Here is a 445,425-nt window from a genome sequence, read left to right as displayed (position 1 = left end):
GCATCCACGGTTCAAGCGGGACAACCGGGAAACGCAAGATACTTTCCTATACGCAAAAAGATCTTGATACCTGGAAAAACATGTTTGCCCGCTGCTACGAACTCGCCGGGTTGAGTACTTTGGACCGGGTCCAGATATGCGTCGGTTACGGTCTGTGGACGGCCGGGGCAGGCTTTCAGCTGGGATCGGAACACTTCGGGGCCATGACTGTTCCTGTAGGACCGGGCATGCTTGAAATACAGTTGCAGATACTGGTCGATCTTGAGGTCACCTGCCTGTGCTCTACCGCTTCAATGGCTCTGCTGCTCGGCGAAGAAGCTCAAAAAGCCGGTATTACCGACAAGCTGAAACTGAAACGCTGCATTTTCGGTGGCGAGGCACATACACCTAAAATGCGCAGACAGTTTGAAGAAGCTCTCGGCCTTGAATCCAGCTATGACATCTCCGGCATGACCGAACTATACGGGCCCGGAGCCGGGGTTGAGTGTCCGGCACATGAGGGAATACATTACTGGGGAGACGAGTACATCGTTGAAATCATCGACCCGGTCACCTTGAAACCGGTCCCGGACGGCGAGGTAGGAGAACTGGTGGTGACGACCCTGCACAAGGAAGCTTCACCCCTGATTCGCTACCGCACCCACGACCTGACCCGTAAGCTTCCGGGTAAATGTTCCTGCGGATGCTCCATGCCGCGCCATGACCTTATCTCGGGTCGCAGTGACGACATGTTCATTTTCCGGGGAGTCAACATCTATCCCGGACAGATCGCCTCCGTGATGGAAGGATTTCCTGAAGCAAGTTCCGAATACCAGATATATCTGGAACGCAGAGACGGTCTGGACCACATGACAGTGCGGGTGGAACGCAAGCCGGGTGTTTCGGAAAGTAATGATGATAATCTGGCAAAGTCAATTTGCGATGATATTCGCAAATTCATCCTTGTCCGCTCAACAGTGGAAATACTTAAGCCGGGCCAGCTGCCCAGAAGTTTCGGGAAGACCAAAAGAGTTTTCGACGAACGGGGTTAGCAGACTGAAGATTTAGGCCGGCGGATTATCCCCGGCCCATGATATATTTGGCGGCATCAAGCAGATCATCGGCCACGTAAGTTGCCAAATCCGCGCATTTGGATTCTTCAGCGGCACCTTTGCCGGTCCGGACCAGTATGCTTTTCGCATTCCGGGCACGCCCGAGTTCAATGTCGCAGATCTTGTCGCCGATAACGTAGCATTCCTGCGGGTTCATGCCGAACCGCTCTACAGCCTGATCGAACATCCCGGGGGCCGGTTTACGGCATCCGCATTCACGATCCGGTGCGTGCGGACAGAAAAATATGGCCGAGAGTTCAATCCCTCTTTCAGCCAGCAGTTTTTCCATGCGCGCATTTACAGCATGCATGTCCGATTCCTGATAATATCCCCGCCCTATGCCGGACTGGTTGGTAACGACTATCAGACCGAATCCGGCATCATAAAGCTTTTTGAGTCCCTCAAATGCGTTGGGAAGCATTTCCACCTTTTCCGGATCGCTTAAATAATGGGTGTCCACAATTATGGTTCCGTCACGGTCCAGCAGTACATATTTCATTATTTTCTCCGACATAAAAAAAGGAGAAGTCACATGCGGACTCCTCCCTGTAATTTCTTTTCCGGCAGGCACTGCAGTCTGTATCGTACAGGCTATGCCTTGCCTATTTTTTTCATGGCAAACTTGAGCATTTTTTCAGCTTCTGCAAAACCGGGATTTATAGCGACCGCTTTTTCCGCAGCCTCGGCCATCTTGTCCCATTTCTGCCAGTCATAGTACAGTCGACCGGTGTTGAAATAAAGGTATTCATCCTTGTCGTTTATCTGCAATGCCTTCAGATAATATTTTTCAGCAGCTTCAAAATCCTTCATTTTACGCAGAACAATGCCGATACGGTTATAAAGGAAAATAGCATCCGGATCATTGGCAAGAGCCTGTTCCAGATATTCAAGAGCCTCGTTGTAAAGTCCGGATTTGATGAACTTATCGGCGATTTCAGCCCGCAGCTCCGTATCATCCTTGAACTCACGGATAAGCTTGTTGAAAAGCTTCTGGGCCTCGGAAACCTTGTTTTGCTCAATCAGGGCCTGCCCTTTTTCAAGAGCATCCCTTTTCTTCTTTTCCATTGCAGCAAGCAACTGCTGGGCATTGGCGCTCACATTTTTCTGCAGTTCCTGCAGAATCTCTCTAAGAGTTTCAAGCAATGACTTCTCATCACCACGGGTGTAGTTGATGATAAGCGGGTAGTCTTCCCTGAGCTTTTTATCACTGTTCAAAATGTGAACGGTATTTTCCAGCAGTTCCTGAAACTCTTCCCGCTCCGACTTCATGAGCCCGCCCTTGAGTATTACAAGGACGGCATCGTAAACGGCCTGAACGGCAGCCATTGCTTTCTGCTGCTTCAGCAGAGAGGTAATACCGGACAGTTTCTTTCTCGCATTTGTAAGTTCACCGGACATCTTGGTCTCCGACTTTTAGTTGCTCCGCTTCTATTTTCCGGTGGCTTCTTTTACCAGAGTGCGGAATCTGGAAAAGAAGTAACAGCTGTCGTGCGGACCGGGAGCTGCTTCCGGATGGAACTGGATTGCGATGATCGGCTTGGTCTTGTGCGCGAATCCTTCAAGGGTTTCATCGTTCAGGTTCTTATGGGTAATTTTAAGATCGGAACAGTCGGAAATGTCAACGCAAAACCCGTGGTTCTGAGAAGAAATTTCAATTTTACTGCTTTCCATGTCCATAACCGGGTGGTTACAGCCATGATGACCGAATTTCAGTTTGAAAGCCTTTCCGCCCAGTGCGAGCCCCAGAATCTGGTGCCCGAGGCAGATACCTGCAACCGGGAGGTCTTCACAGAAAGAACGGGCATTGCTTACCGCAAGGTCCAGAACGGCAGGGTCGCCGGGACCGTTGGAAAGAAAAATAGCGTCAGGCCCAAGAGCCCTGATCTGCTCCTCGGTATAATTGGAAGGCACGGAAAGGACGTCAAAACCCTGCTCTTCAAGAAGACGCAGTATGTTCCATTTAAGGCCGTAATCCACAAGCACCAGACGCGGTCCGTTGCCTTTCCATTTGTAGCCGGAAGAAACATCCACAGGAACAGGTTTGTCATCTGCCCAGGCGTAGCAGGTTTCACAAGTAACCTTATCTGCGAGGTTCTGGCCTTCCATGGTCGGCAGCTGTTTTGCCTTTTCCACCAGCTTGGCAGGATCGCTCTCTTCTGTGGAAATGATTCCGCGCATGGCGCCGTTGATGCGCAGGTGACGGGTAAGAGCACGGGTATCAATACCTTCAATGCCCATGACCCCGGCCTCCTGCAGGTATTCAGGCAGGGATTTTACGGAACGCCAGTTTGAGGGATGCTTGCAGCATTCCTTCACTATAAACGCGGCTACATGAATTCTTGAGGATTCAATATCCTCCTGCGTAATTCCGTAGTTACCGATCAGAGGATAGGTCATACAGACCATCTGTCCCGTGTAGGAGGGGTCGGTGAGGACTTCCTGATATCCGGTCATGCCGGTGTTGAAGATAGCTTCTCCGCCGGATTCGCCGGGACCGGTAAAGGACGAACCTTCGAACCAGGTGCCGTCTTCAAGTGCCAGTATGGCTTTCATATTAATTCCCTCTCAAGAATCTTTATTGCTGTATCCAGGTCTTCAGGGCGGTCGACTCCGTGGCAGGAGTGGCCTGTGATTGTGACGTGGATGGGTATTCCGTTTTCCAGCAGTCGGAGCTGTTCCAGCCGCTCGCGTTTTTCGAGCGGAGAAACTTCCATGCCGGCAAAGGTTTCAAGGGCTTCCATGCGGAAACCGTACAGTCCGATATGCAGTAGGTAATTCCCGTCTCCATCATGGGAATATGGGATTGGTGAGCGGGAAAAGTATAACGCCCGGCCGTCTTTTGCAAGCGCAACTTTCACCCTGTCGGGGCTGGCTGCCGCTACGGCACTGATAGGCGAAGCCAGAGTTGTTACCCTTACATGGGCCTCCGCAAACGGGCTGACCAATTCCGTAAGCATTTCAGGAGCAAGGCAGGGTTCATCTCCCTGAATGTTCACTACCACAGAATCTCCGGGCAGTCCCAGCTTCTGCGCCGCTTCCAGAACACGGTCCGTGCCGCTGGTATGCTCGGTCGAGGTCATCACTGCCGGAACTCCGTGCTTTTCCGCAGCTTCCATTATCAACTCGCTGTCCGTGGCCAGTACCACCCTGTCCATTTCAGGACACCTGGAAGCACGATTCCAGACATGCCAGAACATGGGTTTGCCGCAGATTTCGGCCAGCGGCTTTCCGGGAAAACGGCTGGAGTCATACCGGGCGGGGATGACGCCGTAGCAACCGTACACAATGCTCATCTGAATTTAAATCCTCACTAAAAAACGGGTACTCAAGTCTGAAAAAGAGCGCATAGCCGACATCTTCCCGGCATCGCAATCATGCTTTACCACGAAAATCTGATTACATTCGAGGCAAAAATAAAAAAATACCGAGGCTATCCCAGATTGCGTTTGATTGCCGCACATGCGGCCGCCGTCCCGCCACGCATTTCTCCAAGATACTTCTCAAAATCCTTCTTGAGTTTCTCAGGCTTCATGGGCCGTTTGCTTACTTCAAGCAAGGCCTGCAGAACAGACTGCCAATCCTTTTCCTGTCTGGCCATCCGGGATTCGAAGATCCCCTCACCGACCCAGGTGAAATTGGACCAGTAAGGACCTATGATGGCTGTTACGCCGTGGGCCAGAGGTTCAAGAAAATTCTGTCCGCCCACTGGGGCCAGCGACCCGCCGATAAACGCAGCCCGCGCCAGAGGAAAGGCCGAATCCATCTCTCCGAAAACATCCCAGAGCACCACGTGCCCGAAGGGAGCATTACCCTCTATCTCGGAACGCAGTACCCAGGGAAGTCCGGCTTCTTCAAGCATGGACTTCCAGGCATCAATACGATGCATATGCCTCGGAAACAGCCCTATCACGGTCTTTGGCCGCTCCGCCTTTAATCCCTGCACAACTTTCAGGACCTGGGATTCCTCTTCCTTGCGGACGGAACCGAGAATGATAAAAGGTGTCTTGGGACGGAAAATAGATGAAAGCGGGTTGGCAGTGTAGGGAAGCGCTTCCGCGGTAATCGTTCCATCAAACTTTACATTGGGCATGGTCCCTATCTTGTCGGTTTCGAACAGAGTCCGAAAGCGGGTGGCATCATCTTCTGAAATAGCCAGAACTTCCTCCGGTGCCACAGACCGGAAAAAATTGTCAAAAGCCATGTATCCGGCCAGACTTTTAGTGGTCATGCGTCCGTTTATGATCAGGACCTTTACACCGCAATCCTTGCAGGCAGAGAGGAAGCCGGGCCAGATTTCTGTTTCAATCAGGACTACCAGTTTCGGCTTCACGGCCTCCAGAGCTTTCCTGGCCAGATCCGGACTGTCGAAAGGGAAATATGTGCAGGCGAGGGAAATATTCCTGAAATTGGGAGTAAGCCGACGTGCTGTGCGTTCAAGCTCGGAAAGCCCCTGAGAAGTGGTGGTGGTCAGCAGAAACCTTGTGGGACGATCCATGGAAATGGCATCCATGATTCTTGTCACAATCCGGGACTCACCGGCTGAAGCCGCCTGAATCCAGACATCAGCACGGGGAGGAAGACTGTGCTTCAAAGTCCTGCGGTCGAAGCCCTCCCTTAATCTCTCACTGCGCTTGAGAAAGGGAATGGCTGCCTTCCAGCCGAGGCCGTAAAGAAATGAGGCTGTCCTTAATTTGAGGGATTTTGACATGTGGTGATCCTGACTTTTCCGTTCCGTGGTCCGCCGCACCGGCAGTCCCGCTGTGTTAAAATTACTTCCGCTTCCTCTGCCCCAGTTCAATGAGTTTCGCTATCAAGTCATTGAACGAATACCCCGCGGCCCGGGCGGCCCGGGGGACAAGGCTTGTGGGGGTCATGCCTGGCAGTGTATTCACTTCCAGCAGATACGGCTCTCCTTCTGATATTATGAAATCGGCCCTGCTGTAGTCCGCAAGCCCGAGCAGCCTGTGAACCTTCAAGGTTATCCGCTGAATCTCTTTCGTGATATCAGCGGGTATGGGTGCGGGGCATATTTCCTCCGCCCCGTCCGGGGCGTATTTGCTGTGGTAATCGAAAAATTCAGCGCTGTCGGGAGGAGTGATGAGAATCAGCGGCAGAGCTTCCTCATCCAGAATTCCGCAGGTGACCTCAATCCCGGCCGTGTACTCCTCGACCAGGGCGCTGTCGCCCATTGCGAACACGGTTTCAATCCCCTGCGCCAGTTCCGCTTCCGTCCTTGCGAAAGTCATCCCCAGACTGGAACCGCCTGAATTGGGCTTGATGAACAGAGGGGGCTTGATTTTTTCCACGCCCCTGCATCCGTCAGCAGGACAGACCAGTTCCCAGCGGGGAGTGCGGATTCCATTGCGGTCGAAAACGGTTTTTGCCGCCCCTTTGTTCAAAGACAGGAAAGAACTTTCCGGTCCGGCTCCCTGATACGGGCAGCCCGCCTGATTCAGCATGGCCTGGATCAGGCCGTCTTCACCGGGCGATCCATGCAGATTTATGAAAGCGAAATCGGCATTTCCGGCACGGGTTAAAATCTCCGGAAAATCACTTGCAGGGTCCAGTCGTTCCACTTCATGCCCGAGTTCGAGCAGAGCGGTGTGGATGCCCTCCGCCCCGCTCAGCGAAACGTCGCGTTCATCAGACCAGCCGCCCGCTATCAAAAGAACATGCATTGAGGTCTACTCCGATCAGCTTACCGAGCCGTTCCTCAAGGACGAGGGCCTGCTCGTATGTTTGATGTATTCTCTGGATAATTTTTTCGGTTTTCCCGTATCTGACCTTCAGGTCACCGAATCTTTCATCGAGAGTAGTAAGGGTGTCGTGCATTACGCGTTTATCGGCGTAGCTGACCACCAGAGGAAGAAAATATTTATCCGCTTCCGGCTCGAACGGCCAGAATACGTGATGCAGCACCCCCATGGATACAGCCGGATTACCGGTCAGGTGCATGGTCCATGCTGCGCCGAGCTGGCTGTGGTTGCCGCCGTGGTGAATGCAGTAGCTCTTTGCAATGTCGTGCATCAGGGCAGAAGCCTGTATGGTGGGAACATCCACATCAATCCCGGACTCTTCGGCCATAAAAGCTGCCTGAACGGCCACCTTGGCCACCTGCGTACTGTGGGCCTTGATATTTTCGAGCATTGAATAATCATCCCACCAGGAGATACACTCGTCAGCGGAGGGAACAGGCCATGAAGGGTCGATTCTCACCGGAGGGGGAGGCTGCAGTGATGCCTGCATGGGGGGATAGCCGGGGGAAGGTCTTTCCGGTATTTTTTTCAGTTTGATTTTGTCCATAGGAATTTATTGCGACCTGTTTCGAACTTTAACTTTCTTATATTAGCACTTTGTGAACAAAAAGGCAAAGCCCCGAAAACAAGAATTCCGGGGCTTTGCCTTTCGCATCGGCGCATACATTCTGCCGGGAAGCAGAGCTTGTGTTTAAAGGCCGTTACACCTTGTATGACCGGAAAAATGTCAAAAACTTGAGCAGTTTTTTCCAGGAACTTCGGAGATCAAATATCTTCCTGCAATAGAGGATCGGAAAGAAGTGCCATTATCCGGGACATATTGAAATCATGTGCGTCACTGATTGAATTACCCGCAGCACCGGCTTCCATGGTCTTTTCCAGGAGTTCATCAGGATCAGCATCAGCTGCGCGCAACCCTGCAACTATTCCGCCGGAAACAGTGTCCGCACGGGCCTCGCGGGTTTCAGGCCGGACATTTTTTTCCCTGGCAATATTCTCACTTGTATTGGCATGCACGCCGGACGCTTCTCTTGCAAAACTGATTTCCATTTTGTTTCCTCCTGGTTAGTCCCCAAACAGATACAATTTCCATACCTTTTGAAAAAAATATCTATATTTCAAAATATTAATAAAAATAAACGGTCATTTTTGCCCACTAAACATTTGTTTTCGAACCATAAGACAAAAAACAGTGCACTCCTGTTTATTTCAATGGCCGAATATCTCTAACATTAGGAAACACATCGGAAACATTTCCCCGTTAACGGACAAGCGCCTCAATCATCCAGTCTTACAGCTTGAAAAAAGCGGACTCATCAAACTGTACGAGCATTCATTTTTTATGAAATGTTTCGACTAGCTCAATATTTTCCTTGAATTTTTTTCCCCTAGGTTTTAATTCCCAATTTGGGTAAGTGAGAGACTTTCCCGAAAATGTATTTCGCGGAAAGTCACTGGAGCCTGTATGGTAAAACGGCCTGGCCGTTTCTACGATTAATTTTTAGGAGGTTTTACATGGCACTCGTTGAATATCAGGGCAAAAGCTTTGACGTTGATGAAGACGGTTTCCTGCTCAAGTTCGAAGACTGGTGTCCCGAATGGGTAGACTTCGTTAAAGAAAGCGAAGGCATCAAAGATCTGAACGATGAGCACCAGAAGGTTATCGACTTCTTGCAGGACTACTACAAGAAGAACGGTATCGCACCTATGGTCCGCATCCTTTCAAAAGTAACCGGTTACAAACTGAAACACATTTACGAACTGTTCCCCTCCGGACCCGGTAAGGGAGCTTGTAAAATGGCTGGTCTGCCCAAACCTACCGGCTGCGTTTAGTTTTAGACCGTTAATTACAGTTTGTGAGATACGGAATGGCCACGGTGGCTGTTTCGTTTTTGTTCCAAAGTCAGAAAAACCCCGGGGATCGGCTCCGGGGTTTTTTTATATTTATTACCGCGTTGTCAGTATGTTGTATTGAGTGCTTCTTTCCCGTCCCAGTCTGTGCGCCCGCTTTTTTAAAAGTCACCCACCTTTTATCTCTCCAAAATGAAAGACGCGCTTGCAGGACAGGTCTTACACCCTCAAGCAGATCGAGCCTGCGTATATCAGCGGGGCAGGTAACACCAGGAGGTGATCCTTCTTTGCTTATATTCGAATCGTTTCATGAAAAGGTGTTGTTATTTTTTTGTAACATTTAGCTAAAGCTTTTATAAAGTCATCCGATAATAGTGTGTATAAGCATGGTACGGAGGTCTACTATGAAGATTAGATCGGGTGCTAATATAAATTTAATGAAAGTTAATGTCGCTAACATAGAAGACCAAAAAGAAGATTTACCAGAGCAGACACAGGATACAAAAACAGAAGCTGGAACCCCTGAAAAACAAACAGATCGTATTACTTTAAGTGCAAGACCTTTAAATATGATGGCTGGTAGTTTTGTTCATGCTGATGGAGCGAATGATACCGATAACTACAGTCTGCTGAATTTAAATGGTATGAAGAGCAACCAGAGTTTAATGACCAAATTTGGTAGTTTTATGGTCAATCTTATTGATAACCGTATGGCGTTCACAGACGATCTGATAAAATCTGGAATTGCGCCTATAGACGCTAAATATATAGCGGCAGCAGAATTTGAGAAAAAGGGTCTTGATGCGCATGATAAGCTGGGTAAAGAGATGGAGGAAGAAGCGCTTGAGAAGGAAGTAGAAGAAATTATTGAGGACATCGAAGAACGCACCGAAGAAGTAGTAGAAGAAAAGCAGGAAGAGAAAGCTGTCGAAACGAAGGAGGCTGAGGAAAATATTCAAGAAAAAATAGAAGAAAAAATAGCTGAGAATTCGGATCAGTCTGCCGCAGGTACAAATGCTGATGAAGAGGTTGATTCTGATTCAGCATTAGTTGAAGGTAGGCCAACAGGTGCTGATACATCATCTGTGGCTGCTGATAACGCTCCAGAAGCAAAAGGATCAGGCACTGGAGAAAATGTGGATACATTTGTTTAAAATGAGAAGGGCTGCTTGGCAATTTGAAACTCATCACATACAAATAGACTTAACATGATCCTTCTGCAAAATCATACTCACTTTTTTAAGGCCACCCTCTTTTTTTCCCCAAAAAGGCCGCGCCTGCAGACAGGTCTGCCAATCTAAAATCGGGCTAACCGGCGTCTGTCAGGGAGCTCAAAGCGGGGCTAGACAAAACATAACAACTGAACTGAGCAGAAACAATGCCCCTTATTCGCTTTCCTGTCTCGAGGCATGTTGATAAGCAGTTATTCATATTTTATTTACAGTCCGGATCAAGTTTTAACCATCCTTCATTATCTCTGTTTTAAATAAAAGGTCCCGGTCAGGATAATTGCCTGACCCTGGCTTTACTCGCAGGCTGTTGTGTAATAAAAATCTAGATTATCATAAATTTAATGAAAATAGTTTTGGAGTAGCTATGTACGATACTCAGTTTTTTCAAAAGACCTATGAGTTGAAACAGCAGATAATTGCCGGCAAAAAGAATTCCCTTGATTGGCATGAGATTTTTGATGAGTTTGAGAGACTGCGTAGAAGACAACCGATGGTTTTCAATATTGAAACCACAAGTTACTGCAATATGAAGTGCGTGATGTGTCAGAGAACTACCGACATGCAGCGCAAGCCTTCGCACATGAGCATGGAGGTCTTCCAGCGCATAGTAGAGCAAATGCCCGCAATGCCCGCAACTCAATTCGAAGATTGGCAGCGGTTTGTGGACAGCAATCTGCGCACCGACTCCAAGCCATCCGAGAACAACTTTTATTTTGATGTCGTTGCCAACGGAGTTACCCTGCACGGTTTTGGAGAGCCTCTTCTTGATCCCCTCCTGCCCGAGCGGGTTGCAATGTTAAGAGAAAAGAACATCAACTCTTATTTTTCCGCAAATCCCTGCAATATAAAACTTCCTTTCATAAAAAAACTTTTCGAGGCCGGAGTAAGCCATATCAAGTTTGCCATGGACAGCCTAGATGACGATGTTGCCAGAAAAATCCGAGGAGGTCCGGCCGACTTTACTGAATCATACCGGAAAGTTCTTGAGGTCCTTAAGCTAAAGAAAGATATGAAGGCTGAAACAACAATTGTCATGACCATGCTCGACATGAGCGGCGACCCCGCTGTGCTTCCTTCATTCATTGATCTCTGGAAAGATAAGGATGTGTATGCCTATGGTAAAAGTATAGACAATCAATGGCTCCTCAAGACAAAAGAAAAAGCTGAAGCCAAGACCGCTGCAGAAGCAAGTAATAAAAGCCACTACCAGAAACAATACTGTGAATTTCCATGGACCTCTGTCACCATCATGGATAATGGGAATGTTGTTCCCTGCACTCAGGATATAAACTGTACATGGACTTTTGGAAACGTCATGGAACAGAGTCTGGAAGAAATCTGGAACGGTAAAAAATTTGACGAATTCAGAAAACTTCATATGTCAAAGGATTATCCTCAAAATTTTATGTGCCATGAAAAATGCGACCTTAATCTTTTGTCCTATTTTTACAGCGATCGCGATTCTGAATAACCGGCAAAAACTCAAATAGGAAAATGTGTTATGGTCACAGACTACAATCGTCTATTCGATGTGACAGATAAGGTTGTCGCCATTGCGGGGGCAACTGGCATATTGGGTGCCGTTTTCTGTAAGGCTCTGGCTCAGGCAGGTGCCATAGTTGCTGTCGGCGGCCGGAATTGCGAAAAAACCGGCAAGCTGGTCGCTGAAATTGATGAGCAATATCCCGGCAGGGCCAAGGCATTCAATCTTGATGTCTCAAGTGAGGATTCGGTAAAATCATGGGGAAAAGACCTTTACGAGGAGTTCGGAAAAGTCGATGCGCTTATCAACAACGCGGCCTTTAAATCAAAAAAATATTTTGCTTCTCTGGAGGAATATGACCTCGCGGACTGGCAGGCGGTGGTTGATGTAAATATGACCGCTATATTTCTAACTGTAAGGGAAATAGGCTCCCGAATGGCAAGGGACGGCAAGGGAACCATCATCAATATTTCGTCAATTTATGGGATTGCAGGTCCTGACCAGCGTATCTACGAAGGATCGTGGTACGAAGACGTGGGCGGTGCCATAAATACCCCCCTTGTCTATTCTGCAACCAAAGGAGCAGTGGTCAGCATGACGAAATATCTGGCCACATACTGGGGAGATAAAGGAGTAAGAACAAACACAGTGACTCCCGGTGGTGTTTCGTCTGGGCAAAATGAGGAATTTATGAAGAACTACGGCAACAGAGTTCCTCTGGGGAGAATGGCTGAATCCCATGAAATAGTGGGTGCGATTATGTATCTTGTCTCGGATGCTTCAAGCTACGTTAATGGAACCAATCTGGTTGTCGATGGCGGCTGGACTGCGTGGTAAGCAGCGTTTCAAAGAGTTGCGTATTGGTGAACTGACCGGGGAACCTCTCTTTGCAGAGCAGGCTGCAGCATGGGACCACGGACCGGTAGTGCCTGTCCTTTATCAGGAGTTCAAGAATACGGTTCTGCCCCGATTCCTCCTGTTGCCAAGGGGAGCGCGGACGATAAGTTTACCTTCGAGCAACTTGGAATACTGGGATCAGTCCAGGAAATGTGCGGACATTTCTCTGCGTTGAAATTGCGTAACCTGACCCATGAATGGGATATGTGGATTATAGAGTAATTGCCTTTTATCCCACCTCATGTAGCAGATGCCTAACGCCATCCATGTAACGAACAGAGGCTGAAAAAGCCCCATTAAAACGGCCAGTTTTCCCGGAACTCAATCGGGAAAACCGGCCGAACATTTTTATATACGCGAATGTTAAAAACAAGTAACCGGTCAGAGCGTAACAGACTCAACGCGGTTGCGGCCGCCGTCCTTTGCCTTGTACAGGGCCTTATCTGCGGCTTCAAGAAGCTCTGCAGGAAAGATCTCCTTGTTCGGAGGAACCGAAGCCACTCCGAGAGAAATAGTCAGAGCCCCGCCTCCGCTCTTGTGCATGATCCCAAGCGATTCTATCTCCCGTCTCAGATCCTCTGCCGTTTCCACGGCCAGCTTCGCATCGGTATAAGGCAGCACTGCTGCAAATTCTTCTCCGCCGTAACGGGCCAGAAAATCTCCGGCCCGGCGCAAAGCTTTCGACAAAGTCTGCGCCACCCTGCGCAGCACTTCATCACCCTGGGCATGTCCGTACCCGTCATTGTAGCCTTTGAAATCGTCTATATCCATGATGAGGAGTGACAGTCCCTGATGGGAACGCAGGGAACGATTGCACTCCTTGCGCAGGACATTGTCAAAATGGCGGCGATTGGGAATCTCCGTCAGGGCATCAAGGTACGCATACTCCTCAAGCAGCTTCTGCTTGCGTTTCAGAGCCAGATGCATCTGCACGCGGGCCTTGACCATGGGCGGGTGAAACGGCTTGGTGATGTAATCCACCCCGCCGGCTTCGAAACCGCGCGTTTCATCCATTATTTCACTCACGGCAGTAACGAAAATAACCGGAATATCTTTTGTGGAATCATCCTCTTTAAGCCGTTTGCAGACCTCATATCCGTCCATATCCGGCATGACTATGTCCAGCAGAATCAAATCCGGGTGCGGTGTTGTCCGCGCCAGCTTGAGGGCCCGCTCGCCGTTCAGAGCCGCCACGATCTTGTATTCCTTGCAGAATAAATCCATAAGCAATTCAAGATTCTGCTTGCTGTCGTCCACCACTAATATTTTCTGCCGCTCGCTTCGCGATGCGTCGTCTATGGTCATCAGTATATGCTCCCCACTTAATTGCCCTTCAAATGCTTGGTATTTTATCGGCCAAGGTTCACAGAAACTCGCGCACATGGCCCAGCACTTCGCCAGCCTCGTCAAGTTCGAAATTTTCCACGTGCTCGCCCAGTCTGGTCCCTTCATCCCCGCCGGTTATTGAATTAACAGCTTCCCGAATTGTTTCAACCAGATTTCGAGCCAGATCAAGGTCATCGTCCAGAGCCCGCTCCAGCACATCCAGATGCCGTACCAGTTCTTCCCTGCCGATAACGCTGCTGCCCTCTTCCTTTTCGGGAGTGCTATCATGAGAAGACATGCCGAATCCAGCCTGATCAAGACTGACAGCCACTTCCGTCAAAGCAGATACGAATTCGTCCCAGGCCGGACCTTCGGTTTCCAATTGACCTTCCCGGGCTGCGGTTTCAAGAGTAAGGGCTGCGGCCTGAAGACGCCGGGCGCCGAGCGAACCGGCCATTCCTTTGGCCGAATGGGCTACGCGATGAGCATCGGGCTGTGAACCTGCTTCAACGAACCGGGCAATTTCACGATCAGCCCCGGCGTAATCCACCAGAAAGGAACCAAGTAACCGGCGGTACAGCCTTGCATTGCTATTGCACCGAAACAATCCTTCCTCCACATCCACGCCGCTGAGATTCAATTCGGCAAGAGCCTCTGCGTCCCCTGTCTCAGACGCGGCAACGACTGCGGGTTGTTCCTGCGCGACTATCCCGCCTTTATCAGACACACGGGCCCCCAAAGCCTGGAACAGCGCATCCGGATCAATCGGTTTGGTCACATAGTCGTCCATACCGGCATCAAGACACCTCTCACGGTCTCCTTTCAGGGCATGGGCTGTCATCGCGATTATGGGCAAAGCCGCAAAACGTTCGTCCCGCCTCAACCTGCGAGTAGTTTCAAGACCGTCGAGTTCCGGCATCTGGATATCCATAAGCACCACATCGGGCAGCTCTCCGGCTTCGGCCATGGCTTCGAGCCGCTCAATGGCCTGAATGCCATTATCCGCCTCTTCGATAATAATCCCGGCAGAAGACAGCCATTCCCGCGCCACTTCGCGGTTTATGGCATTATCCTCCACAAGAAGGGCTTTAGCTCCATTTAAATGGGCAGGAGTTCTTGAGGTCTCATTTTTGCGTTCCCGCTCCGTTACCAGAGCTTCACTGTGGCCGAAAAGTTCCATTATCGAGTCAAACAGAAACGACTGGTTTACAGGTTTATGCAGAAAGGCATCCAGAAAATTCCTGTCGCTCTGACGGAGGAGATCCTCGCGCCCGTAAGCAGAAACCATGCAGATGATGGGCACCTTGTTCAGCTTCAGTTTTTCCTTGATATTCCGCGCAGTTTCAAGACCGTTCATGCCTGGCATCTTCCAGTCCATAAGCACCAGATCAAAAGGAGGAGAGGCCTTCTGCATGGCCTGCAGGGCTTCCTGCCCGGAAGCTGCGGTTGCCGCCTCCATCTGAAATGAATTGATCGCCGATACCAGAATCTCCCGTGATGTTTCGTTATCATCCACCACCAGAACCTTGAGACCGCGCAAATCCTTGGGCGCACTCAGGCGAAGCTCTCTGTCTTCCGGCTGACGGCCGAAACAGGCTGTGAACACAAAACGGCTGCCCTGTCCCGGTACGCTTTCCACGTGAATGCTTCCGCCCATAAGTTCCGTCAGCTGGCGGCAGATGGTCAGCCCCAACCCTGTTCCGCCGAATTTACGTGTAGTGCTCGTATCGGCCTGGCTGAAAGAATCGAACACGGAACCGAGGCGCTCTTTGGGAATGCCGACGCCTGTGTCCACCACAGCGAATTCAAGCATCACATGCTCATCATCCGCAGGCTGCTCCCGTGCCGGGCGTACTTCCACGACCACTTCACCTTTTTCCGTGAACTTAAGCGCATTACCCAGCAGATTGATAAGCACCTGTCCCAACCGAACCGGATCACCGCACAAGGCGGACGGTGTTCCTTCGGCAATGGACACCATGAACTCGATGTCCCGCTCATGCGCTTTCTGGGAAAACATTTCACTCAGATTGGCCATGGTCTCATGCAGTGAAAAATCCGTGACCTCCAGTTCCATACGTCCGGCTTCAATTTTGGAAAAATCAAGAATGTCATTGATTACTGCTAAAAGGGTCTGCGAGGCGCCCTTGATCTTGCCCAGAGTAATACGTTGTTTCTCCTCAATATCTCCCCGCAGCATGAGATCGGTAAATCCCATTATCGCGTTCATGGGTGTTCTTATCTCATGGCTCATGTTGGCCAGAAATTCACTTTTCGCAGAACTGGAAGCCTCCGCCGCCATCCGGTCCTTTTCGGCCTGTTCCCTGGCCAGACGCTGCGTAATGTCTTTGACCATGCCCTCCAGCAGCATACCGTTTTGCAGACGCCGCATGAGAATCGTCAGTTCCACGTCCACAGTGCTGCCGCCCTTGCGCAAAAACCGAGTCTGCATCCCTTTGATCTGTCCTTCCAGTTCCAGAGTCCTGACGATCCTTTCATAATCTTCAGCCCTTGCATAGAGCATGGTGGACATATCCGTAACGTTTTCCATAACTTCTTCCGGCGAAGCATATCCCAGAATATCAGCCATGGCCGGGTTGACGGTTACAAACTTACCATCGGGCGAAGACTGAAAAATACCATCCGCAGCTCCTTCAAAAATGGAACGGTATTTCTCCATAACCTCGGTAAGCTTGTCCCGATTTCTGCCAAGATTTTCCGCCATGCGATTCATGGAATCAACCAGTACACCAAGTTCATCGTCGGAGCTGACATGAATCCGTGCATTCAGATCGCCGCTGCCGATGCGTTCAGCTCCCTCTTTTGCCGCCACGATAGGCAACGAAATACGCCGCCCGACCCAATAGCCGGCAAGAAGGAATAACGGAAGCAGAAGACCGAAGACGCTCAGGGCCTTCTTCATGAATTCACGTTTGTATGCAGCTACTTTGGCCGCAGAAATATCCACCCCCAGAACGCCGACCCTTACTCCCTTGGCATTGAAAATGGGAGCATAGCCGGACAGCCATGTTCCCCATTGGTCAGTGTAGCACTGCTCCTCCACGCGAGGTTTGTTCTGGCGCGAAGTAAACACCTGCCTCAGCAGAGGACTGGCCTCGTCGTAAACCTTTCCCAGATGCGCCATATCTTCCGAATTTTCCTCGGCGTCCACGACAAACACAATCTGCCCGTCCGCACTCTGGCGCATGGTATAAATAAAATGGATATCCAAAGAGGCATCGCGCACCTTTTGCAAAGCACGCTTGATTATCATGTAGTCCGAGCCTGCTTCCTGGGAGGGCTGCTGAAGTTTTTCATGGATTTGGGAATCGACAATCTGAGGAGCAATGGCAACAATATCCCCGAGACGCTGGCGAATATCTTCCATCACTTTAGCGGAAGCAGTGCAATACAGTACGTAGGAAGTCAGACCGCAGGCACAGGTGGAAAAAAGAAAAAAGACCAGAGCCAGCTTGAAAGAAATTCGCATACGCATAAATCAAATCCTTTTAAGAAAGAACGGCTGCTGCAAAGTCGCTCGGGACCCGGCTGATCAGTCAACGGTTGCAACCTGTTTTAAGGAAACTCAAAAATATATTAATCCCCTGATCGACAAATCTGAAAAGACAATCAGGGGCCATTACAACGGCAGGCAAAATCCTGCGCCGAGATTAGTCTCAAACCGGGCTAAAAGCAATTACCTGCGCAAACCGAAAGGCAAAAACGAACAAGTATACAGACTGTAAAATTATTTATACACGAGGAGTAAATATCTCAACCGGTCAATCAGATGCTGTGTAGGTCTTCAAGTATGGCATCCGCGGTTCTGGACGCAACTCCCGGGGCTCCGAGCATTTCCCTCAGTTCCGAAAGTTCGCTGCGTACGGCGGAAGCGGTATGCGGTTCTGCCACCCACTGCCTTACCTGTTCAAAGAAATTCTCCGCAGTGGCATTATGCAGCAGGAACTCCGGCAGAATGAGTCTGTCAGGTATAATATTGGCAAGGCTGACGTATTTTACCTTAATCACCTTCTGTGCAAGGAAAGCCGTAAGCGGGGCCATCCTGTAGGCCACCAGAGTCGGAGTTCCTATCAGGGCACATTCAAGCGTCGCAGTTCCGGAAGCGGCCATGATAACATTCGATCTGCGCATCATCCGGTACCGCTCGTCAGGACCGCATATGGTCACCGGCAACCGCTCCGGCCAGAAACTGCGCAACTTCTCCTCACGCACTCCCGGAGCACGGGCAATTGAAAAATGAAGATCGGGAAACTCTCCGGCAAGCATTTCTGCCGCCTTGGCAAATTCCGGCAACAGAGAAGATATCTCCCTGCTGCGGCTGCCCGGCAGTATCCCCACAAGATTCGGATCAGGTTCAAGCGCATCAAGATCGGACAAAGGGATAATATCCATAAGCGGATGCCCCACATAAGTGGCGTCCACCCCGCGGTCCTTGAAAAACTGCTGCTCAAACGGAAGAATGCACAGTATCTTGCGAGCATATTTTTTCAGGAATTCGGCCCTTCCCTGTCTCCAGGCCCAAATCTGCGGCGTTATATAATAATATACCGGAATTCCGAGCCCATGTGCAATTCTGGCCAGCCGGAAATTGAAGTCGGGGCAGTCTATAAGCACAACACACTTCGGACGCTCCCTCTTCCATACGGACTTTATTTTTCCGAACAGCCGAAGCAGGCTGGGCAGCTTTGGAAAAACTTCCGTGAAACCCACCAGATTGATCATCTGCATGGAGTAATGCAGCTCGCAGCCGGCCTTTTCCATATCCGAGCCGCCCATGCCCATAATCCTGAGGCCGGGGTCGCGCTTGACCAGTTCTCGTGCAAGCATTGCCCCGTGCATGTCGCCTGAGGCTTCTCCTGCGTTTATCCAAATGCTATTATTGAATTTATTCATATTTATTTCCTCCCGCTCTGCGGGAAGCCAGACAATACTTGCGGGACGGGCAAAAAGCAATGGTCCCGGACAGATGGCTCAAAAGACTGAAAATAATAACCAGTAAATGCTCCGGGCATTGCCGAACTACTTGCAATTATGAGGAATATAGTGTTAACAGCAATATGGCTGACGAGGTTAACCAATTATTACTTTTTTTTAAGGAGTGCGAAATGGCTCAGAAGAACGTAAAAAAAATGATGGGCGTTCTGTCCGGGGTCTTTGTCCATACCGGTCACCTTTCCAAAGAAGAGGCCATGAAAATGGCTGGAATGGACGAAGAAGAATTCAAGGGTGTATACGATAAGGCTGCCAAAGTCGTAAAAAAACTTGAAAGCTACGACACAGCAGCTGAAAAGTACGACAAGTTTTCCGAACACCTCTGGGAAGAACTTCAGGAATACGTCAAGAAGTTCGGCCCCTTCGGCGTTTAAGTTTTCTTTACTGCAGCGGAGCCCGGTGAGGCTCCGGCAGACAAGAGGGGAAGACCAGTAAGTTGGTCTTCCCCTCTTGCTTTTTTACAGTAAAAAACGGTTCATCCTCTCTTATCGAAAACTCCGCCTGCTCAGGCGTCCACCATCAGTTCAGCTGCCTCCATAGCGGCTTCGAAACTTTCCAGAGAAGCCCTGCCGGTACCGGTAATATCATAACCGGTGCCATGGTCCGGCGATGTCCGCGGAAAAGGAAGGCCCAGAGTGATATTTACCGCCTCGCTGAAATGCAGCAGCTTCAGCGGAGCAAGGCCCTGATCATGATACATGGCCAGCACGGCACTGTAGTTGCCTTCTGCGGCAAAATAGAAAACCGTATCACCGGGGAATGGCCCTTCCACATTGAAACCGCGCTTCACGGCCTCACGTATTGCAGGTTCTATTACCTCGATTTCCTCCGTACCTATCCTGCCGGACTCCCCGGCATGAGGATTCAGCCCGCATACTGCAATCGGCCCGTCCAGCCCCAGTGATTTGATCAGCCCGTCGGTCAGTTCAATGCAGCGAAGAATTCTTTCCTGAGTGATAAGCCCCGGAATATCCACAAACCGTGGATGAGTTGTAACAAGACTGACCTTAAGTTTCGGACCGCCAAGATGCATGCAGACATTCTCCCTGCCGACACCGGACCTTGTGGCCAGAAATTCCGTATGTCCCGGAAAATCGAACCCGGCAAGCTGAAGCATGGCTTTGTTGAGCGGACAGGTGACAAGCCCTGCAACAGTCCCGCTGTTGAGCAGTTCCATGGCCGTCTCAAGAGATTCTCCGGCACAGCGCCCGCCTTCCGGATCGGCCATACCAACCTTCAGTTCGAAATCATTCAACACCGCTGGACAATACAGGTAGTATCCCGGCTCGGCCCCGGCGATTTCCGCAGGATTGTCCAGAACTGTATAAAATTTTTCCAACCCGAGCTTCTCCATATGCCAGAGCAGACCGTTTTCCGGACCAAGCATCAGGTATGCCCGGTCCGTCCTGCGGTCAGGAAACAACCTGCACACAAGCTCCGGGCCAAGCCCGTTAGGATCACCAAGAGTAACGCATATTTCTTTCTTCATAATCAGTACCATCTAATAAAAAATCCCTGACCGACTGCCAGGGGATAACTTTTGATGAGCTTCGCGCTTTTTACAACTTGATTTCGCCGCCAGCGGCGAAGTCAGATTATCAAAAGCGCGAAGCGCGACAAATCCAACTCCGCAGGTCAAACCATGCTGTTCGGCTTAAAACCGGCCGCCGATCAACCTTCCGGCTTCAGGGCAATGGCTGCCAGAGGCGGCAGGGTAAGCTCCAGATAATACGGAAATGCACCCACGTCTCCGGCTTTGCGTGCTTCGACCATCCCTACGTTCCCGACATTGGAACCGCCGTATATTTCTGCATCCGAGTTGAATATTTCTTTCCAGTAGCCGCCTTCGGGAGCGCCGAGGCAGTATCCTGTCCGAACAACCGGCGTGAAATTGAAAACCCAGAGCACAGGTTTATCGCCGTCACTCTTACGCAGAAAACTCATGACCGAGGACTTGTAATCGCTGAAATCAACCCATTCAAACCCGGACCAGTCCGTATCATGCCTGTACATGGCCGGATTATCCAGCATCAGCCGGTTAAGGTCTTTCACGGTATTGCGCAGACCCTGATGGGAGGGGAAATCCAGCAGTATCCAATCAAGTTCCTGCCGGCAATTCCACTCGTTCCACTGCCCGAACTCGCAGCCCATGAAAAGCAGATTCTTACCCGGATGGGCCCACTGATAGCTGAAAAGAAGGCGCAGGTTGGCCATCTGCTGCCAGGTGTCTCCGGGCATCTTGGAAAGAAGCGCGCCTTTGCCGTGCACTACCTCATCGTGGGAGAGAGGCAGAAAAAAGTTCTCGCTGAAGGCATAGATCATGGAGAACGTAAGCTTGTTCTGATGATAGGAGCGGTGAACGGGGCTGTGCTCCATGTAATCAAGCGTATCGTTCATCCAGCCCATGTTCCACTTGAAGGTGAAGCCTAGTCCGCCGGTGTAGACGGGCCGCGACACTCCCGGCCAGGAAGTTGATTCCTCAGCTACCATTATGGCTCCGGGAAACTGCTTGTGTACCACGGTGTTGAGATTCTTGAGCAGTTCGATGGATTCCAGATTCTCGTTGCCGCCATGCTCGTTTGGAATCCACTCACCCTCGTTCCGGGAATAATCCAGATAGAGCATTGAGGCCACGGCGTCTATACGCAATCCGTCGATGTGGAATTCCTTGAGCCAGTACAATGCGTTGGCAAGCAGAAAATTGCTGACCTCATGCCGCCCGAAGTTGAAAATATAGGTACCCCAGTCGGGATGTTCTCCCTTGCGCGGATCGGCATGCTCGAACAGGGCCGTTCCGTCAAACCGCCCCAGTCCCCACTCGTCCTTGGGAAAATGGCCCGGAACCCAGTCCAGTATAACGCCTATCCCTTCCCTGTGGCACCGGTCGATGAAATACCGCAGGTCGTCCGGGTTGCCGTGGCGGGAAGTGGGAGAATAGTAATGGGTGGTCTGATATCCCCATGATTCGTCAAGAGGATGCTCGGCAATGGGCATGAGTTCTATATGGGTAAAGCCCATATCCTTGACGTAGGGAATCAGTTCTCCGGTAAGTTGGCGATAGGAACGGTAGTTCCAGCCCTCACGCCGCCATGAACCGAGATGCACTTCGTAACACGACACCGGCTTGTCCAGAGGAAGACCTGTTGCGCGCCGCCTTGTCATCCACTCTTCGTCATCCCAGTTGTAGTTGTCCAGCCCCCAGGTCACGGCGGCATGCCCCGGACGCATTTCCGTACGAAATGCAAAGGGGTCCGTTTTCATTACTTCATGGCCATCGCCGGTTACCACATTGTATTTGTAAAGCAGACCGGGGCGGACACCGGGAACAAAACCGGCCCAGATACCGGAAACCCCGACCGGAAAAAGACGGTTGGCTTTCGTATCCCAGTCGTTGAAATCTCCGGTGACGTATATATTTCGGGCATTGGGAGCCCATACGGCAAAACGGTAGCCCTCCATCCCTTCCTGCACATCGAAATGGGCACCGAGAATACGATAGATATCCCAGTGCTCTCCTTTACCGAACAGGAACAGATCAAACGGAGCTATGTAAACTGGCAGAGTCTCAGGCATCGGCGGTATTTTCCTCGGAATTGGTCGAATTTTCCATGCATTCTGTATAAAAACAGCAACCGGTCTGATCGCAGAAGCCGCTTTCAGCCCGTGCAAAACAATCAAAGTGTCCTTCTATCCGCTGCAGCAGACGCACAGCCTCCACAAGTTCCAGACCTTCGACATCCACATGCAGCCTTTCGGCAAGTTTTTCAATTTCTCTGCGGGACATTTCAACCCCTAAATTCTTGCACCGAGTTTGCGGTACAGGTTTATGTATTCGTGCGCCGCGCGGTCCCAGGTGAATTCTTTGCGCATGGCCCGCTCAACCATACGGACCCACTCCTCCCGGTTTTCCCAGGCACCGAGGGCCTGCATAATGGCATCGTAGAAAAGCCCGGATTCGGGACGGGCAAAGGTGAATCCGGTAGCACCGTCAGCGGGATAGGGAGTAATGGTATCGCGCAGGCCGCCGACTGCGGTAGCGACCGGCGGTGTACCGAAACGCAACGCGTATATCTGGGTCAGACCGCATGGTTCATATCGGGAAGGCATAAGGAAAATATCCGTTCCGGCCTGAATGAGATGCGCCAGATTTTCAGTATATCCGACCAGAACGCACAGCCGTCCGGGATAATTCTCCATCAGTTCCTGCAGCCGGGCTTCATAGGCAAGATTACCTTCGCCGAGTACGATCACTCCCAGGTCCTTCTCCATCAGCCCGGGCAGGATGTCAATGAGCAGATCAATCCCCTTCTGGTCACGCAACCGTCCGATAAACCCGAGCACGGGCTTATCTTCAAGCTGCTCCGACATGGAGAATTCCCTGAGCATGGAAATCTTGCACTCCTGCTTTCCCTGTACGGCGTCCGGTCCGTAGCAGCACGGCAGAAACTTGTCGCTGCCGGGGTCCCACACCGAATAATCCGCTCCGTTTAAAATTCCCTCCAGCTTGTGCGCCTGGCTGTTCAAAAAACCTTCCAGACCGCAGCCGAATTCAGGTCCGAGAATTTCCTGCGCATAAGAGGGGCTGACCGTAGTCACAGCGTCGCTATAAGCGACGCTGGCCTTAAGCATGTTCAGGTCTCCGTAAAACTCCGCACCATGCATGGACCATGCTTCGGGGGGCAGCCCGGATTCGTGAAAAAGCCTTTCGGAAAACCGTCCCTGAAAAGCCAGATTATGAATTGTGGTAACTGTTTTTGTATGGGTCCAGAAGGAATCTCCGGCACGCTCAAAATACAGGTATGGCGGCACCAGAGCAGACTGCCAGTCGTGGGAATGGATTATTGCCGGGGGCGAAGGCAGCATCCGCGCCAGCTTCAGGACTGCTTTGCAGAAAAAGATGAACCTTTCGCAATTGTCGAAGTAGTCCCCGTTATGGGTGTTGTAGTAATGACGCCGATCAAAGTATTCACCGCGACCGACAAAATATACCGAAATACCTTCGTAATCTGTCTGGTAGATTTCAGCCGTTGTGGAAGGCCATGGGTAACCGATATGCAGATCAGAATAAACCAGGCGGAGTTTGTGTCCGTCCAGATTCATACGCCCGTAGAACGGGGTCACCACCGCAGTCCGAACTCCATTGCGGCTGATTGCAGGCGGCAGCGCCCCCATAACGTCGCCGAGCCCCCCGGTTTTGGAAAAAGGATACATCTCCGATGTTACATATAAAACCTCGTACACCGATCCTACTCCGTTTTTTTACCTGTTAGTCTGTGCTGCAGACGGTAGAAGAAGTTTGCAACCTCAAGATTTTCGAAGAGAAATCACCAAGTATATCCCTGTGATCAAAGACCAGATCCGGTAGAGCGTCCAACTGAAAAAAACGGGCGTTACCAGCATCGTCCCCGGCTGCCAGCGCTCCCGGATCACTGGCAACGGCACTGTATGTTATGCTTATGGTATGCTGGCGGTCGTCCCGCCACGGCATGGAATAAACACCTACAAGACCGGTCAGGGAGACTTCAAGCCCTGTTTCCTCCCTGGCTTCACGCACGGCAGCATGTTCCAGGCTCTCCCCATAGTCAACAAACCCTCCGGGCAATGCCCATCCAAGAGGCGGATTATTACGCTCTATAAGCACCACACCGCGTTGCGGATCAAAAATTATTATGTCTACAGTGGGAACCGGATTGCGATATATGACCACATCTTTCCCGCAATGCGGACACGGTTTTGAACCTAGCATACAAGACACCCTTATATATTATATTGATACTCGTCATGTACATTCCTGCGGTCAATTAAACTGTTGCCGCACTCACTATTGACAATTAACCGGAATGAAGTTTCATGACAAGAGGATTTGCATTTTCTTACGATCAGTTATCGCTTTAAACAATGCGGTATAATTTATTGAACTCTTCTAACGCCGTTTATACAGATTACACCCCAGCTAAACCATAAAGGTTAGCAGATGAATGTCCGCAGGAACCTTATACAAGGTTAAGAACCTGTTGCAGACCGGCAAATATACCATAGCGGCACAGGCCGCAGCGGGGAAAAATTTCGAGAGAAGTGCAAAAAATCGAAAAGGCCCCGCCGGTCATTTCCGGCAAGGCCTGTTTCGATACTATTTCAGCAAAAGAATGAAGGTAATTTTGATTTAGCAATCGGCGTGCCAAAAACAGAAGCACTCCACAATACGCAGCAACACATTGAAATAAAACGCTTTTACAAAAACTAATTAGTACACCCACTTTTCAGCACGGTAAAATATTTTTAACTGTCCGCAGTATATACCGTTCAGAACGGCTTTTGCGGTTAAATATTTTTAACCTATAGAAAAAGTCTAGAAAAATCGAAAAGTGATGACCAAACGAAAAAGGCCTCGCCAGTTTTCTGACGAGGCCCGTTTTCGGCATTATCTCAGCAAAAGAATGAAGGTGATTTGAATATTGCAACGTGCGTGCCAAGTAATTCAAGCAAACTTTTTCTAGAACAAGATACTTAAATAAAAGACAAAAATAAAATTCAGCAGGTTCATACAGCAGGAGCTTGGAGTTAAATTTTTTTTACTGACTGACGAGGAGAGCTTCCATACGGTCAACTGCGGTAAAATATTTTTTACCCTTCATACCGGAGTTCGCAACTCCAGACCGACCGGAACACGCATCGAAGGATACAAAAAAGTCCCGCACAACCGGGACCGGATGAAATGAATCCGGAAAAACAGGCTGCGGAGCCGCCCTTCACCAGTACCGCGGACCGGACGGTGCAAAAATTTGAACACAAAAAAACCTGCCCCGAAGGACAGGTCCAACTGCTTGAAAATACAAAAAAATTAATCGGCTATGGAAAATCCTGCTCTGACCAGTGTTGAACGGGGAATGACTCCGTCCCGGTAAATCTTCACAACTCCACCTTTGAGCGGTTCGACGACTGTGGACGGAGCCCCGCCCCTGGGACCGGGAGTTCCGTCATAGACTCCCTCGACAGCCATTACCAGATCTTCGTCCAGATCTTCGGCCCTGGCAACGGCCGGTTTACCGCTCATATTTGCACTGGTGGCTATAAGCGGAGTACGCGCTTTTACGCATAATTTACCGGCCAGAGGATGGTCCGTCCAACGGACGGATGTATAGCCGCGCGAATCCTTGACCACGGAAGGAAGTTCCGAACGGGCCTTTACAAGAATCGACAGAGATCCCGGCCAGAACTGACTGGCCAGCTTGAGCAGTTCTGCCGAAGCAAAATCCGTCACCAGATCAAGCTGTTCCATACTGCCGATAATGAGCGGAAGAGGCTTGGAGACAGGTCTGCCCTTTATGCGCGAAACACGATTGGCAGCCCTTTCGTCACAGGCGTCTGCGCCCACGGCAAAAAGGGTTTCGGTGGGATAAATCAGAACCCCGCCGGTTTTTATTATCTCTATTGCTTCCTGTTCGGTCATTGTTAAACTCCATTGAGCACAAGGCGTGCGGAACGCATAGTAATACCAGCTTTAGACATTATGTCCAGCATCTTTTGGTATGTCTCGGCCATCACGGCTTCTGAAGCACCGTGCAATCCGGCATGACTTTATTGCCGGTTTATCATATTAGTGGACGGACTACAGCACCAGCAACCGGAGTGAAAGATGAACCTGCAAGACCCGCCCTCGGTTTCCAAAGCCGCAACTACTCTGAATGAACTGAAAAAGATCATTCCCCTCTGGGTTCTGGGCACCGAAGAGCCCGGAAGACAGCTAGGGCTGATAAACATGCTGGACAGCCGTTCGAGCGCAAGCAAAGAATTGGCCGACATATCCGGGAAAGTAGCCAGACTGCTGTGGACCCAGAATCCGCTGGACATGCAGGCTGCGGCCGCATGTTTCAATCATGAAGGCAGATCGGGACAGGGTACGGGGCTGCTCAAGACTCTTCTGTCCTCCCCTCAGCACGAAATACCGCAGGAAGATCTGGACAACCTGCTGCTCTCCGCAGATTCAAAACTGATAATAAGGCATCTTTTCCCGTTTCTGCGCGGGCCGCACAGTCTTTCATGGCTGGCAGGGTCATGGGACACTCTGCTGCGCATGGGGAGCCCGGAACTGCCCTTGAGCATTCTGGAAACAATTGAATGGGATGAGGGATTAACCCAGTTGCGGCAGCGGCTCTACGCCGAATACAGATTTTTATACGGCACTCCGGAAGAAGCTCTCAAGGAAGTAGAAAATCTTGACGGTGAAGTCTGGTCCTTATGGAAGGACTACATGCGCGCCGAACTGCTGCTGCGTTCTGATGCAAAAGAGGAAGGCATCAAGGCACTGCATGGACTGTGGACGGAAAACATGTGGAATATAAACTGGGGGCTTAAGCTGCACGCGCTGAAACATCCCATCGACATCCGGGGGGCTCTGGACACTTCCGATGATGTAGTCATCCTGCTTTACTCCTGGAACAACGGTGCCCTCATGGAAAAAACCCTAAAGAACGTGGCCGCTTCAAACATCGGAGGCGCCAGGGTGCTGGCTCTGAATAACGGATCAAACGATACCACAGCGGAAGTTGTAGCAAACGCGGCGGAACGGTTTCAGGAAGGCCGGTACCGGGGAATACAGCTGCCGATCAACGTGGGAGCTCCTCCGGCCCGCAACTGGCTTCTCAGCGAACCGGAAGCCCGCAAGGCCAAATGGGCCGTCTTTCTCGACGATGATGTGGAGTTGCCGCAGAACTGGCTGGAGCATCTGCTGGCCACGGCAGAACATCATGGAAATCCCGGAGCCGTGGGCTGCCGCATAACTTCCACCAGCGAGCCCAGATCGCTCCAGTCCGCCGACTACCACCTTTTTCCGCCGGATAGAACCGTATCCCAGATAGAAGGACTGGAAGAAAGGGTCATGGTCTTCGACAGCTGCCGCAATGCATTCGATTACGGGCAGTTCACCTACACCCGTCCGGCTGTGCACCTCTCCGGCTGCTGCCACATGCTCAACATGGAAGCTGTTCACCGGTGCGGCGGCTTCGATGTCCGTTTCAACCCGACCCAGTTCGATGACCTTGAACGCGACCTGCGGGCCTACGCGGCAGGATACACACACGTCTACGCAGGCCAGCTTGGAATAGGCCACATCCAGCATTCAAGTCTTGCCAAGGCCTCCAGCGCAAAATCCATGGCTCAGGTTTTCGGCAATAAAATCAAGCTGGAAAGCAAGTATTCGGAAAAAGTACTCAATTCCGTTTTCACGCGGGACCTGGAGTCACTCTGGGCCGACGCTGAAAAGAAATGGAGCGAATTAGCGGGCTAGCCAGCGCTCCGCAAGGGCTTCCATTTCATCCGGATCGAATGAAGGTGAATCATACATCCCGGCGGCAAAACGCTGCGTGAATCCATGATAAAGGATAATGGCCGCAGCAACGGAAACATTGAAACTGCGGATCATGCCCTGCATGGGTATGTAGACTTCATCGGGAACGAGTTCCGCAAGCTCGGGTGCCGTACCGCTGTGTTCGTTACTCAGGATGACAGCCGAAGGCTTGCTCAGGTCGAAATCCATCAACGGTCTGGCGGAATCCGAAAACCCGGTCCTCAAGACCTGATATCCCTGCTCACGCAATCCGCCGATCATGGCAGCAGGGTCGCTGTGAATCTTCCGTTCAACCCATTTCTTGCCGGATGCGGAAGCTTTACTGTCCAGTTCCGGCCATGAGGACTCGGTGTAGTATAAATGTATCCCATACACGCCGAATGCATCACAACTGCGCAATATGGCGGAAACATTATGAGGGTCCCAGACATTATCTATAATCAGGGTGAGGTCCTTCTGCCGTTTGGACAGCACCTCCATTACTCTCGCTTCTCTCTGCGGTGTTCTGTAGCTTTTCATGCGGAATTAGGTACAGCACACAGATGAACTTGGCAAGGTTGCCATAATCTCAATCAGAATGGACAACATTTTACTGAAATAAATTGACATTGGATTGCCAAAAAAACCATCATGTGCAATTCTTTCAAAGAATATATCATTCGGAGGATTCAATGCGCGCATTAATTGCGGAAGACGAATTCGTGGGCAGAAAACTGCTGTCCACTTTCCTGGCCCCGCTTTTCCAGATAGACATTGTCGTAAACGGCGAAGAGGCCATAGAAGCATACAGACTGGCGTACGAAGAAGGGAATCCTTACGGACTTATCCTCATGGATATAATGATGCCCGGAGTGGACGGCCTCACCGCCCTGGCGGAGATAAGAAAGTTTGAGAAATCCTCCGGGACCAGAAATCCGGCCAAAGTTGTGATGACCACGGCTCTGAATGATGCCAGGACGGTCATTAAGTCATTCCACGATGTCGAGGCCTCAGCCTACATAGTAAAGCCGGTCGAACGGGACAAACTTTACGCGGAACTTGAGAAGCTGGGTCTCCTGCAAAAATAATATCCGGCTTGATGGGATATATAATATGAGTGAAGACGATTCCCTTGTCGAAGAATTCTTTTCAGAAGTAAACGACAAATACTATCCGCAGGTGCTGGAAGGCATAGACCTTCTTGACGAGCAGTGCATTGAAGAGGGCATAGAAATACTCTCAAGACCGCTGCATACGATCAAGGGGGTAACAGGATTCATGTCCGGTTTTGAACCGGCCTCAGCCTTTACGCACAAGGTGGAGAGTTTCCTGAAAAAAATGCAGTCCGGGGAAGTTGACCGCAAACTGCCCCAGATCGCGCTGGCCATAGAGTCCGTAAACTCCATCTTCATGCTCATAGAGCAGTTGCGTGAGACAGGAAGCTATGACAAGGCGGCAACGGATGACATAGAGTCCAGACTTTCCGGAGAAGGCAGCCCGTCTTCCGTGGCAGGTCCGGAAACAGGGAGCCCGGTGGAAGTGGAATCCCTGGAAGATTCGGAAATAGTCACCGTAAAGGCCAGAAGACTTTTCCATCAGGATCAGCTGCAGGCGCTGCGCGAGAAAATGGACTCCATGGATGCTGGCAGGCCGGTTCTGTTCGATTTCAGCGAATCCGTTTCGGTCGGTTCAACTTTTTTTGAACTGATTGCCGAATATGCCGATTCCAGAGAAATAGGCCTTACCGGAATGAACAACCAGAGCATGGGCATCTTTTATTCCTGGGGTTTTCAAAAATACCTGCCTGTTTTTGAAAGCAGAGAGAGCTTCTTAAAGTAACGCCGGAGTAAACGGATAATGAAAGACAGTATTTCCAGCTGTATCAGCCAGCTTCAGGAATCAATCATCAACCTGGAACACGGCTCGGGAAATATTACACCTGTCCTGCAGGACCTGGGACTGGAGCATGTGAAAATGCCCTCGGCTCAGGTCATCGCCCTGATGGACATGCTGAACGACGGCATAACACCGATCACCCCGGAACTGGTCTCCACTCTGCTCGATATCACGGAAGCTCAGAAAAGATTTTATTTCTGCATCGGCGGCCTGCTGGACAAGGGCGCTGCCAGAATAGAATCCGGAAAGACGACAGACAGTGCAGAGTCCGCATCGAAATCTTCTTTCGACCTTGAAAAAGCCGAGCGGGAAATGATGGCCGAAATGGCGGCCATGGTCGGTGAAACCCCGGACGAGGCGGACGGCTGGGAAAAGATGGACCCGGTATCCCCGCCGAAGGATGAAAGCGAATCTTCCGATGCAGGCGAAACCCCGCCCCCGGCAGAAGAAGCCCGCCAGGGTGAACCCGAGAAGGCAGCCGCAAAAACAATGGGAACCGGTGAAGTTTCAAGCCCGGCAAAGCCCCAACCCCGCAAAAAGGATGCTCAGGCGATTTCCTCCATCCGGGTTTCAACCCAGCAGTTGGACTCGCTCATTGAACTGGTCGGCAAACTGATGGTCACCTATGCGGTCATAGCCCAGACCAAGTCCGATAATATTTCCAAAATTTACTCCAGTCTGTCCGAGCTGGACAAGGTTATCCGCAATCTGCAGTCCGAGGTTGACGAAATCAGGATGGTCCCGCTCAAACAGATTTTCATGCCCATGCACAGGCTGGTCAAATCTACATCGCAGAAACTGGGTAAACGTATCAAGTTCACCATAGACGGAGATGATCTGGCTCTGGACAAAACGATTGTCGAGTGTCTCAACGAGCCGCTGGTACACCTGCTGCGAAATGCCCTCGACCATGGGATTGAATCTGCGGACGACCGCCAGATGGCCGGAAAGGATGAAATGGGCAGTGTCCATCTCGCAGCTTCCCGCAAGGGAGAATTCGCATACATCGAAATCAGCGATGACGGAAAAGGACTGGATTCCGAAATACTTCTGACCAAAGCACTGGAGAAGGGAATCGCAGACCCGGAAAAGGAATACACTCAGGAAGAAATCTATGAGTTCATCCTCCAGTCCGGGTTCTCCACAGCCAGCGCCGTAACCGATATCTCTGGGAGGGGTGTAGGTATGGATGCCGTGGTAACGGCAATCAAGAATACCCTGGACGGCAAGATATCAATCAAGAGCGAACTGGGCAAAGGATCGACTTTTACCATAGCCATCCCCCTGAGCAGGTCGGTCAACGAAGGCATCGTGGATGCGCTGATCACCACAGTAGGTGAAGAGACATTCATCTTCCCCAGCCGGGAAGTGCTTGAGGTGTATGAACCATCGGAAAAGGATTTCACCGACCTTCCGGACGGCCGGGAAACAGTCTCCATTCGCGGAAAGGTTCATCCTCTCATCCGGATGTACAAGATATTCGACCTGCCCGAACCAGGTCCGGGAGTCATACCCAAGGTAATTCTCGTTAAAATGGGCGAGATAAAAGCCGCCATCATGGTTGATGATGTCCTGCGTCAGCAGAAGGCTGTCGTCACCGGATTCACCCTGCCTGTAAACAGCATCTACAAGCTGCCCATCCTCGGTTTCGGGATGATGGGCGAAAAGGACGCTCTGGTAATAGATACGGAAACGCTTATATCCAGCCAGATGAACGATTCTGAAGACTAACAGGAACTGCTCCCAGGATTTTTTTCCAATCCTCCTAAAAGGCTTTTCTATGCAGGAATTGTCTGCTATGGGTTCAAGTCCTCTAACCCCAGACAAAAAATAATACAGGATCAGTTGATGAAAAAAGCCATCTTGTTCGCGGCACACGGCTCAAACAACAGAGCTGCCAGCTCTGCGCTGGGCAATATTCTGAAGATGGCCAAGGAACGTTACCCGGATACTATCATTCAAAGTGCTTTTACATCGGGACACATCCTCAAGAAGTTGAAAGAAAAAGGGCAATCCCTTCCAACAGTCAAACAGAATCTGGAAATACTGGCCCGGAACGGTGTCACCCATGTTGTAGTACAGTCCCTCCACGTTGTTGCCGGAACGGAATTCAACAACATCAGCCGACTTGTAAAGAGGGTGGAAAACGGAGAAACAGGTCTTGAAAAGGCCGTTCTGGGATATCCGCTGCTTACCGGGGAACAGGAAATAGACGAAGTATCAGACCTGATCCTGACCCTGCTGGAAGAAAGGGACCCGGAAAAGGAAGCCCTGATTCTGGTTGCCCACGGTTCGAAATATTCCGACAGCGGCAACGCCCTTTATGACAGATTCAAGCAGCGTCTGGAATCCAAGGACAAAAACGCGTACCTCGGCAAACTCAATTCCGAAGACGCCGTAGTGGACATAAGTGAACGCATAAAAAAATCCGGCATAAAAAAAGCCTACATGCTTCCCCTATTCTTCGGAGCCGGAAACCACGTCAAAAAAGATATGGCCGGGGAGCATGAAAACTCATGGAAAAGCATTGTTGCTTCCAGAGGAATAGAGGTTATCGCCATCCCCAAGGGGATAGGGGAATTCGATATTTTTGCCGCCCGCTGGATGGAAAATCTGGAAAAGGCCATCAAGAAACTGGACAATTGAGCCCCCTGACTGCTCACCTGCCTTGCCAAGACCCCGCACCGCATATAGCATATGCCGGTGCGGTTAATTTTTTTACGGAAGCATGAATATGGAAAAATCACTGCATGTACGTTTCGAAGACGGAAGCGTCACGGAAATTGAGCCTTCTGCCGAACGGAGCCTTGCGCAGGTGCTTTTCCTGCACGGGGCGTTCAGGGAAGTTCCGCTGTGTTCAGGCATGGGCAGGTGCGGACTGTGCAAAGTGAAATTTGAATCCGAGCCTCCGGAAGCACGCAAGGAAGAACAGAAAAAGCTCAGTCCGCAGGAAATCGAAGCAGGTTGGAGGCTTTCCTGCCTGCACAGGGCCGAAGCCGCACGGGTGACCATTCCCCCGGCAAAACGGGTGGTCCCCAGAATTACCGACACATCATCTGAACAGATGAACGGTGAACTGAAACTGGCCGTGGACCTTGGCACAACCGGACTGCACTGGGCTTTTACCCTTGACGGAGAGACGGTAAAATCCGGCCGGGAACTCAACCCCCAGATGGGACTTGGCAGCGAGGTCATGTCCAGACTGGCTTATGCTTCCATTCCGGGACAGTGCACCGTCCTTTCAAAGCTTGTCACCAGCAGGCTGAAGGAGATCATTGCCGGAACCGGACAGGTCGAAGAAATGGTCGTTGCCGGCAACCCTTCCATGACTTCGATTCTTTCGCAGCATAACGTAGAGGGGCTTTGCCGTGCACCATACACCCTTCCCGATCGTGGAGGGAACATTGTAAACCTTGACACAGACCTCCCGCAGGCTTACATCCCGCCCCATCTGGCTCCGTTTGTTGGTGCGGATATAACCGCCGGGATAGTGGCGCTCAACTTTTCAAAGGAAAAACCGGAATACCCGTATCTCTTTGCGGACCTCGGCACCAACGGAGAATTTGTTCTGGGATTATCCGAGAACAGGTACATTGTCTCCTCTGTGCCGATGGGACCGGCTCTTGAAGGAGTCGGAATGAGCAACGGACGTACGGCCGGACCGGGTGCAGTCTCCGCCTTCACTCTCAGCCCGGCAGGACTTGTTCCGTCCTTCATAGACGGAGAGCAGAAGGATGAAATTCCGGGTATAACCGGCACCGGTTATCTTTCACTCTGCGCCCTGCTGCTGAAAGCAGGTGTGCTCACAAGGGAAGGAAACTTCGCCCCCGGCAATACGCCGCTTGCCGCGCGACTGGCCCGCAACATAACCGAAATACATGGCACACCGGCACTCGATCTCGGCAGGGACGGGTTTTTCCTGCCCGCCGCAGACGTGGAGGAAATCCTGAAAGTCAAGGCCGCCTTCAATCTTGCCATGTCCGCACTGCTTGAGGATGCCGGGCTGGCCCCTTCAGAACTCCGGCAGATAATACTCGGCGGAGCCATGGGGCAGCATGTCAACATAAACGATCTGGTCAGCACCGGATTCATTCCTGCGGAAACATACGGAATCACCCGTGCCGCAGGCAACACCTCCCTTGCGGGAGCTATAATTCTAGCCAACAATCAAAAAAGTCGGGACTTCGCCGCAACCCTTCCGGACAATTCCAAAGTACTGGAACTGGCCGGGAACGAGGATTTCGGGCGGAAGTATCTCGAAAGGATGATTTTTCAATATGTCTATTAAAGTAAGTTCGCTGTTCCCCCTGCCCTCGGCAGACGTATCAGAGATACTGGACGGCTATCTGGCCGTTCTTGATCGGATCGTTCCGCTGCGGGCAAAACACATGGCTGAACTGCACTACGCGATTCGCGATCTCTCCCGTTCGCTTACCGGGGAACGCTCCAGCCTTTCCAACGACTACATGGGCGATCCGCGCAGTCTCAACGCCTACCTGCGCTACTTCCTGCCCTGGAACCTTTATCGTCTTTCCAGACTCTTTCAGGGTCTGGATATCAGGCTGCCGGAAAACGGGACCGTAATCGACCTTGGAGCCGGACCGCTCACCGTGGCCCAGGCCCTGTGGATAGCCAGACCGGAACTGCGCACCAGAAAACTGACCTTTATAAATGTGGACCGCACGCCGAAATCAATGCGTGAAGGGAACTCGTTGTTTGAAGCTCTTGCCGGTCCGGACACTCCTTGGCGCATGGTCAACGTCAAAGGCGGTTCAACCTCCAAAATACGTGAAAAGGCTGATCTGCTGGTCTGCGCAAATATGGTCAACGAAGCATCGGCGGGAACCCGCATTCCCCTCCCCGTCTGGGCTGAAAACTTCTGCAGCTCCATGGTGTCCAAGCTGGCCCCGGAAGCCAGAATGCTGATTATCGAACCGGGCATTCGCAGGTCCGGCAGGGTTCTTTCTGTCATTCGCGAGGAATTCATCGGTTCCGGATATTCCATACTCGCCCCGTGCACGCACGCGGAAGAATGCCCCATGAACGGGGAACGCGGAAAATCCTGGTGCCATTTCAATTTCGACTCCGACCATGCTCCCAAATGGCTCCGGGAGCTCTCCATCCGCTGCCGCCTGGAAAAGGATAATGTAAGCCTGAGTTTCCTGTACGTGGGCCTGCCCGAAGATTCTCCGGAGCAACCCAGAGAAGGGGAAATGCTTATCCGGACTATCTCGGACTCCTTCCGTCTGGATGAAGGCGGATTCGGCCAGTACGGATGCGCGGAGCAGGGACAGATTCTGCTGAGCGCAAAAAATGGTGCGCGGACCTTGTTTCCCGGCGGACTTATAGGTATGCCTGTCCCGGAAGAAGAAAAGAAAGACGCCAAGTCCGGCGCAATGATCGTAGACCTCCCTCAGCGCAACAAAGATAAAAAGCCCGGCCCGAAGACTCCAACGGAAAAAGTCCGCAAAGATCAACAAAGGGATACAGCCGAAAAACGCGCTCGCAGCCCGAAGGGAGATTCAGGTAAATCCGATTACCGGAGCAAGGGCAAAAGAAAAGGATAAAATCTGATGGAATTCATAGATCTGGGTCTGATCAAACACGGGGAAGCTGAAAAAATCCAATTGGAAAGACTCGGAAAGGTTATGGAAGGATCAGCCCCGGAAGCGCTCTTCATGCTGGAACATCCCCCGGTGGTCACCCTTGGTCGCCAGGGTGGCATAGAAAACCTGCTCATCAGCGAAGATCAATTACGCAGCATGGGTGCGGAGGTTGTCCAGACCGCCCGAGGCGGAAACATCACCTGCCACTACCCCGGCCAGTTGGTTGTATATCCGGTCATGCGCATTGAAAAACGGCCCGGCGGAATAAAAAAATTCTTCTACGACATGGAAGAAACCGCCATCCGTACGGCAGCCGCATTCGGAGTGACTGCAGCCAGAAGCGAAGGGCGCCCCGGAGTCTGGGTAGGTCCCGGAAAGCTCTGCTCCATCGGGATCGGGGTCAAGAAATGGATTACCTACCACGGCCTGTCATTCAATGTGTCCAGTGACATGAAACTTTTCGACGCCATAACCCTGTGCGGGCTGCACGGCGCCCATCCTACCTCCCTGTCCAAAGAAACAGGACGGGAAATAGACATAGAGGAAGTGAAAAATGTCTTCAAAAACGAATTCAGAGGAATATTTAAGGATTCCGCCGTGGCTGCGAGTTAAACTGCCCACCGGCAATACATTCAACAACACGGCGAAACTTCTCGCGGACCTGAATCTCAATACGGTCTGCCAGAATGCCAAATGCCCCAACTGCTGGGACTGCTTTTCTCGCAAGGTAGCCACCTTCCTGATCATGGGCAACAACTGCACCCGCAACTGTGCCTTTTGCAACATTGCAGCAGGACGGATAGATCCGCTTGACCCGGACGAACCGCGCCGTGTTTCCGAAGCAGTCGGAAGACTGGACCTCAAATACACGGTAATAACCTCGGTAACCCGTGACGACCTGCCTGACGGCGGAGCCGCCCACTATGCCGAGACAATCGAACGCATCCGCCATGACCACCCCGGTTGCATGATCGAAGTTCTCATTCCGGACTTTCAGGGTAATCTTGATGCCTTGAAGGCAGTCATCAACGCAGGACCTGACGTAATCAACCACAATGTGGAAACGTCACCGGACCTGTACGGGACAATAAGACCTCAGGCGGACTACAGGCAGAGCCTGGAACTGCTTGAACGGGTTAAACAGCTCAGTTCCATTCACGCCAAATCAGGCCTTATGGTCGGGCTTGGGGAAACGGATGAACAGGTCTACGGGGTCATTGACGATCTTGCCGGGATAAACTGCGATATCATAACAATCGGACAGTACATGCGCCCGTCAAAGGCCCACCCAGCCGTAAAACGCTATGTGGAGCCTGCTGTTTTCGATGAATACGCCGAATACGGCAGAAAACTGGGTGTACCGCACATGTTCTGTGCTCCGCTTGTAAGAAGCAGCTTCAATGCCGCCGAGGCGTTTGAAAAGCTTAAAGAAGTGTAATTTACACGCTGGTCGCGGCTGTGCATCGCTCACCGCGACCAGCGTAATAAAACCCCGAAAAGCATTCCGGCAGCAATTTATATCAGGTAATGCGGTTGTGTGGTTTTATGCGTTTTCCAACTCGTCAACAACACGTTTGAGGACTTCCGGAATTGCTATCTGCTGCGGGCATTTTTCAAGACACTCCCCGCACTCGATGCATTGAGATGCGAATCCGGGCTGACGCTGAAGGACAGTGCCCTCGGCAAAGGCGTTGTACATATGTTTAGCTTCCGCCAGATTGCCGAACATGTGCAATTTATTGAACATGTCAAAACAGGTGGGAATCTGGACCCCGAGGGGACAGGGCATACAGTATGAACATCCGGTACAGCCAACCTGCATGAGTTCACGGTATTTCGCAGCAACACGGTCAACCAGAGCAAGCTCTTCCGGCGACAATGAATCCGCATGGGCTTCACCGGCAATAGCCATATTCTGCTTCACATGTTCCTCAACGTTCATCCCGGAAAGGACCACAGTCACTTCCGGATGATTCCAGATCCAGCGCAATGCCCATTCAACAGGGGCAAACCTGGTCTCAGCTTCATCCCAGATTTCCGCTACTGCCGGAGGCGGAGTAGGCAGCCCGAGATTGCCCCCGCGCAGGGGTTCCATGATGATGACCCCCATATCCTTGGAGGCTGCATATTCCAGACCTTTGGTTCCGGCCTGAAATTCCTGATCAAGATAGTTGTACTGAATCTGGCAGAACACCCAGTCATAGTCATCAACAATAGGTTGGAAATCCTCGGACAAACCGTGAAAGGAAAAACCGGGATTAACTATGCGCCCGTCTTTCTGAGCCTGATCGAGAAAATCCACTGCCCCCTGAGCCTTAATTTTGTTCCATGACGGACCGCTCAAGGCATGAATCAGGTAATAATCGATATGGTCGGTGCCCAGTTTTTCCAACTGGGCATTCAGGAACTTGTCCATATCTTCACGGCTCTCAACCATCCAGGTAGGAAGTTTCGTGGCGACCTTTACTTTTTCCCGATAGCCGTCCTGCAGGGCTTTGCCCAGTATAGTTTCGCTCTCCCCGTCATGATAGGGCCATGCGGTATCAACATAGTTGACCCCGTTGTCGATGGCTTCGCGAATCTGGGAGATGGCACGTCCTTCATCAATTTTTCCATCAACCATCGGCAGGCGCATGCAGCCGAATCCCAGAATGGAAAGCTGATCGCCATTTTTGGGCATTGTTCTGTAGAGCACAATAAATCTCCTTAAGCTAATACATTACGACAGCGTTATAACTGTCAGAAAACTTCACAGACATTATTAGTCAATCGACAGGACCGTAGAAATAAACGATTCTCACTTATTCTTGCCTGATCCTCCGATTCAACGGATCAATTCCGATCAATCAAATCCCGGACTTGGGCAGTAAAGAATGAGCATGCCGTTTCACTTCAAGACAGTGGCATAAATGCTCACCTGAAACGCAGTTCAGGCTATCGTCCTAATTATTTATTTTTTGATTTTTCCCACAACCATAAGAAACGCAGCTGAAGTAAAAAGGAGCATTATCCATGTCATTGTCCATGGAGTTCCTTTACTGAACAAGGCCAGAAGGATGGAGGAGATGATACCGCTACCATACTGCAACGATCCGATCAGGGCTGAAGCTGAACCGGCAATGTGAGGGACTTCATCCAGCGCAGCAGCAGTTGATGTGGCAGCAACAATGCCGTTCATGGAGAAGAACACAAAAACCATCCCTACGATGATATACATTCCGCCAATCTCAGACTTCACAAAAAAGGTCATGGCGACAACGGCGATCAGGGCGACAGTTGTCGCAATCTGCAACAGCCGCTGTAATGAAAAATGCCTTACCAGCGATCTGTTCAGAAAGCTGAGAATCATTACACCCACGATATTTACTGCAAAAAGCCATCCGTAGTGCTGCGGGTCCACACCGAAGTAGGAGATATAAATCCGTGGCGATCCGGTAATAAAAGCATACGCGGCAACATAGTAAAATGTGACGCACAGGGTAAAACGCATGAAGACCTTGTGTTTCAGCAGAAACCAATAGTTGATGAACGCGTTACCCAATGAAACCTCTATCCGTTTTTCCTTTGCCAGCGTTTCCGGCAGCCAGAATAGTGAAACGAACATCATCAGGCCGATCACGGTAAGGAGCCAGAATATGCTGTGCCAACTGCTGAACCGGACAATCTGCCCGCCCATCAGGGGCCCGATAATCGGCGCAATCGCCATTATGATCATCAGTGTGGACAGCATCCGAGCCGCCTGGGTACGGGAAAACAGATCACGTATCATTGCCCTTGCCAGCATCGGCCCTGTGCATGCGCCGAAGGCCTGAAAGATGCGCCAGAACACGATCTGCTCAATGGAGTGGGACATGGCGCAGCCCGCAGCCCCTACCGCAAAGACCAGCATACCGATATAGAGCGGTATCTTCCGGCCTATGCTGTCACTGATCGGTCCCCAGAGAAGCTGGGCGAATGTAAATCCGATCAGAAAACCGGTAATTGTTAGTTCGGCGTTGCCGCTCAATTCCTCTGCCATTGCCGGCATTGCCGGAAGATAAATATCCGTGGATAAGGACGTAAATGCCATCAACGCCCCCAGGATGGTCATGAAGACAATCCCGGTGGCAATCTGTCCGTTGTTTTCCATGGCTATAGTATTACTCATAATCTTCTCTTTTTATTTCTGCTACTTGTGTGCTGTAGAAAACCGCGCGGGCCTATCCCAGATCCGTTTCCCACCAATTGGCGAAAACCTGCTGCCGATCTGCAAGATCGACGACCTCACCTATTTCAGGTGTGATGTGGCGGTACGGTTTGTCACTGCTTGCCTTCACAAATCGTTTGAAGGGATCATCCCACGAATGATAGGCAAGGCAGAATTTACCGGTATGGGACGGCAGGGCCGCAGCGGCGTTCAGGTCCAGAGCGGCCTGAGCGGAGCTTTCCGGGGTCATATGAACGTATTTCCAGTTTTCGTTGTATTGACCGCTGTCCAGCATAACCAGATCAAACCCGCCGAACCTGCGCCCGATCTCCTTGAAATGCGGGCCGTAACCGCTGTCTCCGCTGTAAAAGATACGTCGGGAAGGAGTTTCCAGTGCGAATGAAGTCCAGAGGGTCTTGTTCCTGTCCAGCCAGCGACCGGAAAAATGCCTTGCAGTCAGCACATGGACAGTCAACGAATCATCAAGCTTCAAAGACGAATCCCAGTCGGCTTCATGAACCATATCGTCAGGAAAGCCCCAGCGAGCAAAGTGTTCACCAACGCCGAGTCCGGTCACTACTTTTCCGGTTTTAGGCTTCAGGGCCATGACTGTGGGATAGTCGAGGTGATCCCAATGGTCATGGGAAATGAGCAGGTAATCAATATGCGGCATATCGTCCGCAGTATAGATATTGGTTCCTGCAAACGCCCTGGTGCTGAAAAAAAACGGGGAAGCATAGGAACTGAAAACCGGATCGATAAGAGCAGTGCATCCGCCTAGTTGTACGAAATATGAAGAATGGCCGAGCCAGATCACCACATCCCGGTCCCTGTCCAAGGATTTCAAATCGGTTTTGACCACAGGCATCGGTCCCGGCGGTTCGGGGTTTTCCCTCTCATGAAAGAAATACTTGATGAAACCTGCTACGGAAGGACCGCCCTTCACTATTTCCTTGATGGCAACCTGATTATGGAACTGCCCTTTGCTGTAATTTGGTGACTGCTGAATCTTTGACAGACGTGCTCCCTCAGGCAGCCTTCCGAATTTCTCCTGCTGAAGATAAAGACAGCCGGATAAAGACGGCAGAGCAATTCCGGCCAGAACACCGGGCACCGCATACTTGAGAAACCTTCTACGTTTCCGGTCAATCCGGTTGTTGATTTTGCCTGCATCATCCATAAAAACAGCTCCTGTAACCAAAATTATGCAGCAGGCATGACCAAGAGAGATGATCATGCCCGCATTATGTGGAGGGAGGACGGCCGGGGCCTGATCCGGCTATGCAGTTCAGCTCAGCCTGGCAGTTCCGGTGTCCTGCAACCATTCTTTTATTTCGCTATGTGGACGGATCAAAACATAACAGTCGGGACTTCTATCGCTATCAGAGTAATTGCTGGTTTTTACAAAAATTTCGCAGCGGTCTTTCTTCATTTTTATTGAATGGAAGTAAATCGGGGTAGAACGATCCTGCCGAATTATTGCCTGATCGCCCGAAAGTTGCGGAGAACAACCTATGGATAGCCTGAAAGAGATGGCAGCTAATAGAACTGCGAGGAATGGCTTGTCAGAGAAAAAACCCACCGGGAACGGTCAGCCCGTCCCGGTGGGTTTTGAAAGCCCTTCACAGTTCAGTCGTGAGTATACAAGGCAGTTTGGAGCACCGCCTTTGCGGGACATAAAACAACTCCACCAGACAGTACATCCGGAGGGCACGGCATAACCGGCAGGCGAATAAATCTGAACAACTATCGCAATCCGTGTTCAGCATAAGCAATCAACCTGCCGGGGCCAAAATTGATTACTGCATGGCCAGTTTGTGTTTACTAAGAGCCGAGCAGGCATTCAGCACGTAATCGGCCACACTCCTGATTTTGAAATTGGCCCGCTCATCAAGTGAGGCCCTGTTGGTGTAATACAGCCGTTCCAGAAAAGTATGCAGTTCGCTGTCGGACATATTACCCAGTTTATCGTACATCCCGTAGTAATCATAAGGTGCAAGCCGTCTGTTTTGTGTAGCTGTCTGATTGACTATGCCCACCATATCCGAAGCACCGAACATTCTCAGGACAGCTTCAGAATCTTTCAACCCTCCGTTCTCTTTGAGGGCGAACATCTCCGTACGGATTCTCTCCACCGGGAATTGTTCGTGCAGTGCGCTGAACAGGTTTGCAATAACTATTGTTGTTTTTACTGCATCCTTACGCGTTCCTCCGGTAGGGACGAAATCAAGTATCTGCGGCAAACGTATAAACAGATCGTATATACTTTCACTCAGGTAGATAAGCTCATCGCGATCAGATGCGTACCTGTCATCATCGGCACACATTCTGATATTTTTCGAAAGCATCTCTCCCAGAGGAACAAAATACTGTCTAAAATAAGATGACCAATCCATGTAATTGGTATTGGTTGCAAATTCCACAACGCTATACAGGTCAAACGGATCAAGCATGGTGGCGTAGGTCAGGAAATTGTAAGCCGAGCGAATATTGTCCTCGGTAGGACTACTCATTGCCCTTGCGATGCAGGTCTTTGCCAAAGCTGCAACATTGTAGCTGGCGCCGAAATACGCTGTTACAGGAATTATATCCCTGTACCCCTCACTGCCAAAGTAATGATGGGCAAAAACAACCTGTGCCGCATGGTCTGATTCCGCCCAGTCAACAAGGTCAGGACGCCCGCTTTTTTCCAGATACAAGCTCTGCAAACGAACAAGTTCACTGTTCGCGTTCCAAAGCTCCTTCATTGTGCTTACGTACTCGTCGGCCTCGGGCAAAAAGCCGTTATCATGAATAACCTCTTCGCGCTGCCCCTGCTTTCTGGCAAGTTCGGAATAAAGAGAATAAAATCCAGTTATGCTTTCCTCGCTTACAGAGGTCAGGCTTGAACCGAAATATGCTGAATCGGCAGCCTCCCTGCTGTTCAGCTTGGCTGTCCAGACGGAACATAACAACACAGCCTTCTGCACCTGCACAGCAGCTTTGCCCTTATCCGTATCCGCCCATTTATCCGCCAGGTTGAAAAGATCAAGCGCTTCCCTGAACAGTTTTTCGTATGCTGCCGAGCTGAGAGAATCAGCCAGAGAAGCGGATTTAACCTCTCCGAACACCAGAGCCACGGTATAGTTCAGGTTCGCCGAGTCCGTGCCGCGTCCCTGAAAACGTTTCATGAGATTCCTGTAATATTCCTCATTTTCAGGGAGCATATCGGTAACATCAAGGACCACAGGACCAAGGGGATAAAGACCGCTCATGCGCTTGTCCACAATGGCATTGTTTACGATAAGATTCAGCAGGTTCACGCAGTGGTAATCAAAATCAGAAGAAAAAATACCCTTGTGGGAAAAACCGGCCTTGCGCTCCTCATGCAGTGGAGTGAGAACTTCTCTCCATATGGAATAGACTGTACTGATAAACTCGTTTTCCTTGTTTCCAGCCAACTGCTTGTGCGCGTTTATGAACAGAGCCCAGAAATCGTAGTCCCGCCGGGCGGAATAAGAATCCTTCAGTTGATCTATCAGGTAGGAGGCGTTGCTTAAGTACTGGCGTTGATCGCTTAAAAGATATTCCAGAAACTGCCCTACTGCCGCGCGATAATACATGGAATCATCAAGCCCGGGCCTGATGTCGGACTGCCCGAGTTCTACCGCTACTCCCGACTTCCCCTTTTTCGAGACCTCGCCGAGAAGTACGTTGTTGTAATCATGCAGACTGATGCCGAACTCATTCTCATACTTAAGCATGTTCTTCCGCAACAGATCCCGGTCCCCGAAGGTGAACCTGTATGCCCTGTCCAGGACAGGATCCCAGTCGCGGGCTGAAGCAGGATATGCTCCGGCACATAAAAAAAACAAAAACAACATAATCGACAGCAGCTTCTTATTCATTTCAGGTCCCGTATTACTTGTTTCAGACTGTTCAATGCAAACTCCAGAAGTTCGCACCGGGTCACAAATCGTTTTGTTCCGTTGGGCATAAACCGGACAGACATGGATGCCCGGCTCTGCCTGTCTGCAAAAACTATTTTTCCCGCGGATGTATTGAAACCGTTGATCTCCGGACGGCTGTAAAGCCTCCGGTAAATATCATTCATAAGATAACCTTCGCGGGAAGCATCCTCGCAGATGGCCAGTTCCTTGTATGAAATTTCTCCGGACTTTCCGGCCGATTTCTTTATGGCGGAAGGTTCCGCAGAGGCTTTGCTGCCCGCATACGCGCTGACCTTGACATCCGGGTTGCCGGACTTCCCGTTGGAAGCAGTTGCCGCATGTTGCAATGTACCTGTATCCGGACCGCCGTCACCGGGTCCTGCGGGAGCAGTTCCAATTCCGCTGATTTCTTCTCTCCCGAGCGTAGAGTCTACCCTGGCAGGTCTTACTCCGTTGCCGGCCAGAGCCAATCCTCCGTCCGGTATTCCGTTTATCGGGCCGTCTGTTTTCAATGAGCCGGATCTTATATTCGACTGCTCACTCCCAGCGGAATAATTGGTTCTGGAAGGTTTTCGCTTACCGGGCACGGGCAGATTCATCCGTATATCGGGAGTTTGCTCGCTGCCGTCCATTCCGTCCGGACGAACGGAGATCGCGCTCTTCTCGCTGGAAGGAGTATAGTAGTGCTTTATGGATGTTCCCGCAGCCAGACTGCCGGTAACAGGCCCTTCACTCGGTAAATTTCTATTACCGGACCTTATCAGGGAAGGCTCCCGGTCACCGGAATGGGCGACCTTCTCTGTATTCTTTTCCGTTACAAGCTGCCCAGTATACGGACCGGAATCGTCATCCGGAGGCATATCTACAATTCCGGACGCCGGGTCGGCGGGAGGAGCCTCTTTTGGCGCAGACGGCTTGGCTCCTGCGGTATGGGTCTTTTCAATAACAGGCGGAGTAACTTCTGCTTTTTCCTGCTTTACAACCTCCGCCTGCTCAACAAATGTTTCCTTTTTCTTTACCTTGGGCTCAGGTTTGACCGGTTTTTCTTTTTCCACCTCTGTGCGTACGGCTTCCTGCGGCTTTTTCACAGGCTCTACAGGAGCTGAGACCGGAGCTTCCCCCACAGCATCCTCTACCTCAGCGGTCTGCGAAGGTTTCGGTTCAACTACGAGAGAAAAAGCCATCGTTTTTTCCTTCGGCTTCTCCTGCACAGGAAGATATTCCATGAAAAGAACAACCGCGATAAGCACAAGACCCAATAGTAAAAACAGAATGGGGTCCGGACGGTTATCATCATCTCCGTCCGCAGAATAGGAAACAGGAAGAAGAACGTTTCCGACTCCGTAGGAATACCTGCTCAAGGCCCAGTTTTTATCAACCATATTCAAAGCTACTCAAGCTTGGTCTGGACAGTTGTCCATATCTTTGTTTCCGGCCAGACTTTCTGCAGAACAGAAAGAGCCATGAGCATATCCCCGGTAAGGGACCCCTGCGAAGCGACGAATTCAGGTCGCAGACCGCCTTTCTTGATTTCGCTGAGCCTGGCCTCAAGGACGTCAGGGGAGTCCACGCCGTCTACATCGGACCACACATCGTCCACGCCGCGATGCTGCAGATGAATCCCCCACTTTTCGCCTTCGGAATCAACATAAAGACGAAATTGCGGTTTATCTCCCGGAGCGCTCTGCAGAGCTTCGCTTTTGACCACATCGCTGAGCTTGAGCTGCACGTAATCCTTGTCTGTGGACGGAATAATGATCAAAGCCATAACCAGCAGAAATGCGAGGTCGGCAAAGGAAAAAATCCATACCTGGCTTGACCTGCGCCTCATGATGTTTTTCCTTCCGCGGCACATTTCGACTTGGCATATTCAATTGACCGCCGAATGCACTTTTCAGCTCTGGGCTGAAAACCCATTTTAAATGATTCGAAAACAAGATAGGCCACGAGGGCTATAATTGTGCTGAACAAAGCTGTTCCCATACCGGCGGTGCTTAGACTGCTCTTTACGTCTCCCTTAGAGTCCATAAACAGCATGGTCATCCCTATAATAGTTCCCAGAAAGCCCAGCGGGGGAAACAGGTTGACCAGATTTTCGTAAGGAATGAGAATCTTGCTTTCAAAAACATCAAGTCCGTATTGAAACACAGCGTCCTGCAAAAAGGCTTCTGGAGGAGTCAAAGCCGATTTCAAAGACCGGGCGATATCTTCAGAGGAATTTGTTTTCTCAATGCTGTCATTAAGATTGTTGTAGTTGTCAGCAGGCTCCCTCTTTTCACCCGATTTAGAAATCTCATCCGAATAGCGTTGCCAGGCCTGATAATAGACCTTCTGAATCTTGACGCACAGCAGGTCTCTATCGGAAACAGGTATTTCAAAATCTTTGCAGGGTTCGTATCCCAAACGCAAAAACCACTTGTACCCAATGAAATATCCAACCAGAAAAACGGCCAGAAAAAATATCCCGCAGAACATGACGTACTGAAGAATAACGGCCATAGAACTGATGTACCCTGTGAGGCTGGTCAGCATATTACTAATCTCCTATTTGCGGTCAGCGGTTATTTCTTCGAACTCGGCTATGCATTGCCCGAGGTTGCCGCAGGAAAGCCCCAGGTCTCTGATATCAAGGCCGACACGGCCCGGAGCCAGTTCCTTGAGGCTTTCAAGGTTCTCGCGAGCCAGCCGGTTTTCTTCGGACTCGCCCTCGGCATCGGCCAAAGGAATATCCGTATCAATACGGACCTGTACCACCAGCAGAAGAGCCTTTATCAGCCGGTCGCGCAGTTCCACATCCTGCCTGTCTACTGCCAGTCTGTATTCACCCCTATCGAAGAGCATTAAATCGAATGTTTTATTAAATTGATCATTCAACTGTTTTTGATAGACAGTGCTATTGTGGAGGTAAAAATTTTTTGATATCTCGCGCATGGATTTTGATGTGGAAATGACCCCGTCAAGCCAAGCGGAAAGACCTTCCACCGTAGGATCAATAAATCCGTACGGGTCGCTGTACCCTGCGGCAGGACCGCTCAATGCTCCCGGCTCCGCTGTCTTGCCCTTTTTAAGAGAGGCACAACCTGCGAGCAGGAATAGAATCAGAACAGGAATCAGTTTTTTCATGATTTTGTATCCTTGGGGTTAGGGGCTGGTGTGGTATTGCTGACTTTACAAATTTCAGGCTTTGAGCTTGACGATTCATTCATGTATTCCAAACACCTGCTTTGCCATATATCTTGTGGCTTCTTATTTTCACTAACCAGCTGGAGCAAAAATTTACTTACAAGATATACAAATGCGATTGTGATAATTGGAAGCAACATTCCCCAGGCCAACTCACGCAATGGGGGCATATCGTTATCGAGAACGTCAAATATTTTATATTTGCTTATCCTCATCGGAAGGTAATAAATATATGCCTCATATAAGCTTGTAACCGCCACAACCGGCAACAAGATCAGGAAAAGAACACGCACAAAGCAGTGCTTATTACAAACATAAGCAAACTTAATCTTCTCTTTAATGTATGCTCCGAAAACAGTAACCAAAAAACCAAAAGCCACTGTAAATGTAATAAGCAAAGGAGATGATTTCACTAATACATTATCATAATTAATGAGCGGAGAGAACAAAGCAACTTTTTGTATATTGGTAAGGACTTGCGCATTATCTATTATTTCACCTATTTTTTTGCTATGGTACTGCAAATACTGACGTGGAATTTCAATTCTGCACTGCACAATCATATCATGACCATGCTCATGATCCTTAAACCTGTATTTTGAATTGCTTTTTTTGGTGATACTGCTTTTTGACAAAACTTCATAAAGTCCTCCCGGCTCAAATTTGACTTTGACAACAATATTCGTATTCTTTTGAAGAAATTCATATACAAAATATGCAACCTCCGCCCCTCTGACATCAATCAAATTGAGATACGTCTTTGAACTATGCTCATAACGAGATCTGAAATCGGTACTATTGAACCAAGACCGCTGGACGACATTGAAATTTACACTACGCCCTGTGTTCCTGAAATTTTCAATTTTTCCTTCAGCATTGATAATGGTAAAGCCATGACCATCATATTTAATTAACGCTTCATTACTGTTCACTTTACCAAGAACATGTTCTTTTGAGCTATACGGCTTTAAAAAAACATTCATTTCTTTATTTAAATAAGAAAACAGCTCCGGTACAGACGTACTGTTAACACTGACAGGGAAATAACTTTGGTTTAATATCTCTTGAAATGCTGAACAAAAATATATTGCTATAGCAACAGTTATACATATGTACAGACTAAGCTGACAGGTAATTGAAATTATAAACGCAACACACCGTGGGTATCTTAATTTTAAAGACATACTATTTCCTCAATGCAAAAGTTATTACAGGATTATACATATATCCTGACATATGTTCCTTATCACACTGCTTCCGAGCGTCTTCTATCCTTAGATATTCATATGCAAAAGCCGTTGGCAAAGCATCTGAAGAACAAAGATGAGGCCTATCTTCATTTTCTGAATACAAAAATCTTTCACTTTCAATATAAACTACGGATGCGATATTATAGTTTCTACTAATACCCTCCTTAGCTATAGCTAAAAGATGAATATTTTTATCCTGGCAAAAATACGCTTTATAATTAAAATTTGATCCATCCTTTTTTTCTTCATCTTTGATATGTATAACCAATGGCACACACCCAGGGGGCAATTTAATCTTCTCTGCAAGCCCGTTGAGCACACCCATTTCCCCATCTCCCGGTTCACCACCCACATCACCATCAGCAACATGCAGTTGCCCCTCAGGTTCTTTTTTTTCCTGCTGCTGGTCAGTTGCGGACCCTCCAACCTGTTGCGTATCTCCTATCTGCTGAGGGGAAGAAGGAGCTGTTTCTTTAAGCGAAGCGGGCGGGGACGGCTTATCGGACTGTGAAGAAAAATCCGGTTTTCCTTCTCTACTTACTTCAGCATGCGGCTTACCCGAACGACCAGACGTAGCCATTGCTACACTAGTGCTGTCGCTTGGTAGTTGAGCCTTTTCCGGAACAGGCGTTTCTACCTCAGCTTTTTGCATGGCAGCACGGGGCTCAGGCTCCTTCGGTTGAACAGGCTCAAGTCTTGCCACGGCAACATGGGCTGACCCATTGAAAATTCTATCCAGCAGACTGCGCTCCGTCTTCCCCAACCTATGAAGACCAAACCCCATAAACCGAACATGACCGGCAGCAACAACAGCCTGTGCTCTATGCTGGAGAGATTTCTCATTACCGGTAAGTTCCTTATTAAATTTTTCCTCATCCACTACCGGACACCGAAAAGAATAGTAGACGTACGTAGTATCCGTTTCTCCTTCCAGATTCTCCAAAAGGGCACGGTAGGTGTGGATTCCCTCATCGCCCCCCCTGGCCCCGCCTATAGTATGCAGCGTCTCCACTATATCTCTTCGCGAAATATCACTGACCTGCACACACCTGCCGTCCACGCTTCCGTAGCCGTAGGTCTTAACCACTCCGAGCCTGCCTTTATTGAAAACAGACTTGAATGTGCAGCTGACTTCCCCGGGCATTGAAGTAAGTTTCCTGTAAATACTGTCTGCCAGAGCCTCCATCTTCAGATAAGTCCTGCCGCTGGCCTCCACATAAACCACCACCGAACGGCATGAATTAGCCGCCGCTGTATCCGAATTTAGCTGAACAACTACTACAGCAAAAAGGATATAAAAATAGATCAGTCTATTGCTAAACTTATACACTTAAATCCTCTACTATTTTCGACCGATAACAATGATTTTGTGGCTGAACAGCCAGTCCCCCGACTTTGATATCGCAATGGATTCAGGAATCAATTAAAGCGATTGTCGATATAATGTCAACAGTTATATTTTAATTTAATTAATATTGATATAAAAATATAAGTTAGTCGATTAGATAGGGCGTAACAAAATACCGGCAGCGAATACCGGGCAAAGGCCTAACGGCGGGAGAAATCGCGAACAGTGAGTTCTATGGAGGGTATGCCGTTGAACTTGTCTATCTTGGGAGAAAAAGCGAAACGCATAGTGGTGCCGATAAGCTCCGAGCCCAACTGGTCAGCCATGCGCCATGCCTTTGCGGGCATACGCCGGGTTCGGTCCTTGTCGGCCAGGGTGAGCTTGACGTGATCCCGGCCCATGGGACGGCGCTCAAGCACCTCCACCGGAGGGGTGGTAAAGATGGGTTCCGGGTTCCCCATGCCGAAGGGCTGCATGAGTTCCAATTCCTTGAGGAGCACGTAATCGATATCGCCCAGAGGAAGTTCCCGGTCGACCTTAAGTGTGGCTTTAAGAGGGTCGCTACCGACTTTCTCAATCACGGCCTGATCGAATCTTTCGCGGAATTCAGATAAAAATTCCGCCTTGAAAGACATTCCGGCTGCAAGCCTGTGGCCGCCGAAATTTAAAAACAGCTCCGACATGGAAGTCAGAGCCTCGTGGATATGAAATTCCTTGATGGACCTGGCGGACCCTTTGATAATGCCGTTATCCTCGCAAAGGAGTACTGTGGGGCGGTAAAATTTTTCGACCACGCGGGAAGCCACAATGCCTATGATACCGGCATGCCAGCTTGAGGAATAAAGCACCAGTCCGGCTCTGCTGTCGCGCCGGATGTGCTCCTCGGCCTGAGCCAGAGCTTCTTCGAGAATGCGGTCCTCTTCGGCCTTGCGTTCGGTATTGAGTTCATCCAGCACCTTGGCTATGGGCCGGGCAGTCTCCATCTCTTCGCACAGCAGCAGTTCCAGCGCCTTGTGCGGATCACCCATTCTGCCGGACGCATTGATGCGCGGGGCCAGACCGAAACCGACCTGCCCGGCACCGATGGCCGCGAACATGTCATACCCGCTGACCACCTTGAGTGCTGCAATCCCCGGCCTGCGGGCATCCTTGAGCAGCAGCAGACCGTTCTTGACCAGAATACGGTTCTGTCCCTGCAGTTCGACCACGTCAGCAATAGTGCCAAGCGCAACAAAATCCAGATAGGCCCGCATATCGACAGGTTTTCCAGGCAGCAGCCGATTGAGCCGGGCCATGAGCATGAAAGCCACGCCGACCCCGGCCATTGTGGCACAGGAGCATTCGCCGAATTCCTTTCCGTTGTACGCTGTCATGCGCGGATTGCAGACTGCCGCCGCAGGGGGCAGTTCCGCTCCGGGAAGATGGTGATCCGAAACCACTACATCCATGCCCATCTCATTTGCAGCCGCGATCTCGGCATTATTGCTTATGCCGCAGTCAACGGTCAGCAGAAGCTCGATACCAGCTTCGCGCAGTCCTGATATTCCCTTCACATTAAGGCCGTAGCCTTCTTCCAGCCTGTTGGGCAGGTAGTAGGAACACTCGTATCCGCGATCTTTGAGGAATGATTTGACTACGGCCACGGAAGTGACACCGTCCACATCATAGTCTCCCCAGACGGCCATCTTCCTGCCTGCGGAAATCCCCTCGGCCAGCACAGCAGCAGCCTCTTCCAGACCGGGAATCTCATCCGGCTGACAGAGATTGCGCAGTCCCGGAGACAGAAACAGATCCATTTCCTTTCCGGACCTGAATCCCCTGTTCCAGAGAATCTCGGCCAGAACCTCTGTTATGCCCAGTTCCTCGGCAATTGCCGGTATTGAGGGAGAAGTATCGTCCTCACTTCTAAGCTTCCATATCTTGGGCAAAGGAATCTCCTGCGGAGTTTTACGCCGGGGGCGGCAATAATTACGGACAAAAATTAAAAATCCAGTTTCAGATCGGAGCTGCGGGAAGTCTTCCTGTCCTTATCAGCGGAGGAATCCTTGAACGACTGCGGAAAATCATCCTTGCTGACTTTTGCAACTTCGCCAGCACGGTAGGTCTGCAACGTTTCCGAACTGACCGCAGGCTCTCCAAAATGATTCATAAACCCGTTTATCTTCAGAAAATCCCTGAACATGCAGGCCTCGTCAAAATCAGTTCTGAGATCAAGGGATTTGTTGAGGTAGGTTATGCAGCCGTCAATGTCGCCCTTTTCGAAGTAGGCTCGGGAAATGTTCAGAAAAAGGTTTTCGTCATCCCGGCACAGCACCTCGGCCTTGCGGTAATAATCAAGAGCATGGTCATACATACCGTTTTTGCGCAGGCTGATGCCGAACTCGTTGAACAGGTGTTTGTGTTCAGGGGCGTATATGGCCTGCATCTTGATCAACCTCTTGAATACATCCACAGCGCGCTCAAGCTCGCCTCGGTCAAGATATGTCAGGCCGAGCCCGAAATTGGCCCGGACATTTTCCTCATCCACCTCGACGGCAACACTGAACTCATATTCGGCGCTGTAGACCTCTTCCTTGTGCCGATGCCCTTCCCCGCGTGCTATGCGCTCGTCCTGCCTGCGCATGCTTGGCAGCACCTTGTAGGCATAGTATTCCGGTTCCGGCTGGTAGTTGGATAAAAAACGGTCCTCGTCAATATGCAGCTTCGGCCCGGATGGCATGTCGTTACTGTTCAGAGCCTGAACTTCATAACCGCCGCCACCGAGTTCCTGAACAAACCAGTAGGATTTCCGAACATCTCCCTGCTCGGATTCAACCCCGGCCCCCTGGCCGGTACGGGAAGAAAAAACCCCATGGGTCAACGAAGAAGACATCCGCAATCCAACCTAACCTTCCATTTCTGCGATTATCCTGCGTGCGGCTTCGGCGGGATCATCCGCACCGGTTATAGGTCTCCCGACTACCAGAAAATTGGAGCCGTCACGAACGGCACGGGCAGGGGTAACCACCCTGCGCTGGTCATCGGAAACACTGGCCGGGCGGATACCCGGAGTCAGGCACAAAAATCCGTCCCCGCATTTTTCCTTGATGGCCGCAACCTCAAGCCCGGAACAGACAATCCCGTCCAGACCGGCCTGCGAGGATGCCAGAGCAAGATCAAGCACAGCCGAACCGATTCCTTCCGGCACGGGAAAAGGGATGTCCTCTTCGCTCATGCTGGTCAGAATTGTTATGGCCATGAGCAGCGGACCTTCACCGCCGACAGCAGCTTCCGCACGTCCCTCACGGGCAGCAAGAGCCATGCGTTCCCCGCCCAGCGCGTGCAGGCTGAGCATATCGGCCCCGGCGATGGTGGCGGAGCGGACCGCCCCTTTTACGGTATTGGGAATATCGAAAAATTTCAGATCGACAAAAACCTTGAACCCCATTTCCTTGAAACGGGTGATGATCTGCGGCCCTTCAGCGCAGAACAGTTCCAGACCGACCTTGACCCACGGGGCCACGCCGCGCACTTTTTCCGCCATTTCAAAGGCGCTTCCGGCATCCTTGAAATCAAGAGCCACTACAAGTTCAGACATATTACTCCCAGGTGCTTAAAATGCTTTCGAGAAGTCCCGGATTGCTGCAGGGACGGTTTTTGCCGGCAAGGTAAATGGATTTGAGTTCGCCGTAAGCCCTTTCCAGATCATCATTGACTATCCAGTATTCAAATTTCGGGGCCGAAGCCATCTCCTTCATGGCATTCCTCAATCTTCTGGAGATTACGGATTCCGAATCGGTATTGCGCCCTTCCAGCCGGGACTTCAACTCTCCGTAGGAAGGGGGCATCAGAAAGACAAACACTCCGTCCGGCATGGATTCCATAAGCTGCATGCAACCCTGGAAATCGATGTCGAAAAGGATGTCCATGCCTTTGAACAGCATCTGCTCAACCGGTTCCTTGGGGGTTCCGTAAAAATTGCCGTGGACCTCGGCCCATTCGGCAAAATCACCGTTTTCCAGCTTCTCGTTGAACTGGTCAACCGTGAGGAAATAATAATCCCTGCCATCCTCCTCCCCCGTGCGGGGCTCGCGAGTGGTACAGGAGATGGAAAAACCGATCTGGGGGAATTCGGAACGCAGTTTCCTTACCAGCGTGCTTTTGCCCGTTCCGGAAGGGGCACACAACACCAGCACCTGTCCTTTGCGTTCCGGTTTTCGCATATCAGTCATTCTCACCCTCGTCGGAAATAAAACGGTGTCCGATTGTCTCCGCCTGAATGGCCGAAAGAATCACATGATTTGAATCCGTAACTATTATGGAGCGGGTTTTGCGGCCCTGAGTTGCATCCACCAGCCTCCCCTCCTGCCTCGCATCTTCGCGCAGTCTGCGCATGGGCGAGGAGGAAGGGTTGACGATAGTGATCACCCTGCTGGAAACCACGAAATTACCGAAACCTATATTAAGTAGGGTCTGTTTCTGCATCACTATGAAATTATTCTATGTTTTGTACCTGTTCGCGACATTTTTCAAGCTCGGCCTTGAATTCCACTACGATCCTGCTCACATCCGCATCCTGACACTTATTGCCGCAGGTGTTGATTTCCCTGAAGGTTTCCTGCAGCAGGAAATCCAGACGCTTTCCAGCGTCCTTGTTTCCGTGCAGGACCTCGGAAATCCTCTCCAGATGAGCGTCAAGACGGGTTATTTCCTCGGAAACATCAAGCTTATCGGTAAGTATGGCCACTTCCTGAACCATCCTGTCTTCCACGTACTCCGCTCCGAGAGTCTCCATGTTGGAGGTCACCCGTTCAATCAGTGCACTGCGTTTGCTTTCCAGAATTTCCGGCACCCGGACTTTAACCTGTTCCGTATATTCCCTGAGCAGGCTGAAACGTTCCTCAAGGTCACGTACAAGATCATTACCTTCTTCCTGCCGGGAGTCCCTCCAATTGGCGAGAGCCTTTTCCAGCCCTTCGGTGATGGAGGCCGCAAGCTCGGGATCAGGTTCGCTCATGGCGTCACGCCACAGAGCGGAGATACCCAGCAACCGGTTGTAATCGGGAACAAACGCTGTTTTGTCCTCACCGGCCATGTCCCGAAGCTGATCGAGCATTGCCTTGGCCTGCAGTCTGTTCAGGCTGACGCCCAGCAGCTCCGTGCTGAAAACTTCAAGATTGAGCGAAAGATCCACCCTGCCGCGGGAACCGTATTTACGGACAAGCTTTTCCCAACGGCTTTCATAACCGCGCATGGAGTTGGGCAGACGCCATTTCAGATCCAGAAAACGGGAGTTCACGCTGCGAATCTCCCAGACATGGCTCCATTTATCCTCGGTTATTTCAAAACGACCAAATCCAGTCATGCTAACAGGCATTTATATAATTCTCCTTAATATTGCATTCGCGTATCAACAGGCGGCCTTACGCTGCCGTCAAAGTTTTATCAAAATCGAGTTCCGGCTACAGAAGTTTCACGAGCAGTCTGTCCTCAAGGACTTTTACCGGCACCACGTCCACCAGTTCGCGGGGAACAGTCCCTTCAAACGGGTGCTCCAGTTCGCAGGTGGAATAAAATTCACAGATACCCTTGCTCTCATCCTGAAAAAGGACTTTCAAACTCTCCCTTTGGCAGAGTTTCTTCAGAAACGCAGTTTTCTTGAGCTCTATCGCTTCGCGCAGTATGCGACCGCGCTCCTTCTTCAATGCCCCGTCGAGTTGTCCTTTCATTTCTGCGGCAGCCGTACCCGGTCTTATAGAGTAAGGGAAAACGTGAGCATAAGAAAGAGGCAGCATGCTACAAAATTCCAGAGTATTCTTGAATTCCTCTTCGGTTTCTCCGGGAAAACCGGTCAGAATATCCGCACCAAGCCCGAAAACAGGCCATACCTGCTGAAGCTTATCCAGAAAAACAATAACGTCTTCCGCCTTGTAATGCCCTCTTCCCATCCGCTTAAGCACCTGATTATCCCCGCTTTGCAGGGAAAGATGCAGTTGCGGGCAGATAAGTGAAGAACCGGAAAAAATTTCCAGCGCCCTTTCGTCCAGTTGGCCTGGCTCAAGGGAACTGATGCGCAGCCGAAACCGACCGCCCCATTCACGGCCGAACTCGTTTTCGATCTGTTCCATCAGGTCCCAGAAGTCCATGGGAGTGGGAAATTCCCGCCCGTAATGGCTCAGATTGATTCCGCTGACGACCATCTCACGGAACCCGGCAGCAAGCAGCCGTCTGATCTCACTCAGCACATCTTCCGGATTGCGGCTGACGCTGGGACCTCTGGTTATGGGCACGATGCAATAGGTGCAGCGGTGCGAACAACCGTCCTGCACCTTAACAACCGCCCTTGCGCGCTGGTAATCCTTGATTTCAAAAGGTTGGAAAACGGTCTTTTCTGATTCATGTCCTGAACTGTCGCCGAGCCTCAACAGGTCGGCCTTGCGTTCCTGCGGTATTACTTCCGTCACTCCGGGGAGATCGGCCAGATCTTCGGCAAAGACCTGTGCGGCACACCCGGTTATGATGATTTCCGCAGAAGGATTGCGGCGATTGAGAGCCCGGACAGTCCGGCGCAGGTCGCGCAGGGCCGAAGCTGTCACAGCGCATGAGTTTATAACCACCTCATGCGCTTCGGCATCGCTTTCAGCCTGTTCATAGCCCAGCCCCAGCCAGCGCTGGCGAATGGACTCGCTCTCATATTGATTTATTTTGCACCCCAGGGTGGTAAGCCAGAATTTTTTCATCAGTTATATTCCGTTTGATCAGAATCTTATAGCACGGACGCCTTCAAGATTAAACAGTCAGTCCGCGCAACGCGTTAATACACTGGAAAATATTATTTTTTATTAAAACAAAATTTTGTTTCAGACTCCGGTTCAATTGAAGGCGGAGCATCATAGTTGAACGAGTCTATATTATACAAAGGCAGGCTGTAACCCAGACTTTCTTCAATCTCAACCAGTCGTTCCCTTTCCTCCGGAGCGCAAAGCAGGCATGCGGAACCGGATCGTCCGGCGCGCCCGGTCCGGCCTATCCTGTGAATGTATATTTCAACGGAGTCCGGCATATCATAATTTATTACGTGAGAAATTCCGGAGCAATCAATGCCCCTTGCGGCCAGATCTGTCGCTACAAGTATGTTGAATTCGCCGCTCTTGAAACCGTCAAGCGCCCTGTTTCTCTTGCTCTGCGAAAGGTCTCCATGCAGGTCTGCGGCCCGGAAACCCCACTTGGAAAGCCTTTGCGCCAGTCTTCTGGCCCACCGTTTTGTTCGCACAAACACCAGCACACTCTCAAAATCAAGCTCCCGCAGCAGAAATTTAAGTAAACGCTGTTTTAGATGCAGTGGAACGGGACAGCACATGTGCTCCACTCCCTCGGCAACCGGAGCGGCGTCCACCCGGATAAATTCAGGATCGGCAAGCACCAGCCCGGCAAGCTCCGCCACCCCGTCCGGCAGGGTAGCCGAAAAAAGCAAAGTCATTCTTTCTTCAGGAAGCTGATCCAGAATTCTGCGGACTTCATCCCGGAAACCCATGTCGAGCATACGGTCGGCCTCATCAAGCACCAGAATATCCACTGCGGAAAGATCAATCTCGTCTCTTGCCATCAGGTCAAGCAGCCTGCCGGGACAGGCGGTAACTATTGCGGATTTTTTTACGTCCCGGGCCTGCGGGGAAATTCCGGCACCACCATAGACAGCAGCGCACCTTATCCCGGTCTGCCGGCCCAGAGTAAAAAATGTTTCGTGAATCTGCAGGGCCAGTTCGCGGGTGGGCGCAAGCACAAGCACCCGTACAGGACCGCGTTTTCCGGCATCCGCATCCAGCAGACGCTGCAAAACAGGAAGTACGAAAGCAGCGGTCTTTCCTGTACCGGTCCGTGCGGCAGCCAGCACATCTCGCCCGGCCAGAACGGCAGGGACAACCTTTTCCTGCACAGGGGTGGGACGAGTATAACCGGCACTGCGAAGCCCGGAAACAAGACGTTTATCCAATCCGAAATTTTCAAAGCCCAAAAGTAAGCTCCGTTAACCGATTTTTGCTGTTACAATACGGCTGAATACATCCGGTCATACCGCAGTCAAGGCATTTTCCGGCTAAAAAAATGTTACAACTAGTTACTGCCTCAACTCGCATTTTTTTGATTTATAACCGTGCCTTTAGAGGCAACAAAATTAAACCGCCAGGGTTTCCAAAGGCCCATCAGCCCTTAGGCGAGAAGCTTTGCTTCGAGTCTTAGGGATGTGAAGAGCAGAGATGGATTATCCCCTTTGGCCGTCGGAGACTAAATCAAATTACCAAAGCGCGAAGCGCATCAAATTCAGTCTTTAAAATATGTTTTTTGCGGAGTTAAGGGAATAGAACCGCTACAATAAGAAGCAAAAAAAAACGCGCCCTGAAGGGCGCGCGACTATGATATATTTATGGAGCCATGTAAAGCTGCGGCTGCTCCGCTCTCCGGGATGATACTCCGAAGACCGGGGCAGAACGCGGACCACATTACCAGCGTCTGGGCAGGCGGACCTGAGCCCACTCGCTGAGGTATGGAAGCAGTTCTTCACCGAGCTTGTGCAGCGGGACTATATTGCCTTCAATGATAATGCCCTGCGGAAACAGATTCATATCATGATATTCCTTGGGGCCCTGAAAAGCAGTGTTCTTGGCCAGCAGAACGGAAACGTTCAAATCCTTGCAGAAGGCGATAAGACCTTCCGGGAAGAATGCGGCGTCCTTGATGTTCCTGCCCAGGGTACGGAAAAGGGTGTTGCATATGCAGACAAAATGCTCCCGTCTCAGGGGCTGATGCATGGCGGCAACGGTTTCGTTTGAAACAAAGGTCAGAGTCTTGTCTTCCAGCGGAGCGTAATTTCTGCTGTCCCTGGCGTCTCCGAGGATAATTTCGGCAATGCCCAGTTCCTTGAAAATCTTGTAACTCTGGAGCCCGACCATCTTATCATATTCAATGCCGTAGAGGATTATGTTCTCAAACCCGTTCCTGCGGGCATGAATGTGCTGGGCCAGAAGCAGTATCCCGGTTCCGGTTCCGATATCCAGCCCGACGTACTCATCCTGCTCCATGAGTTTAGGAGAAATATTCTGGGTAATGATGGAACGTATGATGTGGCTGGTCTTGGTCACATCCGCAAGCATGCGCAGTGAGAAGGACCACTGGCGCAGATAGTTCATGAGTTCGATGTCATCATCCGGTTCATTGAGACTGCGATGGCGGCTGAACATCTCGCAAAGACGGCTGACTTCCACCAGGTCCACAGGCTTATAAAACCCTTCCTTGTGCACATAGCAGTAGAAAAACTTGAGAACCATATTTATAATCAGAACATCGGTAATCTCGACATTCGGATCGCTCAGCATGTCCACATCGGACATTAAAGGACGGTCATCGTAGTTGGACGGGTCGATGACCATTTCGTCCAGAGATATGAAAGGATGGTAGACCTTGCCGACTTTCATTGCACTCTGTTCCTGCATCTGTGATTCTCCTTATCGAACATCAATATATTTTCATGACAAAGGCATGCTTTACCTACTGCCCTCCCGATGCACAGAGTGTTCCCAATTTGACCGCGACTACCGCAAAACCAAAAAACAGTGAGCCAAATTAGACTTCAATCATCTAAAATAATTACTTATTTTTTTAAAATACCAAAACAAAAAAGGCCGTCTCCAGAGAAGGAAACGGCCTATGAAGGCAATATTTTCCTGACAACCTCAAAAACGAAACAACAGCCTAAAACCTCCTGAAAGACCCGGTGGCCATGTACTTGCTTCTGATGGCATCCACAACAACGCGATGCGCCTTGAATGGATTTTCCGGTTCCGGCTTTTCGGCTATGGGCTTGAGATCATGCTGGGGAAAACGCATTATGTGCATGTTGTAAGCCCTGATCATGAGATTTTCCAGGTTCACGCTGTCCAGCACATTATAGGCCAGAAGCGTTTCAAGAGCCTGTTCATTGCCGTGCATTTCGTATTCGTTCCAGAGAAGCACGGCAAAATAACCGTCAAGACCTTCGGCATCTCCGCGGTCCATGCCGAAATAGTGCTCTATGCCCTTCAATCCTCCGGTGATGCCCAGGGCCCGGAAGACAAAACGCAGGTCTATGTGCGCCGCCTCTATCTTCATTCCGAAATATTTTTCAATGAAAGGAACGTCAAAGCACTTTCCGTTAAAGCTGACTATAAGCTGATAGCGGGATATCTCTTCTTCGAAATCGTACAGATTGCGGCCCTGAACGTAGGTCTTCACTTCACTGCCGTTCCACAGGGCAATCGTGGTGATGTCGCAGCAATGGGCATCCGTACCCGTAGTTTCAATATCGATGTAGGCCACGTTCCCACGAAAATGGGAATACAGTCTCCACTGGTCCGATGCGGGCAGACGATCCGCAAACCAGTTGGCATCGCTCTCGTCCAGTTTTTTCAACGATTCACCGCATCCGCGTTCCAGCTCACTGACCTTTGCCGCGGAAAGAGGCAGGGAAATTCCTTCTACAGCATCATGCCAATTGTTCACCCCGGACTCCCAGAGTCTGGCTTCCGTGGTAACTCCGATTCCCTTCAGGTGACAGAAAGTTTTCTCAAGCATTAAATTCAGCCTGTATTGAGGTTCCGATTCAATAAGCGGAATCCGGTACGATAAAATAATCAATCACCGGACAATATCCGTCCGCTGCAGAGGTGATTATCCGCTATCCACGTCAGAGTCCAGAGCTAACTGACTGTTTGACAGGTCCCCGGCACAGGCTCCGGACACTTCAACAGCTTGCCGGGAACACGGAAAAAACCACAAGCAGTGCGCACTCCATTTGCGGCAGACAGACTCTGCCGGATAAATCAAATGCACTTCTGTTACGCAGAGCAAAGGCAAGATTGACATTGACCAACCGCAAACATACATAACAGGATGCTGGCAGATTTTTCCAGTAAGACATCATACCAGTTACAGGAAAATTGACAATGGACAATTTAGACTTCAGCCGGATCATGGACACCCTGAATACAACTGTAATCGATCCGGCTCTGAAATTCCTTAACTCCATGCCGCCGGACGCCATGCCGCTGATTCTCGGCGCAGCCGGATGCATCGCACTGCTGGCTGCAGCTCTGGTTTACCTTGTACTGCGCCCGGCAACTCCGAAAGACACAATCAGGCAGAAAAAACCGCAGGATCTGAATTCCTTTTTCAAAAAAAGCGGCACCATCATGGATCTGGCCGTTTACGGAAACAACGAAAACGTCATAGGCCGGGCCGTGGTAACCAGAGCCAACGAAGAAGGAATACGTCTCGAAATAATAGATGATACCGGGATATCAAAAATGTCCGCACCGGCTGAACTGAGCCTTCTTTTCGCCCCTGAGCAATTCGGAGCGGTAAGGATAAACTCCTTCAAGGCGCAGATACAGAACCTTGAATGCGGGAGCGACGGCTGCGGAAGAATGACCATGTCCCCCCCTTCCGAATTCGCACTGGTGAAACGTCGCCGTCACAAAAGAAAAAGAGTCATAGACCAGCAGTTTATCCGGGTAAAAATCTGGCGCGGAACTCCTGAAGGGGACGAAACAACCTTCGCGGATGCTGCACCGGACCTCGCAGTAAATTCCTACGATCCCCGCGCAACAGGACATGAGAACAACCATGTCATTAATATTTCAAACGGGGGAATCGGGGTCAGCGCCCATGAAGCGTTGATACACAAAAAATTCAGCATAAACGATGATGTTCTTATCAACATATTCATGTTTAATTTCAGACAGAAAATCTTCAAACCATACTGGTACGCAGGAAAAATACGTTCCATAGAAGAACTTGACGGAACATCTTACAGAGTCGGCGTGCAGTTCACCATGCACGGCACAATCCGTGATGAAACCGAGCAGCATATCGACTGGGCGGAAATCTGAAAACAGAACAAACCCGGAGACAGAAATGAAAGCAGTAGCATTCAATGCCAGCGCCAGAAAAGGCGGGAACACTTCAATAATGCTCAAGGCAGTACTGGCCCCGCTTGAAGCGGCAGGAATTGAGACCGAACTGATCGAAATCGGACCGAAACCTCTTTCCGGCTGTATCGCCTGTTACAAGTGTTTTGAGCGCAAGGATGGCAAGTGTGCAGTAAAGGACGACATGAACGAGTACATTGCCAAAATGGTCGAAGCCGATGCCATCATACTCGGTTCGCCGACTTATTTTGCGGATGTGACCTCCAACATGAAATCCCTCATCGACAGGTCCGGGATGGTCACCCGTGCAGGCGGGAACCTCCTTTCCCGTAAAATAGGGGCAGGCGTTGCTGTTGCACGCCGGGCAGGTTCGATACATGTGTTCAATTCAATCAACCACTTCTTTTTCATAAACGGCATGGTGGTTCCCGGTTCATCATACTGGAATGTCGGGTTCGGGCGCGAACCCGGCGATATCGACAACGATGCCGAAGCATTGTCCACCATGAAGACACTTGGCGAAAACATCGCATGGCTGCTTGAAAAAACCGTCGGTTAAAAGGAAAGTCAGTCCGGCAGCAGCAAACATTGTTCGCAAAACATTGCGCAGGGCTGTTGACGTGCCGTAAAAAGATCAGGCCGCAATAACTGACGTTATTGCGGCCTGTTTTTTGATCTGAATATGAAATTACCTAAGCCGTCCGACTTGCGGGAACTGGTTAAGCAGTTGGCAGAACCGGAAGCAGTGTTCGGCAACGGCTACTTGGCGAGAAAGTTCTTTATGCCTGTGCCCAGACGTTTGATGCCTTCCTCAATGTGCGCCTCGTCCGAATTGGAAAAGTTGAGGCGGAAGGTGTTTTCACCGCTGCCGTCAACGTAAAAGGGGCGTCCGGGAACAAAGGCGACCCTGTTCTTGATCGCTTCGTCAAAAAGATCCATGGACGACATTCCTTCCGGCAGGGTAACCCAGAGAAACATACCGCCCTCGGGACGGGTGACCTTTACTTCTGCGGGGAAGTATTCCTCAATTGCCCGGACCATGGTCTCACGCTGCTTGCCGTAACACGCCCTGATTTTCTCGACATGGCTGTCTATTGGATAATCACTTACATAACGATGCATTACGCGCTGGGCAAAGGTGCTTGTGTGCAGGTCGGATGCCTGTTTGGCAATAATTGCCTTGTCACGCATTTCGCCGGAACAGACCATCCATCCGAGACGGAATCCCGGAGCCGCCACTTTGGAAAACGAACCGAGCAGCACGCCGTTATCTTCCAGATAGCCGCGAACCACGGGTTTGTGGAAGTCACCCATAAAACGCAGTTCACCGTATGGATCATCCTCAACGAAAACCACATCACGCCCGCGCATGAGGTCGGCCACACCCTGGCGCTTTTCACTGCTGTAAGTAAGGCCGGACGGGTTCTGGAAATTGGTGACCGCATAGAACATTTTGGCATCGCTGCTGTCGAGAACTTTCTCAAGTTCATCAAGGTCGGGGCCGTCATCTTCAAGACCGACTGTCTTGAACCCGGCCTGAAAGATGGAAAAGGACTGGATAGCACCGAGATAACCGGGACGTTCAATTATCACGTTATCCCCGGCATTCAGAAAAATCTTGCCGAGCAGGTCCAGACACTGCTGTGACCCGGCGGTAATCAGAATCTCATCCGCATCAACCTCGATTCCTTTTTTCTCCCTGTAGCGATCGGCAATATACTGACGCAGGGGCTGGAAACCTTCAGTGGTTGAATACTGCATGGACTGGGGACCTGTCTCTTCCATGACTTTCACGGCTGCGGCCTCAAGATCGGCAACAGGAAAAAGTTCCGGATTAGGCAAGCCGCCGGCAAAGGAAATAATGGAAGGATCCTCTGTAACTTTGAGGATTTCACGGATAAAAGACCGGTGTACTGTGGACATGCGGTCCGCAAATTTAACAGGCATCATGGCCTCCTTACAGGATATGGTAACACCGAAATCCGCAGCATGAAGCGGAACACGCAGTTCCACCACAATGAAGGGAATCATCGGCGAATTTTGAATATATGGAAGCGGCAGTATACTGAAAGGATGTCAGCACTGCCGTAAAGAACAGGATTACAACGTTGAAGGAATCAAACCCTACTCATTTTCGTACGGAAGGCAAGTAACAAAACACGATTTATCGGTAGGAACAGAGTTAGCGGACAAAGCAGACTAATGTTCATTGTGCGCAACCACGGATCAGGTCACCCGGATCAATATGATATTCCCGGACCCTTTGCATGGCGTCTTCCAGATCTTCCTTTAAAACAGGCTTGGCCAGATAACCGTTTGCGCCTGATTCCATGAATTTATGATCATCCCCGGTCATGGCGTATGCCGTCATGGCTATTATCGGAACCGAGCGGCAGTGCTCTCCGGCCTCGCCGCTTCGTACTGCTTTTATTGCCGAGACTCCGTCCATCACAGGCATCTGGATATCCATCAGCACCACATCGAACTCCGCATCCACCAAGGCCTGCAACGCCATCGCACCGTTATCGGCAAGCTGTACACGGCAGCCCATTTTCTTAAGAGTTATCGAAGTGGCAAGTTGAGTTATCTTGTCGTCATCCACATACAGAACCCTCAGTCCTGTTTGCAGAGCTTCAGTTTCAGCGGAATGCTCAACCCCGGTATCTCCGGCAATCTTAAGCGGCAAGACAAAACGGAATGTGGCCCCGCTGCCCTCGGTGCTCTCCACAGTGATGGTTCCGCCATAAAGTTCCACCAGCCTCCTGCAGATTGAAAGCCCGAGCCCGGCTCCCTGAAAATTACGGACATAACTGTCCTCCAACTGGGTAAACGGCTCAAAAAGACTTTCAACCCGATCCTCCGGAATTCCGCACCCGCTGTCATGGACCGAAAACGAAACATCCATTATCCCGCTCTCTCCGGTCTGGATCCCATCTACTTCCACAACAACGATGCCGGTTTCGGTGAACTTGATAGCGTTACCGACCAGATTGCCGAGAATCTGCTGCAACCGGGTAGCATCGCCGTCAAATCTGTCCGGCAGATCGGGATTGATCCTGAAATCCAGTGCCAGTCCCTTCTGACCGGCCTGAATGATGAACATCTGCCGCACTGCATTCAGGGAATCCTCCAGATCAAACGGCTGATTTTTCAATTCAAGCTTCCCGGCCTCCACACAGGTCAAATCCAGAATGTCCGAGAGCAACCGGTTCAGCCGGGTGCTCGCCTGCAGGGCATACCCGGCGTATTCCTTCTGACTGCTGTTCAGTTCGCTCGCCTCCAGCAGTTGGAGCATTCCGACAATACCGTTTACCGGCGTCCTTATCTCATGACTCATGTTGGCCAAAAATTCCGATTTGGCTCTGCTGGCTGATTCAGCCTTCTCCTTGCTGCGGAGCATGGATGCTTCCATAAGCTTGCGCCCGATGGCATCAACCACTGTAGTTGCCAGCTGTTCCAGAATTTCAAGATCGGAACGCCCGTATCGCCCGACTCTCCCCGCCACCCCCAGCACGGCACATATCCTTCCCAGATAAAACACGGGAGTGGCGATGAAACTGCAGTCACGATCAACAGAAAACGGGTACCGGGTATGATCCGGGTTATCGGATTTACCGCTTCCGGACATGACCGGACCATTTTTTTCCAGACACCGGGTCCATATTTTTTCAAACGGACATTCGGTATTTTTTCCTGCCTCTGTGCTCCGGACAAGTGAAAAATCTTTTGCGGACCATCCCTCAAGAACTATATTCAGATCCGGAGGTTCAGTCAGCTTCAGGAACGACTCCGGGCTCGCGGTAAGATGTTCCGCCTCCTCAAGCGCCCGGACCACGATATCCTCAATGGAGTGAAAATCTGCAAACTCGCGCAACGCCAACCTGGACTGCAGCAAGAATTCCGCACGCTTTCGTTCGGTAGTATCAATTCCCACAGCCCGCACCAGCGATAATCCGCCGGAGGAATCAAAATATGCCCTGACAGTCCACTCCTGCCAGTAGACTCCGCCGTCTTTCACCACCTCATACAAATCCGTACTTGCCGGGGCATCAACGACCAGATCAGGAAAATTGACCCCGCGCACAAGCCGTTCACCGGTACCCGGATCAAGAAACCGCCGTCCGGATATTTCTTCGGCGTCCAGATTGAAACAGTCACGATAAGCCCTGTTGGCATACGTTATGATTCCTTCAGCTGAAAACTCGCAAACCATTGCGGGGAGCCCGTCAAATATATCCCGATAGATCTTGGCGCTTGTCATTTATTCCTCCGGCATAAGTTAAGATCCGGCAGTGCGAGGAAGGTGGCACATGGTACGAAGCACAAATATTACATTATCCGGCGGAAAAATGTCCAGAAAGGAGTAACTGCTATAAAATATCAAAGGGGAAGGCAGGCGTGCACGCCTGCCTTCCCCAGCGGTAGATGATAAGGAGATGGGAGCTAATTGTTCATTTGAGTTTCAATCCAGGCCCTTACTTCTTCATTAATCGGGTAGGTTCCCTTGTGCCCGCCTACAGAAGCCTTGAATCTTTCGGCAAGTTCACGGGGAAGATCAATGCTTAGAAGTTCTCTGGCCTCTTCCGAATTCCTGCGGACGAAAATAACCCTCGGCTTGTCGTCCCACAGGTACACGGTAAAATAGTTTGTATAGTCATTCTTGGATGTTACCGGTGAAAACTTTGAATCCCACGGATGGTTTCCCCATTCCAGGTACAGGGTTACGGCATCTTCGGGGGTCATTTCCCAATCAATATCCCAATTCTTGTAGTCTCTAAGGCTTCCCATTTTTCTCTCCTTATTTATCAAAATTGGCTCCGTTTCCTCTCACCTTGATTAAATAGTAACAATTCCTATTTAGAAGTCAAGCAAAAAACTTTAAAACTTGACTCCGATGGTATAAAAACTTTTGGAATAAAAAATTAGCAAAACAAAACCGGGAAGATAATGTCTGAAAAAGCCTATCCCGTTCCGTCCGGGAGCTTGAGAACAGAGGAAACAATCAAGAAGAGCAGATTCATCTGTGATCTGTCCGTTTGTACAGGCAGGGACGAAGCCAGAGAATTCATTGCACAGATAAAAAAAGAATTTCCGGATGCCAGACACCACTGCTGGGCATTTATTGCCGGGAATCCGCAAAACGCTGATATGGGCATGAGTGATGACGGCGAACCGCAGGGAACGGCAGGCAAGCCCATGCTGCAGGTTCTGCAGGGAAGCGGACTCGGCGATATTGTTGCTGTGGTGACCAGATACTTCGGGGGCATCAAGCTTGGCACAGGCGGGCTGGTCCGGGCATACTCCGGTGCAGTACAGCAGGGACTTGAATCATTGAGCGTGGTGATGAAGGTCCCCATGCGCCGTGTAAGCGTGGAGATAGGCTACGCGCAGGAAGGAATGCTGCGGCGGATGCTGCCTGATTTTTCCGCTGAAATCGAAGAACAGACCTTTGGTGCGGAAATCCTGTTCGGCCTGATCATGCCTTCCGACCGCATGGAGGAATTCTGCGCCGCCGTTACAGAGAGCAGCAACGGTACTGTCGAATTCATGGCAGAAGACGAGGACTTCTGGAGGTAACTGGACGGAGCGGTCACCCATACCCCGAATAAAAACAAAATGAAAAGGCACGCCTGATCTTATTTCAGGCGTGCCTTCTTGTACCGTTCCAGCGCCAAAGGAAAGTCCCTAGCGTTTTTGCGCTGTCAACCGACCTTGTGGATATAGCGATTCTGAATCAGGGGAGTGCCGCGAACGGCCTTGCCGTACCCCTTGAACCGCTTATTTTCCTTTTTGGCCCTGTTGATGTCCTGCTTGAGGGACTCCTGGAGCTTTTTTGCTTCAACAGTAAGATTACCCTGCAGGATTTTAAGCTGTTTCAGCTTACCCAGAAGCTGGTCCAGACTTACTCTTTCCTTGATTTCAAGGGCCTGACTGGTCAGAAAACCTCTTCTCTCTGCCGCTTCGAAGGCTTCGTCAACCTCCCCGGCCATAAGATGCCTGAGCTCTTCATTTCCTATCTCAAGAGCCTGGTCCAAAAGCTTCAAGGTATCAGCCATAAACATTACCCCTCACGAGCCTCCTGAATATCCTCGCGGATAGAGGAGATAACACCCTTCCACTTATCAACGGAAGGCAGGAATTCATACTCAAGCAGATCAGCCAGCAGAATCCAGTCCTCGTTTTCAAGGACTTCGGTCATTTCGGTGAAAAGGCTGGAAAAATCTTCTATGACCTTTTCAAAACCGGAATCTTCCTTCAGGGAAAAATGTTCACGCAGGCTTCCCACCATGCCGAGAAAATCGCGGGTAACATCAAGAAGGTCCTGATAAAGTTCAAGGGCCTCGGCATCATCGGCCTGTCTGAACAGTTCGGCAACCTGCTTGCCGCCGCTCGCCATGATGTTGATAACCTTGTAGAGTTCCATGGAAATAGCCTCGGCCATTTCAACAGCAGACGCGCTCTTGATTTCAAGGCTGTCCACTTCGGAAGCATCAATGTCTTCGGACTGGTTGGGGTAGATTTCGCTGAAAGGCTCTTCGTTGACCAGAACATCGGTCACGATGCGATCGTCAAGGCAGCCGCTTTCCATGACTTTTTCAAAAATTTGTTCGAGATTTTCAAAACTGCTGATGTCTATATCAGTCTTGGTTCCATCTATAACGATCATTTTGACTCTCCTCCTGAATTAGGTACGTAAAAATTTCCGGTCAATCCGGTACGCACATATCAATACAAGAGTCATGCCAGAATCATTCAAAAGAGGCTGACAAGGCCCCCACTATGGCCGAATAGGATTTGAGCTGCGTGACAAGACCATCAAGCGATTCCTGGCCCCGCGATTCCAGCTCCCAGAGAGCGGCAAGCACCGAAAGTTCCGGGCAGGACGACAAAATATCATGGATTCTCTGGAAGTTAGCGAGGAATTTAACCTTTATATTCTTCATAGGATCAGACTGCAGCAGCATAACCTGCCTGCTCAGCAGGAAAAGCAGATCGCGGCATTCGGAAAGAGGAACGGAAAGCCTGGAAATAAATTCCGAAGAAAACCGGTAATCACCAATGCTGGCACCGGAAAGATCTTCATCGTCAAGAAAACGACGGTAAATCTCCCGCTGCAGAAATATCCATCTGTAAGGGTCTGTTTTTTCATGCCCGGACAATGAACTCAGAAGCATGAACCCGGCATCATCACGCCCGCTCAGATATGCCCGCACGCCCATATTTTCCATCTCTGGCCATTTCCCTTCCCGGATAAAAGCCGTCACAGCATGGAATATACTATCCGCGCCGATTCTGTGCCTGCATTCGTTCTCCCGCGTGCACTTAACGCCGAACGGGCAGGGATGGCACTCGATATCCGGCTCCAGACAAAGACACCCTTCCGCAGCAGGGCCGGTATCCCACGGCTGCGCCGTAGCCAGAAAAACCGCGACAACAGGAGTTCCGGCCCCGGCGGCAAGATGCATTGTTCCTGTATCATTGGTAACCAGCAGGTCCAGCCTGCGCAAAACAGCGGAAAGCTCGGGAAGAGAAGTCCTGCCCATAAGATTAACGGCCGGAAAATCCGCCCCGTCCATTATCCGGTCACCAAGCTCCCTCTCGGACGCAGTTCCCAGCAGAACCGGCACCCTGCGCATCTCCTTCCAGACCCGTGAGCCAAGCTCTCTGAAACGCTCCACCGGCCAGCGCCTGCGATCTTCACTTGCGCCCGGCTGAAACCCGATAAAGCCCTCCACTCCGGGAGCATCCGTTTCCAGAAGATTTACCGCCGCAATCCGGTCGGTTGGGGAAGAATCGGCAAGTCGGAAAGGAACCGGACGTTCTATTCCGGCCACCCTGCTGAACAGATCTACGATGTTGAACGGGCTGGCACCGCGGTTGGCTGAGGCCATCTGCAGAAATTGAGCCCACCTTGATGTATCGGCATTAAACCCGAATGAATCAACCGCAAAACCGCGCACGGAACACCCCTTCCCCAACCGCAGGGCGACCAGCCTGGCCGGGATTGAAGGAGTGAGGTTAATGACCAGATCAGGCGCAAACCGTTCAGCTATCTCGGAACAATACGAATCGTATATCCTGAGGGCTTCATGCCAGTCGCGATCTAAAGCGGCGAGCAACGCTGCACCGGGCAGAGGGAAAACCTCGTTTATGTCGCGCATCAGCCCGGTTGTGGATGCAAAATTCTTCAGACAGACCATTGCGGTCTCATAACCTTCAGCCGCAAGTGCTGATATGACCGGCTGGGTCTGAAGCAGGTCTCCGAAACGGGTCAGGTTGATGACAAGGGCTTTCATAGACAGGATATCCTTATATATAATGCCTTCCGGCATGGTATTGTGAGGATGAACTTGATACGCATGGTACGTCTTTATTTCGCCGCCATAGGAAAAAACAGATCACAGAATACATATCATTTTCACTGCATATCAGCCAATAGCGCAAGTATGCAGGTTCAGGCAACACCAGCAAGCGGCATGTCGGGAGGATGAACGGACGATAGGTTCCGCCAAACGGCATTGCCTTTCCATTCATGATTTTCTCCCGCCGTTTATCGAAAAGCGTGTGCACTGTCCTGCAAAAAAAGCTATAAACTTTTCACCCGGTCGGAAAAATGCCGTGAGCAGCATAAAATCCACCGGCCCCCTTTTCTGCACAACTAGGCATCTTAAAACCTTTCAGGAGGCCATCCAAATGACTGAAGAACAAAAAATCGAAAGCCTGTCCACGGAAAGCAGACTCTTTAATCCTCCTACCGACGTGAAGACCGCATGCGTAAAAAGCCTTGAAGAATATAAAGCCATTTATGACCGCTCCATCAACGACATGGACGGTTTCTGGGCCGAGCGCGCAGAGGAACTCCTCACCTGGGACAAAAAATGGGACTCTGTTCTCGAATACGATTTCGACAAACCGGAAATCAAATGGTTTGACGGCGCAAAACTGAACGTTTCCGCCAACTGCCTTGACCGCCATCTTGAAAACGGCCGCCGTAACAAGGCCGCTCTCATCTGGCAGGGCGAGGAAGACCATGAAGTCAAGGTTTACACATACGATATGCTGCACAGGGAAGTATGTCGCTTTGCCAACGTACTCAAAAAAATGGGCGTCAAAAAGGGCGATCGCGTATCCATCTACCTGCCCATGATCCCGGAACTGGCCATCGCCATGCTGGCCTGCACCCGCATAGGCGCTCCGCACTCGATAATTTTCGCCGGGTTCAGTTCCAACAGCCTGCGCGACCGCATCAACGACTGCGAAGCCAAGATTCATATCACCGGTGACGGCGTGCTGCGCGGCGGCAGAACCATCCCGCTCAAGCCCAACAGTGATGAAGCGCTCAAGGAGTGTCCTTCCATTGAACAGTGCATCGTTGTTCCCCGCGCCGGAAACAAGGTGGAAATGGTTGAAGGCCGCGACCAGCTCTGGTCGGACCTCATGTCCGACCCGGACATCAGCGACAGTTGCCCCTATGAACTGATGGATGCGGAAGATCCCCTCTTCATCCTTTACACATCCGGCAGTACGGGCAAGCCCAAGGGAGTATTCCACACCACCGGAGGATACCTGACCTATGCAGCGCACACCTGCCAGTGGGTTTTCGATCTCAAGGACGATGACGTCCATTGGTGCACGGCCGATATCGGCTGGGTAACCGGACATTCATACATTGTTTACGGTCCGCTCGCACTGGGAGCCACAAGTGTTATGTTCGAATCAGTGCCCACCTACCCGGACCCGGCAAGATTCTGGCAGGTATGCGAAAAATTCAGAGTAAATGTCTTTTATACCGCCCCCACCGCCATCCGCGCGCTGATGCGTGAAGGCGAGCAGTGGACCAAGAAACACGATCTTTCCAGTCTGCGCATTCTGGGAACAGTCGGCGAACCGATAAACCCGGAAGCGTGGATGTGGTATCACCAGAACATCGGCGCCGAAAAACTGCCCATCGTGGACACATGGTGGCAGACCGAAACAGGTGGGCACGTTCTTTCTCCGCTGCCCTACGCCACACCGCTCAAGCCGGGCTCGGCCACCCTGCCGCTGCCGGGCATCGATGCTGCGATTGTGGACCGGCACGGAGATGAGGTAGGTCCCAATGAAGGCGGATTTCTGGTCATCAGGAAACCGTGGCCCGGAATGCTGCGCGGAGTCTGGGGAAATGCCGAACGCTTCAAGCAACAGTATTTTGAAGGCTTTCCCGGAACATATGAATCCGGTGACGGAGCCAGAAGGGACGAGGACGGTTACTTCTGGATCATGGGCCGCGTGGATGACGTCATCAACGTTTCCGGTCACCGACTGGGAACAGCTGAAATAGAATCGGCACTTGTCTCGCACCCTGCTGTATCCGAAGCCGCCGTTGTAGGCATGCCGCACGAGGTCAAGGGCCAGTCCATCTATGCCTATGTAACGCTCAAGGCCGAATATGATGAAGACGACGACCTCATCAAGGAACTGCGTACCCATGTCCGCAAGGAGATCGGCCCTCTGGCCGCTCCGGAAGTGATCCAGTTCGCCCCGGCCCTGCCCAAAACACGCAGCGGTAAAATCATGCGCCGCATCCTGCGCAAGATTGTTGAGGGAGATACTTCGAACCTCGGTGACACCTCGACACTGGCTGATCCTTCAGTAGTGACCGACCTCATCGAAGGTTATCAGGAGATCATGAATCCCTAGATAATAACAGGTTGTTCCGGAGCCGCCCGGTCCCCATGGAACCGGGCGGCATTCCGACAGCCGCAATAATGCCGGATAAGACCGGAATGCACGCAGCGCTTCTCTTTTTCAAGGAAGGTGGCATCAGGAAGCAGGCGGGCATTCCGGTCTTTCTTTTTTCCGCCGTCCTTTTAAAGAATGTTCTCCGCAATTATTTTGCACTTTCTCCCTTGAAAATATAATTTATACGTTTACCATAGGAAATATCCATCTATCATGAACAGGCACTGTTCGGGAGAATCCAATGCGACGCGCGATAAATCACATTTTCTACGGAGAGCCGGTAACGGAAGGAGGCGGAGTAAAACTTCACCGCGCCTTCGGATATTTCGAGGCATCGCTATTCGACCCATTTCTCATGCTTGACGACTTCCGGTCGGACAATCCGGAAGACTACCGCAAAGGTTTTCCCTGGCATCCCCACCGTGGAATCGAGACCATCACCTACATATTGAAAGGGGATGTTGAACATGCCGACAGCCTTGGAAACAAGGATATGACCCGGGCCGGGAGTGTTCAATGGATGACTGCCGGAAGCGGAATAATTCATCAGGAAATGCCCAAAGGCGACCGGAACGGGTCAATGTACGGTTTCCAGCTCTGGGCCAATCTCTCCGCAGCCGACAAGATGGTCGACCCGAAATACAGAGAAATTCATGCTGATGAAATCCCGGTGATCCGTAGCAGAGATGGAGTTTCAATCAAGATAATCGCCGGAGAAATCGACGGTCAAAAAGGACCGGCCAGAGGCATAGGCATTGACCCGCAGTATCTGGACATAACTGTTCCGCCCGGCCTTGAATTCGTCCACTCCGTTAAAAAAGGCTACACTGCTTTTGTATACATAACCGGCGGTCAGGGCTCGGTGAACGGCAGCCCGGTGGAAAACCGCTCTCTGGTGCTCTTTGATGACGGAGACGAACTGGCGGTGGCTGCGGACAGTTCCCCGTTGACATTTCTGCTGCTGACCGGAAAACCGCACAATGAACCGATTTACTGGCGCGGTCCCATAGTCATGAACACCGCGGAGGAATTGGATAAAGCATTTTTCGAGTACGAAAACGGAACTTTCATCAAAAACAAATGACATGGAGGAATTCCTATGGACTTCACTGATATTCTGGAAAAAAGACGTGCGGTCAATTTCTTTGATCCCGATCGGGATGTTGAAGACGCCCTGCTCAGAAAAATTGTCGAGCAGGCAGGCAACGCCCCGTCCAGCTACAACCTTCAGCCCTGGAAGCTGAAAATACTCCGTGATCCCGAACGCAAGAAAGCCCTGCGCGCACTGGCCTTTGACCAGCCCAAAATAACCGAAGCCCCGGTGATACTCATGGTACTGGCAGACAGGGACGGCTGGAAAATCGACAGCCCGACAGCACAGAAGGTTTTCGCTGATTTCGTCAAGGTGGGAAAAATGCAGGAAGACCAGCAGGAATGGTTTTCCGGTGTTACCAATGCCCTGTACGGAAGAAGTGAAGACGCCGTTCAGGCCTTTGCCAACAAAAACACCGGCCTGTTCGCCATGTCCCTGATGTACGCGGCGACAGCCAACGGTCTGGAATCGCACCCGATGGACGGATTCGACCACGACGCGGTCTGCAAGGAATTCGAGATTCCGGACAACTACTGGATTCCGATGCTCATTGCCATCGGATACCTGAAACCGGGCATCACAGTTTACCCCAAGAGCTGGCGGCAGTCGTTCGAGGAAATTGTCATAGATTAGAATTGATTAATTTCCAATTTGATGCGCTTCGCGCTTTTGATTGTTTGATTTCGCCACCGGCGGCCAAAGGCCCAGTAACCCTTAGGCGAGAAGTATTCTTCGAGTCTTAGGGATATGGAGAGCAGAGATGGATAATCCCCTTTGGAATCCCTAATCGTTTATGGTTTTGATCAGAGCATCAGGTAACTTGCTGGTGAACGGCTGAACACACAAGGCAAACGGTACAAGGCCGGGTCGATTATCGATCCGGCCTTTTTTGCGCCCGTTCACCGAAAATAAGATGCAGTGCTCACACCTCTATTGTAAATACCAACATAAGGAAACGCCCTGTCCGTACGTCAGGGCCGGATTGCAGAAAAGGGTAAAGTATCGGTTAGGGCAGCGAAATGAAACGGTTGTACGCAAAAGGGCAAATCATATACGCGGCAATCACAACAAGTGGGGTGAAAGATGGATGAAAAAAAAGTAATGAACAGATGGCTGGCTGTCCTCGGGGCAGTTCTCATACAGTTGGCACTCGGCGCGATTTACGCATGGTCCGTTTTCACTCCGCCGCTCATCCAGGCCGGTTGGACCAGATTACAGACCCAGACGGTATTTTCCATCGCGCTTGTCTCGTTTGCGCTGACCATGGTCTGGTCCGGTAAAAAACTTAGCGCATGGAGTCCGCGCAGACTCTCCATGCTGAGCGCACTGGTTCTGGGCGGCGGCTACGCCCTGGCCGGAATGATCGGCAAAACATCTTTTCCGGCAATGTGTGTATTCATAGGACTTATCGGCGGTGCAGGAATAGGACTCGGCTATGTTGTTCCCATCGCCGTGGGCATGCGCTGGTTTCCGGACAGGAAAGGTTTCATCACCGGGCTTGCAGTGGCAGGTTTCGGATTCGGGGCCATGGCCTGGGTCAAGCTTGCCGGTGCCTGGGGCAACCTGATCGGCACGCTCGGGCTCTCGACAACATTCTCCGTATACGGGCTGGCCTTTTTCCTGATGATTTCCATAGGCAGCATCTGGATGCGCTTTCCCCCGGAAGGCTGGATACCTGAAGGCTTCAGTTCAAGCACAGCAGGCTCCGGCGCAGACAGTAATGACGGCAGGGAATTTTCCATCAGGGAAATGTTGAAAACACCGCAGTTCTATCTGATCTTTATTACATTCACCATCAGTTCCGCTGCCGGACTCATGTCCATCGGGCTGATGAAACTCTATCCCATGGAGGCCCTGCAGGCTTCCGGGTATACGGCAGCAGAATCCAGCGCCATTGCGGGAACGGCCATGGCAGTGTTCTTCAGTCTTTCAAACGGCATGGGCAGAATAATCTGGGGATCGGCGAGCGATAAAATGGGCCGCAGAAATTCCATACTGCTCATGAGCGCCATACAGGGCGCAACACTGCTCGCCTTCTCCTTCATGGCCGGAAACCAGTTTCTGCTCTATGTCGGCGCCAGTATAATCGGGTTCAATTTCGGCGGGTAACTTCGCACTGTTCCCGACTATTACCGCAGATGTTTTCGGCACCAGGAGCGTGGGCAGGAACTATCCGTACGTCTTTCTGGCCTACGGGGCCGGAGGTCTCGCCGGTCCGATGCTCGGCGGCAGACTCGGCGATCTCGGCAATTTCCCCATGGCCTTTTCAGTCTGCGGAATATGCTGTCTGGCCGGAGCTCTGGCCATCTACATGGTCAGAAAACCATGCCGGGACGTTGAAGCATACACGGAGCCGAGCAGCAATTAATCCGAACGGCAGCATAGCAACAGGAGACGGATTTAAGGAAAGGCTGATTAAAGCCATATTGCGATATGGATATTGCTTTAGTCTACAAAACCTTCGGTTTAAAAAATTGACTTTAATGAATTAATTTTAAATATTTAGGGATTCCAAAGGGGATTATTCATCTCTGCTCTCCATATCCCTAAGACTCGAAGCGGACTTCTCGCCTAAGGGCTACTGGGCCTTTGGCCGCCGGCGGCGAAATCAAATAACCAAAAGCGCGAAGCGCATCAAATGGGAAATTAATCCGTGGTTCCTTAATTCCGCCTGTCTGGCGATCAAGAATCCGGCCCTTCGCAAACAGCGAGGGGCCGGATGTTTTCTAGCTCTTTTCAAATCAGCACGTATTGAATCTTGACACACCACCGACCAGGAACTACTTCTCACCAGTTGGACCAGACGACAACGTAAACCGGAAAAGATTCCACAAAACTCTTCCGGTTTATTTTTATTAAAGCGACCTAATCTTCAAGGAGTATGCAATGGGCTACGATGTAAAACTTTTCAAACTGATCAACGGTGACATGGTCATCGGTAAATGGGACGAAGCCAACAACAAGATAAATGATCCCGCAGTACTGCAGACCGTCCCTTCTCAGCAGGGCGTACAGATGATGATCCTGCCCTTCGGCTATCCCTTCGATAACGACATCGAAGGCGAAATTGACGGACGCCACATCATCTATACTTACAAGAACTGTCCCGAAGATATTTCCACCAAATATCTCGAAGCAGCCAGCAACCTGACTCTTTCCGCTCCTTCCGGCGGTCTTGGCGGACTCGGCGGCTCCATGGGCGGAGGAAATGTTTCCGACATTTCCAAGCTGCTCAAAAAATAATATCATCTGGGCCGGAAACGGCCCTTTTTTTTCTTAAACACTAAAATATCCAGGGTTCGACTCTTGAAAAAACTGCTTCCTCTCCTGCCCCGCCCGACCAGATACTTAGGTTCGGAATGGGGAACCGTTCACAAGGATCCGGCAAAAGTCCGGGCACATCTGGCCCTCGGCTTTCCGGACCTCTATGAGATCGGCATGTCCTACCTGGGACAGAAGATACTCTACGAAATCGTAAACACGCGCGATGAGTTCTACGCGGAACGGGCCTATGTGCCCTGCGAGGAAACAGCGGCAATTATGCGCGAACACGGAGAAACGCTGGCCACAATGGAAAGCGATACTCCGCTTAAGGATGTCGATGTGCTGGGCATAAGCCTGACCCATGAACTATGCTATACCAACGTGCTGTTCATGCTGGATCTGGGCGGTATTCCGCTTAACGCGGCAGACCGTGATGATGACTGTCCGCTTGTCATTGGCGGCGGAGGAGCCTGTTTCAACGCCGAACCCGTGGCCCCGTTTTTTGATGCGGTCATGCTGGGGGACGGCGAGGAATCCATCATCAGGGTCATGGAAGTAATCGCCGACTGCAAGGAAAAGGGACTGGGCAGAAAGGCCGGACTCGAAGCCCTTGCGGACCTGCCCGGAATATATGTCCCGGAATTTTTCGATCCTGCCGATCCCGGAGATTTCTTTGTTGAAAAGTCCGTGGTTGCGGACTTTGAGCCCATCCCCTTTCCCAAAGACCAGATCGTGCCATACGGTCAGGCCATTCACGACCGGTTGACCATGGAGATAGCCAGAGGGTGCACCAGAGGATGCCGCTTCTGCCAGGCCGGGATAATCTACCGCCCGGTGCGTGAACGCACCCCGGAAACGCTCACCTCCACCCTCATGGACGCACTGGACAGGACCGGCTACGAGGAAACCTCATTCCTCTCGCTCAGCACCGGCGACTATTCAGCTCTGGATACGCTCTTTGCCAAGAGCTTCGACTACTGCGCCGCACAGCAGATTTCCATATCCCTGCCTTCCCTGCGAGTAGGATCTCTCTCCGAACCGATAATGGAACGCATAGCGACCATCCGCCGGACCGGTGCGACCCTTGCCCCTGAAGCCGGCAGCCAACGCATGCGTGATGTGATCAACAAGGGCATAACCGAGGAAGCCCTGCTGGACCACGCGCTGATGCTTTACAACAACGGCTGGCAGAACATCAAACTCTACTTCATGATCGGCCTGCCCACGGAAACATTCGAAGACCTCGATGCAATTCTCGACCTTTGCGTCAAGGTCCGTGACGTGGCCGGGAAACACATCAAGAAACTGAACATCACCGCAGCGGTATCCCCCTTCGTGCCCAAGCCGCACACTCCTTTCCAATGGGAACGCCAGATCAGCCTTGAAGAAATATACGAACGCCTCGACCACCTGCGCGCCAGATTCAACGGCGAAAAGCGCATAAAGCTGAAATCCCACATTCCACGCATGACCTTTCTTGAAGGCATCTTCTCCCGCGGAGACCGCAGACTCGCTCCTGTAATAGAAAAGGCCTACCGCAAGGGTGCTCTCTTCTCCAGTTGGAAAGATCATCTCGACCTTGAGCCGTATCTTGACGCCATGAAAGAGGAAGGATTGACCCCGGAAGAATACACCGGCCCCCGCGACATTGATGCGCGCCTGCCCTGGGATCACCTTTCCTGCGGGGTAAGCAAAAAATTTCTGCTCACCGAGCGCAACCGTGGTTATGCGGAAAAAATCACCGGCGACTGCCGCTACGAAGCATGCCGCAACTGCGGAGTCTGCAGCTTTGAAGGCCACGAATCTCTGCTCAAAAAGCAGGCCGCGGAAAAAGAGATCCGTCCCAAGGTTGTTTTCGAAAGCAGAGACCAGACCGGAGAGGTGCCGTCCTTCGTACAGGCTGAAAAACCGGATCTAGGAGCAAAGGGCTGCCAGTACAGGCTCTGGTACACCAAAACCGGAACAGCATCCTACCTCTCGCAGCTGGACCTCCAGCCGGTTCTTGAGCGGGCCATGCGCCGGGCTGAGCTTGACCTGAGCTTTTCGCAAGGATTCCATCCCATGCCGCGACTCTCCTTCGGCAAGGCTCTTCCTGTCGGAGTGGAAAGCCTCAAAGAATGGTTGAATGTTATGCTGCGGACAAAAATTTCAGCTCCTGAACTAGTGGAAAAACTCAACAGGCAGATGCCAATAGGCATCAAAGTCATCGGAGCCGATCCCCTGACCCTGTCCAAAAAGCAGGTTCAGCCATGGATTGAGGATTACACCCTGACCTTTACCTGCGCCCCGGAACAGGCTGCGGCAAAGATGGAAGCCGTGCGAGAGTTCGCTAATTCCGAGAGTTACATTGTATCCCACACAACCAAGAAAAAGGTCCGGGAAAAAGACATACGGCCTACTCTGGCAGAGTTTCAGGAAATAAACGAACGCACAATCAAGATGACCTTCGACTGGTCAGGGCTGTACATGAGCCCGGTAAAAATGATCGCCGCCATCTGCCCGGAAACCACCCTGCTGGATTACGAACTGGTCAAGACTGATCAGCGGTTCGGGTAATTATTTGATGCGCCTCGCGCTCTTGATAATTTGACTTCGCCTCCGGCGGCCAAAGGCCCACTAGCCCTTAGGCGAGAAGTCTTCTTCGAGTCTTAGGGATATGGAGAGCAGCGATGTCCGCGACCCTTTGGAATCCCTGACATGAAAAAGTCCCCCGAAAGCATCTGCTTTCGGGGGACTTTTAAATTACCTGTACTGAAAACGACTTATTCGTCGTCTTCTTCAACGGCGTCGGAGATTGCGCATTCGGTGGTCAGGAGCAGTCCGGAAACGGAAGCTGCGTTCTGGAGAGCGATGCGGGTAACCTTTTTGGGGTCGATGACACCGGCTTTGATGAGGTCTTCGTAAACACCGGTTCCGGCGTTGAAGCCGAATCCGTCGGTGCCCTCGGCAACCTTTTCTACTACTACGGAACCTTCGAAGCCTGCGTTTTCGGCGATCATGCGCAGGGGCTGCTGGGCAGCGCGGCGGATGATGTTGATACCGGCCATTTCGTCATCGTTTCCGGCCTTGACGTTGTCGAGGACTTTGGCGCAACGAACCAGAGCGGTACCACCACCGGCGACGATGCCTTCTTCAACAGCTGCGCGGGTAGCGTTGAGAGCATCTTCCACGCGGGCTTTCTTTTCCTTCATTTCAACTTCGGTGGCTGCACCGACTTTGATTACGGCAACACCGCCAACGAGCTTGGCAAGACGTTCCTGAAGTTTTTCGCGATCGTAATCGGAGGAGGAATCGGCGATCTGAGCTTCGATCTGCTTTACACGGCCCTTGATTTCATCGGGGGAACCTGCACCGTCTACGATTACGGTGTTTTCCTTGTCGATGCGAACACGCTTGGCAGTACCCAGACCTTCAACGGTCATGGCGTCAAGGGACAGGCCGATGTCATCGGAAACAACGGTTGCACCGGTCAGGGTTGCGATGTCCTTAAGCATTTCCTTGCGGCGGTCACCGAAGCCGGGAGCCTTGATGGCGCAGACATTCAGGTTGGCGCGCAGTCTGTTGACAACGAGAGTTGCCAGGGCTTCGCCGTCCACGTCTTCCGCAACGATGAGCAGGGGACGGGACATTTTAAGAACCTGTTCAAGAATGGGCAGAAGATCCTTCATGCTGGAAACTTTCTTTTCGCAGAGCAGGATCATGGGATCGTCAAATTCGCAGACCATCTTGTCGGTATCGGTAGCGAAGTAGGGGGAAAGATATCCGCGGTCGAACTGCATACCTTCAACAACGTCCAGTTCGGTCTTCATGGACTTTGCTTCTTCAACGGTGATGACGCCTTCCTTGCCGACTTTGTCCATGGCTTCGGCGAGGATTTCGCCGATGGTGGAATCGCTGTTGGCGGAAATGGTGCCTACCTGTGCGATTTCAGCTTTATCGCGGGTGGGTTTGGCGAGATTACCGAGTTCTTCGACAATGGCTGCAACAGCGCTGTCGATACCGCGTTTGATGGACATGGGGTTACGTCCGGCGGCAACGAGCTTTACGCCTTCCGCAAAGATGGACTGAGCCAGAACGGTAGCAGTGGTGGTACCGTCACCGGCGATGTCGTTGGTCTTGGAAGCGACTTCCTTGACCATCTGAGCGCCCATGTTTTCGAATTTGTCATCAAGGTCGATTTCCTTGGCAACGGTAACACCGTCTTTGGTGATGGTGGGAGCGCCCCAGGATTTTTCGATAACAACGTTGCGGCCTTTGGGTCCGAGGGTTACTTTTACTGCTTCAGCAAGAGTATCCACGCCTTTTTTGAGGCGGTCACGTGCAGTTACATCGAATTCGATAGTTTTAGCCATTTTTATTGATTCTCCTGAATAGAAAAAATGAGTTTTAACGGATGTGCTGATTATTCAACGATGGCGAGAATTTCTTCTTCGCGCATGATGATGTATTCGTCTGCATCGATCTTGAGTTCGTTTCCGGCATATTTGGCGAAGAGAACGATGTCTCCGGCCTTGACGGTCATGGCAACTTTGTCCTTGCCGGGACCTGCGGCAACAACTTCACCTTTCATGGGTTTTTCTTTGGCGGAGTCGGGAATGATAATGCCACCGGCGGTTTTCTGTTCGGATTCCAGACGCTTGATAAGTACACGATCCTGTAACGGCTTGAGATTCATGATTCCTCCAAGATAGAATAACTTTTTGTGATAATAGTAAGTAATCCGCGACATTCGGCGGATCAGACTTTTAAATTTCAAAAGCCTGCGTATTGCAGCAGGCCCGGGCTCCCATCGGGAGGCAGGCTTAAATTAAGACAGGGAGATGAGAAGTCAACACCGACAGTTGAAAAAAAGATTAAAAAAAATACTCTCTCACCCCCATCTATACATCAGGAAGCCTTGACTGTAGGACATTTTGACCGTTAAAGATGTTTTCAGCTTGACAATATCCTGCTGTTGCCTGTACTCCGCGACCTCCGACCTGAATTTGTACTGTCCCTTGTATGACGCGGAAGGATATTCCGGCAATGTATTTCTAGTTTGAACATTACGTCACCAAGTTAAGATTTGTCTTTGACTATGGCTTTTTCTTTACATCTGGTGTAGGGCCATCTGAGGGGACGGATATTCTGCCGCGACTGCGGACAAAATCACTTTGAAGGAGTTAATTATGAGTAAGACTGTTCTTGTCAAAAAAATCCGGGAAAAACTGGATCTGAGCGCAAAAGACGCTACCGCCGCCCTTGAAGGAGTTCTTGGAGCAATCGAAGACGGCCTCAAGGAAGAAGGCAACGTTACCCTTACAGGATTCGGCACATTCAAGACCGTAGAGCGTTCCGCCCGCACCGGCCGCAATCCCCAGACCGGCGAGTCCATCCAGATCCCCGCATCCCGCGGAGTAAAATTCACCCCCGGAAAGTTTCTCAAGGACGCAGTTAAATAGTCGCTGATAATTTGACCGTCAAAAGCCGCTTCCGGGATTTACCGGAAGCGGCTTTTTTGTTGCATAATTAAAAATAATAGTTAAAACGTTTCTTTTCATCATCAGGCAAAGGGCAGTTCTTCCTTTTTCGTAATCTGAACATATCTATTTATACACCATTCAACCATACCCGGATATCACGGAGCTAATACAAATGCCCTCTTCCCTATGGAATCAACCCTTCGGCTACAGAGATGTGCTCAAAATAAGCATGCCCCTTGCCGTAAGCATGGCATCAACCACAATCATGCAGGTTACGGACCGCATATTTCTCGGACGTTACTCTGTGGAGGCAATTGCCGCAGCACTCCCTGCCGGCATAATGGCCTTCCTGTTCATCTCCTTTTTTATGGGAGTGGCCAGTTATATTAATGTATTTATCGCCCAGTATACAGGAGCAGCCAGACCGGACAAAGTAGCGGTAAGCCTCTGGCAGGGACTTTACTTCTCACTTGGAGGGTGGGTTGTGCTGGCCTCCCTTGCATATGCACTTACCCCGGTGCTGAAAAGCGGCGGCCATCCCCCGGAAGTACTGGAACTTGAGATACAGTATTTCAGAATACTCATGCTCGGAGCCGGACTGCCGCTGCTGGATACAACTCTTTCGGGTTTCTATTCCGGCAGGGGGCTGACCAGAACAGTAATGATCGTGAACATGATCGGGGCCGCTGTTAACATCCCGCTTGATTACGCGCTGATCTACGGAATAGGGATATTCCCTGAAATGGGCATAAGAGGGGCAGGGATAGCCACGGTTACTTCATGGAGCCTGATCGTACTGATCTACCTGCCGCTTATTTTCAGCAAGGCAAACGAAGCCACATACAAAACAAGGAGCCAGTGGAGATTCGACTGGGAATTTTCAGTCCGTTTCATCAAATTCGGTTTATCCAACGGACTCCAGTTCTTTCTGGATATTTTCGCGGTGACGTTCTTTGTTTACATGGTCGGACGGCTCGGAACCATTGTTCTGGCCGCAAGCAATATCGCGCTTTCAATTGACGGAGTTTCCTTCTTCCCGGCATACGGGCTGGCCGTGGGGGTAAGCACGCTTGTGGGACAGGCTGTGGGCCAGGGAAGACCGGACTATGCCCGCAGAGCTACCAAATGCGCCTTTCACATTGCCTGCATATGGATGCTGCTCATGGGCTGCATGTACATGCTCATCCCGGACACGCTCATCTCGCTGTTCCGTCCTCACGAGCTGAACAACGCCCAGTTTTCCGAAGTTCTGCAACACGGCCGTGTCTACCTGCTTTTCATGGCGGCATACATTCTGTTCGACGGGCTGGCCCTTGTATACTCCGGGGCGCTCAAGGGTGCTGGAGATGTTGTTTTCATCATGAAATCGGTAGGCTTGTTCTGCGTGGTCCTGATGGTTATTCCATGCTATCTGGGAGTGGAAGTATTCGGATGGGACGACCATTTCCTCTGGTCAATTTTCACCGCCTATGTGCTGGTACTCAGCCTGATATTTTACTTCAGGTTCAGAAGCGGTCGGTGGGAAAAGATGAAGGTTATCTGATTACCAGAACAAAAACGGATCTCGCCCGGCCATTAATAGCGGGAAGAAATGATCCAGCGCCGTATTGTAATAAAAAAGGCTGAAACTCAACGCATTTCAACATGCGTGAATTTCAGCCTTTTATTTTGCACTCTGAACTTATGCTCCGGCCTGCAGTGCCCGAATGTGCTGCCGGTTATATTTCCTGACTGATAAGCAGAATTTCCGGCCTTACTTTCTGGAGGAATCCGTAAGCAAACGCGCAAATGAAGCCCTCAATGATCATGATGGGAATATGCCCGTAAATAATGAGCTTGGCCACGGAAATGAAGCTTTCGTCGGTAAAGGAAAGAGCCAGAGCGGTAAGCACGGAAGACATGGCAATGGACAATGCTCCGCAGAGAAAAGCCCCCATGCTCATGCCTGCGCCCGGTTTGTTCAGCAACGGGCGGAAAATGTAATGACAGGCCACGGCCGGAAGAGCCATTGTGGTGGTATTAACTCCAAGAACCGTAAGCCCGCCGAACTGGAATAGGATGGCCTGCAGAAGCAGCCCGATCATAATTGCCGGGAAAGCCGCCCAGCCCAGCAGAAGTCCCATGAGGCCGCTGAGAATAAGGTGCGCGCTGGACGGACCTATCGGAACATGTATGAGCGATGCTACAAAGAATACAGATGAAAGCAGGGCCACGGAAACAAGCTTTTCCGAATCCAGCTTTTTAAGTCCGATGACAGTTCCCACCAGTGCAACGGCAGCCCCGCTTGCAAGGACAGGAATGGAAAGAACACCTTCCGAAATATGCATACCCGCAACCCCTTTTTATTACTCTGCTTTAACCTTTACATCCGCCGTAATCCGATACTCGCATACACGGCCTGCGGCACTGCTCAGCCCCGACTGAAACAGTCTTGCCTCGGCTTATCAACCGGAGTCTATTACTGAAAACCGCCCCGCAACCCAATCTCTGGAAATCTGATGCGTTGCATACGCAGCATACATATTGCTGTTATTTACCGGTTCTCGACTGTGGACGGAAGACAGACGGCATTGCGATCCAAGAACCTTTTTTAATTTTACAGCAGCCCTTACTGCATACATTTTTTAGAATTATAGCACCCCATAGTTCATGTCAAGACCATCTATTTAGCGGCTGAGACTGGCATAACCGATTAATGCCGCGGAGATAGCCGAACGAATTACCTTTTCCCATCCAGCACCCTTAACCGTATTAATGCTGTTCCTGCACTCATTCTACCTGCTTCTTAATTAGAATATTTCACGGTCAGCAATTTGACACCACCCTTTGCTATGATCCTCTGTGAACAAAAATTATGCTTAAAAATTAATTTGTTATACATCTTAATATACACTGGCACACGAGTTGCTTTTCCTTGGCAAGGAGGAAAAAAATGCGCAAAAAAAGACTTATTGAAAAAACAGTACCCGTTATTTTCGATGTTGTTGTATGGAGCGGATTTGCCGCATTCCTTGTCGCAACCTACATTGCCTGCCATACCCTGCTGCAGAGATTTCCGGAGCAGGTTAACAAGATAATCGGCCTGCTGCAGAGCTTTACAGCCTGAATACGATTTCCGGGCAACTCCGAAATATGCAAAACGACAAACAGGCCGGGGACTCTGTTGCAACGGTAAAGCCTCGGCCTTTTTTCGGGTGACCGAATATCGTGTATATTGATTATGAGTCAGTCTGGCAGTTTTTCCAAATGGAAATGCCTCATAAAACTTTCATGGCTGCGTAAGCACAAAAGACTGATTATGACCGCCACCCAATATCAGACCTGCGCGTCTTGACATCTGAAGAGAAGGAACTAATATCTACCTATTGAAAATGACATTCTATCTCATTGAGGACAAATAATATGCAGGACTTAATTGTTTTTTTATTGATTGGTGCGGCTGCCGTATTTCTGGGCTGGAAGTGGTTCGGAAAATCCGGGTCAACATGCGGATGCGGGTGCAACTGCTCAGGAGCAGGAAGTTGTACAGACTCATCCTGCTCTGAAAAGAAGGGAAAAGACCTTCCTCTACAAAAGTTGTAAAAAACTTTAAAAACAAACTGTTAGAAAAAACATCGATTCAATACAACTCAGAATAACTCCTCCGCCCAAAAGCATTCATTCCCGATTTTCAGGAATCTGCTTTTTGGCGGAGCTCTTTTTGTGGTCCCACCATCTCCAGGAGTGCGCGCCCACAGCCATTCTTTTTCATCAAATTCCATTTCCCATATATTTTAAATTTTTTGACGGCAAAATCGTCAGTCCTCGAAAAATTCAATTTCAATTTTTCGCAATTAGCTACATTTTAAGTCGGTTTTTGTTCGCTATCGCAAGAAAAGTACACATTGGAAACAAAAATGTTAATCCCCGGAATCAGAACCTTCAAAAATGTTGTTTTTCGCACAGCACATAATTCATTTGTGAACTTTTTAACGATGTACCTTGTCAAAGCTCAAAAATGAGACACCGTCTACAGCATGCGAAAGCAGTCCGGGGCAGCATAAAACTAAAAAATAAAAATTTCACAAATGCAGCATGTTACCCAACATTTAGAAACGGTAGACGAGAAATCCAACCGCTGTCGTTATCCTCAATGAGTCAAATTTCTAAGTGTATCGTACTAATTTTTTCTAAGCCACTCTTTTTTGCTGAAATTGTCAGAGCATTGTGCTATCACGTAAAAACTTTCAGCTCGTCACATTGCCTCACTTTAATATCTGGCTAGACGAAAAGTTCTCGTAACATACTGGTTTCCTTTAAAAAATTTGGGTTTAACGCGAATGTGGAACTGTAAACTGTTCTGTCTACAGTCATGCCTACATTCTCAAACCATAGGGAGGGGAAGTGGCCAAGAAAAAGATTAGGTTCATGTGTACTGCCTTTCGTGACGGTTTCCAGTCCGTATACGGAGCCAGGGTCAAAACCGATGATTTCATGCCTGCCGTTGCAGCGGCTAGGGAAGCAGGAATCGACTGGTTTGAAGCTGGCGGGGGTGCACGGTTCCAGGCCCTCTATTTCTATTCCAATGAAGATGCCTTTGAAATGATGGACAGGTTCAGGGAGACGGCAGGACCCGACGCGGATCTCCAGACACTCGCTCGCGGTGTCAACGTAGTCGGTCTCGAATCCCAGCCCAGCGACGTCATCAAGGCCCATGCCGACCTTTTTGCCAAGCATGGAATAACCACAATCCGCAACTTCGACGCCCTGAACGACGTCAACAACCTGATCTACAGCGGCCAGTGTATTGTAGACGCAGGTCTTAAACACCAGGTTGTGGTTTCCATGATGGAACTGCCTCCGGGATGCTCCGGAGCACATGATGCTGCTTTTTACGAAAAGACTCTGCGCCAGATTCTGGACGCCGGAATCCCTTTTGATTCCGTCTGTTTCAAGGATGCCTCAGGAACATCCACTCCGGCCAAAGTTCACGAAACCATCAAGCGGGCCAAAAAAATGCTGCCCGCTGATGTAATGCTTAACTTCCACACCCACGAAACAGCAGGGATCGGCGGACTCTGCTATATGTCGGCCATTGAAGCCGGTGCGGATGCCATCGACCTTTCCATGGCACCCGCTTCAGGCGGAACCTGCCAGACCGACATAGTGACCATGTGGCATATCCTGCGCGGCACCGATTACACAATCGATGTCGATATCGACAAGATTATAAAAGCAGAAGACGTCTTCCGCGATTGCATGAAAGACTACTTCCTGCCACCCGAGGCCACCCAGGTTGACCCCATGATACCGTTCAGCCCCATGCCCGGCGGAGCTCTCACCGCGAACACCCAGATGCTCAGGGACAACGGCCTCATGGACAGGTATCCCGAAATCATCCGGGCCATGAGTGAAGTAGTGCGCAAGGGTGGATTCGGAACATCGGTTACCCCCGTTTCCCAGTTCTATTTCCAGCAGGCGTTCAACAACGTCATGTTCGGACCCTGGAAAAAATTTGCTGACGGATACGGCAAAATGGTTCTCGGGTATTTCGGTAAGACCCCGGTATCCCCCGACGCGGAAGTGGTTAAACTCGCTTCCGAACAGCTCGGACTGGAACCGACAACCAAGACTCCCCTTGAAATCAACGACGCCGACCCGACCAAGGGTCTGGGTGTTGCCCGCGAAATATGCGAAAAAGAAGGTTTCGAACTCACCGATGAGAATATCTTCATTGTCGCTGCCTGCAAAGACAAGGGTGTCACCTATCTTAAGGGCAACGCTCGCATCGGCATCCGCTATAAAAAGGATGTTGAAGCAGAGCAGCTCAAAAAGCTCGGTGCCACAGTCGGCGGTGGTTCCGGCTCCGGAACCGTCAATGTAACAGTGGACGGAAAATCCTATACTGTTAACGTGGACGGCTCCACCGCAACTGTCAACGGCAAGTCCTTCAACGTGGGCGCAGGAGATGGAGCCGCTACGGCCTCCAATGCTCCGGCTGCACCGGCAGGGGCCACAGAACCTGTGGCAGCTCCCATGCCCGGACTCATCATCCGCCTGGCAGTGGAACCCGGCTCCGCAGTGCAGGAAGGCCAGACCATCGTGGTGATGGAAGCCATGAAGATGGAAATGGAAGTCAAGGCGCACAAGTCCGGCACCGTCACCTCTTTCGCTGTAACAGCGGGAGACCAGGTGCAGCAGGGCCAGCCTCTGGCGCAGATGACCGTCTAGCTTCGCCAACACTAAACGCAAAAGGAGATTCCAATGCAACAGGTGTTGTTTAGCTGGGACAACGTGGTCGCCGGAAACGGTATGTCGCTTTCCATAACGGGCATGAGCATCGTGTTCGTGGCTTTGATCATGATAAGCGTCTACATTGCACTGTTGCCCAGTATCGCCGCATTGTTGAACAGGATCGTCCCGCCTTCGGCCCATCACCACGGGCCGGTGGCCAAGGCTCCCGCCCCGGCGGTAAAAAGCGGGCCGTCTGAAGCCGAAATTGTGGCGGCTGCAGTGGCATATCTGCACAAAAACAAGGGCTAGACAGACGTTATGGACATACTACTGCACTTTTTTAACACAACAGGCTTTGCATCAATGACCTTTGGCAACTTCATTATGATTGTCATCGGTATCATTTTCATAGCCCTGGCTATTGTAAAGGATTACGAACCGCTGCTCTTGCTGCCTATCGGCTTCGGGGCCATCGTGGGCAACATCCCGGTCATCGCCGGGATGCCGCTTAGCGTCTACGATGACGGCAGTGTTCTCTACTATATATACTTCGGGGTCAGCAAAGGTGTTTTCCCCCCGCTGATCTTCCTTGGTATCGGAGCTATGACCGATTTTTCGTGCATGCTCTCCAACCCGAAACTGATTCTGCTCGGTGCGGCCGCCCAGATGGGTATTTTCATAACCCTCATCGGAGCCCTGTACCTGGGATTCACACCGTCTGAAGCAGCTTCCATCGGTATTATCGGCGGAGCGGACGGCCCCACGGCCATATTCCTTTCCTCCAAGCTGGCACCGCACCTTCTGGGTGCAATCGCCATCGCGGCATATTCATACATGGCACTGGTTCCTGTTATCCAGCCGCCGATCATGAAACTGCTCACCAGCAAGGAAGAACGGCTTATCCGCATGGCAGCCCCCCGTCAGGTCAGCACCCGTGAAAAGATTCTTTTCCCGGTAGGCGGGTTCATTATTACCGCACTGATCGCTCCAGGGTCACTGGCTCTGGTGGGTATGCTCTTCTTCGGAAACCTGCTCAAGGAATCGGGCGTAACCGAACGCCTTGCCGAAACGGCACGTACCGCGCTCATCGACTCGGTAACCATACTGCTCGGCTTCTCGGTCGGCGCCTCCACCCAGGCACAGACCTTCCTTACTCCGGACAGTCTGCTGATCTTCGGGCTTGGTGCAGCTTCCTTCTGTGTTGCCACAGCAAGCGGCGTGCTCTTTGCCAAGTTGATGAACGTGTTCCTGAAAACAAAAATCAACCCGCTGGTCGGAGCCGCCGGAGTTTCGGCTGTTCCTGACTCGGCCAGGGTTGTCCAGACTATTGCCAGAAATGAAGACCCGCACAACTTCCTGCTCATGCACGCCATGGCCCCCAACGTAGCCGGGGTTCTTGGTTCCGCTGTTGCAGCCGGTGTGCTCTGGTCAGTTCTGGCTATGTAAGGAATCAGCGATTATTATGCTCAAGCCTGATATTCGAATGAAACCCTGTGGGAGCAAACGTACAGTTGCGCCCGGGGTACGCATGAAAAAGGCGACCGGGCAGAAAACCGTTAAAAGATATTAATATGGAAAGGCGCATTCTCGCTACGAGAATGCGCCTTTTTCATTACTGCCATCTCAACAGGGAAGGCATTTGAAAATGCATTGCGGGGATATTTGCGCAAGTCATCAGGGAACTGCTCACCAGGGAATTCCGTTTGTTGATAAACGGAGAAATGAGTAGTGGCTTTTTAGCGCAAATAGAGTTACAGGCCGTTTAAAAAATGGCGAACAGCCGACATTGGTGTTAAATTTTGCTCCGACAGGGAATGCGTAAAGCAAGGAGCGATATTTATCGGCACTTCTCCTTTTTTTAACGGCCTGTAAATTCAAACAATCAGAAACAAGTCAATCAGGGACGGTCCTGCAGGATCGTTTGACTTACATTATCTTTGGAGGAAAAAGTGGCCAGTCAGTCAACCTATGAATTCTACAAAGACGATCTTTCCAAAATTCCGCCTCTGCGTGCCATTGCGGAAACCCTGCTTGTCGACAGGCGGGTTCGTAAAATCAATGCGGCCGAGGCATACGAACTTGCCAGAAAACAGTGGGACGTAACCGAAACAGACCAGTTGGTATACCCCAAGGCAGCTAAGCGTCTGGGTCTCCCCGAGGGGGCGAAACTTCTCAACAACTGCCAGGGCAAGATTGTCGGGCGCACCGCCATGGCCCGCAGATTCTACAACCGCTTGAGCGGCCCGGATCAGCGCAAAGTCCTCGCCGACCTGCGTGAAGCCATTTCCGACATGCAGAAACGCCCGCTCATCAAGGCAGAAGCTGTTGTCGGACTGGACAAGGACCTGATGATCAAAGCCACCATCCTCGGCGGCGAAGACGATGCAGCCAACATATTCAACTGGCTGGTCAACTTCACCCCCTTTGATGAACTGGCTGAAGAATACGCAAAAAGTACCGGTCTCCCCATTCAGGACATTATCATCATCGGCGACAACCTCTGGCGCAATGACGATCCGTTCTACCACAATCAGGGATTTCCCCAGTTGGCTCTCGTGGATGAAGAATGCAACGTCATCTACAATTTCGGCATGCGCTATTTCGGCGAACGCAAAAAGGGAACACTAACCCTGGCCTGGACATCCGGAATACGTGTCGGCATGGCAGCCTGCCACGGCGGCATTAAGGAGATTGATTTCACCTCCTGCAAGGACGAGGAAAGCAAAAAGCTCGGCAGAAAATCCATTGCCTTCTTCGGACTTTCCGGAACAGGCAAATCTTCCCATACCAACTCCCACGACAACGGCGGCACCCTGCCCGAAGGATTCAGCAAGCAGGTCCTGCACGATGACGCCTTCCAGATCGACATCGAAAACCGGGTCTGCCGCGCATGGGAACCCACACTTTTCGACAAGACCGATTCCCGCCCCCTGGGCAATCCCGACTGGGAATACATGGTCTCGCTCATGAACCATGCCATGCTGGAAATCGACGGAAAAATCGTTCCTCTGGGACAGGACATCCGCAACCCCAACGGACGTGCGCTCATTGACCGCGACGTTCTGGGTGAATACGTAAACCGCTGCACATTCCCGGACTCCCTGTGCTGGCTCATGAAAGACACATGTCTGCCCCCCATAATCCGCTTTACCGACACTTTCCTGGCGGTGGCGATGGGTGCAGCCCTCATGACCAAGAGAAACATGGCGGAAAACGTATCCGAAGAGGAACTCAAGAAGCTTGTATTCATCCCCTTCGCCAACCCATTCAGGGTTTACGAACTCTGGAAGGACGTTAAAGCCTTCGCCGATGTATTCGACAGCGGAGCACACGGCTACAGCTTCAACTCCATAGGTTTCTGGAAATCTTCAGACAGCGACCTCAACCCCATCCCGCTGCAAACCTCTCTTACCCTGCAGTCAATGATCCTTACCGACCAACTGGAATGGGAAGATTGGGCACTGCTGCCGGGAGCCCAGATTCCAAAACGCAACTGCATGGAAAAAATCATTCCCGGCTACTACGACACCTACAACCCGGAAAATGTGGACAACCGGTCCGACTATATCCAGACCCTAAAAGACCGTTTTGCCCAGCGCAGACAGTTTCTGGAACAGACCGAAGATCTCAACTGCAAGCCTGATCTGCTTGCAAAACTGACCAAGCTGCTCCACATAAACGCCTGATCACAACCAGACAGAAAAGCCCCGGAAAGTTAAACTTCCGGGGCCTTTTTCTATATTTTTTTTAAAAACCTATCTCATCCCTTTTCGTGGACTTCCCAGTCCTCGGCCTTGTAGTCTTCCGGAACTTCTTCCCAGCCGCTGAACATGGCCGCAATATGTGCCGTTACCGAATGACCGGTGGTAGTCATATAAATATGAACTATCAGGAAGGCCAGAAGAGCGTAGGCACAGGCGGTATGGATCACCGCCACGGTCTGCAGGCTTAAGAAACCAAGCCCGTATGCCGCCCAGTCATTGTAGGTCCAATACAGCAGCCCGGTAACCATCTGCAAAGGCAGCAGAACAGCCGACAGCCCGAGGTAAACCAGACGCTGCAAGGGATTGTGCTTTGCATCCTGACTCTTGCGCACGGGATGCTCTTCTCCCTTGAAGATGCCGGAGGCATAATACCTGGCGACTTCGAACAGCTTTCTGGAAGTAGGAACATACTGCTTCCACTCCCCGGTGGTAAGCAGCCAGAATATGATGAAGACGAAGAGCACAAGCCAGCTTATGCCCAGCGTGTTATGCAGGTCCACAGCCCGTTCGAACCCGAACAGTTCATAGACTCCGTGCACTTCCAGTCCGGTTATCATAAGCAGAATGATCAGGGCAGCCTGAGTCCAGTGCCAGAAACGTTCAAAACGGGAATACAGATAAATCTTCTTCATGTTGTGTCCGGTCATGGCTAGTCCTCCTTGCGTCCCTTCATGAAAATGCGTCCCAGGGCATGCAGCACCACGCCTACGGCTGATGCCAGCACTATGAACCATCCTCCGGCATCGACAACGGATGAAGAATCACGTCCCGGCATGTAGAAACAGGTCATCTTGGCAAGGCGACCGTTCTTGCTGTGACATTCCTCACAGGCCAGGGCATCGTCCTTGGGCGCTACCATGTGGGTGGTCGGGTAGACATATTCGGTGTCCACGAAACCGACTTCACCGCTGAACGGCAGCCCTGCGTACTTCATTCCGGCCTCTGCGGCCTTGGTCCAGTCATACCCCTTCCAGTATGCGGCATCGTCCTTGCCGAACAGGTGAGGAATGATCATGTTCTTGTTAACCTTGTCGTAGGGAGTCCTGCCGCGATGGACCTTGAAAGGCATGATCCGCGAACGCCTGTCGCCAATGCTGCCCACAGGCATGGAGACACGTACAGGCTTGGATGGGTCGATTACGGTGCGCGCGGTAATGGTGTCTATGGTCCCGTTGAACCAGTAGTATTCCGGCACCACATTCTTTTCCCAGCGCATTTCACCCTTCTTGGTCATGTAAACCGGCTTGCCCATGTCATCCTTCACCACGTAAGGCTTGCCGTCCTTCTTCTTTCCGGCCTTGGACCAGTCCCACCACATCTTGGTAGGCAGAACACGTGCGAAAGTGGGAATATGGCAACTCTGACAAGCGACCTTGTCGGTATGGTCATTGAGCTTCATACCCAGTTCGCTCTTGTGGGGTCTGGCGCTGTGGCAGGATTCACACATAATCTTGGAACCGAGGTCATCCTCAAGCAGCGACTTGCGTTCAGTCGCCGCCGGAGTGGAATAGATACGCCCTGCAATATCATGCCGGACAGTGGAATGGCAGCGGGTACAGGTAAAATTCTGTCCGTCCAGCCCCATGTGAACGTCCAGAGTCTTGGCAGGCTTGAGCATTGAGGAATCGAGGTCTCCGTGCTTCACGCCGTCTCCGCCACCTCCGAAGAAGTGACAGGTTCCGCAGTTCTTGCGGGTGGGTCTGCCCACGGACTGAGACACCTTGTTCCAATCCGGCGCGGCATAGTACTTTCCGTTGCCCTTGAACTTCATACCCGGAGGAGGTGCGGGATTACCGGCCCCGGCAGGAAACTTCTTATAGGTTCCGGTCTGTTCATGACAGACAAGACAGTCTATCTTTTCCTGCGATTCGAAATCGAAATCCTTGTTCTTCCATCCGTACCCTGCGTGGCAGGAAGTACAGCGAGGCTCGTTTGATTGGATGTTGATGCAGAAATTGTTGACCACCAGACCGCCCTTACCGACCTTGAGTTCCTTTTCGGCTCTCGGATCAAGCCAGGTCCAGTGAATGGTCTTGTGAAACTGATGTCCCGCCTCGGTGTGGCAGGTCAGGCAGGCCTTGGTCACTTCCGGCCCGCTTGCAAAAGGTTGCTTCAATGCATCGAACTTGGAATGATCGGCTGTAATCCAGAGTTCCTTGCCCTTCATCGCCTGACGGGCCATCTCCCGGCCGGGAGCAGTGTCACCGGCAGCAAATGCCGGTACCGCCAGGAACACAACCGCCGCCAGCAGCAGTATCGAGTTCCGCATGATTCTCATCTCCACCCTCCATACGTTATAAATGACCGGGACGGCCCGCGACCGCCCCGGATACGGTTCGCAATCATCCGGCCGGATCGGAATTACCGGCAGGAATATTTCTGGCAGGCGCCTCGTAACTCTTCCTGCCCGAAAAAAAGAAAACCATGGATACGATTCCGAGCAGAATCGCCGACCCGAGATGGGTCCAGTCAAAAAGCATAACGAAATAGGGATCAAATGTGATGTCCGGCAGGTTCTTCAGAACCCTCAATCCGCCGGTGATAAACACGGCCAGATAAAGGAGAACCCGCCAGATTCCCGATGCAGTAATCCGGGAAACACCCCTGTTCCGGGCAATGAACCCTACAGCCAGGTAAAATGACAGATAAAGGAGCACTGCAGCAAAAATATAGTGCAGCTTGTTGGTCAGATAAAAATCGGCCAGCCAACCCAATCCCGGCAGATCGGCAATGTAATACCGCTTGAAAATGGGCATCTGGGCAGCGCCGGTAAGGGCCATGAAAAACAGGGTGATCTTGAAGCAGAGAACGGCGATTCTGTTATTCATTATCCTTCCTCCCTGCAGAAGAAAGGTAGTTACCGGCCTTGATCAGGGCTGCGGCAACCCCGGCAAATGGAGCCACTCCGGCAGCATAGGCCAGCTTTTCCTCATCGGCCATGGAGTCCGGCACTGTTCCAAGTCCCGGCCTTCCGGGCCCCTTATCAACCGCCTTGTCCAGAAGATCGAATGGAACCGGGGAAACATAGATGGTGTTGGTTCCGCCGTTTTCCTCCTCCCCGTATATGAACCAGTTGTTCTTTTCAGCCAGTTCGTGGGCTCGCGCCAGAATCTCGCTGCGCGGGCCGATGCTCTGCACATTCTCCGGACAGGCTTCTATGCAGGCCGGGATCTTGCCGTCAGCGATGCGGTTGTAACAGCGGTCACACTTGTACATGACTCCGTTACCCGCAAAATTCGGAAGCAGACGCAGGTAAAGTCCTACGCCGGTCTGCCGTTGCGGAATGTGCCACGGACAGACCGAACGACACTTGGCTCCGCCCAGACACACGTTATCGAAAATCCGGACAATCCCGTTTTCCTGCTTTGCTGCCGCGCCCCATGGACAGAGATTCGCGCAGGGAGCATTACGGCAGTGCAGGCAGCGGCGGGGAATATTAATTTCGTGCGTTTCGCCGTTGTATTCAACTTCCGCACTCTGGATATACAGCCAGTTGTAGGGAGTCAGCCGATCATCAACATCGCGCCTGTCGGACCAGTCCTCCACCTTTGCCCGCGAAACCGGATGCATAACCGGAAACGGCTTCCTGGGTTCCGGGTACTTGGCACCGTTGGCCTCACCGCAGGCCGCCACACATTCTCCGCAGCCCACGCACTTCGAAAGATCAAGCAGAGTACACAATTCCTCACTCTGTCCGGATGCAGCAGCATTTCCCGCAGGCAGGAGCACGGCCGCGCTGCCGACCCCGAGTCCCTTCAGAAAATTTCTTCTCGATATTCTGTTCTTATCAACATTCATAAGCGATTCCTGAATACAGATTCTGTTAATTAGGTCGTAAAAATTCAAAACCACTCATGATTAAAGCAGAAACCATGCCTATTACGACTATTAACACAATAAACCCCTCAGGTGTACCTTTTTCGCTTTTTCAAAGCCAAATAAGCAGTTGCGGGGAATTAACCGGCAGGCTTTTAATTGGACATATGTTTAAACATATGTTCAAACACTTAAACACAACGATTAAATTTGAACACTTTTTGAGCAAAGACATGACGGAACAAGAAATAAATCTGTATCTGCGGGAAGTGATAAACACCATGAACGACGGGCTGCTGATAATCAGGCCCGACGGAACCGTTCTGCTGGTAAACGATGCACTGCTGCGCATGACCGGTTTTTCAAAGGAGGACATCATCGACAAGCCCTGTTCCGTGCTGGGTTGCGATGCGTGCAGACGGGTCAGGGAACAGACCGACAAGCACTGGTGCGGGTTGTTCGAAAAACGCAGGGAAAGCCTCAAAAACTGCCACATTATCCGCAAGGACGGAAGCTACCTGCACGTAATCAAAAACGCATCCCTTCTCCGGGACGACAGCGGACAGATACTCGGTGCGGTTGAAACACTTACCGACATATCGGAACTGGACCGCAAGGAGCTTAAAATAAGGGAGCTTTCGCAGAAGATACGCCATAGGGATGAAGGTTTCTGCGGTTTTGTGGGAGATTCATCCCCCATGCGCAAGGTTTACTCCCTGCTGAAGAGAGCGGCCGGAAGCGATGCCCCGGTCATAATCTACGGTGAATCCGGAACCGGCAAGGAGCTGGCCGCCCGCGCCATTCACGAACTGGGGCCGCGCAACGACAGACCGTTCGTTCAGCTGAACTGTGCCGCCTTGAACGACTCCCTGCTGGAAAGCGAACTTTTCGGGCATGTCAGAGGAGCCTTTACCGGAGCAATCCGCCACCGCAAAGGCCGCTTTGAGGAAGCCGCTGACGGAGACATCTTTCTGGATGAAATAGGAGATGTCCCGCTGCCTATTCAGGTCAAGCTGCTGCGGGTTCTGGAAACCAGAACTTTTGAAAGGGTCGGGGAAAGCATTCCCCTTTCCATGGACGCAAGGCTCATTACAGCCACGAATCAGGATCTGCGCGCACTGGTGGAAGAAAAACAGTTCCGAGAGGACTTTTTCTTCCGCATAAATGTGATTCCTGTGCACCTTCCGCCGCTCAGGGAGCGCAAAGAGGACCTCCCCCTGCTGGTGGAACATTTCATAAGTACCAACAAACACCTGGCAAACAGCGAAGGCCCCACTCCGGAAACCATGCGCATGCTCACCGATTACAACTGGCCGGGCAATGTCAGAGAACTGAAAAGCGCGCTTGAATATGCTGCAGTGGTCAAGGATAACGGCCCGATACAGCCTGTGCATCTGCCTCCGCATATCGGAAACGGTCCGGCCGGAGAATGCGTATGCACGGAAAATTTCATACCTGCTGCGGTTTCGAATGATCCGGATGAAAAACGGGCACTGATCAAAGCTCTTGAGCAGACCGGGGGGAACAAGAGCCGCGCCGCGGAAATACTGGGAATAAGCCGGGGAACTGTTCACAACAGGATGCGCAAGTACGACATCCGTTATTCCATCCGTGAAACATAGTTCACCTTAATAGCATCACAAAGGCCTTTTACGACCAGCTTATTCGACGTCTAATATAATTATGTCCACCCCCTCCCACTGGACTTTTTACCGGATTTTGGGTAAAGCTGACACCAACATCGGGAAATCATATTCTGTATTTTCCCAGCAACTCAGCAGTGCAACCTTTTACACTGGAAACTCTTCATGCCCGTCACAAGGGCTGCTTCCAGTTCAAAAATCACATATTCTGCCCGCTTAACTTTCCGGTTCCCTATAGGAACCAGGACCTTTGGAACCGGACCGCAGGACACCGCACATTACGGGTCAACGCAATAATTGCGTCCGGCCCGGAACAGTTCCGCGCGGAATTCTGCCCAGGAAACACACATCCATAGCGCGCACAGACCAATTAACCGGAGGATTATAGCACATGAGCGACAAGAAGACGGCAATTCTCAAATATGACGGAAAAGAATACGAACTTCCCGTGATCACCGGCACGGAAGGCGAGACAGGCATTGACGTCACCCAGCTCCGGGCGCAAAGCGGACTGATCACCTACGATCCCGGTTTCGCAAACACAGGTTCCTGCACCAGTAACATCACATTTGTAGACGGCGAAAACGGAATACTGCGCTACCGCGGATACCCCATTGAAGAACTGGCCGAACACGGAACCTTCACCGAAACGGCATGGCTGCTCATCTTCGGCGAACTGCCCAAAAAAGAGGACCTGACCCGCTTCAGTGCCCTGCTTACCGCAGAGGAACTCATCCACGAGGACCTGCGCCACCATTTCGAGGGCTTCCCGACTCACAAAAATCAGCCCATGGCCATACTTTCCGCGGTAATCAACGCACTCGGAAGCTATCATCCGGACCTTTACGACATTAACAACAAGTCGGAATTCTTCCTGGCCGTGGGAAAAATCATATCAAAAGTACGTACCATTTCGGCCTTTTCATACCGCAAATCAATAGGGCGTCCTTTCGTATACCCGGACCCCGATCTGAGCTACTGCCACAACTTCCTGCACATGATGTTCTCCATCCCCTACAAGCAGTATGATCCGCCGAGGGAAGCGGTCAAGGCTCTCTCCCTTATCTTCCAGCTGCACGCGGACCACGAACAGAACTGCTCCACCTCCACCGTGCGTATGGTAGGTTCCACACAGGCCAACATATTCGCATCCGTATCTTCCGGCATATGCGCCCTTTGGGGCAGACTGCACGGAGGGGCAAACGCTGCCGTCATCAGTATGCTTGAAAGCATATACAACGGAAACTATACCATTGATGAATACATAGAAAAGGTTAAGAACAGGGAATGCAGACTGATGGGCTTCGGCCACCGCATTTACAAAAGCTTCGATCCGCGCGCCAAAATCCTCAAGAAGGCAACCCACGAACTGCTTGAGCAGGGATTCAGCGACCACCTGCTGGAAATTGCCATGAAACTTGAGGAGCGAGCCCTTTCGGACGACTATTTCGTGGAAAGAAAGCTCTACCCCAACGTGGATTTCTACTCTGGAATAATCCTGCGGGCTCTCGGTATCCCGGTATCCATGTTCCCGGTTATGTTCGCCATAGGCAGAATGCCGGGCTGGATCGCCCACTGGTACGAGGATTACACCAACCCCAAAACCAGAATCAACCGCCCCAGACAGATCTACACCGGGGAAACCACCAGGCATTACGTGCCTATTGATTTCAGAAAATAGCCAACAACCGAAAGATATACCTGTCAAAACCGCCCGGAATGAGTTCCCGCATGGGATTCGCATTCCGGGCGGCGAGTTTTTTACGCCAAAGAAAAGTTATTTCACTTAAAATCGATTTTTATGCAGAAAAAGCTTGCAAAAGATTCTGCATGTACCTATACAGGTTCTCGCCGTGCCGAAGTGGTGGAATTGGTAGACACGCTAGGTTCAGGGTCTAGTGGGGGTTCCCCCGTGGAAGTTCGAGTCTTCTCTTCGGCACCATCCTGCAAATTAAAAGCCGCAATCATCTGATTGCGGCTTTTTGCATTTTCACACACCGCCAACCTTTATCACCGCCACTTTCTTCGGTGTAGCCCCACAGACTTCCATCCAAACGATCCATACGCGGAAAAGACAACAATTCAGCCACGCTTACATAAATCCCCCCTTAACCATCCTGTAACAAAAAAATAATTATACAAGCTACCAATTTTATGGTTTAAATAAGACAGAATACCCTAATAGGGATTCTCATTAAGTCATGCACAACAGGGATAACTATCAAGCCAACAATCTGTTCAGCGGGGGGAGGAATGAATTTCAAAAACTGGAGCCTGAAGAATAAGATCATAATCCCGACATTTTGCATTGTCCTGCTTATACTGGTGACAAGCACGTGGATTATGACAAGCCAGTCCCGTGATCTGGCCGTCCGACAGGCTGAAGAACTGGCCGATGACAAGGCCCTGGGGTTCAGCAATGAGATTGCCGACACCCTTGGAAGGGCACTGACAGTGACCAGAACCCTGGCAGCGATGTTTGAAGAGAGTGCCAACTACAAAACCATTCCGGACAGGGAGCTGCTTGATTCCGTGCTGATAAAGACCCTGGAAAAACATCCGGGACTTGCCGGGGCGTGGTGTACTTTTCCACCAGATACTTTTGACGACAGGGAAGATGAATATCGCGGCAAATACAAAGGAGCTTACCGCAACTGGTATTACCGCAACGAGGGGAAAATAGCTGCGTCATTCGCCGGAGATGAAAACATAACCGGTCAGGAATGGTTTGAAAGCCCCATGGCCGGTGATGTGGAGACCATAACCGAACCTTACCCCTGGGAAGTAGACGGGAAAACATTCTGGCTCTCATCAACGGGCTACCCCATAAAAAAACACGGAAAAAACATCGGCGTGGTCGGAGTTGATTTCTACCTCAGCGACCTTCAACAGAAAGTTCTTGAAATAAAACCTTTTGAGACTGGATATGGTTTCCTTGTAACCAACAAAGGTATGATAGTAGCCCACCCGGATTCCGACAAGCAGGCCAAAAAGCTTTCAGAAATACTGCAGGGCGAACATAAGGAGCGCATACTCGAAGCTATCAAAAACGGCAGTAAATATTCCTACGTCGGCCCGTCACCGGTTACCGGGACGATGGAGTACGTGACCTTCGCCCCCATTAAAGTCGGCAAGACAGATTTTCCATGGAGCCTGGCCGTTGTCATTCCCATGGATAAAGTAAAGGCGCAGGCCGATGCCATAGCTACGGTCAGTATGATGAGCAGCGGCGTATCGATCCTTGTACTGCTCGTAGTACTCTGGCTGCTTGCCAACCTGATTTCAAAGCCGATCATCAAAACAGCCGGGTACACGGCAACGGTAGCCGACGGCGACCTTGATGCGGTTCTGGACATAGAGCAGAAGGACGAAATCGGACATATGGCTCAATCACTGAAAGCCATGGTAGGCGAGCTAAAAAAGACCATCCATAAGGCGGAAGAGGAAACACGCAAGGCGGAAGAGGAATCCGAAAGAGCCCGCAAGGCCACGTCAGAAGCGGAAGAGGCGCGGGAAAGAGCCAACAGGGCGCGGCAGGAAGGTCTATCCCAGGCTGCGGAACGTGTTCAGCAGGTGCTTGAACATGTTGTTTCAGCTTCGGAAAAGATGTCTGTTCAGTCCAATGAGCTTCAGCACGGCGCTGAAATTCAGAGCGAAAGAATATCCTCCACGGCCACGGCAATGGAAGAAATGAATGTGACCGTGCTGGAAATAGCCAAAAATGCCGGGGACGCATCCACTGCCGGCATAGAGTCTCAGGAAAAGGCAAAAGAAGGTGCAAATGTTGTTGAAAAATCGAGGGAATCTCTTTCCCAGACAGTCTCGGAAATCGACAACCTCAAGAAGACCATGGAAGAACTTGACCAGCAGGCCAAGGGAACAGGCGCAATCATAAGCACAATTACCGATATTGCGGACCAGACCAACCTGCTGGCGCTCAACGCGGCCATAGAAGCCGCCCGTGCAGGGGAAGCGGGACGGGGCTTTGCGGTGGTTGCGGATGAAGTACGCAAACTCGCGGAAAAGACCATGACCGCCACCAGCGAAGTTTCGGCTTCAATAGGGGCTATCCAACGCGTGGCCACGGAAAATATCGCATCAATGGAGACTGTTTTCAAACGCATTGCCGAGGCTAACGAACACTCGGCAAACTCAGGCTCCATGCTTGGTGAAATAGTGCAGGGAGCGGAAACCAGCGCAATTCAGATACAAAGCATAGCCACGGCAGCAGAAGAACAATCAGCAACATCGGAAGAAATAAACAGGGCTATAGACGAAATCAACCGGATAACCGAGGAAACAACCCACGGTGCCCGTGAACTTGCCGAGGCTCTGGAATCATTGGCCGAACAGATTGCGGAAATGCAGCGCATCGTGGACGACCTGAAAAACGAATAAAAACCAAAACCCTGATAGACGAAAATCCCCCGCACGTGAAAACATGCGGGGGATTTGTTTAATGGCGGGGCTTAACGACTTATCCTTACGTATAAAACCTCGTAATCATATAGTTAACGACCCGTAAATCAGATTAGTTCCCACCCTTCTTCCCCTTCCTCTTTGCGTAAATTTTATGTATGCAGTTCAACTGAGAATAACATGTCATATTTACGTTTAGTTATATGAAGGAATCACTATGTCGTTTAAATGCTGGAACTGCGGAACCGAACTGCCGGAGGGCACCGGAGAATGCCCTGAATGTAAAACTTCCCTTGATGGGAAAACCTTTGAAGGGATGCAGACAGCAGGACCGGAAGGGAACGTCGCACAACAGATTGTTCCGGGCGTGACCGTTGCCGGGAGATATAAGATACTGCGCGAAATAGGGCGCGGAGGCATGGGCATTGTATATCTTGCCCATGACCGAACCATGGACCGCGAAGTTGCTTTCAAGGTCATTCCGCAAGCCCTTGCCATGGACCCCACCGCCATTGCCGATTTGAAACGCGAAACCTCCATAGCCCTCGACCTTACCCATGAAAACATAGTGAGGCTGTACAACCTTGATACATGGGAAGGACAGGCTTTCGTAACCATGGAATATGTGGAGGGCGGCAGCCTTTCTCATCTGCGTGCGGAACGTGGGGGCAGAATTTCAATTGATGAAGCCCTGCCCATATTTGAACAGATCGCCCAGGGTCTCGATTATTCCCACCGCAAGAATCCGGCGGTGGTTCACCGTGATTTGAAGCCGCTAAACATTCTGATCACCAAAAACGTCCAGCCCAAGATTGCCGACTTCGGCCTTGCACGTGTCATGCGCGATTCCGCTTCCCGTGTATCAGGCAGAGATTCCGCCGGGACACTGGCTTATATGGCCCCGGAGCAGATTCGCGGTAAAGGGATCGGACCATGGACGGATATTTATGCTTTTGCGGCTGTGGCATACGAGATGCTGGCCGGAGAACCGCCCTTTTCCACCGGCGATCTGCGCTGGCAAATTCTGAACGAAGAACCGGAACCTATTGCCGGTGTACCGGAATATGTAAACAGGGCTTTGTTTGCAGGGTTGGCGAAGGATAAGGCTGGTCGTCCTGAAAATGCTGCGGAACTGGTAAAGATGATTAAATCAGGCCCTGAAACATTCACCTTTTCAGCTCTTGCCGGGCATGAAACAAACACTACGGGAGTTAATGTACAGACAGGTAAACATTCTACTTGTGTCTCTCCGGAATTAAAAGAAACGGAAGCAGGGCAAAAAATTGTCTACAGAGCAGTAAATGTCTTTTTATTACTACTGGTAATATCTATGATAATCTTATTCAACAGTGACTGGTTAGCATCATTAATACCAACTGAAATTTTTTTTAAAATTAATCCTAAAAGGCTAATTACTCTAATTTGTTTTACATTTTGTTCATATACATACTATTTTTTTGCCCCAAAATATCAAACAGCAGGATATAATAAAACCAGAATTAATTTTTTGAGATCTTTTTTAGGGCTCCCATGGGTATTCTTTAATATCGCATCTTTTCTAGACTATGTAAGATTTTATTTAACACCATACTTAAATCCTTTCTTTAACAACAAAGAAATAACTTCAATGGAATTATATTTAGCTTATACAGCTTCAGCATGTGTCATATTGCATATGAACAAAAATTTTATACGCAGACACTACAAGAACCCTATCTATATAATATTTTCCCTGTTGAAAACATGCTTAAAAGAAATACCGCTGCTGCCATTTTGGATATTCAAGACTATTTATTGGGATTTGAAAACAGCTATACTCTATATTATTAAGTGTTGTAAGAATCCTCAGAACATCAGTGAATCGGAAAGAACTCTTTAGCCGGAACAAACGACAAGGCACAAAACAGGGTTACCCGTTCCTCTAAGACAAATGACTTTCCTAAAGAGAAATCCCGCCCCCTCACCCCCGCATGCCGTCAAAACAGCAGGCCAGCATCATCAGGGAGAAGAGTTGCCGCGAACAGTCCCTTGCGCCGCACTGATGACGGTCCCAAACTCGCTGCACACCCTTGCGGTTCACTACCGAGAGATACCCTGCACCATCATCCAGAAGTACGGAATGCAGATATTCCTTCCAGCCGGTACGCGCCAGCGAACCGAAGGGAATGCCGAAACCTTTTTTCGGCCGGTTCACAATTTCCGAAGGCAGAAATTCAAGGGCCATTTCCCTGTGCACAACCTTGCGGCGGCCCAGCCGGACCCGGAACTCAAGGGGCAGGGAATTCACAAAATCCATCAGCCGCAGATCAAGCATCGGGACACGCGCTTCAAGGGCCACGGCCATGGTTATCTTGTCGCCGTACAGCAGCAGATCGTCCGGCAGGTTCATGTGCATATCCACACGCATCATCTTCTCTGCCGAGGCCATATTCATATCCGACAGAGACTCCAGCCAGTAGCGGATGCCACTCACCGCGTGTCCGCTGTCTTCCCTGCCGGTCAGTTCCCTGCGCTCATCAGCGGAGAACAGGGCTCTGGCCTCGCAGAACCGCAGCGCTTCATCGGGAATGCCGACCATGCGCACTCCCCGGTAGACTGCATCCGGCAGTCCCGGAATACGACCTACCAACCCGGAAAAACAGCCCGCAAGCCCCGGAAAAGGAATCATCCGGCGCAACAATTCGGCCTGATACAGCAGATAGCCGCCCCACGGCTCATCACTGCCCTGCCCGGTAAGCACCACAGTAACATCACGCCGGGCCAGCGCGGCAAGGTGCCACATGGCCAGCATGGAAGTGGTTCCCAGCGGTTCCTCCACCGAGGAAGCAACAGACTGCACGCACTCCAGCAGCTCCCGCTCACCGAGACGCACGTATTCGTGCTTTATTCCAAGCACTTCGGCAGTGCCGGCGGCATCATCTATTTCGCATTCAGACACATTGTGCTCAAAACCGACGGTGAATCCGGTAATCCCCGGCATCCGCCTTGCGGCCATGGCCGCCACTAGAGCCGAATCGATTCCACCGGAAAGAAGCACTCCCACCGGAACATCGGAAAGAAGCTGCCCCTCCACCGCCTGAGCGAGCCTCTCCCGATACGCATTTCGCGCATCCGCAATTGAGCCCTCAAAAACCTCCCTTGACTCCCCGGCATAGCGATAGGATTTCATCCGTCCGTTATCCAGAGAGAGTTCCAGCACATGTCCGGGCCGCAGTTTTGCAACCCCCTTGTACAGAGTCTGTGGAGACGGGACAAAACGCAGGGTAAGGTAGGTCTGCAGGGACTGCATGTCCATTGCCGGATCAAGCCCGGAAACAGCCAGCAGAGCCTTTATTTCCGAGGCGAAACAGAATGTCTCGTGACCGGTATAGTAAAGGGGTTTGATGCCGTAGGGGTCGCGCGCAAGGTAGAGTTTCCGGTCCACGGTATCCAGAGCCGCGAAGGCGAACATTCCGTTCAGCAGCTCCAGAGTACGCCCAAGCCCGACAGCGGCCAGGGATTCAACCAGCGTTTCAGTATCCGAAGTTCCCCGGAACGGCCCTTCCAATCCTCCACGAATGGAAAGATGATTGTAGATTTCGCCGTTAAAGGTCAGCAGCCAGCGCCGGTCGCGGCTGAACATGGGCTGCGCACCGGCCGGGGAAAGATCGAGTATGGAAAGACGTGTATGGCCGAACTCCACCTCATTTCCGCAGACCTGAAGACTTTCGCAGCCCCGGCCGTCCGGCCCCCGATGTCCGATCAGGTCCAGAGCCGCAGCCACGCCGTGACCGGATGCCCCGCCCCCGGAACCGTCATTTAACAAAATTCTGCCGATAATACCGCACATACGTTACTCCCCACTCCGAATAACCCTGTCCAGCCGGGCACTGTGATATTTGAAGGGCATGATTCCCCAGCGCAGAAAATTCCAGCCCCAGCGGCGCCCGAACCAGTCGATACGGCACCACCAGTCATTTCCATTCGAAAAAATACGTCTTGAATTTTCCCTGAATCCTGCAGCTTCATCCAGACGCCCCTGATCAATCAGCACCCCCAGATATTCGGCCTGATCATAAATATCCCAGCGGTAGGGATCGTGACGGACCCTGTGCACGAATCTCCGGCAGAGATTTCTTTTACGGTCCAGAAAACGGGCATCCAGAAAATCGATCGCCTTGCGCATGGACCCGGCAGCCGTTTCGGATATTTCCGGCACAAGACTCATAACCTTGCTCACATTTTTAATGATGAAGCAGGTATGAAAACAATCCATGAAATTACCCGGAGCCTCATCGGCGTAATACAGCCAGCTACCGTCCGGACGCTGCTCACGCAATATCCAGTTAACGAGCCGAAGGCAGAGATCGACTGCTTCCCCCCGGAGATTCGGGTCACCGTGCACCGCGTGCAGGGCACAGGCAAAAGCCGCATAGGACTGGGCGTTGTTGACGATGCGTCCCTCCTCTACCGGAGAATAGGACAGGGCCGTTGCGCCGTTCCCCTCAGCCATTACCCGCAATGCGGAAACAAGTTCCCAGGTGCCCCGGAACATGTCCATGGCCCGCTCCGCAATATGATCATCGGCGGCAAGCTCAAGCAGAGCCTCCATCACATAAGGAGTGTGGGTGATGTAGGGAATCCTGTCGCTGTACACGGCGTGCTTGGAGTACCACCGGAAAGGGAGCCCCCATCCGAAACCTGAATCCAGCACGTTCATGGAAGCAAACCGGTCCAGCACCGCCGACCTCTCCGCCGTGCTCATGCGGTCATTCTCCATAAGCGCATGCATGGCCAGCACATGAGGCGAAAGCGTCTGCGGACACTTCAAAATACTGCGCACAATCTGCGGAAAAGCATAATCGGCAAGGTAACAGCAGGCCAGCAGCGGACGGCTTGCGAGCCTGCCGTTGTTGTAGTCCATTTTCAGCCTGCCGAACAGCGGCGTGGCCCAGACATCGTAAGGGTCATATGAAATAAGAGCGTCTAAATCATTCATTGCATATATTCCGTCCGCTGTTCCGAACGGAAACAGGATTCGTAAGTTTCAGAATGAGCAGATCGACCACCTGCCACCGGACACATAATCAGGGCAAAAGCCATGCGGTGACAAGACTTTTCTCATGAAACACACCATGGCCGGGCAGCCTGCGACCCCGGTCACAGCCTAAAAAACGGACCGGACATCATAAGCCTGACCTCAACCTTTTTCAATGCGCGGGCAAAGAAAAACCTTGACCGGACTGTGTTTCAATGCTTATGGCTCGTTGCGTCCGTCCAAATCCGGTCGTTTTGAGCCAAGAGCTCAATGTTTGTACCAAGGGCAGTGTACCAGTATCGTACTCCGTCCTTATTGTGACGATTCCCCTGAGACCTCATCTTGAATCCGGGACCAGTTATGCAGGAAAAGAATCCTGCTGTTTCAGGGAAAGTACGATCTGCCTTTGCGTTTCCCGCCTATCAGTAGATCGAGATGACCGGACGGTCCCCCCAAACATTACCGGACACGCCAGCTACGGTACGAAAAGCCCTCCTCTTTTATGTGCGGGGTGGCTTTTGATTTGTTGTCACCCCGAAATTCCGACCTGCCGGAATCTTACGCCGGACCGCTTGAAAGAAAGCGTTCCGTGTTGCTGTTGCCGCATTCTTGAAGAGTGAAGACAGCTTTACGAAAACCAAGCCAGCCCGGCCGCTGCCGGATATACGGGATAAAAACTCCGGACCTGCTGAGAACAGGGTTCCGGCCATTGTTTTTTGCCCTTTTATCAATACATATTTTGTATCCACACATCCAACAATAAATAGAAATATCAATATGGAAAAATTCAGAAATTTAGGTCTGTCGGATTCTGTCATCGAAGCCCTTGCAAAAAAAGGTTTTGAAGCCCCCACTCCCATCCAGGAAAAAACCATTCCCATGCTCCTTTCCGGAGAGAAGGACATCGTGGGCCAGGCCCAGACCGGAACAGGAAAGACCGCAGCTTTCGGGCTGCCCATCATCGAAAGCGTACGCGAAGGAGCCGGACACGTTCAGGCCATCATCCTGACCCCCACCCGCGAACTCGCACTGCAGGTTGCCGATGAAATAATTTCATTCAGAGGACGCCGCAAGATTTTCGTAGCCACTGTCTACGGCGGACAGGCCATGCTGCCCCAGCTCAAGGCCCTCAAACGCGGTGCGGACATTGTGGTCGGTACCCCCGGCCGTGTTCTGGACCACATCCGCCGCAAAACGCTGGACCTTTCCAACGTTTCCCACTTCGTTCTCGATGAAGCTGATGAAATGTGCAACATGGGCTTCCTCGATGATGTCTCGGATATCATGGAAAACGCCGGCGAAGATCACCGCACCCTGCTCTTCTCGGCCACCATGCCCCGCGAAGTCATGAATATCGCCAAAAAATTCATGGGCGACTACGAAGTCGTTTCCGTGAAGCCGGAAAAAAACGAAATTCCGCTTACCGAACAGATTTTTCATGAAGTGGGCGACAGGGATCGCCTTGAAGCTCTTTGCCGGGTCATTGATGCCCAGAGAGAATTTTACGGACTGGTCTTCTGCCGCACCCGTGCGGACGCCGATCAGATCTCCGGTATTCTGGCTGAACGCGGTTACCCGGCGGAACCCATTCACGGCGATCTGTCACAGTCCCGCCGCGAAGACATTCTCATGCGCTTCCGCAAACGCAAATGCAAAATTCTAGTGGCCACCGACGTTGCCGCACGCGGCATTGACGTGCCGGACCTGACCCATGTGGTCAACTTCGCCCTGCCGCAGGACCCGCAAAGCTACGTGCACCGTGTAGGCCGCACCGGCCGTGCAGGCAAAAGCGGTGTTGCCGTTACCATCATCACTCCCCGCGAATTTGGCAAGCTGCGCTACATAACCAAGATCACTAAAATGCAGGTCAAAAAGCAGCCCCTGCCCACTATCGATGAAGTGATAGAGGTCAAGAAAAACTGCATGGGAGCCGAGCTGAGTGATATCGTCAACAGCGGAAAACACCTCTCCTACCTTGATCTGGCCAACGAACTGCTCGAGGGCTGTGATCCGGTTGAAGTGGTTGCCGCACTGCTCAAGCATTCACAGGGCAGCGTTCTGGATAAACGCAGCTACCGTGTAATCGACGAGTGCACCAAGCCTTCACGCGGACGTGTCCGCCTGACCGCGTTTGTAGGCCGTGCCCACGGCATGACCCCGCGCAAACTCGTGGACATGATCTGCCGCCGTGCACGCATCAGCCCCATGCGCATCCAGCATGTGAACATTCAGGGCCGTCAGTCCACCTTTACCGTGCCTGCCGGAGACTTTGACAACGTTATGCATGCGGTGAACAACAATTCCAAGAACGAACGCCCGCTGCTCAAGCGCGCGTAATCTAAATTCCTTAGATAAAAAAGCAGCCCCCTTCCGAAATAATGTTCGGGAGGGGGCTTTCGTTTATTCAGGCAGATACGACTTTATCCGGTCGGCTACTCCAACCCCATACCGGGATGGTGAGCCGGGTAGCCCATATCTTCTTCATGGCACACAGTACAGGTTCCACCGGCCCCGATGGGTTGCGCCTCACCCATGTACTGCAACGCGCGCAGGTTGTCGCGCTCGTCCGCGGCAGGGAATATTGCATGCGGCGCATTGTGGCAGGCCGCACACATGACTGCGCCCATTTCGTCCTTGCGGTTACGGAATAATCCTCCCCTGTTTTCGGTCCATTTGTTGAACGCCGAATCCGTCTCGGGCGGACCGAATTCAGCATGGCAGGTCAGGCAGTCCGGTTCCTGCACCCACGGTTTGCGCGCGTTGATTTCAGCAACGTCCAATTCAGTGGGCATAATGAGGGACATCAACCGCTTTGCGGCGGGCATGTCCGCTTCCGCCTTGAGCAAAGCGAGTGAATGATCTTCCATGGCTCCGTGGCAGTTTACGCATTCCATGCCCACATCCAGATGCAGACCACGCAGGCTGTCCTGAGGATGGCACATCATACAGGCATCATTGCCATGCCCGGAAAGATACACCGCATGAAACCCATGCAGGGCTGCAGAAGCCTCAAGCTGGATGTAACCATCGTGGCAGCGCAGGCAGTCTATACCCTGCCCTTCATTTATAAGGGATTTAAAATCGGTATGATTGTCGCGGTCATGCAGGGAAACAATATCCATGACCGTAGATTCAGCCAGACCGCCCTGACCGTCATCAGCCCAGTTCCCCCCGTGGCAGTTATTACAGCCGGGACGGGTGGATACGGGCAGAACGATTGTGGTCTCGGCCAGTACCTTACCCGACTTGTCCAGCGCCTTGACCTGTACAGAAGGAAGAGGCTGGTATCCGTCAGTGGTGACTGGATTAACTTCAATTTCCGGAGACTGGAAAAAGCCCTCGGCCGCCTTGAGATCATAAGTCTTGTTCTGCCAGCCCGGCACGCAGACAAGTTTTACATCCTCGCTCACAACTTCTGGCGGATCACCGCGCAGGATCAGCTGGGCGCGAACGGCAGCGCGTTTTTCAGACAACAGCAGAGTGCCGTCCTTTTCAACCGCGAGGTGCAGTCCTTCCAACGGCCAGGCCATCAACGAGTATTCCTGATCATTCTTGAACGGCCCCGGAGCAATGTCAGCCTCCACAGGTTCCGAGGATGCGGGATCATGTTTCGGTCCCAAGGAATATATATATTGTGCCAGAGCCTTTCTTTCCGCCGGAACTCCTATGAATTCGGGCATGTACTTATTGATCCTGCCCATGCCGGAGATAAAGGCATCAATACCGGCAGCCGTGTATTTGGCGGTGCGGGGCACGATGTCGTTCATAGGGCCGTTAATGGAATGGCAGGGAGCACACTGCATCTGGTAGAGCCATGAACCGGCCTGCAGCATATTTTCGTCCGTTACTTCGCGCAGATTTTCCGGAACCCACTTCGCATTCTGCAAAATGGGTTTTCCGGCAAATTCACGGGCCTGTTTCACGGTAATGTTAGTGGAATAGACTTCCTTCCAGACCACGTACGGCTTCCTGCCGGCCTCACGCATGAATTCGAATGAACCGTAAAAAACAAGAGCCAGACAGAGCAAAAGCATGGCCGAAGGAAAATTTACCCTGCGCGGTGAACACACGGCCATGAACAATCCTCCGGCAAGTATCAGCGGAGCCGTGTACATGAAAACCTTCATAAAAAAAGCCACCCGGTACGACTTGTACATGACCAGCATGGCCTGATCCGGGGGAAGCGCGACCAGATACCAGTAACCCAGAGGCAGAACCAGCAGCAGTCCGCCAAGAGTCCACAATCCGCAGAAACGGATCATGAGACAGCGAATCTCATCGCCCTTGAGCAGGGCCGCGGTCACGAATCCGAACAGACCTGCCAGCATGGCGCAGAGGGCGGAACGGAAAAACAAGGATGGCCAGAATGTGGGGTTGAATACCGCGTCCCAGAAATCCCTTGTCTCAACCCAGTTGCCGGGGGTGAGCATGAAGGAAATAACGCCGTTGATGGTAAAAAGGGAAAGCCAGGCGAAGAGGAAATAGAACCAGCCGATTTTGACGTGGTCCTCCCTCTTCATGCGGTCCCAGTAATAATAGTAGATAAGCAGGGCCACTATCTCGCCCACAAACCAGACCCATTCCGTTGCCCAGGCAAAAAGGAATTCGCGCACCAGCACAATGGTTCCCTGCGGACTGAGCAGCGCCATGGTGAACCAGAGTGCAACCCCGGAAACTCCGCCGAAAACCATGGTCAGCAGCATGAAGAACCGGGAATGTTTTTTCACGTAGTCGAGAAGTTCCGCCGATCCGGTTCTTGCGGCCATCTTTTCCGCAACAACCAGAAACAGCCCGCCGCCGACCGCAAACTGGGCCACGAAGACATGCAGCGTTGCTACAGCCGCTATCCAGAATCCTCCGCCGAAAGTAGTCAGGTGCCAGATTGGATATTCCATGGTTAACTCCTTTCAGCCCTGGACATGAGGCGCAGCATGTATGCAACACACAGACTTCCTACAGCAAGTGAAATCACAAACAGCAGAAACGGCTGCCATTGCCCGGAAACAGGGGCCGTATCAAGAGAGAAATACGGGGACAGATATTTCTGACGCACAAGGTGGCGCATGGTGGCCATTACCGGAACAATGAGCACCGTGGCCACTGCCGCGAAAGTCACATTGCGGGTAAAGGCGGCATGGAGCATGGCAAGCAGCAGAACCAGCCCGGCACAGAACAATACGGTTGCAGCCATGTTCCTACCCATAAAGATGAGCATAACATCCTTCGGAAGCGACATGAGAAACCAGACTCCCATGAGAACATTCGCCAGCGTGGAGCGACGGAACCACTTCATTCCCGTGTCCACGGAATCATTATCGCCTTTGCGCCGACCGAAAAAAGCTACCGTAAGTCCGCCCACGGCCAGTGCCGAAACCGCAAAATGCATAAATCTGGGGATAAGAACCGGATCATGCAGGTTCAGAAGATATCCGTCCGGATCGCTGAAATATCCGCTCCAGACCTCAGGACGCAGCATCAGGGTCATTTTATTGGAGAACATGAACCCGGTGTAGACGATAAGGCAGAGCACGACAGTCATTACCAGCCTGCGCCCGGAAACACCGAGCCTTTCGTATCTGAAATTATGGTAATACAGGCCGTAGTATCCGATCATCAGCGCGGCAATAACCGCCAGCCAGAATACGGCCATCAGAATGGAGGAAACATAGCTGAACTGCCCGTAGACGGCCTGCAGAAAAAGCAACGGAGGGACTCCGGCGTTTATTGCCAGTGCCAGCAGGGTCGGCAGCCTGCGGGACATGCTGCGTGAAACAGCGCTGCCCCCGGACAGGGAATGGACAAAGACGATGACTGTTCCACCGAAAACGGCATTCATGAGCAGCAGGTGGACGGAAAGCGTTATTATCGACAAGACAACCGGCCATACAGGGGGCACAGATATGCCTATGGCCTCCGGAATGAGAGCGGACGGGTCCATATGATCTCCATTTTTTATACAATTTTTCCCTTTATATCAGGACAGCCGATCCTCCACAATATCAAAGCATTTTTCATACTCCGGCACTGACCTCGCCGGACGTCACGGATTGGCGGCATTTTTGACGACTGCGCAGCGGTTTCAAGAATTTATTTACGATTTAATCAAAAAAAAGCTTGCAAAACAAACGACACATACCTATACAGAATCTCGCTGTGCCGAAGTGGTGGAATTGGTAGACACGCTAGGTTCAGGGTCTAGTGGGGGTTCCCCCGTGGAAGTTCGAGTCTTCTCTTCGGCACCACCCTGCAAATGAAAAGCCGCAATCATGTGATTGCGGCTTTTTGCTTTTTAATAGGCTGGAATTTAATGAAAATGATGGGTGGCGGCTGAAACTACAGCTTGTCAGGGCACAGAAGTCATTGCTCTGGTTAATACTCATGCCCCCGAATGCTTCGGCCATCCCCTTGCTTTTGTTCTTTCATTTGCCGCGAACATCAACAAAACGGACATCTCCCTGTTCGCGCTAAGCACTAGAATGATTAATTTATTTTGAATCCAGCCTGTTGAAATTCGAGGTAACACCCTGAACCAAAGTAAATCCGCCTTTCAGTTTACTGGAAAAAAACTACCTATAGCGCGAACGCGCCACACAAGAATCGACTCTGAGCAAATCAATGTCCGTCTCCACTAAAGGAAAATCCGAAAATCCATTTAATACTGGAGCCACCACGTAGAGTCGTTCTGCGCGAACATAAGGCGTTGCTTTGAAGATATTTTGGCAACGACAGTGGTAAATATGGAGAGATTAAATTTGCAGAAGGATAATGTCTTGTAACGATATGGCAATTTTAATATCATTTTTAACAGTACTATGACAAATTAGGCTATTCGCTAGTTATTCCAATATAAAAAGGAAGGAGATGATATGAAAATTTCTAAAGAAGCTGCGCAAAATGAATATAAGTATCTTAACGATCTTACATTAGCACGAATTCGCGACACAAATTATTTTTGGATCACTAGCATGATAATATTGACAGGAGTTTGTGCTTTAGCAAATGAATTAAAAGGATGGTTTATCGTTATCCCAGGAATGCTCTCTATAATCCCCATTTGTTATGCTTTGGCATGGAATCTTGAAGGTATTGTCAGAATGAGAACATATATTGCCTGCATGTTGGAACCAAGCACACAAGGGGGATGGGAAAAAGCTTGGTCAAATCATCCGCTTTTGACGAAAAAAAAAATATTTGCTCCAGAAGTTGTGCCGGGAATTTTTATAGCAATGTATGCAATTATGCTTGTTTATATGTTGATGATTGCAAAATGCCATTGGCCATATGGGTTATTTTTCTTTATTTTAATATTTTTACCAGTAATTTTATGGGTTGCATATGGGCTTAGAGTGCTGTACTTATCTTTTGCATCAACAACATGGAAAGAATACGTTAAAGGATGGGAAAAAATGGAAAATAAGTGTAAATACAAAGTAGGGATAATTATATTTATCTTTTTTCTTTTTCAATCTTTTCCAACATACGCCCAAAACACCATTGACCTAAATCAATTGAGCATAAATCAAAAAAAAATAAGTGTGTCAGGAATATCGGCGGGGGCATATATGGCCGAGCAATTGCAAATAGTATTTTCAAAAATTTTTTCAGGTGTAGGCGTTGTTTCAGGAGGTTTTTATGGGTGTGCCCAAGATGGTTTAGATGGGGCTCTAAAATACTGTATGCCGGGCAAACAGCTTGAGGATAGATATACAAAATCATTGCAGTTAACTAAGAAGTTAGCAAATAAAGGTCTCATCGATAACACTTGCCATTTAAAACAGGACAAAATAGTAATAATTTATGGTTCTGATGATAATGTAGTAAACCCCAAATCGTCGCAATACACAAAAAGATATTATGAACACTTTTGTGACAGAAGTAACATATCAATCATAAAAATAGACGGCATGAAACATGGGATGAGCACTCTACAAGGCCCACTACAATGTGGGAAAATTGGTTCTCCTTTTTTATATAAATGCGGGATTGATTCTGCTAAAATAATTTTATCCACGATTTATGGTGATGTTAAATCTGGAAAGCCTAACATGAACAACTTGTATCGGTTTGATCAAAAAAAATACTCTAATTCTAATTCATTTGATGATTTTGGTTATGTGTATGTTCCCAAGCAGTGTTTATCTGGCAATTGTAGTTTGCACATCGTATTACATGGCTGCAAACAGGGCAAAGAATTTGTTGGCGAAGATTTCATTCAATACTCAGGCTTCTTAAAATATGCCGAACGTAATAATCTCATTTTGCTTTTCCCTCAAAATAAATCCTCAAAAGTTAATCCATCAGGCTGCTGGGATTGGTGGGGATATACCGGCAGTGATTTTTACAACAAAAAAGCCACACAATTAAATGGAATTAAAGGCATGGTTGAAGACATGTTACACAATCAAGTTAACTGATTTTATAACTGACAATTTATATATCCGGAGACAACGATAAACATTTTTTTATTCATGTACCCCCAGACAAAGCTGGGGAATTTCTCAGGAAGATTAGTCAAAAATCTGATCATAAATCAATCTTCCTTGCTGCGGCTGTATAAAAAGATATGTCAATGGACAAGGGCAAAGGAAATGCTGGGCTGAATAGGGACACAAAATCAACCTATTGACGACATTCGACAAAATCGCACTTCCGAGTCTTCTCTTCGGCACCACCCTGCAAATGAAAAGCCGCAATCATGTGATTGCGGCTTTTTGCTTTTTAATAGGCTGAAATTTATTGAGAATGGTAAGAGGTGCTCCTCTCGAATGAAACGGCAACCATATTTTCAACCTTGACATTCTCTCAGATATCCGCACAGAATTTACCCCGGCAATTGCTCTTCAATAATTTTTAGATCGGATTTTCCATCGGCGGCGATTATTCGCCCTGCTCCGGCGTAAACAAACGGTTCTACAAATCCTTCCCGACAGCCTGAGCCTAATTACAACTCAGCAAACACTATCAATAAAATACACCGATCAGGATAGAGCCGGATTCATCCCTTCCCATTGACAGCATACGTACTCGGGAGTACGCATTTTTATGCCACTTAATACAAAAAGATATACACCTAGTGCATACTAAAAATTAAAGGTGCTCTTTTGCATATAACTTCTGATTCAAAACAAGTGTGCCGCACACTCGACAAGGGCTATGTGCCGCTATTTCAGGAAGACGAGACAGAGCCCGTCGTTTCCGCAGATTCCATAAATGCCGGTCAGAACCATATGCCGTGCAGCCGAAACAAATGGGCTGGCAGGTTGACCAATGCCACTCTGGCTGCATTGCTGCCCGGCGCATTAGTGATAGCGTGGTGGCTGCTCGGCCGCTGGAATATTCTGAATCCGTACCTGACGCCTCCTCCCGGAAAGGTCATTGACGCTGCTTTGAATGCCATCTCCTCGGGTGAATTATGGATTCATTCCTGCGTAAGTATGGCCAGAGTATTCGCCGGTTTCACCCTCACAGCCTGTCTGGCTCTTCCGCTGGCCGCGCTCATCTATTTCTTCCCGCTCAGCGAGCGCTTGCTGCGCGTGCCTCTTGAACTGCTGCGCGTTACCCCGCCGCTGGCCCTGATCCCCCTGCTCATCCTCTGGCTTGGAATCGGCGAGGGCTCAAAGCTTGCCATCATAGTTCTGGCCAGTTTCTTCCCTATCTTCCTGAACGCCTTGGACGGACTCAAAAATTCCGACAAAAAGCTTCTGGAAATGGCCGAGACCATAGACCTGACCAGACGGGATACCTTCGGCAGCGTTCTGCTGCCTTCCGCCCTGCCCTCGGTCATAACCGGCCTGCGCATAGGTTTCGGATACAGCTGGCGGGCATTGATCGGTGCGGAACTGATCGCGGCTGCATCCGGGCTGGGCTACATGATTCTGGATGCGGAAGAACTGGCCCGCACGGATAGAATGTTCGTGGGCATCATCGTTATCGGCGTACTCGGATATTTTTTCGATGCGGTTCTGTCCCGCACCGCAATCTGGGCAGGACACCGCCTGCATCTGTCCAGGGAGCCCCGGAAATGATCGGAATCCGCGTTTCGGATATGAGTAAACGCTACATGACCGGCGACCGTTCCGTTCAAGCGCTGGACAGGGTCGATTTCCGGATCGAACCGGGGTCGTTCGTGGCTCTCATCGGTTACAGCGGATGCGGCAAGACGACCCTTTTCCGGCACATTTCCGGGCTGGAAAAACCGGATTCCGGGGCGGTCACCTTCCTCAATAAATCTCGGCAGGACTCTACGGATCGCCCCCGGCTGGGCATGATGTTTCAGGAACCGAGGCTGCTGCCGTGGCTGACCGTTCAGGAAAACCTCCTTCTGGCTTTACGGCGAACGGAACTGGAAAATCATAAGCAGGCGGTAAGAGAATCCCTGATTCAGGTCGGCATGCAGGACTTCGCGCAGGCCTACCCGGAGCAGCTTTCCGGGGGTATGGCCCAACGCGCGGCGCTGGCCCGTGCTCTTTGCCGCAAACCGGAACTTCTGCTTATGGACGAACCCTTCGGCGCGCTGGACGCGCTGACCCGGCTGCAACTCCAGATGGAACTGGCCCGCATCTGGTCCGAAAATCCAATGACCGTCTTATGCATAACTCACGACATCGGCGAAGCAGTAACCCTTGCTGACCTGGTGCTGGTAATGGCCGACGGCCGCATTGCCGCAGACAGAGCAGTAACCCTTCCTCGACCCCGGCGTCCGGGACAGCCGGACTTCGAAATAATGAAGGGGGAAATTCTCGATTTCATACTCACAAACAAAAAGGAGCTGACCCTATGAACACCGTGCTCAAGAAGCTGACTATATCCTGCGCCGCCCTGATCATTATGATGATAACCGCATCCGGGGTAATGGCGCAGCCGATCAACGCAATCAATGTTTCCTACGTAAAATCACCCTTCAACCTGCAGATCATGGTCATGAAATCCATGGGCATGCTTGAAAAGGAATTCTCCGGGGATAACATAGCGATAAACTGGCACGAGATAAACTCCGGAGCCAAACAGTCACAGGCTCTGGCCGCCGGTTCACTGGATATCGCCTCGGTCATAAACACCACTTCGGTTCTGCTGGCCAATGCAGGAGGCAACCCGGTAAAAATTATCGGCGGGGTAAGTCATCCGTGCGAAACCTTCGCCATCGTGGTCCGTAACGACGGTCCTGCCGATGCGGCAGGTCTCAAGGGCAAAACCGTTGCCGGTCCGAAAGGGACCGTGCTGCACCAGATGCTGGTTGCCGCTCTGGCCGGTGCGGGACTCAAGGAATCTGACGTAAAATTCGTGCACATGGGGCTGCCCAAATCACGTACCGCACTTCTGGCCGGACAGGTGGACGCGGCACTTCTGGCCGCCGGACTGGTCATAAAATCAAAGGAAGCGGGAGCACGCGTTCTAACCACCGCCAAAGGGCTGGTCAATCCCATACTTGTAAGCGCAGCCTCCGAAAAATTCATTTCCGAGCACCCGGATCTCGTGGCCCGTTACCTTAAAGTCTTCCGGCAGGCCATGGCCTTCATCAACGCAGATCCTGAAAAGGCCATCGCCATCGGGGCAAAGGAACACGGCATTTCCATGCAGGATGCCCGTACATTGTACGGTTGGGCAGGCTTCACCACCCACCTCACGTCAACGGACATAGCGGACATGAAAAAAGATGTACTTTTCCTGAAGGACAACAACATGATCAGCACATCCGTAGCCCCGGCTTCAATCTGCATGCCTGCGGCCTTCATGGAATAACAGGGGGCCAATTCCAAAACAGAAACATCAGGCTCAAGCCCCGGCTTTAAACCTGGACCTGAGCTTGATGACAAGGTCTAAATGCCCGGACTGTTGAGAATAAAAAAGCATGGAACGAAACGTATAAGGCATACGTAAGTTTCATGCTTTGTAGCAGCAACACAGCAAACGGTGCGTTATCAGCAGTCTGAGGCCCCGGCATTAAGCCGGGGCCTTACTAGCGGCATACGTGTTAGTACAAGACAGTAAGCCAGCCTTCTTCAGCAGGCTGAAAAAACGGTTTTCAGCAATGCCTGAAACTTAAGCCTACAATGCTCCGGCATAAATGGCTGCAATTTCATCATCCGTGGCATTACGCGGGTTGGTGAACTTGCAGATATCCTTCTGGGCATTGGCGGTCATGGTCGGGATATCCTCGGCCTTCACTTCCTTGCCGTAGCGTTTGCCCAGTTCCACCAGAGTTGCAGGAATGCCTACATCGGCAGAAAGCTGACGGATGGCATCAATAGCCACTTCAGCGGCCTTGCGGGGCGACATTCCGGTTGTGTCTTCACCCATTATGGTCGCCATTTCGGCAAATTTTTCAACATTGGCAATCAGGTTGAACTGCTCAACATGGGGCAGAAGCAATGCGTTGCACTCGCCGTGGGGCAAGTTGTAAAAACCTCCGAGCTGGTGAGCCATGGCATGCACGTAGCCGAGGCTGGCGTTGTTGAAGGCCATACCGCCCAGATACTGGGCAAAGCACATGCCTTCCCTTGCTACGAGGTCCTGCCCGTTGGCAACGGCCTTGCGCAGATATTTGAATACCAGCTTGATGGATTCCACCGCGCAGGCATCGGTCATCGGAGTTGCAATTGTGGAGACGAATGCTTCCACAGCATGTGTCAGGGCGTCCATTCCGGTTGCAGCGGTAAGTGCCGGGGGCATACCCACCATGAGAACCGGGTCGTCTATGGCAATGCCCGGAGTGATGCGCCAGTCCGCGATAGCCATTTTAACATGGCGGGAAGTATCGGTAATAACCGCGAATCTGGTCATTTCAGATGCTGTTCCGGCAGTGGTGTTAACAGCCAGATACGGCATCAAAGGCTTGCTGGCCTTATCCACACCCTCGTAATCATGAATCTTTCCCCCGTTTGAAACGATCAGGGCAATGCCCTTACCGCAGTCGTGAGAAGAACCGCCGCCGAGGGTGATAAGGCTGTCGCAGCCGTTTTTCCTGAAAATTTCCACGCCGTCATGAACATTCTTGTCCGTGGGGTTCGGCACGGTTTCATCATAGATAACGTAAGGCATTGAAGCAGCGTCAAGCAGGTCTGTCACCTGTTTGCAGATACCTACGGCAACAACGCCCTTATCGGTAACAAGCAGAGGCTTGCTGCCGCCGAGGTCCCTGATCTTTTCCGGAATCTGTTTGGATGCTCCGATTCCGATCAATGTCATACTGGGAATGAAAAAACCGTAAACCTGTTCCTGAACTGCCATTGTGTCCTCCGACTGTTTAGCATGGTGATTATTCAACGTGACCTCACATCTAGAACCAGTACACCCTCAGGCCTGCCGTAAGACAGACCATGCGCCCTGTTGCGTCCACTTAAGCTTCCCTCGCTTCCGGTCCGCCCCCAGTAAGCAGACCGAAAAACAGCAATACGTGCACGCACTGTGTTTACATTTCTGTATTAAGCAAGAGACAGGCCAGTTGAGGAAACAGCTCTACCAAACATATAATGTACCGATATTTAATGATAAATGTAAGAATAATGATAAAATATTACATTATGACATATGTCCTAAAATCGGACATGTATTCAATACATGTATGATTTACAAACATGATCATAATAGCAGCAGAGCCTTTCTTTCAGGCAGATAGGCTGGGTGGTCGGTGCAAGAGGAACGACTCAGGCCTCCGCAGTAAGGCCGAAAAGGGAAATGGTAGCGAAAAAGGTAAAGCTGCTCCTACACGGCGCGGAAAGCATCCACCTCAATGTGATACTGCTTTATTTTCGCGTAAAGGGTGGAACGGGATATGTTCAGAAGGGAAGACGTCCGGCGCAGATTGCCGCCTGTTTCGCGCAGGGTGTCCAGAATATGCGCTTTCTGAATGTGCTTAAGCGACATGGAAGGACCGGTGGTGCGCACGGAAGGCAACAGGACCATGTCTCCCACTAAATCCTGCGGCAGGTCCGTCATGTCGATTATATCACCACGGGTCACGTTCACCAGCCGTTCAATGCAGTTTTCGAGTTCCCGCACATTTCCGGGCCAGTGGTACGCTTCCATTGCGGACGCGGCTTCTTCCGACAGCCGCAGATGTTTTTTGTTCAAAGTACCTGCGAACTTGTCCAGAAAAACTCCCGCCAGTTGTGAAACATCCCCTTCACGCTGCCGCAACGGCGGAATGTTAATGGTCAATACGTTCAGACGATAATAAAGGTCCTCGCGAAACGACTTGTTGCGTACTGCACCGGGCAGGTCCTTGTTTGTGGCGGCGATGATGCGCACGTCAATCCGCTTGGCCTGCTTGCCTCCCAGCCGGGTCACCTCGCTCTCCTGAAGCAGGCGCAACAGGCTTACCTGAGCTTCCAGCGGCATTTCCCCGATTTCATCGAGAAACAATGTTCCACCGTCGGCCAGTTCAAATTTGCCGGGACTGCCGTCCTTGAGGGCACCGGAAAACGCACCGGAAACATAGCCGAACAATTCACTCTGCACCAGATTGCGGGGCAATGCGCCGCAGTTTACCACAACAAACGGTCCTTTCCGGCGGTTACCCGCATTATGAATGGCCTGAGCGAACAATTCCTTGCCGGTACCGGATTCCCCCACCAGCAGAGTGGTGGCTTCACTGTTGGCGGCAACCCTTGTAAGCCGGATGGTTTCCTGCAGCACGGCTGATTCTCCGATAATATTATCGAATGTATACACAGCCTTGGAACCGGCCACTCTGGACGCATAGCTGCGCATGCGTTTGACCCCGCGCAGGGTCAGGATCACCCCGGTTTCGCCGAACGGAGCACAGGACAATATGCATGAACGCCTGCCCTCACGCAATTCGAACGAGACCTCCCGGTCATGGAAGGAAACGCGCTCGGCAAGAACGGACTGGAGAATTGAACCGGGTTGGAAATATTCCAGTATGTTCCGGCCTTCGGAATGCTCGCTGATTCCAAGCATCCTGCAGGCCTGCGGGTTGATGCTGCTGATCACTCCGTCACTGGCGAGAACGATTACCCCCTCGTCCAGCAAGTCCAGAATCACCTTCTGGTTGCGGACCAGTGTGCGCAGCCGCAGATGCTCCTCTATGGCGTGGGCGGCTGCCTCGACAAGCCCCAGCGTGTGCTGATGAAAATTTTCGGAACTGATAGCCAGATTTATGGCTCCGACAAACCGGCCGGAAACATCGTGAATGGGCGCGGCGGAGCAGCTCAGATAATGAAGTGAAGAATTGTAATGCTCGGACGCGATAACATGCACAGCCTTCTTTTCAATGGCACACAGCCCCATACCGTTGGTGCCTATGGTGGCCTCATCGCAACGGCGACCGGGAACACCGTAGGGAACATTTTCGAGATCCTGACTGGTGGCCGATGCGTGCAGGACAAGCCCGTCCGTATCGACCAGAGTGACCACGCTCTTGGAGAGATGTATGGAATGGACAAGCTTGTCCATCAGGTGCTTGGCACTTTCCACCAGACTCCTGTTCCGGGCAGTGGAGCGCTCAAGCGCTTCGGCATCAATGGGACACAGGGCAAGAGAATCGCGGGGAAGCTCCGCCCTGCGGCAGCGTTCCCAGGAGGCAAGAATCATGGGCCGGACTATTGATCTGTCAACCGTGCCGGTCTCCTGAAAAGACTGCCATTGATCCAGAACCTCGGCCTTGCGTTCACTGGACAGAGGGTGATGAGATACTTTTTCCATGCGTATTTCCTGCCGATGCGGCGGACAGCCTTGCGGTTTCCGGTGCCGGAATATTTCCGGCACCGGTTCAATTGACACCGCATACCGCCTGCTTTGTCAAGCGGCCTTGGAAAAACTATCGGGGAAAAAGCGAACCGGGAAGAATCAATTACCCTTGTGCGAATGCTATCCCTCAACATGATCAATGATGGCCTGTGCGGACCGCTTGGAGCAGCGCACGGCCTCGGCAACAGTGCGGGCACCGGTAACCACATCCCCGGAAGCGAATATTCCTTCTCTGGTTGTGCGTCCTTCCTCGTCGGTAATGACAAGTCCGGTCCTTCCTATCTCTATGCCCGCAAGATTGTTGCGCGGATTCTGGCTGACTGCGATGAAAACCGAATCGGCCTCAAAGAGATGTTCCGATCCTTCCACGGTTTTCAGACGACTGTTTCCTTCAGCATCCTGTTCCATGGCTGTTCTGACGCAGACTACACCGTCCTCGGTCAGTTCCACCGGTGAACGGTAGAATTCAAACCGGACACCGTCCAGCCGGGCATACTCACGCTCGTACCCGGTTGCGCTCATGTCCTCCTCGCCTCTGCGGTAGAGAACGGTTACCTCACGAGCACCTTTGCGCAGAGCGGTGCGGGCCACGTCCATAGCCACATTTCCGGCCCCGATGACCGCCACTCTGTCTCCGAGATCGTACACATCCGGATTTTTCAGATAGTTGATGGCGTAATGAACATTTCCCAGAGTTTCGCCCTTGAGCCGCAGTGGTTTGGGGTTCCAGACACCTGTTCCGATAAAAACGGCTTCGTAACCGTCACGCAAAAGATCATGCAGACTGACCACCGGACCGATGAGCATATTGGGACGGATTTTCACTCCCAGTTGCACGAGAACACGGCGAAGCTTTTCCAGAATATCCTTGGGCAGCCGGAAATCCGGAATCCCGTATTGCAGGACCCCGCCGATTTTCTCTTCAGACTCGAAGATAGTAACCCTGTACCCTTTCAGGGCAAGTATGAAGGCCACGGTGATTCCGGCAGGCCCGGAGCCGACTATGGCTATACGCGCTTTCTTCGTTTCCGCAGGTCTGGGTGGAATGTACTGCTCCAGATAATATCTTGAAACGTATTGTTCAATGTCGCTGACCTGCACAGGGGAACTCTTGCGTCCTAGAATGCAGTGCCCCTCGCAGAAATTTTCATGCGGGCAGATAAGTGAACAGACTACGGAAAGCGGATTGTTTTCAAAAAGCAAGGCCCCGGCCTCGCGCATTTCGCCCTTGAGCAGAAGGCCGATCATTTTGTTGATCGGTGTTCCGAGCGGGCACCCTTTGCTGCACAAAGGCTTCTTGCACTGCAGGCAGCGGGAAGCCTCTTCAATGATATGTTTTCCCATTTAATGTCGTGTGCTTCGCTCCGCAAAATACGGAGCCTGATTTTTCATGAAGGAGGATATGACAGGAACAAGTGCGTGGAGCACGTTGATATCAGGACGCGGACCCAAGGTCCAGATGTTTAACCGCACCGGCTGATCCGTAAAAAGCCGGAACCGATGAACATAAAAGAACGCCGGTTCCGGCCGTTTATTCTATTAAGGTTGCAAATCTTCCCGGCAGGCCGGAGCAACGAGAGGCTCTCCGACACATCATTCCGGAGATTGCACAACTATCCTAGAGCGTTCAGCAATGCTTCCGTTCCCAGTCGGCGCAGCATGGCACTTGAGCGCTCGCGCTTGTTGCCGTTCTCCCTGTAGAACACAAGAGCCTTGCCGACCAGTTCAAGTGCATCATCCATACCCAGCCCGCTGCCGAGCTTTACTCCGGGTACGGCATCCTTTCTGGAAGATCCTCCGAAATGAACATCCCAGCCCTTGGGGCCGCCGATCATACCGATATCGCGGACAAAGCTGTGCGCACAGGCCATCTTGCACCCGGAAACGCCGCTCTTTACCTTGGACGGATAAGGACCGTTCTGTTTGATCAACGCAAGGAGTCTGTCGGCCATTTCGCCGCTTTCCTGCATGCCGTATTTGCATATCCCGGCTCCGGCACAGGCTGCCACTCCCGGAGGTATTTTTCCCGCAGCGGTACCCAGTGAAGCAATAACCTCATCAACCCTGTCCGCAGGGATTCCTTCAAGATTCATGCGCTGTCCGGTGGTGGACCGCAAAAAAGGGAGGTTGAACTCCTCCATGGTCTTCATGACGGTTTTCATCATTCCCGCTGTGATCCGCCCGTGGGTGATGCACAGCCTCAAGGCATAGGTGCCGTCTTTGCGCTCAACCGGAGCGACAACCAGTTTTTCAGCTTCAATATTATTCATACCAGCTCCTTTCATTATTTCATCCGGAAGTTGATAGCGCAGACGCAAATGTTCTGTAAATACGAGTTTATGCCTAAACGGCTTCCGTTTGCGCATATTTCACGGAAATTGTGTAGTCTGCCGCGTGATAATGTGCTACGGAAAAACAAAAGCAACCTGTCGGATAAACAGCCGTTTGTCCTTTCGCTGGAAAGGTTACCCAACCCCACCGACCCATGCTGCCGAAACGAGACCAAAAGGAGCACCCATGATCGAAACGGATTCCCGCATACTGGATTATATAGGGGCATTCATGCTCATATTCGTCTTTCTGGCAATCGTGTACGGAATCATCTATATCCACGATATTCCCTACAACATTGCCAAGAAACGAAACCACCCCCACCAGGACGCCATCCACGCCGCAGGCTGGGTCAGCCTTTTCACCCTGCACGCCATCTGGCCCTTCCTCTGGATCTGGGCGATGATCCACAAGCCGGACATCCAGCCGGACAATGAATTTCTTGAGGCAGAACAGGACGGGCCGGAAACTGACGCCGAACCGGAAAGTAGGGAGGACTAGGCATGGATATCCTTATTGAACTGACATACGCGGCCATTGTTTTCGTTGCCTTCAAAGTCTTCAAAATCCCTGTCACCAAATGGACGGTGACCACGGCTGTTGTCGGCGGAATTTTCGTGGTCGGCGGAATTTTCCTGTGCATGGCCTACTACCATCCCTACACCCCGGAAGCACGAATCTATTTCCAGACCACCCCGATAGTCTCGCAGGTACGCGGCAAGACAATCGCCGTTCACGTAAAGCCGAACACCCCGCTCAAAGCCGGGGACAAACTCTTTACCATAGACCCCACCCCATTTCAGGCCAGAGTGGACGAGCTTACCGCCCGTCTGGAATTCGCTCAGCGCAGACTCAAAGAATCCAAAACTCTGGCCAAGGCCTCGGCCGGAAGCAAATACGATGTTGAACAGTACCAGCAGGAAGCGGACAGCCTGAAAGCGGAACTTGAAAAAGCCCGCTTCGACCTGAACAGCACAACCGTAGTCGCCCCCACCGATGGATGGGTTACCCAGTTGCGGCTCCGGCCCGGCATGATGGCCGTGCCCCTGCCTCTGCGGCCGGTCATGACCTTTGTCCATTCCGAAGACCCCATGCTGGTGGCGGCCTTCAAGCAGAACCCGCTCCAGAACATCAGGCCCGGATTCAAATGCGAAGTGATTTTTCCCGCCATTCCGGGCCGGGCCTTCAAAGGCGAAGTAACCAAAGTCCAGTCCGCACTGGCCGAAGGACAACTCCAGCCGTCCGGCGATCTGCTCAGCGTGAGCACGGAAATACCGGAAGGCCGGGTCCCGGTGTTCATCAACATCACCGATGACATGTCCGCGTACAACCTGCCTCTGGGCAGCGCCGCGGCAGCCAGCGTATACAGCGATAAAATGGAACCGCTGGCACTGATCAGGCAGATACTGCTGCGCATGGTGAGCTGGAGAAATATCATCTGCTTCGAAGGGCTCTAAGTTGATGCGCTTCGCGCTTTTGGACATCTGATTTCGCCGCCGGCGGCCAAAGGGCCCGAGGCCCTTTGGAATCCCATATTGTTTTAAGTTGCGAATTCTTGTGCTCAGAGTTGAAGTTTTCACCTCAATAACCCTAAACTATTAGGGTTTCCAAAGGGGATTATCCCCTTTGGCTGCCAGAGGCGAAATCAAATTATTAAACGCGAGAAGCGCATCAAAACAAAAAATATCAAATAAACAGGTCATACAGGGAGGAATCACATGAACAGGAAACAACAACTGCTGCTGCTTGCAATTGGCGCATTCCTTATCCTGTGCGGATGTAAACGCGACTATACCCATGCGGAGGCCACGGCTTCCGTAAACGGCACCGGGCAATCCGCTCCGGAGGATTGGACCGCCGGGGTGAAGGATACAGGACAGGTCCGCGACGGCTGGATTAAAAATTTCCATGACATCGAACTGGACAGCCTTGTTGACGAAGCCATGAAAAACAACCCGAACCTTCAGGCCGCGGCAGCACGGGTGGACCGCGCCAATGCCCTGGCCAAACAGGCCGGAGCGGCCCTTTCGCCCACGGTTGACCTTGGCGGCCAGCTGGCCGGAGGATCAGGCCAGCCCTCTGCTTCCGCACAGGGTGTCGGCTTGGGCATTTCATGGGAGGCGGACGTCTGGGGCCGCTTGGGACTGACAGAAAAATCAGCCGAAACATCGGCCCGCGCCGTTGCCGCAGACTATGAATTCGCACGCCAGTCTCTCGCCGCCTCCACGGCACGAGGATGGTTCCTGCTTTGCGAAACCAACCGCCAGATAGAATTCCTCAAAAGCATCGTGGGCATGCTTGAAAACATGTACCGCATAGAACAGAAAAAGCAGGAGACCGGAAAAGTTACTGCCATGGAAGTCAGCCAGGTACACGCCAGCCTTGCAGAAGCAAAGGATGCTGTGGTCAAGGCTGAGGCTGCCCGGCAGGAATCCGCAAGAAGCCTTGAAACGCTCATCGGCCGCTACCCGGCTGACAATATGACCGGGGCGGACACTCTGGCGGCCACTCCGCCGCCCATTCCGGTTGGCCAGCCATCAGCAATTCTGGAACGCAGGCCGGACATCATCGCAGCCGAAGACCGAGTTGCTGCCGCATTCTATGCTGAAAAGGGCGCGGAACTTCTGCACCTGCCCCGCTTCACCATTCAGGCCGGAACGGGAATAAACGCTCTGGGGGATGCCATTGCCGGGCTGACCGCAGGTCTTTTCGCCCCGCTTTACACTGGTGGAGAAATCGAAGGGCAGATAGAACAGGCCACTGCCGAACAAAAGGAAGCCGTTGCGAACTATGCCGCTGCAGCGCTCAAAGCGTTCAAGGAAGTGGAAACAGCCCTGACCAACGAAGACCTGCTCAAGAAGAGGGAAGAACTCCTCACCAGCGCAGTGGAGGACAACCGCAAGACCTATGAGCTTTCAAAACTGCAGTATGATGTCGGCAAAATAGACATGTTCGAGGTGCTCTCGCATCAGGCCGCCTGGACAGGATCGGAAATATCGCTGCTGAACGTCAAGCGCCGGAGACTGGATAACCGGATCAGTCTGCATCTGGCCCTTGGGGGAAGCTTTGAGGAAGCGAAATAGATTCAGGCCCTTCTGAATCTGCCGATTGCCATGCTCAAAATCACGGTCAGAAGAATAAGCAGTGTTCCGTAGGCCATGGCCAGTCCGGTATCGTACTCGAAAACCGCGTTGACCATGGCTATGGACACGGGCTTGTTGCCCACGGTGTAAAGGAAAGCCGAGACTGTGTATTCGCCGATACTGTGCACAAAAACCAGTATGAACCCGGCCAGAATACCGGGATATAGCAGCGGCAGGACCACCCGCCTGAAAGTTGTCACGCCGGACATCCCCAGACTTCTGGATGCCTCCAGAAAACTGTCGTTCAAATCCTGAAACGCAAGCTGAACCGTCTTGACCGCGATGGGCAGCGAACGCACGAAATATCCCACCGGAAGCAGAACATACGTACCCACCAGAACCGTGTTGAAGGTAAAGACTCCGGGCCGCGCCGCAGCATTGATGATGTTGACGGCAATGGCTGTCGCCGGCATGGCCCACGGCAGCATTACCAGTATATCCAGCGCCCAGCGGAACCTGAACCTGCTCTTTTCCAAAAGCCATGCCGAAGGCAGGGCCACACAGGCACACACACCTGCGGCGGCGAGAGACATGGTCATGCTGTTTACAAACGGTTCAAGCACCCTGCGCCGGGAAAAAACCGCCGCATAGTTGTCCATGGTAAACCTGTCTGGAAAAATGCTGACCATCAGGGAACCGGAATCCACGAAGGAAAAAATGATGATGACGACGAACGGCAGCAAAATAAGTATGACCGTGAGCCAGGTCAGCGCAAGGACAAGTGTCCGCGCAAAATGACTGCGTATGAACACGGGCCGTAACGGAACGCTTCTGGCGGTCGGATTTGTGATCTTCCTGCGCTCGTACCAGCGGAAAAAGATGAAAAACAGCAGGGACACGGCGGTCAGAATCATGGCCTGTGCAGCGGCCAGTTCCATGTAGTTGTTCGCCTTGGAAAGGAGTATCCGGGTGGTCAAAACCTTGAAACTGCCGCCGATGATGCTCGGTGCGGTAAACGAGCCTATCCCGGTCATGAATGTAACTGCCGAAGAGGTGATCAGTGCAGGGGCGATGAGCGGCACAATGATGCTGAAAAAGACTCTGCGCCGGGAAGCTCCGAGGCTTCTGGCACTCTCAATGACCGCCCAGTCCATCTGCTTTAGCGAGATTGAAACCGCAAGATAAAAATACACGTACTGGGTGTAGGTATGGACGAACAGAATTCCGGACAGCCCGTTAAATTCATAGGGAGTACTTTTCAATCCGAAAAGGATTTCAATGGACTTGGTTACCAGCCCGCTCTCCCCGTAGAGTTGCATGAAAGCAAAAACAATAATGATCCCGGGCATCATTATCGGAAGCAGAAGCAGTTTATCCACCACGGACCGACCCGGAAAGCGGAAAAAATTGACGAAAAAAGCCAGAGCCGTTCCCACAAGTCCGCAGCATAGCACCGTGAGCAAGCCCAGAAGGATGGAATTGCCCAGCACTTCCATACCGGAAGATGAAAAAAGAAATTCCCGGTACCAACCGGTTGAAAACACCCCCTGTCTGGTCAGGCTGACCGCAAGGGAGCTTAGGGCCGGATAGAGAATCGTACCCACCAGTACCCAGCCGAGCACGGCAAGCCCTGTGAAACGGAAAATGTTTTTAGCCTGCATATTTCATCTACGACAGCCTTGTAATGCTATTTGGGGACATGTTAAATTTTAAAACACTCATTTTATTTAAATGGCGTTTTACCACATGAAGCGGCGAAGCCTTAACATAAGGTTTTGGGATTCTTAAACCCTTTTGCAAAAGGGTTTAAGGCCCCCGGCAGTCCTTACAGTCGCTTAACGAAAAGCTTTGCTTTGAGTTTTAGCGATCTGTTGAGAGCAGAGATGCCGTCGGAGACATTCTTGATGAGATGTTCTGGTATGCGCTCAATCTGCAAACACTTTGACGGCGTCTTCATCGAAGGACAGGAAAACACTTTCACCGACTTGAAAGGACGTGCCAATGGCTACGCAGTTAAGCACGGCGACACGAAAAAGGGACATCTCGCCCGCCCTGACCCCGTAATTGATCCAGAGCCCGTTGTGCTGCACCTCCTCCACTCTACCGGCAACGGAATTGCCCGCATGAACCGGTTCATGGGAAAGGCTGATATCCTGCGGCCGGATGGAGATGTATTTTCCGGACGGACGGCCACCCAGCGGAATGCTCAGTTCGGGAGAAACCCTAACGGCCCCCGGTTCCTCTGCCACGGGAAAAAGGTTGGTATCCCCTACGAACCGGGCCACGAAAGAATTCACCGGATCGGAATAAATTTCCCGTGGGGTGCCGGTCTGGGCAATTCCGCCCCGCTCAAAGACCGCGATACGGTCGGAAATTGTCAGGGCTTCGGTCTGGTCGTGGGTAACGAAAACAGTGGTTATGCCCAGCCGCTTCTGCAACTCCCTGATCTCGGTGCGCATCCGTTCACGCAGTCTGGCGTCCAGATTGCACAGCGGCTCGTCCAGCAGCAGGACCTGCGGTTCAACTGCCAGTGATCTTGCAAGGGCAACACGCTGCTGCTCTCCGCCGGAAAGCTCTGAGATATTACGCTTTCCGTAATCGCCAAGGCCGATCATCTCCATATAATATTCAACAGTCGTGCGGATGTCCGCAGCTGTTCTGCCGCTCCCTTTCAGTCCATACTCAATGTTGCCGTAAACCGTGAGATGCGGAAAAAGCGCATAGTTCTGAAAAACCATACCCACCTTGCGCTTTTCCGGCGCAAGGTGGGTGATATCTTTTCCGTCAAGCAGGATGCGTCCCTCGTCCGGGGCTTCAAATCCTGCAATAAGGCGCAGTATGGTGGTTTTCCCGCAACCTGAAGGCCCGAGAAAGGTGAAGAACTCTCCGCTCTCTATCTCCAGATCAACCCCGGAACAGGCCGGAGTTCCGGCAAAGGACTTGCCTATTCCATTCAGAATTACAGATGCCATACCCGCCCCGACACTATTTCCCGTCCTTGGAGGAGTCCTTGATGTCGGAATCCCACTTCTGCATCCAGGCGGACTGAACAGCGGCAAGTGCGCCCCAGTCTACGTCCATGACCTTGAATTTGATTTCGGACATCCATTTGGGGCAGTCCTTGAGGGCTTCGGGCAGTGTAGGCATGCGGTTGAACTTGTTAGCGAGCATGGCCTGAACCTTCGCACTTCCGGCAAATTCCACAAACGCCTTGCCTGCTGCGGGATGCTTGGCGCCCTTGATAAGGGCAATACCATCGGTGATAACCGGTGATCCACTGGCAGCGTCAATAGTTTCAAGAGGCATGCGGTTCTTGACCTTGTTGTCTATGATCGAATTGAGAACGGCAAAACTTATGGCCGCTTCCTTCCGGCCGATGGCCTGAAAGAGCAGAGAGCCGCTGCCGTAATAACGCTTGGTGTTGGCGTCAACGCCCTTGAGGAACTTCCAGCCGGCGTCCATTTCGTTCTTGCGCTGATACTGCTGCAGCAGAGCGGTATAGGTGGCCCGTGCGGAAGAGGAAAGAGCGTTCCTGAATACGAGCATGTCCTTGTACTGCGGATTTGCGAGATCGGACCAGTCCTTGGGGGCCTTGTCCGCAGAGAGCATGTCACTGTTATAGAACATGAGTACCGGAGTCTGAATGGTGCCGTACCAATAGCCTTCGCTGTCTTTGAAAAGCGGGTTGATGCGGTCCGCCCATTCCGGCTTGCAGGGGGCAAACAGCCCTTCGCCCATGAGTTCCTGATAAACGGAAGAAGGCGCGCCGTACATTACATCTGCCTGAGGGTTGGCTTTTTCGGCCCGGACCCGGTCTCCGAGCTGACCTTTCAGGTTTATGAAGTCCACGCGGACACCGGTTTCCTTTTCAAAGGCATCGGCCACCATCTCCAGCATGGCTTCTCCGTGGGTGGAGTAGACTACCACTCTTTCTTCAAGCCCGGCAGCGAATGCGGCAACGCAACTTCCTGCGGTAAGCAGAAAGGCAAGCAGTACTGTTATCAGAAACACGTTGCGGTTACTGAATTTCATCTGACTCTCCTAATGTTGTATGTGAATTTTTATGGTGCCGAATCAGAAAGTTATGGAAATCGCGGCAATATCGTCGTGGGGCTTGAAACGCGGAAAGCGGCGGCAACAGGGGTCCGTTTCCTCAACGGAACGGATGTAGTCGCGCACATGCCTGAGCCCGCCCTGACGGAAAAGTGAAGCCAGATGGTCGAACCCTTCCTTGCGTTCCGGATCGCAGCTGGGCACGAACAGGCCATCGGTAAAAATGAGAATGCTGTCCACCCCGTCCAAATCGCGCTGTCCGTGATTTATGAAAGACATAGCTTCCTGCTCTCCGCTGAAAACGCCGTAGGACACATTCATCTGGCCGCGGACTTTAAGTATCTGGTCGTGAAGGGCGTTCAGGATGGAGTCATCAGCCTCGGCAGAAACGGACTGCCACATCCTGAGTGTCTCGGTATCGTGATCGAATCCGTCCATGAGCAGTTCGTGGGAGCCGTCTTCCTTTATGACCATGACCAGACAATCGCCTATCTGTACCCACTCGAACCTGTCGTTGTCCAGACTGACCACAGCCGCGCTGGTGCTCCAGAGATATTTTTTGTCGTTGAGGTCCACCCCGCGTTCGAGCATGGCTTCGCTGATGGCAGCATTGGCCTTGTCCGCCAGACCGAGAAGCGGTCCGTCCCCTGTGGCAAAAACCCTGCCAGCAATGTTGGAGGCGAGGTATCCGCCGGTACAGCCCTGCTCGTATGTTTCCGGAGTGAGGCTGGTTGCCCCGTCAAATACCCCGAACCGACTTCCACTGGCAAAGTAGAAATCCTCGTTCATGGCTCCGGTTCCCTTTTCAAATATGGACTCGACCTGCATACCCTCTCCCAATGGTTCAATTCAAATAAAAAATAGAGAGTAGTTCAGACAGCGTCAAATCGCTTGTATCAATCACAACTGACACAATCGATCATCAGACACTATGACCTCGATCGAATTACCAACCTGCCCTGAACAAGAGTTGGCACCGTTATTGCTTAAATTATTAAGACAAACAAGCTCAAGAGGATATAATCTATACATTTATTTAGACTTTTTAACATATAGACATGCAGGTAAGGAAATATATTCCTAACCTGCTTCGGGGATAAGCATGGGCATCAGCATCAACCATAACCTGATGGCGTCCAATACGGCGCGGAATCTCGGCCAGCACTACGGTGCGCTGAGTGTTTCGACCAGACGTCTTTCATCGGGACTCAGAGTAGGTACTGCGGCAGACGATGCTGCGGGACTGGCCATACGGGAACTGATGAGGGCGGACATTACCTCCCTCCATCAGGGGATGCGAAACGCGAACGATGCCATTTCACTTATCCAGACTGCGGACGGAGCGCTGCAGGTAATTGATGAAAAACTCATCCGCATGAAGGAGCTTGCAACTCAGGCGGCCACCGGAACATACAACTCCGACCAGCGCATGATCATAGATTCCGAGTACAAAGCCATGGCCGATGAGATAAACCGCATTGCCGCGGCCACGGATTTCAACGGACTGCACCTGCTGGACGGAAGCCTTTCGGGAACGCATAACGGAAACAGGCTTGAGTCCACAGGGCAGCTCAAGGTCCACTTCGGCACCGGAAACGACTGTGCGGAAGACTACTATTATATAAACATAGGAGTCGCCAACACAGCCGCACTGGGCATAGGCGGAGAAATCACCAACCTGACCCGTGATGAAATTGCCACGGCCAACGGTATCAATTTTTTCTTCCAGGCAGATTGGGACACTACAAACGCATACTACGTAACCTCCCCTCCGGAGGTTCAGAGCACTTTTGAATACGGCTCTTCCTTCGATGTTTTCCGGGCCAGTGATTTTTCCAGATTCTGGGCGGTCGGCATAGACAGCTCCGGCACCAAAAGGGCATTTGAATATCTTCCGGGAGCACCTTCTCCTGTCTATGTAGGGGCTGCAGACATCACCGTTACCGAAGGAGACCCGGTAACCATCTCCACTCAGGAAGTGGCCCAGCAGGCACTGGACCTCCTGAACAAGGCAATAGTTTCCAAAGACAAGATCAGGGCCAATCTCGGTGCCATGCAGAACAGGCTGGAAAATACAATAACCAACCTGTCCATTCAGGGTGAAAACCTGCAGGCGGCGGAGTCACGTATATCCGATGTAGATGTTGCCGAGGAGATGACCGAATTCGTCAGGCGGCAGATACTTACCCAGTCTTCCGTGGCCATGCTTTCACAGGCCAACAACATGCCGCGCATGGTGATGCAGCTCATAGGTTAGAAACACCCCCGAACAGGCAAAAAAACTACTCCAATTATTCCGGAAGGATCACACTATGTGCCACCCCGACCGCATACACTATCCTGTTGACTTGAAACAGGTACGGTGAAATATGTTTTTCCTAACACAAAGGAGTGGTGTATGCGTGTATTTCTAGGTTTCGATGATACGGACGACAAGGATGCCCCCATGGGCACGGGAAGACTTGTCCGCGAATTTGTCTACGGGCTGGATACCGATTGCGCGGTTATCGGAGTGATCCGCCACCAGCTTCCGCGAATGGAAAGCATTCCGTTCACTTCCAACAACAGTTCGGCATGTGCCGTTATTGATCTGCCGGACGGGTATGACACATCTTTCCTGCGGGATCAGGCCGCGGAACATCTCGGCAAAAACTGCGCCCCCGGAAGCGATCCCGGACTCTGCGTTGCCCGCGAGGATGCGGTCAACAGCACACTGGTGCAGTTCTCACAATCCGTGACCGGCATGCAGGTTACCCAGCAGCAGGCCATGGAAGCAGCTCGCGGATATGATCTGCTCGGGCTGGGAGGAACCAACGACGGCATCATAGGCGCAGCGGCAGCCGTGGGTCTGACCAAATTCGGCTGGTGCGGAAGGTTCATCGAATACGGAAGACTGCGCGACCTTGCTGCCGAGCTGCACGTTCAGGACCTGAACGAAGCCGGAATCCGGGTTGTTTCGGTCGACCGTGATCCTCTGGTTCCGCTGCCGGGCGATGAAGTCCGCAATGCAGGATGGATTCGTCCTTCCTTATGGGCAGGCGAGCCGGTGCTGCAGGTCACAATGACCGCCATGAACGTATGGGAACCGGCACACGGAAAAAGCAAGAAGAAGCACAACATGAATCCGGCACAGGGGCTCAGCGCGACTACTGCCCCTTATACAGCCGGATAAAACGGTCCAGCGCATCCCGCTGTCGTTCCATATGAATTATCCATGCGTCGAGGATCTCAAGTCCTTCGGCGGTTATGGAGTATATCCTTTTCGCTGGTCCGTCTCCCTCTGCATCCCACTCGGAGCGGACCAGCCCTTCCTCGTCCATCTGCCGGAGATGCCTGTAAACCATTCCGGGCGGGACTTCTCCGCGCAGGAACCCGTAATCACCAATCGTCTGTATCAGTTGATACCCGTATGAGGGAGCATCCCTCAGGGCCATAAGCAGCGAAGGCTGCACATATCTCTGGGGCTTTCCCCCTCCCACTTTCTGCGACATTGCCACTTCCTCCTGTTTGTCCCCGCCCGGTGAATAAATAAGGCGGACTATCGACTTTTTCATCCTTTACTCACCGGATTCCCGAACCGGCAACCGACAAATGCCCAAAAAATACAAGCCATAAAAGAATCCATTCGTACTCACTGCTAAAAAGTAAATATTTACATTTTTGCAACCAGCTGAATTTTAAATCTTTCCATACGAAACTTCATTTATTTTACTATAATCTCTTCAGTACTTCTTGACTATAGGTTCTTAGAGGATATATATCTAGTGTAAACAATGATCCATTAAGGCACACAACAACCAAAGGAGGAGACCATGAAGATTTTCGTAAGAGAAAGAGTAAAGGCTACTGACGGCGACCGCAGACCCAGATATCGTGTAGTAGGCGTACAGGGCGGTGACCTGACCCTGAGGGTAAAGCGCATACGCAAGTGCGAACTCAAGCTGCTGGCAGAACACACCGGCGCCGAAGTCGTCTATCTGGAACGTGACGGCAAGGGAAGCGAAGGAAAGCGCAATTCCCCTGTTGAAGCATAACTGACCAGACAAGTCCGGTGAGTCTGCTAAAGACAGGTAAAACGGAACCGGCAAAAAACCAGAACCGCCCTGCCATGTTTTCATGGCGCTACATGAACAGCAGTGTTATTCTTATTTAGTATAGATTATTTATTATCACGTTGACTTTCCTGATATCGAAACTCAAGTTGAAAAGAGGACTGCTATGAACATCAATTTCAGTAGGATGGAATGGTCCGGTTCCGTCGGAGATCTGGGGGCCCTGCTGCCATTGGCATTTGCGTTGATCATGATCAACGGCCTTTCGGCGACAGGGCTCTTTTTTGTGGCCGGTTTGTTTTATATCATCGGCGGTTACTACTACCGGGTCCCTATAGCAGTACAACCGATGAAGGTCATATCCGCCTATGCTATTGCCCAGAGCCTCAGCCCGGAAGTCATAACCGCATCCGGATTCATCGTAGCAGTCCTGCTGCTTTTTCTGGGACTGAGCGGAATAGTGGACAAGGCGGCAAAGATAATTCCGCTTCCTGTCATCCGAGGCGTACAGCTTTCAACAGGAGTGCTCCTGCTTCTCAAGGGAGCCTATCTGGCCCTTGGAATCAGCGGACTGCAGGAAATAAAAGGTTCATCGGAACCGTTTCTGTCTTTTGGCAGCATCGGTCCTCTGCCGATGAGTATTTTCATTGCTGTTGTCTTTGCTGTCATCGCCAGACGCCTTCGCGAAAGCAGGCGCTATCCAGCCGGGCTTATCGTCGTCGGCTGCGGGGCTTTGTTCGGTCTACTGATGGGAGCCTGGCACGGACTTGCAGAGCTTGATCCGGGTATTCACCTGCCGCACCTGCTGCCTTTCGGATTTCCGTCCGGAGCGGACTTTTCCTTCGCCCTGCTGGCGCTGGTCCTTCCGCAGGTTCCCATGACACTTGGAAACGCGGTAATCGCAAACCGCAACCTCAGTTTCGAATATTTTGGGAATGAAAGCAGACGGGTAACAGACCGGGCCCTATGTGTCAGCATGGGGTGTGCAAATTTCCTGGCAGCCCTTTTCGGCGGAATGCCTCTCTGTCATGGAGCGGGCGGACTGGCGGCCCACTACCGTTTCGGAGCCCGCACCAGCGGCTCAAACTTCATCATCGGCGGAATACTTGTGCTGCTGGCCATATTCTTCGGAACCAGTTCAGTTAAGATTCTGCAACTGATACCAATGGGCGTGCTAGGGGTACTTCTGGCGTTTTCCGGGATACAGCTTGTTCTTACCGGTCGCGACATGACAACTCGTGTCCAGCGGGCCACGCTGCTTGTCATGCTTGGTATAACCCTGCTGCTCAACCTGGCCTGGGCCTTCGGTTTCGGCATTGCTTTTTATGCTGTTTACCACAGAATTAACAATTAAGATTGAACAATATATCCTATTGTGACTAATATAAACGGAATATCGTCCTGCTGCCTGCTCGGCAGAAACAACCGACCAACCCCGGAGGGAAGCAAATGGGTAAACTGATCAAGGAAAAAGGGGACAAGGGACGCCTGCACATTGAAACCAAACTGCTGGGCGAATCGCTTGTGGGCAAGGACTGCCTGCGCAACACCGAAGCAACCGAATACTTCCACATGCAGCCGGAAGTAAACGTGCTCAAGATCGGGGGCCAGTCCATCATGGACCGCGGCGCCAAGGCGCTGCTCCCTGTTCTTGACGAACTCGTCAAAGCCAAGGAAAACCACAAGATCCTGCTCATGACCGGGGGCGGAACAAGGGCTCGCCACGTTTACAACATCGGCGTGGACCTCGGCATGCCTACCGGCGTACTCTCCAAACTGGGAGACAAGGTCTCCTGGCAGAACGCGGAAATGCTTTCCGTTCTGCTGGGCAAGCACGGCGGTGTAAAAATCGGTCACGGAGACCATCTGGAACAGCTGACCATGTTCTGCCAGCTCGGATACCTGCCCATAACAACGGGTATTCCGCCCTACGGATTTTTCGAGCACCCGGCAGAAGTCGGCTCCATCCCTCCGCACCGCACTGACTCCGGAGCATTTCTCCTGGCCGAAAACATCGGCGCCAAGTCGGTAATCTACCTCAAGGATGAAAAGGGACTCTACGAAAACGATCCCAAAAAGGCCAAGGACCGTGATGCCCTGAAGTTCATCGACAAGATTCACGTTGAGGAACTGATCGCCATGGACCTTGATGATCTCATCGTTGAAAGGGCCGTGCTGACATTCCTCAAGAATGCCAAAACCCTCAAGCAGTTCCAGATCATCGATGTTCTACGCCATCCGGAACACATCCACGCCGCACTTGACGGCGAACACGTCGGAACCATCGTCTACAAGTAGACTCATACGCAAAGCGTGCCCCGGACCCGTAATCGGTTCCGGGGCTTTTTCATTTTCCCTGCCGAAAACAACCGGATTCAATCCTCCGCCCCGGCGCTCCCGCGCTTTTCTCAAAAAACTTAAAACTGTAACTTGATCGCCAGTCTGTTACATCGCCTGCTCCTTATTACATAGGCAAAACTAAATGACCGGCCTCTTCGCGGCCAAAGCGAGACAGCCAGGAGGAATTTGCCATGAAAGGTACCAGCGTGAGGGTGGATCTGCACGTACACTCCAAATATTCCACACGGCCATCCCAGTGGATTCTGCAAAAACTGGGCTGCCCGGAGAGTTTCACGGAACCGTTGAAAATATATGAAAGGGCCCGTGCCCGTTCAATGAACATGGTCACCATAACGGACCACAACACCATAAGCGGCAGTCTGGAAATAGCACATCTGGACAACACCTTCGTAAGCGAGGAAATCACCACATATTTCCCCGAAGACGGCTGTAAACTGCACGTGCTTGCCTATGACATAACCGAAAAGCATCACGATGAATTCCAGAAACTGCGCGAAAATGTATTCGACCTTGTTCCCTACCTCAGGGAACAGAACATCGTGCACGTCCTGGCACATCCTCTTTTTGCGGTGAATGAAAGGCTGACTCCCGAGCACTTCGAAAAGGCGCTGCTCATGTTCAACATTCTCGAACTCAACGGGACCAGGGACAGAATGCAGAACGATGCCCTGAAGTCCATAATCGACAGTCTCACCCCGGAAATAATCGACCGCCTTGCCGACAAGCACGACATAGAACCGTACGGAGGCACCCCCTGGGTCAAAAGCCTCACCGGGGGATCGGACGATCACTCCGGAATCAACATCGCAAGGGTGTACACGGAAATACTGAACTGCGGATCAGCGCAGGAAATGCTGCAGGCAGTCACCGAAGGGCGCGGCATGGTGCAGGGCAACCCGGCCACACCGCACACCATGGCCCACAACCTCTACGGAATAGCCTACCAGTTCTACAAAAGCCATTTCGACACGACCAAAATAAAACGTTCCGCCGAATGCTTCCGCTTCATAGACAATGTGCTTGATCCCGGCGACAAGGAAGCCCCCGGCCTGCTGGATAAGCTCCAGAATTTCATCTACCGCCGCCGCTCCAGAAAATATTTCGAGACTTCCGATTCCGTACAGGCCGCCCTGCTCCGGGAAGCAAACCGCATAGTATTAAGCGATGAAAAAGCGCGCAGAATAAGCTACGGCTTCGGAAACGGTCCGGAAGAGCTTGAAGAGGAATGGTTCCGCTTCGTGGGCAACGCCACCGACAAGGTCCTCTCCGGCCTTGGAGACAGAATCATCACCAGCTCCATCGGAGCGAATATTTTTGACGTGTTCCACACCATCGGCGCGGCCGGATCATTATACGCCCTGCTGGCCCCGTATTTCCTTTCATACGGACTTTTCGCCAAGGAACGGGATCTCGCGCGAGACTGTATGCTGGCCTTCAACCTTCCCGACCCTCTGGGCAAGGAAACAAAGATCGCCCATTTCACCGATACCTTCAGCGATGTGAACGGGGTTGCACTGACCCTCCAGCACCAGCTTGATGTGGCCCGCAAGCATGACAAACAACTGGTCGTTATTACCTGCGGAGCGGATCAGAGCGGAGACATGGTCATAAATTTCAAACCGGCCGGAGAATTCGAACTGCCAGAATATCCGGAACTTTCATTCAAATATCCCCCATTCCTGCGCCTGCTTTCCCATTGTCTGGAGCACAACTACACCCTCATCCATATCGCCACCCCCGGACCGGTGGGCCTGGCCGGACTGGCCGTGGCCAAACTTCTCAAGCTGCCCGTACACGGAACATACCACACGGCCTTTCCACAGTATGTAAAGGCATACACCGATGATACCGGTCTGGAAGACATGGCCTGGAAATTCATGATCTGGTTCTATAATCAGCTGGAAACAGTTTTCGTTCCGTCCGAAGCCACAGGCGATGAACTGGCCGAGAAAGGTGTCGAGCGGCACAAGATAAAGGTCTATCCACGTGGAGTGGATATAAACAGATTCACACCGGAAAAACGCAACGGATTCTACAGCGGACGTTTCAAGGTCAAGGAGGCGGTCAAGCTTCTCTACGTTGGCCGGGTTTCGCAGGAAAAAAATCTGGATGTACTCACCGAAGCATTCAGGACCATCTCACCCATGCGCCCGGAGCTGCACCTTGTGGTGGTGGGGGACGGCCCCTATCAGGCGGAAATGCGCGAAAGACTGGCAGGCTACCCGGTGACCTTCACCGGTTATCTTGAAGGAGAGGAACTGGCCCAGTGCTATGCCAGTTCGGATGTGTTCGTCTTTCCCTCGGCAACTGACACCTTCGGTAACGTGGTACTCGAAGCCCAGGCATCCGGTCTGCCTGTAATAGTCACCGACTTCGGAGGCCCCTGCGAAAACCTCATCGAGGATAAAACCGGATTAATCGTGGAAGCCGGAAACGCCGATGCGCTGGCCCGGGCCATAATCAGAATCAGCGACCACCCGGAACTGCTGCAGTACATGAAGCAGAGTGCGAGGTCCTATACGGAAAAACGCTCATTTGATGCTGAATTTCTCAAGACATGGACCATGTACGAGGACCTTTCCAAACGGGCCCTGATGCAGCACTGAAAATTTACAGCAGTTTCGGGAACAGCTGCGTCTCCCGACTGCTGACCGGCAACCTCCTGGCCGGCAAAACGGAAAAAGCCCTGACCGAAAAACGGCCAGGGCTTGATTTTTGATTAGCGAAACACACTACAGAGGGTTTGTTCTGATGCAGAAAGACCCTTCCGTCAGCAGGTCGGCTATACTGATCTCGTCAAGCGCCGCGTACATGGCTTTGCTGGCCTTGATCCAGACCTCCCGCGTCGGGCAGTCCTCTATGCGCCGGCACAGTTCGTTGTCTTCAAGACACTCCACGAGACCGGCCTCTCCTTCCAGACTTCTGACCACATCGCCAACGGAAATATCCTCCGGAGGCATGGCCAGAGTGTGGCCCCCGCCGGGACCGCGTTTGCTGGCGATAAAACCGGCCCGTTTGAGTTCGCGGATCAGTTTTTCAAGATACTTAGTGGAAAGGCCCTGACGGGTGGCAATATCACTTATACGTACGGGACCGGTCTTGCAGTGCATGGCAATGTCCAAGATCATTCTGGTCCCGTATCGGCTTCTGGTTGTTAGTCTCATGTATTTTCCTTGTGGATTTTCCTACCTAATTAGAGAAGTAATTCTCCCCGGTCAAGAGGACACCACTTATCGGACACCCCCTCACCACACCAAACACGAATAACCTTCTAATATAAAATATTTTTTAACCCCCAACCCCAAAACCACGAAAAACTTGCCGTTTTGATGATTTGCCGTTAAAAGCGTATATTGGCATGTCTGCGCGGATTTTCCAATCGCAGAAAAAACAGCCGATGCGGAGATTATTATGAGCCCGAAAAACGACGGGAAAAAAGAGTTTGACGTAATTATCGTGGGAGGAGGTCCTGCAGGACTTTTCGCTGCGTACTATCTTGGGGAAAACACGAACCTTGATGTTCTGGTAATAGAAAAGGGAAAGGCTTCCCTCAAACGACACTGCCCGATAACCGGGGATCAGGAATGCATTAAATGCAAGCCGTGCAATATTCTGTCCGGCGTAGGCGGAGCAGGACTGTTCTCTGACGGCAAACTCAACTATATACACAAGCTGGGTAAAACAGATCTCACCCAGTTCATGGCCGTCTCCGAAGCAAAAGCGCTTATCAACGAGACGGAAGAAATTTTCAACCGCTTCAACATGGACGGCAAGGTCTTCCCCACCGACATGGAAGCGGCAAAAAATATCCGCAAGGATGCGCTCAAGCACGGTATAGACCTGCTGCTAATCAAGCAGAAACACCTCGGCAGCGACAATCTGCCCGGACATATCGCCGGGATGGCCGACTACTGTGAAAAAAAAGGCGTTACCTTTCATACCGGTGAAAATGTCGAGGATATCCTCATCGAGAACGGAGAACTTGCCGGAGTAATCACTAAAAAGACCGAATACCGGGCCAAAAACGTAATCCTCGCACCCGGACGCGTTGGATCGGACTGGATGGGGTCGCTGGCCAAAAGCCACGATCTGGCCATCACCCAGCGCGGAATAGAAGTAGGGGTTCGTGTTGAAGTTCCCGGCGATATCATGCGCGACCTGTGCGGTGTGATCTACGATCCCACCTTCTTCATCCGTACCAACACCTATGACGACCAGGTCCGCACATTCTGCACCAACCAGGGCGGATTCGTGGCCCTTGAAAACTATCAGGACTTCGTCTGTGTAAACGGTCACGCATACATGGACAAGAAATCCGAAAACACGAACTTCGCTTTCCTTTCCAAGGTAGTTCTGGAAGAACCGGTAACCGACAACCAGGCCTACGGGGAATCAATCGGCAAACTGGCAACCATCATCGGCGGCGGCAAGCCCATCCTGCAGCGTTTCGGCGACCTCAAGCGCGGCCGCCGCTCCACCTGGAACAGGGTCCGCAACAGCTTCATAGAACCGACCATGAAAAACGTCACCTGCGGGGACATCGCCATGGCCCTGCCCGAACGCATTGTCCGCAACATCATAGAAGGTCTGGAAAAGCTCAATGATGTCGTACCCGGCGTGGCAAACGAGGAAACTCTCCTCTACGCTCCGGAAATCAAATTCTTTTCCACCCAGGTCGAAACCTCCAACAAGCTTGAGACCGCCCTCAAGGGGCTCTTCGTCGCAGGAGACGGCCCCGGAGTCGCCGGAAACATCGTTTCCGCCTCGGCCACGGGAATTATCCCGGCCAGGGAAATAGCTCGCAGAGCAGCAGAGTAAACAGCTTCTATCTCTCAGTTAAGCGTTAGCAGCTTCTGCAACTTAATGACTAAGTGTGAAACCGTCGTATTTTTACGGCGGTTTTTTCATTTCCGTCACTACGTTTCCTGTTTACGGGATAGCACTAAGAATAATAATATGATACGGAGTACAGCATAAGATTTACGTACCGCCAACATCAGGAAGGTAACTATGCAACGTGGTCCGCAAGAAGGCATAAATTCTGCCGGTATTCTTTTCGTGCTCCTTATTTCCGCTGCTGCTGCTCTGGGCGGATTCCTGTTCGGTTTTGATACTGCTGTCATTAACGGTGCCGTTGTGGCTCTTGGAAACCATTTCCATGTCGGTCCTGTTCTGGTGGGCATGTCCGTATCACTGGCGCTGATCGGATCAGCTGTCGGCGCACTTGGTTCCGGGTATGTTGCAGACAGGTTCGGGCGCATCCGGCCGATGATGCTGGCCGCCGCTCTGTTCACCGCAAGCGGAATAGGTTCCGGCCTTCCTTTTTCCATCTGGGATTTCATTTTCTGGCGCTTTCTCGGCGGGGTAGGCATCGGGCTGGCAAGCGCCATCACCCCGGCCTACATTGCCGAAATATCCCCGGCAGAACTTCGCGGCAGATTCGGTTCCCTGCAGCAGCTTGCCATTGTCACCGGCATTTTCGTAGCCATGCTCAGCAACTACATGCTGGTCTACATTGCCGGAGGCTCTGCGGAAAATCAGCTCTGGCTGGGCTTTGAAACATGGCGCTGGATGTTCTGGGCGGAGGTTCCACCGGCCCTGCTGTACGGATTGGCCGCGGCCATGATCCCCGAATCTCCCCGCTATCTGATAGGAAGAGGAAGGGAGAAAGAAGCGGAATTCGTACTGGGTAAAGTTGTCGGCGGAAAAATTTCGGAAAAAATCGCTGAAATAAGGCAGACGCTGGCAATAGAATGCGGAACGCCCTTTGCGGAAGTAATGGGCAGATGCGGATTCCGTCCCGTTGTCTGGATTGGACTGGGCCTTTCCGTTCTGCAGCAGTTCGTCGGCATCAACGTAATTTTCTACTACGGCAGCATGCTCTGGCGCAGTGTGGGATTCTCCGAAGAAAATTCCCTGTGGATCACGGTCATCACCGGAGGAGTGAATATACTCACAACTCTGGTGGGCATAGCTTTCATTGACAAGGTCGGACGCCGCCCCCTGCTGCTGGCCGGTTCGACCGGAATGCTGCTCACCCTCGGAGTGCTTGCCTATCTGTTCGGCACTGCACCTCTGGACGCAGCCGGAAACCCGGCGCTGACCGGAGCTCCGGCTACCACGGCACTTTTTGCGGCCAATCTCTATGTCTTCTGCTTCGGCTTCTCCTGGGGTCCGGTGGTCTGGGTCCTGCTCGGAGAAATGTTCAATAACCGCATCCGTGCAGCCGCTCTTTCGCTGGGTGCAGGAGTACAGTGGGTGGCAAACTTCGCAGTCTCGGCGTCCTTTCCCTCGCTGGTAGCCTCAATCGGCCTTGGAGCCACCTACTCCATCTACACTTTTTTTGCCGCTGTTTCCTTTTTCTTCGTGCGCTATCTGGTGAAGGAAACCAAAGGCCGGGAACTGGAAGACATGTAGAAAAAGTGCACATAAGTAATTTCGTGTTCAGGCACAGCCGATACAAGACCGTTTTTTTTATTTTTTCAAAGAAAAATACACTTGTATATTGACTTTGCGTCATTTCATTGACAGTGATTGTATAGGGTTTTGTTTTTTAATGGAAAGCAAATCCCGGTATATCAGGCGGAACAGCGAGAAATCCCGTTCCCCGGTGAAATCTGCGGAGGCCGGATGGCTCTTAATCTAGGTGGAATAATTGGAAACAGTCCTGCTTTAAAGGAGGTCTTTGCGATACTGGCAAAGGTTGCGCCCACGGACAGTACCGTGCTGGTCACCGGAGAGTCCGGGACAGGCAAGGAACTGCTGGTCCGCGCCCTGCACCGCAACAGTAAACGCAAGGAACAACCGTTCGTCCCGGTAAACTGCGAGGCCATTCCCAAGGAACTGCTGGAATCAGAACTCTTCGGGCATGAAAAAGGCGCCTTCACCCATGCGGTGCGGTCCCGGCCCGGTCGTTTCGAACTTGCGGACGGAGGAACAATCTTCCTTGATGAAATCGGGGAAATGGACCTCAGCCTTCAGGTAAAGATCCTCAGGGTTCTGCAGGAAAAGGAAATTGAACGGGTCGGCGGAACATCCATAAAAAAAGTAGATGTCCGTATCGTTGCCGCCACCAACAGGGACCTTGAAAGCGAGGTGGCTGCCGGACGTTTCCGGGAAGACCTTTTCTACCGCCTGAACGTAATCCCCATGCACCTGCCGCCGCTTCGTGACCGAGGAGGGGATGTACTCCTGCTGGCCAGCCATTTTCTGGCAAGATTCTGTGAGGACAGGGAAACCGACCCGCTGAAAATACGTGATGATGCAGCGGACATGCTTGTTTCATACTCCTGGCCGGGCAATGTGCGTGAACTTGAGAACTTTATGGAACGCATGTGTATCCTGTGCGATTCCTGCGAAATATGCCCGGACGACCTGCCTGAAAAAATCTGGAAAGATGTGGGTAGGGAACCGAAGAAAAAGGTTGCCGAAATAATCGTCCAGCCTGCCGGATTCGCATGGCCCACCCTTGCGGACATGTCCGAACACGGAGGTGACGGGCTCAAGGACTTCCTGGAAAAAATCGAGGACCGTATTCTGCTCGAAGCACTGGAACAGGCCGGCGGAGTTAAAAACAAAGCCGCAGAACTGCTCGGGGTAAAACGGACCACCCTTATAGAGAAGATCAAGAAGAGGAATCTGGAAGCATAGATTATTTTTAAGTTTTTCTGTGGTGGATGTGAGGGGTAGGCAGGAATATTGCAAAGATACCTGGTTGTGACAATCAGCCGACTTACCGGAATTTTCCGGGCACTCTTTCTGGCGGTCGTTATCTGGCTAGCCTGTCCTCATCCTGGTCTGGCCATGGAGTATTTTATAGATACCAAGGCGGACATGGATACCATCCGTCTTGTCTTTGATCAGAAAAATCTTTCCGGTACCGTCCGACGCACAGGACGGCAGCAGGTCACCGTATCTTTCCCGAAGAATGCCCTCAAAGGAGAAAAACAGCCTGTCCAGACTCAGCTGGGAGGCATGCGCATAGTCAACTCCATAAAAATGGGGGACAGCTCGGTAACCATAGGCACCCGTACAACCGGATTCGGATTCATTCGGATTCCTGCCGGAAACGGGAAAATGCTCATTCAGTTCTTCCGCGACCCCATTGGTTCCAAATGGAGATCTCCTCAGGAAAGAAAGGCTGCGGCAAAAAAAGCGGCCGCAAAAAAACAGCAGACAGCAAAAAAGAATCCTGCCCCGAGTAAGTCTACAAAATCCAAACCGCCAAAAACCGAGAAGGCAAAGCAGCCGCCTATAATTTCAGAGATTGATCTGCCGCAGGACGAGGAATCTCCTCCATTGAAAGAGGAGCTGGCTGCGGCTGCCGAAGACAAACAACCTGTTGCACAGGCTCCGTTGCCTTCCGCCAGACGCCCGTTTTACTCTGTTCCCTACACCTATCGCGCACCGGTAGCCATGGTTGGCCCCGGTGAAGCCCACACGGTCGACACCTCCCGTCCTCCGGCAAGAGCAGGTGGAATTTCCGGCTCAATTCAACCGATGTCTGAAACATCCGGTGCTGTTGCGCCGCCTCCGGGGGCCGAGACAACAGCTCCGGTCGGCGGAAGCACAGGCGGAAGAGTAGAAGGAAGTGACGGGGGAAGTATAGGTGGACAGATCCTGCCTCAGGCCGCTGGAAAAATTGAGCCTCCGCAGGCAGAAACGACTTCTTCAGCTGAAGATTCTATATATCCTGAAGAAGGAACAGCAATGGATGCGGAGACGAGTCCTGCTGCTTCATCCGCCAGTGAAGTCCGGCAGGTAAATCAGGTTGAGCCTGCTCCGGTAGCACGCAGGGAATCCGTACCTGTTCAGGCAGCGGAAACTCCGATCGGGGATGTTCCGACACAGGTATCCGCACCGGAAGCGTATCCAGCCGAAACTACAGCTGATCCAGGCAGGGTTGCCCCTCCCCAGAGATCGGAAGGCGGGGTTTCCGGGCAGGTAGCTGCTCCGCCGCCGCCGGGATATGAAGGAATTTATGTGCCTGATACCATTCCCGAGACGGAATACAGGGCGACTCAGGCATCCGCGCAGGTTCCCGTACAGGAATCCCAGCCGCGCCAGGGAGCGGAGAATACTCCGGAAGCTTCGGGGCAGGTCGCTGCTCCTGTGCAGGGTCAGGGCGGGGTGGTCTCGAGAGTACAGGCTCCGGATGCAGTTCAGCCCTCCGCAGAAGGTCAGGCCTCCGGAAGCATCACACCGCCGGACTCGGGAGCATCCGGGGCTGTGGCCCCTCCCCCGCCTGCTGACGGACAACCTGCCGAAACGACTTCCGATACTCAGGCGACCGGAGACTACGCCGCACTGGAAGAACAGTCTGCGGCACAGGATGACGGAGCCGACGCCTACCCGGTGGAAGAAACGGGCCAACTGACCGAAATGGAACAGGCCGAAGCAGGAGCTGAAGGAGAAGCCGGCGCCGAAGGAAAGCAGGCATCACTGGAAGAAAAGCTGAAGGTTGCCAAAGGAGTACTGCTTGCCGCCGAAGGAGCCCTTGACAGCGGCGAAACGGAAGCCGCCGTCAGCGGGTTCACGGAAGTTTCCCGGATGCCTTATATCCCGACAGAAATGAGACTCCGTGCCCTGTACGGGAAGGCCGAAGCTCAGACGGAATTTTACAAGGATGCGCTGTCGGACAATTTCGGTGAAGTATCCAGTTCCTGGATGGAAGCCATGAACGCCGACACCAAAGCTCCCAACGTACCCATGGCCCTGCTCAATCTGGGCCTGCTGAACCTCAAAGTCGGCAACATGCCGGAGGCCAAAGCCTACTTCAATCTGCTCAAAGCCCAGTACCCCAACGATCCCAATATCCCCTACATCAGCTACTACTGGGGCGAATACTATCTGGGTCTGGAAGATTATGAAAAAGCCGCCGACCAGTTCCAGTATCTGGTCCAGATGTATCCGGACAGCAAGGTGGTCCGTGATGCGGCCATAGGTCTTGCCAAGGCGCTCGACAAACTCGGTTACAACGATCAGGCCTACCAGATTTTAGACTACATTGATAAACGCTGGCCGCGCTTCTATATAGAAGACCTCGATTTTCTGCTTATGGCCGCAAACAACCAGAACAGGCTCGGCAAGCTCAACGATGCCAAAAGCAACTACTGGGCCTATTACAACCTGGCCCCGGAAGCCAAAGAGGCGGATATAGTTCTGGCCCGCATCGGGGACATATATCTGAGACAGGATGACAAGAACGCCGCCAAGGAGATTTACGAAAAAGTGGCCAAGGAATTCCCGGACAGGGAAGGCGGGCTTGTATCGATGATGCGCCTTGCCGAAGAGGGAATCCATGACGACCCCAGCATGTCTGAGATGGACAAGGTGTTCGACCGTCCATACAACCTGCGCCCCCAGAAAATTTATACACAGATTGTGGAGAAGCATCCGGACAGTCCCTTGGCTCCTCTGGCACTGCTCAAACTGGGCATGTGGTATTACTGGAACAAAAAATACGGAGAATGTCTGGGAGCGGTTCAGGATTTTCTGGACAAATACCCGCGCAGCGGACTGCGGGATAAAGCGAGCCAGCTTGGGACCAGAGTCTTTGACAAGGCCGTACCGGAACTGGTGAAGGACGAGAACTACGGACGCGTCATAAGCTACTGGAACAACTATGCCAGGAAGAACAACGAGGGCAAAGACGTAAACGATGATACCCGCATGGGCGTTGCCCTAAGCTTCTGGAAAAAGGGGCAGCCGCAGCAGGCCCTGGATATGATCGAGCGCTACCTGCAGGAAAAGCAGGTGCCCAAGTATTCGGCCATGGCACTGGATATGGCTCTGGGCATTTACGTGGACGGTCAGTCATGGAGCAAGGTCACCGATCTGGTCAATCTGGCCAAGGACAAATGGGAACTTGATCCGAAACAGAAAATTCATATAGAATACGCTCAGGCCATGGCCTTTGAAAACCTCGGGGAAACGGAGCAGAGCACTCCGCTCTGGGCAGGCCTTGCTTCCAACCTCCTTCTTCCCGAATCATCACGGGCATATGCCATGTACTACATGGCAAAATCGGCCATGAAAAAGAAGGAATTGAAAAAGGTTTTTGTCTACGCACAGGAAGCCCTTTCCATGCTGCTTGAAACCGGCGGCGACCGCGAAAAGATCAAGGACTGCATACTGATGACTATTTTCGCGGCGGAAAGTTCCGGCCGATACAGGGAAGCCCTTAAATGGGCGGCAGAATACGACAAGTACATTCCGCTGTCCGATCCGGAGTGGGCGTCTTCCAGATTCAGGCTGGCGCAGCTCTACGAAAAGGCCGGAGCAATGGACGAGTGGAAAAAACTTATGGAAGAAGTGTCGAAAAAAAGCCCGGACGGACTTTACGGAAGACTGGCAAAATCGGCTCTTGAAACATATAAGATTGAAAAGGACGCCGCACAGTTCAAACCGGCTCCTACATTCCAGTAATTCGGCGCAGTCCTTCAGGGCATCCGGTCTCCTGACCGGTAAAACTGCTGACCGGAGAAAAGAGGCAGGTTGATATGGACAGGAAACCGATTGTTGCCGGAAGATTTTATCCCGCAGATCCGCGGCAGTTGCAGATGGAACTGGAACAATACACCGGCCCGTTGCAGACCGGTTCGGATAAGCCTTATGACAGACTTATCATGGTTCCCCATGCCGGATACATGTTTTCAGGCAAGGCGTGCGGCAAAACACTGGCGCAGGCCCGCATAGCGCCCACGGTTATACTGCTCGGCCCGAACCATACCGGACTTGGCGCCCCCATATCCGTATGGACTTCCGGAGCATGGGAATTCCCCGGCGGCATGCTGAATGTTGACGAGGACCTCGCCTCCGATTTTATCTCCAGCGGAAAAGGATTTGTCGAAAACACGGCAGCCCACGTACGCGAGCATTCGCTGGAAGTCATCATCCCTTTTCTACACCACATCAATTCGGAAACAGCCATTGTTCCTGTTTGCGTATCCGAATCATCCCCTACCGCCCTGCACAAGGCAGGAGAAACGCTTGGGGACATAATCGCATCCGCAGGCAAACCTGTCACCATGATCGTAAGTTCGGACATGAGCCATTTCATTCCCGCCGCCAAGGCAAAAAAAATGGACTCCATGGCGCTTGAAGCCATCATCCGCATGGACCCCAAGGACCTGTACTCCATTGTCGCTTCCAATCAGATAAGCATGTGCGGAGTTCTACCCATGACCATGGCCATGTTTGCAGCCGAAAAGCTGGGTGCTTCGTCCGGCAGACTGGTGGAATACACCAATTCAGGACAGGCCACCGGAGACTACGAGAGCGTGGTGGCCTACGCAGGCATAATCATAAGCTGAACCTGAACGACCTTTCTACCACTTGAAAAACGGCGGTCCGTCCTTGGTGATACTCATATTTATCACCTTGTAGGCATCACGTTGCTTTTGCCCCGGACGCTTTATGTTTATCGCCACGATTGTATCGCCGATATCGAGGACGGTGAACTTGAAACGCCAGCGTCCGAAATCGCCCGCAAGACCTGATTCCGCGTCGAGAATCCTGAACTTGTCAAGGCTGACGAGCTTCGGGTCGAAGACAACTCCGTCAAACTGATACCCTCCTGTACCCGGATTGCGCATTTCAAAAGCAACCTCATCTCCGGGCATAAGATCAAGCTCAAGATTGTGCTTTCCGTCCAGATCATACTCGGTAACAGAGTCTGCAAACGGATTTATGGAAGCGCACCCCGCAAGCGTCACCAAAAATAAAGCCAGAATAAAACACAGTGTAGGCGAATAATATTTTGTGATTTTCATATTTTCTGCATTTTTTTTGGAAGAAAGAAACATCCACATTTATTAATTATTTTTGAGCAGTTATTTCAAACAGTTAAAAATTTGTTAAATCGATAATTCAAGTGTAATAATAATGACCGCATACGGCAAGGGGAAGCCTGATGCGCCGACAGGTTTTGCCTGTTTCAAGATCAGTTTTTCAGGGCGTCCCTGAGCTGGTAGTGTTTGATGATTTTATTACAGTTGTTACCCTTTCCAAGGAGTGTAAGGATGAAACGTTCACTATGGTTTCTTGCTCTTGTAATTATTCTTGCCCTGAGTCTGGCCGGATGCAGTGCGGAAAAAAAGGAAGAAGCACCGGCCAAGAAAGAAACCGCTGAAAAAGCGGCTCCGGCTGCCGAGGCCGCGGCCGGAAAAACCCTGAAACTGGCAATGGATGCCGATCCGGTATCCCTTGACCCTGAAGTACAGCTTTCCGCAGGCATGCTCCAGTACTCCCACATGGTCTTTGACCCGCTCATCCGCTGGGCCAAGGACGGTTCCTTCGAACCCCGCCTTGCAGAATCATGGGAACTTATTGATGACACAACCATGCGCTTCCATCTGCGCAAAGGCGTAAAATTTCACAGCGGCAATCCCTTCACAGCAGAAGATGTCGTCTGGACCCTTGAACGCCTTAAGAAGAGCCCGGACTTCAAGGGGCTTTTCGAACCCTTCGGACAGGCCAGAGTTGTTGACGATTACACCGTCGACATCGTCACCAAGAAGCCTTACGGCCTGCTGCTGAACATGGCAACCTACATCTTCCCCATGGACAGAAAATTCTACACCGGTACTGACGAATCCGGACAGCCGAAAGACGCCATCATCAAAACCGCACCTTCCTTTGCCAATACACACGAGTCCGGAACAGGTAAATACGTTGTGGCCGAACGCGAACAGGGTGTACGCACGGTCTTCAAGGCTTTCCCGGAATACTGGGACAAGGCCGGTAACGTAGACACGATAATCCTTACTCCGATTAAAAACGATGCGACCCGCGTGGCTGCGCTGCTTTCCGGAGATGTTGATTTCATCATGCCCGTTCCCCCGCAGGACCTTGACCGCATCAAGTCAACTGAAGGTCTGCAGCTGATCACCATGTCCGGTTCCCGCATCATCACCTTTCAGCTCAACCAGAAACGCCAGAAGCCCTTCCAGAACCGCAAGGTCCGTCAGGCAATCGTCTACGCTACCGACAATGCCGGTATAGTTGATAAGGTCATGAAAGGTTTCGCCACTGTAGCATGCCAGCAGGGTCCTGAAGGTTTTGCAGGATACAATCCCGAACTCAAACCCCGCTACGATCTTGAAAAAGCCAAGCAGCTCATGAAGGAAGCCGGTTACGAAAACGGTTTTGAATGCACCATGATCGCACCCAACAACCGTTACGTTAACGATGAAAAAATTGCCGAGGCCTTTGTTTCCATGCTCGGCAAAATCGGCATCAAGGTAAATCTGAAGACCATGCCCAAGGCCCAGTACTGGGACGAATACGATGCACAGGTTGCCGACATCCAGATGATCGGCTGGCATCCCGATACTGAAGATTCCGCCAACTACACCGAATTCCTGCTCATGTGCCCCAACAAGGAAACCGGTTACGGACAGTACAACAGCGGTAACTACTGCAATCCCGAAGTTGACGCCCTGACCATACAGTCCCAGACCGAAACAGACCTTGCCAAGCGCAGGGCAATGCTCCAGAAGGTTGAAAAACTCGCCTACGACGACGCAGCATTCGTGCCCCTGCATTGGCAGAACCTCTCCTGGGCATCCAAGAATGGCATGAATACCGAGGAAATAGTCAACGTACAGAACTTCCCCTTCTTCGGTGACCTGGTCGTCAAGTAGCACAGGAACAGTCTGAAAGAACCTTTACATCAAGGGGAACTCCATTCCGGAGTTCCCCTTGCGTTGTCAACAATCGGATTTCGATAAAGCGCGGCGGATTCACCTGCAGCATTCCTACGAGGCATTCTCCGTTGAATGCAGCAAAAGTGAACTACCGCCATCCGGCCGTTCCTTCGCGCCCCCGCGAAAAGCCTGAAACGCTTGCGGGAAGGAAACCGGGTATGCCGCATAAAGGCATAATCAGCCTGAAATCCGGGGAAGGCTTATACAGTTTGCCGTCTGGAGTGAAAAATGTTTGCTTTTATTGTCCGACGAATCGTGCAAGCGATCATCGTCATGCTGATTATCAGTTTTATCGGCTTTGCCATCAAGCAGAGCTTCGGCGATCCAATAAGGGAAATTACAGGTGTTTCCGTTTCAAAAGCGGAAAGAGAAAGACTGAAAGACGAACTGGGGCTGAATGATCCGTTCATGGTCCAGTTCGGCAGGTTCCTGCAGGGAGCAGTCAAAGGAGATATCGGAAAATCATTCTTCTACAAGAAATCCGCTCTTGCCGTTATTCTGAACAAGGCCCCGGCAACGCTTGAACTGGTCTTCTGCTCCGCAATTATCATCGTCCTTTTTTCCGTCCCGCTGGGGATATATTCCGCCATCAGGCCCAAATCGATTTTATCACGGTTCATCATGGGCGGGTCCATTGTGGGAGTGTCCATTCCGGTTTTTCTGACCGCAATCCTGATGATCTACATATTTTCAGTGGAACTGCACTGGCTGCCTTCCTACGGCCGCGGAAACACGGTGAACATCGGAGGCTGGAGCACAGGATTCCTGACCCTCGACGGCCTCAAACATCTCATAATGCCTTCGCTGGCTCTCTCCTCCATCATGCTGCCCCTTTTCATCAGGCTTATCCGCTCAGAAATGATGGAAGTTCTGGAAAACGATTATATCAAATACGCCTGGGCCAAAGGGCTCACTCCCGCCAGAGTCTGGATCGTGCACGCCTTCAAGAACACCCTGCTCCCGGTCATCACCGTAGGCGGCGTGCAACTGGGGACGATGATAGCCTTCACCATTCTCACCGAAACTGTTTTTCAGTGGCAGGGCATGGGATTCATGTTCATCGAGGCAGTGGAACGCGGGGATGCTCCGCTGATGGTGGCCTATCTGGTTGTCGTCGGGCTGATATTCGTTGTTGTTAACACCGTGGTTGATGTTATTTACGGTTTCGTCAACCCTCAGGTCAGAATCACGGGGCAAAGATAAATGCGAACCAGATCACGCTGGCAGAGATTCAAGGAATCATATTTTCTGCACGATTTTCTGCACGACAAAGTGGCCATGACCAGCTTCGCCATCCTTGCCGTGCTTCTTTTCCTGGGCTTCGCAGCACCGCTGGTTACTCAATACAACCCTTACGACGCCCACAACATAGACATCATGAACGCGGAGATTCCGCCTTCATGGCTGCATGGCGGGAACAGCGAGTTCCTGCTCGGCACCGATGCCCAGGGCAGGGATATGCTATCCACAATGCTTTACGGCATGCGGGTTTCCCTGATCATCGGATTCGGGGCCGTGGCCCTGCAGGCCTTTCTTGGAATCATGGTCGGGCTGATAGCCGGATTCATGGGCAAGCGGGTAGAATCAATACTCATGCGCATAGCGGATGTGCAGCTCTCCTTTTCTACATACATGGTGGCAATATTCATTTCAGCCATCTTTCAGGCTGCGTTCGGAGTTGCCAAGTATGAGGAGATTGCGGTCCCGCTGCTGATACTGGTCATCGGATTCGCTGAATGGCCGCAGTATGCGCGCACGGTCAGGGCATCTGTTCTGGCTGAAAAGAAAAAGGAGTACGTTGAAGCCGCAAGGGTTATCGGACTCTCGCAGACAAGGATAATGTGGCGGCACGTACTGCCCAACACGCTCTCCCCGGTCTTCGTCATTTCCACCATACAGGTTGCCAATGCCATCATGAGCGAAGCGGCCCTGTCCTTTGTCGGACTCGGCATGCCGGTCACCCAGCCGTCGCTGGGGTCGCTCATCAATGTCGGGTTTGAATACATCTTCAGCGGTTCATGGTGGATAACCCTGTTCCCCGGAATGGTGCTTGTACTGCTTATCCTGGTCATCAACCTCCTCGGCGACTGGCTCAGGGATTTCTTAAACCCAAAACTGTACAAGGGATAAATATGCAACCTCTTCTTGATGTAAAAAACCTGAGTGTCGAGTTTGCATTGCGCAGGGGCGCCCTCAAGGCAGTGCAGGATGTAAGCTTCACCCTTGATAAGGGGGAAAGGCTGGGACTGGTGGGCGAATCGGGGGCGGGAAAATCGGTAACCGGCTTTTCCATCATCAACCTCATTTCCAAACCCGGCTATATTTCAAACGGTTCCATCATGTTCGAAGGGCAGGACCTTGCCCGGATGCCGTGCGAAAAAATGCGCGGTATCCGCGGAAACCGCATCTCCATGATATTTCAGGACCCCATGATGACCCTCAATCCGGTGCTTACCATCGGCACCCAGATGATAGAAACCGTGATGGTGCATAAGAAGGTCTGCCGCAGGGAAGCGGAGGAAATCGCGCTTGAAAAGCTGAAAAAAGTATACATACCCTCGCCGAAAAAACGTCTGACCCAGTATCCGCACGAATTTTCCGGGGGCATGCGCCAACGCATAGTAATCGCCATATCACTCTTGACCGATCCTGCGCTTATTATTGCGGATGAACCGACCACGGCTCTGGATGTGACCATACAGGCTGAAATAATGGATCTGCTGCTGGAACTCTGCGAGACCGAAAACATGGGGCTGATACTCATCACCCATGATCTGGCAGTGGTATCCGAAGTGACCGAGCATATAGCGGTCATGTACGCCGGATCAATTGTCGAGACAGGCTCAACGGCCGAAGTAACCGCAAATCCGGCTCATCCGTACACACGGGGGCTTATTGCCGCCCTGCCTCAGTCCGGCGCGGCCGGAGGACGATTGACCCAGATTCCCGGAGCCATGCCCTCCCTGATGAACATGCCCGCAGGATGCCCGTTCAACCCCAGATGCGGGTACTGTACAGACATCTGCAGGCAGGTGCGTCCGGAACTGAAAGAAAACGAATCCGGCATCATGGTGGCCTGCCATCATGCCGACAACATATAAGAGAGTCGTCATGCAAACCGATTACCTCCTGGAAATCAAAAAACTGGTCAAGCACTTCGACATTTCCGGAGGGCTGCTCGACCAGTTGAAAATGGAAAACGGTCGCATCACGCGCAGCCATACAATAGTGAAAGCGGTGAACAACGTCAGTCTCGGCATCAGCAAAGGTGAAACGCTGAGCGTGGTCGGAGAATCCGGCTGCGGCAAGTCCACTTTGGCCCGTACCGTCATGGGACTTTACCCTCCCAACTCCGGGGAAGTGCATTATTGCGGAGAACGCATAGACAACCTGACCCCGTGCAAAATGCTTCCGTACCGGCGAAAGATGCAGATGGTCTTTCAGGACCCGTACGCGTCACTTAATCCGCGCATGACCGTACGCCAGATCATTGAAGAACCGATCTACTTCCATAACAAGGGAATCTCCCGAGGAGATGCCAAGGAAAAGCTGCACTCGGTCATGAACAGTGTCGGACTGGACCCCGAATGGGCAGGCAACTATCCCCATGAATTCTCCGGAGGCCAGCGCCAGCGCATCAGCATAGCCCGTGCTCTGGCCGTGGAGCCGGAATTCATTGTAGCCGATGAGCCCATAGCCGCACTGGATGTATCCATACAGGCCCAGATACTGAATCTGCTCATGGATGCTCAGGAAGAACGCGGATTAACCTATCTGTTCATCAGCCATGACCTTTCCGTGGTGGAACACATAAGCACCCGTGTGGCCGTAATGTACCTTGGCTGCCTCTGCGAGCTGGCCCCGGCAGGAGAACTTTTTTCCAACCCGAAACACCCCTACACCGTAGCACTGCTTTCAGCCATCCCGACTCTTGGGGGGAAGAAGAAAAAGCATATCCACCTTTCCGGAGATGTGCCCACACCCATCAACCTGCCGACCGGCTGCGTCTTCCACGGCAGGTGCCCCCATGCCAACGACCGTTGCAGAACGGAAATCCCCCTCACCCGCGATATGGGCGGCGGCGCAGTCTGCGCCTGCCATGCGGTAGAGGAAGGCAGAATCTGATCAATTATTGAAATACATTTCTAATCGACACTGCGGGCAAGGTCTGTTTATAACAACATTCCTTGCCCGCAGCCATGTTCGGCTATATGCAAATAACGATCAAAGTAGCGGGGAGCAGGATTTTATCGGGGGAAACGGAAGGACGCGATCCGGCTATGCTGGAAAGCCTGCTGGAAATAAGTAAGGTGATTGGAGGGGGGATATGGGAGAACCTTATAAAGTTTTGGGAATCTACTCCAAAAACATAATAGACCATACCGGCGCGGGAACAACCATGCAAAAGGCCGAGCACAAGACTTATTACTATGTCCTGCGCTCCTGTTCCGAAAAATACTGTGTAGAGCCGCTCAACGCGAAAAGCCTCCCCTCGGGAATTTTCACGGCAATGGACAGAGACCAGTTCATATCCTCATTCACTCCTGAAATAGGCTATTACCGGAAAAATTCTATCCCCGAATACGAATCCCTTGCGAAAATGCTTGCCTCCGGAGACGCTCAATCCATAGATGCAGCAGACTCTGAAATAGAAAGTCTGATCAGGTCCCTGCTCATTGAGCCGGACAACACCTCGCCGGAAACGGACACCCCGCTTGCCAAAGCGCGACTTTCCGAAATCGTGGCCATTCTGGACAGCAGTGATAAGGAATTCATAGAAGAGCAAAGGCGTGAGTTCAATTCCGCTGCAATTTCATTACGCAAACTGCAACTTTACGAAGAAGCAATAAATTTCTACAGCAAGGCTCTGGAACTGGACGAGAACGATGAAAACCTGCATTTCAACATTGCCAGGGCCTACTTTGAAACAGGGGATGAAGCCAGCACTCTGGCCCACATTGAAAAAGCCCTTGAAATAGATCCCGTCCTTGAGTCGGCCATACTTTTCAAAAAATATATCCTCAAAAAGGGCGCGAAAAAGACAGACTGAGCACCAGCCATCACTTCTAAGCCTTGCGGCGCGCCTTGAGCCCCAGATCGGAAAGCATGGTAAGGTCCGAGTCGATACCCTGCCCCGAAACGGTCAGAAAATCGCCGACCATCAGTCCGTTGCATCCGGCATGAAAAATAAACGCTTGCAGTGACCGCAATGCCCCGCGCCCGGCAGCCATGCGCACTTCGGCCTGCGGGTTGGTCAGCCTGAACATGGCTATGGAGAGCAGAATTTCAAGCGGCTCCAGCTGTCCTACTCCCTCCAGTGGAGTGCCGGGAATGGGCACCAGAAAATTGAGCGGAATGGAATCCACTTTTTCCGCCGCTATGGCCAGCGCAAGTTCCACCCGCTGTTCACGGCTCTCACCGAGCCCGAGCAACCCGCCGCAACAGACCTGAAGCCCGGCCCTGCGGGCATCGCGCACTGTACGGATACGCTCCGCGTAGCTGTGCGTGGTGCAGACCTTTTGAAAATAGCTTTCCGCCGATTCCAGATTATGATGGTAACGGACCACACCGGATTCCCTAAGCTTCTTCAGGGATTCGAAATCAAGACAGCCGAGCGAAGCACAATGTGAAAACGGCACCTCCCGCATGCCGTCCACGGCCTCGCAGACCCTGTCCAGCGGTTCCCGGCCAAGCGCCCGGCCGCTGGTCACGTAGCTGAAAAATTCCACAGGCGACCGGCCCGCCTTCGCAGCGCATTCCCTGATTTCACCGACCTCCATCAGCGGGTACACCGGAGCGGGAGTTCCCTTGAAATGGCTGGACTGGGCACAGAAAACACAGTCCTCGGAACAGTTGCCGCTGCGGACATTGGCAATGGCACACAGACTGACGCTGCTGCCGAAACTTCGGGAGGTCACTGTATGCGCCGCATCAAGTATCCAGGCCAGATCATCGTGGGACGCTCCGAGCAGCTCCACCGCCGTAACTTCGTCAATGGGTTCCCCGGCCTGCGCCGCAACCCGGATTTTATCCTTCCAGCTTCTGCCCATTTCACTACCCCCTGTGCAGACCGACCACTTCGCAGATGGCCGAGGTCAGCACTTCTAATTCTTCATCGGAAATAACATACGGCGGCATTACATACACCAGCCTGCCGAACGGCCGCACCCAGACCCCGCGCCGGACAAATTCGGCCTGAATGAATTCCATATCCACCGGGCTCTTAAGCTCCACCACCCCGATAGCGCCCAGACAGCGCACATCAGCCACTGTCGGCATGTCCGCACAGGGAGCCAGTCCCTTGCGAAGCCCTGCGGTAATGTTCGCCACTTTCCGCTGCCAGTCGCTCCTGAGCAGCAGATCAATAGAGGAGTTAGCCACAGCACAGGCCAGCGGATTGCCCATGAAGGTCGGTCCGTGCATGAACACCCCACCGCCTGATGAAATTCCTTCCGCAACCTCGGAAGTGGCCAGGGTAGCGGCCAGAGTCATCATGCCGCCGGTGAGAGCCTTGCCCACGCACATGATGTCCGGACATATTCCGGCCAGTTCGCTTGCAAAAAGAGCCCCGGCCCGACCGAATCCGGTAGCAATCTCATCGCAGATAAGCAGCACCCCGTGCTCGTCACAGGCTTTACGGACCCGCCTGAGGTATTCCGGGGAATAGAAACGCATGCCCCCTGCTCCCTGAACCACGGGTTCCAGAATAACGGCCGCAAGTTCGTGAGCGTGTTCAGCAATCCTGCTTCTGAAATCTTCAAAGTCCGCATCGCTGCAACCGCCCTCAAACCTGCACGGAGGGGCCTCGGCAAAAACATGTTCCGGCAGCACGGATGTGAACATGGAATGCATTCCGTTGACCGGATCGCAAACCGCCATGCAGCCGATGGTATCACCGTGGTAGCCGTTTCGCACTGTCATCAACCGGTTTTTCTCCGGTCTGCCCATGGCGTACCAGTACTGGATCGCCATCTTCAGAGCCACTTCCACGGAAACCGATCCGGAATCTGCCAGAAAAACATGCTGCAACTGTTCCGGAGAAAGTTCGACCAGCCTGCGGGCCAGTTCCACGCCCGGTTCATGGGTAAGTCCCCCGAACATAACATGCGGCATCTCGGCGGCCTGACGGCACAAAGCCTCGCACAGCACCGGATGATTGTATCCATGAATGGCGCACCACCACGAAGCCATGCCGTCAATCAGTTCCCGCCCGTCAGCAAGTATTATCCTGACACCCTCGGTTCGTTTGACGGGAAAAACAGTCAACGGATTTACCGCCGAAGTGTACGGATGCCAGATATGCGCCCGGTCGAATTGAAGCATTGATTCTGTATTGGACATTACTAGATTTCCTGAACAGGCATTTTGAAGAAAAATTTGATGCGCTTCGCGCTTTTGATGACTTGACTTCGCCTCCGGCGGCTCTGCCGGGGGCATCATGTAACACTTCTCCAAAATCAAATATCAAGTGAAGATAAAGCGTTGTCCACCTCAGCCCAGCAGCCGGGATTGTTGTGATCCCAATTCTGAATATGCGGAATGGAACCCAATACCCTGACACCTGAAAAACTTTCGATGCACCGGATGTTATCCTGCGCCATGCCGTACTCGGAGGGAGCCGGACCGTTGGCGGAGGTCATTATTATACCGGCGATTTCCAGTTTGGCCTGCCTGAGCGCGGCAACGGACAGCAGTACTTCGTTTATGCCGCCGAGCTTGTTTTCAGCGGCGAGGATCACCGGGTATTCCAAGGCGCGCATCAGGTCCAGCATGGTCATCCGGTCATTCAGGGGCACCATTATACCACCGGCCCCTTCGACCAACAGCAGGGCTCCGGTCTCGGCTTCAATTGCGCGGACTCTTGCGGCAACCTCATCCACATCCAACCCGCTACCGGACAGACTGGCCGCGAGATGCGGGGAGCAGGCCGGCTCGAAAATGAACGGACACTGGAGATCGGGATTCCATGCGGCACCGGCGGCCTTGTAGACTTCTCCGTCCGGGGAATCCATGCGGCCGTCCGGACGGATAATCCCACCGGACTGCACGGGCTTTACCGGCAGGACGGATTTTCCGGCCTGAGCAAAAAACCGGGCAAGAGCCGCTGTCACCACGGTCTTGCCCACATCGGTTCCGGTCCCGGTAATAAAAAATCCGGACATTCTACTTATCCTTTCGGGATTCCAATACTTCCAGCGGGTCCCGGTCACATGTCTCGGCAAAGAAAAATTCCTTGTCGTAGGGTCCGAAATGACGTTCGTTGCCCACAAGCTCGAAAAATTCCAACCGTGAGTACCGGCGGCAGCGTTCGCTTCCGACCATGTATTTGGTGTAATAATCGAATTTATCGGTAGAATGGCTGGAAAGGGTCAGGTCGATAACCTTGTCGGCGAATTCACACCAGGCGTGGGTCACCCACTGGCCGTCCTTGAATATCCAGCCGTGCACTATTTCGGTTTCAGCGTTTTCACTTGCCGCTTCCAGACAGTATTCCCAGGCATTCGGTCTGCGGTCGAACATTAGCGGGCCTCCTCATTTACGTTGATCAGGGCCATCTTCACCGCTCCAAGAGCGTTACCCACTTCATGATGTTCCGGGAAAACGGCCACGGTATGCAGTTTTTCGGCAACTTCGGGAAGCAGTTTCCCGGCAGCGGCTCCGATGCCCACAATGGGCAGATTGAGCGAGGCCTCAAAACTTACCAGAGGACTTGCGGAGCGCCCGGCAATGATACCGGCCATGTTTCCGCCGATCTCCTTGCGCACGATGTGTTCCAGCATGGCGTTTTCGATCTTGAGCCGTGTTTCTGCCAGAACCTTGCGGGCAAAACCTTCCGCGTCAAGACCGAATTCCTTTCCAAGAACTTCAGCAGCTTCTACGGAAACCCGTGCGTCACCGATGGAAAGCTCTCCGAGAACATGCAGAGCATCGGTAGGAGTGAATCCGGCTTCCTCGACGACCTGTTCACGCACAAGAGCGGAAAGATGACCACCGAGCCGGATTTCGCCCATATCGAGTTGTTTCATGATCCGGCTGAATGTCGAAGGGCCGTTTTCGGTGAGAAACTCCAGAACACTGTCCTCATCGCAGCTAGCGGAGGAGGGACCTATCTTGATCAGATGGGAATCATGCCCCTTTCCTATCCAGCCGGACGGAGCGGGGATCTCTCCGGCCATGCACAGGGGGATAACCCTTGCCGGGCCGACCTCAAGCCTGCCGGAACGATTGATGCGTGAAAAACTGTCCCCGCCGACACCGACCGTAAACATCTCCACGGCTTCCACGTGGGTTTCACATTCGCCGATGATACTGCCGTCATCATTTATGGTCGGTTTTCCATCGCGAATGAGGGTAACATCGGTAGTGGTTCCGCCCACGTCAACTATCAGGGCGTCCTTTTCCGGGGAATAGATGCTGCCGTAATATGCGGTGGATGCAGGACCGCTGGCAAAAGTGTCCGCTGCGCGCTGAACGGCATCTTCCATGCTCATGGGAGTAGCGTTTCCGCGCACAACAACAACGGAGCCGCCCAGCCCGCGATCATCCAGAGTCTTGCCTACCCCGGCAAGAAACTCCGCCATTACCGGCATGAGACGGGCGTTAAGCACGGCTGTCGCAGCCCTTTCCTTCTGTCCTGCACGGGTGCTTATGGTATGGGAGCAGAAAACCGGTTTGGGGTCGGTAAGCGAAATGGCCTTTGCGGCAATCTGTTCGTGAGCGGGGTTCTTGATGCTCATGGCTCCGCACACGGCATAGGCATCCACATGCCCGCGCATATCGTTAATGCCGTCAACGAGGGCTTCGATATTCAGAGGATCGTCCTCGGCGCCGGTTATCTTGTGTCCGCCGTCCACGAAACGCACGGTCACAACAGGCAGTTTCAAGGCTCTGGGAGCGCCGATCATGAACAGACCGACCCGTGCGCCCTTGTCCTCCACCACTGCATTGGTGGCCAGAGTGGTGGAAACGGATACCAGTTTCACATCTTCTGGCTTCACGCCGCTTTCCTGCATGGCCTTGTCCAGCGATGAAGCCAGACCGAGGCTTAAGTCATGATGTGTAGTGGGAGATTTTGCCGTGGCTACCACGCTGGAATCGGCGCAGTTCAAAACAACAGTATCAGTATAGGTGCCGCCGGTATCTATACCGATGGCATAACCGCTGGAAAAACTCATTGCACGTATATCCTTCACCCTTGGCGGGCATTGTCGTTCAATTTCGGTCCCTTTGATCCGGGCCGATCAGTACAGATAATGCCGCTTCGCACGATTGGCAAGTCTAAGGCGGGAAGTTTGATGCGCTTCGCGCTTTTGATGGACGGATTTCGCCGCCGGCAGCCAAAGGGAATAATTCCCTTTGGAATCCCTAGTAGTTTAAGTCTGTTAAGATATAAAAACTCTTATTATCCCCAAAAGGCACTAGACTAAGAAACTAAAGACATCTCAATGAATGCCACCGGCAAATTATCTGCCAAGCCTAAAAAAGGACCCGCGAAAAATTCCGCGGGTCCCTCACACACAGTCCTCAAACTGTCGCCGCTATCGCTTAACCTTATTTCATGAGAAGCAACAGCGGCTGTCGTCGGAGTCAGGTGGGGATAATCCCCTCTGCCTCCTGTACTATAATAGTAAGCACTGATTACGATTTGGCAATACTTGCAAACGCGCAGTGGTTGTGAATTGATTCGAAACTCTCCACATCAACCTTGTACCAGGAAATTTTAGGATGATTTTCCAGCCCCATAGCGGCATTTCGCACCACATCTTCAACAAATGTGGGATTGGAAAAACTTTTCTCGGTAACGTGTTTTTCATCCTCGCGCTTAAGGAGGGAATAGACTTCGCAGGACCCGGACCCCTCGGCGATTTCCACGAGATCCTCTATCCAGACGAATCCTCTGGACCTTGTACGGATATGAACCACGGCCCGCTGGCTGTGAGCACCTTCATCGCTGATGGCCTTTGAACAGGGACATACGGTCATGACCGGGACCTTTACCCCAAGGGTGAATTCCAGATTGTCCCCGACCAGTTCTCCTTCCACGGTGCACTCGTAGCTCATTATGCCCATGCGTCCGCTCACCGGGGATTTTTTCCGCAGACAATACGGAAAAGCCAGTTCGGCATGGGCGCTGCGGGCTTCCAGCCGTCTGCGGATATCACTCAGCAGATTATAAAAACTTCTGTAATCAAGCTCCTCGGTCCAATCCTCCAGAGCCTCGACAAAACGGCTCATATGAGTGCCCTTGAAATGGGCAGGCAGGTCAACCGACAAAGCCACTTTGGCCATGGTATGCTGGCTGCCGGACTTGCGGTCACGCACTACCAGGGGCAGGGTAAGATCGCGCACCCCGACCCGGTCTATGGACATGGCTACCTTGGCCCGGCTGTTCTGAACATCTTCCATTTTAATCCTGAATCTATTTTGAATTCAGCAAACAGGGAAACACTAGACCAGTTCTTCACCGGTCGTGGTCAGCCCCAGTTTACCATGTTTTACGCCCTTGGTGGAAATCAGACGCTGGGCAAGTTCCTTGATGGACTTGCCGTCACCCCGGAGCACCATGACTTCAAGGCAGTTGCTATGGTCCAGATGCACATGCAGGGTGGAAAGTATCAGATCATGACTGTCGTGCTGCAGCTCGGTCAGCCGCTGGGAAAGCCCGCTCTGATGATGATCGTAGACCAGGGAAAGAGTCCCGGCCATTTCGCCTTCGGTATCGTCCCATTCCTTTTCCACAAGCATGTTGCGGATCAGGTCTCTGATTGCTTCCGAACGAGTCTGGTAACTTTTTTCGTCACACAGTTTATCGAACTTCTCCAGCAGGTCGGAATCAAGGGATACCCCGAAACGTATAGTCTTACCCATTTTCAAACCTCCTTATGAATTACATATTGGGACCGCGGACAACTTTCCTGATGTTCACGGTCATTTCAGCATGGCAGCACGCGGCCTTTTCCGTAAGCGGAAGTGCGGTGTTCCAACCCATGGATTCAAGTTGCTCCCAGACAGGCAGGGAAACATCGCGCACAGGTTCGGCCATCCAGATGGTGCCGCCCGGCTTCAACACCCGCCGGAAAAGTTTTTCCAGCGGATCGAAAAATCTTTTTTCATACAGAATATCACCGCCCCAGATGAAATCGAACGAACTGTCGGCCAGCGCCGGAGACCGCCAATCCATCTGAAGCCACAGAGGCTGCCGGACTGAATTGAGAACAGAATTTCCACGGGCGAAAAAAAGGGGCTCGATTTCATAATCAAAGGCAACCACTTCAGCCCCCAGAGACTGCCCGATAATCGCAGTCAAACCCAATCCGCAACCGAGATCAAGACAGCGCCGCCCCCTGATAAGCCCGGCATTACGGTACAGCCATTCGCCCAGCAGTACGCTGGCGGGCCATAGTTCCGCCCAGTACGGAAGACGCTCGTCATCCCCGAAATCATCTTCGCCGATAGACTCCCAGAGGGTTTCAAGATCAGCAGTCCGCTCTATCTTCCAGACCCTTCCGGCTGTGTTCACCTCTATTATTTCCCGATCAGGAACCTTGCACTCAACCAACCGATTCTCCCTACAAAAATAGAGTCACTTCTTCGAACTCACGCACTGGTAAGATCCCGGAAACTGGGCCGACACGAAACGCCACCCCATACCCATCTGCGTATGCCTTTTTTCGTCAAAAGACAACCTCGCGTAACACGAAGTGCAAAGTCACAACAGCACAGAATAATTCCACTTTCCCATATTCGCCAATTTTGCGTGAAATTTTGTGGATTTTACCCGTATTCAAGGCTTTTATTTCTTAAGCAGGAATGCTATCGGTTAAAAGTTCATTGAATGCAAATAAGTCAGGAAATTTAAACTCAGCATTATCTATAGAAATAGAAGGAGTACTCATGATCCCTCAGGAACTTCTTTACGCCAAATCTCACGAATGGCTTAAAATCGACGGAGATACCGCCACCGTCGGAATCACCCACTTTGCTCAGGAACAGCTCGGCGACCTTACTTTCGTCGAACTCCCCCAGGTAGGCGACACCTTTGCCGCCGGAGACGAATTCGGTTCCATCGAATCCGTAAAGGCTGCCAGCGAAGTATACTCTCCTGTTGACTGTGAAATAGTTGCCGTCAACGAAGCCCTTGAAGACGCACCGGAAAAAGTTAATGAAGATCCGTACGGCGAGGGCTGGATGATCAAAATCAAAATCACCGGTTCCACCGACGGACTTCTTGATGCAGCAGCCTACGAAAAGGTGACCGAAGAAGAAGCCCACTAATTCGGAGAAATCTGACCGTAATATTTTCAACCAATCCCCGCCGGACGCCCGCGTCAGCGGGGATTCAATTTTTACCGGAGGACAACAATGCCCTACGTTCCTCATTCCCCGGAAGAAATCCGGGAAATGCTTGATGTGATCGGCGTAAGCTCCATGGAAGACCTTTTCGCCGAAATTCCGGCCGAACTGCGTCCTCGGAGCTTTGATCTGCCCAAAGGACTGAGCGAAATGGCCGTCCTTGAAAAGCTGGAAAAGATGGCTGCCAGAAACACCACCGACCTTGCCAGCTTCCTCGGAGCAGGATTCTACGACCACTTCATCCCTGCAGCTGTGGACGCCCTTTCATCCCGCAGTGAATTCTACACCGCCTACACTCCCTATCAGCCCGAATCATCGCAGGGAACCCTGCAGGCCATTTTCGAATACCAGACCGCCATGGCACGCCTCATGGATCTGGATTTCGCCAATGCTTCGGTCTACGATGGCGGTTCCGCACTCTACGAAGCCACCCTCATGGCCGTGCGCAAAACCAAACGCCGCAAGATAATCGTCAGCGAATCCCTGAACCCGATCTACAGGGTCATGCTTGATTCCTACACCACCAACTTGAATCTTGAACTGGTCACTGTTCCGCACAACCACGGCCGCACCAACATCAAATCCATCATCGAAGCTCTGGATAAGGAAACAGCCGCCATAATCGTGCAGAACCCCAACTTTTTCGGGTCGGTCAACGACTTCACCGAGCTGTTTGCCGCCGTGCATGAACACAAGGCTGTCGCCATTGTTTCCACCTACCCGGTTATGCAGTCCGTGCTTAAGACTCCCGGAGAAATGGGCGCGGATATTGCCGTGGCAGATGGGCAGTCCATTGGCCAGCCCCTCTCGTTCGGAGGACCTTACCTGGGAATTATGACCTGCACCAAGGCTCTTGTCCGCCAGATGCCCGGCCGCATGGCAGGCCGCACCGTGGATGAAGACGGCAAAACAGGATACGTGCTCACCCTGCAGGCCAGAGAGCAGCACATCCGCCGCCAGAAAGCCACCTCGAACATCTGCTCCAACCAGGCCCTGTGCGCCCTGCGTACCCTTATCCATCTCTGCCTGCTGGGAGAGGAAGGCCTTCGCCGCACCGCAACCATATCCGTTGAAAGAGCCCACTATGCCGCCGAGCGGCTCACCGCCATTGACGGCGTGGAACTCTTCACCAAGGGTCCTTTCGGCAACGAGTTCGCAATCAGCCTGCCGGTGAACGCATTCGAAGCCATTGATAAACTCACCGCGCGCGGGATCATCCCCGGCTTTCCCGTAGGACGTTACTACGAAGGGCTCGAAAACGTGCTGCTGGTGGCCTGTACGGAAAAAACAACAGAAGAACAGATCGGCATTTTCGCCGAAATTCTGCGGGGGGCAATCTAATGAAAACAGTATTCGAAAAGTCCGTTCCCGGCCGCGAAGGATGCTGGCCTGAAAAACCGGGAAAGAAAATCGAGGACCTCATCCCCGCAGAACTCCTGCGCAAGGAAGCAGGTATGCCTTCGCTTTCCGAGCTGGACGTTGTTCGCCACTTCACCAAACTTTCCCAGAAAAACTTCGGTGTGGACTCCAACTTCTACCCCCTGGGTTCCTGCACCATGAAGTACAACCCCAAATTCACGGAACAGGTTGCCGCCCTTCCCGGTTTCGCCAAGCTGCATCCGGTGATTTCCCAGCTCAAGGGTGCGGGACGTCACTGCCAGGGCGCGCTTGAAGTTATCTACGAAACCGAAAGTCTGCTCAGCGAACTCACCGGAATGTCCGCCTTCACCCTGCACCCAATGGCCGGGGCACACGGCGAACTCACCGGGGTAATGCTCATCGCCGCATACCACCGCGACAAAGGCAACAAGAAGACCAAAATAATCTGCCCGGACTCCGCTCACGGAACCAACCCCGCATCCGCCTCAATCGCCGGATTCGAAGTTGTTGCTGTTGAATCAAAAGACGGCATCATCACCCCTGAAGCTCTGGCCGAAGTTCTTGATGACGATGTTGCCGGCGTAATGATGACCTGCCCCAACACCCTCGGTCTCTTTGAGACTCATCTTCCCGAACTGGTAAAGATGATTCATGAAAAAGACGCCCTGCTATACTACGACGGCGCAAACATGAACGCCATTATGGGCAAGATGAGAGTCGGCGATGCCGGATTCGATGTTGTCCACCTGAACCTGCACAAGACTCTGGCCACCCCCCACGGCGGTGGAGGCCCCGGTTCCGGCCCGGTGGGTGTAAGCGAAAAGCTTGTTCCCTTCCTGCCCGTATCCAGAGTAAAAAAGATGGAAGACGGCCAGTATTACCTTTCCTATGATGAACCCAAATCCATCGGTTACGTGGCTCCGTTCTACGGAAACTTCGGCGTTTATCTCAAGGCATACGCCTACATGCTCCGTCTCGGCCGCGAAGGGCTGATCCGGGCCACGGAAGGTGCTGTCCTCGGCGCCAACTACATGCGCAAACGGCTCGAAAACCATTTCGAAATCCCGCACAACCGCATCTGCATGCATGAATTCGTGACCTCGGCAGTCAAACAGGCCCAGAACGGCGTACGCGCTCTGGATATCGCCAAGGCTCTGTTGGACAAGGGCCATCATGCACCGACCATCTACTTCCCGCTCATCGTGAAGGAATGTCTGATGATCGAGCCGACCGAGACCGAAAGCAAGGAAACCCTCGACCAGTTTGTCGACGATCTTATCGAGATTGCGGAACTTGCCGAAAAGAACCCCGATATGCTGCATGCCGCACCGGTACACATGTCTGTCAAGAGACTGGATGAAACAAAAGCAGCCCGTGACATGGTGATTACCGATGACCTCAAGTGATTTCCCGTCCGAAAAACGCTCCTACGGCCTTGTGGTCGTGGGAGCCGGCCCCGGCGGTTTCGATGCCGCCCTTGAAGCCGCAGGCGAAGGCATCAAAGTCGCGCTGGTGGAAAAGGAACTGCTCGGCGGAACCTGCCTGAACGTTGGCTGCATCCCCACAAAGCTCTATCTCGGGGCGACATCCCCGGTGGAGGAGCTGGAGGCTCAGTCCAAGGCCAAGGTTGCCAAGGGCGAGATCGAGATAGATTTCAACGCTCTGTGCACCAAAAAGGACCGCTTCATCGCCGCCACCCGCAAGGCCATGGAACAGAAGGCCAAAAATCTAGGAATAGACATCTACCGGGCAACTGCTAAAATTCTGGAACCCGGCAAGGTAGAGGTCTCACGTCCCGGCGAAACAGCTGTTCTTGAATATGAGAATCTGGTTCTCGCCACCGGTTCACATCCTACGGTTTTCCCCGGTCTTGAACCGGATAATGAAACCATACTGGATAACACCGGCTTCCTGTCCCTGACCGAAATGCCGGAATCACTTCTGGTAATCGGCGCAGGATTCATCGGGCTGGAAATGGCCCAGATCGCCCACCGCACAGGTTGCAGAATCACGGTGGTGGACGCAATGGATCGCGTTGCCGTGTATGAAGACCCGGAAGTCTCCAAGGCCCTGCAGGGCATATTCAAGCGCCGCAAATGGGACATCCGTCTCGGCGTCAAGGTCCGTTCGGTCAGCGCCGAGAACGGAAAAGCCGTTCTGCGCACCGAAGACGGAGATGAACTGGTCGCCGACAAGGCGCTCATCGCCATCGGGCGCCGCCCCAATTCCAGTGGCATCGGCCTTGAAGCACTGGGGATCGAGACTGCCGGACCGGGATTCGTCAAGGTAAACGAGAATCTTGAAGCCGCCGCCAATGTATACGCAATCGGCGACCTCAACGGTCACATCCTGCTGGCCCACGCCGCCAGCCACCAGGCCGGTTACGTGGTCCGCCGCATAGCCGGAAAAACAGACGGTCCCTACGAGCACGGACCGGTGCCCTCCATACTGTACGGTTCACCGGAAACAATGCGCGTAGGCAGTATGCCGGCTGATCTGGAAGGGAAAGGAAAGGTGGAAACATCATCCTTTCCGCTGGTCGCCAACCCCATCGCGCAGGCCTACGCCTCCACTCAGGGATTCGTGAAAGTAATCTGGCTGGATGGCAAAGTGGCCGGAATAACCGCTGTGGGACACCATGTTTCCGGTTTCACCACGGCCGCAGCCATGATCGTGCAGGAAGGCTGGACGGAAAACGACATACACAAGGTCGTGTTCCCCCATCCGTCTCTGGACGAAGCCCTTCTGGGCGCACTCAAGGCGGATAAACAAGCCCTGTAAAAAACTCATCATACCTGCAGGGCTGCCGGAACGGAGTTCCGTAGCAGCCCTGTCGGATCACCCGCCAAGCGCATACTTCTCAATCTCACCAATCCGTTCCAGATAAGTCCGTGTGTACAGCGGCCCATTGCCGGTAAATGCCGCGGCATTATCCCTATGAACCCGGCACCAGTCCGCCAGCAGCGGGTTTCGCCAGATGCGCCCGTAGGTTTTAATCATATGCAGGGTGTTGTGGCAGACCGGGGTGAATGCGGCTGTTCTCACCAGCAGCTCCGTGTAATCATTTTCCAGATCAAGAAAAAAACTTCCCACGGCACGAGCACAACGGTAGTTGGCACCGGAAGCGAGCATTTCCAGCAATTCATTTTCCGAGGATTTTTCCGGGCGCCAGTGGATGGACCAATCCGCACTCACCTTTTCATTCTCCGCATAAGTGACCCGGCCTGCAGAGATAAATTCCGCAACCTTGCCCGCAATGACCGACCACATGGAGCCGATATGCTCCACATCCCGAGCGGCATGCAGCCCGGTTATCACATCATCCTTTTCAGTCAGCTTGAATTTCAGAAACGGACAGTGCGATTCTATTCTTTTATCCGATTCAGCCCATATCCCGCCGAAAACACGGTCCATGTCCAGAACAGTCAGTCCGGGATTCTCCGCCTCCCAAACGCGGAAAAAAGAGTTCGCAGACCGGCCTATGTCTCCCCAGCCGGCCAGATAGGAATATGGTTCGGGCCCGAAGGCCGGATAATGGGATAAACGGGAAACAACGAGGATAGGTACTGTGGGGAACTGTCTGCGCACATGGGAAAGCATCTCTCCGTAACGCTTCAGATAGGTTGCCGGGTTGGCTCCGATCATTCCGAAACCGGCCTTCATCCATGATTCGAATTGCGGGTGTTGCGTCCAGGACCGGGGATCGATAAAAAAGATATATTTCAAACCGTTGTTGATAAAAAGCGGGCCGGTCTCGTGAAACAGGTTGAGCACTATCAGCTCCGGCTGCGGGTCATCCGGATCGATAAGAGCGAACTGGTTGCGCAGGCTGCGTCCATGCATGAACTCGTCCAGCCCGAACTCCGAATCCTTTTCCGCAAGATCTGCCGGGACTGTTCCGGGAGAGCTGTTGATGGTCAAAGGCGAGGCCAATGCCCGGTAGGTACATTCCAGCCCTTTCGCGGCAACGGCCCGGCTCAGAAAATCCATTTGACAGTTCCCCAGAAAATAAAGCATGTCTGATCCTTGGAGTTAGCGTTATTTTATTCTGGAGTTCACTCTATTGCCGACATTCAGTCAAGGTCAGACCATGAGCATAACCGTTGAAACATTCGTACTGGGCCCTCTTGAAACCAACTGTTATCTGCTGACTTCGGGCAAAGATGCCGTGGTTATCGACTGCGGACCGGAACCTCTTCCGCTGCTGCGGGCAATCAACCAGCGCGGACTGGACGTGCACGGCATCTACCTTACCCATATGCATTTCGACCATATCGGCGGAGTGGCGGACCTCCACAGAATTACCAGAGCCAATGTATACGGGAACACAAAGGACCTGTACCTGAACGATGTCACAGTCAATATGGGTGGTTCAAAGGAGTTCAGGGAAATGGTTGACTTTGAAGTGACCGATCTGCAGCCGGGACGGACCATGATACTGGACAGCCCGGTAATGGTTCTGGGCACGCCGGGGCATACTCCGGGAAGCCTGTCCTACTTTTTTCCGGCCATCGGCAGCGTTTTTGTCGGCGATCTCATTTTCATGATTTCCGCCGGACGCACCGACTTTCCGGGCGGAGACCACGACCAGTTGGTCAGTTCCATAAGTGACCGTATCTTCATTCTCCCGGACGACACCAAGATTTTTTCCGGACACGGCCCCATGACGAAAGTGGATCACGAAAAAAAATACAATCCTCTTTTCATATAACCCGGGAACAATCTGCCGAGCACAAAAAAACGGTGCGAGGGGAAAAATCCCGCCGCACCGCAACAATGCAGAAATAAAATTCAATCAGCCTGAACAGCGCAACGCCGTGCTGCTTCAGTATTTCAGTCCCAGCGCTTTCTTCAGGTACTGAAAATCAATGTGCTTCTCCACCAGTTGAACGCCGTGCTCTATCTTGGCCGATTCGCGCAGCTTGTGCCTGGAAAGGATATCTTCCATTTTCTTGGCCACGCTGAAAGTATCGTCACGAACCATTATTATGGGCGTTTCCAACACTTCGGAACGGGTCAGGATGATGTCGTTGGGATATAGGTTTCCGGTGAGCACGAGACAGGGGCACTCACCTTCAAGGGCCACGAGCTGCACATCCGAACGGTCCCCGCCGACAATGACCGCTGAATTGCGATGCCTGCGGAAATGGGTCATGAAATTTTCAACCTGCATGGTCCCGATGAGAAAGCTCTCCACCGGCAGGTCGGTTCTGTTGTGGGCGGAAATGATTTTGCCGCCCAGCCGGTCGGCAAGGTCTCCGACCTTGATCGTGCCCATAAGCGGATCCTTGGGGATTACACCAAGAACCTTTACCCCCATGCGTTCGAGGAACGGCTTGATCAGGTTGGTAATCTCATCCATGAAGGTAGGAGGAATGTCGTTCAGAATAACCCCGGCCAGATTGCTTCCCAGAGATTCCTTCAGCACGACCAGATAATCGTAGTTCAGTTCTTTCTGGAAACGGTCGATCACCACGCACTTTACACCCAGCGTCTTGACCAGATGAATGCCGTCCACGCCGCAATATTTACCGGAATACATAGACCCGGAACCGGCAACAAGAGTCAGGTCCTTATCCGCGCTGATCTTGCCGTAGGCATCGATTATGGGCTGGACATGATCCTCAACCTTGCCGTTGAAGGCCTGCACCTTGAAATCATGGGTGACAACAACGGGAGTGACTACACTGGCAGGATTGGATACCCCCAGAACCTCTTGAATAAAAAAGGCGTCCTCATCGCCCAGTTCACCATCCAGCTCTGTGGGAATGGCTCCTACAGGCTTCATGTAACCGAGGCTTACCCCCTGCTTCATGAAATGCAATCCCAGACCCATGACTATCATATTTTTGCCCGAATAACCGCTGGTGGAACCTATATACAAACCGGACATTGAAAACTCCTTAACTACTTGCTGACAATATGTAGACTTATGATGAACTCAGAAAGACCATTCGGTCCCTGAGAAAATTTTATCACTTTTTTCAAGGTTGTGCTGTGGTTATCCCACGGTCATGCGCATGTTTGCTACCACTGCTCCCTCAGGTCCGGCCAGCACGGGGCTGAATTCAGCCTCCTGAATTTCCGGCAGGTCGAAGGCCATCTGGGAAACCATGAGCAGGATATCTTCAAGGGCACCTAAATCCACAGCGCTGCCGGAGCGCACTCCGCGCAGAATCGGATAGGCCTTGATCTCCCGGATCATCTCCTGCGCATCGTTCAGGGCCAGCGGTGCGAGCCTTGATGATACATCACCTAGCATGTCTTCGTGAAGACCTGCGAGAGAAAAATTAATGAGCGGACCGAACTGGGGATCGCGCCGGAAATTGATTGCTATCTCATGAGCATTTTCCGGACCCATGGCCTGAACAAGGCAGCCGGTGATATAAGCGTCCTTGCAGCGTCTTGCGGCACGGGTGGTTATTTCCATGAATGCTTTGCGCAACTCCTGCGGGCTTTTGATCCCCGTCACCACCAGCCCCAACTCGTTCTTGCGGAGAATCTGCGGGGAAGCGACCTTGAGGACAACAGGGTACCCGATCCTTTTGGCGGCCTTTGCGGCCTGATTGGAAGTACGGGCCAGCACGGTTTCCGGAACAGGCAGTTCATATGCCGAAGCAAGGTTCTGAGCCTCCAGTTCCACAAGTTCACTGAGTCCCGTCTGTATGCAGTTATCAACTATGCTCTTGGCCTTGGAATAGTCGCGGCGAAAGCAGACTTCAATAGGCCAGTCCTTTTTCTGCCAGCGGTAGCAGCTTGCCATGGCATCAAGGCTGCGCACAGCCACTTCCGGAAAATCGTAGCAGGGAATTCCCGCTCCGCGCAGGAGTATCCTGGCTTTCTCCACTGAATGTCCGCCCATAAAACATGTCACAATGGGCTTTGAGCACTCTTTTTCAAAAGCGATTATGTCAGCGGCAACTTTTTCCACTTCCCCAAGGATATTTGCGGCCGGACAGAGAATCACCAGAATGGAATGAAAAACATCGTCTTCAGCCACGGCCTTGAGAGCCTTGCGATACGTTTCCGCAGTGGCATCGCCTATCATATCCACAGGGTTGTAGACCGAAGCGTAGGCGGGAAGAAATCCCTTCATGTTCTCGATTGTTGCGGACGAAGGTCTGGTTATGTTCAGGGTTCCCTTCTCGCACATGTCGGCAGCCAGAATTCCGGGACCGCCGGCATTGGTGAGAATGGCAACATTGGAGCCCTGCGGCAGGGGCTGGCATGAAAAGGCATGCGCGAGATTGAACATGTCGGCAATATCCACGGCCTGCATGACCCCGGTCTGCCGAAAAGCGGCATTGTATGCGGAAGTAGCGCCGGTTAAAGCTCCGGAATGAGCAGAAGCCGCCCGTGCACCGGAAGGGGTTTCCCCGGCCCGGAGAAGAATAAGGGGCTTTTTGAAGGTTGTATCGTAGGCTGTCCTCAGAAAATCATGTCCGTCCTTGAGGGTCTCACAATAACCTACAATAACTTTGGTATCAGCATCACCGGACAGATAGCTCAGCATGGTGGACTCACCGAGCACAGCCTTGTTTCCCAGGCTGACGAACTTGGAGAAACCGACCCCTTCGGAATTGGCCCAATCGAGAGCAGTTGAACATAGCGCCCCGGACTGGGAAAAAAATGCAATGTTGCCCGGAAGGGTGAATTCAGGGTCCAGACTGGCATTCATGGACAGGGCTGTATTCATCAGCCCCATGCAGTTGGGGCCGAGAATTATCATATCGTTGTGTTTGGCAGCCAGGGCAAGTTCATGTTCCAGTCGGTAGCCTTCCCGGCCTATCTCCCCGAATCCGCCACTGGTAACAACCGCCGCACGTACCGGGATGTCCGCCAGGACCTCGACCACCGGAAGGACGTCTGCCGCCGGAAGGCATATCACAGCCAGGTCGGTTGACCTTGGAAGCATTTTGACCGATGAAAGCCCACTGAGGCCGTGAACTTCTTCCCCTTCGGCATTGACGGGAATAATTTTACCCTTATATCCTGAAGCAAGAAGGTTGCCTATAATAACGCTGCCGGGGTCGGAAGCGCCCGCAGACGACCCGACAACGGCAATGGATTCCGGTTCGAACAAGGCTTTTAAACATGAGTAAGAGTACATTATTTATATAAATTTAAGCAGGTTTTTATGGTAGAAGAATTTTCTCGCCTTCAGCAAGGTATCCACTATCGATTTTCCCAAGTCAAGCATTTAGCCACGGCCCTCACTCACAGTTCGTGGGCCAACGAGCAGGCTGAACCGGTCGAAGACAACGAAAGAATGGAGTTTCTGGGCGATGCGGTCCTTGAGTTGTGCGTTACTTCCGAGCTTTTCAAAAGATTCACCGCCGCACATGAAGGACAGCTTACCAAAATACGATCAAAACTGGTAAAGGAAAAAAGCCTGGCATCCATTGCGCAGGAAATAGGATTGAATGAATTTCTCCGGCTGGGCAGAGGGGAAGAAGCTCAAGGTGGGCGGACGAGGTCTTCGCTGCTGGCAGATGCCATGGAAGCTGTTATCGGCGCGGTCTTTCTGGACGGCGGTTACGAGGAGGCAAAAAAACTTATCCTGAGGCTTTTCGAAGGCAAGTGGCCGAACTCACCGAAAATAGAAAACTCCAAGGACTTCAAAAGCAAACTGCAGGAAGTCACTCAGGCGGCCTTTAAGGAACGTCCTACGTACGCGCTTACAGACACACGTGGACCGGAACATGAAAAAATTTTCGTTGTAACGCTGACTCTGCCTGACGGAGAGGTGTTCACTTCGGAAGGGACAAGCCTGAAAAAGGCGGAACAGACTGCGGCGCAAACCGCTCTTGAACATATGGGGGAATTCACCGACCATTCGGAGAATGAATGAACCGGCAGGGTCTGCTGAATTTACTATCAAGGACCGGGAGGCGGTGATCAGCCACCTCCACAGTCCTTAATCGTCACCCGGTTTTTAGGCTACTAACCGCCGATGAGCTGCATTGCCATCTTCGGCAGCGAGTTGGCCTGCGACAGCATGGCTACTGCCGACTGAGTGAGAATCTGATTTCGCACGAATTCGGTCATTTCAGTTGCTACGTCAACATCAGAGATACGGGACTCTGCGGCCTGGACGTTTTCAGCCTGAATTGAAAGGTTGGTAATGGTATTTTCCAGCCTGTTCTGCATTGCACCGAGGTTCGCGCGGATCTTGTCTTTTGAGATGATCGCGTTCTGGAGCTTGTCAAGAGCAGCCTGAGCAAGCGCCTGAGTTGAAATTGCGGTACTGACACCCAGAGCCGAAGCTGTGGAGCTGCCAATTGAAATGTAGTAATAGTCTTCAGCGGAGTCGTTGCCTGTTCCGAAGTGGACCTTCAAAGGACCGGTGGAGCTGAGGCCGTTACCGTTGTGTTGGCTTCCGGAAAGGTTACCGTTGAGCAGATGAATTCCGTTGAAGTCGGTAGCATTTGCGATACGGGTGATTTCCGAAGCCATTGCCTGGAACTCTGAGTCGATGATCAGGCGCTGGTCGGAGTTGTAGGTACCGGTGGAAGCCTGGGTTGCAAGCTCTTTCATGCGGATGAGCTTTTCATCGATGACCTGAAGGGCACCGTCTGCGGTCTGGATCATGGAAATCGCGTCGTTTGCGTTTCTCATGCCCTGTCCCAGGGATTTGATGTCTGCGCGCATAAGTTCGCGAATCGCCAGACCGGCGGCATCGTCAGCCGCTGTGCCGACACGCAATCCGGAAGAAAGACGGCGGGTGGAAACACCGAGGTTGCCATACGATTCCTGCAGATTTCGCGAGGCGTGCATTGCCATAAGGTTGTGGTTGATGACTAAGGACATATCTGAACCTCCTTGTAGTTCACAAAATTCCGTTTTGTTAACAAACCTTAAGCATCAGACATGCCAAAATAATATTTTTTATATATTTCAAATAGTTATATATATAAATAAAGTCTAGACTTCTTAATATAACCGCCGAAAGTCAATTTTTTCCCGCCCCGGCCGACTGCTGCCCGTCAATTTTTTCCCGCCCAGCCATGAGCATCCCTTGCAAATGGAAACACTAAATCGCGTGTGCTGTCCGGACCTATCCTGCTGAAATCAGAGCCGAAGTATAAGCCGATGAGAAATTCGCCCGGAAGGCTCAAATCCGCCTGCCGATCGCAGCATTAAGATTCTTTATTTAAATTTACATTGAAACCGAGGATTCACATGGCTGAACCCGATGGACATGCCCGTCTGCAGCAGGCACAGAGCATAGGATAAAAAATGGCAACCCCGCCTCCGGAACGGCATATCCGGAGGCGGGGTTGCAGGGTACCTGTGCCGGCGGGGGAGTCAGTCCCGCAGGCGGAGGTTGTAGAAGGAGTTTCCTATATGGTCAGCATCTGTAAGGATACATCATTCACTTATTAACGCTTGAGCTGGATGAGTTCACCCATCATCGAGTCTGTCGTGGTTATGACCTTGGAGTTAGCCTGGAAACCGCGCTGTGTGGTGATCATGTTGACGAATTCCACAGCGAGGTCCACGTTAGACTGTTCAAGCGAGTTGGAGGCGATTGAACCGCGTCCGCCGGTATTCGGGCGGCCGGTAAGCGCATCGCCGGATTCCCGGGTTTCACTGAAAAGGTTGCCGCCTTCTCTGCGCAGCCCCCAGTTGTTGTTGAAGTCGGCGATGGTCAGCACGTACAGTTCCTGAATCTGGCCGTTGGAGTAACGGCCGGTCAGAACACCGTCCCTGCTTACGGATACGCTCTGCAGGAAACCTGCGGTGTAGCCGTCCTGAGACTGGAACAGCGTGGTTGAACCGGAACTGTAGCTGGTTGTTGCCAGGGCACTTTTTTCCGCTGAACCGAAATTCGGAATGCGGGTTATGTCAGTCACATCCGTACCAAGCTGTGAAGCGTTGGAGATTGTGGATGAACCGGTATTCCAACCCTTGGTGATACCGCTGCCGGACAGGTCCTTATTGGAAAGCCCGAAGTTCATCTCAATGGTGGTCGGATCAGTCGAGTTCGTAAAGCTGGCGTTTGAAGTCGACAGGAAGTTGGCGGTAAGCACCGGCAGACCGTCCTGCGAGAAGTTGGCCAGGGTCCAGTTCGAAAGAGTCTTGAGTTCGGATGCACCGACACCGCTCTTGAGGGTGAAGGCTGAAACACCGGTCAGATCTCCGGCCGCGTTGAAAGTCAGGGTTCCGGTCATGAGCAGCCCTGCTGCAGAGGTATTCAGGAAGGTATCCGTGCCGCTGACGATTCGACCGTCTTCAGCAGGATCACAGGTAACTATGAATTCCCATACCTTCTTGCCGCCGGCGTTGCTCAGGGTAACCTGATCGAAATAGGTGGTCACGTTGTGTGAGGAACCGTTGGCGTCATAGACCTTGATGGTGGACTGATAGCCGTACAGGGAGTCACCAAGAGGCGGAGTTGCTGTTCCGTCCCAGGCTTCAAAGAGTGAAAAGTACGGATTGTCGGCACTGGTCGAGCGGCTGGCCTCACCGGAATCAAGGTTGGTGATCATGTTGATACGGCTGGTGGCCTGTGGCGCGGACTGAAAGTTTTCCAGCCTGATGTCGGTAGGCACACCGATGGTACGCACGGTATCAGTTGTGTTGACGGTTGTGCCGGTTGCGACCTGGTTGTTGCTGTCGCCCTGAACCTGCCAGCCCTGCAGCACGTAGCCGTGAGGATCGGTGAGATAACCGTCCTTGTCGAACCGGAAGTTCCCGGCTCTGGTATAATATGTTGTTTCCTCACTCTTGGGGGAAACTATGAAAAATCCTTCACCGCCTATTGCCAGGTCGGTTGCTTCCGAAGTTGTCTCGAAAGAACCCTGTGCGAAGTCTGCGTAGATGGCTCCGACCTGCACACCGCGTCCGACCTGTGCGGTACCGGTTGCGGTAGTGGTATCCTGACTGATGGCGTCTTCAAAATGCATTTTAGCGCTCTTGAAGCCGACTGTGTTAACGTTGGCGATGTTGTTACCCAGCACCGACATCTTGTCGCCGTGGGCCTGTAATCCCGTAATTCCTGAGAATAATGATGCTGAAATACCCATAAGGTCCTCCTTGAAAAAGTCCTGTTGACTCTCGAATGCCGTCTACCGATTCCGCTAACTCATGCCGTTGAGCCCTTAACTTGCGGAAGAATCGGTATCTTCAGTTTCTCCGGTTCCGGTTGTTTCCTCGGCTACATCCGTAGGACTTACCACTTCTCTGATATTGAGGAAGTTGAGGTAGCGTCCGTCCTTGAGGTGCAGATACTGCTGTCCTCCGTCTGCCACTACGCCGGTTACCTCTCCACTGACTTCCGTCTTGACCATGACCGGAGATCCGGTGGCGTCTTCTGCCGCCATGGCGATGGTGTACACACCGTCCTTGGCGTTATCACCGGCCCAGTCCTTTCCGTCCCACTCGAATTCATAGGTCCCTTCGGCCTTTGAACCGAGCTGAACCGTACGGACAAGGTTGTTGTTCTGGTCGTAAATGTTGATGAAAGCGTTTGCCACAGGTTCGCCGAGTCCGTAGAAGACCTTGCTGATCTTGTCCCCTTCCCGGCTCACGTTGTAACCTTCCGCCCGCACTTCCTTGCCGATGAAGCCGACTGCCGAGACCATCTGGTCCTGAGCGTTGTTGTCGATCATGGTCTGCATGGAAGTGTTGAGCTGGGTGAGCTGTTCAAGGCTTGAGAACTGGGTCATCTGGGCCATGTATTCCTTATCTTCCATCGGGTTGGCAGGGTCCTGATTCTGCATCTGGGTCAGCAGGAGCTTCAGGAAATCATCCTGACCGAGAGAACTCTTGTGGTCAGGCTGGTTGCTGGCGGCCATATCCGCCTCAGCCCTGCCGAGTATGTTGCTGAACCCTACGTATCCCATGACATTTACCTCTTCATTTTTATTCAGGACTGTAAATTTATGTTAAGCCACAATGTACAGTCCGTTCCCGGAAATTGATGCCGTATGACCGACATCTTGCATTTCCTGGGCCAAAGAGGTCCCGCCCTGCCTCATTCCATTCCAACGACGACGCATTTCAGACATCATTTCCTGGTATTGCGCATGGTTATGATCTTCAGCATTCTGCCATGAATTCTGTGTTTCATGGTCGGCAATACCGGTTTGCACTTCAAGTTTTTCCACCTTGAGACCCTGATCCTCCAACGCCTGCTTAACAGTTTCTAAATGTTCGGCGATGACCTTGGCGGTTTCAGGGTTTTCAGCCTTGATAACAGCCTGAACTTCCTTGTTCTTGACCTGCAGCATCACGTTTACGGTACCGAGATCATTAGGGTTGAGCTGCAGGGAGAACTGAGAACGTCCCTGTCCGAGATTCTTGAAGACCCCTTCCTTGACCTGATCGAGAACATTCGACCGGGCAGTATTTTCCCACAGGGAACTGGTCTTGCCTGCCTGCGCAGATTTTGCCGCGTTCTGGAGAGTACCGGCCAGTCCGCCGAAAACATCTCCGGCCTTGGAGCCCTTCAACCCAGCGGAAGTTTCATCGCTCAGCTTGCCGAAAAAATCACTCCAGCTGTCCACATCGTTGGAATCGTCAAGCACCTGCTCCAGCCAGTGCCGGTGTCCGTGCTTGGAATCGGCTTCGGTCATGTTCTGGCCGTTACCCTGACCGTTTTCGGAGCCGTTGCCCTTGCGGTCATGCCCCTGCCCGTTCTGTCCGGCATTATCCGAAGCATTCTGCGCGTTCTGCCTTACGCTTTCACTTACGTCCTTTGCAGCGCCCATGGAATCGCTGATAACTTCCGACGAAGCCATGCGGAAATTGCTGGGAGACTGGTCGGAGGCCTTTTCCATGGCCGAATGCAGGGAATCCCCCACACTCTTGACCAGCTTGAGATCCTTGGCATCCTGCTCGTTCTGCTGCTTGATCAGGGCATCCTTCAAAACGGCAAAGCCCTTTTTGAGATCAGCCGCAGTAGCACCTTCGGAAGTAAAGAACTGCGCAATCTTCTTGCCGTCTTCACCGGAAAGATTGAAAAGGCCGCTGAGGGTACTGGTTTCCTCCTCGGAAAACTGAATGCTCTTGCTGTCCGACATGGAAGAAAGCTTCTGCTGCATTTTCTCGACAACATCGCCGAGATTACCCTGCCGTATGGATGCAAGCATGGATGTGGACTCGTCCGCCGTGAAACCCATCTTGGAAAAGATCGAATTCAGGTTCTGCTCCTGATAAGGGGTAAGTTCAATCCCTTTCAGCCCCTGCATCATGGTAGAAATCTGCGATACAAGCTGCCCGTAGGTCAGCCCGTTTTCACTGAGGACCTTTTCTTCAATGTCGTTGATATCCTTGGAGTCCATGCCGTATTCTTCAAGACTCTCGCGGATATCCTCCCAGTCCTCGCGGCTGACCTTCAGATCCTGCGGCTTCTCCTCAACAGACTGCATGGCCACGTTGTGGGCTGCCTCGTCGATACGCTCGGACGCGGACTCTGCCGTCCTCCGGTCCGTTGCCATATCCCGGGCCGAAGACTGAAGATTGTTCACGGACTCCTCAAGGGGCCGATAAATTTCCTCGGCAGCCGACTGACTGGAATAAAGAAAGGTATCGAACATTGCTGACCGATACGAACTTTCAACCTGTGAAGATCTGTCCAGAAGAGCGGACAGGTCCTGATTGTTTTGTTCAAGATGTGGAAGTATTTTCATATTGTAACTCCTCGGCAATTTGTATTCACGAGGCGTGCCAAAACAAAAACACTTTAATTATGGATAGTTATAAAGACAAAAACCGGTTTAGCAAGGCACTTTCTTCCGCTTGGGAAAAAATGTTCCATGCCGGAATCAGCGGGAGATCAACGCGGCAAGCTGCTCGTATAGGGTAAGGACTCTTGCCCAGGAGCATCGGTCGTAATCGTTGTTTTGCAGGAAAAGATGAACGTAGCCTGAAAATTGTCTAAGGATAAGCGGGCAGGAATTCCAGAATGAATCCGGCAGGCGGGTGCCCCTGGCCAGACCGCGGCTGAACTCACGTCCGATCCGGGGAAGGTGGGTACACATTTTTTCAGCCGGAGCCGGATACCTGCTCTCTAATTCATCCCAGCGCACGGCCGCCTGTGAAAAATCACCGGAACCGAACGCGGACAGAAAAAAATGCTGCCAGAATGCGCCCAGCACATCCCCTGCCCCGGAGATGTTACGACCCAGCCGATCAAGGGAATACAGCCCGGCCGCGTTTCTGGAAGAAAGGTAAAGTCCGAGTCCGGGCATGCCGGTCTTCGATAGCCCGGCCCGGTCATCAAGTATCATGCGTCTGGCGATAACCGCTATCCGGGAAGGAGTGAACGGCCCGTGGCAATAAAGCCGATCCCGTTTGCAGCTCCAGCATCCGAGAGCACAGCTCATGGTCGGGCGCAAAACATAGTGTCCGGTCTGGTAAGGCCCGGTTTCCCATGGATTCACATTGCCCATGGAAAGGTTGAGCACCTTCAGCCCGGTCCAGGCGGCAAGATGCATCGGCCCGGTATCCGGGGTGATGAAAAGCTGCAGGGACTGCCCCACGGCGACAAGCTCGCTTAGATTCAGCCTGCCGGACATATCAAGCACGGGTCCGCCGAATATCCTTGCAACCTCCTGCCCCATCCCCTGCTCCATGGGACCGCCGAACAGCACCGGACGCATTCCCCGGCCCAGAAGTTCCGAACAGAGACCGGCCCAGAATTCAACTCCGGGTCTTTTGGCCTCCTCGCTGGCGCCCAGAAAGAGCCCAATGCGATTGGACTGAGGTTGCAGAGTCCGGGGCTGCGGCCACGTTGTCCGGCCCATGCTGTCCCTTGGTATACAGTCCAGAGCATTGAGGTCGGCCCAGTGGAAACGGTTGTGCCGGTTGTTTTCCACCACGCTGGCCCGGTACAACTGCCAGTCACCTATTATATAAGTGGACCCGGAAACCGTGACAGGTCCCAGTTTCGCCTCCGCTTTGAGTTCCCCGGCCAGCCCGGCAGCCCGGCTACGTATGCTGAGGTTGATTATAAGCTCGTATTGGTGCTGCTTGAGAACCCCGATTCCCTCCCACGGGAAATAGGTAACCCGCGGGCTGATCTGCATGAGCGGCCGGAAAAATTTCTCCTCGGCCACAACCCATATGGGATGGCCGGGATAGGTTCTCTCAAGCCAGAGGAAAAGCGGAAAAGAGAGGATGAGATCCCCCATGCGCTGCATCTGAAGAACAAGTATCGGAGCTTTGGACATGGGCGAACCATACAGGAATACTGGATGAATATCTATCCCGCAGAGTTGTGCGGAACTGATGGGGGATCAGGGGTATGGGGATGTTACGGGAGTTTCGGAAGATTGGGCAGGGCTCGCAAAGGGGGAGGGACTGAAAAAAATGAATTGTAAAAAATTAAAATTGAGTACTTGCGTCACGGTTGTGTCGGAACCGGAGTGGGAGTAATTTGTGTTATGTGTGCTTTTTCTCGGAAAGGCAGACTTGGTGCTGAGGATCACACCATAATATCTGAAAAATATTTCCTTTCAATATTCCCCAAAGTCGATGTTTTCCCCCAAACCTTAATCGATACAGAGCATCAACTTTTATTTTCAATGTGTTCAGTCTTGTTTGTGCTCGTGGAACTAATCGGCCAACAGGAACGGCATGATTATATTGTTGATTTTCGTGAAATATTTCGGCTATAGTTTGTTTTTCATATGCATTTATTTTGTCTGCATACCTATTCAAATGTTTGGGTAAAGAAGTCCACGGAGAATCAGGAGCCTGGTCCATCAAGTTAAAGTGCCATGAAATATGACTATCCAAAATTTGTTCTGGATTTTCTAAAAATTTAACCGTTTTAGACGGTGTGGGATTTTGCTTAATCTTAGCTTTCTTCTTCGCCATCTTCTAAAGACCACTATAGTATTCTGCCATAGCACTTTGAGTAATTTCCGTATTACAAGAAGAACCATCAGGGCACCCTGCCCTTGCGTCAAGCCAAGGTTTTTCTAAGTGAGTCAAAGCTACTAACCATTGAGCACTTTTGTCTCCGTATGTTTTTAAAACGGAGTCTATAGTTTCTTTCTCGTCAGCAGATAGATTGGAAGAATTTCCATCTTCTATAATGCTTACCTTAAATTGGCCTCTGTGTTTAGCAAACAGAGAAGGAACAACAGGCCCATTCGCCCAAGCTTGTATTGGTTCGGCAAAAAGTGGGGCTTCATCCCAAACTAATGACCAAGCTTGACTATAGTATACAAGCTTTTGAAGTTTTATGGTGGTGAGTTCTTGTTTTTTCTCCAAAATATATGCTGCAACATCAAGACAATTTGCCATGACTTCCGCCTCCTTCATTTTCCTATTCAGTAATTAGGCCTCGCATGCTGATAAGTCAATATGCTTATTTGTGACTTAAGTTCCTGCGGCACGAACTGGCGGGATTTAATGCTAAGAGTTCTTTATTCGCTTATGTTAAGAAAAATATTGGCAATTAATCATTTGTTGAATAAGTTATATCTCAAATTAAAGCCGGATCAACAGAAAACGAGGAAAACGTGCGTAAAAGAGTCAAAAAGACCCAAAAAATTGCTGATCTCTTGTTCCCCGTCGAGGATGAAAGAGATGAAATATCAGTCGTCGACATACCTCCCGAAAAGCGTAGGCTATTAACGGAAACATACGATTTTTCAGTGGCTACAATAAAGGATTACTTAAATAAAGGGTCTATGTTTATCCCTGAGTTTCAGCGGAAGTATGTATGGAATAGAGCACAAGCTTCGCGGTTAATTGAATCCTTAGTCATCCAGTGTCCAATACCAGTAATTTATCTTTCCCAAGAATCTGATGAACGTCTTTCTGTTATTGATGGTAATCAACGATTAACCAGCATCAGGTTGTTTTTGGATAATGAATTTCCACTCCAAGGCTTAACTGCTTATCCAGAGCTTGAGGGAATGTTTTTTTCTGATTTGGATTCAAGAATCCAAAGACATATGGAAAATAGGACTTTAAGATGTATTACAATACTTAAAGAGACTCATCCGCAAATTAAATTTGATGTTTTTGAACGTATCAATACTGGTGCAGTTCAGCTGAACCCACAAGAAATAAGACATGGTATATATCATGGTAATTTTGCAGATCTTTTAGATACTCTTTCAAAAGAGAAAATTTGGAAAAACATTACTGGAATTAACAAAGATAAACGTATGAAACGTAGTGAGCTTGTTTTAAGAACTATTGCTCTTGCCGAAAACAGGGAGAGTTATAAAAAACCTTTGAAACGTTTCTTGAATGACTTTTGTGAAAAAAATAGAGATATAGATGCGAAGAGGCAACTTAAAATTAAGAATAATTTTTTACGCTCTGTTGCAGTTGCAGGCTTTCTTTGGGACAAAAAAGCTTTCAAATTATTAGACAAAGGAGGAAAAACTACAGGCAGAAGCGTGAATGCAGCCCTTTGTGATGCTGCAATGGTCGCACTCTATGAGAGTGATATATCATTAAATGATGTAGAGGGTTCCGATATTAAAAGATTTGAAATTGAGTATGTTGAAATGTTGCATGAAGAAAAGTTTCATTCAAGAATTAGTTCTGCTACAAGTGATCCGCCGTCTATCAGGTATCGAATTAAGCGTTTCAAAAAATTGTTAACGGAACATTTTCAATAATGCCGTACGCAAAAAGTTTAGCCAGAAAAGTCTTTGAAAAGGATGTGCATGAGTTCTCTTCAAATAGTCGTTACGTGTCTGTTAAGAAAAACAAAGTTGATTATAATATTCAGCAGGTCGTGTACAAGGCTACGATATTTCAAAGCTCAGCTGCTTTAGAAGATTATATAAAAGATTCACTAACAGATTGGATATATATGTTATCATCATTAGGAATGACAATACGATATGTTCCCAATGAATTAGTTTGTTGGTCTGCGGTGTGTGCTCAAAAACATATCTTCAATAATTTTTTTTCTTCTGGTGATGAATCAAAGGTCATAAAGAAATATAGTAGCCTTTGCGATTTGCCTGCTTTGTTTGATGAGGAGCATCAAGTAAAGAAAGTGAAGTCTTTTAAAGGACACATTAAAGATCGCAAATATCCATCAGTCAAAAATATTGAAAGGCTTTTTTTTCGATTTGGTATAAGTGATGTCTTCTTAGAAATGAGTAAGAAAGGAAGAAAGGACTACAGAAGTTTGCTAACTTCTTTTTCTGATAAAAGGAATGAGATAGCGCATACCTCGCGTGATCTTACTTATACTTGGTCTGAAATTAAGAAAGTTGTTCAGGATTTAAAGGATCTCGTAGATAAGATTGATCGTGTTTTATTTTCGCATGTTTGCAAGGTTAGCGGATCTGACTGTTGGAGAACTAACGTTGGAAATATTCTCAATTTAGATATACACGATCCACAAAATAACCCGCCCCCCTAAAACCACCAACCCTCCCATCCATAAACACTAACAAATCCCCCATAAAAAAATCTCAGGCCACGACAACCAATCGCCGCAGCCTGAGATTAAACAAACATGATAAATCGGAAGCTTACAGCTACAAATGCTCCGGCTTATGCTCGCACTTGGTAACCGGATAATGCTCGGTAACACCATCGGCGTGCAGATCCTCATCGGAACGTTTGAAGAGCTTGCGCAGCCACAACCGCACATCTTCAAAGATGAGATAGAACGCCGGCACCAGCAGCAGGGTTATTCCCGTGGCGAAAAGTATGCCGAATCCCAATGAAACCGCCATTGGTATCAGAAACTTTGCCTGCCTAGAAGTTTCCAGAATCATGGGCGCCAACCCGCCGAACGTGGTCAGTGTCGTCAGCATGATGGGCCGGAAACGGGCTGTTCCGGCTTCCAGAACAGCATCATAGGCGCAATGTCCCTTGCGCCGCTGAATATTCACGTAATCAATGAACACCAGCGAATCGTTGACCACAACACCGCTGAGGGCGACGATACCGAACAGACTCATCAGGCTCAGGCTGTACCCGAGCAGGATGTGCCCGATTACCGCCCCGACTATGCCGAATGGTATGCAGAGCATGACGATGAGAGGCTGGAAGTAGCTCCTGAACGGTATGGCCAGCAGGGCATAGATAACCAGCATGGCCATCATCAAACCGGTAATCAGGCTGTCGGTACTTTCCTGCATGTCGGCCTGTCGGCCTTCAAAGGAATAGCCCAGACCGGGATAATCGGCCTTCAGCTGGGGCATCACATTTGCGGTGACATCGGCAAGTATCTGTGAAGTCTCCTTGCGGGGGGTAACATCAGCCTCAACAGAGACTACCCGGCGGCCGTTGCGGCGGTCGATGGTGGTGTAGGCCCGGCCTTCCTTTATTTTTACCACTTCGCGCAGGGGTACGTCCGTACCGTCCGGGGTCCGGATCATGAGTTCCTCGAAGTCGTATCTGGACTCGCGCTCTGCTTCCGGCAGACGGACCATAACCTTGACTTCGTTCCTGCCGCGCTGCTGCCTGAGCACTTCCGCTCCATAATAGGAAGCGCGTATCTGCTTGCCTACGCTCTGGGAGGTAAGCCCCAGACTGCGGCCTGCGGGAAGCAGCTCAAAGTCGAGCTGTCTTTTGCCCGGAGAATATCCGGGGTCTATGTCCTTAACTTTCGGATAGGTGCTCAACGCCTTTGCCAGATCCGCGGAAGCCTTCTTGAGCACCTCGATGTCACTGTGACTGAGCTCAATTTCAAGCGATCCGCCTGATCCCGGTCCGCCCCTGTCCGATTCGAACAGCACGGATTCCGCGCCCGGAATCGGCCCCAGCCTTGTCCTCCATTTCCGTACGAATTCGTCAGTGGAAATGGGCCTGATGTCGGCATCGGTCAGGAAGACCTGCACCTTGAGCACGTGGCTTCCGCTGGTTCCCCTTCTGCCGGAGCCTCCGATCTTGGAATAAATACCTTCAACCAGAGTTTCGCCGCCGTTTTCAGCAGCAATCTCTTCGGCTGCGGAAACAGCCTTGCCTTGAATCTTCTGCGTAACTTCCAGAGCCGTACCGTAAGGAAGGTCGACAGTAAGGTATGCGTAATCGGATTCAATTTTCGGGAAAAGAGTGAAGCCCAGGCGTCCGCTCTTGATGAAAGCGAAGGACACTATCAGGCAGGCCAGCCCGAGAGCGACTGTCATATATCGCCAGGTAACGGCCCGATCAAGAAAAGGCCTGTAGATTTTGTTAATGAATTTAAGCAGCCCGTTTGAAATGACCTGCTGATAACGCAGGACAAAACTCATTATTTTTCCGGGTTTGCGCTCGCTGCCATGGCCCAGATGGGCAGGCAGCACAAAGAGTGATTCCACAAGGGAAATGGTAAACACGCTGACGACTACAAGAGGGATAACCTTGAAGATTTTGCCCATGACTCCGGGCACGAAAAACATGGGCATGAACGCCACAATGTTGGTCAGCACGCTGAACACAACCGGCATGGCAATCCTTTTGGCTCCCTCGCAGGCGGCATCAGTCCAACTCATCCCCTGCTGACGCATGGTGTAGACGTTTTCACCGACCACAATGGCATCGTCCACGACAATACCGAGGGTTATGATGAAAGCGAACATGGATATCATGTTTACGCTGGCGCCAGACGGAGTGAGGATGAGCATACCGCCGAGAAAGGAGATAGGAATACCCATGGCAACCCAGAAGGCCAGCCGGGGTTCAAGAAAAAGAGCCAGACAGATGAAGACCAGCCCCAGCCCCATGTAGGCGTTGTTCAAAAGCAGGTCCATGCGCTGCCGGAATACATCCGAAAAATCATTTCGCACGGCAACATGAACACCCTTGGGCAGACTGCGGTTGAAGGCTTCCAGCCGCTTATGCACGGCCTCGGAAACCCCTATGGGAGTCTGGTCGCCAATGCGGTAGACCTCGATACGGACAGCCGGTTTGCCGTCAAAAGAAGTTACTATGTCCTCGTTCTGAAAATCCTCCTTGACCACGGCCACATCTTCAAGCAGCACCTGTGTTCCATCTTCTTCCGTGACAATGGGTACGCGGGCAAATTCGCGGGCATAATCCCGGCGTTCCTTGAACCGCACCAGTATTTCGCCGCCTTCGGTCTTGATTCCGCCGCCGGGAAGTTCCACAGCGGTTTTGCCTATGGTGTCGGCCACATCAGCAAGGGTCAATCCGTAAGCCCTGAGCTTGTCCTGCGGAATTTCAATGGTAACCTGCAGCCCGCTGGCCTCGGTCAGTTCCACCTGGGTTATGCCGGGATCATTGATCAGATCCTCGCGCAACTGCTCGGCCACTTTACGCAGAGCCAGAGGAGATGCATCACCGTAAACCATCAGTGAGAGCACCCCGCGTTTATGGGAAGAAATGCTGATTACCGGGTCTTCGGACTCCTCAGGGAACGAGGTTATGCGGTCCACTTCGCTTTTTATATCCTGACTGAGCTTCTGCAGATCATATCCTTCGATGGCCTCAACCGTTACGGTGGCGGAACCCTCGGCCGCAGAACTGGAGACTTCCTTCACCCCGTCGAGCCCCATTACCCCCTCTTCGATTGCGAGGACAATGCCCTGCTCGACCTCTTCCGGACTCGCGCCGGAATAAGCGACACTTACGGTTACAGTGTCTGTCGAAAATTCAGGAAAGACTTCCTGCTTGATATTGAAGCCCATAACCAGCCCGCCGACCAGCAGAATGATCATCAGCAGGTTGGAGGCGACCGGGTTACCGGCCATCCATGCTATGGCGCCGCCTTTTTTGTTCTGATCAGCCATCGTTGTTCACCTTTTCGGCTTTCTGAACGTTTTCGCGCAATCCCATGCCCTGCAGTGGTGCGGAAATATCGGTAACAACGAGTTTTTCACCGGAGCTTACGCCGCTTGCCAGATAGATGTTATCCAGATCACGCCAGACAGGATTTACGCTGCGGATGTCCAGTGTGCCGCCGTCCTTCATTATCCAGATGGTATCGTTGTCGCGGAAGGCGGAGCGGGGAATGGCGATCACGTTATCCAGTTTTCCGGAATCGATGTACACGTTGACATAGCTGCCGAGCAGCATCGGATGCGTTCCGTCACCGCCGAGATTCAGAGGATCTTTCACGGAAACGATGATTCTGGCCATGCGTCCCTTGGATTCAAGAGAGGGAAGAAGACGCAGCACTTCACCTTCACGCTCGAAGGTATCGCTGCCGGAGCCGACCACTACGCGGGCCCGCGACCCTTTGAACCCGTTTGCCGCAGAGGGAATCGCAATGCGGTTGAGACGGTCGACCGGAACGGAAACCATCACCCAGAACTCGTCAGTCCCGACAATACTTCCTATGGATTCATTGAGGCTGAGATAGGCTCCAAGGTCGGCACTCTTGTCCAGCACCATGCAGGAAAACGGGACACGCACGCTGGTGCGGTCAAGATCTATCCGGGCCTGCTGAAGTTTTGCCTTGGAGGAAGAGAGGTCTGCCTGAGCTTTTTGCAGGTGCGGTTTGCGCAAGGCCAGTTCCGCCTCCTGCGCTGTCCCGCCGGAAGACTTTTTGAGCAGCTTCCACTCTCTGCCTGCCACCCGCTGATACCCGCTTTCCACTTTGAGGTTGTATTCCGCCTCAACGACCACGGCTTCCTGCTGTTTAACGGCAAGTTCATAGTCCATCGGGTCTATGCGCAGAACCTGCTCGCCCTTTTTCAGGTGTCCACCGGGAATAAAGGATTCGCTGACCTCGACAACCCTTCCGGCCACTTCCGGTTCAAGAGTAATCTCCCTTGCCGCTTCCACCGTACCCATGACCGGAGTCCAGACCTCGTAGGTCTGAGATGCCAGAATCCTTGTGTTGACCAGCGGGGCGGTGACAACCGGAGGTCTTTTCTTGGCTACCGGTTTGGTTTTTATGATCATTCTGGCCCCGACCACAGCCAGGACAAGAATAAGCAGGGGAACTACCCCCTTCAATCCGATCTGTTTGACATAATACATAAATTTTTTGGTCATATTCTATTCCCCGCTTTCAGGAGATTTTTCTGTTTCCAGTTTTGCGGCAGCGGCAACAGCAACTTCATCATCGCTTTCCGGCTTCAGTTCCGCGGCATCAGTCAGGCTGTTCGTCCAGGAACCGCCAAGGGCCCTGTAAAGAGCGATCCTGTAATTGCGCAGGTTGGCTTCATCCTCCGCAATGCTGGTTTCAAGTTCCTGCACACTGACCAGAGCGTTGAGAACAGGCAGGTAATCGTCAAGCCCCTGCAGATAGCGAGAACCGGCTTCCTGCAGGTTGATTCTGGCCGCTTCCAACTGATTCTTGCGGGCTTTGATGTACTCGTGCTGCCATTTTTCCTGCACCAGAGCATCCTGAACTTCCTTGAAGGCCGTATAAACGGTCTCCTTGTAGGCCAGCAGTTTTTCATCAACCACCGCTCTGGTGCGTTCCACTTCGGCTTCGCGTTCATAGCCGTCGAAAATAGGCCCGACCAGCGAGGCGGTCAGCGAAGTCATCCAGCCGGAAAAGATGTTGGCCAGCTGTATGCTGGACAATGCAGCTTCACCGGAAAGGCTGAGAGTCGGCAGCCGGTCTGCGCGTGCGGCCGTTACGGCCCAGTCCGAGGACTTCAGGGCCAGCCCTGCCGAACGGACATCAGGACGATTGGCCATCAGGTCTAACGGAATGCCCAGTCCCGGCATTTTCGGAAGGTCCGGATATGGAGCGGTCTTGACGTAAATACTGCCGGCCGGACGCCCCAGCAGCAGAGCAAGTTCATGCAGAAGCAGCTGCTCCGTTGATTCCACAGGAGGAATAAGAGCCTTGGTACGGGCCACTGTTTCGCGCTGCTGATAGACATCGAGTGCCGTGGCCAGAGAGTTGCGGAAGCGGAGTTCAATAAGTTCCAGATAAGTTTCGTTTGTTTCGAGCTGTTTCTTGAGGATGGCTTTCTTCTGGCGTTGCAGCTGGATATTTATCCAACGGGTGACAACTTCCGAGGCCACTGTCATGGCTGCGGTGTTCACGTCTTCGCGCGAGGCCAGATAATTCAATTCGCCGGACGCGGACTGGGCCTCTATCTTGCCCCAGAGGTCAAATTCATAAGAAGCGGATAATCCCAGCTTGTGGGTATCGGTATAGGTTGAGCCTTTTTTGCCCTCGGTACCATCGTTGCCGGAACGGGCATCCTTGTAGGAACCTTCGCCGTTCAGCTTGGGATAAAGATCGGCCCGCGACTTTACTGCCGTGGCCCGCAGCTGGCGGAGTTTAGCCCAGGCGGTGCGTACATCGAAGTTCGCGTCCAGAGCTTCCTCAACCAGTTTATTGAGGTCCGGATTATTGAATTTCTCCCACCATTTTCCCGGCTGCGGAGGCTCGGCTGAATAAAGGGAATACTGCATGGGCAGCCCGAGCGTCATCCCGTCGCGGGGATCAGGCTTGAACGGAGAGCATGCCGAGAGCAGAAAGGCCGTCAGCACGCAGAGAGTCAAAATTTTCAGTTTGGAAGGCAACATTAAGGGATTCTCCATTGCATTACATTTTCAAATTTAATAACTGCATGGAGGTTAAATAGTTTTAGTCTGATGCTAAAAATTGTTAACAATTGTAAAAACAGGTTACAGACCCTTTCTCATGCGGAGCCGCACGGGTAACAGGAAATGATGGAAAAAGAACATCCGGTACTGATAGTGGACGATGATGCCAAACTCAGGGAACTGCTTACCCAGTACCTTGAAGGTTACGGCTATACGGTCAACACCCTGCCCTCCGGGGAGGGCCTGTTGGACGAAATAAGGACAAAACCGCCCGAAATAGTCATTCTGGACATCATGATGCCGGGCAAGGACGGACTCGAAGTTCTGCGCGACCTTCGGCCCCACTCCAATGTGCCGGTCATAATGCTCACCGCCAAGGGCGAGGACACCGACCGCATAGTGGGGCTGGAACTCGGAGCGGACGATTACATCTCCAAGCCTTTCAATCCGCGGGAACTGCTGGCCAGAATAAAAGCGGTGCTCAGAAGGGCCAATGAACCGGACCATGTTTCCGAACCTTCAACCGGACAGTTGAGGGTCGCAGACATAATCCTGCACATGACCTACCAGAAGCTTGAAATCAATGGAGAATCTCTGGAACTTTCCTCCACGGAATTCAAGCTGCTCAAAGCCCTGATGGAAAACCCCGACCGCCCGCTGACCAGAGATGATCTGATGACTTCGGTATGGGGTAAGGATTTCAATGCCTTTGACAGATCAATAGACGTGCACATAAGCAAACTGCGGGCAATACTCAAACCGTATCCGGACCATGAATCACGCATCAAAACGGTATGGGGAACCGGTTATATGTTCGTGAGCGAAAAATGAAAATAAGCCGACTTTATCTGAAATTTTTTCTGGCCTTCATGCTGGTACTCATACTTTCCGAACTGATCCTGTTCTGGTTCATGACTCTTTCCTGGTCCCAGAGTCCCAGAGTCAGCCATATGGAACGACAGCTGATCACGGTAAAAAACCTTGCCGAGATGAATATGGAACAAACCGACCCGGCTGCAGAAACTCGGCACAGTGATCTGACCACCCTGCTGCAGACGCTGGGCAGATCCATTCAGGCGGACATCTGGATAACCGGACCATACGGAGAACTGGTTGCTTCATCCACGGAAACAATTCCGGACATGCACGACTGGACCTCCGGAGAAGCGGTTAAATCAATGGAAGGAGCCTACATATACAAGAAAAAAGTTGCCGGGCTGAAAAGCGTCTACGGTTTATACACATCCTCAAAGCCTCGCGGCTACCCGTACACATACCACGTCTTCCACTCCATCCCGAAATTCAATGAAGATGTGTGGTTCATGCGTTCACAGATTGTGCTCATAGTGCTTGCGGCACTGTTTCTCATCCCCGTATCGCGACGCATGATAAGTCCGGTGAAGGAACTGACCGTTTCGGCCTCGCGAATGGGCCGGGGGGACCTGAAACAAAGGGTCAGGATCAAAGGCCGGGACGAAATCGCCGAACTCGGGACGGCCTTCAATCACATGGCCGAAGAACTGGAAAAAATGGTCAAATCAAGCCGCGAACTGACGGCGAATGTGTCGCACGAACTACGCAGTCCGCTGGCCAGAATGCGCATCTCGCTGGAGATGCTCAAGGAAAAGATAGAAGAGAACGGCTCGCCCGGCTGCGAAGGTTTTATAAACGGCATGCAGTTCGAGATAAGCCATATGGATGAACTGATCGGTAAAATTATAAAATTTTCAAAGCTGGATATACACAAACTTCCGGCAATGAACGAAACCGCCGACCTTAAAGCCATAATCGAAGACCTGATCAGCCAGTACAGCCACATTGCAACGAGAAACCGGATTTCTATCGAGCTGCATCTTGAAGACGTCAAGACCGGCAACTGCAACCGCAATGCCCTCACTGTGGTGCTGGACAATATTCTGGGCAACGCTTTCAAATACACAGATCCGGACGGAGATGTTTCAATAAGCTTGAAAGAAGAGGACAATACCGCGCACATTGAAGTTGCCAACACCCACCCTCCCCTGACCGAAGAAGACCTTGAGGAAATATTCAATCCTTTTCACCGGCTGAAAGGACAGGAGCTTCCCGGCTCAGGACTGGGGCTGGCCGCTGCCAGAAAAATAACCGGTATACACGGCGGGAGTATAAGAGCCGCAAACAGCAGCAAAGGATTCACGATTATTGTGGAAATCCCGACATAACTGATGTAGATTCGTATCGAAACACCCAAAAAAGATGTGTCTGAATGAAAATACTTCTGTTTATGCTGCTGTTGGTAGCGCTTCCTATCGAAACCATGGCCGGAAAGATAATTTATCTGACCGGCGTGGAAAGCACGGAATCCAATTACCTGTCCCTTGTAAAAGAAAAAGGCGGGGATCCGCTGAAGATAACTGATTTCAAATCAACCTTCGCGACCCGCCCCGCCCTTGCCCTGCTTATACTCAATCAGGCACTTCATGCCGGTGGCATGGATGCCGAGATAAGGTTCGTCCAGTTTCCGAACCTCACCCGATGCATAGCAGAGGTGAAAAGAGGGAAAATTCCTCTGCTGGCGACCGATATGTGGGAAGATGATTTTGACTATTCCGTATACAAGACTGAACCTTTTATAGGCAGAGGAGATTTTGAAAAGGGAATCTATACCCATAAGGACTCTCCCTTGCTGAAGGCGAAACCGGACATGAACGAACTTCTCCAGCTTGTTCCTCTGACTGAAATGTCCTGGACCATAGACATCATGACCCTGAAAAAAATGGGTTTTCCCAAGATTGAAACAGCGCCGCGCTACGAACTGCTTCTTAAGATGATGGGGAAAAAACGTGCGGATTTCACTCTGCTTGAATTCGCCAGGGAACCGGATATGCTCCACGCCATAAACGGACACAAACTTTACCCGGTAAAAGGAATAAAAGTGCTGTTCCCCAACAGTCGGCATTTCATGGTTTCAAAAACGCATCCGGACGGGAAAGCCATTTACGAAGCACTTGAACGCGGCCTTAAAATCTTGCGGCAAAAAGGAATCATTCAAAAAGCTCTCTATCAGGCGGGGTTAAAGGACGAAAGAGTGCGGAACTGGAAAGTCATATATTCCGATAATGAGACCATGCCGCAGGATGCTCCCGGCAAATCAAAGCCTCAGGTAACTAAATGAGCAGTATAATTATCAGTCACGAACTGGACGGCATAGACTGGAAGGAAATCTCGACAATATTCGAAAAAGCCCCCCTCGGCACCAGAGAACCGGAAAAACTCCGCCGCGCAGCTGAAAACAGCGAACTGGTCTGCTTTGCCAAGGACGGAGCAAAAACAATCGGCTTTGCACGGGCGATAACGGACGGAGAATACAACGGCGTAATTTACGACCTTTGTGTGCTTCCGGAATATCAATCCAAAGGGATAGGCAGAATGATTATGACCGCGGCCATGAAAAAACTGGAGCCGCTCAACGTCATTCTCTTCGCCGTGCCGGGCAAGGAAGGATTTTACGATAAGCTTGGATTCAGGACCATGCTCACGGCAATGGGAAATTTCAAGGATGCTCAGGGAATGACGGAAAGGGGTTATCTGAAATAACCAGGTTGTGCCCTCAGGAATCGTTCTATAATAAATCAGGGCTCCGGCAGATCTTTCTGCCGGAGCCCTGACTTTACCGTAATTATTTCCAGGCCTTCATGAAATCAGCGGAACTTTTTCCGGAATCAATGTGCCTGATAAGAGCCGATCCGAAGACCGCGGCATCCACAAGACCGTCCAGAGCCGCGAGCTGTGAAGGATTCTTGAGACCGAATCCCAGCGCCACGGGAATGTCGAAGACTTCCTTGGCCTGAGCAAGTCCATCTTTGATTTCTTCCGGCAGGGAATCGCGATCCCCGGTGGTTCCCAGCACGGAGACATAATAGCAGAATCCGTTGCCGCCATTTGCATAAAGGGACATGCGGTCAGCTTTCGTATTCAGTCCGACCAGCGGGATCAGGGCAATATCATATTTTGCAAGCAGGTCGCGGAATTCAACTCCTTCCTCGTAGGGCAGGTCGGCAATGATCAATCCGTTGACCCCTGCAGCACAGGCATCCTTGGCGAATTTTTCCAGTCCGTACTTCAGGACGGGATTGTAATAACCCATCAGCAGCACACCGGCGCTTATTTTCGCCCTGTTCACGGACAGCCCTTCCAGAATCCATTTCAGATTGATGCCGTCTTCAAGGCACTTCAGGGAAGCGGCCTCAACCACCGGTCCGTCTGCAACCGGATCGGAAAAGGGCATGCCTATCTCGATCACGTCCGCACCGTTTTCGTCCAGTTCCATGATTTCATTCCAGAACCGGTCTCGGCTCGGATATCCTCCGGGCAGAAACGGGATAAGGCCGATCCGGCCTTGAGCGTTGGCTTCTTTAATTTTATCTGCAAGTTTGGTGATACTCATTTTCGGACTCTCCCTATTCGCCGTATTTGGCAAGGTATTCTTCAAGAATGCCCATGTCCTTGTCGCCGCGACCGGACAGGTTGACTATGACGTTTGCGCCCTTGGGGATGGATTCCCGGTTTTCCAGTACCCAGGCGACGGCATGGGAACTTTCCAGCGCGGGGAGAATGCCTTCCTTGCGGCAGAGCATCCTGAAAGCGGCCAGTGCCTGATGGTCGTTGACCGTGCCGTACTGTGCCCTTCCGATAGAATGCAGATGCACGTGTTCCGGGCCTACTCCGGGATAATCAAGTCCCGGGGCAATGGAGTGGGAAGGCATTATCTGTCCGTCCTCGGTCTGCAGCAGCAGGGAATGGGTTCCATGAAGCACGCCGGGAGTTCCGAGGTTAATGGGCGCGGAGTTGTAACAGCCCGGCTCTCCGGTTCCGGCAGCCTCGACACCCACGATCTTAACCGACTCTTCCTGCACGAATTCGTGGAACATGCCTATGGCGTTGGAGCCGCCGCCGACACAGGCCACGACCATATACGGAAGTTCCCCGGTCTTTTCCTTGAACTGGGCCTTGGCCTCGCGTCCTATGACCGACTGGAAATTACGTACAAGAAGCGGAAAGGGGTGCGGTCCGGCAGCTGTTCCGAAGCAGTAATGGGTAGTGCGCTGGTCGGCTATCCATTTGCGCAGTGCAGCATTGATGGCATCCTTGAGAGTCTGTGTGCCGGATTCCACCGGGACGCATCTCGCGCCCAGCAGTTCCATGCGGCGTACGTTGTGGGACTGGCGTTTTACGTCAACGGCTCCCATGTATATCTCGCATTCAAGTCCGAGCAGAGCAGCTGCGGTCGCGGTTGCCACTCCGTGCTGTCCGGCGCCGGTCTCAGCCAGCATCATGGGCTTGCCCATCATCTTGGTCAGCAGGGCCTGTCCGACGGTGTTGTTGACCTTATGGGCACCGGTATGAGCCAGATCTTCACGCTTCAGCCAGAGGTTGAAACCGAGTTCACTTGAAATATTGGCACAATGAGTCAGCGCCGTGGGTCTGCCGACAAAATCCTTGAGCAGACGTGTATACTCCTGCTGAAATTCGTCCGACTTGACAATTTTTTCCATTGCTTCCTCAAGCTCAAGCAGCGGCGGCATGAGCAGTTCCGGAACAAATTGTCCTCCGAAGTCTCCGAAATATCCTTTTTTCATTACATTATCCTCGTCTTTGCCGGGCAATGCACGCGAATGCGTCGCCAAGCCTGTTTTTATCCTTTATACCCGGTTCCGATTCCACTCCGGAATTAAGATCAACCCCGGACGGTTTTGCCGTGATCAGGGCATGCTCCAGATTCTCGGCCGAAAGCCCCCCGGCGAGCAGCCAGGGCACCGGTATTTCCACATCTTCAAACACATCGAACGCCATGGACACCCCATGCCCGCCACCGGACTTCCCGGCATCGAAAAGCAGGTAGGCACAATGCGGGGCAAAACGGTCTATGTCGTCCTGAAATTCCTTGGATGATTCATAGCGCTGAGGCCAGAGAACCTTTATGACCCGCTCCCGACCGACAGTGTCACAGAACTCTTCGTTCTGTCCCCCGTGCAACTGGGCGAAATCAAGCCGTCCGTTTTTCATTATCTCTATCACCTCGGCCGCACTCTGCTTGACAAAAACCCCCACCTTTTTGGCTGAAGAAGTCTTGACGGACCGGGCAAAAGCCTCATCCACATTACGCGGACTGGAAGGATGGAAGATGAAGCCTAGGAAATCAGCCCCCGACTCCTCGCAAAAAGCCGCATCCTCTGCACGGGTCATGCCGCAGACCTTTACCAGCAGACTCATGATCTACCTCCGGCGACAAGTGCCGCAAGCTTGGCCTGCGGGTCCGGGCTGGACATTATGGAAGTGCCTACCAGCACGGTATCATAGCCCAGCGAATTCATCAGTGCGCAGTCTTCCGGCTCATTGATGCCGCTGGCGCAAATCCATATTTCACCCTCTTCTTTCCTTTTAATGGATTCAACGGACCGGTTCATGTCGATACCGAGGGTATCAAGGTCTCGGTTGTTGATCTGGATAATTTTAGCCCCGGCTTTCTTGGCCCGGTCCAGATCAGTCTTATCAAAAGCTTCCACAACGGCGTCCAGCCCCGCGGCATGGGTGCGCTCTATCATTTCCCGGAGCATTCCGTCATCCGCGAACATGCGCACTATGACCAGCAGAGCCGAGGCTGGTGTGGCAAGGGTCTGGTCCACCTGCAGCAGGTCCACCAGAAAATCCTTGCGCAGCATGGGCAATCCGCTGGGCTTTATTTCATCCAGATAACGCAGGTCGCCCTTGAAGTAGGCCTCTTCGGTAAGCACGGAAATGGCCGAAGCCCCTCCCGCAGCATACATACCCGCCACCTGTGCCGCGCTCAGTCCGAGGTTGATATCCCCCTTGGACGGAGATGCGCGCTTGTATTCGGCAATGACCTTCATCCCGGAAGCGTCCCTGCGTATGGCCTCGGCAAACGAAGGCCGGCTCCCGGTATATGGAGCAGGCATCTTCCCTTCCGCATCAAGACGGTGAAGCATGTCCACCTCGGCCTGCTTGGATTTCCTGAATTTATCCAGCATGACTAGTATTCCCTGCTTATGCCTTTGGCCGTCTTGGACCTGGCTTTTTCAATACCATCTCCAAGAGAAGAGCTGTCCAGAAGGGAAAGCGCAGCACCCAGATTCAGAGAAACCATGTCCATCATAGGCTGGGGAGCCCTGCCGGAAAGCACTTTCCGGATAGTGGCCAGTGCGTCAACACGGTCCTTTACCGCAACTTCAGCAGGGTCAGACTTGGCAAAACCGTACTCGGCGGGATCAATACGGAGTTCGGTCAGTTCACCGTCTTCCAGCAGGATCGCATCGTTGATTCCGAAAGGAGTCAGTTCATCGAAATTGCCCGCACCGTGTACGACATAGGCTTTTTCAACATTGGTAATAGCCAGAACCTCAGCCATAAGCCGCATTGTTTCCGGTTTTCCGACACCGAGAATCTGGTGGGTCGGACGGGCGGGGTTGAGCAGCGGTCCCATGAGATTGAACATGGTCGGGATGCCCAGTTCCCTGCGGATAGGAGCTATTTTACCGAAGGCCGGATGATAGTTGGGAGCGAAAAGAAACACGAATCTGTCACGCACAAGCACGTCACGGGCTTCACCGGCAGTGGTTCCGAGGGAAATTCCGAGATCTTCCAGAACATCCGCGCTGCCGCAGGACGATGAAACCGCACGGTTGCCGTGCTTGACCACTTCATAACCCATGTCGGCCAGATAAAGGGCCACGGCTGTGGAGCAGTTGAAGCTGTTGGTCATGTCGCCGCCGGTACCGCAGGTATCGATCCTGGCGCTGTTCAGTCCCTTGATCAGCTTTGCTTCACGCAGGGCAGCACGCACACCGGCAGCGACTTCAACGGAAGTCACACCTTTCATGCCCAGCCCCATAAGCAGTGCCCCGGCCTGTGAAGAAGTCATTTCACCGGAAAAAAGTTCCTCGAAAACAGCATCGGCCTGTTCAGTGGTCAAATCCTTTCCAGCGGAGATGGCGTTCAGGGATTCAGTAACTATCTGTGACATTTTTTCACCTGTGTCCTTATATATTAATGTAGGGGTTAAGAAATCACTGTTTGATTTTTCGTTTGATGCGCTTCGCGCTTTTGGCAATTTGATTTTGTCTCCGACGGCCAAAGGGTCCGCGACCCTTTGGAATCCCTGGCAGTTTAAATCAAATGTTTTGCGAAGCTATGGCAACAGCCATATCAAACTATAACGTTAGCCAGCGTTTCCTTAAATATTGCCGTCCAGAAAATTCTTCAGAAGCTTGGGGCCTTCCGGTGTCAGAATTGATTCCGGATGAAACTGCACGCCGGTCCATGGCCGGTCCTTGTAACGCAGTCCCATCACCTCATCCTGATCGGTCCAGGCAGTAAGCTCCAGCAGATCCGGGGCCTCATCCACGTTGACTACAAGGGAATGATAGCGGCAGACGTTGAACGGATTGTCCAGTCCGCTGAATATTCCCTCGCCCTTATGATATATGTCCGAAGTCTTGCCGTGCATGATGCGTCCGGCCCGTACCACGGAAGCTCCCGCAAAGTGGCCCAGAGTCTGATGACCGAGGCAGACGCCCAGCACCGGGACATCGACAGGCAGTCTGGAAAGGAATTCCAGCGAAAGCCCGGCATTTTCCGGATTGCTCGGTCCGGGGGAAAGGCAGACCCTTTCCAGCTTGCCTGATTCGGCCAGCTCTAGAATTTCTTCCCGGTCATTGCGCAGAACCAGAGGATCGGCCCCGAGCTGCTGAAACGCCTGCACCAGATTGAAGGTAAACGAATCAAAGTTATCCACGAGTAAAAACATCACCGCCCTCCGACTGCAGAATTTCCTTGAGAACACGAGCCTTGTTGTTGCATTCCAGCCATTCCATTTCAGGATCGGAATCATAGACGATCCCGGCCCCGGCCTGCCAGTGGCACTTGCCGTCACGAATCCACATGGACCGGATGGTTATGCCGGTGTCCAGATTCACGGAGTCCTTGTCCAGACCGATGAAACCGATGCAACCTCCGTAAGGGCCGCGCGGCACTTCCTCTATCTCCGAAATTATCTCCATGGCCCTGATCTTGGGTGCCCCGGAAAGTGTCCCGGCCGGGAAAGTGGCCTGCAGCACGTCAATTGCATCGTGATCGTCCCGAAGATCAGCTTCCACATATGAAGTGATGTGCATGACGTGGCTGAAGTATTCTATCTGCATGAACTTCTCCACGGTAACGGAACCGGGCTTTGCTATGCGCCCGAGATCGTTGCGGCCGAGATCGACCAGCATAACGTGTTCTGCACGTTCCTTGGGATCAGCCAGCAGCTCCTCCACGAATCTGCGGTCTCCTGCTGCATCCTTACCGCGCGGCCTTGTTCCCGCAATAGGACGGACTTCAAGTCTGCCCTTCTCGCATCTGGCCATCATTTCCGGTGAGGAACCAAGCAGAATCTCCTCGCGGCTGAATTTCATGTAGAACATGAACGGCGAAGGGTTGGCCTGCCGCAACCTGCGATACAGGTCGAAGGAATTACCGCTGAACGGTGCGGAAAAACGGGTGGAAAGCACAACCTGTATGCATTCGCCCTCGGCAATGAGTTCCTTGATCTTTTCCACACCCTTCTTGTATTTCTCCTGTCCGGGCTCAGCCACAGGTTCGCCGACCTTTGTAGGTTCGCAGGATACCCCGAAGACAGGCGGAGTGAATTCAGGCTCGGCATCCTTGTCCAGCGACAGGAAACAGCAGCTGTGCTTGAGGTGGTCAAACAGAACCACCCTGCCCGGAAGAGCGAGCCGGACCTCGGCGTCTTCGGCCGGAAGCTTGTCCTTCAGCTTGGGTTCAAGCATGCCTGCAATTCCGTATCCGAGCGTTCCGTAAAGACCTCGGGTCAACGGAGGAAGTTCCCCGACTTCCGGACCGGTATTAACATGCAGAGCCTTCATCACCGCACGCATACCGTCCAGAAAATCCATTCCGGAATAAGTGGCCAGACCGGCCAGCCTCGAATCCGCGCATTCCACGGAAAGCTTGCCGCAAACCGGAGAAAGCTTCAGCCTGAAATCCCAGGCAATCAGGCTGTAGCGGCCGAGACGGCCGTCAACCTCTGCACTTTCCAGCAGGATACCGGGCGCATCCCCGACCAGCCCGAGATAAAGACTGATCGGTGTCTGCGTGTCAGCCGGCAACCATTTGCCGTACTGTGTCAATTCAATCTTCATTTTCAAATCTCCATTTTATTAAGCGCTGTATTTTTAAATTCTCACACCAGTTTTATATATAAAAAAAGGCCGCATCCTCCGGGAGAATGCGGCCTTATCCTTTTTTTAGATGCACTTCTCCCTAGGTATTATTTTCACGCCACCACCAGGATGCACGGTCTGCCAGCAGGTCCATGTCACCGGCTGCAGCAAGGGAGAGAAAAGAACGGAACAGACGAATTGCTTCGAGGCTGTACTGGTTGGCATCGGAAATAGTCACAAAGAGATCGCTGTCCTGAGTCACCATCTTCTGAGCGGATTCAAGTCTGCGCCTGAAAGACGGGGTAACAAATTTCTTGATATTGGGAATTTCTCTGGAACAGGCCAGAAAAGCTATGGTGGAACTGAAATTAAGAGCCTGAATCATGGCCATGGCCTTGTCATGCTCATCTACGGAAGACTCGAAAGCCCCAAAATCAAGGCGTTCGAAAAAATCCTTAACCGCAAGCAGTGCCGGATGATCTTCCTTGCGCTCGGCAACAAGAGCCACGGTAGGATTGAAATCAGTGGGAATAACGGGACCGAAAAGGGGATGGGTGCCGACAACAGGACCGGAATAGGCCCTGAGCATCTGCTGCACAGGCCGCCCTTTAACCGAACCGACATCGGAAAGGACTGCTCCTTTCTTCATGTGAGGCACAACCTTGGTCAGTACTTCATCCATTACGGTAACGGGCACACACAAGAGTACGAAATCGGTTCCCGGCAGCAGACGAGCCATCTCGGACTCATCGATAGGCTGGTCGAAACGGTGCACCAGCAAACCGGCCCGTTCCGCCTTCAGTGCCAGGAAACCGCCCATCTGCCCTCTGGACCCGATGACGGCTATGCTGTGAATTTTATCAAACCCGCAGTCCATATCAACAACCGTTACCCTTGGTGATTATTGCCCACTCATCCCAGAACCCCGGAAAGGACTTGGCTACGCAGCCCGGTTCTTCCGGAACGGACTCAATACCGGCAAGTGCGAAAATAGCCGTGCACATTGCCAGCCTGTGGTCATCGTAAGTGGAAAAAACTATACGCTCCCCTTTTTTCAGCGGAGCAGGAATTATGGTTATGGAATCTTCCGTTATTTCAGCCTTTCCGCCTGCGCGCATCACCTCAGCGGCACTCGCTTCCAGACGGTCGCATTCCTTGATGCGCAGATGAGCCACGTTGGTTATCGTAGTGGGACTATCCGCAAAGGCTGCTGCAACGGCCACGGTCGGAACCAGATCAGGACACTTGCTCATGTCCACTTCCACCCCGTGGAGTTTGGAAGGATACACAGTTACGCTATGCGCGTCACTCTCTATTTTGGCCCCCATGGCCTTGAGGATATACATTATTGCGATGTCACCCTGAAGAGATTTTGTGGACAGCCCCTCAATTTTAACAGGTTTGTTACCGACAGCCCCTGCTGCCAGAAAATAGGACCCGTTGGACCAGTCTCCCTCCACCCGGTATTCTTCGCGGTCAAATCTGGAGGGTTCCACCTTGAAACGGATTTCTCCGGGTACAACCTTCTCCACCTTGCGCCAGTCAACTTTTTTCCATTTACCGTCATGCAGGGTCTGGACTTCAAATTTTATTCTGAAATCCTCCATCACATTGAGTGTAAGAGCCACGTAAGGCCACGAAACAGCCTTCCTTCCGACCACATTTATGATGGTGGTTTCATCGGCAAGCGGGGCGGCCAGCAGCAGGCCGGAAAGGTACTGGCTAGATTCCTCAAGGGAAATATCCATATTCTTTCCGCGAAATCCGTCCGCTTCAAGGGTTACCGGAGGATATCCCGGTTTATCGGAAAAAGTCACCTTTACGCCCTGAGATTCCAGTGCACCGGTCAGCGCTCCGATGGGCCGATCATGCATGCGCGGGGTACCCTGAACTCTGAACAGTCCGCGCCCGGCTCCGGCCAGTGCGGTAATCAGGCGGCAGGTCGTTCCCGAATCACGCATTTCAAGAACCGCGGGCTCTTTTTCCCCGCCTCTGGGCCCTTCATGCATGCCGGTTACGGTTGTAGCTGTACCGTCAATGCTGAACTGCGCCCCCATAGTGGTCAGGCAGTCCATGGTCCTGTTGATATCGTTACTGTCCAAAGGATCAAGCACTACTGTCGTTCCCTCGGAAAGCGCTCCCGCTATCAAAGCTCTGTGGGACAGAGACTTTGATGAAGGTGCTTTTACAATTATACAGTCCTCAGAAGTCATTATATTTTTTCCTGACTGGTCAAGTCTGTTTGGTTATATCAAAAGCGCAAAGCGCATCAAATTCAAAATATTAAAACTTGCTTCCATTCTGCGATCCGGCAGGATAGCTGCCCAGAATCCTGAACGTCAGACAGCGTGCCTTGAGACTCTCGATAAGGGATTCGTGCTCAGCGGCTCCCAGGTCTCCCTGCAGGTCCACGAAAAACATGTACTTCCACTTTTCTCCGAGAAACGGACGTGATTCAAGTTTGGTCATGTTGATATCTTTTCCAGACAGTTCGTTAAGCACGGAAACAAGGGCTCCGGGCCTGTCCGGTGTGGTGAACAGTATGGTTGTCTTGTCTCTTTTGCCCTCTTCGCCCGGCTTGGGGCCGATGATGAGAAACCTCGTCCAGTTGTCGGGCAGGTCCTCCACCGCTTCGGCAACGACGTGCAGACCGAAGATGTTGGCGAGCTTAACATGGCCGAGCGCGGCAATGGGGCCATCGCTTTCGGAAACCATTTTTGCAGCCTGTGCGGTTGATTCCACGGCCACAAGTTCCGCCCCCGGCAGATTGGCCCGCAGCCACCCGGTGCACTGCTCCAGAGCCTTGGAATGGGAATAGACTGTCTTGATTCCGTCCAGTCCTACGCCCTTGCTGATGAGTCCGTGACTGATGCGGTGAAACAGCTCAGCCTGGATGTAGACAGGATAGCGCATGAAGAGATCGACATTCTGTCCCACTGTGCCCTTGAGGGAGTTTTCAAGAGGGATAATGCCGAGATCGGCCTCTCCTTTGGAGACCGCCACAAAAATATCCTCGAAATTATTCTTGGGGATCAGGTCGGCCTGACGTCCCATGTGCTGTAGTCCTGCAAAATACGAAAATGTGCCTTCGGGCCCGAGATAAACCACCCGCTCAGGCCTCTGCAGTCTGCGTGAAGATGAAATTATTTCGCGATATATGGCTTCCAGATGTTCTGCCGGAAGCGGTCCGGGGTTGCGCCCGGTTAGCCCGCGCAGGACTTCCTGCTCGCGGAAGGGTTTGAATATCTGATCCGAGGAACCGGCCTTGATTGCCCCTACGGCAAGTGAAGCGGCGGCTCTTCTGTTCAGAAGTTCAAGAATATCGCTATCCAGGGAATCTATTTCGTCCCTGAGATCAACTAGATTTTTATTGCTGGACTCTGACATTTACCTATTCCTCTACAATTTCTTCCTTGATGCGCATACCGAAATGGCGACCCGCATCATCAATACGGCAAAGAATTTCATCTCCGGGTTCAAGCGTAACCACGCTCACGGGTTCTCCCTGACTGCTGACAACGCGGATGGTTTCCGCATTCTGCAGGAAGACCTTGCCTGCGATCGGTCCATTCGGAGTTGCGACTTCGGCAGTTATCAACAGCATGGGCCGAACCTCTACCTTGCTGCGTCCGACCACTGCAACGGAAGTGTTCCCTTGAGCATCCACAATCAGCACCTCGGTACCGGAAGAAAGTTCTTCCAGATAGGTGGTCCTGTCACCGGGCATCTGGGCATAGGCATGAACGGCTCCGGCATTTACTCTGAAAGGACGCGCCGCGACATAAGGGTTGGATTCGGTTTCGGCGTGGACCAGAAAGGAGAATGCCGAAGAATTTCCGGTCAGCATTCCCTGACCCTTTTTAAGCATGGAGGTGGTGTCCACGCAGACACGGTGTCCGAGCCCTGCCGGTTCGATGGAGGTTACCTTTGCTTTCTGGAGTTCCATTTTACCCTGTGAGAGTTTCAGTTCCGCAACAATCTGCTTAAGGTCCGCTGCGCCTTCGGGAGTAACCACGATTATATCCGCACCCCTTTCCAGTACTCCGGCAGCCAGTCTGGCCCGGTCCAGAGATTCCGCTTCAAGGGCGAGGGAATCCACCTGTGCAAGTATGTTTTCAACCGGGATAATCTCCCAACCGGCCTGCAGGCAGACACTCTTACCTTTTTTGTAAAGTTCCACTGCGGACTCTTCATCCGCCTTCTCGTTAACCGCCACACAAGGCATCTCATCCGGGGTGACAACAGTTACCCTGCCCAGTGCTTCAATATCTTTTTTATATTCCTCGTCACTCAGCACTGCATCAACTCCTGATTCAAGAGCGAGGGTAACGAGATTTTTATCAAACGGGATAGCTTTAAAAATAATTTTCTTCATTATGATTTCCTGAGTGCTTATTCACCGATGTATGCAAGGGCTTCGTCAACGCCTTCATCTTCATGTACAATTTTGTGCAATGCTTCCACGAGCTTCACGCGATTCTTGTGCTGGAAGACATTGCGACCGACGGAAAGCCCGGAACCGCCTGCTTTGAGGGAGTCGGAGACCATCTGCAGGAAGTCGCGGGTGGAATCAAGCTTGGGTCCGCCGGCGATAACAACGGGGATACAGCAACCGTCGACGACTCTTCCAAAGGAATCAATATCCCCGGTGTAAGGCACTTTCACTATATCCGCTCCGAGCTCTTCACCTACGCGGGCACAGTGAGCCACTGTTTCAGGATCGAATTCACTCTTAACTTTCGGTCCGCGGGCATAAACCATTGCCAGGACAGGTATTCCCCATCCCTGCGCGCATGAAGCAACATCTCCGAGATCCTTAAGCATTCTGGATTCGGTTTCGTCACCGAGGTTTACGTGCACTGAGACAGCATCGGCTCCGAGGCGGATACCGTCTTCAACTGTACCTACGAGAGTTTTGGCATTGGGAAACGGGGAGAGGGAGGTGGAAGCGGAAAGGTGGACAATGAGGCCTACGTCACGGCCTTCCATGCGGTGACCGCAGCGGACAAGGCCTTTGTGCATAAGCACTGCGTTGGCCCCGCCTTTAACCATGTCCCCGACTGCCTCCCGCATATCCTGCAGCCCTTCAATGGGGCCTACGCTTATGCCGTGGTCCATGGGGACGATGATTGTACGTTCGGTTTCACGGTTGAAAATCCTTTCCAGTCTGATGCTTTTCCCAATCTGCATTTTTGTTCTCCTGAAGTTCGCCTCTGTTTCTCCAAGATCCGCTTCCCTTTGGCGACCCGTTAAAAGAAAAGGGCCGCCGGCGAGTTTTCGCCTGCGGCCCTTTCGTAGAGGTCGTTTGCTTTGTTCGTGTTCTACTTTTTGTACGAGCAAACCTCCACCTGACCACAAGCGTGGGAGCACCAAAAATAAAAAAAGTAGAAAAAATATGAGAGGCCGGTGCCCAAGGTGTTGAAAGTTTGCATGGGGATTTTCTACCCGACATGTGCAAAAGGTGTCAACAACTTTATTTATTTTTTCCCCATCATTAATATAATGGAAAGGATTTGTAATTTTGCAATACCACACGGAACACTTCTTTTTGTCATATTTACCTTTTTGTAATTTCACCTTCACCAGAATACGACAAAAAAGTACAAAAATACATTTTTGTACTAGATATTTGAATAGATTTTAAAAAAAATCCTTATATTTCAATATATTATTTTTTTGGCACATTCCATGCTTTGTTTGAAACATCCTTGAAGCAATCAACACCCCTAAGGAGGACTGTATGACTACTAAACTTTCAATGGCTGGCCGCAAAATCCCGGCCCTTGCACTTCTCATGCTCCTGGCAGCACCTTCCGCGGCTTTCGCCGGCGAAGAGTACCTGACTCAGGCTCACGGCAACATTCTCTGGACACTTATAGCAGCGATCCTGGTCATGTTCATGCAGGCTGGATTTGCCTGTGTCGAAACAGGATTCACCAGAGCTAAAAGCGCCGGTAACATCCTGATGAAAAACTTTGTCGACTTTGCTGCAGGATCGATCATCTTTTTCCTGTTCGGTTTCGGCCTCATGTTCGGACTCGATGCAGGCGGATTCATCGGCACCTCCGGCTTCTCTCTTGCCGGAACCGGTCTCACCGATCCTGACTCACAGTGGACCATCACTTTCTGGTTCTTCCAGTCCGTGTTCGCAGCAACCGCAGCAACAATCGTTTCCGGCGGTATCGCTGAACGCACCAAATTCAGCAGCTATCTGCTCGTTACCGTACTCGTAACCGGCCTCATCTATCCCATATCCGGCCACTGGGCCTGGGGTTCTCTGTGGCTCGGCGATTCCGGTGCCGGCTGGCTTGAAGGCCTCGGTTTCATGGACTTCGCAGGTTCCACCGTTGTTCACTCCGTAGGTGGATGGGTAGCCCTCGCAGGTGCCATCGTACTCGGACCCCGTATCGGCAAATACGCCGCAGACGGTAAAGCCAAGGCTATTCCCGGCCACAATATTCCGCTGGCAGCTCTTGGTGTATTCATTCTCTGGTTCGGTTGGTTCGGATTCAACCCCGGTTCTACCACCACTGCAGACGGTTCCATCGGCCTGATCGCCATGACCACCAGCCTCTCCGCCTGCGCAGGTACCCTGGGCGCAATGTTCACATCCTGGTTCAGATACGGAAAGCCGGATATCTCCATGACCTGTAACGGCGCGCTTGCCGGCCTGGTAGGTATTACCGCTCCCTGTGCAACCGTTTCCCCGGCAGCATCCATCATCATCGGTATCATCGCCGGCGTGCTGGTAGTTCTTTCCATCGACTTCATTGATAAGGTCCTGAAAATCGACGACCCGGTCGGCGCAGTATCCGTTCACGGTGTATGCGGCGCATGGGGAACCATAGCCTGCGGTCTGTTCACCTCTCCCGAACTCAACGACGGCGTTGGCGGCCTCTTCTACGGCGGCGGCTTCGGAATACTGACCACTCAGATCATCGGTGTAGTAGCCTGCTTTGTATGGGCATTCGGTGCCGGCCTGATCGCCTTCAACATCGCCAAAGCCATCATGGGTATACGCGTAACCGCTGAAGAAGAAATGAAAGGCCTTGATATCTCTGAACATGGTTCCGAATCTTACAACGGTTTCCAGATCTTCTCCAACGAATAACCGAACCACCAGAAATAAAGGAACAAGACAATGAAACTTATCATCGCATATATTCGCCCCGAGTGCCTTACTCAGGTAAAACAGGCTCTCTACACCAAAGGAATATACTCCATGTCTGTAACCAACATTCTCGGTTCCGGCAGACAGGCAGGATTCACTGAAACCTACCGCGGAGTTGTAATGGAAGTTAACCTGCTCAAGAAAGTCCGCATCGAACTCGGGATTTCTCCCGAAAAACTGGACGAAGCTCTTGAAGCAATCAAGACAGGTGCCCAGACAGGCAAGGAAGGTGACGGTGTCATCTTCGTACAGGACCTGGGACGCACCATCCGCATCAGAACAGGAGAAGAATCACTATAACCCCAATTAGTGTACAGCTAGACCGGGCTTTTCATCGGCAGAAGAGCCCGGCCCCCGGACCGGTGACCACCTCCACCGGACCTTCCCGGCCGGAAGGGACTTCCCACCCTTCCGGCCGTCCCTTTTAGAAGTATCAATCACCGAAGAAGCGACTGAGAAATGACGACAATACCGAATTTATCCATCCATGAGCTGCTTGAGCGCGAATGCCTGGTTACCTATCTTCAGCCGCTTGTATCCATGAACAGAAAATCCCTGATCGGATTTGAAGCTCTCAGCAGGGCCATTGACCCTCGCGACGGCAAACTCATTCCGCCGGTTGCCCTGTTCTCAATGTGTGAAGATCTCCAGGATCTGACTCTGCTTGACCGGTCCTGCCGTAAAAAAGCATTCGAAACCTTTGCGCCGATCTCCAGAGAAAACCGGTCACTGCTGCTATCCGTAAACATTGATGCGGCTGTTATCAACCACGAGACAATAAACCATGGCATAACAGCCAAAATGGTCAGCTCCTGCGGTATTCCGGCTAACAACATCGTCATCGAGATAATCGAATCCAAGGCCGGCAGCGACAAGGCGTTATCATCTTTTGTGGAGAAATCCCGCACCAACGGTTTTCTGATAGCCCTGGACGATGTAGGTACGGGACATTCCAACCTTGACCGTATACCCAGGCTGCTCCCGGACATTATCAAGATAGACCGGTCACTCATTACCGACATCCACAAAAAATTTCACAACCAGGCAGTGACCCGTTCATTGATAGACCTGGCGGAACGTACCGGATCACTCCCCCTGGCCGAAGGAATTGAAACCGTTGATGAAGCTCTGACGCTCATGAGCATGGGCATAGATGTATTTCAGGGTTATTTCTTCGGAAAACCCGGCCCGGCAAATACAGCGCTGGACTATGACAATAAATCAATCAAGCTGCTGGCTTCCAAATTCAAGACCCATATGCTTGAAAAACTGAACCATCAGAAAATCAGGGAAAACAGCTATAAAAGGCTCACCGCCAAGTTGCGTGAGGCATTGATGGACGGTATGCCCAATACTGCGGATTCCATACTTTCGTCTTTCATTACCGACAACTCGAATATAGAGTGCGCATACATTCTGGACACGCATGGTATCCAGATTTCAGAGACAATATGCAACCCGTATAAACTGATGGAAAACAGAAGGCTGATATATCAGCCGGCCCCTTCGGGCGCGGATCACTCGCTCAAGGAGTATTACCTGACCATCAAGGCCGGAAAGAACTGGAACAGCACGGCTTCCTACATATCTCTGGCATCCGGCAACAACTGCGTTACGGTTTCCACCAAACTCTACGATACTCCCAAATCCCCCATCCTCTGCATCGACATAAGCACCTGATTGCCTGCGACGGATTTTTACGACATATGTCTGTTGCAGGGTGCCGGTGTTCAGCATACCGTTCCCGCTTCTTTATACTTTTTACCAAGGAATTCGGGAATAATGGATAAGAATACCCATGAAGGCCTTTATTTCGCAGCAGCGGCTTTCATACTGTGGGGACTGCTGCCCGTATACTGGAAAGCTCTTGAAGCCGTACCGGCCCTTGAATTGCTGTGTAACAGAATCGTCTGGTCCATGTTTTTCGTAGCCGGACTCATTTGCTTCAAAAACCGCTGGAGGGAAGTCCGTACGGCCCTTTCCGACACAAAGGGAAAACTCCTTTTGTGCGCGAGCAGTTGTCTCATAGGCTGCAACTGGTTCGTATACATCTGGGCGGTCAACCACGGACACGTGATTGACACCAGCATGGGCTACTACATGACCCCGCTTATGAATACACTGCTTGGCTTTATCTTCATGAAAGAGCGGCTTAACAGGCTTCAAGCGGCTGCAATTGTGCTGGCTACCTGCGGGGTTGGCTGGGCTATACTTGATTACGGTAAAATTCCCTCCATAGCGCTTGCCCTTGCCGTATCCTTCGGACTGTACGGACTGGTTCGCAAGGTGATGAAGGTGGAATCCCTGCCGGGCCTTTTCATCGAAACAGCTGTACTCTTTCCCCTTTCCGCCGGATATCTGATCTGGCTGGCATTCAACGGAAAAATAAGCTATCCCGAAGTAGGGCTGCCAGAAAACCTGCTGCTTCTTTGCTCTGGCGCGGCCACTTCGCTGCCGCTGATCTTTTTCGCTCACGGAGCAAGACGTCTTCGACTGGTGACTCTGGGTATGATGCAGTACATCGCTCCCACACTGGCGCTACTGCTGGGAGTTTTCATGTATGATGAACCTTTCGGAGAAACCAGATTTGTAACTTTCGCCTTTATCTGGTTGGGCATCGCGATATATGTTGCAGACGGACTTCGCAGTAATGTACATATACTGAAAAGGATAGGTCATACGCGAAATTAGATTATAATATATAAAATTACTCATCTCGCATATCGATGCCGGAAAATGCCTCAATATGAAATCAACCCGGAGCTTGTAATTGCTGCAGACAAAGAGCGAACAGTTTTTTCTGAACAGGTGGATTCCCCTGAAACTGCTGCTGGCATTGCTGCTCATCCTGGGAATAGGAGGGGGGGTAGGACTTACACTTGATAACATGGTAATCCGTGATCAGGAAAAGACCTACAACCAGCAGCAGGCACTGCAGACCAGTCTGGCTGCAGTCGCCTTAAGCGAGAGGCTGCATAATATAGCAGCAACATCAAAAGCAATGGCCCGATATGCCCTGAAATGCTTCCTGCAGGGTCAGATATCGGAAGAATCCATTCACAAATTGTTTAAAATCCAGCAGAAGGGCATAGAATCTATCGCGTACATAGGCCTATACTCATCTCCTTCCGCAGCAATCATAAATTCTGACCCCTCCACCCCTGTATCGATTCAGGCCGGACGGCAGGCTGCCAAGTGGACAGGAAAATATTTTTCTGCCCTTTCAGGCATGCCTGAAGGCTTCCTGACCCCTAAGCCGGTAATCACAGGAGATCTCCGTCTGGGGGGAATGCTGGTTCCCATATGGTCAGAAAAAGAATTTCTCGGCGTGCTGACCGTAATCATAGATTTCGGCCAACTGGCAGACAAGTACATGAACCCATTGCGAATAGGTAAATTCGGTTCCGGTTTTATCGTAGACGGGGCCGGAATGGTTCTTTTTGATCAGGAAAAGGAAATTCTGGGCCAGAATATTTTTTCGCTGCACAAAAATTTTCCGAATCTGATCAAACTTGACTCGCGGATGCTCAATGACCGCTCCGGTACCGGAGAATATGAGTTCTACACCAGACGCGGAGGCAGCAAGGTCCGAAAACTGATTGCCTGGAATACCGTTGAAATGGGTGAATTGAAACTCGTTGTAGCAGTTTCAGCCCCGGAATCCGAAGCAACCGAAACAATGACATCAATACGTACTGCACGCATCGCCATGGTTGCATTCATGGGATTTACGATATTCGGTGTTATTTTCTTCTTCTACTACTACCGCTCAAAACAGATTCTCATTTCCCAGAACAAGGAACTTAAACGCAAGGACGACCTGTTCGAAGCCATAGCCATGAATGTGCCGGGGATTATCTACAAATCGGAGCTAACTCCGCCATTCACCCTTGATTACATCAGCCCTAAAATCAACAGGTTGACCGGATATGACCAGTATGACTTCATCTACGGAGGCAGATCACGGTTCAATGAATTGATCCACCCCGAAGACCGCCATAAAGTACGGACCGCTATTGAAGCAGCCGTCGCCGAGAAGAAGCCTTTTTCCGTTGAATACAGAATCCTGCGTAACGACGGCAAACACCGCTGGGTGTATGAACGGGGCAACAGACTGTCCGATGAAGACAGCATCGTCGGATTCATTGTGGATATTTCCGAGCGCAGGGAAGAAGCCCAGGCCCTGCACACTGCGCAGGAAAAATACCGTCAGATAGTGGATAATGCTCCGCTGGGCATCTACCAGTCTACGCCCGAAGGAAAGTTTATAAGCGTCAATCCTCAGATGGCCCGGTACTACGGATATTCTTCTCCCGAAGATATGATCCGGGAAATATACGATATATCCAGTCAGTGCTATGTCTCAACGGACACCCGAAAACGTTTATCGACCATCTTGAAGGAATTCGGCAGGACTGCCAACTTCGAAGCCGAACACCGCTGCAGGGACGGTTCTTCTTTCTGGGCAGCTGAAACAATCAATGCAGTAGAAGACGATGCCGGAAACGTAATCCGCTATGACGGATTTATGGTGGATATATCCGAACGCAAGGGGCACGAAGAGACCATGCGCAGACTGGCAATGTATGACAGTCTGACCGGCCTCCCGAATAGAGTTCTGTTTGATGATAGAATAAAACAGGCCATTTCGCACGCGGAACGTAGCGGAATGATGATCGCGGTCCTCTACGCTGATCTGGACAACTTCAAACCGGTCAACGACGAGCTTGGGCATATTGCCGGAGATACGGTATTAAGAGAGGTGGCCGGAAGATTCAGCGACTGCCTGCGGACAAGCGACACGGTTTCCAGAATAGGCGGAGACGAATTTATCTTCATCCTGCAGGATATCGGCTCCAAAAATGAAATTGATGTCGTAGCGCAGCGCATTATTGATACAATGCGGTCCCCCTTCTATCTTGCCGAAAAGGTTTACCGGCTTGGGGTAAGCATAGGTATAAGCATTTATCCTGATGACAGCGAGGAAAAAGAGGTTCTGGTCCGCCTTGCAGACGATGCCATGTACAAGGCCAAGGCCGGCGGGAAGAACAATTTTTCATACGGGCCTGAAAAGAAAAATTGAGCTCCTGAAAAACAGCAGCAACCAGCTACCCGATGCCGCAATCCAATTTGCAACAATCCTTTTCTGAATCGGCACGGCGATCCTATGCTGAAACCTTCACACTGGTATAGCCTGACAAAAAACATATTGTCCGCATGTGTCTTTGTTGCAATAAGGAAGACTGATACTATATGAAAACAATGTAGAACTTGACTGTAGTTCCCTAACGGGACAAAACGGGTCCTCGACGGCTTGCGCCGTAATCTTATCACAAGTAATTTTCGGAGAATAAAATGAACTTTCGCAAGGAACACGACTGCATCGGGCCCAAAGAGGTCCCTGCAGAAGCCCTGTACGGAGCCCAGACCTTAAGGGCCTCTGAGAACTTTCACATCACCGGCATTCCGGTTTCCCATTATCCGCAGATAATATACTCACTGGCCAACATCAAAAAAGCCGCGGCAATCACCAATAACGAACTCGGCAAGCTTGATGATGAAAAAACCGAAGCCATCGTTTTCGCCTGCAACGAACTGCTGGATGACAAATACCATGATCAGTTCATTGTTGATATAATACAAGGCGGTGCAGGCACCTCCACGAACATGAACGCCAACGAGGTAATCGCCAACATAGGGCTTGGACACATGGGATTCAAATACGGTGAATATGATCACCTGCACCCGAATATCCATGTAAACATGGCCCAGTCTACAAACGATGTCTACCCGACCTGCCTGCGGCTGACACTGATTGCCAAAATGAATCAGCTCATCGAATCCATGGATTATCTGCGGAGCGCATTCGCTGCAAAAAGCAGAGAATTTTCCCATGTCCTGAAAATGGGCCGCACCCAGCTGCAGGATGCAGTTCCCATGACTCTGGGCCAGGAATTCGGCTCATATGCAACAATGATAGGGGAAGACCTGGACCGGGTCCGTGAAGCAAAAAAACTTATCTGCGAAATAAACATGGGCGGAACCGCAATAGGTACCGGCCTCAACGCTCCTCCGAAATATGCGCAGATTGTCACCGAAAAACTGCGAGATCTTACCGGATTCAAGCTTGAACTGGCCCCGGATCTGGTTGAAGCCACTCAGGACACGGGGGCGTACGTTCAGCTCTCCGGAGTTCTCAAACGTGTCGCAGTCAAAGTGTCCAAGATATGCAACGACCTGCGCCTGCTTTCCTCCGGCCCGCGCTGCGGACTGAACGAGATAAATCTTCCGCCCATGGCTCCCGGATCTTCCATAATGCCGGGCAAGGTCAATCCTATTATCCCGGAAGTGGTCAACCAGATTGCCTTCACCGTTATCGGGGGAGACATGACTGTGACCATGGCAGCAGAAGCAGGACAGCTGGAACTCAACGTAATGGAACCTGCCATTGCGGCAAGCCTGCTGAATTCCCTGACCATAATGCGCCGGGGATTCCGCACACTGGCTGACCGCTGCGTAACCGGCATAACCGCCAACGAAGATATCTGCCGCAGATATGTTGAAAACAGCATCGGCCTTGTTACCGCACTCAATCCGTATATAGGCTACGAAAAATCAACCGAGGTTGCCAACGAGGCTCTCAAGTCCGGCAGATCGGTATACGAAATCGTGATAGAAAAAGGATACATGTCCAAGGAGGAGCTTGAAAAGGCGCTGTCACCGGAAAGCATGGTCCAGGTCCACCCTCTTAGTCTCGAAGCTGTACGCAAATAGTAAAAAACGCATGCCTGTCCGGATCAGTTCCGGGCAGGCATATTCTAAAATTTAATCAGTATTCAGTCTTGTTCTCGACCTTCCACTCTCCGTACTCTTTTTTCAAATGAAACAATGAGTTCTCATGCATCGGGTGGCTTCGCAGGTCGTAAATAACGGTGTAATCACCCTTGACCCACAACTCCACTTCCGTGGGAGTCAGGGTTCTTATGGAAAATCGCAGACCGGAAGTTGAAACCACTGCTTCGTGGTACTTCTGCAGAACACCGCGCAGTTCCAGCATGGACCGAAAACTCTCGAACATGGCACTTTCGCGCAGAAAATTTTTTTCCGTGAACATACGCGGATATTCTTCGTTTATGGTTACGAAATTTGTGTAAAACTGATCGAAAAAGACCTTCAGTTCTTCAAGCACGGCTTTCTTGTGCTCAAGCTTGCCCATTTTCTGCTTGAGAACCTTCTTTTCCTTTTCTGTAATCTTACGCGGGGGAGGGGCTGCCGCAGCTACCAGCTTTGCCTGTGCCCGCTCAAAAGCCTCAAGTTCATCACGACTTGGGCGGTGATAACGGATGTCCATCTCTGAGAACCCTGCATCATCCGAGGTCCCATTGGCGTAAACAGAGTGAATTGTAAGCCCCAGACTTGTGGTAGGATATCCCTTCACCTGCGGCCGCTGCGACTTTTGCGTATCCTGAAGGCGGAACTCCTGCCGCTGCCCCCCGGAATAAGAAACACTGATATCCTTAAGCCGGTTGATTTTAGAAAAATCAGCCCCGGTTCCCAGTCCGTTACGCAGGGTAACGGAATCCACAATCACGGTCGCCGGGAAAAAGAAATGCAGCCACTCGCCAGTACCATTGCCGTAACCGTTTTCAATCCATCCGGTGGAACAATTTCCGTCAACCAGAAACCGTCCATCGAACACGGATTCATCCCCGGAAGGACGAAATGACGAAGCACGAACGTGATAGGTGTCTGCCATGGAAGCTGCCGGTAAAAGCAGCAAAACGGCAAACATGACCAAAATCTGTTTTAACATTCCTGATCTCCGGACTACGGGCAAAACAAAACAGACCTACCAGGGCATGGGGTCCAGCATTACAACATCGTCTGAATACTCATAGTCATCGAACTGCTCGGAAAACCAATCAAAAAAATCAAAAAAGGGAAAAATTCTCCGTCCCGCTTCAACCTTGTCCCAGGCCTTTTCTCCGTTAGTCTCTATACTCTTTGAATCCAGTTCCATGATGGGAACAAGATCGTCAGGACAGATATAGGCCACAGTGCCGACAACGTAGTATCTGATGGGCAGATCCTTATAAACAACTTTTTTTACTGCAGGAAGTGTCATAATCCCTCATATTTTCAGTGCCGCGAAAACGGGCAATTAAAAAAGGAGCCTTCCGGCTCCGAATGTACTGGTTCCCACACGTATAAATCAAAGGGGGGCAATGCACAACAGCACGCCCCTCCGGATTCCTAAAATCAATCGGCCACACGTCACCTGGCCGGATAGGCGGTAAGCTTGAACTTGGCAGGAGTATTTTTGCCTTCCAGTTTGTATTCCGGATGTCCGATAATCCCGTTAAGGACTTCCCGCCCGGAAAGCTCTATCTGCTCATGCTCGTCCTCGGTGGCGAGTCCCATTCTGGTAACAGCATTGATCTTTATGACCCCCGAACTGAGTTTGCACGATCCCCGGAGAACTGAGGCCAGGGGATCTTGGCTGCTTCTTATTGCGGCATAACTGTCCTGAAGCTTTCCATCCCCGGTAACCAGCAGGACCAGATCTCCAAGGTACTTGTTTTTTGTGGTACTGTAATCAATATTATAGCGCAGAGCCTTAACAGGAGCACCGCTTGTAATCCCCAGATCATAACTGAATGAAGCAAGCAACCCATGTGCTTTCATGAGGGCCTTTTCCCACTCCTCCCTGCTTTCCGCATGCTTGGCATCGACACCGTAAATGTAAAATATGGAATAGCCCAGATCAAGGGACAGATTATTTTCGAGCGGCAATGACCCCATATCCGAATAGATTATTACCCTTGTGACCATCCCAGACTTGTTAAAACGATCCTCATCCGAGGCAAGAGCGGACAGTATCCTTTTTCCATCAGTTGCAGGGCGTGACTGACCACGCTCATAGACAGTACCCAGCGCATTCCCAAGCAGACTGCGAAAAAAACGCTGCTCATCTTCCAGACTCGAAAGCGGATTCTTGGAAAAAAAACCGCTTATACCGCCCTGTTCTTTACTGATTTTATCCTTTTCCTCACGGGAATAATCCGGCCAGCACGCGGACCAGATTTCCTCGGAAACCCCGTTTGCAGTGTCCAGACTGAGAACAGTTACCCGCTCTCCGGGCATGAGCGAACTCGCGAGTTTGGCATCAATCCTGCCCGCCCATTTTTTATCACCGTTTCGCATCATGCCCAGATCAATATAAACCAGAGTCTGCCGGACTTGATTTTTCCCCTTGAATTTCTCAATATCGGGAACTCCAGACCCAAGCAGAGCATGGGCAGGAGCGGCAGCGGTCAGGACCATAACCAATACAAAAGAAACACAGAATCTATACATCACCAGCCCCCTTACCAGCGTATCAGCTGCATTATGTAGTTTTCGTCTGCGCTGACATTCATCCGGTCATATTCATCATAACTGATCGGTTCGTTGCCTTCGCCGTAAATTTTCACGGAACCGTTGCTGGACAAAAAACTCATAAGCGTCTGCTTGTAGAGAACCAGATTCCTGTTGGTCTCGTTGACCATCTGGCTGATTATCTTGTCCCGCTTGGCCTGCACCTGCTTGTAGAGTTGCAACTGCTCGCCGAGATCCTCGGTCAACGCCTTGATCTCGTTGCGGACCTCTTCCCTGCCAACTGACCTTCCGGCATTGTAGGCATTGACATTGGCGTTTCTTGTTTTTGTAATTTTATTCAGCCTGGCCTCGGCCTTTTTCTTCTGCAGGGCCGCTTCCATGTAATGAGGATTCCTGTCGTGAAACATGGTTGAAATCCAGATGCTCAATCCCCATACGGCAACGTTGGACCCGAGACTGGTCAGGGCAGCGGCGGTCGGTCCCATACCCCTGCCTGCCTTGTAACCATTGTCCAGAATATTATTGCCCAGCTGCACCATCATGTTGGCATTTGCGTTGACCACAGCAATGTAGCGCACGTAATAGACCGCCACAAAAACCACGGCAAGAAACATGGTTGCAACAGCAAAATGCCAGCCGACATGCTTCTTCTCCTCAGGGCGGACATGGCTTCCGAAATAAAAGGTGAACTGCTTAAGCGCCCTGCCGTGCTCATGCGAAGCCCAGGCGACCACACCGCCGATAGCGGCCGAGGTGGCCAGCGCAAAGGCCGGAATATCCATGAACTTGAGCAGGAAATTATAGTTGATCATCACCTCGCCTACAGCGACTAGGGAAAGGAGAATGACATAAAGCCAGAAAGGTCGCAGTGTAACAACACGGTTTCCCTCACTCTGCCTGATCTTCCTGTAATGGGTGACCGCTTCATCAAGCTCTATACACGCTTCATCATACCCGGCCGTCGACTTAAGAGTCCTCTCCTCGTCCCGTATCTTCTGGTCAACTTCATCATCCACCATGCGATACCGTTCCTCCAGATGAGTAACCTGCCTGATCTTTTCTATATAAGGTGAGCAGGCAAGCATGAACTCGGAATAGACCTGCTGAAAACCGCCCAACGAATCACGCACATGCGCGGTACACACAGTTTGCATCCGGTTGGTCATTCCATTTTTCTGGCAGAAAAGAGTCCCGCGTTCCGCCTCCCTTACTGCCTCCTCCACAATTTCGTCATCAATATCAACCCCATCGGAAGCGACCCATTTCTGGCATCGATCATAACTTTCCCGCAGTGAGTCATCCACCCGTTCCGCCTGCATGCATTACTCCTTTATCGATCCCGTACTACTTTGATCTTGATGTTACGAGCCTTAATTATTTTCACAGGACGGTCAGCGCTGACACTTGCTGCCAGTTCCGGCGAAGTCCTCTCAACAACCACTTTGACCGGCCTGCCTCCGGAATCTTCGTGCAGCCCAACTTCAGGCAACGCCGCAACTTCCTCTTCATGAACAGGTTCGGCCTTTTCCACAACAGCAGCCGTATCCTTGTCGAACGCCCCTTTATTGGCCACAATCCTGTTGGCAGTCGCGTCCGTTGAAATAAGAAATTCAACCCGCCTGTTCATAGCCCGCCCATCCTGACTATCGTTGGAGGCAAGAGGTTGAAGTTCTCCTATTCCGATGGTGGACATTATTTCATAGGGCACACCTTCCATGTGCATCTCTTTCATGACGCTCAGTGCCCTTTCTTCAGACAAGCGCTTGTTATGCCTGCTAGTCCCCACACTGTCGGTATGCCCCAATATGAGCACCTTGGTTCCGGGGCCGTTTTCGAGAATGCGTTTGACCACATCGGAAACCACCGCAACAGAACCGCCTTTCAACACATGCATGTCGGTATCAAAGAATACCATCCCCGGATATCTTACCCCGGTTACACTCACCGGCTTATAGACTCCCTTGGAACTGTTCTCGGGCACGGTGAATATCTTGATCTGCGGACTGATCACAATCCTGGTTTCCGGCTTGGAGACACTTTCTGACGAAACACTGTTATTCAATGCAGGGGGATTGGACTGCTCCATGCCCGGTGCGGCAGAATTCTGTCTATCGTCATTTCGGGCCGAGTATTCACCCCCCGTCTTCTGCGGATTGCGTTTGTCGGCTATTAAAGAATTGAAAGAACAAGCCGAGAGACAAAGACACAAGCAGCCTGCAATGCAAAGCTCTAATATAGATTTACTCATATTTTACCTCCCAAGCAAACCAGATAAACACAGTATCAACATATTTTTAAGTGGAAGTTTATAAAATATTTTAATCATGTCAAGTTTTCTTCGTAAAACAGATATAATTTATCATAAAAAAGGGCGGGATATTTCCCGCCGCAAATAAATGACAACTATGAAGATTAGTTCACGGAATCACTCCTGTACTTAAACAGCACGCCCCGTGTAATACGAAAAATCTTCCGGCCTGATTTCATATTCCTTTTGAAAATAAGGTGACGAGATAAGAAATTCAGCTGAAGACCGATTGCTCGCGGTCGGGATGTTATACAGTACGGCCAGCCGCAGCAGCGCCTTCACGTCAACATCATGGGGCTGGGGCTGCATGGGGTCCCAGAAAAAAATAAGCACGTCTATACGGCCCTCTGCTATGCTTGCCCCGAGCTGCTGATCGCCGCCCAGCGGCCCGGATTTCATTCTGTTCACGGGTTTGTGCTCAAGCCCTGCTTCGGCGGCCCTTCTGCTGATAAGATCCTCCACCAGCCCCCCGGTTGTGCCGGTGGCCAGAAGGTTGTGTCTGACCAAAGCCTCGAAATTGCAATCAACAAAATCAAGCAGTTCCTTTTTGCAATGGTCATGCGCGACCACCGCTATGTTCTTTACGGATTTCATTTCCGGAACACCCTCCATAAATTAAAAAATCAAAAAAGATTACATGTACGCCTGTCCGGATGCGCAAAACACAGGCACAGCAAAGGCTAATACGGGTAGACGGTTTAAGCAAGCGAACCTGCAGACCTCATGAAGACAAAAAAGAAACATTATCGCGCAGATATGGTGTCTTGACAACTCAAGGCACCGTAAATAATGTTGAGCGGCATGGTTATTACAGATGTCACTGCACAACTCAGAGACATAACCGTGATCCCGCCAAGGAGACTCCCGATGAACAAACTGGCCAAGATGCAGATTGCGGTTTTCGCACTCGTTTCGGCATCTTTCACCAATATCTACCTTCCCCAGCCCGTGCTCCCCGTTCTGCAGGCTGAATTCAACATAAACACAGTCCAGGCATCCCAGGCCGTTTCTTTCGTCATCCTGGGCATAGTTCTGGCAAACCTGTTTTTCGGTTATCTATCGGACAGATATCCTATACAGCCTATTATCGTAGCCGGGGGGTTTTTCGTCGCGGTCGGCGGGATAGTATGCGGGCTCACCGACAACTTCCACATTCTCGTTGCAGCCAGACTGCTGCAGGGACTTTTCATCCCGGCGCTTACAACCAGCCTGGCAGCGTGGCTGGCCCGGACGCTTCCGATAGAACGCCTGAGCGTGGTCATGGGATCATACGTTTCGGCCACAATTCTGGGAGGTCTGGGCGGAAGGCTGTTGGGAGGATGGATTCACCCTCCCCTGCACTGGCGCTATGCTTTTTTCTCCGCAGCCGGGCTTATAGCCGTAACCACGATCCTGGCCGTGACCATTCTTCCGCATTCAGACAAAAAAGCCACCGCGGCCGCACGCACTACAAACGGCAAAGAGACCTATCTGTCCCTGCTCAAAAAAAAGGAACTGCTGCTGGTCTATGCCTGCGGTGCAGGCAGCCTGCTCATATTCTCCCCTGTTTTCAACTACCTTCCGTACAGGCTGTCGCACCCACCGTTCAACCTGCCCACCGAACTCATAACACTGGTATATCTGGTGTATATTCTGGGGATTTTCCTCGGCCCCATGGCTGGGCGGCTGAGCAGCCGCATCGGGGGTGGAATAATGCTGATCGGCAGTTCGGTGGTGCTAGGTCTTTCCCTACTGCTGCTTCTGCTTCCATCTGTGGTGGCCATAATCATCGGGCTTCTCGGGGTATGCGCCGGATTTTTCTCCATGCACACTGTAGCAGTGGTGCTGGTCAACAGAAAGCTGACCTGCAGCCATGGCAAAGCCAACGCACTGTACGTGCTTTTCTATTACACCGGAGGATGGATAGGCATTACCGCAGCCGGGTTCGCATACGAATTTTCGGGCTGGAACGGAATCATAACCTTTCTGCTGAGCTTCCTGATCATTCCGCTCACAGTCGGTTTTATAGAGAAAAGGGCCGGATCATAACAACCGGGCTTCCCACTCCGCCAGCTTGAACCCTATCAGCACAAAATCGTTCCCAACCAGTATGGGACGCTTGACCAGCATGCCGTCACCGGAAATCAACTCGAAAAGCTCGGAGTCCGGCATTGTGTCTATGGAATCCTTGAGACCGGATTCCTTGTATTTTTTCCCGTTGGTATTAACGAATTTCTTTTTATCCACCCCGGCGATCTTCTGCCAGGCAAGAAATTCCTCACGAGAAGGGGTTTCCTTGACTATATGCCGTATGGTGAAATCAATGCCGTTTTCCTCAAGCCAAGCCTTGGCTTTGCGGGAAGTGGTTCAACTGGGGTAGTGAACAAGGATCATTTCAGCTTTCTCTCCTGAATGTGTTTAAAATACTTCCAACTCATAGACGTATTTTTAACACAGATACAGAAAGCGCTCAATCATAGATATTTTAAATAACCACACTCACGATAAATGGTTTCCATCTGTTCACAAATCCCCTTGCAAGCAGCGATATTTATATTTTTTCAGTTTCCGGCAAGACCAGTTTTTTTACCTTGCCGTCGCCTCGGCAGGAATATTCTGCAAGGTGATTCATAAGACCTTCCGGACTTATCACAACCAGCATACCCTTACGCTTTGAATTCATTTCCGGCTTAACCAGACACTCAATGTACCCGTTGCGATCCAGAGTAGACATGGTGCAGTCCAGACGACTGTTGCAGACCTCCGGTATTTCAGCCAGGGAATCAACAATGATGCCCAGCAGCCGGAAACTTCCTTCGTCCTGCTTATAATTTACAACGACAACCTGCAGTCGGCTCTCGTCTTCCGGGTAATTCCCGCCGACCTGCTCATGAATCTGTATAACCGGGACAATTTCGTTCTTATAGTGAATCTTGCCCCGCAGGGAAGGATGCGAGCCCGGAATATCGGTAACATCCTCCAGCCGGATGGCCTCCACAACCTTTTCGGCCTTGATGCCGAGCCATTTATCCCCTACATAAAAAGAAGCTATTTCCACACAATCTTCATTTCCTGAACGGGCCTTGACCACATCCATGCCGATCTCCCGCTGACGGGTCGCTACCACAACATTTTCAGATATCTCAGCAAGAGGAACGAAGACAAGTCCGACCACATCATTACAATAGCTGTCTTCTGTCTTGTACTCGCGATATCCGGAACTCGTGCAGGCTCCCACTGCGTAATACTGCCCGGCATATTCAATTATGCGCGAAGTCTTCCGTCCGTTATCCAGTGCAAAAAAATCATCGTGAATATTGAGTCTGTCTCCGACCTGATGGTTTTCGTCTGTGGAACTTATGATGATATGGTTGCGGTCGGCAAAAACACCGAAACAGCCGTCTGTTCCGTCCTTGGGCAGCGAGTCCTGCAACATGGCCTTGAACTGCGGAAGGCCGTCGAAAACAATACCGATTCCGCCGACAACCTTTCGCGAATTATCAATATCCGTGATGGACGCCCCATATATATATGTATACTCGCCGCCATAAAGAGAAGTCGGTTCAAAGGCTGATACGCTGTATTTCTGGCTGTCCTTGATATTCAGGGTTTCATGGGTCCAGGCAGCATTAAGCATGGTTCCGACCAATTGCTGCTCTTTCGGATTGGATACCGCCAGTATCCTGCCTTTGGAGTCATACACGAACAGATTGGTGTACACGGTATACAACCCGTTTATGTAAGCCAGAATGCCTGAAACGGTTTCTATGTCCGCTGCGCTCGTCCTGGGCTGGGACAGAATTTTCCTGAAAGCGGTTGTCAAAGCCCACCAGCGGCAGTCATTGGCCCGCTCATAAAGATTTCGATCCATTATGTCCACGGTCAGTGCGGCCTGAAACTCCACATCGTCCAGAATGGCTGAAACAACAGTCTCATGGAGATTGCCTATGGATTTCTCGAAAACGGACTTGGTTCTGGCCCCGGCATCGGAGATATTCCACAGCAGCACCTTGGACTGGGCATCGTTCTCACGCACGTTTCCGTTCCAGACAGTCCTTTCAAGTTCGGCCTGAATCCTGTCGGCCTGAACAGGAATTCCGCGCAGTTCCTCGGAAAAAAGACGCGGGTCGCTCATCACGGCTTCCAGCACCTTCTCATCCACCCTCTGGGAAAGGGTTCTGATCTCATCATCAAAAGCGTGCTCAAGAGGCAACATTGCATGGCCGTACCAGCCGAGACCGAAAAAGCCCTCATAACCGTTTGTCCGGCATGTTTTGGCAAGATACTCCCGCCCGGCAAAGCGCACCACCGTGCATTCATCACCGAGGGCCGGTTCCATTATGGCACCGCGCCGGACCTGATCTTCATCCGAACTGGCAATCACCCGTCCGTTGCTGTCCAGAAGAGACAGAACCGCCCAGTCTCCCTCGTTGGTCAACTTCCTGAAAATCCCTTCCATCTCGTTCTGGAAACGAAAGCAAAGCGCCAGAACACCAAGTGCCGGAGAAGCAGAATCATCGGTTTCCGTAACTCGATAAGCGTAAATAAGGGAGTCCCCAGCTCCGGGAAGGAGATCACTGGGGCCGAAGTATTCAACATAATCGCGCGCCGTGGATAACGCCTCTGCCACAAACGGCGATGCGGAACTGGCTATCATCCAGTTCCGGTCCAGCCGGGCCACCACCTGCCCATCGGTATCCATCAGAACTATATCAAAATATACCGAATACTTATCCACATACTCGCGAAACCTGTCGACCATGGAGGAAAGCATATCGTCAATTACTTCGGAATCTATTTCATCTTCATCCCGCGCCCGGGCCAGCACTCTTAAAAATTCACGGACATCATTATCCGTAGCAAGAAATCCTATATCCGCTGTACGCTCAAACAGGTTTCTGATCACGATATCGACAGCAACCTGTGCTTTGGCCCCGATAGCCTGTGATGTCTTTTTCATGGTTTCAAGCCCCAACTGTCCAAGGAGCTCGGAAGTAAGAGTCATAAATCCCTTGCGCGTCCCGGTCATATCGGTACCGGTCCCGCTCATCTGCCCGAGTATGGTGAGCAGATCCCACTGGCTGCCCAGATTTGAAAGTTCCTCCCTGTACCGCTCAACACCGACCATGTAATTGATGATACCCCTCAACTCTTCCGGGACAGTAACGTCGCGATAGACAAAACTGGACATACTCCACCTGTTTTCCACCTGAAACCGGCATCAGCAGGTTCCCCACCAACTGACACAGGCCGTGTTTTCACAATCAGTCTTCCATGCTTAACCCACCGCAGGACCTCCCCCGGTCCCGGATAGTCTTTCATGCACATGCCGTGCACAAAACACTGTGGATTTAAAGAGACAACTCCCAGAAAGACCGCTTCCTCTCAAGCCTCAGGCGGCCCCTCCGGCCGCGATACAAAGAACGTTTCCACAGACAGCTCTGCAAGTGAAAACAGTTGCAAACTTTAGAAAACATACGTTTTTTGTAAAAAACAAACATATATAAACCTAAAATTCACAAGCATTATTACACAAAAGGAATTAATTTCAAATTATATTGAAGAATAAAAAACAACAAAATAACAAATTAGTTTATCAAGCAGCCAAAACACCTATACCAACGTCCATACCCACAGTGTTCACCAAAGCGACTCTCAGCGCGGCAACATCATGAATCGTAACAAGCGCAACAAAGAAAAAAGGGAAACTTTTCCTGCTATCAATTTTTTAAAACGCTAACAGGCAGTAGTAATACTGTTTTTTAAGCTTCTACTGTTTTCATGCTATTATGAGACTTTTTTTATGCATAATTTAATGGTATGCAAAAAAGAACGTTATATATTAAGCATCAAATACTGTTACTCATCCAGCTGAAACAAAAGAAAAAAACCGAACAAGCCAATACCCATGATGTGCAGCACAATTCACCAGAGTAGAATACAACCGAGATGGAACGAGTTCCGGTCAACACCGGCAATACATCAATACGGATAATCAAAACAGCTTAAACACATCAGAAAAACATATAGTTATATGAAATAGCAAGAGTAGTTAAAGGCATATAAAGACAGTCCCATCGCCGACTTTGTAAAAAATGTAAGGACTGGAAGACGATTGTTGCTTAAATTGGCTGACATCATATTGTGAAGTTGTTTTCAAGAGGAGGCATGACAAAATGTATTCCGATAGAGTATCCGAACCGGCAGGCGCTGTTATGGGAGAAGCATGGGAGCAGTTCATCCTCACTGGGAATCCGGATAATGTAAGAGTAAGACCGGAAATATCCCAGTCGTGGAAGAGATGCTTCAGGGCAAGAGTAGACCCCTACGGCAAATGCTGTGTTCATATTCTGAACGGAAAAATTGTTGCGGATTTAAAAAGACGCCACTCGGAGCTTCTCGAGATAGCCAGACCTTTCATGGACAAGCTCTACGAATTCACAGCAGGATCAAGACTGGTGGTTTTTCTCTCCGATGAGAACGGCGTAATACTTGAAAATATCGGCGACTATGAAGTGCGGGACAGTGCATCGAAGGTCAATCTCGTAAACGGCACCAACTGGCAGGAAGAAGAAGTCGGCACAAACGGCATAGGGACTGCGCTGAAGCTGCGAGTTCCCATACAGATATCCGGCAAGGAGCACTACTGTGCTAGCCTGCACCACTGGACCTGTTCAGCCGCGCCCATAATCAACGATGAGGGCCGGATCATAGGAGTGCTGCAGGTTTCCGGACCTTCTGATGAAGTGCACCTGCACACACTGGGCATGGTGGTTGCCGCAGTGGAAGCCATACGCAATCAGATAAGGATAAAAAGAAAAAACAGGGAACTGAACAGACTCAACCACAGCCTGAACAAAATTTTCCATACTATGTCGGACGGGGCGTTGATCACAAACAAGGACGGAATAGTCTGCCAGATCAACAAATCAGGAAAACAGATTCTCGGCGATGACATTGAAGGCCGATCGATAAAAAAAATTCTGAACAGCAGACCCGGAATCTGGCATGATCTGGACAGGGGAAAGGCTTATTCCGATGTTGAATTGATGGTCGACACCGGAAAAGGCTCCTTCCACTGTCTGGTCACAGGAACGCCTCTTAAGGACGGCTCCGGGGAAAATGACGGTGCGGTCATCTTTTTAAACCAGATAAACAATGTAAAAAAGCTTGTTAACCGCTTCAGCGGCGCTCAGGCGTCCTTCAACTTTTCCGACATCATAGGGGCAAGCCCGGAACTTCTGAAAGCGATAAATACAGCCAAGAGTGCCGCATCGAGCACCAGCAACATCCTCATTTCCGGCGAAAGCGGGACCGGTAAAGAGCTTTTCGCCCAGTCCATCCACAACCACAGCCCTCGCCGTAACGGACCTTTTATTGCCATGAACTGTGCGGCATTCCCAAGGGAGCTGATCGCCAGCGAACTCTTCGGATACACAGACGGAGCATTCACCGGAGCCAGAAAAGGCGGAAGGCCGGGCAAATTCGAAATGGCTGACGGAGGGACCCTGTTCCTTGATGAAATCGGCGACATGCCCCTCGACCAGCAGGCCATGCTCCTGCGCGTGCTCCAGGACAAAAGGATTAACCGCATCGGCGGGGACCACATCATTCCCGTAAACGCAAGAATCGTCTGTGCCACGAACAGAAATCTCATGGAAGAGGTGCAGAAAGGCAACTTCCGGGCGGACCTGTACTACAGGCTCAATGTCATACAGATCCGTATTCCTCCCCTGCGGGACCGCATCAACGACCTGCGGGACCTTTTCAATCATCTTCTCGACAAAATCTGCAAACGGCAGGACCGCTGCATAGGATTTGTATCGGAAAAGCTTATGCAGCATCTGCTGCGGCATGACTGGCCCGGCAATGTCCGGGAACTGGAAAATGTTGTGGAAAAAATGCTCAGTTCCGACTTGGAGGCCATAAACCTGGGCATAGAACACCTGCCGAGCAGGATAGCCGCAAAGCAGAAAGCTCCTTTGGTCTGTTCATCACCGTTCTACCCCACCCCCGACCGGGACAGCAGGAAGAAGGAAATGTCCGACCTCGTCATGGAAAAAGAACTGATCATCCAGCTGCTGACAACACACCGGGGCAATGTGAGCAGGGTCGCAAAAGAAATGAACCTTTCACGCAACACGGTGTACCGCAAGATGAACTTCTACAAGATATCCAAGGAACAGCTGTTCAGTTAAAGAATATCCCCGGACCATGCCGGGGAGTTCACAGGAATAATTTTTCGAATCCACAGCCTTCCTCTTGTGCCTGCAAGGTGCTGAGGAAGGCTCTTTTTTGCCACTCCACCCACTCCTGTTTTAAAAACCGGACCTGAAGCCGGACACACTCCGGTTCATAAAACCACATTGAACAACATACATGAAACGCAACTGTCACATGCCCCATAAAATGTAACACCTGTCACAAAGTGTAACCTTAAACAAAGCACAGGGGTGTGACACAAAAAAAGGAGTATCATTATTTATCCAGAATTTACGAGATGTTACACAGACAAACATCCTGCGGCATCATTATTGCTGTCTTTTTTGACATAATCAGACTGGCCAGTTTGAATGCAGTACCCCTTAATTACTTAACCCTTTCGGAGGAACGTTAATGCAGAAGCCAATTGATCAAAATTACAAACTGTATGTAGACGGCAAATGGGTGGACAGTAAGGACGGTAAAACATTCAAGGCATATTGCCCGGCCAACGGGGAAGAGCTGGCAACATGCGCAAATGCAAGCAAAGAAGACGTCGATATGGCAGTTGAAGCTGCCCAGAAGGCCTTCAAGACCTGGAAAGACGTATCGCCGCAGGACCGGGCGGGCATCCTTCTCAAGATTGCCGATCTCATAGATGAAGAAACCGAAAAGCTTGCCATGGTGGAAACTCTGGATAACGGCAAGCCCATCCGTGAAACAAGAAATATAGATGTTCCCCTCGCCGCTGACCATTTCAGATATTTCGCAAGCGCCATCCGGACTGAAGAAGGCTCAGCGGTAATGATCGACAAGGATACGATGAGCATCATCCTCAACGAACCTATCGGCGTTGTAGGACAGATCATCCCCTGGAACTTTCCTTTCCTGATGGCGGCCTGGAAAATAGCCCCGGCCCTTGCCGCAGGAAACACCGTTGTAATCAAGCCCTCATCCGAAACCTCCCTCAGCATGCTGGAATTTGCCAAGATTCTTGACAGAGTCCTGCCTCCGGGAGTTGTCAACGTTATCACCGGCGGCGGCTCCACTACCGGGAACTACATTCTGGAACATGAAGGTTTCAGCAAGCTCGCCTTCACCGGTTCCACCGATATCGGCTACATGATCGCAGATGCAGCCGCCAAGAAACTCATCCCGGCCACCCTTGAACTTGGCGGCAAATCGGCCAACATCTATTTCCCCGACTGCCCTTGGGAAAAAGCTGTTGAAGGCGCTCTTCTGGGTATCCTCTTCAACCAGGGCCAGGTCTGTTGCGCCGGTTCCAGAATCTTCGTCCATGAAGACATCTACGACCGTTTTCTTGCAGCAATAACCGAAAAATTCGAAAGCGTTAAAGTCGGCCTCCCCTGGGAAGAAGACACCATGATGGGCAGCATCATCAGCGAGAATCAGCTCAAACAGGTTATGGAATGCGTGGAAACAGGCAAAAAGGAAGGAGCAAAACTCGTTACCGGCGGTGCAAAAATCACTGAGGGCGAACTGGGCAAGGGCAGCTTCCTCAGCCCGACCATCTTCGCCGATGTGGACAACTCCATGGAAATCGCCCAGCAGGAAATCTTCGGCCCGGTTGTCTGCGTCATCAAGTTCAAGGACGAAGACGAAGTCATCGCCATGGCCAACGACAGCGAATTCGGCCTGGGCGGAGCTGTCTGGAGCAAGGATATCAACTGCGCAATGAGGGTGGCCCGCAAGGTTGAAACCGGACGCATGTGGATCAACACCTACAACCAGCTCCCCGCACACAGCCCCTTCGGCGGGTACAAGAAGTCCGGCATCGGCCGTGAAACGCATAAAATGATGCTGGCTCACTACAGCCAGACAAAGAACATATTCCTGAGCATGGATGAAGGTGCCTACGGCTTGTACTAACCTTGCCTCATAGCATGCTGGAAAAAAACCTGAACTGCTGTTTATTGTGTTCAGAGTGAAAGTCCGCGGTAAAAAAACTGTGCGACAAGACCTTCCCGCACAGGGAGGTATACCGCGGGCCTTCACAAACCCCTTCAGGCCTCCAGGTGACTGGGGGCCTGTTCTTTGGACTTCTACCAACCAGGCGGTATGTGAAATATGACCAACACCATTGTAAAAAAAAGAGCGCTGATACCCGGACAGACAAGCATGCTGGTTATTGACGCTCCCCAGATAGCTAAAAAAGCCAGGCCGGGGAACTTCATAATTCTGCGTGTTTCCCAGAATGGGGAACGCATTCCCCTGACCATTGCGGATACGGACCCGCAGGCCGGCACCATCACCATTGTCTACCTTGTAGTGGGTAAAAGCTCGGCCCTGCTTGAAACCCTTAATGAAGGGGATTCCATCCTCGATCTTTGCGGCCCGCTGGGCAAGGCCACCCATATAGAAAAATGCGGAACGGTAGTCTGTGTCGGGGGCGGAACCGGAATTGCCGCAATGCACCACATAGCGAAAGGGCATCATATGGCCGGGAACCATGTTGTCGCCATTGTCGGCGCAAGAAGCAAGGATCTGCTGCTGTTCTGTGACGAACTCGGCGGCTTCTGCCCGGAACTGATCATTGCCACGGATGACGGAAGCTGCGGGCATAAAGGCTTTGTCACGGACGTCCTGAGGGAACGCCTTGAGAAAGACAAAGACGTGGCTGAAGTTGTAGCAGTAGGCCCTGTTCCCATGATGGAAGCCGTTGCCGGAGTAACAAAACCGTTCGGAGTCCGCACGGTTGTGAGTCTGAACTCGATCATGGTCGATGGAGTCGGAATGTGCGGTGCATGCCGCTGCAACATCGGTGGCGAAACCCGTTTCGCCTGTGTGGACGGGCCCGAATTTGACGGTCATAAGGTCGATTTCAATGAATTGAAAATGCGCCTCGGCCAGTACAAGGATCAGGAAAGGCAATCAATGGATTTGTTCAGGAGGGAACATGGCTAGAAAGAAATTCAATCCTATCCGCACCCCGATGCCTGAACAGCCGGCAGATGTGCGTAAAAAGAACTTTATGGAAGTTGCCTGTGGATACACTAGGGATCAGGCGGTAGTGGAAGCGTCCAGATGCCTGCAGTGCAAGGAACCGCCCTGTCAGAAAGGCTGTCCGGTGGAAATTGATATCAAGGGATTCATCGGCCACCTTGCTGCCGGAGACGTTCCCTCCGCATACAAGGTCATCAAAGAGACCAACGCCCTTCCTGCTGTCTGCGGCAGGGTCTGTCCGCAGGAAAATCAGTGTGAAGGTTCGTGCATACTGGGCAAAAAATATGAACCGGTGGCCATCGGGCGGCTGGAAAGATACGTTGCAGATACTTTCGACAGCGACTCGGCATGCGAGATGATAACCGGCGATACTGCCTGCAGCCTGCCCAACGAGCACCTCAAGGTTGCCTGCATAGGTTCCGGGCCCTCCAGCCTTACCGTTGCCGGATACCTCGCGGCAAGGGGCGTGCCTGTCACCGTTTATGAAGCCCTGCACGAAGTCGGCGGTGTTCTTATCTACGGGATACCGGAATTCAGGCTGCCCAAATCCATCGTCGCGCGTGAAGTGGGCGCATTGTGGAGCAAGGGCGTCACCTTCCTGCCGAACTGGGTGGGCGGCAAGACCGTTACAATTCAGGACCTCATGGATGAAGGCTTCGATGCCGTGTTCATAGGCGTGGGAGCAGGACTTCCGAAATTCATGAATATTCCCGGTGAAAACCTTGTCGGCGTATATTCATCGAACGAGTACCTTACCCGCATCAACCTCGGCCGGGCATACGATTTTCCCGGACACGACACCCCGGCTCCCAGACCGCGCAATGTCGCCGTTATCGGGGGCGGAAACGTGGCCATGGACGCCGCGCGCACGGCGCTCAGGCTTGGGGCGGAAAACGTCTACATTACCTACCGCCGCACCAGAGATGAAATGCCCGCGCGTCTCGAAGAGCTGCACCATGCGATTGAGGAAGGGGTAAAGCTTGATCTGCTGACCTCACCCATCTCCATAAACGGAGATGAGAACTCGCATGTGAAATCCATGACCCTGCAGGTGATGGAACTCGGTGAAGCGGATGATTCAGGTCGGCGCAGGCCCGTACCGGTGAAAGGCAAGACCAGGGAGCTTGAAGTGGATATGGTCATTATGGCCGTAGGAACCGGTGCCAACCCGGTCCTGCTTGAGGCCACTCCCGGACTTGATCTGAACAGGTGGGGCTATATAGAAGCTGATCCGGAAACCGGAGAAACATCGATCCAAAATGTTTTCGCAGGCGGCGACATCGTCAGCGGATCAGCGACAGTCATATCCGCCATGGGTGCAGGCCGCCGGGCGGCAAAAACAATTGCCGAACGGCTGGGAGTGTGAAGCGGCCGTTAACCGCAGGCACTTTTTACCACAATGCCCTTTATTTCAGCCAGGTTGTTTACAGCCTGGCTTTTTCATTTCATGGCCGCGGACTGCTCCTTTTAGGGCTCTACCGGCTCTACCTCAAAGACAGGGGTACTAAGGATTGATACGATAACCATAAAAAAGGACCGATTCTTCATGAATCGGTCCTTGAAATTTCTTTGGCGTCCCCAAGGGGATTTGAACCCCTGTCGCCTGCGTGAAAGGCAGGTGTCCTGGGCCAGGCTAGACGATGGGGACGCATCAAAATATGTACCTGCTTCCGTGGCCTGAATCACGATGTTGAAGCCGGTAAGGGCAAGACCTGCTCTGGCAATTCAGATCTTTGATGAGTGGCGTCCCCAAGGGGATTTGAACCCCTGTCGCCTGCGTGAAAGGCAGGTGTCCTGGGCCAGGCTAGACGATGGGGACACATCTCATTAGTATTGCTGTGGCTGGGACACAAGGACTCGAACCTTGATTAACGGAGCCAGAACCCGTCGTCCTGCCAATTGAACGATGTCCCAACAGCGAGGAAAAACTTTTATGTGTATTTGCCCTCGCTGTCAACAATTAATTAAATCTTTTTATCCTGATTCATACCGCAAAATAAAAACGTACTGCCAAACACCCCAGCCCGGATAAAACTCTCCTTGTTAATATATATGTATGGCCGGTTCCAGAAGCCCCCATGAAAGACAATTCCGGACCGGAAAACTTACGGCCCCCGCCAGAATCAGTTGGTCCCATATTTGCTTTGTGTTTCCTCCCATAAGGTGTTTGAATTATCAACTACGGAGGCCTGAATCACACCTCATAACATTGCAGTCGCATCCCAAGTGCACGACACCGGGCCTAAGCAGTCCCAGAAAATACGAACGGATGTGCAAAAACGCTCTACCCTCTGTAAAACCGCCTAGCCAAGGAGAAAACCATGCGGCACCCAAAACGCGAAATCAAAGACAGAAACAAGGTTGAAGAACTGCTCAAAAGCTGCACAACCATGCAGCTCGGACTCTGGGACGGCGTAAAGCCCTATGCGGTCACGGTGAACTTCGGATACGCGGACAACGCCGTCTATTTCCACAGCGCAATGGAAGGACTCAAGATGGACTGCGTCCGCGCCAACGGTCTGGTAGCCTTCACCACGGTGGTGGAAAGCGAACTGATCCGGGCCGAGGACGGCTGCGGCTACACCACCCACTACACATCTGTTTCCGGCTTCGGGAAGGCCACGCTTCTGGAGGCCCCGGAGGACAAAGCAGCCGCACTTGATGTGATACTTGCCCAGCATCAGGGCCCCACCGGGGGATACCCGGATAAAGTGCTGCAGAAGACTGCGGTTGTCCGCATTGATCTCGACGAACTGGTCGGCAAGGTCAACCCCGCCTACCCCGGCGATCCGCAGATATAACCATTCGCTAAAATCTTGATGACAACAGACTGTTGAGAATGTGCCGTAAGGTGCAGTAAAAAGCATGAAGCTGAGCGTATACAGGCGTTTCATGCTTTTTCACAGCAACGCAGCAGACCGTGTTTTATCGAGAGTCTGAGGCCGGAGACGAAAGTCCCGGCCTTTTTTTATTGCCCACCGCACAAAGGTTCCTCGCGGTGCTAATCCCCACCGAACGTTCCGTTAAGTACCATTCCCCTTAATCAGGTATTTCCGCATTCGCACCAACCGGTACCTTTGCCCTGCAAACCGTTCTCCGCCGGAACGAAATCAGCCCCTTTTCCCGGTCTACGGACTATTTCACCCGGTTTCGGACCTTTTCACACCTTCTGGCATACCCCGTGCTTTTACAGATTCAAATCGAACCTCAACAAGATGATCCCGAACACATCAAACGGATCAAAACATCAAAGGAAAAAATCATGACCAGAAAAATCGCTATCTACGGAAAAGGCGGCATCGGAAAATCCACCACCACACAGAACACTGCGGCAGCCATGGCCAACTTTCACGACAAAAAAATCTTCATCCACGGCTGCGACCCCAAAGCCGACTCCACCAGACTGATTCTCGGGGGCAAACCGCAGGAAACCCTCATGGACGTACTGCGCGACCAGGGCGCGGAAAAGGTCACCAAGGATAAGGTCATCAGGGTCGGCTACAAGGGCATCCAGTGCGTTGAGTCCGGCGGACCTGAACCCGGCGTAGGCTGTGCCGGACGTGGCGTCATCACCGCTATCGACCTGATGGAAAACAACGGAGCCTATACCGAAGACCTGGACTTCGTATTCTTCGATGTTCTCGGTGACGTTGTCTGCGGCGGCTTCGCCATGCCTATCCGCGACGGCAAGGCGCAGGAAGTCTACATCGTTGCCTCGGGTGAAATGATGGCCATCTACGCGGCCAACAACATATGTAAAGGTCTTGTCAAATATGCCAAGCAGAGCGGCGTCCGTCTCGGCGGCATCATCTGCAACAGCAGAAACGTAGACCAGGAACGTGAATTCCTCGAAGAATTCACTTCGGCCATCGGCACCCAGATGATCCATTTCGTACCGAGGGACAACATCGTGCAGAAGGCGGAGTTCAACAAAAAAACCGTCTGCGAATACGATCCGACTGAAAATCAGGCCAACGAATACAGTGTACTTGCCCAGAAAATCATCAACAACGACAACTTCGTTATCCCCAGCCCCCTGACCATGGATGAACTGGAAGCAATGGTCGTAAAATACGGTATCGCCGACTAAAACTCCTCAACCTGGAACCGGCTTAACCTTTTCGGCTTATCCACCTGAAACAGCTTCAATTACAAGGGAGCCGTGTTCCAAAACAGAAGCCAGCCAGAGAAACGGATATCCCGGCCGCAAGTCCGGGCAACCTTCCCTGTTACCAGGAAAGAGAAAAAGGAGACACACTATGGCAATGAAAATGATAAAGGCGATCGTGCGTGCAGATGCCGCAGACAGCGTGGCCGACAGCCTGGCCGAAGCCGGATTTGCTTCCATGACCAAAATCAACGCCTTCGGGCGCGGTAAGCAGAAAGGAATCACCGTCGGAACCATCCACTACGATGAACTGCCGCGCACCATTCTGCTGATGGTTGTGGAGGAAAAGGACGTGGACGAGGTCATGAAGCTCATACAGGGCAGGGCCTACACCGGCAACTTCGGCGACGGCAAGATCTTCGTCACCCCTGTTGAAAAATCGGTGACGGTGCGCACGGGCGCAGACGGTCTGTAGGAGGCGCCATGAAGGAAATCATCGCCATAATCAGGCCCAAACAAATGAACAGTACCAAGAAGGCCCTGGATGAACTCGGCCTGCCCAGCATAACCGCCACTCAGGTACTGGGCCGGGGCAAACAGCGCGGCATAGCCGGAGAGATCAACGTCGACCTTCGACCCGAAGAAATAGATCAGGCGAAGTACAGAACCATGCCCTACATCCCCAAGCGTATGGTCACGGTGGTGGTCCCGGATAAGGATGCGGATAATGTGGTCGAGACCCTGGTAAGGATCAACAGAACCGGCCAGGTAGGAGACGGAAGAATCTTTGTCTGCCCTGTGGACGACGCTCTGCGTGTACGAACCGATGAGTACGGGGAAAAAGCCATCCTCTAATCAGGCCGCGAAAACGATTCTAAGGAGAAAATCTCATGCCATATCACGAGTTTGAATGCAGCAAATGTATTCCCGAACGCAAACAGCACGCAGTAGTAAAGGGAGAAGGTGAAACCCTTACCGACGCCCTGCCGCTGGGATACCTGAACACCATTCCCGGAACCATATCCGAGCGCGGCTGTGCCTATTGCGGAGCCAAACACGTAATCGGAACCCCTATGAAGGACGTCATCCACCTGAGCCACGGCCCTATCGGATGCACCTACGACACCTGGCAGACCAAACGGTACATAAGTGACAACGACAACTTCCAGATGAAGTACACTTTTGCCACCGACATGAAGGAAAAGCACATCGTCTTCGGAGCCGAAAAACAGCTTAAACAGTCGATCATAGAAGCCTTCAAGGCCTGCCCGCACATAAAACGCATGTCTATCTACCAGACCTGCGCCTCCGCCCTTATCGGTGATGATATCGAGGCCGTGGCCCAGGAAGTGATGGACGAAATGCCCGATGTCGACATCTTCGTCTGCAACTCGCCGGGCTTCGGCGGCCCCAGCCAGTCCGGCGGGCACCACAAGATCAACATCGCCTGGATCAACAAGAAGGTCGGCACGGTTGAACCGAACATCAAGAGCGACTACGTCATCAACTACGTGGGCGAATACAATATTCAGGGCGATCAGGAAATAATGATCGACTTCTTCAACCGCATGGGCGTGCAGGTGCTCTCCACCTTTACCGGAAACGGAAGCTACGATGACCTGCGGGCCATGCACGGGGCACAACTGAATGTGCTCGAATGCGCCAGATCTGCGGAATACATCTGCAACGAACTGCGCAAACGCTACGGTATTCCAAGGCTGGATATCGACGGATTCGGATTTGAGCCGCTGGGCACATCGCTGCGCAAGATCGGGCTGTTCTTCGGCATCGAGGACCGTGCCCAGGCTATCATTGACGAGGAAACAGCACGCTGGAAACCGGAACTTGAATGGTACAAGGCAAGACTCACCGACAAGAAGATCTGCCTCTGGCCCGGCGGTTCCAAACTCTGGCACTGGGCTCACGTCATCCATGACGAAATGGGCATGGATGTGGTCTCGGTCTATACCAAATTCGGCCATCAGGGCGATATGGAAAAAGGCATCGCACGCTGCGAAGTCGGCGCTCTGGCCATCGACGACCCCAACGAGCTTGAAGGCTTGGAAGCCATGTACAATCTTGAGCCGGACATCATCCTGACCGGCAAGCGTCCCGGTGAAGTGGCCAAAAAAATCCGCGTACCATACCTTAACGCCCACGGTTACCACAACGGCCCGTGGAAAGGATGGGAAGGATGGGTCCGCTTTGCCCGCGACATCTATAACGCCATCTATTCCCCCATCCACAAACTGTCCCTGCTCGACATCAGCAAGGATGAAATTCCCATGGACAAGGGGTTTGAAACTCAGCGCATGATTTCGGACGTGGACCTCCCTGACGAGGTCAGGAACTCCCCCACAATGCGGGAATACACGGGCAAATACAACTGCCTCAAGGATCTGCGCAAAAAAACGTATCAGCCTTTCGAACACAAATCGCTGGCTACCGCGGTCTAGGAGGGAGACATGGCCGAACCTAAAAATGAAAAGTTATCGGAGCTGGAAAACTACATAATGAAAAAATGCCTGTGGCAATTCCATTCCCGTAACTGGGACAGAAAACGCCAGAATGAAAATATCCTGGGCATGACCAAACAGATTCTCCTCGGAGAACCGGTTGATACAAGCACCCCGGAGAACCGCTGTTACTGGGTGGATTCCGTGACAATGGCCGAGGCATTCAAGAAGAACTGCGCCTGGCTCACGGACATGTCCAAAGATGAAATAGCGGCCCTCATGGACGAGCTGTACGAACGCATCGAATATCTGACCGTCACCGGCTCGCTCAATCAGGAACTAACCGACCAGCATTATTGAAAGGAAATAATATGTCCTGTGAAATCAATGAAAAAGAACGCGTCGGGTGCATCAACCCGATATTTACCTGCCAGCCGTGCGGCGCACAGTTCGCCAGCATCAGCATAAAGGAATGCATCGGCATCGTCCACGGCGGACAGGGATGTGTAATGTTCGTACGCATGCTCATCTCCCAGCACTTCAAGGAGAGTTTCGAGCTGGCCTCGTCATCGGTCCATGAGGACGGCGCTGTATTCGGTGCTTGCTCCCGCGTTGAGGAAGCCGTGGACGTGCTCCTCATGCGCTACCCGGACGTAAAGGTAGTCCCGATCATCTCAACCTGCTCTACCGAGGTCATCGGTGATGATATTGACGGTGTGGTAGCCAAGCTCAACGCCGAGCTTCTGCCCGAAAAATATCCGGACAGGGAGGTGCACCTCATCCCCATCCATACACCCAGCTTCGTGGGCAGCATGATCACCGGCTACGATCTGGCGGTAAAGGAATTCGTCTCCTATTTTGCGGAAAAAACGGAGCCGAGTGAAAAGATCAACCTGATAACCGGCTGGGTAAACCCCGGCGACGTGACCCATCTCAAACATCTGCTCGCCGAGATGGATGTTGACGCCACCGTCCTTTTTGAAATTGAAACCTTCGACTCCCCGCTTATGCCTTCGGGCAACCACGTTTCGCACGGGGAAACAACCATTGCAGACCTGCGCGGAACGGCCAACGCCGTGGGCACAATAGCCCTCAACCGGTACGAGGGAGGCAAGGCGGCGCAGTATCTGGAGGACAACTTCGGTGTTCCCGCTGTTATCGGACCTACTCCCATCGGCATCCGCAACACCGACACCTTCCTCCAGCACCTCAAGAACATTACCGGCAAACCCATACCGGAATCGCTGGTGCGCGAGCGCGGCATTGCCCTCGATGCGCTGACCGATCTTGTACACATGTTCCTGGCCGACAAACGCGTGGCCATTTACGGCGCTCCGGACCTTGTCCTCGGACTGGCCGAGTACTGCCTGGATCTGGAAATGCGCCCCAAACTGCTGCTGCTCGGTGACGACAACGTACACTATGAATCAGACCCGCGGGTCAAAGCGCTGAAGGAAAACGTGGATTACGACATGGAAATCGTAACCAACGCAGACCTGTGGGTGCTTGGCGACCGTATCCAGAACCAGGGACTGGAGCTGGACCTGATCCTCGGACACTCCAAGGGACGGTTCATAGCCATAGACAACAATATTCCCATGGTGCGTGTAGGATTCCCCACCTATGACCGGGCAGGACTCTACCGCCACCCTGTCGTGGGGTACGCCGGAGCAATCTGGCTGGCCGAACAGATGGCCAACACCCTGTTCACGGACATGGAATACAAACACAACAAGGAATGGGTTCTCAACGTCTGGTAGCCCGACCGAATTCACAGGGGTATCCCCTAAAACCTCCAAGCCGCCCGGAGCCGAAACGGCTTCCGGCTCCGGCGGATAAAATCCTTCAGCAAAAGGTTGCGAAAATGAACAATGACATACTTCTCACACCCGTGCCTACGGCAAAACGGAGAGCACCGAAAATAAGATATTTCGCCTACGGACCAAACATGAATCCTGAACAGATACAGGAAAGATGCTCCAACCCGGTAGTAATAGGTCCTGCCCGCCTCCCCGGATACCAAATGGCCTTCTTCGGATACAGCTGGATATGGGACAGCGGCATGGAAACGGTTATCCCCGCGCCGGGAAAAGATTTGTGGGGGGTAATTTATGAACTCGGCTCCACGGACGCCGACAGCCTGGACGCGTGGCAGGACATCCGGCTCAACGGAACAGGCTCGTATTTTCACAGCCCGGTAGTAATCTTTTCTCCGGAAGGAGAACAATACGAGGCCGTACTCTACCGCAAAGACATACTGGGAACACCTACTCCGCCCAGCCGCGAATTTCTGGAATTCATACTGCAGGGAGCGCGGATTCACGGGCTGCCCGAAAGCTACGTGAAGACTCTGGCCGAAATTCCGAGCAAGGATGCGGCCTACAGCGTTCCGCGCAGACGCGACGAGGACCGCGACGCCCTGCGCACGACCTCATGTCCGGACTGCTCCAGCCTTATTGATGAGTACAGCGGATTGGAGGGAAAGGCTGAAAAAACAGAATAGGCCGACAATAACACATTGTCATCCGGCCTATTCTGCTGAAAAAGTTAATTAAAACAAGCAAAAACTATCCTTTACGAGCTGTTTTGCTCAAGCCCTCCCTGCTTGCGGCCTGCCGAAAGGATTTATAATTCAGATTAAACCGTTTCATGCGCAGCCCCATGGTACGCCGGGTCAGCCCCAGGGCATTTGCAGCCTCGGTAACGTTCCCCCGGTGCTGGCGCAGGGCCTCGACAACCATTTCGTACTCAATATTCGCCAGCCGGACCTCCAACCCGTTCGGGGCACTGTTTTCCAGAACCAGAGGGGATTTCAAGGTCAAAGGCAGATCATGGCTGTGTATGGTTTCGTCATCGGCCAGGATAACAGCCCGCTGAACCACGTTTTCCAGTTCACGCACATTCCCCGGCCAGTTATGCCTGGTGAGCATGTTAAGAGCGGAAGTAGAGAAAAAAGTGACCCGTTTCTCGGTCTCCTTGGCATAGCGGGCCACAAAATGCTCGGCCAGGGTGACAATGTCGTTACCCCGCTCGCGCAAAGGCGGAATCATGATCGGAAACACGTTCAGCCGGTAATACAGGTCCTGACGAAAAGTCCCCTCCTCCACCATATCGGCCAGATTTCTGTTGGTGGCCGCGACAATGCGGATGGAGACCGTTATGGAACGGTTTCCGCCCAGCCGCTCGAACTGGCGGTCCTGAAGCACCCGCAACAGCTTGGCCTGCACTCCCAGAGACAATTCCCCGATCTCGTCCAGGAATAGAGTTCCCCCGTCAGCCTCCTCGAATTTACCTTTGCGGGACTGAATGGCCCCGGTGAACGCGCCTTTTTCATGGCCGAAAAGCTCGCTCTCCACAAGGTTCTCCGGCAGCGCGGCGCAGTTGAACTTGACCAGCGGGCCTTCCGGGACCGGACCGCTGTAGTGAATGGCGTCTGCGATCATCTCCTTGCCCACCCCGCTTTCACCAAGCAGCAGGACGGTCGTCCAGGCCGGAGCAACCTTGCGGATAAGTCCGTAGACCTCCCGCATGGGTGCGGAAGTTCCTATGATATTCGGTGGTTTGAACTGTTCCTTGAGTCGGTTGATGAGTTGACGTGTACGATTTTCCCACTGCACTTTGTCCACATTTTCAATAAGATATAGTTCAAGAGCATGCGCCAGAATATATGAGGCAACCACAAGGACGTCGAGGTGCTTCTCCAGAAACCACTTGTCATCGTAACGCCGCTCGGCGCTGATGGTACCAAGAACCTTGCTTCCGCGGACAATGGGAACGCACATGAAGGAATAATCAAGATCCAGACCGCCGGAAATGGACTTGGTCCTGTTGAGATAGGAAGGTTCATCACCGATGCGCGAGACGACAATGGGTCTGGCGGTCTCCACAACACGCCCGGTAATGCCTTCACCCATGAAATATACGCCCCGGTCCTCTTCTGCCGGAGTAAGACCGATGCTCCGGTGCACGAATATCCGGCCGCTTTCCCGGTCATAAAGACTGACCATTCCGCGCTTGATGCCCATTTCCTTGCGCATGTAGGCCAGAAGACGGTCCAAGGCACCGCTGAAATCACTGCTATCGGAAAGCATCTCGCTCATCTGGCGCAAAAGAGGAACAATCCGTCCCCGGCAGGTTCCTATTCCGCAGTCACCGTTCTCACCGCTCACTTTTTGTGTACAGGAAGTGCCGGCCCCTTCCCGCAAACCGTGCTCCGGAGCGGAAGTAAGAAGTGTATTGCAGCTGTACCTGTCACCGTGTTCGTTTTTGGGAAGAGTCTGTCTCATAAGCATGGCATCCGGTTAATGTTGTACTGCGGAAAGGCTTAGTGGGGCGGTTCGGCCTGTCGTGTACGGACTCGGTGTCCGCAGGGATACAGACCGACTCTAACCACAACATATGTCAGCAATGATCATACCAACAATTCGCCACAGTCTGGACACACCTAATGCGCAAAGACAACATGCTTAATTTAAACAAAAAACAATTTCAAAAAACTACTTTTAAGAAAAACACCAATAAACACAAAAAGTACATATCGGTACATTATGTTGTTGCATACATAAAAACCAACAATTTTGTTCCTAACAACATACATTATATATACGATTATTCGGAAGGTAATAAAATACTGCATAAAAGAATCTGATATTGGTTTACTGACGGCGAATAACATTTTGATTTATCGTCAGGATACAGACACAAAAAAACAAAGGTATACATGGAAACACACTGAATAACATGAGCAGTCCGAACAGGCTGAAACCGAGACCGGACAGAATATTTTACTACCAAAATCCGCCCCCACGAAAAGACTAGACATTTAATTTGACTTATGCTGATATTCCGCAAATTTTGTGGGTATAAGTCCCGCAGGCAGTAATCTGCCGACCCCTTTGATCAGTTCTGGAAGTATACACTTTCAGGCGCGCCAACTTGATCCATCCCCGGGGTTATCTAAGAGTCTGTCCAGCAGCCGACATGTTGCGGAGCCATTTCATAATGATCCTGCAACCACGGTTTCTATTACCGTGTTCGGTGTTCTCATGTGAAGAATCTCCTATCCACCCATCACACGAGCTCCTCAATTTTGCGGGGCAACTCTAGTCTATATATAGCTTTAGTTGAAACTTCCATTTCCCGGACGGGGCTTGGCGTTCTTCAACACAAACTTATTGATGAAGTGAGTTGGTACATGTTTAATTTCAATAAAATGTTCAAGACAGCGCTTGTCCTCGTTGCTGCGGCCATGATGCTTACCGCCGTGACCGCCAATGCTGCAAAGTTCAAAAAAGAATACAAAATGCAGGTTACTGTCGGCCCCAAACTGTACTGGGGGATGGGTGCCGCCAAATTCGCGGAACTGGTCAAGGAAAAAACCCACGGCCAGATCAACGTCAAGCCCTACTTCGGCTCCGCACTGCTCAAGGGAGCACAGCTCAAGAGTTCCCAGATGGTCGCCAAAGGCGTAATCGACTGCGCAATGGATTCCACCATCAACATCAGCCCGGTTATTCCCGAAACCAATATTTTCCACCTGCCCTTCTTCCTTAATGATTTTGAATCAATGGACAAGGTCAAATACGGAGAAGCCGGTAAAGCCATCTTCAAGGCCATGGAGAAAAAACGTCTGCAGCCTCTGGCCTGGGCAGAAAACGGATTCCGCCAGCTGACCAACTCCAAGGTTCTTGTAAAAAAACCGGAAGACATGAAAGGACTTCGCATCCGCGTTGTCGGCAACCCCCTGTTTATCGATACATTCCGCCAGCTCGGAGCGGACCCGGTAAACATGAACTGGGGTGACGCCGTTGCCGGTTTCCAGCAGGGCGTTGTGGACGGACAGGAAAACCCCGTGGGTGTTCTGATTCCTATCCAGATCTACCAGTACCACAAGTACGCAACCATGTGGAACTACCTGGCCGACCCGCTCATCATTTACTGGAACCAGCGCGAATGGAAGGCCTTCCCCAAAGAGATTCAGGACCAGATCATGGAAGCTGCCCAGGAAGCCGGAAGATTTGAAACAGCACTGAGCAGAGCCGGACTGGACGGCGACAAGTCCCTGAAAATCCTCAAAGACGAATTCAACTACACAATGGAAGTTCCCGACCCCATCGCCTTCATGGAAAGTAAAGGCATGGAAGTTCACTCTCTTACTCCCGAAGAGTTGAAGGCATTCGAACAAGCCACCCTGCCGGTATACGATAAGTGGATCAAGGAAATTGGTCCTGATGTCTACGAAAAGGCCAAAGCCGATATGGGTCGTTAGACCCACCGGCCTTTTGGCTGAATGTTCGCCATAAACTGTTTTCCGCTCAGGCAGCCCCTGATCGGAACCTGTTGCAGCGGACACCGATTGATTAATAAAAATCCTGAACCTTTGTTCCGAATGATGGCTGCCCCGGAAACCTTTCCGGGGCAGCCCGATAATCGGATTTTGCAATGAAATCCGAATCCGGGAGTTTTCGTGTGAAAAAGTTATTGTTTGGTTTTCGGCTTGATCACTGGCTGGTTGCCATCTGCATGGCCGTCATGGTGCTGATCGCGTTCATCAATGTCCTGAGCCGTTACATTTTCCATTTTTCATTAGCCGCGACAGAAGAAATCACAATCAACCTTTTTGTCTGGGTAACCATAATCGGCATAGGCATTGCTTTTGAACGCAGCGAACATCTTGGCATGGTGACCTTCTTCAACCGCTTTCCCAAGAAAATGCAGAAAGCCTCGGTCCTGATCTATTCCCTGCTGGCAGCCGGACTGTTTCTGGTGCTCAACTGGTTTATGATTCAGGCCATCTATGATGAGATAACCCTGTTTCAGGCCCGGTCTGCATCCCTGAACATTCCTGTCTGGATATACTATGCCGGACTGCCTGTCTTTTCCGTATTTATTTTCAGGGGGATATATCGGGATGCTGTAAACAAGCTGACCGACCGGGAGGCGGAAGAATAAAATGGAATTCATACTTATCCTGGTCCTGTTTTTCATACTCATGATCATGGGGGCCCCCATCGGCACATCTCTCGGGGTAAGTGCTGTGGCCACCATCATCTACTTCGATCTGGGAGCCGAGATGCTCGGGGTGAACTTCGCCTCGGGCATAGCATCCTTTCCGCTGCTGGCCATTCCTTTTTTCGTCCTTGCCGGAGTTATCCTGCAGCGGGCGGGAATCGCGGCCCACATAGCCTCATTTTTTGAACTGCTGGTAGGCAGGGCCACCGGGGGACTTTCCATCGTTGCAGTGCTTACCTGCATGTTCTGGGGAGCAATGTCCGGCTCCGGACCGGCTACAACCGCCGCAGTAGGAATGATCCTGATGGCCCCCATGCTCAGAAACGGATACGGAAAGGCCTTTGCAGGTGCGACAATCGCCAATGCTTCGGACCTTTCAATCATCATCCCGCCGTCCATCGCCTTCATTATTTACGGCAACATAACTTCCGTTTCCGTTTCAGCCCTCTTCGTTGCCGGAATTATCCCCGGACTCCTCACCGGGCTGGGCACCATTCTGGTGGCCTGGTACATCTCCCGCAAGCGCGGGTACAGGGGCTTAAGCAAGCGCGGGACTTTTTCGGAACTGATGACAGCCCTCAGAAAATCGTTCTGGGCCCTGCTGGCTCCCGTTGTAATTCTGGGCGGCATATACACCGGCATATTCACTCCGACCGAAGCTGCCGTTGTGGCTGTGTTTTACAGCCTGTTCGTGGCGGTGGTAATCTACAGGTCCATCGGGTGGCGGGACCTCATGGAAATTCTCGTTGATTCCGCAGTGACCAGTTCGGTAATCATGTTCATTGTCGCCTTTGCAGGTATTTTCACCTGGGCAGCCTCCGTAACCGGGGTTATCGATACCCTTGCCGACCTTATTATCAAGGTTTCCCCGAATGCAATCGTCATGATCATTCTGGTCAACCTGCTCCTGTTCGCTCTGGGAATGCTGCTTGACGCTATATCAATATCCTATCTGGTCATGCCGATTCTTATTCCGGTACTGTCAGCTTTCAAGATCGACCCGGTTTTCTACGGAGTAATATTCATCTCCGCACTGGCGATAGGACAGGCCACCCCGCCGGTAGGAGTCAACCTGTTCACCGCCGCAAACCTGGCCGGATGCGAAGTGGATGAGATAGCCAAGGAAGCCATCCCGTATGTGGCCATGGATTTCATAGTGCTGATCATTCTCTCCTGCCTGCCGGTTCTTTCACTCTACCTGCCCATCTGGGCCGGACTGTACACACCGTAGCAGTATAAAACTACATCAGCAAAAAAGGGCACCGGCAGATTCATTGCCGGTGCCCTTTTGCTTTTAATTCAAAGGGAAATATATTTTTGGAAAACATAAATCCATAGACTGCGCCGGGAATCCTAAACCCGGCACGGTTTCCATAAATTCTTGTACCCGCTTTTACCGAGCCCAGTACTGGACAGTCAGGAATTCAACCCCATGGTGTACGCCTCCTTGAAGGAGGGACTCCACTGGGCTGCGCCGCCTTCCCATGCCCCGGTAACGGACATTATACCCTTCTCTCTGGCTCCGCTGAAACTTCTGGTGAATATTTTCAGGCTGTTCACCGAACTTTCCACCTGCGCATCGCCTCCGGCGCAGGATACCGCGTAGTAGAAATCCTTGTTACGGATCATGGTATAAACGGGGCAGACTCTGTCGATAAAAACTTTCATCTGGCCGTTCATTACATGAAAATAGACCGGGGTGCCGAGCACAATAATGTCAGCAGCTATCATCTTCTGATAAATCCCGGTCATATCATCATCCTGGCTGCATTCACCGGGATCACTGACACAAGCCAGGCATCCGGTGCAGTAGTTGATTTTCTTATCTGCCAGACGGATTTTTTCGACCTCATGACCGGACTCAAGCGCTCCCCGCATGAATTCATCGCAAAGCGCTTCGGAATTGCTGTTCTCTCGCGGACTGGCCGAAATAACCAGCACCTTTCTGCCGGACTTGCCGCCTGCCGCTGCCAGGGCTTCCGAAGGAAGGACCGCGCTCCCCATCCCTGCGAGGAAAGGAGCGGCAGCCATAACGACTCCTGCCTTGAGGAAGTCCCGCCGCTCAAGCGAAACAGCAGTTTTTTTATCTTCCGGTTTTGTTCTATCAGACATGGTTAGCCTCCTTGCCGATCTTTATTTCTCGGCAGGCGGATAGACAGGTTTACTTATTTTTCCACCCTGATTGTTCCTGAAAGCTTCCTGATATTTTCGCTTCCCTGAACAGCATGACCGAGTTCATACAGGCCGGAAGCAGATCCGAAACTGCCGTAAAACATTACGACATCACCCCAGGGAGCATAGTAGGCAAGAGTTCCCGTCCGGGCTGATTTCACCAGCGGAGTGTTTGCGGTTCCCAGTTTCTTTGCGGGGTAAAATATTTTCTCGTTACTGCTGTAATTTTCAACTTTGATGTCGATCGGCAGTTGGGCGTAAAGATCTTTAGAGGCCTGGCTGTCATTTAGTTCAAAGACCACTTCCTGCCCGTTTGCCTGTACTTTTATCTGCATGACTGTTTTCCCTGTTGCTTTATTAGGTTTAAATTTCTGGATGACAGCCTCTCCGGACATGCCGGCAATATCGTCTACCCCGCTCAATCCGATCCCGAGTCTGTGCATTTCATCGCCGGCATAAAAATCCTTGTAGAGCATGAACACATCGCCCCAGGGTTCATAGTAGCTGAGTTCACCCTTTTTGCCGTCATGATAGGCTTCTTCAGCGGCCACGCTCAACTTTTGGGGAGGGTAGAACATCCATTGCGCATCACGGAAATTGCTTAAATCCAATGAGAGAGGCAGCTGATCATAAAACTGCCTGGCAGCAACCGTGTCGTAGAGCCGGAAAACGGCAGTCTTGCCTTTGGAGGTTATCTTTACCTGCATATCGGACAGGGCAAGTCCATTGGCCGAGTCTTTACCGGCATCGGAAGCCTTTACATCCCCAGCCTTTATGAGGATAAACAAGCAGAATATGAATCCCACAAACAACAAAGGAACAACACGACTCACAAAAATATTCATGATCGTCTCCCTGCATATCGCCGGGGCCCGAAGATACCTTCAAAAGCAGAATCCCTCCGGGCCTCGGCGCCTGTAATTATGAAGTCACGGCACGGAAGTTGATTTCACTCCGCGCCATGCTGTCTTAATTGTGACTTAACACCTTGGACTAAAAGGATTTAGTCCAGAGAGTTGTAATCTTCGTCAGATACCGGCTCAAGCCATTCGTTGCTCTTGTTTTCGCCGGGAACCTCAACGGACAGATGCGAAAACCAGCTGTCTTTTGCGGCTCCGTGCCAGTGCTTTACTCCGGAGGGGATGTAGACCACGTCACCCGGCTTGAGTGCGCGAGCAGGCTTTTCCCACTCCTGATACCAGCCGCGTCCGCAGGTACACAGCAGGATCTGACCGCCGCCTTCGCTGGCTTCATGACTGTGCCAGTTATTCCGGCAGCCCGGTTCAAAGGTCACGTTGGCGATGAAAACACCTTCAGTGTTGATAATATTGAGAAAACTATTACCTACGAAATACTTGGCGTAAGCTGTGTTGTCCTCTCCGCGTCCGAAAAAGTTATCAGTGTTGATATCCGCCATTGTTCTTTCTCCTTGATGAGACATTTCACAACAAGCCTGAAAAGGCCTGTCGTCTAAGTTATGATTAAGGTTAATTTCCAACTCGTTTCGCAAATTCCGCAGGATAACGATCTCCTGAAATTTCTATTCCGGAAAGGGCTTTATCCAGGATGAGTAGTTCGTCCTGGGTAAATTCCACTTCGGTTGCCCCGATGTTTTCATCCAGCCGCTGCAGGCTGGTCGTTCCGAAAATAGGCACTATCCACGGTTTACGGCTCAGCACCCAGGAAAGGGCTATCTGCGCCGGAGTAACATTTTTACCTGCGGCAATCTCCCGGATCAGTTTAACCAGAATCTGGTTGGCATCCAGATTTTCCGGACTGAAGCGCGGGACAATACTGCGGAAGTCGTCCTTGCCGAAAGTGGAAGACTTATCGAACCTGCCGGTAAGAAATCCCTTGCCCAGCGGACTGAACGGAACAAGCCCGATTCCCAGCTCTTCCAGCACGGGAAGCAGCTCTTCCTCCGGTTCTCTCCACATCATTGAATATTCGCTCTGAACAGCGGTTACAGGAAGAACTTCATGAGCCCGGCGTATGGTCTGGACTCCTGCTTCGGAAAGGCCCCAATATCTGACCTTTCCTTCAGCAATCAGCGCTTTCACGGTTTCCGCGACTTCCTCGATTGATACCTCTGGATCAACGCGATGCTGGTAATACAGGTCTATTGTCTCCACTTTAAGACGTTTCAGTGATCCTTCCACCGATTTACGGATACTGGCCGGACTGCTGTCCAGAATCTGCTTTCCGCTCTGGAAATCTACCATTATCCCGAATTTGGTGGCTCTTATCACTTCGTCCTTAAACGGAGCCAGCGCTTCTCCCAGCAACTCTTCATTGATGTGCGGACCGTATGTCTCGGCGGTATCGAAGAATGTAATTCCTCTTTCTACCGCATTACGGATAAGAGCTATCATTTCCTGTCTGTCAGCAGCGGGGCCCTGACCATAGCTCATGCCCATGCAGCCCAGACCGAGCGCTGAAACTTTCAGACCGCTGTTTCCCAGTTGCCGTTTCTGCATATGCTTTCCTGTGCTTGAAATCAGGCTTTCAGCCCTGCTTCGTAGGCCTGTCTGGATGTGGCCGAGCCTTTAACTCCACCTTCGCCCCAGATGCCGGTACTTGAGATTACGCCCTTTTCATTGATTCCATGCAGGCAGCCGGTGAATACCCGGAAACTCTGGACAGTGCTGTCCACGGGAAGTTTTCCTCCGGCAGCGGAAATGATGAAGTACATGTCCTTATTGCTGATCATGGAATAAATGGGGCAGACCCTGTCGATAAAGGTCTTCATCTGAGCGTTGAAACTGCGAAAATAAACCGGGGTTGCCAGAACGATAACATCGGCAGCGAGAATCTTTTCATAGATTTCAGCCATGTCGTCCTGCTGGGCACAGGAACCGTTTCCGCTGATGCACGAGCAGCATCCGGTGCAGTAGTTGATGTTTCTGTCAGCCAGCCGGATTTTTTCCGCATGGTGCCCGGCGTCTTTTGCCCCGCGCATAAACTCGTCACAGAGGATATCGGAGTTGCCCTGCTTTCTGGGACTAGCCGAGATGAGAAGTATGTTTTTGCTCATAATATCACTCAACAAAATTTATAATAAACCATAGTGAGTTAATTTCCGGGTGAATACGCATTCACCCGGAAATAGAGGGTAAACAATCTGTTCCGTTAATTGACGGAACAGGAGCTATTTACTTCTTTTTGCCAGAACCCCGGCAAGAACTTCTTTAGCGCTTTGAGCCTGTTTTTTATCCACTTTGGTATCAAGCACTTCAACAAAGCTGTTCATCTGGTCTTCGGTCAGTCCGGAGTTCATGGCAGCTCCGTAGTGGAAGAAAAGCTGTCCGCCGGTACCGCTCATATTGGCAAGTGCCGCGATGGTAGCCAGCTCGCGATCTTCTTCGCTGAGCACGTCACGAACAAAGATATCCGCGAAAAGGTGCTCTTTCAGGAATGTATCCATGATCGGGCAAAACAACTGCCATTCCGCGCCGGAGATATCCTTGTCGAGTCCGGCAAGCTTGGCCCGGACTTTAGCGCCGTATTCGTCCCTGTTGAAATCTGCCGGGACAGGACTGGCTTCCTTCCCTTCCTCGTCCTGAATGCCGTTGGCCTTGCGGTCTTTAACAACGGACATGAACGCAGCCATGCCGTTAAGACTGCGGGGAAAACCGGTATAGGCATACATCTGGACCAGAACTTCCTTGATTTCATTGATGGTCAGTCCGGCATCCAGACCTTCATTAAGCGCCGGTTTCAATTTTTCGATATCACCGCTCGCGGTAAAAGCGGCGATGGTAACGATAGACTGCTGCCGGGCATTAAGGGTTGTTTCATTCTTCATATCTTTAGCCTCTGTTATGGTTGAAATACTGAAAACGACTGCAACCGCGATTAAAAATGAGATGTATTTCCGCATATTCATAATCCCGACTCCTAGCGTTTCATATATTGTTCGTCTGTTACCTTTTCCTTCCAGACAACCGCCTTGCCGTCCTTGACTCCGGAGATAACCAGATGGGTCATCGGAGCATCGGGGGTGGCACCATGCCAGTGATCGATACCTGACGGGCACCATACGGTTTCTCCCTTCTTGAACTCGATAACCCTGCCGTCGCGTGTTCCGGTAAGCGCCACACCGTCGGTAACAACCATATGCTGTCCGGCCGGATGCCAATGCCAGTTGGTTCTGGCACCGGGCTGAAAGGTTACGTATGCACCGGAAAAGGCAGCTTCATCATTGGCAGGAAAAAGCATGTCCACGGTTACATCACCGGTGAAGTACTTTTCAGGGCCTTTGAAAGATTTCTGTGATCCTTGCGGGTAGAAAACCTGTGCCCCGCCATTTTGCTCCTGATCAGCATACGCTATTGAAGCGACAAGAACCAAAGCCAGAATCAAAATTAATTTTTTCATGTCATTCTCCAGTGGTTGTCAGGTTTGTATCACTTCCGACACGGTCAAAAGTGATTTTGATCCGTGGGTTGCTGTTATTCCAACTCGATCCTAACGGTGATGCTGCCGTCAAGGGTGTCCATTACGGAAAGAGGAGCTTTGATAATGCCCATGTTCACGATCCCGTCGAACTGCTTGGAAATCTCCTCATCCTTGTACAGGATGGTGAAGTAATTTCCGTTTACGGCAAATGCGATATCTCCGTTCAACCAGCCGTCTTTCATATCCTGCTTGTCGTAAGGCAAGGCATCGTTCATGACACCGCAGTAATCGTGAGCGTAACGCTGCAACTTGACGGTATAGGGAAGTTTGGAAACAAGCGCCTGAGCGGATTTGCTGTTGTTGAGAAGTCCCGGAATCTCTGTATTGCCGATGACAAGTTTGATTGCTGTCCCTTCATCAAGGGTGCGGGTTGCGTATTTTTCATTTTTGCCGTCCGTTTCGGACTCGGCACGACAATTTGCCGCAAATGCGAGAGAGCCGATGAAAACAAGACCGATTAATAACAGTTTAAGCATGTTAAACTCCTTTGTGTTATATTCTTATTCCTAATTGGTTTTTACGATTTTATTTACAGCTAAAGTTACCACCTGCAGACCCTGAACATCTCCTCCGCACGGGGGAGGTTCTTCCGTTGCCTATACGGTTTCAGGCACCCCGACAGGTTCCGGGTTGCGGGCAAACAGAAGAATTATGATGCATGCAGCCAGAGCCAGAAATCCATAGCAGACAGCGAGTTGAAAAAGAGTCATGAAATGTGACAATTGCCCCGCTATGAAACTCGGTACGGCCGCTCCCGTGTAGGAAGTTGCATAGATAAGTGACAAAACACCTGCGCGCTCCTTTTGAGACACCCCCGTAAGCAGGGAACGGATACTGCCGGTAACAACAGCGCCCTGTGCTGCCCCGGCAATAGCGCTCATCAGCAGGAAGACAGAGAGCATGGAGGTTTTCAGTGAATACAGAACGGCCATGACAGCCAGCGTAAAAATGATCATGCCCACCCTTTGTGCACTGGCGGGTGAAATGTGAGCAGTAAGCGGTCCGCCGATCGCGCTGGGAAGCAGAAAGGATGAAAAGACAAGTGCAGCAGTGAATGTATCAAGAGACCCGAGCTGGTTTGCAGCTATTGAGGGCGCATAGGCCTGAAAAAAACCGCCCAGAGCCCATGTGGCCACAAAAGTGCAGGCCGCGACCGGATACAATCTTTTATCGGCTTGCGGAAGAGAGAACACAGGCCGAAGAGATTTCAGCAGTCCCGGAGACCTGCGTACTGTTTCCCTGCTGAAGGCAATGAGCACGGCGCAGACGGCCAGACCGACCAGAACAACCAGATAACACAGTGTTCTGGGACTTGGCCCGTACTGAACAAGCGCTCCGGAGGTCAGGGCTCCGAAAGTCAGTCCGACCATGGGAGAATTGCCGATTATCACTGCGGAAAGCCATGCGGGAGATAAAGGAGCACTGTCGGCGACATATGATGCAATGGAGCTTGAAGCCATCCCGCAAGCCAGCCCCAGCAGAAACCTGCCAGCTATCAGCGGCAGTGCGCTGGTTACATCCAGCAGAAGTATGCAGGCCGCCGCTTCCAGTCCGAAAACCAGAAATGTAGCCGGTTTTCGACCCAAATGGTCTGAAATTCTGCCGAAAACAAGCAGTGCGGTAACTGCGCCGACAAAGTATACGACAGCGGTCAGTGAAAGGTCACTATATGTTAAACCGTCTGCACGGCGATATATATCGTAAAGGGGAATCGGCGTAGCCGATACCGCAAATGCCATCAATAACGATATGGTGGATGCGATAAACCCCAGGCTGTATTTGGACTTTTGCAATTGTAATTTTCCCTGTTCATTCAGCGTATTTTTTGTGTGGAGTAAACGGCTTGAGTTTATCGGCAGCCTTATTCACGGATAAAAACAGCAACGTGGTCCCTTTGGAGGAAAGTCGGCCCCCGGTTCTGACCGGGGACCGACTCATTATTTGGAACCATGATTATCTTTTCAGTGCCTTGCGGAAGAAATCATCCATTTTGTCGAAAGGAATCATGTCGGTCCGGTCATAGAGGTCGATGTGTCTTGCTCCGGGGACGATAACGAGTTCCTTCGGTTCAGCAGCCATTTTGTATGCATCTTCGGTAAAATAGCGGGAGTGCGCTTTTTCACCCATGATGAACAGAATGGGCCTCGGAGAGATGGTGTCGATGTAGTTCAGCAGCGGGAAGTTCATGAAAGCCATGTCACTGGTCTTGGTGAACGGACCGTGCGATCTGGGATGGTGACCGCGATCCATTGCGTAGTATTCCCAGAATTCGCTGCTGATGGGGTCGAGACCTTCGGGGATGGAATCAACCGCTTCGGTCGGGAATCCTTCGGGAAGCATGGGACTTCCGTTTTCGAAATCCTTCCAGCGCTGTTCGCCAAGTTCGTCAAGAACCTTGCTGCGCTGTTCCGGGGTCATGCTGTCCTGCCAGCCGTTACGGAGCACACGGCTCATATCGTACATGCTTGCCGTTGCAACAGCTTTGATGCGGTGGTCAACCTGTGCTGCCTTGAGGGCGAATCCGCCGCTGCCGCAGATACCGATAGCACCGATCTTGTTTCTGTCTACGTAAGGACGTGTTCCCAGAAAATCGACACCGGCACTGAAGTCTTCAACGAAAATCTCAGGGGAGGAGACGTGTCTGGGCTCACCGCCGCTTTCACCGTTGAAGGATTCATCAAAAGCAATGGTCACGAATCCGCGTTCGGCCATTGTCTGCGCGTAAATGCCTGCGCCCTGTTCCTTTACACCGCCGTAGGGGGTGCCGATAACAAGAGCTGCATACTTTTTGGATTTGTCAAAATCCTTGGGTTTGTACATGTCGGCAGCCACGGTGATTCCATACCTGTTAGGGTATGAAACTTTTTCGTGGATTACCTTGTCACTCAGGGGAAATGTTTTATCCCAAGCCATTTTATCCTCCGCAAAAGCTGAGTTTATAGTCAGGACCAGTGTCAGAATGGACAGCATGGTCAGTGTGATTCCGGTTGAAAGAATATTTTTCATTTGCCTACTCCTGTGAAATCGCCTTCGCGTGAAGGCTGGTTTCGGATTAAAGCGCTGATTTGAGCACTTCGACGATATCTTCCGTGGTCATGGGAGGACGTCCGAGCAGTCTGCCTTCCTCGTCACGGACAACGAGAGCGGAATCCTTCGCATACTGTTCAAACAGCGCATCGCCGATACCCACTTCGGAAAGGGTTGTGGGGCATCCGATTTCACGCAGGAAAGCTTCGTATGCATCAATTCCTTCCATTCCCAGAGTCAGGTCGTCCTTGCCTTCGGGAGAAAGATTGAAAACGCGCTGGGCAAACTGTGCGAAACGTTCGGGACGATGCTTTGCTGCAAAACGCATCCATGCGGGTCCGACGATGGCCAGACCGGCACCGTGAGTGATGTCGTGGTGTGCGGAGAGGGCATGTTCGATCATATGCATGGGAGCGAGCATGTGGACACCGGCCTGAACCCAGCCGTTGAGGGCTACGATGGAGGCCCACTGAACGTTGCCGCGGGCTTCAAGGTCGGTTCCGTCTGCAACGGCTTTGCGGCCCCATTCGATGGTGTTAATGATTACGCCTTCCGCGAAACGATCCTGAATGGGAGTGCCGTCCACACCGTTGAAGTAACCTTCCATAACGTGGGTGATGATGTCGCAGACACCGTAGGCAGTGTGGTTTTTGGGAACGCTCACGGTAAGTTCCGGGTCGACAACGGCGACTTTGGGGAAAAGAAGCGGAATCTGGATGAAGGATTTCACCTTGGTTTCATCATTGGTGATTACCGCACCGCAGTTTGCTTCCGAGCCTGTTGCGGCCAGGGTAGGCACGGTGACGAGCGGGAGGGTCTCGGTGGGGACATAGACTTCTTCCTGTCCGTGCAGGATCATGTCCCAGGGGTTTCCGTCATAGAGGGCTGCTGCGCCGATAACCTTGGAAGCATCCATGGTGCTTCCGCCGCCGATGGCGATGATAACATCGCAGCCTTCATCGCGGGCAATTTTTGCGCCGCGGGCAACGGAGGTGATTCTCGGGTTGGGCTCGATGTCGGTGCACTCGGCAAAAGATACACCTGCGGCCTTCAGGCTTTCAACGGCCTTGTCGAAAACACCGGTCCGCTTGACGCTGCCGCCGCCGGTAACTATCAGGGCTTTCTTGCCGTATTCACTTACAACCTCGCCAAGCCTTGCGAGTGTTCCTGCGCCGAATATAACTTTGGTAGGATTTTCAAATTCAAAATTCATTGTTTGCTCCTTATGTTTAACTTTGTCTGTTAAAGTTGTTTTAAGGAGTTCTCAGGTCCTGTTGAACACACATTTCTCTTTAAAGTTTGCCTATTCCTCTACGGAGAACTTTTTTATGTTGAATAAAATTCCGGTATGGGGTTCATAATATCCGGACGAAAAGGAGGAAATATACAATATGTCTGAATTGGTAGAATTGCTTGAAGAGATGGCGATCGATGACGGCGGAGCCGTGGAATCGCGATATAAGGGTGTTCGTTTTTTTAAGGAGACAGAACCGGTCCGTATCAGGCCGATGGTCTACAATCCCGGAATATGCATTGTGGCTTCGGGGTACAAAATGGCGCACATCGGCGGGATGTCCTTTCGCTATGATGCCGATAACTATCTGGTAACATCCGTGGCTATGCCGTTTGCATGCGAGTCTTTTCCAAGCGAGGACAAGCCGCTGCTCGGTCTGTACATAGACATCGACATGGCGCAGTTGAACGATCTTATCACCCAGATGGATCTTCAATCGAAAATAGCAAAACTTGACGGAAACAATTTTCCTCTCGGCATCGGCCCTTCGGTGATGAGTAAGGATATGAAGGAAGCCGCGGTCAAACTGATCAAATCTCTCCGCTCAAAAACGGAAGCTAAAATTCTGGCTCCGGGATTTGTCAGGGAAATACATTACCGTGTTCTCTGCGGGCGTCAGGCCCCTGTTCTCTATTCGCTTGCACGGGGAAGCAATTCTTTTTCGCAGGTCGCTCGCGTAATAAGTATGATGGAAGGAAGTTATTCGAAAAAATTTGATGTGCAGCAACTGGCAGATTCCGCCAACATGAGCGTTTCGGCTTTTCACAAAGCCTTCAAGGAAATCACAGCGGACTCCCCGCTCCAATACCTCAAGAAAATAAGACTTTCACGCGCCAAGGATCTGATCATACAAAAAAGGATGAAAGCCTATCTGGCTGCAGACCAGGTCGGTTACGACAGCCCTTCGCAGTTCAGCCGCGAGTTCAAACGTTATTTCGGCCAGACCCCGGCTGAAGTGATCAGGGACATCCGTTCAGCCTGAGAGTCCACAGCTACAGGGAATCGTAAAAATTCTGAATGTGATCCAAAAACAGACGCAGCCTCTGCGTAAGCTGAGGGGAACCGGTTACCACGTGGACATCATGCTCGAAACCTCCGCTCCATTCCGGGAGTACCTTTATCAGTCTCCCCTCCTTTTCGTACTGGTCCGCTTCCTGCCATCGGATCAGGGTCAGCCCATGTCCGGCAAGAGCAAAATCACGACAGATTTCAACAGAGCTGAAAGTGTACTTCGGCTGTATCTGAATTGAGACCTGCCGCTTGCCATCGAACATGGGCCAGCGGTTCCCGAAACGCTCAAGCGCGATACAGGGAACATGATGCAGATCTTCGGGGGTGACCGGCATGGGATAGCGTTTGAAAAGCTCCGGTGAAGCAAAGAGAAAAGGCTCAATTCTCATCAGCTTTCTGGCAATAAGAGGCGGTGCTATTGAAGGGCCGATGAGAAAAGCCGCATCATACGGTTCCGTGCGCAGATCAACCGGATGCTCCACACAGGTAAGGTCTATCCTTATATCCGGATAATTATCTGCAAAACAAAGCAACGCCTTCTTCATATTCCGGTCATACAGGTCCCGGAACATACAGATTCGGATCAGCCCCGAAGGATTTTTCATGTTGTTGACGACTGCGTCATAGGTCCGCTGCGTTTCCTCAAGTATGAATTCGCAACGATCAAGCAGTATCTGCCCGTTATCTGTCAGTTCGACATTGCGGGTATCCCTGTAAAAAAGAACCGCCCCCATTCTTTCTTCCAGCTTTTTTATACGCCGGGACAGGGTTGATGTTCCTATTCCCAGTATTTCCGAAGCCTTGGTAAAACTTTTCTGCCGCGCAACTTCCACCAGCAGTGGAATGTCATTAAAAAAATCCTGCATAATTATGCTCATTTCCGGGATAGAGATTTCCATTATGTATGTTTATTTTATTTGTGAGCATGGTATGAGAAGGCATAACAGATGGCAATATGTCTATGCGACAACCTGCCACGATTTTCCAAACAAAGGAGGAGAATATGGCTATGCAATCCATACTTGACGATACCGCTACCTTCATGGAGCATTTAGGCTTGGGAGAAGAGCCTTTCGGAGTTTACTACAGCGACACCCTGCCGGAAAACGCCTACGGACCGAAAAAAGGAACTCCCATATCCCGTGAACTGGAAGAAAGCGGACAACTGGACATGCAGGAAGTAATGAAGTCATTTTCCTGCGTCATAGGCAATATCTGGCTGGCAAGAAAAAAACGCAGTGCGGCGTTTATCTCCTCGGAAGAATACGGATGTCCCGGCGGCGTTTACTATTGCTCAATGATGAAGCCTCACCTCAGGTTTATCGAGCATTATGTTTCAACGGGTTTTGAGGGCACACCGCTTCACGGCGAAAGGTACATGCCGAATCCCGATGCCATGCGCGAATTCATGCTCAAGGTGAACCCCCGTGAGGCCACCGGCAAATACTGTATCTTCAAACCGTTATCCAGTTTCACCGATGCCGAAAAGCCGGAATTCGTTATCTTCTTCGCCCGGCCCGAAATTCTGACCGGACTCTTCATCCAGACCGTATTCACCACCGGCGACATGGAATGCGTGGTTTCCCCCTTCGGCGCGGGCTGTACCGGACTTCTGGCCTGGCCTCTTTATTATCAGCAACAGGGGTTGGAAAAGGCTGTACTGGGCGGGCTTGATCCTTCGGCCAGGAAATTCATGAAGACCGATGAATTGACCTTCACGGTTCCACTCGGCCTGTATGAAAAAATGCTGGCCGCGTTACCGGATTCCATGTTCAACCATGAAACGGACTGGAAGAGCGTGCGTAAAAAAGTGGAACGCAGCGCCAAGGCCTGGGGCGAAGAAAGCTGATCGGCTCAGTTCGAAATAAGACCTGAATCTGCCAGCAACAAAATTGCTGACATCTCTATCAAAATTGAGGGGGAGTCCTTCCCCCTCAATCATACATAACGTATCTTCAATAGCCACCAACTCGGTTCGGGAGTTAGAATGAAGGCAGTTACGAAAGGCAGCCTGAGTTCCGGCAGGCCTCCTGGAAACTACTGGTTAAGGGCGTCATGCAGGATAGTGTTCACATCCTGCAGCGTAGCCTGCACTTCCTGCTTCTCGCCGGTTTCCACATCAACAAAAACCCAGAGTTTTTCCTTGGAACCGTCACCGATATCTTCGCAGGTGAATGCCAGACCGACCATTTCTTCGCCATTGGCATCGGTGGAAATAGTTACATGGTAGCATGAGTTGTTATCACACATACCGCCGAGGTAAAAATTGCCGAAGTTGGGATCCTGAGTAGGAGCGACAATCCAGGTCCCTTCCTTACCCGTGCAAAGATCATTTGCCTGGGCAGCAGAAACCAGAAGAGTACAAAGCAAAACTGCCGAAAATATTAATGTAAGTATTCTCATCTTCAATCCTTAAAGTTAAGTTTGTTACAAGCCGTGCCCGACACAGGTTTTACGGCAGAACCTGTTGAACAGACTGTTCCTATCAGCATAAACCGCTAAATTGCGATTAGTCTAAAATTCTGCTTGTGTCTGTCCGCCAATACACCTACATGGGCGAAGTTATGCTCCACAAGGCCAGATTTAGACATACTTATTAGAGGGTTAATTAGGATTCAGCCTGCATGCCTTCTGCAAACATGCCTGCAGTTCCACTTACTACATCTAATAATCTTGATAGAATCGGAGCCAAAGCCTCTTCATTCGGCAGAAAGAACTCAACAGCAGCCCACATATCATCATTTACCGGAAATACTTTTGCTGCCTTAACCGATGCTGTCGTTTCCAGAGCTACTTTAGAAGCGAGATTTCTTTCCTCTTCACTCTCTATTTCCCAGAAGTTAGGGAGAACAATTTTAATAAAATATTTATCGTCATCTTCAGTATCTATAAAATAAGTGCTCCCTTCGTATTTAAAAAGAAGATCGCCATCTTCATCTACTTCAGGACGGAAGCCTTCTTCAGCCAATACATTTTTAATTTTATCTATGTTCAAAATTATCTCCTGCTATTTAATTACATTTTGCCAATCGACTAAATATGTTGCCATTCAACACAAGTACCCGGTTAAACTTCAACTTGGTTTCAAGTTTAACAACAACACACCTTTCCTGTCTGTCCGTCAAAACACCTACAGGAAATGATACCCTGAGCAACAAAGCAGATGGAACGATCACTTTTTTGATCTTGATTCTGAACAGTCGTAGAGAAGAAGTTCATCTAGTGCTTTGCTCCGCCAAGGCAACAGCACAATCGCATCACAAAATGAAAGTCGTCTTAATGCAGACATAATGATTTCAAAACCTTGGAAACCATCGCCTGCGAGTGCGGGTTATGAGCGGACAGAGGAAATCAAAAGAAACGGCTGGAGCTTTGAGCAATCAGGCAGGAGCCCGTTTTGGGCATCTCTGTATAAAACAAACGCAGCCCGGAATCCGTCAAACAGATTCCGGGCCGAAATGCATAGGGAATGGGAACCGGAAAGCCCCCTGTATTAAAATTTCTACGAGATTGGTATAAGGCGAAACTACTGCAAAAACGGTTTGAAAAATCCCGGAGGGGACTATAGGTACTGCCAGACTTTTCCGATTGTTGTTTCCATAACGGCAACCGCACAAGTATCTGTGTAGGCTATTTCAAACAACTCGGCACGCAGCTTACCCTCTCCCTGCTCTTTATTGAAGGCGTCTTTTAATGCAACGGCTTCACTGAGACTGTGCGCCAGTGGAGAACTGCCGTCATGCGTCCGTGGATGGTAACCTATGTAAATCAATTTGTTCTTATCCTGTTCCCTGCTCATTTCCTTTCCTCGTTGGTTTATGGTTTTATTCGATCCTGGGACCGGTATCTGCAATCCGGCCTGAGGTATAGGATTTCAGTGGATTGATTATCCCCAAAAGCTTGAATTCCAGTCAGGGTCTGTGTTCCTGACGGATATCTTTTGCGTTATGTTGATGATTAACAGGCTATATAAACACAGAAAATAATGCAAGAATAACTAAGACTGTCTGCATATCCGTAAACATCTCCCAACTATTTATATTTGCAGACATTGCTTTAATCGAAACAATATTTGCGGGATAAACAGGCAAAAGGGAAATGGTGAGATTTTAACCAGACCTTTTTTTCCTCCACATCTCGGCGTCAACCTCAGACATACATTTGCAGTTGATTCCATTTGCTGATCAAGATAATGTGTAGACCGATCTACATAATAAGAGGTTAGCCAATGCAGAAAAAAACACCTACCGCACGCGAACGCCTGCTCACTGCTGCACGAGAATTATTCTATACCAAGGGCATCACCGCCACAGGCATAGACACCATCACAAAACAAGCAGGCGTCGCAAAAATGAGTTTATACAACAACTTCTCTTCAAAAGCGGAGTTGGTCGCTGCCTACATAGAGGAACGGGACAATGAATGGACAGCCATCTATTCCCGTAGGGAAGATACCGCCATAAATCCCAAAGAACGCGTACTCGCAGTGATTGACGCATATATAGACCACGCCGACATTGAATATGCGGCACATGGTTTCAGAGGTTGCGGTATGATGAACGCGGCGGCAGAACTGGAATTGGACTCCCCTACGCGAGATGCGATCAGAAAGCACAAGACAATGGTAAAATCCCTATTTGAAAAGCATGTTCTGGAACTACCGTCAGTCACTAAGGAACAGGCCGCTGAGATTGCCGAAACATTCTCTTTTATTCTTGAGGGCGCCATGGTGTGTTCCGGACTTGATGGAGACAGCAGCAAAGTTCATTCCGCCAAAAGAATCATTGCCGCCATGCTTGATAATATTGAACTTCAAGGATCTCAATGCAATGCCTGACAAATTAAGTTCGAACGCAAGGCATGATGTGGATTTGACCTCGTTCACTCTGGCAGCAGTTACAGCCATGGCCTGGGGCATGACCGGGGTATTTGTACGCCTGCTTCCCCCGCGGCATCCTGCGACCATTACTGCGGCTAGACTCCTGATAGCCCTTCCCGTGGCCATTCTGCCCGGATTCCTTTCCGGCTCACGTCAGAAACTATGCAGAAACACTCTTGCCAGACCTGAAAGCTACCTACTGGCCACGCTTCTAGCCGGATATTACCTTATGGCGACTACGGCATTTCAAATGGCCCCGGTTGCGGATGTAGCGCTCCTGTTGAGCACGCCTCCATTATTTGTGCTGGCAATAGAGAAAATACTTGGCCCACAGCCACCAAAAGCGGCAATCCTCGGCGCGACGCTGGCTGTTGTGGGGATAGCCGTAATACTCTCACCGGGAATCTCTCTTACCGGAAACTCTACGCTGCACAGCTTTATCGGACGGAGTATGGCTCTTTTCGCTGCGATGTTAACGGCTTTATACGCCCACTTTTACCAACGGCTATCGCAGAAGACTATCATTCTGAATGCAAAGACAGTTACGTTCCTGACCTTTTTCATCGGAGGACTGGGGGCGGGCCTGATTTCCTTCCTGCAACCATCAACCATGCATATAGAACCGGATTTCAACTCAATTGTTATTTTTCTGGCTCTCGGCATCCTGTCGACAGCAATTCCTACTTTGGGGTTTGCCGTTTTATCCAACCGCTTACCGGCTATCATGACCTCTACAATATCCTTGTTCATCCCCTTATTCTCAGGGATATTCGCATATCTGCTGCTAGGCGAACGCATTACACCAATGTTTTTGCTCGGCAGCGTTTTTGTCCTCTTGGGAGTCTCCATGATCATATTTCGAAACAGATTCAGGAAACGGATTTAGCCATCAGCCTCTCACTCTTTATCGTCTCTAACCTTTGAATCACAGCTAAATCACAAAAACGTAATTTCATGTGGACAAATTGACTCTTTCCCCAATTCGGGACAAGAAGAAGGCATGAAACAGGACGAAAAGTAAGACCTCGGTTAGAAACATTCGCCAACAGGTTTATGTGAAATTTATTTGACTGCCAGTATAGTCCATGCAGGCCACTCTCCAATTTTCACAGGGCAAGACTGAAAAGCATTTCCAGCCTGAATCAGCAGCAATATAAACAATACCTGATTCTTACAACTTTTTACCACCACATAACAGGAATCATTTTATGCTCGCAGGAGACTTTAAACAGGAAATAATGAAGCTGCACAATGCCGTTAATATATCCATCTTCGGCCAGGGGTTACGCTGGCAAAAGGTTGAGTTTTTTCAGGATAAAATAATCATTATTGCCCATAACAAACGTGTACCGGCTCTTAACTCCCTTGATGAAACGGATCGATTCACAACCAGAATGATGGATCTTGCGCTGCTCATGCAGTTCAAAAACATGTTTAAACAGGAACTTGAAAACTTCCTTTCTTTCGAACCCTTAGCGGTTTTAAAGGATTATGATCCCAAATCGGAAATGTCGATGTGTGCCGTGCTGTTAGACAGAAGCGTTGAGGAGCTGTTGCCCTCCATATAAAATCAAAAATACAATACTGCAAAAACATGCGGGTTTTCCGCACACCCCAAAGACAGCTATTGACATCTGTGTAATCCGTCAGATAGAAGAGTATCCACAGTTGGCTGAGGGAGCTCGCAAGAGAGCCCGACATGACCGCTATTTCAAATGCTATGTACGCACCTCCATGAGTTCTTTTTCATGAGGAAAGCGTTGTCATTGTATTTGAGATAGCTTTTTTTTTGCCTTTTTACCGGTCGCAGTGCACACGTCGGCAAAAAATCAAGGCAGGAAAAGGCAGTTACAGACAATCCTGATCACTTTAAATATCTCGCAAAAAGAGGATGATATGAAATTGAAAGCAACAACCATCACACTTTTCCTTCTATTATTAAATTTTACTGTTTCCAACGCGTTCGGGGACAATCATTTCCTTACAACTCTGGAGGAACAGGTCTCACCTGATGTTTGCGCCGTTCTCGTTGTTGACACGCAAAATGATTATGTCGCCGATGACGGTATGCTCGGAAAGGCAGGCCTGCCGGTGAAAACTCTTCAAGCCAACGTTCCGGTTCTGAACAAGTTTATCGAAGCAGCCCGTCAGGCTGGAGCAACCGTAATATGGATTAAAAGCAGTCATTCACCTGCCGACTCCCTGCCCCCCTATATGGTCGGAAACATTTCAAGAAAAAAGGGACAAATGCCCAATAAAGCAGATTTTCTCTGTGCTCCGGGAAGCTACGGTCAGGAATACTACAAGGGGATGGTGAAGCGTCTTACCAGTGAGCCGGAAGTCATAAAAAACAGTTACAGCGCTTTTATCAACACTCAGTTGGATGCATATCTGCAGGCAAAGGGCATCAAAACCATTATCTCGACCGGATACATCACGGATGTATGCGTGGGAAGTACTGCTAAAACAGGATATTTCAAAGGGTATTACTCCATTATGCCCGTTGACGGCTCATCCAGCTACACAAAAGAGGCAACAGAGTCCTATTTGAAAAACCATAGAACATATTTCGGTTTTACTCCGACAACAGCTGAAATAATGAACATATGGAAGACAAAATATAAAAAATAGCGGAGATCTGCCTTCACCGGGATGACTTTTCCCGGAAAGATCACCAAAAGAAAGAGGGCGGAGGAAGATAAAAATAGTACTTTTCCTCCGCCCATTAAGACCTTGTAAGCGTCATGCCGTTATCATCCAGCCCCCCCCCCTAGGGCCCCCAAATAACCGATTTTATCTTCGACGGCACCAGTAAGCACCATTTTTTTTACGCACAAGACTCTCTGCCTCAATAAACCCTGCCAAGATTTCCGCACCGATGATTTTTATTACCCACCTCGAAAAGATACCGCAAATCATGTAACTTACAGCATTATATAAGCAGCGACCGCAATTTCACGAATTTACAAAGCCACAGAAAACGGACAAAAAGAGTTAAACTCCTCCTGAAATTTCAGCATAATGAAGCCCAATCTATGTATGCAGGTGATAAAAATATCTGAGTGGCAAAAATTTACCCAAGAAAAGCCCTCGTCAATCAGACTTTTGGAGGAAGGACGGCGGCGGCTGGTGTGTTAATAGGGACCAGGCTTTGAGTCACTTTGAGAAATTCGATTGCTTTTAAAATAGACCTATTCTGCTCAAAACATGCTTTTTTGAGGCTAACAAAAGAGGATTAGGCAACTTTAATATACTAATTGATATTCAACCGAGTTTTTTTTGCCTGTAATGTGGAAAGAAGTGGTTTTGCTACAAGGTTGTAAGCACTGGTTTAAGTCCGACAGAATTTCACAGAAAAAGCGGATGCCCAAATCCAAGCGTCTAAATTACGATCTGGAATATGAACGTAGCACAGCCCTTTTAAGCAGCTATCAGTCCAGTAATCATGCCTGAATTGCAGAGCATCCCGGATTCTTCCACAGCAGTATATCGGGCCCTGCGACAATCGCGAAAAACGAGTTCCGACATGAAAGACTGTCACCGGCTAAATTCGAAATCAATTTTCAAGAAAATGTCTTTGCGGCTTAACTGATTGTCTCCAAAAGAGCGGCATAGGTTCACGGCCACAATAGCCTAAAATATAATGACATTCCTTTTAACAAGGGAATGCCGCAACAAAAAAAGGATAAGAGAATGCAAAAAATAGCAGTACTCGTATTTATGCTTATTGTTCTGTCTGCAGGAAGCGCCATGGCGCAGGCCCCCCTGAAAATAGCCATAGAGGGTCAGTATCCGCCTTTCAATTATGTGGACAGCCAGGGAACTCCCAAAGGATTTGAAGTAGACCTTGCCAAGCAGATTTGCGCGATAATCGGACGTGAGTGCAAATTCGTGGTTCTGGACTGGGACGGTATAATCACCGGCCTTCTGGCCCGCAAGGTGGATATGGTCATGGCCAGCATGTCCATCACGGAAGAACGAAAACAGTCCGTAGCGTTCACCAAAAAGTATTATGAAGAAAGCGGCAGCTACGTAACAAGAAAGGGCTCCGGCATGGTCATTTCGAAAGAGGGACTGGAGGGTAAACGGGTCGGCGTGCAGCGCTCCACTACCTGGAGTTCCTATATTGAAAACACATACCCCGGCGTTGATGTGGTCTATTATGACGATGACAACCGGGGTCTCCTGGACCTTCTGGCCGGCCGCATCGATACCTATCTTGCCCAGAGCTACTTTATGAACCAATGGCTCAAAAAACCGGAAGCAAAGGAATTGCAAATTTCCGGAGACCCCGTTAGAGACTCGCAGTATATAGGAGAAGGCATCGGTATCGCGGTACGAAAAGGTGATGTCGAACTGAAAAAGCAGTTGGATGAAGCTTTGGCTACAATATTGAAGAACGGAACTTACAAAAAAATAGCTTCCAAGTATTTCAATTTCGATATCTACGGTTTTGGAATGTAATTATTCCCGCAAAGGAGGGGTCTGTAGTGATCGGTCTTGATGGGTATGGTGAGTCCCTGATGATGGGGGTGTTGAACACCATACAGATATCAGGATATTCTCTTGGAATAGGATTGTGTCTTGGAATGGCCGGTGCAGCAGCGAAACTGTCCGGCCACAAAATGTTACGGGGCGCGGCGGACGGAATAACTTCCTTCATCCGGGGTATACCCGAACTTCTCTTTGTCCTTGCCGTATATCTTGGCAGCAGCGTGGCAATCAACGATGCGGCCCTGTATTTTGGATATACCGAATATATAGAGCTGGATGCATTCTGGGCCGGAGTAGTCGCCCTGAGTATTATTTTCGGGGCCTATGCCACGGAAGTGTTCCGAGGCGCCATTCAAGCCGTGCCCAAAGGACAGACCGAGGCGGCCTATGCTTCGGGGCTGACTCCTTTTATGACATTCAGAAAGGTCATCTTGCCCCAGATGTGGAGAATTGCCCTGCCGGGGCTGGGTAATCTTTTTCTGGTTCTGCTCAAGAACACGGCTTTGCTGTCCGTCATCGGAGTTCAGGAATTGATGCGAAAAACCGGCTCCGCAGTGGGGTTCACTAAAAAACCTTTTCTGTTTTACCTTGCAGCCACGTTTTTGTACCTGATTCTGACGGCAATCAGCATGGTTGTCATGGAATGGCTTGAAAAAAAGAGCCAACGTGGGATTAGAAAGGTGCTTTGATGGATTTCGAACTGATGATGAAGTCGATTCCCAAGCTGCTGGCGGCAACGGAATTGACCTTGCTGCTTGTGGGCCTGACCCTTGTTCTCGGGCTGGCACTATCCCTCGTGGTTGCCTTTCTGCGCGTATCCAGGAAAAAATATTTCAGATGGCCTGCATACGCATACATCTTTTTTTTCCGTGGAAGCCCGCTCCTGGTGCAGCTGTTTTTGATTTATTACGGCCTGCCCCAGTTGGAATGCGTGCGGGACAGCTTTATATGGCCGCTGCTTCGGCAACCTTTGCTGTGTGCCCTGCTGGCCTTTTGCCTGAACACCGCCGCCTATACAGGCGAGCTGCTCCGGGGGGCCATAGAGGCCGTACCCGCAGGACAGATTGAAGCCGGGATGTGTCTGGGCATGTCCCGGTGGCAGATATTCAGGAAGATTGTGCTGCCTCAGGCGATACGAATCGGCCTTCCCGCCTATAGCAACGAAGTGGTCTACACCATCAAGGACAGCTCTCTCGCCAGTGTGGTCACGCTCCTTGAACTGACCGGCATGGCCAGGAACATCGTGGCCCGGACGTACAAACCCATTGAGATATTTTTACTGACCGCGTGTATTTATCTTATTTTGGTCTTTGTGGCGACAAGGTTGCTCAGAATGGTGGAGGGGCTTTTGCCGCCCCATGATAAAAAAAGCGACAGGCTTGGACTGTCTTGAAGGAGAATTACTTAACATCGTCCCCGTTCTTTAAGGGCACCGACTCTACCAGAACGTGATCTGAGTGTTAATACAAGCCCACTACACTCACACAGTCGCCCAACTACCGCTGATAGGATGGGGCTTCCAAGAAATAAAAACGATCAACCAGCGAGGAGGACTCCCACGGCACCTGCCCGCCACCGGTTTCCTGCACCACGCCCTTTCTCGTGTAAAAAAAGACATCGCTGATATCGAGTCCCGGTTGCATCAGGTATTGAAGCAGATACTTCGTGTACACGCCGTTGCGACCACTGCCGTCAGCGGCCACGGAACCCGGTGCGGTAGAATAGGCCACGATGGACCCGGTTGGCGCGTCCATGCGAGCCAACCCCCTCTGCCCCGAACGAAAACTGCGGGCAAAGGGATTATTGCGGCAGGCATCGAGGATTACTATGTTAAGAGCATTACCGGCATCCTCCATCTTGCCTAGGATACGGCCCGCATCAAGACATTCGTAGCGGACATCGGATTCTGATCTGACGGTCGCGTCAACAGGGATGAGATAATTCCTTCCCCCAACCTGCATGCCATGCCCCGCATAATAGAACAGCCCCACGCCGCCTTTCTGCAGACTGGCGTAAAACCGGTCCATGGCATTCTCCATATCGCGCAGCCTGGCGTTCTTGACCAGAATAACATTAAATCCCAACCGAAGCAGGGCCTTGCCTACGTCCTTGGCGTCATTGACCGGGTTCTTCAAAGGGGCATCCCTGTATGCGCTATTGCCGATAACCAGAGCATACCGTTCACCCTTTACCGCAACCGGAGCGGGAATACCCGCAACAACAGCGACCGGTGCATTAATTTCATCAATGGCAGTTGCCAGCCTGCGTGATGTGCCCAACTCGTTGCTCAAAGCCGCAAGAGCCCTTCCCGCTGCTTCCTTGAATCCGACCGAACTGGCCGGATAGGGAACCACGCTCACGCCATGCGCTTCAACTTCGGCAAGCACACGGCGTTCCCAGTCTACAAACGATCCTTTAAGATTCACGGAATTCTGCTCACCTGACATGCTCCCCAGACTCACTTGCGTGTCAAAAACCATTACCAAGTCCAACCCCATGGACCTGGCCTGCTCCAGAGAATCGACCTTGACCACTTCCCCGAACAACCGGGTAAGAATTTTACGGAGATTATTCGACACGTAGGCTGTATCCAGATCCTCCATGGCCCCGGTATTGGAAAAAATACCCATTTTCATGGCTTCGCGATACTTGCTGATGAAGTCCTGTGACTTCTGTACATTTCCAGAAAAAAGCAGCCCCAGGCGCACCTCTTCATATAAACCGGACACGGACTGCGTGGTATTGAGATCGGCCAGTGGATCCTGATATTGGGGTGGGGGCATAATGCAAGCGGTCAGCGTTGCCAAAAGGATGAAAGAAAGAATATGGAGATGCAACTGACAAATCGGCCTGACCTTGGAGGCAAAAGCTTCCCCAAAGATGCGGAGACTAAACATCACTCTCCTCCTATATTACTTTCAATTTAGCAATAAGGAATGGTCATGACAAGGAAAAGGGGGATTATCTCAAGGACGGGGGCGATCAGTAGCTGATCATATTCGGTTTTAGATGCTGCAAGACAAGTCACAATAACTCATTGATATTAACCTGTACATTTTATAGGCAATAAAAAGGTGACAAAATGAAAAATCAAAAAAAATATTTGATGCGCGCAATAGAGCTTTCGAGGGAAAGTTATTTACGTGGCGGTGGACCGTTCGGAGCCGTCGTAGTTAATAAGGATGCAATTGTCGGTGAAGGAATGAATTTAGTCACACCAACAAACGATCCAACCGCTCATGCCGAGATAGTAGCCATACGGATGGCTTGTAAAAAACTATCAACCTTTGATCTCTCGGGGAGTCAGATTTATACAAGTTGTGAACCCTGTCCGATGTGTTTAGCCGCCATTTGGTGGGCAAGAATAGATGCAATTTATTATGGAAATACAAAAAATGATGCTGCCTCAATTGGATTTGATGATGCTGATATTTATAAAGAAATGTGCATAGATATGAACAAACGGAAAATTCCATTAGTTCAAATGTTGCATTCTGAATCAATAAAAGTTTTTGATGAATGGATTAAGTCTGAAAACAAATTGATGTATTGAACTAAATCGGTTCTATTTCAAAGAAAGGGGCGATGTTCACACCCGGTTCACCTACAGGATCACCAGCGACGAAAAAGCCTAGTCATCTTGATCGATAACCAGGCTTAATTCTTAGAAATTTCGAATGGTGGAGCTGAAGAGAATTGAGCTCTTGGCCTCTTGAATGCCATGCCTGCCGGAGGCTTCGAAGAACTGTTAGTCTATAACTCTCTGGACACCTGCGCGTTCTTTTCAGCTATGGTTCGGATACTCAGTCCGGAGCGTCAGATGTTTTTTGCTCGTTCAGTATAGTGAAGAGTTTGGAAAGGATATTGGCAAGTTCCTCCGTATTTTCTTTTTCCAACGCAGGCAGTTTGATCACTTGGCGCATGAGCTTGTATCCGGATATTAGAGCAAGGCAAAGCGCAGCGTTGATTTCCGGAGTCTTCCCAGGAGCGTTTCCGGTGATAGGTTCAAGATAGCGGATTGCCTTTTCACGCAAGATTCGGGCGGCCTGTTCGTTGCCGACCGAGCGCAGGAGAATCACAGTACCGTCGGGAGTAATGCCGGAATTGGAAGTGGCCATAAGTTCTCTGGCCATATCTCGGCCCAAGGCTTCAGCGTTGTGTTCCTCGTTTTGCCAAGCAGCACGCAACAGACCATGCATGGCAAGCGTCTCTTCCACCACTTCCTCAAAGAGTTGTTCCTTTGAGCCGAAATAGTGCTTCACCAGCATGGCCGTCACACCGGCATTCTCGGCTATCGTCCTTACCCCTGCACCGTCATACCCATATTTAGTGAAGGCCAGACGCGCCGAATCCAGGATGGCTTGTCTGGTGGCAACAGGATTGCGTTGACGTTTGCCAGGCGTTGACGTGTTTTTTTTAGATCTGTTTTTTTGGGGAGGCATTTTTGTTCTTTTCCTTGGCATATCACAGGTGGGAATGCGCTATTTTGACAATTGCCCGCTGCTTTCGGCTTGCAGTGACCGGGAGAAGAACCCAGCCATATTAATACATTTTTTTGATCACTGGAAGCCGGTCTTTGGGCGATTCCTATCCCTGATAGCATAATTCTACAAGTGTAGACAAGTGTTCGACATTAGTCTACACCTGTAGAAAAGATTTGGTGCTCGCTGCAATATATATAAATCGGATAGTTAAACGCGGGCTTTAGTAAATTCAAATTTCATTCGGCCCCACAAGGAGGGTGAGCGACTGCCTATTGTTAAGAAAGGCAGTCCATTCACTGTTCATTCAGATGCAACCATCGTATTCTTTTTCCCTCTCTCTTCCCGCTCGGGAATCGATCAAGGCTGGACTTGCCATGGCGATTACCGGCGGTATTGCCATGGGGCTTGGATGGTCCAACCCCAGTTGGGCTTGCATTGCCGTGGCCGTGGTCAGTATGCCTACCGTAGGAGAGTCGATCAATAAGGGGCTGCACCGGTTGCTGGGAACTTTGTTAGGCGGAGGCTTAGCCCTTTTGCTTGTGGCGCTGTTTGCCCAGGACCGTTGGGCATTCGTGTTCGGCATGTCCATAATACTTGGATACTCAATATACCGCATGACAATATCCCGATATGTGTATGTCTGGTTTATCTGCGGTTATATCAGCCTTTTTCTGGCCTCCTATGTCCCCGACACCTCGCAGCAAATATTCAACCTCGTAACGTCGCGCGTTCAGGAAACCGCCTTGGGTGTGGTGGTCTATTCAGCGGTATCGACGCTGTTGTGGCCGCAAAAAAGCGCTCTTGGTTTGAATAACCTGGTGGTGAAATTACTGGATACGCAAAAAAAGGCTTTGCAAGGCTGTTTTTCTATGATGCGGGATTGCGCATCTTCCGGCTCCGAGGCCTTGTATGGGCTGGAGGCCCAGCTTGTTTCACAACTGTGGCGAGTTTTGGACGCAGCCGAAGTGGAGCAGTTTGAAATATATGAAGTCCGAGGCTGGTGGCGCCAACTCATTAGTCAGACTGAACAGCTTATGGAATCCCTGGAATTGTGGCGCGAGAGCCTTTCAGAATTGCCGCCTGACATGCCGGTGGAAATGGTTTTCATTAATATCGATGAATTCCAGGCGGCTATTGCTGAAAGTCTGGACCAGTCCGCTCTTCTGTTGCAGGCAACTTCCGGAGACGAACCGCAGAGGGTTGACCTCACCGTTGATACAAGACAGCTTGCCATGCTTTCTCACCATGAACAGGCTGTATGGAACAACGTGCGGTATGCGTTGGAGCGGATCGAAACTTTGGTAGCCTCGTTGCATATAACCATTCAAATGCTCGTATCACCGCCCCGATCTAGCATCTGGGAACAGCCGAAAAAGGTTTCCGCTCTGTCCAGACCAGCGGATGCCGACAGTCTCGCCGGCTTGGCTCGTGGCTTCGTAGGCATTTGGGTTGCCGCGTTTTTCTGGATTTATGTTGATGGGCCGGGACATCTTTTTTTTGTGGTCTTTGTCGGGATCAATATCCTGCTGGGCCAGCTCGCGCCCATACAGTGGGCAAAGTTCTTTGTTTCGGAAAGTGTCGGCATTCTCCTGGCCGGAGTCTTGTATGTTTTCGTCATGCCGCACCTGTCCGGATATTTTGAATTATCCATACTCTTGTTTACGCTCACGACAGTGCTTTACTACATATTCTGGCATCCACGTATGACGATGCTCAAGATGGCCAGCATCTTGCCGTTCCTGTTGCTGGTAAGCTTTCGCTCGCAGCAGCAGTATGATTTCGCGGCGTTTGCCAATAGCGCCTTGTCCATGCTCCTGGCTCTTACCTTTGGCGCGCTTGTCTCCTCGTTCCCCTTCTCGCAACGTCCTGAGAAAATGTGCTTGCGTGTCGTACGACGGTTTTTCCGTCAGGCCAGCCGTTTTCTTGAACAATCCACGCAACCGGCCTCGAACCGGAAAAGAGACATTTCGGCATCCGGGCTGGCCTGTATGCAGATTTCCGCAGGGAAAGCAGGCAGATGGGCGGGGAGCATCGACTATGAACTGATTCCGGATAATTCATCCGAGCAGACTGCGGCTCTGGTCGGCAGCCTTAATTCCATCGCCTATCGGTTCAAAATGCTGGCCGATGCCCGGGCGGCCTGCCCCGTGTTCCAAGACGGTTTTGGGAAGCATGTTCGGGAATGGGAGACCGTCATCGGCGAGGCAATTGATCCCTGGGCCCATGGCCGGTTCGAGGAGGTGCCTGCCGGAATATTGCAGGACCGTCTTCCTGAACTGGAAGCTGGCCTAGAGACGACTTTGGCGGCGGTGTCCGAGGAAGCTGGAGTGGATACCTACGCAGCCACCTCCCGTCTGCTTGGCTGTTACCGGGGGGTGTATAGAGCCCTTATTACCCATGCAAGAATTTGTACGGGATTTAATTGGAATGTCTGGCGCGAGTCGCGCTTTTAGATAGAGGAGAATACGCATTGCTTTATCCCAGTGAACTGAACCTTGGCGGGGTATATTTCCCGCCACTTTTTGTGGCAGGTGCCTTTGGCCTGTTTGGCACCTATTTTCTGACGCAAATCCTGAACCGTTATCGGCTGTCACGCTTTTTTGCCTCGCCGCCGCTGGCGTTCTTCTCCTTTGTCATTATTCTCGCGCTTTCCTTTGACCTGCTTATTTTTGGGTAAACAGTATGAATCTTCTTTCGAAAAAAGTTCTTCTCACCTCTGCGGTGGTTCTTTGCGCTGCCTTTTTGCTGGTAATCAAGTTCAGGAATTACATTTCCAATCCCTGGACGCGGGACGGGCAGGTCCGGGCCAATGTCGTGCAGATCGCGCCACGGGTCTCGGGGCCCATTGTGCAACTGCCGATCAGGGACAACCAGTTTGTCCACAAGGGGGATCTGTTGTTTGAAATAGATCCCCGGACCTATGCAGCGGCCATGGACGAGGCCCAGGCGAATCTTGATCAGGCCATGGATCAGATCAAAAACCGCCAGAGTCAGGTGGAAAGTGCAAAGGCGTCCCTGCAGCAAGCGTTGATACGGGTACGCAATGCCCAACTGGGCATTACGAGCGCCCGGGTGCACGCGAATGAAGCCACCAAAAACCTTGATCGATACAAGACTCTGATAGCCAACGACACCATAGCCAAACGGGATTATGATTCGATCCATGAAACCGCCGTGACCGCCAATGCGCAGTTTGAACAGGCGCAGACTCAGTTGGATCAGGCCCGCGCCGCCAAGGAGCAGGCAGAGGCGGAACTGGACCAGGTCAAGGCGATGTTGGGCGCCTCCGGAAAAGCCAATCCCTTATTGCGGCAGGAACTGGCCCGGTGGGAACAGGCGCGCCTTAATCTGGAATTTACCAAGGTTCGGGCTCCGGTGGACGGATATATCACTAATCTTAACATCCGTCAGGGGAGTCTGGCCGTTGCCAACCAACCGCTGCTTGCCCTGATTGACGCTAACAGCTTCTGGGTTGACAGTTACTTCCGCGAAAGTTCGCTTGCCCATATCAGAAAAGGCGACAAGGCAGTGGTGACACTGATGACCTACCCTGAGAAGCCGCTTGTCGGGACCGTTGAGAGTATCGGCTACGGAATAGCCCAACCCAACGGTGCTACCGGGGAAAACCTGTTGCCGTCCATCAGCCCGACGTTCGAGTGGATTCGGTTGGCCCAGCGTATCCCTGTCAGGGTCGGTATTCTGGACAAGTCCAAAGATGTGACGCTCAGAATCGGGACTACCGCCTCTGTCTTGATTGAAACTGAAGTGCAGAAGCCGTAATCGGCTCTACCCGGCTCTACCGGCTCTACCTCAAAGACAGTGGCATTAAAAAAGGACTCACGATTTTCATCGTAAGTCCTTATAATTTCGAATGGTGGAGCTGAAGAGAATTGAACTCTTGGCCTCTTGAATGCCGTGCAAGCTCATCGTCTGTAGTTGTTTGGAATACTTATTGTTTTTAGCGTGAAATATACATCAAAGGTATATTTGCGGGCAAAAAGTATTTTTTTGTATATTCCTGAGAGGTATAGAAATGGTATATCCCGCCCCCCAATGCCACACTCTACAGGGCCATCTTGTTCTCGGACCGGAGACAATCGCCGCACAATGCTGACCCAGACCGAGTAACTTTCCATTCCAAACACTCCATACACAATGCATTCCTCAACTATTGAGGGTATCCGCCGCCCTAACCATTCACCATCATCCCGATATCATTTGTATAATCACTTGTACCCCCCGTGTCCCGGAACATACAAGTCATGAAATATTGGGCAGCACATCCTCCGAGGATTCATCGATAGCGTTCGAAATACTATGTAAGATGGTTCTGAATAGTTCCAATTCGTTCTCATCGTACTTCTCAATGGAATGGATAATACAGCCCTTTGCGCTGTCATGAAGTCTTTTGTGAATATTGCAAACAGTTACACCATCACGTGTTAACACATAGTATTGGTTCTTCTTATTCGCACTATCCTTTTCAGACTTGATCATTCCCTTTTGCAAAAGCCGACTGGCCATTTTTGATACTCCGCCCTTCGTCAGGCCAAGCGCCTTGGTTAAGGCGGTACCGTTTATCGGCTCAGCCTCAGCAACTGCCGCAAGAAAATGGATTTCAGACAGCGAAAGGTTGGACATGCCTGCTTCCTGCTCCGCACAGTGCTGTAGCACCTTCCCCATTTGGATATTCGCCTCCTCAAACCGGTGCATGAGCAGCGCAAGGTCATTAACCACTAATTCACCGTTTTTATTCTCTTTCCCCACAGCACACACTCTCTTCTATTGATTGACTCAATCCTATGGTCATCATTTTTTGTATACCTGATTTTTTTGTTGACTTGGAAACTAAATCAAAATAGTTTCCAAGTCAACAAAAACCAGAAGCTCAACTTTGGCTCTACCTCAAAGAAAGGGGCGATGACTTAATCCGATAAAAAGAAAGGCATACCGAACCGACTCGATATGCCCTATAAATTGATCAAATTTCCGACCAAAGAAAGGAGATCAATTTATGGATCGAATCTTAATCGGCCTGCCCGATTTTGCAATCAAAAATGTGGTGTCGTATTTTCCGATAATTCTTGAGGTAGAGTGGACAGGCAAGCCAATTTGTCCTCGGTGCCGAAGTTCTTCATTTCGGATCAAGGATACGTTCAGGCGATTTATCAAGAGCATTCCGCATAACGGGCGCGCATCGATTTTGCGGGTAAAGTGCCACAAGTATCACTGCAAGGATTGTGGTCGATATTTCAACACCCGTATGGACGGGATTAAGAAGTGGAGCCGCTCTACCGAAATTTTAAAGCGCGAAGTTTTTCGGCAGTACAACAACGGATCATGTAACAAGACCATTGCCAGTGAAAACGGAATCGGAGTTTCCAGCGTGGAGCGATTTTATCATCAGGTCATCAATCTAAAAGTCCGACAGCGCAGCAACTGGAAGTGTCCTCGGTATCTCGGAATTGATGAGCATCGTTTCACACGCAAAGTGGGGTTTGCAACCACGTTTTGCGACCTTGCAAACAATAAAATTTTTGACATAGCCATGGGCCGCAGTGCCGCTGAATTACTTCCCTTTCTCAGGACTCTTAAAGGGCGGAGTAAGGTAAAAGTAGTTTGTATAGATATGAATTCTGCTTATAGGCATATGGTCAAAACCTGGTTTCCGAACGCCCGGATTGTTTCGGATCGCTTTCACGTAATTCGGCTGGTGAACCAGCATTTCAGCAAGACCTGCAAGCTGATCGATGAAGAAAATATTTCGTATGGTCGGGGTGGAATTTTGCGGGCCATGCTGTGTCGGCAGGACCGTTTGTCAGACAAAAGGAAAGAGCTTTTATCTAAATATTTTGAGGCGCAACCGGCAATCGAAAGTCTTTACCACTTCTGCCATGAACTGAACGATCTGCTCAGAGTTAGGGCACAAAATGGCCGTAGCTGCAAAAAATACATTTTCGAACTGCTTGATAAAATCAAGCAACTTCAGCAGAGTCCTTTTGCTCCGCTTCGAACGCTGGGCAGAACTCTGAATAGCTGGAAAGAGGAAGTGGCCCGGATGTTTCGTTACGGTAAAAGCAACGGAACAACCGAAGGATTTCATCGGAAGATGAAACTTATCCAGAGGCGGGCATACGGATTTAGAAATTTCGAAAACTATCGGCTGCGTGTACGGGTTTTGTGCGGGTAGTCGAGAAGAAAATCAACGGTTGGAAATTTGATCATTCGGGCTTGTGCCCCTTTCTTTGGTGTAGACCCTCAACTTTAAACTAAAAAGGAAAACCTAATGCAACGCTTTGACCTGTCTTTTCCTCTGACTAACGAACTATTTGAACGTATGGAAAAGCTAGCCGCAAAACACACTCACATCCAAAAAATAGATCTGTTCGGGCACATCGGTACCCATCTTGATTTGATGGGGAAACCGTTCCCGGAAGACTACTTCACACTTTCGGGCCGAGTCTTTGATGTCCAAAAAATTGCCGGGCGGGACATCGAAACGACCGACATCAATCTAGACTGCATCGCGGAAAATGATTTTGTCTTTCTCCACAGTGGCTGCCTGTCCTCGCTTTCCTACGGATCAGACGAATACATGGCAGATCCCATCCAATTATCCTGGGACCTGATTGACAACTTGATAAGCAAAAAAGTTGCCATGATCGGAATTGATTTCGCAGGCATCCGCCAGCAGAAAGAGCACCATAAAGCAGACACTATTTGTGCTGAAGCCGGAACATTCGTAGTAGAAAACGTCTATTCGCTTGAAAACCTTCCAATCGAATCGGAGTACAGCACATTCACCGTCAATTGCTACCCCACGCGACTTGCAGACGCAACGGGACTACCCTGCAGAGTCATTGCGGAAATATAGGGCTCTACCGGCTCTACCTCAAAGAAAGGGCATTAAAAAAGGACTTACGATTTTCATCGTAAGTCCTTATAATTTCGGATGGTGGAGCTGAAGAGAATTGAACTCTTGGCCTCTTGAATGCCATTCAAGCGCTCTCCCAACTGAGCTACAGCCCCACGTAAGTGGTGAAGAAGTGTTTAAAGAATCCTGAGGCAGCTGTCAACATTCTTTTTACGAATAATTTAAAAAAGATCGGTCAACAAATCTTTAAAGGAATACCTGCCGATGATCCGGTAAGACTTTTCCGGGCTCACCCCTTACGGACATCCACGGTATTATCGTTCAGCGTCGTAGCCTCCCCTATGTCGGAAAGACGCTCGCGCATAAGAGTATTGACCAGATTTCCGTTTGCCGACTGCTCGGATTTGAATATGCCCGCAACGGCAACAGTTCCTCCGGCCACCAAAGGAGACAGCCGGACCGCAAAAGCCACCTCGCCAAGATCGTTGTATGCAAGGACAGAGTCTCCGTCCGCAATTGAACGGGCCGCGGCATCCTTCGGATGCATTACCAGCACCATTTCTCCGCGCCTATCAACCATTTCGTCCCGCTCAAGGAAAATGGAGTTGAGAGTCTCGCAGCTTGGTGCGGCAATAAGCCGTAGCGGATAGGCTCCTCCGTGACATTCCGTATAGCAGGGCAACGGATCGGAAAGGCTGTTATCTACAATCTGCACCTTCCCGGACGGCGTCCGCCAGTCTGTGTGATCGGAAAAAGGAATGGAGATCACCCCGCCGGTTTTCAGCGTTTCCCACTGATCAGCGGAGATTCCCTGCAAGCCCTGCATCGGGCGGGCAAGCAATTCATCAAGCAGATCATCTTCGGACCGTTGGAAATGACTGTCGGTGTAGCCCATCCCGCTAGCCAGAAGACTGAAAATATCCCAGTTGCTTCTGCACTCTCCCGGAGCCGAAACCACCTTGCGGGCCACGCCGAACGAGCAGTACCCGTAAGCACTGTAACAATCCGAATGCTCCACCGAAAAAGTTGCCGGAAGAATTATGTCCGCGTAGCGTGCGGTATCGGTCATGAAACGCTCATGAACAACGGTGAAAAGATCGGGATTAAGCAATCCGCTGCGGATTCCGGACTGGTTGGAGACAGAGCCCATCGGATTGCTGCCGTACACATGCAGACACGAAATGGGCACCTGCCCGTCCCCACCTTTCAGAGCCGCTGCAAGCTGGTTGATATTGACCTTTCGCGCATTGTTGCTGCGCAGGTCCGGGCGGGTGATAAGATCTGTGTCCACATAAGGCCCTCCTCCGGGGTTGCAGCCGCAAAACCCGCCGCCGGGACGTTTCCAAGCACCGGTAAAACAGGACAGGACGGTAATAAGCCGCACGGTCATGCCGCCGTTGCCATATCGGGAGTTGCCGCTGCCCAGAATGATTGCCGGCGCCGAAGCCGCTCCGTATTCCAAAGCAAGTTCGCGAATATCTCCGGCCGGAATTCCGGTTACAGTCTCGGCCCATTCCGGGGTGTATCTATCCAGAGTAACCAGAAATTCCTCATACCCGACAGTCTCGCTCCGGAGAAAAGCGGAATCTTCCAGCCCTGCCCCGACCAGAACATTCATCATGGCCAGTGCCAGAGCTCCATCCGTTCCGGGGCGGATCAACAAGACCCTGTCGCAATAGGGAGCCATGTCACCGGCAAAAGACTCAATCAGCACAACCTTCCGGCCATGCTTGCGACCATTGACCAGATCAGCCATGCTCTGCAGCCGCGTGGCCTTCATGTTGCTGCCCCAGACAACATAATAATCACTGTCCGCAAGTTCCCGGGGATCAAGACATCCGGTCGCGCCCATAACCGATGAGTACCCTGCTCCCTTGGCAGAAGCGCAAAGGGTTTTAACCAGATCGCAGGCTCCCATCCGGTTGAAAAGGGCATCACCGCAATAACGCTGAATAAGGCTCATCACACCGGAATAATAGAACGGCAGAATGGAATCCGGGCCATGTTCTTGAAGGGCGGCCTTCCAACGTCCGACAATGGTTTCAACAGCCTCGTCCCAGGAAATTTTTGTAAAATTTCCTTCACCTTTCCCGGAAATTCGTTTCAGGGGAGTGGTGATCCTGTCCGGGGAATTGATGGATTTTTCATAACGCTGCATTTTCCGGCAGATCAGCCCCTTGCAGACCGGGTCATCAGGGTCGCCTTTCACCTTTGTTATGCGTGTCCCGTCCGTTTGAACAAGAAGCCCGCACGATGTAGGACAGTCATACGGACAAATCGTCTTGAATGTTTTCATCATCAATACTCGTGGTTAAGCTGTGAGACGCCTGAAATTCAGTGGGCAAAGGCCTGCATGCAGCATAGACAGATACATTTCATGTTCAGGATGTGCAAGCGTTCACAGCACTAAACAAACCCAAAATAAGTTTACTTTTACAAAACACAACTATTGCTTAGTCCTGAAACTTCGATTATCTTAAGCCGGATTAAAAATTAACCAGTTCCCGCTCACGAGGTTCCATGCTAGACATCGCCCTGAAAATTTTTTCCAAAATCGCATGGGTTTCAGCGGTCTTTATCGGAATCACAATCATAAGCTTCTGGGTCATCCATCTGGCACCGGGCTCACCTACCGATATGCAGACCACCATGAACCCTGCCGCCACAATGGACACGCGCCTGAAACTAGAAAAGCTGTATGGTCTGGATAAACCGCTGCACACGCAGTACCTGAACTGGGTCTCCCGTCTGGTAAGGTTCGACTTCGGCCTCTCCATGTCCGGGGACAGACGTCCGGTATGGGACCGCATAAAGGAAAGACTTCCGCTGACTTTCGGCATGAATGCCGTTTCGCTGATACTGACCATGCTCATTGCCGTACCGATAGGCATGTATTCGGCATGGAAACAGGACGGATGGTTCGACCGGGGGATGACCGTCCTGGTTTTCATCGGTTTTGCGGTACCCGGATTCTGGCTGGCCCTGCTCCTAATGCTCTGGTTGGGAATCCATTACCCGATCTTTCCCATATCCGGCCTGACCTCGCTTGATTACGAACTGCTCTCCCCATGGGGCAAAGCTATGGATCTGGCCCGGCATCTGGCCCTGCCCATATTCATCTACACCTTCGGAAGTCTGGCCGGGATGTCCAGATTCATGCGCTCCTCCATGCTTGAAGTGCTCCGTCAGGACTACATCACAACTGCCAAGGCCAAGGGACTGCCCATGCGCAAGGTGCTTTTCAAACATGCGCTGCGTAACGGCCTGCTCCCGGTCATCACAATTCTGGGCCTTTCCATTCCGGGGCTTATCGGAGGGAGTGTCATCATCGAATCGATTTTTTCTCTTCCGGGACTGGGGCAGCTTTTCTACGGAGCGGTCATGTCCCGCGACTATTCGCTGATAATGGGATCGCTGGTTCTGGGAGCCCTGCTGACCCTTGCCGGAAACCTGCTGGCGGACGCGGCTTACGGCCTTGCCGACCCGCGCATACGCGCCGGAGGTGAAAACTGATGAGCGCCGGAAAACCGCTTGCTCCACCCACCAGACTGCAGAAATACGGCCTGCTGTATCTGGGCCTGTTTCTGGTAGGGACCGTCTCGCTGGCAGCCGTGCTGGCCCCGCTGCTGACACCATACGACCCCAACGCGCTGAATGTGGATCAGCTTCTGCTCCCGCCGAGCTCCGAACACCTTTTCGGCACGGACTCACTGGGCAGAGACCTGTTCACCCGCATGCTCTACGGAGGCAGGGTCTCGCTATGGGTGGGATTCGTTGCCGTGGGCATTTCCACTGCCATAGGGCTCGCGCTGGGTCTGGCTGCCGGATACTTCGGCGGTCTGGCCGATGAAATCATCATGCGCGGAGTGGATGTAATGCTCTGCTTTCCATCTTTTTTCCTGATTCTGGCGGTCATAGCCTTTCTTGAACCGGGACTGACCAACATCATGATCGTCATCGGCCTCACCTCATGGATGGGGGTGGCCAGACTGGTGCGAGCGGAAACACTGACCCTGCGCAAAAGAGACTTTGTCATGGCCTCCCGGCTGGCCGGAGCCGGTCCGGTACGCATCATGCTCACCCATATTCTGCCCAACGCCATAACCCCGGTGCTGGTTTCGGCCACTCTGGGCATTGCCGGGGCCATTCTGGTGGAATCATCCCTGAGTTTTCTGGGACTCGGTGTACAGCCGCCGGACCCGTCATGGGGAAATCTGCTCATGGACGGCAAGGAAGTGCTTGAAATTGCCCCGTGGCTTTCCATTTTTCCCGGCATGGCCATTCTGCTTACCGTTCTGGGCTACAACCTGCTCGGCGAGGCCCTGCGGGATATTCTCGATCCCCGACTGAAACAATGACCGAAGAAAGGTTAACAGCATGCTTGAATTGCTAAGAATACGCGACCTTGCGCTCATCGAAGACGCTGAAATAGAATTTTCACCGGGAATGAACGTGCTGACCGGGGAAACCGGAGCGGGTAAATCCTTTATTCTCAGGGCCATAGATTTTCTTACCGGACAGAAGATGAGCCCGGATATGGTGCGTCCCGGAAAAGAACAGGCTGTTGTGGAAGCAATGTTTGTTCATCCGGACGGCGAGGAATCCATCGTCCGCAGGGTTCTGTCCGCGGAAACCGGCCGAAGCAAAATTTTTGTTAACGACAAGCTCAGTTCCAGAAACACCATCATGGAACTGGGCTCCGCCATGATTCTGCATACCAGCCAGCACGCGCAGCAGAAACTTCTGCAACCCGCCTACCAGTGCATGATGCTGGATTCTTTTCTCGCGGACCGAAAACTTCCGGAACAGAAAGATTCCGTGCTGGCCGAACTTCGCGGCATTCTGAACAGAAAACAGGAGCTGAAAGACCGCTCCGCCTCTCTACTGGAAAAAAAAGATTTTCTCGAATTTCAACGCACTGAAATAGACAAGGTTTCCCCCTATCCGGGAGAAGAGGACGAACTGCTTGAAAAAAAGAATGCCCTGCGCGCTCAGGAAGACGCCGGGAAATGCATTCACAACGCCATGGAAATCATGCGCGGAGCCCCGGATCTTGCCGGAGCAATTTCACTGCTCGGTTCGGAGATGGAACGCATCAGCGACCTGTTTCCCGACTATGAAGAGGATCGCGAACGGGTGGTCGAGTTCAAACATTATCTGGACGAACTGGGCGGCAGGCTCCGTTCGCAACCGCTTGACTTCGACTCCGAGGAATCCATTGATGACATAGAGGCGCGACTCTACGAGCTCTCCAGACTCAAACGCAAACTAGGCCGCGACCTGAACCAGATCGTGCTGCTCAAACAGGAAATTCAGGAAAACCTCGATTTCCTCGACTCATGCGCACTGGAGCTTGCCCAGATCGAAAAAAAGGAAAAGGAACTGGCCAGCCGGCTTGAAACAGTGCTGGACCGACTCTCTTCCGCCCGAAAAGAAGCAGCAACAAGGCTTACGGAAAGAATAGTCGAGGAGTTGAAGGGACTGGGATTTTCAGAGCATGTTCAGGTCCGTTTCGAATTCATGCCCCACGAGCTTTATCCCGGCCTGAACGAAATGCGCGGAAGGCTCATGTGGATACCCAACCCCGGTCAGGGAGCACAACCGCTGGACAAGATTGCTTCGGGCGGAGAACTCTCCCGCTTCCTGCTGGCCATAACCGGGTTGCAGGGGGAATCCGAACGGCCCACGCTCATCTTTGATGAAGTGGATTCCGGCATCGGAGGGCATACCCTCAATCGCGTCGGGGAAAAGATGATGGAACTGGCCGGGCGCCAGCAGCTGATAGTCATCACCCACTGGCCGCAACTGGCCCAGTTGGCCGACCGCCATTTCCTGATTCACAAGGGCGTGGTGGACAAGGAAACTTTCACAACATGCAGGCAGCTTGATCCGTCCCGCATAAAAGACGAGCTTGCCCGCATGGCAGGTAAGGAATAAAAAGGCCCGGCAGGAAAAATCCTGCCGGGCCCTGCAGTCTGTTTATTAGTATCTGTAATGGTCGGGCTTGTAAGGGCCTTCGACCTTAACACCGATGTATGAAGCCTGCTGCTCGGAGAGCTTGTCGAGGGTAACACCAAGGCGTTCAAGGTGCAGACGGGCAACTTCCTCGTCCAGTTTCTTGGGCAGGATCATGACCTTGGGTTCATAATCGTTCAGGGCGAGGTCGATCTGGGCCAGAGCCTGGTTGGTGAAGCTGTTGGACATTACAAAGCTGGGGTGGCCGGTAGCGCAACCGAGGTTGACCAGACGTCCTTCGGCAAGAACGATTACGGATTTGCCGGATTCCAGCACCCATTTGTCCACCTGCGGTTTGATTTCGATCTTCTCGGCCTTGGGGTTGTTTTCCAGATATCCCATGTCGATTTCGTTATCGAAATGACCGATGTTGCAGACAATGGCTTCGTCTTTCATGCGGGCAATGTGTTCGCCGGTAACAACATGGTAGTTGCCGGTGCAGGTAACAAAAACATCACCGCGTTCCACTGCGTTTTCCATGGTAGTAACTTCAAAACCTTCCATTGCAGCCTGAAGAGCGCAGATGGGATCGATTTCGGTAACGAGCACGCGTGCGCCGAAGCCGCGCATGGACTGAGCACAACCCTTGCCCACATCGCCGTAACCGACAACAACAACTACCTTACCGGCGATCATTACATCGGTTGCGCGTTTGATGCCATCAGCAAGAGATTCCCGGCAGCCGTAGAGGTTGTCGAATTTGGACTTGGTAACGGAATCGTTGACGTTGAAGGCGGGAAAAAGAAGTTCCCCGGCTTCCTGCATCTGGTACAGACGATGTACGCCGGTGGTGGTTTCCTCGGAAACGCCGCGGACTTTCCTGGAGATGGCAGTCCATTTGCCGGGAGTTTCGGCAACGGAGAGTTTCAGTCTGTCCAGAACGCACTGAAATTCCTTGTTGTCGGTCTTCTGTTCGGCGATGGAAGGATCAGCTTCAGCCTTCACACCCTGATGGATAAGCAGAGTCGCATCACCGCCGTCATCGACGATCAGATCAGGACCGGTTCCGTCGGGCCAGGTCAGAGCCTGCTCCGTGCACCACCAGTACTCTTCGAGGGTTTCACCCTTCCATGCGAAAACCTTTGCGGTGCCGTTGGCGGCAATAGCTGCTGCGGCATGATCCTGAGTGGAAAAAATATTGCAGGATGCCCAGCGGATGTCGGCACCCAGAGCATGCAGAGTTTCAATGAGCATGGCAGTCTGGATGGTCATGTGCAGGGAGCCGGTGACCTTGAGGCCCTTGAGCGGCTGTTCCTTTCCGTACTTTTCACGAATAGCCATCAGGCCGGGCATTTCGCGCTCGGAAAGCTGCATTTCCTTGTTACCCCAGTCAGCCAGGGTTATATCGGCCACTTTGTACTCGAGACCAGGATCTACTTTAAGCATTTAATCCTCCGTGTTGCGGGATAAACCCGTCATTGTTTTTCTGAAATGCATACAAGGACAGTCAGTCCTTCATTAACTGGAAAGCGGCGGATATCCATCGCCCCCATTCCGGCTTCATTAATCCAGCCGGCTAGTTCTTCCTCTGTAAAACCGAGCCGGCGGTCACCGTACTCGGAACGCATCCGCTCATTAGAATGGACCAGAAAATCTGCGATAACCAGCTTTCCCCCGCTGGACAGGGTCCGCGCAGCCTCGGACACAGCCTTGTCCGGACGCGGAAGATGGTGCAGGACCATGGAAATGACTGCGAAATCGGCCTCCCAGTCACGCAGCGGCAGGTGAGTCAGTTCTCCGATGCGCAGACTCACTCTGGGGTTTGCGCCTATGCGCGACTCGGCCAGTTCAAGCATTTTTGGCGAACTGTCCACACCGATGACGGACCGGCACCCTGCAAGCATTGCTTCCAGCAGAGCTCCGTTGCCGCAGCCAAGGTCCACCGCAACGGAACACGATCCGGCAATGGAAACCAGTTCCTCGTTCAGATTGAAGCCTCCGAACACATCGCGCTGCAACCTTTCCCAGTCTTCTGCTATTTCATCAAAAAATTTACGTGTCTCCATATTCCGCTCGGCAAGAACCCTGGCAACCCGTCTGCTGTCTTCGGCGATTTCCGGTTCATCCTCCAGAAGCCACCCGATGGATTCTGCAAAACGGCTTCCGGCACCGGACCGGGCCAGACGATAAAAATTCCAGAGACCTTCCCGCCGGGATTCAAGCAGACCGCTTTCATGAAGTATCTTGAGATGCCTGGACACCCGCGGCTGAGACATGCCGAGAACCTGGACTACTTCGCCAACGTTCAACTCTGTCTCTCTAAGCATTGCCAGGAGCCTGATCCTGATCTCATCCGACAACGCCTTGCTGAATTTAAGCATCTCCATCTGTAAAACCTCACCCCTGAAAAAACATAACGACATCTTTATATAACGATATTAAACAGAGCCCTACGCGCCATAACCGAAAGCGTCAAGCATTAACTGTCATCTAATATGTTGGGCTGCGGCAGGGAGTAATTGCCATACAGGACTTAAACGTATAAACATGGTATAAAGTAAAACCGTCTGAAAAGCATTACCATGGCAGTGAAGAAAAAATATACCGGCCCGGTAAAAAGGGTCTTCCACCCCCGGCAGCGAAATGTACGCTCGGTAGGCGAAGCGCTTGACAGCTTTGTCGACGTAATGGACGCAAAAGACCGGCTGATGATTCCCAGACTGTGGAAGGCATGGCCGGAACTTATGGGCGAACTTGCTGAATTTGCCAAGCCGCTGGGACACCGTAAGAGGACATTGATCCTGGCTTCGGACGACCCTGTGGCCGCTCAGGAACTCTCATATTTCGCTCCGGAGATCCTGGAAAGAATAAATTCATTTTTTGGTGAAGAAGTCTTTGACAAGGTGCTGTTTGAACTGCTAAACGGCAGGGTTCCATTGGACGGGTACGAATTGAAGCGTACAGAGTTCAATGATGCCAAGATCAGAAGGCCCGGAGATATAGGCGGGCTGAAAGACAAATTTGATCCCGAATCGGCGGTCGGAAGATGTTATCTGAAATACGTCCGCCTTTTTGAAAAATCATAATATTTCAGGGCAAAAAGCCCGCCAAGGAGGACAATATGAGCGAAGAAACCCCCACTCTCGAAAGCCTGGCCCTTAAGAAACCCCTTGACAAAATGACCGTCAAGGAACTGCGTCAGCTGTGCATGGATAAAATGCCCCTCATCGTAGGCGCTTCCAGCATGGACAAGGAAACCATCGTTTCCAACATCAAGGAATACCTCGGAATCCAGGATGAAGAAGGCGCAGTATCTCCCTACAAAGACCAGATCCTCTCCATCAAGAGAGAAATCCGGGCCAAACGCATTGAAAAGGCCGCTGCTGAATCCCGCAAGGACCGCAGTCAGCTGCGCCGCAAGATCAACAAGATGAAAAAACAGACCCGCTCTCTCGCGAAAGCTCTGTAATCATTTTATTTTCCTCATACTGCAAAAAAGTTGAAAATAACTGTTGACAGATTGAGGCAATCCAAATAAACACTCTCTTCGTTGTTGGGACATCGTTCAATTGGCAGGACGACGGGTTCTGGCTCCGTTAATCAAGGTTCGAGTCCTTGTGTCCCAGCCACAACAACACATATGAGATGCGTCCCCATCGTCTAGCCTGGCCCAGGACACCTGCCTTTCACGCAGGCGACAGGGGTTCAAATCCCCTTGGGGACGCCACTCATCAAAGACTTGAACAGCCAGAGCAGGTCTTGCCATCACCGGCTTCAACATCGTGATTCAGGCCACGGAAGCAGGTACATATTTTGATGCGTCCCCATCGTCTAGCCTGGCCCAGGACACCTGCCTTTCACGCAGGCGACAGGGGTTCAAATCCCCTTGGGGACGCCACGAAATTTCAAGGACCGGTTCATGGAGAATCGGTCCTTTTTCGTTTGTCTGCCGTTCAGCATAACCGCCAACACAGCAGCATCCATTCCACAACACGCGAGAACCAGCCATGTCCGAAATACCCAACCGGGAACAATGCGAAAAGCTCCTTGCCGAGCATAGCGTCAGCGGCAAGGTAATCAATCACTGCGCAATGGTCCACGATGTAGCCCTCAGGATAGGCCGGGACCTTAAATGGCTCCGTGACCGAGGCCCCAACCTTGCGCTCATCTCTGCCGCCGCAATGCTTCATGACATAGCCAAGGGACAGCCCGATCACGCCGAGGCGGGAGCGAAAATATTACGCAGCCATGGTCTGCAGGCTGTGGCCGACATTGTCGGCGCGCACAACGATCTGGATTTTTCCGGGGAAGCTCCTGTAACGGAAAAGGAAATCGTTTTTATTGCGGACAAGCTGGTCAAAGGGGAGCAGATGGTCACCGTGGCCTATATTTACGACCATAAAATAGAAGCATGCAGCAACGATCCGGATACTGTAGCCATCCTTAAAAGGATGAAAGCCGTAGCCATGCGCATCAAATCCTCCATTGAACAGGAAACCGGCAAAAATCTCGAAGAACTTGCCATAGCCGAGAACTGATTTTCCCGACTCACCACTCTAAAGATCAAAGCCCGGACTGATTGCAGCTCCGGGCTTTTTTTGTTCACACGCCTGATCGGACCCGGCAAAGGGGCCCGGCAACAGCCAGACATCCCTACTAGCCAATCCCCCCTGCTTGGGTATATCCTTTATGTATGGAATCAATACCGGAAAACTCCCGGCAATTGCCTTCCTCTCAAATTGACTCACTTCGGTTGCTATATTGTAACATTTTCGCAACAGCAACGATTGGACGATCCTATACAGACTAAAAGGATATCCAACCTGTTGAGAAAACAAGGAACATAAAAACATAGTTAAGCGATCTGGAGGCCGTCCAATGGGCAAAGACAGTAAAATTGAAAGAATGATAAGCACCGGTGAGTTACCGGAATTTTTCCGCAAGATGGCATCCGCGATGGAAACCGGCGCAACAGACGAGAATGCCTACCTGTCCGCGATAGAAGGGTTTGAAAAACTCAAGATAAGCATCCGCAACGAGCAGGGCCAGACTGTTATCAAAATAAAGGCCCGCCCCTCCAAAATGCCGGATCAGGATGAAACGGCCACCTCTGAGGCTGAAAGCCGTTCCGATACGGGAAAACCCAAATACACCCAGTTGAAAAAGCGTATGAAAAAATCGTTCAAAACGATTTTCAAAACGTTGCATGCCGGGGAAATGCCTCCCGCAGAGACGGTGGAAGAGTTCATTGCCGATTCCGAACTGATGACCAGCTATACAGGCAAGGGGCTTGGTGACGAATATTACAGTGAATACACAGATGCCTGCGAAGTCTTCATGGAAGCGTTCAAGGCCGGAGACCAGGAAGCCGCACATACGGCCTGCGACGAGATCAATCACATCAAAACCAAGTGCCACGCAAAATACGACTGAAAAGCAGTCGACCACATTGCTCCAACCACAAAACCAGGATTATCTATAATGAATGCTACCAACAATTGCCCGCAACCGATAAAAGTAACTCCGGAAATAACCGATGACGACCGCACCAGATTCCATGATGTAATCTCTACTGATCTTGCCGACTGGCAGGTGGAACAGGTTGTTACCCCGTCCAAAATTTATCCGCGCCAGGAAAAACTTCTCGCCCTGCACTGGCACCCGGAATTTGTACCCATGGACCTGATAACCCGTCGGGTAAATGCCATGTTTCCGAATGTTACAGACAAAATGATGATCCCCACCCAGCATAACATCCTGATGAGCTACGGGGATTACACCGGCGTAGAGGTGGACTGCTACGCCAGCGGGTTCAACCAGAAGGTTCAGTTGCTGCTCCACTTCGAAAACGAAAGGGTTCGCGAAGCCGATGTGCTGAAATCAATGCTGGCCCACACATTCAAATACCGCTCTTCACAGCTGTTTGAATACATGGACGCCATCACCAAGCCGGATGAGGAAAAAGTCGGTCTCGCGGCCCGCAGCACAGGCGCGGACGATGAACTGGTGGAGATGGTCCGTGTATATGTGACCAAAATCCAGACCATGCTTGATGAAGAGTGGTCGGATGTTCCCAAAGAGTCCATCAAGAACAAACTCCTGAAGAACTACTTTGATGCCATGCGGCCCATTTATGGCGACAACACAATCAACCGCGTTCAGGCCTACCTCAAAGCTATAAAACAGCTGGTAAAAAGCAATTTCTCTCTCAAATACTTCTACCGGGCCACTGAAGTTATAGAGGAAGCCCGCTCGCTCGGCGGGTGTGTTGTCATCCCCCACCCTGAAGAATTCTGGCCCATACTGCTGGCCAAATACGATGTTGACGGCATTGAGGTCTGGAATCCGCAGTCGCAGAGATACACGGATTTTCTCATCTCGGTAGTGGATCAGCAGAACACCGCAAGACCGTCCGGAAGCCGTAAGCGTCTTATCTTCATGGGCGATGACTGCCACATGAGTGAAAAAACCAAAAGACCTGAGACACAGGACCCGGTCAAAGCCGCACGTGAAATCGGTCTGCAACCGGCCTGGGACGACCTGAATATCAGGAAAAAACTGATTATCGCAGGTATCGACAGACAATCGGTAATTACCGAATACCGAGAAAGACTTGCCGGGTGACAGCAGTGCGGCAATCTTCATCCAATCTTCATCAAATCGAAACGAACGGCCCCATATCAGGGTGGTAAAGCTCTTCCTCATACCTGCAAGACAAGTCTTCCGGCAGTGCAACTCCGCTGTCGGGATTACGGAGATAACTGATGCCAATTGAAAAAAAATTCGTCTTTGATTCGCTTCAGGACGCCGAAACAATCCGCCAGTTCCTATCGGCACTGGTTGATGGATTCGAATCTGGTAACATAAACCTGTCCACCAACGGCGATGAAATTGAGCTCCAGCCCAAGGGTCTGCTCAATTTTTCGGTGAAAGCCAAAAAAAAATCGGACATGAACAAAATAACCATCAAAATCTCATGGAAAGAATCCGGTGAATGGGACAACCCCATGGGAAAAACCCTTAACGTCAGCTCATAGCCATGCTCACTTTCGAAGGACTGGACGAAAACTTCAAATTTCTCATCATAGAAGTGCTGAACCAGATCAAGGCAACCAGGGAATTTGTCAAATCTCCCTCCAGGTCCCTGTTCCGCAAGATAACCTCCCGTGATGACTACATAGACAACCTCAAAACCGTAATCGAGAATAAATGTTATTCCCGCATCAACAGTTCAAAGGATCTTGATAAAAACCTGCTCAACAAGATCAGGGCCATACAGGTCTCCTCGGTCAATCTGGAACGCATCGGCGACTACTGCGTCAACATTGTCAACCAGATGGCCTATCTGGAGGACAAGTCTTTTGTGCTCCGTTTTGAATGTGAAGAAGCCTTCGACATAATCGAGGAAACCACCGAACTGATTGAAGAGGCCTTTGCAAGGGAAGACATGCCTCTGGCACTCAAGATCTGCAAATCGGAATACAGGCTGGACTCGCTATACAAAGACAATTTCAACCGTATTCTGGCTGAAATGGGAAGCGGCAAGAACATTCCCAACCTTGTCACGGTCATATTCATTTTCCGCTATCTTGAAAGGATAGGCGACTCCATGCTGAACGTGGGGGAATCCATAATATTCTCCATCCTCGGCGAACGAATCAAGATCGAACAGTTCGAATCCCTGCAGCAGACCCTGAGCGTATCCGGCTTTGACGGTTCTTTTTCGGACATTGACTTTCAGGGAATATGGGGCTCAAGGTCCGGCTGCCGTATCGGCAGGGTTCAGGCCAAGGACGCGGAAAACAGTGCGTACAGCCAGGTCACTCCTGTCGCTCAGGGAAGCATATATAAGGAAGGCAGCCTTGATAAGATACGGCAGGAGCGCAACAACCTGGATACATGGAACCAAAAGTTTCCGGGCATGGTACCGGAGGTGTTCGGATTTCACGAAATTCCGAGCGAAAACAAAGGGTCGATGCTGGTTGAGTTCCTTCCGGGCTGTACTCTCGACACAATGATTCTGACCTCCGATGATGCCGATCTTGAAAACACCCTGTTCATCCTTGAACAGACTCTGCGGCATATCTGGGGTACAACCAAGAAGGTCACCCCCACCCCCACCACCTTCATGCAGCAGCTCAAGTCCAGACGCAACGGAGTCCTGCAGGTTCATCCTGAATTCAACCGCAACGCGCGGCAACTTGGTTCCACGGAAATCATTTCGTCGGAAATTCTGATCAATGAATGCATGACCATCGAGGAATCGATCCCGGCGCCGTTTTCAGTGTTCATTCACGGCGATTTCAACTGCAACAACGTAGTCTACGCGAATACGGATGAACGGATCAGGTTCATCGACCTCTACCGCTCGCGGGATTTCGACTATATCCAGGATGTTTCCGTATTCCTTGTTTCCGGATTCCGCATGCCCGTTTTCGAAAGGCCCATCCGTAACAAGATCAATGCGGTCATAAGCCGTTTTTACAACTTCGCGGATGAATTCGCCCATGAAAACGATGATGCAGCCTGGCAGGCCCGACTTGCTCTGGCACTGGCACGGTCATTCTATACATCCACAAGGTTTGAATTCAACTACGCATTTGCCAAGGAAATGTTCAACCGCTCCATGTTCCTGCTGGAAAAGGTGTACAGGTTCAGCGGAAGTTGGGAAAATTTCATACTCCCTGAAGACATTCTCTACTACTAACCATAAGTCAAATAAGGTGATTACCATGAAAATAGGCGTGATAGGCATAAAGGACGCATGGTCTTCGGAGCAGCTTGCCGAAGCGGTTGCCCGCAAGACCGGTGGAGAGACAACTGTTTTTGAAATGCAGGACGTGCGTCTGGACCTTCCGTCCGGCAGATCCATGGCCGAAGGACAGGACCTCTCCGAATTCGACGCGCTTATCATCAAGAAAATCGGTCGCCAGTATTCACCGGACCTGCTGGACCGTCTTGAAATGCTGCGCATGCTTGAAGGTCGCGGTGTTAAGATTTTTTCCTCCCCCTACTCCATCCTGAGAGTGCTGGACAGGCTGACCTGTACCATTTCCCTGCAGCTCGGCGATATCCCCATGCCGCCGACCACTATCACCGAGGATGTGGACCACGCGCTTGCAGCAGTGGAAGAATACGGTGAAGCCGTATTCAAACCCCTGTACAGCACCAAGGCCAGGGGGATGTTCGTGCTCAAACCCGGTCCGGATGCCCGCAGCACAATCGAAAAATACCACAGCGAGTACAAGACAATGTACATCCAGAAAACCATCGACCTTAACGGAAGCGATCTGGGCATTGTATTTCTCGGCGGCGAATACCTGACCACCTATGCGCGCTGCAAGACCACGGATTCATGGAACACCACCACGGTCAACGGCGGAAAGTATGCTCCTGTCGATCCGCCGAGTGAAATAATCGAGCTGGCCCGTAAGGCTCAGGCCATATTCAATCTGGATTTTACCTGCGTGGACGTGGCCATAACCAAAGAAGGACCTTTCATATTCGAGGTTTCGGCTTTCGGCGGCTTCCGCGGCATCCGTGATGCTCGCGGAATCGATGCGGCAGCCCTTTATGTGGACTATGTAACCGAAAAGGTGAAGAAATAATGAACTGCAACACAACTTCAAGAGCCGCCATTGTAAGCAGATACCGTGAGGATTTCCCGGCAACCGAGGCAATTTTCATAGACTTCGGTGGCTGCATCATAGAAACAAGGGTTAACTCCCCGGAACTGCTCGCCGACCTCAGCAACTACTTCAAGGAATTCCTGACCGAAGCGGACCATGGAGATATCCTGATAACCGCCCACGAATGCCCAGCAGCCGATCTCGGTCTTGAATACACAGTAAAGCAGCCTGATCCGGGCAAGACAAAAATCAAGGAAGAATTCGCCGAACTTCCCGACGGCCGCGTTGTCTACAAGCGGCTCACCGGGCTGATCTTTGCTTTCGGTGAAGGCGAAAACATAGCCATCGGACCGTGCATTGAAAATTCGAATCAGGTCATCAACTTCATCAACAACCGGTTTATCGAATACAAGCTTAATCAGGGATGTTTTCTTGGGCATGCCGCCGGGGTAATAGAAAGCGGGCGGGGAATTGCTCTGGCCGGATTTTCCGGCATGGGCAAATCGACACTGGCCCTGCATCTGATGAGCCGCGGCACGACTTTCATAAGCAACGACCGGGTGATGATTGAAGACAACGGAGAATCTGTCACAGTCTACGGAGTTGCCAAACAGCCGCGCATCAATCCCGGCACGGCTTTAAACAACCCGGACCTGCAGTGCATAATTGCGCCGGAAGACAAGGAAAAATTTCTTGCCATGCCCAAAGAAGAACTCTGGGAACTCGAACATAAATACGACGCCCTGATTGACGAGTGCTACGGCAAAGAAAAATTCATTTTGCGCGCGCCCATGGAGGGGCTGGTTATTCTGAACTGGCACCGCGACAACAGCGAAACCAGAATTCAGATAGTAGACCCCATGGAACGCAAGGACCTGCTTCCGGCGTTCATGAAGGGAACAGGACTCTTCTACCGCCCGGACTCGGCAGATAAAATATGCGATCCTGACGTAGAAGCCTACGCGGAAATACTGTCCAAAACCACCCTTATCGAGATAAGCGGCGGTGTGGATTTCGATAAGGCCGCAGATGCCTGCCTGAAGTTCATGCGCACCGGAACGCTGTAACCAGCTCAGAGACAGGAAGCGGGGCCTATGAAGAATCTGTCTGTGTTAGGCAGCCTCATGCTGTTGTTTCCATTTGTTTCAGGTTAGGATAATCAATCTGACATAGAACTCATTTAATCATGCAGGAATTATCAGTGCGAATAAAAATTGAAAGAGAAGTAAGAGTTCCGGACCCCATAAAGCTGGAACGATACAGAAGAACCCCGGACCTCGGTCCGAGAATCCTTTTTTTCAGTGGCGGAACGGCACTGAAGAAGACTTCTACCGAACTTACCCAATATACGCACAACAGCATCCACGTAATAACTCCGTTTGATTCCGGCGGAAGTTCTGCCGTTATCCGCAACAAATTCAAAATGCTTGCGGTGGGAGATATCCGCAACCGGCTTATGGCCCTTGCGGATCAATCCGTGCTCGGCAACCCGGAAATATACAAGCTCTTTGCATACAGGCTCCCGAAAGATGCCGACGACGCCGAACTGCACGCGGAATTCGAGCAGCTGATGTCGGCAGAACATCCGCTGGTAAGGGATATTCCGGCGCCCATGCGCAAGATAATCCGCAACCACTTTATTCAGTTTGCGGATATCATGGAGGATTTCAACCTGCGCGGAGCAAGCATCGGCAATATAATTCTTACTGCCGGGTACATAGCAAACAGACGACATATCGACCCGGTAATTTTCATCTTTTCCAAACTCGTCGAAGTACGCGGAATTGTACGCCCTACGGTCAATAAGGACCTGCACCTGGCCGCAGAGCTGGAGGACGGCTCGTTTGTGGTCGGCCAGCACCTGCTGACCGGCAAGGAAGCCGGCCCTATATCCTCAGGGATAAAAAAGCTCTGGCTCGCGGAGAAACTGGATGATTCGACTCCATGCAAGGCCCAGATCCGGGAAAAGCTTGCTGACCTCATCCGCAGCGCAGAACTCATCTGCTATCCTCTCGGAAGCTTTTACTCCAGCGTTGTAGCAAACCTGCTCCCGGAAGGTGTCGGAAACGCAATCAGGTCCAACGGCTGTCCGAAGGTATTCACCCCGAATACCGGGACGGACCCGGAACTGAAAGAACATTCCCTGACCGACCAGATAAACAAGCTTCTGTATTACCTGCGCAAGGACGACCCCGAAAATATCGCCATACACGATGTGCTTAATTTTATATTGGTGGATTCGGTTAACGGCATTTATCCCGGCGGCGTGGATAAAAACGAAATTAACAAATTGGGAATGAAGGTCATTGACTGCGAACTCATCAGCGAAGAGAGCGCTCCATATCTGGACCCGTCCCTGCTCTCCAAGGCTTTGCTGTCCCTGACCTGATAATTTCCGGCCAAAAGGTTGGTGTACTATGGGAAAAAAAGAAAAAAAGAAAATTTCAGTCAAGCAGACCATGACCCATGAAGAAACGGTCTCGTTTCTCAAGACCCTCATGGACAGCTTCAACTCGCGTGAAGTTATCGTCAAAAATGAAGAAGACAGTCTTCTGCTTGTGCCTGCCGATGAAATAGGCATGGAACTCAAAGCCAAGGTAAAAAAGGGCAAGGTAAAGATGAAAATAGCCCTCAGTTGGTCAGAGCTTCCGCAGGTAGAAGCACTGGTTGCTCCTGCCGAACCGGAAACAGAAGCTGCAGTCGAAGAAGTCGCGGAGCAGCCTGACGCAAAGGAAGAACCTCAGTCCTGAGCAGGAAGAGATTTTTCATTACCATAAGCCGCCCGGAACAGTCTGCTCCGGGAAGCAGAACCGGATCTCCCGGTTTCATACGCTGCCAAAAGGAAACCGCCCGGATGGGCGGTTTGCCTTTAGGTGGGTGATGAGAGATGAATTAAGTGTGTGTTAGATGAGATTATACAGCTTTCGAACCGGCACAGGGGAATCGGCCGATCGAAATTTTTGGAAATTTTTTTAAACCCACACACTACTTGAGACTGTTTATGTCCAGCGGACTCCCGCATACCGGACATGTCCTGATCGTTTTTCCGTACGTAGAACCCATAACCCAGAAACGTGTAAACCAGTTTTCCGGCCTTTTATGGTGATACTGCACCAGCACCCTGTTCCCGCATTTGCAAAATCTCTCCTGCATGACTGCCTCCTGCTGCTTTGCTTATCAGAAACGGAAGGGCTCAACCTTTCCGCCGTTCTCCTGCCGTGTGACGAGTACAGTTAAACACTGACACAACTCCATGTCAACTAAAATTAAACTATACACACAAAATAAGTTAGTCAAAGTTAACTTGTGTTTTCAAAACAAGGAGTTACGGTTTTGCCTTATGAACCATAAGAACAAGAAGCTCTAGCAGGATGCACAATGAACGCAAAAAAACGGGATGGAGCAAAGCGCCAACATCCCGTTTTCTAAAATAATGCAATAAATAAGATGATTATGGATGATCCGACCATCCCTGAATAATTGAATAGCCAGCTACCTGAAAAGGCACACCCCGCAAAAGACTTCAAATACCCCGGATACCGGCATCAGCCCCCGGACTATCCGGGCCAAAGCCCCTGACGATCAGTGATATTCACGGGAAATCCAGACCACCTGCCCCAGAACACGGACATTCTCAAGTTCATCCCCGCCCAGATATATTGGGGAATAGTCCTTGTTGTCGCTGTGCAGGACCATCTGGCCCGGACGCTTTTCCACCCTTTTGACCATTACCGTGTCTTCAACGCCGACAGCGTAGATTCCACCGGCCAGTATGTTCTTGCGGGACTGGTCCAGAAGGACAACATCGCCTTCCTTCAGCTCCGGCTCCATGCTGTTGCCGTAGACTTCCATCAGGACCATATCGGAGGGATTGCCTTTGCTTTTGATCCAGTCCTTGCGGAAAGCGTAATAGCCTTCCACTTCCGCTCCAGTCTCAAAGGAACCGCCCCCGGCGGACAGCCGGGCCGCGACCTTGGGTATCCGTGCGAAATCTCCGGCGAATTCCTGAGCGCTTGCTTCTGGACCGGGGGAGCCGATACCGGATTCAAGCCAGGTGGAATCAATGTTGTAGCGGACGGACAGATCCAGAATCCAGCGAGGAGGAACTGCGCCCTTCTTTTTGACCAGCGACACCGCCGCACGGCCGACTCCGAGTTCACGAGCCAGTTGGGCCTGCGTGGAAATATCCGTCTGTTCCCTGAGCCGTTCAAAAAAAGAATCAAAATCCTTGCCCTGCATCGCTCCCTCTACTTAACTATAATTTAACAAATTGGTTCACCATGACTTAACGCACTATAGAGGAGACCGCAACCTTTTTGTAAACAGAGAAGACTTTCAAAACAAAGGTGTTTGTAGTAATGTGTTGTACTGGTTGCAGGACTTTCACCCCGGAGTTTTTTTGATGAGCAATGATCTGGCCGTAAAGAACATGGCTGCCGCTTTTGTGGAGTACTTCGAATTCGACTTCGGAGATGCCGGGGTGGAGCTTTCTCTTCTGGATGATGCACCGGCCGAACTGCAAAAGATGATCAGGGAACTTTGCGGTAGAATTTCGCCTGAAACTCTGGTTCAGGTCTACGAAGCGCTGAACGCCATTTCCGAGGCTGACGACATATATCAGTGTGAAATAGATGAAAAGGTCTGCCAGCTCACCTTATTCTGCAAGATTGCACGGAACCTGGAAAAGATAGCTGTGGGCTGAAATAGTGCAGGCACGGAGCATCCGCCATGCCGCCGGTATTTATCCGCACGGCATGGTTTCCACACTTGGATTTCACGGAACATCAGACAAAATTCTTGTAATCCTCTCCACCTTCCACCAGAGACAGGTCGGCTTCCAGCAATTCAAGGCTTACCGACTCCAGCCGGACCTTGATTTTCTGCCCCAGCCTGAAGGCCTTTCCGGTCCGCTCACCGACAATCAACTGTCTGTCCGACCAGAAAGTGTAATAATCATCGGTAAGTTTCGACAGCCGCAGCATGCCTTCGGCCATGACCTCCTGAAATTCGACCCAGAAGCCGAAATCGGCCATGGATGAGATGATGCCGGTAAACGTTTCACCTACCTTGTCCTTGAGGAAGATGATGGTCAGCCGTTTGAGAATCTCACGCTCCGCCTCCATGGCCACCCGCTCTCTGGCGCTGATGTCCGTGCCGATGCGGGCCAGTTGCTTCTGCCCCGGTATGGCCTGATGCGTATCGCCGAGCGCAACCTTGAGCATACGGTGTACCACAAGGTCGGCATAACGCCTGATCGGCGAGGTGAAATGGCAGTAGCATTTGGACGCAAGCCCGAAATGCCCCTCGTTCGCAGGTTCGTACTTGGCCTGTTTCATGGAACGTATCATGAGCCTGCTGACCAGATATTCCTGATCGGTACCCTCGGATGCGCCCAGCACCTGCTGCAGAGACTGCGGAGTTACCGGGGAAGGGACCTGACCGCCTATGCCCATTTTCTTGAGTACCCTGAAAAGGGAAGTAAGCTTGTCCGGGTCCGGTCCGGGATGGACTCGGTAAAGACACCCGGCCCCTTTTTCGGTCAGAAATTCAGCCACGGCCTCGTTGGCCGCGATCATGAATTCCTCGATGATCTGGTGAGCGAAATTCCGGCAGCGCGGCCTGATATCAACGGTGCGGCCCTGAAGGTTAAAAAGAATCTCCGGTTCCGGCAGGTCGAATTCAAGGCTGCCTCTGTCTCTGCGTCTCTTATTGATTTTGCGGGCAAGTTCTTCGGCCAGTTCCAGCATGGGCACCAGCTCACCAAGCGCGGCCCTTTCCCGCTCCTGTGCAAGCAGAATTCCCTCGTAAACCTGCTCATACGTAAGCCGGGCATGGCTCTTTATGACCGCAGGCGCAAAAGAAGATGCCTGAGGTTCCCCGGCACTGTTGAAATCAATGGTGGCGGTCATGGCCAGACGGGGAACTCCGGGGTTGAGACTGCACAGACCGTTGCTGAGAGCCTCCGGAAACATCGGTTCCACGGACTTGGGGAAATAATATGAATTACCGCGGGCCAGAGCTTCTCGGTCCAGCGGAGAGTTCATAGCCACGTAATGGCTTACGTCCGCAATAGCCACCCGCAATCTGTAGCCAGCGCCCTTTCTTTCCACGTGCACAGCATCGTCAAAGTCCTTGGCGGTTTCACCGTCGATTGTCACAAAAGCAATCCCGCGCATGTCCTCGCGTCCGCTGAAATCCTCTTCACCGGGAACTCCTGGCAGGTCATCCGCCTGAGCCAGAACCTTTTCCGGAAAAGCGGTCGAGATACCATGGTTGGCCTTTACCACGGCCTCCTGCACCAGAGCATCGTCCTCTATTCCAAGGTGCTTGAGAATGCGGCCCTCCCACAGGTTAGGGTTGATCTGCTCTCCCGGTGCCACCAGCAGCACATCACCCCGCTCGATACGCGAAAAATCCACCTGCTCATCATAAGTTCCATCAGAAGAAATATCCGTCCCATCGCCCTCACGGACCGGGACCTCTTCAACAGAACCGGGTTCCACCACAATGCCGAAATCAAGGCGCGGGTCCGTGGGGTGGCAGAGCAGAGCGGTCCCGCCCATGGGCCTTATCACCCGGACAGGGAAGACCTGCCGCCCGCGTTCCAGAACACGCACCACCCGGCCTTCCTGTTTCTTGTTGCCGCGCCCGGCGCTGGTCAGGGCCACGGTTACCCGATCCCCGTGCCAGGCATCCCGCATATTCTTGGGATGGATGAAAATATCGCTCAGCTTCTTGTCGTCCGGTATCAGAAAAGTCGTCCCGGAACGCTGCACCTGCAGCCTGCCCGTGACCATATTCATTCTCGAAACCAGCCCGTAAGCACTGCCGATCTTGATTATACTGCCTTCCCGCACCAGCCCCTTAATCAGATCCTTGACCTGTTTACGGTGCGCCTTGGTCAGTCCCAGACGCTTGGTGACCTCACCTGCGGACAGGGGCTTGTTCCCTGCCTTGAAAATATTCATTATCTCACGGGCCTGTGTCAGGCCGGAGTTATTCCTTTTTTTCTTTCTTCCCACTTAATTTTCCTTCTGCTGAGAACTATTCAGCAGCCTTTCCAAATTCCACCATTTATCAAAAGGAAGCGGTGCCGTGCCGTCAAAAAAGAGCGCTTCCAGAAATTCCACTTCAAGATCTATCACATAAAAGTCATCACACCCAAGCCCGGCCAGCTTAACAGCATCCTTGGGAGTGCAGATAATCCTTTTCGCCCCCAACGTCGCGGCCTGTCTGCGGATGTCCTCCACATCACGGTCCGTGTACGCATGGTGATCCCTGAACACAATAAATTTTTCCGGTTCCCTTCCCATATATTCGCGGGCATCGGCCACAAGCATCTGCGGATTGCCTATGCCGGAAAACAGCACATACTTTCCGCTGCCGAACTCCAGACGGTCACCCCCGCCAAGCAGTTTCAGCCCCACGGCCCGGAGCGAAAACTGAAAGACCGGCCTGCCGAACGGCCCCAGCCTGTCCTTTACCAGCCCCGCCATGGACTTGAAAGATTCCGCACCGCTCTTAACAAAAAAGACATCCGCCCGACGCAGGGCATCCTTCCCCTCGCGCCATGTTCCGCGCGGGATAACCCTGTCCCAACCGTCCTTCAGATCGTCCGGGGTGAGCAGGACAAAATCCATATCCCGTTTGACGGCCATGTGCTGAAAGCCGTCATCCAGAATGACAAGATCGGGACTGAATTCCTCGCTGGCCCATGCTCCGGACCTCTTGCGCACCGGATCAACCACCACCCTCGCATCCGGGTTCTCCCGCGCCAGCATAAGCGGTTCATCTCCGGATTCCGAAGCAGGACTGTGCGGCCCGACAACGTAGGGAAGATGTGGAGGTTTTGCCCCGTAACCGCGGGTAAGCAGCACAACCGAAAGCTCCTGTATATCAGCCCACTTCAAAAGCCAGTCCGCAAGCGGAGTCTTGCCGCTGCCCCCGGAACCGATATTCCCCACGGAAAGGCACGGGCAGGCAGGACGGAACTGCTCGCATTCGCCCATGGCGTAACGCCTGGCCCTGCGGGACATTAGCGCAGAATAGCCCCGGGACAGCGGGGTAAGGACAGGGCTCAACAGCCCCTGAATTTCGGACAGGGAAACCATAATCCGCCTTTTTTAGGAAAATATTTATATTTCAACCATACCGAATAAAAAAGCACGTGCAGACCTGTTGCGGCCTGCACGTGCTTGAAAACCGTCAAAAGGTCTGCCCTACTCGCGGTTACCCATGAGGCGGAGCAGGAAGATGAACATGTTTATGAAGTCAAGGTAAAGGGTGAGTGCGCCGAGAATGGTTCCGCGTCTTACTGCGGTGGAGTCATCGGCGGGGATGTATTCACCCATATCCTTCAGCTTCTGGGAATCGTATGCGGTCAGCCCTGCAAAAATGAATACGCCGAGAATGGAAATGGCGAAACTGAGAGCGGAACTGTGCATGAAAAAGTTCACGACCATGGCGATAAGGATTCCGAACACACCCATCGTCATGAACGCACCCATGCCGGTCAGGTCGCGGTTGGTGGTCAGCCCGTAGATGGACATGGCCCCGAACATACCGGCGGTGACAAGAAAGGTCTGGAAAATGGATGCCGCAGTGTAGGCAATCAGGATTGTGGAAAGGGTCAATCCGTTCAGGGCACTGTAGGCCATGAACAGCCCGGTGGCGGCGCCGGCGGAAAGTTTCCCGATACGCATGCTCAGGTAGAAAACCAGCCCGATTTCACCGATGACGGCAACCCAGAAAAGCATGGTTGGTGCGATCATTCCGGTCTGGGGATTCTGGGCCAGAACAAGGTTCATAACTGCCGGGCTGGAAATGGTCACCCAGGCAACGGCTGCGGTAGCCAGCAGGCCGGCACTCATCCAGCCGTAAATGCCGCGCATGAATGCGTTAAGGACTTCCGGTCTCGCGGATACGGAACCGGCTGCACCGAATCTACTCATAATTCGTTTCCTCCGAATTTTTCAATCAAATTAAAACGGGCTCCCGCCCTGCGTATTTGCATATTTTCTTTTCAGTATAAATAGTCATCTTCCAGTCGGCATGCAAGGTTTTTAGGCATATTTATGACGATAATCCGGAAGACGGCTAGTCCGATATGTATTTTTTGAGCACCGGAACGCAGGCGGACATGACCAGACCTATCACCCCGGTAGCGTACCCGATGTTCAGAAACAGATCATCATAGATGTCTATGGACTGAAGCGCGGTTATGCCGTGTTCCGGCACGCTTGCCATGGTGGCTATTTCCCCGCCGAGAACCATGGCCACGGACTGGAACATGAACCATGCGCCCATCATGAAACCCATGGAGCGCTCCGGAGTCAACCGGGAAACCATGGCCAGACCAAGCCCGCTGACCAGCAATTCTCCAAGACTCTGGAAACCGTAGCTGAGTACCAGCCAGTTTCCGGAGATGTGTCCGGTGGAGTCCGCAAAATAACGGGCAACCATTCCGAGCGTAAGAAACGCCGCACAGCACATGAGCATTCCAAGCGCGAACTTGCCGGGCAGGGAAAAATCCTTTCCGCTCCTGCTCAGGCGTTCGTAACCCATGGCCAGCACCGGGCTTATGATCATTATCCAGAACGGATTAAGAGCCTGAAAGGAGGCAGCTTCAACTGGTATGCCGAATATGTCGGGATGAACGTTGCGCAAAGCGAAAAGGTTCAGCGAAGTCGGCATCTGCTGATAGAGAGCAAAAAAGACTATCGCCTCGGCCATGAGAATCAGGCAGACCACCAGATTGGCCCGCTCATGCGGTTCCGCCCGGGTTATTTCCCTTACGTAAAGCACCGCCACAACAACCAGAGCGATATAAAGAATACCATGGGCCAGAGTCAGATGCACAAGCAGAATGGATGAAAGCGCGGCAACAAGCGCGGTTCCCGCAACTGTCGCGATCAGGTTGCGCCAGGAAAGCGGCCTGAAATCGGCCTCCGAGCCTACGGGCTCAAGTATCGAACGAAATACAATATAGTTGACGATAGCAATCAGCATCCCGATGAAACACACGAAAAAACCGGCATTCCAGCCGTAATGTTTTTCCACTATCGGGCACAGGGACATGGCCGCGAATGATCCGATGTTGATGGCCATGTAGTAGAGGGTGAAGGCTCCGTCGACCCTCGAATCACCCTTTTCATAAAGCTTGGAAACCAGTGCGGAAGGATTGGCCTTGAACAGACCGTTACCGGCGATGATGATACCCAGGGCGGGATAGAGAAATTTCTCGCAGTCCAGACCGAGCAGCCCGTATCCGGCAGCGAGCACCAAGGCCCCAAGAAACATGGTCCTGCGGTTGCCGAGAATCTTGTCACCCACATAACCGCCGGCGCAGATGAAGGCATAAACAAGGGCTGCGAACGCGCTGAACGTGGTATCGGCCAGATCATCGGTAAAGCCGAGTTTTCTGACCATAAAAAGCACCAGAAGCGCCTGCATACCGTAATATCCGAACCGCTCCCACATCTCCACCGAAAACAACAGATAAAACGGCTTGGGGTGGCTGAAAGCTCCGCTTGAACTCTGCGACATCGTATCTCCTTTGCTCCTGATTTCACGTTTCAAAGGCAACATACGCCAAATCCGAGAAAATTGCGAGAAATTATAGTTTGATATGCTCTCGTCAAGACAGACATGGAGCCCCAGAAACATTCAATATAATAATTAATATAAAATTAAAACAGAGCTTAATACAAATTGTTTTATACCTACCTACGAATGGACTTGTAGTTGCCTGACCGTATAGCAGAAGCATTAATTTATACTTAATAAAGAATGTGCTAAGCACACACTAATATATTATACATGATAATTTTGAACAATAATAACAACTTAAGGTTGACATCAATTGTTACAGAGGTCTATTGTCTCAATCACATCAATTGATTACATACTCAAGGAGAAGACAATTATGGAACTTAGCGCACGCAACCTTATCCCCGGCAAAGTTAAAGAAGTAACCGTAGGTATGGTTAACGCTGAAGTAACTATCGAAGTTGCTCCCGGCGTTGAAGTTGTTTCCGTCATCACCAAAAGCTCCGTCGAAAGAATGGGCATCAAAGTCGGTGACGAAATCAAAGCCATGATCAAGGCAACCAGTGTAATGCTCGCTAAATAGCAGCAACACACGCAAGAAAAAGCCCCCGGCAGTAATGTCGGGGGCTTTTTTTTGCGAAACGGAATTGAGTATTCACAGAAGAAGTGATTCAGTGCCTGTTTTCATAATACAATGCACCACAAACGGTTACCGCAATACCTATTGCCAGCAACAGCCCTGCAGACGGGGCAGGAGTAGGAGCAGGAACACTTTCGAGTGAGCCAAGATCTATATTGCCGTGCAGATGTTTATGACCCTCAAATCCGAAATGGGCAAAACGAATTTTGTCTGTTGCGAACTCAACGTAAAAAGCATTATCGACCGCCTGTTCACCAGCTATTGAAGTGTAATCAAAGACAGTATCAGGAGCTAACGGCGAAAACTCGTTGTAGCCTTTAAGGCCCTTGCCTGCGTAAAAACTGACGGTCATCCCCTGATCAATGTGCGCGTTAATATCAGCAACGGTGAAAACTGATGTCGCCTGAAGATCTTTAAAACCTATCGAGCCAAGATAGTGGTTATTGCCCAGCTTCCATGTGGCACCATTATTTTCCATAACAAATCTGAAGCTAGCGGCATGCGAACATACAGCTGCCGAAAGAACAACCAGAACAGACAAAACCAATATCATTATCTTTTTGATCCATGCCACCCTCATATTGCCCTCCTGCGGTTTGTGTCCCACAAGACTGTCTGCAGCGGAGGGTTTCATTTGCATAACACCCTCCAATATTAAGGTAACCACTAAGAATTAAAAGTCAAATCACCATTAAAAGGCTCAAAAAACACCAGTTGGGCAATTAAACGATTAAAAGAGAGTTTCCCGTATCAGCTCTGGACCGGAAACAAAGACACTGCTAAACAATCTGCGAAACAGAACTCAAGACGGAAAGACTTTTTATCTGGAAGGAGCTGCACAATGGGCGATTGGCTGGTAGAATTTCAGGGACGCAATCATTCCACTGCCGTTAAACTGAATTTTCTTTGGAAGCAGGATAACGTTTTCATAATGGACAACCACCGTGCCGCATTGTGGTGCTGGGGTGAAGCGCTCAGAACAGAATCGGAACTTTCTCTTTTCCACGTTGACCGCCATTTTGATGCCCTTTTTTCACAGCAGGACTATGCCCACTTTCCCCACGATGAATTTGAAGGTATGGGCATAACCGAATATCTTTCGGCCGGATACGACAACGACTTTTTTGCGGTCACCCCCCTTTTCAGATGGGACAACTATCTGGGTTTATTCATCGCAGAATATCAGCAGAGAATTACGGAATGGGCCTTCGCCACCCACGGCAAGGGCACACCGCCTAAAGGAATCGGATACGCCGCCTACGAGCCCTGGGAATTCCCGCACGCCATAGGGGAACTTACCGGGAAATGGATATTCAACCTGGACCTCGACTATTTCTTCGGACGTATGGGTAATGGGAAAATGGGCCGCCTGTTCACGGATGAGTACATCCATGACTGGGGAACGGCTCTTGCCGCCGGGCTTGAAAACGGCACCGTTCGCACCCTTACGGTAAGCCTCAGTCCGGAATGTGCGGCAGGATGGCAGGAAGCAGAATCCGCATTGGAAATATTCATGGGCGGACTTGGAATGGACTTTTCACTGCCCGCCGACTGAGACTGAACCGCGGAGCATCCACGACAGACCGTAGTAATCCGGGACGACACACCCCTTGTTTCTGCACAGGCTGTTTTCCTCCCGGACCGGCAATTCGGGGCGATCCCGCACTCAGAAAATTTCCCGCAGGGATAACCCAGGTCCGCTCAGTCTCGGTTCCAGACTTTGAACTTGTGATCGGCAAAGAACTCGCTGTACAGTTTCTCGGCCTTTTCCCTGAACTTATCGTCGTGCATGATCAGCACACTCAGGGCCTCGTATTTGAAATAGGCAACAACGTCGTCCCAATCGATTTCCCCCTTCTCGTCTTTGAATCTGAACCCCTGAAGCCCCGGCTCAACAAGTTTCTGGGTCATGGGATCATCAACCCCTGCATGTTCAAAAAAATCGCAGATTTCCTTTTTAACCTCATCCGGCCAGTCCGTTTCGCCGAGCGGCACCAGATCCTGAAACTTGTTTTCCTGCCCTTTTTTCAAAATATACATACATATTCTCCGATTCGGTTACCTGTGTTTTGCAATATTGATTATGTGCTAAAAGAAAACTGTTTTCAAGAACATCAAATCATACCGCTCATTCAACAACACACAATATCATCAAGGGATTGTAACCGGCCCGTAAAGACCTGCGGGCATGGATAAGCTTAATCAACAGTCAGCAACACTCCCTCATCTCGCGATGAATCGTACCAGCCTTCCCGGCTATCCCCCCGGTCACCCCGATAACGGCCGGGGGGAAACTTTTTTAAACACCGTAAATCTAATTCACCCGGATAAACCGGCCTATTATCTGCCCCGTGGCCGTATCCCGTGCTGCATCGTCAAATTCGGTTTTCAGAAATGTCAGGGAGGAGCAGTCCTCAGAGAACACTAGGGTTCTTATCTGGGAGTTGCCGCCACCGGACTCGTATTCGATTAAATCCGTAACGTACACGGTGTTCCCGGAAACAGTTACCGACCGCCGGACATCCGATCCTTCCAGCTTCCAGACAGTTTCCAGATACTCGCCCTTCTCCGGCAGAATATAATAATCATAATGACTCAAGGAGTTGTTACCGCCGGCGCTAACGGTGAGGGTTGCTGGCGTGCGGACCATCCTTCCCTTGTAGTGGACAGTAACGGTCCCCTTGAAGACCCCGCCAAACCGAGAATTGCCGACCTCTTCTCCGGCAGGCTCGTTGGTCAACTCTCCGCTCTCACGGCTTCGGCCGGGCTCGGCCCTCTGTCCGGCAGGCTCGGAAGGGGATGCAGGTTCGACTGAAAAGCCGTAGCGCGGCCTTTTCACATCATCCAGAAACTGACGTTCCTGCGCCGCAGCTGCGGACAACACCGTCAGCAGGCAGACAGCAATCAAAAACAGTTTCGACATATCACGAATACTCCGCTGTTATACTGGCATGAAGCAGGCAGATACTGTACTGTTGCTCCAATTAACTGAAAGGAGATTAACATGATTCGTGACAACAGGAAAATATTTCCCCTGCTGGTTATACTGGGAATGCTGTTCACCGTTTCCACCCTTCATGCCGAGATGAAGATTACCCTCAAAGACGGAAAAGTGATAAATGTTCCGGTAAAAAAGGAAGACGTGCAATCCGTTGAATTCGGTTCCGAGTCGGGGAAGACGGAAAAAGTGCTTGCAGAAAAAACGATCCGCATACAAAGCGCAAAATATGGAAATGTCAGTTTTGAACTGGGCAACGAACTCGGATATAAACAATACTTTTGCAATGCAGGACCGGCCCTGATCAAAAAATGCAATGGTCACGACAAATGCAAGATCATCGTGGGGAGCACCATATGCGGAGACCCTTACCCAGGCAGAGGGAAATACCTGTATGTGGAATATACCTGCGGAAACAAACTGAAAAGGGCCAAAAACACACAGACGGAAGTTATGGTACTCAAATGTCCATAAGCGTCTGAAGGTCCGCTTTTTGCTTTACCGACCGGAGATGTAAAATTTTACCTCCGGAGGATTATGGATGAGAGGTTTTTTTGCTTTCGGACTTGTGCTTGTAAGCGCAATGCTTCTTATTAATTCAGGACTTCAGGTTTACCATTGTTTTGTACCGGCAAAACAAACACCACCGGCCGAGATCAGGCTGGTCCGCATAGAAGGCAAAAACTGCCCTCTTTATTTTCCGGAAGGGCAATGACAGGAAAATTTATTTTATTTCCGGCAACGGGTTTTCATTTATAAACCTGTTGAAGTCATTCAGAAAAGCCTTCCTGTCACGTTTAACCAGCAGATGCAGGCTGTACGTGTACAGAGGTTCTTCAATTATTCTGAAATCAGACATGGACAGCTTTGCCCGTCTCATGAGGGCGGGCAGAGTCGTCCTGTTGCAGACTCCGCCGTCCACCCGTCCGCTCAGCACCAGCTCCAGAATCTGGGATGTGCTGTAAACCGGATGCTTTTTTACTGACCCTCGCTCAAAATACTCATCCATGAGCCCGTATCCGTTTCCGTGCAGGACGGCTATTTCCTTTCCTTTTAGAACAGAAATATCCGCAGAACGGATAGCAGAATCACTCCTCACAAGCAGATGGTCCTCTATAGACCATAAGGGAACGGATATTTCAAATTTTGCATTTTCTTCCGGACTGTTGAACATGGGAGAAGACAAAGCGAACGCATCAGCAGCTCCCTCACGCAGCATTTTTGAAATACGCGCCCTGGGCAGACATTTGTATTCAATAATGTATTGCGGATAACTCTTCTTAAAGTTTGAAAGAACATCAATAAATACGCCGCTCAGATTTTCCGCAGGATTTTTTGCGGACAATATGGTATAAAAGGGAGGAAACCTGTATCCGAACAGTATTTTTACATGCTCACGATGCAACTCTTCCGCATGTAATATTCCGGGAAACATTATTGCCAGCAGCAGAGCAATAATGCTAACTGTTTTAACATATCTTAACATAACCATAACAAATTTATACAAATAGGTCTTATCCTTCAAGCAGGAGAAAATTATAAAAATGATGTATACTTTTTTAAGATATATTACACCTGTTTTTTTTCTGCTTATCCTGGCTGTTGCGGCATGGTTTAATTTCAAATGGTACAAAGACCCTCCATTTGAAATAAGCAGAATAGAAACCGGCCCGATAAATAAATACGGCGGGGAAAGCCGGATTCAGACTGAACCGGAAGAGACATTCACCATAATCAGCTACAATATGGGATTTGCCGCAGGCCCCATGCAGCACACTCTGGCCGATGAACACCCCGAATCTTTCTTCACTGCCAATCTGGAAAAGCTTGCAGCCATGATCAAGGTCAGGAAGGCCGATGTAGTGCTCCTGCAGGAAATCGACCTTGATTCAAAACGAAGCTGGTACATGAACCAGCTCGATATCCTAATGAAAACACTTGGCTGGGGATATGCGGCCCCGGTTGTGGACTGGGATATGTACTTCCCGCTACGCAAGGAACGCAAAATAACCAAGGCCACTGTCGTAATTTCCAGATTCCCGCTTGTGTCCAATGAATTCTGCCTGACCTCGGCCAAACCTGTTTTTGAAAACAACCTGCTGAATATCTTTTATTATCCGTTGCTTTGGAAGTCCTGCATGCAGCGGGTCACGGTAAAGGCAGGCATCCGGGAACTGGATATATTCAATGTCCACCTTTGTGTATGGAACAGGGCCGCAAGGATTGCGCAGGCGAATTTTCTTGCAGACTGGGTACGCAGAACTGAACGGAACAGGAATTTCATAATCGGCGGAGATTTCAACTTCCAGGCCTACATCAGGGGAACTCCGGTCCCTACGGACGACATGCTCCGAGAGCCCTTTCTTAACATCATCTGGGACAGTGCCGACGGAATTAAGGAAATCCTGTCCAGTCGTACAGACTCCACTGACAGGCTCCATGAACAATTCACCTTTCCGGAAAGAAAACACCGCTACGACTTTATGTTTTATTCACAAAAACTGAAACTTGAACGCGCCGGGGTGATTAAGGACATTGACGCTTCCGATCACCTGCCTGTATTCGGGATTTTCAGATTTACCCCATAGACAATTATGATTTAATTTATCACCGAACAAACAGACTGCGCTCTGTTCTGATACCGGGCAAAACATGCTAGGGTGATCAAAATTCATGATTACCTGTGTAGAATATAGATTAAACAAAGCGGAGAAAACATGACCAAGTTCCTGTCGGTCGGCCTGACAGTCTGCCTTGTTCTTCTGGCATTTTGCAGTTTAGTGTCTGCCGCGGATAAAGAGAAAAAAACAGTTTTTATTGTACACAGTTACAGCATGAAAAACATATGCGGAGCACCACAGCATCAGGGTGTTGTGGAAGCGCTTCGCGAGAAAGGTTTTACTGAAGGCGACAACCTTGTGATCCATGCCAGTGCCATGGACACAAAAAGGACCAACAATACCCCGGAACTGATTCTCAAGGAAGCTGACAGAGTTCTGAAAGAGATAAACACGGTAAAACCGGATATAGTAGTGGTTCTTGACGACAACGCCTTCAGGACCGTCGGCCTTGAACTTGTTGATACAGATGTTGACGTTGTGTTCAGCGGGATGAACGGCCAGCCGGAAGATTACGACAGGACAAGGAAATGGCTGAACAGCAGAAACAAACCGGGACACAACATTACCGGAGTATATGAAAAACTGCTGGTTTCCGATGCCTTCCGCGTACAGAAAATGATACTGCCGAATCTTGAAAAGATACTCATGGTATCCGACAACTCCCCCACCGGTACGGCAGTGCGCAAGCAATTCCTCATGGAAGCCCCCGGCAACAGTTCCGGGATAGAATTTTACCTGCGCATAGCCCGTTCCTGGGAAGAATACATGGAAATAATAAAGGAAGCTGACGAGGACCCGCAGACAGGAACCATCTATTCGGCCGCAACAACGCTGCAGGACAAAGACGGCAGGACCCACACCACGGAAGAAATCATCAAATGGACTGTAGCCAACAGCCGGACTCCAGGAATTCCTCTTAACTACTCCTTTGTCAGACTGGGGATGCTCGGCGGTGCAGGAGTGGACTTCATTGCCATGGGCAGGCAGGCGGGCGGAATGGCTGCCAGAATTCTGAAAGGGACTCCCGCCGGGGATATTCCCCTTGAAGATGCCAAAAGATATGCCCTGGTCTTCAACCTGAAACGGGCACGGGAACTTGGCCTGACAATTCCAAACGACATGCTTATGGCTGCCGATGCTGTGTACAAATAAAAAGTTGGCCGGCCGATCACTATGAAAAAAAAGAACTCCACTTACCGACTTTCAACTCTTGTATCAGCAGCCATATGCTGCATGGTCGTTTTTACAGCATTGGCCCTTGGCGGAGTTTTTTCATACAGCTACATAGGCAGCCTCAAGAATGAATTCTATGATCGGGTACATGCCGAAGGTGAAGGTTACAGCCTTGAGGTGTACGGTTTCATACACCAGGCCAGATCCAGACTGGAGGAACTGGGCAGAGACAATTCCATACGGGTAACCATGATGCTCGGTGTAGACTATCCTCTTGCCGAAAAACTGGATGAGTACAACCAGCTCCCTGCGGGGGTCGACTACTTTATTCAACGCAAGGGAGACGAAAAAATATTTTCGTCGTCCTCCGAACCGTACGATGAAAAACTTGTACGATCCGCCCTGAAAAGCGCCCCGTACAACTGCTCGTTATGTCCGGGTCCGGAAGACCGCATTTCCACAATTTTTTCCATTCCCATCAGGAGCAGGTCCGAACTTGTCGGAACGGCTGCGTGCCTTGTGGACTTCTCCGCTGCCAGACTGGCGCAGGAACTGAAAAAGAACTCCGGGAGCAGAATACTCATTTCCGAAAACGGAAAAGTATTTGATATGTTTAAGGGAAACACTGTTTCAGTGTCCATAGGACCCCGAATAGGCAACGGCATGACCGAAGCATCCATAAACGAATCGATGCACGGCATACTGTTCAAAAGTGATCTCGTTCCAGGATTGTCTTACTTTGCTCCGGACCGCAGATTAAATGAATCCCTCTACCGGACCTTCTGGCTGCTGATGCCCTTTGTGGTAGCCGTAACAGGTCTGGGAGTGATCGTTTCGCTTTTCATCAGCAGCAAACTGACTCGCCCGCTCAGGGACATTATGGATTCAGCCGGAAACATATCAAACGGGCTGGAAGAAGATATCGACCTCAGAGGCAGCCGCCTGTACGAAATCAATGCTCTCCAGAATTCCCTGGCTCTGATGCTGCAAAGTCTGCGCAAAAGCAAAGGGCTGGAGCAGTACCAGTTCTTTTTCGACAATGTCGGGGATATCGTCTGCATTACCGATCTGGATGGCATGTTCCTGGAAATCAACTCCACGGCATGCTCAAGCCTCGGCTACAGCCGGGAAGAATTCATGAGCAAAACATTCTTCGAGCTGGTTCCGCCCTATGAACGGCAAAGCCTCAGGGGAGTGCTCAACGCCCTTTTTGCAGGAAACAGTCCGGACAGCTTCGAATGTGTCATGGAGACCTCATCCGGAACGACCATGCACTGCGAAATCCGCTCCAGAAAAATCGAATATCGCGGGCAGGATGCCCTGCTGAGCGTTGCGCGAGACGTCACCGGACGCAAAAGGGATGAGGAGGAGCTGCAACGCTATGCGGCGGAACTCCTCAAGGCCAAACAGGTGGAGGAGCGCAACTCCGCACACATGGCCGAAACATTGAAAAAACTTGAGGAAGCCATGGCCAGGGCTGAGGTGGCCAGCCGGACCAAGAGCGATTTTCTGGCCCAGATGAGCCACGAAATCCGCACGCCCATGAATTCCATTCTCGGCATGGCCGAGATGCTGGCGGAAACAGAACTCACGGAAGAACAGAAAAGCTACGTAAAAATATTCGGAGACTCGGGCAGAGCACTGCTGAGCCTTATAAACGACATTCTTGATCTTTCTAAAATTGAATCCGGCAAGCTGACTCTTGAAAACACTGTTTTCGATATAGACCTCATGGTCGATGAAGTCGCCGGAATAATGTCTGTAACCGCATGGAAGAAGGGACTCGTCTTCACCTGCCAGGTGGCACCCGGAACACCGTCCCTGTTCAAGGGAGATCCGACCCGCATCAAACAGATTATCGTCAACCTGCTGAGCAACGCCATCAAATTCACAGATTCCGGCGCAGTGACCCTTGAAGTCTCGGAAGAGAAAGAATCCGATAGCCGCAGCAGACTGGTCCTGATTGTCAGGGATACGGGCATAGGAATTTCGGAAGAAAAGGTGGACATGATCTTCGAAAATTTCGTTCAGGCCGATTCATCCACCACCAGAAAATACGGGGGAACCGGACTGGGCCTCTCCATTACGCGCAATCTGGTTAAACTGATGGAGGGGATAATTTCCGTACGTAACATCCCTGCCGGCGGAGCCGAATTCCGGGCCGAAATATCAGTGGACCGGGTACCCAGAGCAAGTGGAGAAGATGCCTCGGTAAGGGCAGCCGTGCAGGGAAGAAAAATTCTTGTGATAGAAGAAAGCCCTGTGGTCAGAAATTACATCTGCGACTGTCTGAATGCCTGGGGAGCTGTTTGCGCTCACTGCGAAACGACTGCAGAGTCCTGCACCGACAGCGAGAAGCCCTGTCCTGATGCTGAACTTGTCATACTCCCGGACAAACTCGGGGAAAGCGAAGACCCCGCAAAAACCAAGGACGCCAGCAATGATGCCGGGCAGAATTCCCCCAGCCTGTGCACCATTTCCACCTCCCCCGGAGACAGCAGCAACCATCCCGAGGTCAACAGAATCTTCGGTGTAAAGGGCTGCGTACGCTGGCCGGTTACCCGAGGCGGACTGCGGCAGGCAATGATTGATATATATGGAACTGCGGACAGGAAGAAGAAAATACAGCAGGAGATTCCGGACCTGCCCCCGTTGCGCATCCTTGTGGCCGAAGACTCGGAGAGCAACCGGATGCTGCTGGATTTTTACCTCAAGGACACACCCTTCAGACTGACGTATGCGACCGATGGAATCATTGCTGTAGATCTGTACAGGCAGCACAAATACGATCTCGTAATCATGGATATGCAGATGCCCGCCAAGGACGGCTACACGGCAACCGCCGAGCTTAGGGAATACGAAAAGCTGATGGGCTACCCGGCCACACCGGTAATAGCCCTTACTGCGGACAGTTTTACAGCGGACCGCACCCGCTGCCTCAAGGCAGGGTGCACCGATTACATCTCCAAACCGGTTAAAAAAATCACCCTGATCAAATCGATACTCAAATTCTGCGCATCCTGAGCAGGCACAGACCTGTGCTATTCCGACTTTCTGCCAAGCCAGTTGCCCAACGCTTCCTGCAGAGAGGAAGAGGCCAGATGGGCGCAATGAGTTTTATCTTCCGGGAGTCCGCCCAGAGCTGTGAGTATTTCTTCTCCGTCTATTTCCGAGGCTTCATCCACACTCCTGCCCACGGCAAGCTCACAGGCGATATCTCCGCTCACGATACTGGGACCGCAGCCGGTGGTAAAAAAGGAAGCTTCACGGATTACACCGGAACTGATCTTAAGATAAATCCTGATCATGTCTCCGCATACCCCGTGCATTTCCCCGACAGCATCAGGATCTTCCATAATCCGGGCAAAAGACGGATTCTTCCAGCGTCGGGTCGTGGCATCGCCGAACATGCTGTGGGCGGCGTCATCACATTGTTGCTGGATATCGTTCAAAAGGTTGTCTAATTCAATCATGGCTCACTCCTTAATTGATAAATCCGACGGCAGAAGCAACTCCGGCAATCCTGCCGAGACGCTCAGATATGCTGATTTGAAAACTCCCGGACAGGACAGGCGGGACTTCCTGAAATCAGGGTCAACCCGACTGCCGTATATGAAATGCGCTCATCGAAATCATTGCGCATCAGAATTACGAAATTAATGGAGAGGTACACCCTTTGACTTTCGAAAACAAGCGGTCTCTCTAAAGGATTATTCCGGTACCGGCTCTTGCCTGCCCCGGAAAAAACTGCATAAAATGAGATTGTAATCACACCGGAAGTATTGTTGAATGGAGGAAACAATGTCAGCCTCATACAATTTGAATATATGGAACTAAGACAACTCAGATACTTTATAGCCGTTGCGGAAGAGCTTCACTTCGGCAGAGCCGCACGCAGGGTGCATATAGCGCAACCGCCCTTCTCGCAACAGATCAAATCCCTTGAAGAAGAACTGGGAGCAAAGCTGCTTGAACGCAACAGCCGCAAGGTCAGGCTTACCAGCGAGGGCAGATACTTCTATCAACAGGCTATCTCCATTCTTGATCGGACAGAAGAAGCCGCTTCCACCGTCGGGAGGATGGCCAAAGGCGGATACGGCAACATCAAGGTCGGCTTCACTGAAACAGCCATGGACAGCATGCTGCCGGAATCCGTGCGTTCCTTCAGTCACCGCTATCCCGGAGTTTCCATGCAGTTCAGCCAGTTCGGCACATCCGCCCAGCTTGAACTGATCAGATCCGGAGGACTTGATGTCGGTTTCTCCTCAATATACCGTCATGCAATGGACGGACTGTCTTCGGTAAGGCTTTTTGCCAAAAATCATGTTCTGGCTGTACCTGAAGACCATATATTTACCTCGCGTGATAGTGTATCCTTGGCCGAGATGGCCGGAGAACACCTGATCATGTTTCCGCGCAGCGGCCAGCCGGACCTGCACGATGAAATAATGAAGGCATTCGGAAAAAGAGGTCTGTCTCCGGTGATAAGTCAGGAAGTTTCAGGGCTGTCCGGGGCTTCGGCACTGGTTGCATCCGGAATGGGAGTGACCTTTCTTCCTGAAAACAGCCGGACGGTCCGCAAGGGAATAGCCCTTGTCCCCCTGAAGGAGGAATTTCCGGGTATGGACATCTACATGGTCTGGAACAGCGAACAGTACTCCAACACCTCAGGGGTGTTCATGGAATGGGTGGCGGATTACTTTTCCGTCTCGAAACCTTTTGCCGAAGAAATAGGCATTTAAAAGCTCAGGTAACCTGTTAATGACCGATATACTGGACGGATATGAAATTTCATGGGCACCTTCCATTGCCGAGATTGGCCGCGATGAATGGAACAGACTTGCCCGCCCCGTGCATTTTCCCTTTCTGGAATGGGACTGGCTGCGCATGGTGGAAGAAAGCGGCAGCGCTTCTCCGGCCACAGGCTGGCTTCCGGCGCATCTGCTGATCCGCAGCGAGGGGAAACTTATCGGTGCCGCGCCTCTGTACGTGCGCGACCAGAGCGAAGGGGAATTCATTTTCGACCGCGTATGGGTGGAAGTGGCCCAGAAAGGGAATATTCCCTATTACCCCAAGGTGGTGGGAATGAGCCCTTTCACACCGGCCTCCGGATACCAATTTCTTATCGCCCCGGACGCCCCGGCAGGCAGGGTTACGAGACTGATATGCAGCACTCTGGACCGCTTTTGCGCGGTAAACGGGCTTGGGAGCTCCGCCTTCAACTTCGCGGACCCGAGTTGGGCTGCAGAAATGGAGCAGTACGGCTACGCGGTCTGGAGGCATCAGGGCTACATATGGAACAACGATAATTTTTACGACTTCGATCACTGGCTGGCCACCCTGAACAGCAACCGCCGCAAAACAATCCGCAGAGAAAGAAAGGCGTTAAGGAAAGAAGGGATACGGGTCGAAACTCTGGCCTGTTATGAAATACCTGACGACTACTTTTCCAAAATGTACAGCTGCTATGAATCGACCAACGACAAATTCGGCGTATGGAGCTGCAAATACCTGAACAGACATTTTTTCGACAGCCTCAAATCGAACATGCGCGAAAACATCATGTTCACGGTTGCGTACAGGGATGATGAGCCTGAGCCGCTGGCTATGTCCATGTTCGTCTTTTCGGGAGACCGGCTCTGGGGAAGGTACTGGGGATGCTTTGAAGAAGTACGCTTTCTGCATTTCGAACTCTGCTACTACACCCCCATAGAATGGGCCATAGCCAACGGAATCCGGTCATACGATCCCGGCATGGGCGGCGAACACAAGGCTCGCAGAGGATTCTTCTCCACTCCCTCCTACAGCCTGCACAAGTTTACCGACCCGTCAATGGACCTGACTTTCAAAACATACATCATGGAAGTCAATAATCTTGAAAACGGTTATATTTCCGAAATGAACGGACTCATGCCACTGGGATCTTCCAAGGACTGATACGGCACGGGGACAGGACTCAGTGTGCCCCGACAAGAAAATCACGCACCCTGCCGTCCGAGCCGAGCACCTCTTCGAAAATGCTGAACCGATGGTCGGTGTCATAGCTTATTATCCCGGCCCCCGCCCTGCGTAGAATATCCTTCATACGGTTCTGATCAAGCAATTCGTCCTGTTCGCCGATCAGTGCCAGAATCTGCCTTCCGTCGACCATGCCGGCCATCACTCCGTCCTCAACTTCCCTCTGGACCGTAAAAAAACGTTCGGCATGTTCTTCGCTGACAATAATGCTGTCTCCGTTTGAAAACTCGTATGGTTCACCTACTTTTGCCGCAATAAGATCACCGGGAGCAAGAGCAGGATTGATAAGCAGAGCAGGCACGCCATGACGCATATGCATGACCAGCGAATAAAGTCCGCCCATGGACGACCCCTGAAGCACAAGCGGTTTATCGCAATTCTCCAGTACGTTATCTTCTATTATGGCAAGACTCTCCTGAGGATCGGGAGGCAGGTCCGGGCTGATGATATTATAGTCCGGAAAGACCTGTGCGAGTGCGGCTGCTTTGGAATTGCTTCCTGATGAACCGAATCCGTGGATGTTGAGAAAAATGTTTTTCATATCTGCATGGATGGGCTATATGATGTTTTAAGACTTATAACAGCACTGATGTTGTCAGGAACAATCTGTAGTCAAAAACGGTGGCATATGCAAGACAGAGCAGCTCGCAGCAGCCTGCATTTTCCGGGAGGCAAAGGTGGCGAACAATAACAATCCGCGGATAGTTTTTTTCAGCGGAGGCACGGCCCTGAATGGCCTTGCAGCAGAACTCGCCGCCATCAACAGGGAATGCTCCTACATAATCACCACGTTTGATTCCGGCGGAAGCTCCGCACTACTGCGTGATCTGTTTGATATGCCTGCCGTTGGTGATGTGCGCAACCGACTGCTGGCACTGGCGGACAAAGCAAGCCCGGAAAGGGAAAACATTGTGCGGCTGCTCTCAACCCGGCTGCCGGACTCCAGGGCCATTTCCGTTCCCATGGAAGAACTGCTCCGGCTGTCTACCGGGACTCACCCGCTCATGGCCGGAATATCCGATGTTACACGCGAGATACTGGCCGACCGCTTTTCACTCTTTCTGGATCTCGCGGGAGACCGGTTCAACCCCTCCGGAGCGAGCCTTGGAAACATCATTCTGGCAGCGGGATTCATGGCCCACCAAAGGGTGATGGCCCCGCCCATAGCCCAATTTGCAAGGCTCATCAGGGCAGGCGGAACAGTCCGCGCCGCAACAGTGGATAACGGACATCTGGCCGTCCGACTGCAAAACGGTGATATCCTGGCCGGACAGCACCTTTTCACCGGCAAGGAAATTGAACCTATCCACTCACCCATCGCCGGGATGTGGATATGCTCGGGGGTAAACGATCCCTGGCCGCAGGCCGTACATGCATCGTCGCTGGCCCTTATGCTGATTGAGAATGCGGACCTCATCATCTACCCGATGGGCAGCTTCTACTCCAGCATACTTGCAGCACTCTCGCCTAGGGGCATGGGAGCGGCCGTTGCTGCAAACCCCTGCCCTAAAATATTCATACCGAACCTCGGACACGACCCGGAGCTGCTGGAACATGACCTTGAACTGCAGGTGGAAAGACTTGTGGAAATAATAAGGCTGGACACCGGGGCTTTCACCGAACGGGAAAAAATCCTCAGCGGGATACTCATTGACTCCAATCGCGGGCACTATCCCGGTGGAACAGGCGCGGAACTGCTGAAAAAACTTCCCGTAAAAGTGATTGACCGCAATCTGATTTCGGACCAGTCTGAAGAGCTTCTTGACCCCGGACTGCTGGCGGCAGAAATCATGAGCCTGGCCGAGGACGGATAAAAGAATCAGGCTGAGCAATTGCTAATTATCACACGGACAGAAAAAGGAAACTGAATTGATTTATCTCGGAGCCCACATGCCCATTACCGGCGGGGTGGACAAGGCGGTTGAAAGAATCATGAGCATCAAGGGAACCGCTCTGCAGATCTTCACCCGCAACCAGCGCCAGTGGAAGGCCAAGCCGCTGGAAGAAGAAGTAATTACGAATTTCAAGACACTGCGTAAACAATGGGGCGGCTACCCGGTTTCCGTTCACGATTCCTACCTGATCAATCTTGCATCTCCCAAGCATGAATCCGTTGAAAAATCAGTTAGATCATTTGCCACGGAACTGGGAAGGACGGAATCTCTGGGCATTGAGTATCTGGTTACCCACCCCGGGTCTCATCTTGGAACCGGAAAGGATGAAGGCATAAAAAGGTACGTTGAAAATCTGGACAGAGCCATAGACCTATCCGGAACTACAGCGGTCACAATACTGATTGAAAACACAGCCGGGCAGGGAACCAACCTCGGCAGCGCATTCAGCGAACTGGCGGACATTATCGAAGGATCAACCCACAAGGAACGGCTGGGAGTCTGCTTCGACACCTGCCACGCCTTTGCCGCCGGCTACGATCTTCGTTCCCCGGCAGGCTGCGAGGCCGTCTTTGCAGAATTCGACAGGCTTGTCGGGATCGATAAAATCCGCTTTTTCCACCTGAACGACTGCAAGGAGGCTCTCGGCGCCAACAAGGACCGCCACGAACACATCGGCAAGGGACAGATCGGTCTTGAGGGGTTTCGCTACATCATGACCGACAGCCGCTTTTCCGGCCTGCCGAAAGTGATCGAAACGCCCAAGGACGATGATCCTCAATTTGAGTTAGACCGCATGAACCTTAAGCTTCTCCGCTCCCTGTGTGAGTAAAATCAGCGGAACCGTTTTCCCGGCCTGACGCAGCATCCGCAGTACCTCAGCAAATGATCACAGATTATCCAGGCAGTTCTTCAACGTGGATACGCCGCAGGAATGAAACATATGCAGGGGTATGCGCTTTGCCTTTGTGTACTTGACGATATCTTTCTTCGCAGCGTGCGAAATCTGGTTGGTAAAAATAATGACGTGATCGGCATTACCGAGCATGGATGAAACCTTGTTTTCCTTTCCGGTAAAGACCTTCAGTTTCACTCCCTTTTCACTCGCTGAACTTATATATTCCCTTTTCAATCTATCCATTCCACCTATAAGGGCTGCACACATGATATTCTCCTTTGGTTTCGGTTGTACTCAGTTTTATTGAAAATGAAATTCATTGTCAACTAAAAAAGTAACTCAAAAAGCTCTGCGAAACAGATCAGATGGAATAAGCTGTATTTATTACATATTTTAGACATAGTGTTCAGGATGTTCTCTTTTACATTTCTCTGTTTTAATATATCTTGAACATAGTTACATTCAGGCACAACACGGCAACAGAGACAGCCGTAAGATGAAATCACGGGAAGACATGCAGACGAAAGGTATGCCCATTGACAACTGAATCCAAAAAGAATGTCCGGGAAAAAGGCATAACCGACAATTCAAGGTACAAACTTTTTCTTATCAGCGCCCTGATCCTGTTTACAGGGCTGGTTGGTATTGCACTGTGGTCCGGCTACAACTCCCAGTTGCAGCTGCAGAACACGGCAGAAAAACTTTTTGCCGGAGAATCAGCCAAGCGGGCCATGGCGGTGAGTTTTTTCTTCTCCGGCAGAAAGACCGAACTAAAAAAACTCGCAGCAGACAAGGCGATAAAAGAACTGATCGTTGAAAGTGACAACAGCTCCCCGGAAAAGGAAATCTCCGCTGAACTTATAAACAAGGTTTGTGACGATTTTGCCAGAACTCTGAATGAGTCCATGGTTGGAAATGAGCAGGTGTTTTCCCGCATAGGCCTTCTTGATCAGACCGGAAGGTTGATTATAGATACCGACAGCGACTGCCTGCTCTTAAGGGGCTACAGCGGCTATGAACAGTTCGCGGCAAAGAATCAGCCGGTATTTTCATGCGGCGAATCGGCCGGAGTGCTGAATATGGTCACAAGTGTCCCGGTCAGAGTTGCAGACGGAAGATCCGGTTCCGTTGTCGGCTGGATACGCATCGAAAGCATGCACCGCAGTCTTGAAAACATGACCCTGTCCCCTTCGATCGGCAGCGATTTCCTGCGCATAGGCGATGCTGTTGTAGCCATATCCACTTCCTCGGCCCGCGAGAGCGGAAATTTCCTGCTCATGGACGCTCTGCAGGATTGGCAGGGAATGACGGTTCTTGAAGCCGAGGATCAGGACCACGACTATCTTGCAATTTCTTCTCCTGTTCAGGGAACATCCACGAGTATAATCTCACTGGTAGAGGAAGATCGCCTCTTCGGTTCCCTGAGCATGCGCTCGCACCTTCTCATAGCAATCTTCATTTTCATAGCCATTTCCCTTGGATGCTTCCTTCTTATCCGCACCATATTGAGACGCCAGATTTTCGAAACAAAAGCGCATGAAGCGAGCCTGCGCGAAACTGAAATAAATGCACAGAAAGAAAAGCTTGAGGAGGAAATACAAAACCGCAGGCTGGCTGATGCACTGCGCAAACGGGCTGAAATACGCTACCGGGAAATTTTTGATAACGCGCCGGTGGGAATATTTCAGACAACGTTGGAAGGCAGGTACATAACGGCCAACGCCGCTCTGGCCCACATCCTGGGATACGAAAATCAGCAGGACCTCATAAAAGCGGTAAACGACGTACGAACCGAGGTGTATACCAACCCGGAAGACTGGTACGGGGGGATTTCATTTCTCAAGGCTTCCGGGCAGGTATCTGCGTTCGAAGTGGAATGCAAACGTAAGGACGGCACAAGCGTATGGACTTCCCGCGACTTCAGGATGGTCAGCGGAGCTCCGGGTTTCCCCGCCTATCTGGAAGGATTTGTGGTCGACATAACAGGCCGCAGGCTGGCGGAGGCTGAAAGCGAAAAAAACCAGAAAAGACTGCGTTCTCTTTTTGATAACTCCCCGGTTGCACTGTGGGAACTTGATCTCTCGCAGGTCAAAACTTTTTTCGATTCCCACAGCGACGGAACACCTGAAGACATCAGGGGAAAAATACTGCCTGATATGGGCAGGGTGGTTGAATGCGTAGAACTGATCAAAGTAATCGATTCCAACAACCTCGCCATACAGATTCTGACTTCCCGCGACGGAAAGGTAAACATTGATAACGGATTTGCCCCCTACGTTACCGAACAGGGCTGGCGCTTCTTCAGAACAGTATTTCTTGATTTCGCTTCCGGCCTGACCAAGCACAGGAGTGAAATACAGCTTGTCCGGGATGACGGCAAAACGCAATTCCTGATCATAAACTGCAATATCGTCCCCGGCCACGAAGACTCCTGGGGGATGGTCCTCTCCACAGTAGAAGACATATCCGAACTCAAACGAGTGGAAAACGAGCTGCGCATCAGCCGCGAACAGGCCCAGAAAGCCAATGAGGCAAAAGGACATTTTCTGGCCAACATGAGTCACGAGTTCAGAACACCGATGAACGCCATCAAAGGAATGGTGCAGCTGCTCCAACACTCTGAGCTCACTCCGGAACAGCAGGACAACCTGCGCCTGATCAAATCCTCCGTGGACAGTCTGCTGATTATCGTCAATGACATACTGGATTTTTCCAAGCTTGATTCCGTACACATGGAACTGAGCGAGGAGGATCTGGATCTCCCGGCCTTCCTCAAAGAAATGCGCGATATCATGGACATCGGAGCCACCAACAAAAAGATTGAACTTCTGCTCGAAACTGCCGATATACCGCAATGTGTCAGGATGGACAGCCTAAGACTAAGGCAGATACTTACGAACCTTCTGGGTAACGCCATCAAATTTACCGATACCGGCAGGGTGATGCTCAGGTGCGCCGGAAGCGGCAAAACAGATTCTTCAGGGAAGGTTGAAATCCGGTTCGAGGTGGCAGATACGGGAATCGGCCTGCCCGAGTCCGAAGTTGAATCGCTCTTCAAATCGTTCGTACAGGCGGACCCGTCAATAAGCCGCAAATACGGCGGAACCGGGCTTGGACTCGCAATATGCAGTCGGCTTGTAAAACTCATGGGCGGGGAGCTTACCGCCCGGAACAATGAGGAAGGAGGAGCTTCCTTCTCCTTTGTTCTGCAACTGCGTGAATGCTCGCCTGCACTTGAAGCAGCGGATGAAAACACTCCGGTTGAAGAAGCCCCGGCACAGGATATTTCAGGTGTAAAGGTTCTGGTGGCCGAGGACAGCAGGATGAATCAGATACTGCTACGCAAGATTTTCGAAAAAAACGGGATAACCGATTATCTGATTGTTGAAAACGGGAAGGACTGTGTGGATGCCTTCACCGCTTCGGATGACTTCGACATCATTTTCATGGATATCCAGATGCCGGTCATGGACGGTTTCGAGGCCGCATCCGCAATACGCAAGCTCCATTATCCGGTACGGATTGTGGCACTTTCCGCCAATGCGGGCAAAGAGTTCAGAGAAAAGTGCATGGAAAGCGGAATGGACGCCCGCATTGTAAAACCCTTCAACGTGGAAGATCTGCTCGCAGAACTGGCCCTGGCGGCAAAAAACAAGGCTTGATTACATTGACCGGGATCAGGAAACCGTCCCGGAACGAGGCTTAACCGATATGTTGAAAAACCTTGCGCTGCAAAAATACGAATGTCTTCGGGTGGCCCCCCTGCCCCATTTTGTTCTGGGGCTCTGCATCGGAATGGCCGTAACCCTGACCTGGATCGCATTTGAATTCTACCGGGACGGGCACAGCCTCGGCTGCCTCAGCGCCGGAGCAATCGCCCTAAGCTGGATAACCGGGGCCTTTTTCTCGGTGGCAGACATAATCAGCCGCTACCGGGAATACCTGCGCATCAGGAAAATGCTCGCGGACAAAGGGTTCAGTGAAAAGATTTTCAAGACAGTTGCCTCCTCCCGCTGCCAGCGGGATGCTGCGGTATGGGCGGCCAGAAGAGCCGGGTACGGAGCCCATGCCCAAAAACTATACCGAGGATTGGGCTATCGCTGGTATCACGTCATGCCCGAGACACTGGTCAAGAACCCGTTTCTGCTGTTCACCCCCGGATTTCTGCGCACAGCCTTCATGCCCGGCAAAAAAACGGATACATAAAAATACCGCGAATATCCCACCACGCAATGCCTTCGGCGACACCTATGCTCTCGTGTTTCCGTAAGACTCGAAACAAAGCTTCTCGCCTAACGGCTACAAGGCCTGCCGGGGGCCTTAAACCCTTTTGCAAACATGGCTTTTTCTATAATCCGCAAAAATATATTAAGACACTGGATTTGATGCGCTTCGCGCTTCTGATAAACGGATTTAGCCGCTGGCAGCCAAAGGGGATAATCCCCTTTGGAATCCCTATATAACTTTAAGATTTCATTTTAATTACCTAAAAGGCACCAAGGACACTGGCTAATTCCATCATCAACAGGCCTTGAAAACAGTCAGACCGTCCGATCTTTCTCCTTCGGCCTTATGCCGGGGCGGTAGATTCCTGTACTTAACAGCCGGATACCCGAGCATCAGTGCCCCGTAAATCATGTGCCCCTCCGGCACCCCCAAAAAAGAACGCACTTTTTCGCTGTAGGCAGCGGCCAGAACCAGATATCCGGCCCAGCAGGCCCCTATTCCTCTGGCGTGGGCAACCAGCTCCATATAGCCGGTGGACAGAACGGTGTCTGCCTGAGGGGTAATGCCGTTGACGGGAGCCCAGGCGGCGGCCAGCGCCGGAGCATTCCTGCAGATATGGTCTTTGCCCTTCCTGAAAGCATTCACCAGTCCGGGCAGAAAAAGCTTATCGGATAGCGGGTCATGCCGAACGGCCATCTCCTCCATCCACTCGACAATAACCGCAGCCAGTTCCTGCACTTTCTCCGCCTTATCGATAACCGTCCATGAAACAGGCTGGGCATTATGACCGGATGGAGCGTATGCGGAAAGATGAACAAGCTCTGCAATCGTGTCCATATCAAGTTCCTTATCCTTGAAACGGCGCACTGAACGGCGGCTTTTGATCAACGTTTCCACTTCAGTATATTCCGGCAGTGAACCGGCTTTGAATGGTTCCGAGGGCTGCTCGGCAAAGGCATTGATGGTTATGGCATTAACCGGACAGATTGCGGCGCAATGCCCGCAGTTGATGCAATGGCCGGTTTTCTTCGGGTGCACCACCGGCGGCTTGCCCTTCTCATCCACCGTAAGCACGGACAGGGGACATTCGCGAACGCACAGTTCGTCCGCTTTGCAGAGCTCTGGATCTATGGTTATGGGCAGCATTTTATTCTCGCTTCATTTTGGACCGTGGCAACGGCAATTGAAAAACAAAAAGACGGGCAACAGGATAGCCTGAAAAAATCGGGCGAACTATTTTAGCCAATAAGAAATCCCAAAGGCCAAATAAGACACCGCAGCCAAAGGTCAATGTCGGAAAACTAGCGCATGAAATCATGAGCCCAGCGTGCAAGGCTCAGCAGGACAAGTATTCCGCCTTCAAGTCTGGAGACTTTCCAGCCCGTGCGGATGAAAAAAAGCACCAGCCCGACCATACCTACCAGAACGGCCAGTCCAGGCAGGGCATCGGGAGAAACTTCCAGCGGACGCAACAGGCAGGTCAGTCCGAGCACTCCGGCAAAATTGAAAAAATCGCTGCCGATGAGATTGCCGAGCAGCATTTCATTGCGGCCTTTTAGTGACGCGGCCAGACAGGTTACAAGCTCCGGAAGCGAGGTCCCGGCGGCAACAATGGTCATGCCGATAACCCAGTTGGAAACACCGAAATGCCGGGCTATGGAGGAAGCGGAATCAACCATGAACTCCCCGCCCAGAGCTATGCCCACGAATCCGGCCAGCATCTTGATCCAGACCATGGTGGTAAGTTCTTCAGACTGCTCTTCCGCTTCCGGTATGATCCCGGAAAGAACTCCGGCCGCCCTTTTGCTGTGGACCAGCAGATACCCGATATAAGTGCCGAGAATGGCCAGAAGCATTATTCCTGCGGACCGGTCCAGCTTGTCGAACCAGGCCAGGCCGAGGATCAATGCGGTAGTGCCAAGCAGCAGCGGCGTATCGCGCAGGGCCAGGGAGCGGTTCGTGGGGAGCGGCTTTATCAGCGCCATCAGCCCGAGAATGAATCCCAGATTGAAGATGTTCGATCCGACCACGTTGGAAAGGGATATATCGGACATGCCTTTGAAAGCCGCCGTGATCGTGACAAGAAATTCGGGCGCGGACGTGCCGAAGGCCACTATGGTCAAACCGATGACCAGATCGGAAACCTTGTATTTGCGGGCTACGGCTGATGCGGATTCGACAATCCAGTCCGCACCGAACCAGAGCAGAAAAATACTGAGGACAAAAAGGGCAATATTGATCAGCATGTTACCTCTTGCTGTAAAGACTCCGGCGGACCGGCCGGGACTGACGGTTTGGCAAACAGTGCGACCGGATAATCGCAGGCCTGCCGGAAACAATCAACCGGACAATTTGTTTTTATCGCGGGATTTCTTCCATTCCTTCAACCCCTCCAGATCTGGAAGGGCAAAACCGGAACTTGTTTCCCGTGCAGGTTCAACGGTAACAACCGATTCACCGGAAGGACCGATAACAGCAACATGGACCGCCTCCCCGGAGGCAACGGCTTTGGGGGAAAAGGATGCGGTAAGCGCGGCGGCATCAAGAACTTCCTGTCCGCTCCACTCCTCTCCGAGAAAAGCCCGTCCCACACTCAGGGGGCCGGGGAATCCGCGCACCTCGAACATGTAATCGCCGGTTTCAAACAGATCTTCAATCCGTTCATTGTCATTGCGGTTCCGGCCGATAGCCATCAGCTTGTTCCCGGCCCAGTACTGACGCCCGGTAATGGCGAGACGGAAGGAATTCACATCCGCACGTTCCAGCCTGCGCAGCAGCGGGTAGAATCGGGCCGCATTCTCAACCTCGGTCAATTTGCAGCCGCCTGCGGGAGTCGGTATTTCGGAAAAGCCGTACTGTCTGGCCATCTCAAGCTGTGTTTTACGACCGCGCCCAAAAATATTGGGCAGTTTTTCGCGATCCACCAGCCCGGATTCCTCCATGGGGGTAATGGGCTGGGACTGGGCGCAAAGGGGACGCAAAAGCACATCGGCCGAACCGGAACTGTTGCGTATTGCGTTCAGGGTTGGCGGGCGCTGGGACATGGGCCGCTGTCCGGTGACTTCTCCGGAAATGATGAATTTGGCCCCGTAACTTTCCAAAAGCGATTTGGCATGGCTGATCATCATGATCTTGCAGTCCACGCACGGATTGACAAGCTTGCCCATGCCGTGGTCCGGGCCGTCCAGAAGCATCTGAATAAATTTTTCGCTGATATCTATGGGGATGATTTCCACACCATAGATTTTTTCCCAATGCGGAATCTTCTCCGGGCTGCCGAAAAAAGGAGTAATAAAATGCAGCCCCAGCACCTTGAGTCCCTGATCCTGAATGACCCTGCTGGCCAAAATACTGTCGAGCCCCCCGGAAAAGAGGGCCAAAGCGTCATACTGTCTGTTCATGGGGCGGCTGTACCTGCATTTCCCGCAAACCGCAACAAAATCCGCCTGGGTATAACAATTGCCCTACTCCATTTTCGATTGTTGAGCACTCTGCGGCGGAGTTTCGCACTGTGAATTTATCCAGAACCGAAATATGGCGGTTTAGGGAAGATGGTTTATCGTTTTGCAGCTATAGCATTTATAGCCATCCTTTTTGCACAGGTAGTAACATCCTAGTATGGCAAGATAAGCACAAATCACCAAGCTACTGAAATCGTGTAGGAGAATAATCCCCACCGTTAAACCTGCAGCCTGCAAAAAAGTCATATACGCAAAAATACGTTTAGGGATAACGATATATTTATGATCGCAATTTGAACAGGTGATTTCTTTTTTAAAATGAGATGTATATATGATCAGTAAAACGGTGTAACAAACTAGAACGATAGCAACGATCACAACTCTCATCATTGAAAATCCTTTTTATGTATTTTAGGAGTAGTATAAAATAGACCTGATAAATATACTAAATCTTATTTATCGCCTCTTTGGCCTGTAAATCTATTTGATAATATATTCCTTCCTGAAGGGAACACCTTTCATGCAATGACGGCAATAAAATTTTGGTTCTGAAGATAGATAGTAAAGAGCCGGAGTTAGGAACAGCGTTTCCAGGTAATAATTGATACTATTTCCTGTAACAAAATCATAAACTATGTCAGATCCAATTATGAATAATGACACCGAACCAAGTTGTGCATACGTGGCTGTTTTAATTTCATTTTTACACTCTGGACATTTTATTTTTTTTCTAAAAAAAATGCAGTAAATCAAGGTTAGGACAAATACGACAGTACTTAGCTCTTTACTGGTCATTTTTATTTCTTATATTTCGCATTAAAGCCATCATAACAATCTTTAACTTCTTGCCACTGTTAACGAAAATTATACTAAAACTTTTGAGCGACGTCATTATCATCTTCCTCAACCATGTTGGTAAAAATCTCCCGTTTCTCAGCACTGACATATGATCCAAATTTTATAGCATCATCCCCGCCTGCATAGCCCAGCGGATCGGGAGAAATAAACCTCCCGCTGACAGGGTCGTATTCGCGGTATCCGAAATGGATCAGGCGAGTTGTCCAAAAAACAGGTTGAATGGGCTGTCAAAAAATAATCGACCCCGAACTGAATGTCCGGGGCCTGTATATTTGTCAGTAAAATAAAGGCTTATTTAACAGCTGACAATCTTTTAGCGGCATTTCTTTTAAGCAATGCCTACAAAAAAAAGAAGGGCTACGAAAAAGAAAATACACAGGAAGTATCCAAAATATAATATCAATATAACTAAACAACGCTTCGTCATTGAATGAGTCTAATAAAAACGAAAAAACATTCAAGACAATGAGGATAACACCAAATTGTTTGTATGTTAAAGCACGCTGATCTCTGCCACATATTGGACAGCTCACTTGAACTCCAAAAAGATAAAAGTACAATGCAAAAATAATCAAATCAATAAAGCTAAAAAAGAACGAACCCATTGTATAATCCTACGAATATTAATTAGATGTAGATTGGTTAGATATTTTTTTTGCAACCTCTGGAATTACAACGTCACCAATAATTGATCTGCCCATTCCAACAGAAAATCCCACAGGGTATAAAGGAGTTGCTCTTGTTTTTAAGAACCTTCCACCATATTTAATAGTTTTCTTTCCGTAATTGTGACCTTTTTTAACCATGTTATTAAAAATCTCCCGTTTCTCAGCACTGACATATGGTCCAAATTTTATAGCATCATCCCCGCCGGCATACCCCAGCGGATCGGGAGAAATGAACCTCCCTATGGCAGGATCGTATTCGCGGTATCCGAAATGGATCAGGCCGGTATTTTGAATAATTGAAAAAGCCCCACACCGAAGTGCGAGGCTCTACTGTCTATTTCAAATCGTCCATCAAATCTTCAGGAACTTCATCTTTTTTATCTCTTAGTTCAGGATGTCGATCATAAAACCCTGTAAGCGGTTCTAGTTCGCATGAACATTGTGGGCAAAGTTGTTCTCCAGTTGTCCCAGCGAGAAAGACTTTCTGACATGTTGGACATATCATATCAACATATTTTACATTATCCTGCTTGCTCTTTGGGGTTTTGTACAGAAGACCATAAAGCACCATGAGAATACCAAAGACAATAACAACACCTTGACCATATCTACTTACTTTGAAGTCATGAACATACAAATCCTTGCCTCCAAATGGTAAACTAAAAAGGATAACCAAAACTCCCATATAAAATATTCCAGTTCGTTTTGATTTAGCAACACTATATTTTGATTTATTTTTTTCTTGTTGCATTTTGACTCCGTGAACTGCGTACCTCTTCACCGATCATATCAATGTTTTCTAAAATTTCTTTCATTCCCCCACTGGCTAACGACCCGACAAGTCCTCCAGGACTAACATTGGGTGGAGTGCTGGGATTGGTGTTCAAAATTGCATCTATAAAATTGTCTGAACCAATTTTAGCACCAACTAGACTGCTTCCAACTTTAGCCGGCGCACCCTGCACACCATCGGGAGCCACTACACCCCCTCCACTGGGTCGTATTCACGGTATCCGAACTGGATCAGGACCGTTACCCCAAAAACAGGTTGAATGGGCTGCCCCAAAAAAATAGACCCCGAACTGAATGTCCGGGACCTACAGGTTTTATTTAACTATGTATTCTTTCCTAAAAGGAATACCTTTCATACAATGACGGCAATAAAATTTTGGTTCTGAAGATAGATAGTAAAGAGCCGGAGTTAGGAACAGCGTTTCTAGGTAATAGTTAATGCTATTTCCTGTAACAAAATCATAAACTATGTCAGACCCAATTATGAATAATGACACCGAACCAAGTTGCGCATACGTGGCTGTTTTAATTTCATTTTTACACTCTGGACATTTTATTTTTTTTCTAAAAAAAACGCAGTAAATCAAGGTCAGGACAAATACAACTGTACTTAGCTCTTTACTGGTCATTTTTATTTCCTATATTTTTTCTTAAAGTTGCCCAGATGTTCTTCCATGTTTTGACGTTGTTCACGAAAATTGTCCTCGACCTTTTGAGCTGCTTCATTATTTGGTTCTTTGTTATTTTGAATTGCACTGACTAAACCTTTTAACATACCAATTGATCCACCAGCCAAGCCAATGCCTGCACCAACTGGCCCATATTCCATAAAACCATTAAACGCCTTATCTGCTCCTGCCTCTTTAGCCTCTTTCACCATTTTATTAAAAATCTCCCGTTTCTCAGCACTGACATATGATCCAAATTTTATAGCATCTTCCCCGCCTGCATACCCCAGCGGATCGGAAGAAATGAACCTCCCGGTGACAGGATCGTATTCGCGGTATCCGAAATGGATCAGGACGGTATTTTGAATAATTGAAAAAGGCCCGAACTGGTGTGCGGGGCAATTTGTCATTTTATGGAAGTTGATTCAATGTTTTGCAGTTAGGACATTTATATCCTTCTTTTTTAAATAAGTAACATATCACTGTAACTCCAGTAAGAAAACATATAAAAGACACTCCGCCCCCTATTATGAAAATATCTATAAATAGCAGCATACAAAATATAATCACTGTTAGTCGTGTCAGGACTTTAAGAGGAAAAGCATCATACTTTTGTCCACAATTATTACAATGAATAGTTTTTGATAACTTGGGCATGACTGTTATCATTTCGATGATGAATACAATACCCATAATAGTACAGAATAAATATAACACTGCTGAACTTACCTTTTTCTGGTTTTACATTAAATTTCTCCATTGCATCGCGATAACGCTGCTGCAAATCCTTGTCTATTCCAAAGATATTTTCTATAGATATCATAGAGTGAATTCACAGCAGCACCCACAAAAGCTCCCGTGGCTCCTCCTGCAGCCATACCTATTTGAACAATTGAAAAAGCCCCACACCGAAGTGCGAGGCTCTACTGTCTATTTCAAATCGTCCATCAAATCTTCAGGAACTTCATCTTTTTTATCTCTTAGTTCAGGATGTCGATCATAAAAACCGTCAATGGGTTCTAGTTCTACATCGCAGTCCTTGCATTTGCCGCTTTTGGGAGCACGCCCTAAGCCATAAGGGGTCAAACATTTTGGACAGATTAAACCTTCTTCATGATACTTTTTGGGGAATTTATATAATAAGCCCAAGAAAATAAAAAAAAGACCAAATCCAACTCCCATCCATCTTCCGGGCATATCTACCCGGATACCACGGGAAAAGACCTTTGCGTGTGGAGTCCAAGGCCTGTTATACAGGATTAACACCAGACCTCCTAAAATAAACAGCAACCTTTCGATTTTAATGTATTTATTATCAAACACAACTACCACGACATCAAAAAAACGATCTAATATTGATTTATTTTCTGAAGAACTCTTTGGCTCCATTATATAAGTCCTTTGCATTACTATTGCTTTGATCATCCCCGCCTGCATAGCCCAGCGGATCGGGAGAAATAAACCTCCCTATGGCAGGATCGTATTCGCGATATCCGAAATGGATCAGGCCGGTGTTTGAACAATTGAAAAAGCCCCACACCGAAGTGCGAGGCTCTACTGTCTATTTCAAATCGTCCATCAAATCGTCAGGAGCTTCATCTTTTTTATCTCTTAGTTCAGGATGTCGATCATAAAAACCTTCAAGAGGTTCCAGATTAACTCCGCATGATTCACATGAAGTATTTGCTGGTGCCTGTCCCGCCATATAAACTTTTTGACACTTTGGGCAGATGGTCTCTTCTTCTTTTGCTACCTTCACCATATTGGTTGACCGTTTATAAAACAGAGCATACCAAATCCAAAATATCCCAGCTGCAAGTTGTGTCCAGCCTGCTATTTTCATGACTGGAATTCCTTTGTACAGACTTCCTCCACTTAATGTGGCTAAGCCTCCTGCAATGGCAAGGACACCAAAAAGAATGAGAAATATCTTTCGATCCTTACTTAAACCATTTTGTTTCTTGTGCTGCATGTTGCAACTTACCTAGATTTTTTGTTGGATTTCATATGTTCTTTGTATCTAGTATATATTTCGTTTGCGAATGCTACACCTGCGCCTCCCCGACTTTGAGAAGGAGGAAGTCCTTCTATTAAACTGGCAGCACCGTCAGCAATATCGTCCACATCTATATAGCGACCAAATCGACTGCTTCCAACTTTTGCCGCCCCCATCCGCATGGCAGTCCGATAGGCACTTGCGATAGCAGCCCCGCCACCGACAGCGTACGCCGCAGCAGCTTTCGGGGCCATACCTGCAGCAAGAGCCGTGTTGAAAGCGTTTCGGAACGACACGTTGTTCTTATATTGATTTACAACTTCCTGTGAAGCGACACCTGCCGCTTTCAACCCATCTCTGACAGCTATACCTGTTGCCTTGCCGCCTTGAGTCAAAGCCTTTCCAACACCATCATAAACTGTTTCAAAAAAATCCCCTACAGCTTCAAAAAGACCTTTCTCTTCTTTATTAACAGCCTGAATTGCCTGCCGCTGCTTTGCCTGCCGCTTATCTTCTGCCCGGACTCTGGCCATGTTCTTTGCACGTTCTACGGCATCCTGTTTTGTCTTTTCCACAACGGCCACATCCTTTACCGGCGCACCCTGCACACCATCGGGAGCCACTACACCCCCTCCGATTGTTGGAACAGAGTCTAAGATTCCGGGTTTTTGATGCTTATTCTCAAGAATATTCAAATTCCGCAGTTTGTCATTGCGCTCTTTCTTTTCACGAGCCTTACGCTCCCTATTCGCCTGTTGTGCAGCCAGTTGCGCCGCACGATCCAGACGGGCTTTTTCTTCCTTTGCCGCCTTTGCCGCCATTTCAACTTCACGTTCTTTCAACTCACGCGCATACTCCGCACTCGATTTCGCAGGCGAAGTATTATTCTTATCAGGAGAGGCGGTATACCAGCTATTTTCCTTGACCCAGTTGTTGTACCCCCTGTTCCTCTGGCCTTCCATCGCATTAGCACGATCCCGAGCACCCTGAGACAAGGAATTATGGGGCGAAGCACCGGTGCCAATATCGGAAAGTCCACCGTCCACTCCGCCACGACTTGCACTGAACCCGCCCCACAGACCGAACGGATCAACAAAATTAATCGGATCATCAAGGCAGTAACCGTACAGATCAACATCCCCGCCGGCATACCCCAGCGGATCGGGAGAAATGAACCTCCCGGTGGCAGGATCGTATTCACGGTATCCGAAATGGATCAGGCCGGTATTTTGAATAATTGAAAAAGACCCCGCACCGAAGTGCGGGATCAATTGAATCACTCTTTATAAAACCATTGAGGGCGTTTCCAAGCAACGCAAACAAGGTATAAGTCGAAAATTGGTGGAACTAAAAAAAGAACCAACCCAAGCCCACCTAAATCAATCAAGTAAATATGTGGACATATAATCATTGCATATGTCGCTATGACTATTCCTGATCCAAGGCCATCTTTACTCATCATGATTAAAGGCATTAAACTAAAAGAGCCCAAAAACCATAATATAGTTGATGCAATCAAATATTTATGTCGATTATTCTTACCAAAAACAATGGTTTTAAACAACGTTGATACGGGCAGTAAATAGATAATCAGCCAAGTTATGACATATATAATCCCATGAAAAATTGATTTAAAAATATTAACATAAAACAGTATAAATAACATGTAGGAAGAAAATAATCCAAGTATAGTAAAAATTCCGCTATAAATAGCAGTAAGCCAGCCAAGCAGTGAAAGCCTGTTTTTATTTACTGCTATTTTTTTCATAATAATTATAACCTTGCTCAATATCCCACTGATCTTTTGGGGAGTCTCCGAAAGTTAGAGCCCATCTTCCTTTTGCTGTGCCTGCTTTATATTGTGCATATCCAGCACCAGCTTTGGCTGTAAGTTCTGACATTCCAAGAGCATTCATGACTGCTCCATAATTAAAATTTCCAAACCTCTCATATACTCTACCCTGTTGTTTGTAATCCATAGGTTTCTTGTTTGGAAAACGGTCAAGTATATAATTTATTTTTTGAAGATAGCTTTCGTATGCAGGTAAACCCTTAACACGGTTTTTAAATTCTTCAGCATCTTTTATATTCTTATCAATGCTGACACCATCAGGAGCAACAGGAATGCCTTCGTACATATGGAAATTATCATCTGTGTCGGCGAGAATGCTGTTAATTTGTTTTTGTCGTTGTTTTTTTTCTATAGCATTCATTTGCACTGCATGTTGAGTAGATGACTTTGGTTCCGCACGATCGAGACTTCTTTGAGCGAGCTCTTCCATCGCTCGCGCTTGCTGCGTACTTGATTTGACCTCATCAGGCTCACGGCCAACTGTTGGCTTCTGCTCCTGCTTCGCCTTTTCCGCAACGACTTTTGCAGCCCGCCCAAAACGTTCTTTATCCGACTTAGTTGCATCTACTGCCTTTTCCACAACGGCCACATCCTTTACCGGCGCACCCTGCACGCCATCGGGAGCCACTACACCCCCTCCGATTGTTGGAACAGAGTCTAAGATTCCGGGTTTTTGATGCTTATTCTCAAGAATATCCAAATGCCGCATTTTGTCATTGCGCTCTTTCTTTTCACGAGCCTTACGCTCCCTATTCGCCTGTTGTGCAGCCAGTTGCGCCGCACGATCCAGACGGGCTTTTTCCTCCTTTGCCGCCTTTGCCGCCATTTCCACTTCACGTTCTTTCAACTCACGCGCATACTCCGCACTCGATTTCGCAGGCGAAGTATTATTCTTATCAGGAGAGGCGGTATATCAGCTATTTTCCTTGACCCAGTTGTTGTACCCCCTGTTCCTCTGGCCTTCCATCGCATTAGCACGATCCCGAGCACCCTGAGACAAGGAATTATGGGGCGAAGCACCGGTGCCAATATCGGAAAGTCCACCGTCCACTCCGCCACGGCTTGCACCGAACCCGCCAAACAGACCTAACGGATCAACAAAATTAATCGGATCATCAAGGCAATAACCGTATTAGAAATGGATCAGCCGAGTTATCCCAAATACGGAGTGATAGAACATTCAATAGTGCAAAGCCCCAGAACCACTACGAGACCTGATTACCTGAAACAGAATCCCAATTGTGATCATTCTCTAAGAACATTTGCATACGAAGCCCATACATACACTGCAAGAATAGCCAAAAATGATTTTGCAGTCAGCGCGGATGTATAAATTTCGACATTTTCAAAAGGAATCGAATTTAAATAGAGAAAGAAAAGTAATATAGTCGAACAAAATACAGTTTGAGTTAAATATTCTTTTGCACAAAAACATAGCATTTTACCTTTAAAATCAAAATTAAACAAAGCAGCTAAAAAAGGTAAAATTAAAACAGTAAAAAACGAAAACGATAAAACGACACACAGGCTAACTCCTGCATCTGTCAAGTATGTTTGCATGTATAAATTAAAAAAATATTTTAACAGAATATAATCAATGCAAAAAAACAACACGTTTAATATAACTACAACAAACAACAAAAACATGAACGAGGCAAATATAGACCTCAACCCTACAAGACGCCCCTTTGACAAGAACTGAAGCACAATTGCAGATAAAAATGAATATACACAGACAAAAACAATATTTGATCTGATCACTACCGTTGCTATAACCACTAAAAATGTAGCTACAAACAATAGCAATGTTTTTTCCCTGACAATTTGATCAAAATACATGAGAACACTCTTAAACATATTCTCTCTCCAAATAATATCTTGATGAACAAACACACAAACAAAGAACAGATACTGCTGTCAGAGAAAAACCATAAATCAAATTTCTGCTATATAGATTATATATACCTGCCATTAAAAACAAAACAGGAACTAAAAGGCTAATAATAATTTCAATTCGCTTTATATGTAGTTTTGATACGGATTCAATATTAGACACTCCTAAAAGAATAACAATGTAAAACCACCCAACAAGACTTGTACTGTTATCATTTGACCTAAAAACATCAGGCAAGCAAATCAATATAAAATTCAACACTACGATAGCAACAGCTGAAAACATCTTTATAAATGAACTTTTAATTCTTTTAATATCACCATCTGGCAGCAATAAAAGAAGACCGATAGAAAGAATATAGAGAACTCCAACAGCTGAGTTTAACGACAATGAATTTGTCAAAGCATTTAGCCCCAATAGAGCTATTATTAACAGGCTCGGCACCACATTTTGTTTTCTTAACCATAATGGATTTGCATACCAATAAACAATTAGAGAAACAGTCAATATGCACCTGATCCAAAACCAACTATTCCCAGGCTCCACTCCTACATTCAACAAGTATAAATTATGAGCTATGCAAAAATACATAATCAAATATTGTATTGTTCTCACGTCTGCTGGTCCCTTTACTGAGACCAACAGACGTGACCTCAGTTATGGTTTAAAAATCCTTAACCCAAATTCTTTGAGACTGCTTCCCCAGTCCTCCAGTACATTCTTAACGGTTGGTTCTTTGCCTTGCTTTTTGACGTTGTCAATAGAGTTGAAAACCTGCCCCCACTCAAGAGGTGTTCCTGTCATGTTTTCCATTTTACTCATTGAGAGGATTAATGGTGAACAGGCCCCGATCCGTAGTCCGGGGCCTGTTGTCATTCTATGGAAGCTGGTTCGGAGATTTACAGTTGGGGCATTTATATTCTTCTCTTTTGAACAGGTAGTAAAGAAACGTGACTCCAGCTAGATAGCACATAAAAGAAAGCCCCTTAGCGTATATAAAAACATTTACAAAAGACATTTGGCAAAACACAACAAATGATATGAAGACAACATTCTTTTTGGGTATTGCGCCAAATTCTTGATTGCAGTTTTTACATATGATCTTTTTTGTTTTTTTTGACAGCCACACAGCAATGGCAATAATAAATGAGAATTCTACTATGCTATAAACTAGATATGACATTATCTTTTTTTTGTTTTTTTAGTGTTTTTGTTTGCCTTTTCCATAACATCACGCAAACGTTGCTGAGTGTTTTCATCAACTCCAGCTAGATCTGAAATTGCTATTGACCCAACTTTATAGAGCATTCCAACAGATCCTCCGGTAACGGCTCCTGTTGTTTCCTAAAATACGTGTTGAGTGGACTGCCAAAGAACATACCCCGAACTGAACGTCCGGGGCCTACGGGGTTTATTTAACTATGTATTCTTTGCTGAATGAGATACCTTTCATGCAATGTCGACAAAAAAATTTTGGTTCTGATGACAGATAATAAAATGCAGGAGTTAGAAGCAAAGTTTCAAGGTAAAAGTCGACGCTGCCACCTGTCGCTAGATCATAGGCTAAGCGTGTCCCTCTCATAAAAAGCCACACTAAACCGACCTGTGTATACGTCATTGTTTTGATTTCATTTCCGCATTCGGGACATTTTATTTTTATTCTAAAAACAATGTAGTAAGTTAATGCCAAAAAAAAGACAATATTACGAACATCACTCCTGATCATTGTTTATTTCCTATAATTATTTTTGAATTTGTCAAAATATCCATCGGTTATTTTATCGCGATGATTACGAAAAATTTCTTCGGCTTTGTCAGCGGCTTCATTTTGGGGTTTATCTTGACCTAGGATTGCTCCCCCCAAGCCTTGTAGCATGCCCAATGAGCCACCAACCATTCCTAAAGCCACGTCTGCAGGTCCATATTTAAAAAGTCTACCCAGTGAGTAATCGAAAGCTGAATCTTTAGCCCCCGCCATCATTTTATTAAAAATCTCCCGTTTCTCAGCACTGACATATGGTCCAAATTTTATAGCATCTTCCCCGCCGCCATACCCCAGCGGATCGGGAGAAATGAACCTCCCGGTGGCAGGATCGTATTCGCGGTATCCGAAATGGATCAGGCCGGTATTTTGAACAATTGAAAAAGCCCCACACCGAAGTGCGAGGCTCTACTGTCTATTTCAAATCGTCCATCAAATCTTCAGGAACTTCATCTTTTTTATCTCTTAGTTCAGGATGTCGATCATAAAAACCGTCAATGGGTTCTAGTTCTACATCGCAGTCCTTGCATTTGCCGCTTTTGGGAGCACGCCCTAAGCCATAAGGGGTCAAACATTTTGGACAGATTAAACCTTCTTCATGATACTTTTTGGGGAATTTATATAATAAGCCCAAGAAAATAAAAAAAAGACCAAATCCAACTCCCATCCATCTTCCGGGCATATCTACCCGGATACCACGGGAAAAGACCTTTGCATGTGGAGTCCAAGGCCTGTTATACAGGATTAACACCAGACCTCCTAAAACAAACAGCAACCTTTCGATTTTAATGTATTTATTATCAAACACAACTACCACGACATCAAAAAAACGATCTAATATTGATTTATTTTCTGAAGAACTCTTTGGCTCCATTATATAAGTCCTTTGCATTACTTTTGATTTGATCATCCCCGCCTGCATACCCCAGCGGATCGGGAGAAATAAACCTCACGCTGGCAGGATCGTATTCGCGGTATCCGAAATGGATCAGGCCGGTTGCCCAAAAAACAGGTTGAGTGGGCTGCCAAAGAACAGACCCCGAACTGAACGTCCGGGGCCTGTATATTTGTCAGTAAAATAAAGGCTTATTTAACAGCTGACAATCTTTTAGCGGCATTTCTTTTAAGCAATGCCTACAAAAAAAAGAAGGGCTACGAAAAAGAAAATACACAGGAAGTATCCAAAGTATAATATCAATATAACTAAACAACGCTTCGTCATTGAATGAGTCTAATAAAAACGAAAAAACATTCAAGACAATGAGGATAACACCAAATTGTTTGTATGTTAAAGCACGCTGATCTCTGCCACATATTGGACAGCTCACTTGAACTCCAAAAAGATAAAAGTACAATGCAAAAATAATCAAATCAATAAAGCTAAAAAAGAACGAACCCATTGTATAATCCTACGAATATTAATTAGATGTAGATTGGTTAGATATTTTTTTTGCAACCTCTGGAATTACAACGTCACCAATAATTGATCTGCCCATTCCAACAGAAAATCCCACAGGGTATAAAGGAGTTGCTCTTGTTTTTAAGAACCTTCCACCATATTTAATAGTTTTCTTTCCGTAATTGTGACCTTTTTTAACCATGTTATTAAAAATCTCCCGTTTCTCAGCACTGACATATGATCCAAATTTTATAGCATCATCCCCGCCTGCATACCCAGCGGATCGGGAGAAATGAACCTCCCGCTGGCAGGATCGTATTCGCGGTATCCGATATGGATCAGGCGAGTTATCCAAAAAACAGGTTGAATGGGCTGTCAAAAAAGAATAGACCCCGAACTGAATGTTCGGGGCCTGTGTATATATCAGTAAAATAAAGGCTTATTTAACAAGTTTTCTTCTTTCAAAGGCATTTCCTTGAAACAGTACCTACAATAATATGCTGGTTTTCTGAGCAGTAAGTGAAATGACATCACCCCGAATATCAAATCTGATAAGTCGATCCTCCAAACACCGTTAGAAATATAGTATATTTGAAATATCAATATCGAAAACAAAAGGACAACACCGACTTGTTTGTTGCTTAAGGTTGATTGAACACTTGAACACTGTGGGCATTTAACTTTTATCCTAAAAAAAAGGATAAATACGACAAAAAACAGCGTATCAATCAATGATAACATCCAATACAGACTCATCTCAACACACCATAAATCTTATAATAAATATTCATTATTTCATTATCTTGTTCATTAGCTCTTTTTTGACAGGTCCACTTGCTAAAGATTCCAAAGCTCCCACTGACGCACCAACTGGGTATAAAAAAGCGCTTGCAATTCCGAATTTGGAAAAGCCCTTACGTATAGTCTTTTTCCCGTATCCATTAGCTTCCTTAACCATGTTATTAAAAATCTCCCGTTTCTCAGCACTGACATATGGTCCAAATTTTATAGCATCTTCCCCGCCGCCATACCCCAGCGGATCGGGAGAAATGAACCTCCCTATGGCAGGATCGTATTCGCGGTATCCGAAATGGATCAGGCCGGAATTTTGAATAATTGAAAAAGCCCCACACCGAAGTGCGAGGCTCTACTGTCTATTTCAAATCGTCCATCAAATCTTCAGGAACTTCATCTTTTTTATCTCTTAGTTCAGGATGTCGATCATAAAAACCGTCAATGGGTTCTAGTTCTACATCGCAGTTCTTGCATTTGCCGCTTTTGGGAGCACGCCCTAAGCCATAAGGGGTCAAACATTTTGGACAGATTAAACCTTCTTCATGATACTTTTTGGGGAATTTATGGAGCAGTCCAAAAAAGACAAAAAAAATGCCGAGAAAAGTTAGCCCCCACCTTACTGGCATAATAAGACGCCCCCCACGAATAAATATATCTATATGAGTATCCCAAGGCTTGCTTGAGCTAATTGTTACTAACCCAGCAACAACATATAGCAACCTTTCCATATTAACATATTTATTCTCAAATAAAGAGCCAGCAAAACCAATAATCCGTTCTAGTCTTGAATTATTATTTGAAATATTTTTTAGCCCCATTATATATATCCTTAGCATTACTTTTGATTTGATCATCCCCTGCTGCGATAGTGCCAGCTAATCCTCCGATAGTTGGACTAGGGGCACCACTAGAATCGTAAGCTGTTACATAATCATACCCCTCCCTTAATGCTCTCCGCAACTTAGGATATCCAGTAGCCGTAGCCGCCGCCCTTTGCATGGCAGTCCGATAGGCACTTGCGATAGCAGCCCCTCCACCGACAGCGTACGCCGCCGCTGCTTTCGGGGCCATACCTGCAGCAAGAGCCGTGTTGAAAGCGTTTCGGAACGACTCGTTGTTCTTATATTGATTTACAACTTCCTGTGAAGCGACACCTGCCGCTTTCAAACCATCTCTGACAGCTATACCTGTTGCCTTGCCGCCTTGAGTCAAAGCCTTTCCAACACCATCATAAACTGTTTCAAAAAAATCCCCTACAGTTTCAAAAAGACCTTTCTCTTCTTTATTAACAGCCTGAATTGCCTGCCGCTGCTTTGCCTGCCGCTTATCTTCTGCCCGGACTCTGGCCATGTTCTTTGCACGTTCTACGGCATCCTGTTTTGCCTTTTCCGCAACGGCCACGTCCTTCCCCGGCGCACCCTGCACGCCATCGGGAGCCACTACCCCCCCTCCGATTGTTGGAACAGAGTCTAAGATTCCGGGTTTTTGATGCTTATTCTCAAGAATATTCAAATTCCGCAGTTTGTCATTGCGCTCTTTCTTTTCACGAGCCTTACGCTCCCTATTCGCCTGTTGTGCAGCCAGTTGCGCCGCACGATCCAGACGGGCTTTTTCTTCCTTTGCCGCCTTTGCCGCCATTTCAACTTCACGTTCTTTCAACTCACGCGCATACTCCGCACTCGATTTCGCAGGCGAAGTATTATTCTTATCAGGAGAGGCGGTATACCAGCTATTTTCCTTGACCCAGTTGTTGTACCCCCTGTTCCTCTGGCCTTCCATCGCATTAGCACGATCCCGAGCACCCTGAGACAAGGAATTATGGGGCGAAGCACCGGTGCCAATATCGGAAAGTCCACCGTCCACTCCGCCACGACTTGCACTGAACCCGCCCCACAGACCGAACGGATCAACAAAATTAATCGGATCATCAAGGCAGTAACCGTACAGATCAACATCCCCGCCGGCATACCCCAGCGGATCGGGAGAAATGAACCTCCCGGTGGCAGGATCGTATTCACGGTATCCGAAATGGATCAGGCCGGTATCGGAATCATAAAGCCCGCCACCGAAACCCAGCACTGAGTCGAATTCGGGATCGCTGTTTTGTATCCTTCTTCCGAAAGAATCATATAGAAATTCCTGTACACTGTTTCCTGACGAATCGGCAACAGTAAAAATGCTGCCCGACTGATCGGTTGCAAAAGGGTATGCCTGACCGTCCCGGTCCATTCCCATTACGCGGCCATGTTCATTGTAATGAAACCGGCTGAGGCCTCCAGCATCTTCAACCGCAGCAAGAGTGGTCAGATCTTTCCAGAGATAGCGTTGGACAGGGTCACCGTTGATGAGCTTGGCAGCCCTGAAACCGCGCTTATCGAAACGGTATTCAATGTCGGTTCCGTCCGGCAGATGGACTGCACAGAGCTGCCCGGTTTCGAGAAACTCGTATCCGGTTGTTCCTTCAGGGGATATTTTTTCGCACAGAGCTCCGTCAGCATCGTATGCATAGACGGTATCTCCGGCCTGAATCAATTGACCAAGACCGTTGTAGCTGTATTCCCGCTGACCATCGCCGCCTACCTGAGAAAACACCCGCTGCCCCAATTGGTTGTAGCGGTATTCCTCCACAGGTTCACCGTTGTAACACACCGCCTTAAGCCGGCCCTCCTCGTCGTACATATATTCATGGACATGGCAGGACTCCGGCGATGCAAGTATCCTGTTTTTGATCCTGAAATCTTCTCCCCGATTCAAGATAAGGACTGCGTAGGGACTCTCGGCTTCTGGCGTCAGGAACTGGAGAACTTCATCTGCGATTTCATGGCTGTCCACATCGTCGCGCTCCGCCTCATCGCGAATTGAGCGCCCCGTACCCGTCTGCGGGACTTCAGGCTCCGGTGATCCGGGGGTTGGGATGGGAGCACTCTCGGCAAGGTGTTCCATTAATTCATGCTGAATTGCGTTCCCGTAGGTGGTGAACCGCAAACTCTTCACAACAGGCAGATCAGGGTTCTGCTCCATGAAATCCGCATGAATCATGCGCTTGAGTTTTGCGTGTGCGGCCATTGCAGCCTCCTGTTCAGCCTGCTTCAGGTCCCACCTGTGCCTGACCTCCGGCTTCATCATGGAGGGATACATGATGTCGCCTGCCGAGAATTCGGAAAAATCCGTTTTCGGCTCCGTCAGTTCTTCACCTGTTCTGCGGTCAACGATTTTCCATAGATTCTCGATCTGCTTCTGCGCCGGTTCTGTCTCGCCGTACAATACGAGTTCGGTTGTCAGTTCGTTGCGCGGTCTGGGCTCCATTCGATAGTTGCTGAAAGACTTCATTTCATCCTCCGGTAGTTAGGGTTTCCGGGCAGAACTACTGAACCCCTGCGATTCAGGACGGCTCTTACCCTTGCTCCTATAGGCTAACCGATAAGACGGGCATGAATAAGCTTGATCATGTCCGTTATTTGAAGAGAAATCGATCCGGGTGAAAATTACCTGCTCCAAGCCTTGCAGGCCGGAAACGTTCTATTTCAACACACTGATTGCCAGCGACCCGGCAAATCAGACTCCGAAAGTCGAGTTGCCTTATTTATAGCTGTTTGATATTGGAAGCAGTTGCCTGCCGCGTTTGGGAAAATCATACCCAATGACGCCGACAGGACCGGGACGTGACTGTATTCCGCCGCAAGGCTCCTGACCGTGTGACAGCAACAGGAAAACTGAATACGTTAACCGTCCAATTTACATGGAGAAAAAATGAGCAAAAAAAACGTAAATCCTGACGAGCTCCGCAAGGCAGCCTTGCAGACCGCCCTGACCACAATCGAACGCAAATTCGGAAAAGGCTCCATCATGCGCCTTGACTCCGATGCCACCCAGAGAATGCCGGTTATACCTACCGGTTCCATCGGGCTGGACATGGCTCTGGGGATTGGCGGAATACCTAAGGGCAGGATCACAGAAGTATACGGGCCTGAATCTTCCGGTAAGACCACTCTAGCCCTGCACGTAATCGCCGAATGTCAGAAGATGGGCGGAACAGCTGCGTTTGTCGATGCGGAACACGCCCTTGACGTCAAATACGCCAACAGACTGGGCGTAAACACGGACGAACTGCTCATATCCCAGCCGGACTACGGCGAACAGGCCCTTGAAATAACCGATCTGCTGGTCCGCTCCGGCGCGGTGGACATCGTCATCATCGACTCGGTCGCAGCGCTCATTCCCCAGGCCGAACTGGAAGGAAACATGGGCGAGACACAGGTCGGCGGCCAGGCCAGACTGATGTCTCACGCCCTGCGCAAACTCACCGGCACCATACATAAATCAAACGCGGTCGTAGTTTTCATCAACCAGATACGCATGAAAATCGGCATGACCGGATACGGCAGCCCGGAAACGACTTCCGGCGGTAACGCGCTCAAGTTCTATTCCTCCGTGCGTCTGGACATCCGCAAGATTCAGACCCTCAAGGACAAGGACGAGGTCTACGGCTCCCGCACCCGCATAAAGGTCATCAAGAACAAAGTTGCGCCGCCCTTCCGCGAAGCCCTCGTGGATATACTCTACGGGACCGGAATGTCCCGCGAAGGAGAGCTTCTGGACCTCGGGGTCGACCACGGGGTCGTAGACAAATCCGGAGCATGGTACGCATTCGGGTCGGAACGTCTGGGACAGGGCAAGGAAAACGTCCGCCAGTTTCTGGTGGAAAATCCTGAACTGCGCCAGCAGATTGAGGACAGCCTGCTTGTTCATCTGGGGATTAAGGAACAACCGGAAGAGAAGGTTGACGTAGAGCCCGGTGCAGAGTAAAGCCTTTTGGCCCATATAGACAATCCGCCCCCATAAAAGGGGTGTAATGCTGATTCAAAACGTCGGAGGGGGAACTCCGGCGGAAATATTTTTTTTTACGGAGACAGCCCATGAAGGCCAGTGAAATCAGAGAAAAATTCCTCAAATATTTCGAAAACAAAGGGCATACTGTTGTCGACAGCTCTTCCCTTATCCCCAAGGACGACCCGAGTCTGCTCTTCACCAACGCGGGCATGGTCCAGTTCAAGAAAACATTTCTCGGACAGGAAAAAAGGGATTACGTTCGCGCGACAACTTCACAGAAATGCCTGCGCGTGGGCGGAAAACACAACGACCTTGAGAATGTCGGCCGTACTGCCCGCCACCACACTTTTTTCGAAATGCTCGGCAACTTCTCTTTCGGAGATTATTTCAAGGAAGACGCCATAAAATTCTGCTGGGAATTTCTTACTGAAGAACTCGGGCTGCCCAAGGACAAACTCTACATCACCATTTACAAGGATGATGATGAAGCCGGAGAACTCTGGCAGAAGGTGGTCAACGTTCCTGCTGACCGCATCTACAGACTTGGCGAAAAGGACAACTTCTGGTCCATGGGCGATACCGGCCCCTGCGGCCCCTGCTCCGAAGTCCATATAGACCAGGGCGAAGACATGAGTTGCGGCCCGAACTGCGGCATCGGCAAATGCGACTGTGACCGCTTTCTGGAAATCTGGAACCTCGTGTTCATGCAGTATGACCAGGATGAAGAGGGGAACCGCGTACCCCTGCCCCGCCCGTCAATCGACACCGGGATGGGACTGGAACGCATCACCGCGGTATGCCAGGGAGTACAGTCCAACTTCGAGACCGATATTTTCCAGCCCATGATCCAGGCCGTAGCCAAAAAGGCCGGGGTCAAATACAAGGAAGATTCCGAGATCGACACTGCCCTTCAGGTTATCGCGGACCATTCCCGCTCCATAGCCTTCCTGATCACCGACCAGATACTGCCTTCAAACGAAGGCCGAGGTTACGTGCTGCGCCGCCTTATCCGCCGTGCATTCCGGTTCGGACGTCTGCTCGGACTCACTGATCCGTTCCTCCACGAAACCACCCGTATGGTTGTGGACCAGATGGGCGGACAGTTCCCCGAACTGCTGGACAACAAGGACTTCATGGCCCGCATGGTCCGTGAAGAGGAAGAGCGTTTCAGCCAGACCCTGGACAAGGGTCTGATCATCCTTGAAGATGAAATGGAAGAGCTGAAAAAACAGGGCGGAAATGTCATTTCCGGCGAAGCGGCCTTCAAGCTCTACGACACCTACGGCTTCCCGCTGGACATCATCAACGACGTGGCTGAAAAACAGGGCTTCACGGTTGACGAACCCGGTTTCAACGCAGCCATGAAGGAACAGAAGGAACGGGCCAAGGCCGCATGGAAGGGTTCGGGAGAAAAGAACTCCGGAGCCATTTTCCGTCAGGTGCTTGAAGCCGGCCTCAAAAACAGCTTTACCGGCTACCGCGAACTGGTAACCGAATCCAGAATCATCAATCTCCTTTCCGAAGAAGGAGAACACCTGGAACGCATCACTCAGGGCAGCGGAGGCTGGATGATTACCGCGGCCACTCCGTTTTACGGAGAATCCGGCGGGCAGATGGGCGATTCAGGATCCGTAGGTACCATGACAGGCAACGCGGACGTGCTTGAAAGCATCAAGGCTTCCAAGGAACTGACCGCATCCAAAATTTTCGTAAGCGAAGGCGAACTGCTCGTTGAGCAGGAAGCCAAGCTTGAGGTCGACCCGGCAACCAGAGCGGCAACCGAGCGCAACCATACGGTTACGCATCTGCTTCACGCCGCGCTGAGAAAAGTTCTGGGAGACCACGTAAAGCAGTCAGGGTCACTGGTGGGACCCGACAGACTGCGCTTTGACTTCACCCACATCGCAGCGATGACTCCCGAGGAGATCGCAGAGGTTGAAAACGATGTGAACCGTGCTATACTGTCCGACACACGGGTGGACGTTCAGGAAATGTCCGCCAAGGATGCCACCGCAAAAGGCGCAACCGCCCTTTTCGGTGAAAAATACGGCAATGTAGTCAGAGTTGTTGAAATTCCTGGTGAATCCATGGAACTTTGCGGTGGAACACACCTCAAATCCACAGGTGAAGCCGGAACATTTGTAATTCTGTCCGAATCCGGTGTAGCTGCGGGCATCCGCCGCATCGAAGCCGCTACCGGATGGAATTCTCTTAAATTCCTGCAGGAGCAGCGTGAAGAAATAGCTAAATCTTCCGCCATGCTCAAGGCAGCACCCGGACAGTTGGCCGACAGAATTGCGGCTCTTCAGTCTCAGGTGAAGGAACTGACCCGAGCCAATGACCAGCTTCAGTCAAAACTGGCTTCCGAGGCAGGTGCGGACCTCATGAGTTCCGTAGAAGAGCTGGGCGGAGTAAAAGTGCTCGCAGCCAAGCTCGAAGTAACAAATGTCAAAGCCCTGCGCGATCAGGCCGATGCCCTGAAATCCAAAATGGATTCAGGTATTTTCTGTCTGGCTGCAAAGGTTGATGACCAGAAAGTTTCCCTGATCATCGCCGTGACCAAGGACTTGCACGATAGATTCAAGGCCGGTGATCTGATCAAACCCGTTGCAGCAGAGGTAGGAGGAGGTGGCGGCGGCAGGCCCGATATGGCCCAGGCCGGCGGCACCAACCCGGATGGAATTGAAAACGCATTCGCAACGCTCAAGAAAATCGTTGCAGAGTCCTGATCTGGAAAAAGGGAATTTACACTTGACACATCCTGGTCACGGCATGTATAAGTCCCCTTCCCAGATTTCACGTAAGGAGCATTTCAAATGAAAACATATATTCCCAAGGAAGAAGACATCGCTCGCGAATGGTACGTGGTCGATGCTGAAGATAAGGTTCTTGGCCGTCTGGCAACTCAGATCGCTAACAAACTCCGTGGAAAGGACAAAGCCATGTTCACCCCCCACGTTGACACCGGCGATTTCGTAGTTGTTCTCAACGCAGACAAGATCAAGGTTACCGGCAACAAGCTGGAACAGAAAAACTACTACAAACACAGCAACCATCCCGGCGGACTGAAGGAAAGAACCCTGAAAGTCATGCTGGAAAAGAAGCCTGAAGTAGTTATCCAGACTGCCGTTCGCGGCATGCTGCCCAAAAACCGCCTCGGCAAGCAGATGATCAAAAAGCTGAAAGTTTACGCCGGCACCGATCATCCCCATACTGCACAGCAGCCCAAGACAATGGAATTTTAATTAAGGGTGGAGCAATATTATGAGCAATGATTTCAACTACGCTACCGGCAGAAGAAAAAATGCTGTTGCACGCACCCGTTTATATCAGGGCAGCGGCGCAATCCTCGTTAACGGCAAGCCTTACGAAGAATACTTTCCCCGTAAGACCCTGCAGATGATTGTACAGCAGCCCCTCAAACTTACCAAAACTCTCGGTAAGTTCGACATCAAAGTCAACGCTGACGGCGGAGGAGTAGCAGGTCAGGCTCAGGCTGTGAGACACGGTATTTCCCGTGCACTCATTGAACTTGATCCCGAACTCCGTCCCGTACTCAAACGTGCAGGTCTCCTGACCCGTGACGCTCGTAAGAAAGAGCGTAAAAAATACGGTCAGCCCGGTGCACGCGCCAAGTACCAGTACTCCAAGCGTTAAGCCGTACAGCGGTCAGAACGTTATTGATAAAGGCGAAACCGCTTACTGCGGTTTCGCCTTTTTTCGTCTTTGCAGTACAATGGGCGCAACAATAGGCCGTTCTGCATTGGTATTAATATTATCAGTTATTGTGTTACAACCGAAAACAATCTACAAAGACATAAGGGGTTGTTAAGACGGCTGATGCAACGTACCGGTTTTTGTGTACAGTCGGATTTTTCCAACTGTTCATGATAAAATAATACCCGGCGAAACAGCCGCAGAACCGTAACGGAAATAATTCTGATGAACTCCAGAAAAAGCCCGATCTACGATAAATTTTTCTTCGCCAGGCAGCCCATTCTCATGCCCGACCAGTCCGTGTGGGGTTACGAACTTCTGTTCAGGGACAGCGGCAGCGCTACCAGTGCCGTTATTTCCGACGGGTACAAGGCCACCCTGAATGTTGCCGCCGATATCTGCTCTGCTCCGGGAAAGGACATCCCGGACAATGTAAAAATCGTAATCAATTTTTCGCACAAATCCATTCTGGATAAAATTCCCTACTCCCTCCCCGCAGGCAAAACAGTGGTCCAGATTCCGGAGACCACCCCGCCGACTCCGGCTCTTATCAAGGCCCTGCAGGAACTTTCGCAGGACGGGTACATCATTGCGCTTGACGACTTTGAAGGCAGACCGCAGGGAGAGTTTTTCATCAATTATGCCGACGCAATAATTGTTGATATTCTGGCTGTTCAAAAAGAAAAACTCCGTCAAATGTGCGAGCAGTGCCATAGCAGCGGAACAAAACTGATCGCCAAAAGAGTCGAGAACATGACCCAGTTCGCCATGGCACAGGAACTGGGATTTGATTTTTTTCAGGGCTTTTATTTCAAGCGCCCGGAAAACATCAAAGGGCGCAAACTTAGATCCGGTGAAACGGTCAAACTCAAATTACTGAAACTCATCGAGGCACCTGATCCGGACATTGATGCATTGGCCGAAGCCCTGCAAAACGATGTATCCATAAGCTATCGCCTGCTGACTCTGCTGAATTCTCCTACTTTCGGATTCCCTCAGAAAATATCCTCGATCAGGCAGGCAATAGTGCTCGCCGGGTGGAAGATGCTTAAAAACTGGCTTCGCGTCATTCTGCTTACCGACCTTACTCCCAAGGAAAAAAGCCTGGAACTGCCCCAACTGGCCACCCAGAGAGCAAGATTTCTGCATACGCTCACTTCAAAGGCTCAAAACGGCCTCAACCCGGAATCCATGTTTCTGCTTGGGCTTTTTTCCCTGCTGGGAGCCATGTTTGATATGCCCATCCGCAAACTGACCACATATCTTCCCCTTGAGGATGATATCTGTGCAGCGCTCTGCGGGGAGGACAATATATACAACCGCTACCTTGAACTGATCGCCTTTTTCGAAAACGGCGACTGGGATAATCTTGAATTCGTCATTGATGAATTGGGATTGGACCAGGTCATTGTTTCCAAGAGCTATTATGAAGCCAGCCGCTGGGCCAACAGCTTTTTTCAGCTTCCGCGCACTGCCTGATCACATAGGCCGTTATTGCCCCAAGAACGGAGATCTCCATGCCCGACTGCTGCCAAGATGAAAATTACTCCGGCCTGAACATTCTTGTTGCAGGCCAGAATCCGCTCATCCACTCCCTGATGCCCGGACTGTACGAAGCAGGGCACTGCGTTTCCATAACAATAACCCCCAAGGAAACCCTTTTTACCTACGCCAGCCAGCAGCCGGATCTAATTGTTTTCGCAGACCAGGAAAACTCCGTCTCCACTTTTACCGCTATCCGGGAAGTAAACCCGGAGGCCGAAGCCATGTTCATGGTAGATTCGCAGAAACCGGAATTCATCGAAACCATATATGCATTTCACCAGGTTTCCTTTATTCCGGCGAAGGCGACGCAAGAATGTTTTCTCTCGGCCATAAACAGATTTCAAAAACAGGCCACCCTGAAGAAAAAAAACGAGGCAGATGCGAAATTATACGATCTGATTCTGCAAAGTCTTCCATTTCCGGCACTTCTGCTCTGCGGAAAAAAAATGGCACCCATATTTACAAACAAGGCAGCCCGCCGGGAACTCCCGCATAAAGACTTCACCGACCACCCTCCGTTCATGGAAAATCTGTCTGATGATCTGTGCTACAAACTTTTTACCGACATAGAATCCTACCGCATACACTCGCTGGAATCAGTGCCGGCATACGGGCGATACTGGGACCTGACAATTGAACAGGTTGCCCCTTCGGTATTCATGCTGTTGGCAATAGACACTACCGACCAGCGCCGGCAGATGCAGTTCAGGGAAGAAATGGAACGCATAACCAGACACGACCTGCGCTCTCCCACCGCTACGATAGTCGGACTTTCACGAGTTCTGGAAACTGAAGCCGGGCTGGAAGACGAGTTCCTGAACATAGCTGAAATACTGCGCAAAACCAGCGAAAGAATGATCCGGCAGATCGATACATCACTAACCCTCATAAGACTTGAAACCGGTTCGCTCAAAACCGAAGCCTACCCGTTCAATCTCTACACGGCCATCAGTGCCGCGGTTGGGGATCTCAGCCAATTGGTAGAGGACAAGCACCTTGAAATAGTCAGTCTGCTGGATGGTGAGCCAGCACAGGAAGAAAGTACGGTAGTCTGCTTCGGTGAGGCCGCACTCATCATCACCATGTTCTCCAACCTGCTGAAAAACGCCGCGGAAGCAGCTCCCGAACACTCCCGCATAACCATCAGCATACGTGAAGAAAAAGACTTCATTATCACCGAAATTCACAACGTGGGGGAAATTCCAGCCTCCATCCGCAACAATTTTTTTGACCGCTACACCACCTACGGGAAGAAAAACGGTACCGGTCTCGGAACATACAGCGCCCGGTTGATAGCCAAAGCTTCCGGCGGGGATATATCGTTTACAACCTCCGGTGAAAAAGGCACAACCCTGATTACTTCGATACCGAAGCCGCAATAACACATAGGAAAGAAACAACATGGCCACCAAAAAGAAACCCCGTCCGCTGCTTGTTTTCGCAGACAAGGACGGCCAGATCTATGATCATCCCGAACTTGAAATGATGTGCCGCAGAGGCGACGAACTGGCCCAGCCCAGACCGGATGAATACATCCCCCTGCCACCGGACAGTGAATTTTTCCTTCTTCCAGGACGCTACCCCATCGGGCTTGATCCTGAAACAGGAGAAGTGGAAGAGGTCGACGGCATAGCCGTTGCCGCGTTCGCCTGCCCCGGACATACCCTGACCGGGCTGGCTGCATATTCCAATTCCGAAGACGCCCCTGTTCTGCCCATGTTTGCCTACGGAGCAGTGGGCTACGCCAACGGCAAATTCTGGATAACCGCAAAAGTTGTTGACGAGGACAAACGTCAGGTCTTCACCAGAATTCCGCGTAAAAAAATAGACTCCGGGGCCCAGCGGCTGATGAAGGACATGCCCGACAACAGACTGGTACGCCATCTGGCCGGTTGCGCCCTGACCTACGGATGTCCGGCTGCCAAGAACTTCGCTCTGGGCCGCTTCGAAGCGCCGCTCCCCACAGCCAGAACCTGCAATGCCCGCTGCATAGGCTGCATTTCCGAGCAACCGGAAGAATCGGAATTCCCCTCCACCCAGGAACGAATCAAATTCACCCCGACGGTAGATGAGTTGACAGAAATCATGCACTACCACGCCAAGCGGGAAAGCAAGCCCATTTTCTCCTTCGGGCAGGGCTGCGAGGGCGAACCCCTGACAGAGCACGTGCTGCTCACCGAAGCGATCCGCAAGTACCGCTCCGAAGCCGGAAAAGGGACCATCAACATCAACACCAACGGTTCAATAACCGAGTCCATGGAGCCGCTTGCAAATGCCGGCCTCAACTCCATAAGAGTAAGCCTGAACTCGCTGCGCGAACCGATCTACAACACCTACTACCGCCCCAAAGGCTACAAGTTCGATGATGTTGTGGCCACTATATTCAAGGCCAAAGAACTTGGTCTGCACGTATCGCTTAACTACCTCTTTTTCCCCGGAATAAACGATACCGAACTTGAAGTGGAAGCCCTTATCGAAGTCGCCCAAAAATGCAAACTGGACTTCATCCAGTTACGCAACCTCAACATCGACCCGGACCTATACATGGAGCTCATGGAACCGTACGATTTCGGGCCCGGCATGGGCTTCGCCAACTTCCGCAAACGCATCAAGACCGAATGCCCCTGGATAGGATTCGGATACTTCAACCCCTATCTGGGAGATAAATAGAACATACCGATGGGAGCCTACTGGCGGTCCCTTCGGGGAGCCTACCGGCGGTCCCTTCGGGGAAGCTACCGCTGGTCCCTCCGGGGGCCAGAGAAACTTTTTGTAAAAAGTTTCTCTGGACTCTTCAAAAACTTTCAGTATGGCTCTGCCACCATTCTCGGACAGTCCGGGGCAACGCATAAAACAAAAAAGACTTTGTTTCGAATCTTAGGGATGTGGAGAGCAGAGATGGATTATCCCCTTTGGCCGCCGGAGGCAAAACCAAATCACCAAAAGCGCGAAGCGCATCAACTCCGCACGCGCACCGGATCTTTTTGCTTTGTACAGCAGGAGTGCTGAGTGTATGATTTGTGAATGAACATCCGTTTCGTTATAGCCTTTGCAGCCCTGTTTATTCTTTTCTGCCTGCCCGGCCTGCCCTCAGCAGACGCAGGACGGGATAACTTCGGCCTTAACTGGCAATTCGAAATTGACCTGCCTCAGGCCGGTATTGCCGGTACTCTGAAAGGGCATCTCACCCATCTGAAACAAACAGATTTCCATTTTCAGGGCGAATACATAAACCAGAAGAGCCCCATAAAAACAGGTCCTGTACTGCTGTCAGCAGACCTTCGGCTGGGCAGCGGCGAGATAATACTGCGGGATTTGGAAATTCAAATCAACAGAATTGGAATCCACAACAAAAAGCTGCAGTTGATGCAGCCGGACGCAGTCCTGCACGGCAACGGACGGATAAACACCATTTCCGGAGAGGCTGCATTAAAGAATCTTTCCCTGAAAATTGGAAATCTGCCTGCTCTTGAAGCTGACATTTTTTATTCTCCGAAGGGTGGAGGGAGCGCTTTCGCGTCAATCCACAACCCGTATAAGCTGCTGGCCGAGCTGGCCGATTCATATCTGCAGGGGGTCAAGGAGTGGGACAAGTCCGGCAACCTCACCCTGAAAATCAATCTGCGCAATATCACATCGAAACCGGTGGCTGAACTAGATCTGGGATTCAAGGATGTATCCGCAGCATCCCCGGACGGATCGGTTCTTCTGGACTCCGCAGCAGGCTCCATAACGGCATCAGGATCTTTATGCCGGGGTGGAGTGAAGGCCGTAATAACGGTAGATTCAGGAGAAGCACTGTATGACACGTTTTATATGAATTTTTCCCGCTATCCCTTGCGGGCCGCACTCAAATCAGCACTCCCGGACAGAAGAGGCAGAATACCTGTTGACGGGAATGTGGATTGGCAGAAAATAGGCAGACTGCATGTGGACGGTGCCGTTGGCATCGCAGGCCGGCATCCGGATATTCGGGCAGAAATCAGGCTGAGTCTTCCAGAAATTTCAACTCCCTTCAGACTTTTTGCCGTGGACCCCATGTCGCTTGGCAACATTCAGGCATCCGGCAGCCTGTCCGTAAACGGCACGGTAAATTCCGAACGGAACGGAACCGTCATTAACGGCACAACGCGTTTACTCGGTGGAGAATTCATCTCAGATGCAATTCAGCTTGCCGGTATAAATTCCAGACTTCCCTTTGCAGTAAAGCTCAATAATGATTTTCTGCCGGAACCTGATGACGACCTTGCTGTTCCTGATCGCGGCATGATTGAAATAGGAAGTATCAAGGCCGGTCCGTTGACCGCTTCAGCAGTATCATTTCCACTGACAGTATCCTCGAATGAAATTGAATTCGGCGACATCCCGGCCATACCTTTCGGGAACGGAAGCTATAAAATTTCAGAATTGGACATGGAAGACCCGTTCAGCAAAAATTTCGTCCTGCATGGAAAAACGGAAGCTGGGCACATCGATCTTTCGCCCTTTTCTCCGTCCTCACTCCCGCTGGACGGAGAGATCAGCGGCAAAATGGAATTCTGGATGCTCAAGGATCACCTTTCCACCACCGGCAGATTGACCGGAAATATCTATGGCGGCAAAATGAGCATCTACGAAATTTTTGCCGAGAACATTTTTGAACCGTCCCGGCAGTTCGGCGCGGACTTCCGGGTCAGGAACCTGGACCTTGCAAAACTGAGCCACGCTCTGGACATAGGCAGAATAACCGGGCGCATGGATCTCGATCTTACCGACCTGCTTATCGCCTACGGACAGCCTGCGGGATTCAAACTGCGGGTAGTAACCACACCGGGCTCCGATTCCGACCGGCACATAAGCTTAAAAGCGGTAAACACTCTTTCGGTTATCGGAACAGGTTCGGGACTTACCGGAGCGGGAGTGGGAATGTTTTCGCGGTTCTTCAAGGAATTCGGTTACGCATCCCTCGGACTGGAGTGCACTCTGGACCGCGACATATTCAAAATACGGGGCTTGATCAGGGAGGACGGAATCGAGTACATTATAAAAAAACCGCTACTATTCGGCATAAATGTAGTCAACAGCAACCCCGAAAACCTGATCAGCTTTTCAGACATGCTCAAAAGACTGAAAAGAGTTTTCGAAAACAAATAATATAAGGAGCCTGTCATGTTCGGGAAAACCGCCCGCATACTTACTTTTCTGTCCCTGCTGTCCTTCGTGGCCTGCGTTACGGTAAACATATACTTCCCCGCTGCAAGGGTGGAAAAAGCGGCCGAAGATATCGTGGGTGACGTGTACGGTCCCGGCGCCAAAAAAGAGCAGGACAAGAACGACAGTTCCGCTCTGGAGACATTTCTTGCGCTGGCCGGACCGGCAACAGCCCACGCAGCCAAGGTAACGGAATCCGATATTGAAAGCCTCAACCAGTCCAACTCCGCCATTCGCGGCCTGAAAAAAACAATTGCTGACGACCACCAGCAGCTTCTTCCCTACTACAATTCAGGAAACATAGGCATAAACAACGAGGGCCTGCTTGAAATTATCAGCAAGGACGGGCTTGGACTCAAAGACACCGCCCAGTTGCGCCGTCTGGTTGCACAGGACAACAAAACACGCGAGCAACTCTATGAAGAAGTTGCCGCCTCCATGAACATCCCCGGAAGCGAGCTTGCCAAGGTAAAGGCTATTTTTGCGGAAGTCTGGCAGAAGCGAGCCCCCGCCGGCTGGTTTATTCAGGGCGCAGACGGAAAATGGAAAAAGAAGTAGGTACACACAGGAATTAAAGCACGAAAAAGCCCGCCCGGAAACACTCCGGACGGGCTTTCAAATTCATAAACGGTATTGATCTAGAAGTTGACCTGCACCTGCTCGGAATCACCTTCACGAGCGATGATCTCGCCGATCTTCCAGCTATTGATTTTCATTCCGGAAAGGCGGCTCAGCACGTCTTCTTCGCGGTCTTTCGGAACCACGAGGATATATCCTATGCCGGTGTTGAAAATCTGGAGCATTTCAGGCCAGCTCAGGTTGCCCTGTTCCTTCAGCCAGTTGAATACCGGCAGAACTTCCCATGACCCGAAATTGATTTCCGCCGTGACCTGCTTGGGCAGGATACGGGGCAGGTTGTCATAAAAACCACCGCCGGTAACATGCACCATTCCCTTGATTTCAATATCGCGGGAAAGGTTGCGCACGGGGTCCACATATATTCTTGTCGGCGTAATCAGAGCTTCGCCGATTTTCTGATCCGTTCCGGGGAGCAGGTCGTCAGTGCCCAGACCTGATTCTTCAAAAAGCTTGCGCACCAGCGAGTAGCCGTTTGAGTGAATCCCGGAGGATTCAAGCCCGATGATGGAATCTCCGATAGTGATGGATGAACCGTCAACGATCTTCGTGTTATCCACGATACCGACGCAGAAACCGGAAAGATCGTATTCACCGTCGGCATAAAAACCGGGCATTTCAGCGGTTTCGCCGCCCAGAAGCGCACATCCTGAAATCTTGCAGCCTTCCACTATACCGGCGATGACTTCTTCGGCCACTCCGGTTTCAAGCTTTCCGGTAGCAAAATAGTCCAGAAAAAACAGGGGTTTCGCTCCCTGAACAAGGATATCGTTGACGCTCATGGCCACGAGGTCGATACCGATCGTGTCGTGCTTGTCTATTGCAAAAGCGAGTTTGAGCTTGGTACCGACTCCATCTGTACCCGACACCAGAACAGGTTCTTCCATCTGGGTAAGGTCGAGCTTGAAAAGCCCGCCGAAACCGCCGATATCCGTGACCACACCTTTGGTGAAGGTGGAGCCGACCATACCCTTGATGCGGCCTATGAAATCGTTGGCCGCATCGATATCTACACCGGCGGCCTTATATGCATCAGAACGACTTGCCATATTATTTTCTCCTAACAGTCTCTAAGAACGGACTGTATATGCTGAATCCGCCAAGAGTTCAAGGAACATCCCTGCCCTTTTCCCGGAAACGCAGCAAAAAGGATCATTGTTTGCAACAGATCCGGAAACAGCTTACAGTATGACACGGAGAAAAATCATGTACAAGAGAACTTTCATCGTTATGATTATTATCGTGGTTCTTTGTCTGGCTGGTTCGGCTTTTGCCGGAACGAAGTTCATAAACAAGGACACGGCCAAAGACAGGCAGGACATAAGGTTCGGAACGCGCACGAACAGGAATGACATTTCCATTCAATCAGACAACAAATCAAACAGAATCAGCACCATGCCAAGAAAAGAGGAAGAAAATGTAAGCCAGCCTGTCGGGCCTGTATTCGTTGTTCCCGAAATAAAACCCAATGGAAATTGATATGCTGTACCCGGCGAGACTCTGGAAAGAATTAAAGGAGAAGACGGTCCAGTGCCGTCTCTGCAACCATTTCTGTATTATCGAACCGGACGCTCACGGCAACTGCGGTGTGCGGCAGAATGTTGACGGCAGCTTAATGACCAAAACCTACGATCTGGTTGCAGCCATCAACATCGATCCGGTGGAAAAAAAGCCCCTGTACCATTTCCTCCCCGGTACCAAGACATTTTCGCTCGGAACACAGGGCTGCAATTTCGGCTGTGCATTCTGCCAGAATGCGTCTCTTTCCCAGCACCCGAAAACCGGCAGGGAAATAACCGGGCAGAAAGTAACTCCGCAGACGCTGGTTGAAGCAGCCATTGCCCACGGGTGCGACTCCATGTCCTACACGTATTCGGAACCGACAATCTTTTTTGAACTCATGCAGGATACGGCTCGCGAGGCACACGCGAAGGGTCTGCAGAACATAATGGTTTCCAACGGATTTCAAAGTCCTGAATGCATAGATGAGCTTACCGGGCTGATTGATGCCGCAAACATCGACCTGAAAGCCTTTAACGATGATTTCTACAGGGAAATCTGTATGGGAAGACTTTCACCGGTCCTTGAGAACCTTAAACATATGAAGAAAAACGGCTGGTGGCTGGAAATCACCACCCTGCTCATTCCGGGAAAGAACGATTCCCCGGACGAACTGAAAAAGCTGGCCGCATTCATTGCCGAGGAGCTTGGCGAAGAAGTTCCGTGGCACATTTCCAGATTTCACCCGGACTATAAAATGCAGGATTGCCCGGCAACACCCATGCATGCCCTTACTCTGGCCCGCAACATAGGTACCGAGGCAGGACTTGAATATGTATATATAGGCAATGTTCCCGGCAGCGAGCATTCCACAAGCTTCTGCCCTGCCTGCAAGGCGGAACTTATAAAGCGGTACGGTTTCGAGATGGAAAATGTCGGGCTGGAAGACGGCATGTGCAAGTACTGCGGCTGCAAAATAGACGGGAAATTCAGTTAAAGCAGATCCGGCCAGAAGTCTTGAGCACGTAACAAGAGGCAATCAAAGACTTAAATTATGACTTGCCAAGCACTGTCAATTAAAGTATCTCCCCTTTCTGCGCAATACAAATCGGGGCATGGCGCAGTCTGGTAGCGCGCCTGCTTTGGGAGCAGGATGCCGGGAGTTCAAATCTCTCTGCCCCGACCAGATAGTTCAAAGGCTTACAGCATTAATTGTTGTAAGCCTTTTTTCTTTGACTCACACTTTGGTCTACATTTGTTATCAGCCTAACTGCTTTTTCGCCTCTCTCGACTTCAACCAGTCCCTTCTACCCAACTCAAACCAAAAGCCACAAACAATATAAAACGCACCCCATAAATACAAACAGATAATTACCTTTGCGCAGACGCTGCACTGAAATATCCCCAAGCTGCGCGGTTATTATCATAATGCCCACAAGCCCGTTGAGCGAAGAGCCCAGCACACGGGCAAGGGAAAGGGCTATGACAATAGTGGATGCTGAGACATTGAACATCTCAATATCACCGAACATCCCGGCGACTATCCCTATGACAAGCATGGTATGCAGACCGAAATAGCTGAGGACTACTATTCCCAGTCCGCTCAAAAGGAGCAGCACATTGCCGGAGATATCAACATCACGCAGAAAATCGAACGTCTCTCCGGGTGTTATCTCCGCATCTAGTACACAACCTAGAAAGACAACCGCACCAAGTATCAGAATAACGTTCGTCTGCTTCGGAACCGAGTTTCGGACGTATCCCCGGAGTACATTTTTCACCCCTGCCAACCCGGCTTTATAGCTCAGACGGGAATACTGGGAGAAAAGCCAGAACGCACTGAAAAGCGGTACCACCGTCAACACAGCTGTCAAAAGCCTCAGGTGCGGCAATCCCCACATCGTTACAGCTGCAGCCAGCAAAAGCAGGATCAATATTCCGGCCAGGGGAAGCAAACGCTTTGCAGAATGCTCTGTGCCCTTTTCGTATGAAAGTTCGGATGCATGCACACCTTTTAAGCCCAGCAGAACGGCTACAAAACTGAAAACAATGAGGGCAAGACTCAAGACCAAAGATTCCAGAGAGATATCCGCCCAGCGGACTTCAGGAAAAAGAGGCAGCAATACCGCAAAAGTTGTGCTTGTAGGGGACCACGAAAATGCGGTCAGATTACCCCGCAGAATGGAGTACAGACAGGCCATGTCCCATTTTTCCTGCAAGGCGGGATTATCCCCGGCCGCATTCTGCGGCAGCATGGAGTGAATAAACCCAAGTGCTCCGGCACCGAGAAAAATGCTCATCACATGCACGGCGGCATGGAGTGCGCCGATGAACTTGGTCGGAGAAAGAGAGGTCAGCCACTCTGCGGAACTGCGTACAGCCTTGGAGTTTGTCCCGCACTCCTGCATCAGCCCCATTATGGGAAAAAATGCCGCAAAAAAAGAAGCACGTGAAAAGCCGTGCAGAATTCCTCCGAGGGTCAAATCTCCGAATGTAAGAGATAAAACGGCAAACAAAGCTACCGCCGACAATATTTTTCTGGTTCCGGATTTTGCCACGGAAAAGGACCCGACAACGAAAAGGAAATATAACGCTGCGGCCAGATATGAAAAAAAAGACAGTTGCAGAATTTTTCCAAGCAGATAGCTTGTGCCGGCCCAAAGGGCCGCATGAATACGGAAATCTTGAAGTCTGTCCAGCAATTTTGCATTGATCCCGGATGCGGTTCTCCCGAGAACCAGCTCGTCCATCGAACCCATCTTCACACTCCTCCTGTTTTACACAAGCGGTTATAGCAGGAAAAGAGTAAAGCCGCGACCAGAAGTAAAACCATTACCGAACTGCATAAAAACTTAAAGAAATGCCAGGTTGGGTACGGCCGCATCAGTAATAATCCGTTACGATTAAACGGCAACACAATTATCAACACAGCTGAAACAGACGCTTGAATTCAGACTTCCTGCGTTATCAATGCATTAAACGTCTATTTTAATTTATCTTAGTAAATTTATTTATAATAGACTTTTCATAGCAATTTAAACACAAAAATCAAAAGAGGAGGATTTTTATGAAGCTTTCAATAAAGAATAAAATAATCATTATGGCTGCATGCATTTCAATTGCTACAGGTATATCTATATTTTTCTCGATCAACCATTACGTAGGCAAAGGATTCTCCTCTGAAGCAACCCGCAATATTTCAAGCATGTGCAAGGTTGTCGATCGCCATATAGCTTCTCTTTCCAACAAATTCTCTACAGAAGCATCTCTTGCTGCTCAAAATACAGACCTGATAGAAGCCATCCAGGCTGACGATACAGAGCTGCTGTCTAGCAATATTAAAAAGCTTATGGCCGAAACAGACTCTGAGTTCATGACCATAACCGATATACACGGAAAAGTTCTTGCAAGAGCGCATTCGGAAGAATTCGGAGATTCTGCAAGCCACCTTGAAAGCGTTCAAAAAGCTTTGAGGGGACAAGCCAGCGCCGGTGTTGTCAAAGGAAAGAAGGTCACCTTCTCATTGCGGGCAACCGCGCCTGTGAGAAAGGGCAGCGCCATTATCGGAACGCTCTCTCTGGGCATCTCCCTGTCCGATGAAAAATTTGTAGATGAGGTAAAAAACTTTACGGATCTGGATGTCACTGTTTTCAAGGGTGAAACACGCGAGATGACTACCATTGTCAAATCCGGAAAACGTGCTGTCGGAACCCGTATGACCAACCCGAAAGTAACCGAAACAGTCATCAGGGACGGGAAAACATTTCTGGCCCGCAACAATATCCTCGGAGTTGAGTACCAGACTGCTTATTGGCCGATCAAAAGCATCAAGGGTCAGAATATAGGCATGTGGTTTATCGGGATGCCCATCCAGACCATGATAGAGTCCCAGAACAGAGTCAGACACTCATCGATAATTGTAATCTGCATAATCCTGCCCATTATCCTGCTTATCTCCTGGCTGATAGCCCGATCAATGTCTACGCCGATTGTCACTACAACAAAATATGCTACCAGTGTTGCCGAGGGTGATCTGGACAACCTCCTTGAAATTAAGAGCAAAGACGAAGTCGGAATTCTTGCAACGGCTCTTAATTCCATGGTCCTTAACCTGAAAAACAAAATCAGCGAAGCCCAGGAACAGAGCCGTCTTGCGGCAGAAGAGACGGAAAAAGCACGCCAGGCAACCCAGGAAGCGGAAGAAGCACGCGGACAGGCTGAACGGGCCAAGCAAGAAGGAATGCTGCAGGCAGCACTTCAGCTGGAAGATGTTGTTGAAATTATTTCAGCGGCTTCAGAGGAACTTTCGGCACAGATTGAACAGTCCTCCGCCGGATCGGAAGTACAAAGTCAACGAACCAGCGAAACAGCCACTGCAATGGAAGAAATGAATGCTACGGTCCTTGAAGTTGCCAAAAATTCCGGCGAAGCCTCCGGGACTGCCAATGAAGCAAAGCAGACCGCCACAGAAGGGGCAAATGTCATAACCACCATGGTAAGCGGAATAGGCAAAGTTCTTAACCATTCTGCCGAACTGGAAAAGGACATGGAGTCGCTTGGAGTGAGCGCTGAAAAGATCGGGCAGATAATTGAAGTTATCTCCGATATTGCAGACCAGACCAACCTACTGGCCCTCAATGCGGCAATTGAGGCCGCCCGCGCTGGAGAGGCCGGACGAGGATTCGCTGTTGTAGCCGATGAAGTCCGTAAATTGGCAGAGAACACAATGAGTGCCACCAATGAGGTGGAAAAGACTATTTCGGAAATTCAACGCGGAACCAAAGAAAGCATAAAACAATGTGTAAGCACGGTTAAGGAAATAAACTCTGTATCCGGCATGGCGGACAACGCGGGAAGCTCCTTGAACGAAATCCTTGCTCTGAACGATCATGTTTCGGATCAGATTCGCGGAATAGCAACAGCCTGCGAGGAACAGTCCGCAACATCCGAGGAAATCAACCGTGCCGTTGATGAAATCAACCATATCGCTACCGAGACAAGCGATGCCATGCGCCAGTCATCCCAGGCAGTAATGGACCTGGCCGCACAGGCTCAGCAGTTGAAATCAATTATTGAGCAGATGAAAACCGACAGCTGAATTGCTCCTGAGCACCGTTGCCAAACTCAATAGAAGCACGAGGACGGCTTGCTGATTCTGTATAAAATTTATCAGCCTATAAGGTTTAAGACCATTTGCGGCACGTTGTTGGCCTGTGCAAGCATTGCAACGGCACTTTGTGAGACAATATTGCTCCTGACGAATCGGGCCATTTCCGTGGACACATCTGTGTCAGATATTCTGGATTCCGCAGCCTGCAGGTTTTCGGCCTGCTGGGAGAGGTTGTCTACCGTTGCTTCAAGACGGTTTTCCAGAGCCCCCAGACTTGCGCGGATTTTGTCCTTGGAAATAATCGCATTGTCAATAATACCCAACGCCTGCTGGGCAGCATCCTGCGTTGAAATGGTCGCAGGGTTTCCGGAAGTAACTGTCAGTCCGCCTTCGCCGATATAAGTCGCCATGGGAGAGCCTGCCTGATATGCGAAAACCCGGTTGGTTCCGGTGTCATCCTGCCCCACGACCCAAAAGGAATTGCTTCCATCCCAGTACACCTGGCAGGTTGAGCCGTAAGCAAAAGTATCCTTTACCTCAGCCGGACTGGTTACATAATACCCGTCTCCGGTATCCCATGTTAAATCGTAAAAATATGTGACCCCATTGAGTTGAGCTATTTCGGAGGAGGTAAGGTTCGTCAGTGAGGAGCCAATCCCCAGTGAACTGGCGGTTACCGCACTGATTTGTATGGAATAGTAGTCCTCGGAACAGTCGTTTCCACTTCCGAAATGTACGGTCAGAGCTTGCAGGCCATCCAGATTGCCGTTCAGCAGACTTATCCCGTTAAAATCTGTTGAGTTGGCGATGCGCGTTATTTCATCGGCCATAATCTGGTATTCGGAATTTATGAGCATACGCTGATCGGAAGTATATGTACCGGTAGCCGCCTGCTCGGCCAGCTCTTTCATCCTGATCAGTTTCTCATCAATAACCTGCAGAGCCCCGTCGGCCGTCTGGATGGCTGAGATGGCGTCGTTCGCATTGCGTATGCCCTGTCTGAGGGCTGAAATATCCGACCTCATAAGTTCTCGGATGGCCAATCCGGCAGCATCATCCGCAGCAGTTTCAACCCTCAACCCGGAAGACAGTTTGCGGGTTGATGTGCCCAAGTCTTTGTATTGATTGCCAAGACATCTCGCTGTATTGGCCGCCATGCTATTATGGTTGATGCTTACAGCCACGTTATCACCTCCCCCAAAAGTTGATCTCTGCTTCTTTTTTTGTGCCTTTATATAAATTAATCTCTATTACACACAAAATAAAACACTGCTTTTATATTGCACAAAGCAGACCACAACCGCCAACATGGAACAACCTCAGACAAAAGAAACATATCCAAGCAACAACACATGCAGTTTTGGATTAGATATATTGGCCTAGCATTTTTATTAATAAAAATGCAGTAGGAAATATATTCAGCATTTAAACAATGCTCACAAACAAGCAAAAAGTGTTTATAAAAACACATTCTATTTTATGTTATTTGCATTAAGATTTATTAAAATGCAGTAAATCAATTATGACGCACCATGTTGGCAACCAGATGGTATAATTTGGAGCGGCAGTATATTTATTTCAAAATATTTTTATAAAATTGTTGAGATTAACTCAGGCAGGCCAACTTTATTATCGTTGTTTTGTCATTCGACTATGGAGGGCCTGCCCCGACCCGTTAATTTTTGATTCATGTTGAATAACAGCTGCGTTTTATATATAGAGAGATAAAAAACATGCCGCTTATTAAGCAGTTACATTGAAAGAGAATAATAAAATCCTAAAGAGAATCATCATGAGCAAAAATAAATTCATTTGCCTTGTTTTCATATTTCTTGCCGTTTTCTGTGTTTCAGGAACGGCGAGCCAAGCCGACGCGGGGGCACCCAAAAAGCTGTCCATTGCCGTAATCCCGGAAAGAGACGATCTTGATTTCTGGAAACTTCTTAGAAAAGGGGCCGAGAGCGTAGAAAACGAGGACAGCGATGTTGATGTCATATGGGTCCCTCAGCCCGGTTTCGGCAGTATTGATGAGCAGCAGGAAAAAGTTGATTGGTGTATTGAAAATAAAGTTGACGCAATCGTCATTTCACCCGTGCGCGGGCGCAAGATGCGTCAGTCTCTGAGCAAGGCGCTGCTTAAAGGAATACCCGTAGTCCAAATGGTTTCCAGAGCATTGAACAGCCCGAACTGCGCTTACGTTCATTCCAACAATTATATGGGCGGAGTTGTAGCTGCAAAATATCTGAATCATACTTTGAACGGTTCGGGACAGGTCCTTCTGGGCCTGTTCAACAGAGGCAACTCTCCGGTAAACGTGCGGGTGGAAGGATTCAAAAAACAGCTGAAGGATTCGGGATCAAAACTTAAAATAATGCGGTCAATTTATGTAGGCGGGAACCCGGAAAAAGGTGCTTCCAAAATTCGTGCGGCCATATGGGGCAGCAGTATTGAATCAACCGGGAAGTCAAAAATTGCAGCAATAGTAGGCATGAATGAAAGCAGCTGCGAGGTGCTCCTGAAAACCCTCGGGGATATGGGTATGGATGAAGGAATAACCTTTGTTGCTTTCAACCCGGACCCGGAAATGGTCGGCAAAATAAAGGACGGAAGCATTTCTGCCGGAGTGGCTCAGGACCCGTATCGAATCGGCAGGATAGCAGTCACCCAGGCGGCAAAGGTTGCCCGAGGAGGAAAGGTTCTGCCGGAAACAATGACGGACGTATATCTGATAACCAGAGAAAACCTGTCACAGCCTGATATCCAAAAAATCCTCGGACTGAACTGACACGGGGCAGGGACGTTTGCTTTCCGGCAGAAAAGATGTCGGGGAAGCAAAAACTGTTTTATTGCTGAAAAATTGCGGGAGGCGGGATAAATCCGGCGGAGTTAAATGAAATCGAAAGAAGACAGCCGTTGCGGGCTCTCATGATCATACAGAGAGCCCGCAACGTGAAAACACTGTGTTACGCCCACCAGATGGAGCGGGCCGGGGGATTGCCGAACGAGGTGAAGTCGTCACCGGACTCTTTGATAACCGCGTCCAGCTCATCGATAGTAAAATCGTAACCTTCTTCATTGGCAGCGGCCACAAAGGCCTCTTTGGACGGAATAGCGTTGTATTTAGCTTTTACTGTCTTATTCTCTCCGCCTGCAATCAGCAGACGTTCCACTTCTTTCTTGGACATCGTAATGCTCCTTGTTAGCAACAAAATGGGATATAACGTTTTTTCAGATTCAAAAGGGCACGCATGGGAAGTGACCCGCATGGAGCCGGGCTCAGCCAATAGCTCACTTTTAGCTTGAGGCCGGGTTCACAGTCAAGTGCGGCCCTCCTTGCAGCTACTCACAAGCAGTCTCTATATTGCACAACTTACGGTTGTTTCGTATCTATAAAGACAATCTCCGCTTCTATAAATCTATACAACACCAATAGAAGCGAAGAATCTTCGAAACAACATATATAAACAATCGGGATCAAAACGCATCAATTTTCTTCCCGCAAAAAGGAAATACGTTCATGCCTAGATTATTGACAAAATCGTCCTGCATAATCTGCGCTGTTTTAGTCTATATGCTCGCCGCAGTTCCGGGGTCATTCGGAAAGACACAGGTTGAGCCACCAGCCGAATTCCTGCAGCAGGTGGAGAGCAACACCTTGCTGAAACTTGATGCCATAGAAAAACATCTGCAAGAAAATATTGAAAAATCAGATCCGTCATATAGTGACCGTCTGCGGGATAAGCTCATTCACCTGAGCATGTGGCCGCCTGTAGCCGGATGCAGCCAGTGGTTTCTGGAAACCCTCGGGGACAGCAGGACTGCCCGAAACGTTTTTTTCTTTGCCATGCCCCTAGTCAAGTGGATGAGCGACCCTTTCATTCTTCCGACTGAAACAGAAGGACCTGATGCGGAAAAAGATATTGCCAGGGTGTTCAAACTGATATCCGATTTGCGCTCCAAGGGCATGAGTGTAAGTCTGGACAACGTAGGGGATGCATCTCTTTCACAGGAAGATGCCCTGCTTTACCGCCGCTACTACAAGACTCTCATGGAACGTTTCATTGCAAGTGACACTATCCCGGAACTGGCCGTGTCCATAAAACTGTCAGCACTTGTCGACGACCTTGAAAGCGCAATAAGCGGCAACGACTCAAGTAAAAAATCAGCCAAAAGAAATGAAATAAAATCCGCGATTGCCGAACTGCTCAAAACTGCAGCAGGCACCGAGAAACGAATATTCATCCGCATAGATATGGAGGAATACGCTTTCAAGGACCTGACTCTGGCTCTGTTCAAAGAGGCGGTGGAAGAGAATCCCTCACTGATACGCAACCGGGACGGAAGCCTGCGGCTCGGAGTAGTGATACAGGCTTACCTGCGAGACTCTGCTCACGATGTTGTCGAGCTGGCCAAATGGGCACGGGAAAGAAATCTGAGAGCCCCCATACGGCTGGTAAAAGGTGCATACCTGACTCACGAAAGAGAGGAAGCAGCAAAAGAGCACCGGAAAAGCCCGGTCTGGAATTTCAAGCCATCCACGGACGCCAACTATGAAGGCATCTGCACCTACATGCTGCTCAACCGGGATGCCCTGCAACCAGCCTTTGCCACGCACAACATAAGAAGCATGGCCCATGTCATGGCACTGGCTGAAGAACTGGGAATTCCGAGCAAGGAGATAGAACTCCAGATGCTGTACGGAATGGGAGACCCCATCAAAACTGTTGTTGTTTCAATGGGGTATGCGATGCGCGAATATATCCCGGCAGGGTCGCTTGCCCGCGGGCTGAAATATGCAGGCCGCAGGTTCCATGAACTGTCCAGCGGAGACAATGCCCTGACCAGAACCCTTCGCGGAGACTTCTCTGCGGCAGTAGGAACCCCGCCTGCCTTCATAGGGGATGAAGACATCGCCGACGGCATGTTCGTAAAGCAGGCAGTCCTTCAATCCCTCGAAAAATAGAGAGCACACAGATCGGGGAGCAGCAACGGGTGCTACTCCTCGATTTTCACCGGCCTTATCGTGTTGGCGAACTCCCTTCCCTTGCTTTCCGCATGGGAATCGGACTGAAACTCAGGATATTCCACCGGATCATCCTGGCTCAGATGAACAGTGGTGGTGGGGAATGCGATCTGTATTTTCATCTGTTCAGCCAGCCTCAAGGCATCCACAATAAACCTGTGCCGGGCAACAAGCTCTCCGGCCCAGTCTGCGGTCTTGAAAAAGATGTATACCATTATGTTGATTGAGGACGGCCCGAAATCATTGACCACAATGTGAAAATTGGTCTTGTTCGTTTCAGGATGATTCAGGACAAGCTGCTTTAGTCCCTGCACATATCCGTTCAGATTTTCAGCGGGAGTATCATAAGCCACCCCTATAAACGTCTTGTAGCGTCTCCACTCCCTGCGGCCCATATTGTCCACTGGTTGCGTAATGAACTTGGCGTTGGGAATGGTAACTTCGGAATTGTAGAACGTGCGTATGGAGGTGGAGCGCACCCCGACATTCTCGACCGTACCGTCCATGCCGAGAAAGCTGATCCAGTCTCCCACAGCAAAAGGCCTGGTAGTCATGATGACCATGGTTCCGAAGATATTTTCCAGAGTATCCTTCCCGGCCAGGGCAAGGGCCAGACCGCCTATACCCATGGCAGCGAAAATACGGCTTGAACTCTGACCGAAAAGATCGGCAACGTTGACTAGCCAGAGCAGCATGATGGCCACCTTCATAATCTGGGCGACAATAAGCATCATTGTTCCCCGGACGCTGCCGCCCCCCCTTGCGATAAGCACATCGCAGGACAGATTTATCACGGTCACCAGAATCCAGGCCATCGACAGGGAACCGATTATCTTGACCCCGTACAGACAGAACGTCATCAGGCTGTTATAAAGGATGAGGACCGACAAGGCCTCCAGCCACAGATATCCAAGCACCATTATCTGTATGGGCAGCATGAGTTTCCTGCGGCTGGGCAGAGTGACTCCCGCAGGCAGCCGTTTTTCTATGACCAGCAACCCCCTGTTGCCCACGTAGGAAATCAGAGCGGCAACAGCCGGAGTCAGCAGGAACAGGCCGAACAGAATAATCCATTTGTACAGGTTCGTGTTCAGATACCGGACCATGAAGCCGGGATGATTACGCTGCACATAGTCATCTATGACCATGTGCAGGGGCAGGTTGTTGCCGATAAAAGGATTGTTCCCCTCTTTCTGCAATACCTGCATGGTGCGGTCATAACTCTTCCAGGCAACCTGAAGACTGTTCGGCGTGAACTGCCAGGCTTTGCGCCCGTTTTTGAGAGTCACCACATGCATGGTGATGGACCCGAGGTCAGGTACGACCATGAATACCGGAGCGTAGTCGCTGTCCGGGTCGGCGGAGAGCTTTTCAAGATGAATGGTTGTGCACTTGGTTATGAGCCTGTAGAGAATCACCGCCAGTATGGGGCCGTACACCGGCCGTTCCAGATGAGAATAGGCGCTCAGGTCCAGTGCCGCAACAGCCCTTTCCAGACTGTCGCTATAGCGTCCTTCCACTCCGGACTGGAGCGTAAAGAACGTTCTGTAGGGAGACATCAGATCCTGAACGAAAGTATCCCCCTCCATATTTTCAGACGTAAATTTGGCATAACGCTGCCGGAGTTCCCTTGCGGCATTCTGCAGGTCCGGATCTTCAAGCATGCTGTTGTCGAAATGCCATCCTTCAGGCCCTCGCACCATGGCTATGCTAAGGAGCTTGCCTTTGAGTTTGAGGGGAAAAGATATTTTGTCTTCCGAAGCTTCAGCAGGGATATCCTTGTCCAGATCATAATTTATATTCTCCAGAATAAGAAAGAGTCCGCTGGCCTTTTTCAGAATATCAGATTTGTATTCGATGGTATTTTTATCTTCGGAAGAAGAGATCACTCTGGACAGACAGTCAAATCCGGTGTGGCTGTCCCTGTTGTAACTGCGCATGCTGACCAGAAAAGACCTGAATGCCGCCCGCGGGGTGGAAAGATCACAGTTCTCACTAACAGCGTAGGTATCTCCACCTGTTATCGAGACACGGCTGTCGGGCATGATCATGAATACACTGAGGGCAATCCCGAAACACAGAGCCAGAAACCAGTAAAATCTCACCTGAATCCTCCTAGTAGATAAACCGGACCAATAAGGAAATGACTTTGCATTCAGGGTATTCCATTGTCAACATGACGGCATTATAATCAGAAACTCCCCGACAACTCCGAGCAGACTCGAAAAAGACCATCCATCTAGCCACCAGCAGGTGTAAAACCAGATTGTCTGCCTGTTCCCTTAATAAAAACAAATTTGTCGAGAAGAATATTTCCCCAGACAAACCGCGACAGACAATTTGTATCAATATTCACATTTAAGGTACAATTATGCGGCAACAACAAATAAAAACAAAATTTATTTATCTTATTTGTTAATCTGATTGAAAGAAGCTCCATAGTAACCTAGTATGAATTACGTTAACAAAAATTCTAACGGGAGAACTAAAAAAATGCAGAAAGCAACTCTTGAAAAGATTTTCGAATACGCATCCATGCCCATGCATGGAACATTGTCCCGCAAGCTGCGGAAAAACCTCAAACTGCAGGTCGGGGAAGGCCCCATCTATGAAGGTGCTGTCTTGTTTCTGGGAGACGAGTTCATCCGCATAACCCAGGAAAAAGGCGGAGAAGCTATAAACACCTATTATAACTGGGAAGACATCGGATCTATCCGTACATTCAGCAAGGTCGAAGAATAAAACCCGATACAGCACAGACACAACAAGGGGCGGCCCGGAATTTTCCGGCCCGCCCTTAATTTCTTCACTCAGGGCAATCTGTACCAGACATTCATGGACTCAAGACTGCCGCCGATATTCGTATTATTTATCAGCTGCCCCGAGAACTCGTACCCGCCCTTGGAAAACAGCGAATTGATTCCGTAGGAACATGCTCTTGCAATGGTGTAAAAGCAGTTGATCCCGAATTCGGCACAATCCTTTTCCAGCGCCCGCAACAACTCCCCGGCAATCCCCGTATTGCGGCAGGAAGGCTCAACAGCGAAGTCGGTCATCTCCGCACTGTGCCCGTCAGGACCTATCTCTGCCGAAGCCGCGCCTACAAGTGTTCCGTCCCTGAAGACTCCCTTGAACCGGACATTCCCGGCCATCTCCATGCGCAGAAATTCAGGATCATCCACGGGAAAAGGATAGGTATCGAAAATCCTGCCGTAAAGACCGGCAAGAGCTGCGGCATCGGCCGGACCGAGAGACCGCAGAGACAGAAAGGAAGGAAGAGTTGAAACATTGCCCTTGCCTTTTTTGGCATTGGCAAAGGCAAGCACTTTGTCAAGCTCCTCACCGTTTTCAAGCTCCTTTCTCCACTGGCGACGATAGAAACTCATGAAAACCCCGTCCTCGCCCGGATACATACCCGGAACTTCGGCCTCCATTTCAAACCCATCGGCAACAAAGGGAGAAGCAAGGGACCTGGGGACCTTGGCAAATATCTTGGACAGATCACGGGACGCGGCCATATCAAACAGTTCGTCGACAATCCCCGGCCCGTCTTCGGGGAAAAGGGACATCAGGTAAATCCGGTCATTGAACGGACCGCACTGCACGCAACTCCTGCCGAGCAGAAAAACGGAATCATGCGACATGCGAATTACGCTCCGCCCTTTCGTTATCTTCCGGGGTCAGGCTCAAGGTATCGTCCCAGTCCGAAATCAGCTTTTCAATGCCGATGGCTTTTTCCTCAGCCCCTTCAAGCATCAACTGCAGATTGCAATCCTCGCAGTTTCGGTCGCAGTAGTTGCATTCATACGAATCCGGCTCCGTATAAGTAGTGATAACCCCTTCATAATTTCGCAACACCACCTTGTTGGTCGCCCAGGACACAATGTAATTGGGCATAACCGGAATCTTGCCTCCGCCTCCGGGAGCGTCAATAACGTAAGTGGGTACGGCAAAACCGCTGGTATGCCCGCGCAGGCTCTCAAGAATCTCCATGCCCTTGCCCACCGGGGTCCGGAAATGGCTGAGTCCTTCGGAAAGATCGCACTGGTAGAGGTAATAGGGCCTGACCCTGTTTCGGACCAGTTTCTGGTTGAGTGTCTTGATCAGCCTCGGGCAGTCGTTGATGCCGGCAAGCAGGACACTCTGGTTCCCAAGCGGAATTCCGGCGTCCGCAAGTCTGGCAAGGGCCCGTCTTGCGGAGTCGGTAACTTCACGGGGATGATTGAAATGGGTGTTTATCCACAGAGGATGATGCTTCCTGAGCATGTTAACCAGGTTGTCCGTTATGCGATACGGCAGCACGACAGGCATGCGGGTACCGATGCGAACAACTTCGACATGCTCTATCTCTCCGACCTTTGTAAGAATCCAGTCCAGCATTTCATCGGAAAGCATGAACGGGTCTCCTCCTGAAAGGAGCACGTCACGAACCTGCGGCGTGTTGCGGATATATTCAATGCCTTTTTCAAGCTGCTCCCTGGAAGGTATGGAATCGGTATCCCCAACCTTACGCTTGCGGGTGCAATGCCTGCAGTACATGGAGCAGATGTTGCTTATATGAAACAGTACCCGGTCAGGATAACGGTGCGTTATTCCCGGGACGGGACTGTCCGCATCCTCATGCAGCGGGTCGGTCATGTCACACCGCTCTATCTTCAACTCTTCCGGCCGGGGGAAAGACTGCAGGAACACGGGATCGTTTTCATATTCATTCACATCTATAAGCGAAAGGTAGTAAGGAGTAATAGCCAGAGGAAACTTTTTCAGAGTCAGTTCGTGCTTCTTTCGCTCGGTCTCGCTGAACCGTATTCCAAGGGCCTTCTCAAAGCCGGCCACGCTTTTTATGCTGTTACGGACATGCCATTTCCAGTCTGTCCAATCCGATTTGGAAGATTCATCGTCAATGATGCCTGCCAATGTTTCCTGTCGTTCTGTATAAACAGTCATAACTTCCTGTAAGTTTAATTAAATTATCTGGGAAAGGAATTCCCGTGTCCTCGGCTCGGATGGTGCGGCGAACAGCCTTGACGGAACGTCCTGTTCGAGAATTACACCCTGATCCATGAAGGCAACCGAATCGGCCACTTCATTTGCAAAATTCATCTCATGGGTCACAACCATCATGGTCATGCCGTCGCTGGCCAGATCCTTCATGACGGACAGGACCTCGCCGACAAGTTCCGGGTCGAGAGCCGAAGTGGGCTCATCAAAAAGCATGACCTCCGGCTCCATGGCCAGGGCTCGTGCAATGGCAACCCTCTGTTTCTGCCCCCCGGAAAGGGTTGAAGGGTAATCATCCGCCCTATCGGCCAATCCGACCTTGTCCAGAAAGTTCATTCCAAGCTCAACTGCTTCCTTTCCGGGCATTTTTCTGACCTGAGTCGGACCTTCTGTCACATTACCCAGCACGCTCATGTGCGGGAACAGATTGAAATGTTGAAAGACCATGCCGACCCTGCTGCGAAGCTGATTTATCTCCCTTTCACCGGTCGGCACCTGATCTCCGTTAATGCTGATCCGTCCCTTGGAATACGTTTCAAGACGGTTCACGCAGCGCAGCAGAGTAGACTTGCCGGAACCGCTGGCCCCGATAACAACCACAACATCGGAATTACCCACGCTCAGATCAATTCCCTTGAGGACGTGATGAGTATCAAACCATTTATGAACGCCTTCGATACATATTGTTTCCTGCATGATCGCTCCTTATACCCTGCCGGTATCGAGTCTTTTTTCTATTCCATGAAACAGAAACGTAAACACTCCGGTATAGAGCAGATAAAATCCTCCGGCGATAGTGAGCATTTCCATCATCATGAAATTGGATGAGGCCAGTTGCTGCGACTTTAGGAGCAACTCGTTGATGGTGATCGTGCTGGCCAGAGACGAATCCTTTAAGGCGATGATGAACTGGTTTCCCAGAGCAGGAATCGCCCTTTTGAACGCTTGCGGGAGAATGATCCTGAACATTGCCCGCGAATAACTCATTCCTATACTGCGCGCCGCCTCCATCTGCCCGGAAGAAATGGAGACAATAGCCCCCCTGAAAATTTCGGCAATGTAGGCCCCGTTGTGAATTCCCAGCGCCAGAACCGCCGCAGGCAAAGCGGACAACCCTATCATGCTGCGCATACCGAAATAGATGAACAGCAGTTGAAGCAGCAGCGGAGTTCCGCGTATTACATAAATATAGGCGTGCGCCGGTATATTGAATATACGCTTATCGGAAATACGCATGAAGACAGTAACAAGTCCGAGGACAAGTCCCAGAAGAATACCAAGCATGGTAATCTCAAGGGTCATCCAGGCCGCCGGAAGAAAATAGGGAACATACTCCGGCAGGCTCGCAAAATCGAAATACATTGATTATCCTTGCTTGAAACAAGTAAGGAGGCTGCAAAGCCCCCTTATCCGTTATTTTCTGGTGATGTCCACCTTAAGCCATTTCCGGCTCAACTCGCTAAGCGTGCCGTCTTCATGCATCTGTTTCAATATCCGGTCGACTTCATCGGTGAGAGTCTTGTCCTCTTTCCTGAAAGCTACCGCGATATCTTCCAGACGCAGGGGAGAACCTAGCGGCCGGATCTTGAATTTGCCGCTGTTCATGGCATTAACGCCAACCACACGGTCGGTGATGACGCCGTCTATCACGCCGTTTGAAAGCTCGGTAAGCGTGTGGGTATCGTCCTTGTACAAACGGATGTCGCTAACGCCGAGATTCTTGGCGTCCAGCTCGTAGGTGGTGCCGGTGACAAGACCGACAGCCTTGTCCTTGAGTTCATCAACAGATTTGAAAGGAGCATCCTCCCTCACGAACATCTGCGCCCCGGAGTAATAATAGGGTATGGAAAAATCCACGACCTTCCTGCGCTGGTCGGTTGCAGCCATGCTGCCCAGAATGCCGTTATAGATACCGGAACGAAGTCCTTCGATGATCCCGCTCCAGTCCGTGGTAACAGGCTTTAGTTTTACCCCCAGCCTGTGGGCAACTTCCTTTGCCACGTCCACATCGAAACCGACCAGTTCATTCTGATTGTTGAAAAAATTAAACGGAGGGTAACCACCGGACATTGCAAAGCTTATTTCACCGGACTCCCTGACTTTTTCAAGACCGGTCTTTTCCTGACGGGCACAACCGAAAACTGCGGCAACGGCAGTAACAGCGAGCACAGCAAAACACAGGACGATAAAACGTTTCATGTTCTCTCCTGAATATTAATTCATTTTTTAAGATATACGCTTTTGTAAACTTCTACAGAGGAGCTAGAGATATAATTTTGAATTGTGTCGCGATACGAAAACGACAATGCAACAAATACCAACAATGTAACAAAACAGATTACAATGTTAATTTTCGCATCTCTGAAATTGATTATATTCAGTTCTTCAGAATCCATAAATTCAAAAAGGTAGAAATAAAAAAAACAATCTTCCCAGCCGGCTCTCACAACAAAGCAGATTGACTGATTACCAACAAGGCTATCTATGGGGTATTCATAGGGTATATGGTATACCCTGCAGACCTATGAACCGGCCTGATGTTTCAGGTAGGAAACGAGGGAAATATTCTTACCGCGAAGCCCCAGCCTGCGGCGGATATTTTTGCGATGGGTACGAACCGTATCGGCTGTAATGGAAAGCAGTTCCGCTATGTGTTCGGTACTTTTTCCTGCCTCAATGTAGCGGCATATCTCCACTTCGCGGGGGGTAAGTCTGAGCAGCAGGTCATCCAGTTGATCTCCGGTTTCTCCGGCCAGTGCGCAAAGGCGTTCCTTTATAAACTTTCCGAAACTGATGCGCATCTGGGGAAGCGGCTCCCGCATCATCCTGTCCAGAGCCGGGAGAATCTGTTCGCGGACCTGCTGGGCGAATTCCTCGTGCATATCCCGCTTTTCTTCCTCCACGGATTCTATAACGGTACGAAGAGCCACATTCATGCCGTCAACCTGTTCACGGCTCTCTTCAAGCCCGGTTTCAAGCCGCAGAATATCACTCATGTCCCGCAGACCTAGATGAAAGACGGTACCGGACTGGAGCCGGACCTTGTGCATGGAAAGTTCAACCGGAATCTCTCTTCCGGAAGCATCTACAGCCGTCAGATCCCCCTCCATGCTCATCTTGGTATCAGTGCCGCATGTTTCGAAACACTCGCGGACAATTCTGGCCGATCCGGCATCAAAAAGATTCAGACAACTGTTTCCGGAAAGAGAGGGTCCTCGGCCGAAAAGAGCCTCCGAGGCTGGGTTGGAGGTAAGTATCCTGAAAAATGAATCCGCAAGTATGGTAGGGTCCTGCGCCCCCTCGAACAGGGCATTGAAAAGAGTGATGCTGTCATCCAGAGCGGCGATATTGTCTTCTATACGTTCTTCATACGTCTCATGCAGTTCCACAAAAGGAGCATTATTCGTAACCACGGCAACATAGCCGTCCGAACACAGCGGACCTTCCAGCGGAATGAGTCTCAGCGAATAGCTCCCGCCGCTTTTTCCGTAAGGAATTTCATGCACGCTGCCGGGAGGATAGAGTTTAAGGAAGGGAGCCATATCCGGCACATCAACCTCCAAAAGACTCCAGATACGCCTTTGATCAAGAGGTCCATCGAAAAAGTCCTTTGCGTGCGCATTTGCCGACCGGATGAAGCCGTCGCAATCCGTAAACAGGATAAAGTCGGAAACAGATCCGAAAACGTCTGAAATCTGTTCGGTCAGCCTCTCGGGACTTCCGGAATCATCATTTGTGCTCAACTGCGTCCTCCCGGAATAAACATTTTAATAGACCTTGCGCCGGGAAAAACTGGACCCGATTACCGAGAATGTGTTTTCAACTATAAACAACGCCCTTTCATCGTTACGAAAGACTATTTCTTCCAGCTTTTTTAACTGGATATTGTTGACTACGGTCATCAGGATATTGGTGTCCTCGCGAAGATATGCACCCTGCCCTTTAATGAAAGTGGCGCTCTGCTTCATCTCGTGCAGTATATCGTGGCTGATCATCTCCACGCTTTTGGAAATGATGAGGACGACTTTGCGCTGGTTGAACAGTGAAAGAGTCTGATCCACAACCGTTGACGAGATAAAAACGAGTATGAGCGATGCGATTATCGTATCCAGCGAAAGCTCGAAAAGACTGAAACAGAAAAGCACGGCATTAAATATGATGTAGACCTTGCCTATGCCTATGTTGAAACGCTGGAAAAGAAAGACGGCCAGCACATCCAGCCCGCCGTTGGACCCGAGGGAGCGGAGAACAATACCGCACCCGAAGCCCATTATGGCTCCGCAGGCCACTGCGGCATAGAGCTGGTTGTGTACCGGCATGGGGATATTGATAAGTTCGTAGAAAACAGTTGTCGCCACTGTGGCGTACAGGCTGTACCAGAAGAAACGTCTGCTGACCTTAACCCATGCAAAGACAAACAGGGGCACGTTGAGCAGAAAGTAAATCCAGCCGGGCGAAAGGGCATCAAATTTGTAATAAACCAGCGAGGCCAACCCGAAAATCCCCCCTGCAAGAAATTCCTGCGGAACCGCCAGACTTCTCATGGCCACCGAGGAGATTGCCGCCCCTACAGAAATAAGGAAAAGATTCCACCAGACCGTGTATGTAAAGTCAAAAGTTACAGAGGATCCCTTTCCGAGAACAGATTTGATTGGTTCTATCATTTTACTTTTTAAAAATTTTCACTTTTTAAGATTAATTTCCTGTTGGCTATCAACTATACAGTTTAAATTCAAGATACGAAAAAGTCCTATAAACATAACGAAACAACCATTTGCTACATTACCACCAAAGCACTGTTGCAAAATACAGGAGGCTGTAAATGAATGCTTGACAGAACAATCTCGATAAACCATTAGCACAGGGACTGTGCTTTCGAGCTTCAAGAAAGAATTTCAAGGACTCCGGGAAAACTTCCTTTTCATATCAGCAAAACCGACCCGGGAAAACTTCCAACCAAGATACACAGCATGACCGTATTAATCACCGGCGCAACCGGTTTGATAGGCTCCCGACTTGTCGGTATTCTGGCCGAAAGCGGATTCTCCATCAGAGCGCTTGTCCGGGACATTGAAAAGGCCAAACGCATTATCAACAGCCCTGTTGAATTTGTCCGCGGAGACATGAACGACCCGGACGCACTGAAAAAAGGGCTTCGCGGCTGCAGGTATCTGTTTCACCTTGCGGCCGATTACCGCCTTTGGGTCCCCGACCCCGCAGCAATGAACCGCACCAATGTTGAGGGAACCAGGCAGATCATGACCATGGCAATGGAAGCCGGAGTGGAACGCATCGTTTACACGTCCAGCGTCTGCGTGCTCGGCTGCGGGAAGAACGGAACACCTGCCGATGAAAATACTGCGTCAACTGCTGCGGACATGATCAGTCCTTACAAAAAAACCAAATTTCATGCCGAGAAAATTGTCATGGACATGGTCCGGGAGAAAGGGCTTCCGGCTGTAACGGTCAACCCCTCGACTCCGGTCGGCCCGGGGGATTCCCGCCCGACCCCCACGGGAGCCATGATTCTAAACACGGCACGGGACGGCGGAAGATTCTATGCGGATACAGGGCTCAACGTTGGACATGTGGACGACATAGCCCTCGGCCATCTGCTGGCACTGCGCAAAGGCAGGATAGGTGAGCGCTACATTCTGGGCGGGGACAACATCAGCCTGAAAGAACTGTTCGCCATGACAGCACTTGCGGCAGGCAAGCCGGGTCCGGTATTCAAAGTCCCGCACGCCGTAATGTTTTCCGCAGGTTTTGCGGGGGAACTTGTCGCCCGCCTCGGTCTGGTAAAAAATCCGGTACTGACCATGGACAGCGTGCGCATGGCGGCCAAGAAAATGTATTACAGTTCCGCAAAAGCCGAAAAGAAACTTGGCTATACACACCGCCCCGCTGAAGAGGCCGTCAAAGACGCGGTCAGATGGTTCCGGGAACAGGGTATGCTGCAGGACTGAATTTACTGAGCAAACCTGCGCGGGAGTCATCCCTGCCTTGACTGCAGGGATTATCTGAAGACCGATCATTCATCGGCTTATTTTCAAAAAAAACACAATACCCGGAGTCATTTTTTGACAACAGAAAACGCCGGCTGTATTCAGTACTGACCGGTCAGTTCTGCCCCTAAAAGCACACTGCCCGCTCCAAACGAAAGCACTTAATCCAACAACATATTAAAATGAAAAAATATTCAGACAAAGAATCCCGTATTCTGGATACGGCCGCCGAGATGTTTGCCACGCAGCCCTTTCATAAGGTTCTGCTGAGTGACGTGGCCAGAGTTGCGTCCGTGGGTAAAGGAACCCTTTACCTCTATTTCAAGAGCAAGGACGATCTGTACTTCGCAGTCCTCTTCAGGGGCTTTTCCATACTGGTCGAACGGCTCAAAAAATATACCGAGGTCGAAGGTTCTTCCCCTTCCGATCAGTTGCGCTGCATAGTCAGGGACATGATCCTGCATATGATCAACAAGGCAAGCAACGCACAGCTTCTGGGCAAAGTCATGCACTACCCGAACAGCGGAGAATGGCAGGAAAAGAGGGTCGAACTGTGGTCCCTGCTTCAATCCGTGATAGAGGCCGGGATAGAAAGCGGAGAATTCGAGGACTCCTGCCCGCGACTGACCGCACAGTACATTCCGAGTGTAATCCGCTCCATCTGTCTTTTCCCTCCGGAAAACATCGACACGGAAACAATCTGCAACCATGCCTGTGCTTTTGTTTTAAAATCACTGAAAAAAAATGCACCTTCAGCATAACTGCACCAAACCAGCCAACCGCACCAGAAAACCGGGACATATACCCATGAAAACAGAATCAACAAACAATACGGACACGCCGGACAAGGCCAAAGGCTCAAAATTGAAGTTGCGGCTTCTCTCCCTTGCCGGAGTTCTCCTGCTGCTGCTCTCCGGGGCGATAGGCTATCCTCTCTACAAACACGCCATCAGCCACGAATCCACTGACAACGCATTTGTGGAAGCCCATGTTGTTTCCGTAAGCCCCCGGGTTGCCGGACATATTTCCCGAGTTCTGGTTTCGGACAACCAGATGGTGAAAAAAGGGGACGTAATAGCTGAAATTGATCCCAGAGATTATCAGGTAGCATGCGAAATTGCCGTCGCCCGCGTTGAATCATCCAGAGCAGAGGTCAAGGAGGCGGAGGCTCTCGTACTTGCCGCGGAAAAAGAACTGTCCCAGAAAAAGGCGGAGTTGACCTCCACAACTTCAGGACTTTCAAAAATCAAGGCAGAAGTTGATCAGGCCAAGGCAAGATACATGCGTGATGAAAACGACCTTTCCCGCATGCAGAAGATAGCTAAAGCCGGTGCTGTTAGCATTCAGGAATTCGATCACGCCAAGGCGCAGGAAGCCATGGCCAGAGCAAATCTGAATTCAGTCAAATCAACAATAAACAGCCAGTCTGCAAAGATCATACAGGCTCAGGCGGCCATACAGGCCGCGCAGGGGAAACTGCAGCAGGCCTATGCCCAGATCGATGTCCGCAAGGCGGGCCTGCGCGAAGAGGAAGCAGCGCTGGAGCAGGCAAGGCTGAATCTTTCCTATACCAGAATAATCGCTCCCTGTTCGGGATACATAACCAAAAAATCTGCCGAACCGGGCAACTATGTTCAGGCCGGCCAGAAAATGCTGAGTATTGTCAGCGACGATGTCTGGATTGTCGCCAACTTCAAGGAAACACAGATAATGAACATGCGTCCCGGTCAGCATGTCGAGATAGAAGTCGACTCATTCCCCGGAATAGTCTTCAACGGACATGTGGACTCCATTCAGAGGGGAACAGGTTCCCGATTCACCCTGCTGCCACCGGAAAACGCGGCCGGAAACTTCATCAAGGTTGTCCAGAGAGTTCCGGTAAAAATCGCCCTTGATACGCCGACTGTAACGGCAGGCTACACACTCTCTCCGGGGATGTCTGTCATTCCAAGCGTGGATATTTCCACAGGTAAAATACCTGAAGCCAGACAGGTTGCATCGACCGAGACCGTGGAGCATTAATTTGTCAAGCTTCAAAGATCCGGAAGAGATGTCTCCGGCAGAACGATGGACCATTGCTTTTACTGTAATGTTCGGGGCCTTCATGGCCGTAATGGACACCAGCGTGGTCAATGTGTCCATGTCCCACATGATGGGAAGCTTCGGCGCGAACCTCTCCTCAATCACCTGGGTTGCCACCAGCTACAGCATAGCCGAAATAATCATGGTCACAATGGCCGGATGGTGGAGTTCGCTTATAGGCCGCAAAAACCTGTATCTGGCTTCGTTCATACTTTTCACCGCTGGCTCTATTCTATGCGGGACAGCAACAACCTTTACCGAAATCATAACCTACCGCGTGATTCAGGGAATAGGCGGGGGCGCGCTTATCCCAATCTCCCAGGCGATCCTGCGCGAAACATTTCCGCCAAAACAACAGGGTATGGCCATGGCCATCTACGGCATGGGGGTTGTGCTTGCTCCGGCCCTTGGGCCCATATGCGGAGGTCTTCTTACGGACAGCTGGGGCTGGCCGTGGATATTTTACATCAACATCCCGGTATGCGTTATAGGTATAGTCCTGACATTCAAATTCGTGCATGATCCGCCGTACCTGCGCCGGGGCATAAAATCCGTAGACTGGCAGGGGATTATCCTTTTGACCGTCTTCCTTACCGGCATGCAGGTAGTCCTTGAAAGAGGACAGGAAGAACGCTGGTTTGAATCTGATTTCATCACAATTGCCAGCATAGCCACCGGGGTGTCTCTCCTTATAATGATTTTCTGGGAACTCCGCTGCAAGGAACCGGTAATCAATCTGCGGGTGCTCAAGGACAAAAACCTCACCCTCGGCTCGGTAATGGGTCTGATCTTCGGCATATCCCTTTTCGGCACAACCTTTGTCCTGCCGCAGTTCACGCAGGAACTGCTGGGCTATCCGGCTTTCGAATCCGGCCTTGCTCTGGCTCCGCGGGCTGTGACCCTGCTGATAGTCATGCCAGTATCCGGATGGCTGTATCAGAGGATCGGCGCACGGGCGCTGGTAATGACCGGCATAGTCATCATACTGTTCTCCTATTACGATCTTATGCAGTTGAGCATACAGGCAGACATAAGCAATCTGGTCATACCGCTGGTGATCATGGGCATAGGCATGCCTTTCATGTTCATCCCCCTGAGCACGGTTTCCCTGTGTACGGTAGAAAAATCCAACATAACGGACGCTTCAAGCATCTATACACTTGCACGAAGAATCGGCGGCAATCTTGGCTACGCCTTTGTCGCTGTAATACTGGACCGTAAAATCCAGACGCACACAGCATATCTGACTGAAAATATAAGTGAATACCGTCAGTTTTTTCACGACTATCTGGCCCGGACCAACGATCTAATCCATCAGTTGGGAGCAGACGCGCTCACCGCGTCCAAATTATCCATCGGAATCCTGCAAAATACTGTTATAAGGCAGGCCAAAATGCTTGCCTACAACGATATCTCATTTATTTTCGGCTGCATGTTCCTCTTACTGATCCCCCTCATCTTCCTCATGCCCAGCAAGGCGCAAATAGCTGAAATGAACAGAAAATAGAGTCTTCGCAACACATATCGGCAGGAATCGGGACACGATTCCTGCCCCGCCACCCTCATGGGTACAATGTGTGCAGCAAAAAATAATCTGCCCGGTTGCAGCTTGACATTTACTCTTTTATTAAATAGTAATAAACATCATTATTAAAAAGGAGAGAGAAAATGGAAAATAAAGTATTGCAGGCCATGAAAGATGCAGGCAAGCCGGTCCGCCCCGGAGATGTTGCCAAGGCTATTGATGTTGATTCCAAAGACGTTTCCAAAGCAATTCAGGTGCTCAAAAAAGAGGGCAAGGTCCACAGCCCAAAAAGGTGCTATTACGAACCCTGTTAATACCGCGAAACCTATTCCTCTGTTTTTAGGGGCCGGAAAAACAGTCGTACCGATATGAGCGCGGGTCATGAAATATTCACATATGCAATTTGCGCAAAAAAACTGTTGACGGACAAGCTTTGCAGGAATAAATTCCTTTTTACGTTCTTTGAATCGAAAAAGACATAAGCTCAGTTGAGTAAAACTCATGAAGAGGATGCGAGGGATTTGGCCTGAAGACCATCCGGCAACCTGCTGCCAAGCGGCAAGGTGCCAATGCCTCCCCGGTTGCGGGGTCCATGAGAGGATTTTAGATATTGTTTCTAAAAAGGCATTTCCGATCGGGAATGCCTTTTTTGATTTTACAGGGTCCGGCCAGTCTCCGGACTCCGGTGGGATGATTTATGGATACTTGCGCTCCCACCTTAAACAGATGCAGCTAAAATGCCCGGTCCAGGACGTTTTGCCGATGCAGGATGATCGGCAGAGCACTATGCGCACCCCGCTTCAGGGCATTATTTGGAAGCGGGCGGCAAACACGGAGATTATTCCATGACAGACATCGTAAAAAAGGCCACCGGCGACTACCATTCCGGAACAATATGCTTTTTCTGCAAAGACAGTGCGGATGCAGAGTTCCCGGCAGATTACGAAGACCCCCTGGAACTGCTGGGGGACATCAGCGAACTCAGGCTCGGCTCCTCGCAAAAAGAAGAACTGCGCAGAATAATAGTGCGGGAAATAGACGAGGACGGCGCCGAACAGGTATGGAAAAACCGTACCTATCGCAAAAATATCATACTTTCCTTCGGCAAACTGGTCTGATTTTTTAATCGACCCGCGATACCGCAAGATTACCCCCTTTCCGTCCCGACGGAAGGGGGTTTTGTATTTTCGCCCCCCTGTTCATCCGGCAAAACTCATATCCTCCTGAAGCAGACACGGGCAAAGCCTGCGGCTTGCTCCTTGCAATTAGGCCCGTCTGTGCTTAGAAACAGTTCTACAATACTTTCCGGGGGAACAAAACATGATCACCAGGCTTACATTTCTCTTCATGACCATGCTGCTTCTTATGGTTTCATCCGCCTATGCGAACGAAAAGATATTCACCGTCATAAACCATACCGACGGAGTGATCCGGGTATGGGGCAAATCGAATGATTACAAGTTCGGGCGCATCAAGCCGAAAACCATTGCCGACTGCACCTGCAACGCCCTGTACAACAAGGACTGCTTCGATAAAAAAGGCGGAAAGGCCAAGATAAAACTTGCCCTGGAAGGAAAAAATGGAATCGACCTTTGGTCCGGCGACACCTGCACAAAACTTTACATTGAGCCCGGAACTTTCATAGATGTAACTCTGGATACGGACGGACGACACATCAAATGCGCAATAATCGACAAATATGAAGTTCGGCAGCCGCTTCCTTCATTTGAAAAAGCCGACACGAACAAGGACGGCAAAATAGATGAAAAGGAAGCCGAAGCAATTCATCTGAAAACAAATTTCGGAGATTTCGATAAGGACCTGAACCGGGAACTCAACCCTGAAGAGTTTGACCGGGCCATAAATAAAATAAATATATTCAGAGGCGTTCCGTTTTAGAAACGAGTCAGAAATGAACATATCAAACCCTATTCTCCAGGCCCTGAACCAAAGACGCTCCATCAGGAAATTCACTGATGAACCGGTAAGCCGGGAAGACCTGACCGCCATCCTTGAAGCCGGCAGATGGGCTCCCAGCGGCCTGAATAATCAGCCATGGCGCTTTCTGGCCGTCCATGATTCAGATCCACGTGCCGAAGCGCTGGCTGGCTGTACCAAATACGGACATATAATCCGGGCAGCCAGGGAACTGATCTGTATTTTTCTTGAAAAGGACAAAATATACAACGCCATGAAAGACCATCAGGCCGTGGGCGGATGCATCCAGAACATGATGCTGGCCGCACATTCACTTGGTATCGGCACTGTCTGGATCGGCGAAATAGTCAACCACGGAGAAGAAGTTCTGGAAGTTCTGGGACTTGATAACGACAAATACGAACTTCAGGCCGTTATTGCGGCCGGACACCCGGATCAGCAGGGCAGCTCCACCCGCAAGGAGCTGTCGGAACTGATGCTGGAGGAATATTGATGAGTGAAATAAAAAAATTTCCCATGGGCCCGCTGCAGACCAACTGTTACCTGATCGCCAACAACGGCCAGGCGCTGATTATCGATCCGGGTGGAGACCCGGCCGCGCCGGTGGCTTATCTGAAAAAAACCGGTGCCGAACTGGAATGCATCCTGAATACACACCTGCATTTCGACCATATTTACGGCAACCATAAATTATCCGAACTCAGCGGCAAAACCATCTACGCATCCGATGTAGACCTTGTGCTAATGGAAACGGAAGTCGGACGAGGTGGATTGATGGGGTTCCCTGTTGTAGAACCCTTTGAAACACAGAACATGTCCACAGGGGAAACGGAACTGGCCGGTCTGGAATGCAGAGTTCTTTCCACCCCTGGTCACACACCGGGAAGCCTGACCTTCTATTTCCCGGAACTTAAGGCCGCTTTTGTAGGCGACGTGCTTTTCCGCCGTTCCGTGGGCAGGACGGATTTTCCCTATGGCGACACCGAGCAGTTGATGTCCTCCCTGCGGAATGTGATTTTCACCCTTCCCGCAGAAACCGTGGTATACTCCGGTCACGGCCCGGAAACAACGGTAGGCGAGGAGATGAACCACAATCCGTTTATCAATGATCTGAGCATCTGAACCGGGATGCAGGCGTAAATCTGAGCATGATTAATGCATGAAATCATGAGGCAACCCGGAAAGGAAAAAAGGTTCTCCCATGAATGAAGACAAAGTAGTCGATGTCCGCAACAAATGCTGAGGCGTAGGACTGGAGGTAGGTTGGTACCTCCGTTTTTCCAAGACTGATACGGTGACCGCCCTTGTTGACAAGGGAACCGTGGCTCAGCTTTACAATCAACTGGAAATACTTCCGGAATGGAACCTGCTTACCAGTGAGGAAGACGGTTACATCCGGGCAGTGTTTACCAGAATAGTGCCTTTGAAACGTTAATCGACCTGATCCCGCGCCGGTCCTGATTCTGAGGCGCGGGAAAGTATAAAGGAACGTGATGAAACAGATCCCGGTAATATTCGCCTGCAGCCACCATCGCGGCGGCAACAGCGACCATGCGGCGGCCCTGTTTCTCGAAGGCATACGCAGCGCAGGCGGGGATGCCGAACTGGTCCGGATAGGCGATATGGATTTCAGGCACTGTACAGGATGTCTCAAATGCCGGAAGGCCGAAGGAAACCGCTGCATATTCGCCAACGATGATGGAGCGCAGGAACTGTACGAAAAAATCATGCATGCTCCGTTCACCTTCTTTTCTTCACCGATCTATTTTTACCACCTGCCTTCCAGACTGAAGACCTTCATAGACCGGGGCCAATGGGCCTTTGAGGCGGCACAGGCTTCCTCGGGACCAGTCGCAACCCTGCCCGTCCGCCCGGCATACGCATGCCTGCTTGCGGGAAGGCCGAAAGGAGCAAAACTCTTTGAAGGCGCAGAACTGACCCTGAAATTCTTCCTGAGGTTCTTCAGGGCCGAACTACAGCCGGCAATAACCTTCAGGGGAATAGACCTTCCGGGAGACCTGCAAAAAAGTCCCGCAGACTGCTCCGTACTGCTCGAAGCCGGATCGGAAGCATGGAAAAGGAACCTTACCCATGGTAGCTGACATATCCTGCATGAAAATATTGATTGCCGAGGACTCGCGCCCGGTACGACTGGTGCTCAAGACTTACATCAATCAGATGGGCATAGAGCCGGAATTCGCGGAAACGGGAAACGAAGCCTACGAAAAACTGCAGTCCGCCACCTATGACCTGATCATACTGGACATACACATGCCGGGCATGGACGGACGTGAAATTATCCGCAGGATCAGGGGAGAAGGCATAGCAACTCCCGCCATGGCCATGACGGCCGAAGACGACTCCCCCATCCTTTCCGAATGCCTCAAAGAAGGCTTCACTTCATTTCTCCTCAAGCCGATACTCAAGGAAGAACTGTTCCACATCATTTTTAAAATCCATAAAACAATGGACTGATGCAGACGCAGTTCCCCCTCTCAATACCGTTCAAAACAGCTTCGGCAATCCTACGCCGTATATTCGGCGACAGACGCTGCGTCCTGTGCAGGTCCGTTTATACCGGCGAATCACCGCTTTGCCCCCGGTGTCTGGCACTGCTGACAGCAGAACAGGCCGAAACTTCACTCTCAAGACAGCATCCTGAGTCATCGTACAACTCTGAAAACCCTGCCCATGCTTTCAGCAAAGTGTATTCGTGCGGAAGCTACACAGGCATCCTGCGGGACATGATTCTGGCATGGAAATTCAACGGCAGAACGGAATTCGGGTCTGTTTTTCGCGGCATGATCGCAGAATCTGCGGACAGAATCGGCAGGGACTGCCGCCCGGAACTGATAGTCCCAGTTCCGCTGCACCCTTCCAGACTCAGAAAAAGAGGGTTCAATCAGAGCCTTGTGCTGGCGAAGTATATTTCCGCCTTCTCAGACTCTCCGCTGGATAAAAAATCACTCGCCCGCGTAAGGAAGACCATTCCGCAAAGCTCGCTTTCCGGAGATGAAAGAAGGGAAAATCTTCACGGGGCCTTTGCCGCCGAACACCATGCCTTTTCCGGAAAGCGGATACTGCTTGTGGATGACGTATTCACCACCGGTTCAACTGTCGGAGAATGCGCCCGAACCATGCTTGAAGCCGGGGCTGAAGAAATCAATGTTCTTGTGCTCGCCAGAGCCCGAAGAAATGACTCGACACTCAATACCATTCATTCTTTTGGTAACGGAATTTAACTGCAAAGACCAAAAGGATGCGAGCACACCCAAAACACACATAATTTTAAGATGTTAAGGACAGATAATTACAACAATCACCAATTTCGGGGAACCCTCAAAAAAACGGTATTAACTGCTGTCATTTTTCCTCTGCCGGGTTATGCTCAGGGGAGCGTAAGACAGAGGCAAAACGGTATAGAAAAAACACCGTCCGGAGTAATAAAAAATCTTGACTTTTCCGGTTGAGAAATCTAACTCCCGCCCTTATCGGGACGGCCTGTGCAAGGGCCATTCGCAAGCGCGAATTTTTCCCGGACTACAATTCAATGGAGGGTTTATGAGTGACCCCGATACTGGAAAGGTGGACTGCTGAAAAGTCCACAGAACTCTACGGCGTCCGAGAATGGGGCGCCGGCTTTTTCGGTGTGTCCGAAGAAGGCGATCTTCTGGTTACAGCCAACCCCGGCTGTTTTGAAAATTCGGTCAGCATCCCTGAAATCATCGCAGGTGTACAGGAACGCGGACTCGACATGCCGGTCCTTCTTCGCATCGAGAATATCCTCGATACCCAAATCTCACTTTTAAACGAATGTTTTCTGTCGGCGATCGGTAAGCTTGACTACCGCGGCGCCTATCTCGGCGCATACCCGATCAAGGTCAACCAGCAGCAGCAGGTTGTGGAAGCGGTGACCAGGCACGGAGAAAAGTATCACCATGGTCTGGAAGCAGGCAGCAAGGCCGAACTCATCGCCGCCATGGGCATGTGCCGCGACACAAAATCCGTGCTTATCTGCAACGGATACAAGGACGAGGAATTCATCGATCTGGGGCTCTATGCCACCCAGCTCGGATTCCAGTGCGTTCTAGTGGTCGAAATGCCCGGAGAACTTCCGCTTATTATCGAACGGGCACGGGCAAAGGGAATCAGGCCGATTCTCGGTGTCCGGGTCAAACTTTCGTCCCATGCAGCCGGGCTCTGGGCCGAATCGGGCGGGGACCGCTCCATTTTCGGACTCAACGCCACCCAGATCATAGACGTCATCGACAAGCTCAAACAGGCGGACATGCTCGACTGCCTGCAACTGCTGCACTACCACCTCGGCTCGCAGATTCCCAACATCCGCGAAATACGCAGCGCGGTAGCAGAAGCCAGCCGCGTATACGCCGGGCTGGTGGGCGAAGGCGCGAACATGCGTTACATCGACCTCGGAGGCGGGCTGGCCGTTGACTATGACGGAACCCAGACCAACTTCATGAGCAGCCGCAACTACTCGCTGGACGAGTACTGCATCGACGTGGTTGAAGGAGTCATGACCGTTCTCGATGAACAGGACGTTCCGCATCCGACCATTGTGACCGAATCCGGAAGGGCGCTGGTAGCATACTACTCCATGCTGCTCTTCAACGTGCTGGATACGGCCCGCTTTGAACCGGACCCGCTGCCCGCTGAGTTTCCAGAGGACACGAACATCCACATCCTGCACCTGTTCGACGCTCTTAAATCACTCAACCTGCGCAATATACAGGAGAGTTTCAACGATGCCCTCTACTATCGCGATGAAGTCCGTCAGGCCTTCAGCGGCGGCAAGATATCCTTCAGGGAACGGGCCATGGGCGAAAACGTCTTCTGGGAAATAGTGCGCAGAATCAATGTGCTGATCAAGGACCTGCCCAGCCTTCCGCAGGAACTGGAAGGAATCGGGCATGCTGTTTCGGATATATATTATTGTAACTTCAGTGTGTTCCAGTCACTGCCGGACGCCTGGGCCATCGGCCAGCTTTTCCCGATCATGCCTGTTCACAGGCTGAACGAGAAGCCCGGCCGGGAAGGAATACTGGCGGACATAACCTGTGACTGCGACGGCAAGATAGACCGTTTTATCGACAGCCAGGGAGTTAAACGAACCATGCCCCTGCATGATCTCAAGGAAGACGGGGAGTACTACCTCGGCGCCTTTCTCGTGGGAGCATATCAGGAAACTCTCGGCGACCTGCACAACCTCCTCGGCGATACGAACATCGTCACGGTGAAAATCAAGGAGAACGGGGAATTTGACTTTGTTGGCGAAATGGAAGGCGACACGGTGGAGGATATACTTTCCTACGTGGAATATGATACCAAGTATCTGCTGACCAGGTTCAGGGAGACCGCCGAAAGCGCGGTCCGCAAGAAGCTGATCACCCCCGTTCAGCGCAGGGAAATCCTTCAGGCATACAAGAACGGCCTGCAGGGATACACTTACTTTGAAAGATAAAACGCCCCTACCCATTCGGGGATATGAGGATGAAAACATGTCCAAAGTTCTGATCATAGGTGCCGGAGGAGTCGGAAGCGTAGGAGTGCACAAGTGCGCCCAGCTTCCCGAAGTGTTCACTGAAATACACCTGGCCAGCCGCACGAAGGAAAAATGCGACGCCATTGCCGCATCCGTAAAGGAACGCACCGGCGTCGATGTACCCACATATAAAATTGATGCCGACAACGTCCGCGAAACCGTGGAACTCCTGAACAGGATCAAACCCGACCTGCTGGTCAACCTGGCCCTTCCCTATCAGGATCTTTCGCTCATGGACGCCTGTCTCGAAGTCGGCGTGAACTATCTCGACACCGCCAACTACGAACCGCCGGAAGAAGCCAAGTTCGAATACAAATGGCAGTGGGCCTATCAGGATAAATTCAAGGAAGCAGGACTCATGGCCCTGCTCGGTTCCGGTTTCGATCCGGGCGTGACCAACGTGTTCGCCGCCCACGCCATGAAGCACCACTTCGATGAAATACACGAACTGGACATCATCGACTGCAATGCCGGTGACCACGGACAGGCCTTCGCCACCAACTTCAACCCGGAAATCAACATCCGTGAAATAACCCAGCGCGGCCGTTACTGGGAACGCGGGGAATGGGTGGAAACCGATCCCCTGTCATGGTCCATGGACTACAGCTTCCCCGAAGGCATCGGCAAAAAAAAATGCTACCTCATGTACCACGAGGAGCTTGAATCCCTGGCGATCAACATCAAGGGACTCAAACGCGCCCGGTTCTGGATGACCTTTTCCGAGCAGTACCTCACCCACCTGAAGGTGCTTGAAAATATCGGCATGACCTCCATTGAACCGATCGACTACAACGGGCAGAAAATTCAGCCCCTGCAGTTCCTCAAGGCCGTGCTGCCCGAACCCGGCTCCCTCGGTCCGCTGACCAAGGGCCGCACCTGCATCGGCAACGTCATGAAGGGCCTGAAGGATGGCAAGGAAAAGAAACTTTACGTCTACAACATCTGCAGCCATGAAGATGCCTATAAGGAAGTCGGTTCCCAGGCCATCTCCTACACCACCGGAGTTCCGGCCATGATCGGAGCCATGATGATGGTCACCGGCAAATGGTCCGGCAAGGGAGTGTTCAACATGGAACAGTTCGATCCCGACCCGTTCATGGACGCCCTTAATGCCCACGGACTGCCCTGGAACGAAATGGTACTGTAGTGAAGAAGGACGAATACGGCTTCAACCCCTTTGAAGTCAGAACACCGTGTTTCATAGTGGACGAGGACCTTCTGGGCAGAAACCTGGGGGTCCTCGCCTCGGTAAGAGAGCGGGCGGGATGTTCCATTCTGCTCGCCCTCAAGTGTTTCGCCGCGTTCAGCACCTTTCCGCAACTGGCCGCAGGGCTGGACGGGGTCTGCGCAAGCTCCCCCCATGAAGCGAAACTCGGACGCGAGGAATTCGGCAAAGAGGTCCATACCTTTGCAGCCGCCTTCTCGGACTCCGACATTGCCGAACTGTGCGAAACAAGCGACCACATAGTCTTCAATTCCTTTGCCCAGCTGGACAGGTTCCGTCCGGTCATCCGCGACTACACACACAGGACCGGACGGGAAATAGAAATAGCCCTGCGCATAAATCCGGAACACTCCGAAGGCGCGGTGCCCATCTACGATCCCTGCTCGCCGGGGTCAAGGCTCGGCATCCGCAGAGCCCATTTCAATTCCGATAATCTGGACGGTGTAACAGGTCTGCACTGGCACAATCTCTGCGAACAGGACGCCGACTGTCTGGAACGCACCGTAGCCGCCGTGGAAAAGAATTTTTCGGACGTGCTGCCGCGCATGCGTTACGTCAATTTCGGAGGCGGGCACCACATCACCCGGCCCGGATACGACCTTGATCTCCTCGTAAGGATCATCACCCGTTTCAAAGAAAAATGGGATGTTGAAGTCTATCTGGAGCCCGGCGAAGCAGTAGCCCTGAACAGCGGTTTCCTCGTGGCCTCGGTCCTCGATGTAACCATGGCGGACATGCCGCTGGTCATCATGGATTCCGCAGTGCCCTGCCACATGCCCGACGTTATTGAAATGCCCTACAGGCCGCACATTGTCGGCTCGGCGGAAGCGGGTGTAAAACCATGGACCTGCCGCATAGGCGGCCCCTCCTGTCTGGCCGGGGACGTTGCCGGAGAATATTCCTTCGACTCCCCGCTCAAAGCCGGGGATCGCATAGTATTCACCGACATGGCGATCTATTCCATGGTCAAAACCAATACATTCAACGGCATCCAGCTGCCCTCCATAGCCCTGCACAATTCAAAAGACGGCACCCGTGTTGTCCGTGAATTCGGCTACGAGGATTTCAGGAATCGTTTGTCTTGAGGTTTGATGCGCTTCGCGCGTTCGGGGATTTGGTTTCGCCTCCGGCGGCCAAAGGGGATAATCCATCTCTGCTCTCCACATCCCTGATAAGTTTAAAATATAAAAAATTCGTTTCATAATTATGCTGGATTGGCATATGAAACGGCTAAGCCCCAATAAAAGGTTTTGGGATTCTCAAACCCTTTTGCAAAAGGGTTTGAGGCCCCCGGCAGGGTCGCCGAAGGCCTTCTTCTACCGCCATCCGTATAATAAGGACTGACCATGAATAATCATTTTCTTGCCGGCGAAATTCCCAACTGCGCCCCGGAAACAGCCGTTGTGCACGTTATTCCCGCGCCGCTGGAGAGTTCGGTTTCATACGGAGGAGGCACTGCCGCCGGACCTGCTGCAATACTGGAAGCCTCCACACAGCTGGAGCTCTGGAACGGCAGATCATGCCCCGGAGAGGCCGGTTTATATACCGCCCCGGCTGTGAACTGCTCCGACAACACCGAGACCGCACTTGCAGAGATAGAATCCGCTGTGAGCTATGCGCTGGAATGCGGTGCCGCTCCGTTCGTTATCGGGGGTGAGCACACGGTTACGCTTGGCGCGCTCAGGGCCTTGAAAAAAGCATACGGCACTTTCGGCATAGTCCAGTTCGATGCTCATGCGGACCTGCGCCCAAGCTACGAAGGCAACCCGCTGAGCCATGCGTGCGTAATGCGCCGGGCAGTGGACGATCTTGAGCTTCCGGTCTTTCAGTTGGGTGTCCGGGCCTTGTGCGTGGAAGAAGCCGAATTCCGCATGGGCAGCAACCTTGTTAAGCATATAGATGCCCGCGAACTTTATCTCAGCGGAATTCCTGAAAAACTGCTCCCGGACGATTTTCCGGAAAAAATATACATTTCCTTTGATGTGGACGGTCTTGATCCCTCGGTAATCAGGGCCACCGGCACCCCCGTTCCCGGCGGAATTCTCTGGCACGACGCGCTTACGCTCATGGAAAAAGCAATAATGGGGCGGCACATAATCGGTGCTGACGTGGTAGAACTCGCCCCGCAGGCGGGCGACCATGCCTCGGATTTCGCTGCAACACAGTTGGCTTACGAACTGATCGGTCATTGCGTGGAGCATGGAAGGAAAGGCGAGAAGCTGTAGATTCTACTCCGCCAAACAGGAATTCACCGATTCCGCCGACGTGGGCCGGATACACCTGCCCGGTCTCCACTGTTCCATTACATGGTCAATTACCGATAAGGTTGAGCCGGATAACAGTAGATGCTAGTAGTCGGTGAAACCGTGGGCCAATTATTTCATCAGCTGCCCGATGCAATCGGCTTTCCACACCGCCCGGCAGGAAATATTTATACCGGGCGGTTTTTCGCGCAGCATGTATATGTTCATCTGATGCCGGCCCCTGCCTGTAATGAAATTTTTTCAAGGAGATCAGGAATTGCCCTTTGATATCGCCGAATGGACCCGTATCGTCCACAACGACCAGCCTGTCTACCTGAGAGCCGAATCTCCCGACTGGTTTGTGCCCACCCCCGCCGGGGATGAAATCCTGTGCCGGATCGCAAACAGCCCTGACAGCAGCCTTTCGATGGAAGACAGACGTTTTCTGCTGCGCCTGCCCGATGCGGACGAAAAGACATATCCGGGACGGGCAGAACTGCTGAAAACCGAAACCCTGCGCGAACTGTGGTTCCACCTAACCGACAACTGCAACATGAGTTGCAGCCACTGCCTTTTTTCTTCCTCCCCGCAGGCAAAAAGGGAACTTCCCACCGCCCGCGTTCTTGAACTGGCAAAACAGGCTGCGGAACTTGGATGCAGACTTTTCGCCCTTACGGGCGGGGAACCGCTGGTCCACAAAGGCACTCCTCAAATCATCACCGAACTGCAAAAAATTGAAGGCTGCCACGTAGCCGTGCTGACCAACGGACTGGCCGTGCGTAAGGTCTTTGCGCAGAGCGGATACGATTTCGACAGGCTGCATCTGCAGATCAGTGTAGACGGCATAGGACAATCCCATGACCGGATCAGGGGCGCGGGAATGTTTGAAGCAGTCAGGGACTCACTGGGCTGGCTTGCATCACAGGGTATCCCCTTCACCATCTCCATGTGTGTTACCAGGGATAATTTCAGGGAGATGCGGGACGTTGTCAAATTCGCAGCTGAAACAGGAGCCTCTAATGTCCACTTCATGTGGTATTTCGTGCGCGGCCGAGGCGAGCCGGAACAGTTCGTCAGCCCGGAGGAAATCTACCCGCACCTTCTGAAGGCAAAAGATGCCGGGGAAAGGCTCGGCGTCACCGTGGATAACATTGAAGCAGTCAAGGACATGATATTTTCGCCCTGCGGAACAGTCCATGACGGGTCCACTGCCGGATGGGAATCACTGGCGGTCGGCCCGGATGGAAAGCTTTATCCTTCCGCAGCCATGGTCGGCATGGAGGATCTGGCCACCCCTGTTCCGCAAACACTGGAAAAGGCGTGGAAACAGAGCCCGGTGCTTGATCAGCTGCGGTCCGCAAGCTGCACTTCCATGCAGAGCCCCTTCAGATTTTTCCACGGAGGCGGCGACACCGACCACAGCTACATGCGCAATTCGACTTTTATCGGCGATGATCCGTATCTTAAGCTCCACGAATTGACCGCGCTGCAGCTGATTACGGAAAAAGCCGCGCAATCGCGCAAGCACGATTCAGCCCGTCTGCTGCTCAAGATGGGAGACAGGCTGGATAAATGCCACGGCCACGGCCCGGTATCCCTGACCCACACCAACTGTCTGCTGGCCGTTGCCGGGAAGGACAGCCTGTCCATTGTAAAGGACTTTTACACCGAAGCCGCTGAAACCGCCAAAGAGGATATCCTTAATCCGGCCTGCTACGATCCGGGGATCATGCAGCACATCCCGGAGGAATTCCGCTTTCGCGGCTACGGATGCGGCTCCCCGGTCATGGATGCGGATATCGGCTCCGGCGAACATGTCGTGGACCTCGGCAGCGGACGCGGAATAGAATGTTTCATTGCCGCTAAAATGACCGGATCTAAGGGCAAAGTCACCGGTGTGGACATGCTTGATCCCATGCTCGAACACGCCCGCAAGGGACAAAAGGCGGTGGCGGAAAAGCTCGGATTCGACAACATGGAGTTCCGCAAGGGTTATCTGGAAGAGCTTCCGCTGGAAGACGACTGCGCCGATCTGCTCCTTTCCAACTGCGTGCTCAACCTTTCCGCGGACAAACGCAGGACCTTCGCTGAAATGTTCCGCGTGCTCAAGCCCGGCGGCAGACTGACCGTATCCGACGTGGTCTGCGAAACCGAACCGGGCCCGGAAATACGCAATGACGACACCCTGCACGGGGAGTGCATAGCCGGAGCCCAGACCCAGAAAAACCTTGTCGGGCTGCTCGAAGAGGCCGGATTCGGATCAATCTCCATCATTAAAAGGTTCCCCTACCGCACGGTGGCCGGGCACGACTTTTTTTCGCTCACTTTCCGGGCTTTCAAACCGGTTGAAGAAGATACCGTAAAAGCCGTGTTCCGGGGTCCGCTTGAAACCGCAGTGATGTCCGGCGGGAAAATGCTCATTCCCGGTACCATAGCCGAACTTGCCAAAAACGAAGCCGACCTGCTGGGAGATCAGATTTTCATCATCGGCAGTGACGGCGCAGTGGAAAATGTCGATATCGGCGTATCCTGCTGCCCGACACCGGCTGCCTTTGATGCGCAGGAAAAACCGCATGCACCGGGCCCCGGAAGAACAAATGCGCGCAAGGGTATGTCCGCGTTGAAAAACACCTCGGACTGCATGGTCTGCGGCGCGCCCATCAACTACCTCACCCGGTACAGAAAAATGACCTGTGTATTCTGCGGGCGTGAGTTTGAAGCCAACGCCCACTGTGCCAACGGTCATTTCGTCTGCGATGCCTGCCACAGCGAAGACGGCATGGAGGTCATGCCGCACCTGCTTAAAAACAGCACGGAAAAGGACATGATCGCCCTGCTGAAGAAAATACGCAGCCATCCGGCCATCCCGATGCACGGACCGGAACACCACGCGCTGGTGCCGGGAATCATCGTTACGGCCTACCGCAACAGCGGCGGCGATGTTGACGACAGCGTCATCGACACGGCCATCTCCCGCGGGGCTAAAATAGCGGGTGGTTTCTGCGGATTCATGGGGGTCTGCGGCGCGGCTATAGGTGTGGGCGCGGCAATGAGCGCCATTATGGAGGCAACACCCTATACCGCGGAAAAAAGATCCGTGGTTCAAAAGGGAACCCTTGAGGCTCTACAGGATATTTCCGCACTGGAAGCGGCCCGCTGCTGCCAGCGGGATTCATGGCTGGCCCTTAGAGCCGCCGCACGGATATCACAGGAAGTGTTGGGCTTGCGCCTGAAGGCTGATGAGCCTATACTGTGTGATCAAATGAAAACAAACAAGGAATGCATGGGCCGCAACTGCCCTGTAATCAGAAACAACAATACAGATAATGGGGCTCACGTTCTCCGGGCATCGGACCGTATGGCTGATTCCGCAAAAAAAGTTTGATTACCCACTTGACTTTTGCCCCCGGATACGAATATCTTCCCCTCTCTTACGTGACGGAGGTAAGCAAATATGTATGCAATAATTGAGACTGGCGGCAAGCAGTTCCGCGTTGAAGAAGGTCTGGAACTCAATGTCCAGAAAATGGACGCTGAAGCAGGCACCAAAGTCGATCTGGATAAAATTCTTCTCATCGGTGAAGGCGAAGACGTTAAAATCGGCGCTCCTTATGTAGACGGCGCTAAAGTTTCCTGCTCCGTTGTTGAACACGGACGTGACAAAAAGATCATCGTGTTCAAGAAAAGACGCAGGAAAGACTCTCAGGTAAAACAGGGTCATCGTCAGGACTACACCAGAATCAAGGTTGAAGCCATCCAGGCTTAAGCTTGACGACAGAAGCAGCTAAGGAGGCTCACAATGGCTCATAAGAAAGCGGGCGGAAGCTCTAAAAACGGTCGCGACAGTAACGCCCAAAGACGTGGCGTAAAACGCTTCGGCGGCCAGGAAGTTCTTGCAGGGAATATCCTTGTTCGCCAGGTTGGAACCAAAATCCATCCCGGCAAAAACGTAGGTACCGGTAAAGACTGGACCTTGTTCGCTCTCGTTGACGGTACTGTGGAGTACGAAAAGTACATCCGCAAAAACCGCGTGAAGACCAGAGTAAACATCGTTCCTGCAGAAGCCTAGAAATCAGGCGAAAGCTTTTCTACAGGCAGGGGTCGCATAGATTATGCGTCCCCTGCCTTTTCTTGTATGGAACATATGTCCTTTTTCCGGTATCCATATACCGTGCCCAGAACAGGCCCGGTTTGATATGTGGCCCCTGCTCATTTCCTGCACCATACAGGAACATTTTATAAGCTGTTCCGAAAGGCGCTGTCCTTAAGCTGTAAATCGGAATAAGAATCGGGGAATGAATTCCCTTCAGCCGGAGGCGATATAATTAAATGCGCCCGGCAAGCATTTAACAGCCCCTGCGAGGATGCCGGAGGCAGAAAGGTAACATATTTATGAGATTCATAGACGAAGCAACAATAACTGTCCGCTCCGGCAAAGGCGGAAACGGCTGTGTAGCCTTCCGCAGAGAGCGGTTCATCCCCAAGGGCGGCCCCAGCGGCGGGGACGGAGGAAGGGGCGGAAGCCTTGTTTTTCGGGCCAGTCCCAAACTTCTGACCCTGTACGACTTCCGCCTGAAAAGAGTCTACGAAGCCAAGAACGGCCAGCCCGGCATGGGTAGCGACAAGTACGGCAGGGCTGCGGACGACCTGATCATCGACCTGCCCATGGGAACTCTCGTCTTTGAAGTGAATCCCGAAGACGGGACCGAAAAACTCATTATCGACCTGACCGAGGAAGGCAAGGAAGTTGTCATCTGCAAGGGCGGTGACGGCGGACGTGGAAACATCCACTTCAAATCCTCCACCAACCAGACCCCGCGCTATGCCGAGGAAGGTTTTCCCGGAGAGGAAAAACGCATCCGCCTGCAGCTTAAAATCATTGCCGATGTAGGTCTGCTCGGCCTTCCGAACGCGGGCAAATCCACATTCATATCCAAAATTTCCGCTGCCAAGCCGAAAATAGCAGCCTACCCGTTCACCACACTTGTTCCGAATCTCGGCGTAGTGGAAAACGATTACGGGAAAAGGCTGGTCATAGCAGACATCCCCGGACTCATCGAGGGAGCCAGCGAAGGCCAGGGACTTGGGCATCGCTTCCTGAAGCACGTGGAACGGACCAGATTTCTGGTTCATATCCTGAGTGCCGAAGATCTCGGAATGGATGATCCGTTTGCGGGATTCAACATGCTCGACGAGGAGTTGCGTCTTTTCGACGATGATCTCGCAGCCAAAACTCAGATCAGGGTAATCAACAAGATAGACCTGCTCTCGGAAGAAGACCTGTCCGATCTGAAGGCCAAGGCAGCCGCAGCAGGACATAAAATATTTTTCATATCCGCACTCCACAGCGACGGGCTTGCTGAACTCCTGACCGAAATGTGGGACAGATTCACCGCTATGAATCAAGAGGAAACAGATGAACAGGATCGGGAACAGGATTAATACGCTGAAAAATGCCAAAAGGATCGTGGTCAAGATAGGCAGCGCCGTGCTGACCACCTCAGAAGGCATCAACCTCGGCCTTATCTGCCGTCTGGCAGACCAGTTGGCTACTCTGCATGAACGCGGGGTGGATATCGTGCTTGTTTCGTCCGGTGCGGTCGCAGCGGGACGCAATTCACTGCCCGGCGATGCCAGACTGGACGATCTTCCGGCAAGGCAGGCGGCCTCGGCCATAGGCCAGTCCCGGCTCATGCACGAATACGATGAAACGTTCCGCCGTTTCGGCCTGATCACATCGCAGGTGCTGCTCACCCGCGATGACCTCAGACACCGCGCGCGTTTCCTGAACGCCCGTAACACCCTGTCCCGGCTGCTGGAATGGCGGGTAATCCCCATCATCAACGAAAACGATACCGTGGCGGTTCAGGAACTGGAGTTCGGTGACAACGACACCCTCGCCAGCCTGATCCTGAACGTTGTCGAAGCCGATCTTTTCATCAACCTGACCTCCGCAAACGGGGTCTACGACAGCAACCCCGATCAGAACCCGGACGCCAGACCTCTTTCCTGCATAGATAATATCCACGATCTCGATCTTGATGCCATGTGTGATGGAAAGACCGCTGTAGGTTCAGGCGGCATGTTTTCCAAGATGCGCGCCGCCCACCGTGCGGCCCAGCTAGGAGTACCCACCCTCATTCTCTCCGGCAGGGAACGCATGGTAATAGAGCGGGTATTCAACGGAGAAGAATGCGGCACCTGGATCGTTCCGGACGAAAAATCGATTTCCCGCCGCAAGTACTGGCTGGCCTATCACTGCGACCCCGCCGGCGATCTGGTTATCGACAGCGGTGCAGAAAAGGCTCTCATGTCCGGGGGCAAAAGTCTGCTGCCTGCCGGAATTACCGGTGTGGAAGGAGATTTCAAGGCCGGTGAGCTTGTCCGTGTCGTCAGCCAGGACGGCCGCGCACTTGCCGTCGGGCTGACCTGCTACGGAGCCAAAGACATGAACAGGATCATGGGCTCCAAATCCGGAGAAATAGAATCCATCCTCGGAAAATGCCCCTATCCGGAAGCAATCCACCGGGACAATCTGCTGCTCGACGCCGCACTCTAACCGACTCTATATTTTCCACTTCCGGCATATCGGTTGGGGCTGATTCTCCGACCCATGCCAGACCATTCTGCCGGGATAATTTCTCATCCGGCAATCATACGGACTCTCAAAATCCCTGAGGCATGAATCAAGTATTCCTGCCTCAGGGATTTTTTTGATCCCCGGACCGTGCCACCCTCAAGGCATAAGATCATACGTCACACTGTTAATTTCCAACTTGAGCCACTTGGCCTACCTCTTATGAATTCCCCACATCAGGCTTCCGCGCCATGCATAAGTAAATTCAATAAACAAGACGCCAATGCATCAGTTATTTTAAACTATAAATTTATAACTACAAGCATAAAGTTTTCTAAAGGCGCGCCGATTATAAAAACAATACCGCATCATCGGATGGATTATTTTTGTGGACAACCGCCTGCTGTCAAATGTTAACCGGCAGGGCTGGATATGCGCATCCGCAATTACAGGAACAAGCCGGATGCGGTATTAATCGGGAGAAAATAATGAGAATTTCTTCAGCAGGCGGCTTCGCACCGCAACAGACCATGAGCAGATTCAACCTGTCCGGCAACCAGTCCACCCCCGAAGGCCAGGAAAACAAAATAAAGCCTGACGTCAAAAACATGGAATTTACTCCGAGCAACGGATTGTCTCAGGACAACCTGAATTTCAGGATTGAGAAGGCCATAAATGAATCTTCCAAGTATCTGCAGGACGGACTTCACAAAATATTCGACAAGAATGATGCCCTGCTTGGAGGCAAAACTTCGGCAGAATACGATGAGCATATCAAACTTCTTTCCAAGGCTATTGAAGGACAGGACTTCAAAAACGCCAAAAAGCTTATCGATAAATTTTTCAGCGGGGACAGCACCAAGCTGGTAAACAGAGTACAGAGCCTGGCCAAAAGCGCCGAGGACAAATTCTGGAACAATCTTACAGAATCACTCTCTTTTCTGGACGACGACGGAGCCCTGTTCAAGCTCGAAGAAAACGGAAAAATGAGTGAGGACCTGACTCTTCTGGACATAGCCAAAAAAGCTCTTTCCACGGCCAGAAGCGAAGTTGCAGCATTCTCCGACCGGGACATGACCGAGACAATCAATTCGGTTCGTACCGGCGCTGCGGCACATGCAAAGGGAAAACTGGAAAATGCCGGTCAGAACAGATACTCCGAGGATGCCGCCAGTGTTACCCATTCGGCATCGGAATACGCCCTGCCGAGGATGTTCAACAGTGACGACCGCAACTACGAGGAAGACGACAAGGTCCTTGAGGATATCCGCAAGCTGTCTGAAGATGATTCGATCACCCAGGAGCAGATAGACCGGCTCACCACTCAGAACAAGCGCAAAAGAGACAGTTTCTCCATGTACATGCGCGAACGCTCGGACAGATTTCTTGAGGAATTCGGAAAACTCACAAACAGGGCTGTTCTGGTCAAAGAAGGCAAAACCGACCTTCAGCCGCAGGGACAGAATGCGCAGACAGAAGAAGGAGTAGCAGTATCCCTTTTGGCAGGCCCGCAACAGGCCCAGACGCAACTGACGGTTGCTGAATTTGAAAAAATATCCAGCGGGTACGAAACAAGTGGCAATCCGGAAAAGGCTGCACAGCGCTACTCCGCTCAACAGCATCCGGATGACTGGCCCTATTTCGATACGGAGGCCTGATAACCTCCGCCTGACATCAGTCAGGACCTGAATGCCCGGATTGATTATTATCACTGCTGCCTGCATTGTGCTGGGAGATGAATGTCCCCAGAATTCCGGCAATAAACACTGCCAGATACATCTGCCCGAAAATCCCCTGCAGAACGGCAAGAGATCGGGCCATGAATGAGACGGGCATTATGTCCCCATACCCGACAGTGAGCATGGTGACATAGCTGAAGTAGGTCAGGGCATTGCGTATGGCGAAAATGCCTGACTCCGGATCAAGGCCGGAAAATGAGCCCCGGCGGTATATTTCGCACTGCGAATAGGCATCCGCCCAGATCATCCCTGCCAGCATGTAGATGCAGATGGCCCCGGAGATAAGATCCTGCGTAACCCTGCGCTGCCGGGACATGAACCGCTGAATTCCCCACACGGCAATGCAGAGCATGAGCATATCCGCCCCTTCGCTCACTGAAAGCCAGAACAGATGTTTGCTGTGAAAAAACATAACCGAACTTAGCAGGGATGCGGCGTACAGGCTGAAATATGCATAAAGTTTGCGCCGGTCCGAAATTATTGCGGTTACAGCCGAGATGAGCACCAGATAAGTGTAAAAATACAGAACCTGCTGCAACACCCTGGAATCACCGGCAATAGGACTGATGAATATCTGCAGGACCAGAAAACCGAGCAGAACGGTAAACTTGGCAGGACTGTACTTGAATATGCGGTATAATCTGAACATGAGCCATCATTAACCGACATGAGCCTTTAATTCCACCACTTTTCCCATGACAGCCGGACGGGGCTCGCTGAGGTTGCGAAGCAATGCGATAGGGCGTAGCGTGCGGGATTCAAATTGCTACAAAAGGACCTGCCACTGATGACTGCTTTGCATAAAAATAAAAATCTACAGATTGTATTCACCGTTACGCTGATGGCCATCATGGGCGTATCGAGCATAATTCCGGCCCTGCCGCTGCTGATAAAAAGATTCGATATCTCAGCCTCAAATGTAGGACTCATTTTCACGGTTTTCACACTTCCGGGAATCATCTTCTCCCCGCTGGCAGGAATCTTTGCGGACAGGCTGGGCCGGAAGAAAATCCTGGTTCCAGCTCTTGTACTTTTCGGTATCTCCGGGACCGCCTGCTTCTTTGCTTCCGACTACAACACGCTTCTTCTGCTCCGGCTGATTCAGGGGGTAGGAGCGTCGGCGATAGGGGTCATCAACCTGACCATTATCGGTGATCTCTTCAACGGGAGAGACCGGATCAAGGCAATGGGGCTCAACGCCGGGGTTCTGAGCATGGGAACTGCTATTTTCCCGGCCATAGGCGGAATACTGGCCCAGATAAGCTGGCGGGCGCCCTTTCTGCTTGCGCTTTCGGCCCTGCCGCTTGCCTGGATTGTGGCCTTCAGGCTCAATAATCCGGAACCGAAATCGGAAGGAAACATGCGCAAATACCTCAGTTCCGCCATTGAGGGCATGAAAAGGCAGGAGGTTCTCTCACTTTTCATCATAACGCTCCTGACCTTCATCATCCTTTACGGACCGATAATCACCTACCTCCCGATCCTTCTGCATTCGAAATTCGCATCATCACCTGTGGTCATCGGGGCGGTTATTTCCAGCGCATCCTTCATAACCGCCATCGCGGCCTCCCAGATGGGCAGACTGGCGCGCATAATGTCCCAGCCTACCATGATCGCCATTTCGGCGCTGGCCTACGGAACCGCCATGATCATGCTCCCTACCGGCCATTCCGCCCTCTGGTGCATTATCCCGGTATGTTTCTTCGGCCTCGGCCAGGGCCTTAACCTGCCGAACTCAATGTCCATGCTGACCGCAATAGCCCCCATGGAGCAAAGGGCCGTATTCATGTCCGTAAACGGCATGCTGCTCAGAGTCGGACAGACCATAGCCCCGCTGATGATGGGACTTGTCTATGCCGGTATGGGCCTCAATGCGGTCTACTATGCCGGAGCCGCGGTAGCAGTGGTAATATTTGCGGTAACTTTGAAATTTCTGAGAGGATTCGAAGCTGAACCGGCATGATAAACGTATTGTACCCCCAATAATTGACGGTACGCCCGATCCGTGATCATTTGGCGCAGCCACGAGCATACGGCCGATGCCTGCTCAGCATAAAAATATTTTGGAAAGATAATGAAAGTCGGTTTTAAAGCATTCATGGAGCACATTTTCAATCCGCTCCACATCTACTGCAGACTAATGGACTGCGGCATTCCCTCACCAAAAGCCCGCAAAATAGCCAGGGCCTACGAATGTTGCCTTTTCAGACCCGCAACCCTGTGCATTCCGACCATCAGGAATCAAAAGCGGGAGAAGTAAGCTCGCTGTCTATAGCGTCCGCATCGGGAGCGTTGAACTGAATCAGCCTGCGCAGGTGCGTAAAACTGTTCTCGTCCATGGAATTGAAGTTCACAGCCAGTCCGGATTCATCCGCCCGGACAATCCTGGCACTGACCTTGATAAAAACTTCTTCGGACAGGGTAATGGACACTTCGCAGGCATCATCCACCTCAAAACCTTCCACAGGTTCACACAGCAGGCCGGTAAGACTCAGGTTGCGGGTTTCAGCGTCAGAATCAACCCCGTCCTTGTGCAGCATCACGGTAAATCCGGCAGTGACTCTTGTCCTGCGTCTCTTATTCTGGACCATCAGCAAGCTCCGTAAATTCATTGGGGAACACTCATCCCCATCTTCTTTTTTCTATTAATCAATATTCTTCCTCCATACAAGAGTATTAGATAAAACAGTCTCGCCGCCGGTATGGTTTGATCATGGCCAACCATAAGCCTCCACCGGTTTAAAAGCCTTTCTACAATTTTTTACCCAGCAATTATAACTATATGACCGTTCAATCAATTTTACCGAACACCTGAACAAACATATAGCTATATCAAAAACGAAGACCTGTTTTGCTCCGCCAGCAATTACGTTTTCAGATTCTACATCAAGACTGCCAACCTCAGACCTCATCATGACGACACGCAACTTAACACATCAAAATAACACATAAAAACATCAAAACCAAGAAAAATAAAAAACATCAATACAAACAAAAATTTGATTTAATATAACTTTCCTCTTGCCAAACGATCTCTTTGGTTATATTTGTATGAGCAATCACTAACCACAAAAAACAACAACCGCTTTTAACTATACATGCACCCAAACCACTCCCTTCCCCTGCCTGCCCCACACAGGCAGGGGAACCCCTTGGGGCAAATGACGAAAACACTCTGACCGATAAACTGCTTGATCATGCAGGACCCACCACATCCCCTGCCTACTCAAGCGGAAAAAGGACTAAGAAACAGATAGAACCGAGAACAGTTTATGCACCACGACCAGACACGGTCCTGGCTCCCACTTCGGAAAAGCAGACACGGCACCACCGCCACCATTTCCTATCGCCTGCCACCGAAAAGGCCCCGGAGCTATGCATAAACAACACATGTTGAGAGAAAACAGAGAGCATACACGCCCCCCTGCTTATTTTTTTTGCAGTAACTTTGCAGGGTCTATTACAAGTGCATGCGTTAATTCATACCACAAGAGACACTGGTTAATCTGTTATCTCAGCAGCTTGGTTTCATACTGCAAAATCCTGAGGACAAAGGCTTCGGTGCCTGCTCTCCACAGGTTAACATATATTCACTTTCCATTCCTCATTAAAGCAGGGGCCGTGCAGACTTGAAAGTCTGCACGGCCCTCTTTTTGTTCCTGAGCGGCCCGTGACCATGGGGTTTCCCTTCGGCCTGTTTTAAATTATAGCTAAAGACCGGCCGGTACTCCGGCACAACAAACTCCAGGAGATCAAAATAAATGGACATGGAAAGAGATATAACAAAGGCCAAGCTTCTGATTGAGGCACTGCCCTATATCAAGGAATTCTACGGCGAAACCATTGTCATAAAATACGGCGGGAACGCCATGATCGATGAGACGCTGAAGCGAGCCTTTGCTCTGAACATAATCCTCCTTAAATATATCGGAATCAACCCGGTTGTAGTCCACGGCGGCGGTCCGCAGATCCAGAAAATGCTCAGTGCGCTGAACATCGACAGCCAGTTCAAAAGCGGATACCGGGTTACCGATGCCGCGACCATGGACGTTGTGGAAATGGTGCTGGTAGGACAGGTGAACAAACAGATCGTAAACCTGATCAACCTGAACGGCGGCAAGGCAGTGGGACTTTCCGGAAAGGACGGCATGCTCCTCAAGGCCGAACAGAAAGAACTGGTGGTGGAGTCGGAAGCACGGGTCCCGGAAATAATTGACCTGGGCAAGGTCGGCGAGGTTACAGAGGTAAATACGACACTGATCAAGTCCCTGCTGGCCGAAGGATTCATCCCGGTTATTGCTCCGGTAGGAGTGGATGAGGAAGGCGCTACATATAATATAAATGCCGACTCGGTCGCCGGATCGGTTGCTGCGGCAATGAATGCCAAAAGACTGCACCTGCTGACCGATGTGCAGGGATTGCTGGACGCCGATAAGAATCTCATTTCATCCATGACCTGCCGCGAGGCCGCTGAGGCTATAGACAACGGTGTTGCAACAGGTGGCATGATCCCGAAACTCAGCTGCTGTCTTGAGGCTGTCCACAGCGGAGTGGAAAAAGCGCACATCATAGACGGAAGGGTGGAAAACTGTGTTCTGCTGGAACTTTTCACCAAAAGCGGGATCGGAACGGAAGTGACCGCGTAACAAGGTTCGGTCCGGGCATGTCCGCGATAAGCAGCCCCCGTACCGACCCAACCTTTGTAATATTTAAATTTCCAGAACAGGCAGCAGGAAAAAATATGAAAGCTATCTCCATTGTCGGAAAAAAGAAAACCGGAAAAACAACTGTCGGACTGGCGTTGGTCAAATGCCTTACCGACCGGGGACTGAAGGTCGGCGTGGTCAAACATTCACACCACGGATTCGACGGAATCGAAGGAGCCGACACGGAAGAGTACAAAGCGATTGCCTCCGCAGTAGCAGCATACTCCCCTTCCCAGTCTTTTGTCTCATGGGCTGCGGAGCGTACTGTGCAGGACATGATTCCGCTGATGGATGTGGACGTGATAGTCATGGAAGGCGGCAACAAAGTAGGCTGGCTTCCCAGGATAATTATGGTCCGCGAGGACAACGATGACAAGGAGTTCTACCCGGAACTTGCCTTGAAACAAATGCCTGCCTGCACCCGCGAGACACCCCCGTCCCCGGCGGAGATAGAAAAACTTGCCGACCTTGTACTGGAAAAAGGCTTTATTCTGCCGGGACTCAACTGCGGAGCCTGCGGAAGGGAATTCTGCATGGATTTCGTGGCCGACATCATTGCCGGAAAGGCCCGTGTTTCCGGCTGTCAGGCCAAGGCCGGAAGCATGAGCGTAACCTGCAACGGCAGTGAACTGGGATTCAACCCATTCGTATCCGATATCCTTTCAGCAGGAATCACCGCAATGCTCCGCCAGCTCAAGGGGTTTGTTCCAGGTGATATTGAAATCAAAATAAAAAGCGGCAGCTAGATTGATGAATCACGAATTTTTCAAGATTATCAGCAGGGATGAATTCCAGACCCTGTTAATGAATTTCAGATCTACCGGAACAAAAGCTTCAACCATCTCGGATGCTTTCGGGATGGTTCTGGGGGAAGACATCGTTTCCCCGGAAGACCTGCCCCCGGTCAGCAGGTCCTGCATGGACGGCTATGCGGTAAATGCCCGTGACGCTTTCGGGGCAGGAGAATCAAACCCGGCCTATCTTGAATGCCGTGCGGAACTCAGGGTCAACGAGAAGCCGGATTTCACCCTGAACCCCGGAGAGTGCGCAGCTATTCCAACCGGAGGGTCCCTCCCGGACGGTGCCGATGCCGTAGTGATGGTGGAACACACGCAGGATCTGGGGGCCGGTACGATTGAAATACGCAAATCTTCAGCACCGGGAGATCACACTATGCTCCGGGGCGAAGATGCTGCCAAAGATGAATTGATTTTCAAGGCAGGCCACCGGATTCGCTTTCAGGACGTGGGGCTCCTTGCGGCACTGGGAATCGGATCAATACCTGTGCACAAAAGGCCGAAAGTCGGAATCATTTCCACCGGCGATGAACTGATGGAAATCACCGCACCGCCAAAACCCGGCACCATCAGGGATGTGAACTCGCATACCCTGCGCTGTCTTGTTTCACAGGCCGGCGGAATACCGGTGAATTACGGTATTGTGCGCGATGAACTGGACAAGCTGGAAAGCACGCTGGCCCGGGCTGTTGCCGAAAACGATCTGGTGCTCCTTTCCGGCGGAAGCTCCGTCGGCATGCGCGACCTGACCGTCCGGGCCATCGAATCAATGCCCGAGTCGGAAATTCTGGCTCACGGTGTTGCCATAAGCCCGGGCAAACCGACCATACTCGGAAGATCCGGCGAAAAACCTATCATGGGACTGCCGGGGCAGGTCACATCGGTACAGGTTGTCATGCTCGCGCTGGTTGCCCCCTTCATACGCCATCTGATGGGCCAGACTGACGCGTTTTCCACATCAGGACGCCCGGTGGTCATGGCCGAACTCGCCAGAAACACCGTCTCCAAACCCGGTAGGGAAGATTACATACGGGTAAGGCTTACGGAAAGAAGCAATGAACTGCCCCTGGCCCAACCTATCTACGGTAAATCAGGACTGCTTAAAACCATGATTCAGGCCGATGGGCTGATGATCATTCCGGCAGACACCGAGGGCTACTATTCCGGCAGGAGTGTCCAGATCTGGATGATATGACCCGGAAGAACCGAGCCACAGCCGGAACCAAGGACAGCAAAGTATAATCCATAAAAGGATAGACTAATGACTGATCGTAATATCTACCTGAAGACTATACCGGCCGGCGAGGCGGTTGCTACAGCCATCTCCGCCCTGGACCGTGATGAACTGGTCAAGACTGAAACCATCCCCGTCCACGAAGCACTGAACAGGGTCACTGCCGAGGCCATAACAGCCCGCTGCTCATCTCCGACATACCATTCCGCGGCCATGGACGGATTCGCGGTTAAAAGTGAAAACACTTTTTCGGCGCGTGAAGGAAATCCGGTCAGCCTGACGAAAGGCTCCGACTGCGTTGCCGTCAACACCGGCAATCCCCTGCCGGACGGCATGGATGCAGTCATAATGATCGAAAATGTGGTCGATGCCGGAGATTTCATTACCATCGAAAGCCCATCTTTTCCATGGCAGCACGTCAGGCGCATCGGCGAAGACATCGTGGCCACGGAAATGCTCCTGCCGCGCAACCACACCATTTCGCCATTCGATATCGGCGCCCTTCTGTCCGCAGGCATTTACGACATACTGGTCTACGAAAAAATACGGATGACCTTCATTCCTACCGGGGACGAAGTTCTTCCTTTTGCCGACCGCCCCACTCCGAAGGCCGGCGAAGTAATCGAATCCAATTCACAGGTGTTCAAAGGGCTTGCGGCAGGTCTGGATATAGAATTCAAGGCAGTTGCCCCTGTCCGCGACAGGGAGGACAAGCTCCTGAAAGCTGTTTCCGCCGCCCTCAAAGATTCGCACGTAGTTGTTGTGGGGGCAGGATCATCCGCCGGGAGCAAGGACTTTACCCGTAAGGTCTTTCAGGAACTGGGTCAGGTACTGGTTCACGGAATAGCCGTAATGCCCGGCAAGCCGACTGTGGTAGGCACGGCACAAGGCCGCCTGCTGGTAGGTGCACCGGGATACCCGGTAAGCGCTGTCGTCTGCTTTGAGGATATTCTTACCCCAGTAATTTCATGGCTTTCCGGCAAATACAGACCGGAACGGAACAGGGTGTCGGTCCGCATGGCCAGACGCACCCCCTCAAAACCGGGACAGGAAGAAATAGTCCGTCTGGCGGTCGGTAGGGTAGGCAGCGAATACATCGGCGTACCTCTTTCACGCGGAGCAGGGATGATCACAACCCTGACCAAGGCTCAGGGATTCACCCGCATACCGGCTGAAAGTGAAGGTGTGGAAATGGGCGATTCCATCCCGGTGGAACTGTTTTCCAAACGGTCCGGTCTGGACAAAGTGCTCATGCACGTAGGCAGCCACGATAACACACTGGACCTGCTAGGCGACCTGCTCATGGGCTCAGACACACCCCTGCGCCTTGTTTCCACCCATGCAGGCTCAATGGGCGGCCTTACTGCGCTGAAAAACGAAATGGCCCTGTTTGCCGGAGCCCATCTTTTCGACCCGGAATCCGGAGACTTCAACTTTCCATTTCTTGAAAAGTACCTGCCCGGAATAAAGGTGACTGTCATCAACCTTGCCATACGCCATCAGGGCTTCATTGTCCCTAAGGGCAATCCGAAAGGTATAACCGGCATCGAATCTCTGGGCGGCACCGGGGTCAACTTCATCAATAGACAGCGCGGAGCAGGCACCAGAATCCTTTTTGACTATCACATGAACAAATCCGGTCTCAAACCGCAGGACATATCAGGATATGACCGCGAAGAATTCACTCACATGAGTGTTGCCGCAAACGTTCTTACCGGGGCGGCAGACTGCGGGCTCGGTATCTACGCTGCTGCAAAGGCGCTGGATCTTGATTTCGTTCCCCTGGCCCATGAGCGGTACGATCTGGTCATACCGGAAAGATTCATCGATGATTACAGGATAAAAGCCCTGATAGACCTGATCAGAACAGATGAAGTAAAAAAAGCCATCAGTGAACTCGGGGGTTACGAAACACCGCTGACAGGTAAGCAGATGACTCCCGGCATAGGTCTGGGCTGATATAAAGGGCTCTGCTCTGCGAAAAACAAATGCTCACTTTCGAAAAACGAACTCCGCGCTTCATCATCAGGATGAATATCGAGGCCATGGGCAGGGACCTGTGCGTCTCGTTTAGCGGAGGCGATACTCCGCATATCGGAGCCGTTGCCCTGGCTGTGCCGTACACGGAGAAGCATCGAACCGATAAAACGTATGCATCGGTGTCTACGCTGACCGTTACAGGACACAGGGATGATGGGCTGGCTCGTGAGGCAGCACATGCTCTGGCAGTAAAATCAGGATCAACAGTCACTGTTTCATGCGGGATACATCTTGATGATGCCACTGCCGATGAAATTGAAGCAGTGCTTGAAGCTGCGCGCTCACTTATAGCTGATGCGGTCAAAAAAATAGATACAGCACAATAAGAACGCGGAGAAAACTCCGGCGAACAACCCAAAAAAATATCTTTTTGCGGAATCCGAAGAGCCCAATAATATTTCATAAACAGACGGGTTACGTACGACCACAGAATCAGGCACAACAGAGTTACTGCCATGATCCTTCAAATCCGCAATGAATCAAGACAACTCGGGATTCCAAAGGGCCGCGGGCCTTTTGGCCGCCGGAGGCTAAATCAAATCACAAAAAGCGCGAAGCGCATCATATTACTTCTTATAAGATTCAACACAAAAAGGGCGCCGTGGGCGCCCTTTTCGTTTACAGTGAGATACAGCAGCTGTGCTGCATTGTCTTATTTGAAAGCCATGGTTGCTTCAACAGCCTTCTGCCATCCTTCGTACAGTTTGGCGGAATCTTCAGCAGCCATTTTGGGATCGAATTCGCGGTCGATACCGAAGTTCTTTTTGATGTCGCTCTTATCAGACCAGAAACCTACAGCCAGACCTGCGAGGTATGCTGCACCGAGTGCTGTGGTTTCAATGCACAGGGGACGTTCAACAGGTACGCCGAGGACGTCGGACTGAATCTGAAGCATCAGGTCGTTGGCAACTGCGCCGCCGTCAACGCGGAGTTTTGCCAGAGAGATACCGGAGTCAGCTTCCATTGCGGAAAGAACGTCCTTGGTCTGGTAGCAGAGGGATTCAAGGGTGGCACGTACGAAGTGTTCCTTGGTGGTTCCGCGGGTAAGGCCGAATACGGCACCGCGAACTTCGGAGTTCCAGTAAGGAGCACCGAGACCTACGAATGCGGGAACCATGTAAACTCCGTCAGTACCCTGTACGCGGGTTGCGTAAAGTTCGGAATCCTTTGCTTCACGGAACATTCTCATTCCGTCACGCAGCCACTGGATAGCGGAACCGGCAACAAAGATGGAACCTTCAAGAGCGTATTCAACTTTGCCGTCAACGCCCCATGCGATGGTTGTGAGCAGACCGTTTTTGGAAGGAACAGCCTTTTCGCCGGTGTTCATGAGCATGAAGCAACCGGTTCCGTAGGTGTTCTTGGCCATACCTTCTTCAAAGCATGCCTGTCCGAACAGAGCGGCCTGCTGGTCACCGGCCATACCGGAGATGGGGATTTCCAGACCCTGGAAAGCATCCTTGTGGGTGTTGCCGTATACTTCGGAAGAAGGTTTGACTTCGGGAAGCATGGAAGCAGGGACAGTCAGGTGTCCGAGAATTTCTTCATCCCACTTGAGGTCGTGGATGTTGTACATCAGGGTACGGGAAGCGTTGGTGTAATCGGTTACATGAACTTCGCCGCCGGTAAGCTTCCATACCAGCCAGGTGTCGATGGTACCGAAAAGAAGATCGCCCTTTTCGGCTTTTTCGCGGGCGCCTTCAACGTTATCGAGAATCCATTTTACCTTGGTACCGGAGAAGTATGCATCAATGAGCAGACCGGTCTTTTCACGAACCATGGGATCAAGGCCTTTGCCTTTCAGATCGTTGCATATATCCATGGTCTGGCGGGACTGCCATACGATTGCGTTGTATACGGGTTTGCCGGTGTTCTTATCCCACACAACGGTGGTTTCACGCTGGTTGGTGATACCGATGGCGGCGATTTCTTCGGCAGGAACGTCAGACAGGGCTTCTGCAACTACGGACTGGACGGAAGACCAGATTTCCATTGCATCGTGTTCAACCCAGCCCGGATTGGGAAAAATCTGGGTAAATTCTTTCTGGGTTACTTTAACAATCTCGCCGCCTTTGTTGAAGATGATTGCGCGAGAGCTGGTAGTACCCTGATCGATAGAAAGAACGTATTTCTTTTCCATTTTTAAATTTCCCCTAAATCTTTGTTAGTGAGGGCAAAGCAGAGCTTCACCCTCCGTATTGTAAGCTTGTTTACTCTATTAAACCTGTCGCTTCGCTTAGCCGACGATAGCCTTGTAAACCAGAGCGCCTGCAACACCGCCGCAGATGGGTGCTACAACCGGAATCCAGGCATATCCCCAGTCGCTGCCGCCTTTGCCGGGAATGGGCAGAAGAGCATGAGCGATACGGGGAGCAAGGTCACGGGCAGGGTTGATAGCGTATCCGGTGGGGCCACCGAGAGAGAGGCCGATGGATACGATGAAGAAACCGACAATAAGGGGGTTAAGACCTTTGGAGAATTCGTTGGCACCGATACCCAGAAGGATGAAGACCAGAAAGAAGGTGCCTATAAATTCGCAGAGAAAGTTTTCTGCAGTGCAGGGGATGGCAGGTCCGGTGGAGAAAACAGCCAGTTTTGCACCTGCATCTTCAGTGGGTTCCCAGTGGCATTTGTAGGTGAAGTAGCAGAGTACAGCACCGATGAAGCCGCCGATCATCTGTCCGGCAAGATAAACGGGAACACTTGCCCAGGGGAAATATCCGCCTGCGGCCAGTCCGAGGGTTACTGCGGGGTTGATGTGTGCACCAGAGTATTTACCTGCAACATAAACCGCAAATGCTACAGCAAATCCCCACCCCATGGTGATAACAATCCAGCCGCCGTTCTGACCCTTGGATTTTTCAAGAACAACGTTGGCAACAACGCCGCAACCGAAAAGAGTAAGAATCATCGTACCAATCAGTTCGCCTAAAAAAGGACTCATAATCAATCACTCCCACATCTCTTAAAGCAGTTAACAACAAATCCGTTTCTTTTCGGAAACGAATACCACCTCGCGCCGGAGACACCCGACACTTTTCCATTTCCTATGAGGTGACACTATTTTGTAAAAGCCAAAAAATCAACCCCTAATGTTCGAATTTGAAAATAAACTTCAAAAGGAGTGTTTCGCTTTAGTAAATAAATCCTGATTTTAACCGGTTGCGTGCAATTCAGCAGGAATCTCAGAGTTGAACGGCATGCAGGGACTTTCTTCTCTCGAATGAGCATATACCAAACAAATCAGAACTTACGAACATACGGTGCAGAAACATATCCGCGTAAAAAAGATAAAAAACTGCTAAGTATTATTTTTCACAAACGAAAAAAAATTTAGAGATGATGCATTGTCAACCTGAGTTGACGCGGAAGGGTGAAATCTGTGCGAATCCGCACACAGTATAAAGACAAAAAGAAAAGCCGCCGGCCCAGGTAACCGACGGCAAAGGGAAGGGGTTGACGGAAGAGGGAAGCTTCCGTCGCTCTTTGGAGAAATTCATTTTCGGGAGTAAAGCATACAGCGGCAGCAGCCACTGTGCAGGGAATTAGCCCGGTCCAGCTTATACACCCATAATATTTTCAGCGTCCGCCTTGTGGCAAAAGGGCAGTCTTTTGCCACAAGGGGGCTGAGGAGACTGGCGCGATACGGCAAAAGGAGGCAGCAGAATGCTTATCCGCTACCCAGCCGTAACGAAAGCCTGATTATTACCGTACAATATAGTTTTCGGCCAAAGCGGCGAATTTTTCGCTCTGCTCCTTGACCCACTCTGCGTCCTTGCCGAGCTCGGCAGCCATTATTTCAGCGCATTTAGGAGCGACTTCAGCCGCAGCCTTGGCATTGATGATCAGAGCTCTGGTTCTCCGGGCAAGGGCATCGGAGACATTGTACGCCCATTCATTGCGGGCAGACCACACAACTTCCAGCCAGGAGTAGGGAAGGTCCGGGTGCATGCGCTGGTCGAGTTCGGGATACTCTTCAGCGAGGGCCATTATTTCCGAGGCCTCGCTTCCGTAAACATGCATATGGTCGTTGTGGTCGAAATCTTCGGTGTACCCGTGCAGCTTAACATTCTGAGTAGGAGAGGGACGGAAAGGCAGCCCGCCCATCTGGATGGCGTTGTCTATGCAGTCTTCAGCCATATGTCTGTAGGTGGTCCACTTTCCGCCTGCTATGGTCAGCAGCTTGTTGGGAGAAACAGTGAGGTAATGGTCTCTGGAAAGCGCGGAGGTGGATTCCCCGTCACCGGCAGCGATAAGCGGCCTGATACCGGTGAAAACACTGTGGACATCGGCACGGGTCGGCGCCTTGGAAAGGAAACGGGCCGAGTGCTCGACGAGAAAATCTATTTCCTCATCCAGAGGCTTGGGCTCCATGCATACGGAATCAAGAGCAGTGTCTGTGGTTCCGACTACAACCTTTCCATGCCAGGGAACAAAGAAAATTACGCGACCGTCATCGGTCTTGGGGATCATGATCCCGGTGTCGCCGCCGAGGAATTCGCGGTCGATGACGATATGAATCCCCTGACTGGGGGCGATGAGCTTCTTGTGCGCGGGGTTGTCCATGTTCATGATGTCATCGGTAAAGATACCGGTGGCATTGATCACGGCCTTGGCCTTGAGTTCATAGGACTTGCCGGAAAGAGTGTCTTCGGCCTCAACGCCGCAGACATATCCGGTGGAGGTTTTGATCAGGCCGTTCACGCGGGCATAGTTGAGAGGACAGCCTCCGAAATCGCTCATTGTGCGGGCAATAGTAAGCGCCAGACGGGCATCGTCGAACTGACCGTCGTGGTAGGTTACCCCGCCCTTGAGTTTCTTGGTCAGGACGCCGGGAACCTCTTTGACTACGGAACCCTTGGAGTAGATCTGAGAAGGACCGAAGCTGTATTTACGGGCAAGCATGTCGTAACATTTGAGACCGATGCCGTAGTAAGGCAGCCCCCACCACTTATAGTCGGGGACAATGAACTTCTGGTTGTAGCACATGTGCGGGGCGTTCTGCTTGAGAATGCCGCGTTCGTGCAGTGCTTCCATGACCAGGGAAATGTTGCCCTGTGCAAGATACCTTACACCGCCGTGAACCATCTTGGTACTGCGGCTGGAAGTAGCTTCGGCAAAGTCGCCCTGTTCGAGCAGCAGCACGGAATATCCGCGGGCGGCAGCATCAAGTCCGGAGCCGAGACCAGTCGCACCGCCGCCGATGATAATGAAATCCCAAACTTTCGAACTGTCTTCCACCTGCTGGATAATATCTGAACGCTTCATAACAACACCCACCCTCTCTCCGGCCGCTTCCGCCGGACAAAATTATTATACAAACAGGAATCGGCCTCTTTAAACTGCAATCCCGTGCAGTTACGACTCCCACCCCAATTAATGCTTACAGGCAAATCGCAGAGAGCCCACATCCTTGCCCTGCTACGTTTCGCTTTTGATCAAAATGTGACATACTGAAAACAAAATGACAAGAAAATATTTTCGCATTTGAATATTTTTTATAAAACCAAACAAAAACGAACCTTTATGATTTTAAATAGAAAACACTTTCCGCTGTCAGCGCAGAAAAATCACTATTTTACAGGCAATTAACTTAAAAAACAGGTGCTGAATACATAAGATTCGGTTACAACTGAACGCTGATTATAGCCGAAAAAAAGGACTGATGCACCCCGGATTTTTGATCCATTGCAGAGTTTGCCTTGCCTGACAGGAGTTGACCTGCTAGATAATAAAAATTGCATGGGTAGTTTTTTTTCGCCTTCATACTTAAATGAAGCATTTTGGTCGATTTGAAAACATTATGTCGAAAACAAAGTCCGTATGATTCATGCGGACTTGTTCATATTAGAAAGGAGACGGTCATTTTGGCTGATCAGATAAAACCCAAAAAGACGAAGGGTACAAAATTCAACCTCGACGCCTTGTCCAGAAGACAGCGCGAAATTTTTGATATCGTCAATGAGCGCGGATTCGCCCCCATCGAAACTCTGGCCCAGCACTTTGAAGTGACGCCCCAGACGATTCGGCGAGACATCAACAAGCTGTGCAAATACAAGCTGCTGCAGCGTTTTCATGGCGGAGCAGGAAGGGCCTCCAGTGTTGAAAACGTGGACTACAGCGCCAGACGGAATATCCTGCATCAGGAAAAAAGGCTTATCGCTGAAATGGTGGCCAAGCTTATTCCGGACCGGGCATCACTGTTCATAAACCTGGGAACTACCACCGAAGAGGTGGCCAAAGCACTTTCCGGGCACAAGTCCCTGCGCGTGATAACCAACAATCTCAATGTAGCTCTGACCATGAGCGAAAACGACTGTGAAGTGATCGTTGCAGGCGGCATGGTCCGCCAGCGGGACAAGGGTGTAACCGGTGAAGCCACCGTGGAATTCATCAAACAGTTCAAGGTGGATTACGGAATTATAGGCGTATCCGGTATTGACGAGGACGGAACCCTGCTGGACTACGATTACCACGAAGTCCGTGTAGCCCGCGAAATCATCAACAATGCCCGGAACATATTTCTGGTTACCGACCACACCAAGTTCAACAGGAACGCCATGGTCCGCATCGCCGACCTTTCCGAGATAGATGCAATATTCACCGACCGCAAGCCTCCTCAGGTGTTCCAGGACCTTATGAAATCCAAGGAAGTTGAACTCTACGTAACAGATATGGCTTCCAGAGAATAACAGCCGGCCCCGGACTTGCGGACAAAAGACAGTTGATCATAAAAAATCGGGAGCGGAAAAGCACAAAGCTTCTCCGCTCCCGGTTTTAAGCAGCATTCCTATCCCGATCAGATCAGAACAGGCCGGTCATCAGAGCAGACATTTCAGCCCGCCCATGGACCACGGGCAGTGCCCGCAAGGAACTCTGACCCCGAAACAATCGCATTCAAATTCAAAATCCCTGCCGACAATATCATCGCAAGGCACCATCGGGCAGTTCGAACAGTACGGATATTCATAGGCCAGAACATCATTGCGGAACTCTGAATATTCCGCGGAACGCCAGATATCCAGCAGTTCCCGGTCCGCAAGATTTCCGAAAACCCGAGGCCTGATAACTTTTTCGTTTCCGTCCAGATAACAGGTATATCCGTGCCATAAAAACTGGCATGGGCTAACATCGCCTTCGGAAGTGACGAAAACCGCTCCATCTTCCACAAAAGCACACCTAAGTTCATCAGTCGCCATCAGCGGGGGGAGGTGCAGTTCCAGTCCCAGCTTCCCGGCTATACGGGCAGACTCCTCATAGACTTGCCGGACATCAGCGTATTCATCGGAGCGGATTTTCCTGTCCCACTCCAGCAGACTTGCCAGATGCAGCCAGATTCCGTCTCCGGTTGCCTCCGCACGCATCATATTTCCCAAAGCGAGATAGTCTTTGCGCTGTTCGGGCTTTCTTCTTTTCCAGAGGACATCGAAATACTCGTGAAGGTCCATCCCTATTTCCCGCGCCTTGGCCTGCCACCTATCGAAAACCGCAGTCGCAGCGGCGGTATTTGGATTGAAAAGAGACTGATCCTGCAAGCCGGCGGCATAAGCAAGCATGTGCGAACAGATAACGAACTCGGCCCCCTGCTCCGCAGCCCACTCGATTACGGACGGGAGTTGTCTGTAAGTATCTTTCATAAGAACGAATTCGACCCCGGTATGAATTCGTTTCCCCTTCTTGTCCGCAGCTGAACGCAGCAGTCCGAAACTGCGTGCCAGCCTGTCCACGCTGCACTGGCCGTGCAGTTCCGTGCAGACACTGCTTTCAGAATCAAGAGAATCCACGGAAACGCAGAATGTGTCCACCCCGGCTTCCACCAGATCATCTGCCGACCTTTCGGTCAAAAGCAGCGCATTGGTCTGAAAGCCTATCCGGCCCTTTTCCGGCATATGAGACCGGGCAAAAGCGGCCATGTCCGTAAGTTGCGGATGCAGCAGCGGTTCACCTATGCCGTTGAGGACCAGCATCTCACAATGCTTCAGGCCCGGACCTAGTTTTTTGAACAACTCGAATTCAAGGTCAGCCTCCCTGATAAGGCTGTCCGGGGCATACTTCACGCACATAGAACAATTCATATTGCACCGTGTAGTCACTTCCACCTGCATCCTTGCCGGGAAATTACCGGCATCAGACAGGCCGGGATCTGCTTCCACCACTTGACTTGCTCCCTTTTTCAATGTCTATACGATTCCACTCACTGGCTTCCCCCATATCATTTCCTGTGCACTATTAAAATTTCTTTTTTTGCCAACTAGCAAATTATGCCGTATCAGACTTAATTATGAATGTCCGCAATCTTGACCGCAGGTTGATTTCATGATCAAAAAAGAAGCCGACTCACTCACGGCAAAACTCCCGCCAAAGAATTCACGGGCCGTTTCGAATCAATAACCAAAGGACCTAAAATGGAAAATATCACTCTTGAGCCCACCATGATGTCATCCCTGGGCAGAACAGATCTGCAGAACGGAACCGAAACTTTCACCCCCAAGGGCGTATGCTCCAAACTGATCCGTTTCACTGTTACGGACGGGAAATTGTCCTATGTGCACTTCACCGGAGGCTGCGACGGTAACCTCAAGGGCATTTCCGCCCTCGTCACCGGCATGGAACTGGAAAAGATAATCGAGACTCTCTCCGGTATAACCTGTGGCAGAAAGACCACATCCTGCCCGGACCAGTTGAGCCGTGCTCTGCGTGAGTATATGGAAAAATAATTTCCATCCCTGAAAGGACCTGCCGGATAAAACCGATGCCGGTATCCACAACCCTGCCGCACAGGCAGACCGGAGTTTCATTATCCCATGCAATTCCAATTTTCCACAGCTCAGAAAATCATATTCGGGCCGGGATCGGCCAAAGCCATCCCCGACCATGTTTCGGAAATGGGCAAAAAAGTATGCCTGGTAACCGGCCACAACCCGGACAGGTTGCAGTGGCTGCAGGACAGCCTTTCCGCCAGGGGAGTTTACCGGACGGTGATTCCCGTATCCGGAGAACCTGAAACGGGGTTCATATCCGAATGTGCGACAAAAGCACGCGCAGAAGGTTGTGACATGGTTGTGGCTGTCGGCGGCGGAAGCGTTCTTGACGCAGGCAAGGCAATTGCCGCGCTGCTGCCGAACAAGAGGGATGTGCTTGATTATCTGGAAGTGGTCGGCAAGGGGCTTCCGCTGGAAAACAGACCGGCTCCGCTCATAGCAGCCCCGACAACCGCCGGAACCGGATCGGAGGTAACGGCCAACGCAGTGCTGCTGAGTCCCGAACACGGGGTAAAAATAAGCATGCGCTCCATGTACATGATCCCCGACCTCGCAATCGTGGACCCGGAACTCACCCTGAGCATGCCGCCGGAAGTGACCGCGGCAACGGGGCTGGACGCCCTCACCCAGTTGATGGAATCATTTGTCTCCAGATTCGCATCGCCCATGACCTCTCCCCTGTGCAGGGAAGGGATGTACCATGCCGCCGATGCCCTGGGTACAGCCTATAAGCATGGGAACAATATCGAGGCCCGCAGCAGCATGTCTCTGGCCGGGCTCTTATCCGGTGCAGCCCTGGCCAACGCCGGCCTTGGAGCAGTACACGGATTTGCCGCACCTCTCGGTGGACAGCTTCGTGCAGCGCACGGGGCCATATGCGCCGCACTCCTGCCGCAGGTCATGGAAATAAATATCCGAGCACTCAGGGAACGGGACAAAAACAATCCGGCAATCAATGCCTATACGGAAACAGCCCGCATTCTCACCTGTATAAAATCCGCTGCCCCGGAAGACGGTGTCGAATGGGTTCGGAACCTTTGTTCCAACCTGAAAATTCCGGGACTGGCTGCAATTGGATTGAAAGAAAACGATTTCCCGGATCTCGCGGCAAAAGCTTCCAGAGCCAGCAGCATGAAGGGCAACCCCATTACACTGACTGAAACCGAGCTGATTGAGATACTGCAAAAATCTCTTTAAATTCAAAAGGCTTATCCTCAACTACGGATAAGCCTTTTACACTTCCCTGTTCACGACATATTTCCTTTGCTTGAAAAATTCATACGCCGGGCCGTGAATCCTTTCACGGCTTGATATGCTGATCTCTACATTAATCAGACAAGTGCCCCGAGAGATTCTCCCGTATACATGGCCCCGGTCTGTTCCTGGTATGCCTGCATGGCCATACGCTGGAGAACGGATTGTCCGGACTGGCCGTTTTCATTTTCCTGCTGATTGTTAGCGCTGCTTTTTCCTACAATATCCTCAAGCGAGGTTTCGCCGCTGGCGTAAGCCTGCTCCAATTCGGAAAAACTGACCACTCCGTCCTTGTTGTAATCAAACTCATCGTAATCTTCTTCGGACTCACTGGAAGAAGAGGAGCTTTCCGACGAACCGGAACTGCTTGCGCTGGCCACGCCCTCGGAGACCATTCCTACATCAGGAGGGGTCATGCCGGCCTGCAGTTCTTCCGAAGAAATACTGCCGTCCCCGTCTGTATCCAGAGTGCTGAACAATTCATCATCCAGCCCGGACTCTTCCTGGGAGATAAGGCTGTCACCATCTGAATCAAGCTCGCTCATGAGCGTATCGATCAGGTCCGAACCGTCACCGCCCTGCATCATCACGGACATCTGACCCATCATGGCCATCTGCTGCTGACGATTCTCCAGATCGGAAACCATTTCCTCCTGGGACAGATAACCATCACCGTCAGCATCTATTTCACTGAAAATATCCTCAAGAAAACCGGCCTCATCTACACTCAGTTGACCGTCGCCATCACTGTCATTGTCACCTATGATAGAGCTTACAAAGTCTTCCGAAGAATCATAATCCTCAGGACGCTTTATGCTCGTCTGATTCATAGAAAACAAACTTGTGGCAGTAGAACTGCCTAAAGCTGAGACACTCACAGTCTACCTCCCTGCTTATGCTTTGTCGGATAAGGCAAAAATTGCCCTGTTTTCCGGTTTGACTGAAAAGAAGCAAGTACAGGGCCTTATTATGTTAATATATATTAAGGTGAACCAATTTTTCACCAAGTTTCAGCATCCCCCTCCAAAAACGACTGCCGTGAAATATCATTTGACAAAAAAAAGATTCTTATGCCTATACTGAAGTAGTCTCTGAAATCCATCTACAAGTCGGAGGTTGACCTATGAAGAATAAAAACGTCTTTTTCGCAACCGCCCTGCTGATTGTTTTCCTTGCCGCAGTTGCCTTTCCGCTGCGGGCCGGCGCGTATGACAATTACGATTTCTGGATTCAGACTCCGACAGGATGGACTACCAACACACAAGGGCTGTCGGACGATCTTAAAAAACAGGTTATTTCCCCGGACCGCAACGCATTTGTCGAGGTCTACGCGGCAAAAGGCAACAATCCCGGACTGCAAAGGATCGCAGACGGCATGGAACAGGGGATCCTAAACCGGGGCGGTGTCTATTTCCAGAACAGGATATCCAGCCGCAACGTACAGGCCGACGGCCACCCCGCAATTTTCCGGGAATACAGTTCCACCTACAACGGCAGCAGGCTGCACGCCTACGGGCTGTACACCTACGCCAACGGCGGGGCCGTGGTGGCAATAGGGGTATATGCGGAACAGTTTGCCGGGCAGTATCGCAATCTGGTTTACAACAGCGTGACCAGCCTGCGCTTCTCCCCGCCGCCGACCATGAGCTCCAATACCCCATACGGGGCAGGAAATACTCCGTACGGCGGCAACGATCCCTACGGTTCTTCAACTGACGCATGCAGCCGGTTGGTAGGCAAGTGGAAGTGGTTCACCGGTTCGGTGGCTGAATTCTATGCCGGAGGACGTATGCCGGGAGCAGGAAACAGTTGGAAATGCGCCGATCCGTCCCGTGGAACTTTCATCATCACCTGGAGCAACGGCAAGTGGGTGGACACCCTGACCATGTCGCAGGACGGAAACAGGCTGGACGGACAGAATCAGATCGGCAACCGCGTCTGGGGAACACGTCTTTCCGGCGCTGTATCCGCTGCCCCGCCACCGGCTCCTGCCCGGCAGCCGGTACCCAAAATGAACTATGCCAAAAGGATAAAGGGCAACATGGGCGCACAGTGGAGGCTGGCCCACGGGAGTCTGAATCCTGCGCATCCGCAGGATAACGCGGAATGGGAACTCAGCACCGTGGCAGGAACCACCCTGCGCTTTACCGATCCCTATAATCAGGGCAAGCAGCGTTACCGCGTAAAAATAATGACCAAAAATGGCCAGACCGTAGAGGAAAAAGTCGTGGGGCTCTCCGAACACATCACGGTAAGCCCCGGACTATACAAAATACAGCTGTTTCCCGAAGGAGGGTATGCCGGATGGAAGTGCGAATGGCATTAGCCGGGATATTACATGAGTTACGGTTTCGCAAAATATTTTAGCGAATTAAAATAGTACGTTAAACTGAGAAATGCTTGATTTATGCATATGACTTTTTGTCATGTTAAGCGGCGAAGCCTTAATGAAAGGTTTTGGGATTCTTAAACCCTTTTGTCAAAAGGGTTTAAGGCCCCCGGCAGGGCCGCCGGAGGCTTATATGACGAAATATCCGGGTTAGCCGGGAACTCCGGAAGATTAATCCTGCAAACCCATTCGTTTTAGCTTTTCACGCAGGGTCTTGCGGTTGATGCCAAGAACCTCGGCGGCCCTTGTCTTATTGTTATGGGTCATGGAGAGCACGTTTTTGATGTGTTCCCGCTCAACATCTGCAAGCGACCTATCCACCCGCCCTTCCACCGGCAGGCTGAAACGCATGTTCGGTGGAAGGTCGGTAACTTCAATGGGGTCGTGGTCCACGATTACCACCAGACGCTGGATAAGGTTTTCCAGTTCCCGAACATTGCCGGGCCAGGAATAATTACGCAGAGCCTGCAGGGCCTCGTCGGAAATGGAGGGTGCGGGACGCTGCATGGAATTGGAAAACCGGACCAGAAAATTGCTTACCAGAGTCAGTATATCATCTCCGCGTTCCGCCAGCGATGGAACAGGTATGTCTACGACGTTCAGACGATAATAGAGGTCTTCACGGAACGACCCTTCGTCCACCAGTCTTTTGAGATTTTTATGGGTGGCGGCGAGGATACGGGTGTCCACGGTATGGACCACGCTTGAACCGACCTTGCAGAATTCCTTGGATTGCAGCACACGCAGAAGCTTGGCCTGCATGTTCGGGCTGGCATCACCTATTTCATCGAGGAATATCGAACCGCCGTTGGCGATCTCAAAAAAACCGGCACGCCCTTCCTTCGCGCCGGTAAAAGCCCCTTTCACGTGGCCGAAAAGTTCGCTTTCCACCAGCGAATCGGGAATCGCGGCGCAGTTTACGGGCACGAACGGCGCGGCCCTGCGGTCGCTGTGATAGTGCACGGCTCTGGCGACAAGCTCCTTTCCTGTTCCCGAATCACCGGAAATAAGCACATTCGCGTTGGTGGATGCGGCCTTGCCTATACGCCTGAAGACAAGCTGCATGCCGGGTGAATTTCCGGCAATACCGTATGTATCGTCCGGCATTTCAACGGCCTTGACCGCCTTTCTGCGGTTGATCCGTTCCATGATCCGATCCATGGCCGCCAGCAGTTCTTCGGAAGTGAACGGTTTGGGCAGGTATTCTCCCGCTCCGTCCTTGATGGCCTCGACAGCACCGGAGATGGATGGATAACCGGTAATCATCATTATCTCCACATCCCGGTGGTTTTCCCGCACATGTCTTATCAGGTCCAGCCCGGAAGCCTGCGGCATACGAAAATCCGTTATGACAATATCCATGTCATATTCATCGAGCAGGGGCAGGGCCTCGTCCACACGCAGGCAGGTCAGCACTTCGTACCCGCTGGATTCCAGATTGCGCTTGAGCACCTCAAGAGTGCTTTTACTGTCGTCCACCGCGAGAATTTTTATCTTGTCGCTCATTACTCTTCCGCTGAATCAATATGTTGGCAGGGAAAGGCAACTTCAAACCTTGTCCCCTCTCCCGGTTCGCTGTGCACCTGAATGAATCCTTTGTGCGCCTTTACTATCCCCAGCACCACCGAAAGTCCCAGCCCGGTTCCCTTGTCCACGTCCTTGGTGGTAAAAAAGGGATTGAATATCTGCTTCAGTTCATCTGCAGGGATACCGGGTCCGTTGTCCTCTACTATAATATATGCATCGTTCTTGTTGTTGAGGGTGGTTATGGTCAGGGTGCCGCCCTCCCCCATGGCCTGAATGGCGTTGGCCGCAAGGTTGACGATAACCTGCTTGATATGCTGCGGATCGGCAGACACCGCAGGCAGGGTCTCATCGAATTTGCAGCACACGTCTATGTTGTTCCGCTTGGCCGCAGTCTCGGTGATACGCAAAGCCTCTGCAATAGTTTCATTGAGGTTGGTCGGAAGAAACTGCGGAGGAAGCTGCCTGCTGAAAAACATTATCTTCTTGATGATCTCACGCGCATGCAGGGAAGAATCAACAATATTGCCGAGATCCATGCGCACCTGCTCCGGAATCTCCGGAGTCTGCAAGGCCAGTTGCGCATAGCCCAGAATATTGGCCAGAGGCTCGTTTATTTCATGAGCCACCCCGGCTGAAAACTGTCCTATCTTGGCCAGACGGTCCGCCTGGCGCAACTGCATTTCTAGCTGCTGCTTGGCAGACTTGATCTCCTTCTTGGAAACTATGATGGCTATCTGCTGTGCGGCGGTACTCAGCAGATCCCTTTCATCTTCCAGAAAAACAGGCTCCCCGATCCCCGGCCCGCCGTTTTCAACAGAAACAGTAAGGGTTCCCCGAATGTCCCGGCTGGATTCCACCGGTTCCACAAGGACGTTATCCGTTTTCCTGAACCCTTCCGTCTGCCAGCTCAGGTTACCCACCCTCAGCCGCACATGGGTCCTTTCCGGGTGTTGAAAACCGGACGCAAGCAGATTCACAATCCGCTCCATGGTCTCCTTCAGCCCCATTTCAAGGTCGCCGCCGAGTTTGCTTATCTCATAAAGGCAATTGATGGCCTTGTTTCTTTCAATCAGTTCAAACTTTTCACGAATCAACCCCTTCTGCGTGACCATGTGGGAAGTAACATCCTGCCCCACGCAGAGTATACTGATGATACTGTCTTCCGAATCGCAAAGGGCTTTCAGATTCCAGTCTATGTATATCTTTTCCCCGTATCTGGACATTATCTTACCGGAAATTCTGGAAACGGACCGCTGCCCCGCACGGCTGAGCACCTCGCGGCGGGCTTCTTCCCGGCCTGCTTCGGAAACAAATGTCTCAAACCAGTCGCGCCCGGCCAGTTCCTGCATGGAGAACCCGGTCAGATCCTCCAGACGGGAATTTCCGTGGATTATACCGCCCTTCAGATCAAGGGTGACCACAATCCCGTGGCTGAGCTGCATTATGGTGTCGTAATATTCCTGAAGATTCATATTTCCGTCCTCATCTGCGAGAATAAGGCGAATTCAGATACGAGTAAACTGTTTGGGGGGCGGCCCGTGGTTGAAGGAGACCGGACCGCCCCCGCCAGTAGGGGATGCATGCTGCAGATTTATCTTAATGACCCAGGTTGAGTCCCCATCCTTCGAAGACAAACATGATGGCGAACCCGTACCAGAGGGTATAAACCACGTAGAATATAAGGGAGAATATTACCACGCCCAGCTCATCCGTGATGTCCATGGGCACGATTTCATAATAGTTGTATGCGGTTTCCACGGCCTTCTTCTTTACAGTAGTAGACAGCTTGGCAACCTTGAACTCCTTCTGTCCGTTAAAGGCTTTTTCCATCAGTCCGAGGCTGGTCCACCAGTTATAGGTGGTCCTGCGGGCCTCGATGCCGTACTTGCCCTCAAGCTCACCGGACTTGTTGTGATACATAAGGTCCGCGTCATCAAGACAACTGTACAGTATGGCCTGAACAGAACCCTTGACTTCCAGAACCTTACCGTCCCGGACAACGGTTACACCGGCTTTTCCGAAAAGCTGTTCGGACTGTTCGGCCTGTTCCTGCGAGGAGTATGAAAGCTTGATAGCAACATCCTTGGGACCGAAATCCTTAACATTCCCACGCAGGGAAGCTATGTAGTTCACAGATCCCTTGGAAATGGAGTTGTACATGGAATCCAGATAAGCCAAAGCATTTTTGCCCTTGAAAATCGGCTGGAACATTATCGCGAGCACTACGAAAAAGACTCCGAGGAGAACCACGCCGCTGGTGAATTCTTTCTTGCTGACTATCATCTTAATGCGCTCCTTCGACCTTCAGGGTCTTGAGGTTCTTGATAAATGTACCGATTACCCACACCGAGAACCCGCCTATGACTATAAAGAAGGCCCATATACCGATGGAGTTGAGCACTGATCCCACACCCTGCGAAATGGGAATGTAACCCATTTCTGCCAGTTTACCGGGCAGGGCGAATATACGGTTGACGAAGCCTGCCAGAACGGCCATGGCGTAAAATCCGCGAATGGTCACTCCGGGCACGACCTTGGTCACCATTGCACCGACCTGTATTCCGAAAAGGGAACCGAGCAGCATGCCCATGGCCAGCGTATAGAAGATGAAGCCGTATATGGCGTACTGGCTGATGGAAGCAAAACCGGCGGTAAAAACGATCTGGAAGATATCAGTACCGACAGTGGTCATGGAGGATACGCCGAGGACGTATACGAAGATGGGGAAGGTCAGGAACCCGCCGCCGACGCCCATGATACCGGCAGCAAGGCCGACCAGCGCACCGGAAAGCACGAGGAATATCCATGAAATCTGCCGCCCTCCGGGAGTAAGATCCTGGTCGAACTTGACCATGGGAGGAACGTTGACGGATTGCAGGGACCTGGAAAGAGCACCTATCTCAGCACCTTCGGAACCGCCGTGGGCTCCGCCGCCGGAACTGGCCTTGCGGGCCTTGAGAAAGTCGTACATGGCGTAGGTGCCCAGAAATCCGAGCATAAGCGAATATACTGTGGTGATAAACGCGTCGGAAAGTACGGGATTTATTTCGTACAGCACACGGTTGATAACACCACCGGCTGTTGCACCCAGAATCGCGCCGACCAGGAAGACCACGGCCAGAGGAACGGATACGTTACCCATTTTGCGGTGAATGACGCTGCCCATGATCGCCTTGGCGAAAATATGGAACAGGTCGGTTCCGACAGCCAGAATCCCCTTGATCCCGGCACTCATAAGGGCCGGGGCGATGATGAATCCGCCACCTGCGCCGATACAGCCGGTAATAAGCCCGGCACCGAGACCGATGGCGATGGAGACAACAAAAATGCCTCCGCTGTAAAATGCGGGGGTGTACGCCTTCTTTCCGCCCAGAAGATCCGGCAGAGCCGTAGATATATCTCCGGCAAAGGCTATTCCGCCCAGAATAACGGGAATGAGCATCAGCCCGAGAACGATGCGCAGTTTTCTGCTTTCCATGATCGCTTTGGCGTTGTCTATCTCCCAGCGGGCCATATACCCGGCCCCTTCCATCATAAACTTACCCCATTGATTGAAAAAACCCATGGTATCCTCACATGTTCAATTTGGTTGTTGTGCTTCAGTTCCGAAGGAATCAATTCATCCCGTCCGGAATGTTTTTCCCGAGTCCGGCTGCATCCCGGATCTTTTCCGCCAGCTCTGCCGCATCAACAGGCTTCAGGAGATAATCACGGGCTCCCATGGCCAGGCAGGATATGAAAATATCCGGGTTGATGTGTGCCGTAAGCATCAGGACCGCAACCTGCGGATACAGCCGTTTTATTTCTCCAAGGAGCCGGACACCGTCCCTGCCGGGCATTTTCACATCGAGCAGGACAACATCCATCTCTTCAAGCCTGAGCGCCTCCAGGGCTTCACTCGCGCACGAAGCAGTACGGACTCCCAATCCCCGTTTTTCCAGTCTGCGGGCGAGCACCCCGGAAAAAGCGGTTTCATCGTCAACCAGAAGAACCTTTATCCTGTCCACGGACTCCCTCCTTCCGGCTGCCGACCTGACGCACCTTTTCCAGCAGCAGGTTGAATTCCACCGGTTTGGAAAGGTATTCCGCGACTCCCAGCCTGCGGCCTTCGGCCGCCGCCTTTTCGCATCCGTGGCCGGTCAGCATCAGGACAGGCAGATCCGGGTCCAGCATCCTGAACACCTTCAGTATTTCGATCCCGTCCATACCTTCTAGTTTCAGATCAAGCACGGCGACATCGTAGCTGTTTTCATGAAGCATCCGCACAGCATCTTCGCCGCGTCCGGCAGTATCGACATGAATGCCGCGCCGCCCCATACGCTTGCGAAGAACTTCCGCAAAGCCAGCCTCATCATCCACGATGAGCAATCTTATCTGTTTTTCGCCGTCTCTCATTCTCAACCCGCCGGTAAGGTTATCCGTGCCGGCCCTTCAAAGGGCCTTGTCCTTTTGCTCTCCGCACAGTTCTCCTGCCGGAAATATTCCTTCACCCTGCGGCATCAGGCCATGCGCTGGGTGATGTCATCAATACGGGCCTGCACTTCCTCTCCCTCGTGATCGCGGAACTGCTCCACGGCCTTGCGGATCTTCTCGGTGAGGTCGTCTATGGAGCAGGGCTTCATCAGATAGTCGAAAGCCCCGTTCTGCATGCCGTCTATGGCCGACTCCACAGTGGCGTGGCCTGTGAGCATGATGACCTCCACGATGGGAAATTCCTTCTTGATCTCCCGCAGCACTGTAAGTCCGTCCTTGACCGGCATCTTCATATCGAGGATAACCACCTCGATCCCCTTCTGCTCCGCAAGCACGCGCATTGCGGTGTCCCCGTCAAATGCCTTGAATATGGTCATGTTTCGCTTTTCAAGCCGCCTGGACATGGCGTCTACAAAAGCCTCCTCGTCATCCACGAACAGAATGGTAGCGTCAGTCATGGTCATGATCATTCCTCCTTGGTGTGTTCTTCATCACTTCCGGACTGCGGCAATGGCAGCCGGATATTAAATTTGGTTCCCTGCCCCACTCCGCTCTCAACTTCTATCTCGCCTCCCATCTGATGGATCAGTCCGTAACAGATGGACAGCCCCAACCCGCTCCCCTTGCCTACGGGCTTGGTGGTGAAGAAAGGATCGAATATCCGCCCCAGATTTGCGGCAGGTATGCCGGGCCCTGTATCGGCCACCGTGATAAGAGCCTGACCGTTATCTTCGCGACAGCCGATCATGAGCTTGCCGCCCTCAGCCTCCATGGCCTGTATGGCGTTGTTGATCAGGTTGAGAAAAACCTGCTGCAGTTCGGAGGCAGAAGATCTGAGCAGCGGCATATCCCGGTCCAGATCAAGAGAAAGGGTTACCTGTGCGTAACGGGCCTGCTGCATGGAGATATCCACGACCTCCTCAATAAGCTCGGGAAGGAAAACTTCGGCAATCCGGGAATCGGTCTGGCGGGCAAAGCTGAGCAGTTTGTGGGTGATATCCTTGCAGCGCACCCCCTGAGTGCGGACCTGCTCCAGAGCGCGTATTATTTCCGGGTAGCAGGACATGTCGCTGCCCTCATCCTCAAGCAGGTCGCAGACCCACCCGGCCTCTTCGATCATGATCGCGACAGGATTGTTTATTTCGTGGGCGATTCCGGCTGCCAGTTCACCTATTGAAGCGAGCTTTCCGGTTTCCACCATCTGCTTGTTCATCAACTCATTTTCCTCATCTATGATGCGGAAATGGCGTACAAGCTTGCGCGACAGATAGAGGGCCATCACCATTATGGCCAGCCCGCCGGTCAGGAAAATTACCAGAGTGAAAAATTCGCTGCGGACCATGGCCGAGAAAGCATCATTGGCATTCTGCTGGTAGACCAGCTTCCAGTCTCCACCCTTGAGGAGCGAGGATACGGTCACGTATCTGTCGCCGTCGCTTCCTCTGGAAAGCTGAATGGAGACTCCGCCGTCCGTCTGCGGCCTGCGGACCGTCTCGTAAGGGGTGAGAACGAGATCACTGTCGCGATTGGAAGGAGTCTTGGTCTGAAACACACCGTTCCTGTTCAGGATGTAGGCATAACCGGTCTTCCCGATGCGTATGTTTTCCACCAGATTAGAAAAGGCCAGAAAGTCTATTGTGGCGCGCAGAGTCCATTTCTGTCCCCCGCTGTTGCTGTTCACGGCAATGATGAAATGAGGGGACTGACGTAACCCCATAAAGACATCACTTATTGCGGAAGCCTTGTTCCTGCTGCTCAGGAACCAGTCCGCATGCGAATAATCCGCTCCAAGCAGATCAAACGGGCCGGCATAGGCAACCTGTCTGCCCGCATCATCAACAACACCGAGGTCTACGAAAATGCGTCCGTACTGCTGCTGCATGGACTTGAGAGTCTCTTCAAGAAATTTATGATCGGTAAGCTGGCGATAAGTGAAAACCCTGGTCAGGTACTGAACTTCACTCTGTTTTTCCATCAGGAAGTTGTTCAGGTTATCCTTATGCTTATCTACTACCTCGGCCAGATGTGCGTAGACTTTGGCCTGATATATGGAACGAAACTGATCGAATATGAGTCCGCCCACCAGAATGAGGGGGGCAAAGGAGACGGTGATCACTATAAGAGCGATCTTGCGGGAAAGTTTGTCGTATGAGATGCTTTTTTCAGTCTGCATAAGCCATATCCATTTGATGTGTGCCGATCCTGGCAGTTGGCCACCGGGGCCGATAACGCCACTAGAGCAATCGGCGTGCCACGATCTGTGCCCGGCACAATCGGCCCCACACATCAACTTATACAGACAACATACTGATATATAATGATTTATAGCATACTGAAATTCCAAAACCACCATAAATCCGAGCACTGCCGGCAACAGCAAAACGGTTCCGTATCTCCCACTCAAACCGCAAAGCGGTACATATCACCCCTGTGGTACAAAATGCCCCACATTGAGCTCCGAGGCAGATTTCCCCATCTCTGTTACCTTTTTCACAATCAAAATCGTGCTACAGCTACTTATGTGGGGCAAAACACCCCACCTCTGTTCCGAAATTCCACGAACTCAATTTCGTCTGAACTAACAAAGAAGATATTATTGACCGGCGCACAAACGGTACAACCAACCCCACCAACGGAAGTACTATATTTTTAACAAACTATTACAGATAGATAAGCTAGACATGAGACTTAACTGCAAGCGACGACGCCATATCAATAAAACTGTTCTGGCATGCTCATTGTAATTACGGGATACGTATTACGGAGGAAAACATGAAAAACATTCGTGTGCTTCTTGTAGATGATGAGGAAGGCTTCTCCTCGGTACTGGCCAAACGGTTGAACAGGCGCGGGGTGGAAGTAACCACCGCTGTAAGCGGGGAAGAAGCGCTCCAGTATCTGGATACGGAACTATATCATGTGGTTATTCTGGATATGAAAATGCCCGGAATGGACGGTATGCAGGCGCTCAGGATCATAAAGAACAGGCATCCGCTGGTGGAAGTGATTCTGCTTACCGGCAATGCGGATATGGACTGCGCAGTACAATCCATGACCTCAGGAGCATTCGACTTCATGCTCAAGCCGGTATCAACCGAAAGTCTGCTCCACCGCATCAGCGATGCGGCCGGAAGCAGCCAGATGCGCAGGGAAAAAAGCCACGCCCGGACCGCTCCCGGCCATGAATCTTGAATGGAAGAGGTGTCGCCGAAGGCTTTTATCTAAAAACCTACTTCTCGAACATCTTGAAATCATGAAAGAACCTTTCCCGATATTTTTCCACCTGCGCTGAATTGGTCATGATCATATCCAATTGTCTGGTGTGTGTTATCAGGTATCCCAGAATCTTGAGATGATACTCCATCTCTTCCCGGTCCACTGCTTCCAAACGGGCATTAAGGCTGTCTTCCCGCACTCGTACGCGAAAATCCAATTCTTCCAGTATGCCTCCGATGAACCGGGCACGCAGGATTCTGCGTTCCGGGTTGGCGGCCCCGCCCTTGAACTGAAAACTTGCGTAATTCTCGGACGTGCGTTTCCCTACCAGCGATTCCACAGAGCAGAAATGAAAACCGAACCGTGATTGCAGACAGCAGTAATTCTCAGAAATCATGAAATAATTTTTCTGAGTGTAGCTGGACTTGGAAGCGATATTCAGATTCGGGTTCATGGTCGCCTCAAACATGACCGACATAAGCCCCTTGCCGTGTATGCCGGGAGGGCCGTCCCAGGGCACGGCCTGCATGCCCTCCCATAGGGCACGCATCGGGATGGAAAGCACATGCTCCATGAAAACGCAGCGGGGGTTTATGTCCCCATCCGGGCTGACCCCGTTTCCGAGATCGAGAATCCAGAATTGTTTCGGCACGTTGCAGACAAGCTGTCTGGACGCGGCCATGATATGATCATCGCTGATCCCGAAGCCGAACATCTCACGCACGGCCATTTCATGGCAGAAGCGCATGATGTCGTGATAGGTCCTGCACTTGGAGGCCCTGAAATCAGGCGAATCAGGATCTGTAAGGTTGAGGCGGACAATATGTCGCGCAGCCTTGCGCAGAACAGCCTGAACCGGGCTGCCCTTCATGAGCCGTTTGCGGGGCTTTTCCGTCAGCAGGGATTCCACCGCGCCTGAGTACACGGCGTGTCCGTCGGCATCAACGGTTACTATTGCCCCGGTCTGCAATTTATCAAGTGCGCCCTTCACGCCGAAAAGGGCCGGAACCCCGAACTCGCGGGCAACGTTGGCCAGATGCCCGGCCATGCCTCCCTGCTCGGTAACAACCGCGCTGCAGCGGTCCAGCAGGGCCGCACGGTCCGGCAGGGCCTGCTTGAGCACCATGATTCCGCCGTCCGGGAATGAAAGCTTGTCCGCGCTCTTGCGGATAGGGAAAACCGGTCCGACCCCGACTCCGGGGCTTGCGGTCATACCGCCCGAAAGCAGGGATTCCGGCAGGTCCGGCACGCAGACGGATACAGCATGCTCCGTTCCGTCTTCGACAAGCATAAGCGGCCGGCATTGCAGCAGATAAAATGTACCGTCACCGGTCACCGCCCATTCGATATCCTGCGGAGGACCGAAATGTTCCTCTATTCGCGCTGCGGCACCGGCAACCATGACAGCCTGCTCATCCTTAATCGACGGCTCGCAGCGGGACTTGTCCAACTGCACGGTACGGCAGACCCCCTCCCCGGCGTCACAGACGAATTTTTCCGTTTTATCGGCAATGCGCCTTTTCACGACCTGCCCTTCCGGGGCAAAGGCTACCGTAAATTCATCGGTCTCGGCGGAACCGTCAACCACGGCCTTGGGCAGCCCCCATACGGAATAAACTGTGGCGTTCCTGTCCCTGACATTGACCGGATTACGGGAATAGGCCACCCCGGAGGCGACAGCGTCAATCATTTCAATGCAACCCACGCTCATGGCCACATCCTCGTCCCGCAATCCGCGATTGTTGCGGTAGGCCATGGCCTGCATCGTGTACTTGGAACTCATGACCTCCTTGACAGCTGCGGTCAGCGAACCTCGCTCCACATTGAGTATGGAACGATACTGCCCCGCAAAGGCGGCTCCTTCACGGTCCTCACCCAGAGCACTGGACCGCACGGCAAGATTCACGGTTCTTCCTAGTTTTGCGCAAAGTTTATCGTAAGCATCAAGAATAGCATTGGTAATATCATCCGGAAAAGGGGTTTTCATCATTAGCTGCATGACAGATGAGGAAACCTGAAAGACCTCGTCCCGGCTGGAAAGGTCCGCAGCCTGAATGCGCCGGTCTATCTCCGATTGCAGCCCATCTTTTTCCATGAACTTGCCGAAAGCCGCGGTGGAGACAACAAAACCGGGTGGAATCTTCATTCCGAGACTGTTTCCGGCCTCTCCGAGCATGGCCATTTTAGGGCCGCAGAGGTCGGCATGGTCCCTGCCCACCCCTGCGAGATCAAGCACCAGTTCGCCCCCGCGGCTCTGCCGCTCCGGTTCTATCTCGGTAGCAATGCGATCCTGAATTTCATTGAAGCGTTCATACAGCCGGGTGTAACCGTCCGGATTAAGCTCGTTCAAAAGCTTGATCATACGGAAAGTGGAAACCGAAATACGGGTGCACAAGGCCCGCACATAATGCATCCCGTAGGGACTGAATCCGCGCAGGGCCTCTTCAAGCTCGGCAATGTGATCATGGGTCCTTGTATTGGCCTGAATAAGCAGCCTAAAATTATTGTAGCGGGCCGTAAGCAGCTCACGGGCCAGATCAGGATCAGGACGCTCTTTTTTGCGCTTGCCGAAAGGAAGCCAGTCTAACAGATTCATTAAGGAAACCCTCACAATATTTCATGTCGGTCACGGCGGTAAAATCAAAAAGACTCCTGCTCTGTAACCGGTATAGATCACGATCTTTTTCAGCCATGAATTATACCCAAAACAGATAGCAAATTACATGCCGCCCAGCCAACCGGATTTCCTGAAATGAAAACAACTCATCCAAAACCGTCGGAAAGCCGGGAAAAAGGCCTCCATCAAGGCACGGCAAAAAAGTTTCTGTCATTTTTTTTGTTTTTATCCAAAAAACCTGTTGACTTGTCCACGACATTTACCTAGAAGTTCTCTCCGTGACGTCGGGATGTAGCGCAGTCTGGGAGCGCACTTGAATGGGGTTCAAGGGGTCGGAGGTTCAAATCCTCTCATCCCGACCACGTCAGAAAAACACCCCCGGGGACGTAAAAAATTTGCGCCCCCTTTTTTTGACACAAATACCGTCACCCAAGGCTTTCGACGAAGCTCCCGCTTATGCGGTCGAAGCGTGCCCTGACAGGGCATTATCGCAAAAGAAGGCCAAAAAATAACCGGATGCTTCCGTGGCTCAGTCGGTAGAGCGCGTCCTTGGTAAGGACGAGGTCAGCAGTTCAATCCTGCTCGGAAGCTCCAGTGTAATCAAAGCCCTTGCAAACCATGTTTGCAAGGGCATTTTTGCTTTTCTTTATCAGTTTATCTCACTGCCGGTTTCTGTAGAATATCCTACCGAAAACAAGTACCATCTTCCCATCAGCCGCTTGAAATTCTTGACCGTATGAAATAACCGGGACGAAAAATTCTTGGCGATATGGCTGTTTTAAGGGGGATGCTTAATGACTGATCAGGATGTGCGCTGGAAACAACGTTTCAGCAATTATTTAAAGGCACTGGACAGACTTACCAAAGCCGTTGAGTTGGCCGGAGAACGCCCTCTTTCCGATCTGGAAGAACAAGGTATGATCCAGGGATTTGAGTTCACCCACGAACTGGCTTGGAATGTTTTAAAAGACTTTTTGAAACATCAGGGAATCAGCAACCTCATCGGCTCAAAAGATGCTGTCCGTTCCGCATTTCAAAACGGCCTGATTGAAGACGGCGATATCTGGATGAGCATGATTCTGGACCGTAACCGCTCTTCCCACACCTATAACGAGGATACGGCAAGGGAGATTGCCACAAAAATTCTGGAGGACTACCACCCCGCATTTCGTCAAATGGCAGAACGGTTCAAGACCATTCGTGACAAATACGAGGATTAGTATGCGTTTTGGACTCAAAGAGGAAGTCATACAGAGGATATGCTCTATTATTCACAGCTATCCGTCAGTGGAAAAGGTGATCCTGTTCGGTTCACGGGCCAAGGGCTGTCACAATCCCGGTTCAGATATTGATCTGACCCTTGTGGGGGATGCCATAACATCCACAGAACGAGACCGCATTCTTTTGGCTCTTGATGATCTTTTTCTGCCGTACATTATTGATTTGAATTTGTTGCGCCAGATAACATCTGAAGATTTGCGGGAGCATATTGATCGGGTCGGGGTTGAATTTTGCTCTTGTCCGGATTCCGGGGTTGAAGAAGATGAGTGATATGATGCTTGCGGTATTTTTTTGATTTTGCGGCTACTTTTATGGACATGGCAGGCCGAGACTAAACAATGGGGCGCAAACCCGATTGATAAAATTTCCAATTGTCGCACAACGGTAAATCCAATTTTCGCCCGCCCACTCTACTCAGGTATTCATTGTCGCGAAGCATTTTAGGGCGTAGGCTTTATGCGGCGGAAGTCCCGGAGGGTCGTATACAGCGTATGTACGCTAAACGGAGCAACAAATGTTTTTTTATCTGATTGTCGCAGTCGTTGTTTGTATTTATTGCATAAACAGCCGTTCCATGCCCCTGGGCGAGAGCATTGTTGCAGGCCTTGCCTGGCCCGTGACGTTTTTCCTGTACCTGTTCACCATGGCTACAGGCCGATCGGTGCGTAATCCGTTTCCAAGTGTAAACGGAGGTTCTTGCGGACGAGGTAAGAACCGAGGACGAAAAAGACGATAGTACCCACCAACCAAAGCACGAAAAATTTCTTTTGCTTCATTTTTGGGAAAAGACATGTTGAGATTGCTGACATCAATGACGGCATTTCAGCCTATTAAAAGACATTGCACGTTCAAACGGAGAATGGTGAGGTAAATATTATGAGTATTTGCAAACAGCTGATGGAAAGCATGCAGCCTAAGGCTGAAGGTAAAATTTTGGAAAATCTGACCATCGGTTTGGGATACACTGCCGTGTGCACCAGCGATGGCGGAATCGGGATTGCCTTTACTCCCGAATCAAACAAGGGCGGATGTTCGGTGCTTTCTCCCAAAGAAGATTATGAAGGCAGGCCGGCATCGGAAGTACTGGAACTGCTTCTATCGAACAAGGACCTGCACCGGACCATCGGCCTGGCACTGGTCAACGCCTTGAATCATGCCCAGGCCCGGAATCTGCCGGAGGATAGGGACAACTCGGTTATGTTCGATACGTTGGGCATAGTCGAGGGGACCAGAATCGCCATGGTGGGACACTTTGCACCCATTGTTGCACGCCTTGAGGAAAGAGGGGCTCTGGTTGAGGTCGTCGACAGGGGAAAAGGATTGGGGGATGAACTGCAGTTCCGGGAAAAACTGGGCTCCTGGGCTCAGGTAGCCATAGTGACCTCCACCAGTATCATCAACAACACGCTGGATGATCTGCTCGACCACATGGGCAAAGATGTGCGCGTGGCGCTTATGGGCCCTTCCACTCCATTGCTGAAAGAGCCGTTTCAGGGGAATGTCTGCCTGCTCGCCGGGACCGTGCCCATGGATTCCGCGGCAACGCTGAGGGCTGTGCGGCAGGCCAAGGGTACGCCTGTAATTCAGAAGTTTTCCAAAAAAACACTTCTCGTTGTGGAGTAGGATTGCGATTTTTTTCTGCAAAAAACAAAGTTACCGATAACTACGCCGCTGTACAGAGACAGGACGGGACCGGCACCAATAGGATAAAAAAGCCGCACACGGTTCAGCCCGATGTAGGCGATCAGCTTTCCGGATCACCCCTTCTGGAGACTTTGATCAGCACTTCGGTGACGAACTTGGCGCTGTTGTTGGTGGTCCAGTAGTCGGTTACATACCTTTCAAAGGAATCCTGTCCCAGAACGTAACTGCTGTTTGCGGCCCAGCGTTCCATCTTCATGTAGGTTTTGTGGATATCCTCGTGGGCTCCGGTGTGGTAGCAGGAGAGCATCATCTCTCCGCCAAACTGATATGAAAAATCATCGCTGCAGGGAACAATTGTTTTCTGCAGCATTTTTATTTTTTGATCCACACCCTCGATGCGGTCTTTACGGGAGGAAAAATTGATGATGACCGGTCCGGTGATTTCGTTGTTCACCTCTTCCACATGCTGGGTGAATTCAAGATTGATGATCGACCACTGGAGATCGTTCTCGAACTTCTGGTCCTGAAAAAGCAGGTCTTCGCTTTCGATGTATTTTACCGAGACTTCACTGATGCTGTTGTCGATGACCATTTCCGCCTCACGGACCAGCTCGGACCAGTCCTTGACCGATACATGCATACGGCGGATTTTTTCCTGCTCTTCCTCAAGGGCTCTGATCTTTGCTCTGAATGACCGCTGGATGGATTTGAAGACATGCTGGGAATTGCCCTCAATGAATTCCTTCATTTCCTCAAGGGTAAATCCCATCTGCTTGTAATATTTGATAACCGGAACAGCCAGCAGAGACTCCCGGGTGTAATATCGGTAGTTGTTGTAATCGTGCCTTTGCGAAGGGATGAGATTAATCTGGTCGTAGTAACGGAGTGCTTTTTTGGATATGTTGCAGAGTTTGCTCATCTCTCCGATAAAATAGCGTTCCTTGTACTTCACAGTTCTCTCCTCCAGTTTTTATGGTCCGGCATTTCCGATTATTATTCAACAGAATATTAACGTATATTGAAATGGGTTCCTCTGAACGAAAAAGCGGGGAGAGCCTCTTTCCAGAGGCCGCTCCCCTTATATCGGTGAGGTGATGAAGTTTAATCTTTAATATACTTATTAATAGTCGCGGCACCTTCTTCGTGAGCCCGGTAGTAGACTCGCAGGTCCTGATTGGAATCGAGATCGAAACGGGATTCTTCTATCAGACCGTTTGCTTCCGCTGTCATAAGCGCATTGATTACCGCAGGCTTTTTGAATGCCTTGAAATGACCGTACTGATCTCTGAGGGCATCCATAACGCAGTCGGCACAGGCTTCTTCAACTTTGGTGACGTATTTGAGAATGGCGTAGTTAAGGGGAATCATTATGCTGTCTCCTCATTTTTCTTGAACAGGTCCATGGGGTTCATGGAAATGATGAAGATACCGATAACCATGATTACCGCAGCAGCCCAGGCAACAGGAGGCATATCCCAGCCTTCCATGCCCATGGCCACACCGAGAATTATCCAGCAGCAGAAAGGTCCCCAGAAGGAGAAGGTTCCGTTGCAGGACATGCCCAGAGCGGCGCCGCACATTGCGTTTCCTTTATACCAGTACATGAAGGTAAGGTAAGCGGAGAGACCGGCAAGAACAAACCAGATCATGGCTTCACCGTCGGTAAAGGACTGGGCGACCATGGAGAAGCTGTCCACATGGGCAATGAAACCGAACAGGGGCACCAGAATGAAGAGGTTGGAAAGTCCGGAAGTAACCTGACGGATGGTGATACCTATTTCAGGATCGATCATGGAAGTACCGTAACCGCATACACAACCTTCGATTCCCCAGCACAGAGCAGCGAGAAAACCGAAGAACAGGCCGAGCATCATGTTGGGCCCGCCGGCATCACCAAGGCTGGTGGAACCGATCATGAAACTTGCGCCGAAGCAGATGGCGATACCGAGCAGCATACGCCCGTTAAGCTCCTGTTTGAAGAGGAAACGGCCGAGTATCGCGCCGATGGCCGGACAAAGTGCGGCAATGGGCACAACCAGTGAACCGGCAAGCTGCAGCCCTACTACGTAGGCAGTACTTGCCAGCGGTCCGCCGATGACTGCGGCGGCAACCATAACCAGGCCGGGTTTGGTTTTGATGCAGCGCAGAAAATCAGTGAAACGTCCGCGAAGTCCGGCAAAGCCGACAGCCCATACAGCACTGCATGTATCGGTTGTTGCAGCACCGATGGCGCTCAGAAGATACATGACCGCGAAAGCGGACAAACCGGAATTTTCACCATACCACTGGACCCAGATGCCCTTGGACATTCCCAGAGTCATGAATGCAGTATAGAAACCGTACAACAATCCAGAAAGCAGAGCGATGATTATGCCCTGTCTGCGGAAGCTGCTGGCCAGCTTCGTTTTTGCAGCGACGGCTGCAGGGTTGATTGCAACAGTAGCTTCCCCCATGCTCGTCTCCTTACACATTAAAAGTTAATCCGAAAGTCACACCCATAATCCCTGCATCTTGATAAAAACACATAAATATATTTCGGCATAACAGGGAAATCATCCTTCCCCTTACAGGAAGGTCCTATTTTTTAAATTTATATCCTTTCCCTTAAGGGGAAGGTCAATGTGAATTCCCGGACATACTTTGAATTGACTTTCATAGTGCATGCAAAAAAAGAGATAAAGCAAAAATATATTATTGTATATCAACCGTTTAGACAAAACTGCGACTAAAAGACGAAAAAAAATCGCAGTTTATTCCCCTCTCATAATTTCAGGGGCGGATATGCAGCTTCCAAAGACTTCCTTTCTTTAAAAACTGGTTTGGTCGATCAGTAGTCCAACGAAACCTCTGACGGTATAGATTCAAACCTTTATCGGCTTTCGTATAAAAATCCTGAATTCCGGTTCAGTTCTTTTTCAGTGAGCGAAATAGCCCGCACAGGAAGATGTGACTGCTCATAGCTAAATTGATTCTAAAAATCACTACCATTTGGTTTTGTACGAAAATGTAATCCTAAAATACACTGTTCTTTTAGCTGGTTAAGACAAAAAGATGCTAAATTTGTGAACCACCTGTTGACCTTCCCCCTTAGGTCAGGGGTTAGGCTGAGGCTCGGATGTGGAAAAGGTGGATTCTTAAGACAAACATCCGTCAAAAGTCATAAGTCGTGGTTTTGAACCGACATACCAGCTCAATGGAGACTACATGAGGTACCAAGGCGAAGAAGCTCTCGGGCTTATCGAAACTCTAGGAATGGTTCCGGCCATCGGTGGCACGGACCAGATGCTCAAGACAGCAGACGTGAAACTCGTGGGTTACGAGAATATCGGATCTACCCTAGTGGCCGTCATGGTCAAGGGCGATGTAGCTGCAGTCAAGGCTTCCGTAGATGCGGGCGCTGCAACCGCAAGTGAAATCGGAAAGCTTACCGCTCAGAACGTTATGCCCCGCCCCATTCGCGGCGTCGGCGACATCGTATCCGTCCACGGTGTGGAGACCACGGACGATACAGATGCAACCGGCCCGAGACCCAGGGCAATGGGCCTGATTGAGACATTCGGCATTGTTTTTGTGCTCGAAGCTGCAGATGCCATGATGAAAGCGGCGGATGTTGAACTGATCGGTTACGAGAACGTTGCCTCCGGGTATATTTCCGTACTGGTTCAGGGCGATGTCGCAGCCTGCCAGGCCGCTGTCGAAGCGGGCGTCAAGGCCGTGGAAAACATGGGAACCGAGGTCTACGCCTCACTGGTCATTCCCACCCCCCACCGCGACCTTGCGCAGATCACCAAGGTCTACGCAATCGACAACCTGCTTCCCTAACCGGGATTCAGGCGGACTACCGGGTAACGGATACACGTTTCAGTCACAGATAAAGGGGTAAGCAATGATTGTCGACAACGATCTGCTCTCTATCCAGCAGGCCAGAATTCTGGCGGAAAACGGGTTTGAGGCCCAGAAAAAGCTGGCAACCTTCACGCAGGAAAAGCTTGATGAAATTGTCGAGCATATTGCGGAAGCTGTTGAAGAGCATGCCGAGGAGCTGGCCCGTATGTCTCATGAAGAGACAGACGGCGGCAAATGGCAGGACAAGCTGGTCAAGAACCGTTTTGTCTGTAATCAGGTCCGCAATGAACTGCGCGGCATGCGCTGCGTCGGTATCATAAACGAGGACCCGCAGAAAAAGATTACCGACATAGGCGTTCCCGTTGGACTCATTGCTTCCCTGTGCCCGGTGACAAGCCCGGTTTCAACAACGGTTTACAATACCCTGATTGCGATAAAGTCTGGAAACGGTGTTATTTTTTCCCCTCACCCCGGTGCAGCCAAAAGCATTGGCCGGGTTCTGGACATAATGATCAGCGCCGGGAATTCGTGCGGCCTTCCCGAAGGAAGCCTTTCCTATCTGGAGACCGTCACCAAGAGCGGAACCTGTGAACTTATGAACCACAGGAATGTTTCTCTGGTAATGATCACCGGAGTGCCCGGCATGATCAAAGCGGCCCAGAAGACCGGCAAACCGGTCATCTACGGGGGGACCGGAAACGGTCCGGCATTCATCGAACGCACTGCCGACATTGGGCAGGCTGTCAAAGACATCATTGCCAGCAAGACTTTTGATAACGGGATTGCTCCGTCCGCGGAGCAATCCATCGTTGTCGACTCCTGCGTTGCAGGGGATGTCCGCTGTGCACTGACTTCCTGCGGAGCCTACTTCATGTCCGAAGGTGAAGCCGAATCGCTGGCCGGACTGTTCTTCGCACCGGACGGACAACGCAGAAAAGGCATGGCCGGTCAATCGGCGCAGGTTCTGGCCCGCAGAGCCGGTTTCAACGTGCCGGAAAACACGACCGTGCTGGTGGCGGAACGCGAATACGTTTCCGACACCGATCCCTATTACAGAGAATTTCTTTCCCCTGTACTGGCCCTTTATGTGGAGGACGACTGGATGCACGCCTGCGAAAAGTGCATCGAGCTTCTGCTTCACGAAAGGAGCGCCCATACACTGGTCATTCATTCCGCGGATGAGGATGTAATCCTTCAGTTCGCCATGAAAAAACCGGTGGGACGGCTGCTGGTAAACACCCCGGCGGCATTCGGCGGCATGGGTGCCACCACCAATCTCTTTCCTTCCATGACCCTCGGCAGCTCCTCTGCCGGTTTCGGAATCACCTCCGACAACGTCTCGCCCATGAACCTGATCTACGTCAGGAAGGTCGGCCACGGGGTCCGCTGCATGGACGCAGTGGCGGCGGAAAGCGCAGGTACAGGGAAGCAGCCGAAAACAAAAGTAAACGATTCAAATATGGTGCAGATAATTCAACAAATTCTGCAAAAAGCCATTGAAGCCATAGATGATCCTGCGGATCGCTAAAGAATCAAATCCCATAAACGGAGGAAATACAGTGGATCTTCAAAGTTTTTCCAACAAGCTTGCAGAAGCTACAAAAAACCTTACCGCTGAGGAACGTGCCTCGCTGAAGAAGATTTTCGAAGGCGTTTCCGCAGAGGTTTTCAAGACCGAAGCAGAACAGCCCGCAGCGGTCTGCACCAAGACCGGCGGAATCCCTGACGGACCGACCGAACGTCACGTGAAACTGAAAGAGAATTTTCTCAAGCAGGTTCCCTCCGTCAGTGTGCACAGTGCACGCGTA

Annotated in this window: 390 protein-coding genes, 12 tRNA genes, 6 pseudogenes and 1 riboswitch (1 of these 409 cut by a window edge); of the genes and pseudogenes, 202 read left to right on the top strand and 206 right to left on the bottom strand. The window is 51.1% G+C overall.

The window, feature by feature from the left end; genetic code table 11:
* Nucleotides 1-1,031 (top strand): phenylacetate--CoA ligase (locus ACKU4E_RS18795; protein WP_320172601.1); only part of this gene is annotated, 1,031 nt, incomplete at its 5' end.
* A gap of 25 nt (nucleotides 1,032-1,056) precedes the next feature.
* Here ACKU4E_RS18795 and gmhB read toward each other — a convergent pair.
* The 8 genes from gmhB to ACKU4E_RS18755 all read right to left on the bottom strand — a co-directional run bounded on the left by gmhB (nucleotide 1,057) and on the right by ACKU4E_RS18755 (nucleotide 7,897).
* On the bottom strand, nucleotides 1,057-1,590 hold the full coding sequence (gene gmhB, locus ACKU4E_RS18790) for a D-glycero-beta-D-manno-heptose 1,7-bisphosphate 7-phosphatase (protein WP_320172600.1): 534 nt from the start codon (nucleotides 1,588-1,590) through the stop codon (nucleotides 1,057-1,059).
* A 92-nt stretch (nucleotides 1,591-1,682) separates the two neighbouring features.
* Nucleotides 1,683-2,489, bottom strand: coding sequence for a tetratricopeptide repeat protein (locus tag ACKU4E_RS18785; RefSeq protein ID WP_320172599.1), 807 nt, complete (start codon nucleotides 2,487-2,489; stop codon nucleotides 1,683-1,685).
* Between the two features lie 30 nt (nucleotides 2,490-2,519).
* The gene (gene carA, locus ACKU4E_RS18780; RefSeq protein WP_320172598.1) at nucleotides 2,520-3,644 is read right to left on the bottom strand and encodes a glutamine-hydrolyzing carbamoyl-phosphate synthase small subunit; all 1,125 of its coding nucleotides are present in this window, start codon (nucleotides 3,642-3,644) and stop codon (nucleotides 2,520-2,522) included.
* Complete coding sequence (gene kdsB, locus ACKU4E_RS18775; RefSeq protein WP_320172597.1) at nucleotides 3,641-4,384, bottom strand: 3-deoxy-manno-octulosonate cytidylyltransferase; 744 nt, start codon at nucleotides 4,382-4,384, stop codon at nucleotides 3,641-3,643. Before kdsB ends, carA begins: the two co-directional genes overlap by 4 nt.
* Before the next feature lie 137 nt (nucleotides 4,385-4,521).
* Nucleotides 4,522-5,799 (bottom strand): glycosyltransferase N-terminal domain-containing protein, encoded by a 1,278-nt coding sequence (locus ACKU4E_RS18770; protein WP_320172596.1) that lies wholly within the window; start codon nucleotides 5,797-5,799, stop codon nucleotides 4,522-4,524.
* 61 nt (nucleotides 5,800-5,860) lie between these two features.
* Nucleotides 5,861-6,769: a D-alanine--D-alanine ligase gene (locus ACKU4E_RS18765; protein WP_320172595.1), complete on the bottom strand. Its 909-nt coding sequence runs from the start codon at nucleotides 6,767-6,769 to the stop codon at nucleotides 5,861-5,863.
* Nucleotides 6,735-7,394: a phosphohydrolase gene (locus ACKU4E_RS18760; protein WP_320172594.1), complete on the bottom strand. Its 660-nt coding sequence runs from the start codon at nucleotides 7,392-7,394 to the stop codon at nucleotides 6,735-6,737. Before ACKU4E_RS18760 ends, ACKU4E_RS18765 begins: the two co-directional genes overlap by 35 nt.
* Before the next feature lie 218 nt (nucleotides 7,395-7,612).
* A complete protein-coding gene (locus ACKU4E_RS18755; RefSeq protein ID WP_320172593.1) occupies nucleotides 7,613-7,897 on the bottom strand; it encodes a hypothetical protein in 285 nt (94 codons plus the stop codon).
* Between the two features lie 465 nt (nucleotides 7,898-8,362).
* On the opposite strand from ACKU4E_RS18755, the gene ACKU4E_RS18750 reads away from it, so the two are divergent.
* The 4 genes from ACKU4E_RS18750 (at nucleotide 8,363) to ACKU4E_RS18735 (ending at nucleotide 12,250) form a co-directional block, all read left to right on the top strand.
* Nucleotides 8,363-8,680: a TusE/DsrC/DsvC family sulfur relay protein gene (locus ACKU4E_RS18750; RefSeq protein WP_320172592.1), complete on the top strand. Its 318-nt coding sequence runs from the start codon at nucleotides 8,363-8,365 to the stop codon at nucleotides 8,678-8,680.
* A 422-nt stretch (nucleotides 8,681-9,102) separates the two neighbouring features.
* A complete protein-coding gene (locus ACKU4E_RS18745) occupies nucleotides 9,103-9,852 on the top strand; it encodes a hypothetical protein (protein ID WP_320172591.1) in 750 nt (249 codons plus the stop codon).
* A gap of 442 nt (nucleotides 9,853-10,294) precedes the next feature.
* Nucleotides 10,295-11,401: a radical SAM/SPASM domain-containing protein gene (locus ACKU4E_RS18740; protein WP_320172590.1), complete on the top strand. Its 1,107-nt coding sequence runs from the start codon at nucleotides 10,295-10,297 to the stop codon at nucleotides 11,399-11,401.
* A 30-nt stretch (nucleotides 11,402-11,431) separates the two neighbouring features.
* Nucleotides 11,432-12,250 carry an SDR family oxidoreductase gene (locus tag ACKU4E_RS18735; RefSeq protein ID WP_320172589.1) on the top strand — a complete coding sequence of 273 codons (819 nt, stop codon included), beginning with the start codon at nucleotides 11,432-11,434 and terminating at the stop codon, nucleotides 12,248-12,250.
* A gap of 441 nt (nucleotides 12,251-12,691) precedes the next feature.
* Here the strand turns inward: ACKU4E_RS18735 and ACKU4E_RS18730 are convergent, their stop codons facing one another.
* The 3 genes from ACKU4E_RS18730 to lpxB form a co-directional block, all read right to left on the bottom strand.
* A complete protein-coding gene (locus tag ACKU4E_RS18730) occupies nucleotides 12,692-13,615 on the bottom strand; it encodes a diguanylate cyclase (protein WP_320172588.1) in 924 nt (307 codons plus the stop codon).
* 58 nt (nucleotides 13,616-13,673) lie between these two features.
* Nucleotides 13,674-17,132, bottom strand: coding sequence for a response regulator (locus ACKU4E_RS18725; RefSeq protein WP_320172587.1), 3,459 nt, complete (start codon nucleotides 17,130-17,132; stop codon nucleotides 13,674-13,676).
* A gap of 290 nt (nucleotides 17,133-17,422) precedes the next feature.
* Entirely contained in the window at nucleotides 17,423-18,550 is a 1,128-nt protein-coding gene (gene lpxB, locus ACKU4E_RS18720) for a lipid-A-disaccharide synthase (protein ID WP_320172586.1), read from the bottom strand.
* Nucleotides 18,551-18,762: 212 nt separating this feature from the next.
* Between lpxB and ACKU4E_RS18715 the strand changes: the two genes are divergently transcribed.
* Nucleotides 18,763-19,023 (top strand): hypothetical protein, encoded by a 261-nt coding sequence (locus ACKU4E_RS18715; protein WP_320172585.1) that lies wholly within the window; start codon nucleotides 18,763-18,765, stop codon nucleotides 19,021-19,023.
* Between the two features lie 131 nt (nucleotides 19,024-19,154).
* Here the strand turns inward: ACKU4E_RS18715 and pdxA are convergent, their stop codons facing one another.
* The 6 genes from pdxA to ACKU4E_RS18685 form a co-directional block, all read right to left on the bottom strand.
* Complete coding sequence (gene pdxA / locus ACKU4E_RS18710; RefSeq protein ID WP_320172584.1) at nucleotides 19,155-20,138, bottom strand: 4-hydroxythreonine-4-phosphate dehydrogenase PdxA; 984 nt, start codon at nucleotides 20,136-20,138, stop codon at nucleotides 19,155-19,157.
* Between the two features lie 182 nt (nucleotides 20,139-20,320).
* Nucleotides 20,321-22,222 (bottom strand): 1,4-alpha-glucan branching protein GlgB, encoded by a 1,902-nt coding sequence (glgB, locus tag ACKU4E_RS18705; protein ID WP_320172583.1) that lies wholly within the window; start codon nucleotides 22,220-22,222, stop codon nucleotides 20,321-20,323.
* On the bottom strand, nucleotides 22,215-22,433 hold the full coding sequence (locus ACKU4E_RS18700) for a hypothetical protein (RefSeq protein ID WP_320172582.1): 219 nt from the start codon (nucleotides 22,431-22,433) through the stop codon (nucleotides 22,215-22,217). The genes glgB and ACKU4E_RS18700 overlap by 8 nt, the downstream gene beginning before the upstream one ends.
* An 8-nt stretch (nucleotides 22,434-22,441) precedes the next feature.
* Nucleotides 22,442-23,890, bottom strand: coding sequence for a glycogen synthase GlgA (gene glgA, locus ACKU4E_RS18695; RefSeq protein WP_320172581.1), 1,449 nt, complete (start codon nucleotides 23,888-23,890; stop codon nucleotides 22,442-22,444).
* Nucleotides 23,891-23,915: 25 nt separating this feature from the next.
* Nucleotides 23,916-24,395 carry an NUDIX hydrolase gene (locus ACKU4E_RS18690; protein ID WP_320172580.1) on the bottom strand — a complete coding sequence of 160 codons (480 nt, stop codon included), beginning with the start codon at nucleotides 24,393-24,395 and terminating at the stop codon, nucleotides 23,916-23,918.
* A 1,095-nt stretch (nucleotides 24,396-25,490) separates the two neighbouring features.
* On the bottom strand, nucleotides 25,491-26,099 hold the full coding sequence (locus ACKU4E_RS18685) for an L-threonylcarbamoyladenylate synthase (RefSeq protein WP_320172579.1): 609 nt from the start codon (nucleotides 26,097-26,099) through the stop codon (nucleotides 25,491-25,493).
* A gap of 186 nt (nucleotides 26,100-26,285) precedes the next feature.
* On the opposite strand from ACKU4E_RS18685, the gene ACKU4E_RS18680 reads away from it, so the two are divergent.
* Complete coding sequence (locus ACKU4E_RS18680; protein WP_320172578.1) at nucleotides 26,286-27,935, top strand: glycosyltransferase; 1,650 nt, start codon at nucleotides 26,286-26,288, stop codon at nucleotides 27,933-27,935.
* On the opposite strand, the gene ACKU4E_RS18675 is transcribed toward ACKU4E_RS18680, so the two are convergent.
* Nucleotides 27,924-28,514, bottom strand: a complete 591-nt coding sequence (locus tag ACKU4E_RS18675) for an RNA methyltransferase (protein WP_320172577.1) — start codon at nucleotides 28,512-28,514, stop codon at nucleotides 27,924-27,926. The genes ACKU4E_RS18680 and ACKU4E_RS18675 overlap by 12 nt on opposite strands.
* Before the next feature lie 152 nt (nucleotides 28,515-28,666).
* Here ACKU4E_RS18675 and ACKU4E_RS18670 point away from each other — a divergent pair, with 152 nt between their 5' ends.
* The 8 genes from ACKU4E_RS18670 to lipA all read left to right on the top strand — a co-directional run bounded on the left by ACKU4E_RS18670 (nucleotide 28,667) and on the right by lipA (nucleotide 36,914).
* On the top strand, nucleotides 28,667-29,062 hold the full coding sequence (locus tag ACKU4E_RS18670; protein WP_320172576.1) for a response regulator: 396 nt from the start codon (nucleotides 28,667-28,669) through the stop codon (nucleotides 29,060-29,062).
* A 25-nt stretch (nucleotides 29,063-29,087) separates the two neighbouring features.
* Nucleotides 29,088-29,813 (top strand): histidine kinase, encoded by a 726-nt coding sequence (locus tag ACKU4E_RS18665; protein WP_320172575.1) that lies wholly within the window; start codon nucleotides 29,088-29,090, stop codon nucleotides 29,811-29,813.
* Nucleotides 29,814-29,831: 18 nt separating this feature from the next.
* A complete protein-coding gene (locus ACKU4E_RS18660) occupies nucleotides 29,832-31,601 on the top strand; it encodes a chemotaxis protein CheW (protein WP_320172574.1) in 1,770 nt (589 codons plus the stop codon).
* Nucleotides 31,602-31,718: 117 nt separating this feature from the next.
* Nucleotides 31,719-32,516 (top strand): sirohydrochlorin cobaltochelatase, encoded by a 798-nt coding sequence (locus ACKU4E_RS18655; protein WP_320172573.1) that lies wholly within the window; start codon nucleotides 31,719-31,721, stop codon nucleotides 32,514-32,516.
* Between the two features lie 88 nt (nucleotides 32,517-32,604).
* Nucleotides 32,605-34,158, top strand: a complete 1,554-nt coding sequence (locus ACKU4E_RS18650) for an ASKHA domain-containing protein (protein WP_320172572.1) — start codon at nucleotides 32,605-32,607, stop codon at nucleotides 34,156-34,158.
* Nucleotides 34,148-35,437, top strand: coding sequence for a small ribosomal subunit Rsm22 family protein (locus tag ACKU4E_RS18645; protein ID WP_320172571.1), 1,290 nt, complete (start codon nucleotides 34,148-34,150; stop codon nucleotides 35,435-35,437). The genes ACKU4E_RS18650 and ACKU4E_RS18645 overlap by 11 nt, the downstream gene beginning before the upstream one ends.
* Nucleotides 35,438-35,443: 6 nt before the next feature.
* On the top strand, nucleotides 35,444-36,088 hold the full coding sequence (lipB, locus tag ACKU4E_RS18640; RefSeq protein WP_320172570.1) for a lipoyl(octanoyl) transferase LipB: 645 nt from the start codon (nucleotides 35,444-35,446) through the stop codon (nucleotides 36,086-36,088).
* Nucleotides 36,030-36,914 carry a lipoyl synthase gene (lipA, locus tag ACKU4E_RS18635; RefSeq protein ID WP_320172569.1) on the top strand — a complete coding sequence of 295 codons (885 nt, stop codon included), beginning with the start codon at nucleotides 36,030-36,032 and terminating at the stop codon, nucleotides 36,912-36,914. The genes lipB and lipA overlap by 59 nt, the downstream gene beginning before the upstream one ends.
* A 105-nt stretch (nucleotides 36,915-37,019) precedes the next feature.
* Here lipA and ACKU4E_RS18630 read toward each other — a convergent pair whose 3' ends face one another.
* The 20 genes from ACKU4E_RS18630 to ACKU4E_RS18535 all read right to left on the bottom strand — a co-directional run bounded on the left by ACKU4E_RS18630 (nucleotide 37,020) and on the right by ACKU4E_RS18535 (nucleotide 59,956).
* Nucleotides 37,020-38,171, bottom strand: coding sequence for an aldo/keto reductase (locus ACKU4E_RS18630; RefSeq protein WP_320172568.1), 1,152 nt, complete (start codon nucleotides 38,169-38,171; stop codon nucleotides 37,020-37,022).
* 255 nt (nucleotides 38,172-38,426) lie between these two features.
* The gene (locus tag ACKU4E_RS18625) at nucleotides 38,427-39,623 is read right to left on the bottom strand and encodes a multidrug effflux MFS transporter (protein ID WP_320172567.1); all 1,197 of its coding nucleotides are present in this window, start codon (nucleotides 39,621-39,623) and stop codon (nucleotides 38,427-38,429) included.
* Between the two features lie 52 nt (nucleotides 39,624-39,675).
* Nucleotides 39,676-40,842 carry an MBL fold metallo-hydrolase gene (locus ACKU4E_RS18620; RefSeq protein WP_320172566.1) on the bottom strand — a complete coding sequence of 389 codons (1,167 nt, stop codon included), beginning with the start codon at nucleotides 40,840-40,842 and terminating at the stop codon, nucleotides 39,676-39,678.
* Between the two features lie 619 nt (nucleotides 40,843-41,461).
* A complete protein-coding gene (locus tag ACKU4E_RS18615; RefSeq protein WP_320172565.1) occupies nucleotides 41,462-43,549 on the bottom strand; it encodes a hypothetical protein in 2,088 nt (695 codons plus the stop codon).
* Nucleotides 43,546-44,973, bottom strand: a complete 1,428-nt coding sequence (locus tag ACKU4E_RS18610; protein ID WP_320172564.1) for a hypothetical protein — start codon at nucleotides 44,971-44,973, stop codon at nucleotides 43,546-43,548. The genes ACKU4E_RS18615 and ACKU4E_RS18610 overlap by 4 nt, the downstream gene beginning before the upstream one ends.
* 8 nt (nucleotides 44,974-44,981) lie before the next feature.
* Complete coding sequence (locus tag ACKU4E_RS18605; RefSeq protein WP_320172563.1) at nucleotides 44,982-45,422, bottom strand: hypothetical protein; 441 nt, start codon at nucleotides 45,420-45,422, stop codon at nucleotides 44,982-44,984.
* Entirely contained in the window at nucleotides 45,419-46,123 is a 705-nt protein-coding gene (locus tag ACKU4E_RS18600) for a MotA/TolQ/ExbB proton channel family protein (protein WP_320172562.1), read from the bottom strand. The genes ACKU4E_RS18605 and ACKU4E_RS18600 overlap by 4 nt, the downstream gene beginning before the upstream one ends.
* A gap of 12 nt (nucleotides 46,124-46,135) precedes the next feature.
* Entirely contained in the window at nucleotides 46,136-46,714 is a 579-nt protein-coding gene (locus ACKU4E_RS18595; protein ID WP_320172561.1) for a hypothetical protein, read from the bottom strand.
* Nucleotides 46,711-47,958: a hypothetical protein gene (locus ACKU4E_RS18590; RefSeq protein WP_320172560.1), complete on the bottom strand. Its 1,248-nt coding sequence runs from the start codon at nucleotides 47,956-47,958 to the stop codon at nucleotides 46,711-46,713. The genes ACKU4E_RS18595 and ACKU4E_RS18590 overlap by 4 nt, the downstream gene beginning before the upstream one ends.
* 1 nt (nucleotide 47,959) lies before the next feature.
* Nucleotides 47,960-49,354, bottom strand: coding sequence for a hypothetical protein (locus ACKU4E_RS18585; protein ID WP_320172559.1), 1,395 nt, complete (start codon nucleotides 49,352-49,354; stop codon nucleotides 47,960-47,962).
* A 218-nt stretch (nucleotides 49,355-49,572) separates the two neighbouring features.
* A complete protein-coding gene (recJ, locus tag ACKU4E_RS18580; protein ID WP_320172558.1) occupies nucleotides 49,573-51,300 on the bottom strand; it encodes a single-stranded-DNA-specific exonuclease RecJ in 1,728 nt (575 codons plus the stop codon).
* 53 nt (nucleotides 51,301-51,353) lie between these two features.
* Entirely contained in the window at nucleotides 51,354-52,244 is an 891-nt protein-coding gene (locus ACKU4E_RS18575) for a tetratricopeptide repeat protein (RefSeq protein ID WP_320172557.1), read from the bottom strand.
* A gap of 12 nt (nucleotides 52,245-52,256) precedes the next feature.
* Nucleotides 52,257-52,949 carry an orotidine-5'-phosphate decarboxylase gene (pyrF, locus tag ACKU4E_RS18570; protein ID WP_320172556.1) on the bottom strand — a complete coding sequence of 231 codons (693 nt, stop codon included), beginning with the start codon at nucleotides 52,947-52,949 and terminating at the stop codon, nucleotides 52,257-52,259.
* A gap of 1 nt (nucleotide 52,950) precedes the next feature.
* Nucleotides 52,951-53,583, bottom strand: coding sequence for a guanylate kinase (gene gmk / locus ACKU4E_RS18565; RefSeq protein WP_320172555.1), 633 nt, complete (start codon nucleotides 53,581-53,583; stop codon nucleotides 52,951-52,953).
* Nucleotides 53,576-53,839, bottom strand: coding sequence for a DUF370 domain-containing protein (locus ACKU4E_RS18560; RefSeq protein WP_407944120.1), 264 nt, complete (start codon nucleotides 53,837-53,839; stop codon nucleotides 53,576-53,578). Before ACKU4E_RS18560 ends, gmk begins: the two co-directional genes overlap by 8 nt.
* A gap of 7 nt (nucleotides 53,840-53,846) precedes the next feature.
* Complete coding sequence (locus ACKU4E_RS18555; RefSeq protein WP_320172553.1) at nucleotides 53,847-54,728, bottom strand: YicC/YloC family endoribonuclease; 882 nt, start codon at nucleotides 54,726-54,728, stop codon at nucleotides 53,847-53,849.
* Nucleotides 54,729-54,813: 85 nt separating this feature from the next.
* Complete coding sequence (gene mtaB, locus ACKU4E_RS18550; RefSeq protein ID WP_320172552.1) at nucleotides 54,814-56,091, bottom strand: tRNA (N(6)-L-threonylcarbamoyladenosine(37)-C(2))-methylthiotransferase MtaB; 1,278 nt, start codon at nucleotides 56,089-56,091, stop codon at nucleotides 54,814-54,816.
* A gap of 92 nt (nucleotides 56,092-56,183) precedes the next feature.
* Nucleotides 56,184-57,365: a DEAD/DEAH box helicase gene (locus tag ACKU4E_RS18545; RefSeq protein ID WP_320172551.1), complete on the bottom strand. Its 1,182-nt coding sequence runs from the start codon at nucleotides 57,363-57,365 to the stop codon at nucleotides 56,184-56,186.
* Nucleotides 57,366-57,849: 484 nt separating this feature from the next.
* The gene (locus ACKU4E_RS18540; RefSeq protein ID WP_320172550.1) at nucleotides 57,850-58,839 is read right to left on the bottom strand and encodes a class I SAM-dependent methyltransferase; all 990 of its coding nucleotides are present in this window, start codon (nucleotides 58,837-58,839) and stop codon (nucleotides 57,850-57,852) included.
* 259 nt (nucleotides 58,840-59,098) lie between these two features.
* Nucleotides 59,099-59,956 (bottom strand): ribonuclease H-like domain-containing protein, encoded by an 858-nt coding sequence (locus ACKU4E_RS18535; protein ID WP_320172549.1) that lies wholly within the window; start codon nucleotides 59,954-59,956, stop codon nucleotides 59,099-59,101.
* Nucleotides 59,957-60,327: 371 nt separating this feature from the next.
* Between ACKU4E_RS18535 and ACKU4E_RS18530 the strand changes: the two genes are divergently transcribed.
* Nucleotides 60,328-61,272 carry a PilZ domain-containing protein gene (locus tag ACKU4E_RS18530; protein ID WP_320172548.1) on the top strand — a complete coding sequence of 315 codons (945 nt, stop codon included), beginning with the start codon at nucleotides 60,328-60,330 and terminating at the stop codon, nucleotides 61,270-61,272.
* 25 nt (nucleotides 61,273-61,297) lie between these two features.
* Entirely contained in the window at nucleotides 61,298-61,870 is a 573-nt protein-coding gene (locus ACKU4E_RS18525; RefSeq protein WP_320172547.1) for a flavodoxin family protein, read from the top strand.
* Between the two features lie 200 nt (nucleotides 61,871-62,070).
* On the opposite strand, the gene ACKU4E_RS18520 is transcribed toward ACKU4E_RS18525, so the two are convergent.
* The 3 genes from ACKU4E_RS18520 to ACKU4E_RS18510 form a co-directional block, all read right to left on the bottom strand.
* Nucleotides 62,071-63,258, bottom strand: coding sequence for a PLP-dependent aminotransferase family protein (locus ACKU4E_RS18520; protein WP_320172546.1), 1,188 nt, complete (start codon nucleotides 63,256-63,258; stop codon nucleotides 62,071-62,073).
* 259 nt (nucleotides 63,259-63,517) lie between these two features.
* The gene (locus ACKU4E_RS18515) at nucleotides 63,518-65,572 is read right to left on the bottom strand and encodes an ATP-binding protein (protein ID WP_320172545.1); all 2,055 of its coding nucleotides are present in this window, start codon (nucleotides 65,570-65,572) and stop codon (nucleotides 63,518-63,520) included.
* A 182-nt stretch (nucleotides 65,573-65,754) separates the two neighbouring features.
* The gene (locus tag ACKU4E_RS18510; RefSeq protein WP_320172544.1) at nucleotides 65,755-66,099 is read right to left on the bottom strand and encodes a DVU0772 family protein; all 345 of its coding nucleotides are present in this window, start codon (nucleotides 66,097-66,099) and stop codon (nucleotides 65,755-65,757) included.
* Between the two features lie 159 nt (nucleotides 66,100-66,258).
* On the opposite strand from ACKU4E_RS18510, the gene ACKU4E_RS18505 reads away from it, so the two are divergent.
* Nucleotides 66,259-66,888: a YigZ family protein gene (locus ACKU4E_RS18505; protein ID WP_320172543.1), complete on the top strand. Its 630-nt coding sequence runs from the start codon at nucleotides 66,259-66,261 to the stop codon at nucleotides 66,886-66,888.
* A 125-nt stretch (nucleotides 66,889-67,013) separates the two neighbouring features.
* On the opposite strand, the gene ACKU4E_RS18500 is transcribed toward ACKU4E_RS18505, so the two are convergent.
* The 3 genes from ACKU4E_RS18500 to ACKU4E_RS18490 all read right to left on the bottom strand — a co-directional run bounded on the left by ACKU4E_RS18500 (nucleotide 67,014) and on the right by ACKU4E_RS18490 (nucleotide 69,608).
* The gene (locus ACKU4E_RS18500; protein WP_320172542.1) at nucleotides 67,014-67,367 is read right to left on the bottom strand and encodes a hypothetical protein; all 354 of its coding nucleotides are present in this window, start codon (nucleotides 67,365-67,367) and stop codon (nucleotides 67,014-67,016) included.
* Between the two features lie 5 nt (nucleotides 67,368-67,372).
* Entirely contained in the window at nucleotides 67,373-67,978 is a 606-nt protein-coding gene (locus ACKU4E_RS18495) for a hypothetical protein (protein WP_320172541.1), read from the bottom strand.
* Nucleotides 67,979-68,060: 82 nt separating this feature from the next.
* A complete protein-coding gene (locus ACKU4E_RS18490) occupies nucleotides 68,061-69,608 on the bottom strand; it encodes a glycosyltransferase family 9 protein (protein WP_320172540.1) in 1,548 nt (515 codons plus the stop codon).
* A 397-nt stretch (nucleotides 69,609-70,005) separates the two neighbouring features.
* On the opposite strand from ACKU4E_RS18490, the gene acs reads away from it, so the two are divergent.
* The 7 genes from acs (at nucleotide 70,006) to ACKU4E_RS18455 (ending at nucleotide 78,946) form a co-directional block, all read left to right on the top strand.
* Complete coding sequence (acs, locus tag ACKU4E_RS18485; protein ID WP_320172539.1) at nucleotides 70,006-71,991, top strand: acetate--CoA ligase; 1,986 nt, start codon at nucleotides 70,006-70,008, stop codon at nucleotides 71,989-71,991.
* Nucleotides 71,992-72,274: 283 nt separating this feature from the next.
* Nucleotides 72,275-73,117, top strand: a complete 843-nt coding sequence (locus ACKU4E_RS18480) for a pirin family protein (protein ID WP_320172538.1) — start codon at nucleotides 72,275-72,277, stop codon at nucleotides 73,115-73,117.
* Nucleotides 73,118-73,132: 15 nt separating this feature from the next.
* Nucleotides 73,133-73,759 carry a nitroreductase family protein gene (locus ACKU4E_RS18475; RefSeq protein ID WP_320172537.1) on the top strand — a complete coding sequence of 209 codons (627 nt, stop codon included), beginning with the start codon at nucleotides 73,133-73,135 and terminating at the stop codon, nucleotides 73,757-73,759.
* A gap of 450 nt (nucleotides 73,760-74,209) precedes the next feature.
* Nucleotides 74,210-75,235 (top strand): MFS transporter, encoded by a 1,026-nt coding sequence (locus tag ACKU4E_RS18470; protein WP_320172536.1) that lies wholly within the window; start codon nucleotides 74,210-74,212, stop codon nucleotides 75,233-75,235.
* On the top strand, nucleotides 75,222-75,494 hold the full coding sequence (locus ACKU4E_RS18465) for an MFS transporter (RefSeq protein ID WP_324292991.1): 273 nt from the start codon (nucleotides 75,222-75,224) through the stop codon (nucleotides 75,492-75,494). The genes ACKU4E_RS18470 and ACKU4E_RS18465 overlap by 14 nt, the downstream gene beginning before the upstream one ends.
* Before the next feature lie 518 nt (nucleotides 75,495-76,012).
* Nucleotides 76,013-76,369 carry a hypothetical protein gene (locus ACKU4E_RS18460; protein ID WP_320172534.1) on the top strand — a complete coding sequence of 119 codons (357 nt, stop codon included), beginning with the start codon at nucleotides 76,013-76,015 and terminating at the stop codon, nucleotides 76,367-76,369.
* Nucleotides 76,370-76,432: 63 nt separating this feature from the next.
* A complete protein-coding gene (locus ACKU4E_RS18455) occupies nucleotides 76,433-78,946 on the top strand; it encodes a TIGR03960 family B12-binding radical SAM protein (RefSeq protein WP_320172533.1) in 2,514 nt (837 codons plus the stop codon).
* A gap of 206 nt (nucleotides 78,947-79,152) precedes the next feature.
* Here ACKU4E_RS18455 and groL read toward each other — a convergent pair whose 3' ends face one another.
* Both groL and ACKU4E_RS18445 read right to left on the bottom strand, forming a co-directional pair.
* Entirely contained in the window at nucleotides 79,153-80,742 is a 1,590-nt protein-coding gene (gene groL, locus ACKU4E_RS18450) for a chaperonin GroEL (RefSeq protein WP_320172532.1), read from the bottom strand.
* Nucleotides 80,743-80,792: 50 nt separating this feature from the next.
* The gene (locus tag ACKU4E_RS18445) at nucleotides 80,793-81,065 is read right to left on the bottom strand and encodes a co-chaperone GroES (RefSeq protein ID WP_320172531.1); all 273 of its coding nucleotides are present in this window, start codon (nucleotides 81,063-81,065) and stop codon (nucleotides 80,793-80,795) included.
* A 493-nt stretch (nucleotides 81,066-81,558) separates the two neighbouring features.
* On the opposite strand from ACKU4E_RS18445, the gene ACKU4E_RS18440 reads away from it, so the two are divergent.
* On the top strand, nucleotides 81,559-81,831 hold the full coding sequence (locus ACKU4E_RS18440) for an HU family DNA-binding protein (RefSeq protein WP_320172530.1): 273 nt from the start codon (nucleotides 81,559-81,561) through the stop codon (nucleotides 81,829-81,831).
* Between the two features lie 193 nt (nucleotides 81,832-82,024).
* Nucleotides 82,025-83,395: an MATE family efflux transporter gene (locus ACKU4E_RS18435; protein ID WP_320172529.1), complete on the top strand. Its 1,371-nt coding sequence runs from the start codon at nucleotides 82,025-82,027 to the stop codon at nucleotides 83,393-83,395.
* Between the two features lie 175 nt (nucleotides 83,396-83,570).
* Here the strand turns inward: ACKU4E_RS18435 and cbiM are convergent, their stop codons facing one another.
* A complete protein-coding gene (gene cbiM, locus ACKU4E_RS18430) occupies nucleotides 83,571-84,179 on the bottom strand; it encodes a cobalt transporter CbiM (RefSeq protein WP_320172528.1) in 609 nt (202 codons plus the stop codon).
* A gap of 605 nt (nucleotides 84,180-84,784) precedes the next feature.
* On the opposite strand from cbiM, the gene ACKU4E_RS18425 reads away from it, so the two are divergent.
* From ACKU4E_RS18425 to ACKU4E_RS18405, 5 genes are all read left to right on the top strand, one after another.
* A complete protein-coding gene (locus ACKU4E_RS18425; protein ID WP_320172527.1) occupies nucleotides 84,785-84,958 on the top strand; it encodes a hypothetical protein in 174 nt (57 codons plus the stop codon).
* Between the two features lie 1,277 nt (nucleotides 84,959-86,235).
* Nucleotides 86,236-88,062 carry a biotin/lipoyl-containing protein gene (locus ACKU4E_RS18420; protein ID WP_320172525.1) on the top strand — a complete coding sequence of 609 codons (1,827 nt, stop codon included), beginning with the start codon at nucleotides 86,236-86,238 and terminating at the stop codon, nucleotides 88,060-88,062.
* A gap of 33 nt (nucleotides 88,063-88,095) precedes the next feature.
* Nucleotides 88,096-88,374: an OadG family protein gene (locus ACKU4E_RS18415; protein ID WP_320172524.1), complete on the top strand. Its 279-nt coding sequence runs from the start codon at nucleotides 88,096-88,098 to the stop codon at nucleotides 88,372-88,374.
* Nucleotides 88,375-88,428: 54 nt separating this feature from the next.
* Entirely contained in the window at nucleotides 88,429-89,511 is a 1,083-nt protein-coding gene (locus ACKU4E_RS18410; protein WP_320172523.1) for a sodium ion-translocating decarboxylase subunit beta, read from the top strand.
* Between the two features lie 503 nt (nucleotides 89,512-90,014).
* Complete coding sequence (locus tag ACKU4E_RS18405; protein ID WP_320172522.1) at nucleotides 90,015-91,751, top strand: phosphoenolpyruvate carboxykinase; 1,737 nt, start codon at nucleotides 90,015-90,017, stop codon at nucleotides 91,749-91,751.
* 74 nt (nucleotides 91,752-91,825) lie between these two features.
* On the opposite strand, the gene ACKU4E_RS18400 is transcribed toward ACKU4E_RS18405, so the two are convergent.
* The 4 genes from ACKU4E_RS18400 to ACKU4E_RS18385 all read right to left on the bottom strand — a co-directional run bounded on the left by ACKU4E_RS18400 (nucleotide 91,826) and on the right by ACKU4E_RS18385 (nucleotide 95,627).
* A complete protein-coding gene (locus ACKU4E_RS18400; RefSeq protein ID WP_320172521.1) occupies nucleotides 91,826-92,476 on the bottom strand; it encodes a cytochrome b/b6 domain-containing protein in 651 nt (216 codons plus the stop codon).
* A 2-nt stretch (nucleotides 92,477-92,478) separates the two neighbouring features.
* Nucleotides 92,479-94,107 (bottom strand): tetrathionate reductase family octaheme c-type cytochrome, encoded by a 1,629-nt coding sequence (locus ACKU4E_RS18395; RefSeq protein WP_320172520.1) that lies wholly within the window; start codon nucleotides 94,105-94,107, stop codon nucleotides 92,479-92,481.
* 64 nt (nucleotides 94,108-94,171) lie between these two features.
* The gene (locus tag ACKU4E_RS18390) at nucleotides 94,172-94,657 is read right to left on the bottom strand and encodes an iron-sulfur cluster-binding protein (protein WP_320172519.1); all 486 of its coding nucleotides are present in this window, start codon (nucleotides 94,655-94,657) and stop codon (nucleotides 94,172-94,174) included.
* Nucleotides 94,650-95,627 carry a 4Fe-4S dicluster domain-containing protein gene (locus ACKU4E_RS18385; protein ID WP_320172518.1) on the bottom strand — a complete coding sequence of 326 codons (978 nt, stop codon included), beginning with the start codon at nucleotides 95,625-95,627 and terminating at the stop codon, nucleotides 94,650-94,652. Before ACKU4E_RS18385 ends, ACKU4E_RS18390 begins: the two co-directional genes overlap by 8 nt.
* A 251-nt stretch (nucleotides 95,628-95,878) precedes the next feature.
* Here ACKU4E_RS18385 and ACKU4E_RS18380 point away from each other — a divergent pair, with 251 nt between their 5' ends.
* The 5 genes from ACKU4E_RS18380 (at nucleotide 95,879) to ACKU4E_RS18360 (ending at nucleotide 103,586) form a co-directional block, all read left to right on the top strand.
* A complete protein-coding gene (locus tag ACKU4E_RS18380; RefSeq protein WP_320172517.1) occupies nucleotides 95,879-97,267 on the top strand; it encodes a sigma 54-interacting transcriptional regulator in 1,389 nt (462 codons plus the stop codon).
* A 412-nt stretch (nucleotides 97,268-97,679) separates the two neighbouring features.
* The gene (locus tag ACKU4E_RS18375; protein ID WP_320172516.1) at nucleotides 97,680-98,969 is read left to right on the top strand and encodes a citrate synthase; all 1,290 of its coding nucleotides are present in this window, start codon (nucleotides 97,680-97,682) and stop codon (nucleotides 98,967-98,969) included.
* Nucleotides 98,970-99,143: 174 nt separating this feature from the next.
* A tRNA-Leu gene (locus ACKU4E_RS18370) sits at nucleotides 99,144-99,230 on the top strand.
* 311 nt (nucleotides 99,231-99,541) lie between these two features.
* A complete protein-coding gene (locus tag ACKU4E_RS18365; RefSeq protein ID WP_320172515.1) occupies nucleotides 99,542-101,686 on the top strand; it encodes a methyl-accepting chemotaxis protein in 2,145 nt (714 codons plus the stop codon).
* A gap of 238 nt (nucleotides 101,687-101,924) precedes the next feature.
* Nucleotides 101,925-103,586 carry a serine/threonine-protein kinase gene (locus tag ACKU4E_RS18360; protein WP_320172514.1) on the top strand — a complete coding sequence of 554 codons (1,662 nt, stop codon included), beginning with the start codon at nucleotides 101,925-101,927 and terminating at the stop codon, nucleotides 103,584-103,586.
* Nucleotides 103,587-103,667: 81 nt separating this feature from the next.
* Here the strand turns inward: ACKU4E_RS18360 and asnB are convergent, their stop codons facing one another.
* Both asnB and ACKU4E_RS18350 read right to left on the bottom strand, forming a co-directional pair.
* Nucleotides 103,668-105,536 carry an asparagine synthase (glutamine-hydrolyzing) gene (gene asnB, locus ACKU4E_RS18355; protein WP_320172513.1) on the bottom strand — a complete coding sequence of 623 codons (1,869 nt, stop codon included), beginning with the start codon at nucleotides 105,534-105,536 and terminating at the stop codon, nucleotides 103,668-103,670.
* Nucleotides 105,537-105,539: 3 nt separating this feature from the next.
* Nucleotides 105,540-106,685: a hypothetical protein gene (locus ACKU4E_RS18350; RefSeq protein ID WP_320172512.1), complete on the bottom strand. Its 1,146-nt coding sequence runs from the start codon at nucleotides 106,683-106,685 to the stop codon at nucleotides 105,540-105,542.
* Nucleotides 106,686-107,501: 816 nt separating this feature from the next.
* Here ACKU4E_RS18350 and ACKU4E_RS18345 point away from each other — a divergent pair.
* A complete protein-coding gene (locus tag ACKU4E_RS18345; RefSeq protein WP_320172511.1) occupies nucleotides 107,502-109,061 on the top strand; it encodes a DEAD/DEAH box helicase in 1,560 nt (519 codons plus the stop codon).
* Nucleotides 109,062-109,156: 95 nt separating this feature from the next.
* Here ACKU4E_RS18345 and ACKU4E_RS18340 read toward each other — a convergent pair whose 3' ends face one another.
* Both ACKU4E_RS18340 and ACKU4E_RS18335 read right to left on the bottom strand, forming a co-directional pair.
* Complete coding sequence (locus ACKU4E_RS18340) at nucleotides 109,157-111,619, bottom strand: cytochrome ubiquinol oxidase subunit I (RefSeq protein ID WP_320172510.1); 2,463 nt, start codon at nucleotides 111,617-111,619, stop codon at nucleotides 109,157-109,159.
* A 2-nt stretch (nucleotides 111,620-111,621) separates the two neighbouring features.
* Entirely contained in the window at nucleotides 111,622-112,662 is a 1,041-nt protein-coding gene (locus ACKU4E_RS18335) for a hypothetical protein (protein WP_320172509.1), read from the bottom strand.
* Nucleotides 112,663-112,879: 217 nt separating this feature from the next.
* On the opposite strand from ACKU4E_RS18335, the gene ACKU4E_RS18330 reads away from it, so the two are divergent.
* The 5 genes from ACKU4E_RS18330 (at nucleotide 112,880) to ACKU4E_RS18310 (ending at nucleotide 118,463) form a co-directional block, all read left to right on the top strand.
* Nucleotides 112,880-112,966: transfer RNA gene (locus ACKU4E_RS18330), tRNA-Leu, on the top strand.
* Between the two features lie 624 nt (nucleotides 112,967-113,590).
* Nucleotides 113,591-115,138, top strand: coding sequence for a PHB depolymerase family esterase (locus ACKU4E_RS18325; RefSeq protein WP_320172508.1), 1,548 nt, complete (start codon nucleotides 113,591-113,593; stop codon nucleotides 115,136-115,138).
* 687 nt (nucleotides 115,139-115,825) lie between these two features.
* On the top strand, nucleotides 115,826-116,749 hold the full coding sequence (locus tag ACKU4E_RS18320) for an ABC transporter permease (protein ID WP_320172507.1): 924 nt from the start codon (nucleotides 115,826-115,828) through the stop codon (nucleotides 116,747-116,749).
* The gene (locus tag ACKU4E_RS18315; RefSeq protein ID WP_320172506.1) at nucleotides 116,746-117,504 is read left to right on the top strand and encodes an ABC transporter ATP-binding protein; all 759 of its coding nucleotides are present in this window, start codon (nucleotides 116,746-116,748) and stop codon (nucleotides 117,502-117,504) included. Before ACKU4E_RS18320 ends, ACKU4E_RS18315 begins: the two co-directional genes overlap by 4 nt.
* Nucleotides 117,501-118,463: an aliphatic sulfonate ABC transporter substrate-binding protein gene (locus ACKU4E_RS18310; protein ID WP_320172505.1), complete on the top strand. Its 963-nt coding sequence runs from the start codon at nucleotides 117,501-117,503 to the stop codon at nucleotides 118,461-118,463. The genes ACKU4E_RS18315 and ACKU4E_RS18310 overlap by 4 nt, the downstream gene beginning before the upstream one ends.
* 306 nt (nucleotides 118,464-118,769) lie before the next feature.
* Here the strand turns inward: ACKU4E_RS18310 and ACKU4E_RS18305 are convergent, their stop codons facing one another.
* The 4 genes from ACKU4E_RS18305 to ACKU4E_RS18290 form a co-directional block, all read right to left on the bottom strand.
* Nucleotides 118,770-119,951 carry an iron-containing alcohol dehydrogenase gene (locus ACKU4E_RS18305; protein WP_320172504.1) on the bottom strand — a complete coding sequence of 394 codons (1,182 nt, stop codon included), beginning with the start codon at nucleotides 119,949-119,951 and terminating at the stop codon, nucleotides 118,770-118,772.
* Between the two features lie 474 nt (nucleotides 119,952-120,425).
* A complete protein-coding gene (locus ACKU4E_RS18300) occupies nucleotides 120,426-122,387 on the bottom strand; it encodes a sigma 54-interacting transcriptional regulator (RefSeq protein WP_320172503.1) in 1,962 nt (653 codons plus the stop codon).
* 165 nt (nucleotides 122,388-122,552) lie between these two features.
* Nucleotides 122,553-123,776, bottom strand: a complete 1,224-nt coding sequence (locus tag ACKU4E_RS18295; RefSeq protein WP_320172502.1) for an NAD(P)-dependent oxidoreductase — start codon at nucleotides 123,774-123,776, stop codon at nucleotides 122,553-122,555.
* Between the two features lie 269 nt (nucleotides 123,777-124,045).
* The gene (locus tag ACKU4E_RS18290) at nucleotides 124,046-124,702 is read right to left on the bottom strand and encodes a nitrite reductase (RefSeq protein ID WP_320172501.1); all 657 of its coding nucleotides are present in this window, start codon (nucleotides 124,700-124,702) and stop codon (nucleotides 124,046-124,048) included.
* Between the two features lie 247 nt (nucleotides 124,703-124,949).
* On the opposite strand from ACKU4E_RS18290, the gene ACKU4E_RS18285 reads away from it, so the two are divergent.
* From ACKU4E_RS18285 to ACKU4E_RS18275, 3 genes are all read left to right on the top strand, one after another.
* Nucleotides 124,950-125,264 (top strand): DUF3302 domain-containing protein, encoded by a 315-nt coding sequence (locus ACKU4E_RS18285; protein WP_320172500.1) that lies wholly within the window; start codon nucleotides 124,950-124,952, stop codon nucleotides 125,262-125,264.
* 2 nt (nucleotides 125,265-125,266) lie between these two features.
* Nucleotides 125,267-126,220, top strand: coding sequence for an efflux RND transporter periplasmic adaptor subunit (locus ACKU4E_RS18280; RefSeq protein WP_320172499.1), 954 nt, complete (start codon nucleotides 125,267-125,269; stop codon nucleotides 126,218-126,220).
* 261 nt (nucleotides 126,221-126,481) lie between these two features.
* The gene (locus ACKU4E_RS18275) at nucleotides 126,482-127,846 is read left to right on the top strand and encodes a TolC family protein (protein WP_320172498.1); all 1,365 of its coding nucleotides are present in this window, start codon (nucleotides 126,482-126,484) and stop codon (nucleotides 127,844-127,846) included.
* 2 nt (nucleotides 127,847-127,848) lie between these two features.
* On the opposite strand, the gene ACKU4E_RS18270 is transcribed toward ACKU4E_RS18275, so the two are convergent.
* From ACKU4E_RS18270 to ACKU4E_RS18255, 4 genes are all read right to left on the bottom strand, one after another.
* Nucleotides 127,849-129,507, bottom strand: a complete 1,659-nt coding sequence (locus tag ACKU4E_RS18270; RefSeq protein ID WP_320172497.1) for an iron ABC transporter permease — start codon at nucleotides 129,505-129,507, stop codon at nucleotides 127,849-127,851.
* A 264-nt stretch (nucleotides 129,508-129,771) separates the two neighbouring features.
* Complete coding sequence (locus tag ACKU4E_RS18265; RefSeq protein ID WP_320172496.1) at nucleotides 129,772-130,818, bottom strand: ABC transporter ATP-binding protein; 1,047 nt, start codon at nucleotides 130,816-130,818, stop codon at nucleotides 129,772-129,774.
* Between the two features lie 13 nt (nucleotides 130,819-130,831).
* Nucleotides 130,832-131,878, bottom strand: a complete 1,047-nt coding sequence (locus ACKU4E_RS18260) for an extracellular solute-binding protein (RefSeq protein WP_320172495.1) — start codon at nucleotides 131,876-131,878, stop codon at nucleotides 130,832-130,834.
* A gap of 42 nt (nucleotides 131,879-131,920) precedes the next feature.
* A complete protein-coding gene (locus tag ACKU4E_RS18255; protein WP_320172494.1) occupies nucleotides 131,921-132,727 on the bottom strand; it encodes a protein phosphatase 2C domain-containing protein in 807 nt (268 codons plus the stop codon).
* 274 nt (nucleotides 132,728-133,001) lie between these two features.
* Between ACKU4E_RS18255 and ACKU4E_RS18250 the strand changes: the two genes are divergently transcribed.
* Together ACKU4E_RS18250 and ACKU4E_RS18245 are read left to right on the top strand one after the other, a co-directional pair.
* The gene (locus tag ACKU4E_RS18250) at nucleotides 133,002-134,156 is read left to right on the top strand and encodes a flagellin (protein WP_320172493.1); all 1,155 of its coding nucleotides are present in this window, start codon (nucleotides 133,002-133,004) and stop codon (nucleotides 134,154-134,156) included.
* A 141-nt stretch (nucleotides 134,157-134,297) separates the two neighbouring features.
* Nucleotides 134,298-135,071: a hypothetical protein gene (locus tag ACKU4E_RS18245; protein ID WP_320172492.1), complete on the top strand. Its 774-nt coding sequence runs from the start codon at nucleotides 134,298-134,300 to the stop codon at nucleotides 135,069-135,071.
* Here ACKU4E_RS18245 and ACKU4E_RS18240 read toward each other — a convergent pair.
* Nucleotides 135,046-135,390, bottom strand: coding sequence for a helix-turn-helix transcriptional regulator (locus ACKU4E_RS18240; RefSeq protein WP_320172659.1), 345 nt, complete (start codon nucleotides 135,388-135,390; stop codon nucleotides 135,046-135,048). The two genes, ACKU4E_RS18245 and ACKU4E_RS18240, sit on opposite strands and share 26 nt — an antisense overlap.
* Before the next feature lie 321 nt (nucleotides 135,391-135,711).
* On the opposite strand from ACKU4E_RS18240, the gene ACKU4E_RS18235 reads away from it, so the two are divergent.
* The 4 genes from ACKU4E_RS18235 (at nucleotide 135,712) to ACKU4E_RS18220 (ending at nucleotide 140,918) form a co-directional block, all read left to right on the top strand.
* On the top strand, nucleotides 135,712-135,933 hold the full coding sequence (locus ACKU4E_RS18235; protein ID WP_320172491.1) for a hypothetical protein: 222 nt from the start codon (nucleotides 135,712-135,714) through the stop codon (nucleotides 135,931-135,933).
* A gap of 184 nt (nucleotides 135,934-136,117) precedes the next feature.
* Complete coding sequence (locus ACKU4E_RS18230) at nucleotides 136,118-137,305, top strand: putative sulfate/molybdate transporter (RefSeq protein ID WP_320172490.1); 1,188 nt, start codon at nucleotides 136,118-136,120, stop codon at nucleotides 137,303-137,305.
* Nucleotides 137,306-137,400: 95 nt separating this feature from the next.
* On the top strand, nucleotides 137,401-138,249 hold the full coding sequence (locus ACKU4E_RS18225) for a uridine kinase (protein WP_320172489.1): 849 nt from the start codon (nucleotides 137,401-137,403) through the stop codon (nucleotides 138,247-138,249).
* 233 nt (nucleotides 138,250-138,482) lie between these two features.
* The gene (locus ACKU4E_RS18220; RefSeq protein ID WP_320172488.1) at nucleotides 138,483-140,918 is read left to right on the top strand and encodes a glycosyltransferase; all 2,436 of its coding nucleotides are present in this window, start codon (nucleotides 138,483-138,485) and stop codon (nucleotides 140,916-140,918) included.
* Nucleotides 140,919-141,044: 126 nt separating this feature from the next.
* Here the strand turns inward: ACKU4E_RS18220 and ACKU4E_RS18215 are convergent, their stop codons facing one another.
* Nucleotides 141,045-141,476: an Rrf2 family transcriptional regulator gene (locus ACKU4E_RS18215; RefSeq protein ID WP_320172487.1), complete on the bottom strand. Its 432-nt coding sequence runs from the start codon at nucleotides 141,474-141,476 to the stop codon at nucleotides 141,045-141,047.
* Nucleotides 141,477-141,723: 247 nt separating this feature from the next.
* Between ACKU4E_RS18215 and ACKU4E_RS18210 the strand changes: the two genes are divergently transcribed.
* From ACKU4E_RS18210 to amrB, 5 genes are all read left to right on the top strand, one after another.
* Nucleotides 141,724-143,130, top strand: coding sequence for an FAD-dependent oxidoreductase (locus ACKU4E_RS18210; RefSeq protein WP_320172486.1), 1,407 nt, complete (start codon nucleotides 141,724-141,726; stop codon nucleotides 143,128-143,130).
* 192 nt (nucleotides 143,131-143,322) lie between these two features.
* Nucleotides 143,323-144,729, top strand: coding sequence for a sugar porter family MFS transporter (locus ACKU4E_RS18205; RefSeq protein ID WP_320172485.1), 1,407 nt, complete (start codon nucleotides 143,323-143,325; stop codon nucleotides 144,727-144,729).
* Between the two features lie 213 nt (nucleotides 144,730-144,942).
* A complete protein-coding gene (locus ACKU4E_RS18200) occupies nucleotides 144,943-145,962 on the top strand; it encodes a sigma-54 dependent transcriptional regulator (RefSeq protein ID WP_320172484.1) in 1,020 nt (339 codons plus the stop codon).
* Nucleotides 145,963-146,028: 66 nt separating this feature from the next.
* Nucleotides 146,029-149,739, top strand: coding sequence for a tetratricopeptide repeat protein (locus ACKU4E_RS18195; protein ID WP_320172483.1), 3,711 nt, complete (start codon nucleotides 146,029-146,031; stop codon nucleotides 149,737-149,739).
* Nucleotides 149,740-149,813: 74 nt separating this feature from the next.
* On the top strand, nucleotides 149,814-150,626 hold the full coding sequence (gene amrB / locus ACKU4E_RS18190) for an AmmeMemoRadiSam system protein B (protein ID WP_320172482.1): 813 nt from the start codon (nucleotides 149,814-149,816) through the stop codon (nucleotides 150,624-150,626).
* Between the two features lie 15 nt (nucleotides 150,627-150,641).
* Here the strand turns inward: amrB and ACKU4E_RS18185 are convergent, their stop codons facing one another.
* Entirely contained in the window at nucleotides 150,642-151,085 is a 444-nt protein-coding gene (locus ACKU4E_RS18185; RefSeq protein ID WP_320172481.1) for a hypothetical protein, read from the bottom strand.
* Between the two features lie 249 nt (nucleotides 151,086-151,334).
* Between ACKU4E_RS18185 and ACKU4E_RS18180 the strand changes: the two genes are divergently transcribed.
* The 6 genes from ACKU4E_RS18180 (at nucleotide 151,335) to ACKU4E_RS18155 (ending at nucleotide 158,070) form a co-directional block, all read left to right on the top strand.
* On the top strand, nucleotides 151,335-152,957 hold the full coding sequence (locus ACKU4E_RS18180) for an ABC transporter substrate-binding protein (RefSeq protein ID WP_320172480.1): 1,623 nt from the start codon (nucleotides 151,335-151,337) through the stop codon (nucleotides 152,955-152,957).
* A gap of 291 nt (nucleotides 152,958-153,248) precedes the next feature.
* Nucleotides 153,249-154,223 (top strand): ABC transporter permease, encoded by a 975-nt coding sequence (locus ACKU4E_RS18175; protein WP_320172479.1) that lies wholly within the window; start codon nucleotides 153,249-153,251, stop codon nucleotides 154,221-154,223.
* Entirely contained in the window at nucleotides 154,224-155,150 is a 927-nt protein-coding gene (locus ACKU4E_RS18170) for an ABC transporter permease (protein WP_320172478.1), read from the top strand.
* 2 nt (nucleotides 155,151-155,152) lie between these two features.
* Complete coding sequence (locus ACKU4E_RS18165) at nucleotides 155,153-156,121, top strand: ABC transporter ATP-binding protein (protein ID WP_320172477.1); 969 nt, start codon at nucleotides 155,153-155,155, stop codon at nucleotides 156,119-156,121.
* A gap of 10 nt (nucleotides 156,122-156,131) precedes the next feature.
* Nucleotides 156,132-157,145, top strand: a complete 1,014-nt coding sequence (locus ACKU4E_RS18160; RefSeq protein ID WP_320172476.1) for an oligopeptide/dipeptide ABC transporter ATP-binding protein — start codon at nucleotides 156,132-156,134, stop codon at nucleotides 157,143-157,145.
* 202 nt (nucleotides 157,146-157,347) lie between these two features.
* Nucleotides 157,348-158,070: a tetratricopeptide repeat protein gene (locus ACKU4E_RS18155; RefSeq protein WP_320172475.1), complete on the top strand. Its 723-nt coding sequence runs from the start codon at nucleotides 157,348-157,350 to the stop codon at nucleotides 158,068-158,070.
* A gap of 16 nt (nucleotides 158,071-158,086) precedes the next feature.
* Here ACKU4E_RS18155 and bioB read toward each other — a convergent pair whose 3' ends face one another.
* The 8 genes from bioB to ACKU4E_RS18115 all read right to left on the bottom strand — a co-directional run bounded on the left by bioB (nucleotide 158,087) and on the right by ACKU4E_RS18115 (nucleotide 165,579).
* A complete protein-coding gene (gene bioB, locus ACKU4E_RS18150) occupies nucleotides 158,087-159,070 on the bottom strand; it encodes a biotin synthase BioB (RefSeq protein WP_320172474.1) in 984 nt (327 codons plus the stop codon).
* Nucleotides 159,071-159,074: 4 nt separating this feature from the next.
* Nucleotides 159,075-160,361: an adenosylmethionine--8-amino-7-oxononanoate transaminase gene (bioA, locus tag ACKU4E_RS18145; protein ID WP_320172473.1), complete on the bottom strand. Its 1,287-nt coding sequence runs from the start codon at nucleotides 160,359-160,361 to the stop codon at nucleotides 159,075-159,077.
* Nucleotides 160,362-160,477: 116 nt separating this feature from the next.
* Entirely contained in the window at nucleotides 160,478-161,182 is a 705-nt protein-coding gene (gene bioD / locus ACKU4E_RS18140; RefSeq protein ID WP_320172472.1) for a dethiobiotin synthase, read from the bottom strand.
* 1 nt (nucleotide 161,183) lies between these two features.
* A complete protein-coding gene (locus tag ACKU4E_RS18135) occupies nucleotides 161,184-161,540 on the bottom strand; it encodes a hypothetical protein (RefSeq protein WP_320172471.1) in 357 nt (118 codons plus the stop codon).
* Nucleotides 161,540-163,195, bottom strand: coding sequence for a hydantoinase/oxoprolinase family protein (locus ACKU4E_RS18130; protein WP_320172470.1), 1,656 nt, complete (start codon nucleotides 163,193-163,195; stop codon nucleotides 161,540-161,542). The genes ACKU4E_RS18135 and ACKU4E_RS18130 overlap by 1 nt, the downstream gene beginning before the upstream one ends.
* 463 nt (nucleotides 163,196-163,658) lie before the next feature.
* On the bottom strand, nucleotides 163,659-164,426 hold the full coding sequence (gene folE2 / locus ACKU4E_RS18125; RefSeq protein ID WP_320172469.1) for a GTP cyclohydrolase FolE2: 768 nt from the start codon (nucleotides 164,424-164,426) through the stop codon (nucleotides 163,659-163,661).
* 42 nt (nucleotides 164,427-164,468) lie between these two features.
* The gene (gene nikR / locus ACKU4E_RS18120; RefSeq protein ID WP_320172468.1) at nucleotides 164,469-164,888 is read right to left on the bottom strand and encodes a nickel-responsive transcriptional regulator NikR; all 420 of its coding nucleotides are present in this window, start codon (nucleotides 164,886-164,888) and stop codon (nucleotides 164,469-164,471) included.
* Between the two features lie 19 nt (nucleotides 164,889-164,907).
* Nucleotides 164,908-165,579, bottom strand: coding sequence for a methyltransferase domain-containing protein (locus ACKU4E_RS18115; RefSeq protein WP_320172467.1), 672 nt, complete (start codon nucleotides 165,577-165,579; stop codon nucleotides 164,908-164,910).
* A gap of 335 nt (nucleotides 165,580-165,914) precedes the next feature.
* On the opposite strand from ACKU4E_RS18115, the gene gcvH reads away from it, so the two are divergent.
* The 4 genes from gcvH (at nucleotide 165,915) to ACKU4E_RS18095 (ending at nucleotide 170,534) form a co-directional block, all read left to right on the top strand.
* Complete coding sequence (gene gcvH, locus ACKU4E_RS18110; RefSeq protein ID WP_320172466.1) at nucleotides 165,915-166,295, top strand: glycine cleavage system protein GcvH; 381 nt, start codon at nucleotides 165,915-165,917, stop codon at nucleotides 166,293-166,295.
* Nucleotides 166,296-166,382: 87 nt separating this feature from the next.
* Complete coding sequence (gene gcvPA, locus ACKU4E_RS18105; protein WP_320172465.1) at nucleotides 166,383-167,714, top strand: aminomethyl-transferring glycine dehydrogenase subunit GcvPA; 1,332 nt, start codon at nucleotides 166,383-166,385, stop codon at nucleotides 167,712-167,714.
* Nucleotides 167,714-169,159: an aminomethyl-transferring glycine dehydrogenase subunit GcvPB gene (gcvPB, locus tag ACKU4E_RS18100; RefSeq protein ID WP_320172464.1), complete on the top strand. Its 1,446-nt coding sequence runs from the start codon at nucleotides 167,714-167,716 to the stop codon at nucleotides 169,157-169,159. Before gcvPA ends, gcvPB begins: the two co-directional genes overlap by 1 nt.
* Nucleotides 169,146-170,534, top strand: a complete 1,389-nt coding sequence (locus ACKU4E_RS18095; RefSeq protein ID WP_320172463.1) for an NAD(P)/FAD-dependent oxidoreductase — start codon at nucleotides 169,146-169,148, stop codon at nucleotides 170,532-170,534. The genes gcvPB and ACKU4E_RS18095 overlap by 14 nt, the downstream gene beginning before the upstream one ends.
* A gap of 57 nt (nucleotides 170,535-170,591) precedes the next feature.
* On the opposite strand, the gene ACKU4E_RS18090 is transcribed toward ACKU4E_RS18095, so the two are convergent.
* The gene (locus tag ACKU4E_RS18090; protein WP_320172462.1) at nucleotides 170,592-171,743 is read right to left on the bottom strand and encodes an SGNH/GDSL hydrolase family protein; all 1,152 of its coding nucleotides are present in this window, start codon (nucleotides 171,741-171,743) and stop codon (nucleotides 170,592-170,594) included.
* A 73-nt stretch (nucleotides 171,744-171,816) separates the two neighbouring features.
* Between ACKU4E_RS18090 and ACKU4E_RS18085 the strand changes: the two genes are divergently transcribed.
* On the top strand, nucleotides 171,817-172,464 hold the full coding sequence (locus ACKU4E_RS18085) for an MBL fold metallo-hydrolase (protein WP_320172461.1): 648 nt from the start codon (nucleotides 171,817-171,819) through the stop codon (nucleotides 172,462-172,464).
* 114 nt (nucleotides 172,465-172,578) lie between these two features.
* Here ACKU4E_RS18085 and ACKU4E_RS18080 read toward each other — a convergent pair whose 3' ends face one another.
* Together ACKU4E_RS18080 and ACKU4E_RS18075 are read right to left on the bottom strand one after the other, a co-directional pair.
* Complete coding sequence (locus ACKU4E_RS18080; protein ID WP_320172460.1) at nucleotides 172,579-173,646, bottom strand: phosphotransacetylase family protein; 1,068 nt, start codon at nucleotides 173,644-173,646, stop codon at nucleotides 172,579-172,581.
* A 108-nt stretch (nucleotides 173,647-173,754) separates the two neighbouring features.
* On the bottom strand, nucleotides 173,755-175,836 hold the full coding sequence (locus ACKU4E_RS18075; protein WP_320172459.1) for an acetate--CoA ligase family protein: 2,082 nt from the start codon (nucleotides 175,834-175,836) through the stop codon (nucleotides 173,755-173,757).
* A gap of 54 nt (nucleotides 175,837-175,890) precedes the next feature.
* Here ACKU4E_RS18075 and rnc point away from each other — a divergent pair, with 54 nt between their 5' ends.
* Nucleotides 175,891-176,604 carry a ribonuclease III gene (gene rnc, locus ACKU4E_RS18070; protein WP_320172458.1) on the top strand — a complete coding sequence of 238 codons (714 nt, stop codon included), beginning with the start codon at nucleotides 175,891-175,893 and terminating at the stop codon, nucleotides 176,602-176,604.
* 92 nt (nucleotides 176,605-176,696) lie between these two features.
* On the opposite strand, the gene ACKU4E_RS18065 is transcribed toward rnc, so the two are convergent.
* The 7 genes from ACKU4E_RS18065 to ACKU4E_RS18035 form a co-directional block, all read right to left on the bottom strand.
* Nucleotides 176,697-177,563: a flagellin gene (locus ACKU4E_RS18065; protein ID WP_320172457.1), complete on the bottom strand. Its 867-nt coding sequence runs from the start codon at nucleotides 177,561-177,563 to the stop codon at nucleotides 176,697-176,699.
* Between the two features lie 572 nt (nucleotides 177,564-178,135).
* The gene (locus ACKU4E_RS18060) at nucleotides 178,136-179,782 is read right to left on the bottom strand and encodes a flagellar hook protein FlgE (protein ID WP_320172456.1); all 1,647 of its coding nucleotides are present in this window, start codon (nucleotides 179,780-179,782) and stop codon (nucleotides 178,136-178,138) included.
* A 75-nt stretch (nucleotides 179,783-179,857) separates the two neighbouring features.
* Nucleotides 179,858-180,601 (bottom strand): flagellar hook assembly protein FlgD, encoded by a 744-nt coding sequence (locus ACKU4E_RS18055; protein WP_320172455.1) that lies wholly within the window; start codon nucleotides 180,599-180,601, stop codon nucleotides 179,858-179,860.
* Between the two features lie 42 nt (nucleotides 180,602-180,643).
* Complete coding sequence (locus ACKU4E_RS18050; RefSeq protein ID WP_320172454.1) at nucleotides 180,644-182,389, bottom strand: flagellar hook-length control protein FliK; 1,746 nt, start codon at nucleotides 182,387-182,389, stop codon at nucleotides 180,644-180,646.
* A gap of 135 nt (nucleotides 182,390-182,524) precedes the next feature.
* The gene (locus ACKU4E_RS18045; RefSeq protein ID WP_320172453.1) at nucleotides 182,525-183,931 is read right to left on the bottom strand and encodes a glycosyltransferase family 9 protein; all 1,407 of its coding nucleotides are present in this window, start codon (nucleotides 183,929-183,931) and stop codon (nucleotides 182,525-182,527) included.
* A 211-nt stretch (nucleotides 183,932-184,142) separates the two neighbouring features.
* The gene (locus tag ACKU4E_RS18040; RefSeq protein WP_320172452.1) at nucleotides 184,143-184,580 is read right to left on the bottom strand and encodes a hypothetical protein; all 438 of its coding nucleotides are present in this window, start codon (nucleotides 184,578-184,580) and stop codon (nucleotides 184,143-184,145) included.
* A 3-nt stretch (nucleotides 184,581-184,583) separates the two neighbouring features.
* Nucleotides 184,584-185,012, bottom strand: coding sequence for a type II toxin-antitoxin system antitoxin SocA domain-containing protein (locus tag ACKU4E_RS18035; RefSeq protein WP_320172451.1), 429 nt, complete (start codon nucleotides 185,010-185,012; stop codon nucleotides 184,584-184,586).
* A gap of 218 nt (nucleotides 185,013-185,230) precedes the next feature.
* On the opposite strand from ACKU4E_RS18035, the gene ACKU4E_RS18030 reads away from it, so the two are divergent.
* Both ACKU4E_RS18030 and ACKU4E_RS18025 read left to right on the top strand, forming a co-directional pair.
* A complete protein-coding gene (locus ACKU4E_RS18030; protein ID WP_320172450.1) occupies nucleotides 185,231-186,346 on the top strand; it encodes a DUF262 domain-containing protein in 1,116 nt (371 codons plus the stop codon).
* Complete coding sequence (locus ACKU4E_RS18025) at nucleotides 186,346-187,104, top strand: MAE_28990/MAE_18760 family HEPN-like nuclease (protein WP_320172449.1); 759 nt, start codon at nucleotides 186,346-186,348, stop codon at nucleotides 187,102-187,104. The genes ACKU4E_RS18030 and ACKU4E_RS18025 overlap by 1 nt, the downstream gene beginning before the upstream one ends.
* Before the next feature lie 118 nt (nucleotides 187,105-187,222).
* Here the strand turns inward: ACKU4E_RS18025 and ACKU4E_RS18020 are convergent, their stop codons facing one another.
* Genes ACKU4E_RS18020 through ACKU4E_RS18010 form a run of 3 tightly spaced genes read right to left on the bottom strand, consistent with a single transcriptional unit; the run spans nucleotide 187,223 to nucleotide 193,130 of the window.
* Nucleotides 187,223-190,423, bottom strand: coding sequence for an efflux RND transporter permease subunit (locus ACKU4E_RS18020; RefSeq protein ID WP_320172448.1), 3,201 nt, complete (start codon nucleotides 190,421-190,423; stop codon nucleotides 187,223-187,225).
* Nucleotides 190,416-191,633 (bottom strand): efflux RND transporter periplasmic adaptor subunit, encoded by a 1,218-nt coding sequence (locus ACKU4E_RS18015; protein ID WP_320172447.1) that lies wholly within the window; start codon nucleotides 191,631-191,633, stop codon nucleotides 190,416-190,418. Before ACKU4E_RS18015 ends, ACKU4E_RS18020 begins: the two co-directional genes overlap by 8 nt.
* 3 nt (nucleotides 191,634-191,636) lie before the next feature.
* On the bottom strand, nucleotides 191,637-193,130 hold the full coding sequence (locus ACKU4E_RS18010) for an efflux transporter outer membrane subunit (RefSeq protein WP_320172446.1): 1,494 nt from the start codon (nucleotides 193,128-193,130) through the stop codon (nucleotides 191,637-191,639).
* A gap of 147 nt (nucleotides 193,131-193,277) precedes the next feature.
* Here ACKU4E_RS18010 and ACKU4E_RS18005 point away from each other — a divergent pair, with 147 nt between their 5' ends.
* Genes ACKU4E_RS18005 through ACKU4E_RS17990 form a run of 4 tightly spaced genes read left to right on the top strand, consistent with a single transcriptional unit; the run spans nucleotide 193,278 to nucleotide 196,727 of the window.
* Nucleotides 193,278-193,982, top strand: a complete 705-nt coding sequence (locus tag ACKU4E_RS18005) for a response regulator transcription factor (protein WP_320172658.1) — start codon at nucleotides 193,278-193,280, stop codon at nucleotides 193,980-193,982.
* Nucleotides 193,979-195,352, top strand: coding sequence for a HAMP domain-containing sensor histidine kinase (locus ACKU4E_RS18000; RefSeq protein WP_320172445.1), 1,374 nt, complete (start codon nucleotides 193,979-193,981; stop codon nucleotides 195,350-195,352). Before ACKU4E_RS18005 ends, ACKU4E_RS18000 begins: the two co-directional genes overlap by 4 nt.
* Nucleotides 195,353-195,396: 44 nt before the next feature.
* Entirely contained in the window at nucleotides 195,397-196,305 is a 909-nt protein-coding gene (locus tag ACKU4E_RS17995) for a hypothetical protein (RefSeq protein ID WP_320172444.1), read from the top strand.
* Nucleotides 196,302-196,727, top strand: a complete 426-nt coding sequence (locus ACKU4E_RS17990; RefSeq protein WP_320172443.1) for a GNAT family N-acetyltransferase — start codon at nucleotides 196,302-196,304, stop codon at nucleotides 196,725-196,727. The genes ACKU4E_RS17995 and ACKU4E_RS17990 overlap by 4 nt, the downstream gene beginning before the upstream one ends.
* Nucleotides 196,728-196,809: 82 nt before the next feature.
* Here ACKU4E_RS17990 and trpA read toward each other — a convergent pair whose 3' ends face one another.
* The 12 genes from trpA to ACKU4E_RS17930 all read right to left on the bottom strand — a co-directional run bounded on the left by trpA (nucleotide 196,810) and on the right by ACKU4E_RS17930 (nucleotide 208,561).
* A complete protein-coding gene (gene trpA / locus ACKU4E_RS17985) occupies nucleotides 196,810-197,577 on the bottom strand; it encodes a tryptophan synthase subunit alpha (protein WP_320172442.1) in 768 nt (255 codons plus the stop codon).
* A gap of 13 nt (nucleotides 197,578-197,590) precedes the next feature.
* Nucleotides 197,591-198,769: a tryptophan synthase subunit beta gene (trpB, locus tag ACKU4E_RS17980; protein WP_320172441.1), complete on the bottom strand. Its 1,179-nt coding sequence runs from the start codon at nucleotides 198,767-198,769 to the stop codon at nucleotides 197,591-197,593.
* 4 nt (nucleotides 198,770-198,773) lie between these two features.
* Nucleotides 198,774-199,403, bottom strand: a complete 630-nt coding sequence (locus ACKU4E_RS17975) for a phosphoribosylanthranilate isomerase (RefSeq protein WP_320172440.1) — start codon at nucleotides 199,401-199,403, stop codon at nucleotides 198,774-198,776.
* Complete coding sequence (locus ACKU4E_RS17970; RefSeq protein WP_320172439.1) at nucleotides 199,400-200,179, bottom strand: indole-3-glycerol-phosphate synthase; 780 nt, start codon at nucleotides 200,177-200,179, stop codon at nucleotides 199,400-199,402. The genes ACKU4E_RS17975 and ACKU4E_RS17970 overlap by 4 nt, the downstream gene beginning before the upstream one ends.
* 2 nt (nucleotides 200,180-200,181) lie before the next feature.
* The gene (gene trpD, locus ACKU4E_RS17965) at nucleotides 200,182-201,171 is read right to left on the bottom strand and encodes an anthranilate phosphoribosyltransferase (RefSeq protein WP_320172438.1); all 990 of its coding nucleotides are present in this window, start codon (nucleotides 201,169-201,171) and stop codon (nucleotides 200,182-200,184) included.
* A gap of 210 nt (nucleotides 201,172-201,381) precedes the next feature.
* Entirely contained in the window at nucleotides 201,382-201,954 is a 573-nt protein-coding gene (locus tag ACKU4E_RS17960; RefSeq protein WP_320172437.1) for an aminodeoxychorismate/anthranilate synthase component II, read from the bottom strand.
* Nucleotides 201,935-203,350 (bottom strand): anthranilate synthase component I family protein, encoded by a 1,416-nt coding sequence (locus ACKU4E_RS17955; RefSeq protein WP_320172436.1) that lies wholly within the window; start codon nucleotides 203,348-203,350, stop codon nucleotides 201,935-201,937. Before ACKU4E_RS17955 ends, ACKU4E_RS17960 begins: the two co-directional genes overlap by 20 nt.
* A gap of 121 nt (nucleotides 203,351-203,471) precedes the next feature.
* Complete coding sequence (locus ACKU4E_RS17950; protein ID WP_320172435.1) at nucleotides 203,472-204,248, bottom strand: prephenate dehydrogenase; 777 nt, start codon at nucleotides 204,246-204,248, stop codon at nucleotides 203,472-203,474.
* Nucleotide 204,249: 1 nt separating this feature from the next.
* Nucleotides 204,250-205,584 carry a 3-phosphoshikimate 1-carboxyvinyltransferase gene (aroA, locus tag ACKU4E_RS17945; protein ID WP_320172434.1) on the bottom strand — a complete coding sequence of 445 codons (1,335 nt, stop codon included), beginning with the start codon at nucleotides 205,582-205,584 and terminating at the stop codon, nucleotides 204,250-204,252.
* 70 nt (nucleotides 205,585-205,654) lie between these two features.
* A complete protein-coding gene (gene pheA / locus ACKU4E_RS17940) occupies nucleotides 205,655-206,758 on the bottom strand; it encodes a prephenate dehydratase (protein ID WP_320172433.1) in 1,104 nt (367 codons plus the stop codon).
* Nucleotides 206,759-206,762: 4 nt separating this feature from the next.
* Entirely contained in the window at nucleotides 206,763-207,746 is a 984-nt protein-coding gene (locus ACKU4E_RS17935) for a 3-dehydroquinate synthase II family protein (protein WP_320172432.1), read from the bottom strand.
* A 17-nt stretch (nucleotides 207,747-207,763) separates the two neighbouring features.
* Nucleotides 207,764-208,561, bottom strand: a complete 798-nt coding sequence (locus ACKU4E_RS17930; RefSeq protein ID WP_320172431.1) for a 2-amino-3,7-dideoxy-D-threo-hept-6-ulosonate synthase — start codon at nucleotides 208,559-208,561, stop codon at nucleotides 207,764-207,766.
* A gap of 568 nt (nucleotides 208,562-209,129) precedes the next feature.
* On the opposite strand from ACKU4E_RS17930, the gene ACKU4E_RS17925 reads away from it, so the two are divergent.
* The 6 genes from ACKU4E_RS17925 (at nucleotide 209,130) to aspA (ending at nucleotide 217,316) form a co-directional block, all read left to right on the top strand.
* Nucleotides 209,130-210,482, top strand: a complete 1,353-nt coding sequence (locus tag ACKU4E_RS17925) for an ammonium transporter (protein WP_407944140.1) — start codon at nucleotides 209,130-209,132, stop codon at nucleotides 210,480-210,482.
* A gap of 30 nt (nucleotides 210,483-210,512) precedes the next feature.
* Nucleotides 210,513-210,842, top strand: a complete 330-nt coding sequence (locus ACKU4E_RS17920; protein ID WP_320172430.1) for a P-II family nitrogen regulator — start codon at nucleotides 210,513-210,515, stop codon at nucleotides 210,840-210,842.
* Nucleotides 210,843-211,001: 159 nt separating this feature from the next.
* Nucleotides 211,002-212,222, top strand: a complete 1,221-nt coding sequence (locus tag ACKU4E_RS17915) for an EAL domain-containing protein (RefSeq protein ID WP_320172429.1) — start codon at nucleotides 211,002-211,004, stop codon at nucleotides 212,220-212,222.
* Between the two features lie 102 nt (nucleotides 212,223-212,324).
* The gene (rarD, locus tag ACKU4E_RS17910) at nucleotides 212,325-213,233 is read left to right on the top strand and encodes an EamA family transporter RarD (protein ID WP_320172428.1); all 909 of its coding nucleotides are present in this window, start codon (nucleotides 212,325-212,327) and stop codon (nucleotides 213,231-213,233) included.
* 79 nt (nucleotides 213,234-213,312) lie between these two features.
* The gene (locus ACKU4E_RS17905) at nucleotides 213,313-215,625 is read left to right on the top strand and encodes a diguanylate cyclase domain-containing protein (protein WP_320172427.1); all 2,313 of its coding nucleotides are present in this window, start codon (nucleotides 213,313-213,315) and stop codon (nucleotides 215,623-215,625) included.
* A gap of 272 nt (nucleotides 215,626-215,897) precedes the next feature.
* Complete coding sequence (gene aspA, locus ACKU4E_RS17900; RefSeq protein ID WP_320172426.1) at nucleotides 215,898-217,316, top strand: aspartate ammonia-lyase; 1,419 nt, start codon at nucleotides 215,898-215,900, stop codon at nucleotides 217,314-217,316.
* Nucleotides 217,317-217,371: 55 nt separating this feature from the next.
* On the opposite strand, the gene ACKU4E_RS17895 is transcribed toward aspA, so the two are convergent.
* The 6 genes from ACKU4E_RS17895 to ACKU4E_RS17870 form a co-directional block, all read right to left on the bottom strand.
* Entirely contained in the window at nucleotides 217,372-218,355 is a 984-nt protein-coding gene (locus ACKU4E_RS17895) for an NADase-type glycan-binding domain-containing protein (RefSeq protein WP_320172425.1), read from the bottom strand.
* Between the two features lie 36 nt (nucleotides 218,356-218,391).
* Nucleotides 218,392-218,667 (bottom strand): hypothetical protein, encoded by a 276-nt coding sequence (locus ACKU4E_RS17890; protein WP_320172424.1) that lies wholly within the window; start codon nucleotides 218,665-218,667, stop codon nucleotides 218,392-218,394.
* Nucleotides 218,668-218,816: 149 nt separating this feature from the next.
* Nucleotides 218,817-219,899 (bottom strand): hypothetical protein, encoded by a 1,083-nt coding sequence (locus ACKU4E_RS17885; protein WP_320172423.1) that lies wholly within the window; start codon nucleotides 219,897-219,899, stop codon nucleotides 218,817-218,819.
* Nucleotides 219,900-219,910: 11 nt separating this feature from the next.
* Nucleotides 219,911-221,239, bottom strand: coding sequence for a hypothetical protein (locus ACKU4E_RS17880; RefSeq protein WP_320172422.1), 1,329 nt, complete (start codon nucleotides 221,237-221,239; stop codon nucleotides 219,911-219,913).
* Nucleotides 221,240-221,250: 11 nt separating this feature from the next.
* Nucleotides 221,251-222,168 (bottom strand): OmpA family protein, encoded by a 918-nt coding sequence (locus tag ACKU4E_RS17875; protein ID WP_320172421.1) that lies wholly within the window; start codon nucleotides 222,166-222,168, stop codon nucleotides 221,251-221,253.
* A gap of 189 nt (nucleotides 222,169-222,357) precedes the next feature.
* A complete protein-coding gene (locus ACKU4E_RS17870) occupies nucleotides 222,358-222,822 on the bottom strand; it encodes a methylglyoxal synthase (RefSeq protein WP_320172420.1) in 465 nt (154 codons plus the stop codon).
* A 273-nt stretch (nucleotides 222,823-223,095) separates the two neighbouring features.
* Between ACKU4E_RS17870 and ACKU4E_RS17865 the strand changes: the two genes are divergently transcribed.
* Complete coding sequence (locus tag ACKU4E_RS17865; protein ID WP_320172419.1) at nucleotides 223,096-224,256, top strand: MFS transporter; 1,161 nt, start codon at nucleotides 223,096-223,098, stop codon at nucleotides 224,254-224,256.
* Here ACKU4E_RS17865 and ACKU4E_RS17860 read toward each other — a convergent pair.
* A pseudogene (locus ACKU4E_RS17860) lies at nucleotides 224,251-224,562 on the bottom strand (Spx/MgsR family RNA polymerase-binding regulatory protein); the annotation flags it as partial. The gene ACKU4E_RS17865 and the pseudogene ACKU4E_RS17860 sit on opposite strands and share 6 nt — an antisense overlap.
* Nucleotides 224,563-224,758: 196 nt before the next feature.
* Nucleotides 224,759-227,398 (bottom strand): chemotaxis protein CheW, encoded by a 2,640-nt coding sequence (locus ACKU4E_RS17855; RefSeq protein WP_320172418.1) that lies wholly within the window; start codon nucleotides 227,396-227,398, stop codon nucleotides 224,759-224,761.
* Between the two features lie 985 nt (nucleotides 227,399-228,383).
* Here ACKU4E_RS17855 and ACKU4E_RS17850 point away from each other — a divergent pair.
* From ACKU4E_RS17850 to gltA, 4 genes are all read left to right on the top strand, one after another.
* On the top strand, nucleotides 228,384-230,405 hold the full coding sequence (locus ACKU4E_RS17850) for a sigma-54-dependent Fis family transcriptional regulator (protein ID WP_320172417.1): 2,022 nt from the start codon (nucleotides 228,384-228,386) through the stop codon (nucleotides 230,403-230,405).
* 418 nt (nucleotides 230,406-230,823) lie between these two features.
* Nucleotides 230,824-232,299, top strand: a complete 1,476-nt coding sequence (locus ACKU4E_RS17845; protein ID WP_320172416.1) for an aldehyde dehydrogenase family protein — start codon at nucleotides 230,824-230,826, stop codon at nucleotides 232,297-232,299.
* A gap of 198 nt (nucleotides 232,300-232,497) precedes the next feature.
* A complete protein-coding gene (locus ACKU4E_RS17840) occupies nucleotides 232,498-233,334 on the top strand; it encodes a sulfide/dihydroorotate dehydrogenase-like FAD/NAD-binding protein (RefSeq protein WP_320172415.1) in 837 nt (278 codons plus the stop codon).
* Nucleotides 233,327-234,739 carry an NADPH-dependent glutamate synthase gene (gltA, locus tag ACKU4E_RS17835; protein ID WP_320172414.1) on the top strand — a complete coding sequence of 471 codons (1,413 nt, stop codon included), beginning with the start codon at nucleotides 233,327-233,329 and terminating at the stop codon, nucleotides 234,737-234,739. The genes ACKU4E_RS17840 and gltA overlap by 8 nt, the downstream gene beginning before the upstream one ends.
* A gap of 204 nt (nucleotides 234,740-234,943) precedes the next feature.
* On the opposite strand, the gene ACKU4E_RS17830 is transcribed toward gltA, so the two are convergent.
* The 3 genes from ACKU4E_RS17830 to ACKU4E_RS17820 form a co-directional block, all read right to left on the bottom strand.
* Nucleotides 234,944-235,021 (bottom strand) — tRNA-Glu (locus ACKU4E_RS17830).
* A gap of 93 nt (nucleotides 235,022-235,114) precedes the next feature.
* Nucleotides 235,115-235,192, bottom strand: a tRNA-Glu gene (locus ACKU4E_RS17825).
* Between the two features lie 20 nt (nucleotides 235,193-235,212).
* A tRNA-Gln gene (locus tag ACKU4E_RS17820) sits at nucleotides 235,213-235,287 on the bottom strand.
* Between the two features lie 407 nt (nucleotides 235,288-235,694).
* Here ACKU4E_RS17820 and ACKU4E_RS17815 point away from each other — a divergent pair.
* The 8 genes from ACKU4E_RS17815 (at nucleotide 235,695) to ACKU4E_RS17780 (ending at nucleotide 242,440) form a co-directional block, all read left to right on the top strand.
* Nucleotides 235,695-236,174 (top strand): pyridoxamine 5'-phosphate oxidase family protein, encoded by a 480-nt coding sequence (locus ACKU4E_RS17815; RefSeq protein ID WP_320172413.1) that lies wholly within the window; start codon nucleotides 235,695-235,697, stop codon nucleotides 236,172-236,174.
* Between the two features lie 461 nt (nucleotides 236,175-236,635).
* Nucleotides 236,636-237,463: a nitrogenase iron protein gene (gene nifH / locus ACKU4E_RS17810; protein WP_320172412.1), complete on the top strand. Its 828-nt coding sequence runs from the start codon at nucleotides 236,636-236,638 to the stop codon at nucleotides 237,461-237,463.
* Between the two features lie 169 nt (nucleotides 237,464-237,632).
* Nucleotides 237,633-237,956 carry a P-II family nitrogen regulator gene (locus ACKU4E_RS17805; RefSeq protein ID WP_320172411.1) on the top strand — a complete coding sequence of 108 codons (324 nt, stop codon included), beginning with the start codon at nucleotides 237,633-237,635 and terminating at the stop codon, nucleotides 237,954-237,956.
* A gap of 8 nt (nucleotides 237,957-237,964) precedes the next feature.
* The gene (locus ACKU4E_RS17800) at nucleotides 237,965-238,336 is read left to right on the top strand and encodes a P-II family nitrogen regulator (RefSeq protein ID WP_320172410.1); all 372 of its coding nucleotides are present in this window, start codon (nucleotides 237,965-237,967) and stop codon (nucleotides 238,334-238,336) included.
* A gap of 35 nt (nucleotides 238,337-238,371) precedes the next feature.
* Complete coding sequence (gene anfD / locus ACKU4E_RS17795; RefSeq protein WP_320172409.1) at nucleotides 238,372-239,937, top strand: nitrogenase iron-iron protein, alpha chain; 1,566 nt, start codon at nucleotides 238,372-238,374, stop codon at nucleotides 239,935-239,937.
* A gap of 9 nt (nucleotides 239,938-239,946) precedes the next feature.
* Nucleotides 239,947-240,297 carry a Fe-only nitrogenase subunit delta gene (gene anfG / locus ACKU4E_RS17790; protein ID WP_320172408.1) on the top strand — a complete coding sequence of 117 codons (351 nt, stop codon included), beginning with the start codon at nucleotides 239,947-239,949 and terminating at the stop codon, nucleotides 240,295-240,297.
* Between the two features lie 11 nt (nucleotides 240,298-240,308).
* Nucleotides 240,309-241,697, top strand: a complete 1,389-nt coding sequence (gene anfK / locus ACKU4E_RS17785) for a Fe-only nitrogenase subunit beta (protein ID WP_320172407.1) — start codon at nucleotides 240,309-240,311, stop codon at nucleotides 241,695-241,697.
* A 104-nt stretch (nucleotides 241,698-241,801) separates the two neighbouring features.
* On the top strand, nucleotides 241,802-242,440 hold the full coding sequence (locus ACKU4E_RS17780) for a gamma-glutamylcyclotransferase family protein (protein WP_320172406.1): 639 nt from the start codon (nucleotides 241,802-241,804) through the stop codon (nucleotides 242,438-242,440).
* A gap of 64 nt (nucleotides 242,441-242,504) precedes the next feature.
* Here the strand turns inward: ACKU4E_RS17780 and ACKU4E_RS17775 are convergent, their stop codons facing one another.
* Nucleotides 242,505-244,223 carry a sigma 54-interacting transcriptional regulator gene (locus tag ACKU4E_RS17775; RefSeq protein WP_320172405.1) on the bottom strand — a complete coding sequence of 573 codons (1,719 nt, stop codon included), beginning with the start codon at nucleotides 244,221-244,223 and terminating at the stop codon, nucleotides 242,505-242,507.
* A 908-nt stretch (nucleotides 244,224-245,131) separates the two neighbouring features.
* Here ACKU4E_RS17775 and ACKU4E_RS17770 point away from each other — a divergent pair.
* The 3 genes from ACKU4E_RS17770 to ACKU4E_RS17760 all read left to right on the top strand — a co-directional run bounded on the left by ACKU4E_RS17770 (nucleotide 245,132) and on the right by ACKU4E_RS17760 (nucleotide 248,179).
* Nucleotides 245,132-246,205 carry a DctP family TRAP transporter solute-binding subunit gene (locus ACKU4E_RS17770; protein WP_320172404.1) on the top strand — a complete coding sequence of 358 codons (1,074 nt, stop codon included), beginning with the start codon at nucleotides 245,132-245,134 and terminating at the stop codon, nucleotides 246,203-246,205.
* A gap of 200 nt (nucleotides 246,206-246,405) precedes the next feature.
* Nucleotides 246,406-246,888, top strand: coding sequence for a TRAP transporter small permease (locus ACKU4E_RS17765; protein WP_320172403.1), 483 nt, complete (start codon nucleotides 246,406-246,408; stop codon nucleotides 246,886-246,888).
* A gap of 1 nt (nucleotide 246,889) precedes the next feature.
* Nucleotides 246,890-248,179, top strand: coding sequence for a TRAP transporter large permease (locus ACKU4E_RS17760; RefSeq protein ID WP_320172402.1), 1,290 nt, complete (start codon nucleotides 246,890-246,892; stop codon nucleotides 248,177-248,179).
* Nucleotides 248,180-248,364: 185 nt separating this feature from the next.
* Here the strand turns inward: ACKU4E_RS17760 and ACKU4E_RS17755 are convergent, their stop codons facing one another.
* The 11 genes from ACKU4E_RS17755 to ACKU4E_RS17705 form a co-directional block, all read right to left on the bottom strand.
* The gene (locus tag ACKU4E_RS17755; protein ID WP_320172401.1) at nucleotides 248,365-249,060 is read right to left on the bottom strand and encodes an NAD(P)H-dependent oxidoreductase; all 696 of its coding nucleotides are present in this window, start codon (nucleotides 249,058-249,060) and stop codon (nucleotides 248,365-248,367) included.
* A gap of 53 nt (nucleotides 249,061-249,113) precedes the next feature.
* Nucleotides 249,114-249,965 (bottom strand): cyclophilin-like fold protein, encoded by an 852-nt coding sequence (locus ACKU4E_RS17750; RefSeq protein ID WP_320172400.1) that lies wholly within the window; start codon nucleotides 249,963-249,965, stop codon nucleotides 249,114-249,116.
* Nucleotides 249,966-250,123: 158 nt separating this feature from the next.
* The gene (locus tag ACKU4E_RS17745; protein ID WP_320172399.1) at nucleotides 250,124-250,537 is read right to left on the bottom strand and encodes a cupin domain-containing protein; all 414 of its coding nucleotides are present in this window, start codon (nucleotides 250,535-250,537) and stop codon (nucleotides 250,124-250,126) included.
* A gap of 70 nt (nucleotides 250,538-250,607) precedes the next feature.
* A complete protein-coding gene (locus tag ACKU4E_RS17740; RefSeq protein ID WP_320172398.1) occupies nucleotides 250,608-251,597 on the bottom strand; it encodes an aldo/keto reductase in 990 nt (329 codons plus the stop codon).
* 20 nt (nucleotides 251,598-251,617) lie between these two features.
* Complete coding sequence (locus tag ACKU4E_RS17735) at nucleotides 251,618-252,154, bottom strand: flavodoxin family protein (RefSeq protein WP_320172397.1); 537 nt, start codon at nucleotides 252,152-252,154, stop codon at nucleotides 251,618-251,620.
* Between the two features lie 114 nt (nucleotides 252,155-252,268).
* Entirely contained in the window at nucleotides 252,269-252,925 is a 657-nt protein-coding gene (locus ACKU4E_RS17730; protein WP_320172396.1) for a carboxymuconolactone decarboxylase family protein, read from the bottom strand.
* Between the two features lie 92 nt (nucleotides 252,926-253,017).
* Entirely contained in the window at nucleotides 253,018-253,497 is a 480-nt protein-coding gene (locus tag ACKU4E_RS17725; RefSeq protein ID WP_320172395.1) for a cupin domain-containing protein, read from the bottom strand.
* A gap of 74 nt (nucleotides 253,498-253,571) precedes the next feature.
* Nucleotides 253,572-254,054 (bottom strand): cyclophilin-like fold protein, encoded by a 483-nt coding sequence (locus tag ACKU4E_RS17720; RefSeq protein WP_320172394.1) that lies wholly within the window; start codon nucleotides 254,052-254,054, stop codon nucleotides 253,572-253,574.
* Nucleotides 254,055-254,174: 120 nt separating this feature from the next.
* Entirely contained in the window at nucleotides 254,175-255,371 is a 1,197-nt protein-coding gene (locus ACKU4E_RS17715) for an MFS transporter (RefSeq protein ID WP_320172393.1), read from the bottom strand.
* A 160-nt stretch (nucleotides 255,372-255,531) separates the two neighbouring features.
* A complete protein-coding gene (locus ACKU4E_RS17710; protein WP_320172392.1) occupies nucleotides 255,532-256,584 on the bottom strand; it encodes an alpha/beta hydrolase in 1,053 nt (350 codons plus the stop codon).
* Between the two features lie 46 nt (nucleotides 256,585-256,630).
* On the bottom strand, nucleotides 256,631-257,818 hold the full coding sequence (locus tag ACKU4E_RS17705; RefSeq protein WP_320172391.1) for an iron-containing alcohol dehydrogenase: 1,188 nt from the start codon (nucleotides 257,816-257,818) through the stop codon (nucleotides 256,631-256,633).
* 178 nt (nucleotides 257,819-257,996) lie between these two features.
* Between ACKU4E_RS17705 and ACKU4E_RS17700 the strand changes: the two genes are divergently transcribed.
* Nucleotides 257,997-258,881, top strand: coding sequence for an AraC family transcriptional regulator (locus ACKU4E_RS17700; RefSeq protein WP_320172390.1), 885 nt, complete (start codon nucleotides 257,997-257,999; stop codon nucleotides 258,879-258,881).
* A gap of 10 nt (nucleotides 258,882-258,891) precedes the next feature.
* On the opposite strand, the gene ACKU4E_RS17695 is transcribed toward ACKU4E_RS17700, so the two are convergent.
* Nucleotides 258,892-259,776, bottom strand: a complete 885-nt coding sequence (locus ACKU4E_RS17695) for a LysR family transcriptional regulator (protein ID WP_320172389.1) — start codon at nucleotides 259,774-259,776, stop codon at nucleotides 258,892-258,894.
* Nucleotides 259,777-259,913: 137 nt separating this feature from the next.
* On the opposite strand from ACKU4E_RS17695, the gene ACKU4E_RS17690 reads away from it, so the two are divergent.
* Nucleotides 259,914-260,759, top strand: coding sequence for a DUF169 domain-containing protein (locus tag ACKU4E_RS17690; RefSeq protein ID WP_320172388.1), 846 nt, complete (start codon nucleotides 259,914-259,916; stop codon nucleotides 260,757-260,759).
* Between the two features lie 188 nt (nucleotides 260,760-260,947).
* Here the strand turns inward: ACKU4E_RS17690 and ACKU4E_RS17685 are convergent, their stop codons facing one another.
* The 3 genes from ACKU4E_RS17685 to ACKU4E_RS17675 form a co-directional block, all read right to left on the bottom strand.
* Nucleotides 260,948-261,313 (bottom strand): hypothetical protein, encoded by a 366-nt coding sequence (locus ACKU4E_RS17685; RefSeq protein WP_320172387.1) that lies wholly within the window; start codon nucleotides 261,311-261,313, stop codon nucleotides 260,948-260,950.
* A gap of 205 nt (nucleotides 261,314-261,518) precedes the next feature.
* On the bottom strand, nucleotides 261,519-261,905 hold the full coding sequence (locus tag ACKU4E_RS17680) for a hypothetical protein (RefSeq protein WP_320172386.1): 387 nt from the start codon (nucleotides 261,903-261,905) through the stop codon (nucleotides 261,519-261,521).
* 567 nt (nucleotides 261,906-262,472) lie between these two features.
* Nucleotides 262,473-262,709, bottom strand: coding sequence for a hypothetical protein (locus tag ACKU4E_RS17675; RefSeq protein WP_320172385.1), 237 nt, complete (start codon nucleotides 262,707-262,709; stop codon nucleotides 262,473-262,475).
* A gap of 429 nt (nucleotides 262,710-263,138) precedes the next feature.
* Between ACKU4E_RS17675 and ACKU4E_RS17670 the strand changes: the two genes are divergently transcribed.
* The 7 genes from ACKU4E_RS17670 to ACKU4E_RS17640 all read left to right on the top strand — a co-directional run bounded on the left by ACKU4E_RS17670 (nucleotide 263,139) and on the right by ACKU4E_RS17640 (nucleotide 269,676).
* On the top strand, nucleotides 263,139-263,747 hold the full coding sequence (locus ACKU4E_RS17670) for a TetR/AcrR family transcriptional regulator (protein ID WP_320172384.1): 609 nt from the start codon (nucleotides 263,139-263,141) through the stop codon (nucleotides 263,745-263,747).
* Nucleotides 263,740-264,675, top strand: coding sequence for a DMT family transporter (locus tag ACKU4E_RS17665; RefSeq protein ID WP_320172383.1), 936 nt, complete (start codon nucleotides 263,740-263,742; stop codon nucleotides 264,673-264,675). The genes ACKU4E_RS17670 and ACKU4E_RS17665 overlap by 8 nt, the downstream gene beginning before the upstream one ends.
* A gap of 322 nt (nucleotides 264,676-264,997) precedes the next feature.
* Complete coding sequence (locus ACKU4E_RS17660) at nucleotides 264,998-265,357, top strand: Na-translocating system protein MpsC family protein (protein WP_320172382.1); 360 nt, start codon at nucleotides 264,998-265,000, stop codon at nucleotides 265,355-265,357.
* Nucleotides 265,358-265,685: 328 nt separating this feature from the next.
* Nucleotides 265,686-266,420: a cysteine hydrolase gene (locus tag ACKU4E_RS17655; protein ID WP_320172381.1), complete on the top strand. Its 735-nt coding sequence runs from the start codon at nucleotides 265,686-265,688 to the stop codon at nucleotides 266,418-266,420.
* A 1,062-nt stretch (nucleotides 266,421-267,482) separates the two neighbouring features.
* Entirely contained in the window at nucleotides 267,483-268,253 is a 771-nt protein-coding gene (locus tag ACKU4E_RS17650; protein ID WP_320172380.1) for a transporter substrate-binding domain-containing protein, read from the top strand.
* 26 nt (nucleotides 268,254-268,279) lie between these two features.
* Entirely contained in the window at nucleotides 268,280-268,972 is a 693-nt protein-coding gene (locus ACKU4E_RS17645) for an ABC transporter permease (protein ID WP_320172379.1), read from the top strand.
* Nucleotides 268,972-269,676, top strand: coding sequence for an ABC transporter permease subunit (locus ACKU4E_RS17640; RefSeq protein WP_320172378.1), 705 nt, complete (start codon nucleotides 268,972-268,974; stop codon nucleotides 269,674-269,676). Before ACKU4E_RS17645 ends, ACKU4E_RS17640 begins: the two co-directional genes overlap by 1 nt.
* A 103-nt stretch (nucleotides 269,677-269,779) precedes the next feature.
* On the opposite strand, the gene ACKU4E_RS17635 is transcribed toward ACKU4E_RS17640, so the two are convergent.
* A complete protein-coding gene (locus tag ACKU4E_RS17635) occupies nucleotides 269,780-271,066 on the bottom strand; it encodes a caspase family protein (protein WP_320172377.1) in 1,287 nt (428 codons plus the stop codon).
* A 299-nt stretch (nucleotides 271,067-271,365) separates the two neighbouring features.
* On the opposite strand from ACKU4E_RS17635, the gene ACKU4E_RS17630 reads away from it, so the two are divergent.
* Nucleotides 271,366-271,836 carry a nucleoside deaminase gene (locus tag ACKU4E_RS17630; RefSeq protein ID WP_320172376.1) on the top strand — a complete coding sequence of 157 codons (471 nt, stop codon included), beginning with the start codon at nucleotides 271,366-271,368 and terminating at the stop codon, nucleotides 271,834-271,836.
* 250 nt (nucleotides 271,837-272,086) lie between these two features.
* Here the strand turns inward: ACKU4E_RS17630 and ACKU4E_RS17625 are convergent, their stop codons facing one another.
* Nucleotides 272,087-272,725: a TetR/AcrR family transcriptional regulator gene (locus tag ACKU4E_RS17625; RefSeq protein ID WP_320172375.1), complete on the bottom strand. Its 639-nt coding sequence runs from the start codon at nucleotides 272,723-272,725 to the stop codon at nucleotides 272,087-272,089.
* A gap of 350 nt (nucleotides 272,726-273,075) precedes the next feature.
* Between ACKU4E_RS17625 and ACKU4E_RS17620 the strand changes: the two genes are divergently transcribed.
* Genes ACKU4E_RS17620 through ACKU4E_RS17610 form a run of 3 tightly spaced genes read left to right on the top strand, consistent with a single transcriptional unit; the run spans nucleotide 273,076 to nucleotide 276,547 of the window.
* Entirely contained in the window at nucleotides 273,076-275,220 is a 2,145-nt protein-coding gene (locus ACKU4E_RS17620) for an FUSC family protein (RefSeq protein WP_320172656.1), read from the top strand.
* 17 nt (nucleotides 275,221-275,237) lie between these two features.
* Nucleotides 275,238-275,444 carry a DUF1656 domain-containing protein gene (locus ACKU4E_RS17615; protein ID WP_320172374.1) on the top strand — a complete coding sequence of 69 codons (207 nt, stop codon included), beginning with the start codon at nucleotides 275,238-275,240 and terminating at the stop codon, nucleotides 275,442-275,444.
* Between the two features lie 5 nt (nucleotides 275,445-275,449).
* Nucleotides 275,450-276,547: an HlyD family secretion protein gene (locus tag ACKU4E_RS17610; protein ID WP_320172373.1), complete on the top strand. Its 1,098-nt coding sequence runs from the start codon at nucleotides 275,450-275,452 to the stop codon at nucleotides 276,545-276,547.
* A gap of 480 nt (nucleotides 276,548-277,027) precedes the next feature.
* Here ACKU4E_RS17610 and ACKU4E_RS17605 read toward each other — a convergent pair whose 3' ends face one another.
* Nucleotides 277,028-277,534: a MarR family transcriptional regulator gene (locus ACKU4E_RS17605; protein ID WP_320172372.1), complete on the bottom strand. Its 507-nt coding sequence runs from the start codon at nucleotides 277,532-277,534 to the stop codon at nucleotides 277,028-277,030.
* Between the two features lie 247 nt (nucleotides 277,535-277,781).
* On the opposite strand from ACKU4E_RS17605, the gene ACKU4E_RS17600 reads away from it, so the two are divergent.
* Together ACKU4E_RS17600 and ACKU4E_RS17595 are read left to right on the top strand one after the other, a co-directional pair.
* Entirely contained in the window at nucleotides 277,782-278,957 is a 1,176-nt protein-coding gene (locus tag ACKU4E_RS17600; protein ID WP_320170096.1) for an ISL3 family transposase, read from the top strand.
* A gap of 96 nt (nucleotides 278,958-279,053) precedes the next feature.
* Nucleotides 279,054-279,641: a cyclase family protein gene (locus ACKU4E_RS17595; protein WP_320172371.1), complete on the top strand. Its 588-nt coding sequence runs from the start codon at nucleotides 279,054-279,056 to the stop codon at nucleotides 279,639-279,641.
* A gap of 79 nt (nucleotides 279,642-279,720) precedes the next feature.
* Here ACKU4E_RS17595 and ACKU4E_RS17590 read toward each other — a convergent pair.
* Nucleotides 279,721-279,796: transfer RNA gene (locus ACKU4E_RS17590), tRNA-Ala, on the bottom strand.
* A gap of 134 nt (nucleotides 279,797-279,930) precedes the next feature.
* Nucleotides 279,931-281,940 (bottom strand): molybdopterin-dependent oxidoreductase, encoded by a 2,010-nt coding sequence (locus ACKU4E_RS17585; protein WP_320172370.1) that lies wholly within the window; start codon nucleotides 281,938-281,940, stop codon nucleotides 279,931-279,933.
* Nucleotides 281,941-282,161: 221 nt separating this feature from the next.
* Between ACKU4E_RS17585 and ACKU4E_RS17580 the strand changes: the two genes are divergently transcribed.
* The 3 genes from ACKU4E_RS17580 to ACKU4E_RS17570 are packed head-to-tail and all read left to right on the top strand — an operon-like array spanning nucleotide 282,162 to nucleotide 285,578.
* Nucleotides 282,162-283,154 carry an ABC transporter permease gene (locus ACKU4E_RS17580; protein ID WP_320172369.1) on the top strand — a complete coding sequence of 331 codons (993 nt, stop codon included), beginning with the start codon at nucleotides 282,162-282,164 and terminating at the stop codon, nucleotides 283,152-283,154.
* Complete coding sequence (locus ACKU4E_RS17575) at nucleotides 283,154-283,999, top strand: ABC transporter permease (protein ID WP_320172368.1); 846 nt, start codon at nucleotides 283,154-283,156, stop codon at nucleotides 283,997-283,999. Before ACKU4E_RS17580 ends, ACKU4E_RS17575 begins: the two co-directional genes overlap by 1 nt.
* Before the next feature lie 19 nt (nucleotides 284,000-284,018).
* Nucleotides 284,019-285,578: an AAA family ATPase gene (locus ACKU4E_RS17570; RefSeq protein WP_320172367.1), complete on the top strand. Its 1,560-nt coding sequence runs from the start codon at nucleotides 284,019-284,021 to the stop codon at nucleotides 285,576-285,578.
* 45 nt (nucleotides 285,579-285,623) lie between these two features.
* Here ACKU4E_RS17570 and ahcY read toward each other — a convergent pair whose 3' ends face one another.
* Nucleotides 285,624-287,042 carry an adenosylhomocysteinase gene (ahcY, locus tag ACKU4E_RS17565; RefSeq protein WP_320172366.1) on the bottom strand — a complete coding sequence of 473 codons (1,419 nt, stop codon included), beginning with the start codon at nucleotides 287,040-287,042 and terminating at the stop codon, nucleotides 285,624-285,626.
* Between the two features lie 29 nt (nucleotides 287,043-287,071).
* Nucleotides 287,072-287,983: a metalloregulator ArsR/SmtB family transcription factor gene (locus ACKU4E_RS17560; protein ID WP_320172365.1), complete on the bottom strand. Its 912-nt coding sequence runs from the start codon at nucleotides 287,981-287,983 to the stop codon at nucleotides 287,072-287,074.
* 195 nt (nucleotides 287,984-288,178) lie between these two features.
* Here ACKU4E_RS17560 and ACKU4E_RS17555 point away from each other — a divergent pair, with 195 nt between their 5' ends.
* The 14 genes from ACKU4E_RS17555 to ACKU4E_RS17490 all read left to right on the top strand — a co-directional run bounded on the left by ACKU4E_RS17555 (nucleotide 288,179) and on the right by ACKU4E_RS17490 (nucleotide 297,975).
* A complete protein-coding gene (locus ACKU4E_RS17555) occupies nucleotides 288,179-288,682 on the top strand; it encodes a DUF721 domain-containing protein (protein ID WP_320172364.1) in 504 nt (167 codons plus the stop codon).
* A gap of 35 nt (nucleotides 288,683-288,717) precedes the next feature.
* Nucleotides 288,718-289,065 carry a hypothetical protein gene (locus ACKU4E_RS17550; protein ID WP_320172363.1) on the top strand — a complete coding sequence of 116 codons (348 nt, stop codon included), beginning with the start codon at nucleotides 288,718-288,720 and terminating at the stop codon, nucleotides 289,063-289,065.
* An 85-nt stretch (nucleotides 289,066-289,150) separates the two neighbouring features.
* Nucleotides 289,151-289,225: transfer RNA gene (locus ACKU4E_RS17545), tRNA-Gln, on the top strand.
* Between the two features lie 20 nt (nucleotides 289,226-289,245).
* Nucleotides 289,246-289,323: transfer RNA gene (locus ACKU4E_RS17540), tRNA-Glu, on the top strand.
* Between the two features lie 93 nt (nucleotides 289,324-289,416).
* Nucleotides 289,417-289,494, top strand: a tRNA-Glu gene (locus ACKU4E_RS17535).
* Nucleotides 289,495-289,603: 109 nt separating this feature from the next.
* A complete protein-coding gene (locus ACKU4E_RS17530) occupies nucleotides 289,604-290,134 on the top strand; it encodes an HD domain-containing protein (RefSeq protein WP_320172362.1) in 531 nt (176 codons plus the stop codon).
* A gap of 340 nt (nucleotides 290,135-290,474) precedes the next feature.
* Nucleotides 290,475-291,029 carry a GAK system XXXCH domain-containing protein gene (locus ACKU4E_RS17525; protein WP_320172361.1) on the top strand — a complete coding sequence of 185 codons (555 nt, stop codon included), beginning with the start codon at nucleotides 290,475-290,477 and terminating at the stop codon, nucleotides 291,027-291,029.
* A gap of 48 nt (nucleotides 291,030-291,077) precedes the next feature.
* A complete protein-coding gene (locus ACKU4E_RS17520; protein ID WP_320172360.1) occupies nucleotides 291,078-292,220 on the top strand; it encodes a hypothetical protein in 1,143 nt (380 codons plus the stop codon).
* Nucleotides 292,221-292,360: 140 nt separating this feature from the next.
* Nucleotides 292,361-292,633 (top strand): amphi-Trp domain-containing protein, encoded by a 273-nt coding sequence (locus tag ACKU4E_RS17515; RefSeq protein ID WP_320172359.1) that lies wholly within the window; start codon nucleotides 292,361-292,363, stop codon nucleotides 292,631-292,633.
* A gap of 2 nt (nucleotides 292,634-292,635) precedes the next feature.
* Entirely contained in the window at nucleotides 292,636-294,303 is a 1,668-nt protein-coding gene (locus ACKU4E_RS17510) for a PhoU domain-containing protein (protein WP_320172358.1), read from the top strand.
* 25 nt (nucleotides 294,304-294,328) lie between these two features.
* Nucleotides 294,329-295,204 carry a GAK system ATP-grasp enzyme gene (locus tag ACKU4E_RS17505; protein WP_320172357.1) on the top strand — a complete coding sequence of 292 codons (876 nt, stop codon included), beginning with the start codon at nucleotides 294,329-294,331 and terminating at the stop codon, nucleotides 295,202-295,204.
* Nucleotides 295,204-296,292, top strand: a complete 1,089-nt coding sequence (locus tag ACKU4E_RS17500) for an HprK-related kinase B (RefSeq protein WP_320172356.1) — start codon at nucleotides 295,204-295,206, stop codon at nucleotides 296,290-296,292. Before ACKU4E_RS17505 ends, ACKU4E_RS17500 begins: the two co-directional genes overlap by 1 nt.
* Nucleotides 296,293-296,426: 134 nt before the next feature.
* The gene (locus ACKU4E_RS17495) at nucleotides 296,427-297,614 is read left to right on the top strand and encodes a GAK system CofD-like protein (RefSeq protein WP_320172355.1); all 1,188 of its coding nucleotides are present in this window, start codon (nucleotides 296,427-296,429) and stop codon (nucleotides 297,612-297,614) included.
* Between the two features lie 28 nt (nucleotides 297,615-297,642).
* On the top strand, nucleotides 297,643-297,975 hold the full coding sequence (locus ACKU4E_RS17490) for an amphi-Trp domain-containing protein (RefSeq protein WP_320172354.1): 333 nt from the start codon (nucleotides 297,643-297,645) through the stop codon (nucleotides 297,973-297,975).
* 235 nt (nucleotides 297,976-298,210) lie between these two features.
* Here the strand turns inward: ACKU4E_RS17490 and ACKU4E_RS17485 are convergent, their stop codons facing one another.
* Entirely contained in the window at nucleotides 298,211-298,378 is a 168-nt protein-coding gene (locus ACKU4E_RS17485; protein WP_320172353.1) for a hypothetical protein, read from the bottom strand.
* A 429-nt stretch (nucleotides 298,379-298,807) separates the two neighbouring features.
* Nucleotides 298,808-299,464, bottom strand: a complete 657-nt coding sequence (locus ACKU4E_RS17480; protein ID WP_320172352.1) for a helix-turn-helix transcriptional regulator — start codon at nucleotides 299,462-299,464, stop codon at nucleotides 298,808-298,810.
* A gap of 163 nt (nucleotides 299,465-299,627) precedes the next feature.
* Between ACKU4E_RS17480 and ACKU4E_RS17475 the strand changes: the two genes are divergently transcribed.
* The gene (locus tag ACKU4E_RS17475; protein WP_320172351.1) at nucleotides 299,628-299,927 is read left to right on the top strand and encodes a hypothetical protein; all 300 of its coding nucleotides are present in this window, start codon (nucleotides 299,628-299,630) and stop codon (nucleotides 299,925-299,927) included.
* Nucleotides 299,928-300,009: 82 nt separating this feature from the next.
* On the opposite strand, the gene rnr is transcribed toward ACKU4E_RS17475, so the two are convergent.
* The 4 genes from rnr to ACKU4E_RS17455 form a co-directional block, all read right to left on the bottom strand.
* Nucleotides 300,010-302,193: a ribonuclease R gene (rnr, locus tag ACKU4E_RS17470; protein WP_407944139.1), complete on the bottom strand. Its 2,184-nt coding sequence runs from the start codon at nucleotides 302,191-302,193 to the stop codon at nucleotides 300,010-300,012.
* A 54-nt stretch (nucleotides 302,194-302,247) separates the two neighbouring features.
* Nucleotides 302,248-303,336 (bottom strand): tetraacyldisaccharide 4'-kinase, encoded by a 1,089-nt coding sequence (gene lpxK / locus ACKU4E_RS17465; protein ID WP_320172349.1) that lies wholly within the window; start codon nucleotides 303,334-303,336, stop codon nucleotides 302,248-302,250.
* 108 nt (nucleotides 303,337-303,444) lie between these two features.
* The gene (locus ACKU4E_RS17460; RefSeq protein WP_320172348.1) at nucleotides 303,445-304,176 is read right to left on the bottom strand and encodes a Bax inhibitor-1/YccA family protein; all 732 of its coding nucleotides are present in this window, start codon (nucleotides 304,174-304,176) and stop codon (nucleotides 303,445-303,447) included.
* Between the two features lie 145 nt (nucleotides 304,177-304,321).
* Nucleotides 304,322-305,770: an oligopeptide:H+ symporter gene (locus ACKU4E_RS17455; RefSeq protein WP_320172347.1), complete on the bottom strand. Its 1,449-nt coding sequence runs from the start codon at nucleotides 305,768-305,770 to the stop codon at nucleotides 304,322-304,324.
* Nucleotides 305,771-306,149: 379 nt separating this feature from the next.
* Between ACKU4E_RS17455 and ACKU4E_RS17450 the strand changes: the two genes are divergently transcribed.
* Nucleotides 306,150-306,356, top strand: a complete 207-nt coding sequence (locus ACKU4E_RS17450; RefSeq protein WP_320172346.1) for a TOBE domain-containing protein — start codon at nucleotides 306,150-306,152, stop codon at nucleotides 306,354-306,356.
* A gap of 88 nt (nucleotides 306,357-306,444) precedes the next feature.
* Here ACKU4E_RS17450 and ACKU4E_RS17445 read toward each other — a convergent pair whose 3' ends face one another.
* Complete coding sequence (locus ACKU4E_RS17445; RefSeq protein ID WP_320172345.1) at nucleotides 306,445-307,053, bottom strand: hypothetical protein; 609 nt, start codon at nucleotides 307,051-307,053, stop codon at nucleotides 306,445-306,447.
* Between the two features lie 201 nt (nucleotides 307,054-307,254).
* Between ACKU4E_RS17445 and ACKU4E_RS17440 the strand changes: the two genes are divergently transcribed.
* Nucleotides 307,255-307,968, top strand: a complete 714-nt coding sequence (locus ACKU4E_RS17440) for a UPF0489 family protein (RefSeq protein ID WP_320172344.1) — start codon at nucleotides 307,255-307,257, stop codon at nucleotides 307,966-307,968.
* 146 nt (nucleotides 307,969-308,114) lie between these two features.
* On the opposite strand, the gene ACKU4E_RS17435 is transcribed toward ACKU4E_RS17440, so the two are convergent.
* Nucleotides 308,115-308,453 carry a hypothetical protein gene (locus tag ACKU4E_RS17435; protein WP_320172343.1) on the bottom strand — a complete coding sequence of 113 codons (339 nt, stop codon included), beginning with the start codon at nucleotides 308,451-308,453 and terminating at the stop codon, nucleotides 308,115-308,117.
* A gap of 274 nt (nucleotides 308,454-308,727) precedes the next feature.
* Nucleotides 308,728-309,336, bottom strand: coding sequence for a hypothetical protein (locus ACKU4E_RS17430; RefSeq protein ID WP_320172342.1), 609 nt, complete (start codon nucleotides 309,334-309,336; stop codon nucleotides 308,728-308,730).
* An 81-nt stretch (nucleotides 309,337-309,417) separates the two neighbouring features.
* Here ACKU4E_RS17430 and ACKU4E_RS17425 point away from each other — a divergent pair, with 81 nt between their 5' ends.
* Together ACKU4E_RS17425 and ACKU4E_RS17420 are read left to right on the top strand one after the other, a co-directional pair.
* Entirely contained in the window at nucleotides 309,418-309,885 is a 468-nt protein-coding gene (locus ACKU4E_RS17425) for a hypothetical protein (protein WP_320172341.1), read from the top strand.
* A 67-nt stretch (nucleotides 309,886-309,952) separates the two neighbouring features.
* Complete coding sequence (locus ACKU4E_RS17420) at nucleotides 309,953-310,126, top strand: hypothetical protein (RefSeq protein WP_320172340.1); 174 nt, start codon at nucleotides 309,953-309,955, stop codon at nucleotides 310,124-310,126.
* A 9-nt stretch (nucleotides 310,127-310,135) separates the two neighbouring features.
* On the opposite strand, the gene ACKU4E_RS17415 is transcribed toward ACKU4E_RS17420, so the two are convergent.
* Nucleotides 310,136-310,846, bottom strand: coding sequence for a transporter substrate-binding domain-containing protein (locus ACKU4E_RS17415; protein WP_320172339.1), 711 nt, complete (start codon nucleotides 310,844-310,846; stop codon nucleotides 310,136-310,138).
* Nucleotides 310,847-310,955: 109 nt separating this feature from the next.
* Here ACKU4E_RS17415 and ACKU4E_RS17410 point away from each other — a divergent pair, with 109 nt between their 5' ends.
* The 3 genes from ACKU4E_RS17410 (at nucleotide 310,956) to ACKU4E_RS17400 (ending at nucleotide 316,229) form a co-directional block, all read left to right on the top strand.
* Nucleotides 310,956-311,999: an endonuclease/exonuclease/phosphatase family protein gene (locus ACKU4E_RS17410; RefSeq protein WP_320172338.1), complete on the top strand. Its 1,044-nt coding sequence runs from the start codon at nucleotides 310,956-310,958 to the stop codon at nucleotides 311,997-311,999.
* Nucleotides 312,000-312,128: 129 nt separating this feature from the next.
* Entirely contained in the window at nucleotides 312,129-313,184 is a 1,056-nt protein-coding gene (locus ACKU4E_RS17405) for an ABC transporter substrate binding protein (protein ID WP_320172337.1), read from the top strand.
* Between the two features lie 21 nt (nucleotides 313,185-313,205).
* On the top strand, nucleotides 313,206-316,229 hold the full coding sequence (locus ACKU4E_RS17400; RefSeq protein ID WP_320172336.1) for an ATP-binding protein: 3,024 nt from the start codon (nucleotides 313,206-313,208) through the stop codon (nucleotides 316,227-316,229).
* A 17-nt stretch (nucleotides 316,230-316,246) separates the two neighbouring features.
* Here ACKU4E_RS17400 and ACKU4E_RS17395 read toward each other — a convergent pair whose 3' ends face one another.
* A complete protein-coding gene (locus ACKU4E_RS17395) occupies nucleotides 316,247-316,678 on the bottom strand; it encodes an iron-sulfur cluster assembly scaffold protein (RefSeq protein WP_320172335.1) in 432 nt (143 codons plus the stop codon).
* Nucleotides 316,679-316,990: 312 nt separating this feature from the next.
* Between ACKU4E_RS17395 and ACKU4E_RS17390 the strand changes: the two genes are divergently transcribed.
* Entirely contained in the window at nucleotides 316,991-317,947 is a 957-nt protein-coding gene (locus ACKU4E_RS17390) for a LysR substrate-binding domain-containing protein (protein ID WP_320172334.1), read from the top strand.
* A gap of 19 nt (nucleotides 317,948-317,966) precedes the next feature.
* The gene (locus ACKU4E_RS17385) at nucleotides 317,967-319,142 is read left to right on the top strand and encodes a GNAT family N-acetyltransferase (protein ID WP_320172333.1); all 1,176 of its coding nucleotides are present in this window, start codon (nucleotides 317,967-317,969) and stop codon (nucleotides 319,140-319,142) included.
* Nucleotides 319,143-319,161: 19 nt separating this feature from the next.
* Here the strand turns inward: ACKU4E_RS17385 and ACKU4E_RS17380 are convergent, their stop codons facing one another.
* Entirely contained in the window at nucleotides 319,162-319,764 is a 603-nt protein-coding gene (locus ACKU4E_RS17380) for a YqiA/YcfP family alpha/beta fold hydrolase (RefSeq protein ID WP_320172332.1), read from the bottom strand.
* Between the two features lie 136 nt (nucleotides 319,765-319,900).
* Between ACKU4E_RS17380 and ACKU4E_RS17375 the strand changes: the two genes are divergently transcribed.
* Together ACKU4E_RS17375 and ACKU4E_RS17370 are read left to right on the top strand one after the other, a co-directional pair.
* Nucleotides 319,901-321,037: a GAK system CofD-like protein gene (locus tag ACKU4E_RS17375; RefSeq protein ID WP_320172331.1), complete on the top strand. Its 1,137-nt coding sequence runs from the start codon at nucleotides 319,901-319,903 to the stop codon at nucleotides 321,035-321,037.
* A gap of 58 nt (nucleotides 321,038-321,095) precedes the next feature.
* Complete coding sequence (locus tag ACKU4E_RS17370) at nucleotides 321,096-321,947, top strand: deoxyribonuclease IV (protein ID WP_320172655.1); 852 nt, start codon at nucleotides 321,096-321,098, stop codon at nucleotides 321,945-321,947.
* 57 nt (nucleotides 321,948-322,004) lie between these two features.
* Here ACKU4E_RS17370 and ACKU4E_RS17365 read toward each other — a convergent pair whose 3' ends face one another.
* Nucleotides 322,005-322,280, bottom strand: a complete 276-nt coding sequence (locus ACKU4E_RS17365; protein ID WP_320172330.1) for a DUF2325 domain-containing protein — start codon at nucleotides 322,278-322,280, stop codon at nucleotides 322,005-322,007.
* 269 nt (nucleotides 322,281-322,549) lie between these two features.
* Between ACKU4E_RS17365 and ACKU4E_RS17360 the strand changes: the two genes are divergently transcribed.
* Nucleotides 322,550-325,675, top strand: a complete 3,126-nt coding sequence (locus ACKU4E_RS17360) for an ATP-binding protein (RefSeq protein WP_320172329.1) — start codon at nucleotides 322,550-322,552, stop codon at nucleotides 325,673-325,675.
* A gap of 49 nt (nucleotides 325,676-325,724) precedes the next feature.
* Nucleotides 325,725-326,219: a hypothetical protein gene (locus tag ACKU4E_RS17355; protein ID WP_320172328.1), complete on the top strand. Its 495-nt coding sequence runs from the start codon at nucleotides 325,725-325,727 to the stop codon at nucleotides 326,217-326,219.
* Nucleotides 326,220-326,534: 315 nt separating this feature from the next.
* Here the strand turns inward: ACKU4E_RS17355 and ACKU4E_RS17350 are convergent, their stop codons facing one another.
* The 28 genes and pseudogenes from ACKU4E_RS17350 to ACKU4E_RS17215 all read right to left on the bottom strand — a co-directional run bounded on the left by ACKU4E_RS17350 (nucleotide 326,535) and on the right by ACKU4E_RS17215 (nucleotide 345,715).
* The gene (locus tag ACKU4E_RS17350; RefSeq protein WP_320172327.1) at nucleotides 326,535-327,386 is read right to left on the bottom strand and encodes a nitroreductase family protein; all 852 of its coding nucleotides are present in this window, start codon (nucleotides 327,384-327,386) and stop codon (nucleotides 326,535-326,537) included.
* Nucleotides 327,387-327,541: 155 nt separating this feature from the next.
* The gene (locus ACKU4E_RS17345) at nucleotides 327,542-328,486 is read right to left on the bottom strand and encodes a calcium/sodium antiporter (RefSeq protein WP_320172326.1); all 945 of its coding nucleotides are present in this window, start codon (nucleotides 328,484-328,486) and stop codon (nucleotides 327,542-327,544) included.
* Between the two features lie 93 nt (nucleotides 328,487-328,579).
* Nucleotides 328,580-329,641 (bottom strand): tRNA(5-methylaminomethyl-2-thiouridylate) methyltransferase, encoded by a 1,062-nt coding sequence (locus ACKU4E_RS17340; protein ID WP_320172325.1) that lies wholly within the window; start codon nucleotides 329,639-329,641, stop codon nucleotides 328,580-328,582.
* A gap of 929 nt (nucleotides 329,642-330,570) precedes the next feature.
* Entirely contained in the window at nucleotides 330,571-330,750 is a 180-nt protein-coding gene (locus ACKU4E_RS17335) for a hypothetical protein (protein ID WP_407944138.1), read from the bottom strand.
* A gap of 432 nt (nucleotides 330,751-331,182) precedes the next feature.
* The gene (locus ACKU4E_RS17330) at nucleotides 331,183-331,365 is read right to left on the bottom strand and encodes a hypothetical protein (protein WP_320172311.1); all 183 of its coding nucleotides are present in this window, start codon (nucleotides 331,363-331,365) and stop codon (nucleotides 331,183-331,185) included.
* Between the two features lie 60 nt (nucleotides 331,366-331,425).
* Nucleotides 331,426-331,506: pseudogene (locus tag ACKU4E_RS17325) on the bottom strand (RHS repeat-associated core domain-containing protein); the annotation flags it as partial.
* A gap of 55 nt (nucleotides 331,507-331,561) precedes the next feature.
* On the bottom strand, nucleotides 331,562-331,978 hold the full coding sequence (locus tag ACKU4E_RS17320) for a hypothetical protein (protein WP_320172324.1): 417 nt from the start codon (nucleotides 331,976-331,978) through the stop codon (nucleotides 331,562-331,564).
* Nucleotides 331,959-332,207 carry a hypothetical protein gene (locus tag ACKU4E_RS17315; protein ID WP_320172323.1) on the bottom strand — a complete coding sequence of 83 codons (249 nt, stop codon included), beginning with the start codon at nucleotides 332,205-332,207 and terminating at the stop codon, nucleotides 331,959-331,961. The genes ACKU4E_RS17320 and ACKU4E_RS17315 overlap by 20 nt, the downstream gene beginning before the upstream one ends.
* Nucleotides 332,208-332,650: 443 nt before the next feature.
* On the bottom strand, nucleotides 332,651-333,097 hold the full coding sequence (locus ACKU4E_RS17310) for a hypothetical protein (RefSeq protein WP_320172322.1): 447 nt from the start codon (nucleotides 333,095-333,097) through the stop codon (nucleotides 332,651-332,653).
* A gap of 520 nt (nucleotides 333,098-333,617) precedes the next feature.
* On the bottom strand, nucleotides 333,618-334,112 hold the full coding sequence (locus ACKU4E_RS17305; RefSeq protein ID WP_320172321.1) for a hypothetical protein: 495 nt from the start codon (nucleotides 334,110-334,112) through the stop codon (nucleotides 333,618-333,620).
* The gene (locus ACKU4E_RS17300; protein ID WP_407944119.1) at nucleotides 334,048-334,227 is read right to left on the bottom strand and encodes an RHS repeat-associated core domain-containing protein; all 180 of its coding nucleotides are present in this window, start codon (nucleotides 334,225-334,227) and stop codon (nucleotides 334,048-334,050) included. Before ACKU4E_RS17300 ends, ACKU4E_RS17305 begins: the two co-directional genes overlap by 65 nt.
* Before the next feature lie 21 nt (nucleotides 334,228-334,248).
* Entirely contained in the window at nucleotides 334,249-334,659 is a 411-nt protein-coding gene (locus tag ACKU4E_RS17295) for a hypothetical protein (protein ID WP_320172320.1), read from the bottom strand.
* A gap of 8 nt (nucleotides 334,660-334,667) precedes the next feature.
* Entirely contained in the window at nucleotides 334,668-335,963 is a 1,296-nt protein-coding gene (locus ACKU4E_RS17290) for an RHS repeat-associated core domain-containing protein (protein WP_320172319.1), read from the bottom strand.
* A complete protein-coding gene (locus ACKU4E_RS17285) occupies nucleotides 335,960-336,451 on the bottom strand; it encodes a hypothetical protein (RefSeq protein WP_320172318.1) in 492 nt (163 codons plus the stop codon). The genes ACKU4E_RS17290 and ACKU4E_RS17285 overlap by 4 nt, the downstream gene beginning before the upstream one ends.
* Nucleotides 336,429-337,382: a polymorphic toxin type 44 domain-containing protein gene (locus tag ACKU4E_RS17280; protein WP_320172317.1), complete on the bottom strand. Its 954-nt coding sequence runs from the start codon at nucleotides 337,380-337,382 to the stop codon at nucleotides 336,429-336,431. The genes ACKU4E_RS17285 and ACKU4E_RS17280 overlap by 23 nt, the downstream gene beginning before the upstream one ends.
* A gap of 398 nt (nucleotides 337,383-337,780) precedes the next feature.
* Complete coding sequence (locus tag ACKU4E_RS17275; protein WP_320172316.1) at nucleotides 337,781-338,392, bottom strand: hypothetical protein; 612 nt, start codon at nucleotides 338,390-338,392, stop codon at nucleotides 337,781-337,783.
* The gene (locus tag ACKU4E_RS17270; RefSeq protein WP_320172315.1) at nucleotides 338,385-338,936 is read right to left on the bottom strand and encodes a hypothetical protein; all 552 of its coding nucleotides are present in this window, start codon (nucleotides 338,934-338,936) and stop codon (nucleotides 338,385-338,387) included. Before ACKU4E_RS17270 ends, ACKU4E_RS17275 begins: the two co-directional genes overlap by 8 nt.
* Before the next feature lie 675 nt (nucleotides 338,937-339,611).
* A complete protein-coding gene (locus ACKU4E_RS17265) occupies nucleotides 339,612-339,737 on the bottom strand; it encodes a hypothetical protein (RefSeq protein WP_320172314.1) in 126 nt (41 codons plus the stop codon).
* 421 nt (nucleotides 339,738-340,158) lie between these two features.
* Nucleotides 340,159-340,407 (bottom strand): hypothetical protein, encoded by a 249-nt coding sequence (locus ACKU4E_RS17260; RefSeq protein ID WP_320172313.1) that lies wholly within the window; start codon nucleotides 340,405-340,407, stop codon nucleotides 340,159-340,161.
* A 72-nt stretch (nucleotides 340,408-340,479) separates the two neighbouring features.
* Nucleotides 340,480-340,551, bottom strand: a pseudogene (locus ACKU4E_RS17255) (hypothetical protein); the annotation flags it as partial.
* A gap of 55 nt (nucleotides 340,552-340,606) precedes the next feature.
* On the bottom strand, nucleotides 340,607-341,101 hold the full coding sequence (locus ACKU4E_RS17250; protein WP_320172312.1) for a hypothetical protein: 495 nt from the start codon (nucleotides 341,099-341,101) through the stop codon (nucleotides 340,607-340,609).
* Nucleotides 341,037-341,180 (bottom strand): hypothetical protein, encoded by a 144-nt coding sequence (locus ACKU4E_RS17245; protein ID WP_407944137.1) that lies wholly within the window; start codon nucleotides 341,178-341,180, stop codon nucleotides 341,037-341,039. Before ACKU4E_RS17245 ends, ACKU4E_RS17250 begins: the two co-directional genes overlap by 65 nt.
* Before the next feature lie 429 nt (nucleotides 341,181-341,609).
* Nucleotides 341,610-341,792, bottom strand: coding sequence for a hypothetical protein (locus tag ACKU4E_RS17240; protein WP_320172311.1), 183 nt, complete (start codon nucleotides 341,790-341,792; stop codon nucleotides 341,610-341,612).
* Nucleotides 341,793-341,839: 47 nt separating this feature from the next.
* Complete coding sequence (locus ACKU4E_RS17235; protein WP_407944136.1) at nucleotides 341,840-341,929, bottom strand: hypothetical protein; 90 nt, start codon at nucleotides 341,927-341,929, stop codon at nucleotides 341,840-341,842.
* Nucleotides 341,930-342,380: 451 nt separating this feature from the next.
* A complete protein-coding gene (locus tag ACKU4E_RS17230; protein ID WP_320172310.1) occupies nucleotides 342,381-342,548 on the bottom strand; it encodes a hypothetical protein in 168 nt (55 codons plus the stop codon).
* Between the two features lie 60 nt (nucleotides 342,549-342,608).
* Nucleotides 342,609-342,689, bottom strand: a pseudogene (locus ACKU4E_RS17225) (RHS repeat-associated core domain-containing protein); the annotation flags it as partial.
* A 55-nt stretch (nucleotides 342,690-342,744) separates the two neighbouring features.
* Nucleotides 342,745-343,203 (bottom strand): hypothetical protein, encoded by a 459-nt coding sequence (locus ACKU4E_RS17220; protein ID WP_320172309.1) that lies wholly within the window; start codon nucleotides 343,201-343,203, stop codon nucleotides 342,745-342,747.
* Nucleotides 343,178-345,715, bottom strand: a complete 2,538-nt coding sequence (locus ACKU4E_RS17215) for an RHS repeat-associated core domain-containing protein (protein WP_320172308.1) — start codon at nucleotides 345,713-345,715, stop codon at nucleotides 343,178-343,180. Before ACKU4E_RS17215 ends, ACKU4E_RS17220 begins: the two co-directional genes overlap by 26 nt.
* A gap of 420 nt (nucleotides 345,716-346,135) precedes the next feature.
* On the opposite strand from ACKU4E_RS17215, the gene recA reads away from it, so the two are divergent.
* The 9 genes from recA to ACKU4E_RS17170 all read left to right on the top strand — a co-directional run bounded on the left by recA (nucleotide 346,136) and on the right by ACKU4E_RS17170 (nucleotide 358,225).
* Nucleotides 346,136-347,191, top strand: a complete 1,056-nt coding sequence (gene recA, locus ACKU4E_RS17210; protein WP_320172307.1) for a recombinase RecA — start codon at nucleotides 346,136-346,138, stop codon at nucleotides 347,189-347,191.
* Between the two features lie 110 nt (nucleotides 347,192-347,301).
* Nucleotides 347,302-349,944 (top strand): alanine--tRNA ligase, encoded by a 2,643-nt coding sequence (gene alaS / locus ACKU4E_RS17205; protein ID WP_320172306.1) that lies wholly within the window; start codon nucleotides 347,302-347,304, stop codon nucleotides 349,942-349,944.
* 87 nt (nucleotides 349,945-350,031) lie between these two features.
* A complete protein-coding gene (rplM, locus tag ACKU4E_RS17200; RefSeq protein ID WP_320172305.1) occupies nucleotides 350,032-350,460 on the top strand; it encodes a 50S ribosomal protein L13 in 429 nt (142 codons plus the stop codon).
* 19 nt (nucleotides 350,461-350,479) lie between these two features.
* Nucleotides 350,480-350,872: a 30S ribosomal protein S9 gene (gene rpsI / locus ACKU4E_RS17195; protein ID WP_320172304.1), complete on the top strand. Its 393-nt coding sequence runs from the start codon at nucleotides 350,480-350,482 to the stop codon at nucleotides 350,870-350,872.
* 285 nt (nucleotides 350,873-351,157) lie between these two features.
* The gene (locus ACKU4E_RS17190; RefSeq protein WP_320172303.1) at nucleotides 351,158-352,411 is read left to right on the top strand and encodes an HDOD domain-containing protein; all 1,254 of its coding nucleotides are present in this window, start codon (nucleotides 351,158-351,160) and stop codon (nucleotides 352,409-352,411) included.
* A gap of 38 nt (nucleotides 352,412-352,449) precedes the next feature.
* Nucleotides 352,450-353,859: a HAMP domain-containing sensor histidine kinase gene (locus ACKU4E_RS17185; RefSeq protein ID WP_320172302.1), complete on the top strand. Its 1,410-nt coding sequence runs from the start codon at nucleotides 352,450-352,452 to the stop codon at nucleotides 353,857-353,859.
* A gap of 19 nt (nucleotides 353,860-353,878) precedes the next feature.
* A complete protein-coding gene (locus tag ACKU4E_RS17180; protein WP_320172301.1) occupies nucleotides 353,879-355,147 on the top strand; it encodes a radical SAM protein in 1,269 nt (422 codons plus the stop codon).
* A gap of 354 nt (nucleotides 355,148-355,501) precedes the next feature.
* The gene (locus tag ACKU4E_RS17175; protein ID WP_320172300.1) at nucleotides 355,502-357,610 is read left to right on the top strand and encodes a hypothetical protein; all 2,109 of its coding nucleotides are present in this window, start codon (nucleotides 355,502-355,504) and stop codon (nucleotides 357,608-357,610) included.
* A 15-nt stretch (nucleotides 357,611-357,625) separates the two neighbouring features.
* On the top strand, nucleotides 357,626-358,225 hold the full coding sequence (locus ACKU4E_RS17170; protein WP_320172299.1) for a DUF1318 domain-containing protein: 600 nt from the start codon (nucleotides 357,626-357,628) through the stop codon (nucleotides 358,223-358,225).
* A gap of 80 nt (nucleotides 358,226-358,305) precedes the next feature.
* On the opposite strand, the gene purM is transcribed toward ACKU4E_RS17170, so the two are convergent.
* Nucleotides 358,306-359,352, bottom strand: a complete 1,047-nt coding sequence (purM, locus tag ACKU4E_RS17165; protein WP_320172298.1) for a phosphoribosylformylglycinamidine cyclo-ligase — start codon at nucleotides 359,350-359,352, stop codon at nucleotides 358,306-358,308.
* A gap of 157 nt (nucleotides 359,353-359,509) precedes the next feature.
* Here purM and ACKU4E_RS17160 point away from each other — a divergent pair, with 157 nt between their 5' ends.
* The 3 genes from ACKU4E_RS17160 (at nucleotide 359,510) to ACKU4E_RS17150 (ending at nucleotide 360,989) form a co-directional block, all read left to right on the top strand.
* Nucleotides 359,510-359,782 carry a hypothetical protein gene (locus ACKU4E_RS17160; protein ID WP_320172297.1) on the top strand — a complete coding sequence of 91 codons (273 nt, stop codon included), beginning with the start codon at nucleotides 359,510-359,512 and terminating at the stop codon, nucleotides 359,780-359,782.
* 1 nt (nucleotide 359,783) lies between these two features.
* A complete protein-coding gene (gene amrS, locus ACKU4E_RS17155; RefSeq protein ID WP_320172296.1) occupies nucleotides 359,784-360,800 on the top strand; it encodes an AmmeMemoRadiSam system radical SAM enzyme in 1,017 nt (338 codons plus the stop codon).
* Between the two features lie 112 nt (nucleotides 360,801-360,912).
* Nucleotides 360,913-360,989, top strand: a tRNA-Pro gene (locus ACKU4E_RS17150).
* 130 nt (nucleotides 360,990-361,119) lie between these two features.
* Here ACKU4E_RS17150 and ACKU4E_RS17145 read toward each other — a convergent pair.
* The gene (locus ACKU4E_RS17145; RefSeq protein WP_320172295.1) at nucleotides 361,120-362,562 is read right to left on the bottom strand and encodes a hypothetical protein; all 1,443 of its coding nucleotides are present in this window, start codon (nucleotides 362,560-362,562) and stop codon (nucleotides 361,120-361,122) included.
* A 308-nt stretch (nucleotides 362,563-362,870) separates the two neighbouring features.
* Between ACKU4E_RS17145 and ACKU4E_RS17140 the strand changes: the two genes are divergently transcribed.
* Nucleotides 362,871-364,901 carry a methyl-accepting chemotaxis protein gene (locus ACKU4E_RS17140; protein ID WP_320172294.1) on the top strand — a complete coding sequence of 677 codons (2,031 nt, stop codon included), beginning with the start codon at nucleotides 362,871-362,873 and terminating at the stop codon, nucleotides 364,899-364,901.
* Between the two features lie 71 nt (nucleotides 364,902-364,972).
* Here ACKU4E_RS17140 and ACKU4E_RS17135 read toward each other — a convergent pair whose 3' ends face one another.
* Nucleotides 364,973-365,323 (bottom strand): flagellin, encoded by a 351-nt coding sequence (locus ACKU4E_RS17135; RefSeq protein WP_407944135.1) that lies wholly within the window; start codon nucleotides 365,321-365,323, stop codon nucleotides 364,973-364,975.
* Between the two features lie 228 nt (nucleotides 365,324-365,551).
* Nucleotides 365,552-366,097, bottom strand: a pseudogene (locus ACKU4E_RS17130) (flagellin); the annotation flags it as partial.
* Nucleotides 366,098-366,705: 608 nt separating this feature from the next.
* On the opposite strand from ACKU4E_RS17130, the gene ACKU4E_RS17125 reads away from it, so the two are divergent.
* Nucleotides 366,706-367,698 (top strand): substrate-binding domain-containing protein, encoded by a 993-nt coding sequence (locus ACKU4E_RS17125; protein ID WP_320172292.1) that lies wholly within the window; start codon nucleotides 366,706-366,708, stop codon nucleotides 367,696-367,698.
* Between the two features lie 178 nt (nucleotides 367,699-367,876).
* Here the strand turns inward: ACKU4E_RS17125 and ACKU4E_RS17120 are convergent, their stop codons facing one another.
* Nucleotides 367,877-368,098 carry a Nif11-like leader peptide family natural product precursor gene (locus ACKU4E_RS17120; protein ID WP_320172291.1) on the bottom strand — a complete coding sequence of 74 codons (222 nt, stop codon included), beginning with the start codon at nucleotides 368,096-368,098 and terminating at the stop codon, nucleotides 367,877-367,879.
* A gap of 332 nt (nucleotides 368,099-368,430) precedes the next feature.
* Here ACKU4E_RS17120 and ACKU4E_RS17115 point away from each other — a divergent pair, with 332 nt between their 5' ends.
* Nucleotides 368,431-369,876 carry a proline dehydrogenase family protein gene (locus ACKU4E_RS17115; protein WP_320172290.1) on the top strand — a complete coding sequence of 482 codons (1,446 nt, stop codon included), beginning with the start codon at nucleotides 368,431-368,433 and terminating at the stop codon, nucleotides 369,874-369,876.
* A gap of 32 nt (nucleotides 369,877-369,908) precedes the next feature.
* Here ACKU4E_RS17115 and ACKU4E_RS17110 read toward each other — a convergent pair whose 3' ends face one another.
* Nucleotides 369,909-372,041, bottom strand: coding sequence for a mechanosensitive ion channel family protein (locus ACKU4E_RS17110; protein ID WP_320172289.1), 2,133 nt, complete (start codon nucleotides 372,039-372,041; stop codon nucleotides 369,909-369,911).
* 388 nt (nucleotides 372,042-372,429) lie between these two features.
* Here ACKU4E_RS17110 and ACKU4E_RS17105 point away from each other — a divergent pair, with 388 nt between their 5' ends.
* Complete coding sequence (locus tag ACKU4E_RS17105; RefSeq protein ID WP_320172288.1) at nucleotides 372,430-372,678, top strand: hypothetical protein; 249 nt, start codon at nucleotides 372,430-372,432, stop codon at nucleotides 372,676-372,678.
* 68 nt (nucleotides 372,679-372,746) lie between these two features.
* Here the strand turns inward: ACKU4E_RS17105 and ablB are convergent, their stop codons facing one another.
* The 7 genes from ablB to ACKU4E_RS17070 all read right to left on the bottom strand — a co-directional run bounded on the left by ablB (nucleotide 372,747) and on the right by ACKU4E_RS17070 (nucleotide 379,601).
* Nucleotides 372,747-373,580 (bottom strand): putative beta-lysine N-acetyltransferase, encoded by an 834-nt coding sequence (gene ablB / locus ACKU4E_RS17100; protein WP_320172287.1) that lies wholly within the window; start codon nucleotides 373,578-373,580, stop codon nucleotides 372,747-372,749.
* Nucleotides 373,570-374,883: a lysine 2,3-aminomutase gene (gene ablA / locus ACKU4E_RS17095; protein ID WP_320172286.1), complete on the bottom strand. Its 1,314-nt coding sequence runs from the start codon at nucleotides 374,881-374,883 to the stop codon at nucleotides 373,570-373,572. Before ablA ends, ablB begins: the two co-directional genes overlap by 11 nt.
* A gap of 18 nt (nucleotides 374,884-374,901) precedes the next feature.
* The gene (locus ACKU4E_RS17090) at nucleotides 374,902-375,633 is read right to left on the bottom strand and encodes an amino acid ABC transporter ATP-binding protein (protein WP_320172285.1); all 732 of its coding nucleotides are present in this window, start codon (nucleotides 375,631-375,633) and stop codon (nucleotides 374,902-374,904) included.
* Nucleotides 375,634-375,642: 9 nt separating this feature from the next.
* On the bottom strand, nucleotides 375,643-376,299 hold the full coding sequence (locus ACKU4E_RS17085) for an amino acid ABC transporter permease (RefSeq protein WP_320172284.1): 657 nt from the start codon (nucleotides 376,297-376,299) through the stop codon (nucleotides 375,643-375,645).
* Nucleotides 376,300-376,350: 51 nt separating this feature from the next.
* The gene (locus ACKU4E_RS17080) at nucleotides 376,351-377,136 is read right to left on the bottom strand and encodes an ABC transporter substrate-binding protein (RefSeq protein WP_320172283.1); all 786 of its coding nucleotides are present in this window, start codon (nucleotides 377,134-377,136) and stop codon (nucleotides 376,351-376,353) included.
* Between the two features lie 323 nt (nucleotides 377,137-377,459).
* Nucleotides 377,460-378,680: a LuxR C-terminal-related transcriptional regulator gene (locus ACKU4E_RS17075; protein WP_320172282.1), complete on the bottom strand. Its 1,221-nt coding sequence runs from the start codon at nucleotides 378,678-378,680 to the stop codon at nucleotides 377,460-377,462.
* A gap of 24 nt (nucleotides 378,681-378,704) precedes the next feature.
* Entirely contained in the window at nucleotides 378,705-379,601 is an 897-nt protein-coding gene (locus ACKU4E_RS17070; protein WP_320172281.1) for a YitT family protein, read from the bottom strand.
* Nucleotides 379,602-379,907: 306 nt separating this feature from the next.
* Between ACKU4E_RS17070 and hpnA the strand changes: the two genes are divergently transcribed.
* The 23 genes from hpnA (at nucleotide 379,908) to ACKU4E_RS16955 (ending at nucleotide 403,750) form a co-directional block, all read left to right on the top strand.
* Nucleotides 379,908-380,903, top strand: a complete 996-nt coding sequence (hpnA, locus tag ACKU4E_RS17065; RefSeq protein ID WP_320172280.1) for a hopanoid-associated sugar epimerase — start codon at nucleotides 379,908-379,910, stop codon at nucleotides 380,901-380,903.
* A 221-nt stretch (nucleotides 380,904-381,124) separates the two neighbouring features.
* On the top strand, nucleotides 381,125-381,703 hold the full coding sequence (locus ACKU4E_RS17060; RefSeq protein WP_320172279.1) for a TetR/AcrR family transcriptional regulator: 579 nt from the start codon (nucleotides 381,125-381,127) through the stop codon (nucleotides 381,701-381,703).
* 46 nt (nucleotides 381,704-381,749) lie between these two features.
* Nucleotides 381,750-382,964 (top strand): HlyD family secretion protein, encoded by a 1,215-nt coding sequence (locus tag ACKU4E_RS17055; RefSeq protein ID WP_320172278.1) that lies wholly within the window; start codon nucleotides 381,750-381,752, stop codon nucleotides 382,962-382,964.
* A gap of 1 nt (nucleotide 382,965) precedes the next feature.
* On the top strand, nucleotides 382,966-384,531 hold the full coding sequence (locus tag ACKU4E_RS17050) for a DHA2 family efflux MFS transporter permease subunit (RefSeq protein WP_320172277.1): 1,566 nt from the start codon (nucleotides 382,966-382,968) through the stop codon (nucleotides 384,529-384,531).
* A gap of 161 nt (nucleotides 384,532-384,692) precedes the next feature.
* The gene (locus tag ACKU4E_RS17045) at nucleotides 384,693-384,863 is read left to right on the top strand and encodes a transcriptional regulator (protein WP_320172276.1); all 171 of its coding nucleotides are present in this window, start codon (nucleotides 384,693-384,695) and stop codon (nucleotides 384,861-384,863) included.
* A 182-nt stretch (nucleotides 384,864-385,045) separates the two neighbouring features.
* Nucleotides 385,046-385,148: riboswitch (SAM riboswitch) on the top strand.
* Nucleotides 385,149-385,394: 246 nt separating this feature from the next.
* A complete protein-coding gene (locus ACKU4E_RS17040) occupies nucleotides 385,395-385,667 on the top strand; it encodes a hypothetical protein (RefSeq protein WP_320172275.1) in 273 nt (90 codons plus the stop codon).
* A gap of 202 nt (nucleotides 385,668-385,869) precedes the next feature.
* Nucleotides 385,870-386,448 carry a hypothetical protein gene (locus ACKU4E_RS17035; RefSeq protein ID WP_320172274.1) on the top strand — a complete coding sequence of 193 codons (579 nt, stop codon included), beginning with the start codon at nucleotides 385,870-385,872 and terminating at the stop codon, nucleotides 386,446-386,448.
* A gap of 13 nt (nucleotides 386,449-386,461) precedes the next feature.
* Nucleotides 386,462-386,980, top strand: coding sequence for a nitroreductase (locus tag ACKU4E_RS17030; protein ID WP_320172273.1), 519 nt, complete (start codon nucleotides 386,462-386,464; stop codon nucleotides 386,978-386,980).
* Nucleotides 386,980-387,609: an MBL fold metallo-hydrolase gene (locus ACKU4E_RS17025; RefSeq protein ID WP_320172272.1), complete on the top strand. Its 630-nt coding sequence runs from the start codon at nucleotides 386,980-386,982 to the stop codon at nucleotides 387,607-387,609. The genes ACKU4E_RS17030 and ACKU4E_RS17025 overlap by 1 nt, the downstream gene beginning before the upstream one ends.
* A 172-nt stretch (nucleotides 387,610-387,781) precedes the next feature.
* Complete coding sequence (locus tag ACKU4E_RS17020) at nucleotides 387,782-387,922, top strand: hypothetical protein (RefSeq protein WP_320172271.1); 141 nt, start codon at nucleotides 387,782-387,784, stop codon at nucleotides 387,920-387,922.
* Between the two features lie 58 nt (nucleotides 387,923-387,980).
* Nucleotides 387,981-388,589: a flavodoxin family protein gene (locus ACKU4E_RS17015; protein WP_320172270.1), complete on the top strand. Its 609-nt coding sequence runs from the start codon at nucleotides 387,981-387,983 to the stop codon at nucleotides 388,587-388,589.
* Entirely contained in the window at nucleotides 388,579-388,962 is a 384-nt protein-coding gene (locus ACKU4E_RS17010; RefSeq protein WP_320172269.1) for a response regulator, read from the top strand. The genes ACKU4E_RS17015 and ACKU4E_RS17010 overlap by 11 nt, the downstream gene beginning before the upstream one ends.
* Nucleotides 388,962-389,729 carry a ComF family protein gene (locus ACKU4E_RS17005; RefSeq protein WP_320172268.1) on the top strand — a complete coding sequence of 256 codons (768 nt, stop codon included), beginning with the start codon at nucleotides 388,962-388,964 and terminating at the stop codon, nucleotides 389,727-389,729. Before ACKU4E_RS17010 ends, ACKU4E_RS17005 begins: the two co-directional genes overlap by 1 nt.
* Nucleotides 389,730-390,052: 323 nt before the next feature.
* On the top strand, nucleotides 390,053-391,966 hold the full coding sequence (gene speA, locus ACKU4E_RS17000; RefSeq protein ID WP_320172267.1) for a biosynthetic arginine decarboxylase: 1,914 nt from the start codon (nucleotides 390,053-390,055) through the stop codon (nucleotides 391,964-391,966).
* A 37-nt stretch (nucleotides 391,967-392,003) separates the two neighbouring features.
* Nucleotides 392,004-393,194, top strand: a complete 1,191-nt coding sequence (locus tag ACKU4E_RS16995; protein WP_320172266.1) for a saccharopine dehydrogenase family protein — start codon at nucleotides 392,004-392,006, stop codon at nucleotides 393,192-393,194.
* Nucleotides 393,194-394,357, top strand: a complete 1,164-nt coding sequence (gene nspC, locus ACKU4E_RS16990; protein WP_320172265.1) for a carboxynorspermidine decarboxylase — start codon at nucleotides 393,194-393,196, stop codon at nucleotides 394,355-394,357. The genes ACKU4E_RS16995 and nspC overlap by 1 nt, the downstream gene beginning before the upstream one ends.
* 261 nt (nucleotides 394,358-394,618) lie before the next feature.
* On the top strand, nucleotides 394,619-395,497 hold the full coding sequence (gene speB, locus ACKU4E_RS16985; RefSeq protein WP_320172264.1) for an agmatinase: 879 nt from the start codon (nucleotides 394,619-394,621) through the stop codon (nucleotides 395,495-395,497).
* A gap of 295 nt (nucleotides 395,498-395,792) precedes the next feature.
* Entirely contained in the window at nucleotides 395,793-398,900 is a 3,108-nt protein-coding gene (locus tag ACKU4E_RS16980; RefSeq protein ID WP_320172263.1) for a DUF5714 domain-containing protein, read from the top strand.
* Nucleotides 398,901-398,969: 69 nt separating this feature from the next.
* On the top strand, nucleotides 398,970-399,281 hold the full coding sequence (gene rplU / locus ACKU4E_RS16975; protein ID WP_320172262.1) for a 50S ribosomal protein L21: 312 nt from the start codon (nucleotides 398,970-398,972) through the stop codon (nucleotides 399,279-399,281).
* Between the two features lie 33 nt (nucleotides 399,282-399,314).
* Complete coding sequence (rpmA, locus tag ACKU4E_RS16970) at nucleotides 399,315-399,584, top strand: 50S ribosomal protein L27 (RefSeq protein WP_320172261.1); 270 nt, start codon at nucleotides 399,315-399,317, stop codon at nucleotides 399,582-399,584.
* Nucleotides 399,585-399,907: 323 nt separating this feature from the next.
* Nucleotides 399,908-400,957 carry a GTPase ObgE gene (gene obgE, locus ACKU4E_RS16965; protein WP_320172260.1) on the top strand — a complete coding sequence of 350 codons (1,050 nt, stop codon included), beginning with the start codon at nucleotides 399,908-399,910 and terminating at the stop codon, nucleotides 400,955-400,957.
* The gene (proB, locus tag ACKU4E_RS16960) at nucleotides 400,932-402,074 is read left to right on the top strand and encodes a glutamate 5-kinase (protein ID WP_320172259.1); all 1,143 of its coding nucleotides are present in this window, start codon (nucleotides 400,932-400,934) and stop codon (nucleotides 402,072-402,074) included. The genes obgE and proB overlap by 26 nt, the downstream gene beginning before the upstream one ends.
* Before the next feature lie 506 nt (nucleotides 402,075-402,580).
* Nucleotides 402,581-403,750 (top strand): hypothetical protein, encoded by a 1,170-nt coding sequence (locus ACKU4E_RS16955; protein WP_320172258.1) that lies wholly within the window; start codon nucleotides 402,581-402,583, stop codon nucleotides 403,748-403,750.
* A 16-nt stretch (nucleotides 403,751-403,766) separates the two neighbouring features.
* On the opposite strand, the gene ACKU4E_RS16950 is transcribed toward ACKU4E_RS16955, so the two are convergent.
* Nucleotides 403,767-404,480 (bottom strand): ion channel, encoded by a 714-nt coding sequence (locus ACKU4E_RS16950; protein ID WP_320172257.1) that lies wholly within the window; start codon nucleotides 404,478-404,480, stop codon nucleotides 403,767-403,769.
* Nucleotides 404,481-404,618: 138 nt separating this feature from the next.
* Between ACKU4E_RS16950 and ACKU4E_RS16945 the strand changes: the two genes are divergently transcribed.
* Nucleotides 404,619-405,794, top strand: coding sequence for an MFS transporter (locus tag ACKU4E_RS16945; RefSeq protein ID WP_320172256.1), 1,176 nt, complete (start codon nucleotides 404,619-404,621; stop codon nucleotides 405,792-405,794).
* A 271-nt stretch (nucleotides 405,795-406,065) separates the two neighbouring features.
* On the opposite strand, the gene ACKU4E_RS16940 is transcribed toward ACKU4E_RS16945, so the two are convergent.
* Complete coding sequence (locus ACKU4E_RS16940) at nucleotides 406,066-406,422, bottom strand: PilZ domain-containing protein (protein ID WP_320172255.1); 357 nt, start codon at nucleotides 406,420-406,422, stop codon at nucleotides 406,066-406,068.
* Nucleotides 406,423-407,598: 1,176 nt separating this feature from the next.
* Between ACKU4E_RS16940 and argB the strand changes: the two genes are divergently transcribed.
* The 5 genes from argB (at nucleotide 407,599) to ACKU4E_RS16915 (ending at nucleotide 412,934) form a co-directional block, all read left to right on the top strand.
* Entirely contained in the window at nucleotides 407,599-408,477 is an 879-nt protein-coding gene (argB, locus tag ACKU4E_RS16935) for an acetylglutamate kinase (protein WP_320172654.1), read from the top strand.
* A 95-nt stretch (nucleotides 408,478-408,572) separates the two neighbouring features.
* On the top strand, nucleotides 408,573-409,283 hold the full coding sequence (locus tag ACKU4E_RS16930) for a molybdopterin-guanine dinucleotide biosynthesis protein MobB (RefSeq protein WP_320172254.1): 711 nt from the start codon (nucleotides 408,573-408,575) through the stop codon (nucleotides 409,281-409,283).
* 4 nt (nucleotides 409,284-409,287) lie between these two features.
* Nucleotides 409,288-410,529 (top strand): gephyrin-like molybdotransferase Glp, encoded by a 1,242-nt coding sequence (glp, locus tag ACKU4E_RS16925; RefSeq protein WP_320172253.1) that lies wholly within the window; start codon nucleotides 409,288-409,290, stop codon nucleotides 410,527-410,529.
* 66 nt (nucleotides 410,530-410,595) lie between these two features.
* Nucleotides 410,596-412,527, top strand: coding sequence for a molybdopterin biosynthesis protein (locus ACKU4E_RS16920; RefSeq protein WP_320172252.1), 1,932 nt, complete (start codon nucleotides 410,596-410,598; stop codon nucleotides 412,525-412,527).
* A 29-nt stretch (nucleotides 412,528-412,556) separates the two neighbouring features.
* A complete protein-coding gene (locus tag ACKU4E_RS16915) occupies nucleotides 412,557-412,934 on the top strand; it encodes a hypothetical protein (protein ID WP_320172251.1) in 378 nt (125 codons plus the stop codon).
* 326 nt (nucleotides 412,935-413,260) lie between these two features.
* Here the strand turns inward: ACKU4E_RS16915 and glpK are convergent, their stop codons facing one another.
* The 3 genes from glpK to ACKU4E_RS16900 all read right to left on the bottom strand — a co-directional run bounded on the left by glpK (nucleotide 413,261) and on the right by ACKU4E_RS16900 (nucleotide 417,876).
* On the bottom strand, nucleotides 413,261-414,748 hold the full coding sequence (glpK, locus tag ACKU4E_RS16910; RefSeq protein ID WP_320172250.1) for a glycerol kinase GlpK: 1,488 nt from the start codon (nucleotides 414,746-414,748) through the stop codon (nucleotides 413,261-413,263).
* Between the two features lie 96 nt (nucleotides 414,749-414,844).
* The gene (locus ACKU4E_RS16905) at nucleotides 414,845-415,552 is read right to left on the bottom strand and encodes an MIP/aquaporin family protein (RefSeq protein WP_320172249.1); all 708 of its coding nucleotides are present in this window, start codon (nucleotides 415,550-415,552) and stop codon (nucleotides 414,845-414,847) included.
* A 761-nt stretch (nucleotides 415,553-416,313) separates the two neighbouring features.
* A complete protein-coding gene (locus ACKU4E_RS16900; RefSeq protein WP_320172248.1) occupies nucleotides 416,314-417,876 on the bottom strand; it encodes a glycerol-3-phosphate dehydrogenase/oxidase in 1,563 nt (520 codons plus the stop codon).
* Between the two features lie 656 nt (nucleotides 417,877-418,532).
* Here ACKU4E_RS16900 and ACKU4E_RS16895 point away from each other — a divergent pair.
* Nucleotides 418,533-419,300 carry a DeoR/GlpR family DNA-binding transcription regulator gene (locus ACKU4E_RS16895; protein ID WP_407944134.1) on the top strand — a complete coding sequence of 256 codons (768 nt, stop codon included), beginning with the start codon at nucleotides 418,533-418,535 and terminating at the stop codon, nucleotides 419,298-419,300.
* Nucleotides 419,301-419,429: 129 nt separating this feature from the next.
* Here ACKU4E_RS16895 and ACKU4E_RS16890 read toward each other — a convergent pair whose 3' ends face one another.
* Nucleotides 419,430-420,764, bottom strand: a complete 1,335-nt coding sequence (locus tag ACKU4E_RS16890; RefSeq protein WP_320172246.1) for a radical SAM/SPASM family putative metalloenzyme maturase — start codon at nucleotides 420,762-420,764, stop codon at nucleotides 419,430-419,432.
* Nucleotides 420,765-421,013: 249 nt separating this feature from the next.
* Between ACKU4E_RS16890 and ACKU4E_RS16885 the strand changes: the two genes are divergently transcribed.
* Together ACKU4E_RS16885 and ACKU4E_RS16880 are read left to right on the top strand one after the other, a co-directional pair.
* On the top strand, nucleotides 421,014-421,325 hold the full coding sequence (locus tag ACKU4E_RS16885) for a TIGR03905 family TSCPD domain-containing protein (RefSeq protein WP_320172245.1): 312 nt from the start codon (nucleotides 421,014-421,016) through the stop codon (nucleotides 421,323-421,325).
* 87 nt (nucleotides 421,326-421,412) lie between these two features.
* Nucleotides 421,413-422,567, top strand: a complete 1,155-nt coding sequence (locus ACKU4E_RS16880) for an iron-containing alcohol dehydrogenase (RefSeq protein ID WP_320172244.1) — start codon at nucleotides 421,413-421,415, stop codon at nucleotides 422,565-422,567.
* A 134-nt stretch (nucleotides 422,568-422,701) separates the two neighbouring features.
* On the opposite strand, the gene ACKU4E_RS16875 is transcribed toward ACKU4E_RS16880, so the two are convergent.
* The gene (locus tag ACKU4E_RS16875; protein WP_320172243.1) at nucleotides 422,702-423,454 is read right to left on the bottom strand and encodes an EF-hand domain-containing protein; all 753 of its coding nucleotides are present in this window, start codon (nucleotides 423,452-423,454) and stop codon (nucleotides 422,702-422,704) included.
* Between the two features lie 293 nt (nucleotides 423,455-423,747).
* On the opposite strand from ACKU4E_RS16875, the gene ACKU4E_RS16870 reads away from it, so the two are divergent.
* Nucleotides 423,748-424,950, top strand: a complete 1,203-nt coding sequence (locus ACKU4E_RS16870; RefSeq protein WP_320172242.1) for a hypothetical protein — start codon at nucleotides 423,748-423,750, stop codon at nucleotides 424,948-424,950.
* Between the two features lie 234 nt (nucleotides 424,951-425,184).
* Here the strand turns inward: ACKU4E_RS16870 and ACKU4E_RS16865 are convergent, their stop codons facing one another.
* The 8 genes from ACKU4E_RS16865 to ACKU4E_RS16830 form a co-directional block, all read right to left on the bottom strand.
* A complete protein-coding gene (locus tag ACKU4E_RS16865) occupies nucleotides 425,185-426,519 on the bottom strand; it encodes a sigma-54 dependent transcriptional regulator (protein ID WP_320172241.1) in 1,335 nt (444 codons plus the stop codon).
* The gene (locus ACKU4E_RS16860) at nucleotides 426,519-428,012 is read right to left on the bottom strand and encodes an ATP-binding protein (RefSeq protein ID WP_320172240.1); all 1,494 of its coding nucleotides are present in this window, start codon (nucleotides 428,010-428,012) and stop codon (nucleotides 426,519-426,521) included. The genes ACKU4E_RS16865 and ACKU4E_RS16860 overlap by 1 nt, the downstream gene beginning before the upstream one ends.
* A gap of 124 nt (nucleotides 428,013-428,136) precedes the next feature.
* Complete coding sequence (locus ACKU4E_RS16855) at nucleotides 428,137-428,823, bottom strand: hypothetical protein (protein ID WP_320172239.1); 687 nt, start codon at nucleotides 428,821-428,823, stop codon at nucleotides 428,137-428,139.
* Nucleotide 428,824: 1 nt separating this feature from the next.
* Nucleotides 428,825-430,105 (bottom strand): sulfite exporter TauE/SafE family protein, encoded by a 1,281-nt coding sequence (locus tag ACKU4E_RS16850; RefSeq protein ID WP_320172238.1) that lies wholly within the window; start codon nucleotides 430,103-430,105, stop codon nucleotides 428,825-428,827.
* A 49-nt stretch (nucleotides 430,106-430,154) separates the two neighbouring features.
* Nucleotides 430,155-430,547, bottom strand: a complete 393-nt coding sequence (locus tag ACKU4E_RS16845) for a response regulator (protein ID WP_320172237.1) — start codon at nucleotides 430,545-430,547, stop codon at nucleotides 430,155-430,157.
* Nucleotides 430,519-430,935, bottom strand: a complete 417-nt coding sequence (locus ACKU4E_RS16840) for a response regulator (RefSeq protein WP_320172236.1) — start codon at nucleotides 430,933-430,935, stop codon at nucleotides 430,519-430,521. Before ACKU4E_RS16840 ends, ACKU4E_RS16845 begins: the two co-directional genes overlap by 29 nt.
* 104 nt (nucleotides 430,936-431,039) lie before the next feature.
* Complete coding sequence (locus tag ACKU4E_RS16835) at nucleotides 431,040-431,471, bottom strand: response regulator (protein WP_320172653.1); 432 nt, start codon at nucleotides 431,469-431,471, stop codon at nucleotides 431,040-431,042.
* A gap of 8 nt (nucleotides 431,472-431,479) precedes the next feature.
* Nucleotides 431,480-433,186, bottom strand: a complete 1,707-nt coding sequence (locus ACKU4E_RS16830) for an ATP-binding protein (RefSeq protein WP_320172235.1) — start codon at nucleotides 433,184-433,186, stop codon at nucleotides 431,480-431,482.
* 599 nt (nucleotides 433,187-433,785) lie between these two features.
* On the opposite strand from ACKU4E_RS16830, the gene ACKU4E_RS16825 reads away from it, so the two are divergent.
* Nucleotides 433,786-434,205 (top strand): response regulator, encoded by a 420-nt coding sequence (locus tag ACKU4E_RS16825; RefSeq protein ID WP_320172234.1) that lies wholly within the window; start codon nucleotides 433,786-433,788, stop codon nucleotides 434,203-434,205.
* Nucleotides 434,206-434,242: 37 nt separating this feature from the next.
* On the opposite strand, the gene ACKU4E_RS16820 is transcribed toward ACKU4E_RS16825, so the two are convergent.
* Complete coding sequence (locus ACKU4E_RS16820) at nucleotides 434,243-436,825, bottom strand: PEP/pyruvate-binding domain-containing protein (RefSeq protein WP_320172233.1); 2,583 nt, start codon at nucleotides 436,823-436,825, stop codon at nucleotides 434,243-434,245.
* A 306-nt stretch (nucleotides 436,826-437,131) separates the two neighbouring features.
* Between ACKU4E_RS16820 and ACKU4E_RS16815 the strand changes: the two genes are divergently transcribed.
* The 5 genes from ACKU4E_RS16815 to ACKU4E_RS16795 all read left to right on the top strand — a co-directional run bounded on the left by ACKU4E_RS16815 (nucleotide 437,132) and on the right by ACKU4E_RS16795 (nucleotide 439,750).
* Nucleotides 437,132-437,208 (top strand) — tRNA-Pro (locus tag ACKU4E_RS16815).
* Nucleotides 437,209-437,364: 156 nt separating this feature from the next.
* A tRNA-Thr gene (locus tag ACKU4E_RS16810) sits at nucleotides 437,365-437,440 on the top strand.
* A gap of 200 nt (nucleotides 437,441-437,640) precedes the next feature.
* Nucleotides 437,641-438,066, top strand: coding sequence for a nucleotidyltransferase substrate binding protein (locus tag ACKU4E_RS16805; protein WP_320172232.1), 426 nt, complete (start codon nucleotides 437,641-437,643; stop codon nucleotides 438,064-438,066).
* Between the two features lies 1 nt (nucleotide 438,067).
* The gene (locus ACKU4E_RS16800; RefSeq protein ID WP_320172231.1) at nucleotides 438,068-438,397 is read left to right on the top strand and encodes a nucleotidyltransferase domain-containing protein; all 330 of its coding nucleotides are present in this window, start codon (nucleotides 438,068-438,070) and stop codon (nucleotides 438,395-438,397) included.
* A gap of 606 nt (nucleotides 438,398-439,003) precedes the next feature.
* Nucleotides 439,004-439,750 (top strand): DUF364 domain-containing protein, encoded by a 747-nt coding sequence (locus ACKU4E_RS16795; RefSeq protein ID WP_320172230.1) that lies wholly within the window; start codon nucleotides 439,004-439,006, stop codon nucleotides 439,748-439,750.
* Between the two features lie 121 nt (nucleotides 439,751-439,871).
* On the opposite strand, the gene ACKU4E_RS16790 is transcribed toward ACKU4E_RS16795, so the two are convergent.
* From ACKU4E_RS16790 to ACKU4E_RS16780, 3 genes are all read right to left on the bottom strand, one after another.
* Nucleotides 439,872-440,723 (bottom strand): MerR family DNA-binding transcriptional regulator, encoded by an 852-nt coding sequence (locus ACKU4E_RS16790; RefSeq protein WP_320172229.1) that lies wholly within the window; start codon nucleotides 440,721-440,723, stop codon nucleotides 439,872-439,874.
* Between the two features lie 149 nt (nucleotides 440,724-440,872).
* Nucleotides 440,873-441,139 (bottom strand): hypothetical protein, encoded by a 267-nt coding sequence (locus tag ACKU4E_RS16785; RefSeq protein ID WP_320172228.1) that lies wholly within the window; start codon nucleotides 441,137-441,139, stop codon nucleotides 440,873-440,875.
* Nucleotides 441,139-442,224, bottom strand: coding sequence for a hypothetical protein (locus ACKU4E_RS16780; RefSeq protein ID WP_320172227.1), 1,086 nt, complete (start codon nucleotides 442,222-442,224; stop codon nucleotides 441,139-441,141). The genes ACKU4E_RS16785 and ACKU4E_RS16780 overlap by 1 nt, the downstream gene beginning before the upstream one ends.
* A gap of 751 nt (nucleotides 442,225-442,975) precedes the next feature.
* Between ACKU4E_RS16780 and ACKU4E_RS16775 the strand changes: the two are divergent.
* The 4 genes and pseudogenes from ACKU4E_RS16775 to cutC form a co-directional block, all read left to right on the top strand.
* Nucleotides 442,976-443,212, top strand: a pseudogene (locus ACKU4E_RS16775) (BMC domain-containing protein); the annotation flags it as partial.
* Nucleotides 443,213-443,308: 96 nt separating this feature from the next.
* The gene (locus tag ACKU4E_RS16770) at nucleotides 443,309-443,593 is read left to right on the top strand and encodes a BMC domain-containing protein (protein WP_407944133.1); all 285 of its coding nucleotides are present in this window, start codon (nucleotides 443,309-443,311) and stop codon (nucleotides 443,591-443,593) included.
* Nucleotides 443,594-443,657: 64 nt separating this feature from the next.
* The gene (locus tag ACKU4E_RS16765) at nucleotides 443,658-445,145 is read left to right on the top strand and encodes an aldehyde dehydrogenase family protein (protein WP_320172225.1); all 1,488 of its coding nucleotides are present in this window, start codon (nucleotides 443,658-443,660) and stop codon (nucleotides 445,143-445,145) included.
* A 31-nt stretch (nucleotides 445,146-445,176) separates the two neighbouring features.
* Nucleotides 445,177-445,425 carry the 5' portion of a choline trimethylamine-lyase gene (gene cutC / locus ACKU4E_RS16760; RefSeq protein WP_320172224.1) on the top strand. 2,292 nt of this gene lie beyond the right edge of the window, so 249 of the gene's 2,541 nt are visible here — the first part of the coding sequence; it begins with the start codon at nucleotides 445,177-445,179; its stop codon lies off the right edge, out of view.

This window comes from Maridesulfovibrio sp. (assembly GCF_963677005.1).
In the GTDB taxonomy this organism is placed as follows: Bacteria; Desulfobacterota; Desulfovibrionia; order Desulfovibrionales; family Desulfovibrionaceae; genus Maridesulfovibrio.
The sequence above is the reverse complement of the archived record's forward strand: the minus strand, read 5'-3'. Positions and strand labels throughout refer to the sequence as shown.

Coding starts and splice junctions, on each gene's coding strand:
- ACKU4E_RS17595 (WP_320172371.1), top strand. CDS start 279,054: ATGCAACGCTTTGACCTGTCTTTTCCTCTGACTAACGAACTATTTGAA.
- trpB (WP_320172441.1), bottom strand. CDS start 198,769: ATGAAAAAAGGATATTTCGGAGACTTCGGAGGACAATTTGTTCCGGAA.
- ACKU4E_RS17500 (WP_320172356.1), top strand. CDS start 295,204: ATGAACTGCAACACAACTTCAAGAGCCGCCATTGTAAGCAGATACCGT.
- amrS (WP_320172296.1), top strand. CDS start 359,784: ATGCTGTACCCGGCGAGACTCTGGAAAGAATTAAAGGAGAAGACGGTC.
- ACKU4E_RS17955 (WP_320172436.1), bottom strand. CDS start 203,350: ATGAAGATTGAATTGACACAGTACGGCAAATGGTTGCCGGCTGACACG.
- ACKU4E_RS18470 (WP_320172536.1), top strand. CDS start 74,210: ATGGATGAAAAAAAAGTAATGAACAGATGGCTGGCTGTCCTCGGGGCA.
- ACKU4E_RS17525 (WP_320172361.1), top strand. CDS start 290,475: ATGGGCAAAGACAGTAAAATTGAAAGAATGATAAGCACCGGTGAGTTA.
- ACKU4E_RS17455 (WP_320172347.1), bottom strand. CDS start 305,770: ATGTCGCAGAGTTCAAGCGGAGCTTTCAGCCACCCCAAGCCGTTTTAT.
- ACKU4E_RS17485 (WP_320172353.1), bottom strand. CDS start 298,378: ATGCAGGAGAGATTTTGCAAATGCGGGAACAGGGTGCTGGTGCAGTAT.
- ACKU4E_RS18205 (WP_320172485.1), top strand. CDS start 143,323: ATGCAACGTGGTCCGCAAGAAGGCATAAATTCTGCCGGTATTCTTTTC.
- ACKU4E_RS18480 (WP_320172538.1), top strand. CDS start 72,275: ATGCGACGCGCGATAAATCACATTTTCTACGGAGAGCCGGTAACGGAA.
- ACKU4E_RS18620 (WP_320172566.1), bottom strand. CDS start 40,842: ATGGATGATGCAGGCAAAATCAACAACCGGATTGACCGGAAACGTAGA.
- ACKU4E_RS17805 (WP_320172411.1), top strand. CDS start 237,633: ATGGCAATGAAAATGATAAAGGCGATCGTGCGTGCAGATGCCGCAGAC.
- ACKU4E_RS17115 (WP_320172290.1), top strand. CDS start 368,431: ATGCCTAGATTATTGACAAAATCGTCCTGCATAATCTGCGCTGTTTTA.
- ACKU4E_RS17670 (WP_320172384.1), top strand. CDS start 263,139: ATGCAGAAAAAAACACCTACCGCACGCGAACGCCTGCTCACTGCTGCA.
- ACKU4E_RS17415 (WP_320172339.1), bottom strand. CDS start 310,846: ATGTTTCCCGGAATATTACATGCGGAAGAGTTGCATCGTGAGCATGTA.
- ACKU4E_RS18035 (WP_320172451.1), bottom strand. CDS start 185,012: ATGGCAAATTGTCTTGATGTTGCAGCATATATTTTGGAGAAAAAACAA.
- ACKU4E_RS16940 (WP_320172255.1), bottom strand. CDS start 406,422: ATGGTCCAGAATAAGAGACGCAGGACAAGAGTCACTGCCGGATTTACC.
- ACKU4E_RS16930 (WP_320172254.1), top strand. CDS start 408,573: ATGAAAGCTATCTCCATTGTCGGAAAAAAGAAAACCGGAAAAACAACT.
- ACKU4E_RS16830 (WP_320172235.1), bottom strand. CDS start 433,186: ATGCAGACTGAAAAAAGCATCTCATACGACAAACTTTCCCGCAAGATC.
- ACKU4E_RS18460 (WP_320172534.1), top strand. CDS start 76,013: ATGGGCTACGATGTAAAACTTTTCAAACTGATCAACGGTGACATGGTC.
- ACKU4E_RS17380 (WP_320172332.1), bottom strand. CDS start 319,764: ATGAAAAACATTTTTCTCAACATCCACGGATTCGGTTCATCAGGAAGC.
- ACKU4E_RS17740 (WP_320172398.1), bottom strand. CDS start 251,597: ATGCAGAAACGGCAACTGGGAAACAGCGGTCTGAAAGTTTCAGCGCTC.
- ACKU4E_RS18245 (WP_320172492.1), top strand. CDS start 134,298: ATGCGTGTATTTCTAGGTTTCGATGATACGGACGACAAGGATGCCCCC.
- ACKU4E_RS17105 (WP_320172288.1), top strand. CDS start 372,430: ATGCAGAAAGCAACTCTTGAAAAGATTTTCGAATACGCATCCATGCCC.
- ACKU4E_RS17610 (WP_320172373.1), top strand. CDS start 275,450: ATGAATCTTCTTTCGAAAAAAGTTCTTCTCACCTCTGCGGTGGTTCTT.
- ACKU4E_RS17265 (WP_320172314.1), bottom strand. CDS start 339,737: ATGCTCTATAAAGTTGGGTCAATAGCAATTTCAGATCTAGCTGGAGTT.
- ACKU4E_RS18495 (WP_320172541.1), bottom strand. CDS start 67,978: ATGATCGTTATAGATGGAACCAAGACTGATATAGACATCAGCAGTTTT.
- ACKU4E_RS17365 (WP_320172330.1), bottom strand. CDS start 322,280: ATGTGTGCAGCCCTTATAGGTGGAATGGATAGATTGAAAAGGGAATAT.
- ACKU4E_RS17925 (WP_407944140.1), top strand. CDS start 209,130: ATGGCTGGCCGCAAAATCCCGGCCCTTGCACTTCTCATGCTCCTGGCA.
- ACKU4E_RS18525 (WP_320172547.1), top strand. CDS start 61,298: ATGAAAGCAGTAGCATTCAATGCCAGCGCCAGAAAAGGCGGGAACACT.
- rplM (WP_320172305.1), top strand. CDS start 350,032: ATGAAAACATATATTCCCAAGGAAGAAGACATCGCTCGCGAATGGTAC.
- ACKU4E_RS17510 (WP_320172358.1), top strand. CDS start 292,636: ATGCTCACTTTCGAAGGACTGGACGAAAACTTCAAATTTCTCATCATA.
- ACKU4E_RS18515 (WP_320172545.1), bottom strand. CDS start 65,572: ATGACAAGCGCCAAGATCTATCGGGATATATTTGACGGGCTCCCCGCA.
- ACKU4E_RS16875 (WP_320172243.1), bottom strand. CDS start 423,454: ATGAATCAGACGAGCATAAAGCGTCCTGAGGATTATGATTCTTCGGAA.
- ACKU4E_RS18670 (WP_320172576.1), top strand. CDS start 28,667: ATGCGCGCATTAATTGCGGAAGACGAATTCGTGGGCAGAAAACTGCTG.
- ACKU4E_RS16995 (WP_320172266.1), top strand. CDS start 392,004: ATGTCCAAAGTTCTGATCATAGGTGCCGGAGGAGTCGGAAGCGTAGGA.
- ACKU4E_RS17350 (WP_320172327.1), bottom strand. CDS start 327,386: ATGCTGCCCATAACCATAGATCCAGAGCTCTGCAAAGCGGACGAACTG.
- ACKU4E_RS17005 (WP_320172268.1), top strand. CDS start 388,962: ATGCAGACGCAGTTCCCCCTCTCAATACCGTTCAAAACAGCTTCGGCA.
- ACKU4E_RS17935 (WP_320172432.1), bottom strand. CDS start 207,746: ATGAAGAAAATTATTTTTAAAGCTATCCCGTTTGATAAAAATCTCGTT.
- ablA (WP_320172286.1), bottom strand. CDS start 374,883: ATGACTGTTTATACAGAACGACAGGAAACATTGGCAGGCATCATTGAC.
- ACKU4E_RS18725 (WP_320172587.1), bottom strand. CDS start 17,132: ATGCGTATGCGAATTTCTTTCAAGCTGGCTCTGGTCTTTTTTCTTTTT.
- ACKU4E_RS17340 (WP_320172325.1), bottom strand. CDS start 329,641: ATGAACAGACAGTATGACGCTTTGGCCCTCTTTTCCGGGGGGCTCGAC.
- ACKU4E_RS16820 (WP_320172233.1), bottom strand. CDS start 436,825: ATGAATCTGTTAGACTGGCTTCCTTTCGGCAAGCGCAAAAAAGAGCGT.
- hpnA (WP_320172280.1), top strand. CDS start 379,908: ATGACCGTATTAATCACCGGCGCAACCGGTTTGATAGGCTCCCGACTT.
- asnB (WP_320172513.1), bottom strand. CDS start 105,536: ATGTGCGGTATTATCGGCAGAATTTTGTTAAATGACGGTTCCGGGGGC.
- ACKU4E_RS18680 (WP_320172578.1), top strand. CDS start 26,286: ATGAACCTGCAAGACCCGCCCTCGGTTTCCAAAGCCGCAACTACTCTG.
- ACKU4E_RS17030 (WP_320172273.1), top strand. CDS start 386,462: ATGAACATATCAAACCCTATTCTCCAGGCCCTGAACCAAAGACGCTCC.
- ACKU4E_RS16955 (WP_320172258.1), top strand. CDS start 402,581: ATGAGAATTTCTTCAGCAGGCGGCTTCGCACCGCAACAGACCATGAGC.
- ACKU4E_RS18530 (WP_320172548.1), top strand. CDS start 60,328: ATGGACAATTTAGACTTCAGCCGGATCATGGACACCCTGAATACAACT.
- ACKU4E_RS18185 (WP_320172481.1), bottom strand. CDS start 151,085: ATGAAAATCACAAAATATTATTCGCCTACACTGTGTTTTATTCTGGCT.
- amrB (WP_320172482.1), top strand. CDS start 149,814: ATGGACAGGAAACCGATTGTTGCCGGAAGATTTTATCCCGCAGATCCG.
- ACKU4E_RS18535 (WP_320172549.1), bottom strand. CDS start 59,956: ATGCTTGAGAAAACTTTCTGTCACCTGAAGGGAATCGGAGTTACCACG.
- ACKU4E_RS17145 (WP_320172295.1), bottom strand. CDS start 362,562: ATGGGTTCGATGGACGAGCTGGTTCTCGGGAGAACCGCATCCGGGATC.
- ACKU4E_RS17445 (WP_320172345.1), bottom strand. CDS start 307,053: ATGCAAATGAAACCCTCCGCTGCAGACAGTCTTGTGGGACACAAACCG.
- ACKU4E_RS18425 (WP_320172527.1), top strand. CDS start 84,785: ATGCGCAAAAAAAGACTTATTGAAAAAACAGTACCCGTTATTTTCGAT.
- ACKU4E_RS18785 (WP_320172599.1), bottom strand. CDS start 2,489: ATGTCCGGTGAACTTACAAATGCGAGAAAGAAACTGTCCGGTATTACC.
- ACKU4E_RS18360 (WP_320172514.1), top strand. CDS start 101,925: ATGTCGTTTAAATGCTGGAACTGCGGAACCGAACTGCCGGAGGGCACC.
- ACKU4E_RS17580 (WP_320172369.1), top strand. CDS start 282,162: ATGCTAGACATCGCCCTGAAAATTTTTTCCAAAATCGCATGGGTTTCA.
- ACKU4E_RS18325 (WP_320172508.1), top strand. CDS start 113,591: ATGAAAATTTCTAAAGAAGCTGCGCAAAATGAATATAAGTATCTTAAC.
- ACKU4E_RS18380 (WP_320172517.1), top strand. CDS start 95,879: ATGACGGAACAAGAAATAAATCTGTATCTGCGGGAAGTGATAAACACC.
- folE2 (WP_320172469.1), bottom strand. CDS start 164,426: ATGGAAGATGTTCAGAACAGCCGGGCCAAGGTAGCCATGTCCATAGAC.
- ACKU4E_RS17175 (WP_320172300.1), top strand. CDS start 355,502: ATGAACATCCGTTTCGTTATAGCCTTTGCAGCCCTGTTTATTCTTTTC.
- ACKU4E_RS18235 (WP_320172491.1), top strand. CDS start 135,712: ATGAAGATTTTCGTAAGAGAAAGAGTAAAGGCTACTGACGGCGACCGC.
- ACKU4E_RS16785 (WP_320172228.1), bottom strand. CDS start 441,139: ATGATTCCCCTTAACTACGCCATTCTCAAATACGTCACCAAAGTTGAA.
- ACKU4E_RS18260 (WP_320172495.1), bottom strand. CDS start 131,878: ATGAAATTCAGTAACCGCAACGTGTTTCTGATAACAGTACTGCTTGCC.
- ACKU4E_RS18745 (WP_320172591.1), top strand. CDS start 9,103: ATGAAGATTAGATCGGGTGCTAATATAAATTTAATGAAAGTTAATGTC.
- ACKU4E_RS18310 (WP_320172505.1), top strand. CDS start 117,501: ATGAACACCGTGCTCAAGAAGCTGACTATATCCTGCGCCGCCCTGATC.
- ACKU4E_RS17035 (WP_320172274.1), top strand. CDS start 385,870: ATGATCACCAGGCTTACATTTCTCTTCATGACCATGCTGCTTCTTATG.
- ACKU4E_RS17220 (WP_320172309.1), bottom strand. CDS start 343,203: ATGGGGCTAAAAAATATTTCAAATAATAATTCAAGACTAGAACGGATT.
- ACKU4E_RS17215 (WP_320172308.1), bottom strand. CDS start 345,715: ATGAAGTCTTTCAGCAACTATCGAATGGAGCCCAGACCGCGCAACGAA.
- speB (WP_320172264.1), top strand. CDS start 394,619: ATGAATAATCATTTTCTTGCCGGCGAAATTCCCAACTGCGCCCCGGAA.
- ACKU4E_RS17055 (WP_320172278.1), top strand. CDS start 381,750: ATGAAAACAGAATCAACAAACAATACGGACACGCCGGACAAGGCCAAA.
- ACKU4E_RS16825 (WP_320172234.1), top strand. CDS start 433,786: ATGAAAAACATTCGTGTGCTTCTTGTAGATGATGAGGAAGGCTTCTCC.
- ACKU4E_RS18400 (WP_320172521.1), bottom strand. CDS start 92,476: ATGACCGGACACAACATGAAGAAGATTTATCTGTATTCCCGTTTTGAA.
- gcvPA (WP_320172465.1), top strand. CDS start 166,383: ATGCCCTACGTTCCTCATTCCCCGGAAGAAATCCGGGAAATGCTTGAT.
- kdsB (WP_320172597.1), bottom strand. CDS start 4,384: ATGAGCATTGTGTACGGTTGCTACGGCGTCATCCCCGCCCGGTATGAC.
- ACKU4E_RS16795 (WP_320172230.1), top strand. CDS start 439,004: ATGAGTATTTGCAAACAGCTGATGGAAAGCATGCAGCCTAAGGCTGAA.
- ACKU4E_RS17635 (WP_320172377.1), bottom strand. CDS start 271,066: ATGCCCCCACCCCAATATCAGGATCCACTGGCCGATCTCAATACCACG.
- ACKU4E_RS17120 (WP_320172291.1), bottom strand. CDS start 368,098: ATGTCCAAGAAAGAAGTGGAACGTCTGCTGATTGCAGGCGGAGAGAAT.
- ACKU4E_RS18080 (WP_320172460.1), bottom strand. CDS start 173,646: ATGTCCGGTTTGTATATAGGTTCCACCAGCGGTTATTCGGGCAAAAAT.
- ACKU4E_RS18065 (WP_320172457.1), bottom strand. CDS start 177,563: ATGTCCTTAGTCATCAACCACAACCTTATGGCAATGCACGCCTCGCGA.
- ACKU4E_RS16950 (WP_320172257.1), bottom strand. CDS start 404,480: ATGTTCAGATTATACCGCATATTCAAGTACAGTCCTGCCAAGTTTACC.
- ACKU4E_RS17675 (WP_320172385.1), bottom strand. CDS start 262,709: ATGAGCAGGGAACAGGATAAGAACAAATTGATTTACATAGGTTACCAT.
- ACKU4E_RS16840 (WP_320172236.1), bottom strand. CDS start 430,935: ATGAGAGACGGCGAAAAACAGATAAGATTGCTCATCGTGGATGATGAG.
- ACKU4E_RS18015 (WP_320172447.1), bottom strand. CDS start 191,633: ATGACCAAAAAATTTATGTATTATGTCAAACAGATCGGATTGAAGGGG.
- ACKU4E_RS17665 (WP_320172383.1), top strand. CDS start 263,740: ATGCCTGACAAATTAAGTTCGAACGCAAGGCATGATGTGGATTTGACC.
- anfK (WP_320172407.1), top strand. CDS start 240,309: ATGTCCTGTGAAATCAATGAAAAAGAACGCGTCGGGTGCATCAACCCG.
- ACKU4E_RS17735 (WP_320172397.1), bottom strand. CDS start 252,154: ATGAGCAAAAACATACTTCTCATCTCGGCTAGTCCCAGAAAGCAGGGC.
- ACKU4E_RS18615 (WP_320172565.1), bottom strand. CDS start 43,549: ATGAATAAGAAGCTGCTGTCGATTATGTTGTTTTTGTTTTTTTTATGT.
- ACKU4E_RS18765 (WP_320172595.1), bottom strand. CDS start 6,769: ATGCATGTTCTTTTGATAGCGGGCGGCTGGTCTGATGAACGCGACGTT.
- ACKU4E_RS18505 (WP_320172543.1), top strand. CDS start 66,259: ATGTCTGAAAAAGCCTATCCCGTTCCGTCCGGGAGCTTGAGAACAGAG.
- purM (WP_320172298.1), bottom strand. CDS start 359,352: ATGGCAAGTCGTTCTGATGCATATAAGGCCGCCGGTGTAGATATCGAT.
- rpmA (WP_320172261.1), top strand. CDS start 399,315: ATGGCTCATAAGAAAGCGGGCGGAAGCTCTAAAAACGGTCGCGACAGT.
- lpxB (WP_320172586.1), bottom strand. CDS start 18,550: ATGAATAAATTCAATAATAGCATTTGGATAAACGCAGGAGAAGCCTCA.
- trpD (WP_320172438.1), bottom strand. CDS start 201,171: ATGTCACAGATAGTTACTGAATCCCTGAACGCCATCTCCGCTGGAAAG.
- ACKU4E_RS17890 (WP_320172424.1), bottom strand. CDS start 218,667: ATGACACTTCCTGCAGTAAAAAAAGTTGTTTATAAGGATCTGCCCATC.
- ACKU4E_RS18770 (WP_320172596.1), bottom strand. CDS start 5,799: ATGTCAAAATCCCTCAAATTAAGGACAGCCTCATTTCTTTACGGCCTC.
- ACKU4E_RS18490 (WP_320172540.1), bottom strand. CDS start 69,608: ATGAAAGCCCTTGTCATCAACCTGACCCGTTTCGGAGACCTGCTTCAG.
- bioA (WP_320172473.1), bottom strand. CDS start 160,361: ATGTCCAATACAGAATCAATGCTTCAATTCGACCGGGCGCATATCTGG.
- ACKU4E_RS18410 (WP_320172523.1), top strand. CDS start 88,429: ATGACCTTTGGCAACTTCATTATGATTGTCATCGGTATCATTTTCATA.
- ACKU4E_RS18605 (WP_320172563.1), bottom strand. CDS start 45,422: ATGAGGCGCAGGTCAAGCCAGGTATGGATTTTTTCCTTTGCCGACCTC.
- ACKU4E_RS17930 (WP_320172431.1), bottom strand. CDS start 208,561: ATGCAGATTGGGAAAAGCATCAGACTGGAAAGGATTTTCAACCGTGAA.
- argB (WP_320172654.1), top strand. CDS start 407,599: ATGGAAAGAGATATAACAAAGGCCAAGCTTCTGATTGAGGCACTGCCC.
- ACKU4E_RS18555 (WP_320172553.1), bottom strand. CDS start 54,728: ATGCCTGTTAGCATGACTGGATTTGGTCGTTTTGAAATAACCGAGGAT.
- ACKU4E_RS17845 (WP_320172416.1), top strand. CDS start 230,824: ATGCAGAAGCCAATTGATCAAAATTACAAACTGTATGTAGACGGCAAA.
- ACKU4E_RS18690 (WP_320172580.1), bottom strand. CDS start 24,395: ATGCTAGGTTCAAAACCGTGTCCGCATTGCGGGAAAGATGTGGTCATA.
- ACKU4E_RS17135 (WP_407944135.1), bottom strand. CDS start 365,323: ATGGCGACTTATATCGGCGAAGGCGGACTGACAGTTACTTCCGGAAAC.
- aspA (WP_320172426.1), top strand. CDS start 215,898: ATGAACTTTCGCAAGGAACACGACTGCATCGGGCCCAAAGAGGTCCCT.
- ACKU4E_RS17140 (WP_320172294.1), top strand. CDS start 362,871: ATGAAGCTTTCAATAAAGAATAAAATAATCATTATGGCTGCATGCATT.
- ACKU4E_RS17320 (WP_320172324.1), bottom strand. CDS start 331,978: ATGCAACAAGAAAAAAATAAATCAAAATATAGTGTTGCTAAATCAAAA.
- ACKU4E_RS18160 (WP_320172476.1), top strand. CDS start 156,132: ATGCAAACCGATTACCTCCTGGAAATCAAAAAACTGGTCAAGCACTTC.
- ACKU4E_RS18130 (WP_320172470.1), bottom strand. CDS start 163,195: ATGAGTTTTTCCAGCGGTTATGCCATCGGTATAGATACCGGCGGCACC.
- ACKU4E_RS18295 (WP_320172502.1), bottom strand. CDS start 123,776: ATGGGAAAACATATCATTGAAGAGGCTTCCCGCTGCCTGCAGTGCAAG.
- ACKU4E_RS17085 (WP_320172284.1), bottom strand. CDS start 376,299: ATGTATTTCGATTTTGCGAGCCTGCCGGAGTATGTTCCCTATTTTCTT.
- ACKU4E_RS17865 (WP_320172419.1), top strand. CDS start 223,096: ATGAACAAACTGGCCAAGATGCAGATTGCGGTTTTCGCACTCGTTTCG.
- proB (WP_320172259.1), top strand. CDS start 400,932: ATGAACAGGATCGGGAACAGGATTAATACGCTGAAAAATGCCAAAAGG.
- ACKU4E_RS18520 (WP_320172546.1), bottom strand. CDS start 63,258: ATGCCTGTTAAATTTGCGGACCGCATGTCCACAGTACACCGGTCTTTT.
- ACKU4E_RS17170 (WP_320172299.1), top strand. CDS start 357,626: ATGTTCGGGAAAACCGCCCGCATACTTACTTTTCTGTCCCTGCTGTCC.
- ACKU4E_RS17025 (WP_320172272.1), top strand. CDS start 386,980: ATGAGTGAAATAAAAAAATTTCCCATGGGCCCGCTGCAGACCAACTGT.
- ACKU4E_RS17575 (WP_320172368.1), top strand. CDS start 283,154: ATGAGCGCCGGAAAACCGCTTGCTCCACCCACCAGACTGCAGAAATAC.
- ACKU4E_RS17330 (WP_320172311.1), bottom strand. CDS start 331,365: ATGGTTAAAAAAGGTCACAATTACGGAAAGAAAACTATTAAATATGGT.
- ACKU4E_RS17660 (WP_320172382.1), top strand. CDS start 264,998: ATGCTCGCAGGAGACTTTAAACAGGAAATAATGAAGCTGCACAATGCC.
- ACKU4E_RS17920 (WP_320172430.1), top strand. CDS start 210,513: ATGAAACTTATCATCGCATATATTCGCCCCGAGTGCCTTACTCAGGTA.
- ACKU4E_RS18135 (WP_320172471.1), bottom strand. CDS start 161,540: ATGTTCGACCGCAGACCGAATGCCTGGGAATACTGTCTGGAAGCGGCA.
- ACKU4E_RS18645 (WP_320172571.1), top strand. CDS start 34,148: ATGTCTATTAAAGTAAGTTCGCTGTTCCCCCTGCCCTCGGCAGACGTA.
- ACKU4E_RS18715 (WP_320172585.1), top strand. CDS start 18,763: ATGGCTCAGAAGAACGTAAAAAAAATGATGGGCGTTCTGTCCGGGGTC.
- ACKU4E_RS17815 (WP_320172413.1), top strand. CDS start 235,695: ATGCGGCACCCAAAACGCGAAATCAAAGACAGAAACAAGGTTGAAGAA.
- bioD (WP_320172472.1), bottom strand. CDS start 161,182: ATGTCCGGATTTTTTATTACCGGGACCGGAACCGATGTGGGCAAGACC.
- aroA (WP_320172434.1), bottom strand. CDS start 205,584: ATGACTTCTGAGGACTGTATAATTGTAAAAGCACCTTCATCAAAGTCT.
- ACKU4E_RS17440 (WP_320172344.1), top strand. CDS start 307,255: ATGGGCGATTGGCTGGTAGAATTTCAGGGACGCAATCATTCCACTGCC.
- ACKU4E_RS18280 (WP_320172499.1), top strand. CDS start 125,267: ATGGATATCCTTATTGAACTGACATACGCGGCCATTGTTTTCGTTGCC.
- ACKU4E_RS17475 (WP_320172351.1), top strand. CDS start 299,628: ATGAGCAATGATCTGGCCGTAAAGAACATGGCTGCCGCTTTTGTGGAG.
- ACKU4E_RS17875 (WP_320172421.1), bottom strand. CDS start 222,168: ATGAGTAAATCTATATTAGAGCTTTGCATTGCAGGCTGCTTGTGTCTT.
- ACKU4E_RS16805 (WP_320172232.1), top strand. CDS start 437,641: ATGACTGATCAGGATGTGCGCTGGAAACAACGTTTCAGCAATTATTTA.
- ACKU4E_RS18240 (WP_320172659.1), bottom strand. CDS start 135,390: ATGTCGCAGAAAGTGGGAGGGGGAAAGCCCCAGAGATATGTGCAGCCT.
- ACKU4E_RS17885 (WP_320172423.1), bottom strand. CDS start 219,899: ATGTATAGATTCTGTGTTTCTTTTGTATTGGTTATGGTCCTGACCGCT.
- ACKU4E_RS16770 (WP_407944133.1), top strand. CDS start 443,309: ATGGGCCTGATTGAGACATTCGGCATTGTTTTTGTGCTCGAAGCTGCA.
- lipB (WP_320172570.1), top strand. CDS start 35,444: ATGGAATTCATAGATCTGGGTCTGATCAAACACGGGGAAGCTGAAAAA.
- ACKU4E_RS18385 (WP_320172518.1), bottom strand. CDS start 95,627: ATGAATGTTGATAAGAACAGAATATCGAGAAGAAATTTTCTGAAGGGA.
- ACKU4E_RS17190 (WP_320172303.1), top strand. CDS start 351,158: ATGAACTCCAGAAAAAGCCCGATCTACGATAAATTTTTCTTCGCCAGG.
- obgE (WP_320172260.1), top strand. CDS start 399,908: ATGAGATTCATAGACGAAGCAACAATAACTGTCCGCTCCGGCAAAGGC.
- ACKU4E_RS17435 (WP_320172343.1), bottom strand. CDS start 308,453: ATGTATATTTTGAAAAAAGGGCAGGAAAACAAGTTTCAGGATCTGGTG.
- ACKU4E_RS17355 (WP_320172328.1), top strand. CDS start 325,725: ATGTTGAAAAACCTTGCGCTGCAAAAATACGAATGTCTTCGGGTGGCC.
- pyrF (WP_320172556.1), bottom strand. CDS start 52,949: ATGTCTGAACTTGTAGTGGCTCTTGATTTCAAGGATGCCGGAAGCGCC.
- ablB (WP_320172287.1), bottom strand. CDS start 373,580: ATGTCGCATGATTCCGTTTTTCTGCTCGGCAGGAGTTGCGTGCAGTGC.
- ACKU4E_RS17895 (WP_320172425.1), bottom strand. CDS start 218,355: ATGTTAAAACAGATTTTGGTCATGTTTGCCGTTTTGCTGCTTTTACCG.
- ACKU4E_RS17915 (WP_320172429.1), top strand. CDS start 211,002: ATGACGACAATACCGAATTTATCCATCCATGAGCTGCTTGAGCGCGAA.
- ACKU4E_RS17250 (WP_320172312.1), bottom strand. CDS start 341,101: ATGATCAAATCAAAAGTAATGCAAAGGACTTATATAATGGAGCCAAAG.
- ACKU4E_RS18010 (WP_320172446.1), bottom strand. CDS start 193,130: ATGTTGCCTTCCAAACTGAAAATTTTGACTCTCTGCGTGCTGACGGCC.
- ACKU4E_RS17480 (WP_320172352.1), bottom strand. CDS start 299,464: ATGCAGGGCAAGGATTTTGATTCTTTTTTTGAACGGCTCAGGGAACAG.
- ACKU4E_RS16835 (WP_320172653.1), bottom strand. CDS start 431,471: ATGACTGACGCTACCATTCTGTTCGTGGATGACGAGGAGGCTTTTGTA.
- ACKU4E_RS17775 (WP_320172405.1), bottom strand. CDS start 244,223: ATGAGACAGACTCTTCCCAAAAACGAACACGGTGACAGGTACAGCTGC.
- ACKU4E_RS18510 (WP_320172544.1), bottom strand. CDS start 66,099: ATGGGAAGCCTTAGAGACTACAAGAATTGGGATATTGATTGGGAAATG.
- ACKU4E_RS17505 (WP_320172357.1), top strand. CDS start 294,329: ATGAAAATAGGCGTGATAGGCATAAAGGACGCATGGTCTTCGGAGCAG.
- ACKU4E_RS18595 (WP_320172561.1), bottom strand. CDS start 46,714: ATGAAAAAACTGATTCCTGTTCTGATTCTATTCCTGCTCGCAGGTTGT.
- ACKU4E_RS17405 (WP_320172337.1), top strand. CDS start 312,129: ATGACCAAGTTCCTGTCGGTCGGCCTGACAGTCTGCCTTGTTCTTCTG.
- ahcY (WP_320172366.1), bottom strand. CDS start 287,042: ATGCTTAAAGTAGATCCTGGTCTCGAGTACAAAGTGGCCGATATAACC.
- ACKU4E_RS17585 (WP_320172370.1), bottom strand. CDS start 281,940: ATGATGAAAACATTCAAGACGATTTGTCCGTATGACTGTCCTACATCG.
- ACKU4E_RS16885 (WP_320172245.1), top strand. CDS start 421,014: ATGGAAAATATCACTCTTGAGCCCACCATGATGTCATCCCTGGGCAGA.
- ACKU4E_RS17555 (WP_320172364.1), top strand. CDS start 288,179: ATGGCAGTGAAGAAAAAATATACCGGCCCGGTAAAAAGGGTCTTCCAC.
- ACKU4E_RS17760 (WP_320172402.1), top strand. CDS start 246,890: ATGGAATTCATACTTATCCTGGTCCTGTTTTTCATACTCATGATCATG.
- ACKU4E_RS18300 (WP_320172503.1), bottom strand. CDS start 122,387: ATGGAAAAAGTATCTCATCACCCTCTGTCCAGTGAACGCAAGGCCGAG.
- carA (WP_320172598.1), bottom strand. CDS start 3,644: ATGAAAGCCATACTGGCACTTGAAGACGGCACCTGGTTCGAAGGTTCG.
- ACKU4E_RS18170 (WP_320172478.1), top strand. CDS start 154,224: ATGCGAACCAGATCACGCTGGCAGAGATTCAAGGAATCATATTTTCTG.
- ACKU4E_RS18215 (WP_320172487.1), bottom strand. CDS start 141,476: ATGAGACTAACAACCAGAAGCCGATACGGGACCAGAATGATCTTGGAC.
- ACKU4E_RS18440 (WP_320172530.1), top strand. CDS start 81,559: ATGAGTAAGACTGTTCTTGTCAAAAAAATCCGGGAAAAACTGGATCTG.
- ACKU4E_RS18760 (WP_320172594.1), bottom strand. CDS start 7,394: ATGGACAAAATCAAACTGAAAAAAATACCGGAAAGACCTTCCCCCGGC.
- mtaB (WP_320172552.1), bottom strand. CDS start 56,091: ATGAAAAAATTCTGGCTTACCACCCTGGGGTGCAAAATAAATCAATAT.
- ACKU4E_RS18090 (WP_320172462.1), bottom strand. CDS start 171,743: ATGGATTTTCTGAGCCGGGCCGTTGCCGCGAAAGGGCTGGAATGTACC.
- ACKU4E_RS17770 (WP_320172404.1), top strand. CDS start 245,132: ATGTTTAATTTCAATAAAATGTTCAAGACAGCGCTTGTCCTCGTTGCT.
- ACKU4E_RS17125 (WP_320172292.1), top strand. CDS start 366,706: ATGAGCAAAAATAAATTCATTTGCCTTGTTTTCATATTTCTTGCCGTT.
- ACKU4E_RS17345 (WP_320172326.1), bottom strand. CDS start 328,486: ATGCTGATCAATATTGCCCTTTTTGTCCTCAGTATTTTTCTGCTCTGG.
- ACKU4E_RS17560 (WP_320172365.1), bottom strand. CDS start 287,983: ATGGAGATGCTTAAATTCAGCAAGGCGTTGTCGGATGAGATCAGGATC.
- ACKU4E_RS17015 (WP_320172270.1), top strand. CDS start 387,981: ATGAAACAGATCCCGGTAATATTCGCCTGCAGCCACCATCGCGGCGGC.
- gmk (WP_320172555.1), bottom strand. CDS start 53,583: ATGACTGATATGCGAAAACCGGAACGCAAAGGACAGGTGCTGGTGTTG.
- ACKU4E_RS18335 (WP_320172509.1), bottom strand. CDS start 112,662: ATGGACCCGTCCGCTCTCATTCCGGAGGCCATAGGCATATCTGTGCCC.
- ACKU4E_RS18175 (WP_320172479.1), top strand. CDS start 153,249: ATGTTTGCTTTTATTGTCCGACGAATCGTGCAAGCGATCATCGTCATG.
- ACKU4E_RS18445 (WP_320172531.1), bottom strand. CDS start 81,065: ATGAATCTCAAGCCGTTACAGGATCGTGTACTTATCAAGCGTCTGGAA.
- ACKU4E_RS18730 (WP_320172588.1), bottom strand. CDS start 13,615: ATGACCATAGACGACGCATCGCGAAGCGAGCGGCAGAAAATATTAGTG.
- ACKU4E_RS17695 (WP_320172389.1), bottom strand. CDS start 259,776: ATGCAGGATTTTTTTAATGACATTCCACTGCTGGTGGAAGTTGCGCGG.
- ACKU4E_RS17160 (WP_320172297.1), top strand. CDS start 359,510: ATGTACAAGAGAACTTTCATCGTTATGATTATTATCGTGGTTCTTTGT.
- ACKU4E_RS18060 (WP_320172456.1), bottom strand. CDS start 179,782: ATGGGTATTTCAGCATCATTATTCTCAGGAATTACGGGATTACAGGCC.
- ACKU4E_RS18375 (WP_320172516.1), top strand. CDS start 97,680: ATGAGCGACAAGAAGACGGCAATTCTCAAATATGACGGAAAAGAATAC.
- ACKU4E_RS17700 (WP_320172390.1), top strand. CDS start 257,997: ATGTCTGAATTGGTAGAATTGCTTGAAGAGATGGCGATCGATGACGGC.
- pdxA (WP_320172584.1), bottom strand. CDS start 20,138: ATGAAGAAAGAAATATGCGTTACTCTTGGTGATCCTAACGGGCTTGGC.
- ACKU4E_RS17430 (WP_320172342.1), bottom strand. CDS start 309,336: ATGTCGAAACTGTTTTTGATTGCTGTCTGCCTGCTGACGGTGTTGTCC.
- ACKU4E_RS17520 (WP_320172360.1), top strand. CDS start 291,078: ATGAATGCTACCAACAATTGCCCGCAACCGATAAAAGTAACTCCGGAA.
- ACKU4E_RS18755 (WP_320172593.1), bottom strand. CDS start 7,897: ATGGAAATCAGTTTTGCAAGAGAAGCGTCCGGCGTGCATGCCAATACA.
- ACKU4E_RS16780 (WP_320172227.1), bottom strand. CDS start 442,224: ATGGGGGAAGCTACTGTTGCAATCAACCCTGCAGCCGTCGCTGCAAAA.
- ACKU4E_RS18200 (WP_320172484.1), top strand. CDS start 144,943: ATGGCTCTTAATCTAGGTGGAATAATTGGAAACAGTCCTGCTTTAAAG.
- ACKU4E_RS17040 (WP_320172275.1), top strand. CDS start 385,395: ATGACAGACATCGTAAAAAAGGCCACCGGCGACTACCATTCCGGAACA.
- ACKU4E_RS16920 (WP_320172252.1), top strand. CDS start 410,596: ATGACTGATCGTAATATCTACCTGAAGACTATACCGGCCGGCGAGGCG.
- ACKU4E_RS17420 (WP_320172340.1), top strand. CDS start 309,953: ATGAGAGGTTTTTTTGCTTTCGGACTTGTGCTTGTAAGCGCAATGCTT.
- nikR (WP_320172468.1), bottom strand. CDS start 164,888: ATGGGTAAGACTATACGTTTCGGGGTATCCCTTGATTCCGACCTGCTG.
- ACKU4E_RS17800 (WP_320172410.1), top strand. CDS start 237,965: ATGAAGGAAATCATCGCCATAATCAGGCCCAAACAAATGAACAGTACC.
- anfD (WP_320172409.1), top strand. CDS start 238,372: ATGCCATATCACGAGTTTGAATGCAGCAAATGTATTCCCGAACGCAAA.
- ACKU4E_RS17990 (WP_320172443.1), top strand. CDS start 196,302: ATGAGCAGTATAATTATCAGTCACGAACTGGACGGCATAGACTGGAAG.
- ACKU4E_RS18095 (WP_320172463.1), top strand. CDS start 169,146: ATGACCTCAAGTGATTTCCCGTCCGAAAAACGCTCCTACGGCCTTGTG.
- ACKU4E_RS17080 (WP_320172283.1), bottom strand. CDS start 377,136: ATGAAACGTTTTATCGTCCTGTGTTTTGCTGTGCTCGCTGTTACTGCC.
- ACKU4E_RS17400 (WP_320172336.1), top strand. CDS start 313,206: ATGAAAAAAAAGAACTCCACTTACCGACTTTCAACTCTTGTATCAGCA.
- rplU (WP_320172262.1), top strand. CDS start 398,970: ATGTATGCAATAATTGAGACTGGCGGCAAGCAGTTCCGCGTTGAAGAA.
- ACKU4E_RS16855 (WP_320172239.1), bottom strand. CDS start 428,823: ATGATAGTCAGCAAGAAAGAATTCACCAGCGGCGTGGTTCTCCTCGGA.
- ACKU4E_RS17850 (WP_320172417.1), top strand. CDS start 228,384: ATGTATTCCGATAGAGTATCCGAACCGGCAGGCGCTGTTATGGGAGAA.
- ACKU4E_RS18005 (WP_320172658.1), top strand. CDS start 193,278: ATGGAAAAAGAACATCCGGTACTGATAGTGGACGATGATGCCAAACTC.
- ACKU4E_RS17750 (WP_320172400.1), bottom strand. CDS start 249,965: ATGAATATTTTTGTGAGTCGTGTTGTTCCTTTGTTGTTTGTGGGATTC.
- ACKU4E_RS17295 (WP_320172320.1), bottom strand. CDS start 334,659: ATGCAGCACAAGAAACAAAATGGTTTAAGTAAGGATCGAAAGATATTT.
- acs (WP_320172539.1), top strand. CDS start 70,006: ATGACTGAAGAACAAAAAATCGAAAGCCTGTCCACGGAAAGCAGACTC.
- ACKU4E_RS18700 (WP_320172582.1), bottom strand. CDS start 22,433: ATGTCCCGCAGAGAAATTGAAAAACTTGCCGAAAGGCTGCATGTGGAT.
- ACKU4E_RS16800 (WP_320172231.1), top strand. CDS start 438,068: ATGCGTTTTGGACTCAAAGAGGAAGTCATACAGAGGATATGCTCTATT.
- ACKU4E_RS18340 (WP_320172510.1), bottom strand. CDS start 111,619: ATGGAATATCCAATCTGGCACCTGACTACTTTCGGCGGAGGATTCTGG.
- ACKU4E_RS18040 (WP_320172452.1), bottom strand. CDS start 184,580: ATGGCGAAGAAGAAAGCTAAGATTAAGCAAAATCCCACACCGTCTAAA.
- ACKU4E_RS18270 (WP_320172497.1), bottom strand. CDS start 129,507: ATGCAGGCTAAAAACATTTTCCGTTTCACAGGGCTTGCCGTGCTCGGC.
- ACKU4E_RS18475 (WP_320172537.1), top strand. CDS start 73,133: ATGGACTTCACTGATATTCTGGAAAAAAGACGTGCGGTCAATTTCTTT.
- glp (WP_320172253.1), top strand. CDS start 409,288: ATGAATCACGAATTTTTCAAGATTATCAGCAGGGATGAATTCCAGACC.
- alaS (WP_320172306.1), top strand. CDS start 347,302: ATGAAGGCCAGTGAAATCAGAGAAAAATTCCTCAAATATTTCGAAAAC.
- ACKU4E_RS18025 (WP_320172449.1), top strand. CDS start 186,346: ATGCCGTACGCAAAAAGTTTAGCCAGAAAAGTCTTTGAAAAGGATGTG.
- ACKU4E_RS17070 (WP_320172281.1), bottom strand. CDS start 379,601: ATGATAGAACCAATCAAATCTGTTCTCGGAAAGGGATCCTCTGTAACT.
- rpsI (WP_320172304.1), top strand. CDS start 350,480: ATGAGCAATGATTTCAACTACGCTACCGGCAGAAGAAAAAATGCTGTT.
- ACKU4E_RS18180 (WP_320172480.1), top strand. CDS start 151,335: ATGAAACGTTCACTATGGTTTCTTGCTCTTGTAATTATTCTTGCCCTG.
- ACKU4E_RS17870 (WP_320172420.1), bottom strand. CDS start 222,822: ATGAAATCCGTAAAGAACATAGCGGTGGTCGCGCATGACCATTGCAAA.
- ACKU4E_RS18665 (WP_320172575.1), top strand. CDS start 29,088: ATGAGTGAAGACGATTCCCTTGTCGAAGAATTCTTTTCAGAAGTAAAC.
- ACKU4E_RS17745 (WP_320172399.1), bottom strand. CDS start 250,537: ATGGCGGATATCAACACTGATAACTTTTTCGGACGCGGAGAGGACAAC.
- nifH (WP_320172412.1), top strand. CDS start 236,636: ATGACCAGAAAAATCGCTATCTACGGAAAAGGCGGCATCGGAAAATCC.
- ACKU4E_RS17640 (WP_320172378.1), top strand. CDS start 268,972: ATGGATTTCGAACTGATGATGAAGTCGATTCCCAAGCTGCTGGCGGCA.
- ACKU4E_RS17960 (WP_320172437.1), bottom strand. CDS start 201,954: ATGTTTTTACTCGTGGATAACTTTGATTCGTTTACCTTCAATCTGGTG.
- ACKU4E_RS17650 (WP_320172380.1), top strand. CDS start 267,483: ATGCAAAAAATAGCAGTACTCGTATTTATGCTTATTGTTCTGTCTGCA.
- ACKU4E_RS18275 (WP_320172498.1), top strand. CDS start 126,482: ATGAACAGGAAACAACAACTGCTGCTGCTTGCAATTGGCGCATTCCTT.
- ACKU4E_RS16865 (WP_320172241.1), bottom strand. CDS start 426,519: ATGAGCGACAAGATAAAAATTCTCGCGGTGGACGACAGTAAAAGCACT.
- ACKU4E_RS18660 (WP_320172574.1), top strand. CDS start 29,832: ATGAAAGACAGTATTTCCAGCTGTATCAGCCAGCTTCAGGAATCAATC.
- lpxK (WP_320172349.1), bottom strand. CDS start 303,336: ATGGTTTCCCTGTCCGAAATTCAGGGGCTGTTGAGCCCTGTCCTTACC.
- ACKU4E_RS18390 (WP_320172519.1), bottom strand. CDS start 94,657: ATGAATAACAGAATCGCCGTTCTCTGCTTCAAGATCACCCTGTTTTTC.
- ACKU4E_RS16915 (WP_320172251.1), top strand. CDS start 412,557: ATGCTCACTTTCGAAAAACGAACTCCGCGCTTCATCATCAGGATGAAT.
- ACKU4E_RS16870 (WP_320172242.1), top strand. CDS start 423,748: ATGAAGAATAAAAACGTCTTTTTCGCAACCGCCCTGCTGATTGTTTTC.
- ACKU4E_RS17305 (WP_320172321.1), bottom strand. CDS start 334,112: ATGATCAAAGCAATAGTAATGCAAAGGACTTATATAATGGAGCCAAAG.
- ACKU4E_RS18650 (WP_320172572.1), top strand. CDS start 32,605: ATGGAAAAATCACTGCATGTACGTTTCGAAGACGGAAGCGTCACGGAA.
- ACKU4E_RS17570 (WP_320172367.1), top strand. CDS start 284,019: ATGCTTGAATTGCTAAGAATACGCGACCTTGCGCTCATCGAAGACGCT.
- ACKU4E_RS17180 (WP_320172301.1), top strand. CDS start 353,879: ATGGCCACCAAAAAGAAACCCCGTCCGCTGCTTGTTTTCGCAGACAAG.
- ACKU4E_RS17425 (WP_320172341.1), top strand. CDS start 309,418: ATGATTCGTGACAACAGGAAAATATTTCCCCTGCTGGTTATACTGGGA.
- ACKU4E_RS18055 (WP_320172455.1), bottom strand. CDS start 180,601: ATGGGATACGTAGGGTTCAGCAACATACTCGGCAGGGCTGAGGCGGAT.
- ACKU4E_RS17550 (WP_320172363.1), top strand. CDS start 288,718: ATGAGCGAAGAAACCCCCACTCTCGAAAGCCTGGCCCTTAAGAAACCC.
- ACKU4E_RS18540 (WP_320172550.1), bottom strand. CDS start 58,839: ATGCAGGAACAGAGTGCAATGAAAGTCGGCAAGGTCTACCATCCTTTC.
- ACKU4E_RS18265 (WP_320172496.1), bottom strand. CDS start 130,818: ATGGCATCTGTAATTCTGAATGGAATAGGCAAGTCCTTTGCCGGAACT.
- ACKU4E_RS18675 (WP_320172577.1), bottom strand. CDS start 28,514: ATGAAAAGCTACAGAACACCGCAGAGAGAAGCGAGAGTAATGGAGGTG.
- ACKU4E_RS17600 (WP_320170096.1), top strand. CDS start 277,782: ATGGATCGAATCTTAATCGGCCTGCCCGATTTTGCAATCAAAAATGTG.
- ACKU4E_RS18045 (WP_320172453.1), bottom strand. CDS start 183,931: ATGTCCAAAGCTCCGATACTTGTTCTTCAGATGCAGCGCATGGGGGAT.
- ACKU4E_RS18750 (WP_320172592.1), top strand. CDS start 8,363: ATGGCACTCGTTGAATATCAGGGCAAAAGCTTTGACGTTGATGAAGAC.
- ACKU4E_RS17620 (WP_320172656.1), top strand. CDS start 273,076: ATGCAACCATCGTATTCTTTTTCCCTCTCTCTTCCCGCTCGGGAATCG.
- ACKU4E_RS17460 (WP_320172348.1), bottom strand. CDS start 304,176: ATGAGTAGATTCGGTGCAGCCGGTTCCGTATCCGCGAGACCGGAAGTC.
- ACKU4E_RS18575 (WP_320172557.1), bottom strand. CDS start 52,244: ATGTCTTCTTCGTTGACCCATGGGGTTTTTTCTTCCCGTACCGGCCAG.
- ACKU4E_RS18600 (WP_320172562.1), bottom strand. CDS start 46,123: ATGCTGACCAGCCTCACAGGGTACATCAGTTCTATGGCCGTTATTCTT.
- ACKU4E_RS17995 (WP_320172444.1), top strand. CDS start 195,397: ATGAAAATACTTCTGTTTATGCTGCTGTTGGTAGCGCTTCCTATCGAA.
- ACKU4E_RS17395 (WP_320172335.1), bottom strand. CDS start 316,678: ATGATTGAATTAGACAACCTTTTGAACGATATCCAGCAACAATGTGAT.
- ACKU4E_RS18000 (WP_320172445.1), top strand. CDS start 193,979: ATGAAAATAAGCCGACTTTATCTGAAATTTTTTCTGGCCTTCATGCTG.
- ACKU4E_RS17060 (WP_320172279.1), top strand. CDS start 381,125: ATGAAAAAATATTCAGACAAAGAATCCCGTATTCTGGATACGGCCGCC.
- ACKU4E_RS17725 (WP_320172395.1), bottom strand. CDS start 253,497: ATGAAAAAATTAATTTTGATTCTGGCTTTGGTTCTTGTCGCTTCAATA.
- ACKU4E_RS18220 (WP_320172488.1), top strand. CDS start 138,483: ATGAAAGGTACCAGCGTGAGGGTGGATCTGCACGTACACTCCAAATAT.
- ACKU4E_RS16880 (WP_320172244.1), top strand. CDS start 421,413: ATGCAATTCCAATTTTCCACAGCTCAGAAAATCATATTCGGGCCGGGA.
- ACKU4E_RS17490 (WP_320172354.1), top strand. CDS start 297,643: ATGGGAAAAAAAGAAAAAAAGAAAATTTCAGTCAAGCAGACCATGACC.
- ACKU4E_RS16765 (WP_320172225.1), top strand. CDS start 443,658: ATGATTGTCGACAACGATCTGCTCTCTATCCAGCAGGCCAGAATTCTG.
- ACKU4E_RS18350 (WP_320172512.1), bottom strand. CDS start 106,685: ATGAATGATTTAGACGCTCTTATTTCATATGACCCTTACGATGTCTGG.
- ACKU4E_RS17230 (WP_320172310.1), bottom strand. CDS start 342,548: ATGGTTAAGGAAGCTAATGGATACGGGAAAAAGACTATACGTAAGGGC.
- anfG (WP_320172408.1), top strand. CDS start 239,947: ATGGCCGAACCTAAAAATGAAAAGTTATCGGAGCTGGAAAACTACATA.
- ACKU4E_RS17655 (WP_320172381.1), top strand. CDS start 265,686: ATGAAATTGAAAGCAACAACCATCACACTTTTCCTTCTATTATTAAAT.
- ACKU4E_RS16905 (WP_320172249.1), bottom strand. CDS start 415,552: ATGAGTCCTTTTTTAGGCGAACTGATTGGTACGATGATTCTTACTCTT.
- gltA (WP_320172414.1), top strand. CDS start 233,327: ATGGCTAGAAAGAAATTCAATCCTATCCGCACCCCGATGCCTGAACAG.
- ACKU4E_RS17970 (WP_320172439.1), bottom strand. CDS start 200,179: ATGCTGGATAAATTCAGGAAATCCAAGCAGGCCGAGGTGGACATGCTT.
- ACKU4E_RS17685 (WP_320172387.1), bottom strand. CDS start 261,313: ATGAGAATACTTACATTAATATTTTCGGCAGTTTTGCTTTGTACTCTT.
- ACKU4E_RS17090 (WP_320172285.1), bottom strand. CDS start 375,633: ATGCAGGAAACAATATGTATCGAAGGCGTTCATAAATGGTTTGATACT.
- glgB (WP_320172583.1), bottom strand. CDS start 22,222: ATGCCTGAGACTCTGCCAGTTTACATAGCTCCGTTTGATCTGTTCCTG.
- ACKU4E_RS17710 (WP_320172392.1), bottom strand. CDS start 256,584: ATGAAAAATATTCTTTCAACCGGAATCACACTGACCATGCTGTCCATT.
- ACKU4E_RS17275 (WP_320172316.1), bottom strand. CDS start 338,392: ATGTTTAAGAGTGTTCTCATGTATTTTGATCAAATTGTCAGGGAAAAA.
- ACKU4E_RS18685 (WP_320172579.1), bottom strand. CDS start 26,099: ATGACCGAACAGGAAGCAATAGAGATAATAAAAACCGGCGGGGTTCTG.
- ACKU4E_RS17285 (WP_320172318.1), bottom strand. CDS start 336,451: ATGAAAAAAATAGCAGTAAATAAAAACAGGCTTTCACTGCTTGGCTGG.
- ACKU4E_RS17705 (WP_320172391.1), bottom strand. CDS start 257,818: ATGAATTTTGAATTTGAAAATCCTACCAAAGTTATATTCGGCGCAGGA.
- ACKU4E_RS18285 (WP_320172500.1), top strand. CDS start 124,950: ATGATCGAAACGGATTCCCGCATACTGGATTATATAGGGGCATTCATG.
- ACKU4E_RS16850 (WP_320172238.1), bottom strand. CDS start 430,105: ATGGGTTTTTTCAATCAATGGGGTAAGTTTATGATGGAAGGGGCCGGG.
- ACKU4E_RS17310 (WP_320172322.1), bottom strand. CDS start 333,097: ATGACAAATTGCCCCGCACACCAGTTCGGGCCTTTTTCAATTATTCAA.
- groL (WP_320172532.1), bottom strand. CDS start 80,742: ATGGCTAAAACTATCGAATTCGATGTAACTGCACGTGACCGCCTCAAA.
- ACKU4E_RS18590 (WP_320172560.1), bottom strand. CDS start 47,958: ATGTCTTTAAAATTAAGATACCCACGGTGTGTTGCGTTTATAATTTCA.
- ACKU4E_RS18395 (WP_320172520.1), bottom strand. CDS start 94,107: ATGAGAATCATGCGGAACTCGATACTGCTGCTGGCGGCGGTTGTGTTC.
- ACKU4E_RS18050 (WP_320172454.1), bottom strand. CDS start 182,389: ATGAAAATACTTCCACATCTTGAACAAAACAATCAGGACCTGTCCGCT.
- rnc (WP_320172458.1), top strand. CDS start 175,891: ATGGTAGAAGAATTTTCTCGCCTTCAGCAAGGTATCCACTATCGATTT.
- gcvPB (WP_320172464.1), top strand. CDS start 167,714: ATGAAAACAGTATTCGAAAAGTCCGTTCCCGGCCGCGAAGGATGCTGG.
- ACKU4E_RS18625 (WP_320172567.1), bottom strand. CDS start 39,623: ATGAGTAATACTATAGCCATGGAAAACAACGGACAGATTGCCACCGGG.
- ACKU4E_RS18345 (WP_320172511.1), top strand. CDS start 107,502: ATGGAAAAATTCAGAAATTTAGGTCTGTCGGATTCTGTCATCGAAGCC.
- gmhB (WP_320172600.1), bottom strand. CDS start 1,590: ATGAAATATGTACTGCTGGACCGTGACGGAACCATAATTGTGGACACC.
- ACKU4E_RS18165 (WP_320172477.1), top strand. CDS start 155,153: ATGCAACCTCTTCTTGATGTAAAAAACCTGAGTGTCGAGTTTGCATTG.
- rarD (WP_320172428.1), top strand. CDS start 212,325: ATGGATAAGAATACCCATGAAGGCCTTTATTTCGCAGCAGCGGCTTTC.
- ACKU4E_RS18020 (WP_320172448.1), bottom strand. CDS start 190,423: ATGGCTGATCAGAACAAAAAAGGCGGCGCCATAGCATGGATGGCCGGT.
- ACKU4E_RS16860 (WP_320172240.1), bottom strand. CDS start 428,012: ATGAATCTTCAGGAATATTACGACACCATAATGCAGCTCAGCCACGGG.
- ACKU4E_RS18315 (WP_320172506.1), top strand. CDS start 116,746: ATGATCGGAATCCGCGTTTCGGATATGAGTAAACGCTACATGACCGGC.
- ACKU4E_RS18435 (WP_320172529.1), top strand. CDS start 82,025: ATGCCCTCTTCCCTATGGAATCAACCCTTCGGCTACAGAGATGTGCTC.
- glpK (WP_320172250.1), bottom strand. CDS start 414,748: ATGGAAAAGAAATACGTTCTTTCTATCGATCAGGGTACTACCAGCTCT.
- ACKU4E_RS17880 (WP_320172422.1), bottom strand. CDS start 221,239: ATGCAGGCGGAACGGGTGGATGACTCACTGCGGGAAAGTTATGATCGA.
- cbiM (WP_320172528.1), bottom strand. CDS start 84,179: ATGCATATTTCGGAAGGTGTTCTTTCCATTCCTGTCCTTGCAAGCGGG.
- ACKU4E_RS18305 (WP_320172504.1), bottom strand. CDS start 119,951: ATGGCAGTTCAGGAACAGGTTTACGGTTTTTTCATTCCCAGTATGACA.
- ACKU4E_RS17045 (WP_320172276.1), top strand. CDS start 384,693: ATGGAAAATAAAGTATTGCAGGCCATGAAAGATGCAGGCAAGCCGGTC.
- ACKU4E_RS18415 (WP_320172524.1), top strand. CDS start 88,096: ATGCAACAGGTGTTGTTTAGCTGGGACAACGTGGTCGCCGGAAACGGT.
- ACKU4E_RS16900 (WP_320172248.1), bottom strand. CDS start 417,876: ATGAAGCGTTCAGATATTATCCAGCAGGTGGAAGACAGTTCGAAAGTT.
- ACKU4E_RS18225 (WP_320172489.1), top strand. CDS start 137,401: ATGGGTAAACTGATCAAGGAAAAAGGGGACAAGGGACGCCTGCACATT.
- ACKU4E_RS18230 (WP_320172490.1), top strand. CDS start 136,118: ATGAACATCAATTTCAGTAGGATGGAATGGTCCGGTTCCGTCGGAGAT.
- ACKU4E_RS17950 (WP_320172435.1), bottom strand. CDS start 204,248: ATGGACTGCGGGTTTGATAAAATTCACAGCATAGCCGTCATCGGGTCC.
- rnr (WP_407944139.1), bottom strand. CDS start 302,193: ATGAATATTTTCAAGGCAGGGAACAAGCCCCTGTCCGCAGGTGAGGTC.
- ACKU4E_RS17855 (WP_320172418.1), bottom strand. CDS start 227,398: ATGTCCAGTTTTGTCTATCGCGACGTTACTGTCCCGGAAGAGTTGAGG.
- ACKU4E_RS17385 (WP_320172333.1), top strand. CDS start 317,967: ATGACCGATATACTGGACGGATATGAAATTTCATGGGCACCTTCCATT.
- gcvH (WP_320172466.1), top strand. CDS start 165,915: ATGATCCCTCAGGAACTTCTTTACGCCAAATCTCACGAATGGCTTAAA.
- pheA (WP_320172433.1), bottom strand. CDS start 206,758: ATGTCAGAGTCCAGCAATAAAAATCTAGTTGATCTCAGGGACGAAATA.
- ACKU4E_RS17690 (WP_320172388.1), top strand. CDS start 259,914: ATGGCTATGCAATCCATACTTGACGATACCGCTACCTTCATGGAGCAT.
- ACKU4E_RS17755 (WP_320172401.1), bottom strand. CDS start 249,060: ATGTCTGATAGAACAAAACCGGAAGATAAAAAAACTGCTGTTTCGCTT.
- ACKU4E_RS18740 (WP_320172590.1), top strand. CDS start 10,295: ATGTACGATACTCAGTTTTTTCAAAAGACCTATGAGTTGAAACAGCAG.
- ACKU4E_RS17730 (WP_320172396.1), bottom strand. CDS start 252,925: ATGAAGAATGAAACAACCCTTAATGCCCGGCAGCAGTCTATCGTTACC.
- ACKU4E_RS17625 (WP_320172375.1), bottom strand. CDS start 272,725: ATGCCTCCCCAAAAAAACAGATCTAAAAAAAACACGTCAACGCCTGGC.
- ACKU4E_RS18255 (WP_320172494.1), bottom strand. CDS start 132,727: ATGCAGGTCGAGTCCATATTTGAAAAGGGAACCGGAGCCATGAACGAG.
- ACKU4E_RS17410 (WP_320172338.1), top strand. CDS start 310,956: ATGATGTATACTTTTTTAAGATATATTACACCTGTTTTTTTTCTGCTT.
- ACKU4E_RS18655 (WP_320172573.1), top strand. CDS start 31,719: ATGAAAAAAGCCATCTTGTTCGCGGCACACGGCTCAAACAACAGAGCT.
- lipA (WP_320172569.1), top strand. CDS start 36,030: ATGTCTTCAAAAACGAATTCAGAGGAATATTTAAGGATTCCGCCGTGG.
- ACKU4E_RS17530 (WP_320172362.1), top strand. CDS start 289,604: ATGTCCGAAATACCCAACCGGGAACAATGCGAAAAGCTCCTTGCCGAG.
- ACKU4E_RS18155 (WP_320172475.1), top strand. CDS start 157,348: ATGGGAGAACCTTATAAAGTTTTGGGAATCTACTCCAAAAACATAATA.
- ACKU4E_RS17010 (WP_320172269.1), top strand. CDS start 388,579: ATGGTAGCTGACATATCCTGCATGAAAATATTGATTGCCGAGGACTCG.
- ACKU4E_RS17515 (WP_320172359.1), top strand. CDS start 292,361: ATGCCAATTGAAAAAAAATTCGTCTTTGATTCGCTTCAGGACGCCGAA.
- ACKU4E_RS18610 (WP_320172564.1), bottom strand. CDS start 44,973: ATGGTTGATAAAAACTGGGCCTTGAGCAGGTATTCCTACGGAGTCGGA.
- ACKU4E_RS18500 (WP_320172542.1), bottom strand. CDS start 67,367: ATGGCTGATACCTTGAAGCTTTTGGACCAGGCTCTTGAGATAGGAAAT.
- ACKU4E_RS18365 (WP_320172515.1), top strand. CDS start 99,542: ATGAATTTCAAAAACTGGAGCCTGAAGAATAAGATCATAATCCCGACA.
- ACKU4E_RS17450 (WP_320172346.1), top strand. CDS start 306,150: ATGGAACTTAGCGCACGCAACCTTATCCCCGGCAAAGTTAAAGAAGTA.
- ACKU4E_RS18735 (WP_320172589.1), top strand. CDS start 11,432: ATGGTCACAGACTACAATCGTCTATTCGATGTGACAGATAAGGTTGTC.
- ACKU4E_RS17780 (WP_320172406.1), top strand. CDS start 241,802: ATGAACAATGACATACTTCTCACACCCGTGCCTACGGCAAAACGGAGA.
- ACKU4E_RS18210 (WP_320172486.1), top strand. CDS start 141,724: ATGAGCCCGAAAAACGACGGGAAAAAAGAGTTTGACGTAATTATCGTG.
- ACKU4E_RS18290 (WP_320172501.1), bottom strand. CDS start 124,702: ATGAATAATATTGAAGCTGAAAAACTGGTTGTCGCTCCGGTTGAGCGC.
- ACKU4E_RS17185 (WP_320172302.1), top strand. CDS start 352,450: ATGCCCGACTGCTGCCAAGATGAAAATTACTCCGGCCTGAACATTCTT.
- ACKU4E_RS17260 (WP_320172313.1), bottom strand. CDS start 340,407: ATGGCGGGGGCTAAAGATTCAGCTTTCGATTACTCACTGGGTAGACTT.
- ACKU4E_RS16945 (WP_320172256.1), top strand. CDS start 404,619: ATGACTGCTTTGCATAAAAATAAAAATCTACAGATTGTATTCACCGTT.
- ACKU4E_RS17840 (WP_320172415.1), top strand. CDS start 232,498: ATGACCAACACCATTGTAAAAAAAAGAGCGCTGATACCCGGACAGACA.
- ACKU4E_RS17720 (WP_320172394.1), bottom strand. CDS start 254,054: ATGCTTAAACTGTTATTAATCGGTCTTGTTTTCATCGGCTCTCTCGCA.
- ACKU4E_RS17975 (WP_320172440.1), bottom strand. CDS start 199,403: ATGAGTCTGCTGGTAAAGGTCTGCGGCATGACCCGTGCAGAGGATGCG.
- ACKU4E_RS18250 (WP_320172493.1), top strand. CDS start 133,002: ATGGGCATCAGCATCAACCATAACCTGATGGCGTCCAATACGGCGCGG.
- recA (WP_320172307.1), top strand. CDS start 346,136: ATGAGCAAAAAAAACGTAAATCCTGACGAGCTCCGCAAGGCAGCCTTG.
- ACKU4E_RS17240 (WP_320172311.1), bottom strand. CDS start 341,792: ATGGTTAAAAAAGGTCACAATTACGGAAAGAAAACTATTAAATATGGT.
- bioB (WP_320172474.1), bottom strand. CDS start 159,070: ATGGGCAGAAGCTGGAAGGATAAAATCCGGGTTGCGGCGCAGGCCGGG.
- trpA (WP_320172442.1), bottom strand. CDS start 197,577: ATGAGTATCACCAAACTTGCAGATAAAATTAAAGAAGCCAACGCTCAA.
- ACKU4E_RS17630 (WP_320172376.1), top strand. CDS start 271,366: ATGAAAAATCAAAAAAAATATTTGATGCGCGCAATAGAGCTTTCGAGG.